This is a genomic window from Planococcus liqunii (genome assembly GCF_030413595.1).
Taxonomy (GTDB): Bacteria; Bacillota; Bacilli; order Bacillales_A; family Planococcaceae; genus Planococcus; species Planococcus liqunii.
This window is the reverse complement of sequence record NZ_CP129238.1, coordinates 1-461373: the sequence shown is the minus strand read 5'-3', so window position 1 is coordinate 461373 and position 461373 is coordinate 1. Positions and strand designations below refer to the sequence as shown.

The 461373-nt window shown below is 47.2% G+C and carries 447 protein-coding genes, 20 tRNA genes, 15 rRNA genes, 1 other RNA gene, 2 pseudogenes, 2 riboswitches and 4 other annotated features (1 of these 491 only partly in view); of the genes and pseudogenes, 97 read left to right on the top strand and 388 right to left on the bottom strand.

Annotation, left to right across the window (positions count from 1 at the left end; all coding sequences use genetic code 11):
• On the bottom strand, nt 1–190 hold the start of the coding sequence (locus tag QWY22_RS02430) for a uracil-DNA glycosylase (RefSeq protein ID WP_300982796.1). It extends 455 nt beyond the left edge of the window; the window shows 190 of its 645 coding nt (coding positions 1–190); it begins with the start codon at nt 188–190; the stop codon falls past the left edge of the window.
• 150 nt (nt 191–340) lie between these two features.
• On the opposite strand from QWY22_RS02430, the gene QWY22_RS02425 reads away from it, so the two are divergent.
• Nucleotides 341–682, top strand: coding sequence for a P-II family nitrogen regulator (locus QWY22_RS02425; RefSeq protein ID WP_300982794.1), 342 nt, complete (start codon nt 341–343; stop codon nt 680–682).
• A 12-nt stretch (nt 683–694) separates the two neighbouring features.
• On the top strand, nt 695–1975 hold the full coding sequence (locus tag QWY22_RS02420) for an ammonium transporter (protein WP_300982792.1): 1281 nt from the start codon (nt 695–697) through the stop codon (nt 1973–1975).
• Nucleotides 1976–2021: 46 nt separating this feature from the next.
• Here QWY22_RS02420 and QWY22_RS02415 read toward each other — a convergent pair whose 3' ends face one another.
• The 8 genes from QWY22_RS02415 to QWY22_RS02380 form a co-directional block, all read right to left on the bottom strand.
• Nucleotides 2022–2636 carry a phosphatase PAP2 family protein gene (locus QWY22_RS02415; protein ID WP_300982791.1) on the bottom strand — a complete coding sequence of 205 codons (615 nt, stop codon included), beginning with the start codon at nt 2634–2636 and terminating at the stop codon, nt 2022–2024.
• Nucleotides 2637–3373: 737 nt separating this feature from the next.
• Nucleotides 3374–4045, bottom strand: a complete 672-nt coding sequence (locus tag QWY22_RS02410) for an ABC transporter ATP-binding protein (protein ID WP_300982788.1) — start codon at nt 4043–4045, stop codon at nt 3374–3376.
• A gap of 3 nt (nt 4046–4048) precedes the next feature.
• The gene (locus tag QWY22_RS02405) at nt 4049–5116 is read right to left on the bottom strand and encodes an ABC transporter permease (protein WP_300982786.1); all 1068 of its coding nucleotides are present in this window, start codon (nt 5114–5116) and stop codon (nt 4049–4051) included.
• A 244-nt stretch (nt 5117–5360) separates the two neighbouring features.
• Entirely contained in the window at nt 5361–6317 is a 957-nt protein-coding gene (locus QWY22_RS02400; RefSeq protein WP_300982785.1) for a siderophore ABC transporter substrate-binding protein, read from the bottom strand.
• Between the two features lie 305 nt (nt 6318–6622).
• Entirely contained in the window at nt 6623–7384 is a 762-nt protein-coding gene (locus QWY22_RS02395) for an iron ABC transporter ATP-binding protein (RefSeq protein WP_300982783.1), read from the bottom strand.
• Entirely contained in the window at nt 7381–8331 is a 951-nt protein-coding gene (locus tag QWY22_RS02390; RefSeq protein ID WP_300982782.1) for an iron chelate uptake ABC transporter family permease subunit, read from the bottom strand. Before QWY22_RS02390 ends, QWY22_RS02395 begins: the two co-directional genes overlap by 4 nt.
• The gene (locus tag QWY22_RS02385) at nt 8324–9274 is read right to left on the bottom strand and encodes an ABC transporter permease (protein ID WP_300982781.1); all 951 of its coding nucleotides are present in this window, start codon (nt 9272–9274) and stop codon (nt 8324–8326) included. The genes QWY22_RS02390 and QWY22_RS02385 overlap by 8 nt, the downstream gene beginning before the upstream one ends.
• A gap of 231 nt (nt 9275–9505) precedes the next feature.
• Nucleotides 9506–10366, bottom strand: coding sequence for a DUF6612 family protein (locus tag QWY22_RS02380; protein WP_300982780.1), 861 nt, complete (start codon nt 10364–10366; stop codon nt 9506–9508).
• Between the two features lie 173 nt (nt 10367–10539).
• On the opposite strand from QWY22_RS02380, the gene QWY22_RS02375 reads away from it, so the two are divergent.
• Nucleotides 10540–12261: an ABC transporter ATP-binding protein gene (locus tag QWY22_RS02375; protein WP_300982778.1), complete on the top strand. Its 1722-nt coding sequence runs from the start codon at nt 10540–10542 to the stop codon at nt 12259–12261.
• 250 nt (nt 12262–12511) lie between these two features.
• Here QWY22_RS02375 and hflX read toward each other — a convergent pair whose 3' ends face one another.
• The 3 genes from hflX to putP form a co-directional block, all read right to left on the bottom strand.
• Nucleotides 12512–13783, bottom strand: a complete 1272-nt coding sequence (gene hflX / locus QWY22_RS02370; RefSeq protein ID WP_300982777.1) for a GTPase HflX — start codon at nt 13781–13783, stop codon at nt 12512–12514.
• 106 nt (nt 13784–13889) lie between these two features.
• Entirely contained in the window at nt 13890–14612 is a 723-nt protein-coding gene (locus QWY22_RS02365) for a VOC family protein (protein ID WP_300982776.1), read from the bottom strand.
• Nucleotides 14613–14737: 125 nt separating this feature from the next.
• Entirely contained in the window at nt 14738–16231 is a 1494-nt protein-coding gene (gene putP / locus QWY22_RS02360) for a sodium/proline symporter PutP (protein ID WP_300982775.1), read from the bottom strand.
• Between the two features lie 102 nt (nt 16232–16333).
• On the opposite strand from putP, the gene QWY22_RS02355 reads away from it, so the two are divergent.
• Nucleotides 16334–16702, top strand: coding sequence for a DUF2188 domain-containing protein (locus QWY22_RS02355; RefSeq protein ID WP_436836770.1), 369 nt, complete (start codon nt 16334–16336; stop codon nt 16700–16702).
• Between the two features lie 519 nt (nt 16703–17221).
• Here the strand turns inward: QWY22_RS02355 and QWY22_RS02350 are convergent.
• The 3 genes from QWY22_RS02350 to desA form a co-directional block, all read right to left on the bottom strand.
• On the bottom strand, nt 17222–17821 hold the full coding sequence (locus QWY22_RS02350) for a response regulator transcription factor (protein WP_300982771.1): 600 nt from the start codon (nt 17819–17821) through the stop codon (nt 17222–17224).
• Entirely contained in the window at nt 17818–18954 is a 1137-nt protein-coding gene (locus QWY22_RS02345; protein ID WP_300982770.1) for a sensor histidine kinase, read from the bottom strand. Before QWY22_RS02345 ends, QWY22_RS02350 begins: the two co-directional genes overlap by 4 nt.
• A 97-nt stretch (nt 18955–19051) precedes the next feature.
• On the bottom strand, nt 19052–20068 hold the full coding sequence (gene desA, locus QWY22_RS02340; protein ID WP_300982769.1) for a Delta(5) desaturase DesA: 1017 nt from the start codon (nt 20066–20068) through the stop codon (nt 19052–19054).
• 343 nt (nt 20069–20411) lie between these two features.
• Here desA and QWY22_RS02335 point away from each other — a divergent pair, with 343 nt between their 5' ends.
• Nucleotides 20412–20642 carry a hypothetical protein gene (locus QWY22_RS02335; RefSeq protein ID WP_300982768.1) on the top strand — a complete coding sequence of 77 codons (231 nt, stop codon included), beginning with the start codon at nt 20412–20414 and terminating at the stop codon, nt 20640–20642.
• A 204-nt stretch (nt 20643–20846) separates the two neighbouring features.
• Here QWY22_RS02335 and cydC read toward each other — a convergent pair whose 3' ends face one another.
• From cydC to QWY22_RS02310, 5 genes are all read right to left on the bottom strand, one after another.
• Entirely contained in the window at nt 20847–22553 is a 1707-nt protein-coding gene (cydC, locus tag QWY22_RS02330; RefSeq protein ID WP_300982767.1) for a thiol reductant ABC exporter subunit CydC, read from the bottom strand.
• Entirely contained in the window at nt 22550–24274 is a 1725-nt protein-coding gene (gene cydD / locus QWY22_RS02325; RefSeq protein WP_300982766.1) for a thiol reductant ABC exporter subunit CydD, read from the bottom strand. The genes cydC and cydD overlap by 4 nt, the downstream gene beginning before the upstream one ends.
• A 457-nt stretch (nt 24275–24731) precedes the next feature.
• Nucleotides 24732–25463, bottom strand: coding sequence for a ZIP family transporter (locus tag QWY22_RS02320; protein ID WP_300982765.1), 732 nt, complete (start codon nt 25461–25463; stop codon nt 24732–24734).
• An 81-nt stretch (nt 25464–25544) separates the two neighbouring features.
• The gene (wrbA, locus tag QWY22_RS02315; RefSeq protein WP_300982764.1) at nt 25545–26156 is read right to left on the bottom strand and encodes an NAD(P)H:quinone oxidoreductase; all 612 of its coding nucleotides are present in this window, start codon (nt 26154–26156) and stop codon (nt 25545–25547) included.
• Nucleotides 26157–26341: 185 nt separating this feature from the next.
• Complete coding sequence (locus tag QWY22_RS02310; protein WP_300982763.1) at nt 26342–27985, bottom strand: AMP-binding protein; 1644 nt, start codon at nt 27983–27985, stop codon at nt 26342–26344.
• Between the two features lie 157 nt (nt 27986–28142).
• Here QWY22_RS02310 and QWY22_RS02305 point away from each other — a divergent pair, with 157 nt between their 5' ends.
• Nucleotides 28143–29300: a class I SAM-dependent methyltransferase gene (locus tag QWY22_RS02305; RefSeq protein ID WP_300982762.1), complete on the top strand. Its 1158-nt coding sequence runs from the start codon at nt 28143–28145 to the stop codon at nt 29298–29300.
• Complete coding sequence (locus tag QWY22_RS02300) at nt 29297–29551, top strand: hypothetical protein (RefSeq protein WP_036807734.1); 255 nt, start codon at nt 29297–29299, stop codon at nt 29549–29551. The genes QWY22_RS02305 and QWY22_RS02300 overlap by 4 nt, the downstream gene beginning before the upstream one ends.
• Before the next feature lie 55 nt (nt 29552–29606).
• Here the strand turns inward: QWY22_RS02300 and QWY22_RS02295 are convergent, their stop codons facing one another.
• On the bottom strand, nt 29607–29846 hold the full coding sequence (locus QWY22_RS02295; RefSeq protein ID WP_300982761.1) for a hypothetical protein: 240 nt from the start codon (nt 29844–29846) through the stop codon (nt 29607–29609).
• A 196-nt stretch (nt 29847–30042) separates the two neighbouring features.
• A complete protein-coding gene (locus tag QWY22_RS02290; RefSeq protein WP_300982760.1) occupies nt 30043–30462 on the bottom strand; it encodes a hypothetical protein in 420 nt (139 codons plus the stop codon).
• A gap of 169 nt (nt 30463–30631) precedes the next feature.
• Here QWY22_RS02290 and QWY22_RS02285 point away from each other — a divergent pair, with 169 nt between their 5' ends.
• Together QWY22_RS02285 and QWY22_RS02280 are read left to right on the top strand one after the other, a co-directional pair.
• Nucleotides 30632–31555 (top strand): ABC transporter ATP-binding protein, encoded by a 924-nt coding sequence (locus tag QWY22_RS02285; RefSeq protein WP_300982759.1) that lies wholly within the window; start codon nt 30632–30634, stop codon nt 31553–31555.
• Nucleotides 31533–32477 carry a DUF2705 family protein gene (locus QWY22_RS02280; RefSeq protein ID WP_300982758.1) on the top strand — a complete coding sequence of 315 codons (945 nt, stop codon included), beginning with the start codon at nt 31533–31535 and terminating at the stop codon, nt 32475–32477. Before QWY22_RS02285 ends, QWY22_RS02280 begins: the two co-directional genes overlap by 23 nt.
• Before the next feature lie 242 nt (nt 32478–32719).
• On the opposite strand, the gene QWY22_RS02275 is transcribed toward QWY22_RS02280, so the two are convergent.
• The 3 genes from QWY22_RS02275 to nfsA are packed head-to-tail and all read right to left on the bottom strand — an operon-like array spanning nt 32720 to nt 34828.
• Complete coding sequence (locus QWY22_RS02275) at nt 32720–33457, bottom strand: alpha/beta hydrolase (RefSeq protein WP_300982757.1); 738 nt, start codon at nt 33455–33457, stop codon at nt 32720–32722.
• Between the two features lie 2 nt (nt 33458–33459).
• The gene (locus tag QWY22_RS02270) at nt 33460–34074 is read right to left on the bottom strand and encodes an NAD(P)-dependent oxidoreductase (RefSeq protein WP_300984310.1); all 615 of its coding nucleotides are present in this window, start codon (nt 34072–34074) and stop codon (nt 33460–33462) included.
• Between the two features lie 22 nt (nt 34075–34096).
• On the bottom strand, nt 34097–34828 hold the full coding sequence (gene nfsA, locus QWY22_RS02265; RefSeq protein WP_074509269.1) for an oxygen-insensitive NADPH nitroreductase: 732 nt from the start codon (nt 34826–34828) through the stop codon (nt 34097–34099).
• A 102-nt stretch (nt 34829–34930) separates the two neighbouring features.
• On the opposite strand from nfsA, the gene QWY22_RS02260 reads away from it, so the two are divergent.
• The gene (locus QWY22_RS02260; RefSeq protein WP_300982756.1) at nt 34931–35485 is read left to right on the top strand and encodes a M15 family metallopeptidase; all 555 of its coding nucleotides are present in this window, start codon (nt 34931–34933) and stop codon (nt 35483–35485) included.
• A 50-nt stretch (nt 35486–35535) separates the two neighbouring features.
• On the opposite strand, the gene QWY22_RS02255 is transcribed toward QWY22_RS02260, so the two are convergent.
• Nucleotides 35536–36807, bottom strand: coding sequence for an ABC transporter permease (locus tag QWY22_RS02255; RefSeq protein ID WP_300982755.1), 1272 nt, complete (start codon nt 36805–36807; stop codon nt 35536–35538).
• On the bottom strand, nt 36797–37495 hold the full coding sequence (locus QWY22_RS02250; protein WP_300982754.1) for an ABC transporter ATP-binding protein: 699 nt from the start codon (nt 37493–37495) through the stop codon (nt 36797–36799). The genes QWY22_RS02255 and QWY22_RS02250 overlap by 11 nt, the downstream gene beginning before the upstream one ends.
• Nucleotides 37496–37731: 236 nt before the next feature.
• On the opposite strand from QWY22_RS02250, the gene QWY22_RS02245 reads away from it, so the two are divergent.
• Nucleotides 37732–38778, top strand: coding sequence for a bifunctional glycosyltransferase family 2/GtrA family protein (locus tag QWY22_RS02245; RefSeq protein WP_300982753.1), 1047 nt, complete (start codon nt 37732–37734; stop codon nt 38776–38778).
• Between the two features lie 43 nt (nt 38779–38821).
• Here QWY22_RS02245 and QWY22_RS02240 read toward each other — a convergent pair whose 3' ends face one another.
• The 8 genes from QWY22_RS02240 to QWY22_RS02205 all read right to left on the bottom strand — a co-directional run bounded on the left by QWY22_RS02240 (nt 38822) and on the right by QWY22_RS02205 (nt 47549).
• Nucleotides 38822–39817 (bottom strand): GNAT family N-acetyltransferase, encoded by a 996-nt coding sequence (locus QWY22_RS02240; RefSeq protein ID WP_300982752.1) that lies wholly within the window; start codon nt 39815–39817, stop codon nt 38822–38824.
• Nucleotides 39818–39822: 5 nt separating this feature from the next.
• A complete protein-coding gene (locus QWY22_RS02235; RefSeq protein ID WP_300982751.1) occupies nt 39823–40485 on the bottom strand; it encodes a Dph6-related ATP pyrophosphatase in 663 nt (220 codons plus the stop codon).
• A 369-nt stretch (nt 40486–40854) separates the two neighbouring features.
• Nucleotides 40855–42240 carry a class II fumarate hydratase gene (gene fumC, locus QWY22_RS02230; RefSeq protein ID WP_300982750.1) on the bottom strand — a complete coding sequence of 462 codons (1386 nt, stop codon included), beginning with the start codon at nt 42238–42240 and terminating at the stop codon, nt 40855–40857.
• 94 nt (nt 42241–42334) lie between these two features.
• Complete coding sequence (locus QWY22_RS02225; RefSeq protein WP_300982749.1) at nt 42335–43822, bottom strand: UDP-N-acetylmuramoyl-L-alanyl-D-glutamate--2,6-diaminopimelate ligase; 1488 nt, start codon at nt 43820–43822, stop codon at nt 42335–42337.
• Nucleotides 43823–44030: 208 nt separating this feature from the next.
• Entirely contained in the window at nt 44031–45560 is a 1530-nt protein-coding gene (gene floT / locus QWY22_RS02220) for a flotillin lipid rafts scaffold protein FloT (protein WP_300982748.1), read from the bottom strand.
• 12 nt (nt 45561–45572) lie between these two features.
• Entirely contained in the window at nt 45573–46115 is a 543-nt protein-coding gene (locus QWY22_RS02215; protein WP_300982747.1) for an NfeD family membrane protein, read from the bottom strand.
• A 105-nt stretch (nt 46116–46220) separates the two neighbouring features.
• Complete coding sequence (locus QWY22_RS02210; RefSeq protein WP_300982746.1) at nt 46221–46934, bottom strand: hypothetical protein; 714 nt, start codon at nt 46932–46934, stop codon at nt 46221–46223.
• A gap of 72 nt (nt 46935–47006) precedes the next feature.
• Nucleotides 47007–47549, bottom strand: a complete 543-nt coding sequence (locus tag QWY22_RS02205) for a P-loop NTPase family protein (protein ID WP_300982745.1) — start codon at nt 47547–47549, stop codon at nt 47007–47009.
• A gap of 230 nt (nt 47550–47779) precedes the next feature.
• Between QWY22_RS02205 and QWY22_RS02200 the strand changes: the two genes are divergently transcribed.
• Nucleotides 47780–47980, top strand: coding sequence for a cold-shock protein (locus QWY22_RS02200; RefSeq protein WP_036807810.1), 201 nt, complete (start codon nt 47780–47782; stop codon nt 47978–47980).
• 214 nt (nt 47981–48194) lie between these two features.
• On the opposite strand, the gene QWY22_RS02195 is transcribed toward QWY22_RS02200, so the two are convergent.
• The 11 genes and pseudogenes from QWY22_RS02195 to QWY22_RS02145 form a co-directional block, all read right to left on the bottom strand.
• Nucleotides 48195–49187 carry a serine hydrolase domain-containing protein gene (locus QWY22_RS02195; protein WP_300984309.1) on the bottom strand — a complete coding sequence of 331 codons (993 nt, stop codon included), beginning with the start codon at nt 49185–49187 and terminating at the stop codon, nt 48195–48197.
• A 144-nt stretch (nt 49188–49331) separates the two neighbouring features.
• Nucleotides 49332–49511, bottom strand: a pseudogene (locus QWY22_RS02190) (serine hydrolase); the annotation flags it as partial.
• 433 nt (nt 49512–49944) lie between these two features.
• Nucleotides 49945–50973, bottom strand: a complete 1029-nt coding sequence (locus tag QWY22_RS02185) for a F0F1 ATP synthase subunit beta (RefSeq protein WP_300982744.1) — start codon at nt 50971–50973, stop codon at nt 49945–49947.
• Nucleotides 50974–51093: 120 nt separating this feature from the next.
• The gene (locus QWY22_RS02180; RefSeq protein WP_300982742.1) at nt 51094–51549 is read right to left on the bottom strand and encodes a GNAT family N-acetyltransferase; all 456 of its coding nucleotides are present in this window, start codon (nt 51547–51549) and stop codon (nt 51094–51096) included.
• Nucleotides 51549–52001 carry a hypothetical protein gene (locus tag QWY22_RS02175; RefSeq protein ID WP_300982741.1) on the bottom strand — a complete coding sequence of 151 codons (453 nt, stop codon included), beginning with the start codon at nt 51999–52001 and terminating at the stop codon, nt 51549–51551. The genes QWY22_RS02180 and QWY22_RS02175 overlap by 1 nt, the downstream gene beginning before the upstream one ends.
• A 142-nt stretch (nt 52002–52143) precedes the next feature.
• Nucleotides 52144–54768, bottom strand: coding sequence for an MMPL family transporter (locus tag QWY22_RS02170; protein WP_300982740.1), 2625 nt, complete (start codon nt 54766–54768; stop codon nt 52144–52146).
• Nucleotides 54769–55221 carry a MarR family winged helix-turn-helix transcriptional regulator gene (locus QWY22_RS02165; RefSeq protein ID WP_300982739.1) on the bottom strand — a complete coding sequence of 151 codons (453 nt, stop codon included), beginning with the start codon at nt 55219–55221 and terminating at the stop codon, nt 54769–54771. It lies immediately after the preceding gene.
• Between the two features lie 124 nt (nt 55222–55345).
• Entirely contained in the window at nt 55346–56425 is a 1080-nt protein-coding gene (locus QWY22_RS02160) for an AI-2E family transporter (protein WP_300982738.1), read from the bottom strand.
• A gap of 140 nt (nt 56426–56565) precedes the next feature.
• A complete protein-coding gene (locus QWY22_RS02155; RefSeq protein WP_300982736.1) occupies nt 56566–57699 on the bottom strand; it encodes a CAP domain-containing protein in 1134 nt (377 codons plus the stop codon).
• Between the two features lie 107 nt (nt 57700–57806).
• Nucleotides 57807–59489, bottom strand: coding sequence for a hypothetical protein (locus tag QWY22_RS02150; protein ID WP_300982734.1), 1683 nt, complete (start codon nt 59487–59489; stop codon nt 57807–57809).
• Nucleotides 59490–59658: 169 nt separating this feature from the next.
• Complete coding sequence (locus tag QWY22_RS02145) at nt 59659–60729, bottom strand: NAD(P)H-dependent flavin oxidoreductase (protein ID WP_300982732.1); 1071 nt, start codon at nt 60727–60729, stop codon at nt 59659–59661.
• A gap of 128 nt (nt 60730–60857) precedes the next feature.
• Between QWY22_RS02145 and QWY22_RS02140 the strand changes: the two genes are divergently transcribed.
• Nucleotides 60858–61142, top strand: coding sequence for a hypothetical protein (locus QWY22_RS02140; RefSeq protein WP_300982730.1), 285 nt, complete (start codon nt 60858–60860; stop codon nt 61140–61142).
• A gap of 360 nt (nt 61143–61502) precedes the next feature.
• On the opposite strand, the gene QWY22_RS02135 is transcribed toward QWY22_RS02140, so the two are convergent.
• Nucleotides 61503–62354 carry a VOC family protein gene (locus tag QWY22_RS02135; protein ID WP_300982726.1) on the bottom strand — a complete coding sequence of 284 codons (852 nt, stop codon included), beginning with the start codon at nt 62352–62354 and terminating at the stop codon, nt 61503–61505.
• 129 nt (nt 62355–62483) lie between these two features.
• Between QWY22_RS02135 and QWY22_RS02130 the strand changes: the two genes are divergently transcribed.
• On the top strand, nt 62484–62816 hold the full coding sequence (locus QWY22_RS02130) for a winged helix-turn-helix transcriptional regulator (protein WP_036809555.1): 333 nt from the start codon (nt 62484–62486) through the stop codon (nt 62814–62816).
• A 73-nt stretch (nt 62817–62889) separates the two neighbouring features.
• Here QWY22_RS02130 and abc-f read toward each other — a convergent pair whose 3' ends face one another.
• Together abc-f and QWY22_RS02120 are read right to left on the bottom strand one after the other, a co-directional pair.
• A complete protein-coding gene (abc-f, locus tag QWY22_RS02125; RefSeq protein WP_300982724.1) occupies nt 62890–64524 on the bottom strand; it encodes a ribosomal protection-like ABC-F family protein in 1635 nt (544 codons plus the stop codon).
• 96 nt (nt 64525–64620) lie between these two features.
• On the bottom strand, nt 64621–64755 hold the full coding sequence (locus QWY22_RS02120; protein ID WP_300982720.1) for a hypothetical protein: 135 nt from the start codon (nt 64753–64755) through the stop codon (nt 64621–64623).
• Nucleotides 64756–64925: 170 nt separating this feature from the next.
• Between QWY22_RS02120 and QWY22_RS02115 the strand changes: the two genes are divergently transcribed.
• Complete coding sequence (locus tag QWY22_RS02115) at nt 64926–65240, top strand: hypothetical protein (protein ID WP_036809562.1); 315 nt, start codon at nt 64926–64928, stop codon at nt 65238–65240.
• A gap of 28 nt (nt 65241–65268) precedes the next feature.
• On the opposite strand, the gene QWY22_RS02110 is transcribed toward QWY22_RS02115, so the two are convergent.
• The 9 genes from QWY22_RS02110 to QWY22_RS02070 form a co-directional block, all read right to left on the bottom strand.
• Nucleotides 65269–66225: a magnesium transporter CorA family protein gene (locus QWY22_RS02110; RefSeq protein WP_300982719.1), complete on the bottom strand. Its 957-nt coding sequence runs from the start codon at nt 66223–66225 to the stop codon at nt 65269–65271.
• A 67-nt stretch (nt 66226–66292) separates the two neighbouring features.
• Nucleotides 66293–66460 (bottom strand): hypothetical protein, encoded by a 168-nt coding sequence (locus QWY22_RS02105; RefSeq protein WP_300982718.1) that lies wholly within the window; start codon nt 66458–66460, stop codon nt 66293–66295.
• A gap of 62 nt (nt 66461–66522) precedes the next feature.
• Nucleotides 66523–66936, bottom strand: a complete 414-nt coding sequence (locus QWY22_RS02100) for an NUDIX hydrolase (RefSeq protein ID WP_300982717.1) — start codon at nt 66934–66936, stop codon at nt 66523–66525.
• The gene (locus QWY22_RS02095; RefSeq protein WP_300982716.1) at nt 66937–67443 is read right to left on the bottom strand and encodes a GrpB family protein; all 507 of its coding nucleotides are present in this window, start codon (nt 67441–67443) and stop codon (nt 66937–66939) included.
• Nucleotides 67444–67523: 80 nt separating this feature from the next.
• The gene (locus tag QWY22_RS02090; protein ID WP_300982715.1) at nt 67524–67997 is read right to left on the bottom strand and encodes a GNAT family N-acetyltransferase; all 474 of its coding nucleotides are present in this window, start codon (nt 67995–67997) and stop codon (nt 67524–67526) included.
• Nucleotides 67998–68168: 171 nt separating this feature from the next.
• Complete coding sequence (gene tatC, locus QWY22_RS02085; protein ID WP_300982714.1) at nt 68169–69020, bottom strand: twin-arginine translocase subunit TatC; 852 nt, start codon at nt 69018–69020, stop codon at nt 68169–68171.
• A 10-nt stretch (nt 69021–69030) separates the two neighbouring features.
• On the bottom strand, nt 69031–69237 hold the full coding sequence (tatA, locus tag QWY22_RS02080) for a twin-arginine translocase TatA/TatE family subunit (RefSeq protein ID WP_036809578.1): 207 nt from the start codon (nt 69235–69237) through the stop codon (nt 69031–69033).
• 18 nt (nt 69238–69255) lie between these two features.
• Nucleotides 69256–70968: a GMC family oxidoreductase gene (locus QWY22_RS02075; protein ID WP_300982713.1), complete on the bottom strand. Its 1713-nt coding sequence runs from the start codon at nt 70966–70968 to the stop codon at nt 69256–69258.
• Between the two features lie 20 nt (nt 70969–70988).
• A complete protein-coding gene (locus QWY22_RS02070; protein ID WP_300982712.1) occupies nt 70989–71741 on the bottom strand; it encodes a gluconate 2-dehydrogenase subunit 3 family protein in 753 nt (250 codons plus the stop codon).
• A 120-nt stretch (nt 71742–71861) separates the two neighbouring features.
• On the opposite strand from QWY22_RS02070, the gene QWY22_RS02065 reads away from it, so the two are divergent.
• Nucleotides 71862–72482 carry a hypothetical protein gene (locus QWY22_RS02065; protein WP_300982711.1) on the top strand — a complete coding sequence of 207 codons (621 nt, stop codon included), beginning with the start codon at nt 71862–71864 and terminating at the stop codon, nt 72480–72482.
• A gap of 94 nt (nt 72483–72576) precedes the next feature.
• On the opposite strand, the gene QWY22_RS02060 is transcribed toward QWY22_RS02065, so the two are convergent.
• The gene (locus QWY22_RS02060; protein WP_300982710.1) at nt 72577–73383 is read right to left on the bottom strand and encodes a LysM peptidoglycan-binding and 3D domain-containing protein; all 807 of its coding nucleotides are present in this window, start codon (nt 73381–73383) and stop codon (nt 72577–72579) included.
• A 220-nt stretch (nt 73384–73603) separates the two neighbouring features.
• Here QWY22_RS02060 and QWY22_RS02055 point away from each other — a divergent pair.
• A pseudogene (locus QWY22_RS02055) lies at nt 73604–75103 on the top strand (BCCT family transporter).
• A gap of 37 nt (nt 75104–75140) precedes the next feature.
• Here QWY22_RS02055 and QWY22_RS02050 read toward each other — a convergent pair.
• Nucleotides 75141–76127, bottom strand: a complete 987-nt coding sequence (locus QWY22_RS02050; protein WP_300982709.1) for an NAD(P)/FAD-dependent oxidoreductase — start codon at nt 76125–76127, stop codon at nt 75141–75143.
• A gap of 178 nt (nt 76128–76305) precedes the next feature.
• Between QWY22_RS02050 and QWY22_RS02045 the strand changes: the two genes are divergently transcribed.
• The gene (locus QWY22_RS02045; protein WP_300982708.1) at nt 76306–77097 is read left to right on the top strand and encodes an SDR family oxidoreductase; all 792 of its coding nucleotides are present in this window, start codon (nt 76306–76308) and stop codon (nt 77095–77097) included.
• 76 nt (nt 77098–77173) lie between these two features.
• Nucleotides 77174–77614 carry a peptidylprolyl isomerase gene (locus tag QWY22_RS02040; protein WP_036809604.1) on the top strand — a complete coding sequence of 147 codons (441 nt, stop codon included), beginning with the start codon at nt 77174–77176 and terminating at the stop codon, nt 77612–77614.
• Between the two features lie 126 nt (nt 77615–77740).
• Here QWY22_RS02040 and QWY22_RS02035 read toward each other — a convergent pair whose 3' ends face one another.
• The 10 genes from QWY22_RS02035 to QWY22_RS01990 all read right to left on the bottom strand — a co-directional run bounded on the left by QWY22_RS02035 (nt 77741) and on the right by QWY22_RS01990 (nt 85677).
• Complete coding sequence (locus tag QWY22_RS02035) at nt 77741–78550, bottom strand: transporter substrate-binding domain-containing protein (RefSeq protein ID WP_300982707.1); 810 nt, start codon at nt 78548–78550, stop codon at nt 77741–77743.
• A 183-nt stretch (nt 78551–78733) separates the two neighbouring features.
• On the bottom strand, nt 78734–79462 hold the full coding sequence (locus QWY22_RS02030) for an amino acid ABC transporter ATP-binding protein (protein ID WP_036809610.1): 729 nt from the start codon (nt 79460–79462) through the stop codon (nt 78734–78736).
• A complete protein-coding gene (locus tag QWY22_RS02025) occupies nt 79459–80103 on the bottom strand; it encodes an amino acid ABC transporter permease (RefSeq protein ID WP_300982706.1) in 645 nt (214 codons plus the stop codon). Before QWY22_RS02025 ends, QWY22_RS02030 begins: the two co-directional genes overlap by 4 nt.
• A 171-nt stretch (nt 80104–80274) precedes the next feature.
• On the bottom strand, nt 80275–81060 hold the full coding sequence (locus tag QWY22_RS02020; protein WP_300982705.1) for a transporter substrate-binding domain-containing protein: 786 nt from the start codon (nt 81058–81060) through the stop codon (nt 80275–80277).
• 115 nt (nt 81061–81175) lie between these two features.
• Entirely contained in the window at nt 81176–82264 is a 1089-nt protein-coding gene (locus tag QWY22_RS02015; protein WP_300982704.1) for an AI-2E family transporter, read from the bottom strand.
• A gap of 85 nt (nt 82265–82349) precedes the next feature.
• Nucleotides 82350–82631 (bottom strand): NADH-ubiquinone oxidoreductase chain 4L, encoded by a 282-nt coding sequence (locus QWY22_RS02010; RefSeq protein ID WP_036809621.1) that lies wholly within the window; start codon nt 82629–82631, stop codon nt 82350–82352.
• 100 nt (nt 82632–82731) lie between these two features.
• Nucleotides 82732–83244: an isoprenylcysteine carboxyl methyltransferase family protein gene (locus tag QWY22_RS02005; RefSeq protein ID WP_300982703.1), complete on the bottom strand. Its 513-nt coding sequence runs from the start codon at nt 83242–83244 to the stop codon at nt 82732–82734.
• Complete coding sequence (locus QWY22_RS02000) at nt 83241–84311, bottom strand: type III polyketide synthase (RefSeq protein WP_300982702.1); 1071 nt, start codon at nt 84309–84311, stop codon at nt 83241–83243. Before QWY22_RS02000 ends, QWY22_RS02005 begins: the two co-directional genes overlap by 4 nt.
• Before the next feature lie 67 nt (nt 84312–84378).
• Complete coding sequence (locus tag QWY22_RS01995; protein WP_300982701.1) at nt 84379–84861, bottom strand: general stress protein; 483 nt, start codon at nt 84859–84861, stop codon at nt 84379–84381.
• A gap of 96 nt (nt 84862–84957) precedes the next feature.
• Nucleotides 84958–85677 (bottom strand): type 1 glutamine amidotransferase domain-containing protein, encoded by a 720-nt coding sequence (locus QWY22_RS01990; RefSeq protein ID WP_300982700.1) that lies wholly within the window; start codon nt 85675–85677, stop codon nt 84958–84960.
• Between the two features lie 170 nt (nt 85678–85847).
• On the opposite strand from QWY22_RS01990, the gene QWY22_RS01985 reads away from it, so the two are divergent.
• A complete protein-coding gene (locus tag QWY22_RS01985; RefSeq protein WP_300982699.1) occupies nt 85848–86951 on the top strand; it encodes an S-layer homology domain-containing protein in 1104 nt (367 codons plus the stop codon).
• Nucleotides 86952–87006: 55 nt separating this feature from the next.
• Here QWY22_RS01985 and QWY22_RS01980 read toward each other — a convergent pair whose 3' ends face one another.
• Nucleotides 87007–87453 (bottom strand): YaiI/YqxD family protein, encoded by a 447-nt coding sequence (locus QWY22_RS01980; protein WP_300982698.1) that lies wholly within the window; start codon nt 87451–87453, stop codon nt 87007–87009.
• Nucleotides 87450–88025 carry a DUF1836 domain-containing protein gene (locus tag QWY22_RS01975; RefSeq protein WP_300982697.1) on the bottom strand — a complete coding sequence of 192 codons (576 nt, stop codon included), beginning with the start codon at nt 88023–88025 and terminating at the stop codon, nt 87450–87452. The genes QWY22_RS01980 and QWY22_RS01975 overlap by 4 nt, the downstream gene beginning before the upstream one ends.
• Nucleotides 88026–88164: 139 nt before the next feature.
• Between QWY22_RS01975 and trhA the strand changes: the two genes are divergently transcribed.
• Complete coding sequence (gene trhA / locus QWY22_RS01970) at nt 88165–88812, top strand: PAQR family membrane homeostasis protein TrhA (protein ID WP_300982696.1); 648 nt, start codon at nt 88165–88167, stop codon at nt 88810–88812.
• 119 nt (nt 88813–88931) lie between these two features.
• On the top strand, nt 88932–89711 hold the full coding sequence (locus QWY22_RS01965; RefSeq protein WP_300982695.1) for a 2-keto-4-pentenoate hydratase: 780 nt from the start codon (nt 88932–88934) through the stop codon (nt 89709–89711).
• A gap of 640 nt (nt 89712–90351) precedes the next feature.
• Here the strand turns inward: QWY22_RS01965 and QWY22_RS01960 are convergent.
• The 7 genes from QWY22_RS01960 to QWY22_RS01930 all read right to left on the bottom strand — a co-directional run bounded on the left by QWY22_RS01960 (nt 90352) and on the right by QWY22_RS01930 (nt 98708).
• Nucleotides 90352–91548, bottom strand: a complete 1197-nt coding sequence (locus QWY22_RS01960; RefSeq protein ID WP_300982694.1) for an MFS transporter — start codon at nt 91546–91548, stop codon at nt 90352–90354.
• Between the two features lie 21 nt (nt 91549–91569).
• The gene (locus tag QWY22_RS01955; protein WP_300982693.1) at nt 91570–91974 is read right to left on the bottom strand and encodes a MarR family winged helix-turn-helix transcriptional regulator; all 405 of its coding nucleotides are present in this window, start codon (nt 91972–91974) and stop codon (nt 91570–91572) included.
• Between the two features lie 131 nt (nt 91975–92105).
• On the bottom strand, nt 92106–93374 hold the full coding sequence (locus QWY22_RS01950) for an acetyl-CoA hydrolase/transferase family protein (protein ID WP_300982692.1): 1269 nt from the start codon (nt 93372–93374) through the stop codon (nt 92106–92108).
• 107 nt (nt 93375–93481) lie between these two features.
• Nucleotides 93482–93694 (bottom strand): hypothetical protein, encoded by a 213-nt coding sequence (locus tag QWY22_RS01945; protein WP_300982691.1) that lies wholly within the window; start codon nt 93692–93694, stop codon nt 93482–93484.
• Nucleotides 93695–93708: 14 nt separating this feature from the next.
• Entirely contained in the window at nt 93709–94362 is a 654-nt protein-coding gene (locus QWY22_RS01940) for a hypothetical protein (RefSeq protein WP_300982690.1), read from the bottom strand.
• 90 nt (nt 94363–94452) lie between these two features.
• Complete coding sequence (locus QWY22_RS01935; RefSeq protein ID WP_300982689.1) at nt 94453–97545, bottom strand: SbcC/MukB-like Walker B domain-containing protein; 3093 nt, start codon at nt 97543–97545, stop codon at nt 94453–94455.
• Nucleotides 97542–98708 carry an exonuclease SbcCD subunit D gene (locus QWY22_RS01930; RefSeq protein ID WP_300982688.1) on the bottom strand — a complete coding sequence of 389 codons (1167 nt, stop codon included), beginning with the start codon at nt 98706–98708 and terminating at the stop codon, nt 97542–97544. The genes QWY22_RS01935 and QWY22_RS01930 overlap by 4 nt, the downstream gene beginning before the upstream one ends.
• Before the next feature lie 128 nt (nt 98709–98836).
• Here QWY22_RS01930 and QWY22_RS01925 point away from each other — a divergent pair, with 128 nt between their 5' ends.
• Nucleotides 98837–99058, top strand: a complete 222-nt coding sequence (locus QWY22_RS01925) for a transcriptional regulator (RefSeq protein ID WP_036810609.1) — start codon at nt 98837–98839, stop codon at nt 99056–99058.
• 63 nt (nt 99059–99121) lie between these two features.
• The gene (locus tag QWY22_RS01920; RefSeq protein WP_300982687.1) at nt 99122–99562 is read left to right on the top strand and encodes a YtoQ family protein; all 441 of its coding nucleotides are present in this window, start codon (nt 99122–99124) and stop codon (nt 99560–99562) included.
• A 208-nt stretch (nt 99563–99770) separates the two neighbouring features.
• On the opposite strand, the gene QWY22_RS01915 is transcribed toward QWY22_RS01920, so the two are convergent.
• From QWY22_RS01915 to QWY22_RS01855, 13 genes are all read right to left on the bottom strand, one after another.
• Nucleotides 99771–100079 (bottom strand): DUF4870 domain-containing protein, encoded by a 309-nt coding sequence (locus QWY22_RS01915; RefSeq protein ID WP_036810617.1) that lies wholly within the window; start codon nt 100077–100079, stop codon nt 99771–99773.
• Nucleotides 100080–100256: 177 nt separating this feature from the next.
• The gene (locus tag QWY22_RS01910; RefSeq protein WP_300982686.1) at nt 100257–101237 is read right to left on the bottom strand and encodes a zinc-binding dehydrogenase; all 981 of its coding nucleotides are present in this window, start codon (nt 101235–101237) and stop codon (nt 100257–100259) included.
• 120 nt (nt 101238–101357) lie between these two features.
• The gene (locus QWY22_RS01905) at nt 101358–102299 is read right to left on the bottom strand and encodes an MBL fold metallo-hydrolase (RefSeq protein ID WP_300982685.1); all 942 of its coding nucleotides are present in this window, start codon (nt 102297–102299) and stop codon (nt 101358–101360) included.
• Between the two features lie 21 nt (nt 102300–102320).
• Nucleotides 102321–103295 carry a quinone oxidoreductase family protein gene (locus tag QWY22_RS01900; protein WP_300982684.1) on the bottom strand — a complete coding sequence of 325 codons (975 nt, stop codon included), beginning with the start codon at nt 103293–103295 and terminating at the stop codon, nt 102321–102323.
• A gap of 11 nt (nt 103296–103306) precedes the next feature.
• Nucleotides 103307–105073: an acyl-CoA dehydrogenase FadE gene (locus QWY22_RS01895; protein WP_300982683.1), complete on the bottom strand. Its 1767-nt coding sequence runs from the start codon at nt 105071–105073 to the stop codon at nt 103307–103309.
• Nucleotides 105074–105087: 14 nt separating this feature from the next.
• A complete protein-coding gene (locus tag QWY22_RS01890; RefSeq protein ID WP_300982682.1) occupies nt 105088–106155 on the bottom strand; it encodes a phosphotransferase family protein in 1068 nt (355 codons plus the stop codon).
• 3 nt (nt 106156–106158) lie between these two features.
• The gene (locus tag QWY22_RS01885; RefSeq protein WP_300982681.1) at nt 106159–106563 is read right to left on the bottom strand and encodes an acyl-CoA thioesterase; all 405 of its coding nucleotides are present in this window, start codon (nt 106561–106563) and stop codon (nt 106159–106161) included.
• A 13-nt stretch (nt 106564–106576) separates the two neighbouring features.
• The gene (locus QWY22_RS01880; protein ID WP_300982680.1) at nt 106577–107356 is read right to left on the bottom strand and encodes an enoyl-CoA hydratase; all 780 of its coding nucleotides are present in this window, start codon (nt 107354–107356) and stop codon (nt 106577–106579) included.
• A complete protein-coding gene (locus tag QWY22_RS01875) occupies nt 107353–108240 on the bottom strand; it encodes a 3-hydroxyacyl-CoA dehydrogenase family protein (RefSeq protein ID WP_300982679.1) in 888 nt (295 codons plus the stop codon). The genes QWY22_RS01880 and QWY22_RS01875 overlap by 4 nt, the downstream gene beginning before the upstream one ends.
• A 17-nt stretch (nt 108241–108257) precedes the next feature.
• Complete coding sequence (locus tag QWY22_RS01870; RefSeq protein WP_300982678.1) at nt 108258–108815, bottom strand: TetR/AcrR family transcriptional regulator; 558 nt, start codon at nt 108813–108815, stop codon at nt 108258–108260.
• A gap of 152 nt (nt 108816–108967) precedes the next feature.
• The gene (locus tag QWY22_RS01865) at nt 108968–109741 is read right to left on the bottom strand and encodes an SDR family oxidoreductase (protein WP_300982677.1); all 774 of its coding nucleotides are present in this window, start codon (nt 109739–109741) and stop codon (nt 108968–108970) included.
• 181 nt (nt 109742–109922) lie between these two features.
• A complete protein-coding gene (locus QWY22_RS01860; RefSeq protein ID WP_082304832.1) occupies nt 109923–110075 on the bottom strand; it encodes a YfhE family protein in 153 nt (50 codons plus the stop codon).
• Between the two features lie 70 nt (nt 110076–110145).
• On the bottom strand, nt 110146–111096 hold the full coding sequence (locus QWY22_RS01855) for a threonine/serine dehydratase family protein (RefSeq protein ID WP_300982676.1): 951 nt from the start codon (nt 111094–111096) through the stop codon (nt 110146–110148).
• Nucleotides 111097–111246: 150 nt separating this feature from the next.
• On the opposite strand from QWY22_RS01855, the gene QWY22_RS01850 reads away from it, so the two are divergent.
• From QWY22_RS01850 to QWY22_RS01840, 3 genes are all read left to right on the top strand, one after another.
• Complete coding sequence (locus QWY22_RS01850) at nt 111247–111807, top strand: SLOG family protein (protein WP_300982675.1); 561 nt, start codon at nt 111247–111249, stop codon at nt 111805–111807.
• A 106-nt stretch (nt 111808–111913) separates the two neighbouring features.
• Nucleotides 111914–113407, top strand: coding sequence for a glycine betaine uptake BCCT transporter (locus tag QWY22_RS01845; RefSeq protein WP_300982674.1), 1494 nt, complete (start codon nt 111914–111916; stop codon nt 113405–113407).
• Nucleotides 113408–113573: 166 nt separating this feature from the next.
• Entirely contained in the window at nt 113574–114953 is a 1380-nt protein-coding gene (locus tag QWY22_RS01840) for a Glu/Leu/Phe/Val family dehydrogenase (protein ID WP_300984308.1), read from the top strand.
• Between the two features lie 38 nt (nt 114954–114991).
• On the opposite strand, the gene QWY22_RS01835 is transcribed toward QWY22_RS01840, so the two are convergent.
• Entirely contained in the window at nt 114992–115909 is a 918-nt protein-coding gene (locus QWY22_RS01835; RefSeq protein ID WP_300982673.1) for a catalase family peroxidase, read from the bottom strand.
• A 292-nt stretch (nt 115910–116201) separates the two neighbouring features.
• Between QWY22_RS01835 and QWY22_RS01830 the strand changes: the two genes are divergently transcribed.
• From QWY22_RS01830 to QWY22_RS01815, 4 genes are all read left to right on the top strand, one after another.
• The gene (locus tag QWY22_RS01830; RefSeq protein WP_036810671.1) at nt 116202–116402 is read left to right on the top strand and encodes a cold-shock protein; all 201 of its coding nucleotides are present in this window, start codon (nt 116202–116204) and stop codon (nt 116400–116402) included.
• A 322-nt stretch (nt 116403–116724) separates the two neighbouring features.
• Nucleotides 116725–116994, top strand: a complete 270-nt coding sequence (locus tag QWY22_RS01825) for a GNAT family N-acetyltransferase (RefSeq protein ID WP_300982672.1) — start codon at nt 116725–116727, stop codon at nt 116992–116994.
• 114 nt (nt 116995–117108) lie between these two features.
• Nucleotides 117109–118374 carry an erythromycin esterase family protein gene (locus QWY22_RS01820; RefSeq protein WP_300982671.1) on the top strand — a complete coding sequence of 422 codons (1266 nt, stop codon included), beginning with the start codon at nt 117109–117111 and terminating at the stop codon, nt 118372–118374.
• A gap of 53 nt (nt 118375–118427) precedes the next feature.
• Nucleotides 118428–119132, top strand: a complete 705-nt coding sequence (locus tag QWY22_RS01815) for a hypothetical protein (protein ID WP_300982670.1) — start codon at nt 118428–118430, stop codon at nt 119130–119132.
• A gap of 477 nt (nt 119133–119609) precedes the next feature.
• Here QWY22_RS01815 and QWY22_RS01810 read toward each other — a convergent pair whose 3' ends face one another.
• Complete coding sequence (locus QWY22_RS01810) at nt 119610–120290, bottom strand: hypothetical protein (protein ID WP_300982669.1); 681 nt, start codon at nt 120288–120290, stop codon at nt 119610–119612.
• Between the two features lie 133 nt (nt 120291–120423).
• Between QWY22_RS01810 and yxiS the strand changes: the two genes are divergently transcribed.
• Nucleotides 120424–120723 carry a protein YxiS gene (gene yxiS, locus QWY22_RS01805; protein ID WP_300982668.1) on the top strand — a complete coding sequence of 100 codons (300 nt, stop codon included), beginning with the start codon at nt 120424–120426 and terminating at the stop codon, nt 120721–120723.
• 19 nt (nt 120724–120742) lie between these two features.
• Here yxiS and QWY22_RS01800 read toward each other — a convergent pair whose 3' ends face one another.
• The 4 genes from QWY22_RS01800 to QWY22_RS01785 all read right to left on the bottom strand — a co-directional run bounded on the left by QWY22_RS01800 (nt 120743) and on the right by QWY22_RS01785 (nt 123718).
• Nucleotides 120743–120931, bottom strand: coding sequence for a hypothetical protein (locus QWY22_RS01800; RefSeq protein WP_300982667.1), 189 nt, complete (start codon nt 120929–120931; stop codon nt 120743–120745).
• 104 nt (nt 120932–121035) lie between these two features.
• On the bottom strand, nt 121036–121986 hold the full coding sequence (locus QWY22_RS01795; RefSeq protein WP_300982666.1) for an ATP-grasp domain-containing protein: 951 nt from the start codon (nt 121984–121986) through the stop codon (nt 121036–121038).
• Between the two features lie 11 nt (nt 121987–121997).
• Nucleotides 121998–123056, bottom strand: a complete 1059-nt coding sequence (locus QWY22_RS01790) for an LLM class flavin-dependent oxidoreductase (protein ID WP_300982665.1) — start codon at nt 123054–123056, stop codon at nt 121998–122000.
• Between the two features lie 182 nt (nt 123057–123238).
• Nucleotides 123239–123718, bottom strand: a complete 480-nt coding sequence (locus tag QWY22_RS01785; RefSeq protein WP_300982664.1) for a PaaI family thioesterase — start codon at nt 123716–123718, stop codon at nt 123239–123241.
• Between the two features lie 713 nt (nt 123719–124431).
• Between QWY22_RS01785 and pepF the strand changes: the two genes are divergently transcribed.
• Nucleotides 124432–126249: an oligoendopeptidase F gene (gene pepF / locus QWY22_RS01780; protein WP_300982663.1), complete on the top strand. Its 1818-nt coding sequence runs from the start codon at nt 124432–124434 to the stop codon at nt 126247–126249.
• A gap of 507 nt (nt 126250–126756) precedes the next feature.
• Here pepF and QWY22_RS01775 read toward each other — a convergent pair.
• The 6 genes from QWY22_RS01775 to QWY22_RS01750 all read right to left on the bottom strand — a co-directional run bounded on the left by QWY22_RS01775 (nt 126757) and on the right by QWY22_RS01750 (nt 132154).
• Nucleotides 126757–128043, bottom strand: a complete 1287-nt coding sequence (locus QWY22_RS01775; RefSeq protein WP_300982662.1) for a purine/pyrimidine permease — start codon at nt 128041–128043, stop codon at nt 126757–126759.
• Between the two features lie 85 nt (nt 128044–128128).
• Entirely contained in the window at nt 128129–128518 is a 390-nt protein-coding gene (locus QWY22_RS01770; RefSeq protein ID WP_300982661.1) for a hypothetical protein, read from the bottom strand.
• 35 nt (nt 128519–128553) lie between these two features.
• On the bottom strand, nt 128554–129195 hold the full coding sequence (locus QWY22_RS01765) for an NAD(P)-dependent oxidoreductase (protein ID WP_300982660.1): 642 nt from the start codon (nt 129193–129195) through the stop codon (nt 128554–128556).
• 18 nt (nt 129196–129213) lie between these two features.
• Complete coding sequence (locus tag QWY22_RS01760; protein WP_300982659.1) at nt 129214–130221, bottom strand: LLM class flavin-dependent oxidoreductase; 1008 nt, start codon at nt 130219–130221, stop codon at nt 129214–129216.
• An 87-nt stretch (nt 130222–130308) separates the two neighbouring features.
• On the bottom strand, nt 130309–131286 hold the full coding sequence (locus QWY22_RS01755) for a cation diffusion facilitator family transporter (protein ID WP_300982658.1): 978 nt from the start codon (nt 131284–131286) through the stop codon (nt 130309–130311).
• A 133-nt stretch (nt 131287–131419) separates the two neighbouring features.
• A complete protein-coding gene (locus tag QWY22_RS01750; protein WP_300982657.1) occupies nt 131420–132154 on the bottom strand; it encodes an MBL fold metallo-hydrolase in 735 nt (244 codons plus the stop codon).
• 130 nt (nt 132155–132284) lie between these two features.
• Here QWY22_RS01750 and QWY22_RS01745 point away from each other — a divergent pair, with 130 nt between their 5' ends.
• The 4 genes from QWY22_RS01745 (at nt 132285) to QWY22_RS01730 (ending at nt 135478) form a co-directional block, all read left to right on the top strand.
• Nucleotides 132285–132599, top strand: coding sequence for a YflT domain-containing protein (locus QWY22_RS01745; protein ID WP_036810713.1), 315 nt, complete (start codon nt 132285–132287; stop codon nt 132597–132599).
• Nucleotides 132600–132842: 243 nt separating this feature from the next.
• Complete coding sequence (locus tag QWY22_RS01740; RefSeq protein ID WP_300982656.1) at nt 132843–133922, top strand: YkvI family membrane protein; 1080 nt, start codon at nt 132843–132845, stop codon at nt 133920–133922.
• Between the two features lie 87 nt (nt 133923–134009).
• Nucleotides 134010–135179, top strand: coding sequence for an acyl-CoA dehydrogenase family protein (locus QWY22_RS01735; protein ID WP_300982655.1), 1170 nt, complete (start codon nt 134010–134012; stop codon nt 135177–135179).
• Nucleotides 135176–135478: a DUF3219 family protein gene (locus tag QWY22_RS01730; protein WP_300982654.1), complete on the top strand. Its 303-nt coding sequence runs from the start codon at nt 135176–135178 to the stop codon at nt 135476–135478. Before QWY22_RS01735 ends, QWY22_RS01730 begins: the two co-directional genes overlap by 4 nt.
• A 129-nt stretch (nt 135479–135607) precedes the next feature.
• On the opposite strand, the gene QWY22_RS01725 is transcribed toward QWY22_RS01730, so the two are convergent.
• The 8 genes from QWY22_RS01725 to glgB all read right to left on the bottom strand — a co-directional run bounded on the left by QWY22_RS01725 (nt 135608) and on the right by glgB (nt 145849).
• Entirely contained in the window at nt 135608–135871 is a 264-nt protein-coding gene (locus QWY22_RS01725) for a DUF3006 domain-containing protein (protein WP_300982653.1), read from the bottom strand.
• 4 nt (nt 135872–135875) lie between these two features.
• Nucleotides 135876–136970 (bottom strand): MBL fold metallo-hydrolase, encoded by a 1095-nt coding sequence (locus tag QWY22_RS01720; protein WP_300982652.1) that lies wholly within the window; start codon nt 136968–136970, stop codon nt 135876–135878.
• A gap of 175 nt (nt 136971–137145) precedes the next feature.
• Nucleotides 137146–137955: an SDR family oxidoreductase gene (locus QWY22_RS01715; protein WP_300982651.1), complete on the bottom strand. Its 810-nt coding sequence runs from the start codon at nt 137953–137955 to the stop codon at nt 137146–137148.
• 22 nt (nt 137956–137977) lie between these two features.
• Nucleotides 137978–140359 carry a glycogen/starch/alpha-glucan family phosphorylase gene (gene glgP / locus QWY22_RS01710; RefSeq protein WP_300982650.1) on the bottom strand — a complete coding sequence of 794 codons (2382 nt, stop codon included), beginning with the start codon at nt 140357–140359 and terminating at the stop codon, nt 137978–137980.
• Between the two features lie 9 nt (nt 140360–140368).
• On the bottom strand, nt 140369–141805 hold the full coding sequence (gene glgA, locus QWY22_RS01705) for a glycogen synthase GlgA (protein ID WP_300982649.1): 1437 nt from the start codon (nt 141803–141805) through the stop codon (nt 140369–140371).
• Nucleotides 141802–142824 (bottom strand): GlgC family sugar phosphate nucleotidyltransferase, encoded by a 1023-nt coding sequence (locus QWY22_RS01700; protein ID WP_300982648.1) that lies wholly within the window; start codon nt 142822–142824, stop codon nt 141802–141804. The genes glgA and QWY22_RS01700 overlap by 4 nt, the downstream gene beginning before the upstream one ends.
• Entirely contained in the window at nt 142821–143969 is a 1149-nt protein-coding gene (locus QWY22_RS01695; RefSeq protein WP_300982647.1) for a glucose-1-phosphate adenylyltransferase, read from the bottom strand. Before QWY22_RS01695 ends, QWY22_RS01700 begins: the two co-directional genes overlap by 4 nt.
• Nucleotides 143966–145849, bottom strand: coding sequence for a 1,4-alpha-glucan branching protein GlgB (glgB, locus tag QWY22_RS01690; RefSeq protein WP_300982646.1), 1884 nt, complete (start codon nt 145847–145849; stop codon nt 143966–143968). The genes QWY22_RS01695 and glgB overlap by 4 nt, the downstream gene beginning before the upstream one ends.
• A 244-nt stretch (nt 145850–146093) precedes the next feature.
• On the opposite strand from glgB, the gene QWY22_RS01685 reads away from it, so the two are divergent.
• Together QWY22_RS01685 and QWY22_RS01680 are read left to right on the top strand one after the other, a co-directional pair.
• Entirely contained in the window at nt 146094–146672 is a 579-nt protein-coding gene (locus tag QWY22_RS01685; protein ID WP_300982645.1) for an SCO family protein, read from the top strand.
• A 4-nt stretch (nt 146673–146676) separates the two neighbouring features.
• Nucleotides 146677–147006 (top strand): hypothetical protein, encoded by a 330-nt coding sequence (locus QWY22_RS01680; RefSeq protein ID WP_300982644.1) that lies wholly within the window; start codon nt 146677–146679, stop codon nt 147004–147006.
• Nucleotides 147007–147044: 38 nt separating this feature from the next.
• On the opposite strand, the gene QWY22_RS01675 is transcribed toward QWY22_RS01680, so the two are convergent.
• The gene (locus tag QWY22_RS01675; RefSeq protein ID WP_300982643.1) at nt 147045–148085 is read right to left on the bottom strand and encodes a lactonase family protein; all 1041 of its coding nucleotides are present in this window, start codon (nt 148083–148085) and stop codon (nt 147045–147047) included.
• Between the two features lie 110 nt (nt 148086–148195).
• On the opposite strand from QWY22_RS01675, the gene QWY22_RS01670 reads away from it, so the two are divergent.
• Together QWY22_RS01670 and QWY22_RS01665 are read left to right on the top strand one after the other, a co-directional pair.
• Nucleotides 148196–148753, top strand: a complete 558-nt coding sequence (locus QWY22_RS01670; protein ID WP_300982642.1) for a shikimate kinase — start codon at nt 148196–148198, stop codon at nt 148751–148753.
• Between the two features lie 10 nt (nt 148754–148763).
• Nucleotides 148764–148973 (top strand): hypothetical protein, encoded by a 210-nt coding sequence (locus QWY22_RS01665; RefSeq protein WP_300982641.1) that lies wholly within the window; start codon nt 148764–148766, stop codon nt 148971–148973.
• Here QWY22_RS01665 and QWY22_RS01660 read toward each other — a convergent pair.
• Nucleotides 148970–150280, bottom strand: coding sequence for an acetamidase/formamidase family protein (locus tag QWY22_RS01660; protein ID WP_300984307.1), 1311 nt, complete (start codon nt 150278–150280; stop codon nt 148970–148972). The genes QWY22_RS01665 and QWY22_RS01660 overlap by 4 nt on opposite strands.
• Before the next feature lie 319 nt (nt 150281–150599).
• Here QWY22_RS01660 and QWY22_RS01655 point away from each other — a divergent pair, with 319 nt between their 5' ends.
• Nucleotides 150600–151508 carry a proline dehydrogenase family protein gene (locus QWY22_RS01655; protein ID WP_300982640.1) on the top strand — a complete coding sequence of 303 codons (909 nt, stop codon included), beginning with the start codon at nt 150600–150602 and terminating at the stop codon, nt 151506–151508.
• Between the two features lie 57 nt (nt 151509–151565).
• Here the strand turns inward: QWY22_RS01655 and QWY22_RS01650 are convergent, their stop codons facing one another.
• Nucleotides 151566–152504, bottom strand: a complete 939-nt coding sequence (locus tag QWY22_RS01650; protein ID WP_300982639.1) for a ring-cleaving dioxygenase — start codon at nt 152502–152504, stop codon at nt 151566–151568.
• Between the two features lie 79 nt (nt 152505–152583).
• Nucleotides 152584–153258 (bottom strand): hypothetical protein, encoded by a 675-nt coding sequence (locus QWY22_RS01645; protein WP_300982638.1) that lies wholly within the window; start codon nt 153256–153258, stop codon nt 152584–152586.
• A 191-nt stretch (nt 153259–153449) separates the two neighbouring features.
• Between QWY22_RS01645 and QWY22_RS01640 the strand changes: the two genes are divergently transcribed.
• Nucleotides 153450–154433, top strand: a complete 984-nt coding sequence (locus tag QWY22_RS01640) for an alpha/beta hydrolase (RefSeq protein ID WP_300982637.1) — start codon at nt 153450–153452, stop codon at nt 154431–154433.
• A gap of 40 nt (nt 154434–154473) precedes the next feature.
• Here the strand turns inward: QWY22_RS01640 and QWY22_RS01635 are convergent, their stop codons facing one another.
• From QWY22_RS01635 to QWY22_RS01625, 3 genes are all read right to left on the bottom strand, one after another.
• Nucleotides 154474–155790 (bottom strand): nucleobase:cation symporter-2 family protein, encoded by a 1317-nt coding sequence (locus QWY22_RS01635; protein ID WP_036810764.1) that lies wholly within the window; start codon nt 155788–155790, stop codon nt 154474–154476.
• Nucleotides 155787–156374: a xanthine phosphoribosyltransferase gene (locus tag QWY22_RS01630; protein ID WP_300982636.1), complete on the bottom strand. Its 588-nt coding sequence runs from the start codon at nt 156372–156374 to the stop codon at nt 155787–155789. Before QWY22_RS01630 ends, QWY22_RS01635 begins: the two co-directional genes overlap by 4 nt.
• A 149-nt stretch (nt 156375–156523) precedes the next feature.
• A riboswitch (purine riboswitch) is annotated at nt 156524–156625 on the bottom strand.
• Nucleotides 156626–156723: 98 nt separating this feature from the next.
• Entirely contained in the window at nt 156724–157116 is a 393-nt protein-coding gene (locus tag QWY22_RS01625; RefSeq protein WP_300982635.1) for an acyl-CoA thioesterase, read from the bottom strand.
• A 177-nt stretch (nt 157117–157293) separates the two neighbouring features.
• On the opposite strand from QWY22_RS01625, the gene QWY22_RS01620 reads away from it, so the two are divergent.
• Nucleotides 157294–158571: an MFS transporter gene (locus QWY22_RS01620; protein WP_300984306.1), complete on the top strand. Its 1278-nt coding sequence runs from the start codon at nt 157294–157296 to the stop codon at nt 158569–158571.
• Nucleotides 158572–158587: 16 nt separating this feature from the next.
• Here QWY22_RS01620 and QWY22_RS01615 read toward each other — a convergent pair whose 3' ends face one another.
• The 4 genes from QWY22_RS01615 to QWY22_RS01600 form a co-directional block, all read right to left on the bottom strand.
• Nucleotides 158588–159565, bottom strand: a complete 978-nt coding sequence (locus QWY22_RS01615; protein WP_300982634.1) for a proline dehydrogenase family protein — start codon at nt 159563–159565, stop codon at nt 158588–158590.
• A 187-nt stretch (nt 159566–159752) separates the two neighbouring features.
• A complete protein-coding gene (locus tag QWY22_RS01610; protein ID WP_300982633.1) occupies nt 159753–160301 on the bottom strand; it encodes an NADPH-dependent FMN reductase in 549 nt (182 codons plus the stop codon).
• A 167-nt stretch (nt 160302–160468) separates the two neighbouring features.
• Entirely contained in the window at nt 160469–161083 is a 615-nt protein-coding gene (locus QWY22_RS01605; protein ID WP_036810778.1) for a PH domain-containing protein, read from the bottom strand.
• Nucleotides 161084–161230: 147 nt separating this feature from the next.
• Nucleotides 161231–161728, bottom strand: a complete 498-nt coding sequence (locus QWY22_RS01600) for a TspO/MBR family protein (RefSeq protein WP_300982632.1) — start codon at nt 161726–161728, stop codon at nt 161231–161233.
• A gap of 227 nt (nt 161729–161955) precedes the next feature.
• On the opposite strand from QWY22_RS01600, the gene QWY22_RS01595 reads away from it, so the two are divergent.
• Nucleotides 161956–162417, top strand: a complete 462-nt coding sequence (locus QWY22_RS01595; RefSeq protein WP_300982631.1) for a GNAT family N-acetyltransferase — start codon at nt 161956–161958, stop codon at nt 162415–162417.
• 57 nt (nt 162418–162474) lie between these two features.
• Here QWY22_RS01595 and QWY22_RS01590 read toward each other — a convergent pair whose 3' ends face one another.
• The 3 genes from QWY22_RS01590 to QWY22_RS01580 all read right to left on the bottom strand — a co-directional run bounded on the left by QWY22_RS01590 (nt 162475) and on the right by QWY22_RS01580 (nt 167259).
• Nucleotides 162475–165312, bottom strand: coding sequence for a YhgE/Pip domain-containing protein (locus QWY22_RS01590; protein WP_300984305.1), 2838 nt, complete (start codon nt 165310–165312; stop codon nt 162475–162477).
• 2 nt (nt 165313–165314) lie between these two features.
• Nucleotides 165315–165821, bottom strand: coding sequence for an RrF2 family transcriptional regulator (locus tag QWY22_RS01585; RefSeq protein ID WP_300982630.1), 507 nt, complete (start codon nt 165819–165821; stop codon nt 165315–165317).
• A 142-nt stretch (nt 165822–165963) separates the two neighbouring features.
• Nucleotides 165964–167259 carry a DUF4139 domain-containing protein gene (locus QWY22_RS01580; protein WP_300982629.1) on the bottom strand — a complete coding sequence of 432 codons (1296 nt, stop codon included), beginning with the start codon at nt 167257–167259 and terminating at the stop codon, nt 165964–165966.
• Between the two features lie 189 nt (nt 167260–167448).
• Here QWY22_RS01580 and QWY22_RS01575 point away from each other — a divergent pair, with 189 nt between their 5' ends.
• Nucleotides 167449–168477 (top strand): threonine aldolase family protein, encoded by a 1029-nt coding sequence (locus QWY22_RS01575; protein WP_300982628.1) that lies wholly within the window; start codon nt 167449–167451, stop codon nt 168475–168477.
• Between the two features lie 14 nt (nt 168478–168491).
• Here the strand turns inward: QWY22_RS01575 and QWY22_RS01570 are convergent, their stop codons facing one another.
• The 5 genes from QWY22_RS01570 to tatA (QWY22_RS01550) form a co-directional block, all read right to left on the bottom strand.
• Nucleotides 168492–168713 (bottom strand): hypothetical protein, encoded by a 222-nt coding sequence (locus QWY22_RS01570; RefSeq protein WP_300982627.1) that lies wholly within the window; start codon nt 168711–168713, stop codon nt 168492–168494.
• A 177-nt stretch (nt 168714–168890) separates the two neighbouring features.
• A complete protein-coding gene (locus QWY22_RS01565; protein ID WP_300982626.1) occupies nt 168891–170555 on the bottom strand; it encodes a formate--tetrahydrofolate ligase in 1665 nt (554 codons plus the stop codon).
• Between the two features lie 103 nt (nt 170556–170658).
• The gene (gene tatA, locus QWY22_RS01560) at nt 170659–170877 is read right to left on the bottom strand and encodes a twin-arginine translocase TatA/TatE family subunit (RefSeq protein ID WP_300982625.1); all 219 of its coding nucleotides are present in this window, start codon (nt 170875–170877) and stop codon (nt 170659–170661) included.
• A gap of 28 nt (nt 170878–170905) precedes the next feature.
• Nucleotides 170906–171649 carry a twin-arginine translocase subunit TatC gene (gene tatC, locus QWY22_RS01555; protein WP_300982624.1) on the bottom strand — a complete coding sequence of 248 codons (744 nt, stop codon included), beginning with the start codon at nt 171647–171649 and terminating at the stop codon, nt 170906–170908.
• Nucleotides 171650–172018: 369 nt separating this feature from the next.
• Entirely contained in the window at nt 172019–172240 is a 222-nt protein-coding gene (gene tatA, locus QWY22_RS01550) for a twin-arginine translocase TatA/TatE family subunit (RefSeq protein ID WP_300982623.1), read from the bottom strand.
• Nucleotides 172241–172979: 739 nt separating this feature from the next.
• On the opposite strand from tatA (QWY22_RS01550), the gene QWY22_RS01545 reads away from it, so the two are divergent.
• The 3 genes from QWY22_RS01545 (at nt 172980) to QWY22_RS01535 (ending at nt 176510) form a co-directional block, all read left to right on the top strand.
• Nucleotides 172980–173741, top strand: a complete 762-nt coding sequence (locus QWY22_RS01545; protein ID WP_300982622.1) for a gluconate 2-dehydrogenase subunit 3 family protein — start codon at nt 172980–172982, stop codon at nt 173739–173741.
• Nucleotides 173742–173758: 17 nt separating this feature from the next.
• Nucleotides 173759–175474 (top strand): GMC family oxidoreductase, encoded by a 1716-nt coding sequence (locus QWY22_RS01540; RefSeq protein ID WP_300982621.1) that lies wholly within the window; start codon nt 173759–173761, stop codon nt 175472–175474.
• Between the two features lie 118 nt (nt 175475–175592).
• Complete coding sequence (locus tag QWY22_RS01535) at nt 175593–176510, top strand: LysR family transcriptional regulator (RefSeq protein ID WP_300982620.1); 918 nt, start codon at nt 175593–175595, stop codon at nt 176508–176510.
• Between the two features lie 106 nt (nt 176511–176616).
• On the opposite strand, the gene tatA (QWY22_RS01530) is transcribed toward QWY22_RS01535, so the two are convergent.
• The 3 genes from tatA (QWY22_RS01530) to QWY22_RS01520 form a co-directional block, all read right to left on the bottom strand.
• The gene (tatA, locus tag QWY22_RS01530; protein WP_300982619.1) at nt 176617–176799 is read right to left on the bottom strand and encodes a twin-arginine translocase TatA/TatE family subunit; all 183 of its coding nucleotides are present in this window, start codon (nt 176797–176799) and stop codon (nt 176617–176619) included.
• Nucleotides 176800–176979: 180 nt separating this feature from the next.
• On the bottom strand, nt 176980–177942 hold the full coding sequence (locus QWY22_RS01525; RefSeq protein ID WP_300982618.1) for a hypothetical protein: 963 nt from the start codon (nt 177940–177942) through the stop codon (nt 176980–176982).
• A 109-nt stretch (nt 177943–178051) separates the two neighbouring features.
• Nucleotides 178052–178204: a hypothetical protein gene (locus QWY22_RS01520; RefSeq protein ID WP_157833097.1), complete on the bottom strand. Its 153-nt coding sequence runs from the start codon at nt 178202–178204 to the stop codon at nt 178052–178054.
• Between the two features lie 153 nt (nt 178205–178357).
• On the opposite strand from QWY22_RS01520, the gene QWY22_RS01515 reads away from it, so the two are divergent.
• The gene (locus tag QWY22_RS01515; RefSeq protein ID WP_300982617.1) at nt 178358–178945 is read left to right on the top strand and encodes a bifunctional transcriptional activator/DNA repair enzyme AdaA; all 588 of its coding nucleotides are present in this window, start codon (nt 178358–178360) and stop codon (nt 178943–178945) included.
• Nucleotides 178929–179480, top strand: coding sequence for a methylated-DNA--[protein]-cysteine S-methyltransferase (locus tag QWY22_RS01510; protein WP_300982616.1), 552 nt, complete (start codon nt 178929–178931; stop codon nt 179478–179480). Before QWY22_RS01515 ends, QWY22_RS01510 begins: the two co-directional genes overlap by 17 nt.
• 82 nt (nt 179481–179562) lie before the next feature.
• On the opposite strand, the gene QWY22_RS01505 is transcribed toward QWY22_RS01510, so the two are convergent.
• The 6 genes from QWY22_RS01505 to QWY22_RS01480 all read right to left on the bottom strand — a co-directional run bounded on the left by QWY22_RS01505 (nt 179563) and on the right by QWY22_RS01480 (nt 183877).
• Nucleotides 179563–180132, bottom strand: coding sequence for a TetR/AcrR family transcriptional regulator (locus QWY22_RS01505; protein ID WP_300982615.1), 570 nt, complete (start codon nt 180130–180132; stop codon nt 179563–179565).
• Between the two features lie 192 nt (nt 180133–180324).
• Entirely contained in the window at nt 180325–180723 is a 399-nt protein-coding gene (locus QWY22_RS01500; protein WP_300982614.1) for a MaoC/PaaZ C-terminal domain-containing protein, read from the bottom strand.
• Nucleotides 180720–181169 carry a MaoC family dehydratase N-terminal domain-containing protein gene (locus QWY22_RS01495; RefSeq protein WP_300982613.1) on the bottom strand — a complete coding sequence of 150 codons (450 nt, stop codon included), beginning with the start codon at nt 181167–181169 and terminating at the stop codon, nt 180720–180722. Before QWY22_RS01495 ends, QWY22_RS01500 begins: the two co-directional genes overlap by 4 nt.
• A gap of 17 nt (nt 181170–181186) precedes the next feature.
• Nucleotides 181187–181951: an SDR family NAD(P)-dependent oxidoreductase gene (locus QWY22_RS01490; protein WP_300982612.1), complete on the bottom strand. Its 765-nt coding sequence runs from the start codon at nt 181949–181951 to the stop codon at nt 181187–181189.
• 28 nt (nt 181952–181979) lie between these two features.
• On the bottom strand, nt 181980–183155 hold the full coding sequence (locus QWY22_RS01485; protein ID WP_300982611.1) for an acyl-CoA dehydrogenase family protein: 1176 nt from the start codon (nt 183153–183155) through the stop codon (nt 181980–181982).
• Between the two features lie 326 nt (nt 183156–183481).
• The gene (locus tag QWY22_RS01480) at nt 183482–183877 is read right to left on the bottom strand and encodes a hotdog fold thioesterase (protein ID WP_300982610.1); all 396 of its coding nucleotides are present in this window, start codon (nt 183875–183877) and stop codon (nt 183482–183484) included.
• 243 nt (nt 183878–184120) lie between these two features.
• On the opposite strand from QWY22_RS01480, the gene QWY22_RS01475 reads away from it, so the two are divergent.
• Nucleotides 184121–184699, top strand: a complete 579-nt coding sequence (locus tag QWY22_RS01475) for a hypothetical protein (RefSeq protein WP_300982609.1) — start codon at nt 184121–184123, stop codon at nt 184697–184699.
• A gap of 215 nt (nt 184700–184914) precedes the next feature.
• Nucleotides 184915–185973 (top strand): C40 family peptidase, encoded by a 1059-nt coding sequence (locus tag QWY22_RS01470; protein WP_036802838.1) that lies wholly within the window; start codon nt 184915–184917, stop codon nt 185971–185973.
• A 229-nt stretch (nt 185974–186202) separates the two neighbouring features.
• On the opposite strand, the gene QWY22_RS01465 is transcribed toward QWY22_RS01470, so the two are convergent.
• Both QWY22_RS01465 and QWY22_RS01460 read right to left on the bottom strand, forming a co-directional pair.
• Complete coding sequence (locus QWY22_RS01465) at nt 186203–187096, bottom strand: NAD(P)H-dependent flavin oxidoreductase (RefSeq protein WP_300982608.1); 894 nt, start codon at nt 187094–187096, stop codon at nt 186203–186205.
• A 92-nt stretch (nt 187097–187188) separates the two neighbouring features.
• Nucleotides 187189–188691, bottom strand: a complete 1503-nt coding sequence (locus tag QWY22_RS01460; RefSeq protein WP_300982607.1) for a class I adenylate-forming enzyme family protein — start codon at nt 188689–188691, stop codon at nt 187189–187191.
• Between the two features lie 435 nt (nt 188692–189126).
• Between QWY22_RS01460 and katA the strand changes: the two genes are divergently transcribed.
• The gene (gene katA, locus QWY22_RS01455) at nt 189127–190593 is read left to right on the top strand and encodes a catalase KatA (RefSeq protein WP_300982606.1); all 1467 of its coding nucleotides are present in this window, start codon (nt 189127–189129) and stop codon (nt 190591–190593) included.
• A gap of 271 nt (nt 190594–190864) precedes the next feature.
• On the opposite strand, the gene QWY22_RS01450 is transcribed toward katA, so the two are convergent.
• Nucleotides 190865–192259: a protoporphyrinogen oxidase gene (locus QWY22_RS01450; protein ID WP_300982605.1), complete on the bottom strand. Its 1395-nt coding sequence runs from the start codon at nt 192257–192259 to the stop codon at nt 190865–190867.
• Between the two features lie 204 nt (nt 192260–192463).
• Here QWY22_RS01450 and QWY22_RS01445 point away from each other — a divergent pair, with 204 nt between their 5' ends.
• On the top strand, nt 192464–193024 hold the full coding sequence (locus QWY22_RS01445; RefSeq protein WP_300982604.1) for a nitroreductase family protein: 561 nt from the start codon (nt 192464–192466) through the stop codon (nt 193022–193024).
• A gap of 31 nt (nt 193025–193055) precedes the next feature.
• Here QWY22_RS01445 and coaW read toward each other — a convergent pair whose 3' ends face one another.
• Nucleotides 193056–193859 carry a type II pantothenate kinase gene (coaW, locus tag QWY22_RS01440; protein ID WP_300982603.1) on the bottom strand — a complete coding sequence of 268 codons (804 nt, stop codon included), beginning with the start codon at nt 193857–193859 and terminating at the stop codon, nt 193056–193058.
• 444 nt (nt 193860–194303) lie between these two features.
• Between coaW and QWY22_RS01435 the strand changes: the two genes are divergently transcribed.
• The 4 genes from QWY22_RS01435 to QWY22_RS01420 all read left to right on the top strand — a co-directional run bounded on the left by QWY22_RS01435 (nt 194304) and on the right by QWY22_RS01420 (nt 200079).
• On the top strand, nt 194304–195848 hold the full coding sequence (locus tag QWY22_RS01435) for an AbgT family transporter (protein WP_300982602.1): 1545 nt from the start codon (nt 194304–194306) through the stop codon (nt 195846–195848).
• A 12-nt stretch (nt 195849–195860) separates the two neighbouring features.
• Nucleotides 195861–197069: a metal-dependent hydrolase family protein gene (locus QWY22_RS01430; RefSeq protein ID WP_300982601.1), complete on the top strand. Its 1209-nt coding sequence runs from the start codon at nt 195861–195863 to the stop codon at nt 197067–197069.
• Nucleotides 197032–198249, top strand: coding sequence for a M20 metallopeptidase family protein (locus QWY22_RS01425; protein ID WP_300982600.1), 1218 nt, complete (start codon nt 197032–197034; stop codon nt 198247–198249). The genes QWY22_RS01430 and QWY22_RS01425 overlap by 38 nt, the downstream gene beginning before the upstream one ends.
• A 108-nt stretch (nt 198250–198357) precedes the next feature.
• Nucleotides 198358–200079 carry a helix-turn-helix domain-containing protein gene (locus QWY22_RS01420; protein WP_300982599.1) on the top strand — a complete coding sequence of 574 codons (1722 nt, stop codon included), beginning with the start codon at nt 198358–198360 and terminating at the stop codon, nt 200077–200079.
• A 65-nt stretch (nt 200080–200144) separates the two neighbouring features.
• Here the strand turns inward: QWY22_RS01420 and QWY22_RS01415 are convergent, their stop codons facing one another.
• The 4 genes from QWY22_RS01415 to QWY22_RS01400 form a co-directional block, all read right to left on the bottom strand.
• Nucleotides 200145–201680: a solute symporter family protein gene (locus tag QWY22_RS01415; RefSeq protein ID WP_300982598.1), complete on the bottom strand. Its 1536-nt coding sequence runs from the start codon at nt 201678–201680 to the stop codon at nt 200145–200147.
• Nucleotides 201677–202084 (bottom strand): DUF485 domain-containing protein, encoded by a 408-nt coding sequence (locus tag QWY22_RS01410; protein ID WP_367281290.1) that lies wholly within the window; start codon nt 202082–202084, stop codon nt 201677–201679. The genes QWY22_RS01415 and QWY22_RS01410 overlap by 4 nt, the downstream gene beginning before the upstream one ends.
• A 198-nt stretch (nt 202085–202282) precedes the next feature.
• Complete coding sequence (locus QWY22_RS01405) at nt 202283–203707, bottom strand: anion permease (protein WP_300982597.1); 1425 nt, start codon at nt 203705–203707, stop codon at nt 202283–202285.
• A 44-nt stretch (nt 203708–203751) separates the two neighbouring features.
• Nucleotides 203752–204747, bottom strand: coding sequence for a S8 family peptidase (locus tag QWY22_RS01400; RefSeq protein ID WP_300982596.1), 996 nt, complete (start codon nt 204745–204747; stop codon nt 203752–203754).
• A gap of 185 nt (nt 204748–204932) precedes the next feature.
• Here QWY22_RS01400 and QWY22_RS01395 point away from each other — a divergent pair, with 185 nt between their 5' ends.
• A complete protein-coding gene (locus QWY22_RS01395) occupies nt 204933–206000 on the top strand; it encodes a saccharopine dehydrogenase family protein (protein WP_300982595.1) in 1068 nt (355 codons plus the stop codon).
• A gap of 29 nt (nt 206001–206029) precedes the next feature.
• On the opposite strand, the gene QWY22_RS01390 is transcribed toward QWY22_RS01395, so the two are convergent.
• From QWY22_RS01390 to QWY22_RS01380, 3 genes are all read right to left on the bottom strand, one after another.
• Nucleotides 206030–206779 carry an ABC transporter permease gene (locus QWY22_RS01390; protein ID WP_300982594.1) on the bottom strand — a complete coding sequence of 250 codons (750 nt, stop codon included), beginning with the start codon at nt 206777–206779 and terminating at the stop codon, nt 206030–206032.
• On the bottom strand, nt 206776–207507 hold the full coding sequence (locus QWY22_RS01385) for an ABC transporter ATP-binding protein (RefSeq protein WP_300982593.1): 732 nt from the start codon (nt 207505–207507) through the stop codon (nt 206776–206778). The genes QWY22_RS01390 and QWY22_RS01385 overlap by 4 nt, the downstream gene beginning before the upstream one ends.
• Before the next feature lie 62 nt (nt 207508–207569).
• Nucleotides 207570–208067 (bottom strand): ferritin, encoded by a 498-nt coding sequence (locus QWY22_RS01380; protein WP_300982592.1) that lies wholly within the window; start codon nt 208065–208067, stop codon nt 207570–207572.
• A 276-nt stretch (nt 208068–208343) separates the two neighbouring features.
• Here QWY22_RS01380 and QWY22_RS01375 point away from each other — a divergent pair, with 276 nt between their 5' ends.
• Genes QWY22_RS01375 through QWY22_RS01365 form a run of 3 tightly spaced genes read left to right on the top strand, consistent with a single transcriptional unit; the run spans nt 208344 to nt 210763 of the window.
• Complete coding sequence (locus QWY22_RS01375; RefSeq protein WP_300982591.1) at nt 208344–209105, top strand: GTP cyclohydrolase II; 762 nt, start codon at nt 208344–208346, stop codon at nt 209103–209105.
• On the top strand, nt 209092–210207 hold the full coding sequence (gene ribD / locus QWY22_RS01370; RefSeq protein WP_300982590.1) for a bifunctional diaminohydroxyphosphoribosylaminopyrimidine deaminase/5-amino-6-(5-phosphoribosylamino)uracil reductase RibD: 1116 nt from the start codon (nt 209092–209094) through the stop codon (nt 210205–210207). Before QWY22_RS01375 ends, ribD begins: the two co-directional genes overlap by 14 nt.
• Nucleotides 210191–210763 carry a 5' nucleotidase, NT5C type gene (locus QWY22_RS01365; RefSeq protein ID WP_300982589.1) on the top strand — a complete coding sequence of 191 codons (573 nt, stop codon included), beginning with the start codon at nt 210191–210193 and terminating at the stop codon, nt 210761–210763. The genes ribD and QWY22_RS01365 overlap by 17 nt, the downstream gene beginning before the upstream one ends.
• A gap of 85 nt (nt 210764–210848) precedes the next feature.
• Here the strand turns inward: QWY22_RS01365 and QWY22_RS01360 are convergent, their stop codons facing one another.
• From QWY22_RS01360 to QWY22_RS01335, 6 genes are all read right to left on the bottom strand, one after another.
• The gene (locus QWY22_RS01360; RefSeq protein WP_300982588.1) at nt 210849–211214 is read right to left on the bottom strand and encodes a nuclear transport factor 2 family protein; all 366 of its coding nucleotides are present in this window, start codon (nt 211212–211214) and stop codon (nt 210849–210851) included.
• Nucleotides 211215–211216: 2 nt separating this feature from the next.
• On the bottom strand, nt 211217–211390 hold the full coding sequence (locus tag QWY22_RS01355; RefSeq protein WP_300982587.1) for a hypothetical protein: 174 nt from the start codon (nt 211388–211390) through the stop codon (nt 211217–211219).
• Between the two features lie 62 nt (nt 211391–211452).
• Complete coding sequence (locus tag QWY22_RS01350; RefSeq protein WP_300982586.1) at nt 211453–211758, bottom strand: hypothetical protein; 306 nt, start codon at nt 211756–211758, stop codon at nt 211453–211455.
• Between the two features lie 134 nt (nt 211759–211892).
• Complete coding sequence (locus tag QWY22_RS01345) at nt 211893–212804, bottom strand: NAD(P)/FAD-dependent oxidoreductase (protein ID WP_300982585.1); 912 nt, start codon at nt 212802–212804, stop codon at nt 211893–211895.
• Between the two features lie 135 nt (nt 212805–212939).
• Complete coding sequence (hisC, locus tag QWY22_RS01340) at nt 212940–214049, bottom strand: histidinol-phosphate transaminase (RefSeq protein ID WP_300982584.1); 1110 nt, start codon at nt 214047–214049, stop codon at nt 212940–212942.
• 122 nt (nt 214050–214171) lie between these two features.
• Complete coding sequence (locus tag QWY22_RS01335; RefSeq protein WP_300982583.1) at nt 214172–215077, bottom strand: DMT family transporter; 906 nt, start codon at nt 215075–215077, stop codon at nt 214172–214174.
• Between the two features lie 147 nt (nt 215078–215224).
• On the opposite strand from QWY22_RS01335, the gene QWY22_RS01330 reads away from it, so the two are divergent.
• Complete coding sequence (locus tag QWY22_RS01330) at nt 215225–215962, top strand: SurA N-terminal domain-containing protein (protein WP_300982582.1); 738 nt, start codon at nt 215225–215227, stop codon at nt 215960–215962.
• A gap of 48 nt (nt 215963–216010) precedes the next feature.
• Here QWY22_RS01330 and QWY22_RS01325 read toward each other — a convergent pair whose 3' ends face one another.
• Nucleotides 216011–216289 carry a DUF6509 family protein gene (locus tag QWY22_RS01325; protein ID WP_300982581.1) on the bottom strand — a complete coding sequence of 93 codons (279 nt, stop codon included), beginning with the start codon at nt 216287–216289 and terminating at the stop codon, nt 216011–216013.
• A gap of 135 nt (nt 216290–216424) precedes the next feature.
• Between QWY22_RS01325 and QWY22_RS01320 the strand changes: the two genes are divergently transcribed.
• On the top strand, nt 216425–217072 hold the full coding sequence (locus tag QWY22_RS01320) for an SDR family oxidoreductase (protein ID WP_300982580.1): 648 nt from the start codon (nt 216425–216427) through the stop codon (nt 217070–217072).
• A 91-nt stretch (nt 217073–217163) separates the two neighbouring features.
• A complete protein-coding gene (locus tag QWY22_RS01315) occupies nt 217164–217547 on the top strand; it encodes a nucleotide excision repair endonuclease (protein WP_436836769.1) in 384 nt (127 codons plus the stop codon).
• A 42-nt stretch (nt 217548–217589) separates the two neighbouring features.
• On the opposite strand, the gene QWY22_RS01310 is transcribed toward QWY22_RS01315, so the two are convergent.
• Entirely contained in the window at nt 217590–218006 is a 417-nt protein-coding gene (locus QWY22_RS01310; RefSeq protein ID WP_300982579.1) for a GNAT family N-acetyltransferase, read from the bottom strand.
• A 143-nt stretch (nt 218007–218149) separates the two neighbouring features.
• On the opposite strand from QWY22_RS01310, the gene QWY22_RS01305 reads away from it, so the two are divergent.
• Nucleotides 218150–219004: a dimethylarginine dimethylaminohydrolase family protein gene (locus QWY22_RS01305; protein WP_300982578.1), complete on the top strand. Its 855-nt coding sequence runs from the start codon at nt 218150–218152 to the stop codon at nt 219002–219004.
• 111 nt (nt 219005–219115) lie between these two features.
• Here the strand turns inward: QWY22_RS01305 and QWY22_RS01300 are convergent, their stop codons facing one another.
• Both QWY22_RS01300 and trpE read right to left on the bottom strand, forming a co-directional pair.
• On the bottom strand, nt 219116–219706 hold the full coding sequence (locus tag QWY22_RS01300) for an anthranilate synthase component II (RefSeq protein WP_300982577.1): 591 nt from the start codon (nt 219704–219706) through the stop codon (nt 219116–219118).
• Nucleotides 219703–221043 (bottom strand): anthranilate synthase component I, encoded by a 1341-nt coding sequence (trpE, locus tag QWY22_RS01295; protein WP_300982576.1) that lies wholly within the window; start codon nt 221041–221043, stop codon nt 219703–219705. Before trpE ends, QWY22_RS01300 begins: the two co-directional genes overlap by 4 nt.
• A gap of 476 nt (nt 221044–221519) precedes the next feature.
• Nucleotides 221520–221731: a binding site (T-box leader), on the bottom strand.
• 219 nt (nt 221732–221950) lie between these two features.
• On the opposite strand from trpE, the gene QWY22_RS01290 reads away from it, so the two are divergent.
• The 3 genes from QWY22_RS01290 to QWY22_RS01280 are packed head-to-tail and all read left to right on the top strand — an operon-like array spanning nt 221951 to nt 224925.
• Complete coding sequence (locus QWY22_RS01290; RefSeq protein WP_300982575.1) at nt 221951–223216, top strand: ABC transporter substrate-binding protein; 1266 nt, start codon at nt 221951–221953, stop codon at nt 223214–223216.
• 4 nt (nt 223217–223220) lie between these two features.
• Nucleotides 223221–224096 carry a carbohydrate ABC transporter permease gene (locus QWY22_RS01285; protein ID WP_300982574.1) on the top strand — a complete coding sequence of 292 codons (876 nt, stop codon included), beginning with the start codon at nt 223221–223223 and terminating at the stop codon, nt 224094–224096.
• A gap of 19 nt (nt 224097–224115) precedes the next feature.
• Nucleotides 224116–224925: a carbohydrate ABC transporter permease gene (locus QWY22_RS01280; protein ID WP_300982573.1), complete on the top strand. Its 810-nt coding sequence runs from the start codon at nt 224116–224118 to the stop codon at nt 224923–224925.
• 47 nt (nt 224926–224972) lie between these two features.
• On the opposite strand, the gene QWY22_RS01275 is transcribed toward QWY22_RS01280, so the two are convergent.
• From QWY22_RS01275 to QWY22_RS01265, 3 genes are all read right to left on the bottom strand, one after another.
• Complete coding sequence (locus QWY22_RS01275; protein WP_300982572.1) at nt 224973–225404, bottom strand: DUF2269 family protein; 432 nt, start codon at nt 225402–225404, stop codon at nt 224973–224975.
• 3 nt (nt 225405–225407) lie between these two features.
• The gene (locus tag QWY22_RS01270) at nt 225408–225755 is read right to left on the bottom strand and encodes an ASCH domain-containing protein (RefSeq protein WP_300982571.1); all 348 of its coding nucleotides are present in this window, start codon (nt 225753–225755) and stop codon (nt 225408–225410) included.
• 110 nt (nt 225756–225865) lie between these two features.
• Nucleotides 225866–226489 carry a cell wall hydrolase gene (locus QWY22_RS01265; protein ID WP_300982570.1) on the bottom strand — a complete coding sequence of 208 codons (624 nt, stop codon included), beginning with the start codon at nt 226487–226489 and terminating at the stop codon, nt 225866–225868.
• A gap of 269 nt (nt 226490–226758) precedes the next feature.
• Here QWY22_RS01265 and QWY22_RS01260 point away from each other — a divergent pair, with 269 nt between their 5' ends.
• Entirely contained in the window at nt 226759–227130 is a 372-nt protein-coding gene (locus tag QWY22_RS01260; protein ID WP_300982569.1) for a PaaI family thioesterase, read from the top strand.
• A gap of 147 nt (nt 227131–227277) precedes the next feature.
• Here QWY22_RS01260 and QWY22_RS01255 read toward each other — a convergent pair whose 3' ends face one another.
• Nucleotides 227278–227808 carry a dihydrofolate reductase family protein gene (locus QWY22_RS01255; RefSeq protein ID WP_300982568.1) on the bottom strand — a complete coding sequence of 177 codons (531 nt, stop codon included), beginning with the start codon at nt 227806–227808 and terminating at the stop codon, nt 227278–227280.
• 161 nt (nt 227809–227969) lie between these two features.
• Between QWY22_RS01255 and QWY22_RS01250 the strand changes: the two genes are divergently transcribed.
• The gene (locus QWY22_RS01250; RefSeq protein ID WP_300982567.1) at nt 227970–228470 is read left to right on the top strand and encodes a metallophosphoesterase family protein; all 501 of its coding nucleotides are present in this window, start codon (nt 227970–227972) and stop codon (nt 228468–228470) included.
• An 18-nt stretch (nt 228471–228488) separates the two neighbouring features.
• Here the strand turns inward: QWY22_RS01250 and QWY22_RS01245 are convergent, their stop codons facing one another.
• Nucleotides 228489–229361: an STAS domain-containing protein gene (locus QWY22_RS01245; RefSeq protein WP_300982566.1), complete on the bottom strand. Its 873-nt coding sequence runs from the start codon at nt 229359–229361 to the stop codon at nt 228489–228491.
• Nucleotides 229362–229603: 242 nt separating this feature from the next.
• Here QWY22_RS01245 and QWY22_RS01240 point away from each other — a divergent pair, with 242 nt between their 5' ends.
• On the top strand, nt 229604–230809 hold the full coding sequence (locus QWY22_RS01240) for a DUF3238 domain-containing protein (RefSeq protein WP_300982565.1): 1206 nt from the start codon (nt 229604–229606) through the stop codon (nt 230807–230809).
• A 198-nt stretch (nt 230810–231007) separates the two neighbouring features.
• Here QWY22_RS01240 and QWY22_RS01235 read toward each other — a convergent pair whose 3' ends face one another.
• The 5 genes from QWY22_RS01235 to cypC form a co-directional block, all read right to left on the bottom strand.
• The gene (locus QWY22_RS01235) at nt 231008–231409 is read right to left on the bottom strand and encodes a thiol-disulfide oxidoreductase DCC family protein (protein ID WP_036802752.1); all 402 of its coding nucleotides are present in this window, start codon (nt 231407–231409) and stop codon (nt 231008–231010) included.
• Between the two features lie 66 nt (nt 231410–231475).
• Nucleotides 231476–231823 (bottom strand): nuclear transport factor 2 family protein, encoded by a 348-nt coding sequence (locus QWY22_RS01230; protein WP_300982564.1) that lies wholly within the window; start codon nt 231821–231823, stop codon nt 231476–231478.
• A gap of 81 nt (nt 231824–231904) precedes the next feature.
• The gene (locus tag QWY22_RS01225) at nt 231905–232438 is read right to left on the bottom strand and encodes a TraR/DksA C4-type zinc finger protein (RefSeq protein ID WP_300982563.1); all 534 of its coding nucleotides are present in this window, start codon (nt 232436–232438) and stop codon (nt 231905–231907) included.
• A gap of 85 nt (nt 232439–232523) precedes the next feature.
• Nucleotides 232524–233459 (bottom strand): phosphotransferase family protein, encoded by a 936-nt coding sequence (locus tag QWY22_RS01220; RefSeq protein WP_300982562.1) that lies wholly within the window; start codon nt 233457–233459, stop codon nt 232524–232526.
• 75 nt (nt 233460–233534) lie between these two features.
• Complete coding sequence (gene cypC / locus QWY22_RS01215; protein WP_300982561.1) at nt 233535–234797, bottom strand: CYP152 family fatty-acid peroxygenase CypC; 1263 nt, start codon at nt 234795–234797, stop codon at nt 233535–233537.
• A 212-nt stretch (nt 234798–235009) separates the two neighbouring features.
• Nucleotides 235010–235057, top strand: a riboswitch (PreQ1 riboswitch).
• A gap of 97 nt (nt 235058–235154) precedes the next feature.
• On the opposite strand from cypC, the gene queF reads away from it, so the two are divergent.
• Nucleotides 235155–235649: a preQ(1) synthase gene (gene queF, locus QWY22_RS01210; RefSeq protein ID WP_036802747.1), complete on the top strand. Its 495-nt coding sequence runs from the start codon at nt 235155–235157 to the stop codon at nt 235647–235649.
• An 11-nt stretch (nt 235650–235660) separates the two neighbouring features.
• Nucleotides 235661–236290: a queuosine precursor transporter gene (locus QWY22_RS01205; protein ID WP_300982560.1), complete on the top strand. Its 630-nt coding sequence runs from the start codon at nt 235661–235663 to the stop codon at nt 236288–236290.
• 116 nt (nt 236291–236406) lie between these two features.
• Here the strand turns inward: QWY22_RS01205 and QWY22_RS01200 are convergent, their stop codons facing one another.
• From QWY22_RS01200 to QWY22_RS01165, 8 genes are all read right to left on the bottom strand, one after another.
• Entirely contained in the window at nt 236407–237246 is an 840-nt protein-coding gene (locus QWY22_RS01200; protein ID WP_300982559.1) for an endonuclease/exonuclease/phosphatase family protein, read from the bottom strand.
• 160 nt (nt 237247–237406) lie between these two features.
• Nucleotides 237407–238258 carry an endonuclease/exonuclease/phosphatase family protein gene (locus QWY22_RS01195; protein ID WP_300982558.1) on the bottom strand — a complete coding sequence of 284 codons (852 nt, stop codon included), beginning with the start codon at nt 238256–238258 and terminating at the stop codon, nt 237407–237409.
• Nucleotides 238259–238869: 611 nt separating this feature from the next.
• A complete protein-coding gene (locus tag QWY22_RS01190) occupies nt 238870–239634 on the bottom strand; it encodes a MerR family transcriptional regulator (RefSeq protein WP_300982557.1) in 765 nt (254 codons plus the stop codon).
• Between the two features lie 62 nt (nt 239635–239696).
• Nucleotides 239697–241436, bottom strand: coding sequence for an ABC transporter ATP-binding protein (locus QWY22_RS01185; RefSeq protein WP_300982556.1), 1740 nt, complete (start codon nt 241434–241436; stop codon nt 239697–239699).
• Nucleotides 241437–241483: 47 nt separating this feature from the next.
• On the bottom strand, nt 241484–242044 hold the full coding sequence (locus QWY22_RS01180) for a GNAT family N-acetyltransferase (protein ID WP_300982555.1): 561 nt from the start codon (nt 242042–242044) through the stop codon (nt 241484–241486).
• 22 nt (nt 242045–242066) lie between these two features.
• On the bottom strand, nt 242067–243278 hold the full coding sequence (locus QWY22_RS01175; protein ID WP_300982554.1) for an MFS transporter: 1212 nt from the start codon (nt 243276–243278) through the stop codon (nt 242067–242069).
• Nucleotides 243279–243432: 154 nt separating this feature from the next.
• Nucleotides 243433–244626, bottom strand: coding sequence for a class I SAM-dependent rRNA methyltransferase (locus tag QWY22_RS01170; RefSeq protein WP_300982553.1), 1194 nt, complete (start codon nt 244624–244626; stop codon nt 243433–243435).
• 142 nt (nt 244627–244768) lie between these two features.
• Complete coding sequence (locus QWY22_RS01165) at nt 244769–245125, bottom strand: SpoIIAA family protein (RefSeq protein WP_300982552.1); 357 nt, start codon at nt 245123–245125, stop codon at nt 244769–244771.
• A 171-nt stretch (nt 245126–245296) separates the two neighbouring features.
• On the opposite strand from QWY22_RS01165, the gene QWY22_RS01160 reads away from it, so the two are divergent.
• The gene (locus QWY22_RS01160) at nt 245297–245950 is read left to right on the top strand and encodes a GntR family transcriptional regulator (RefSeq protein WP_300982551.1); all 654 of its coding nucleotides are present in this window, start codon (nt 245297–245299) and stop codon (nt 245948–245950) included.
• A 108-nt stretch (nt 245951–246058) separates the two neighbouring features.
• On the opposite strand, the gene brnQ is transcribed toward QWY22_RS01160, so the two are convergent.
• The 4 genes from brnQ to QWY22_RS01140 form a co-directional block, all read right to left on the bottom strand.
• Nucleotides 246059–247429, bottom strand: coding sequence for a branched-chain amino acid transport system II carrier protein (brnQ, locus tag QWY22_RS01155; protein ID WP_300982550.1), 1371 nt, complete (start codon nt 247427–247429; stop codon nt 246059–246061).
• A 298-nt stretch (nt 247430–247727) separates the two neighbouring features.
• The gene (locus QWY22_RS01150; protein ID WP_300982549.1) at nt 247728–248504 is read right to left on the bottom strand and encodes a glucose 1-dehydrogenase; all 777 of its coding nucleotides are present in this window, start codon (nt 248502–248504) and stop codon (nt 247728–247730) included.
• Between the two features lie 25 nt (nt 248505–248529).
• The gene (locus tag QWY22_RS01145) at nt 248530–249447 is read right to left on the bottom strand and encodes a DUF2971 domain-containing protein (RefSeq protein ID WP_300982548.1); all 918 of its coding nucleotides are present in this window, start codon (nt 249445–249447) and stop codon (nt 248530–248532) included.
• Nucleotides 249448–249522: 75 nt separating this feature from the next.
• Complete coding sequence (locus QWY22_RS01140; protein WP_300982547.1) at nt 249523–250221, bottom strand: AIM24 family protein; 699 nt, start codon at nt 250219–250221, stop codon at nt 249523–249525.
• A 242-nt stretch (nt 250222–250463) separates the two neighbouring features.
• Here QWY22_RS01140 and QWY22_RS01135 point away from each other — a divergent pair, with 242 nt between their 5' ends.
• Complete coding sequence (locus QWY22_RS01135; protein ID WP_300982546.1) at nt 250464–250835, top strand: CidA/LrgA family protein; 372 nt, start codon at nt 250464–250466, stop codon at nt 250833–250835.
• Between the two features lie 2 nt (nt 250836–250837).
• Nucleotides 250838–251527, top strand: coding sequence for an LrgB family protein (locus QWY22_RS01130; RefSeq protein WP_300984302.1), 690 nt, complete (start codon nt 250838–250840; stop codon nt 251525–251527).
• 88 nt (nt 251528–251615) lie between these two features.
• Here the strand turns inward: QWY22_RS01130 and QWY22_RS01125 are convergent, their stop codons facing one another.
• The 4 genes from QWY22_RS01125 to QWY22_RS01110 are packed head-to-tail and all read right to left on the bottom strand — an operon-like array spanning nt 251616 to nt 255168.
• Nucleotides 251616–251999, bottom strand: coding sequence for a VOC family protein (locus tag QWY22_RS01125; RefSeq protein ID WP_300982545.1), 384 nt, complete (start codon nt 251997–251999; stop codon nt 251616–251618).
• A 19-nt stretch (nt 252000–252018) separates the two neighbouring features.
• Nucleotides 252019–253623 (bottom strand): ABC transporter permease, encoded by a 1605-nt coding sequence (locus QWY22_RS01120; RefSeq protein WP_300982544.1) that lies wholly within the window; start codon nt 253621–253623, stop codon nt 252019–252021.
• Nucleotides 253604–254533, bottom strand: a complete 930-nt coding sequence (locus QWY22_RS01115; RefSeq protein ID WP_300982543.1) for an ABC transporter ATP-binding protein — start codon at nt 254531–254533, stop codon at nt 253604–253606. Before QWY22_RS01115 ends, QWY22_RS01120 begins: the two co-directional genes overlap by 20 nt.
• 11 nt (nt 254534–254544) lie before the next feature.
• Nucleotides 254545–255168, bottom strand: coding sequence for a TetR/AcrR family transcriptional regulator (locus QWY22_RS01110; RefSeq protein WP_300982542.1), 624 nt, complete (start codon nt 255166–255168; stop codon nt 254545–254547).
• A 179-nt stretch (nt 255169–255347) separates the two neighbouring features.
• Here QWY22_RS01110 and QWY22_RS01105 point away from each other — a divergent pair, with 179 nt between their 5' ends.
• Nucleotides 255348–256196: a transporter substrate-binding domain-containing protein gene (locus QWY22_RS01105; protein ID WP_300982541.1), complete on the top strand. Its 849-nt coding sequence runs from the start codon at nt 255348–255350 to the stop codon at nt 256194–256196.
• A 551-nt stretch (nt 256197–256747) separates the two neighbouring features.
• Here QWY22_RS01105 and QWY22_RS01100 read toward each other — a convergent pair.
• From QWY22_RS01100 to QWY22_RS01090, 3 genes are read right to left on the bottom strand one after another with little or no spacing between them, the layout of a single operon-like run.
• A complete protein-coding gene (locus QWY22_RS01100) occupies nt 256748–257851 on the bottom strand; it encodes an ABC transporter permease (protein ID WP_300982540.1) in 1104 nt (367 codons plus the stop codon).
• A gap of 2 nt (nt 257852–257853) precedes the next feature.
• On the bottom strand, nt 257854–259119 hold the full coding sequence (locus QWY22_RS01095) for an ABC transporter permease (protein WP_300982539.1): 1266 nt from the start codon (nt 259117–259119) through the stop codon (nt 257854–257856).
• A gap of 12 nt (nt 259120–259131) precedes the next feature.
• Nucleotides 259132–260064, bottom strand: a complete 933-nt coding sequence (locus QWY22_RS01090) for an ABC transporter ATP-binding protein (RefSeq protein WP_300982538.1) — start codon at nt 260062–260064, stop codon at nt 259132–259134.
• A gap of 247 nt (nt 260065–260311) precedes the next feature.
• On the opposite strand from QWY22_RS01090, the gene pxpB reads away from it, so the two are divergent.
• Genes pxpB through QWY22_RS01070 form a run of 4 tightly spaced genes read left to right on the top strand, consistent with a single transcriptional unit; the run spans nt 260312 to nt 263953 of the window.
• Complete coding sequence (gene pxpB / locus QWY22_RS01085; protein WP_300982537.1) at nt 260312–261010, top strand: 5-oxoprolinase subunit PxpB; 699 nt, start codon at nt 260312–260314, stop codon at nt 261008–261010.
• Nucleotides 260994–261974, top strand: coding sequence for a 5-oxoprolinase subunit C family protein (locus QWY22_RS01080; RefSeq protein WP_300982536.1), 981 nt, complete (start codon nt 260994–260996; stop codon nt 261972–261974). Before pxpB ends, QWY22_RS01080 begins: the two co-directional genes overlap by 17 nt.
• Complete coding sequence (locus tag QWY22_RS01075; RefSeq protein ID WP_300982535.1) at nt 261971–262741, top strand: LamB/YcsF family protein; 771 nt, start codon at nt 261971–261973, stop codon at nt 262739–262741. The genes QWY22_RS01080 and QWY22_RS01075 overlap by 4 nt, the downstream gene beginning before the upstream one ends.
• A 24-nt stretch (nt 262742–262765) precedes the next feature.
• Entirely contained in the window at nt 262766–263953 is a 1188-nt protein-coding gene (locus tag QWY22_RS01070; RefSeq protein WP_300982534.1) for an NRAMP family divalent metal transporter, read from the top strand.
• Nucleotides 263954–263996: 43 nt separating this feature from the next.
• Here QWY22_RS01070 and QWY22_RS01065 read toward each other — a convergent pair whose 3' ends face one another.
• The 10 genes from QWY22_RS01065 to QWY22_RS01020 form a co-directional block, all read right to left on the bottom strand.
• Entirely contained in the window at nt 263997–264233 is a 237-nt protein-coding gene (locus tag QWY22_RS01065) for a hypothetical protein (protein WP_300982533.1), read from the bottom strand.
• Nucleotides 264234–264269: 36 nt separating this feature from the next.
• A complete protein-coding gene (locus tag QWY22_RS01060; protein ID WP_300982532.1) occupies nt 264270–264899 on the bottom strand; it encodes an NUDIX hydrolase in 630 nt (209 codons plus the stop codon).
• Nucleotides 264900–264993: 94 nt separating this feature from the next.
• A complete protein-coding gene (locus QWY22_RS01055; RefSeq protein WP_300984301.1) occupies nt 264994–265752 on the bottom strand; it encodes an amino acid ABC transporter ATP-binding protein in 759 nt (252 codons plus the stop codon).
• Nucleotides 265753–265775: 23 nt separating this feature from the next.
• Nucleotides 265776–266432, bottom strand: coding sequence for an amino acid ABC transporter permease (locus QWY22_RS01050; protein ID WP_300982531.1), 657 nt, complete (start codon nt 266430–266432; stop codon nt 265776–265778).
• Nucleotides 266433–266472: 40 nt separating this feature from the next.
• On the bottom strand, nt 266473–267627 hold the full coding sequence (locus QWY22_RS01045; protein WP_300982530.1) for a saccharopine dehydrogenase family protein: 1155 nt from the start codon (nt 267625–267627) through the stop codon (nt 266473–266475).
• An 86-nt stretch (nt 267628–267713) separates the two neighbouring features.
• On the bottom strand, nt 267714–268535 hold the full coding sequence (locus QWY22_RS01040) for a transporter substrate-binding domain-containing protein (protein ID WP_300982529.1): 822 nt from the start codon (nt 268533–268535) through the stop codon (nt 267714–267716).
• Nucleotides 268536–268965: 430 nt separating this feature from the next.
• A complete protein-coding gene (locus tag QWY22_RS01035) occupies nt 268966–269985 on the bottom strand; it encodes an ABC transporter ATP-binding protein (RefSeq protein ID WP_300982528.1) in 1020 nt (339 codons plus the stop codon).
• A gap of 13 nt (nt 269986–269998) precedes the next feature.
• Entirely contained in the window at nt 269999–271057 is a 1059-nt protein-coding gene (gene opp3C / locus QWY22_RS01030; protein ID WP_300982527.1) for an oligopeptide ABC transporter permease, read from the bottom strand.
• The gene (locus QWY22_RS01025) at nt 271054–271983 is read right to left on the bottom strand and encodes an ABC transporter permease (protein ID WP_300982526.1); all 930 of its coding nucleotides are present in this window, start codon (nt 271981–271983) and stop codon (nt 271054–271056) included. Before QWY22_RS01025 ends, opp3C begins: the two co-directional genes overlap by 4 nt.
• Nucleotides 271984–272087: 104 nt before the next feature.
• Nucleotides 272088–273740, bottom strand: a complete 1653-nt coding sequence (locus QWY22_RS01020) for a peptide ABC transporter substrate-binding protein (protein ID WP_300982525.1) — start codon at nt 273738–273740, stop codon at nt 272088–272090.
• Nucleotides 273741–273877: 137 nt separating this feature from the next.
• Here QWY22_RS01020 and QWY22_RS01015 point away from each other — a divergent pair, with 137 nt between their 5' ends.
• On the top strand, nt 273878–274246 hold the full coding sequence (locus QWY22_RS01015) for a DUF3899 domain-containing protein (RefSeq protein WP_300982524.1): 369 nt from the start codon (nt 273878–273880) through the stop codon (nt 274244–274246).
• Nucleotides 274247–274283: 37 nt separating this feature from the next.
• Here the strand turns inward: QWY22_RS01015 and QWY22_RS01010 are convergent, their stop codons facing one another.
• Complete coding sequence (locus tag QWY22_RS01010) at nt 274284–275378, bottom strand: GGDEF domain-containing protein (protein ID WP_300982523.1); 1095 nt, start codon at nt 275376–275378, stop codon at nt 274284–274286.
• Nucleotides 275379–275592: 214 nt separating this feature from the next.
• On the opposite strand from QWY22_RS01010, the gene QWY22_RS01005 reads away from it, so the two are divergent.
• Together QWY22_RS01005 and QWY22_RS01000 are read left to right on the top strand one after the other, a co-directional pair.
• The gene (locus QWY22_RS01005) at nt 275593–276765 is read left to right on the top strand and encodes a DUF2157 domain-containing protein (RefSeq protein ID WP_300982522.1); all 1173 of its coding nucleotides are present in this window, start codon (nt 275593–275595) and stop codon (nt 276763–276765) included.
• A complete protein-coding gene (locus tag QWY22_RS01000) occupies nt 276762–277205 on the top strand; it encodes a GDYXXLXY domain-containing protein (protein ID WP_300982521.1) in 444 nt (147 codons plus the stop codon). Before QWY22_RS01005 ends, QWY22_RS01000 begins: the two co-directional genes overlap by 4 nt.
• Before the next feature lie 17 nt (nt 277206–277222).
• Here QWY22_RS01000 and QWY22_RS19550 read toward each other — a convergent pair whose 3' ends face one another.
• The 5 genes from QWY22_RS19550 to QWY22_RS00970 all read right to left on the bottom strand — a co-directional run bounded on the left by QWY22_RS19550 (nt 277223) and on the right by QWY22_RS00970 (nt 281883).
• Complete coding sequence (locus tag QWY22_RS19550) at nt 277223–278359, bottom strand: GNAT family N-acetyltransferase (protein WP_367281288.1); 1137 nt, start codon at nt 278357–278359, stop codon at nt 277223–277225.
• A complete protein-coding gene (locus QWY22_RS00985; protein ID WP_300982520.1) occupies nt 278356–278925 on the bottom strand; it encodes a histidine phosphatase family protein in 570 nt (189 codons plus the stop codon). The genes QWY22_RS19550 and QWY22_RS00985 overlap by 4 nt, the downstream gene beginning before the upstream one ends.
• A gap of 2 nt (nt 278926–278927) precedes the next feature.
• Complete coding sequence (locus QWY22_RS00980; RefSeq protein ID WP_300982519.1) at nt 278928–279701, bottom strand: hypothetical protein; 774 nt, start codon at nt 279699–279701, stop codon at nt 278928–278930.
• Between the two features lie 124 nt (nt 279702–279825).
• On the bottom strand, nt 279826–280320 hold the full coding sequence (locus QWY22_RS00975) for an SRPBCC family protein (protein WP_300982518.1): 495 nt from the start codon (nt 280318–280320) through the stop codon (nt 279826–279828).
• Nucleotides 280321–280404: 84 nt separating this feature from the next.
• Nucleotides 280405–281883, bottom strand: coding sequence for a purine-cytosine permease family protein (locus QWY22_RS00970; protein ID WP_300982517.1), 1479 nt, complete (start codon nt 281881–281883; stop codon nt 280405–280407).
• A 507-nt stretch (nt 281884–282390) separates the two neighbouring features.
• Here QWY22_RS00970 and QWY22_RS00965 point away from each other — a divergent pair.
• Together QWY22_RS00965 and QWY22_RS00960 are read left to right on the top strand one after the other, a co-directional pair.
• Nucleotides 282391–282870, top strand: coding sequence for a DUF2975 domain-containing protein (locus QWY22_RS00965; RefSeq protein WP_300982516.1), 480 nt, complete (start codon nt 282391–282393; stop codon nt 282868–282870).
• A gap of 9 nt (nt 282871–282879) precedes the next feature.
• Nucleotides 282880–283101, top strand: coding sequence for a helix-turn-helix domain-containing protein (locus tag QWY22_RS00960; RefSeq protein ID WP_300982515.1), 222 nt, complete (start codon nt 282880–282882; stop codon nt 283099–283101).
• 130 nt (nt 283102–283231) lie between these two features.
• On the opposite strand, the gene glmS is transcribed toward QWY22_RS00960, so the two are convergent.
• The 9 genes from glmS to QWY22_RS00915 all read right to left on the bottom strand — a co-directional run bounded on the left by glmS (nt 283232) and on the right by QWY22_RS00915 (nt 292684).
• The gene (glmS, locus tag QWY22_RS00955) at nt 283232–285034 is read right to left on the bottom strand and encodes a glutamine--fructose-6-phosphate transaminase (isomerizing) (RefSeq protein WP_300982514.1); all 1803 of its coding nucleotides are present in this window, start codon (nt 285032–285034) and stop codon (nt 283232–283234) included.
• Nucleotides 285035–285438: 404 nt separating this feature from the next.
• Nucleotides 285439–286788, bottom strand: a complete 1350-nt coding sequence (gene glmM / locus QWY22_RS00950; RefSeq protein WP_300982513.1) for a phosphoglucosamine mutase — start codon at nt 286786–286788, stop codon at nt 285439–285441.
• Nucleotides 286789–286868: 80 nt separating this feature from the next.
• Nucleotides 286869–287876, bottom strand: coding sequence for a CdaR family protein (locus QWY22_RS00945; RefSeq protein WP_300982512.1), 1008 nt, complete (start codon nt 287874–287876; stop codon nt 286869–286871).
• Nucleotides 287869–288705, bottom strand: coding sequence for a diadenylate cyclase CdaA (gene cdaA / locus QWY22_RS00940; RefSeq protein ID WP_074511702.1), 837 nt, complete (start codon nt 288703–288705; stop codon nt 287869–287871). The genes QWY22_RS00945 and cdaA overlap by 8 nt, the downstream gene beginning before the upstream one ends.
• 101 nt (nt 288706–288806) lie before the next feature.
• Nucleotides 288807–289442: a zf-HC2 domain-containing protein gene (locus tag QWY22_RS00935; RefSeq protein WP_300982511.1), complete on the bottom strand. Its 636-nt coding sequence runs from the start codon at nt 289440–289442 to the stop codon at nt 288807–288809.
• Between the two features lie 12 nt (nt 289443–289454).
• On the bottom strand, nt 289455–290018 hold the full coding sequence (sigW, locus tag QWY22_RS00930; protein WP_036802658.1) for an RNA polymerase sigma factor SigW: 564 nt from the start codon (nt 290016–290018) through the stop codon (nt 289455–289457).
• A gap of 227 nt (nt 290019–290245) precedes the next feature.
• Nucleotides 290246–291154, bottom strand: a complete 909-nt coding sequence (gene rocF / locus QWY22_RS00925; RefSeq protein ID WP_036802655.1) for an arginase — start codon at nt 291152–291154, stop codon at nt 290246–290248.
• Between the two features lie 70 nt (nt 291155–291224).
• Entirely contained in the window at nt 291225–291788 is a 564-nt protein-coding gene (locus tag QWY22_RS00920; protein WP_300982510.1) for a GNAT family N-acetyltransferase, read from the bottom strand.
• A 14-nt stretch (nt 291789–291802) separates the two neighbouring features.
• The gene (locus QWY22_RS00915) at nt 291803–292684 is read right to left on the bottom strand and encodes a LysR family transcriptional regulator (protein WP_300982509.1); all 882 of its coding nucleotides are present in this window, start codon (nt 292682–292684) and stop codon (nt 291803–291805) included.
• Between the two features lie 103 nt (nt 292685–292787).
• On the opposite strand from QWY22_RS00915, the gene QWY22_RS00910 reads away from it, so the two are divergent.
• A complete protein-coding gene (locus QWY22_RS00910) occupies nt 292788–293867 on the top strand; it encodes a citrate synthase/methylcitrate synthase (RefSeq protein ID WP_300982508.1) in 1080 nt (359 codons plus the stop codon).
• A gap of 70 nt (nt 293868–293937) precedes the next feature.
• On the opposite strand, the gene QWY22_RS00905 is transcribed toward QWY22_RS00910, so the two are convergent.
• The 115 genes from QWY22_RS00905 to tilS all read right to left on the bottom strand — a co-directional run bounded on the left by QWY22_RS00905 (nt 293938) and on the right by tilS (nt 387220).
• Nucleotides 293938–294010, bottom strand: a tRNA-Ala gene (locus QWY22_RS00905).
• 28 nt (nt 294011–294038) lie between these two features.
• Nucleotides 294039–294111, bottom strand: a tRNA-Lys gene (locus QWY22_RS00900).
• Nucleotides 294112–294121: 10 nt separating this feature from the next.
• Nucleotides 294122–294196, bottom strand: a tRNA-Gln gene (locus QWY22_RS00895).
• Between the two features lie 19 nt (nt 294197–294215).
• A tRNA-Tyr gene (locus QWY22_RS00890) sits at nt 294216–294299 on the bottom strand.
• A 9-nt stretch (nt 294300–294308) separates the two neighbouring features.
• Nucleotides 294309–294384: transfer RNA gene (locus tag QWY22_RS00885), tRNA-Val, on the bottom strand.
• A 16-nt stretch (nt 294385–294400) separates the two neighbouring features.
• Nucleotides 294401–294475 (bottom strand) — tRNA-Glu (locus QWY22_RS00880).
• A 53-nt stretch (nt 294476–294528) separates the two neighbouring features.
• Nucleotides 294529–294601, bottom strand: a tRNA-Thr gene (locus QWY22_RS00875).
• A gap of 38 nt (nt 294602–294639) precedes the next feature.
• A 5S ribosomal RNA gene (gene rrf / locus QWY22_RS00870) occupies nt 294640–294755 on the bottom strand.
• A gap of 52 nt (nt 294756–294807) precedes the next feature.
• A 23S ribosomal RNA gene (locus QWY22_RS00865) occupies nt 294808–297742 on the bottom strand.
• A 288-nt stretch (nt 297743–298030) separates the two neighbouring features.
• Nucleotides 298031–299580 (bottom strand): 16S ribosomal RNA (locus tag QWY22_RS00860).
• Together the 16S, 23S and 5S rRNA genes with 7 tRNA genes alongside form the textbook arrangement of a ribosomal RNA operon.
• 570 nt (nt 299581–300150) lie before the next feature.
• Nucleotides 300151–300834, bottom strand: a complete 684-nt coding sequence (locus QWY22_RS00855) for a KinB-signaling pathway activation protein (protein WP_300982507.1) — start codon at nt 300832–300834, stop codon at nt 300151–300153.
• Nucleotides 300835–300997: 163 nt separating this feature from the next.
• Complete coding sequence (locus QWY22_RS00850) at nt 300998–302059, bottom strand: iron-sulfur carrier protein/transcriptional regulator SalA (protein WP_300982506.1); 1062 nt, start codon at nt 302057–302059, stop codon at nt 300998–301000.
• 165 nt (nt 302060–302224) lie between these two features.
• Nucleotides 302225–302617, bottom strand: coding sequence for a 30S ribosomal protein S9 (gene rpsI / locus QWY22_RS00845; protein WP_036803984.1), 393 nt, complete (start codon nt 302615–302617; stop codon nt 302225–302227).
• A 29-nt stretch (nt 302618–302646) separates the two neighbouring features.
• A complete protein-coding gene (rplM, locus tag QWY22_RS00840) occupies nt 302647–303084 on the bottom strand; it encodes a 50S ribosomal protein L13 (RefSeq protein ID WP_036803970.1) in 438 nt (145 codons plus the stop codon).
• Between the two features lie 214 nt (nt 303085–303298).
• A complete protein-coding gene (gene truA, locus QWY22_RS00835; RefSeq protein ID WP_300982505.1) occupies nt 303299–304042 on the bottom strand; it encodes a tRNA pseudouridine(38-40) synthase TruA in 744 nt (247 codons plus the stop codon).
• A 10-nt stretch (nt 304043–304052) separates the two neighbouring features.
• Entirely contained in the window at nt 304053–304850 is a 798-nt protein-coding gene (locus tag QWY22_RS00830; protein ID WP_036803963.1) for an energy-coupling factor transporter transmembrane component T family protein, read from the bottom strand.
• A complete protein-coding gene (locus QWY22_RS00825; protein WP_300982504.1) occupies nt 304847–305719 on the bottom strand; it encodes an energy-coupling factor ABC transporter ATP-binding protein in 873 nt (290 codons plus the stop codon). Before QWY22_RS00825 ends, QWY22_RS00830 begins: the two co-directional genes overlap by 4 nt.
• A complete protein-coding gene (locus tag QWY22_RS00820; protein WP_074511479.1) occupies nt 305695–306543 on the bottom strand; it encodes an energy-coupling factor ABC transporter ATP-binding protein in 849 nt (282 codons plus the stop codon). The genes QWY22_RS00825 and QWY22_RS00820 overlap by 25 nt, the downstream gene beginning before the upstream one ends.
• 332 nt (nt 306544–306875) lie before the next feature.
• Entirely contained in the window at nt 306876–307250 is a 375-nt protein-coding gene (rplQ, locus tag QWY22_RS00815) for a 50S ribosomal protein L17 (RefSeq protein ID WP_036803955.1), read from the bottom strand.
• A 47-nt stretch (nt 307251–307297) separates the two neighbouring features.
• Nucleotides 307298–308242 carry a DNA-directed RNA polymerase subunit alpha gene (locus QWY22_RS00810; RefSeq protein ID WP_036803951.1) on the bottom strand — a complete coding sequence of 315 codons (945 nt, stop codon included), beginning with the start codon at nt 308240–308242 and terminating at the stop codon, nt 307298–307300.
• A gap of 131 nt (nt 308243–308373) precedes the next feature.
• Nucleotides 308374–308763, bottom strand: a complete 390-nt coding sequence (gene rpsK, locus QWY22_RS00805; protein WP_006828953.1) for a 30S ribosomal protein S11 — start codon at nt 308761–308763, stop codon at nt 308374–308376.
• A 25-nt stretch (nt 308764–308788) separates the two neighbouring features.
• A complete protein-coding gene (gene rpsM, locus QWY22_RS00800; RefSeq protein ID WP_036803947.1) occupies nt 308789–309154 on the bottom strand; it encodes a 30S ribosomal protein S13 in 366 nt (121 codons plus the stop codon).
• A gap of 23 nt (nt 309155–309177) precedes the next feature.
• Complete coding sequence (gene rpmJ, locus QWY22_RS00795; RefSeq protein ID WP_006828951.1) at nt 309178–309291, bottom strand: 50S ribosomal protein L36; 114 nt, start codon at nt 309289–309291, stop codon at nt 309178–309180.
• A 37-nt stretch (nt 309292–309328) separates the two neighbouring features.
• A complete protein-coding gene (gene infA / locus QWY22_RS00790; protein WP_006828950.1) occupies nt 309329–309547 on the bottom strand; it encodes a translation initiation factor IF-1 in 219 nt (72 codons plus the stop codon).
• A gap of 399 nt (nt 309548–309946) precedes the next feature.
• Nucleotides 309947–310600 (bottom strand): adenylate kinase, encoded by a 654-nt coding sequence (locus tag QWY22_RS00785; protein WP_036803944.1) that lies wholly within the window; start codon nt 310598–310600, stop codon nt 309947–309949.
• 59 nt (nt 310601–310659) lie between these two features.
• Nucleotides 310660–311955: a preprotein translocase subunit SecY gene (secY, locus tag QWY22_RS00780; protein WP_036803942.1), complete on the bottom strand. Its 1296-nt coding sequence runs from the start codon at nt 311953–311955 to the stop codon at nt 310660–310662.
• Nucleotides 311955–312395 (bottom strand): 50S ribosomal protein L15, encoded by a 441-nt coding sequence (gene rplO / locus QWY22_RS00775; protein WP_036803939.1) that lies wholly within the window; start codon nt 312393–312395, stop codon nt 311955–311957. The genes secY and rplO overlap by 1 nt, the downstream gene beginning before the upstream one ends.
• A 33-nt stretch (nt 312396–312428) precedes the next feature.
• Entirely contained in the window at nt 312429–312611 is a 183-nt protein-coding gene (gene rpmD, locus QWY22_RS00770) for a 50S ribosomal protein L30 (RefSeq protein WP_036803937.1), read from the bottom strand.
• A 14-nt stretch (nt 312612–312625) separates the two neighbouring features.
• The gene (gene rpsE, locus QWY22_RS00765; protein ID WP_036803933.1) at nt 312626–313126 is read right to left on the bottom strand and encodes a 30S ribosomal protein S5; all 501 of its coding nucleotides are present in this window, start codon (nt 313124–313126) and stop codon (nt 312626–312628) included.
• A gap of 20 nt (nt 313127–313146) precedes the next feature.
• Nucleotides 313147–313506 carry a 50S ribosomal protein L18 gene (rplR, locus tag QWY22_RS00760; protein ID WP_300982503.1) on the bottom strand — a complete coding sequence of 120 codons (360 nt, stop codon included), beginning with the start codon at nt 313504–313506 and terminating at the stop codon, nt 313147–313149.
• A 33-nt stretch (nt 313507–313539) separates the two neighbouring features.
• Nucleotides 313540–314079 (bottom strand): 50S ribosomal protein L6, encoded by a 540-nt coding sequence (gene rplF / locus QWY22_RS00755; RefSeq protein ID WP_036803926.1) that lies wholly within the window; start codon nt 314077–314079, stop codon nt 313540–313542.
• Between the two features lie 30 nt (nt 314080–314109).
• On the bottom strand, nt 314110–314508 hold the full coding sequence (rpsH, locus tag QWY22_RS00750) for a 30S ribosomal protein S8 (RefSeq protein ID WP_006828942.1): 399 nt from the start codon (nt 314506–314508) through the stop codon (nt 314110–314112).
• A gap of 29 nt (nt 314509–314537) precedes the next feature.
• Entirely contained in the window at nt 314538–314723 is a 186-nt protein-coding gene (gene rpsN / locus QWY22_RS00745; RefSeq protein ID WP_006828941.1) for a 30S ribosomal protein S14, read from the bottom strand.
• Nucleotides 314724–314742: 19 nt separating this feature from the next.
• A complete protein-coding gene (rplE, locus tag QWY22_RS00740; RefSeq protein WP_036803924.1) occupies nt 314743–315282 on the bottom strand; it encodes a 50S ribosomal protein L5 in 540 nt (179 codons plus the stop codon).
• 27 nt (nt 315283–315309) lie between these two features.
• Nucleotides 315310–315621: a 50S ribosomal protein L24 gene (rplX, locus tag QWY22_RS00735; protein ID WP_036803921.1), complete on the bottom strand. Its 312-nt coding sequence runs from the start codon at nt 315619–315621 to the stop codon at nt 315310–315312.
• 35 nt (nt 315622–315656) lie between these two features.
• Nucleotides 315657–316025, bottom strand: coding sequence for a 50S ribosomal protein L14 (gene rplN, locus QWY22_RS00730; RefSeq protein WP_036803916.1), 369 nt, complete (start codon nt 316023–316025; stop codon nt 315657–315659).
• A 47-nt stretch (nt 316026–316072) separates the two neighbouring features.
• Nucleotides 316073–316336, bottom strand: coding sequence for a 30S ribosomal protein S17 (gene rpsQ / locus QWY22_RS00725; protein WP_036803914.1), 264 nt, complete (start codon nt 316334–316336; stop codon nt 316073–316075).
• A 24-nt stretch (nt 316337–316360) separates the two neighbouring features.
• Nucleotides 316361–316561 carry a 50S ribosomal protein L29 gene (rpmC, locus tag QWY22_RS00720; protein ID WP_036803912.1) on the bottom strand — a complete coding sequence of 67 codons (201 nt, stop codon included), beginning with the start codon at nt 316559–316561 and terminating at the stop codon, nt 316361–316363.
• Nucleotides 316551–316985: a 50S ribosomal protein L16 gene (gene rplP / locus QWY22_RS00715; protein WP_036803910.1), complete on the bottom strand. Its 435-nt coding sequence runs from the start codon at nt 316983–316985 to the stop codon at nt 316551–316553. Before rplP ends, rpmC begins: the two co-directional genes overlap by 11 nt.
• A gap of 1 nt (nt 316986) precedes the next feature.
• Nucleotides 316987–317643: a 30S ribosomal protein S3 gene (gene rpsC / locus QWY22_RS00710; RefSeq protein ID WP_036803908.1), complete on the bottom strand. Its 657-nt coding sequence runs from the start codon at nt 317641–317643 to the stop codon at nt 316987–316989.
• A gap of 3 nt (nt 317644–317646) precedes the next feature.
• The gene (gene rplV, locus QWY22_RS00705; RefSeq protein ID WP_036803906.1) at nt 317647–317988 is read right to left on the bottom strand and encodes a 50S ribosomal protein L22; all 342 of its coding nucleotides are present in this window, start codon (nt 317986–317988) and stop codon (nt 317647–317649) included.
• A 19-nt stretch (nt 317989–318007) separates the two neighbouring features.
• Nucleotides 318008–318286, bottom strand: coding sequence for a 30S ribosomal protein S19 (gene rpsS, locus QWY22_RS00700; RefSeq protein WP_006828932.1), 279 nt, complete (start codon nt 318284–318286; stop codon nt 318008–318010).
• Nucleotides 318287–318346: 60 nt separating this feature from the next.
• Entirely contained in the window at nt 318347–319177 is an 831-nt protein-coding gene (gene rplB, locus QWY22_RS00695) for a 50S ribosomal protein L2 (protein ID WP_036803904.1), read from the bottom strand.
• A gap of 45 nt (nt 319178–319222) precedes the next feature.
• Nucleotides 319223–319507 carry a 50S ribosomal protein L23 gene (gene rplW / locus QWY22_RS00690; RefSeq protein WP_036803901.1) on the bottom strand — a complete coding sequence of 95 codons (285 nt, stop codon included), beginning with the start codon at nt 319505–319507 and terminating at the stop codon, nt 319223–319225.
• A complete protein-coding gene (gene rplD, locus QWY22_RS00685; protein WP_036803899.1) occupies nt 319507–320130 on the bottom strand; it encodes a 50S ribosomal protein L4 in 624 nt (207 codons plus the stop codon). Before rplD ends, rplW begins: the two co-directional genes overlap by 1 nt.
• A gap of 29 nt (nt 320131–320159) precedes the next feature.
• Entirely contained in the window at nt 320160–320789 is a 630-nt protein-coding gene (gene rplC, locus QWY22_RS00680; RefSeq protein WP_300982502.1) for a 50S ribosomal protein L3, read from the bottom strand.
• Between the two features lie 49 nt (nt 320790–320838).
• A complete protein-coding gene (gene rpsJ / locus QWY22_RS00675) occupies nt 320839–321147 on the bottom strand; it encodes a 30S ribosomal protein S10 (RefSeq protein WP_036803896.1) in 309 nt (102 codons plus the stop codon).
• A 254-nt stretch (nt 321148–321401) separates the two neighbouring features.
• Nucleotides 321402–322727, bottom strand: coding sequence for a Na+/H+ antiporter family protein (locus QWY22_RS00670; RefSeq protein ID WP_300982501.1), 1326 nt, complete (start codon nt 322725–322727; stop codon nt 321402–321404).
• Between the two features lie 195 nt (nt 322728–322922).
• A complete protein-coding gene (gene leuD / locus QWY22_RS00665) occupies nt 322923–323510 on the bottom strand; it encodes a 3-isopropylmalate dehydratase small subunit (RefSeq protein ID WP_300982500.1) in 588 nt (195 codons plus the stop codon).
• 25 nt (nt 323511–323535) lie between these two features.
• Nucleotides 323536–324954 (bottom strand): 3-isopropylmalate dehydratase large subunit, encoded by a 1419-nt coding sequence (gene leuC / locus QWY22_RS00660; protein ID WP_300982499.1) that lies wholly within the window; start codon nt 324952–324954, stop codon nt 323536–323538.
• A gap of 18 nt (nt 324955–324972) precedes the next feature.
• Nucleotides 324973–326073 carry a 3-isopropylmalate dehydrogenase gene (gene leuB, locus QWY22_RS00655; RefSeq protein ID WP_300982498.1) on the bottom strand — a complete coding sequence of 367 codons (1101 nt, stop codon included), beginning with the start codon at nt 326071–326073 and terminating at the stop codon, nt 324973–324975.
• A gap of 31 nt (nt 326074–326104) precedes the next feature.
• Nucleotides 326105–327646: a 2-isopropylmalate synthase gene (locus QWY22_RS00650; RefSeq protein WP_300982497.1), complete on the bottom strand. Its 1542-nt coding sequence runs from the start codon at nt 327644–327646 to the stop codon at nt 326105–326107.
• Complete coding sequence (gene ilvC / locus QWY22_RS00645) at nt 327633–328760, bottom strand: ketol-acid reductoisomerase (RefSeq protein WP_300982496.1); 1128 nt, start codon at nt 328758–328760, stop codon at nt 327633–327635. Before ilvC ends, QWY22_RS00650 begins: the two co-directional genes overlap by 14 nt.
• Nucleotides 328699–329211: an acetolactate synthase small subunit gene (gene ilvN / locus QWY22_RS00640; RefSeq protein ID WP_036803882.1), complete on the bottom strand. Its 513-nt coding sequence runs from the start codon at nt 329209–329211 to the stop codon at nt 328699–328701. Before ilvN ends, ilvC begins: the two co-directional genes overlap by 62 nt.
• Nucleotides 329208–330938, bottom strand: a complete 1731-nt coding sequence (gene ilvB / locus QWY22_RS00635) for an acetolactate synthase large subunit (RefSeq protein ID WP_300982495.1) — start codon at nt 330936–330938, stop codon at nt 329208–329210. Before ilvB ends, ilvN begins: the two co-directional genes overlap by 4 nt.
• Before the next feature lie 352 nt (nt 330939–331290).
• The gene (ilvE, locus tag QWY22_RS00630; RefSeq protein ID WP_300982494.1) at nt 331291–332190 is read right to left on the bottom strand and encodes a branched-chain-amino-acid transaminase; all 900 of its coding nucleotides are present in this window, start codon (nt 332188–332190) and stop codon (nt 331291–331293) included.
• A 336-nt stretch (nt 332191–332526) separates the two neighbouring features.
• Nucleotides 332527–333714, bottom strand: coding sequence for an elongation factor Tu (gene tuf, locus QWY22_RS00625; protein ID WP_074511495.1), 1188 nt, complete (start codon nt 333712–333714; stop codon nt 332527–332529).
• A 115-nt stretch (nt 333715–333829) separates the two neighbouring features.
• Nucleotides 333830–335908, bottom strand: a complete 2079-nt coding sequence (fusA, locus tag QWY22_RS00620; protein WP_036803874.1) for an elongation factor G — start codon at nt 335906–335908, stop codon at nt 333830–333832.
• A gap of 51 nt (nt 335909–335959) precedes the next feature.
• On the bottom strand, nt 335960–336430 hold the full coding sequence (gene rpsG, locus QWY22_RS00615) for a 30S ribosomal protein S7 (RefSeq protein WP_036803872.1): 471 nt from the start codon (nt 336428–336430) through the stop codon (nt 335960–335962).
• A gap of 44 nt (nt 336431–336474) precedes the next feature.
• Nucleotides 336475–336894, bottom strand: a complete 420-nt coding sequence (gene rpsL, locus QWY22_RS00610) for a 30S ribosomal protein S12 (protein ID WP_036803870.1) — start codon at nt 336892–336894, stop codon at nt 336475–336477.
• A gap of 100 nt (nt 336895–336994) precedes the next feature.
• On the bottom strand, nt 336995–337243 hold the full coding sequence (locus QWY22_RS00605) for a 50S ribosomal protein L7ae-like protein (protein ID WP_036803868.1): 249 nt from the start codon (nt 337241–337243) through the stop codon (nt 336995–336997).
• A gap of 132 nt (nt 337244–337375) precedes the next feature.
• A complete protein-coding gene (rpoC, locus tag QWY22_RS00600) occupies nt 337376–340981 on the bottom strand; it encodes a DNA-directed RNA polymerase subunit beta' (RefSeq protein ID WP_300982493.1) in 3606 nt (1201 codons plus the stop codon).
• 108 nt (nt 340982–341089) lie between these two features.
• The gene (gene rpoB / locus QWY22_RS00595) at nt 341090–344644 is read right to left on the bottom strand and encodes a DNA-directed RNA polymerase subunit beta (RefSeq protein ID WP_036803863.1); all 3555 of its coding nucleotides are present in this window, start codon (nt 344642–344644) and stop codon (nt 341090–341092) included.
• A gap of 215 nt (nt 344645–344859) precedes the next feature.
• Complete coding sequence (locus tag QWY22_RS00590) at nt 344860–345462, bottom strand: class I SAM-dependent methyltransferase (RefSeq protein ID WP_300982492.1); 603 nt, start codon at nt 345460–345462, stop codon at nt 344860–344862.
• A gap of 113 nt (nt 345463–345575) precedes the next feature.
• Nucleotides 345576–345935 (bottom strand): 50S ribosomal protein L7/L12, encoded by a 360-nt coding sequence (gene rplL, locus QWY22_RS00585; protein ID WP_300982491.1) that lies wholly within the window; start codon nt 345933–345935, stop codon nt 345576–345578.
• A 56-nt stretch (nt 345936–345991) separates the two neighbouring features.
• Nucleotides 345992–346492 carry a 50S ribosomal protein L10 gene (gene rplJ / locus QWY22_RS00580; RefSeq protein ID WP_300982490.1) on the bottom strand — a complete coding sequence of 167 codons (501 nt, stop codon included), beginning with the start codon at nt 346490–346492 and terminating at the stop codon, nt 345992–345994.
• 36 nt (nt 346493–346528) lie between these two features.
• Nucleotides 346529–346679 (bottom strand) — a sequence feature (ribosomal protein L10 leader region).
• Nucleotides 346680–346721: 42 nt separating this feature from the next.
• Nucleotides 346722–347417 carry a 50S ribosomal protein L1 gene (rplA, locus tag QWY22_RS00575; protein WP_300982489.1) on the bottom strand — a complete coding sequence of 232 codons (696 nt, stop codon included), beginning with the start codon at nt 347415–347417 and terminating at the stop codon, nt 346722–346724.
• Nucleotides 347418–347523: 106 nt separating this feature from the next.
• Nucleotides 347524–347949 carry a 50S ribosomal protein L11 gene (gene rplK / locus QWY22_RS00570; RefSeq protein WP_033542812.1) on the bottom strand — a complete coding sequence of 142 codons (426 nt, stop codon included), beginning with the start codon at nt 347947–347949 and terminating at the stop codon, nt 347524–347526.
• Nucleotides 347950–348111: 162 nt separating this feature from the next.
• A complete protein-coding gene (gene nusG / locus QWY22_RS00565; RefSeq protein ID WP_300982488.1) occupies nt 348112–348645 on the bottom strand; it encodes a transcription termination/antitermination protein NusG in 534 nt (177 codons plus the stop codon).
• Between the two features lie 103 nt (nt 348646–348748).
• A complete protein-coding gene (gene secE, locus QWY22_RS00560) occupies nt 348749–348934 on the bottom strand; it encodes a preprotein translocase subunit SecE (RefSeq protein ID WP_036803851.1) in 186 nt (61 codons plus the stop codon).
• 59 nt (nt 348935–348993) lie between these two features.
• Nucleotides 348994–349140 (bottom strand): 50S ribosomal protein L33, encoded by a 147-nt coding sequence (rpmG, locus tag QWY22_RS00555; protein ID WP_300982487.1) that lies wholly within the window; start codon nt 349138–349140, stop codon nt 348994–348996.
• Nucleotides 349141–349210: 70 nt separating this feature from the next.
• Entirely contained in the window at nt 349211–349927 is a 717-nt protein-coding gene (gene sigH / locus QWY22_RS00550) for an RNA polymerase sporulation sigma factor SigH (protein ID WP_407072357.1), read from the bottom strand.
• A 4-nt stretch (nt 349928–349931) separates the two neighbouring features.
• Nucleotides 349932–350441: an NYN domain-containing protein gene (locus tag QWY22_RS00545; protein WP_224077360.1), complete on the bottom strand. Its 510-nt coding sequence runs from the start codon at nt 350439–350441 to the stop codon at nt 349932–349934.
• Nucleotides 350442–350445: 4 nt separating this feature from the next.
• Nucleotides 350446–351198, bottom strand: a complete 753-nt coding sequence (gene rlmB, locus QWY22_RS00540; protein ID WP_036803845.1) for a 23S rRNA (guanosine(2251)-2'-O)-methyltransferase RlmB — start codon at nt 351196–351198, stop codon at nt 350446–350448.
• The gene (locus QWY22_RS00535; RefSeq protein ID WP_300982485.1) at nt 351195–351614 is read right to left on the bottom strand and encodes a Mini-ribonuclease 3; all 420 of its coding nucleotides are present in this window, start codon (nt 351612–351614) and stop codon (nt 351195–351197) included. Before QWY22_RS00535 ends, rlmB begins: the two co-directional genes overlap by 4 nt.
• Before the next feature lie 4 nt (nt 351615–351618).
• Nucleotides 351619–353019 (bottom strand): cysteine--tRNA ligase, encoded by a 1401-nt coding sequence (gene cysS, locus QWY22_RS00530; RefSeq protein ID WP_300982484.1) that lies wholly within the window; start codon nt 353017–353019, stop codon nt 351619–351621.
• On the bottom strand, nt 353016–353678 hold the full coding sequence (gene cysE, locus QWY22_RS00525) for a serine O-acetyltransferase (RefSeq protein ID WP_300982483.1): 663 nt from the start codon (nt 353676–353678) through the stop codon (nt 353016–353018). The genes cysS and cysE overlap by 4 nt, the downstream gene beginning before the upstream one ends.
• Before the next feature lie 52 nt (nt 353679–353730).
• Nucleotides 353731–353949: a binding site (T-box leader), on the bottom strand.
• Between the two features lie 63 nt (nt 353950–354012).
• Nucleotides 354013–355476 carry a glutamate--tRNA ligase gene (gene gltX, locus QWY22_RS00520; RefSeq protein ID WP_053167077.1) on the bottom strand — a complete coding sequence of 488 codons (1464 nt, stop codon included), beginning with the start codon at nt 355474–355476 and terminating at the stop codon, nt 354013–354015.
• A 40-nt stretch (nt 355477–355516) separates the two neighbouring features.
• Nucleotides 355517–356017, bottom strand: coding sequence for a 2-C-methyl-D-erythritol 2,4-cyclodiphosphate synthase (gene ispF / locus QWY22_RS00515; RefSeq protein WP_053167075.1), 501 nt, complete (start codon nt 356015–356017; stop codon nt 355517–355519).
• Nucleotides 356014–356709 (bottom strand): 2-C-methyl-D-erythritol 4-phosphate cytidylyltransferase, encoded by a 696-nt coding sequence (gene ispD / locus QWY22_RS00510; RefSeq protein ID WP_053167073.1) that lies wholly within the window; start codon nt 356707–356709, stop codon nt 356014–356016. The genes ispF and ispD overlap by 4 nt, the downstream gene beginning before the upstream one ends.
• A 13-nt stretch (nt 356710–356722) precedes the next feature.
• The gene (locus QWY22_RS00505; protein ID WP_074511514.1) at nt 356723–357826 is read right to left on the bottom strand and encodes a PIN/TRAM domain-containing protein; all 1104 of its coding nucleotides are present in this window, start codon (nt 357824–357826) and stop codon (nt 356723–356725) included.
• Between the two features lie 103 nt (nt 357827–357929).
• Entirely contained in the window at nt 357930–359306 is a 1377-nt protein-coding gene (radA, locus tag QWY22_RS00500) for a DNA repair protein RadA (protein WP_036803828.1), read from the bottom strand.
• A gap of 64 nt (nt 359307–359370) precedes the next feature.
• The gene (clpC, locus tag QWY22_RS00495) at nt 359371–361818 is read right to left on the bottom strand and encodes an ATP-dependent protease ATP-binding subunit ClpC (RefSeq protein ID WP_036803827.1); all 2448 of its coding nucleotides are present in this window, start codon (nt 361816–361818) and stop codon (nt 359371–359373) included.
• A complete protein-coding gene (gene mcsB, locus QWY22_RS00490; protein WP_300982482.1) occupies nt 361815–362906 on the bottom strand; it encodes a protein-arginine kinase McsB in 1092 nt (363 codons plus the stop codon). Before mcsB ends, clpC begins: the two co-directional genes overlap by 4 nt.
• Nucleotides 362896–363429: a UvrB/UvrC motif-containing protein gene (locus QWY22_RS00485; RefSeq protein WP_300982481.1), complete on the bottom strand. Its 534-nt coding sequence runs from the start codon at nt 363427–363429 to the stop codon at nt 362896–362898. Before QWY22_RS00485 ends, mcsB begins: the two co-directional genes overlap by 11 nt.
• 11 nt (nt 363430–363440) lie before the next feature.
• Nucleotides 363441–363911, bottom strand: a complete 471-nt coding sequence (locus QWY22_RS00480; RefSeq protein WP_300982480.1) for a CtsR family transcriptional regulator — start codon at nt 363909–363911, stop codon at nt 363441–363443.
• 156 nt (nt 363912–364067) lie between these two features.
• Nucleotides 364068–364313, bottom strand: coding sequence for a hypothetical protein (locus QWY22_RS00475; RefSeq protein WP_300982479.1), 246 nt, complete (start codon nt 364311–364313; stop codon nt 364068–364070).
• Between the two features lie 162 nt (nt 364314–364475).
• Nucleotides 364476–364591: ribosomal RNA gene (rrf, locus tag QWY22_RS00470) — 5S ribosomal RNA — on the bottom strand.
• 53 nt (nt 364592–364644) lie between these two features.
• Nucleotides 364645–367579, bottom strand: a 23S ribosomal RNA gene (locus QWY22_RS00465).
• Between the two features lie 123 nt (nt 367580–367702).
• Nucleotides 367703–367778, bottom strand: a tRNA-Ala gene (locus tag QWY22_RS00460).
• 9 nt (nt 367779–367787) lie between these two features.
• Nucleotides 367788–367864: transfer RNA gene (locus tag QWY22_RS00455), tRNA-Ile, on the bottom strand.
• A 102-nt stretch (nt 367865–367966) separates the two neighbouring features.
• Nucleotides 367967–369516 (bottom strand): 16S ribosomal RNA (locus QWY22_RS00450).
• Nucleotides 369517–369688: 172 nt separating this feature from the next.
• Nucleotides 369689–369764 (bottom strand) — tRNA-Ala (locus tag QWY22_RS00445).
• Between the two features lie 6 nt (nt 369765–369770).
• Nucleotides 369771–369847 (bottom strand) — tRNA-Pro (locus QWY22_RS00440).
• A 25-nt stretch (nt 369848–369872) separates the two neighbouring features.
• A tRNA-Arg gene (locus QWY22_RS00435) sits at nt 369873–369949 on the bottom strand.
• 41 nt (nt 369950–369990) lie between these two features.
• A tRNA-Leu gene (locus QWY22_RS00430) sits at nt 369991–370079 on the bottom strand.
• Nucleotides 370080–370107: 28 nt separating this feature from the next.
• Nucleotides 370108–370182, bottom strand: a tRNA-Gly gene (locus QWY22_RS00425).
• 5 nt (nt 370183–370187) lie between these two features.
• Nucleotides 370188–370272: transfer RNA gene (locus tag QWY22_RS00420), tRNA-Leu, on the bottom strand.
• A gap of 24 nt (nt 370273–370296) precedes the next feature.
• A tRNA-Lys gene (locus QWY22_RS00415) sits at nt 370297–370372 on the bottom strand.
• Nucleotides 370373–370381: 9 nt separating this feature from the next.
• Nucleotides 370382–370457 (bottom strand) — tRNA-Thr (locus QWY22_RS00410).
• Nucleotides 370458–370470: 13 nt separating this feature from the next.
• Nucleotides 370471–370546, bottom strand: a tRNA-Val gene (locus QWY22_RS00405).
• Nucleotides 370547–370555: 9 nt separating this feature from the next.
• Nucleotides 370556–370671 (bottom strand): 5S ribosomal RNA (gene rrf / locus QWY22_RS00400).
• Between the two features lie 125 nt (nt 370672–370796).
• Nucleotides 370797–373731, bottom strand: a 23S ribosomal RNA gene (locus tag QWY22_RS00395).
• A gap of 187 nt (nt 373732–373918) precedes the next feature.
• Nucleotides 373919–375468: ribosomal RNA gene (locus QWY22_RS00390) — 16S ribosomal RNA — on the bottom strand.
• A gap of 392 nt (nt 375469–375860) precedes the next feature.
• Nucleotides 375861–377345 carry a lysine--tRNA ligase gene (gene lysS, locus QWY22_RS00385; RefSeq protein WP_300982478.1) on the bottom strand — a complete coding sequence of 495 codons (1485 nt, stop codon included), beginning with the start codon at nt 377343–377345 and terminating at the stop codon, nt 375861–375863.
• Nucleotides 377346–377503: 158 nt separating this feature from the next.
• Complete coding sequence (folK, locus tag QWY22_RS00380; RefSeq protein WP_300982477.1) at nt 377504–377983, bottom strand: 2-amino-4-hydroxy-6-hydroxymethyldihydropteridine diphosphokinase; 480 nt, start codon at nt 377981–377983, stop codon at nt 377504–377506.
• Nucleotides 377980–378345: a dihydroneopterin aldolase gene (folB, locus tag QWY22_RS00375; protein WP_300982476.1), complete on the bottom strand. Its 366-nt coding sequence runs from the start codon at nt 378343–378345 to the stop codon at nt 377980–377982. The genes folK and folB overlap by 4 nt, the downstream gene beginning before the upstream one ends.
• The gene (gene folP, locus QWY22_RS00370) at nt 378345–379124 is read right to left on the bottom strand and encodes a dihydropteroate synthase (protein ID WP_300984299.1); all 780 of its coding nucleotides are present in this window, start codon (nt 379122–379124) and stop codon (nt 378345–378347) included. Before folP ends, folB begins: the two co-directional genes overlap by 1 nt.
• A 163-nt stretch (nt 379125–379287) precedes the next feature.
• Nucleotides 379288–380229: a cysteine synthase A gene (gene cysK, locus QWY22_RS00365; protein ID WP_300982475.1), complete on the bottom strand. Its 942-nt coding sequence runs from the start codon at nt 380227–380229 to the stop codon at nt 379288–379290.
• A 131-nt stretch (nt 380230–380360) separates the two neighbouring features.
• Nucleotides 380361–381311 carry a peptidyl-prolyl cis-trans isomerase gene (locus QWY22_RS00360; protein WP_300982474.1) on the bottom strand — a complete coding sequence of 317 codons (951 nt, stop codon included), beginning with the start codon at nt 381309–381311 and terminating at the stop codon, nt 380361–380363.
• Entirely contained in the window at nt 381295–382176 is an 882-nt protein-coding gene (gene hslO / locus QWY22_RS00355) for an Hsp33 family molecular chaperone HslO (protein WP_300984298.1), read from the bottom strand. The genes QWY22_RS00360 and hslO overlap by 17 nt, the downstream gene beginning before the upstream one ends.
• A 28-nt stretch (nt 382177–382204) precedes the next feature.
• Nucleotides 382205–382966: a type III pantothenate kinase gene (locus tag QWY22_RS00350; protein ID WP_300982473.1), complete on the bottom strand. Its 762-nt coding sequence runs from the start codon at nt 382964–382966 to the stop codon at nt 382205–382207.
• A 149-nt stretch (nt 382967–383115) separates the two neighbouring features.
• Complete coding sequence (gene ftsH / locus QWY22_RS00345; RefSeq protein WP_300982472.1) at nt 383116–385125, bottom strand: ATP-dependent zinc metalloprotease FtsH; 2010 nt, start codon at nt 385123–385125, stop codon at nt 383116–383118.
• A 120-nt stretch (nt 385126–385245) separates the two neighbouring features.
• A complete protein-coding gene (gene hpt, locus QWY22_RS00340) occupies nt 385246–385797 on the bottom strand; it encodes a hypoxanthine phosphoribosyltransferase (RefSeq protein WP_036802159.1) in 552 nt (183 codons plus the stop codon).
• Nucleotides 385798–385807: 10 nt separating this feature from the next.
• On the bottom strand, nt 385808–387220 hold the full coding sequence (gene tilS / locus QWY22_RS00335) for a tRNA lysidine(34) synthetase TilS (protein ID WP_300982471.1): 1413 nt from the start codon (nt 387218–387220) through the stop codon (nt 385808–385810).
• Between the two features lie 118 nt (nt 387221–387338).
• On the opposite strand from tilS, the gene QWY22_RS00330 reads away from it, so the two are divergent.
• A tRNA-Met gene (locus QWY22_RS00330) sits at nt 387339–387412 on the top strand.
• Nucleotides 387413–387440: 28 nt separating this feature from the next.
• Here the strand turns inward: QWY22_RS00330 and QWY22_RS00325 are convergent.
• The 3 genes from QWY22_RS00325 to QWY22_RS00315 all read right to left on the bottom strand — a co-directional run bounded on the left by QWY22_RS00325 (nt 387441) and on the right by QWY22_RS00315 (nt 388996).
• On the bottom strand, nt 387441–387929 hold the full coding sequence (locus QWY22_RS00325) for a DinB family protein (RefSeq protein WP_300982470.1): 489 nt from the start codon (nt 387927–387929) through the stop codon (nt 387441–387443).
• Nucleotides 387930–388039: 110 nt separating this feature from the next.
• Entirely contained in the window at nt 388040–388471 is a 432-nt protein-coding gene (locus QWY22_RS00320) for a S1 domain-containing RNA-binding protein (protein WP_036802157.1), read from the bottom strand.
• 114 nt (nt 388472–388585) lie between these two features.
• Entirely contained in the window at nt 388586–388996 is a 411-nt protein-coding gene (locus tag QWY22_RS00315; RefSeq protein WP_300982469.1) for an FtsB family cell division protein, read from the bottom strand.
• A 299-nt stretch (nt 388997–389295) separates the two neighbouring features.
• On the opposite strand from QWY22_RS00315, the gene QWY22_RS00310 reads away from it, so the two are divergent.
• Genes QWY22_RS00310 through argF form a run of 3 tightly spaced genes read left to right on the top strand, consistent with a single transcriptional unit; the run spans nt 389296 to nt 394401 of the window.
• On the top strand, nt 389296–390366 hold the full coding sequence (locus tag QWY22_RS00310) for a carbamoyl phosphate synthase small subunit (RefSeq protein ID WP_300982468.1): 1071 nt from the start codon (nt 389296–389298) through the stop codon (nt 390364–390366).
• On the top strand, nt 390359–393454 hold the full coding sequence (carB, locus tag QWY22_RS00305; RefSeq protein WP_300982467.1) for a carbamoyl-phosphate synthase (glutamine-hydrolyzing) large subunit: 3096 nt from the start codon (nt 390359–390361) through the stop codon (nt 393452–393454). Before QWY22_RS00310 ends, carB begins: the two co-directional genes overlap by 8 nt.
• A complete protein-coding gene (gene argF / locus QWY22_RS00300; RefSeq protein ID WP_300982466.1) occupies nt 393451–394401 on the top strand; it encodes an ornithine carbamoyltransferase in 951 nt (316 codons plus the stop codon). The genes carB and argF overlap by 4 nt, the downstream gene beginning before the upstream one ends.
• Before the next feature lie 57 nt (nt 394402–394458).
• Here the strand turns inward: argF and QWY22_RS00295 are convergent, their stop codons facing one another.
• The 18 genes from QWY22_RS00295 to metG all read right to left on the bottom strand — a co-directional run bounded on the left by QWY22_RS00295 (nt 394459) and on the right by metG (nt 414477).
• A complete protein-coding gene (locus QWY22_RS00295) occupies nt 394459–394749 on the bottom strand; it encodes an RNA-binding S4 domain-containing protein (RefSeq protein WP_300982465.1) in 291 nt (96 codons plus the stop codon).
• 3 nt (nt 394750–394752) lie between these two features.
• Nucleotides 394753–396216: a bifunctional methyltransferase/pyrophosphohydrolase YabN gene (gene yabN, locus QWY22_RS00290; protein WP_300982464.1), complete on the bottom strand. Its 1464-nt coding sequence runs from the start codon at nt 396214–396216 to the stop codon at nt 394753–394755.
• The gene (locus tag QWY22_RS00285) at nt 396213–397796 is read right to left on the bottom strand and encodes a putative polysaccharide biosynthesis protein (RefSeq protein WP_300982463.1); all 1584 of its coding nucleotides are present in this window, start codon (nt 397794–397796) and stop codon (nt 396213–396215) included. Before QWY22_RS00285 ends, yabN begins: the two co-directional genes overlap by 4 nt.
• Before the next feature lie 45 nt (nt 397797–397841).
• Entirely contained in the window at nt 397842–401375 is a 3534-nt protein-coding gene (gene mfd / locus QWY22_RS00280; RefSeq protein WP_300982462.1) for a transcription-repair coupling factor, read from the bottom strand.
• Between the two features lie 90 nt (nt 401376–401465).
• Nucleotides 401466–402029: an aminoacyl-tRNA hydrolase gene (pth, locus tag QWY22_RS00275; RefSeq protein ID WP_300982461.1), complete on the bottom strand. Its 564-nt coding sequence runs from the start codon at nt 402027–402029 to the stop codon at nt 401466–401468.
• 102 nt (nt 402030–402131) lie between these two features.
• The gene (locus QWY22_RS00270) at nt 402132–402779 is read right to left on the bottom strand and encodes a 50S ribosomal protein L25/general stress protein Ctc (RefSeq protein WP_300982460.1); all 648 of its coding nucleotides are present in this window, start codon (nt 402777–402779) and stop codon (nt 402132–402134) included.
• Nucleotides 402780–402871: 92 nt separating this feature from the next.
• A complete protein-coding gene (locus tag QWY22_RS00265; RefSeq protein ID WP_300982459.1) occupies nt 402872–403840 on the bottom strand; it encodes a ribose-phosphate diphosphokinase in 969 nt (322 codons plus the stop codon).
• An 18-nt stretch (nt 403841–403858) separates the two neighbouring features.
• Nucleotides 403859–405232, bottom strand: coding sequence for a bifunctional UDP-N-acetylglucosamine diphosphorylase/glucosamine-1-phosphate N-acetyltransferase GlmU (gene glmU / locus QWY22_RS00260; RefSeq protein ID WP_300982458.1), 1374 nt, complete (start codon nt 405230–405232; stop codon nt 403859–403861).
• Nucleotides 405233–405427: 195 nt separating this feature from the next.
• Nucleotides 405428–405712, bottom strand: a complete 285-nt coding sequence (spoVG, locus tag QWY22_RS00255; RefSeq protein WP_036802131.1) for a septation regulator SpoVG — start codon at nt 405710–405712, stop codon at nt 405428–405430.
• A gap of 153 nt (nt 405713–405865) precedes the next feature.
• Nucleotides 405866–406243: a RidA family protein gene (locus QWY22_RS00250; RefSeq protein ID WP_036802129.1), complete on the bottom strand. Its 378-nt coding sequence runs from the start codon at nt 406241–406243 to the stop codon at nt 405866–405868.
• Nucleotide 406244: 1 nt separating this feature from the next.
• Nucleotides 406245–407072, bottom strand: a complete 828-nt coding sequence (purR, locus tag QWY22_RS00245) for a pur operon repressor (RefSeq protein WP_036802127.1) — start codon at nt 407070–407072, stop codon at nt 406245–406247.
• 56 nt (nt 407073–407128) lie between these two features.
• Complete coding sequence (gene ispE / locus QWY22_RS00240; protein WP_300982457.1) at nt 407129–407992, bottom strand: 4-(cytidine 5'-diphospho)-2-C-methyl-D-erythritol kinase; 864 nt, start codon at nt 407990–407992, stop codon at nt 407129–407131.
• A 142-nt stretch (nt 407993–408134) separates the two neighbouring features.
• A complete protein-coding gene (gene veg / locus QWY22_RS00235) occupies nt 408135–408398 on the bottom strand; it encodes a biofilm formation stimulator Veg (RefSeq protein ID WP_036802123.1) in 264 nt (87 codons plus the stop codon).
• Nucleotides 408399–408561: 163 nt separating this feature from the next.
• Entirely contained in the window at nt 408562–409440 is an 879-nt protein-coding gene (rsmA, locus tag QWY22_RS00230; protein ID WP_300982456.1) for a 16S rRNA (adenine(1518)-N(6)/adenine(1519)-N(6))-dimethyltransferase RsmA, read from the bottom strand.
• Nucleotides 409440–409997 (bottom strand): ribonuclease M5, encoded by a 558-nt coding sequence (gene rnmV, locus QWY22_RS00225; protein ID WP_300982455.1) that lies wholly within the window; start codon nt 409995–409997, stop codon nt 409440–409442. Before rnmV ends, rsmA begins: the two co-directional genes overlap by 1 nt.
• 109 nt (nt 409998–410106) lie before the next feature.
• Nucleotides 410107–411453, bottom strand: a complete 1347-nt coding sequence (locus QWY22_RS00220; protein WP_300982454.1) for a G5 and 3D domain-containing protein — start codon at nt 411451–411453, stop codon at nt 410107–410109.
• A gap of 85 nt (nt 411454–411538) precedes the next feature.
• Nucleotides 411539–412309, bottom strand: coding sequence for a TatD family hydrolase (locus tag QWY22_RS00215; protein WP_300982453.1), 771 nt, complete (start codon nt 412307–412309; stop codon nt 411539–411541).
• 200 nt (nt 412310–412509) lie between these two features.
• Entirely contained in the window at nt 412510–414477 is a 1968-nt protein-coding gene (gene metG / locus QWY22_RS00210) for a methionine--tRNA ligase (protein WP_300982452.1), read from the bottom strand.
• 334 nt (nt 414478–414811) lie between these two features.
• Between metG and abrB the strand changes: the two genes are divergently transcribed.
• Nucleotides 414812–415090 carry a transition state genes transcriptional regulator AbrB gene (abrB, locus tag QWY22_RS00205; RefSeq protein WP_036802110.1) on the top strand — a complete coding sequence of 93 codons (279 nt, stop codon included), beginning with the start codon at nt 414812–414814 and terminating at the stop codon, nt 415088–415090.
• 56 nt (nt 415091–415146) lie between these two features.
• On the opposite strand, the gene rsmI is transcribed toward abrB, so the two are convergent.
• The 18 genes from rsmI to ffs all read right to left on the bottom strand — a co-directional run bounded on the left by rsmI (nt 415147) and on the right by ffs (nt 434773).
• Complete coding sequence (gene rsmI / locus QWY22_RS00200; protein WP_300982451.1) at nt 415147–416016, bottom strand: 16S rRNA (cytidine(1402)-2'-O)-methyltransferase; 870 nt, start codon at nt 416014–416016, stop codon at nt 415147–415149.
• Entirely contained in the window at nt 416013–416282 is a 270-nt protein-coding gene (locus QWY22_RS00195; RefSeq protein ID WP_300982450.1) for a GIY-YIG nuclease family protein, read from the bottom strand. Before QWY22_RS00195 ends, rsmI begins: the two co-directional genes overlap by 4 nt.
• Nucleotides 416269–417006, bottom strand: coding sequence for a tRNA1(Val) (adenine(37)-N6)-methyltransferase (locus QWY22_RS00190; RefSeq protein WP_300982449.1), 738 nt, complete (start codon nt 417004–417006; stop codon nt 416269–416271). The genes QWY22_RS00195 and QWY22_RS00190 overlap by 14 nt, the downstream gene beginning before the upstream one ends.
• A 230-nt stretch (nt 417007–417236) precedes the next feature.
• Nucleotides 417237–417596 carry a DNA replication initiation control protein YabA gene (yabA, locus tag QWY22_RS00185; protein WP_036802102.1) on the bottom strand — a complete coding sequence of 120 codons (360 nt, stop codon included), beginning with the start codon at nt 417594–417596 and terminating at the stop codon, nt 417237–417239.
• Nucleotides 417597–417607: 11 nt separating this feature from the next.
• Nucleotides 417608–418420: a PSP1 domain-containing protein gene (locus tag QWY22_RS00180; protein WP_036802100.1), complete on the bottom strand. Its 813-nt coding sequence runs from the start codon at nt 418418–418420 to the stop codon at nt 417608–417610.
• Between the two features lie 4 nt (nt 418421–418424).
• Nucleotides 418425–419417, bottom strand: coding sequence for a DNA polymerase III subunit delta' (gene holB / locus QWY22_RS00175; protein ID WP_300982448.1), 993 nt, complete (start codon nt 419415–419417; stop codon nt 418425–418427).
• A 203-nt stretch (nt 419418–419620) separates the two neighbouring features.
• The gene (darA, locus tag QWY22_RS00170; RefSeq protein WP_036802096.1) at nt 419621–419950 is read right to left on the bottom strand and encodes a cyclic di-AMP receptor DarA; all 330 of its coding nucleotides are present in this window, start codon (nt 419948–419950) and stop codon (nt 419621–419623) included.
• Nucleotides 419951–420069: 119 nt separating this feature from the next.
• Complete coding sequence (gene tmk / locus QWY22_RS00165) at nt 420070–420717, bottom strand: dTMP kinase (protein WP_300982447.1); 648 nt, start codon at nt 420715–420717, stop codon at nt 420070–420072.
• Nucleotides 420718–420815: 98 nt separating this feature from the next.
• Nucleotides 420816–422927 carry an RNA degradosome polyphosphate kinase gene (locus QWY22_RS00160; protein WP_300982446.1) on the bottom strand — a complete coding sequence of 704 codons (2112 nt, stop codon included), beginning with the start codon at nt 422925–422927 and terminating at the stop codon, nt 420816–420818.
• Between the two features lie 65 nt (nt 422928–422992).
• Nucleotides 422993–424525 carry an exopolyphosphatase gene (gene ppx, locus QWY22_RS00155; RefSeq protein ID WP_300984297.1) on the bottom strand — a complete coding sequence of 511 codons (1533 nt, stop codon included), beginning with the start codon at nt 424523–424525 and terminating at the stop codon, nt 422993–422995.
• 63 nt (nt 424526–424588) lie between these two features.
• Nucleotides 424589–426019 carry an aminotransferase class I/II-fold pyridoxal phosphate-dependent enzyme gene (locus QWY22_RS00150; RefSeq protein ID WP_300982445.1) on the bottom strand — a complete coding sequence of 477 codons (1431 nt, stop codon included), beginning with the start codon at nt 426017–426019 and terminating at the stop codon, nt 424589–424591.
• A 153-nt stretch (nt 426020–426172) separates the two neighbouring features.
• Nucleotides 426173–426288: ribosomal RNA gene (gene rrf, locus QWY22_RS00145) — 5S ribosomal RNA — on the bottom strand.
• 60 nt (nt 426289–426348) lie between these two features.
• Nucleotides 426349–429282 (bottom strand): 23S ribosomal RNA (locus tag QWY22_RS00140).
• Between the two features lie 191 nt (nt 429283–429473).
• Nucleotides 429474–431023 (bottom strand): 16S ribosomal RNA (locus QWY22_RS00135).
• 600 nt (nt 431024–431623) lie between these two features.
• Nucleotides 431624–432220, bottom strand: a complete 597-nt coding sequence (gene recR, locus QWY22_RS00130) for a recombination mediator RecR (protein ID WP_036803689.1) — start codon at nt 432218–432220, stop codon at nt 431624–431626.
• A 12-nt stretch (nt 432221–432232) separates the two neighbouring features.
• Nucleotides 432233–432553: a YbaB/EbfC family nucleoid-associated protein gene (locus QWY22_RS00125; RefSeq protein WP_036803687.1), complete on the bottom strand. Its 321-nt coding sequence runs from the start codon at nt 432551–432553 to the stop codon at nt 432233–432235.
• A gap of 26 nt (nt 432554–432579) precedes the next feature.
• A complete protein-coding gene (gene dnaX / locus QWY22_RS00120; protein ID WP_300982444.1) occupies nt 432580–434316 on the bottom strand; it encodes a DNA polymerase III subunit gamma/tau in 1737 nt (578 codons plus the stop codon).
• 191 nt (nt 434317–434507) lie between these two features.
• Nucleotides 434508–434773, bottom strand: an RNA gene (gene ffs, locus QWY22_RS00115) — signal recognition particle sRNA large type.
• 181 nt (nt 434774–434954) lie between these two features.
• Between ffs and QWY22_RS00110 the strand changes: the two genes are divergently transcribed.
• A tRNA-Ser gene (locus QWY22_RS00110) sits at nt 434955–435047 on the top strand.
• A gap of 211 nt (nt 435048–435258) precedes the next feature.
• Here the strand turns inward: QWY22_RS00110 and QWY22_RS00105 are convergent.
• The 3 genes from QWY22_RS00105 to QWY22_RS00095 all read right to left on the bottom strand — a co-directional run bounded on the left by QWY22_RS00105 (nt 435259) and on the right by QWY22_RS00095 (nt 437521).
• On the bottom strand, nt 435259–435927 hold the full coding sequence (locus tag QWY22_RS00105; RefSeq protein ID WP_300982443.1) for a deoxynucleoside kinase: 669 nt from the start codon (nt 435925–435927) through the stop codon (nt 435259–435261).
• On the bottom strand, nt 435924–436562 hold the full coding sequence (locus tag QWY22_RS00100) for a deoxynucleoside kinase (RefSeq protein WP_300982442.1): 639 nt from the start codon (nt 436560–436562) through the stop codon (nt 435924–435926). Before QWY22_RS00100 ends, QWY22_RS00105 begins: the two co-directional genes overlap by 4 nt.
• Nucleotides 436563–436657: 95 nt before the next feature.
• Nucleotides 436658–437521 carry a YitT family protein gene (locus QWY22_RS00095; RefSeq protein WP_300982441.1) on the bottom strand — a complete coding sequence of 288 codons (864 nt, stop codon included), beginning with the start codon at nt 437519–437521 and terminating at the stop codon, nt 436658–436660.
• A 143-nt stretch (nt 437522–437664) separates the two neighbouring features.
• On the opposite strand from QWY22_RS00095, the gene tadA reads away from it, so the two are divergent.
• The gene (gene tadA, locus QWY22_RS00090; RefSeq protein WP_036803675.1) at nt 437665–438156 is read left to right on the top strand and encodes a tRNA adenosine(34) deaminase TadA; all 492 of its coding nucleotides are present in this window, start codon (nt 437665–437667) and stop codon (nt 438154–438156) included.
• Here tadA and QWY22_RS00085 read toward each other — a convergent pair.
• The 4 genes from QWY22_RS00085 to pdxS all read right to left on the bottom strand — a co-directional run bounded on the left by QWY22_RS00085 (nt 438151) and on the right by pdxS (nt 442188).
• The gene (locus QWY22_RS00085) at nt 438151–439029 is read right to left on the bottom strand and encodes an alpha/beta fold hydrolase (RefSeq protein WP_300982440.1); all 879 of its coding nucleotides are present in this window, start codon (nt 439027–439029) and stop codon (nt 438151–438153) included. The genes tadA and QWY22_RS00085 overlap by 6 nt on opposite strands.
• A gap of 93 nt (nt 439030–439122) precedes the next feature.
• Nucleotides 439123–440397, bottom strand: coding sequence for a serine--tRNA ligase (gene serS / locus QWY22_RS00080; protein ID WP_300982439.1), 1275 nt, complete (start codon nt 440395–440397; stop codon nt 439123–439125).
• Between the two features lie 70 nt (nt 440398–440467).
• Nucleotides 440468–440676 (bottom strand) — a binding site (T-box leader).
• 11 nt (nt 440677–440687) lie between these two features.
• The gene (gene pdxT, locus QWY22_RS00075) at nt 440688–441302 is read right to left on the bottom strand and encodes a pyridoxal 5'-phosphate synthase glutaminase subunit PdxT (protein WP_300982438.1); all 615 of its coding nucleotides are present in this window, start codon (nt 441300–441302) and stop codon (nt 440688–440690) included.
• 1 nt (nt 441303) lies between these two features.
• Complete coding sequence (gene pdxS / locus QWY22_RS00070; RefSeq protein ID WP_300982437.1) at nt 441304–442188, bottom strand: pyridoxal 5'-phosphate synthase lyase subunit PdxS; 885 nt, start codon at nt 442186–442188, stop codon at nt 441304–441306.
• A 104-nt stretch (nt 442189–442292) separates the two neighbouring features.
• On the opposite strand from pdxS, the gene pdxR reads away from it, so the two are divergent.
• Nucleotides 442293–443711: a MocR-like pyridoxine biosynthesis transcription factor PdxR gene (gene pdxR / locus QWY22_RS00065; RefSeq protein ID WP_300982436.1), complete on the top strand. Its 1419-nt coding sequence runs from the start codon at nt 442293–442295 to the stop codon at nt 443709–443711.
• Between the two features lie 15 nt (nt 443712–443726).
• Here pdxR and QWY22_RS00060 read toward each other — a convergent pair whose 3' ends face one another.
• The 12 genes from QWY22_RS00060 to dnaA form a co-directional block, all read right to left on the bottom strand.
• Nucleotides 443727–445073, bottom strand: a complete 1347-nt coding sequence (locus QWY22_RS00060; RefSeq protein ID WP_436836768.1) for a D-alanyl-D-alanine carboxypeptidase family protein — start codon at nt 445071–445073, stop codon at nt 443727–443729.
• Nucleotides 445074–445184: 111 nt separating this feature from the next.
• Nucleotides 445185–446651, bottom strand: a complete 1467-nt coding sequence (guaB, locus tag QWY22_RS00055) for an IMP dehydrogenase (RefSeq protein WP_300982435.1) — start codon at nt 446649–446651, stop codon at nt 445185–445187.
• Nucleotides 446652–446989: 338 nt separating this feature from the next.
• Nucleotides 446990–447105: ribosomal RNA gene (gene rrf / locus QWY22_RS00050) — 5S ribosomal RNA — on the bottom strand.
• 60 nt (nt 447106–447165) lie between these two features.
• A 23S ribosomal RNA gene (locus QWY22_RS00045) occupies nt 447166–450099 on the bottom strand.
• Nucleotides 450100–450292: 193 nt separating this feature from the next.
• Nucleotides 450293–451842, bottom strand: a 16S ribosomal RNA gene (locus QWY22_RS00040).
• 527 nt (nt 451843–452369) lie between these two features.
• Nucleotides 452370–454949, bottom strand: coding sequence for a DNA gyrase subunit A (gene gyrA / locus QWY22_RS00035; protein ID WP_300982434.1), 2580 nt, complete (start codon nt 454947–454949; stop codon nt 452370–452372).
• Nucleotides 454950–454979: 30 nt separating this feature from the next.
• Complete coding sequence (gyrB, locus tag QWY22_RS00030; RefSeq protein ID WP_220629643.1) at nt 454980–456902, bottom strand: DNA topoisomerase (ATP-hydrolyzing) subunit B; 1923 nt, start codon at nt 456900–456902, stop codon at nt 454980–454982.
• A gap of 54 nt (nt 456903–456956) precedes the next feature.
• Nucleotides 456957–457160 carry a hypothetical protein gene (locus tag QWY22_RS00025; RefSeq protein ID WP_300982433.1) on the bottom strand — a complete coding sequence of 68 codons (204 nt, stop codon included), beginning with the start codon at nt 457158–457160 and terminating at the stop codon, nt 456957–456959.
• A 12-nt stretch (nt 457161–457172) separates the two neighbouring features.
• Nucleotides 457173–458285 (bottom strand): DNA replication/repair protein RecF, encoded by a 1113-nt coding sequence (recF, locus tag QWY22_RS00020; RefSeq protein WP_300982432.1) that lies wholly within the window; start codon nt 458283–458285, stop codon nt 457173–457175.
• Nucleotides 458275–458514: a S4 domain-containing protein YaaA gene (gene yaaA, locus QWY22_RS00015; RefSeq protein WP_036810837.1), complete on the bottom strand. Its 240-nt coding sequence runs from the start codon at nt 458512–458514 to the stop codon at nt 458275–458277. The genes recF and yaaA overlap by 11 nt, the downstream gene beginning before the upstream one ends.
• A gap of 107 nt (nt 458515–458621) precedes the next feature.
• On the bottom strand, nt 458622–459758 hold the full coding sequence (gene dnaN, locus QWY22_RS00010; RefSeq protein ID WP_053166869.1) for a DNA polymerase III subunit beta: 1137 nt from the start codon (nt 459756–459758) through the stop codon (nt 458622–458624).
• A 168-nt stretch (nt 459759–459926) separates the two neighbouring features.
• Entirely contained in the window at nt 459927–461273 is a 1347-nt protein-coding gene (dnaA, locus tag QWY22_RS00005; protein ID WP_300982431.1) for a chromosomal replication initiator protein DnaA, read from the bottom strand.
• Between the last annotated feature and the right edge of the window lie 100 nt (nt 461274–461373).

The following is a 461373-nucleotide window of genomic DNA, read 5'->3' as shown; positions in this document are numbered from 1 at the left end:
AAGCCATCAGTTCTTTTCCAGCACGCCCCGTAAACGGAATGCCGGTTTCCACTTCATTTTCTCCCGGCGCTTCCCCTACCAGCATCAACGCCGGATGAAGCGGTCCGCTTCCTCTTACAAAGCCTTCTACCGGAAATTCTTTGATTCGTTCTATTCCTAATTGGACCAAGTCATCTGCTATTTTATACACGATATCACCTCAGATTTGCTTTATTGATTTTAAATGTAAGGTTTTCTGACATTAATTTTAAAAAACTATTGCATTGTCAGAATTTATTGTTTATTATGTTAGAAAACCTAACATTATTTTTGTTAGAACCATTTCGAAGGAGGAAAAACAATGAAAAAGATTGAGACAATCATCCGTCCCTCTGTTTTTGCCAATGTCCGCCAAGCTTTGGCGCTTGAAGGCATTGATGGGCTGAGTGTCACCGAAATCGCCGGAATCGGAAAACAGGAAGGCCGCGTCGGCTTGTTCCGAGGCAACGCCTATACGATGGAGTTTTCTCCAAAGTTGAAACTCGAAATGGTCGTAGACGACTCGAAAGTTGAATCCATTGTGGATGCCTTGCTGGAATACGCCTCCACCGGCGAAGTAGGAGACGGTAAAATATTTATCCTGCCGGTTGAGGAAGCCATTCGGATCAGAACAAAAGAACGCGGCATCATCGCCGTTGGATAGGGAGGAATTTACATGGAAGCAGTTCAAAGTTCAGTTGATATGATGTGGGTAATGCTCGGCACGATTCTTGTCTTTTTTATGCACGCCGGATTTGCGATGCTTGAAACCGGGTTCACCCGTTCTAAAAATACCCTGAATATCCTCATGAAAAACTTAATCACCGTCGCCCTCGGTTCAATCCTTTATTTCTTTGTCGGATTTGCACTTATGTTTGGCACTTCGGGTTTCGGGATGATTGGAACAGACGGATTTCTACTGGCAGGCCGGGAAGATATCGGCTTCTTCGTTTTCCAGGCAGTATTTGCGGCAACCTGTGCGACGATTATTTCCGGTGCAGTCGCTGAACGCATGAGATTAGGAGCTTATATTCTGCTCACTATCGGAATGACTGCAGTAATCTACCCAGTCGTGGGGCACTGGGTATGGGGCGGCGGCTGGCTGTCGCAGATCGGCTTTATCGACTTCGCCGGTTCGACCGTGGTCCATTTGACCGGTGCAACCGCCGCCTTTATTACCGCTTGGAAGCTGGGTCCCCGCATCGGCAAATACAGCGGGAAAATCGTCAATTCGATTCCTGGCCATAATTTGCCGCTTGGCGCATTAGGTGTTTTCATCCTTTGGGTCGGCTGGTTCGGCTTCAATGGAGGCAGCACATTGGCAGCGGATCCGGCACTTGTGCCGCCAGTCATCTTGAACACATTGCTGTCAGCTTCAGCAGCCGTTTTGTCTACCGCTTTGTATACACGCCTGCGCTATGGCCGCATTGATCCTTCGTTGACGATGAACGGCGCACTTGCCGGTCTTGTCGGGATCACAGCCGGCGCCGCCAATGTATCATTTGTCGGGGCGATCATTATTGGCCTCCTTGCCGGTGTCATCATGACAGAAGCTGTCCGTTTGCTCGATGCCAAAATCCGGGTGGATGATCCAGTCGGCGCCATCGCCGTCCACGGCGTTGCAGGCATTTGGGGAACACTGGCACTCGGTTTCTTTGACACAACAGGCGGCCTGCTATACGGGGGAGGCGCTGAAATCCTCGGCATCCAAACAGTCGGCATTTTAGCCGTCATCGCTTGGACGACCGTATCGGCGACACTTGTACTGGCAATCGTCAATACCCTCGTTCCGCTTCGTGTGGCAGCTGAGGACGAAGAAAGCGGCTTGGATTTTTCCGAACACGGTTCCCAGGCTTACGCCATGCAGGATGTGTTGAGCGGTGCGCCGCCAACAGCCAGTTCTTTTGCAGAGCGCCTGAACCAACTTGGGGAACACCCCGCTCCGCAAAAACCATGACGTGTATAAATAAAAGCAGGAACCGTTTATCCGGTTCCCGCTTTTTTTACTGTATGTGCGCTCTTTTAAAGGAGCGCTCTCTCATTTCGTACCAGAATGCAACAGCAGCAAACAGCGCAAAGCCCACACACCAGCCAGCTAAGACATCCGAAAAGTACTGCTCGCCGCCAGCCACCCGCGACAAGCCAACGATGATTGCCAGACCCACTGCCGCCAGCCAAACGAGCCCTTGTGCTGTCCGCGACTCAAGCGATCCCACAAAAAAATACGCAGCCGTCAGGAGATACAGAACTGCCCCCATGGCATGCCAGGACGGAAACCCGAAGCTGTCCAACCCATGAGGAAAATCGGGCCGCTCCCGTTGATATACTTCTTTCAATCCCTGATTCAATGCCCGTCCCGCTCCGACGGTCAAAAAGACAAACAGCATGCCCCGGTAATCCCTCCGGCGCAGCCATAAGTATACGATCATGGCGATCCCTACAATAAACACCACAGCTTCATCCGCTAGAACGGAAAGAACGTCCAGCCAACCGATTCCAGCCAGCAAATCAGCGGCTTGCCGGTCGGCTTCTCCGAATGTCCCGTCAGCGAAAGTAAGCCCAATTCCAATAAAACCGATCAACGCAAGTATCCCCAACAAATACAATAGACGCTTCATAGCCTCACCTTCTTTCCACGAGCTCTTCTGTCTATTATAGTCTAAATTTTCCATTCATTCAAAAATGCTCGGTTCGAGTAAGGAAATTCAGGTCTGGCTCTATGGCCTTTTTTGCTAAAAAAGCGTATTCAAGCTTTGCTGGTCGTATTTCTGACTCTGCTGGTCGTATTTTTTCCACTACTGGTCGCATTTTTCACTTTACCGGTCGTATTGCTTCGAATCATATAAAAAACCCGCCATTTCGGCGGGTTCAGACTGTAAACAAAGTTTAGATGAAATGTATAGAAATGCATAAACCCAACCAGACCGGCCACTTCGCTTTCCGTGGGCTCAGCTTCAGCCTCCTCGCCGCTTCGCACCTGCGGGGTCTTCAGCTTTCGCTGTCCCACAGGAGTCTACGTGGCCGAACCGGTTGGGGCGTCTCTCTTGGATTGGAAAGAGAATGCTCATCCGATTGACACTCAACCAGATGGCTCAAGAAGAAAAGTGACACCTCTAGATAGCCTTCATGTTTAGGGACCGGAGTGGAAGCCGGCGACTCCAGCGGGGCAGCGTAGCGACGAAGTGCCGAAATCCACTCGGGACGTACGTTCCGAGTTAGTTCGGCGCGAGCCCGCGGAACGTGTCCGGCTGAAACGGAGGATCCGGGATTTCCTCTCTGGTCGTAGGTTTATTCAGCTATCATGTATAAAAATTCTTTTGTCTACAAGCTCAACCCGCCATTTTGACGGGTTCACTTATTTTTGCTGTTCCAAAACACCATCGACCATTTTATAGACTTTGTCGCAGTAGTCGATGAGCCGGGTGTCGTGCGTCACCACAATGGTGGTCGTCATTTTGTTCTTCGTTTCGTCTTTCAGCAGGCCCATCACTTCATAAGCCCGGTCGGAGTCGAGCGATGCCGTCGGTTCGTCGGCCAAGACGATGGACGGATTGCTGTAAAGCGCTTTGGCAATCGCCACACGCTGCCGCTCTCCGCCCGACAGGTCCGACGGGTATTTATTGCGCAAGTCGCCGATGCCCAAATCTTTGTAGAGCTGTTCGACTTCTTCTTTGGTCATATTGTTTTTCTTCACTTTATCCAGCAGCTTCATTTGCTTATCCACCGTCAAAAACGGAACTAAGTTGGAAGCTTGCAGGATAAAACCGATTTCTTTCAAACGGATTTTGGAACGCTCTTTTTCGTTCAAGGCGGTGATGTTTTCATTGTTGATGATGACTTCACCGTTTGAAGGCGACAATAGACCGCCGGCGATTGTCAGGAATGTACTTTTCCCGGAACCGGAAGGCCCGATCACCGCAATCATTTCTCCTTGTTCAGCATGAAAGTCGGTTGATTTCAAAGCGTCCACTTTTTTATGGCCGCTGCCGAATGTTTTGTTCACTTGGTTAAATTCCAATACTGCCATCGTTTACCCTCCAATCGCTTTTAGTGGATCTATTTTTACAATCGTCAATACAGAGAATACAGCGCCGGCAATCGCTACTACTACCAGAACGGCACCATAAATCAGCATGGTCGGAATATCAAAGGCCACTGGAACAGCTGCCGGCAAGAACAGGCCGGTTATCAGCGTCAATGCCAATCCGACCGCCACCCCGATCAAAGCCAGAATAAACGTCTGGGCAATTACGGAACGCGCCAGATAGCCGCTCGGTACGCCTTGCGCTTTCATGACGCCGAACATGCTGATTTTTTGGACGGTCAATACGTACAAGAAAATCGCCACGATAACCGACGAAATGACAAACAAGAAATAAATCATGAAGTTTAATGTTAGACTTTGCGCTGTATAGCCTGGCAAGTTTTCAATGAACGTCTCCACTTCAATGGCTTCAAGTTCATCTTTATCCGTCGCTGCGGAAACATCATCTGTACGCAAAACCAATCCGTTGATTTGGTCTTCGTTCACTTCGGCCGCTTCCCCGAATTTCACCCGCTGAAAAGTCGCCAAGTCGCCGTAAAGGACCGGCGCCGCGTTAAAGCGGGCATCTTCTGTGAACCCGACAATCTTCAGCTTTTCTTCTGTCGAAGACAGTTCCACTACGTCTCCAAGAGCAAAGCCGTCTTCTTTCAATGTATCACTGGCAATGACTTCGTTTTCTCCGGCAAACGCTTCGCCTTCCGACACTTCAGGCATGATGAATTCATCTTCCCGGATGCCAAAAATGGAAACATTGGCTTTTTGGTCATCATTCCGTGCAATGGCATTGATCTGGCCAAGAACAGCCGTTTCATCAGCTTCCACAGCTTCGGCTTCGTCAATTGTCAAAGAAGACGCCACTAAGCTTTTATCCGACTCTTCGGTCAGCACCACTGCCGATGCCTCCCACTTGTCTACCGCTTCACGGTTTAAACTGGCTAAGCCATTGGCAAGTCCCGACAAGAAAAATACGAGATACGCAACCAGCATAAGGACACCGATAATCAAAACGAAGCGAAGCTTATTTTTTTGAATTTCATTCCACGCTAAAAACATTCCATCACTTCCTGTTTCTTAAGTATGTCATCAGTATAGCAGGTTCGATTATATAATACTTATACAAAGATTATATACCCTTTGTATTTTTGCGTAATCCTTTTGATTATCGCCCAAAAAAGGCAAAGCTGTGACGGCATGTCTCATTTCTCGGCTGATGGCTTCAGCTTTTTAAAAAAAGCCGAAAGAAAACCCCCGCTTTTTACTAAAGCGGGGGGCAGGAGAAATCCTATGACTGATAGGCTTATTTAAACGCAGCCTGGATGTCTTTAACCATCTGGCTTACAGATTGGAATCCGCCGCCTGATAGGTACCAGAAATCTGGATCCAAGTAGATGATGTTGTCGTTTTTATAAGCATTTGTTTTTTGTACCAATTCGTTTTCAAGAGAGTCTTTTGCCGTTGCTTCATTTCCTACTGCCGCATTGCGGTCAACTACGAACATCATGTCTGGATTTGTTTCCAGGATGTATTCGAAAGAGATGCTTTGGCCGTGAGTCGAAGCTTCAATTCCTTCATCCGCTTGTTTAACGCCGAACACGTCATGGATAAGCCCGAAACGTGATGCAGCTCCATAAGCGCTCACTTTGCCTTCATTTGCAAGAACGATCAATGCTTTTTCATCAGTAACACTTGTTTTCAAGTCCTCGATCTGCTTTTCAACTGCAGCCAATTCTTCTTTCACTTGGTCTTCTTTGCCGAAGATGTCTCCAAGTGTGTTCATGTTCGCTTCAAATGATTCCATGTATTTTGTCGTATCTACAGCCAAGTGGACTGTTGGAGCAATTTTTTCGAACTCTGGGTACATGTCTGCCTGGCGTCCAGAAATGATGATCAAGTCCGGCTCCATTGCATTGATTGCTTCAAAATCCGCTTCTTTCAACGTACCAACGTTTTCGTATTTTTCAGTGTCTGCGTATTTTTCAAGGTAAGCAGGAATGCTTGCCTGTGGAACACCCGCAACAGATTCTTCAAGGCCTAACTGATCCATTGAATCAAGAATACCGAAGTCAAAAACAACTACTTTTTTCGGATCTTTGTCAAAAGTCGTTTCGCCAAGTTCATGTTTCACCGTGATTGTTTCTGTTTCTTTTCCGTCTGCTTTTGCAGCATTTGCATCCGTTGCTTCTTCTTTAGCGCCGCAAGCTGCCAGCACTGCTACCATCATTAATGTAAATGCGATCAATAACCACTTTTTCATTTTATTTTAGCTCCTCTTTTTAAGTTTTCAAGAAAGTGTAAATCTTCAGTTCTTCATTTATTGTCCAGACTCCAGCGCCTAGCCCCTCGAGTCGCTTCGATCTTGTCCATCATGGCAAAAACCGCCATGACAGCCAAGCTCTCCAGCGCTTGTCGGGGCTGGACAGGCGCTTGCGCTTTTCTCATTGTCCAGACTCCAGCGCCTAGCCCCTCGAGTCGCTTCGACCTTGTCCATCATGGCAAAAACCGCCATGACAGCCAAGCTCTCCAGCGCTTGTCGGGGCTGAACAGGCGCTTGCGCTTTTCTTAAGAATTGAAATACACGCAAATTCGGCAATTATCCATCTGCTGAATCGGAATATCCATGTCGTAGATTTCTTTTAATGCTGCACTTTGAATGATTTCTTCCGTTGTTCCGTCTTTCACTACCCGGCCATTTTTCAATGCCACGATCCGGTCGGAATACACAGAAGCGAAGTTGATGTCGTGAAGGACGATGACGACTGTCTTGCCAAGATCATCTACCAGGCGGCGCAAAATCTTCATGATTTGAACGGAGTGTTTCATGTCCAGGTTATTCAGCGGCTCATCCAACAAGATATAGTCGGTGTCCTGAGCAATGACCATCGCGATAAACGCGCGTTGGCGCTGCCCGCCTGATAACTCATCCAAATACGAGTTCTCCATTTCCTTCAAATCCATATAGTCGATTGATTGGTCGACCATCTTTTCATCTTCGTCGTTAAGACGGCCTTTTGAATAAGGAAAGCGTCCAAAAGAGACCAGTTCGCGAATCGTCAAACGCACATTCATGTAGTTCGACTGCTTCAGGATGGAAACGCGTTTCGAGAAGTCATTCGATTTCAACTTTTTGGTATTGGTTGAATCGATGAGCACTTCCCCGGTATCCGCATCCAAAAGCCGGCTAACCATCGAAAGCAATGTGGATTTACCTGCACCGTTCGGTCCGATAAAAGAAGTAATCTGGCCGCGCTGGATATCAACCGAGACATTTTCCACCACTTGCTTTTTTCCGTACAGCTTCGTCAATTCACGAACTTGGATCATTTAGATCGACTCTCCTTTAATAGTAAATAGATGAAGTAAACTCCACCGATGAAATTGATGATGACGCTCAATGTCGTGTTGAAAGTGAAGATCCGCTCCACTACCCATTGGCCGCCGACTAAGGCAACTACACTGATGACGATGGATCCCGTCAATAACACCGAATGTTTATACGAGGTGAAAAATTGATAAGACAAGTTTGCAACAATCAGGCCGAAAAAGGTGATCGGTCCGACGAGCGCCGTGGCAATGGCAATCAAGACAGCAGACAGCACCAGCATTTGTTTGACGAGTGCGTCGTAGTTTACTCCCAGATTAATCGCTGTATCGCGGCCCAGCGTCAGAACATCCAATGATGAATTCTGCTTCCAGGCAAAGGCGATCAGCAACGTGATAAAGACGAGTGAAGTCCACACCAGATCTTCGTTGACATTATTGAAACTGGCAAACATCCGGTCCTGGATGATTGAAAATTCATTAGGGTCAATCAGCACTTGCAAAAACGTGGAAATACTTCCGAAAAACGTTCCGCAAATGATGCCGACCAGCAACAGAAAGTAAATCGGCCGCTCGTTCTTTTTGAAAAGCAATTGATAAAACAGTAAGGCGAATATGACCATGACAGCAATCGACAGCAAGAAATTCACTTGCTTGTTGACGATCGTAATGTGGTCCGAACCAAGGAAAAAGATCAGCAAAGTCTGAAGCATCATATAAAGCGAATCCAACCCCATAATGCTCGGCGTTAAAATCCGGTTATGGGAGATGGTCTGGAAGACGACCGTCGCATAGGCAATGGCCACTCCCGTCAACACCATGGCAAACACTTTTACGCCGCGTCTCGGCAATGCATAATCGAAACTCCCGTTCAAATCCTGGAACAGGTATACTCCACAAGCCGCTAAAGCCAAGCCGACCAGTATGAGCATCTTATGTAAATCACGCATATGCTTTCCCCCTAAACAATAAGAAGAGGAAAATAAAGCTTCCGATGACACCGACCATTAAGCTGATGGAAATTTCATACGGGTAAATTAATACTCTTCCTAAAATATCGCATACCAGCAAGAAGATGGCTCCAAGCATCGCCGTATGCGGCAAAGTTTTTTGAAGATGGTCTCCTTTGAAGATGGAAACGATGTTCGGGATAATCAATCCAAGAAACGGTATCATACCGACTGTCAACACTACTGTAGCAGTTATCAACGCCACCAGCACCAGTCCAATATTGACAACGCTGCGGTATTTCATCCCCAGATTTTTGGAGAAATCCTCGCCCATTCCAGCAACCGTGAACCGGTTGGCATAAAAATAAGCGATGATAAAGACCGGAACACTGATGTAAAGCAGTTCGTAACTTCCTTTCATGATCATTGAGAAATCGCCTTGCAGCCAAGCGGACATGTTCTGGATGACGTCAGCGCGGTAAGCGAAGAATGTGGTGACGGATGAAAGAATGTTGCCGAACATCAAACCGACCAGCGGAATGAATATAGCATCTTTAAATTTGATGCGGTCAAGAATTTTCATGAATAGAAACGTTCCGGCAAGTGCAAAAGCGAATGCTACCGTCATTTTCTCGAGCATCGATGCATTGGCGAACAACAGCATCGAAACGAGAATCCCAAGCCTTGTAGCATCTAATGTACCTGCCGTCGTAGGAGACACAAACTTATTGCGGCTTAACTGCTGCATGATGAGTCCTGCCATACTCATTCCCGCACCTGCCAGCAAAATCGCAACCAGCCTTGGCAGTCGGCTGATCAGGAATATTTGTGTTTCTTCCGATTGGAAGTCAAACAGATCGGTGATACTGATACTGCTTACTCCGACAAACAGCGAAATAACAGACAGTATGATTAATGCTGGTATTAAATATCTTTTTTTCATAGCTGCCCCTCATCCGCGCTCAATAAAACTTTATTGATTAATTAAATCAGTGATAATGATTATCACTTACTCACAAGTTTCAGTATAGCAGGTTGGTGAGAAGAGTCAACGGTTAAATGAGAATAATTTTCAACTGCATGTGAAGAAATGAATTTGTTTATAAGTTTGACATATTTATAAATTCTGAAGCATAGAAAAAGCGCATGCCGCAGCATGCGCTTTTCTTCCCGATTATTCCATTTCTTTTGCTTGTTCAATGACTTCGGCCGGTACGGTAATGGCGTCGATTTCATTGTATTTGCTGTAAGCCGATTCCAGGTCTGACTGGATATTGACAGAGTCGCCTTCAATGTTCATATCGATATCCATGTCGACGTTCATGTTGTTTGGCAGGAACGTTTCTTTATCAATGAAAATCTCATACGCTACGGCGTTGATTTTCATATCTTCCATTGCGGTTTGAGCTTCCAGTTCCATTTGGCCTAAAAACTGTTCCATTTGCTTATCGATCAACGCTTGGAACTCTTCGCCGGCAGCGTCCAATTTCAGGATGTATTCATCTTCCGACTGTTCAAATGTGAAATCATCCTCAAATGCTTTCAAGTCTTCGAGCTGCTGAGAAGGATCGGCTGTTTGCTGTTCCATCATTGCCTGAAGATCCTCGATGTTTTCACCCGGCATTTTAATCCAGGAACCGATTGTCGGGTCGTTCATATACATGCCTTCTTTTGTCATGTACATTTCCATTGCCATCGGTTCCGGAGAGCCCATTTCTTCTGACACCATCGTAGTTTCAGCCTTTTGGTAAAAAGCGATTGGATCTAATGTCATGTCCATGGCGATGTCCATGGCAATCTCCATTTCCATTCCCGCCGATTCGATGCTCATCACCTGGTTGTTTACCATGTCCGCATGCAGGCTCTTGATGTCTTCGGAAGCCTCCTGGGATTTTGCAAACACTTCTTCCAGCGTCAATTCGCTGTTCGCTTCTTTTTTATCCGCCGTGCCCGCTGCCGGTTCTGCTGTTTCTCCGCACGCCGCCAAGCTCATTGCCAATGCCCCTGTGCCTATTGCCATCATCCATTTTTTCAAATCTCTCATCCTTTCAAATTTCGGCTTTGTTTATAGTACGGGAATGATTGGAAAAAGTTTCAACTATTTGGCACTTATTTAATGAATATTTCGATATCAGAAACTTTTATTCGTTTATTTCTTGGCTTTCGATTATACTTTTCAGTAGATTAAAATCCTTGAGGTGACTAGCTGTGAAGTTAAAACAATTTTTCAAGTACTACAAACCGCATAAGCGGTTGTTCATTATTGATTTCTCAAGCGCCGTCATTGTCGCTATTTTGGAGCTGGCTTTCCCTGTCGCTGTCCAGTGGTTCATCGACGATTTGCTTCCGAGCGGCGAATGGAACACCATCGTGACCGTCAGCGTTCTGCTGCTTGCCGTGTTCCTGTTGAGTACTTTTTTGCAGTACATCGTCAGTTACCTTGGGCACAAGCTCGGCATCAATATCGAAACCGATATGCGCGAAGAGCTGTTCACCCATGTCCAGCGGCAATCGTTCCGCTTTTTTGACAACGTGAAAACGGGACACGTTATGAGCCGCATCACCAATGACCTTTTTGACATCGGCGAACTTGCCCACCACGGGCCGGAAGACTTTTTCATTGCCATCATGACGTTCTTTGGCGCATTCGGCATCATGTTCTGGATCAATCCGAAATTGGCGCTTGTGACCTTGATCGTCATTCCGTTCCTCGTTTGGCTCATTACGTTCTGCAACGTCAAGATGAACCAGGCTTGGGGCAGCATGTACGGCAAAATCGCCGATGTGAACGGACGCGTGGAAGACAGCGTTTCCGGCGCACGCGTTGTCCAGTCGTTTACGAACGAAGAATTTGAAATCAACCGTTTCAAAAAAGACAACGGCCGCTTCCGTTTGGCGAAGCTTGTCGCCTATAAAGTGATGGCTGCGACGCATTCCAGCATCTATATGATGACGCGTTTGCTGACATTGATTGTGCTCGTTTACGGCGCCTGGCTGAACTTCCAAGGCGAATTGTCGTACGGGGAACTCGTCAGTTTTGTGTTGTTCCTAAACGTCCTGATCAAGCCGATCGATAAGATCAGCGCGCTGCTTGAATTGTATCCAAAAGGGATGGCCGGCTTTGGCCGCTTCCGCGAACTGCTCGAGCAGGAACCGGATATTCTCGACCGGGAAGACGCCGTGGAAGTGAATGGCCTTCGCGGCGACATCACGTTCAACGATGTCCACTTCGGCTACGACGACCATAAAAAAGTATTAAACGGCATTGATTTAAAATTAAAAGCCGGAGAAACCGTCGCTTTTGTCGGACCATCCGGTGCCGGAAAAACAACGATTTGTTCATTGATTCCACGCTTCTACGACATCCAGGAAGGGTCAATTGCCATTGACGGCATTGACATCCGTGATATGACGAAGCATTCGCTGCGCTCCCATATCGGCATTGTGCAGCAGGACGTGTTCCTATTCACCGGGACCATCCGGGAAAACATTGCATACGGCAAGCGCGGCGCGAGCAATGAAGAAATCATGGCCGCTGCGAAAAAAGCCCATTTGGAAGAATTCATCCGCAAACTTCCGGATGGCTACGAAACACAAATCGGCGAGCGCGGCTTGAAATTGTCCGGCGGGCAAAAACAGCGCTTAGCGATCGCCCGTATGTTCTTGAAGAATCCGCCAATCCTGATTTTGGATGAAGCGACTTCTGCGCTTGATACGGAGACGGAACGCGTCATCCAGGAAGCGCTTGGCGAACTTGCGGAGAACCGCACGACGCTCATCATCGCTCACCGCTTAGCGACGATTCGTGATGCGGACCGCGTTATTGTGGTGACCGAAGACGGCATTGCCGAGCAAGGCGGCTATGCCGAACTGCTTGAACACGACGGCATTTTTGCGAATTTGCACCGCATCCAGTTTCAACAGTCTTAAATGAGGAAAGCCTGCCCGATGTATGGGCAGGCTTTTTATTTGGGCAATTGACCGTATTCAGGGTGGAGTCGAGCGTAAACTGATGGAAGTTGGGCGGGTTGCTCGTATATGATTTAAAGTTGCTCGTATCCGGTGCGAAGTTGCTCGTATTTCACTCGACGTCGCTCATAAACCATTGCCACTCGCCCGTAAAACCTAAAAAACATGCTCGCCCACTCCCATCAATAGGGTTGGACGAGCATGTTTTTAATTACCTGCCGATTACGTACTGCTCAAAGCGGTCGTAATCCGCCTGGCCGAGTTCCACTTTCATCAATGTACCTTCTTCTTCGTATTGCGTCTCCAAAATGGTAGCAGAATCATTTAAATACGCGACTACATCTCCGCGCTCGAAAGGAATAATCATGCGGCATGTGACGTATTCCGAGAAAATGTACTGTTTGATCATATCGAGCAATTCATCAAGGCCCATTCCTTCTTTTGCCGAAATCCATAATTCTCCCTGCTTCACTTTCGGATGAGGGATTCCCGCCAGATCCGCTTTGTTGTAGACAAAGACTGTCGGCACATCTTCCACTCCGACTTCATGCAAAGTCGAGTTTGTCACATCCATCATGTAACGGTATTCCTCATTGGAGACATCCACTACATGCAGCAAAAGGTCGGCATTGCGCGCTTCTTCCAAAGTCGAGCGGAATGCCCGCACCAAATGATGTGGCAGCTTGCTGACAAAGCCGACCGTATCCGTGAGCAAAAAGTTTTTATTGTCTTCCAGGCGAATCTGGCGCACGGATGTGTCGAGCGTGGCAAACAGCATATCTTTTTCAAATACCTGCTTTTCCTGATCCTGTCCGGATTTTGTCAATAAACCATTCATAATGGTGGATTTTCCGGCGTTGGTGTAGCCGACAAGCGATACAACCGGCATTCCGGTTTTCGTCCGCTGCTTCCGCTGAGTTGTGCGCTGCGCCCGAATCTGTTCCAATTCACGATTGAGCTTGGACAACTGCTCCTCGATTTTCCGGCGGTCGAGTTCCAGTTTTGTTTCACCGGCACCACGGTTGGCGAGTCCGCCTCCCGTACTACCCCCTTGCCGGCCAAGAGAGGCGCGCAGCCCTACAAGCCGCGGCAGCATGTATTGAAGCTGGGCTAATTCCACTTGGACTTGCGCTTCCCGTGTTTTGGCGCGCCGTGAGAAAATATCCAATATCAGCATGGTCCGGTCGATAACTTTGCATTCCAGATCCTCTTCCAGGTTGCGGATTTGGGACGGAGACAATTCATCGTTGAAAATGATTAAATTGGCATCTGCTTCTTCATAAAAAGCTTTGATTTCCTCGACTTTTCCTTTCCCCACATAATGCGAAGGATTGATGCGTTCCAAGTTTTGGTATACTTCCCCAACTACGCCCACGTTGCACGCTTCCGCTAAATTACGCAGTTCTTCTAATTCGTATTCAAAATGCAGATCTTTCTGCAGCTGAACGCCTACTAAAATTGCTTTTTCCACTAAGACATCCATTGGTTTTCCTCCTTTTACCGTAAGGGAATCCGTTAAGTTCCATGACAAAAAAGAAGAGCATTTCACTCTCCTTTTAACTATTCTCCCGGGTTATTTACCTATTATCCTATACATTCCCGAGTTCCGGCAGGTAATAAACCCCGCCTTCAAAAGATAGCCTTTTATGTCCATTTATAAAGTGCACTTCTTCTAGACGTTCTTTTGCATGATTGGTATGTTTAAACTCCAACTGGCAATTCGGCAATTTTAGAGAACCTCCTAAAATTTTGCGCCATTTGCTTGCAGCGGCTTCGGGGTCTTTGACGCCAAACACAAGCCGCTCGATTGCCAGCTCTTCATTAGCCGAAACAATCGCCCCTCTTTTCCGCAGCCCTTCATAGCGCTCTTCATCACGTTCCTGCCATTCAATAAAAAACGGCGCCGGCAATTGATCGGCCGCTTCTTCTTGTATGAACAGCATCTTCCAGCGAATCATTTCGCCCGTATCGGTTCTGCGTTCCGCATCCAGCACGCCGGAAGTTTCAAATCCTTCGCTTTTCAACCGGTTGTCGAGCTCTTCAATCGACTCTGTACGGAGGCAAATGGTGCCGAATCCGGTTTTATCATGCAGCAACAGTTTCGTAAGCGGGTGGTCCGCCGCTTCTGCAATTTCCGGCTTTTCGACAGCAAGCCATTCGATATAGCTGTCTTTTGTGTAGAAGAGCGCATTGTGGGTACCCCAGTTTAAATGCTGGCCGCCCATCGCCGCATGCATCCCTTGCCGCTCCCACTCTTCTACCGCTATCTGTGGTTTCCTATCGATAAAATGAACAATGTGATCCAAAAACATACAGCACCTCTTCCAAAATAGGTTCACCTACTACGTTCGCCATCCCTTGTCGCATCTCCTTTAACCACAGGACTTTACGTAAAAAAAGGCTTTAACCTCCTTTAAAGAAGGTTAAAGCCTTTTGCTTATTTCGCTGGTTTTTCTTTGATCAAGCGTTCTGTTTCGTTAAATTCTTTGTCGATTTGTGCATTCGGTTTGTAAGTGGATAAACTTACCACTACCGCCACAATCAAACATAAGATAAATCCTGGGATGATTTCGTAAAGGTTAACAGCAAATTCAGCATCCAAGCTATCCCAGATGATGACAGTTGCGGCACCAACGATCATACCGGCTAAAGTACCCCATGTCGTCAATTTGCGCCAGAACAAAGCTAATAGAATTAACGGTCCAAAGGCAGCTCCGAAACCGGCCCAAGCATAAGCTACCAAATCAAGAATAGTTGAATTTTGCTTCCATGCCAGGGCAGCCGCGATTAAGGAAATTACCAAAACCGCTAAACGGCCTAGAGTTACATACTGTTTGTCAGTTGATGCTTTTTTAAATGCGATTTTGTAAAGGTCTTCCACCAATGCAGATGAAGTTACAATTAACTGAGAAGAAATCGTGCTCATGATAGCTGCCAGAACTGCTGCCAGCATAAACCCTGCAATCAATGGATGGAAGAAAATTTGGCCAAGGACGATAAAGACGCCCTCAGGATCCCCTAATTCCATGCCCGGGTTTTGCTGGAAATATGCAATTCCGACCAACGCCGTCGAAGCAGCTCCTAGAAGACTCAAAATCATCCAGCTGATGCCGATTCGACGTGCTTGGCGTACTTCTTTCAAGGTGCTGATGGCCATAAAACGGACAATGATATGCGGCTGACCAAAGTAGCCAAGCCCCCACGCCACAGCCGAGATAATACCAATTAGAGAAGCACCCGTTGTAAAGTTCAACAATGCCGGATCCACTTCACGGATGCTTGCTGCTGTTTCACTAAAACCGCCAGTAGCAAATACTCCAATGATTGGTACAAGAATCAGTGCCAAGAACATCATTAGCCCTTGGACCACGTCTGTATAACTAACCGCTAGGAATCCACCGAATAAGGTATATGCGACAACGACTCCGGAAACGATTACTAATCCAAGGTGATAATCAAGTCCGAATGAGCTTTCGAAAAAGACTCCTCCAGCTACCATTCCTGAAGATACGTAAAATGTGAAAAAGATTAAAATAATTGCTCCAGAAACAATCCGCAATAAGCGGGACGAATCTTTCAAACGGTTTTCCAAGAAACTTGGAATGGTAATCGAATCGCTTGTAACAAAAGAATAAACCCGCAAACGCGGTGCTACGAAGAACCAGTTTAAGTACGCTCCGATTGTCAAACCGATTGCAATCCAAAATTCGACTAATCCGCTTACATAAATAGCCCCAGGCAATCCCATTAAGAGCCAGCCGGACATATCTGCTGCTCCAGCGCTTAGTGCCCCAACAGCTGCCCCAAGACCCCGTCCACCCAGCATATAATCCGTTAAGTTGACAGTTTTCCGGTAAGCATACCAGCCGATAAACAGCATGGCAGCCATGTAAATAACCAATGCAATAATTTGATATGTTGAATCTGACATTCTCTCCACCTCCGATTTTTAGTGTACCATCTTCTAAAATTTTTACCATAAAAATTTTGTTTTATTCCGGAAGCGAAAGGGGAAAAGAAAATCAAGGAGGCGATGGTTGTGCCATGGAGCAAAAATGATTATCCGGATTCGTTTAAAAACTTGAACCCTGCTGTCAGAAACAAAGCAATTGAAATCGCCAATGCACTGTTGCGGGATGGCTATGAGGAAGGCCGCGCCATTCCTATTGCGCTGGATCGGGCACGCAAAAGCGTAGAAGACAACGAAGAAAAAGTGATTTTTGAAATCAGGGCGCACGATGAAGGCTGGCAGCTTAAGAAGAAAGACAGCAAAAAAGCCATTTTGATTGAAGAGACAAAAGAAGATTTAATGGGCGAGGCAAAACGGTACGCCAACAAAAACAACGGTGAACTGCATATCTATACTAAAGACGGTTCGCTTGAAGAAACCTTATACGAATAATCAGCCCGCAAAAACCCTACTGTCACGTGACAGTAGGGTTTTTTGTGGTTTATCGGGCTGGACAGGCGCTTCCGCTTTTCTTATTGTCCAGCTGCAGCGGCCAGCCTCTCGAGGTCGCTTCGGCTGTGCGGCTGAAGAAACGCCGCTTCGCCAAATCGTCTAAAACCCGTATTGCTCCTGCAGCACTTCGCGCTTCGTCGCAAAGAGATGGGCCAAACTTCTTTTGACCCATCTCTTGCCTGTCGAACCTAAACGGCCATTTCCGCTTTTCTTATTGTCCAGCTGCAGCGCCTAGCCCCTCGAGGTCGCTTCAGCTTTGAATCCATGGCTGGAAAGCGCCATAGCTTTCAAAGCCTCCAGCGCTTGTCGGGGCTGGACAGGCGCTTCCGCTTTTCTTTGTCCAGCTTCGGCGGCCAGCCTCTCGAGGTCGCTTCGGTCTTGTTGTTTAAGGCAAAGAGACGCCTTAAACCTCAAGCCCTCCAGCGCTTGTCGAGGCTAGCTTGGCCGCCTCCGCTTTTCTTATTTAAACCAGCCTTTTTCTTTGAATTTGGAAATGGCTTCGATGCGGTTTCCTACTTCGAGTTTGTCCAGGATGACCGAGATGTAGTTGCGGACAGTGCCTGTTGTGATAAACAGTTCTTTCGCAATTTCCTTGGTGCTTTTGCCGTCTGCAATCAGTTCCATCACTTGGCTTTCCCGCTCTGTCAGGGGGTTTGCATCAGCGTATGCCAGGTCAACCAATTCCGGCGCGTAAATACGGCGGCCGTCCATAATGGTCCGGATTGAGGTCGCTAAATCCTCGCTCGGGCTGTCTTTTAGCAAATAGCCGCTGACACCGGCCTTTCGCGCCCGCTCAAAATAGCCGGAGCGTGCAAAAGTTGTTAAAATGATAATCTTGCACGGGTGGTCTTTCAACGTCTCTGCTGCGTCCAACCCGCTTTTTAAAGGCATTTCGATGTCCATAATGACAATATCGGGTTGAAGCTTTTCCACCAGCGCAATCGCTTCTTCCCCGTTCCCGGCTTTGCCGACCACTTCCATGTCTTCTTCTAAATCGAGCAAAGACCCCAGAGCTCCTAGCATCATGCGCTGGTCTTCGGCAAGGACAATCCGAATCATATTAGCTCCTCCTCTTTTTCCTTGTAGAGAATCACATTTGGCACCCGAATGTTCAAGGTGGTGCCGTCCATTGTCTGGATGTCAACGCTGCCGTTGACAAATTCCAGCCGCTCCCGCATACCTGCCAGGCCATTTCCCCGCTGCTGGATATTTCCCTCGACGCCGATGCCGTCATCTTGCACTTGCACCAGCACTTCTTCCGGTTTTTGTTTGATCAACACACTGCAGCGGGTCGCCTGGCTATGCTTGACGACATTTGTTACTGCCTCTTTTAAGCACATGCTGAGAACATTCTCCACAAGCAAAGGCGTGTTGACCAATTTAGCTGAACCATACAGGACAAAGTCGATTTCAGCGGCTTTCAGAATCTGCTGGATCCGCAGCAATTCGTCTTCCAGTTTCGTCCCGCGCATATCGGAAACCAGTTCACGGACTTCTTTTAAGGCTGTCCTTGCCGTTTGGCGGATGTCGTTGATTTCATTTAAAGCGGCATCAGCATCGCGGCGGATCAGCTTGCCGGCCAAATCACTTTTCAACCCGATCAGTGACAGCTTTTGCCCTAAGGTATCGTGCAAATCCCGTGCAATACGCTCCCGCTCTTCAATAACAATCAGCTGGGAAATCCGTTTATTGGCGTCTTCCAGCTGCCCTTCCAGTTTTTCGCGCTTATTGCGGTTATACGTATTAAAAGGCAGAAGGATGACGCCTATGATGCTCAGGACAATGAAAGGCAGCTGCGATACGTAAAGAGAGCTGTGTTCGATCAATCCAAGCACAACGGCTAATATTGTCGTACCGATATGGACTCCATAAACGATGAAAAAGCCGACTTTATGGCGTATATTGCCGATGAAAAAAGCCAGGAAAATCGCCAGATAAACATAGCCAAACAGGAAAGTCATTCCGACATTGATGGCGATTTCAATGCTGACCCACACGTAAATAAAGCCGGTACGGGAAATGAAAGAAAGCCGGTAGGCGATGAAGAACAGCACCAATAAAGCGATTCCCGCTGCAATTTCTACTGGCGAGGAAGATCTGAAAATGAAAAAGAACGGCAAGATACAGAAGATGATCCAGGCATATAAACTGAGCCATGGATTTTTCGGAAAAATTTGATACCAGCTTTGCATAATTTCGCTCCCCATTCACCTATTATTCTTCATCATACCAAAGAATGGCAAAAAGAAAAAACCATTCAGCAGCGAATGGTTTTTTCTCAAATCGTTGTTATGCCGGCAATTTGTTTTCATTCAACAAATGCTTGATGTCACCGAACGTGACGAAAGTTTTGTTTTTCGCATCGTACACTTTGTAGCGAAGCGATTTAAGGCTTGATTTGATGGTAATGGTTGTCGCTTGTTGAAGCGGCGGAGTAGAGTCGTGTGCTTTTTCCAAGTTGTAGTTTGGAACACGCGGGCTTAAATGATGGACGTGGTGGAAACCGATGTTTCCTGTCACCCACTGAAGCACTCGTGGAAGTTTGTAATATGAACTTCCTTCTACAGCAGCTTTCACGTAATCCCATTCGCTTTCGTCTTCAAAATACGAATCTTCGAATGTATGTTGTACATAGAACAACCAGATACCTAATGCTCCAGCGATAAACATTGTTGACCCTTGAACGATCAAGAACGCCTGCCAGCCGATTGCCCAAATAAGCAATGAATAAATAACCACTAGAGAAACGTTGATCAAATACGTGTTATTGCGCTCTTTCTTGCGTGCGTCTTTGCGGTTGAAACGGCTAGAGATCAAGACTAGGAATAATGGTCCAAAACCGAACATGACCAGCGGGTTGCGGTACATGCGGTATTTGAAACGTTCCCATTTAGAAGCCTCAACATACTCTTCAATTGTCATAACCCAGATGTCGCCGACTCCGCGCTTATCAAGATTTCCGCTTGAAGCGTGGTGGATCGAGTGCTCGCGTTTCCATTTTTCATAAGCAAACAATGTCATAATCCCCGTAATGGTTCCGACTACTGCATTTGCTTTTTTGTTCTTAAAGAACGATCCGTGTGTGCAATCGTGGAAAATGATGAACGTACGTATTACGAATCCTGCAGCTACTGCTGATAAAGCGATTGTTAACCAAATGGATACATCCAATGCCTGGTAAGCGAGGAACCAAAATAAAATGAATGGTGGAATCGTGTTCACCAATTGGCGTACACTGGCTTTTACATCTGCTTTTTCGAACGGTGCTACAAATTTACGTAATTGGGCTGTCTTTTCTCTGCTCATGTTCTTCCTCCTTATACGAGCTCTTTCCGCTCGGATAACTTATTGTCCTTATCATAAAAAAAATCGGACGCCTAAAAAAGGCATAAACGTCTGGTTTATACATGACACTTGTCATGTCTTTTCAAGAGGCATTTCAATCTTCCGCTGGACCGGACAGCTGGACATGCTGCAGCTAAAGGATTTGCGCGAGGCTTTCGCCTTTTCGAGAGTCCTTACCGCATTGGCACCACCCATCACACCATGACATGCAATTCGGATTCCCGACTAGAAGAAATTGTTTTTTATCAAACCGAAATCCTGTATACTGATGGTAATCAGAATTTTCAGGAAAGAGGTGAACGTTGTGACCGGTCTAGTAGCCGTCGTTATGGTTTTTTCGATTCCGCTCGTTGCCATCATTACCTCTCACTTCCAAACGCAGACAAAACTAAAGAACAAAATGATTGAAAGCGAAATTGAACTGGAAAAATTGAAACACGAGAACTTTGTCATCGAAACACAGAAAATGAGGCTTCAATTGGAACAGCTGAAACTCGAAGATGCTAAACACGGAAATGATCTGCTGCTCAAATAAAACCGGAAGACTTCCCCTTCGATTTTGAAGGAAGTCTTCCGGTTTTTCTTTTTCCCTGCTGGGGCTCTTGCTGAAAAGCAATAACGCCGTTGGGACAGTATTTTTCATTTGCGGACAGTATTTCATGTGCTTCGGACAGTATTGAATGTCTTCCGGACAGTATATCTAATAAACTGAAGATAAAACCGTGAAAAATATCGGAAATCACGCAAATATGCTCTTTTCAATCTGCTTAAGTTTGAAAAAGTGGCCTTGCTTTTCCATGATTTCTTCATATGGCCCGGCTTCGACGATTCTGCCCCGTTCCATGACGATAATTTGGTCCATATGTTCAAGGCCCGTCAAATCATGGCTGATGATGACGAATGTATCGTCTTTGCCTTGTTCAAACAATTGCCGGTAAATGGATTTGGCGGTAACGGAATCGACCGATGATACCGGTTCATCCAGCAGCCAAAGCGATTCGCTTCTTAATATTGCCCGGGCAATAGCGAGGCGCTGCTTTTCGCCGCCGGACAGATTTCCGCCTTTTTCATTCACCTTTGCAGACAATGAAAAGGCCTCGAGCTGAACTTTGGCCAAAGCGGCTTCCATTTCTTCGTCAGTAGCTGCTTCATTGGCAATCAACAAGTTGCTGCGGATCGTGCCGAAGAAGAAATGATTTTCCTGCAGCACCACATTCATCCGCTGCCACAGCTTTTCCGGATCGAGTGCCGGTAAAGGTTCTCCGCCAATGGAAATCGTGCCGCTGTCTGCAGGCAAGATGTTTAAAAGAAGCTGCAGCAATGTGGATTTCCCCGAACCGCTTGGCCCGACGATGGCGGTTTTCGATCCCGGTGCGAGACGAAGAGATACCCCGTCAATTGCCTGCCGCTCTTCTTCCGGATAAGTGTAGGATACGTTCTCTAATTTAATGTCCAATGCGTTTAACGGCAATTTCGCGTCACCGGCCGGTTGCACGGGTTCTGACACCACTTGGTCAAGGCGCGCTGCCGCTTTCCTGTTTTCTTCAAAATGGGCCGGGAAAACTGCCATCGGTGCGACATTCTCGAAGATTGCCAAGGAAATCATCACAAGCATTGCCAGGTACAAGCCGTCGAGCTGTCCTTCTGCAACAAAATATGCCCCAATCCCAAGTACAAAAAACGAAGCCAACAGCGCCACAAAAGCATTGACGGACTGGCCCAGGTTTTCTTCAAAGCCCTCTTTCCGCTGCTGTTCGCCGTAGCGTTCTGAAAAAGCCGTCAAATCCTGTTTTTTGCGGTCAAGCTGTTGGTAAATTTTCAAATCGCGGAAACCGTATAGAAATTCGGTAGCTTCCGTTGACAGTTCCGCCCGGCTCGCCCGGACAGCAGAATCGATTCTGCGTTGCCGCCATGCAAAAACAGCCGGCACTGCGACAATCGTCAATAGCATGCCTATAAGCATCACCATCGCGATAGCTAACGAGAAATACGAAGTGAAGAAAATCGTACTAATAAAGACGATCGCCAGTACGACCGGCGGATAAAATACCCGCAGCAAAAAGTTTTGCAAACTTTCTACATCGCCCACAATGCGCGCAAGCAAATCGCCGCTCCGGTATTTCTGAAAAATTCCCGGTGCCAGCGGAGACAACTTCTCAAAAAACGATACCCGCAAGTTGCTGAGCATGGTGAACGTCGCGCGGTGCGAAAACAGGCGCTCAGCATAACGGCTTAGAGCCGAGGCAAGGCCGAATAACTTCAAACAAGCTCCCATGACGATCAAGATGGTCATTTGAGAAGTCAGCGCTGCTTTTGAAATCAAATATCCGCTTGAAGCCATTAGCGCCGCTCCGGCAATCCCCGCCAGGAAACCGAAGAAAATGGCAAGCGCCACGTCTCTTTTTTCACGAAGCGTCAATAACAATGTCTGTTTCAATTCTGTCATTGCACAATACCTCCATGCTGTAATTCCAGCATTTCTCCATAAGGCGCGTACGTTTCCAATAATTCGTTGTGGCTGCCGGCAGCTGCCAGCCGGCCTTCAGACAAGATTAAAATCGTGTCAGATTGTTTGATGGTATGCAAACGGTGGGCAACCGTAATCACAGTGGCCCCTTTTCCAAGTTCCGCTATTGACTGCTGCAGAATCTTTTCAGTTTGAAGGTCCAAGCCGGTTGTCGGCTCATCGAATAAAACAATGGAAGGCTGCTTCAAGAAAGCACGGGCAAGCGCAATCCGCTGCTTTTCGCCGCCGGACAAGCCTCTTCCCGCTTCACCAATCCGCGTTTCCAGGCCGTATTTCAAAGAACCGACCATTTCGCCGATTCCGGCTTTTGCAGCAGCTTCCCAAATTTCATCATCTGCAGCTTCCCGGCCAGCTCCAATTGCGATATTTTCTTTTATGGTGCCGGCAAACAAATAAGGACTTTGCGAAATATAGCTCAATTGATCAAACCATGACTTCTCATCAATTTGTTCCCGAGGAATGCCATTCACTTTAACAGTGCCGCTTGAGAGCGGCAGCAGCCCTGCTATTGTATGGAGCAGGGTTGTTTTCCCGGAACCGCTTTTGCCGATAATGGCCAGCTGGCTGTAAGGAAGGATTTCCGCATTAATCGGTTCCAGCTTGAAACTCTCCCCATACTGGAACGTTAAATCTTGCAGCAACAGATGCGGAGGATCGTTCGACAATTTGCCAGCTCCCCATTCGACTGCAGGCTCTTCTTTTTCCAAATGCGCAGACAGCCGGTTGGCCGCTGCTGTACTTCCTTTCCCCGTATGGAAAGCACTGCCAAAATCTTTCAGCATATTAAAGAAATCCGGTACAAGAATCATCACGAAAAACGCCGTAAAAAATGTCAGGCTATCGAATACTACTAAGCGCAATCCGATTTCAAGTGCGATAATCCCCATGCTGAGCATGGAAATGTATTCAAGCATAAGCGAAGACAAAAAGGCCGACTTCAATACTTCCATTGTAGAATCACGGAAATCCAAGCTACTTTTTTGGATTGTCTGTTTTTGCCGGTCTGCTTGATTAAACAATTTCAAAGTAGTCAAGCCTTGCAGCACATCAAGAAAAGTACCGGAAAACTGGCCCAGCTTCTCCATCTGCTGATCCGCTTTCTCCTTTGTTTTAATGCCGACAAGCGCCATAAAAACAGGAATAAACGGTGCCGTAATCAAAATGATCACTCCGGTCACCCAATGCTGGGAAAAAATGACGACCAGCAAGAGAATCGGAATGATATAGCTTTGGACCATCTGCGGAATGTACTTGCTGAAGTAGCCATCCAGTTCATCGACCGCATCCAGCAGCAAACTGACTTTTTGCCCGGACTGCCCTTGAATCGAAGCTTGCAGCGGGTTGCTTGCAAAAGAAGCAATCAATTTTTTCCGCAAATCCATCTTCACTTCCGCTGCTAAATTTACTCCTGACCGTCCGATTGCGTAACCGGATGCCACGCGCACCAAAATTGCCGCAAACAAGCCGTATAAATAAGGCAAGACTTCTTCGAACGAAGCATTTTTCAGAAAAACGCCATCGGCGATCCATACAAAAAATAAAGCTTGCCCAATCATCGCCGCCCCTTTTAAGAAGGAGGCAATAAACAGGAAGGCCATAATATTCTTTCGTTCATAAGCCAGTTGTTTTAAATCAACCATGCTTTTCTCTCCTTTAACCGCTGTTGCCTCTATTATAAAGCAATGGGGCTTAAATTCCGTTGCAGTTGCCCGCTGTCAGCCCATTTAACACGCTGTTTGTTACAAACGTGTTCACATTCTCCGAATGCCTGTATTCCTGTTAAAACAAAAAACCTGCCGAATTTTTCCGGCAGGTTTATTGGTTGGATATATTCATTTTATCAGTTCTGTAATGCAGGAACTGGAGAACAGATTGCAGAAAAGAGATATCTTCTTTTATCTGTGATTTCAATGCGTCATTCGCACATTTTTGATACTCTATCGTTAATTTATTCAATTCGTACTCGAACACCTGCTTTTCCTCTTGTGTGATCATTTTGGACACCCCAAAGAATTAAGATTTCCAGGACTTATGATTATGATTATTTTGATATGATAGCAAAAAAATTAGCTCGTGGCTAGAAAGTTAAGCAGCAGCTTATAACAGCAGCAATAAAACCGAATAGCCGATGATCCCGATGCAGCAAGCTGAAAATCTGCTTTCCCGCTCTTCGGGCAGTTCTTCTTTTAAGACGTTGAGCACGACGCCGCCTGCAAGCAACGCTGTCAGAAAAGAAATGATAAGTTCATTGACTTCCGTCAACGCTCCAATTCCCCAGCCGACTAAAATCGAAACCGCCAACAGCCACCTGCCGTACCGGTCGTAGTCGTCTTTATGGGTTGCCCGAAGCCCTTTATCGTTCGTGATAAAATGTACGCCCATCGCAATAAAGAAAAACAGCATGCCCCAGGCACTTTCATACTCTTCGCGAATCAGCAAATAGCCGATTAAGGCATTATAAAAAGCAAAAGAGCCGATATGGACCCAAAAAACGCCGTCTCTTGAATTTTGTCCGCCTGCTTTGTCCCGTCTCCTCTTGGACGACTTGACCATTTGTTCCAAGCCATAAAAGATGACCAAGCCAAGCATGGCCACCACATAAATATGGTGTTCCAGAAAACGCCAGGCGGTCCTTTCCACTTCACCTTGCAGTTCATCTTGGAATACACCGAGCTCCGGCAGCAGGTGCAGGAAGACGTAAGCGACCGAAATGCCTCCGGCAATGGAAAGAAAGCGGGAGCGCGGCAGAGCTTTCAAAAAGAGCATGTTTTTAGAAAAAAGATGAATGGCTATAAATCCAATAACAAAAAATAAGCTGAGCCACAGCACTCGTGCATTCTCCTCCTTGCCGATTAGAAATACAAAGCAGACAAGATTTTTTACATCTCACCTGCTTTGTCCACTTGCGATTTATTGAGTTTGGCCGTTTTTGATCCATTGCGCAACTTCAATTGTGTGATTTGCCTGGTATTTAACCGCATCTTCTACATCTTCCACCATGCCGTTTTCTCCTGCGGTAACCGACGTGCCGTAAGGATTGCCGCCTGCTTTGAACAGGGCTGGATTGTTGTAGCCCGGTGCTGCCACAATCGCGCCCCAATGGAACATCGACGTATAGACGGCAAGTACGGTTGCTTCCTGGCCACCATGCGGGTTTTGCGCTGACGACATGGCACTGACCACTTTGTTCGCCAGTTTGCCTTGCGCCCAGGCGCCGCCTGTAATATCCAGGAACTGCTGGAACTGGGTCGGCACGTGGCCATAGCGGGTCGGCACACTGAAAATGATGGCATCCGCCCATTCAAGCAACGCCACTTCTGCTTCCGGCACATCTTGAGTTGCTTCATGATGAGCTTTCCATGCAGGATTCGAGTCGATGGCTGCCTGTGGTGCAGTTTCCCTCACTTTTGCTACCCGCACTTCTGCCCCTGCCTGCTGGGCTGCTTCTTCTGCCCATTTTGCCATTTGGTGGTTGGTGCCCGTTGAACTGTAATAAATGATCGCCAATTTCACATTTGCCATAGTTTGACTTCCTCTCTTTTTCGCATTGAGTCCGTGACCGCTGCTGCTAATTCGAGAAATATCCTGAATTAAAGATTTCTTCTTACTTTACCCGTTTCCCCGTTTTAACGGATTATTAAACAAAACAAGCTACCGGACACGGGGAAACTCCGCATCCGATAACTCTTCTTCCGGTTAAAAAAAGTTTAGACTTCTGTTTTTTCGGTTCTTTCTGCTGACATTTCACGCAGCTTGAATTTCTGGATCTTGCCCGATGCGGTCATCGGGTATTCCTTCGTAAATTCAATATACCGCGGAATTTTATGCCGGGAAATTTTGCCTTGGCAATATTCGCGCAGCTCTTCTGAAGACAGTTGTTGCCCTTCTTTTAAAATGACCCACGCCATCAACTCTTCTCCGTATTTTGGATCCGGCACTCCGACTACCTGAACGTCTTGAATGGAAGGATGCTGATACAGAAATTCTTCGATTTCACGCGGATAAATGTTTTCGCCGCCGCGGATGACCATGTCTTTGATGCGGCCGGTAATGGCGATATAGCCGTCTTCATCTTCAACGGCGATATCGCCCGTATGGAGCCAGCCGTCTTCATCAATCGCATTTTGGGTCGCTTCTTCATTTTTGTAATAGCCTTTCATGACATGGTAGCCGCGTGTACACAATTCACCCGGAACACCCGTCGGCACTTGTTCACTTGTTACGGGGTCCACGATTTTCACTTCGACTTCCGCATGCGGTTTTCCGACAGTGGACACCCGCTTTTCAATGTCATCGTCCGCGCGCGTCTGCGTAATGACCGGAGACGATTCGGTTTGTCCGTAGGCAATCGTAATTTCCGATGCACCCATGTCATTGATGACTTTTTTCATCACTTCAATCGGACACGGCGATCCGGCCATGATGCCCGTGCGCAAGGTGGACGTATCAAACGACGCAAAATCCGGATGGTTCAACTCTGCGATGAACATCGTCGGCACGCCGTGAAGCCCTGTACATTTCTCGTCCTGAACCATCTGCAGCACCCGCTTCGGATCGAATTGTTCGGCGATGACCATCGTCGTTGAATGCGTTACGGCAGCCATCGTGCCGAGCACACAGCCGAAGCAATGGAAAAACGGCACCGGGATGCACAGGCGATCCAGTTCGGATAAGTTCATCGTGTCGCCGATCAACTTGCCATTGTTGACGACATTCCGGTGCGTCAGCATGACCCCTTTCGGAAATCCAGTTGTTCCAGATGTGTACTGGATATTGATGACGTCATCCGACTCCATTGAAACAAAGCGCTCTTCAAGCTGATCATCGTCTACGCGATCGGCAAATGCTTCAAACTCGCTCCACGTATAAATGCCGGGAAACTGATTTTCACCCATGACGATGACCCGTTTAAAATGCGGCAATTTCCCGCTTGAAACCGCCCCTTTTTCGGCCGTTTTCAGCTCTGGGCAAACTTCATTGATAATGTCGATATAGCTTGTTCCCTTAAATTCTTCCCCTAAAATCAATGTCGTTGCATCAGACTGCTTTAAAAGATATTCCAGTTCGGCCGACTGGTAGCTGGTGTTCACGGTGACAAGCACGCCGCCCATTTTACCAGTTGCAAACTGACTCAACAGCCATTCGCGCTTGTTGTCTGACCAGATGGCAATGTGCTCCCCTTTTGCAATACCAATCCCCATAAAAGCTTTGGCCAAGCGGTCTGTTTCTTCATCGAATTCCTTATAGGTTTTGCGGATGTCCCGTTCCGGATAAACGTATGCTTCTGTTGTCGGGTGCATGGCAGCCCGTTCCCGTACAATCTGCCCCACTGTTTTTTCTACAATTGCCATATCCATCCCCCTTAGCGTGTAAACGTTTTCAATTCCCTTTCCATATTATCACAAAATTCAAAACATGTTGAGGGATGAGCAAAAGCAAACGTCCAGCCGTATTTTTTTCATGGACCATGATAAAATACAACTATTATGGAAGACGAAAGGATTTGCAATGGAACTACAAACAATGCACGAACAATTAGCTGAACGCATCAAACGCCGCTCGCTTGTTTCGGCAACCATCAGCCAGCCGCGCCTTAAATCCAATGACATCAAACGGGTGAAACTCAAGCCCGTCGAAATCAAAAACGATTATTTGATTCAATTCGAATACCAATTTGAACATGTCTTAAAGCACGAAAACCTTTCAATCGCAGATGCTCTGGAAAAGCTGGAAAGTTTATTTGAAGACTTCCGCCAGGCTTTATTCCAGTTCACTGACGAACGGATCCAGGTTCAACTGTCCAAGAAATTCAAAGTTTCCTGGAAAACCGAACAAACCGAAACGAAAGCCGCCGAACTGTCGCATAACCGCAAAAAACAATATTTGCTGGAAGACGGCGTCGCTTACCCCTTCCTTGTGCGCCTTGGTGTCCAGAGCCCGGACGGCAAAGTAAAAAAACAGAAATACGATAAATTCCGCCAAATCAACCGCTTTATCGAATTTATCGACGACGCGCTCGTCTATTTGCCAAAAGACCGCACTGTCCGGATCCTGGATTTCGGTTCCGGCAAATCGTATTTGACGTTTGCGCTGTATCATTACCTGCGGATCGAAAAAGGGCTAGACCTCCGTGTGACTGGCCTCGATTTAAAAAAAGAAGTGATTGAGGAATGCCAGCGCATCGCAGATGATCTCGGCTACGATCAATTGGAGTTTTTAGTCGGCGATATCAACGATTACAACGAAGAATCCGCAGTCGATATGGTGGTGACCCTCCATGCCTGCGACGTGGCAACCGATATGGCTTTGGCCCGGGCCGTCAAATGGAACACCAAAGTAATCTTGAGTGTCCCTTGCTGCCAGCACGAACTGAACAGCCAAATTGCAGCGCCGGAACTCGGACTCATGCTGCAAAACGGGCTCATCAAGGAACGCTTCAGCGCACTGGCTACTGATTCCATCCGGGCGGAAATTTTGTCGCTCGTCGGCTATGAAACGCAACTGATGGAATTTATCGATATGGAGCATACGCCAAAAAATATTTTGATTCGTGCTTATCAGACCGGCAAAAAGCCGGCGCCTGGGCAATATGACCGCTATAAAGCCTTCACTCAGCTCCTGTCTGCCAAACCGTTTCTTGAAAACGAACTGAAGGGACTCCTATGAAACGAAAAAACTTAGTTAACGGAATCGTTCTCGCCTTCTCGGTGATTTTCATCCGCTTTCTCGATGTCCATGTTTACGATATGAATTTGCTTTTCACTCTTTTGCTGATTGTCGTATTGATTGCCGGGTTGATGAAGCTTGTGGACCGTTTCCCTTCGCTGGATAAACCCGTCGGAAAACGAGCCGCGATGATTACGAACATCACAGTCGTGTTCGTGATCTTCCTGTCGTTTTTCGCTTTGGATTTGTAATACGCAAAAAGCCCGCTGTCCTCAAATGAGGCCAGCGGGCTTTTGCATATGTTCATCAAGAAACTTGATCGTCTTTCAATTTTGCTGCTTCTAGTTCGATTTGATAACTTTTTTTGTACTCGCGTGTTTCAGCAAACATGATTAAACTGAATACTCCTGCCAGAAGAAACGCCGGAAGCGAATCTTGTAAAAACCCCCAAACGAGTGAAACGGCAATCGCCGCGAATAAAAAACCAATGGCTTTAGCAGACTTGCTGTTTTGTTCTTTGATCTCTTCAATTGTATAACGATTCATTCTATCACTCCCCTGATACATGCATTATACGCAATCGGGACAAAATAGAAAGAAGAAATTACTCTTTTCACACATTCTTAACATCTAAAAGCGCTTCAGCGTTTCAAAATGTACACATTTCCCCAGAACCGGACCATTAGAAATAGCACCCCAACGAGAAGGCGCTATTGCCAGTTGGAATTCAATTAGTGGCGGTTTATGGCCGGTTGGAATTCGGTTCTTCTTCCGCCCGTTTGCGGATTGATTCCTCCACGTACGCTTTAACCGGTTCCAAAGTGAATTCCAGGTTGCTTGTCTTTAAATTATTTTCCAAATAATCAAGCTGGTGTTCTTCCACCGTGTACGATTGCAAGTTCAGCGTATCGTTGATGTACAGCATGCCTTCGTTTGTTGCCATCGGTACAGGTGCGCCTTCTGTCTCGCCTTGTTCCACTTGCTCCATCCCGTTAACCAGGCCTTCTTCCTGCAGGGCGGCCATGGCTTTTTCATAGCGTTCACTTCCAATTTCCTCCTTAAGGCGCTGATGCAGAGCCTTTACTTCTTCTGTAGTGGCTCCGCGGTAATATTGCACATAATAAGCCAACAGCACTTGCTCTTTATCTTCAAATTGTTTCATGGCAATTCCTCCTGATTTTTATTGTGCCTTTCATATTCCCTTATTTTCACAACAATATGCTTTTTTCTTCGTTAAATAGTATTCAGAATTTTGAAACTTCATTATAATTAAGTCATTACTACTAATAAAACAGATTTGAACGCCAATCCAGTAGAAGAAGGTGGGAACAATGAACGAGAAACCGATTGTACAAATCCGGAATTTGTCAAAGACAATTGGGAGAAAGAAAATCATCAAAGGATTGAATCTTGATTTGTACAGAGGCCAAATCACGGGGTTTCTTGGTCCAAACGGCGCCGGAAAAACGACAACCATCCGGATGATGGTCGGCTTGATGCGTCCAACCGAAGGTGATGTCCTGATTGAAGGCCAATCGGTTCTGAAAGATTTTGAAGAAAGTATCCAAAAAGTTGGCGTAATTGTAGAAAATCCGGAGATGTACAAATTTATGTCCGGTTATAAGAATTTGCTGCATTTTTCCCGTATGCACAAAGGCGTTTCGAAACAGCGCATCCACGAAGTGGTGCAGCTGGTCGGCTTGCAGAACCGGATCCACGAAAAAGTCAGTGCCTATTCACTCGGAATGCGCCAGCGCCTCGGCCTTGCCCAAGCGCTGCTGCACAAGCCGCAATTTTTGATCCTGGATGAGCCGACAAATGGCTTGGATCCGGCCGGCATCCGCGAATTCCGGATGTATCTCCAGCGGGCTGCCCAGGAAGACGGCGTGGCGGTCTTTGTCTCCAGCCATTTGCTGTCGGAAGTGGAATTGCTGTGTGACCGTTTTGCCGTTATCCAGAACGGCGAATTGGTCGATATTATCGGCGTCCACGACGAAGAGCAATCCCGCTATTACATTCAAGCCAAACCGTTGGAGACAGCTTATGAAGTGTTGTACGGAGCCGGGTTCCCCATCACCTATCAGGAAGATGGCTGCCTGATCGACACGGAAGCCGAGCATATACCTGGAGCGATAAAACTCTTGGTGGCGGCCGGCGTCAAAATTTATGCCGTCCACCCGTTCCATGCCACACTGGAAGATCAATTCCTGGAAATGACGGGAGGCGGCCAAATTGCACAAACTCCTTCAAAATGAATGGATGAAACTCTGGAGCAGAAAGCCCACTTGGATGATGGTCATTTTGCTGGCCCTTCTCATATTCGGATCGGCCGGCATCACCAAATGGAATAACTCCGTTTCCAATGCCAATATCCAGGAAACGTGGCAGGATATTGTGTCGGCAGAACGCGAATTCAATCAGTCCATGCTGGCCACTTCCGGACTCAGCCCTGCTCAAAAAGAGTTCTACGAAGGGCGGGTGGCGATTGCCGAATACCGGCTTGAAAATAACATCGCGCCTTTTGAATACACCAGCATGCAGCAGCAAGTGCTCGACTCTTATATGCTGATGCCAATTGTCACGTTGTTTACTGTCATTGTCGCGGCGGGCATTGTCGCTTCTGAATATTCCCAAGGCACCATCAAGATGCTGCTGACCCGTCCGGTGAAGCGCTGGAAAATCCTTACTTCCAAATACATCACGGTGCTGATTTTTGCTATTCTCTTTGCTGTACTGACTGTGCTGTTTTCGGCATTGGCGGGCCTGCTGTTTTTTGGCATCGGAGAAGGAAGCTTCCTGACCTGGAGTGGCAGTGAAGTAGCCGCCGGTTCCTACTGGTTGGAAGCATTCAAGCTGGCTGCTCTCAGTTTTGCAAGCGTCTGGATCATCGGCACTTTCGCGTTCATGCTTGGAACGGTGCTGCGGTCCAGTTCGTTTGCCATCGGGCTATCGATTTTCCTGATGTTTACCGGCATTCAAGGTGTATTCTTATTGAGCCGCTATGAAATCGTCAAATACTATTTATTCACCCATACCGATCTCACCCAGTACTATACCGGCTTTATGCCTGTTACCGGCATTACCATGACCTTGTCGCTGGTTGTGCTTGCCGCTTACTTTGCGGTCTTTATGGCGATTAGCTATTCGGTGTTTGTATCGCGGGATGTTATGGCGTGAAGCATAGAAAAAGACGGCACAGGCTTCGCTGCTTGTGCTGTCTTTTTGCTGATTTTTGGGGGAGTTGCTCGTAAATGGAGTCAGGTTGCTCGTAAGCGCGTTAAAGTTGCTCGTATTTAGCCCCGAGTTGCTCGTATCACCCTTCAAGCTGCTCGTAACATCAAACTTCGACATCACCCATTAAACGCAAACAGAAAAAAGAGGGCCCGGAAGCCAGTAATATGACTGCCCAATCCCCCTCCTTATTTATCCTTCATCCAATTAAGCAATGCTTCCACAATGAGATCTTGTTGTTCAAGCGGGGAAATATCCGCCGGATTGTCGCCTTTTTGCTCTCCGTACATTCCGAACTGCGCGTGGTTGCCGCCTGGAATTTCGACAAATTCGCTACTGGCTGAAAACAGCACGCGGTTATTCTCGATGTCTTCCAGCAAAGTCAGGCCATCGTTTTCTCCGTAAATCGACAGCATCGGCAGCTTACTTGCCGCAAAATCACCAGCAGGGTACGAGCCCAGGAAGAATAAGCCAGCCAGCTCATCCTGATGCTCTTCGGCATACATGGCTGCAGCGACTCCTCCAAGCGAATGCCCGCCGATGAACCAAGCCGTGATTTCAGGATAATCTTCAATCACGGCTTCCGCTTTATTAACCCCGAAGATGCCAAACTTCAATGGCAGTTTCGGGATTGAAACGGTATAGCCTTGTTCGCTTAATTTCTCGCCAAGATAGGCATAAGCTTTCGCTTCCACTTTTGCTCCTTGATAGAGAATGAGTCCTTGGCCATTCGGATTTTCCGGAAGGAAGACAAGGCCGTGGTCATCGCGTTTTACTGCATCAAGGTCGACTTGTTCCGCCAACGTTTCACTTGGTCCATAATCAAACTGCGCATAGAGAATAAAACCGATAACGGCAAAAGCAAGCAATGAAACAATTCCCAGTGCAATTCGGATGCTCCATTTTTTAGCTGTTCTTTTTTTCACACTCAATAGGAAATCCCTACACGCGATTTTAGAAATTCAGCGTTCTCCAGTTGCCCATAGGCAAATTCAGCCGTGTCGCCGACCGTGATTTCCTTACCGCCTTCCGGCAAGAAGTCTTTTTCCGCCCGGCAGCCGCCGCGCGCTTCACCGTCCGGCAAATAAGTCGGGCAGACAATGGTCCAATCCAAGTCAATTGCTTCCAGCAGGCGGAACACCGTTTCATGTTCTTCTGCAGCAAATGTCAGTTTGCGGTTAGAGTCTCCTCCTTCGTAACGGAGCGCGCCCGGCGTCAGCCGGCTGTTCAAAATGCCTGCGGTGCCAATGGCAATGATTCGCCGGATGCCTTCTTTTTTCATTGCTCCGATAATAAGCGGCATCGCTTCAGAAAGCGTCGTCGTCCGGTCCGTACCGATGGCGCTAAATACCGCATCGGCGCCTTGGAGCGTCCGCTCGACGTCTTCCGCTTTCCGGACGTTTCCTGTGATGATCTCCAGATTCGGATGTTCGTCCAGTTTCGGCGTACGCACCAAGGCTTTCACTTGATGCCCATCTGCCAGTGCCCGCTTCAGGATTTGTCCACCGACGCGTCCCGTAGCACCAAAAATCGCGATTTTCATCGTCATTCCCCTTCTCCCGTTTTTATTTAAACAAATACCCTTTTTTCGCCAGCACGCCTTTGAGATCCGGGCGGCGCGGTTTTCTGAGGAAGGTCGCCATTTGCTGCGTCCACGTCGCAACTTTCTGGTTTGTGCTGCGTTCCTGATAATAGCGCTGGATTGTTTCATCGTATTCTGGAAGCAAGGTTTTGTATTTGGCTTCATCGTAGGCATTTTCGTGCAAAATGGCTTCAACCGGCAAACGCGGTTTCACTTCGTTGGATTCGTTCGGCACACCGACCGTCAAGCCGTACACCGGGAAAACGCCTTCCGGCAAGCCGACCAAGTCACTGATCGCTTCCATATTGTTGCGCACCCCGCCAATATAGCAAATGCCGTAGCCTTTTGATTCAGCAGCAAGCGCCAAGTTTTGGGCAAGCAGGCCGACGTCCGTTACAGCGACGATCAAATTCTCCGCATGATCGAACGAAATGGCTTCGCCTTGCATGTCGCCGGCGTGCTTTAACCGGTTGTAATCAGCGCACATCAAAAATACCGCGCCTGCGCCTTCCATTTGCTGCGCATTGCGGGACAATTCGCCAAGCTGTTTGCGTTTCTCAGGATCCGTCACCCAGACAATGGAGTAGGCCTGCACAAAGTGTGACGATGCGGCATGCTGTGCTGCCGCCACCAATTCGCTGACTTCTTCCCGCGTCAGCTGCTTTTCTTTGTAATCACGCACAGATGCGTGGGACTTCATCAATTCAATAACCATTATTCAATCCCCTTTCCATTCTTTCTTCTATCCTATCAAAAACTTCTGCACGATACTCTTTCGACGATTTTTGATAAACTAAAGGCAATGAGGTGAAACAATTTGAAAAAGTTTAAAACCGCTTTTTCGATTCTTTTTTTATTGGTACTCGGCGGTTTTTTCTTCATTTGGATTCAAAACGAATTGGCATTCCGCGAAGAGCTGCAGCAGCGCGCTACCCCTTCCGGCCTGCATCCGGTCGTGGAGGAAAAAAGCGAAGAGCTGATTGCAAAAGCAGCAGCCATTGGCATACAGGTCGTTATTACAGACGGCTTCCGGTCGGCGGATGAGCAAAACGGACTGCATGCAAAAGGAAGAAGCACCGCCGGCAACGTGGTGACTTATGCACGCGGCGGAGATTCCTATCACAACTACGGATTGGCCATCGATTTTGCGTTGAAGCTCAGCAACGGCGAAGTGGTGTGGGACACGGCGCGCGATGACAACAAGAACGGCAAAGCTGACTGGTTTGAAGTGGCGGCCATCGGGAAAGAACTTGGGTTTGAATGGGGCGGCGACTGGCAGCGCTTTAAGGATTATCCGCATTTGGAAATGACGTTCGGTTTGTCGATCGACGAGTTGAAGCGGGGCTACCGGCCGGAAGATGTCATGCAATAACAGAGAAAACGGCCCGGTTCAAAGCGAACCGGGCCGTTTCTTTTAAGTTTTTACAATTCCTGCCGCAGCGCCTGAATTACGTCGATCTGCGTGGCCTTCCGCGCCGGCCGCCAGCCGGATACCATGGCTACACCGATGCTGATGATTGAAGCAATGACCACCAGCTGCCAGGGAATCAAGGAAATGAGGATATCGAAGCCTTCGCTGTCCTGTTCCCCGAGGGAGCTTTTGATAATAATCGGCACAAGCCAGTTTGCCAGCATGCTGATTGCGTAAGAAAGGACAACGGCAATTCCGGTTCCAATGATTCCGATTGCGGCACTTTCCATCAGGAACAGCTTCTGGATCAATTTCGGCTGGGCGCCAATGGCTTTCATGACGCCGATTTCCCGCGTCCGCTCCGTCACGGCCATCGTCATTGTATTAAAAATGCCGATTGAAGCAATCAATACGGCGATCGTCCCCACAAAAATCAACCCGGCTTTCAGTGCCGTGAAAAACATATTCATCGAACCAAGTTCTTCTGTTACAGAATAGATGTAATAGCCATCGTCTTTCAGCGCTTCCGAGATGCCTCCAACAGATTGAAGGCCGTCAGCATAAACCGAAATGGATTTGCTTTCCTCACCGGTTCCAAGCTTTTCATTAAATGCAGCGGCCCATGAATCGTCCAGATAAACAGAACCGTCGCTCATCCAATCTTTTGCCGGTTCTTCTAAAACGCCAGCTACTGTAAAGGTCCAGCTCGCGGATTCGGCTTCCCCTTCATAAGGCGTCAGTTCCAGCTCGAAAGTCTGCCCGATCAGGCTGTCGGCAAAACCACTCTCGCCTTGCTGCTCTTCCGAAGCTTCCCGTTCCTCATCTGTCAGCAGCGCTTTGGCAAAATGGTACCCGACAACCACTTCTCCTGCCTTTTCCGGCATGGCGCCTTCAGAAAGAGCAAGCCCTGCTTTTTGTTCTTCTTTTAAATCCGACAGAATCGGATTGACATACCCACTGCGCGCCCCGATTTTCGCCATTGCCTCCGCTGCCACTCCCGAGCGTTCTACAACTGCCTCGACATGCGGTATATTGCTCATCGCCTGAACTTCTGCCGGCGTGATTTTTTCTTCGCTCTCCACTTTCGACGGCACTTCGATTTCTGTCACTTTCCGGTTATCGAGCACATCATCCGTAATGGTTTTGTGAAGCCCGAAACCGACGGATGCCAAAACGATTAAAAATGCACAGCCCATCATGGCAGCGAGAATCGTAGTAGCCACCCGGAGTTTGTTGCGCTTCATATGTTGGCGGATAAAATCCACTTGGTCTTTAAACTGCATGGCGCTTTTCCCCTTTCACCAATTCTCCGTCATGAAGACGGTATTGCCGGTGGGCGACATTCGCCACTTCTTCGTCATGCGTGATGATGACAAAAGTCAATCCGAGTGTGCTATTCAGCGCTTGAATCAGCTGCAAAATCTCTTGTTCCGTTTCCGAATCGAGGCTGCCGGTAGGCTCGTCCGCCAATAAAACCGGCGGGTTCGTCACCAGTGCACGGGCGATGCTGACCCGCTGCTGCTGGCCGCCGGAAAGTTCGTTCGGATAGTGTTCTGCCACTTCGGTGAGGCCGACTTTTCTCATCATTTCTTCAACACGCACTGTTCTCTCGCCGGAACTGAGCCCTTTGATTTTCAGCGGCAGCTCCACATTTTCAAATGCCGTCAGTCCGGGCATCAACTGGAAGTTCTGAAAGATAAAACCAAAGTTCGCTAAACGGAAGGCCGCTGAATCGGCTTCTGTAAGTGCAGATGTTTCCTGTCCGTTCACTTTTACCGAACCGGATTCCGGCGCCATAAAACCGGCCAGAATATTTAGCAGGGTGGATTTTCCGGAACCGCTTTTGCCAAGAATCGCCACGATTTCCCCTTGTTTGACCTCAAGCGTGATTCCTTTTAAGACAGGAACCTGCCGTTCTTCCCCCTTTTTGCCAATTGCAAAAGCATGCTCTAAATTTTTAATATCAATCATCTCTTTGCCTCCTTCTTCATCTTATCTTCAGTATAAAAGGCAAATCTTAACGATTAGTAAGAGGTTTTCTGAAGAATTTCTTAAGATGGGTTCTAGAAATAGTGAAAGAGGGTAGGTTAAAAGTAAGCATTTGGACATAGAAAATTTCTTTAGTCATCCTTTTTACCATTTGCAATTTCACAACAGCAGTTTTACTTACTGTTTCTGCCATCGCAGAAATTGAAAGGAGGTCTTCTGTGAAACAGTTTGCGGTCATTATTCCGGCATATAAGCCGGACCATAAATGCGAATCTTTGATTCAGCAAATACTGGCAGCAGGGTTTCAGCAAATCATTGTGGTCGATGATGGCAGCGGTCCTCAATATGCCGATTTTTTCAAATCGCTTTACCCGGTTCCGGAAGTGGCGGTGCTTCGCCATGCCGTCAACCAAGGCAAAGGGCGCGCCTTAAAAACGGCTTTCCATTACATACTCAATCAAAAACTCCCTATCGAAGGCGTCATTACGGTCGATGCCGATGGCCAGCACTTAGTTTCGGACATGTTGAAAATCGCCCGAAAAATGGCGGAAGCTCCCGACCACGTAGTGCTGGGGGCCAGAGATTTTAAGCAAAAGGATGTCCCGTTCCGCAGCCGTTTCGGCAACCGGTTCACACGCCTGTTGTTCCGCCTCTCCACCGGTGCAGTGTTGACGGATACCCAAACAGGCCTTCGCGGCATCCCGGTCCGGCATCTTCCCCATTTATTGAGCGTTGTCGGGGAGCGCTTTGAATACGAAATGAACATGCTCGCTGCCCTGCGCAGCAAAAAAATCCCGCTCGCTGAAGTACCGATTGAAACGGTGTATCTGGAAAAAAACAAGTCTTCCCATTTCCACCCGCTCCACGACTCTTATCATGTCTATAAAATCTTTTTATTATATGGTTTGTCCGGAGGGGCTTCTTTTGCACTCGACATTGGCCTTTACTGGCTGTTTATCCAATTATGGCGCAGCGAAGAACCCCAGCTGTTCATCATTTTCGCAACAGTTGCTGCCCGGATTCTGTCTTCTTTATTCAATTATTATGTGAACCGCAACAAGGTTTTCGGCCAAGGATCGAGAAAATCCTTTATCCGCTACTATATCCTAGCCGTGTTCATCATGATGATGTCCGCCGGATCCGTCCATTTCTTATATGCGGAATGGCTGGGACGCGGTGAAGTCATCCTGAAAGTGTTTGTCGATACCGTTCTGTTTCTTTTCGGCTTTGTCGTCCAGCGCACCTGGGTTTTCCGGAAAGAGTAAAAAACCCGCTTCCTTGTTTCAGGATGCGGGTTTTTCATGTACGTTATTTCCCATGCGCCCATGCGATCCGCGGATCGATTTGGCGGGACATGCGGACCATGACCGGCTGAAAGCCCAGCTTCGGCCAGAAGTAAGAAGCCAAATGATTCGGCGAGTGCCAATCGGCGAAAACATAATCAAATCCTTCATTTTTCAGTTCCGCAAAGCAATATTGGGCCATCGCTTTCCCGATTCCCGTGCCGCGCAAATTGGGATTGGTGGAAGCGGCGGGCAGCGCCACACAATTCTCAGGCGTTACCAGGCTGAGCGGATCGGCTTTTCTAAAATAGACATGGAAACCGCCGATCTGTTCTCCTTGTTCCGCAAGCCACAAATAGGCGCCACCATCAGCCGATAATTCTTCGTAGCTGCTCTTGATGTCTTCCATTGTCTCTTTCGTGATCGGCTGCCAAGACGGGGCCGCAGCTTGATGAATGCTGTTCCAAAGCGCCATCTTCTTCAGCAGCGGACCATCTTCCCGGCTTCCTGTCCGGAAAACCAAGCCCGGTACTGGGTCGGCAGTTTCCGCTTCAAAGTCCTGGAGCGGCAAGACGGCGTATTTCTGTTCATACCGGAAAGACTGGTCAAGCCATTCCGCGACAATTTTACGATCGCCGAGCGGAACCATCATCACGTGGTGGAAATAGCCGTTTTTGACCCATTCCGCCCCGGCATCTGCATACAACAGCCGCAGGAGGCGTGGATGCTCGGTTCCTTTGATGGCCACGGCTTCATAATCCATCCAGACGTAACGGCCCCTTTCCGCGCTTTCCTTGAATTCATACAGCAGATAACCGATGACATCAATGCCCCTGACCGCTACAATTCCGCTGATGTACGGACGCTCCAGCATCTTGCGGAGAACCATTTCGGCTTCATCAAATTCTTCAAACTCCGATGGGAAAAAGGGAAAAAATTTCCGCTCCCGCTCATGCCGTTTGGCCAGTAATACTGCCATCTGCCGGATATGCTGCTCTTCCACGCCCACAAATTGAATCATCCCGATCACTCCTCTGAATGAAGTTTCACTTCAAGCATCCGGTAGTTCCCATTCGCTGCCTTTTCGCCAAAAACTACGGGAACCGGTTCAACAAAAATCGGCCCATCAACGATCACTGTATGGAACTCGCCTTCCTCACCGCACGCGTCTACTCCAAGGCTTTCCAACTCTTCAATCAGGCCATGGGTGAATTCACGGCCCAAAAATTTCTCATCGAGGCGCGCCGTATCCACTACCGTGACCACGGCCTTAAAGCCTTTGTCTATTAATTCTTTCAACAACGCTTTTCTCGGTTCCTGCCAAAGCGGATGATTTACTTCCATGCCGGCTTCCGCACTCACTTTCTGAATCCACAGCAAATGGTCTTCAAGATCGATGTCGCCGTAAACGCCCATTTGCACCCCTTGGGACTTGAAAATTTTCAGCTGCTCAATAAATTCCTTTTCGTACCCTGCCCAGCTCGCTTTCCCGATAATGAGCGGCAAGCCCATGCGCTCTGCCTGCGCTTGCATCACTTCAAGCGGCAAACCGTGGGAGCGGGATCTTGTTCCATCTTCTTCAAACATCGTAAACAGCGCGACCGGCACATGGCCGTCCATCACTGCACGGAAATATGCCAGCGCCGAATCTTTCCCACCGCTCCATGACATCACAAACGTCTTCTGCATAATGCACCTCTTCTGTCTAATTTGCTTCTTCTTTTATGTACTTCGACATGCGGGGAATAAAACCTTTTGCGAAGTGGATTTGCATATTCCTACCACCTGCGTTTGTATTATGTAGAAACTGCAGCTTATGCCCAAGTCCAGCTGCTTTATGGCCAAGTTGCATCTGTATACGCCCAACTTCGAACCGGTTATGCCCTTTTAGAGGCAGTTGATCGTATCTTATGGAAAGTTGCTCGTAACCGGCTGGAAGCCGCTCGTAAATCAAACCCGCTTGCTCGTATCACACCCAAACTTGCTCATAAACAGCTGCAACTCTCCCAAAACACAAAAAAGCAGCCGCAAATTTACGGCTGCTCTCTCAAAACCATCTTATTTTTTGCCGACCATATTTTCCGGGCGTACCCACTCGTCAAACTGTTCAGCCGTTAAATGTCCGCTCTTCACTGCAGACTCTTTCAACGTTGTGCCTTCTTTATGTGCCTGTTTCGCAATCGCTGCCGCTTTTTCGTAGCCGATATGCGGGTTCAGAGATGTAACGAGCATCAGCGAATTGCCTACGTGATTTTGGATAACCTCAAGGTTCGCTTCAATGCCTACTGCACAGTTGTCGTTAAAGCTGATCAAGCTGTCTGTCAACAAACGGACCGATTGCAGGAAGTTGTACGCAATGACCGGTTTGAAGACGTTCAATTCAAAGTTTCCTTGGCTTGCTGCAAAGCCGATTGTTGCGTCGTTGCCCATCACTTGAGCGGCAACCATCGTCAATGCTTCGCTTTGCGTCGGGTTGACTTTCCCTGGCATGATTGAGCTGCCCGGCTCGTTTTCAGGAATTGTGATTTCACCGATGCCGCTGCGCGGACCGCTTGCCAGCCAGCGAACATCATTGGCGATTTTCATTGCGTCAGCCGCAAGCGCTTTGATGGCGCCGTGCGTGTAAACCATTTCGTCATGGCTTGTCAGTGCATGGAATTTGTTTTCAGCAGAAGTGAATGCTCCGCCGACCGCTTCTGAGATGAATTCGGCAACAGATGGTCCGAATGTCGGATCTGCGTTGATGCCTGTTCCGACTGCCGTTCCACCGATTGCGAGTTCACGCATTTCTTCAACGCTCGCACGAATCATGCGCTCGCTTTTCTCGAGCATATGTCTCCAGCCGCTGATTTCCTGACCTAATGTCAATGGCGTTGCGTCTTGAAGATGCGTACGTCCGATTTTGATGATGTCATCGAATTGTTTCGATTTTTCATCAAGTGTCGCTTTTAGTTTTTGGATAGCCGGAATCAGGTTCTCCGTCACTGCCATAACGCCTGCAACGTGCATCGCTGTCGGATATGTATCGTTTGAGCTTTGCGACATATTGACGTCGTCGTTCGGGTGAAGCTTTTCTTCTGAGGATTGCTCAGCCAGGATTTCGTTTCCGCGTCGTGCCAGAACTTCGTTCATGTTCATGTTGGACTGCGTGCCGCTTCCTGTTTGCCAAACGACCAATGGGAAATGGTCGTTCCATTTGCCTTCGATCACTTCGTTCGCTGCCGATTCAATCGCTTTCATTTTCGCTTCAGAAAGCTTGCCAAGTTTGTGGTTTGCTTTCGCTGCGGCTTTTTTCAATTGGGCAAACGCCATCACCACTTCATGCGGCATGCGCTCGGTACCGATTGCAAAGTTCTGGAGGCTGCGCTGCGTTTGTGCTGCCCACATTTTGTCCGCTTCTACTTGAATTTCGCCCATCGTGTCTTTCTCTGTACGATATTGCATTCCATTCACTCCAATTCATATGTCGTTATGTAGCCTTCTCTTCTATTAAACACAAGCAGACCGAAAAAAGCGACCTTTCCAGCCGAAAAAGCCGCTAATTTTGCTGAAGGAAAAAATCCGCAATGATTTCTTCATCCGAATGCGGAATAAATTCTCCACGGATGTTTTGAGCACCGTTGATGCAGCCGCTTGATAATAAGATTATATCATTCGGACCGCTTTCCTGCAGGGCGGTTACCACGGCGGCGCGCCGGGTGGTCGCCGTTAAAACCTGCTGTTTATACGGCAAGGAAAAGCCTTTCAGCACTTCATTGACCACGTCATTCGGATCGTTAAATCCCGGATGGTCGACTGTCACTACGACAACATCCGCTTTCCCTTCAGCGGCTTTTGCCATTTTCGGCATCTTCGAGAAATCCCGGATGCCAATTCCGGCTACCAAAGCGATCAAGCGGTTATGCGGCAACTTTTTCACTTCCCGCATCACAAGGTCCAACGCAACCGGCGTATGTGCATAATCCAATATGATTCTCCGATTTTCCGGGCCTTCAATCAGCTGGAACCGGCCTTCGACTTGCGGCATATCCGGCAGCACCGAAAGAATATGTTCCATTTCAACACCGGACAATAAAGCCGCTCCAATGGCAGCCGTCAGATTGCCGGCATTGTATTCTCCAAACAACGGAACCCTCACTTCATGAACCTGCTGCTGAAAATGCAGCTCGAAGCGCATGCCGCTTTCTTCGATGAGAATATTGGTCCAGACCAAATCTGCTCCTGAATCGAGCCTTTGGCTATAGGTCAATACCGGGTAATCAACCGCTTCCAGAATTTCCTTTGCCATGCCTTGGTCGTCTATGTTGACGACCGCCGTTTTCGCCTGCCTGAACAACTGCAGTTTGCAAGCCAAATAATTTTCGAAAGTATGGTGGTACTCCAGGTGCTCCTCGGAAATATTGGTATGAATGGCCACATCAAAAAGAATGCCTTCTACCCGTTTCTGGTCAAGGGCAATCGAAGATACTTCCATTGCCGCTGCGCGGTCGCCAAATGCGGCAAGATGCGAAAAGATTTGATGGATATCTGAAGAAATGGGTGTAGTGGGCGTACTTTTTTTATAAGGCGTCTTTCCTGAAGAGTTATAAATGCCGGTGGTTCCCAAAAATCCGCACGGCATCCCTAAGAGATTGAAGAGATTGTAAACATAAGTGGCTGTTGTGGTCTTGCCATTCGTCCCCGTAACCCCAACTTTTACCAGCTGGTCCTGGGCTCTTTCAAAAAAATGAATTGAAAAAGCAGCCAGAGCCGACCGTGAATCTTTTACGGCAATGAACGTAACATGCGGGAACGCCTCTGCATACGGCTTTATTTGCTGCCAATCGGAGCCGATGATGGCAACTGCACCCTTTTCAAGTGCTTCTGAAATATAAAGGTGCCCATCCGTATTTTCCCCGACGATGCAAAAGAACGCTGAACCGCTTATTACTTCAGCGGAATTATAAGCAATTGAACTGATTTCCTGAGACACCGGCCCTAAACGATGTTCTTCCGCCAACTGCACGTGATCAAATTGAATTTCCATTGTACACCCCTTAGCATCCAGTTTCGTTTCCTTATGAACTTTTCCCCACTTTCTTGTCTCAATATTCTATCATTATAACCATTATTCGCAAACCGGTTTCAACCCATCCATTAACAATTATTTGCATTTCATACTATTAACCTATTTTCACCCTGCTCCTAAAAACATAAAAAGGCATAAAAGCCGGTTCGCTTTTATGCCTCATCTATTAAATTTCCTGCTTTTCAAGTGCCTGTTCTTTTTCTTCCAGTGCATAGCGCAATTGCTCAATCGTCTGCGGATAATCCGTTTTGCCTGTTAAATTTTCCAGCATTTCGCGGACGTCGATCCCCGACGACTCTTTCAAAGTTTCCTGAAGGGAAGCCATTAAATTCGTCGCATAAGAGGTGACTTTATTTGCCCCGCCGCCTTCTCCGCCTCCGGTATCCACAACCGTAATCTTATCGATGTTGCCAAGTGGTGCAGCGATTTGCTTCGCATATTCAGGCAGCATGTTGACAATCATATCAAGCGTCGCTGCTTGGCCGTACATTTCAAAGGCTTCCGCAATTTTGCGCTTCGCTTCCGCTTCTGCGAGACCTTTCAGGCGGATGATATCTGCTTCAGATTCACCTTGTGCACGCTGCGACTCTGCTTTTGCAAGGCCATCCAGACGGATTTTCTCGGCATCGGCTTTTGCCATCGCTTCTACGCGGTATTTCTGTGCATCCGCTTCTGCCAACTGCTTGGATTTCTCTGCCGCAGCAGCCTGCTCAACCGAGTAGCGGTCCGCATCGGCTTTTTTCTTCACTTCGGAATCGTACTGGCGCTCACGGCGCTGGATTTCTTTTTCTTCCAGCTCAATTTGCTTCTGGCGCTCGATGATCCGGATCTGCATTTCCTGCTCGACAACTTCCTGTTTCGAACGGGCTGTTTCCAGCTCATACGCCTGGTCCGCACGGGCTTTCGCGCTGTCCTGCTCCCGTTTGTATTCCGCCACTTTCAATAAATTCTCTTTTTCCGCTTCTGCAATTTCTGTGGCACGCTCGATTTCGGCGCGCTGTGCATCTTTTCCGGCTTCCGCCCGTTTGATGCGCGTCTGCATTTCCGACTCTGCCGTAGCAATATCCGCATCGCGTTTCACTTGCGCAATCCGTGCTTTACCGAGTGAATCCAAGTAGCCGTTTTTGTCGCGGACGTCTTTGATGGTGAACGATACGATGATCAATCCCATTTTCGCCAAATCATGCGAAGCGACGCGCTGGACTTCCTGCGAGAACTTATCACGGTTTTTATAAATTTCTTCTACTGTCATTGATCCGAGAATCGAACGCAGATGCCCTTCAAGCACTTCTTTTGCTTCATTTTCACGGTCTTCTTTTGATTTCCCCAGAAACTGTTCTGCCGCTGTGGCAATTTCAGAAATCGATCCGCCAATCTTGATGATGGCTGTGCCATCAGCCATCACCGGCACCCCTTGTTCTGTATAAACTTCCGGTGTCGTCACTTCCAATTTGCTCGACAGCAGGCTGAGCGGTGCTGCCTGCTGAAAAATAGGAAGCAGGAACGTCCCGCCGCCGCGGATGATTTTAATGCGGTTCCCCGAGTCATCCGTGTGGACATTTTTCGAGCCCAAATAACTGCCCGTCACAATCAAAGCCTCATCCGGCCCGACCGTCTTATACTTTGTTACGTAAACCCCTATAATCGCCAATACGACAAAAGCAGCTATCCCAATTGCAATCCATGTCATTTCCATTCTAATTCCTCCTTATATTCTTTTTTCAGTGCTGAAAATCGGTTCATAATCTCTTACATATAACGTGCCGTCGTTCACTTGGATGATCAAAACCTGCCTGTCCTGCCCGATGGCTTCGTTGTCAAATCCGGCAGCCCGTTTGGAGATCATGCCGCCGTAGGTTTCAATGACGACTTCTCCGTAGCCATCCACCGGAATGGGCACAATCACTTTAGCAACTTGGCCGAGCAAGGATTCCTCCGTATAGGCAATCGAAGATTCTGCGGAAGACAATGGCAATAAAACAAAGAAATAAAGTAAAATATCCAAAACCACTGCCGCTGCCGCTGCAATCCCTAAGATGGCCAGATCGCTCAAGTTTGTAGTCAGCTCCAATACATAACCGGCTGCTGCCAACAAAGTGACAAATGCTAAAATCACGGCGGGGTTAAAAAAGGGAAGCCCATCGCCTGCATCTGCGATATCCGCGAACAGCACATAAAGGACAGTCAAGGCACCTGCTGCAACGAGCGTATACAGATATACTTGTTCCATAGGCAAACCGAATAACTCCATTCCAATACCTCCCATCTAACCCATTCTTTTTCATCCTACTTAATATACGGAAGAACCTTCCGTAAGTTTCAGAATTCTTCAATAAAAATAAAAAACCCGTTCTAGTTAAAGAACGGGTTTTGCAAATTCAAGTTCATGAAAGCCTCTGACCAATTGGAAGCCGATTCCGACGTAGCCGTCAGCCAAAAGCTGGCGCTGCCGTTCCAGGTCATCCAATTTCACATTTGTGTGATGCTCGTAGCGAACTGTCGGCTGCTCCAAATCTTTGACGAGGATGTAGCGCTCCATGCCGGCGTACTTTTCTTTCAACGCTCCGATATGCATTTGCTGGAGAAACTTATCTTTTAAACTCGGGATGTTCATCGGAGCGACGGTACAGCAAATATAGCGGAACTTCTCTTCCAGATTCGGCAGTTCTTTCATAATCACTTCCGCTAATTTCTGCTGGAGGCGATTGCCTCGATATTCCGGAAGAACAACTGAAATTTCCTGGTAAATGACGCTCGGCAATTCTTCCTCGGGAAGATTAAGGTCCAGTCCCAGATGTTCCTCGTCAATTTCCGGTATGAGAAGCGCCCTGAATCCGATTAAGCGGTCCTCGACAAACGCACCAATCAGCAAGCCCCGTTCATTGAGGATAAAGAGAAACTCTTCCGTCGATAATGGCTGCAGAATCGCTTTTTCCGGGAGCGAATCGATGACCTCTTTTTGCACTTGTTCAATGACCGGCAAATCTTCTAAATACAGCCGTTTCATGTGCATGGCCTGCGTTTTTCGAAGCGCTTGATTTGTGATGGTTCCTTCATACAAGAACTTCATAGCGCATTCTCCTAGTCCGTAGTATTTTATATGTTTAGGATACCACTTCACCTTCCGGAGATGTTGCAGTTTTTAAATTTGTTTATCGGATTTCCGGGCGTAGCCGCCTTTTGCAAATCCATCGATCTGTTTTTGATTGCTTAGGAAGATCACTTGATTAGCCGGGTCAGCTTCCAAAAATTCCTGCATATATTTGCGCATTTTCCCTTTTCGGGCTTTATACGTTGTAATGATAAACCTTAGAAATTCCACGTCCATCTTTTCCGGACAGCCTTCCGCCATATCGGGGCGTGTTTTGCCCAGATTCGTCAACCAGCGTTTTAATACGCGGTACAGGCACACGCTTAAAGGCACTTCCAAATAAATAAAAGTATCTGCTTCTTTCATACGGATATCAAAGCTTGCGGTGTAATTCCCTTCAATGATCCAGCTATCCCGGGCTGCAATTTTTTCTTGGGCTGCCCTGAATTCTTCCGAATCCGCTTCGATCCAACCCGATTTCCAATAAATAGAATCAAGATGATACACTGGAATATCCAGTTTCTTTCCCAGTTCCGCAGCAAAAGTCGATTTTCCCGCACCAGCTGAAACCCCCGTCACCATTACCTTTTTCATCTCTTCACGCCCCTTTTCGCCACAGTTCTTTTATTATATAGACAAGTGCACACATAAAATAGAACAAGCAATTTCGGCATAGGGCTTGCATTTTTTGTAACCCCATGTTATTCTAAGGAAGAATTATTTTTGTTCGGATAACTTTGTATAAAGTGTCAGATGTTCATCTGCAAGATTTGAGCAAGGATAGTAATACAATGTATGCTTACGCATACGAGGAGGAAACACACATGGAACAAGGTAAAGTAAAATGGTTTAACTCAGAAAAAGGATTCGGCTTCATCGAGCGCGAAGGCGGAGACGACGTATTCGTACACTTCTCAGCTATTCAAAGCGAAGGATTCAAATCTTTAGAAGAAGGTCAAGAAGTTACTTTCGATATCGAGCAAGGCCAACGCGGTCTTCAAGCTACTAACGTAGTTAAAGCTTAATTTTAACTTAACTTTTATGGGCTCCCTTTATGGGGAGTCCATTTTTCATGTTTTTTTAGACAAGTAAAAGGCTGCCGAGAAAATTCGGCAGCCTTTTTTGTTTACTGGGTTGGATTCATTGTGAAATACAGCTGGAATCCAAAGTAGATTAATGCACACGCTACAAGGGTGCCGACTACTATTCCGATAGCCAGGTTTTTGCCGCTCATGCCCCTCACCCCTTCTGAAGTTTCTCTGATCTACCGTTCAACGCTGCATCTTCTATCAATTTCATGACGTCAGCAGCGCCTTCTCCTTTATTCGACAGGACCGTTAAAACAGTTTGTGCATCCGGATAATAGCCCGAATGGAAGCTGACGCCTGGATCGTATCCGGTAACATGGTATTTTACTACAGCCTCTTCACTGCGCGAAATCCAGACACCGTAGCCGTAAGCATGGGCATCGATAGCCACATGGGGCGAAAGCAAGGTCTTCGTCATTTCTTCAGAAAGCAGCGTAAAATCCATCAAGCGCTCCCAAAAAGCGGCCATGTCGCCGGCTGTTACAAATGCTCCGCCGTCCGCTCCGCCTTTAACCGGAATCGCGTATTGATTGGTCCGCCACAAATTTTCTTCTTCAATATAACCAAAAGCCGCCTCTTTCGGCAAGCGGTCCAGCCGGAAATACCCCGAATTTGCCATCTCAGTCCGCGCAAAAATGTTTTCTTCCACAAAATCGGTGAACGCTTGCCCGGTGGTTTTCTCTACAATAAGGCCCAGTACAATAAAGCCGGCATTGTTGTACTGGAACCTTTCACCAGGAGCAAACTTCATCGGTTCGTCTTTGAACAGCGGCACAAAGTCAGCAGCCGATTGCATCAAATACATCGGATGCTTGGCCCAGATCTCTTCAAAATCATCCATCGCTTCTTCATCAAAATAATCCGGAATGCCGGATGTGTGCGTCAACAACTGATGAATGGTCACATCAAAATCCGGAAAGGTTTCCGGAAAAAGCTTCGGCAAACGGTCTTCGAACGATAATTTTCCTTGTTCCACCAATTGGCAGACAGCGACTGCGGTGAAAATTTTGCATCCGGAAGCAATGCCAAAGCGGGTTCCCAGCGCGTTCGGCCGCTCATTTGAACGGTCTGCAAAACCTTTTGCCATCGACCAAACTTCCTGGTTTTTCAGCATCGCAACTCCTGAAAAGTCGATATTTTCCATACCGTCGGCAATCGGATTGCTGGGACGGACTTCTTGAAACAAACCGTCTTCCGAGATATCAATCTGCCGGCCATCCACCAATTCAATCGACAGTGGATGGACTTCACTCTTTTGTTTGGAAAAGTACCAAGTCCGTTTCGGTGCAACCAACAGGATAAAGGCATCGTCCTGGCCAAGGAAATTCAATGCATTTGGTTCAATTCCTTTATTGCCGCGGACCGGAATCTCCATCGCTTCAATTTCCCTTCCCACTTCTTCTACATGAGCCGTTGTAATGCTGACTTCACTGATATTGAGAAGGGAGTCGACAGTGAAATTCCCCATGCGGTCAATATGGCGCCTGGCAATGAACTCAACAACATTGCCAGCAGGATCTTGGAAATAAAACGCATCTGCATTGAAATTAGCGTAATAGATTTCGTCCATGCCTTCCTGGCGGTTCAAGGTGACGCGCGAACTCGCCCATCCTTTGGCCAAGGTGTACTGGTTGCCTGGAATGTTAAAAGCAAAATGGTAAATCGCCACCCGTTCGGATGCTTTAAAAACCAATACGGAATCCCCGATTGCCAACGTGAAACTGCTATCACCTTCTTCGACAATCCGGAAGCCCAACTGGTATTCGTAAAAGCCTTTCATTTCATTAAGCCGATTCGTATACAACGTCACTTTCTTGAACATGAAATCACCTCTTGCTTTTAGCATACCGAAATCCACTTCATTTTTCCTCTATTAACGAAAAAAAGGAGCACAAGGCTCCTTACAAAGTTCCGATAAATTGCAATTCCTCCAGTTCCCGTCCGTCTGCCTGGCCATTCAAAATGGCTTCCACGTCATGCAAAGTCTGCTCCAGCGCGACAGAAGCTCCGGGCTGGCCGGTTAATTCTTCTGCCACATAAAATGGCTGTGTGAAATATGCTTCGAGCCGCTCGCCTCTATGGTATGTTTCCAGCTCTCCCTGCGCTACCCTTTCCATGCCGCGGGCAACTGCAACGGAGCGAAGTTCCCGGTAGCGGCGCAAGGTTTTTTGGGCACGCTGGCGAAGCTGGAAATGGCGCTCGTCCAATTCAGCTTCTTCCAATATAGAAGAAGCTGAATGGAGCGGACTTAAAGCCGGATACTGGTGGCGGGCTGCAAGATCTGCATCGAGCTGCCAAAGCGTCTCAAGCGGGCCGAACGGAAAATCGTCATCGACCACTTCACCGGACAAATCCACCAGCAGCGTTGCAGCCGGTTGAGCGCTCAATTGTTCCTGCAGTTCGAACAACTCTCCTGAATCTACCCGTTCCTTATCTGTGAAAAACACCGCCTTATCACCGCAGCGATTTAACAGTTCCAGCGTTTTTTCTACTGAATCGGTGGTATGGTCTGCCAGTTCCACGATACCTTCTAGTTCGAAATGATCCTTTTCAGGAATCAAGTAAACCGTTTGATAACCTTGTTCCTTAAAACGGTGGAGCAGTTCTGCTGCAATCACCAATTGCCCCATTCCCGGACGGGCAACAATTCCTGTCGTACCGCCTTTTACCAATGGTGCAAAAAAATCGAATGCTTTAATTTTGGTTTCGATCATCGCCATCTTCTCCCCTCGGATAATGAGCTCATCTACTGTGCAATTGGCCAGTTTAGCCAGTCCCACTAACGTTCTGACTTCCGCTTTCCCTAAATCAATTTTGCCAGTGCATAAATTGGAAACCGTCGCTGGCCGAATTCCCGCTTCTTTGGCAGCCGTCGTTAAATTCGGCACCCGTTTTCTAAGCAACGCCACGTTCAATCGAATATCTTCCATCCAACTCCTCCTCTTGTTACTTTTAACAGTAAACTAAATTACTCTATAAAGCAATATAAATTTCTTTATAGAGTAATTTAATTTACGGCGAAAAGAAAAACCCTTCTATTTAGAAGGGTTTTATTTCAATTCATATGCGAGCCGCACCATATCCTGGCACAAGATGCCGTTTTCAAAAATCGGTTCCGGGTAATGGCGGGTGAAAAAACCGCGGTCGATCGATTTCAACCGAAAACCGCATTTTTGGTAAAGCGCCAGCTGGTCGAAACTTGAATTTCCGGTCCCGATTTCCACATGCTTAAATCCGCCGCGCTTCGCTTCTTCTAAAGCGTGGTTCACCAATTCTTTGCCATAGCCCTTACCTCTTTCCGGCTCAGCAACGGCGATATTTTTGATTTCCACGACAGTTTCCGACAATGGCAACAATGCATATACACCGACTAGGCGCCGATCAATTTCAGCTGCATACACCATGCCTTTTGCCGCATATCCACGCACCAGCTCTTCCGAGGGATCCGCTTCAAGCATCAATTCCACTGGCAGTGCTTCGCCTTGTCCAAGCCGCCGGATGTCCATTACTTCGGCTCTTTAAAGCCTTGATCGAGCAGATAGTTTTCTGCGTCATCAAACGTGCCGAAGCTTTCTTCCAGGTTTTTGCCCGTGTAGACGTTCCAGAACGGTTCTTCATAAACCAAATCCAGCTTTTCGTTGTCGCGATTTTTCCATGTCTTGTCGTATGGCGGTTCCGGCTCTAAAGACAAATAGTCCAATGCGTCTGCCACAATGCTCCGAAGTTCCTTCTCGGAACATTCACGGATGTTGACGAAGCCTTTGGCGTCCGCTTCGTACTGCGGCAAGTTGCCGACATATACAAAACCGTTGCCATTTGGATGCAAGTGGTAAACAACGATTTTTTTGTCATATAGGCTTTCTTCATAATGAAAATTCACCCGTTTCATCGATACGTCTTTACGTATCAATTCCGGAAACGATTCAATGATCGCCAATTTTTCTTCAAATGTAAGCACAATAGTTACCCCGTTTCATAATTGTTGATTCTTAGCCTAGTATAACACGGCTTCCCATAATCCTACATTAAACAGAAAAAAGCCGCCCAAGGGCGGCTTTTTTTGTAAACGGATGAATCATAGGTTTTCTAAAAATAGTTAGTTACAAACGTTTTTTATTGCCGAACGGCCACCAGACGCCGCGGTCAAATGATACAGAAATTGCCGGAATCAGAAGCGGCAGGACGATTAACCCGTACAACAGCAAGCCTGTGATCACAATCGTCGCAATTTGCACAAGACTGAGTACGCCGGACGGCATCATCGCGCCGAATGTACCGGCCAGGATAATGGCCGCTGTGATGATGACGGTGCCCATTTTAGCCATAGATGTTCTCATGGCATTGCGGACACTGACGCCGTTTGCAGATTCTTCACGGAATCGGTCAAGAAGGAAGATGGAGTAATCGACCCCAAGAGCCACCAGCATGACAAATCCGAAGAATGGCACTGCCCAGCTGATGCCGTCGTAGCCGAGTCCATTTACGAAAATCAATTCCGCGATTGATATCGATGTGTAATACGTCAATAGCAGCGACCCGATCATGTACAGCGGCATGATCAAGGAACGGAACATAATTGCCAAGATCACGAACAAACTGATCAGCATGATTGTAACGGTATTTGTAAAGTCACTTGAAGAAACATCCTGCAAATCGTTGTTGATGCTTGAGATGCCGCCATAAGCGATATCGGCTTCTTCAAGAGGTGTTGCCGTCACGGTGCGTTCGACAGCATCTTTGATTTTTGCAGTAGTATCAATGGCTGCCGGAGAATACGGATCGTCCAATAGGATGACCTCCATCTTCATGCCCGTGCCTTCTGCAAACGTATAACGGTCCAGCACTTGAGCGAATTCATCGCCTTCCAGTGTGCCTTCCGGAATAAACAATCCGGTATCACGGACCGTTTTGCTGTCGCTCATGTTCTGCATCATTTCTGCAGCTTCAGCTAAGCCGTTCTGGATTTCCACGAGGCCTGCATTCGAAGCACCGACGCCTTCTGACAGCTGCGTTAAGCCTGCCCCAAGTTCGCCGGTTTGCCCAGCTGCTCCAGCCAATCCTTGCTGAATTTCAGTCAGTCCCCCGCTAATCTGCGGCAAAGCACCGACTGTCTGCTGAACGTTCCCTGTTTGCTGCAGCCCTTGTGTAACCAGCCCCAGTTGGCTATTCAACTGCTCCAGCCCTGCAGCGGCTTCGCCAATGCCATTTGCGCCGCGGGTCTGTTCACTGATTCCCGCCAAGTTAGTTTGGATTTCAGTCAGCCCGGCCTGCACTTCTCCGAGGCCGCTGCCTGCTTCCGTCAATCCTTCTGATAACAATCCTAATTGTTTGTCTGCATAAAGGTCCTCAATCACTTCGCCTGTAGGGCGGGTTATCGACCGTACGCCTTCAACTCCGTCAATTTTTTCAATTTCACGGCTGACTTCTTCGAAATACGGAACAATGGCTTCCGTAGTCAGCGTTTCATTTGATTTCACGATGACTTCGATCGGCAAGGAATCGCCTTTGCCGAACCCGTCTTCAATTGCGCGCAGCCCTTTTACCGACTCGTAATCCGAACCGATTTCATCCACCGTGTTGAACGACAACGAATTGTTGTACGTAAACAGCAAAGGCACGGTGATGGCTGCCACCACAAGCATCGACAACAGCGGCCGGTTGATGGACAGCTTGCTCATTTGAATCCACAAATTGCTGTCTTTATGTCCGGCAGATTTTTTTGCCGGCCAGAATAATTTTTCTTTCAGCAGCGCCATGAAGAACGGCACAACTGTAAACAGCACAAGCAACAGCACGAATATCCCGACGGCTACCGCTACTGCGGATTTAAAAATCGGGAATTCCGCGAAACCAATTGCGAAGAATCCGATGAACACCGCGATGCCGCTGATCAATAATGTGCGGCCAGCTGTCTTGTACGTGTTGACAATCGCTTCTTCCACACCATGCCCCGCTGACAATTCCTCTTTATAGCGGCTCAATAGCAGAATGCAGTAATCTGTTCCGATACCAAACAAGATCGCCACCAAAAAGATTTGGGTATAGTTCGATACCGGGAAGCCGACCCAGTCGATCAAGAATGCGACAATCGATTGGCTCAGCAAATAGGAAATCCCTACAGCTACAAGCGGGATGAATGGCGTCACAATCGAACGGAATACCGCAAGCAATAAACCGAAAATCAAGACAACCGTAATGATTTCTGTCCGTTTCAGCCCTTCCTGTGCACTGATATTCACGTCGTTGTTGATGATCGCTTCACCTGTTACATAGGCGGTCATGTCTTTCGGAATGACGGTTGCACGGATTTCATCCGCTACCGCATTCACTTCTTCATCGGTGCCGTCAACTGTCACCGGCATCAAGATTGTTTTCTGGTCTTCAGAAACCAATTGTTCCTCAAGATCTGCGCTTTCCACCGGATTCAATACACTTGTCACCGGTTCGCCAAGAGCTTCTATATCTTTAGCCATGCCGGCCAAAGTTTCACGCATCGGCTCATCGAGCTCTTTTTCAAGCGGGATGACTAAGGAAATGGTCTGGTCCGCGGCATCCGCATCTGCAAGAATCGTCGCCGCCATTTGTGAAGAAGCATCTTGTGATAACTGGAAGGATCCGGCTTCTTCAGCTTGCTCTGTTAAGTTTGGCGCCAATAAGAATAAGGCAACCGTCAAAATGATCATGCCGATTGTAATCGGCCATTTCAGTTTTAAAACAGTCTTCATTTATGACACTCCATCCGTTTTAATAATATCTTTCAACTTGCGGAAAATCGTTAGAAACTGATCAATTTCTTCATCGTTCACGTGCTCCAACATTAACTTCTCGATGTAATCCGTTAGCACTTTATCTGATTGTGCCAGGACTTTTTCTCCCTGCTCGGTCAGTTCAATCAATTTTTCACGCCGGTCCTGCTGTTCGGTTTGAACAAAGCGGATCACTTCTTTTTGCAGCAGCTTTTTGATTCTGCTGGAAATCGCACTTTTATGTACCGCCTGCAAAACAGCTAACCTACTGGAAGTGATGCGTTTTTCCTTGCTGATTAACTTCAGCATTTGCATTTGTTCTGGGGAAAATTCTTTCCACAACGGATCGTCAATCGCTTTGATGACGCGCTCTGTTCCATAGAGCATTACTTCCTGAAACAAATCAACGGCTTCTTTTATTCGCCCATCCAAAATAGTATACCCCCTCAACCAATAATCACTAGTTTAGGGGGTATACTATTTGAAGTCAAGAAATACACATCGGATTTATAGACAAAAAAATAATCTCCGCAAATTGAATTTGCGGAGATTAAAATCACACTTCTTTTGTGGCTGTTTCACGAATTTCCTGCCGGCGTGCATAGATGTTTTTGGCAATCGTCTTGATTACTGCATAAACAGGGATGGCGAGAATGATTCCCCATAACCCGGCTATATTCCCAGCTGCCAAAATAAGCGTAATGACGGTCAACGGATGGACATCAAGCGCATTGCCCATTACGTTCGGCGTAATCAGATTGCTTTCAATCTGCTGGGCGATAAGCATGATAATCGCTACATAGACCGCCATGATCGGGTCTTGGACTACGGCAATAATTATTGCCGGAATGACTGCGATATAAGGTCCGAGGAACGGGATGACGTTGGTCACCATGCCGATCAACGCAAGCAGCAATGCATAATCGAGATCGATGATCAAATAGCCGATCAATAGCATCAATCCGACCAGGAAGCTGACAAACAGCTGGCCCTGAATGTAGGACTGCAGCGTATGGTCCACATCACTCAAGGTTTTGCGGATCCACGTTTTGCGTTCCCCTTTAAAGAAACCGGCCACAAACGGCGCGAATTTCTCGTGGTCCAGCAAAAGATAGATCAAGAAAAACGGCACCAGGACGAGTGAAACGACTCCTGAAATGAAACTTCCCAAGAAAGTCAGAACCCATGAGCCGATATTGCTGGCCCAGTCGCCCAGTTGCCCCGACATCTGATTGATTTGTTCTTCAAGCGAAGCGGGAAGCCGTTCACGCTGGTCAAATACGTACTGGCTGTATTGTTCAACGTCTTCAATGATAGCCGGTGCATTGTTGACCAATGAATTGACCTGTTTCGTTACAATCGGTCCGATCATTGCATAAAATAGGTAAAAGACCAAAATAATCAGTACCAAAATAATAACAATGATTGACCATTTCGGGAATTGCTTCTTCTGCAAAAAACGGAGAAGCGGCCGGCTGAGATAAAAAAGTACGCCGCCAAGCAGCAGGGGCACAAAAATAGTTTGCGCAATGATGAATAACGGGTCAAATATGGCTTGGACTTCTATGAATAGACGGATGATGACCAAAGCCAGTATAATGCCGACGCCCGTTTGGAACCAAAGTTTGTTTGTCAAATAGCCCACTTCCTTTCTTTTCTGTGTATACCCAGTTTACCACGAAAATGAGCCTTGAATTTTCAGCAGCCAGGAAGTTTTTCCCCATGGACCTGTCCATACAAAAAACACCAGCAAAAATGCTGCTGATGCCTTCATCTTTATTGGTTGAAAAAATTGGCGGTGAAATAAGGCTGATTGTCCGAATTGAAGGCTGCCCCAATTCCCAGATAGCCAAAATCCGGTTTTACAATATTTTCGCGGTGCCCCATCGAATTCATCAAACCTTCATGGGCAAAAATGCTGCTGTACTGGCCATAAGCCAGGTTTTCACCGGCTACAAAGAAAGTAATGCCATCGTCTTTCATGCGGTCAAAAGGCGATTTCCCAGCCAGATTGGTATGGCTGAAATACCGGTTTTCCGCCATGTCCTCACTGTGTTTCCGGGCTGTAGCGCGGGCTGTTTCGTCCCACTTTAACAGCGGAAGATTCCGCTGGATGCGTGCTGAGTTTGTCAATTCAAACAACAGAAATTCAAAGCCTTCTTTCAGTTCAGCATCGGGGGCGGCATAAATTTTCTTCCGTTGTTTTTCCAAGTCTTCCGTAACAACTTGAAGGGCTGTCACTGTGTCTTGTTCATGAATATCATAAAATACCGTCACATATATCGAATCAATTTTAAATACATCGTACTCTTCGCGGGTATCCAAAATGTATTGGACATTCCCTTTTTGCAGACTCTTCAGCGGAATGCCAAGCGCTTCCCGGACTTCCGCTTTAGTGGAATCCATCGATAACCCTTTCGTTGAGGAAATCAGGTCCTGATTGGTGAACATGCCATTGACCTTGCCATTCTGGTCATACGACAACAGCACATAGTTCTGGTAGTTTTGATGGTAGCTATGCCAATCGGCCCCATATTCGTTCCGCATTAACCGGAGAGGCAGGCCGACTTTCGCCTGGGCTTCTTCTTTTCCCATGCCGAGCGTGACATTATGGACAGCAAATAGGGATTCGGTTTCGGCCAAGTCCGGCTTCTCGACAGCATCCGGCATTTCCGCAGAACTTTCACTGACAAAAGACTGCAGCTGTCCGCCTATTTCGCCGGTAAACTGCTTGGCTTGATCTAAAGCTTCGGACACCGTCGGACCGTTTGCGACTTGTTCAACCGTCTCATCAAACTTGTCCAGAAAGCCCAGGTCCACGTATTCACTTGCCTTCTCTTCCCACAGTGGCCGTGCGAAATAAATCAGCACAAGCAGCAGGATGACCCAAAACACTTTTCGCACGTGCATCACCTCTTCCCTCCAGTTTAATTGGAAAACAGAATTCTATAAAGTATAAGCTTCTCTACAGGAAAGAAAAAATCCTTCTGCGCATTTGACAGAAGGATTCCTTTGGTTTATTCGATTCCTTCAATGGCCATTGTTTTTACCGGCAGGAACAAATCGCCCGTTTGCAGGTAAGTGACTTGCACCCGGTCGGTTTCTTTCAAGTAGATCGCGAGTGGAACATTCTCAGAAGAGACAATAAAGTTCGTTCCATCTTCCAGCAGGAAAGACACGACCGTAAAGTCTCCTGTTTTTTCCTTAAAGACCCGTTCTACAACGCCGGAAGCCGCAGCTTCTTCTGCGTCCGAACTGCCGTCCACTGTGCTGCCGCCGCGCTGAAGGGCCGTTTTATACAACTGAAGGGCTTCGTTCGGTGTTCCGGCGAAAACGGAAATTTCCGGATTGGCAGCCGACACGATAAAGTAATTCTGCAAAAAGCCATTCGAATCCAGCACCGGCGTCAGCCAGCTGGCTTCATCGTAGAAATTGTAAAGCACCGGCATTTCGCCCGACCATTGTTTTTCGATGAATTGCTTTTCAATGATCTGCAAATTCCCTTGTGAATCCATATAGGAGTCTTCCATATTGCCCGTAAAATATGTGGATTCGCCTGTGCGGGCATCTGTCAAAGAATAGCCGAGCATCGAATCCACGCCTTCTTTCGGACTGGTAAAGTCGGTGAAATAATACATGTCCCCTTCCGCATTGAAAACAGGGCTGACGTTCGCTTCGGTTCCTTCATCCGATGGCAGTTTCACATCTTTCTTGCCGAATTTGCTGTTCCAGAAACCGTGAATGTAATTGCCGTAGTAACTGTTTTCCAAGCTGACCGACTCCGGAGAAACCGCGCCGTCGATAAACGCCGGTACTTCCTTGAGCGAATAAGTTTCAGTTTTGCCGGTAGCCGGATCGACAGCTACGAGTCCTTGAACCGCAAACCCGTTGCGGGCAGAAATAAACTCGCCGTATGAACGGATATAAAACGGTTTTCCGTCATCGTCAATTTCCAGCTGCGAGTCGCCATAAAAAATCGCTTCCGGATTTTTAAGGCGCATATGCCGCTCAATATTCTTATTGAAATAAGAGGACGGTGTATACACCATCTCCGCTTTCACGAATTTCGGATTCGCCGAAGCGTCGGTCGCGCTCATCGTGAAGTACCCCGGCGTCGAATCGCCGTTCCACCATTTGAAAAATCCGGAAAATTCCACAGGAGCAATGTAGACATATTCCCCGCCGACTTTTTGTACCTGCAAGCTTCCGAGTTCGTAATAGCTCGTATCCGGTACTTGGCCGAACGCTTTTTTCATTTTATTGCGCGCAAATTTTGGCGGCACACTAGCCGGCGTCTGCGTTTCATCAAAAGCTTCGATTTCCTCTTGTTCTGCCATCTCTACAGCTTCGTATTTTTCCGTTGCGTTAAACAGCGGCGCCGACAAAATATAGACGGCAAGCGCCAACGCTCCGATTGCCAGCACCGACTTCACTTTCTGCTCCGCCCCTCTTGAGAACAAAGCTCCCAGCACCGCCACAATAAGCACGATCGGCCAAAGCGACATTAGGCTTCGGTCAGCATTCGTGAAATAATAATAGCCCGTGATCAATAGAAGTCCCACAATAAAAACAAAAACCAGACCGGGAACCACAACAGACCCGAACGAATTTCCGGATTTTTTTCCATCCCCAGTCAATGGCACAATGATTAAAGCAGCAACAAAAGATGCAATGGCTGCAAACAATAAAATACTTCCCACAATAAATTCTCCTTTAATTTCCGATTGGATTTCTGATAGTTAACTATACGGATGAGTCCCTTGGAAGTTTCGCGCAAGAAATTTCCAAGGCTTAAATAGCATTATAAAAACGGTTTCCCGGAAGGAAACCGCTTCAATGAAGTTCATATTGAAATAATAGCCTGTTGAATCAGTAAAGGATTTTCTGCGCCTGCTCCATAATCGATTCAATGATGTCAGCCGCTCCTTGCTCTTTTGTAAGCATGCGGGTCGATTGGCCTGCCCATAGCGACATAAACGCGGGATCATTATTTTTGGCAGCCGCGGCCCGCAAGTCTTTTGTGATTGTATTTTGTGAAGGAAAAGGAAGCGGCGCGGTATCCTGTTTCTCAAATTCTTCGATGAAACGGTTTTTGATGCCCCGTGCTGGTCTTCCGGAAAACACTTTTGTAATGACTGTGCTTTCTTCATCGCTGTCAAAGATGGCTTGCTTGTAGACAGTGTGTGTACCCGCTTCATGTGCTGTCAGGAAACGGGTTCCCAATTGTACGGCCTGCGCTCCTAATGCCAACGAAGAAACTAGTCCGCGGCCATCTGCAATGCCGCCGGCTGCAATAACCGGAATGGTCACGGCATCTGCAATTTGAGGAACCAGCGACATAGTTCCAATTAATGCGCCTTGCGGATGGCGCTCAAGAGAAAACGTGCTGCGGTGCCCGCCGGCTTCGCTTCCCTGTGCAACGACCGCATCCGCTCCTGCCTGTTCCGCCTGCTGCGCCTCTTTTACCGTGGTAACCATCACGATCGTTTTCACGCCTCGTGCTTTAGCGATGTTCATCTGCTGTTTTGACAGGCAGCCGAATGCCGTGCTGATGACGGGCACTTTTTGTTCAATACAAATTTCAAATTGCTTCGCGCTCCAATCCGGTGATGCATACGATGACTGCAGCTTCTCGATCTTTAATTCCGAATGAAAAGGAGCCAAGGCCTTTTGCACTTCTTCCAAACGGCTGAAATCGTCTTGTTCGTGAGAAGCAAAAATGTTTACTGCGAATGGCTTCTCTGTACGCGATTGAATTTCTGCAATCGTCTCCTTCATGGCCTCCGGCGTCAGATAAGCAGCGCCTAAGGTGCCAAGCCCTCCTGCTTCACTCACCGCACTCACTAATTCTGCTGTGGTCGAGCCTCCTGCCATGCCCGCTTGAATAATCGGATACGCTATGCCGAAAAGCCGGCAAACCTCCGTTTCCAATGAAATCATCTGTCTTCCTCCTCAACTTAATGTTCTTGCTTCTAGTATTGCATAACAGCCAGTTTCAGCAAGAGGGAACTTTCTGTTTCCTCATGCGTTCTAACTGTTAAGCAAAACAAAAAGGCGGGGTTAATTTTATGAAGGGATTCCTTTCGCTTTTAGGCATCACTTTAATCGTAGGAGCATTCGGTTTAATTCTTTTGTCTTATTCTGGCGATCCATTAGAAGATTTGAAAAGCCAGGAAAGACTGTATGCATATATGGAAACACGGCAAAACCACCCAGTAGAAGAAACAGCTTTGTCCAGCACATCTGTGGTTCCAGCAAGTACCGCAGCGGCCGGACAAGAAACTCAGTTTTATAATTTGGGTGCCAGTTGCGAACAGACTTCTCCATCCACAGAAAAAGCCGGCTCAAATTAGAGCCGGCTTTTCGTATTTAAAACTGCTTTAAGGATTTATGGCTGGAATACGCCATGGCTTTCAAGCCCTCCAGCGCTTGTCGGGCCTGGATAGGCGCTTCCGCTTTTCTTTATTGTCTAGCTGCAACGGACAGATTCTCGGGTCATAAGTCAACCCGGCTGTGCGGTTGAAAATACACCGCTTCGCCGGTTCGCCTTATGCCGTCGAACCTTAACGGCCATTTCCGCTTTTCTTATTGTCCAGTTGCAGCGCCTAGCCCCTCGAGGTCGCTTCGGCTTTGAATCCATGGCTAAGAAGCGCCATGGCTTTCAAATCCTCCAGCGCTTGTCGGGGCTGGACAGGCGCTTCCGCTTTTCATTGTTAAACCGTCAAGCGGATGTGGTTTCCGGATGGGTCGGTGGTTTCCAGGTAGTTTTCATGCTCTGTAATTTCTGCGCCCATGGTTTGAAGGTGTTCGGCCAAACGGCTGCGCTTTTCTTCATCTTCTAATACAAGCGTGTAGTAATTCAATCCTGCTTCTTTTTCCGGTAATGCCGGTATGCCGATTCCGTTCCAGACGTTCAAGCCGATGTGGTGATGGTATTTCTGATCGGCAAGAAACAGTGCCTGGCCGCCCATGGAAGTGACGATTTCAAATCCTAGTCCATCGACGTAAAACTTTTGTGCTTCCGGCAAGTTCGAAACATGAAGATGAATATGCCCCATAACTGTGCCTACAGGCATGCCTTGCCAAACTTCTCCGGCTTCCTGGGCAGTTTGGACAAGCCCTTCCGCATCAATCGGATCAACTGCCATATCTACTTGACCGCCGTTCCAGTTCCACTCCTCCGGCTCCCGGTCCCGGTAGATTTCAATGCCATTGCCTTCCGGGTCGCTCAAGTACAACGCTTCGCTGACCAAATGATCGGAAGAACCTAAACGGATTCCGGAATTGTGAAGATGGATAAGTATTTTCGCCAGCTCTTTTCGATCCGGCAATAGGATTGCGAAATGGTAAAGTCCTGCGTAACGGTCTTGCTTCGGCGCTAAGCCTTCAACAGCTTCCAGCTTTAGCAAAGCTTGGCTGCCTGCCCCTAAAACCGTTGTACTTTCTGTTTCTTCCAGTACTTCAAATCCAATTACTTCTTTATAGAAACGTGTCATTTCTTTTAAATCCAATACCTTTAATCCAACTTCGCCTACGTATGTGACCGGTTTTGTATGAAAATTCATTTTGATAGCCTCTTTTCTTTAGTTACTTTATGTAACCAATTATATTAAAGGAAGTTATATATGTCAAGTAACCTTATTCTTTTATTCCACACTGGTTTTGTGCTATTATATAAAAAAGGAGTGATAAGAATGGACACATCCGTCATTTGTCCCCGTTTTGAAAGTGCAATTTCGCTTCTCAGCCAGCGTTGGACCGGGTTGATCATTTATCAGCTTTTATCTGGACCTCAACGTTTTAGCCATTTAACTGAAGTCATCGGCATCAGCGGCCGTCTCTTGTCAGAACGTTTAAAAAATCTGGAAGCACAGGGTCTCGTTACGCGTACCGTCTATCCCGAAACGCCTGTCCGGATTGAATACGAGTTGACCGAAAAAGGGTTTTCGTTAAAGCCTGTCATGGATGAAATCCAAAATTGGTCCCAAGTTTGGGTGGAGCCGAGTGAAACGGTCGAAACAAAATAAAACAGCTTATCCCTTTTTCAGGATAAGCTGTTTTATTTTTGTCTTGTGATAAGTTGCCGCTTCATATTCTCAGTCAAATAGCGCCAATTGCCTGCTTTTTTTCTTTGGCGAATGAATAATTCCCTTCAAAGCGCTCAATTGTTTGATCGTGCAGCCAGTAGGTAACTGGAAACAGCTTATCGAGAAAATAGCGGTCATGCGATACCGAAATAATGGTGCCCGGAAAATTGGCGAGCGCTTCTTCCATCACTTCTTTAGCTTCTAAATCCAAATGGTTGGTCGGTTCGTCCAAAATCAATAAATTATGGTTCATGTGCATCAATTGGGCGAGCCGGAGCCGCATTCGCTCTCCTCCGCTCAGCTGGCGCACCGGCTGAAACACCATATTGCCGAAAAACAGGAATTTTGCTAGCAGCGGACGTGCGTCGTATTCCGAAACAGGCACGACATCCCGGAATTCCTCTAAAACAGTCCGTCTGTTGTCCATTTCCAAGGTGTGCTGGGATAAATAACCGATAGACAATCCATTGCCCAGTCTGATTTCTCCAGCATCCGGAACGTCCGTCTTCATGATCAAATTCAAAAGTGTGGTCTTTCCCGTACCGTTGGAACCGACAATGGCAACACGCTCCCGGAAACGGACATGCAAATCCAATTCGTGGAACAAGATCCGTTCTCCGTAGCCTTTCCAAACGCCTTCCATCCAGACAACGTCTTTTCCGCTGCGGTCCTCCATCTGGAAATCGAGCGCCATTTGTTTTTTGGAAAGGACGGGACGGTCAAGGAGCTCAATCCGCGCCAAAGCTTTCTCAATGCTTTTCGCCTGGCGGTGCATACCGGCATTCGGCGGATTTGCCCGGTTTGCCCACTCTTTCAGCCGCTTGATAGTTTCTTTCATTTTTTTGATTTTCTTTTGCTGGTCCTGGTACTGTTGGAACTCGATCAGCAGGCGGGCTTCGCGTTCTTTTACATAGGCCGAGTAATTGCCGATATACTGGATCAAATCGCCTTGGTCCAGTTCCCAAATCTGCGTGACGGTTTCATCCAGGAAATAGCGGTCATGCGAAACCAGCACAATCGTCCCTTTATAATGGCTGATAAACGAACCAAGCCATTCAATAGCTTCTAAGTCCAAGTGGTTGGTCGGCTCATCGAGCAGCAGCAAATCCGGCTCCTGCAGCAGCAGTTTCGCCAATCCAACTTTTGTGCGTTCCCCTCCGCTTAGATGTCCCCACTGCTCCTCTTTCAAAGCTTTGATTTTCAAGCCGTTCAAAATCTGATCAATCTTCACTTCAATATCGTAGCCGCCCCGTTGAATAAAATCATCCTGCAGCACGCCATAGCGCTGCAGCAGGCGTTCCATGGCTTCCGGAGCTGCTTTTCCCATTTGGTGTTCCATTTCTTCGAGCTGCCGTTGAAGAGCATACAGCTCTGAAAAAACTGTGCATAGCAATTGATGCACCGTTTGTTCACCGTTTTCGTCCGGCGATTGCTGCAACAATCCGATGGCGCAGCCTTTTTTCCATGTAACAGCGCCTTCAGTCGGCTGCAGATTGCCTGCCAGGACATTCAATAAAGTCGTTTTCCCTTCCCCATTTCTTCCGACAAGCCCAATGCGCTGGCCTTCGGCAATTTCCCCTTTAATGTGATTAAATAATTTCTGATTGGCAAAATGGCACATAATGTGCTGGAATTGGCTGATAATCATAGTTCTCTTCCTTTCGTTTGAAGAGACGCGTGCAATACAAAAAAGGCATGCGCAGACGCATGCCTTTACGTAAATCCGTTTGTAGGCAGATGTCTCTCACTGGTTTTTCACTTCATGCGATTGTCTAAAAAAGGACAGACTTGTCCCGTGCATGGATTTTGTGAAAGTAACGCCATGAAGAATGTAAAGATATTCCTGACATTCTGTCATGCGCTTACCAGTTTGATTCATTCTACCCACCTCCTTTGTCATTTCTTTTATCTTAATGGATACAACAAAAAACGTCAATTGAAATTCAGAATATTCTCATCTATAATAAAAATAATACACAAGCTTACATTTAAGAAATTTAGGGAAATGGTTAACTAACGTGAAGTATTCAGGAAAGGTGGGTGGGCATTTTGTCTATATACTCGAACATGGCTTTTGATAACGACACGAAAAAGATTGAAAAGTCCCTGAAGAAGTACGAGGAAAAGAAAAATGCGGCGCTTGTTTTGCTGGCCGAAATTGACATGCTTGAAAAAATGGAAGATGTAAAAGACGCTGAGCTGTGGAGACGCCAGTCAATGAAAGAAAAACTGGTCAGCGTCGAGCGCCAGCGGAAAGAACTAAAAGATATGATTACTTCCTATATTCAAAAACACGGAGACCAGGACCTTCAGCGCTATACTGACCTCCTGGATGAACTCGAAAAAGATAAATTCCATCATTAAAACAAAAGGAGCAGCCCTAAAACATAGGCTAGCTCCTTTGCTGTTTTTTCACTTTTGGGCCTTTATTCAAAGCCGTTTTCAATATATCCCCTGTCCAGCCTCGATGCTTCAAATAGAAGTAAAGAAACACCGTAGAAGCAATAATGAGGATTAAAGAACCCAGATATCCATAAGACCATTCCAATTCGGGCATATTTTTAAAGTTCATCCCCCATAAGGCGCCAAAAGCCATGACAGGAGTAAACAGCGTCGTCAAGACGGTCAGGGTCTTCATGATTTCGTTTCCGCGGTAATTGGCCACTACATTTTCCATGTCCACCATATTATTAATTTCATCTTTATACGACCGCACCAGCATGATGCACCGGTCGATGCGCGTTGAAGTGCGGATGTATTCTTTTCCATTTTCCGCATCTTCTCCAAAGGCTTCAAAAATCGCCATTTTAATTTCCAGAAATCCCATCACCAGGTTTTGCCACAACAAAATTTCATGGCGCACCACTTCAATTTTGTCTAAGGTGTTTTTGTCGTTTCTTTCTCTTATTTCCCATAGTAAATCGCGAAGCTGTTCTTCAAATACATCAATCTGGTGAAGAATGGAGCTGATCATATCTCCTAACAGGACCATCATCAGCTCAATGGTGGATTCTTTCTCTTTCATTTGCTTAAGGATTGAATTTTTATCCAGGTCTTCATCGACATCGTAGTTCAGTTCATTCGTCACTAAGATGTCTCTCGACAAATAAAAATGAAAAACATTCAAATCATCTTTCCTTTTAGGGTTTTGCCGGTAAATAAGCGAACCCCAAATCGCTTCGTCTCCTTGTTTGGAAGTATCCGCATGCAAAATGTTTACACTGACGTCGCGCGACTCCCTGATCCAGGAATGCATTTTTTGGTTGTCGGGCAAAAACTTGAGAAACTCCTGATCGCGAACATCTCCTTCTTCTTGCCAAATGGCATCTTTAAACGAATAGCGCGGCATTTAGATCCCCCTTTTTTCAAAATAACTTTATCTTTTCATTCAAAAAACAAGCCGCAAGCGGCTTGCCTCATTTTTCTGTAGATGGGTGGTCTCTGTATTTTTCGTTTGAATTTTCTTCGTACTCCAAATCCCGGTCCGGCATTGGATCAAATTCCTTTGTATCTGGCATATCTCGGCGCGGTTCAACTTCCGGAATCAGCTCTTCACCTTCGTGGTCTTGCTTATCCTTCTTCATAACCGTTCCTCCTTGAAAAAAAGTCTTATCAATATATACCCTTTTCCTAAAAAACTAAGCTCTTAACTTCGGATCAGCGACTCAATCAATTCGACATCATCCGGATAAGCCATGTCCAGCTCCGAGAGTTCCTCAATCGGTTTCCAAGCCACTTCCGCTATCCATTCGTCACCTTCTTGAAGCGCAATCTCGCCGCCGGTCACTTGTACTTCAAAATAATGGACGTCAAAGGACACCGCTGCATTTTCATACTCGCCGCTTCGAACTTTCAATTCATTCAGCGTTTTTATCGTGAGGCCCGTTTCTTCAAAAAATTCCCGTTCGATGCACGCCCGCAAACTTTCGCCTTGTTCGACGCCGCCTGCCGGGACAGCCCACTTTTTCTCTTCTTCCGGAGGCCCCTGCAGCACCAGCAGCACTTCGTTTTTCTCATTAACACAAACCCCGGCTGCACCTTTCCAGTCGGACATGTCCATTTATATCTCCTCCATTGCCTGCTTTTCAATATTCGCTGCCATCTGCTCTTTTCCTTCAATATACTTTTCAATGTCCCAAGGATGCGCTTCTGCCAGTTTCTTTTTTAACGTACCATATCTTTCTGCTTCTTTGGGATGTTTCTTCAAATAATCACGGAAAGCCAAATGGCGCTTGATTTCAGGATTTCCGCTTTCGTAAATATGTACGTGGTGGCTGCGCTCATCTCCGCCTTTTTGGAAGTATCGTCTTCCCGGCAAGCCGTTTTCCCCTTTCGGTTTATATCCGTGAGCCAGCATCTCACCATTAAACCGGTCCACGGCTTCAATCTTTCGCACCACCGGCAACAAATCGATAATCGGTTTGGCTGCCATTCCTTCCACCGAGGTACTGCCGAAATGGTGAATGGCTAAGCACTCTTTACCGAGCACTTTCTTCAGTTCCGCTGCCGCTTCTTCAAAAAGCCGGGGCCATTCTGGATTGTATTCAGTTACGACCACTTTCCTCATACTCAACGCCTCCTTGCTTTTTGCGTTAAAAAGCGGCTTGCAAAAGCAAGCCGCCTTCCGTTCTTCAAGATTCCTTTTAATTAGTGTGCAGTCTCTTTTACGCCGTTGTCCAGTGTTAATCCATGCGTCGCTTCCGGTAGCCCCAGATCGGCAGAGAAACCGTTCGCTCGGTAGAAAGCGTCAGCCATAGACGAATCGGTCCGGACTACAATTTCCTTGAAATGGCCGCGTCCAAAGTCAATGATTTCTTTCAAAAGCTTTGTTCCGATGCCTTGCCTTCTGGCATTCGGAGAAATGTAAAAGCGGCGAAGCCTTCCAACGCCTTCTTTGTTTGAATAAGGATCCCGGTTCAACCCGCCGATGGCGACCAGATGCCCTTGTTGGTCCCAAACGCCATATAGCACTTCTCCCGGTTGGTTGAATGTGTTCGTGCCGTCTTCGTATTGAGTCACCAGCCGTCTGAGAAAGCGGTAACCTTCCGCTTCACTTTCTTCTACTAATTTTGAAACATCTACCGTTTTTAGATCTTCAATCACTTTTAAGTTTATCACCATACCGCTCCTCCTCCTTGTGGGGTTCCTTTTCTGCTCTGCTGCTGGTTGATATGAACAATCCCTTGCCTCTTCAGTGTATCGAAGTTTTAAAAGGAATGCCAATAAATATCGGAATTTTCAAATATTTCAGTATAACAAAAACTGTACCGAAGTACAGTTCTTGTTTTCTTCCTAAACTGCAGAAGATTCGATATGGGCTTTTTTGGCTTCCATTTTTCTGACGATGTAAATGCTTGCTTCATACAAGATAGCCATCGGAATTAGAACGATTAGCTGGCTTATGAAATCCGGCGGTGTAATCAGCGCCGAAATAATCGCAATTGCCAAATAGGACCACTTCCGGACATTTTGCATGGAAGAAGAAGTCAATAAACCGATTGAAGACAAAAACATTGCCACAATCGGCAGTTCAAACAGCAAGCCGAGCGGTATCGTCGTCATGATTAGAAAATGGACATATTCACTCGCTGAAATCATGACCGCAAAGTTCGCTTCTCCCAGACCGATCAGAAATTGAAAACTCAGCGGATTGACGATAAAGTAACCAAACGAGATGCCGAGAATGAATAATAGCAGCATGGCCGGTGAATACAAGCCGATGAACTTGGCTTCTTTCTCAAGCAATCCCGGCTTTACAAATTGCCATAAAAAATAGCAAAGAAACGGCAAAGATAAACCAAGTGCCAGTGTGACTGAGATCGACGTATAGAACTTGATTACTTCCAGCGGTCCGAGTATAACCAGATCATGCCCTTTGACAACATATGGAAACCAAAAGTTCAAAGTCGAAAAAACCACCAGCAAGAAGAAAATAAAGACAAAAACGCTTTTGATTAATTGCTTTCTCAGTTCGCCTAAGTGGTCCACTAAACTTTCAGATGCTTCCGGAGGCTCTTCGATTTTAGGCGGTTCCGGCATGGCTGGCTCTGGCGGCTCCTTCGGCATGATTTCCGCAGGCTGTTCTGGCTGAACCGCTTTTTTGTGAAGCGGACTAATTAGTTTGCGTTCTCCATACGGATCCATTTAACCACCTTCATATTTTGTCGGATTTTTTCTCTTGCTTTTCAAGCTTTTCATCTTCGTCGTCATCCATTAAGCCTTTTGTTGAACGTTTGAATTCAGAAAAAGTCTTGCCGACGGCCCCGCCAATTTCCGGCAGTTTTTTCGGTCCGAATAAGATAAGGACAATGACCAGAATAATGATTAATCCCGGTACTCCGATTGATGCTAAACCTCCCATAGCTGTTCTCCTCCTTCCTTAGACAAGCGATCCGCCGTTTTTGCTGTAGTTGATGATGCCTTCTGCGCAGCGATATGCAAGTGCCCCTACCGTTCCGGTCGGGTTGTAACCGCCGTTATGCGCAAAGTTCCCAGCTCCAACAACAAACAGATTTTCAGCATCCCAATGCTGCAAGTAATTATTGACTACGCTGATAGCGGGATCTGAGCCCATGACCGTCCCGCCCGTGTTATGCGTCGTTTGGTAAGGGACAATGTCGTAGTCGGAAATCGGGCTTCCGCCAACCACCGTTTTTGCCCCCATCTCCTGCATGATTCCTGCTGCTTTTTCAGTCAAATACGCATGCAGCGCCCGATCCTGGTCGGTAAAATTATATGTCAGCTGCAGCAAAGGCACACCGTAGATATCTTTATACGTTCCGTCGAGCGCCATATAATTCTCGCGATGCGGCATTGAAGCTCCCTGCCCGCCAACATTTAACGTTCTTGGGTAGTTTTCAATGGAAGCCTTTTTAAATTCCGCTCCCCACGAAGGCGTATCCGGCGGCACCGGGTTGGTTTGGATCGGCCGGTTCCCGGTTTGTGTGATGGACAGGCTGGCTCCATGGATAAAGTCCAGGTCTGCATGATCAAAATTATCCCCGTTGAAATCGTCTACCGTCATTCCCAGTGCACCAGCGCCCATAAAGACATTCATCTTTTCATCAAAGAAACCGGATGCGCCAGGCAAAATTTGATAAGCATAATTGCGCCCCAATGTTCCTCTTCCTGTCTCAGGATCATATTGCTCGCCGATTTTTGACACCATCAGCAGTTTGGCATTATTCATCATGTAACTGGTCAGCACAACAACTTCTGCCGGCTGGATGAATTCTTCAAACGACACCGTGTCAAAGTACCGGACTCCGGTGACTTTGTCTCCTTGCTTCATGACTTCCACTACATTGGCATTAAATTTAATCTCGTAATTCCCGGTATTTTTAGCTGTCGGAACCACTGTGATTTCCGGAGAACTTTTTGCTCCGTATTCGCAGCCGAAGCGCTCACAGAAACCGCAGTATTGGCAGGCATTAATCTTGGCGCCGTCCGGGTTTTCATATGCTTCCGATAAATTGGCGGAAGGCATCATAAACGGCGAGTACCCCAGATTTTTGGAGGCTGTCTCGAATTTTTGCAGGATCGGCGTTTTTTTCATCGGCTGTGTTGCATATTCAGCCGACCGTTTTCCCCAGAACGGATTGGTGTCTTCACCCGAAATGCCAGCTGTTTTTTCAAAACGGTCAAAATAAGGTTCCAATTCATCGTAAGTGATTCCCCAATCTTGAATCGTGTACTCAGCAGGCAATTTATTGGCTCCGTATTTTTGCTCGGTCATGGTTTTTATTTCAAAATCATAAGGCAGGAATCGCCAGTTCTGGCCATTCCAGTGGGTGCCGGAACCGCCCAACCCTTCCCCCAGCAGAAATGAACCCATTTGGCGCATCGGCAAAGCCCGCTGTTTGCGGTTGTTGCGGAACGATACCGTCTCTCTCGATAAATCCTGCATCAATTCGTAGCGTATGGCATAACGGTATTCATCATGGACGATGGCGAAATCTGAAGTGCCCCGTTCACGGCCGCGTTCCAGCCCGACGACTTTCATCCCTTCTTTTGCGCATTCCGCTGCAATGATGCCGCCTGTCCAGCCAACTCCTACTGTGACTACATCCACTTTGTCCAAAGTTGTGACCATTAAGACTCCCCCTCTTTCTATTAATGACTCTGGCCAAGAGATTTCGGATCAATTTCCTGGAATTCTTCATTGTCGATTTGGCTGATATAAGCCGCTTGATGCCCTGGGAACCCTTTCATTTTCCAGCCATCCATATTCTGGTTTCCGCCGTAAATCGGGTCTGCATAAGCCCCTTCTAAAGTAGCTGATCGCAGCAGACGGAAAAAGAACAAGGAAGAAACTCCCTGCATTTGAATTTGGTCTTCCTGAAAGGCCGTCAAAATTTCGTCCATCTGTCCGCCTTCAAGATCAGCAAAGTTGGCTTTAAAGCGTTTTTGCGCTTCCTGCTGCATGATTTGCAGTCCTTGCCGGAACATTTCATTCCTTTTCAAGCGGCTTTGATACCCTTGTGTGGTTTCTCCTTCAAAAAAAGGCCCTTGCATATATTCTTTGGAATTTTCTCCGTATGCACCGGCCAGCTGCTGATCAATAAAATAAGGCACTCCTAATCCGATGGCGCCAGGACCCAAATCATCTTCTGGAAAAATTCGTTCTGTAGCCTGCGATAAAATTTGGAATTCCGCATCGTTTTTAAAAAACATGAGGCCTCTGACGCCGCCAGCTGATCCGCTTTCTCCATGGGTTGCCGGCGCCGTGCCAGGAGAAGCAGTCTCGGTGCCGGTATTAGAGGCAATTAATCCTCCGATTATCCCGCCGCCGACCAATGCGCCGGCAGCTACCCCTGAGGTCTTCAAAAAGTCTCGTCTAGAAAAATTCTTTTCTTTTTTTGACATTCCGCCTGCCTCCTTATATGATTAAAAAGAATAGTGAGAATATTTGAATATTATACCCTAGCATATCGAATTTTACACGCGATAACTAAAATAATATTATTCTATGAGAGGATGGGAGCGATGGACTTAAAAGTATCTTTAAAAGATGTACCGAAATATTTAAACTGGAAAGACTCTGCTTTGGACCTTCGCTACAACGTGGATACCGATACACGCGATGTCGCACTGACCCGCGTCTTTGACCCACAGCTTGAGGAAGATTTGGAACGCTATCAAATTTTGGACCTGCAGGGCGCCAAACAGAAGTATTCACTGGAAATCGAGAAAGCGGAACAACAGGTATATTTTTACAGAATAGCAAACCTCATGTTTTTGTTTCTGCTTATCTTGGCTCCTGCAGTCGCACTTTATTTTTTCCAAAGCGATTGGATTGCCTTGGTCTTTGCACTCCTTTTTATCTTTTTGATGATTTTTCTGGTGGAATGCTTTAATCAGGCCTACCTCAATAAATTCCAGAAAAAGCTGAAAGATGAAATCGGCTTGGAACAGGCCGTCCATAACAAAACCATTCCTTTCGAAAATGACGAAGTGAAAGTCCACGGATCTTCCGCTACGGTATTGACGAATCTGTATCCTGAAATTACGGATCCGAATTACAAAAAAGGAAAAGAAAACATTATCCGTTTCGGGCTGAAAGACAATTCCATTCATCCTTTAATTACCGTAAAAACCCTTAAATAACAAAAAAGAGGCAATCCTAAATGGATTGCCTCTTTATTTTTTCCATAAAAAAAGGCCAAGGGAATGGACACCTCGGCTTTGTAGCATGTTTTTATTAGTCTAAAATTTTGATGTTGATTGTTTTGCGTCCCCAGTCAAGAGCTGCGCCCTGTGACGGGATGAATACGTCAATTTTGTTTCCTTTGATTGCGCCGCCTGTATCGCCAGCGATTGCAGTGCCATAGCCTTCAACCCATACTTTTGAGCCTAATGGAATAACTGTCGGGTCTACTGCAATGACTTTCTGGTTCGGGTTAGAACGCAAGTCTTGTCCTGTTGCTGTTACGCCTGAACATCCTGCACAAAATGCTGTGTAAGCTGTAGCTGATACAGTCATTTCTTTGCCTGATTGAGCAGATGCTGCTGCTTTAGCTGGTGCTGCTGCTTGTGCAGGAGCTTTTGCTGAAGCTTGTGCCGGTGCTTTAGCTGGTGCTTGTGCCGGTGCTTCTTCTTTTGGTGCTTTAGGAACTGAAATTGGTGATCCGCCTTTAACGACTAATTTGTCTCCAGGGAAAATCCAGTGGCCCGTGATGCCATTCCAGCTCATCAACGTGTCTAATGATAAGTTATGTGCTTGTGCGATTTTAAATAATGTGTCTCCGCTTGCTACTGTATATGTAGCCTTGTCCTCTGAAACTGCTGCAGCTTGTTCTGAGCCGATTTCAAGTTGTTGTTGCGGGAAAATTAAGTTCGATGATAGGTCGTTCTGTCCTTTTACTTGTTCAACAGAAACGCTGTTTGCCTGCGAAATGCTCCATAGTGTATCACCTGGTTGTACTGTATATGATTCGGCGCTAGCTTGGCTTGCTACTCCTACACTAAGTGCTGCGATTGCAGTTAGTGTAACGATATGCTTTTTCATGAATGAAATTCCTCCTTTTCACTAACAATGAGCATCATACCACCTGCACATTTCAATCCGATGTCAAAACGACAGATAGAAAATAACAATTGCATTACGTAAAACCGAAACATATTACATCTTGTAATTAAACTGAATCCTTTTCGAATTGAATAGGTTTAATCAGGCAAAAAGAGGGAACAATTTTTTGTTAAGTAGATTTATAGAAAAGAGGGAAGAAATGAAAAAAGTTACCATGGTTTTTTGGATTTCGTTATTTCTTTGTATCGGTATGGTGGCCTGGGGACTATTCTCTCCTGCCGGATTCAATGAATCCACCGGAAACTTGACCGCTGCTATATCGGATACTTTCGGCTGGTACTACTTATTAACAGTTTCTATTATCTTAGCTTTCTGCCTTTATATGATTTTTTCCAAGTATGCCAACATCAAATTAGGAAAACCGGACGAAGAACCCGAATTCTCTTTGCCTTCCTGGTTTGCCATGCTGTTTAGCGCAGGCATGGGAATGGGATTGGTTTTCTGGACCACAGCAGAACCGATTTCCCACGCATTTACAAGTGCGCCTCGTTCTGAACTCGGTTCACCGGAAGCCGTTTCCTAAGCTTTGCAGTTTTCCTTTTTCCACTGGGGCCTTCACGCATGGGCCGTCTATGGCATTGTGGCACTTGTCCTGGCTTACTTCAAATTCCATAATGGCGCACCTGGCTTGATCAGCGCCACGCTCGTTCCGTTATTCGGACAAAAAGCGATGTCCGGAATTCCCGGGAGATTGATTGACATCCTCGCGGTTTTTGCCACCGTTGTCGGCGTTGCTTCCACGCTAGGGTTTGGGACAGCCCAGTTGAACGAAGGCTTATCATTTCTTTTCGGCACACCCAATACATTCACGTTCCAGCTGCTCATCCTGGCCATTTCCACTATTTTGTTTGTCGGTTCAGCTTGGTCTGGCATCGGCAGGGGGATTAAATACTTAAGCAATATCAATATGGTGCTGGCAGTGATCCTGCTTCTCATGATGCTTTTTGCCGGGCCAACGCTTTACATACTGAACTCATTTACCGACGCACTTGGAGGCTACTTCTCCAATTTCTTCAATATGAGTTTCAATCTGGCGCCTCAAAATACGGAACAAAGATCCTGGGTAAATGCCTGGACGATTTTCTACTGGGCATGGTGGATTTCATGGGCACCATTTGTCGGGATCTTCATCGCCCGGATTTCACGCGGGCGGACAGTTAAGGAATTTATGATCGGCGTCTTGTTCGCACCTTCCTTAGTTTGTTTTATCTTTTTCGCTGTATTTGGGGTTTCAGCTTTGAACCTGGAACAAAACGGCATCGCCGAAATTTCCGCATACAGCATTGAAACGGCCACATTCGGTATGCTGCAGCATTATCCAATGGGTACTTTGATGGCTTTTATCACCTTGTTCGTCATTGCCATCTTCTTTATCACTTCCGCTGACTCGGCGACATTTGTATTGGGCATGCAGACCACGGGCGGCTTATTGAATCCGCCAAACCTGGTGAAAATCACTTGGGGCTTCATCCAGGCAGCAGTCGCAGCCATTGTTCTATACACCGGCGGCACACAAGGCCTTCAAAACGCCTTGATTATCGCAGCACTGCCGTTCTCAATTGTTATTTTGCTGATGGGCGTATCGTTTTTCAAAGCTATCCAGAAAGACCCGCTTGTCAGGAACCAAAAAAGAACATAAAAAAGGACCGGCTGCTGGCCGGTCCTTTTGTTTGTCCTTATTTAAATACGCTTGTGCTGTGCAGCGGCTGGATTTTCGATTTCGGATCAAGGTACGCTTTTGCGTTGTTGATCGCTGTCGGTGCTTCGCCGAAGCCGACGGCAATCAGTTTTACTTTTCCTTCGTATGTGGCAATATCGCCCGCTGCATAAATCCCCGGAATATTTGTTTCCATTTTCGAGTTGACCACTACTGAATTTTTCTCCATCTCCAAGCCCCATTCCTTAATTGGGCCGAGGGACGTGATGTTTCCGTAGTTGACAATGACATGGTCAACTTCAAGACGCTCTTCGTTGCCTTCTTTGTCGATCAGCACCAGTTCTTGAAGCTCACCATTTTCACCAACTAATTCTTTCACGCCGTAAGGCTTTTTCACTTCTACTTTAGACTGCAGAAGCGTATCGATATTTGCTTCGTGCGCCGTCATTTTTTCACGGCGATGGCTCAAAGTCACATGGGAAGCGACATTTTCAAGCATCATTGCCCAGTCAACCGCTGAATCTCCCCCGCCTAGCACTACCACTTTCTTATCGTGGAACAAAGTTAAGTCTTTCACGCCGTAATGCAAGGTTTTGCCTTCAAAAGGTTCTGCCCCTTCCACACCGATTTTACGCGGCTGAAAAGCTCCGACTCCCGCTGTCAGCAAGACGGATTTCGTGTAATGAATCCCTTTATCCGTCCGGATTTCAAAATGGTCGCCATCGCGTTCGATGTCTTTTACAGACTCTTCCAGGCAGATAGCCGGATCGCCGTAATTGGCCTGGACTACCAGATTGTCCACTAAATCTTTGGCCAGGACTTTTTGAAAGCCGCCCACATCGTAAATAAACTTATCCGGATACAGCTCCGTCAATTGCCCGCCAAGCTGCGGCAAGCTGTCGATAATTTTCACTTTCATTTTGCGCATTCCGCCGTAAAAAGAAGCAAACAGACCAGTCGGACCGCCGCCGATAATGGTTATATCAAAAATTTCACGCTCTTCCATATATAACACTCCTAATCTAATCAATACCTATATCCTATCATATTTCCCCCTAATTCACGCAATCAGACTTATGGTTGAACTTGCATAAATTTAAAGTTAGACTTTTCTGCCTTTTCACTGCAATTTCCGAGTTCTTTCAGTACACTAGTAGTGAATGATTAAAGAGAGGATGGATAAAATGGACTTAGGCATAAAAGACAAAGTTGTGGTTGTCATGGCTTCTAGTAAAGGCTTAGGCAAAGCGACCGCAAAAGAGTTTGCAAAAGAAGGGGCAATTGTCATCATTTCAAGCCGCAGCGAAGAGGCGCTTCAAGCTGCAAAGGAAGAAATTCAGCAGTATTCCGGAAACGGCAACATCCATCATCGGGTGTGCGATATGCAAAATGAAGAGGACATTGCCTCTTTGTTCCAATTTGCGGAAGAGAAGTTTGGACGGGTGGACATCCTGATCAACAACACCGGCGGCCCGAAAGCAGGGGGATTTGACGAGGTTGGCGACAGCGACTGGTATAGCGCTTTTGAACGGAACTTGCTGAGCTACGTGCGGACCTCCCGCGCCGTTCTTCCATATATGAAGAAGCAGCAATTCGGGCGCATCATTAATATCTCTTCCTCTTCTACGAAAGAAGTGATCGATGGCTTGATCCTGTCCAATGCATTCCGTGCCGGCATGGTTGGCTTTTCAAAAACTTTGGCGCGTGAAGTGGCGAAAGACAATATTCTCGTAAATACAATCGGCCCTGGCCGCATTTCAACTGACCGCATTGAAGAGCTGGATCAAATCACCGCAGACAATCAAAACGTGTCGATTGAAGAAATTGTTGCGCGCAGGAAGGCTCAAATCCCAATTGGCCGTTACGGCAAACCTGAAGAATTTGCAAAAATTGTCGTATTTCTCGCTTCTTCCGCCAATTCCTATATGACCGGACAATCGCTTGTTATTGACGGCGGATTGTTAAAAGCGCTGTAATATGCCAAATGATTATACAGCTACATAAAAAATCGATATACTGATGAGTGTACAACTTGAAAAGGAGATGTTATTAATGGCGAAAAAAGGACACATTCACATGGAAAACGGTGAAATCATCGAATTCGAACTTTTCCCGAATGAAGCACCAAACACTGTAAAAAACTTTGAGGACCTTGCAAACTCCGGTTTCTACAACGATGTAACATTCCATCGCGTAATTCCAGGTTTCGTATCTCAAGGCGGCGACCCGACTGGCACTGGTGCTGGCGGCAGCGGCAAAACAATCAAATGCGAAACTGACGGCAACCCGCATAAACACCAAGCTGGCAGTCTTTCAATGGCACATGCCGGAAAAGACACTGGATCTAGCCAGTTCTTTATCGTTCACGCGCCACAACCGCATCTTGACGGCGTTCACACGGTTTTCGGCCAAGTAACTTCTGGCCTTGAAACAGCCAAAGCAATGAAAAACGGCGACAAAATGACAAAAGTACATGTTTTCGACGAAGAATAAGAGTTCAAAAACCGGTTCGGGCTTCTGCCTGAACCGGTTTTTTGCTGCTTTTGAAAATACGATTCTCTCCTTAACGGCTCCAACAGAAAACCGGTCTGGCTTTGACAACCAGACCGGTTTTCTATTTCAATTCTTAATGTACTTCTCGACAATTCCCTTATAGGTTCCATCATCCTTCAATTCCTGAAGCCCTTGGTTAATTTGCTCCAGCAATTCACCATGCTCGCCTTTTGGAACAGCAATGCCGTATTGTTCGCCTGATAACCGCTCTTCAACCGCTTTAAGATCAAGGTTCCGTGAAGTGATAGCATAAGCGATGACCGGATAATCCTCCACCATAGCTTGGGAGTATCCGCTTGCAACATCCAGGAACATAGAAGGGCTATCATCAAAATAAGCGACCCGATAGCCGTATTTCTCCTGATTTTCACCGATAAATTTTGAACCGGTTGTACCGCTCTTAACCGCGATGACTTTTCCGTCCAAGTCATCCAAAGAAGCAATTTCTGTATTGTCTTTTTTTGTTACCAGGGCTAATCCTGCATCAAAATACGGATCTGAGAAATCCAACACTTTTTGCCGCTCTTCCGTAATGCTCATCCCAGCAATTGCCAGGTCCAATTCTCCCTCTTCCAGTGCCGGAATGATTCCAACAAAGTCCATTGGACGAAATTGAATTTCAAACCCTTGATTTTCGGCAATTGCTTTGATCAGTTCTACGTCAATTCCCTGGTATTCCCCGCCAACCTGAAACTCAAAAGGCGGATAAGTGGTGTCAATCCCTACTGTGTAAACTCCATCATCTGCTCCATTTCCGCTATTTGTTTCTCCTTCGTTGCCACCCTCTCCTTCTCCAGATTCACTGCCTTGCTGCACGCACGCTGCTACGATAAGAACCAGTGTTAAAAGAAGCAGTAAGAAACTGTACTTTTTCACCTTTCCCACCTCTTATCGTAATTAAATATCTCCTTATTAAAATTTAACACATTTTTCTGAAAATTAATATAAATTTGACCAAGTTATTAATTTTTTATCCTCGAAATGAGGAACATCCATACAAAAAAACACGTCCAGAAGACGTGTTTTTAACGATACGTTTGCTTGTGGATTTTATCCTGTTTAAAGCACTTTGCTCAAGAAAGCTTTCGTCCGGTCATGCTGTGGATTTCCAAACAGCTCGGCCGGGATATTTTCTTCAACAATAAAGCCGCCGTCGATAAACATGACGCGGTCTCCCACTTCACGGGCAAAGCCCATTTCATGCGTCACGATGACCATTGTCATCCCTTCGATTGCCAATTGCTTCATAACGTCCAGTACGTCCCCGACCATTTCAGGGTCAAGCGCAGATGTCGGTTCGTCAAACAACATGATTTTCGGGTCCATAGCGAGAGCCCGTGCAATAGCTACGCGCTGCTTTTGCCCGCCTGACAATTCGCCGGGGTAAGCGTTGGCTTTTTCACGCAAGCCGACTTTGTCCAGCAAAGCATAGGCTTTTTCAGTGATGGCCTTTTTGTCGTTTTTCTTTAACTTCATCGGCGCCAGTGTAATATTTTCCAAAACGCTTTTATGCGGGAACAAATTAAACTGCTGGAACACCATTCCAACATCTTGGCGAACTTTGTTGATATCCACTTTTGGGTCCGTGATATCCGTTCCTTCAATGTAGACATGGCCGCCCGTGATGTCTTCCAGACGGTTCATGCAGCGAAGGAAGGTGCTTTTCCCGGAGCCTGATGGCCCAATAACACACACCACTTCTTTTTCTTCGATTACCGTGCTTATGTCCTTCAATACTTCGATCGGGCCGAATGATTTTTTTAAGTTTTCTACTCGGATCATAGTCATCGCAATACAAACTTCCTTTCTACGAAGCTCGCTAACATGGAAAGCAAGTAAATGATAATGAAGTAAATTACGCCAAGCGTCAAGTAAATCGTAAATGCTTCAAATGTTTGGCTAGCCTGAATACGTCCTTCTTGCGTCAAGTCGGCAATACCGATAACCGACAGCAAGGAGGTATCTTTCAATGAGATGATAGCTTGATTGGTGATGGTTGGCAGCATCCGGCGGAAAGCCTGCGGCAAGATGATATAACGCATGTTCTGCGTAGCATTCAAGCCAAGCGAACGCGCGGCTTCTGTCTGCCCTTTGTCAATCGACTGGATGCCTGCCCGGATAATTTCCGAGAAGTAAGCGCCTGCGTTGATTGCAACTGTGACAATCCCCGCTGTCGTGTTATCCATTGAGAAAAAGCCGAGAGAATTTAATCCAAAGTAAATAAAGAACAATTGGACGATAAAAGGCGTCCCGCGAATCGCGTCCACAAAAATTTTCGCAATCCAATTCAATATTTTGAATGGCGCCAGACGGAAGAGCGCGACAATCAATCCAATGATAAAACCAAGAATAATGGCAATGAAGAAAATATAAAGCGTTACTTTCAGTCCATCCATTAAAAAGGGCAAAGCATTAATTACTGTATCCATTTCCACATCTCCTTTGCGTACAGACAAACCACCTACCAAAAAAGCCTTTGCCTCTTCAGATAATCAGCCGATCCATCCTTTTAGAGCCACTGTATCTTTTACATTCCTCTTGCGGCCAATAAAGGAAGATAAAAAAATGCAGCGCGCTTCTGCGCGCTACATGACTTGCTGTTATTCAGAGATATATTTGTTAAGGATTTCATCGTATTCTCCGCTGTCACGCAATTCTTTCAGACCTGTATTGATTTTTTCAAGCAGATCCGCATTTTCGCCTTTCAGCACAGCAATTCCGTATTGGTCTCCCGTCAGACGGTCTCCGACTGTTTTCAAATCCAATCCACTTTGTGCAATCGCATAAGCAATGACCGGATAATCTTCCAGCAATACATCGGCATTGCCGTTTGATACTTCCTGGAACATTGATGGGCTGTCTTCAAATTGTGCTACAGTGTAGCCATATTTTGACTCGTTATCCATAGCGAATTTCGAACCGGTCGTTCCGCTCTTCACGGCAACCGTTTTGCCTTTCAAATCTTCCAATGTCGTAATATCGCTGTTGTCTTTGGCTACAACCAGTGACAAACCTGCATCAAAGTAAGGATCCGAGAAATCCACTACTTTTTTGCGCTCATCCGTAATACTCATTCCTGCAATCGCCACATCCAACTGGCCTGCCTGCAATGCCGGAATGATGCCTCCGAAGTCCATTGGATTAAATTCGATTTTAAAGCCTTGGCTTTCAGCGACGGCATTGATAATATCAATATCAATTCCCGTGTATTCTCCGCCTTCTTCAAATTCGAACGGTGGATATGTCGTATCAATTCCTACTTTATAAGTTTTGTTTTCGCTTTCTCCGCCAGAACCGCTCGTATCGTCAGCAGAATCACTCGATCCACAAGCTGCCAGAATCAGCATGAATGATAAAAGAATCAAAAACAGACTAAACTTTTTCATTTTGGTGCCCCCTTTTTCCTTTTCATAAAATACTATTAATTAATATAGCATAAACTTTCAAGATTCAGAACCTTCTTAAGAAAATAAACTCAGTGAATCTTCACTTCAGTGAGTCTTAATGCCCTTTACTTGCCACTTCTCTTTTCTTGCGCAGTCGAATAAACAGACGGAAATTATGGATAATCGTTTTTAGTACAGCATAAAGCGGAATGGCAATCAAGATGCCGACAAACCCATAAAGAGCTGCTGCAATCAACAGCAGGAAAATAATGGTCAAGGGATGAATATTCAAACGACTTCCCATAATGTTTGGAGTCACCAAATTGCCTTCAAGCTGCTGCACAATCAGCAAAACGATCAATACTTTAATGGCCATAAAGGGTTCCCCACTCATCAAAGCAACAAAAAGAGCCGGAATGACGCCGATAAGCGGCCCCAAAAACGGAACGATAATCAGGAACATGGCGAAGACAGCCAACGATAAGGCATAATCCAAGCCGATAATGACATAGCCAATGAACATGAAGAAACCGACCACAACCGCAACAATTGCCTGGCTCACGATGTAATTCGATAAAGTTTCGTCCACATCTGCCAATAGTTTTCGGCCTTCCGGCTTGTGTTCTTCGGACACGTATTTCATCAAATAAGGAATTAACTTATGATCATCTTTTAACAAAAAGAACAAGATGAATGGCACGACAATCAGAACGACAGCGACGTTCATTAAAGTCCCTAAAATTGTCATGACATTATCCATCAAGGTTTTGGATGCATTCTCCATGTATGTAAGCACCCGGTTTTTTATTTCATATCCGCTTACTCCGGCAAATTCAAAGCCATCCACTTTCTCTTCGGACTCAGCTGTGACTTGCTCGACTGTTTGAGGCGCTAGTTCCGCCAGGCTTGCCACCTGTTCTTTGATTGTGGGTCCGAAATAATATAGAACCGCAGTCAGCCCTACAAAGAAAACGAAAAAGACGACGGCGATGCCTCCGACTTTCGGCATATAGCGCAGCAAGATCTGGAGAAAAGGGCGAATCAAATAATATAGAAGCCCAGCAATCAATATCGGAGCAAAAACAGTGGCAATAATAATTTTAAAAGGCCAAAAAGCATAATCGATTTTGCCGATAAAAAAGAGAATAATAGCAATCAGGAGTACGGCAGTAGCATACTCAAAAAACGGTTTCTTAATCCACATATTTCTATTCCTCTCTTCAAAACTAAAAAACACAATAAAAAGAGCGGAAGCCATATTGTTCCAGCTTCCGCTCTTCTCAGGTGTTTTATTTGTCTTCTTCTAGTTCTTTCATTTCTCTATGAGTTTGCGGGAAGGCATTGGCCTGCCATTCGTCGCGGTATGCTGAATCCAATTGAGTCAGCCCTTTTTCCGCCGGATCTACATCCGCTTCCACGCTTTCGCGCTGATCCACTTCCAGGCTGTTCCGCATGTCTACATCTTTAGCAACTTCCACTGAACCCTTTTCCTGGTACGCGCGGTACACAAAAACTCCGGCAGCCGCCGCCAGTGCACTTCCTATAACGGTATTCATTGTCGATTTTTTCATCAAAATCCCTCCAAATAGAAACATGATAGATACGTCTATTGTTTTGTATACCCTATTAACACCTTTTTAACTACAAAGTTTAAAGATTTTTTGCCTTGCCCTATTCCTTCAATTCCCGCAACGCATTTTCTTCAGCAGGAATCCGCACCAGCAGCAGAAGCAAAGCATTCGCAACCGTAAAGATCAGGGCTGTGCGCCACGCACCAAACAAGAGCGGGAGCGCAGCAATTTCCAGCGCCACCACGATGTAATTCGGATGCGGCAGCCAGCGGTACGGCCCTTTTTTCACTTTTGTGGCGCCCGGCAGCACAATGATTTTGGTGTTCCAGTAAGGGCCGAGTGATGCCAGTGCCCACACCCGGAGAACTTGGGCGACAAAGAAGATGATTAAGAAGACCGGCCATGCCGGCCCAAGCCCTTGCTGATGGAATAACACTTCAGCTAGGAGTGAAACAAAAAACAGTATATGCAGCAGAACAATCCATTTGTAATGTTCTGCCCCGGCTTCAACCGCTCCCTGGCTTTTCATTCGCCGTTCATTGGACTTGGCATACAAGACTTCAAGCAGCCGTTGAATGATGACAATACCGACCAGCAGATAAAAGAATGTCATGCGCCGGCTTCCCCCCATTCAAGCCAAAGCATTTCGGAGCTAAAGCCCGGCCCAAGCGCCGTCAGCAGCCCTTCTTCACCGCTCTTCGGTTTATTCTCCATAAATTCTTTCAGGACGAACAGGACGGTCGGCGAAGACATATTTCCGTACTGTGCGAGGACGCCTCTTGACGTATCTGTTTTCTCCTTGGGGAGGCCGAGGGATTTCTCGTAGGCCGCCAATACTTTTTTGCCGCCAGGATGAGCCACGAAATGCTTAATATCCGCAGAAGTTTTCCCGATTTTATCCAAAAACAAATCGACGTTCGGTTTGAGCCAACTTTCAATGATTTTCGGGATATCACGGGAAAACACCACATGCAGGCCTTCATCTTTCACATCCCACCCCATGACATCTTCTGAATCCTGCATCAATGTCGACTGGGTCTCGCGGATGAAGAAGCCCGATCCTTTTGCCTGGTCATTCCGCCCAGTCACTAAAGCACACGCTGCCCCGTCGGCGAACAAGGAAGTTCCGATCAAATTGCTTTTTGACGTATCAGATCGCTGGAAAGTCAGGCTGCATAGTTCAAGGCATAAGACAATCACTTTGGCATCTGGATAAGCCAGGCAATAATCGTGTGCCCGGCTGATTCCCGCTGCCCCTCCTGCACACCCCAGCCCCCATAGCGGCAAGCGCTTAATATGTACAGGCAGACGCAATTCATTCATGATGCGGGCATCAATCGTCGGCGTGGCCATGCCCGAACTCGAGACAAAAACAAATGCATCGATTTCTTCTTTTTCTACCTCTGCTTCTTCCAGACAGCGCTTGACCGCATTGCTGCCCATGCGTACAGCTTCTTCAATATACAGCTGATTTTTCTCTTCCAGGCCGCGTTCCCGTTCAAACCACTCCAGCGGGGCTGCAAAATAACGGCCTTCAATCTGGCCATTGCCAAATACCCGGAGCAATCTTTCGATATCTTCGTAATGCCCTCCGAACAAATTCCTGACCACTCCAACTATTTCTTTTTGATCCACATGATAGGGTGCATGTTCGGTTACCACTTTCCGGATAAATGACATCCCTTTTCCCCCTTTTTAATTTTCTCTCAAAAAACCATCCTTTTCGAGGATGGTTCATGTATTGCATCTATAAAACGCTTCTGTTCGCCCGTCCCGGCGAATCTTTGTCCCGTTCATTGCCGTCTTCCAACAGCACCAGAATCTTCCCTTTGTTAAAATGGGTTTCGTATGCTTTTGCTTCTTCTTCTGGAATGCCCATCCCGATCAAAGCACCTGCAAGGCCACCAAGCCCGGCTCCTGCCGCTGCTCCTGTAAGTCCAGCAGCGATTGGTCCTGCGGCAACAATCGGTCCGATTCCCGGTATCGCCAGCGCGCCGAGCCCAACAAGCACACCGCCCAATCCGCCTAATGCGCCGCCGGTCACCAATCCGGCTGCGGCGCCTTCGCTTGCATGGGTTCCTGTTTCTTCCGTGACCGTTTCGGTTTCGCCTTTGTTTTTGCTGATAACGGAGATGTCTTCCTGCCGGTAGCCTTGCAGTTTCAGCTCTTCGATTGCTTCGATCGCTTCTTGTTCACTGTCGTAATAACCTGTTACCGATCTTTGGGCCATTGTCAAAACTCCTTTTTGAACTAACTATAAATTTAGTAGAAATTACCCTTTCGGCCTTTAATTTAAACGTAGCAGCTATCTCAAAGGAAAACCGGCTTAAGCTTCCATCTGATACTCATACTCACGGTTTTCCAGTTCCCGGCATTGCTCAATGACTTTTAAGGCGACGCCTCTCGCCGAAGCCGGATTCTGGCCCGTGATCAAACGCCCTGATAAAATCACACAAGAAGTGAAGGGCAATGCCGCCTGTTTGAATAAAGTCCCTCTTTCCCTCATACTTTCTTCCAGCGAATAAGGAATGTCTTTGAACATGCCCATCAGCTTTTCTTCCTGATTCGAAAAACCGGTGACAACATGGCCCGACAACAAGTATCGGCCATCAGACAGCCGTACGTTCAATAATCCGCACGGACCGTGGCAAACAGCTGAAACGATTCCACCTTTTTCATAAATCGTCTTGGTCAGCTCCTGCAAGTGAATGTTTCCTGGGAAATCGTACATAGTGCCGTGTCCGCCCGTAAAATAAATGGCTGCATACTCATGGCCGTCGACTTCTTCCGGAGTTAGGGGATTTTTGAGGCGGTCCATCAGTTCGTCATTCATATAATAAGCCCGTGTCTTTTTGTTGGTCAGCACCTCGAGCAAGCTTCGCGGATCCAAAGGCACCCGTTTCGGAGATGTACTAATGATGTCAACGTCAAAAAGGTCTCTGACTTCGTGATAAAAATCCGTCAGCTCCCTCAACCAAAGACCGGTTTTCTTCCCTCTTTCTCCAAGGGCTGAATAGTTGGTTACGACGATCAGAATTTTATCCATACTAGTCTCCTTTCAGCTCATTAAGTCTTTAATCTAGTATTCCCCTGCTCTCCAAAATTATTCATCTAGCAGCATAGTAAGTTTAAATTATAATTGTCAGAAAATACAGTCTTTATGTTTATTATTTCATTATTTCGTGGTAAAATCGACTTAATTAGGGAGGTGGAATCATGAGAAAAATTCTGTTTCTAGCAGCGGCGTTCTTCCTTCTATTCAGTGCGTTTTCTGCTCCTGCCAAGGCCGTTGTCACATTTGATGATTTTTTTGCCAATGACCCTTTTGCTTTTGAAGTAATCTATTTACATGAACAAGGAATTGTTTCCGGCTATTCGGACGGCACATTCCGCCCAAATGCCCCTGTTACCCGTGCGGAAGCCATAACAATGATCGGACGGGCGCTTGAGCTCGATGGAACCAAACGAGCGACTCCATTCAAAGATGTAAGCGCCAGCCACTTCGCTTCGGGTTATATTGCTTCCGGTGCGGAAGCGGGAATCGTTAATGGATTCCCCGGAAACTATTTCCGCCCGAACTGGAAAGTGACCCGTGCCCAAACAGCGGTCATGCTCGACCGCGCTTTTGATTTCCCGAATGCGCCAAACGCCAAATTTTCCGATGTAGGACCAAACCACTTTGCATATGAAGCCATCTCACGGCTGGCTTATCAAGGAGTGGCGCTAGGCTATACGGATAACACATTTCGTCCGGACAACAATGTCACCCGCGTCCATTTTGCCGTATTCTTGGCACGGGCCATCGAACCGTCTTTCATTCCTGACAAGCAAGCCTTGCTGGAAACGGCCAATGACATCCTGGCTGACTTGAAAGCGAAAGATTTTGCAGCTGTTTCTTCGTATGTAAGTGCACAGAAAGGCTTGACGTTCTGCCCATACAGCGGCGGTTGCCTGGACAACGGAGGCGTCACCTTTACAAAAGCCCAGCTGCCTGGCTTTATGCAGAACAGCAAAGTTTATCAATGGGGCTATCAGGACGGCAGCGGCTTCCCGATCAAACTGACTCCTGCCCAGTACTACAATCAGTATTTAATGAATGCCACTTACAATGAAAAAGAACGATACGGCCGCACCGAACAGCCAATGACACACGAGCAAATCAAAGAACGCTTCCCGAATGCCATGATTGTGGAGTTCTATTACCCTGGAACCGATCAATACGAAGGCATGGACTGGCAGAATCTCAATATGGTCTTTGAGAAAAACAGCAGCGGCAAATGGATTTTGGTTGCATTGGTCAACAACCGCTGGACCATTTAGCGGACAATTGAAAAAAGCGGAATCGGCAAGCTTGCCGATTCCGCTTTTTCCTGTGTTAGGCAGTAGTTATTTCCTCGAGCAGCCCAAGCAAGCTTTCTTGAAACTTTTCGTTGTCTTCGGGCTTGCGTTTTTTCGGCCCCTTCATGCGGCCGCCTCCATCGCGCACCTTTTTGGCGATATGGCGGCTGTACAGCAGCTGATCGATATTCTGCTCCGAATAAACACGGCCATTCTGGTCTATGGGATATCCCCGTTTTGCAAGCACCATCGCTGCTAACCCATAATCCTGCGTAACGACCACGTCCCCTTTCTCGACCCGGTTGACCAGTACAAAATCGACTGCGTCCGCTCCTTTTGAAACGATGATGGTTTCGGCGCCAGGCCGCTGCATATTATGGGCTGTATCGCATAGAAGCAGGACCGGAAGCTGAAATTGCTTGGCAACGGAAATCGTCAAATCGACTACGGGACAGCCGTCTGCATCAATCAGCACTTTCATCATTTCTCTCTCCCCCGCTCTTTCATGTCATCCACCAGTTTTTCCGCAGCTCTTCTATAAAGGTTGCTGGTATGCACCAGTGAAGCAATAAGCAACACCCGCTCCAGCTCTTCTGCATCTTCCATTCCAGCGGCCTGCTGCGACACTCGGCCCGCTTGTTCATTCAAACCTGCGGCAAAGCTGCCGATGTTTCCTTGCTGAAGTTCCAGATAGCTTTCATAGAAACTTTCCAAATTCAACCCTTGCTGCAAGGCTCTCTCGTTAAGGCCATCAAGCACTTGTTTGACATCATTGATGGATAAAGCACTTTTCATCTGATAAATCAGGCTGATCAGCATGATGTGGTTGCGCGTGTATTTTTTATTGTGTACCGGATAAAAGAGCTTTCCTTTGGCATAATTGTTGATCATCGTCTTTGTCAGGATTTTTTCTTCTTCATTTCTTTTGGCATCGGCAAAGCTCGTTTCGAACAATTGGATCACTTGATCGATATACAAATCGATTTTCGGAATATCTTCCAGCAAAACGCCGCTCTTTACCCCCAAATTCTCAATAAGGCCGTCCATGTTTTCCATTTCGTTCACCTTCAATACATTATTTGATGCTGTTAATTTTACCTTACTATTTTAAAACCTCCAAGCTTGACCAATAAAATTAATAAGAGTATTATTCTAAGTAGTTTCAATAACTACATGTCGAAAGGTGCGTATAAGTATGAATCAATACATAAGAGAGCCTTTTAATGCGCTCTCCCATTTAGCAGGAGCTGTTCTTTCTTTTGCTGCTCTTCTGGCTATGGTCATCAAAGCAGCTTACGCCGATGCTCCACCGCTGCACTTGGCATCGGTCATCATTTTTGGCGGCAGCTTAATTTGTTTGTATCTCGCATCTACCATTTATCATACCGCTATCGCTCATCCGCGGTTGGTCGCTTTTTTAAGAAAACTGGACCATTCGATGATTTTTGCATTGATTGCCGGTTCCTATGCCCCTTTTTGCCTGATAGCACTTGATGGTCCGCTCGGCTGGTCGTTGTTCGGTTTTGTGGCCGCCATCGGGATTGCCGGCATTCTGTTTAAAATGGTGTGGTTCCATTCGCCGCGCTGGCTATCGACCGCTCTTTACATTGCAATGGGCTGGATCATTATTTTCGCCGTAGTGCCGCTGGCGGACAGCCTGCCGTTGGGGGGCTTGCTTCTATTGATTGCAGGAGGCGTTCTTTACACAATCGGCGGCATCATTTACGGTTTGAAACCAAATGTCCTTTCTTCCAAATACCTGGGCTTCCATGAAATCTTCCACCTTTTCATTTTGGCCGGCAGTTTGTGCCATTTCCTGTCTGTTTTCAATTATGTTCTTTAAACAAATGAAAAAGCCGTTTTCCTTTAAAAGGAGAACGGCTTTTTTGCACGAAAGTCTTATTTCAAAATAACATTTAAAATGTTATGATTATTTAAAATATTTGAAAGGAGTTCATAACAATGGACCAAATTAACTTCGACAGCCAAAAAATGGCCGCTATTTTATACGAGGCATACATAGAAAATCAGCCGATTGAAAAAGATTTTATCCCTGCTTCCTTGCCCAAAAACGAAGCTTACCGCATTCAACACGCCTTAACGAATAAAAAAGCGGTCCAAGCAAATGAAGCGCTCGCCGGCTATAAAATCAGTTTAACCAGCCTCGAAACACAGGAACTTTTCCATTCTGACACGCCTTTGTACGGCGCGTTAACAACATCCGCCCTAAACAGCGGGAACATTCTTCTTGAAGCGATGTCCTCGCCTTTAATTGAAATTGAATTGGTTTTCATCGTCAAAGAAGAGCTGTCGGTAGAAGACGACAGCCAGGCAATTCTTGAAAAGACCGCAGTCGCACCGGGCATTGAAGTGCCGGACTCCCGGTTTGAAGACTGGTTTCCCAAAATCAGTTTGGGGCAAGTGGTGGCAGACAGTGCCGTCGCCGGAAAAATCGTTGCCGGAGAGCCTGTCGAAGGATTGACGTACGAACAGCTAGATGGCATAAAAGGAAGCCTGTTCTTTAATGGAGACGAAATCGCTGCAGATACTTCTTCAGCGGTTCTGGATCATCCCATCCATGCGGTGAAATGGCTGATTGACGAATTGGCAGTGCACGGACTTCAGCTTGAAAAGGGCATGGCTGTTTCATCCGGCACATTCATCCTCCCTAAAAAACTGGAAAAAGGGGCTTACACTGCCAGCTTTGAAGGAATCGGCGAAGTGTCATTGAACGTTGAATGACAAAAAACAGGCATCCCGTGTAGAAGGGATGCCTGTTTGAGCTTGCAGAAAAAAGAATTTTCACGCATGAGAAATGAATGAACATACAACAGGGAATTCCGGATCCTCCGTTTCAGCCGGACGCTTTCCGCGGGCTCGCGCCGAACTAACTCGGAACTTACGTCCCGAGTGGATTTCGGCACTTCGCTATCCCGCTGGAGTCGCCGGCTTCCACTCCGAATCCTTAACATGAAGGCTATCTAGAGGTGTCGCTTTTCCTCTTGAGCTGCCTGTTTAAGCGTCAATTGGATTATCATTCACTATCGATTCAAAGGGAGACGCCCAACCGGTCCGGCCGTGGAGACTCCTGTAGGAGCAGTGAAGGAGCAATGCGACAGAGCGAAGAAAGCTGAAGACCCCACAGGAAAGGCATTGGCCGAAGCCTGCGAGGTCAACCTTTGCGACGAAGCTAGCGCAGCGATGCAACGCTCTTCCATGTTTCGAAGCTAGCGAAGCGATGCAGAAACAGGAGCACAAGGTTCTCAGTGACGAGGAGGCTGAAGCTGAACCCACGGAAAGCGAAGTGAGCGGTCCGGTTGGTTTTTTTGCATTTCTATATATTTTCATCCAAACTTCGTCTACAGGCTAAAACAGGCACCCCTTATGCACGGGACGCCTGTTTTTCATTTATTGCTGTTTTTTGTTTTTTCATGATCCATACATAATAAAAGGCGGCGCATAAAACCAAAACAGCCAGGATCAAATACAAATTCGAGTAGCCGAAAGCGGCGGCAATGATTCCGAGCGACACAGAGCCAATCGCAATTCCTGTATCATATAAAGCGAAAAATGTGCCGGTCGCATGGCCGCTCCGGTGTTTGTCCGCTGCCTGGATTGCCAGTGTCTGAAAGCTCGGCAGCAAAGTGCCGTAGCCGATTCCGACCAACGCACCTGAAAACAGCAGCATCCAAGCCGATTCGGTTTGGCTGAGCGAAAACAGTCCGATGGCAAATATAATGATCGAGGGAATAATGACAACATTCGGCCCGATCGAATCGAAAATTCGGCCGCTGAACGGTCTAACCAGCAGCATCGCGATAGCGTAAACGATAAAGAAGAAACTCGCGGTCTTGATTAAACCCAGCGATTCGGCATACACCGAGATAAACGAAATAATGCTGGCATAAGCAAACGAAATGAAGAAAGCTACACTTCCGATAGGGACAGCTTTCTTTTCAACAAAATCATTGAAAACCAGTTTGCGTTTTTCTTCTTTTTCAACTGCTGGAATTTCATCTACCTTAACCCATAGCGCACACAGGAACCCAATAACCATGATCACCGCAAAAATGGTGAAAATGCTTTGTGCGGTTACGTAAGGCAATAAAGTCAGTGCGATAAAAGGCCCTGCCACAATCGCCAAATTCATCGCTATCCCGTAGTAGCCCAAGCCTTCACCACGGCGTTCCGGCGGGATGATATCCGCGGCAATCGCCCCACCCACTGTGGTCATCAAACTAAACCAGATGCCATGGAAAAAACGAAGAAAAAGCAGAACGGTAAAGTCTCCTACAAAAATATATAAAATGGTGCTAACAGCAAACAGCAGAACGCTTAAAATCAGCACATTTCGCTTTCCGTACTTCTCCAGAATCAGTCCCGCAAAAAAGCGCATTATAATGGCTGAAATCAGAAAAGCCGAAACGGCCAGCCCGCCTTGTGTCGCAGTTCCTCCCAAATCACTCATAACGTAAATCGGTATATACGTCAGCAAGGCATAAAAGACTACAAAAATAAAAAACGTACTTATTGAGATATTGATAAAGCTCTTGGTCCAAATGGGTCTTTTTTCAGTCATTCGTTACATCCTTTTCTTCGTTCAGTTATTGCCGATTTTTTTAAGCAGCTCAATCAGCTGCTGCTGCTCTGCTTCCGATAAAGAAGACAGAAGGCTCTCCTCCACCTCTTGAATCCGTTTTTCAATCTGCGGCACCATTTTCTTTGCGAATTCCGATAATTGGACAAGGCGTTCCCGCTTGTCTTGCCCTTCTTTTCGGACTACCCAGCCGCTGTGTTCCAAGCGCATTAACGTCCTCGTCACGGTAGGCGCTTCAACATTCAAATACTGCCAAATCTCTTTTTGCGTCATCTCACCGAATTGTTCCAGACAAAAAAGAATGGACCACTGGGAACTGTATAAATGAAATTCTTTCAGCGCATCGTTAACTTCTTTAACAGATAAACGTGATTTTTGATGGATTTCATGAAATAACAATTTCTGCATAATTATCTCCTCTAAAATTACTTACCTAAGTAAGTATATGGCTAATGAGCGAATATGTAAAGTTCGTAGACGGGTAAAAGAAAAAACCTTTCCCGAATGAACGGAGAAAGGTTTTCGTTTTAAGCTGCTTTTTAAATGACAATGCCATTTTTTTTCGCATCAAACAGCAGCTCTTCCCGGAAATTCGGGTGGGCTACTGCAATCAGGCGTTTCGCACGTTCCGAGATTGATGCCCCGTGAAGACGCGCAATGCCATACTCAGTTACAATATTGTCCACGTCATTCTTTCCTGTCGTCACAACCGATCCAGGCGTCAGGTTAATTTTGATGCGGGATAATGTTTCATTTTTTGCCGTTGACTGCATGCAGATGTAACCTTTTCCGTTTTCTGCAAAACGCACACCGCGGGCAAAATCAACTTGTCCACCGCTGGAAGAATAATACTTGCCGCCCACAGTTTCGGAAGCGCACTGCCCGAACAGATCCACTTCGGTCGTCGCATTAATGGAAACGATGTTTTTCTCTTTCGCGATTTCCCGCGGATCGTTGACTTGGCTGACCGGCAAGAATTCGACTACCGGGTTGTTATCCAGAAAATCGTATAGCTTCTTTGAACCGTACGCGAAGGTGGTAATAATTTTCCCCGGGTTCGTAAACTTACGGGTGCCGTCGACTGCACCGGCTTTCACCAGATCCACTACTCCATCCGGCAGCATTTCGGTATGGATGCCCAGATGGCGGTGATCCTTTAGCATCGAGATAACGGCATTCGGTACAGAACCTATTCCAATTTGCAGCGTGTCTCCGTCTTGGATGTCTTCGATAATCGAAGCCGCAATCAGTAAGTCCCTGTCGCTCGGTGCAGCTGCTTTTTCTTCAGCCAGCGGCGCATGGTGCTCCACAAAGCCGGCTATTTGGCTGATATGAATTTGATTGCGGCCATAGGTTCTTGGCATATGTTCATTTACTTCCAGGATAAAAGGGACTTTCCCGACAAATTCAGAAATGTAGTCCGCTTGTGTGCCGAACGTAAAATAGCCATGCTCATCCATTGGAGAAGCCACAGTCATGATCATCGACATTTTCGTCGTTTTCTTCAGCAAACGCGGCACTTCATGGAAATTGTTTGGAACCAGCTCCATTTTTGCCTGCTGGTACACTTTGCGCGTAGCACCGCTTAGAAAATAAGAAACATGCTTGAGCTGTTCAAATTCACCTTGGATATAACGGCGGCTCCGCAAAGCCAACAATTGGTGAATTTTGACACCTTCCAGCTTTTCCACATTTTCTTCCAATATGTCCAGCAGACGGATCGGTTCGCCATTGGCGATTGGAACAATGATATCTGCGCCTTTATCAATCAACTCGGTAACTTCTTGAGGACTCAACTTTTTTGTCATATGATTTTCACTCCTGATTATGAAATCTCTTTAAACTTTACCATAGCTTTCTATGCTTGCCCATGAATCCCAGGAATTTCATTTTGCGCTGTCTAAGAAAAAGACCGTCATTTAGAATGACGGTCTTTTTTTGCGATATTATAAACAATTCCGGCGATTCCAAAGACAACCATAAGACCCCATAAAATCAGCAGAACCATCGAACCGGTTCCATTCGAACTGTTTAAATAGACATACAATTGTAGAGCAAAAAACGCCAAACTGATCGCTGCGATTACTCCAAAATAAATCATGCGTGTTTTAAAACTGAGTTTTTTCATTGTTTTTGGCCCCTTTAATTTTGTTCCTTTGACTCGAGGTGAACCTTGGTCCATACCAAAGTGGTCAAGAGGAATAATTCAAACGCATTGGTGGCAGCCGAACTATCCACCGGAATCGGCACTGCACTGCCTATTGTCATAACACCGGCACCAATCAGCATCCATTTCCAGCCTACCTTTTTCCAAAGCAGAATACCAGCAGCAATCAAGACAACTGAAACGAGCAGCACCATAATCGGCGGTCCGCTCGACGGCTCAGCCGATACATACCGCAATACGCCATATTGCTGTTCGGTTGCCAATTCCAATCCCCATGTTTCCAAAGCGATTTCGATTGCGGCCAATGCCAAAGCATAAATTATCGCTGCAGCTAAAACCGCTTTTTTCTTCACCCAGCCGATTCCTGCCCGGTTCAAAGCTCCCCAAGAAAACAGCACCAGCATCGGCGTCAGGAAAACATGGCTCCAAAAACGCAGCAGGCTCAAGTTTTCAAGCACCGAGCCTTCGCCGATAAATTTGCCCATTGCGATCATGCCATTATCGTAAATAAGGCCAATCAGCACCAGGCAGATAAATGACATAAAATTCCACGATTTCTGTTTATCGATTGCCCATACCAACAGCAGGATATAAGCCGCAGTAAAAGCAAAATAAAGAATTGTGTCCATTTGCACCTTCCTTCCGAAAAACCCCTGTTATTGTTACCATTCACTATTCACGGCCGGTTTAAACAAACAGAAGGAAGATGCTTACGGCTTTTATTTGATCACGAACTTTGTCTGGCTGAAGCCTTCTTTTGATTTTTTCACTTCCAGGATAGCCGGTATCGCTGCTTTTAGTTCCTGGACATGGGAAATGACGCCAATCATGCGCCCGGATTTCTGCAAGTCAATCAGCGTATCAATTGATTTGTTCAACGATTCATCGTCCAACGATCCGAATCCTTCGTCGATGAACATCGTATCGATCGCCACATTGCCCTGGAAGCTCTGGATCACATCAGCCATTCCCAGTGCCAGGCACAGAGAGGCATTGAATTTCTCGCCGCCGGATAAAGTTTTCACATCACGCGTCTGTCCGGTATAAGCGTCGTAGACATCCAGGCCAAGACCGCTTTGCTTGCCGCGGGCTTCCTGCCGGTCGCTGCGCATCAAATAAAACTGGCCATTGGACAGGTTTTTCAGCCGTTCGTTCGCTGACTGGATGATCTGTTCCAAATACTCAATCTGCAAATAGCGCTCGAACGAAATCTTCAAGCCGTTTTGGCCCCGGATCATGTCGTGCAAGTCCGCAATTCGGTTGAGTTGCTGTTCAGCCTGCATCGCTTTTTCGGATGCGGCGATAATACGGTTCTTTATCGCTTCGCTTGAGTTCTGGAAATCTTGCGACCGGTTCCAAGTATTCAGTGCTGCTTCGTATTCCGCCTTCAATTGGCTAAGCTCTGCTTCAAGCAGTCCGATGTCGGATGGATTTCGTCCGGATAGCTCTGCTTTCAGTTCCTGGACTCTTTCCATCAAGGTATGGCGGTTTTGCCTGAATGCCTGAATCGCTTCTTTCAATGCGATGCGCTCCTGCTCCTTTAGCTTCGCCTCTTGGTACGCCTGTTCTGAAGAAAAATCGGATTTTTGCAGCGCATCGCTCCATTGCTGCTGGGCGTTCTCTTTTTTCTGCGCTATTTCCTCTGCTGTAGTCGCTGCATGCTTCGCGCTGACGGACGCTGCTGTAAATTGCTCTTTTGCCCGTTGAAGCTCTTGTTGGATGCTTTCCCAAAGACGTTCCAGTTTCCTCTTTTCAGCTTCGGCTTCACTAATTTTTTCTTCAAGAACAGACAGCACCCGTACTTCTTCCGGTATAGCCAGCAGCCCTTGTTCAAAAACTGCTTTGGCTGTGCCGTAGGCAGATGCCGCTTGCTGTACATGTTCAGCGAGCTCTGTTTTGTCTTTTTCAAGCTGGCCTGCTTTTGCCGTTTGAACGTTGAGCTGTTCTTTCAAGACACGTAAATTCTTTCTATCCGCCTGCAGCTCGGCCACTTTCTGCTCCAGTGCCGCTTTTTGTTCTTCGGTTTTCCGGTAGTCAGCGTCCGCTTCTGCCGGGTTGAGCCCTAATTTAAATGCTTCTTCTTTTTGGCGTTCCAGCTGTTCTGCCAATGCATTCAATGCAGCGGCTGCATTGCGGTACTGGCTGTCCACTCCATCAAGCCGGGCTTTTAACCGGTCGAGTTCCTCTTTGGAAACGGACGGCTGATGGGCTTCGACCGCTTTGTTCGGATGATTGCTGCTCCCGCAGACCGGGCAGGCGTCGCCGTCGTGAAGGGCCGACGCCAGTACCTGCGCCTGGTTCGCAAACCAGACAGCTTCCAGTCCACGGTATTCATCTGCCGCTTGTTGGTACACCGACTCTTTTTCTTCGCTCGTTTTCTGCTGCTGCCGCACTTTTTTCTGAAGGGCGCACAAGTCAGCCAGCACCCGGTATTGTTCGTTTAAGCCCAGTAATTTTGCCTGCTGCTCGTCAAATGCTTCAAGTTTCCGGTCCAATGCCTCAATTTTTTCAGCCACCAATTGGCAGGCATCCTTTTCCGTTTGCCACTGCTCAGCTATTTCCTCAAGTTCTTTTCCAGCTTGTGCTGCTGCAGTTTGAAGTTTGGTGAGCTGCGCTTTTTTGCCGTCCAATTCCTCTACCGCCGGCAATAATTTCCGGAGCTCGACTACTTGTTGGCTTATTTTTTCGCGTTCCGTTCCGCGCTTTTGTTCCGTCTCAAAAGCGGATTCAGCTTTTGCTAAGTTTTCTTTTGTTGCTTGTTCCGCTTTCAACGCTTTTTCTAAGAGAAGAAGCTTTTCCGCTTTTTCCTTTTCCAGCTCTTTGTAGATATTTTCAATGCCTTCGATGAACCCGGCGCGTTCAGCGTCTTTCAGCCGCTGCTCTTTTTGAGCGATTGCCGGCAGCTGCTGCTCTACTTGTTCAAGGCGCTGCACCTTATCTGCCAAGTCGCTGAAACGGTCGTTCCATTTTTTCGCCTCGTGGAAAGCGTTCATTTTCTCATCATGCTTTTTGTAGAGGCTCAGGTAGTATTGCTCGTCCTGCTGCATCTTTTCCTGATAAAAAGCAGCTTCGCTTTCAAGCCCTGCCACTATTTGATGAACATTGTAATGCTCGCGCTGCAGCAGCTCAAACAATGCGGAATCACGTTCCGGCAACGCCCCTTTGATGTTGCCGACGTGGCTGGCCAAGCCGTGCTGTTCACCTTGATACGCTTCTTTTGCCGCATCGCGTTTCTGCTTCAAACGTTCCGCTATCATTTTATACGGTTCTGTTTTAAAGATTTTGCGCAGGATTTCTTCTTTATTATCGGTTTCAGACGTTAAGAGCTTACGGAATTCGCCTTGCGGCAGCATAACAATCTGGCTGAACTGGTTTTGCGTCAGTCCGATGATCTCTTCGACCCGGCGGTTGATTTCCGAAACGATTTGCCGCTCTACACAAGGCACTTCCCCGTCTTTCGTCTTCTCGAAAAATTCATAGCGTTCGCCGGTCGCGCTCTTGTTCCCTGCTTTAACATGGCTCATCTGGCGCAGGATCCGGTAGACTTTGTTATGTATTTCAAATTCCATCTCTACGCAAGTGTGCGTTCCGTCTTCGGCAAAATCGCTTCGCAAATGGCGTGTTTCGACGCGGTCCGACCCGCTGGCAGCGCCGTAAAGGGCAAAACAGATGCCGTCAAAAATCGTCGTTTTCCCGGAACCCGTGCTGCCCGAAATGACGAATAGCTGGTTTCCTTTCAAATCGGCAAAATCAATGGTTTCCGTGTGCTTGTATGGTCCAAAAGCGGTCAGCTTCAATTTTAAAGGTCTCATTGCTTCACGCCTTCTTTCTCATCAGATTCTTCGCGCAGGAATTCCTGAAGCACTTCTTTGAAAACTGTTTCAGTCTCTTCCGTCGCTTTTTCTCCTTTGACTTCTTCGTAGAAAGCATTGAACAGCACCATTGGATCCATATTGCGGCGCGATTCCGCCGCGCTCTTGCCGCTTGCCTGCCCAAAGCTTTTGCGTTCGACATGCATGGCATTCGGGTAAACCGAACGGATTTTTTCCATCGGATACAAAATCGGCGTTTCATCGAGCAGCTTCACAAAGACATAATCTTCGTTGAGTTCATGGCGCAAAATGTCTTCCATAAAGCCTTCAACGGTACGCATGTCCCGCTTTGGCGCCAGTAATTGCTTTTCGACCGAGACGTTTCCGCTGCCATCCATTTCAACGATTAAAAATCCTTTTTGGTGGCGCTCTTCTGAAATCGAATATTTGAGCGGCGAACCTGAATAGCGGATGGTTTCATTCAGCACATGGTGGGCCTGGTGCAAATGCCCGAGTGCCGTGTAATGGAAATCGGCAAAATGGCCTGCCTCGACATGTTCGGCACCGCCAATCGACAACGGCCGTTCTGAATCGCTGGTGTTTTCCTGCTGCTCTCCGTGGGGCGTCACAAATGCATGGCCGACAGCGATATGGCGGGCTTCCGGGTTCAACTTTTGTTTTATGTTTTCAACGATGGCTTCTGCTGCATCGTTATGTGATCGGATGTCCGGATTTCCCAGTGCATAGCGGACCTGGGACGGATCGGCATACGGAATCAAATGGATATGCACTTCTCCGAATTCATCGGCCATGACAATCGGCTCGTGTTCTTTTTGGACATGGCCGGCAATGTGGATACCATTCATTTTCATGACCCGGCTCCCGAAATTCAAACGCCCCGGGCTGTCATGGTTTCCGGCTACAGCAAATACCGGCGTCTCGAGTTCCAGCACAATTTTCGCCAGTACTTCATCCAGCAAATTGACGGCTTCTGTCGGCGGCACTGCCCGGTCGTATAAATCGCCTGCGATAATGACAGCATCCGGCCGCTGTTCTTCAATAGCAGCGACGAATTGTTCTAACACATGGCGTTGTTCTTCAGTCATATAAACACCTTGGACCAGCTTGCCTAAATGCCAGTCGGCGGTATGGAAAATTTTCATCATCATGCTCCTTTCTGGGGCAAAAAGAATATATGTTCGTTCCATTATACACGAAAACAGTTTGCTTGTTTTCTGCAATTTTTAGGGTTATAATAAGAACAAACGTTCTATTAAGGGAGTGAAAATTGATGAAAGCACAGATTTTGAAAGCCTTCAAACATCAGCAATTGATTGACATGATGTACATGGCGAACGATGGAAGCATCAGCAAACGCCGCATTAAAATTTTAAAAGTGAGCGGGGAGTCGTTTCAAGCATATTGCTTTCTCCGGAACAAAAAACGCACGTTCAAAATTGAAAATGTGCTTTCATTGATTCCGGTAGAACGCAAAGAACGCCAGATCATTTAAGGCCCTCTGCCCTTTCCGGACTTGTGATACACTGAAGGAAATGGGTTCAAGGAGGATATATACATGCGATTAACTGTTTATCTAGCCGGAGAAATTCATAGTACGTGGCGCGAAGAGATCAAGAAAAAATCATTGGCACTGAACTTGCCGGTCGATTTTGTCGGACCGATGGAAGACCACGAACGCTCGGATAATATCGGCGAGGAAATTTTAGGCGAGCAGCCGAATGCGGTATTCAAAGACGCAGCAGCTTCCAGCTTCAACAACCTGCGCACCGGCGTACTGATGCAAAAAGCGGATCTGGTCATCGCTCTTTTCGGCGAACAGTACAAACAATGGAACACGGCAATGGACGCCAGCAGCGCACTTGCAGTGGGGAAACCGGTCATCCTGATCCGCCCCGAGAAACTGCATCATCCGCTGAAAGAACTGTCCCGCAAAGCAAATGCTACCGTCGAAACTGTCGACCAGGCGATTAAAGCCTTAGCGTATATTTTTGATTGATAAAACCCGGCCATCCTCATGGATGGCCGGGTTTTATGTGGGTTTTTGAAAATGCGCTCAGTTGAAGTTAAAATACGCACTACAACTCGAGAAATACGCTCCATTAATCTTGAAATACGCTCGGCAAAGGTTAAAATACGCTTCCAGCAGAAATTTTAATAAAACAGATCCTTTTTGCCAATAAAAAAACCCCTCAAGAGGAGGGGGTTCATTGATACCAGGCACCAACGATCGGATAGTCGAATTTGTCGTTGTTCAATGCGCGGATAATGCCCATGATTGGTACGATGACGGTCATCAAGCCAAACACGATCAGCATAGGAATACCGATGATGAAGATCACCAAGAAACCTGAAATCGTCAACAGCACACCCATCACAAGTTGGAACAACAACGCCTGGATGGACAGTTTTTTCACTTCCGGGTCGCTCGTAATAAGGAACACGATAAACGGCACTAAAAACGGAGCAAAGAACGCACTGGCATGGACAAGTATTTTAAAGCCTGTATTCTCCATTTATTTTCATCTCCAGTCTTTTTTCTGATACCTTATTTACGGTTGACTGGCCGGAAAGTTTCAGAAGTTCGAAATTATTTAATCCCGCTTTAACAGACAGTTAGATTCCCGCTTCTTCGAACGTAAAAGTCCGGTTTGTTCAACTAGCACTTAGTGGAACATGCCACTGGGTGAACTTCACTTTAGCCGCAAGACGACTTTGCCGAACTGTTTTCCGCTGCCCAAATGATCGAATGCTTCCTGCGCGTGTTCCAAATCGAAGACCCGGTCAACGACAGGATGCGTGCCGTGTTCTTCCATATGGGCAAGCATCGCGCGCAGCTCTTCGCGGCTGCCCATCGTCGAGCCGAACAATTGGTACTGGCCATAGAAGAAGCTGCGGAGATTGAAATCGACATTGTCGTCGGTCGTGGCACCGAAAATGACGATGCGCCCGCCTTTTTTCAGAACCTCGAGCGACCGGTTGAACGTCGCGGCACCGACGCTGTCAATGACGAGATCAACGGTTTCATCGGCCAGTTCCTGCAGCCAGTCGCTGTCTGTCACAATGGCGCGGTCCGCTCCAATTTCTAGCGCATGATTCCGCTTTTCTTCGCTTCTGGAACTGACAATCACCCGGGCGCCTGCGTTTTTCGCAAACTGAATCAAATACGTTGCCACACCGCTTCCTGCTCCTGGAATGAACAAGGTATCGCCTTCCTTTACTTCACCTTTAGTAAACAGTGCCCGGTAGCCGGTCACCCCCGCCAAAGCGAGCGACCCGGCTTCTTCCCACGATAAAAATTCCGGCTTTTTCTCGACTTGCTCTGCAGACAAAGCAATTTTCTCAGCGAATGTGCCATGGTCCGGCATACCCAAAATATCAAATTCCACCGGCGGTGCATCGCTGTTGCCGTACCAGCGGAGCGCCGGATTGATGATCACTTCATCACCAACTGAGAATCCGCTCACCACTTCGCCGACCGCTTCGATAACTCCCGCTCCATCGGAACCGATGATGAGCGCTTCCGGACGGTTGCCATAGCGATTCGGCAATCCAAGATCCCTCCGGTTGATGCCCGCAGTTTTCAGCGCGACGACCACTTCGCCCGCTTTCGCTTGCGGTTCTTCCATGTCTTTCACTTTCAATTCACCAGATTCAATGACAAATGCTTTCACTTACATCATCCTTCCTCTGTTATCACTCTTTCTATCATTAGTTTAACAGTTTACGGGATGCTTGTTTGTTTAAACGGCTTCCGCATGGGATATGCCAATTGCCCAAAGCAGAGATTTACTTCAGCGTCTCCTATACTGCCAAACACCGTTGTCCATTTCACGTTCACACTCTCCAGCATGGCGCAAATACTCCAAATGAGCCAGCGTTTCCCCGACTGCAAAACGCATTTCATGGACCGTCAATGGCCGCTTGAAAAGCAGTTCACACGCCCCGTAGACCGTAGCAGTTTCGCGGAGCACATCAGCCGTCTCCTCCAGCCGTTCGGCATGATGCGTTTTCAGTTCCGCTATCCGGCTATTGGCGTCGTAAAACGGTTTGCCATGAGACGGGATGACAAATTCAGCATCCAACATCCTAATTTTCTCCAAAGAAGTTAAATACGAAGCCAGCGGATTTTCGTCGCCATGGTACCAATAAGAAATATTCGGCGAGATGTTCGGCAGGATATGGTCGGCCGACAGCAAGACATTCTTTTCTCTGTTGTAAAAGCACACCATACCGTCCGAATGGCCGGGCGTAAAAATCACTTCATATTCATAGCGCCCGATCTGTACCGTTTCGCCTTCTACGAAATAATGATTGATTTGCGGCAGCGGATTGACCAAAGGCTGAAAGTCCGCGGTATTCCCCGCCATTTCCGACGACTTTCCATTCGGCACACCCGAAGCTTTGTAGTGAGCCGGCATCGTCTCGAGAAATTCGGACTGCCAAGAAGACAGACCCGAATTGGCATCTGTCTTCGTCATGGAAACTTTCGCTCCTGTTTTTTTCTGTAGCCCGCCGGCATAGCCGAAATGATCGGGATGGTAATGGGTGATCAGCAAGTCCGCCACATCACGCTTTCCAATTTGCCGCTCCCACAACTCTCTCGTAGAGTCATTGTTCAATCCCGCATCGATGATGGTCCAGCCCTTCTCACCTTCCGCCATAAAACAATTGACGTGGTTCAGACGGAACGGCAAATCGATACGAATCGACTCAATCCCTAATTGATCCAGCATGCAATCCCCTCTTTCTGAATCTTACGGTTTCAGCACCAGTTTCCCGATGGTTTTTCTGCCTTGCAATAAGCGATGGACTTCTGCCGCTTCAGCCAGAGGATATGCTCCGCCGATCATCAGTTTTAAGTCGCCGCTTGCCATATAGTCCAGCAATTCTTTGAAGCTGCTTTGGAACAATTCCGGCTTGCGCATGATCTGCGGCAGGAAAAAGCCGATGACGGACTGATTTTTCCGCATCAATTGGCCAGGATTGAACGTGGCCTGCTTACCGCTTGCAGCACCAAAAATGACCAAGCGTCCGAACGGAGCAAGACATTTCACTGTCTGATTGAACACATCGCCGCCGACCATTTCAAGGGCAACATCCACGCCTCTGCCTTCTGTGATCTCCTTGACTTTGTCTGCCCATCCCTCTTCGGAATAGTTCACCAGATGTGTTGCTCCCATCGATTTGGCATGCGCCAGTTTTTCGTCTGTGCTTGCCGTCGCAATAATCTTGCCGGCACCGAACAGCTTCGCCAGCTGAACCGCAATCTGCCCGACACCTCCAGCTGCCGCATGGATTAGGACACTTTCGCCCGGCTCCAGACGCCCCATCGTTTTCAGGATATGATAAGCACTCAAACCTTGCAGCGGCAGAGCAACGGCTTGCTCAAAGTCCACACCGTCCGGAACTGGCGTTAAAACCCGTTCGTCCACTGCCACGTATTCGGCATAGCCGTTCGATTCGATCAGCGCTACCACCCGGTCCCCTTTTTGGAAGCTTTTCACACCGCTTCCGGTTTCCGCAATCACACCCGCTACTTCAGCTCCCGGTACGTAAGGCAGCTTCGTCGGCACCACATACTGCCCTTCGCGTCTAGCCGTATCCGCATAATTGACGCCGCTTGCCTTGATTTCAATCAGCACTTCGTTTTCGGCGGGTTCCGGTTTCTCCGCATCCGTCCATTGCAGCACTTCCGGTCCTCCAAATTGCTCGAACTTAATGACTTTCATCCTTTTTCCCCCTATGAAATGTATTGTTCTGCTGCCAGAATCTTTTCCGCAATCGCCCGTTTTGAGGCTTTTCCGCCTGCCCGCTGCAGCCGGCTCAGTTCACCTGCCACCGCCCGGACGTTGTCGTGCAGCCCTTTTTCGGAAGCTGCACCTTGCAACAGTTTGCGCGCTGACATTTCCACTTCCAGCAGTGCATCGTCCACCAGCACTTTTGCCAGGTCGATTTTAAAAGAAGCAGCCTCTTTGCCTTGCGACTGGATCGCTTTGGCAGTGCGCAGTACCGCGGATTCCACCGCAAATAAAGCAATGCCGATATCCGCCAGCTTCATCAAGGTTTCCTGTTCTTCGCTGAGTGCTGCTCCGTAATTTTTGTAGGCAAGTCCCGCACACAACAGGAACACTCGGCGAATGGCACGAACCGCTTCTATTTCCCGGGAAATGGGGCCGATCGATTCTACTTGCGGCGACCCGATCTCCAGCATTGCCCGTTCGACAGCTTCTGTGAGCGGTGCTTGGCCTTTGGTGGCTGCTTTCAATAGATTACCCGGAACAATCAAGCGGTTGACTTCATTTGTCCCTTCAAAAATCCGGTTGATGCGCGAGTCGCGGTACATCTGCTCAATTTTGTATTCCTTGATAAATCCGTAGCCGCCGTGCAATTGCAGCGCTTCGTCCACAATGAAGTCAAGCGTTTCCGAGCCGTATACTTTGCACACCGCACATTCGGTGGCATATTCCATCATCCGCTTTGCCACAAGACCCGAATCTTCCACATCATACAACCCGCCAAGCGCTTCTTCCAAATAGCCGGCTGTCCGGTATTGCAGCGATTCCGACGCATAGATGCGGAGTGCCATATTGGCGATTTTTTCCTGGGTAGCGGTAAAGCCGGCAATCGCTTTGCCGAACTGGCGCCGTTCTTTCACATATTTCACTGCCAGTTCAAGTCCGTATTTCGCCGCGCCCATTGTTGCAGAGCCTAAGTTATAGCGGCCCAGGTTCAACACGTTTAAAGCAATAACATGCCCTTTACCGATTTCTCCGAGAAGATTTTCAACCGGCACTTCGCAGTCTTCAAAAATGACAGCCCGTGTAGAAGATCCTTTGATGCCCATTTTCTGTTCTTCTGCACCAAGCGATAATCCCGGAAAGCCTTTTCCCACGATGAACGCCGTAAATGCGGTGCCGTCCACTTTTGCATAGACGATAAACGTATCTGAAAAGGCTGCATTGGTAATGAACATTTTCGTACCGTTCAATATGTAATGCGTCCCTGCGCCGTTCAGTTTCGCTGTTGTTTCTGCTGCTAAGGCATCGGATCCGGCATTCGGTTCGGTTAAACAATAAGCGCCAATAAATTCTCCGGACGCCAGCTTCGGCAAATATTTCTCTTTTTGCTCAGACGTGCCGAAATACGTGATCGGCAAAGTCGCGATGCACGTGTGATTGGATTGTGCAACGCTATAGCTGCCAGCAGGCCCCAAAGCTTCCCCGACAATGCCTTTGCTGATTTTATCGAGGCCGAGCCCGCCGTATGCTTCCGGGATGCTGTGCGCAAGCAGCCCAAGGTCTCCTGCTTTTTCGAGCAGCTCTTTCACCAGGACAAAATCCTGGCTCTCGATCGCTTCATTATTGGGGCGCACTTCGCTTTCCATAAAGCGCTTGGCCGTTTTGCCAATCAGTTTATGCTCTTCTGTAAAATCTTCCGGTGTGAAGGCTGCTTCTGTTTCTTCATATAAAAAGCTGCCGCCCCGGTACATCAAAGTTTTAAGTTCCATATCGTTTCATCCCTTTACTGTTTCTTCGCTGTCAACAATGCATACTGGATCAGGCTTTTTGTAAACTCCCCAAAATGGGCAAAACGAGCATCCTTTGTCTGCCCCTTTTTATAGCGGTAGTAAATCTGTTGGCAAATGACCGCCAATTTGAAATAAGCGAATGTCAAGTAGAAGTCGATTGTGGAGACATCCCGCCCGCTTTTCTCTGCATAGCGCGCGATAAACTCTTCCCGTGAATAAAACCCTTTCCCTACAGTTACAGGAGCCTTGCCAAAAGCGGTTTTTAAGAGTTCCGGATCATCGGCTTGAATCCAGTAGCTCATCGCAGCCCCTAAGTCTGCCAATGGATCGCCTACAGTTGTCATTTCCCAATCAAAAAGGCCTGTTAGTTCTGAAAAATCTGTCGAAAACATGGAATTGTTGAGCTTAAAATCATAATGGATGATGGCCGGCTCCGAAGAATCCGGTATATGCGCACGCATCCATTCAGCGAGTTCATCCACTTCCGGAATGTCATCTGTTTTTGAGCGTTCATAGCGCCCGATCCAACCATGGACTTGGCGTTCCATAAACCCTTCCGGCTTTGCCATATCTGCCAGCACTGTTTGGGTATAGTCAATGGCGTGCAGGTCGACCAAGGTATCCACCATCAATTGCGATATCCGGCGGCCCAGTTCTTCGGTCGGCTCCACTCCTTGTGGAAATTCCGAATCAATGACTACGCCGCGGCGCCGTTCCATGATGAAAAACCGGCTGCCAATGACGGACTCGTCGCGGCAAAAAACAAAAGGCTTTGGTGCTGCCGGGAAAACCGGATGAAGTGTCGACAAGATATGGAATTCCCGTTCCATATCATGGGCTTTCGGTGCCACCGGCCCAAGCGGCGGACGCCTCAATACCGCTTCCCACTCTTTTATAGACAACGCATAAGTCAAATTCGAATGCCCTGCGCCAAACTGACGGATTTCAAGAGGTCCTTCAGGCAAGCCATCGATATTCTCTCTTAAGAATTGCATAAGCTTGGCTTGGTCGAGTTCCTCGCCGGAACGGACAGGGATCGTATCGCTCGTTTTCCCGACCATTGGTCACACCTCTTCCTTGTGCATCTCAAGTTTTGCCCGGATGCCGTCTGGAATCCGTTCGCTCTTCTGAGAAGAGAAATCGAAATAAACCGCTCCGGCATCGCCTTCTGCAATCAGCTCACCACTGTTTGCATCGGTAATCCGGTGCCCAATCTTGAAGCTGGAATTGCCGATTTTTGTTACAAACGAAGTGACTTTCAAGCGCTGGTCGAAATAGGCTTGTTTATAAAACATACAATTGGCGGAAATCATAATGACACTCCATTTATCAATGGTCATTTTAAGCCCCAGTTCACGGAAAAACTCGATCCGCGCATCTTCCAAATAAATGAAATAGCTGATATTGCTGACATGCCCCAATGCATCCGTTTCACTAAAACGGACTTTTACTGTAATCTCATGAGCCATCGGTTTTCACCCCTTATTTGTTTTGGAATGCCGGTTTTCGTTTTTCGATAAAGGCTCTTACGCCTTCCTGCACGTCTTCCGTTTGAAACACTTCTTCAAATAAGCCAGCTTCAAGATCTGTGCCCTGCTCAAGCGGCAACTCCAGCCCTTCATCCACCGCTTTTTTGATACGGGACAAAGCCGGCAGTGAAAAACGGGCAATCCGCTTTGCCATTTTCCGCGCCGCTTCCATTCCTTCACCGCTGGACGTTACTTTATTGACCAGACCGATGCGTTCAGCTTCTGCTGCCGTAATCGCTTCGCCTGTAAACATCAGCTCTTTCGCTTTCGCTTCTCCGACGAGGCGCGGCAAGCGTTGTGTTCCGCCGCCTCCAGGAAACAACCCCAATGTAATTTCAGGCAAGCCAATCTGGGCATGTTCTTCCGCAATCCGTATGTCGCAGCACAGTCTTACTTCACAGCCACCGCCAAACGTCAGCCCGTTCAACACGGCAATGACCGGTTTTTCAAAACGGTTAATCCGGTTCAGCATGGCATGTGTTTCCAAAAATTTCTCTTTCAAGCCGCCTTGTCCAATCAATTGCGGAAACTCTTTGATGTCGGCCCCCGCTGCAAAGACTTTGTCTCCCTGTCCAGTCACAATGACTGCATTCACTTCAGGATCTGTTCCAAGTTCGCCGAACACTTCATCCAGTTCTTTGAATACTTGGTTGCTGATGACGTTCATTGGCGGGTTGTTGATGGTCACCACCGCATAGCCGTCTGTTTTTTCCACATTCAATACCGTTGTCATGGCATTTTCACCTCTTTTTTTGGATATTCATAAAAGCCTTTTCCGGTTTTTCGCCCCAATTCCCCTGCCTTCACTTTTTCTTCGATGAATGAGGAAGGCTTGTCCTTCGGATCACCGGTTTCTGCATACTGTTGCTGCATCACATAATACGCCACGTCGATTCCGGATAAATCCATCAATTCAAATGGCCCAATCGGATGCCGGAGCGCTTTTTTGACAATCAAATCAATTTCTTTGTAGTCCGCGACACCTTCTTCGTATAGATGCATCGCTTCTTTTTGCAACGCGCCTAAAATCCGGTTGGCGACAAATCCGGAAATTTCTTTTCGCAGCAATAAGCCGGTACGATTGATCCGCTGGCATAACTCCAAGGAAATTTGTGCGGTTTCTTCCGAGGTTTGTTCGCTCATGACCACCTCGACGCAGTCCATGACAAGCGGCGGGAAAAAGAAATGCATATTGCACACTTTTTCGGGACGGCTGGTTGCTTCTGCAAGCAGCGAGTTGACGATGGTCGAGCTGTTCGTGGCAAGAATGGCATGTTGCGGTGCGATTTTGTCCAATTTCCCAAAAATCTCACGCTTTACATCCAGTTTCTCCACGACCGCTTCAATTACATAATCGGCATCACCTGCTGCCTTTTCCAAACCACTCGTAAACTGCAGCAAGTTGAAAGCCGCCGTTTTCTCCATATCGGTGATTTTCTTTTTCACTACCCACTGGTCCATCAGCATTTCCAAACTGATCTGCGCTTTAGCGAGCGCTTCTTGATCGACATCGTAAAGTGCGGTATGGATGCCGCCAAGCGCACCGAGCATCGCAATCTGATGTCCCATCTGCCCTGCTCCGATTACCGCCATTTTTTGAATGTGAAAGTTGTTCACTGCTGTTCCCCCTTAGACTAAGTGATGCCGTTTAAAATCATATCGCTGTAAATTTCCGCCAACTGGCCGGCTGTTATGCCGCCATTCGGATTAAACCATTGGTAACTCCAGTTCGTTACCCCGAGAACAGCGAAAGCTACCATGCCGGGCGGCAAATCACTGCGGAACTCTCCTGTATTCATTCCAGCTGAAATGAGCTCTTCGATATTCAAGCGGAATTGTTCCCGCTTCCGTTTGACTTCCTGAGAATTTTCTGGAGTCAGATGCCGCATTTCCCTGAAAAAAACCCGGCCGCTCGGACCGTGGTCCTGAATATCGCCAATCAGCAGTTCTACAATCGCCTGCAGTTTCTGCTGATTGCCGGTAACTGTTTCCTGAATGGCTTTTTGCCGTGATAGCAAGTCATCGATATAGTTGGAATGGATATCCATCAACAGCTGCTCTTTGCTCGGGAAATAATAATAGAAAGTACCCTTCGTCACGCCGAGCGCTTCGACAATATCCTGGATGGACGTTTCGCTGAAGCCTTTTTGTTCGAACAGGCTGATGCTTTGCTGCTTGATTTTTGCTTTCATGCCGATTCCCCGCTATTCTTTATCCCGCTTTAATGGTCAGCCGGATTTTAGCTTTAACAAGCCAAAAATCAACTGGCCACAAAATTCCGGTTGGTTCAACTAACAGCCGGCGCGAAAAAACTGCACTGGCTAAAGCTTCTCTAAATTCTGCTTTAAATGGCGTGCATCCCGCCGTCTACAATGACGACATCCCCTGTCACATAATCCGACGCTTTCGACGCCAGAAACAACGCTGCACCTTTTAAATCTTCATCCGTCCCAAAACGCTTCAATGGCGTTTGATCAAGGAACCGGTCCCGGCTTTGTTCAATCAGCGCTTTCGACATTTTCGTCGGGAAGAATCCAGGCGCCAATGCATTGACATTGATATTGAACTGGCCCCATTTGGCGGCTAAGTCTTTTGTGAATGTAATGACAGCTCCTTTGCTGGTGTTGTAGCCAATCGTATCCATCAGCTGCGGATCGATTCCGCCAAGCCCAGCGACCGAAGCGATGTTGATGATTTTCCCACTTTTTTGGCGGATCATCGTTTCCCCGACTTCCCGGCTCATCAGGAAGGTTCCAGTAACGTTGACTTCCATGACTTTGTGCCATGCTTCCAGCGGCATGTCGAGAACCGGAGCTCCCCATGTGGCGCCTGAATTGTTGACGAGAATATCAATCGTGCCGAACTCTTCCAAGGTTTTTTGGATGACGCGTTTGACGTCTTCCGGATTTGTGACGTCACAAGCCAATGCTAAGGATTTTACGCCCTTTTGCTTCAGCTGTTCGCTGAATTCTTTACATGCCTCCAGCTTCCGCGAGCATATCACTACATTGGCTCCCGCTTCTGCAAAACCTTCTGCAATCTGCGCTCCTAACCCGCGCCCGCCTCCTGTCACAATTGCTGTCTTGCCATCCAATCTGAATAAATCCATAACATCCATTTTCCATTCCTCCATCCGATTGCACTTCTACATACTAACTAGTTGGTATGTTCAGAATACTTAAACATTATGTTAACGCTTTCATTTTCAGAATGCAAGATTCGAATAAAGGAATTTTGTTTTCCCTAAAAAAAAGAGCCGGTGAATTTGATTAGTTTTCAAATCCACCGGTCATTTCAACTTATTGATCATCTGATTTTTCGTTTTCCTTATCCGTCTGCTCCCCAGCCTTGTCCGCTTTTTTAAAATCGTCTTGCAAGTGGACTTCTTGCGCCGCTTTCACATTCAATTCTTTATCCGCCAGCTTTTCATGCGGTTGTTTTTCTTCTGCCATTGTTACCGCTCCTTCCTGGTTTTAAAGTATATCTATCTTTTCCCATTCCGGTAGAGGCTAAACCTGATTTTCACTCGGGCAGAAACCGATCCAGCTGCTTTAAATCCACATTCCCTCCGGATAAAATTACCGCAATTTTGTTCTTTTCCACTTCCAACTTTTTGGACAACACAGCTGCGATTCCGGTTGCACTGGATGGTTCGATGAGCTGTTTGGTGCGTTCCAATGTAAATTGAAAAGCTTCTTTGATTTCGTCTTCTGTCACCAGTACAAGGTCATCCAAAAACTCCTGCAAAATCGGGAACGTCAGTTGGCCGGGCTGCGATGTGCGCAAGCCGTCTGCGATTGTCGTTGTTCCAGAAATGGCAGTGATTTGTTTGTTGGCAAGCGACAAATACGTATCGTTTGCCGTTTCCGGCTCCACTCCTACGACCCGGATCGCAGGGTTGGTCTCTTTCACCGCCGTCAGGATGCCGCTGATCAATCCCCCGCCGCCGACCGGAACGACGATGATATCGATATCCGGCACTTGATCGAGCAGTTCAAGGCCAATGGTTCCCTGGCCGGCGATGACAAATGGATGGTCGTATGGCGGAATGTAGATGCCTCCCTGTTCTTCCGCCAGCTGTTGGGCTTTTGGAATCCGGTCAGCTGAAGTTAACCCGCAGTAAACAATATTTCCGTTGTAGGCTTCAATCGCCGCCACTTTCGCCCGGTTTGCATCTTCTGGTACAACAATCGTTGCCGGCACGCCAAGCTGGTCCGCAATATAGGCGACTGCCTGCCCGTGGTTGCCGGAAGAAGCGGCCGTAATAAACTGGGCCCCGTCATCAATGGCCTGTTTAACTGCATTTGCCGCACCCCTTATTTTAAAAGAGCCGGTTTTCTGCAAGTGCTCCGCTTTCAAATAAATTTCATTGCCGGTCCGTTCATTTAAAAGAGCAGACGTCAAAATGGGCGTCCTATGGATAAGCCCTGAAATTTGTTGCTGTGCTGTTTTTACTTCATCCAAATTAACCATAACCTACCTCCTTTATGTGACTTAGTTTAGCATATCCAAAATGAATTATAAGATTTTTCAGTTTTAACCCACCTGGTTATCAGGGTACACCTTAATAGAAGAGTGCTGTAAAATAAGAAGCTGGATATTCTGTTGGAGAGGAGAAGTGACATGTTAAAACGATTGGTTATTACAGGATATAAACAACATGAACTGGGAATATTCGATGATAAGCATCCAGGTGTCCGATTTATCAAAAAAGCACTTGAAAACCGTCTGCGCGTTTTGCTCGACGAAGGATTGGAATGGGTCATCCTCAGCGGCCAGCTTGGTGTCGAGACCTGGGCTGCAGAAGTGGTGCTGGATTTGCAGGAGGAATTTCCGCAATTGAAATATGCTGTGCTGACCCCTTTCCTCGAACAGGAGAAGAAATGGAACGAAGCCAAGCAGGAAAAGTATCAAATGATTTTAGAACAGGCCGATTTTCACCGCAGTTTAACCAACCGGCCTTACGAAGCCCCTTGGCAGTTTATCGAGAAGAATAAATTCTTCCTGCGCAATTCCGACGGCATGCTCATCATATACGATGAAGAAACAGAAGGTTCGCCTAAATTCACGAAACGGGAAGCCGACCTTTATGCCGAAAAGAATGATTATCAAGTGTTAACCATTACAGCCGATGATTTGCGGGTCGTGGCGGAAGAAGAACAGCTGAATGATTGGGAACAGTAAATCGCATCCTTTTTTGAAATTGTTGAACTCCTCTGTTTAGTTGACTCTGTCAATTATTTTCGCTAACCTTATAAGTTATATCTGTTTAAACCTTAAAGGAGGAAGTATGAAAAAAGCTTCGAAAGTATTTTACATCACGTTTGCCCTAGTCATTTTGACCGTCGCATTTGGCGTCATTGCTCCGCAAAGCTTCGAAAAAGCAACCGGCAGCATCCGCAGCTTCATCGATACAAGCTTCGGCTGGTATTACTTGATGCTCATGGCGATCATTTTAATTTTGACCTTTGTTATCATCATCAGCCCTTACGGAAAAATCCGACTTGGAAAAGATGCGGACCGCCCGGAATTCTCGACCATTTCCTGGATTTCCATGTTATTTTCAGCCGGTATGGGAATCGGACTGGTGTTTTACGGTGCCTCTGAACCGTTGAGCCATTTCGCGGTGCAGCCCGCAACAACCGAACCGGGAACCGACGAGGCGTTTAAAGAATCTCTCCAACGGACTTATTATCACTGGGGAATCCATGTTTGGGCCATGTATGGAATCATCGCCCTATCGCTTGCCTTTTTCCAATTCCGCAAGGGAGAACCTGCGTTAATTTCATCAACATTGAAGCCGATTTTCGGAAAGAAAATGGAAGGGCCTTTAGGAACGCTTGTTGACGTGCTGGCGGTGTTCGCTACAGTCTTCGGCGTGGCAACTTCACTCGGCTTCGGCGCTGCTCAAATTAACGGCGGTCTGGCCTACCTGTTCGGCGTGCCGCAGGAATCATGGGTCCAGTTCATTATCATCGCGGCTGTGACCGTGCTGTTCATCATGTCCGCCTGGTCCGGATTGAACAAAGGCATCAAGTATTTGTCCAATACCAATATGGTGCTTGCAATTATTCTGCTGATATTGGTCATTATCCTTGGGCCGACCTTGCTGATTATGAACATGTTTACTGAAACATTCGGGATTTACATTCAAAACCTGATTTCCCTAAGTTTCCAATCGGCTCCGCTCAATGCGGAAAACCGCTCTTGGCTGAACATGTGGACCATCTTTTACTGGGCCTGGTGGATCTCTTGGGCTCCATTCGTCAGCATGTTCATCGCCCGTATTTCCAAAGGCCGCACCATCCGTGAATTCCTGATTGGCGTCGTCCTGACGCCGACGATTTTCGGCGCTTTCTGGTTCTCGGTGTTCGGCACGACGGCGATTGATATCCAAAAAAGCGGCATCGATTTGACGGCATTCCCGACTGAGCAAACTTTGTTTGCGATGTTCAGCGAAATGCCGCTCGGCTTTGTCATGTCACTCTTCGCGATTTTGTTGGTCAGTACGTTCTTTATTACATCCGCTGATTCTGCAACTTTCGTTCTTGGCATGCAATCGACAAACGGATCACTCCTGCCAAGCAATCAGATCAAGATTCTTTGGGGAATTGCACAGTCGCTGGTTGCTGCCATTCTCTTGTCTGTCGGCGGATTGACGGCTGTCCAAAATACCATCATCGTTGCCGCCTTGCCTTTTTCGTTTGTTATGATCTTAATGATCATTTCCTTATTCAAGGCGTTGGATGCAGAAGTAAAGTTAGTGAAAACCACTAAAAAATAAAAACAGACCCCTTCAGTTTTCATAGCTGAAGGGCTTTTTCATGTGCATAAATAAAAGCAGGAAGGGTATAGGGAGAATAATGAAAATACTTGGAGGTGTCTTGAACATGGATGGAGATATCAAATCACCAGGTGCCGGAACAGAAAACCCGACCGGCGTTGAAGAAATTGAAGGGCAGACGCGGGCTATCATTCAAAGTTCGCTCAATGCCTTGCTCGACAGCAAAACATTCTTGCCGGAACTGCAGGATAGAATGCGTGTACAGGCATTCACTTCAATGAGCGCCATTCTTTCTACACCGAACAATATACATAAGTCATTCCTGCGGATTCCGCTCGATGACGGCAGTGTTGTTCGGATTCCTTCTTTCCGTGTTCAACACAATGATGCACTGGGGCCTTATAAAGGCGGCATCCGCTTCCATGAAAGCGTGAACGAAGAAGAAGTCGTCAACTTGGCCTTTTTGATGACGTTGAAAAACGCGCTGCACAATGTACCGTTTGGCGGAGGCAAAGGCGGCATCATCCTTAACCCAAGACATTATTCAGAAAAGGAACTGAATCTGATTTGCCGCAAATATGTCCGCTATTTTTCGGAAGTCATCGGCCCTGACAAAGACATCCCGGCGCCAGACGTAGGTTCAGGAGAACGGGAAATGGACTGGATGATGGCAGAATACAAAAAGATCAAACACGGATCTCCGTATCTCGGCAGTTTCACCGGAAAAAGCGTCGCGAACGGCGGTTCGCTTGGACGCCGAGAAGCTACCGGCAAAGGCGTTTACTTTACGTTCCGTTATTTGTTCTCGGACTATGTAAGAGAACACGCAGATGAATTGGCCGCTTCGGACAATCCTTTTGCTGCGACCGCCCTTGCTCATGCGAACCGGCCGCTGACACTGGCTGTCCAAGGATTTGGCAATGTCGGATCGGTTGCGGCATTGGAAGCCTACAACAGCACGGAAATCGATGATATTGTAGTCGCAGTCAGCGACCGCAACGTCACGCTTTATAATGAAAATGGCCTGGACATTCCGGCATTGATCGCATTCGCCAGTACGAACCGCGGCGATTTGCCTTCTACCGTGGATCAAATCGCTCAAGCGGGCGTCGCTGCAAGCATCAAAGGCCGGGACGAGCTATTGACTTTGCCGGTCGACGTCCTGATACTCGCCGCTCTTGAAAATCAGATTCATGAAGGCAATGTGCGGGACATTCAGGCACGCGTGATCGTGGAAGGCGCAAATGCCCCAACTACTCAAGAAGCTGATGATTACTTGAGTGAACAGGGGGTCATCGTCATTCCGGATATCCTTGCCAATGCCGGCGGGGTTATTGTTTCATATTTCGAATGGCTGCAAGGCCGGGAAACTCAGTTTTATACGGAAGAAGAAGTATTCCGGCTGCTTATCGCGAAAATGAAGTCCACGATGGACATCATTTTGCCGCAATTTTTCGGAGATCCCTTCCCGCTCCGCCAAAACTGCTTTATCCACGCCGTCATGAGATTGACGACCGTCTTATACCGCCAAGGAAAGTTGTATTAACTGAAAAACGTTGAAGCCGCATATGGCTTCAACGTTTTTTACTTCTCGCTGTTTCTCCGTTCCTCGGAAATGGAATACGCCGCTTTCCGAAAATGGAGGATCTGGTCTTCCGAACATTCGATTCCTTCGGTTACAGCGGTCGGATCAAATTTTCGTTCGTCCGCTTCCAGAGCAGGCTTAGGCAAAATCGTCAGTGTCCCAACGGTAAGCTTGTGCCGTTCTTCCGACCAGGCGACAGTCGGATCGTCAGTCGGATCTTCTTCTCCTCCAATAACAATATTCAACCGGAAGCTGACCGGCTCTTTCTGCAGACGGTCTTCGATTTCCCATTCGTAATAACCGAATGGCAGCGAACCGGCGTCTTTTGGCGTTAAAGTTTCCACTCCTGCATCCGGTTCCCATTCATACTTGATCGGCAGCCGGTTCCCGTTCTTGTCGATAAAGTAAAAAGCATGGATGGAATGATAGCGCCCTGTCGCAAAACTGGCAGGGGCATGCATTTTCTGCAAGATTTTGATGGCGGCCCGGCTTTCCGGATACTGGATCAGCAGCTTGGCCAAATCACGAAGCCGCGGCTTCCCTTTTTTAAACGAAGTCACAACGCCTAGAATCTTAGTGAAGGCTTCCGGGGTTTTGGCCAGGAAAATCGGGGAATTGACTCCCACAATATTTGTAATGCCCCCGTCCGGCAAGAGAAATTGCACGGCCAGCCCTTTGACCGGCGACATGACATCCGTCCAGGTAGGATCCGGAGAGCTATGGGAAAATCGGGCAAGCGCCTTTACTTCCCCCCCTTGCAGATGCGGCGCCGTTGTATACTCCGCCCCTAAGCCGTTCGCAGAGAATACCGCTTCATAAATGACCCCTCTGGCGTGGGCACGCCGGTATTCACGATGTTCTCCAAACACTTTTTCTATCCGGTCTACTGCGGTTTCAGCTAATGGTTTCTTTTCCATGTCCTCACCTCTTACCACGTGCTATACCCTTTTTTGAGGAAAATTAAAAACCACCAGCAACTTAATATTGGGCTACCAATAGTTTAGTGTATGTCTGTATTTATAGAATAAAATCCATTTTGAGTAATTGAATCGATGCTCTTTGCTTTCCATTTTATCAACTATCTGTTAGTCTAATAAAGAATTATTTTTGTTCGTTTTCAGATTGAGAATAAATTTTGTTTTTCGTCTAAGGTATTTGAGCAAGGATAGTAACACATTGTGTGGATAGCCGCACCAGGAGGCAACAATTATGGAACAAGGTACAGTTAAGTGGTTTAATGCAGAAAAAGGTTTTGGATTTATCGAGCGTGAAGCAGGAGATGACGTATTCGTACATTTCTCAGCAATCCAAAGCGAAGGTTTCAAATCTTTAGACGAAGGTCAAAATGTAACGTTTGAAATTGAACAAGGACAACGTGGCCTACAAGCTACTAACGTTCAAAAAGCTTAATAATAGCTAAAAAAAAGACCCTACGTGTGTAGGGTCTTTTTTTATGTGCTTAAATTTGGGGTTAACTACTTCCGTGAACTGATTTTATCCTATGGAATGAGAGTTTGTAATGCTTTGACAAGTGTTCGGTGTGAATCATGCTTTCCATAAAGCTTCCCTCCTTATACTCTTGGCTTGAACTTACTCCTCACCGGCTCTATGCCCACAGTATAATTTTTCGAGACTAAAAATTCAATTCCTTCACCAAACAAACCCAAGTACTTGAATAACTTCTGCCAAACCGGGAATACAGAAAGGAAAGCAAACCAAAGGAGGCAGCTGAATGGATATCAAACAGGACAACAATCGATTCGTCGTCGTGAAAGATTCAGAGGAACTTGGATTTATTTCATATGTACCAAATGGTGATGTATTGACGGTGGACCACACCGAAGTTTCGCCCCAGCTGGAAGGGCAAGGCATGGGAAAAAAACTGGTCGAGCAAGTCGTGCAATACGCACGGGATGAAGGCAAAACCATTGATCCGCAATGCCCATTTGCCCACTCTGTTATTGAAAAAACACCGGAATTTCAAGATATCTTAGCAAAATAATTCAGCACCTGCTTTTTAGCAGGTGTTTTTATTTGTCTTTTTCCAGCTCTTGTTTTAGATGTTCAGATGCGGGAACAGTAGGAGTAACAAGCGAGCTGGAAAGGAGTTTTCCACGTGGAACAATCACTTGAAGAAGCGGTCAGAATACACGCCCAGCCATTTGATTCTCCTGCAGACTTAACGCCGATTATTGAAGCAATTGGCGATGCCAAGATTGTCATGCTCGGGGAAGCGAGCCATGGAACTTCGGAATTCTATACCATCCGCGCAGAACTTTCTAAACGGCTGATTCAGGAAAAAGGCTTTTCACTCCTTGCGGTGGAGGGCGACTGGCCATCTTCCCAGCAAGTCAATCGTTTCATTAAAGGGTACGGGCAGGACGGAAAGACGGCGCATGAAGTGCTGCAGGCTTTTACCCGTTGGCCGACCTGGATGTGGGCAAACGAAGAAATCGCCGAGTTTATCGATTGGTTGAAATCGCACAATGAACAAAGTGAAATGAAAACCGGGTTTTACGGCATTGATATTTACAGCTTGTGGGAATCCATGGACGAAGTTGTCCATTACCTGACCCATACCAATCCGGCTGGAGCCGACCTGGAACTCGCGAAAAAAGCTTTTTCCTGCTTCGAGCCATTCAACCGGGAACCGGAAGGCTACGCCATTTCCTCAGCAAACTTCTCCACCGTTTGCGTAGACGAAGTATCGAAACTGCTGGCCTCCATCCGGGCAAACGAAGGGCAATACCGGGACGAGCAAGAAAGCGCCCTAAACTTGGAAATCAATGCGCTGGTTACGAAAAACGCGGAAGATTACTACCGGGCCATGGTCAAAAGCGGCGAAATCTCCTGGAACATCCGGGATGAACATATGGTCGAAGCGATCAACGAAGTCCGAGACTATCACGGACAGGACGCCAAGATCATCATTTGGGAACACAATACCCATATCGGCGATGCAAGGGCGACCGATATGCGAAACGACGGCATGCTGAACGTCGGCCAGGTCCTCCGGGAACAAAACCGGCCGGAAGACGTTTTCGCTGTCGGATTCGGCACCTATGAAGGCACCGTTATCGCTTCACAGGCCTGGGGCGTTCCGCATGAAGTGATGGCGGTTCCTCCTGCCCGTATTAATTCGTGGGAAGAAATTATGCACCGTACCGGGGCGCATGATAAATATCTATTGTTCGATTCCGGCAACTTTTCCTCCTTCGACCGCTGGACCGGCCACCGGGCAATCGGTGTGGTCTATAACCCTGCTCATGAAGCCTATGGCAATTACGTCCCTTCCCGCATCGCAAGCCGCTACGACGCCTTTGTATTTATTGACCGGACCAAAGCACTGGTTCCGCTGGAAGTAGAAAATTCGATTTTGTGAGTGAAAACCGGGAGGTTCAGCAATGAAAGAATAAAAGGAAGGAGTTGCCAACCATGATGAAAAAAGCTCTGGTTCTTTTCTTATTTGCTGCAGCTGCCATTCTGCTCGTGCTATTCAGTGTTCAAGGTGACACGTGGAACAATCCGTTGAAAGAAAGTGTGCAATCTGAAGACGGCCTTGCAGCCGATGGCAACAAAGTCGAAGCCGGGGAAAAGGAAAAAGAGGGAAAAACATCAACTAAAGAAAAATTTGAAGAAGAAAAAGAAGTTGTTGTCCAAATTGAAGGCATGGAAGAAAAAGTGATCATGCACTTGAACAAAGGAAAAGATTGCGATTATGTCATTTATATCGATGAAGAGCGCTACAAAATGGTGAAAGGCGAAGGCGATGACCCGGATGCCATTACCACAAAAGAAGCGCTTCCCGAGAATTTTCCGGAAGTGTCTATGACCATCGAACATGTGCCGGATACAGCACCGGAAGTATTAGTGAAGGAATTTGAAGCCGAATTAAAATCGGAATTTCCGGAATTGGAGGATGTCAAGCAAGTGACAGAACCGGTAGAAGGCTACCAGCTTCACGGCATTGCAAATGGCGGCCAGCAAGGGAATGATCCAGTCGTCCATGCCTACGTTATTAGCAACAGCCAAGCCGGAAGCTTCGTCATCACCGAACGCTATTTCCTCGAAGCAGCCGAAGGACACGGTGCCCGCTTCTATGCGATGCTGACGGAATTCCATATCGTTGAACCCGAATAAAAGCAAAAAGGATGGCCCAAGGGCCATCCTTTTGAACTTGTAGACAAAAGAAATTTTACACATGATAGCTGAATAAATATCCGATTAGAGGAAAATACCGGATCCTCCGTTTCAGCCGGACGCGTTCCGCGGGCTCGCGCCGAACTAACTCGGAACTAACGTCCCGAGTGGATTTCGGCACTTCGCTATCCCGCTGGAGTCGCCGGCCTTCACTTCGGATCCTAGAAGTGAAGGCTATCCAAAGGTATCGCTTTTCCTCTTTGGAATATCTATTTAGGCTACAACCCGATTCACGTTCACAATCGAATCAAAGAGAGACGCCGCCAACCGGTCCGACCACGGAGACTCCTGTGGGACAGCGAAAGCTGAAGACCCCGCAGGCGCAAAGCGGCGAGGAGGCTGAAGCTAAGCCCACGGAAAGCGAAGTGGCCGGTCCGGTTGGTTTTATGCATCGTCATCCTTTTTAAGTCTTCTTGCTTACAGGTCGCTGTCGGTACTGTTAATGGAATACAAGTAGTTCCAGCTGTCGGATTTGTATAAGGCATGGAAAGTCAGTTTGTCGCCTGTTCCCATGGTGACAATATCCTGCTCAATGGCGACGACCATTGCGGTTGCGCCGTTATCCAAGTTTAAGTAAACATCTCCGATAGAAGGTTTGATGGCATTTTCTTCTCTCAGCTTTTCTTCGAGCAGAGCGTCTTCGTCCAATTGTTCCGGCGCCACTTTGGATTTATCGAAATAGGTGATGTCGTTGCTGCCAGGTTCTTCACCAGGTACCATCACAAAGAATTCCTTGAACTTCACCGTATTTTGGCGTGTCGTCACGACGTCTTTTCCTTCGACCGATTCGACTTTTTCAAATTCATTCAGCGAATAATGATCCATGTAATCAGGATCCGGCTTCGTGATGAAAATATAGCCGCCCGGCTCTGCCGGAATGTCGTCGCGAAGCGTATAACGCGCGCCAAGGAATAGGAATGAATCCAGATGTTTCGGTTTGTAGTACGATACCTGCTCCGCTTTGCTCGCTACCTGTTCCATGTCTTTCAACCGGAACATCAAGACGGATTTTTTTGCTAACGGCTTCACGGAGTAGACTTTATGTAACTCGTTGTTAAAATAGACGAGTTGTCCCTTTCTCACTTGAAGTAATTTCATTTTTTAGCCTCCGATGCTATCATTTCTCTCGGCTTCATTCTAGAGGAAAAAACAGTATAAGTCCATGCATCCACTCGAATTGTCTCGCCGGATATGGTATAACGGACAAAGAATTAGTGAAAGGATGTGCCTTATGGAATTTGAAAACCGCGATGAATACATCATCAAGAAATACCAGCAGGATGAAGACACGATGATTCGCCTCTTTGTGCATTGGTGCCTCAACCACGACCTTGATTCTGTTGCGCTGTATACACGTGCTTATCCGCACCAGCCAACAAATGAGGCGCTGTTGAACGTGGTGGAAGAAACAAAAACCGATCCGGCAGAAATTGAAGTCGGCACCGCAACTATGCTGGAAGTTTTACAGATTTTCGGAAACGATGACTTGGCTTTTGTAGTAGCGGAAGAAGCAGAAAAAAGTAAAGATTGAGTGCACCGGCACCCGACCTTTACTTTTTTCTTTTCCGAAGTTCTTTCGCTTTGTTTTCAATATAGCTTGTCCGCAGATTTTCATAGCGGTTCGAGGCCACCTTGCTGTAAATCTTATCAAAACGCGAATCGTCTTCCGCCGGCTCCGCTGCTTCTTCTTCCAGCTCTTCCGCTTCGACTAGCTCTTCCTCATTGCGTTCTTTCTCCATAATCACCCATTCCTTTCTAAATCGAATCCCACTACTTAATTTTCCCCTTAACCCATTCGCCTTAAACCAAAAAAAGCATCGCTGATTTCAGCGATGCCTGTGTTTTATGCAGTAACTTTTGCGCCTTTCAGCTCGTTGCCGAGGAAGGTGGCAAGTTCCAGCATGCCGTATGTGCCATGAGCAGCTTCGGCATCTGCATTGTAATTGGTATTTGTGTTGACATCGTATGTGAAAATATCGCCTTCTGCATTGCGGATAAACTCGATTCCCGCAACTGCAATCCCGTTTTGGCGAAGGAATTCTTCGTATTTGGCAAGAATCGGATCATCGAATCCTTCCACTACTTGGAATTTCGGTTTTTCTTCCACCTGTTCGCCGACCGGGCAGAACAAATCATCGATGCGGCATGCATCTGCCGGGCAAAGTTCGAAGCCTTCTGATGTATCTACTTGTACGGTATAGACAAACTGGCCGCCGACAAATTCACAGCGCGTGATAAACGGTTCCGGTGCCTGAATGTATTGCTGAACGAGGGTGATCCCATCGATTGACGGTTCAAAACCACCGCCGTTCAAGTATTCATGCAAAGCTTCCATTGAATGGAACAATTGCACACCAAGGCCTTTGCCGGCACGGTTGTGTTTAATAATGAAAGAAGACTCACCTAATTTTTCTGCAGCTTTCACAATTTGCTCTTTGCCGTTGGCTGCAATCGTTTTCGGCGTCTGGATGCCGGCAGCGTTCAATGCCATATACTGATTGACTTTGCTGACTTCCAAACGCAAGGCACGGCTGCCGTTAAACACCTTCCGGCCATGATGCTCAAGCCACGCAAGCAAGGACTCCGTCAATTCCGGCGCGTATCGGTGGCCTCTGGTATGCGAAGACGCACTCATCCGGCTGTAAAATACGCCTTCCGGCGGCGCTTCGGTCAAATCAACCAGTCCTTCATTGATAAACCAGTCTTCGTATGGCAATTCCAATTCATCCAGGCGTTTAAAAAGATGTGTTGTCCATTCTTCGTTTTCGTGAATTACATATATTTTTTCAGTCATGTGGGTTCCTCCTAGTTAGACAATGTTTCCAAAGCTCGCCGTTTCTCTTCCACTAACGGCATTACCTGTTTTGAAAAGCGCTCCATTTCTTCCAGCTGCGGCGAAAATTGCAGCAGCAATAAATCCAGCCCCGCTTCTTCGTAAGCCAGAATACGGTCGGCAATCTGTTCCGGCGTGCCGATCAAATTCGGGCGCAGGCCGCGGTTCGATACGGAATAATCCTCCAGCTTCACTTGCTGCTCCAATTGTGATTTTGAGACAAAATCGTTGTAGCCGACATAGCCGCTGGCGTCTTTCATATCGACGATGCGGGCATATTCCGCTTTCACCTCTTCTTCGGTGTCACGGCAAACCACATAAGCGGCCATGCCGAACGATTGCAGCGGCGCTTTTCCAGCTTCTTCGCGCAATCTTTTCATGTCTTCGATTTTCGCTTTGATTTCTTCTACTGTGCCGCCGTGCATTACATACGCATCGCACGATTCCACAATCGACTTTTTGCCGCGCGGGCTTTCTCCGCCAGCGTAAAGAATCGGATTGGGTGATTGAACCGGCTTCGGTTCCAAGCGTGCATTTTGGATATCGTAGTACTTTCCTTTAAATGAAAATTCTTTTTCGGACCACATGCCTTTGACGACCTGCAAAAATTCGTCTGTGCGGTCATACCGCTCATCGTGCTCGGTGAATTCCCCGCCGTACTGGCGTGCTTCTTCCGCCCACCAAGCCGATACGACATTCAGCGTAAAACGGCCATTTGAAATCCGATCAATATTGGCAGCCATTTTCGCTGTGACAGCCGGATTGTGGAAAGCCGGGCGAATCGCTGTCATAATCTCGATTTTCTCCGTAACAGCCGCCAACGCAGCCGCTGTAGACCAAGCTTCGAGTGAATCAGCTTCCATCCCTTTTATATCGTTCAAGTTCAGTTCAGCGATCAAGGTGGTATCGTAGCCCCATTTTTCAGCTGACTGTACGACTTGTTTGGCATAATCAAATGTTGCCGGCATGTTCTCATCTTCTACATTGCGTAGCCATCCGCCGAAAATCGGCAGCCAAAACCCATATTTCATCCTCATTCGCTCCCTTTACTTATGAAATCTCAATCGTGAAAACTTTCAATTACTTTCGAAGAACTTCTTGATTATACTATAAATCTATGTATTCTTACCAGTAAACTAGGTTATAAAATTTTAGCACACTACCAGGATGAAGTGTGCGTAATTACGAGGAGATTCTTCTTATGTTTTATAGCTTATTTTCCGAATGATTGCGGCATAACCACAGCCGTTACTTCTCCAGTGGCGCAGATCGAGTCATCCGCAAATACTTCCACTTTCACTTTAAATTTCTTCGGGTGGATTTCTTCCACTTGCCCAACCGCCTTTAACACAATTCCTTCAGGCGTCGGCTTTACAAAATCCACATGAAGGGACGCTGTGACGAAACGCGGCGGCTCTTCCCCGCTTCCGGGTTCAAAACCGTTTTTCCGGTGCAAAGCGAGCGATGCTGAACCGGTTCCGTGGCAGTCGATCAGCGAAGCAATCAATCCGCCGTAGACAAAACCCGGAATCGCTTTATGTGCCGGGTCCGGCTTGTATAAAGTAACCGTTTCTTCCCCGTTCCATTTTGTGCGGAAATGATGGCCTTCCTTATTTAACCGACCACATCCGTAGCACCAGGCAAATTCTTCCGGGTAATCATCCTGTATGGCATTCATAATCGTCTCGTTCATGTCAGTTCCCCTTTTCTATGTATGGTTTAGTTGGCGGAGCATCAAATCTTTTTACTAGTTTATCACATGGATTCGCAAATAAATAAATTATTCTGACTTGTAGGAGCCGGAAATATAAACAAAGGAAAAAGCATGATCCTTTTCATCAGATCATGCTTTTCCTTTTTCTGCCCTCTCAATAAACCGTAGAGAGGTTTTGCACGCGGAAAATTTTTTATTCAATTCCTTCTACAACTAACTTGTTCGTGCTCTGACGAAATTGTAACCCTCGCCAATGCAGTTTGTTGCGCTAACTGCTTTTTGCCATTAAGGCTTTTGGTTCGCATATACTTCTCAGCGAATAAAATGTTTGGCAGTTAAACGTTTAGATGCACTTCCACAAAAAACTTAACTTCTTTTACTGATTTGATGCACTTCTTTTGGAGAGAAACCACTGGTACTTTCGGTCTCTGACAAGAGTAACTATCGCCAGTAAAGCAAAATTTTCCGCCAAGGCTGTGCAAGTCATCGTCTGGATGCGTTCATAAACTTACTTCGTTTATACGCGTTTCCCTACGTTATTCCGCCTTGTACTTTATATGTACCACGTGCTTTTCTTTCTTAAACCTATTTTTTCGAATTTTTAAAATAAATTAATTATTTTTTTACTTTTTTTATTCTTCCCTATATACTAAAGCTTAGTTCGACATCCGTAATAAAAGAGGAGAGATAGTATGGTGAAAAGTTTACCGCGGCGTTCAGAGGTTCCTGCAGAAGAAACATGGGATTTGGACAGCCTGTTTGCATCCGACAAAGCGTTTGATGAAGCCTTACATACACTGGAACAGGAAGTGGCCGAATTTCAGAAGCAATTCAAAGGCAATATCCAGGATGCCGCTGCAGTGGTCGAGGTGCTGACTTCTTATCTGGCGCTATTGGAAAAATTAGTTCCCATCAGTACATATTCGAGTTTGTCATTAAGCACAGACCAGACCAACGACGAAGCCCAAATGCGTTCAAGCAAATTTGGCTCTGTTTCTGCAAAAATGAGCAGCCAATTGTCATTTGTTACAAGCGAGCTTTTGGCACTGCCGGAAGAAACTTTGAAATCTGCCATGAAGCAGTCGGCAGAATTTGAAGTTTACTTAAAAGACCTGATCCGGAGAAAGCCTCATCAGCTGCATCCGGAAGTGGAAAAAACGCTGGCCGCTTATTCTTCTACATTCAGTGCGCCTTACGGTTTGTACAATACAACCAAAATGGTCGATATGGCTTTTGACGACTTTGAAGTGAACGGCCAAAGCCATCCGCTCAGCTACGTATCGTTTGAAGGCGATTGGGAAGCCGAGCCGGATGCGGAACTTCGCCGTACAGCGTTCACCGCTTTTTCGAATAAGCTGAAAGAATACCAGCATACCACCGCGAAAACATATGACATGCAGCTGCAAACGGAAAAAACCACATCTGACTTGCGCGGCTATGACACCATCTTTGATTATTTATTGTTCAACCAGGAAGTGGACCGTTCGTTGTACAACCGCCAAATCGATTTGATTATGACAGAATTGGCTCCGCATATGCAAAAATACGCGAAGTTGCTCCAAAAAGCGCACGGCTTGGACAAAATGACGTTTGCAGATTTAAAGATCTCCCTTGATCCTTCCTACGAACCGGAAATCACAGTAGAAGAATCCAAGAAGTATATTAATGAAGCGCTTGGCATCATGGGCGACGATTACCTGGAAATGGTGGAACGGTCGTATTCGGAACGCTGGATTGATTTTGCCCAAAACACCGGCAAGTCGACCGGGGCATTTTGTTCGAGCCCTTACGGCAACCATCCCTATATCCTGATTTCGTGGACCGGCCGCATGAACGAAGTGTTCGTTTTGGCTCACGAACTTGGCCATGCCGGTCATTTCTATAATGCGAACCGCGCGCAAAATCTGTTCAACGCGCGCCCGTCGCTTTATTTTATCGAAGCACCTTCTACAATGAACGAAATGCTGGTGGCGAACCATTTGCTTCAGAATTCAGATGATCCGAAATTCAAGCGCTGGGTCATCTCTTCCATTGTGGCCAGAACGTATTACCACAACTTTGTGACGCACTTGCTTGAAGCGGCTTATCAGCGCAAAGTGTACGAACGCATCGATGCCGGACAAAGCGTCAACGCCGGTGTGTTGAATAGCCTCAAACGCGGAGTGTTGGAAGAGTTCTGGGGAGATGCCGTGGAAATCACGCCAGGCGCCGAACTGACGTGGATGCGCCAGCCTCATTACTATATGGGCTTGTATCCGTATACGTACAGTGCAGGGTTGACCATCTCCACGCAAGTGTCCAAACGCATTTTGAACGAAGGGCAGCCAGCGGTCGACGAATGGCTTGAAGTATTAAAAGCTGGCGGCACCAAAACACCTATCGAGCTTGCCCAAATGGCCGGAGTCGACATCACTACCGAAAAACCGCTGCGCGATACCATCGCTTATATCGGTGAATTGATCGATGAGCTGGTTGCGTTGACAGAAGAAATTGAAGAAGTAGCGAAATAATAGAAGGAGGAGCACTCATGTGCTCCTCCTTTTCAGGCTGTAGACAAAGTCTAGATGAAGTGTATAACGATGCATACAACCAACCGGTCCGGCCACTTCGCTTTCCGTGGGCTCAGCCTCAGTCTCCTCGTCGCTTCGCTCCTGCGGGGCCTTCAGCTTTCGCTGGTCCCACAGGAGTCTCCGTGGCCGGTCCGGTCGGGCGTCCCTCTTCTATGAAGAAAGTGATTATAGCTTAGCCAGTTAACTTAAAAAAGTGACATTTCAGATTAGCCTCCACTTTGAGGATCCAAAGTGAAAGTCGGCGACTCCTGCGGGGCAGCGTAGCGACGAAGTGCCGAAATCCACTCGGGACACAAGTTCCGAGTTAATTCGGCGCGAGCCCGCGAAACACGTCGGGCTGAAATGGAGGATCCGAGATGTCCAGTTGTATGTTCATTCATCTCTCAAGCATAAAAATTCTTTTGTCTACAAGTTCAAAAGGAGGAGCACCCATGTGCTCCTCCTTTTTTAATGGGATTTTTTTCTCCACAGCAGATACTGTTCGATGGCAATCGCGGCCAGTGTTCCGGTGATCAGCCCGTTCGAGAACGTGGCGGCGACTACTGCCGGCAGTTCCGCTACGCTTTCCGGCGGCAGGAACATGAAGCCCACGCCAATCATCAAGCCGAATGCCGAGACTTTATAGGCCATTTCACTGTCTTTTTCCTGCGCCAGCTCATTGAACGCCATTTCCACCATTTTTGTAAAGATAGCAAAGATCACAGCATAGGCGACAGGTGCCGGCATGGCTGCGAGCACAGCCATCACATTGGGAAACAAACTAATAAACGTAACAAGCAAGCCACCCATGATGAATGGTTTGATGGAAGGATTCCGCGTCGCGCTGACGAACCCGGCTGCGCCGGAAATCGGCACTGGCCCGATAGCGGAAAACAGGCCCGCCAGCACGTGGTTAATGCCTGAGGCTACAGAAGCCTGCTTGACCCGGTCTTCCCGTTCAATGGAAAACGTGTTTTTCAGCACCATTTCCATCACTCGGATCGATGCCATCATATTGGCAATGAGCAGAATGGTCAGGAACAGCGCCGTTACAAACATGCCGCTGTCCCAGACAAGCGGACCAAATACCAGCATTTCCGGCAAAGCCACAACGACGTCCGGAGTGAATGTGATGTGTTCCGTTTTATTCAACAACGCAAAAATCAGCCAGCCGGCGGCAATCGCCAGCAACACCGAATAACGGTTGACCCAAGGCGTTTGATGGCCCATCAGGAAAAAGGTGATGCTCACCACTACAATACCCCCCAGCAAAACCACCAAATCCACCGGCTGGCCCTCTTCCACAATGCCGAGCAAGCCGCCGATGATCGATTCGCTTAATTGCAGTACGAGAAGCAGCAAGTAAACAAACGTAATCGTCGGAGTGAATAAGGCTTTCATTTTACCGACTACTCCGGTATAGGCAAAAACGACGAACAGCAGCCCGCTGTAAAGAAGGCCGCTTTGCAGCGCCTGCAAGGATGCTTCCATCGTGGGATACATAACGCCGATCAGCCCGGCATAGACGATGAAGATTCCCCACCACAAGCCGGCTGGCCCTTCGTTGATCGGCATCCGGTGCCCAAGCCATGCTTGGATGAGACAGGCAAGGCCCAGCACGAAAATCGTCCGCTGGACAAATAACGCCGTGTCGCCGCTGTCCATGCCAAACACATTGGCAATGGCAATCGGGGCCGCAATGGACGACGCCAAAAGAAAGACGGCCCACTGGACTCCGCCAAATAGATTTTTCATGTTCCATTGCTCCAATTCCTGAAAGCTGTTCTATCTTTTGAGTATACCCCTTTTTCCCGACATAAAAAAAGAAGCCCTGAAGAATTCAGGACTTCTTATCGCGTTCAAAATCGTTTTTCCGGTCGGCTTCTTTGGGCTCCGCCGGAATTTTAACTTTGTCTTCTTGGCTGCTGCCAATTTCGCTATTTTTATGATAAACAACCGGATAACCTTGCTCTTCCAATTGCTTTACTTGTTTTCTGGAAGCTCTGATCAAAAGCCATACAATCAGAATCGACAAAATGAAAATGATCACTACCGAGATAATCCCTGGAATGTATTCTGATTTATCTTCAGGAAAATATAAAAATTCCATTGCTTTGTTTCCCGCCTTTATATGTTGAAGTTTCCCTTCATTATACAGGAAAGCAAATTCCACTTTAGAAAGGAACGTGAACATTTCGTGGCGAACTGTTGGCAATCCGCGTACATCCATTCCAGGTCCTCGTCCGGTTCGGTAAAGCTGAAAAGTTACCGATTTTCCGACACAACGGTAAAACGTTTATTGATATGCCGCGGATTTTCAATTTCATCCACTAAAGCGATGGCATAATCCGGATAGCTGATGTAGCTTTTACCTTTTTTGTTGACGGTGATGCTGTCTTCGCCGATTTGATACTGGCCCGTCCGTTTGCCGTCTGCGTCGAAAAATGCTGCCGGGCTCATAAACGTCCAGCTGATGCCTTCTGCTGCTTCGAGGTCGGCCAGGTTTTGCCCCTGGTTCGATGCAATGGCTTTAAACGCATCCGGAAATTCCGGTGTTTCAATCAACCGGGTGGTTCTCGCTTCGTCGACAAACAAACTGCCTGCGCCTCCCACGACAATCAACCGCGTGTCTGGAGCCCCTTTCAGCGCTTGAATCAGTATTCGTCCCGCTTCTACGTGCTGCTCCGCTTTTTCCGGAGGCACACCAAAAGCATTCACGACCACATCGAACGCTTTTAGATCTTCAGCTGTCAAACTGAAAACATCTTTTTCCAAAACCTGCACGGACGCATCTTCCATTTTCGCCGCGTCTCTGACAATGGCTGTTATGTCATGGCCTCTTGAAACTGCCTCTTTCAAAATCAAGCTTCCCGCTTTTCCCGTGGCACCGATAATCCCAATTTTCATCCTGACCGCCTCCATTTTTTATAGTTGGTCTACAGATTCCTTCAGTATCTCAAATGAACGCTTTCTCTTTTCCTGATCATAAATATAAGAAACAGCCATCAATTCATCAAACTGCACTTCTTCTGCAAACGAGCGCAGCTGGCCGCTGATGGTGTCCCGGTCTCCCATAAATGTATACTGCGACATGCTGCGTGCCACGTTTTCTTCGTACAAACTCCATTTGCCGTCCATCGTATCAACTGGCGGCTGAAGCAGATTTTTCGTACCTCTCACCACATTCAAGTAGAACATCTGGCTGGAAGTCGAGAGTCTTTCCGCTTCTTCGTTTGTTTCTGCCGCTACCACATTCACGCAAACAATGACGTACGGTTCGGCCAAGTATTCAGATGGCTGGAACTGGCTGCGGTATAGCTGAATCGCCTGCTTCAGCTGCTGCGGCGCAAAATGGGCAGCAAATGCATAAGGCAGCCCCAAACGGGCAGCAAGCTGGGCGCTGGATGTGCTCGACCCCAGAATGAAAATCGGTACTTCGGTACCAACGCCCGGATAGGCATGGACCATGCTCTGATGTTCAATCGGCTTTAAGTAGTTTTGCAGTTCCACTACATCTTGCGGAAACACATAAGCCGTTTCCTGCGTCGTTCTGCGCAAGGCATGTGCGGTTTGCATATCGGTTCCCGGTGCACGGCCAAGGCCGAGATTGACGCGTCCCGGATGCATTGTTTCCAATGTCCCGAATTGTTCCGCTACAACAAGCGGTGTGTGGTTCGGCAACATGACGCCTCCTGAACCTACTTCGATGGACTCCGTATGGTCCAGCACTTTAGAAATCAAAATGGATGTTGCAGAACTTGCAAGTGTCGGCGAATTGTGGTGCTCCGACAACCAAAAACGGCGATACCCCAGTTTCTCTACATGCTGGGCCAGGCTAACCATGTCATCAAGTGCATCTTTTGCTGTTTGCCCCTCCGAAATGGCAACCAAATCCAGAACAGATACCGGCAATGTTTTTATATGTTGGTTCATCAAATAACTTCCTTTCAATTCAAGCTGTTATTTAACCATAGAACCAAAATATCTTGAATACAAGCTATCTGCTTGGCAAGTCCAGGATTAGGCTTTGCCATTTGGCTGGATCCAGGTAGGGACCTGGTCGTCTTCATCAAATTCAATGATGACATCCGTAACGCCCCGAACCCCTTCTTTGATTCGTTTTTCAATATAGTCCCGAATGTCATCCGCTTCCGCAATCGTCATTTGAGGATCTACTTCAAGCTTTAGCTCTACATGGAAATGGTCGCCTTCTTTGATAACGTCCAGGTCCTGGATGTCATTCACTTTTGGATGCTGCAGAACTTTGGCACCAATTCTGGCCTGCATTTTTACGTCTGCTGCCCCTAATGCCCCTGCAGCATTATCGAGAAATACGCGTCCTACTACCAAAATCAGCATGATTCCGATAATGACCGAAGCGTAGCCTGTGGCACTATGGAATGGTGTATACGTGGCCAGCACAATGGCGATCAATGCAAGCAGCGCTCCTCCGACTGCTACGTTATCTTCCAAAAACACCAGTTTCGTAGCCGGTTTCGCGTCTTTCACGTTTTTATAGCTCTCTGGGATAAATTTTAATCCCTGCGTCTTTTCTTCCGGCAGGTGCTCCGTGATTTCCCGCATCGCCTTGTACAAAACAAATCCTTCCAATAAGGCCGCTGCACCAAGAACACCAACATTCAGCCAGAACCCTTCTTCAGAATGGACGGCATCCGAGATGTGGTGAAGACCTTCCACAATGGTTTCGTAAGCTAACACACCCACTATCAATACGGCCCCTAATAAAACCAGATTTACTAACCGGCCGAAACCGCCGGGAAAACGTTCAGTCGGCGCTTTCTTGCTGAATGCAGAACCGATAAAGACGAAAAACTGATTGGCCGCATCTCCAAAACTGTGCATCATTTCGGCAAACATCGCGACATTTCCGGATAGTAAGTATGCCGCCGTTTTAATCAGGCCCACCACTAAATTGACAATGGCTGCCCACAGGGCTGATTTGTTTCCCATTTTTAATAGCCTTATAAATTCTTTCATACGCCCGCATCCTTTCAGCCTGCTGTTGTTCAAATTTCTTTCTATCTTTATTTCCCTAATTCTTAAAGAAAAACACCCAATTTTTTCTGCAAAAAAATAAACAACCGGCGCAGAATTCCCCGCCGGTTGCTTATTAAATTTCAACAGTTTGGCCGATTTTTGCAAGCTGGACCTTTCCAGTGTAAGTATTTTTGGCCGCTTGCAAAATTTCTTCAATATCTCCATACTGCGGCAAATGAGTCAGCCATAACGCTTTCGCTCCAGCTTGTGCAGCGAGCTGCCCGGCTTGGCTCCCGCTCATATGCCCTTTAATGATGCCTACATATTTTTCGTATAAGTTCGCTTCCGATACCAGAAGCTCTGCATCTTTTGAAAAAAGCACCAATTCATCAGTCCATTCCGTATCCGCTGTGAACACAACCGATTTTCCGTCTGCCGTAAATTTCAGTGCTAAGCAATATACGGGATGAATGGTTTCACAGAAGGATACGTGCCAAGGTCCGATTTGCATATCACGGGAAACATCAATCGGCCGCCCTTCGGTTACGCCTTTATACGACAGGCTTTCGAACATAGCCGGATCCCGGTCGTGGCCATAAATCGGAAACGGCGTTTCCCATTCCTTCAATTGCATCCCGACCATAGCCGCATGCTGCAGCACACCAATATCCGCCACATGGTCAGGATGGTAGTGGCTGATGACTGCCGCATCCAGATGGCGCAGCTCCGTATAGTTTTGAACCGCTGCCAGCACACCGCTGCCGCAGTCAACCAAACAGCGGAACCCTTCATGTTCCAACAAAAATGAGGAAGTGGCTTCGTTTTTGTTCGGATAGCCGCCCCAAATTCCAATCGTGGTAATCCTCATTCAAATCGCTCCCTTGGTTTTTTCTTTAGTATAACGGATTGCTGCTGAGCTATCTTGTTTAATGAACGAGGCTTGGTGGTATGCATGATAGTAGGATAGTTCTTAACAAATAAATTTTGGAGGGATTACTTTGACCGTAAAAATGACCGTAGAAAACGCCTTGCAGGCAAAAGCCGAAATCGAAAAGTTAGAAACGCAAGGATACACGCATGATGAGATTTATGTATTTGCACACGACAAACGCCGCGAAGCCGACATTGCCGATGCTTTAGATACTGAACAAGTTGGTGGCTTTTTAAAATCCTTGAAGAACATGACCGTTTCGCGCGGAGACCAATTGCGTTCGGAAATGGCCGCAGCCGGCTTAACAACCGATGAAGCTGCAGAATATGAAGAAGAACTTGATAAAGGCAAACTTGTCATTATTGCCAACAAAAACGCATAAAACAGAGGCAAGCCCATCTTCCGCACAGGAAGATGGGCTTTTTATATAATATTTCTGCATGGTTTTTACAGCATTACTGGCAATACTCTTCCATACCTCTAGTCATATAGCCGTATCTCACTTCCCCCTCTTTTCCTCTATTGAAACGCTTACTTTAATTTGTTATATTTGAATAAGGTTAATTTTCTAATTATAGAGAGAATAGTTTTCTATGAAGCGAAAGTAACTTCAAGGGGGATGTTTATGAAGAAGAGTTTAAAAATGGGGAGTGCCTTTATCGGCATCATTGTCGGAGCAGGATTTGCATCCGGACAAGAAATCCTCCAGTACTTTACGAGTTTCGGAATCATGGGAATTTTGGCAGCATTTATCTCAACCGTAATGTTTGCCTATCTCGGCATGAGCTTAACCCGATTGGGAAGCCGAATGCAGAAAACATCCCATAAAGAAGTCATTTATGGAATCAGCGGGAAAATTTTGGGTACTATCGTGGATTATATCATTATCTTTACGCTATTTGGCGTCGGCGTCGTCATGGTTGCCGGAGCCGGCTCGATTTTCACTCAGCAATTCGGTCTTCCTGCAGCTTTAGGAAGCACCATTCTGATTGTGCTGGTCATTTTAACGATTATGCTCAATGTAGAAAAAGTCATTGCCATCATCGGGGGGATTACACCGTTCCTGATCTTGATGGTTGTCGTTCTTGCAATTTACAGCTTATCGACAATGGACTCATCGTTTTCATTCTTGGACCCGATTGCAAAAGAGCAGTTGTCAGCGGTGCCAAACTGGTTCTTGTCCGCTTTGAACTACGCTTCTTTCAATATTGCAGTGGGTGCTTCCATGGCCATTGTTATGGGCAGCACTGAAAAAGATGAAAAAATTGCAGCACGCGGCGGATTATACGGCGGCCTTGGATTAGGGGCTTTGATCATATTGAGCCACTTGGCAATTTTTGCGAAAGTGGATGAAGTCGGCAGCGCAGAAATGCCAATGCTTCAAATCGCCAATGATATCTCCCCGATCGTGGGTTGGTTCATGTCTATTATTCTATTCGGAATGATTTTCAATACTGCAGTCGGTATGGTCTATGCATTTTCAGCGCGCTTCATGCAATCCGGCACAGCCAAATTCAAGATTTTCGTTATCATTGTCGGAATCATTTCGTATGTATTAAGTTTTGTCGGCTTCACTAAACTGGTGAATATGTTCTACCCGGTAGTCGGCTATCTCGGATTCTTCCTGGTAGCAGCTTTGATCTGGGCAGATATCAGAAGTTCGGGTAAACCGGTTGGCATCAAAAACAGCTTGAATAATAATTGAACGAAAGCCGCCAAAGCATGCAAGTCCCGCTTTGGCGGCTTTTCATGTTATGGTTTTAGTAAACCATGTTGGAAGGAGCATTTTTTCATGGACGCTTTTATCAAAACACCCGAACAGCAAAAGCTAGCCGCGCAGATTCAGGCATTGCAGCCGGCCTTTCAACAGCGCGAGCCGGAACTCGATACCCTCGGCTCATTCCCTCACAAAAACATACAGGATTTAAAAAACATCAATTACCATACCTTAACGCTGCCGAAAGAATACGGCGGACAAGGGCTTGGCTTATACGAATACATATTGGCACAAGAAGCAATATCCAAAGCGTCAGGCCCTACCGGCTTATCGATTGGCTGGCATGTCGGAATTGTCCTTGAATTTGCCGAAAACCGGCACTGGCATCCCCGGTCAGCAGAATGGCTGATGAAAAAGATTTCCGATGGAGCCTTGATCAACACAGCAGCCACCGAAAACAATGCAGGCAGTCCGGCACGCGGTGCCTTGCCCCGGACCACTGCTGTACGCGATGGCGATGAATGGATCATTAACGGGGAAAAGACTTACACTTCCCTGGCGCCCGCTCTCGACTATATTTTTGTGACGGCTTCCTCGGAGGAAGATGAAGTAATGACAGTGATTATCCCGCGGGAAACAGAAGGCGTTTCGATTGATGAAACCTGGGATATGCTGGCGATGCGCGGAACCGCGAGCCATACACTCGTGCTCCAAAACGTCCGCATACCGGCTTCTTATGTACTGAAGCCTTCAGGCATCCAAGCTGCCGGGAAAGGCTGGCTGCTTCACATTCCCGCTTGTTACATCGGCATTGCCGCTGCAGCCCGCGATTACGCGATTGAGTTTGCCGCTTCTTACTCCCCCGCTTCACTCGGCAAACCGATTGCCGAGACACCGAATATCCGGCAGGCCATCGGAGAGATGGAGCTGGAACTCGCAACTGCCCGTCATATGCTTTACGGCACAGTCGAACGCTATGAGCAGGCAGCTGACAAGTCTGCGATGGACGAAGCGCTCGACGTGGCAAAAATAGCCGTAACCCATGCAGCTATGGGCGTTGTTGATAAAGCGATGAAAATTGTCGGCTCACGCGCGCTGTCGGAAGCCAACCCGATGCACCGCCATTATTTGAATATCCGTGCCGGCTTATACAATCCGCCGATGGAAGACATGGTAAAAGCGCAACTGGCAGGAAAAGCCATCGAGTTTTTCAAAACCAAAAATGGAGGCGAATCAATTACATGAGTATACAAATCCACATTAACGAGCGTGTAGTCGAAGCTTTTCAGTTTTCACAGGAAACGGTGAAGAAACCCGGCACCGAACGGGAACTGCACAAAATCATTTTTGATTTTAAAGTGACGAGCCAGGAGTACCACGACATTGCCGTGCTGTTGTATGAAATGGATTTCCAGATCCGCGTGCCCGAGAAAAACTTGGATTTCGCAGCGTCCATTTCCAATTATTCCACGTCTATTACGAACCTTTACCAGGAAGGCGAAGTAGCCGATTATCATCTGGAATTGGTGGAAAAAGCATCATAGCATACAAAAAAGATAAGGCCGGGAGTTCGTCTCTCAGCTTTATCTTTTTGTTTATGCTCAAGTTTTTAAGAATATGCCCGGCTTTGGTTGGTTTATGCCCAACTTTGCAGCACATACGCCAAACCGGGCTCATTCCCGCTTAAAGCGGCTGCCCCGGCGTCTGGATCTCAGCTTCTGCATTAATTCCTGCGCTTCGTTTTCTTTGGCTTCCGCCGTTACTTCGTCCAATGCAATTGAGACGATTTCTTCACCGTCCAGCTCGATTTCAAACCACGAATTCACCCGGCTGCCTTCCGGCAAGTGCCTGATAGGCAAGATGATTTCCTGCTTAGCCTCTTCCAGCAGGATCACTGCCAAATAGCCGTCTTCTATTCGGTCCAATGTGCCTCTCATTCAATCACTCCCCTATGCAAGCAAGGCCTTGTTCTTTAATGGCGCTAATTTTGCCGTTGCCGATGCCTTTTATTTTATCCAGTTCTTCAATGGTTTTAAATGGCCGCTCTTTGACGATGGCTTCGGCTAAAGAGGCTCCGATGCCCGCAATTTCCTGCAATTCGGCGGTAGACGCCTTATTGATGTCAAGGCAGCGATTTTTCCCTTCCACCACTGTTCCTGCTTTTTCCGTACTGATTTCATAGGTTTTGCCGTTTGTGTCAAGCACCACCGTCCCGTTGACATCGGTGCCGTATACTTCCGCTCCGGCATTTTCCACAGCAGCAATCACTTCCGCATGCGGATGCCCGTAGGAATTATCGATTCCGGCACTGTATACCGCCACTTCAGGCGATACCGCTTTTAGGAAGGCATTGCTTGTGGAAGTATTGGAGCCGTGGTGGCCGATGTGCAGAATTTCCGCATCCAAATCCGCTCCATTATCGATCATCGCCTGTTCTTCCTTCACGCCGGAATCCCCTGTAAAGACAAAATCGATGTCGCCGTATGTTAGCTTCAGCGAGATGGATTCCTCGTTGGCCTTGCCGGTAATTTCTTCAGGGTACAGCACTTCAATTTTTAGGCTGCCGACATCAAACACTTCTCCGGTCCGCGGTTCATAGTAATCCGTGCCGGCCTCGTCAATTGCCTTTAAGGCGTTGATGAACGTATTCGACGTGCTGGCATTTCCGGACATCCAGACCTCTCCGACTTCAAATTGTTCGACGACGCGCTCCAATTGGCCGATATGATCGGAATCAGGATGCGTGCCCACGACAATATCCAATTTTTCAATTCCATGTGTGTTCAAATAATCGACGGTTGCTGTACTGTTCCAGTCGCCGGTGTCGATCAGCAGCGTATACTCTTCAAACTCCAAAAGCGTGGCATCCCCTTGCCCGACATCGATAAAATGAACCTTTAAATTTTCTTTTGCCGGTTCTGTCGCTGCGGGTGCTTCGGATGGACTGGGCTTTTCCGGCGGTTTTGCCTGCTGCAGGCATCCTGCCATCAGCAGAACGAGAAGCAATACAGCCAACCCTAAAAGTTTATTTTTCATAATTCCTCGCCTCTTCCTATACTGAATTTTACCATATTCACAGCTGCCCTTTCTCTTTTGAAACGGTTAAAAGGGCCGGAAAACATTGGCATCATTCAAAAAGAAGCGGTACTTTCTTTGCCAAGCAACGCAAAAAAGCCGGCCCGTCAGTGCGGCCAGCTTTTCTTCTTCGGAATCAGGTAGACATAAAGTCTCCGCCATTCATATGCAAAAATTGCCCGGTCATGTACGAATTTTGGGAATCCGCCAAAAAGACATAAGCTTTCACGAGTTCATAAGGCTGGGCCGGCCTTCCGGCGGGCACGTCTTTGCCGAATCCTTCTTCCAGCTCCGGATCAAGGTGGCCGAACGTTTTCGTGATCAGCGGCGTCCAAACCGGGCCCGGAGCAATGCCGTTCACTGCAATTCCTTCCCGCACAAAGCGTCGGGCCAGCGAGCGCGTCATCGAAACCATGGCCCCGTTCGCCCCGGCATAATCGATCAAATCCGAATGTCCGCGGTATGCATTGATGGACGCCGTATTGATGATGCGGGCACCTTCCTTTAAATACGGGCGTGCTGCGCGGACCAGGTACAGCATGGCGAACGCCTTGATTTCAAACGTCTTCAATATTTGTTCGTCGGTAATGTCCACTGGATTGCTCTGGGGGTATTGATACCCGGCATTGTTGACGAGAATATCAATTTGTCCGAATGAATCGAGCGCAAATTGAACGAGCTTATCGCATTGCTCGGATTTTCCCAAGTCACCGCTCAGCGCCTTTGCCTCGCCTCCGTAATTTTCAATCGTTTCAATCGTTTTTGCGGTAGCTTCTTCATCGTCCAAGTATCCGATTACCACTTTTGCGCCTTCTTTTGCATAAGCGAAAGCGACCGCTTGTCCGATGCCGCTGTTTCCGCCAGTAATAATAGCCACTTTTCCCTGGAGGACACCGCTCGCTTTGTAGTCTTTCAAATCCGTATTATCGAAATTCCCCTCTGCCATGCTTCCACCCTTCCCGGTTCGATTATTTACTGTGTACTTTTTCCAGTCCCCATACTTCGTCTGAATATTGCCGGATGGTCCGGTCGCTTGAAAAAATTCCAGATTGGGCGATATTGACCACCGACATTTCCTGCCAAGCCAAGTTGTCTTCGTACTCTGCCAATGCACGGTTATGAGTTCTGGCATAATGCTGAATGTCTTTCAGCACAAAGAACGGATCGTTCTCGTCGATAAGCTGGCGGCGAATAAAATCAATATTTTCCGGACCTTTTGACAGGCTCCCGCTTAACAGTTCACTGACCATACGGCTAATCTCATGGTCTTTTTCAATGAATTCCCGTGCATGATAGGTTTTTTCTTTTTCAAACTGCATGACTTGCTGCGCAGACAACCCGAAAATAAAGGCGTTGTCTTCTCCGGTTTGCTCAATGATCTCTACCGTCGCTCCGTCAAAAGTGCCCAGCGTTATGGCCCCGTTCATCATAAATTTCATATTGCCCGTGCCGGAAGCTTCTTTTGAAGCGGTCGAAATCTGTTCACTGATATCAGCTGCCGGAAACATTTTTTCAGCCCGGCTGACGCTGTAATCTTCCACGAAAACGACGTGGAGATGGTGGCGTGCAACAGGATCCGTGTTGATCTGTTCCGCTATTGTATTGATCAGCTTAATCACTTGTTTGGCGAATTGGTAACTCTTTGCCGCTTTGCCCGCAAAGAAAAAAGTGCGTGGATGCGGGCGGTAAGAGGCGTCTTCTTTAATCCGGTTATAAAGCATTTGAATATGAAGGATGTTCATCAGCTGCCGCTTGTAGCCATGAAATCGCTTAATATGCATATCGTAAATCGACTCAGGATCGATAGTTACGGCTTGCTGGTCCAATAAATAATCGGCAAGCTGGTTCTTTTTCTGCTGCTTTACCGCTTTAAAATCACCGAGAAATACCGAATCCTGCGTAAATTCATTCAGCTTATGAAGTTTCATCGTGTCCTGTTTCCATTCGTCCCCGATTGCAGAAGAAATCAGATCCGAAAGTTCAGGATTCGCTTTCATCAGCCAGCGCCTATGTGTGATGCCGTTGGTTTTATTGTGGAATTTATGAGGAAAGTGCTCATTCAGCTCTTTCATCTCCCGCATTTTCAAAATGTCCGTATGCAGTTTGGCCACTCCGTTTACTTTGTAGCTGCCCACGACAGCAAGCGTCGCCATTTTGACCATTCCATCATCGATGATGGCGAGTTTCTTCAACGCTTCAGGCTCTAAATTTTCCTGATGGCATTTCTCCTTAAAGCGGCGGTCGATTTCCTGGATGATCATATAGACACGCGGAAGCAGCTGTTCAAGCATGCGACTGCTCCACTTCTCCATCGCTTCTTCCAGAATGGTGTGGTTGGTATACGAAATGGTATGCGTCGTAATCCCCCACGCTTCTTCCCATGGCAATCCTTCTTCATCGAGCAGAATCCGCATCAGTTCAGGAATAGCTAAAGCCGGATGGGTGTCATTGATTTGGATGGCTACGTGCTTTGCCAGAACCGTTATCGGAAAATCACGATTTTTAACTATGGTCTGCAGGGAAGCGCTGCATAGAAAATATTGCTGCTTTAACCGGAGAAGTTTCCCTTCATCCGTCGAATCATCGGGATACAAACGGTCCGAAATGGTTTCGACTTGCTGCTGATACGCATCGATATCGCCATCAGGCAGCAACTGCTGTTCCGGCAGTTCGGCTTGCCACAAGCGCAGTGTATTGACCGTGTTTCCATACGCGCCGACTATCGGCATATCGTACGGAACAGCTTTGACCCACTTTGCATCTTTATGCTCCGGTTTGAAGGGGCCCTCTTCTGAAACCTGCAGTTTTCCGAAGAACGGAATATATAGCGCCAAATCTTCCCGCCTTGTATCCCATCCTATGGAATCGTTTATCCAGTCGGTCGGCTGCTCCGTCTGAAACCCATCGCTTAAGCCTTGGCTGAACAATCCGCCTTTGTAGCGGATGCCGCAGCCATGCCCCGGCATTTGAAGCGAAGCAATAGAGTCCATAAAACAGGCGGCAAGACGGCCAAGGCCTCCATTGCCAAGCCCCGGTTCAGGCTCCTGTTCCTCGAGTTCCGCCAAACTATAGCCGAGTTCATCCAAGCCTTCACTTACCATCTCATAGAGCGACAAGTTCACTAAGTTCTGCCCCAGCATGCGGCCGATCAAGAATTCAATCGAAAAATAATACAGCTGTTTCCGCTGCTCTTCCTGGTATAGATAAGTTGTCTCATCCCAATCTCTTTGGACAAATTCCCGCACCATTCCAGCCAAGATGGAGTAGGCGGTTTTCGGAGATGCAGGCTGTTCTTGCTGTTCCAGCAGCTTTACAAAATTTTCTTTGAATTCTTCTTTTGAATAAAACATCTGCCACCTTCACTTTCCGGCGATTCCCTCATATAAACTGGCGTATTCTTTTGCAGAACGCAACCAAGAGTAATCGCCCTGCATGCCGTTTTGTTTGATCATGTTCCAATGTTCCGGCTGTTGATACAGGGATAATGCACGGTTCACGGCTTCTGCAAAACTTTCATGCTTTGAAAAATCACTTAAAACTCCATTGCCGCTCCGCAAGTTGGGATCGTATTCCACGACCGTGTCTTTGAGTCCGCCTGTCTTGTTGGCCACTGGCACCGTACCATAGCGCATCGAAACCAGCTGGCTTAATCCACACGGTTCAAAATGGGACGGCATCAAAAAGATATCGGCGCCTGCGTACAGTAAATGGGCAAGTGATTCGTCAAAACCGATATGGGCTACCACCTTCCCTGGAAAATCCGCTTCCAGGACTTCGAAAAACTGCTCATACTGGCTTTCACCGGAACCCAGCAAGACAAACTGAACGTCTTGTGTTTCCAGTATCCCCGGCAATGTCCGCTCCAAAACATCAATCCCTTTTTGGCCGGACAACCGGGAAACCATCGTCAACAGCGGCACGTCTCCGCGCTCGGGAAGTCCGAAACGGGATTGGACTGCCCGCTTATTGACCGCCTTATTCTCTACAGAAGTCTGGTCATAAACCATTGCGATTTCCATGTCGGCAGCCGGATTATAAGCTTCGGTATCCAGGCCGTTCAAAATGCCGATCAAATTTTCTTCTCGTGCACGCAATAACGACTCCAGTTTCTCCCCGTATTGCTCGGTCAAGATTTCGTTCCGGTAAGTGGGGCTGACAGTGGTGACCTTGTCGGCGTAAACAATGCCTGTTTTCAGGAAATTGACATTATTATGCCAAGAAACGGCTTCTTCCTGAAAATAAGCTTCGTCCATTCCCAGTTCTTCAACCAATAAGGATTTCGGAAACCACCCTTGGAATTGGAGGTTGTGAATCGTTAAAATTGTTTTCAAGTTTTGCTTTAACGAAGCGTAGCGCTCGTCTTCCTTCAGCAAAAATGGAATCATCCCCGTATGCCAGTCATGAATATGTAAAATATCCACATCCTCTTCCAGGGTTTCCACTGTTGCCAGCACCGCGCGATTGAAAAAAGCGAAACGTTCGCCATCGTCCGGCTGGCTGTATATTTGCTTACGGGCAAAATAAGAATCGTTTTCCACCATTACATAGCGGACGCCTTTGAGTACGTACTCGAAAAGCGTATGGGTGTTTTGCTCCCCTTTAAAAGGAACTTGGATTTCTCCAAACAACGAAAACTCACTTTTATATTCTTCTGGAATCAAGCTGTATTTGGGAAGAATTACGGTGACTTCATGGCCAAGCGCCACTAATTCTTTTGGCAATGCGCCCATCACGTCAGCGAGCCCTCCCGTCTTTACAAAAGGCACGCATTCCGCAGCAGCCATTACAATCTTCATCGGACTTCCTCCTTTGTTACACGCTCTCCTTTACGGAGAACCACCGGTTTTTCCCGCGTTCCTTTAAGTATGACACCTTCTTCGATATGCACGTCTTTATCAGCAATTACATAAGACAACTCGCAGTTTTTCTCAATGAACGATTTTTGCATGATGACGCAATGATCCACCCGGCTGCTTTGGTTGACGGAAACGGCCCGGCTAATGATGCTGTTGTTTACGGTTCCTTCAATCGTGCTGCCGTTGGCGATCAAACTTTGGGTCACGTGCGACCCCGGCATGTAGCGAGTAGGCGGCTCATCTTTCACTTTTGTATAAATGGGGCGGTTTGACAGGAACAATTCGTTTCTTTTGTCTTTTTCCAACAAATCCATTGATGCCTGGAAATAGCTTTCCATAGAATCGATAATGGCATAATAGCCTGTGTATTCATATTTCCCAAACGTATACGGGGCTTTCTTCAATTTCACGACGTCTTCCACACTGATAATGCGTTTTTCCCGGTGGGTTCGAATCAATTCCTTCAGCAGGCTTTTCTTCAATATATAGTTGCTCAATCCCGTCTCGCCGCTGACCGCTTCCGTGATGTCAACGCCAGACGTAATATGGGCATCGAGCATATCTTCGTAATCGATTTGGCATACTGTCGAACAAGTCGTCACGACGATATAATCCTGCCGGCTTTTATTGAAAAAGTCCATATGCTCTTCAAGCGCCGCAAACGAACCGACTGTAATTTGGCCCCCAGCCTTTTGGGAAATGGGCAAAAAATACAGCCCATCTTTCCGCCGGTCCAAATCCCAGTTTTTGCCCATGCCGATATGGTCCAGCAAGGAAACAAACGGATACGTAGCAAAGACGCCGACCGAATTGATATTAGAATTCACGATATTCGACAAAGTAAAATCGATCAATCGGTAACGCCCCGCAAAAGGCACTGAAGCCGTCGTGCGGTAAATCGTCAAGTCTTCAAGTCCAGGCTTCTTCACAGTAGCATCAATGACTGCGGCCATTCTCATTTGCCAACACTTCCTTTCCACTCCTCTATGAGATCTTGGGTCAACAAGACAATTTCATCCCCTTGTTCTTTTAGCTCAAAATTTTCAGGAATTATTAAGTCAGGTGGAATGATCACTCTCGACAACTTGGCGCCGCTGCCAATCTTCACGCAGTTCATGACAACACATTCGTAAAGAGATGCGCCTTCTTTCACTTCAACGTCTTGAAAAACAATCGACTTCTCCACTTTCCCATTGATGACACACCCTTCATTGATCAGCGCTTCCTGTAAATAGCCGTTTTCGCCGACTACTTGCGGCGGCAATTGCGGATTGGAAGAGAAAATCCGCCAATCCGGGTCATTCAGGTTCAATCCCGAATTTGAATTCAGCAAGTCCATATTGGCTTCCCACAAACTTTCTACCGTTCCAACATCTTTCCAGTAGCCTTTGTATGGATATGCCACCATTTTCTCGCCTTCTCCAAGCATCAAGGGAATAATGTCCTTTCCAAAATCATGGGAAGAGTTTTCATTGTCGTTATCGATCAGCAAATACTTTTTCAGCTTCGCCCAATCAAAGATGTATACGCCCATTGAAGCCAAATTGCTTTCTGGTTCTGCCGGTTTTTCTACAAATTCTTTGACTTGCATGTTTTCGTCGGTGTTCATAATCCCAAAGCGGCTGGCATCCTTCCATGGTACTTCAATAACCGAAATCGTCGCTCCCGCGTTTTGTTCAATATGGAAATCCAGCATCGTCTGGTAGTTCATTTTGTAGATATGGTCACCCGATAGAATGATGACATACTGCGGATCTTGTTCCGTCAGGTATTTGATGTTCTGGTAAATGGCGTTTGCAGTGCCGTCGTACCACTTGATGCCTTCCATTCCTGCGTATGGCGTCAACATCGTAACGCCTCCGGCACGCCGGTCGAGATCCCAGGGCGTCCCAAGCCCGATATAATTATGCAAAACATGTGGCTGGTACTGGGTAAGGACACCTACGGTATGAATTTCGGAATTTACACAGTTCGACAAAGGAAAATCGATGATCCGGTACTTGCCACCAAACGGAATAGCGGGCTTCGCAATATCATAGGTCAGTGACTTTAAACGGCTTCCCTGTCCTCCTGCCAAAAGCATTGCGACTATTTTTCTTTTCATGCCTCTACACTCCCATCTTGTTTTAGTTTCCAAATGCTTACGGTAAACGCCGGCAATTCCATTTCCATCGAGTACGGCTGCTTTTTCCAAGGGACAGGCTGCGCCTGCAGCTCTGCATCTTTTGCGCCTCCGAATTTTTCGGCATCTCCACTTGCGGTTGAAAAGATTTGCTGATAAAAACCATTTGCGGGGAGGCCTATTTGAAAGGCTGCATAAGGGCGTTCTGAAAAATTGCAAATTACGATGCACGTGTCTTCAGCCAAATGCCCTCTTCGGATAAACGAAAGCACCCCTTGTTCACTATTGTCGGCATCCAGCCATTCAAATCCTTTGCGGTCATAATCCAACTCAAATAACGCCCGTTCTTTTTTATAAAAACTTAAAACTTCTTTGGTGAATGAAGCCATTTCCCGGTGGGCTTTAAAATCGAATAAATGCCAGTCCAGTTCAGGCTGGAAATCCCAAGGGGCAACTTGCCCGAATTCCTGCCCCATAAACAGCAGCTTTTTTCCTGGAAAAGCCATCCAAAACCCAAGCAACAACCGCAGCTGGGCGAACTTCTCTTCGGTTGTACCCCACATCTTCCCGAGCAATGATCCTTTTTCCGGAATCACTTCATCGTGGGAAAAAGTGGAGATGAATTTTTCTTCGTAATAGTAGACCATGGCAAAATTGAGCTTTCGGTGGGCTTCCCGGCGTTCAAGGAAGGGCGTCTTCAAATACGATTGCGTATCGTTCATCCAGCCAAAATTCCATTTATAATCAAAGCCGATGCCGCCTTCTTCAATCGTGCCCGTTACTTTCGGAAAATGCCAAGCATCTTCTGCAATCAACATGGCTTCTGGATAATGGGAGCGCAAGCTTGCAGTCAATTTCCGCAAGAAATCTGCGCCTTCCTCGTTGTGCGGCCTTTCCGGACGGTTCGGAATGAACAGCAGATTCACCAGTGCGTCCATACGGCAGCCATCAAATTTATACTCCTCAAACCAATAATGCGCACTCGACAGAATGAAGCTGACAACTTCTCCTTTTTGGATATCAAAGTTTAACGTTCCCCAATCAGGATTGCTTCTGCGCTCCGGCCGCTGTTCTTCATAGAGCAGGGACCCATTGAACGATGCCAGCGCGTGCCTATCGACGCAGAAATGCCCTGGCACCCAGTCCGATATTAAGCCAATGCCGCTTTCTGCGCATTTGGAGATAAAGTATTTCAAATCATCCACTGTGCCATAGCGGCTGGTCGGCGCAAAAAATCCCGTTGTCTGATAGCCCCACGACTCATCCAGCGGATGTTCCGTAACCGGCAGCATTTCAATATGGGTAAAGCCCTGTTTCTTCACGTATGGGATCAATTCACCAGCCAGCTCGCGGTAAGTTAGGAAATTCCCTTCTTTATTCCGTTTCCAGGTTCCGATATGTACCTCGTAAATGGCCATCGGTTTTTCAAAGTGATTTTTTACGATCCTTTTTTTCTTCTGCAACACTTCCTCGGACCATACATGTTGGGAGTTGCCGGCTACGATTGAACGATGTTGCGGCCTTTTTTCATTGGCCCGTGCAAACGGATCCGTTTTGCGGATCAACTCCCCATGTGCCGTTTCAATTTCATATTCGTATACAAAACCTGTCAAATCTTCCCCTACCCGCACTTCCCAAATTGTTGGATCAAGCGGATGCGGAGCCATTCGGTACTGCCTTTCGTTCAAATCCTGCGAATCGGCAACAAGTACGGAAACGTTTTTGACATCTGGCGCCCATACCGCAAAGTAAGTCACATCTTGGTGAATATGTGAACCGAAATACAGATAAGCATCTGTCATCTTTCCGGTATGAAAATCTGATAATTTTTCTTCAGTAAAAGAAACCAAGGGATCGCCCAAAAAAACACCTCCAAAAGTACTGGCAATTTTCTCGTTCCTATTACCATTATTCTACATTCAACAACCGAATCCCTTGAAAAAAATCGGAATATTTGAAAATCAGATAGATTTGTAACAGAGGGAACAAGGAACTACTGAGGAGTTCGCAATTTTTACACATAATTGAGGTGGCTAGCCCTTGTTTGCCGGCCTTTTTTCTACTAGGCTTAGTGAAGGCAAGTCATTTCAGAAAGGAAGAGGCACCTTGCGGAGAACCTTTTGGATTTCAACATTATTGCTTTTCAGTTTATTGCTTGCCGGATGCGGCCAAGCCATTGAAGATCCCCTCAACTGGGAAATAGAAGAATTTAATTTTACAAATCAAGAAAACGAAGAATTCGGCTTATCCGATTTAAAAGGGGAAGTCTGGGTGGCAGATTTTGTTTTTACAAACTGCACAACCGTCTGTCTGCCGATGACCTCGAATATGGTGGATTTGCAAAAGCAGTTTAAAGAAGAAGGGCTGGATGTGAAAATTGTTTCATTCAGCGTAGACCCTACCATCGACACACCAGAGATTTTGAAATCCTATGCGGAAAATTACGGAGCGGATTTATCTTCCTGGAATTTGCTGACCGGCTACTCTCCTAAAGACATCGATCAATTTGCAATGGAAAATTTCCAGGTACTCGCGCGAAAACCTGAAAACACAGACCAGGTCATCCATGGTACTTCTTTCTATTTGGTAGATCAAAACGGCGTGGTCATGAAAGATTACGATGGCGTCAAACTGCCCGCCGAAGAGATTATGGCGGATGCGAAAATTCTGCTTTCGGAGGAATAAGTAGATGAAGAACAAAAAATTGTGGACAGCTGCAGCTGGACTGATCGCCGTTGCATTGATTGCCGCGATGTTCCTGCCGCGCAATAACGAACCGGCTCCAAATACGCGCGTCGTACTCGAACACACCCACCGGACCTATATTGCTCCTTCTTGTTTTGATGAAGCGGATGCGACCAATTTCTTGGAAGACGCTACCTTGGGCGATGCCGAGGAACTTGGCTACCCTCCGCATTCTCCATGCACTGAAAAAGCATTCCAAGGCAATGACGACAGCTTCTTTATTGATTTACTGAAAGAACTTGGCGTGATGGAAAAAGAATCGGAAGATTGGTAATTAAAAAAGCAGCCAGAAGCTATTCTGGCTGCTTTTTTCTATCCAATTACTTTTACACATACGGGTGAAGGCGTGTGGACCGGGTCGCTGGCCATTTCCGGAATTCCGGTTTTGCCGATCTTCATGACGCACAGCGAGTCTGACTTTTCATTTGCCACAACCAGCCATTCACCGCCGGGAACAAGCGTGAAGTGGCGAGGGCCTTTGCCGCCCGAAGGAACATGCGCTTGGAACTCCAGGCTTCCATCTTCGAGAATCTTAAAAACGGCAATGCTGTCATGCCCCCGGTTGGAAGCATATAAAAAACGGCCGTCTTCCGATACCGCCACTTCTGCACTTGTATTTTCTCCAGTGAATTCTTCAGGTGTCAAGCCGGCCACTTGCACGAACTTCAAAAAATCGTCTCCGCCTATTTCATAAACCGATATGGCTGAGCTTAACTCTTCAAGTGAATAAACAAATGGTTTCGCCGGATGGAAAGCCAAATGGCGCGGGCCAGAACCGGGAGTCGTTGGAACGATTTGCTTGGTTGCCAATTTGCCGTTTGCCCGATCCAATTCGTAGACAAAAATCAGATCCGTTCCTAAATCAGAAACCAAAAAATAATTGCTGTCCGGCAGCTGAAACACCGAATGCGGATGCGGCGCATCTTGGCGTTCTTTATTCGGCCCTTCCCCTTTGTGGCGCACAGAATCCGTCTGCCCACCAATTGAACCGTCTTCCAACAAAGGATGGACATTAACATTGCCGCCTGAATAATTGACAGAGAGCGCCCATTTTCCCGATGCATCAATGCATACATGCGCCGGATGATCCCCATCACTGGACTGGCGATTTACCTCTGCCAGCTTCTTATCCGGAAGATCCAAGCGGAAAGAGACCAGTTCTCCCTCCCCTACTTCGCTGGTCGCGACAAAATTCTTTCCGTTCGGATGTGCAGCAAGAAAAGAAGCACGGTCAATTCCGCTGATTCCACTCTTTTCGGTTAATGTTCCTTCTTTCAAGTCGAATTCCCAAAGTTTGATGCCCGGTTCCTGCGCCGAAGCGTACGATCCCGTAAGCAAATGCGTTACAGCCATGTAGCCTCCTCCATTCTTTCTAAAAGTGAGTGAATTATTATACAACTTGGTGTAAAGTAGGGTTGAGTATCTTCTATTTCAACTGACTACAATAGAAAAGAGTGGTTGCTGTGAGAAATTTTGAATTGTCCATTCGTGAAAAAAGTATCGTATGTATCGGCTTTATGGGTGTGGGGAAAACCACTGTCGGAAAATTGCTGGCCCGAAAGCTGTATCGCAATTTCATTGACATTGATGCGGAAATCGAAAAGGAATTTGCTATGCCGATTCCTTTAATATTCGAGACTTATGGCGAAAAAGCCTTCCGCAAAAAAGAAAAGGAACTGATCAGCTACTATAGCCAACAGCCCCTTTACATTATTTCTGTCGGCGGAGGCGCTTTTTTGCAAAAAGAAATACAGGCTATGTGTCTGGAGAACTGTGTCGTACTTTTCTTGGATATTTCCTGGGAATCTTGGAAAGACCGCTTTCAGATTCTTTCCGACAATCGCCCCTTGCTCCGGAACCGTTCCCTGGATGATATCAAACAGCTTTTTCACGAACGCCAAACCATTTACTCCTTAAACCATTCGACATTTCAAATAGATCATTTTGAAGCTGACGAAGCAGCCGATTACCTGGCGGACGCCCTGAAACTATCCTGGGAAATCCATGCTCCCCAAAGATAGAAAAGCGGAGGTGCCCGTTCAGCCCCGACAAGCGCTGGAAGGCTGGGCAGGGATGGCGCTCTTTGCCATCACAGAACAGTCTGAAGCGACTCGAGGGGCTGAACGGGCACCGGAGCTGGACAATAAAGAAAAGCGGAAAAAGCCGTTTAGCTTCGACAGCGGTGATCCGAAGAACAAAAGGAACGGCCCGTTGAACCGGATCGTTCCTTTTTGCGTTTAACGGTATTGAGCTTTTACCAAATCATACAGTTGTGCTTTCTTCAAGTAACTTTCAGGAGCTAAAAATGTCACGGTGACTACCCCCGGATGGCGTCCAATCTCAATGGAACCGGTAATCGTCGCCCGGTTCATAATTTCTGGAACGGTTACATCGAATAATGCGGCTGCCCGTTCTAATCCGTTGTCTGTAGCAGCGTTTAACGTAGGGCCTGTGCCAACGAACGAAACCGGCAGGGATTCTTCCAGTTGCGGCACATTCCATTTATCCGCTATTTTTTGCGCAGCCAACCGCTCTTCCGCCGTAAATGGTTTGGCTGTATAAGGCAAGTCCTCCACATTCGGCAGCAAAATCGGACCAGCGTTGTTCAAGCCTTTAACCAGCTCCACTTCCAGGTGGACGATCCCGGCTACATCCGCTGTATGGCCGGCAATTTCCCCGTCTCCCTGCATCGCATGCATATCGCCCAAGTAAACGCCGCCGCCAGGAACTTTCACCGGACAAATCAAGACTGACCCCGCCCGGACCCGGCTGATATCCATATGGCCATCGGTGCGGTGCGTATCGAGTTCTTCCTGGGTGCTGACGTATTCATGCGGCGCATCAATTAAAAACGATCCAAAATCGCCGGCATTATGGGAATCCGGAATCGGGCGCGAAGGGGTGGTTCCCAGCTGCCCTAAAAAAGGCCGCATGCGCGCAATGGTTCCAACTAAATCATGGGGTGCAAATGTGACAATCGGGTTTTGCACCGACGCATCCGGCGTCTTCATATACGCCCGCCCGTTTTGTGCAATCATTTCAGCCGCTTCCCGGTTAAGTGTAACGCCGACATCGCCTTTCTCGCCCATAAACATCGTATAGCCATTTGTGAAAACAAACGGCGTGACATCTGCGTCACAATTGGCACAGCGAATCGCTTCGCTGCCGGTTCCTTTGATCACGGTCTCCGGATACAAGGTGCCGCAGCCCGGGCATTTTACTGCGATAAAAGGATCCCCGAGAAACCGGCCTTCCACGGGACTGTCATTGCCTGATGAAGTGGCGAGGGAAGTCACCTCAATCGACTTTATCCGGATAACAATGGCATCTCCAGGTTCTGCACCTTCAACATAGACCGGCTTGGTGACTTCGTGGCCGCCTCGGATGCAGGGTGTAATCATCGGTCCCCAGCAGCCTGGCGCCGTATGCGCTACGATATGCCCTCCGCTCTTCACAGGACCCAACATTTCCAAGCCCGGATCCAGAACGCCATTTACATACTGATTGACCATTACTGTTTCGGATGCTGTCGTTTTTGTCTCCTGCATATCTTTCAATTGAAACCCTCCTGTTTTCTGATTTTTTAGTCTATTGAAAGTATACGGCAGGATTGCTACGCTTTCAAATCAGCTGTATGTTTTTCCATGAATAGTTTCAAGGGAGCGTTTTTTGGAGGGGGCCGCTTGTTATCTGACTCGCTGATTTTACTTCACGTTAGGTAGAACCCCGGTATTCGATTATAATAGAAAACGGAAGCCATTTATGCTTCCTGCTAATCCATAATAAATAGATTCGGCGGTCCATCCGCCTTTTGTTTCAGTTGTCTTGCGATCGATAGCGGTTTTTAAACGTATAGGAGGAAAAAAAGTGGGGCTTACGAGAGACTTTTTTATAGCATTATCCAAGAACCAGCTATTAAATACCGGAGCAAAAAAATGGGGTTTAAAGCTTGGCGCCAGTAAAGTGGTGGCAGGTACTGATATTGATAGCATGATGAAATCCGTCAAAGAATTAAATGCCAATGGCATCGGCGCAACCATCGATAACTTAGGAGAATTTGTCTACAGCAAGGAAGAGGCGCTCCACGCAAAAGAAAACATCCTGGCGACACTGGAAGCCATTCAACAGCGTGGCGTGACCGCCCATATGTCCGTCAAATTGACTCAAATCGGCTTGGATGTCGATGACAAGTTCTGCCTGGAGAACATGCGGGAAATTGTTGAGGCAGCTGCCCGTTATGCGATTTTCATCAATATTGATATGGAAGATTACAGCCACTTGCAGCAGACCCTGGATATCCTCCATGAGCTTTTAAAAGAATATGATAATGTTGGAACGGTGATTCAATCGTATCTCTACCGTTCTGAAAAAGATTTGGAAAACTTGAAAAATGCCCGGTTGCGCTTAGTAAAAGGAGCATACAAGGAAATTGCTGAAGTATCTTATCAAAGCAAACAGGACATCGATGCCAATTTCTTAAAGCTCATCAAAATACGGCTGCAGCAGCCTGGCTTTACTTCAATCGCTACCCATGACCATCACATTATCAATGCTGTGAAGCAATTCGTGAAAGAAAATCAGATTCCGCGTGGCCGCTTTGAATTTCAAATGCTTTACGGCTTCCGCACCGATATGCAAAAAGAACTTGCCGACGAAGGCTTTGCATTCACCACTTATGTTCCTTTCGGCCAGGACTGGTACGGCTATTATATGAGACGATTGGCTGAACGCCCTCAAAATATCAATTTAGCGTTAAAGAGCATGGTCTCCAAATAACCATTTAGAAGAGCGTCCCGAGGAGTAAATTTCTCGGGACGCTCTTCTCTTCTTTCCTTAATCCAATTCCCGGACAGCAATCGGCGTCAAATCTTGATTCAGTCTTGCCCGGTAATGCTCGTATTGCTTTGGCAGCATTAGACCTTCTCCAAGCGTTTCCAAAGTTTCGTCAATAGCAAAACCGGGAGGGTCTGTTGCAATTTCAAACAATATATCGCCGTATTCACGGAAGTAAATCGCTTTAAAGTAATTGCGGTCCTGAACCGGCGTCACTTGCAGGCCAAACTCTTCAATCTGCCGCTTCCAGTCCATTTGATCCGCATTATCGTCTGCACGCCAAGCAATGTGGTGGACTGTGCCAGCACCCATTCGCCCAGTGCCCACAGGACTCAGTTTTACGTCAATTACGTTTCCAAGCCCGGCTGATGCATGGAATCGCATCAAATCGTTTTCCTGGCCGGCTTTTTTCAAGCCAAGCCCCGACTCCAGCAGTTCGGTGGTTTTTTCTGCATTGGCAGTAAACAATGTCGCACCGGCAAATCCTTTGATTGCTGCTTCTGGCCCGATGTTTCCAAAGTGCCAGGCGTTCGGTTTTCCTGCTTGCCTTTCCACCAATTCCAAGTGCAAGCCGTGAGGATCATCAAAAGCGATATACTGCTCTTCAAAGCGCATTGTTTTTTCAAAAGGCACTCCAAACTTCGATAGCCGCTGCTCCCAAAAGCCGAATGCACCTGTTGGCACCGCATAAGTCGTCACGCCGACTTGCCCATCGCCAATTTTCCCTTTATAAGCTTGGTCCCAGGGAAAGAAAGTGATGATGGTGCCCGGTTCACCGGCCTCGTTTCCAAAATAAAGATGATACGTTCCCGGATCGTCAAAATTAATGGTTTTCTTGACTAACCGCAGCCCTAAAACGCCGGCATAGAAATCCACATTTTCCTGTGGGTTGCCAACAATTGCCGTAATATGATGAATCCCTTTTGAATTTTTTGCCATATTGCCCTTCCTCCAATTCCGCTAATCTGCCACACCATCGTACTATTTCATTGTCCCAAATGAACAACGGCTAGGTATTCTACTGTTTTCTTTCTTTCCGGTGTTCTTCCGCTTTTTCTTTCTCGTGTGCTTTTTGCTCTTTTAGTTCCTGTTTTTCCTCTTGTTTTTCATGTTCAATCTGGTCTTTTTGCTGCTCTTTTACTTCTTCGATTTTCTCCATTTCTTCCTGGTATTGCTCTTCTACTTCACTGGTCGACGGGATAAACGGCTCTTGATTGTAATCAGTGCGCCGGCCATAACGCAGCATTTCATAAATGATAAGTCCGTTGTTCGGCATGCCATTTGCCGTTTTCATTGGTACAATGTCAAATAACACATAGTAAAAAGCATAAAACACAAAGCGGCTCCAAAATGTTTCGTATTCCTGCAGCAAATCATTGGCCAACATGGCGTTGATGGTCAATGCGACAATCAGGTTCACGAGAATCGGCCCTGCATAAATGCTGACATAGACAAACTTGCTTTTCCTTTTTAATGAATCGTAGGAATACCAGCTATACAAATGATAATATTTGCGTATATCAAACATGCCAACCTTGACGATTCGCGGGCCTGAACCGATTGTCAGCCTTGGATTGTTGACGCCGAAGACGGCACTGACAATCAAATAACCGCTTTCCCTTAAAAATACAACAATCGGCAAAATAATAAATGCCGAAATGATTAATGATATTAGATCGGCTAAACCGAACATTGCATACACTTCCCTGTCTCAAACTTCATCCTTATACAATACCCTTTAAAAAAGAGATAAATCACTGAAACTGCAAATTAATATTTGTCACAAAAGTAATAATAGGAAATTAGTCGCTATCTTTTTATTTCTTTCTCACGTTACTCTTTAGCTATTGTCTGGCATTAAATTTATTGCAAAGGAAGCTTGCGATGTTTTTTAAAACAATGTTCCAGAAATCAAATAAAATATTCTTGGTTTTCTCCATGGTTATCTTCGTGATTGCAGCTGCTGCAGTATGGGCAACTGCTTCGTTTGTGGAGGACGCTTCTCCTACGAAAGCTTCCGAGGCTTTCTTATTTGATCTGGAAAAAATTCAAAAAGAAGTTAAGGTCGTCAAAAACCTTGTTTACAGTGATAAAAAAGACAGCTTATTGGATATTTATTATCCGGCTGAAGGCGGTGACAAGCTGCCGGTCATATTATGGATCCACGGTGGCGGTTTTGTCGGCGGCTCTAAAGACAGCCGGCAAGAATATGGAATGGCCTTAGCCCATGCCGGTTACGTGGTAGCAAATATCGACTACGCACTCGCCCCTGAACAGCTGTATCCCGGGCCCGTCATACAGGCAAACGAAGCCCTCGGCTATTTGCAGCTGCACGCTGAAAAATACGGCGGCGACATGTCCCGGGTGTTTATCGGCGGTGATTCGGCAGGAGCCCAGATATCCAGCCAAGTGGTCGCAGTCATGTCCAACAAGGGGTTGGCGCAAGCTATGGACATTGTGCCCGCTGTCCAGCCAGAGCAGCTGAAAGGTGCCCTGCTTTTTTGCGGATTGTTCAATATGGAAACAGTTCGGGCCACCGGCTTCCCCAATATTGACAACTTTTTAAGTGCTTATACCGGTGCCAAGCCTTTTGAGTCATTCGAAAACCTTGCCCAGTTGTCGACGGTCAATCACCTGACTCCGGCTTACCCTCCTGTTTTCATTACGGTCGGGGATGCGGATCCACTCGCTTCCCAATCCGTAGAGCTTGCAGAAGCTCTCGAAGCTTCAAGTGTTGCCGTAGACAGCATGTTTTTCATCGGTACTGAAAAGCAGTTAAAGCACGAATTCCAATACGCGCTCGACACCATTGATGGCCAGGAAACCTTGGCCCGCGCACTGGATTTTCTTTTTGCCAACAGCAATTAAAAAACGAGCCGCTGCATATAGCAGCGGCTCGTTTTCAATTTCATATGGAGCTGTGGTTTACAGCATTTTTCTGTACAGAAACGGGTGCTTTGGCTTCTGCTTTTCTCTTTGAAGGAATCATGTTGAACAGAATGTTCAGCGCAATCGCCGTCACGCTTCCCGCTACAATCCCGTTGCTTGTCAAAATCTGAAGGCCAGCCGGCAATTGGGCAAAGATTTCAGGTACGACCGTAACACCAAGCCCGATTCCTACCGAACATGCCACAATCATTGAATTTTCTTGGGATTCTGTGATGATTTTGCTCAGCATTTTAATGCCTTGTGAAATGACCATTCCGAACATGGCAATCATGGCTCCGCCAAGGACGGCAGTTGGAATAATTGTCGTAAAGGCTGCCACTTTCGGCAAGAACCCAAGGGAAATCAGCATCAAGCCGGTAATCAAGATGATTTTTCTCGATTTGACGCCGGACATTTGAATCAGCCCCACGTTTTGTGAAAATGTCGTATACGGGAACGAGTTGAAAATTCCGCCAAGAATAATCGCCAGTCCTTCTGCGCGATACCCTTTGGACAAATCCTTCTCGGACAGTTTCTTTCCGGTAATATCGCTTAAAGCGAAATACGTGCCTGTCGATTCCACTAAAGAAACCATGGCAACCAAGGTCATCGTAAGAATGGCAGACCATTCAAATGTCGGAGCGCCGAAGTAAAAAGGCTCTACCATGTGGAAATAAGAAGCTTCGCCGATTGCAGAGAAGTCGACGACGCCCATTAAAGTGGCAGCAAGGGTTCCGACTGCCAAGCCCAGCAAAATCGAAATGGCCCGTAAAAAGCCCGTGGCAAATTTATAAACCAAAACGATAAACAGCAACGTGCCGAAAGACAAGGCAATATTTGTAAGGGATCCGAAATCGCTCGCTCCTTGGCCGCCGCCCATATTGTTGATCGCTACCGGAATCAGCGTGATTCCGATGATCGTCACAACCGACCCTGTCACTACAGGAGGGAAAAAGCGGACAAGGCTTCCGAAAAAGCCGCTGATCAGAACAACAATCAAACCGGAAACCAGAATTGAACCATAGATAGCGGAAATTCCGTATTCAGCACCGATGGCAATCATCGGGCCAACTGCTGTAAAAGTACAGCCTAACACGACCGGAAGGCCGATGCCGAAAAAGCGCGTGTTTACGATTTGAAGAATAGTGGCGACACCGCAAAGCAAAATATCGATGGCTACCAAATATGTCAATTGTTCTGATGTTAAGCCGAGGGCGTCTCCAACGATTAATGGAACCAATACGGCACCTGCATACATGGCCAGCAAATGCTGAAATCCTAAAGCTGCACTTTTCATCCGGCAGGAACCTCCTCAAGAAATTCAACTTTGCCATCGGCCAAAGAAGCAATGTTCGCCAAGGATTCTACCCGGACACCGCGGTCGCGGATCATCTTTCCGCCGCTTTGGAATCCTTTTTCAATAACAATGGCAACACCGCCAAGCGCCGCATCTGCTTGTTCAATAATATCGATCAAGCCAAGAACCGCTTGCCCGTTCGCCAAGAAATCATCCAGAATCAGCACGACATCATCTTTTCCGATGAATTTCTGTGACACGGAAATTTCGTTTGTTTCGTTTTTTGTAAACGAATGGACGCTCGCCGTATATAATTCGCTGATCAACGTGAGGGATTTGCGTTTTCTGGCAAAAATCACCGGTACACCGAGTACAAGGCCCGTCATCATCGCTGGTGCGATGCCGGAAGACTCAAGCGTTAAAATTTTGGTAATGCCTTCATCCGCAAACTTAGAAGCAAATTCCTCTCCAATTGCCTGCATAAGCACCGGATCGATTTGGTGGTTCAAAAACGAATCTACTTTTAGGACTGAATCCGATAAAACCTGGCCGTCTGTTAAGATTTTTTCCTGTAATTGTTTCATGCTGTCAGCACTCCTTTCGTCACGCTGAAGGCATAAAAAATAGCCCTCAGAACGCGCATCCATTCATACCATGAGTGGAGCAATGTCCTTCGAGCTAAAAATTCGAAAGGAAATAAACAGGTTCATGCCTCCCAAAAAAGGCACTTCCCCATTACTTCGTTGCTTCTCATAGTCAGTTTGTTTAAGGCAAACCGGTAGAAACTTGCAGGCCATATCCCCGCGATTATATGAGTGAATATTATTAGAATGGTATCATTATAGCACGTCAAAAAAGCATTTCAAGAAGTTAGGAAATAAAAGAGAATTCAAAAAATTAGTTGGAAAGTTAATTCTGTTTGTCTCCTTCTCCCTATGAATGGAGGTGCTTTTTCAATTCCTCCCGGATCCCCTCTGGAATCTTTTCGGATTTTCCGGCAGCCAAATTATAATTCACATAAACCACTGCATTTTTTGCACAAAGCTCTTCGTTTTGATAAAGCTCTTCATGCAATTCCAGGCTCGAATTGCCGATTCTCTTTACCCATACGCAAATTTTCACATCCGAACCAAAATGGATTTGCTTTACAAACTCCAATGTTGTCTTTGCAATCACCATTTTCCATTTTGAAAAATCGTGGTCCGGCGTAAACAAGCTGAACAATGGATTTCTGGCCGCTTCGAACCAGACCGGCAAAGTCGTATTGTTGATATGACCGACTCCATCTGTTTCGGACACCCGCGGTTCAATAATTGTCTGATACATCTATGTATAGACCTCCTTTAGCAAACTCTTTACTTACACATTCTTTTTGTCTTCATTCTACCATTTTCCGAATCATCCGACTCGATTAACTATTCCATGGATTTAAAGTTGATTTCATTGAAACGAAGCTATATATTTAGAGAGGCGAAATAATAATGGGTAAAGCGAGTGAAGCGCATGCAAACGTGGGTTGTCGACTGGAAAAAGAAGTTTCTGTCTTTTAACCGCAATATTAAGTTGTTTATGCTGGCCAATGTCCTCATTCAAATCGGCATGGGCGTTTTTATGGTGATGTACAATCTTTACATAAAAGAACTTGGCATGCCGGAATCGATCAATGGCAAAGTGATTTCGATGACCGCCTTGGCTTCTGCCATTATGCTGATTCCTGCCGGCTTTTTAAGCGACCGGTTCGGGCGAAAATGGACCATTGTCGGCGGAGCCGTGCTCGGCGCATTGACTCTTTTTTACCGCAGCTTTGCCGTAGCGGAATTGCCACTTGTCACAGCAGCTTTTTTGACCGGCCTATTCATGGCATTTGTCCAAGTGTCCGGCATTCCTTTTCTCGCGGAGCATTCCAAAGCATCCGAACGCGTCCATCTGTTCAGCATGTATTTTGCTCTGATGACCTTGGCCAATGTCTTGGGCAGTTTGCTTGGCGGTGTGGCATCAGATGCTCTCCAGTGGCTCCTGGCAATGGACGCCGTCCACGCCATTCGCTGGTCTCTTTTGTTCGGTTCCCTGCTTTATGCTTTCGGGCTTATTCCACTGCTGCGCTTGAGCAACCAGAAGCCGCCGAGAGAAGAAAAAGTTAATACCCGGATCGACATCGACGCGGCGGATGCCAGCCTTTCAAAAAACTTGACCGCTATCTTTCATTTCTCATTTGCCAGCCTGCTCATCGGCCTGGGCTCCGGTTTGGTGGTTCCTTATTTGAACTTGTACTTCTCCAACCGCTTTGAAGCTTCCAACACCTATATCGGGCTTATTTTGGCACTGGGATCCGCCATGACAGTAGTGGCGACATTGATCGGGCCTCTGCTTGTCAATAAAGTCGGCAAAGTCAAAGCGATGCTGCTGTTTCAATTGCTGTCGATTCCCTTTTTGATCTTGACGGCTTATACGACCTCACTTCTTCTCGCTTCCCTCGGCTTTTTATTGCGGCAAGCTTTGATGAATGCCGGCAATCCGATTCAAAGTGCGATTGCGATGGAAGTGGTCCACGACAAATACAAAGGACTTGCCAATTCAGCCAACCAAATGGTCTTCAATATCGGCTGGGCAGCGATGGGGCCGATTGCCGCGGGACTGGTCATCTCGTTCGGCTCCTACTGGGGGTATGCTTATGCATTCACCATCACAGCGGCGCTCTACTGCATTTCCGCGATCTATTATTATTTCATTTTCGGCAAAAGAAAATCTACGGAAACAAAAAAAGAATGGCTCATCGATTGAGCCATTCTTTTTGGGTTTATTTACTTTTTCCTTTTGATGTTAAACGGCCAAGTACAAAAGCACCGGCAAAAATACCGATCGCTGTGTTTGTGCGCTTATTGAATACTTGTTTTGCGACAAGGTTCAAGTTTTGTGGGCGCTCTGCTAAACGGCGCATGAAATAGCCATACCAGTCATCGCCGAAAGGCACGTATGTGCAGAAGTTATAGCCTTGGCGCGCCAAGCTCAACTGCATATCTTTACGGAAACCATAAAGCATCTGGAATTCGAATTTTTCACGCGGGATGTTGTTTTCTTTTACAAATTCAATCACGTGATTGATGATATTGTGGTCGTGCGTAGCGATTGATGTAAATTTCCCATGCAGCAAGTGATACTCAATCAATTGAATGAAGTTCGCATCAATTTCTTCCCGTGTTTGGTAAGCGTATTCAGCAGGCTCTTTATAAGCGCCTTTGACAATGCGAAGGCGCAAGTCTTTGTGCTTTTTGATGTCGTCTTCTGCCCGGAAGAAATATGCCTGTATCACTGTTCCGATGTTGTCGTATTCTTTCAACAGCGTTTCAATCAAATCATAGGAAGGCTGTACGTGCCCGTAGTCTTCCATGTCAATATTAATATGCATATCGTATTTGCTTGCAGCAGCAACGATTTCTCTTAGGTTTTCATAGCAAAAATCATAATCGATATCCAAGCCGATCTGGGTAGGTTTCAAAGAGATATGCGCATCTACTCCGTTTGCATGGATGCTTTCAATTACTTCCAGAATGCTGTCTTTCGCTTTGAGCGCTTCCTCTTTTTCGAAAACGAATTCCCCAAGGTTATCTACCGTACAGCTGATACCCTGTGCATTCAGTTCTCGGATGCTGGCGATTGTTTGTTCGATATTTGTTCCAGCCACAACGGTTTGGGCTCCTAATTTCAAGCCATACTTTTTCGCTGCGCTTGTTAAAAATTGATTTTGTGACAAGCCGATAAACACATCTTTTAACATGATTTTCCCTCCTGATACAATTCCCTTAAAAGTCGCTTATACGAATAGACAACAGAATGGGACGCACTCTTTCAATACAAGCAAGTCTTATTGTAATCTTTTTTTCCGAAACCTGCACCAAGAAAATTCAACAAAAAAAGAAGTGCCTTTGAAGCGATGGTAAGCTTCAAGAGCACCAGCTCAGCGGTTAAGCCATTTTATTGTAAAATGTAACAAAATTGTCCACGACCTGATCTAAAAATCCAAGCGTTCCGGAATCGATAATTTCGTTGTTTTCATTTAGTTTCTCATGGACCGACCCAATATAAACTTCATTTCCCGGCAACAGCATCGGAGACAATGACGGATTCGACAACACTTCCCGCAAATGGATTTGGGCACGCACACTGCCCAGCACCCCCATCGAAGACCCTACGATAAACGCTGGTTTTTCACGGAGCACAAAGCCGCCGCGCGACAGCCAGTCGATTGCGTTCTTTAAGGAACCAGGAATTGAATAGTTGTATTCCGGGACAGCAAAAAGAACCGCATCCGCCCCCTTCACCTTGTGTCTGAAATTGACTACTTCCTGCGGCACATTTTCTTCAATGTCCGGATTGAACAGTGGAATGTTATTGATGGTTACCGCTTCAATGTCCAAACGGTCTGCATAGCGCTCCTTCATAAACTCCACCAGCCTTAAATTCATAGACCCTTCTCTCACACTTCCGATGATTGCCGCCACTTTAATCGCCATTTTACTCTCTCCTCCAATTCCAGTTATCAAAAAATTCCTTTTAATTAAATTATTCTCCAGATTCAGCTTAACATGGCGCGATTTCATTCCGGGTGGAAAATGCTTCGAGAAAACAAAAAAGGGTCTTTCCTCCCTAATAACTTAAAGAAGAAAGACCTTGCGGCAATTTAGTTGTTGATGTATTTTTCGAAGACATCGCCAAAATCTTTTACATGGTACTGGTTGCGTACAGAAGTCATCCACGTAAAACCGAAATCCGTCAATTTTGAGTACTGGACGTCCAAGGCCACATCATTCGGACGTGAGTTTTGCAGAACCGTTACTGCCTTATCCAAGCTTTGGTTCGCCATCGAAATGATGATTTCATTTTCATGCGTCATTTCAGCAATGCGCAATAATGATTTGTATAGGTCCTTCAAGCGTTCGATCTGGTTTTTCTGCACATCGATTTTAAATGGAATTTGGCCCAACTTAAAGCCGATTTCGATGTCCAAATCGATTTTCCCTGCTGTTTCCATCACGACATCTGAAATGGAATGCTGGGAATATGGATAGCGTTTCAATGTGCGTTTCGATGACATTGCACTGTCGCCGTCCACATGGATCAGCGCTAGGTTGGTAAAGCAATACTCATCCGCTTTCGTCTTGATCAAGAAGAAGATTTTTTCCTGGTCTTCGTGCATGACATAATCGTCTGCATCGGTCTTGTCATAATCCTGCGGATCGATAATTTTTCCGACATCCGATAATCCTAGTGCGTCTGAAGCCATTTTCTTGAACATATGTATAAGTTCCTCCTATTGGAAAATAATAGATTCTATTTCTCTACCAGTTTATCAAAAAACTTCGCAGTCGACATGAAGAATTGAAAATATTAAAAAAGACGAGAATCACAAAAACTGCTTTTGGGATTCCCGCCTATCAGCTTTTTACTTATTGAGCTTCCATACCGAATAATTGAGGCCCAGAGCAAAACCGACCCAGCCGATATACGGCACCATCAGCGATCCAGCCAGTTTATCCAGTTTAAAGAATTCATATGTCGTCCAAGTTACCGCCCCCAGCAGCAAAGCCATTTCAACGAGCGCAGTTCCTCGCAATCCCCATTTGAAAAACAGGAACGACCAAAGGAAATTCAAGCCGAGCTGAATGTCATAAGGCACGTCCACGCGGGTTTTCCGATTTTTCAATTCCGCTTTTGCGTCGGCCCGGTATTTCGCAATTCCCATTGTTGTATACAAAGTGGTCCAAACCGTTGGAAATAGCCAAGGCGGCGGCGAGAATGACGGCTTTTTCAGCTTCTTGTACTTTTCCTGGGTATTCTTATTAGCAAGAGCTCCGATAATCGATCCGCCGACAACCGGCACAAGAATGTCCACGGCCAATTTTTTGCCGTCCAGTTTTCCATTTTCCTTTGCAATCTCCATGTTTTCTCCTCCTCTTTTAGTCGTGCGTTCTTTTCTTTCCTGTTTCCTGTTTCAGCAAAAGTAAACATTTAGAGTCGCCGTCCCTTCCCTTACCGCTTAGTAGCTTTTGGCAGAAGGGTTCATTGGCACTACAAATGAGTGAATTTAGCGCATCTTCTGACGCTTCCTCTTTAGAAGGATGTTAAAATACCGATTAAGCAGGACACAGGGAAGGGGTGGAAAACAGCATGAAGATAAAATTAGCGCCAGTCACCAGAGACAATTGGGAAGACTGCCTAAACTTAAAGGTCAGCACCGAACAAAGCCGGTTTGTTCCAGCGGCTGCGGTATCTTTAGCGAAGCCATATATTAAGCCGGACGGTGACCAGGTAGAATACTTGCCATTTGCCATTTACGATGGTGAAACAATGGTCGGGTTCATCATGCACGCTTTCGAGAAACAAACGGTTGATATGTACTGGATCAACGGCTTTTTCATTGATGAACAACAGCAAGGAAAAGGTTACGGCAAGGCAGCTCTTTCAGAGATGATCCGCTGGATTGCCGCTCATTCTCCGCAGGCCCGGGAAGTGCGGCTGACGGTCTACCCGGAGAACCAGCGCGCCCGCAGGCTGTATCTCAATTGCGGTTTTAAGTTAACCGGCGATTTCCACGGCGAAGAAGAAGTGTTGGCTTTCCCCCTCAACTAAACGGCGGATTCATTTAAGCAATAAAAAAGCCTGCACAAAACTGTGCAGGCTTTCGGATTAATTGGCTTCAGCTGTTTTCAAGATCTTGCGGCTTCGGCGGCTGAGCACCAACCATAGCAAGACATTAAACAACACCATAAACCCTCCCAATACCTCCATGCTTGTCATAAAGGTTTCGGTTCCATAAGCTGACGACATGGCTTCCCGGAAACCAAGAAGCGCATAGCTCATCGGCACGAAATCATGTACTCTTTGGAAAAAGGAGTTGGTCAGTTCGACCGGGAACATGCCGCCGCTTGCGCCCAGCTGCAGCACCAGTATGATCATCGCCAAGAAACGTCCAGGGTTTCCAAGTGTCATGCTCAAGAACATAATCAGGAACATATAAGCGAGCGATGTGGCAATGGAAACGGCAATGAATTCCCCGATATGTTCAACTTGCAAGTTAAAGCCGAACAGCATGATGGCGTCAACGATCAGCGCAGAAGCTGTCGCTTGGATAAAGCCGAGCGAAAACTTGCTGAACCACCAGGCAGCGCCTGACGTCGGGCGTCCCGCTGGTTGATTGAGCGGGAATACCAGGTTAAACGACAACGCCCCGACATAAAGCCCAAGCGATAAGATGTAAGGGGCCAGTGCATGGCCATAGTTTGGCACTTTGCTGAGCTGGCTTTCTGTAGCAGAAGCCGGCGCCGCTATCATTTCATAATTGGCATCCTTCAACTGGGTACCGTTTATTTCTTCTGCGCCTTCTTGCAAACTGCCGGCCAGCTCATTAGAGCCTGCTTTCAGTTTTCCGATTCCCGCACCGAGTTCGCCGGCTCCTTCTTCAAGTGCTCCGGCTCCTTCGTTCAAGCTGCCGGCTCCACCGGAAAGGCCTTTTGCGCCTTCGGCTAACGCCGGCACGCCTTCTTTCAAAGCAACGGTGCCATTTGCCAATTCGTCTGCTCCAGATTCAAGCTGCGCAGAATTCGCCGCCAGTTCGTCCGATCCAGCTTTCAAACGGCCTGCCCCTTCTGCCAGTTCCGCTACCCCATTTGTGTAAGCCGCAGCTCCCTGCGTGAGCGAAGCAGATCCGGATTGAAGGGCATTGGCTCCGTCTACAAGCTCATTAGACCCGGAAGCAAGGGACGAAACGCCTTCATTCAAAGCAGTGCTGCCTTGTGCTAGGCTATCTACTGCTCCAGCAAGCTGCGGCAGCGTGGCAGCCATCTGGCTGGTTCCTTCAGTCAATTGGCCGCTCGCTGCAGAAGCTTCTGCAAGGCCGGCATTCAGAGAACCCGCCCCTGGAATCAGTTTTGCGCTTAACGCCTCGCGGATAGCCGCGTAGCCGCCAAGTGCCTTGCTCGCTCCAGGATTGACCTGGGCAACAGCACTGTTTAAACCGGCCGTTAACTCAGGCAAGCTGCCAAGCGATTGGTAAGCTGGTAGGATTTTCTCGTTCAAGCCAGCTGTTGCTGCTGACAACTTAGCGCTTAGTGCTTCGAGATTTGCCTGCTGGTTCGCAGCCTGTGTATCCGCGCTTTGCTGAACCGCCTCAGCCAGTTCGGCTTGGAGTTCAGGCGTCAAGCTGTTGTAAGCCTCTGTATTTTGCACCGCTTCCACTGTGCTTGCTGAAGACACATTCTTCAGTTCTTCCAGGATTTGCTGGGCTTCAGCCAGATTGCCCTGCAGTTCTGAAACGCTCCCGCCAGAATTGCCGCCAGATGCAGCCGCATTCAGCTTAGCCGCATTTTCCTGAATACTGGAAAGCCCTGCTTGCAGCGCTTCAATTTGCCCATTGTCCGGCAAACTGCCTTGCAAAGATGCAAGCCCCTGCTCCAACGAAGCACTCCCTGCTTGCAATTCCTTCAGGCCTGTCTGGAGCTCTTTCTGTCCGTCTGCCAATTGCTGAACGCTTGAATTTTCTCCGATCAGCTGGCTGGTTTTCGATTGCAGTTCGTGTAAGCCTTGATCCAGTTTTCCGCTGCCGCTTTGGGCATCGTATAAACCGGCGTTCAGTTTTGCTGCTCCCGGCACGAGTGCTCCAATGCCATTGGCAAGTTCTTCAGACCCCTGAACGAGCGCTGTCCCATTTTCCGACAATTGGACGCTGCCATCAGCGAGTCCGGCTATCCCTGACTGCAAACTGCCTACTCCGGAAGTGTAAGCAAAAACCCCTTCCCGAAGCTGTCCGGCTCCAGCGCTTAACTGGTTGACCCCTTCTGCGAATTGGCCGACGCCCACTTCGAGCTTGTCAGCACCATCACGGAACGTCAAAGTTCCGCTAGCCAGTTCACTTAGCCCGGCTGCAAGCCTATTGTTTCCTGTTTGAAGGTCACCCGCTCCGGTTTCGAGCTTGCCTGCCCCTTCTGATGCTTCGTTCATGCCCTCGCCGATGGTTTGGATTTGGCTGAACACCGCCTGTACATATTCTTTCGTGACACTTTCTGAAATCTGTTCACGGATATCTGCAGTCGCCTGTTTGCTGACCGCTTCTATAAAAAAGCCGCGGCCCGGATTTGTTTCGTATTGGAGGTTCATCGGCTTCGGTTGCATCCCCATAGCAGTGGTTGCATTAAACGAAAAATCTTTCGGAATGGTCAAAGTCATAAAGTACTTGCCTTTTTCCATTCCCCGCTCCGCTTCTTTGGCATCTGTAAAATGCCATTCCAAATCTTCATTTCCCTTTAAATTATCGACAAGCTCTTTCCCAACTGACAAAGTTTGTCCTTCAAACTCCGCCGCTTCGTCCAAATTGACAACAGCTACCGGCAGCCGGTCAGTTTTGCCATATGGATCCCATGACGATCCCAGAAAAAATCCGCCATAAATAATGGGAATAAACATCATAACAAGCATCGTTCCGATCAGCAGCGGTTTTGAAAACAGCTGCTTCCATTCCTGTTTGAACATCTTCACTTTTCATCATCCCGTTCTTTATTCAATACATCACTTAAGGTTTCCCGGTTCCAGTTGAGCGTCGGGAGGTTTTCCACGCCAAAGCCTTCTTTCAGCAAATCAGCAGCCGTCACTTTTGAAAAATACTCGACGAGCAGGTTGTCGCCCTGAGCAAAAACTTTGCGTAAAATCGTTTCGCCGCGTTCGGCATACTGGCCATCGTGAAAAGCTCGATTGATCAGGCCGCTGTCCGGATACATTTCAATCGGCCCTTCCATCGCTTCAATCACATCGAGCATCGTGATTTTTTCCACAGGTTTCGCGAGTGACACGCCGCCGTTGGTTCCCGGCACGGACATCGCTATTCCTTGCACTACTAGCTTCCTGGTAATTTTTTTCATATAAGATGGCGATACGTCCAACCGCTTGCTAATTTCGTCTGATGCGAGCGGCGCGCTGCTTTCTTGGGTCGCAAGCAAAACAATAATGCAGATTGCTTGTTCCACACCTTTAGTTAATTTCATTTCTACCACCCCAATTATATACTTTCTTTATCCATTATAGATAAAATATATCCACAAAAAATTTAACACGATTTCTTTAAGATTACAAGAAAGGTCTCGAATTTTGCCATAAAAAAAATACGGAGCTGTTTTCTCCGCATTTTTATGTGAGGTTTGCTTGTTTATCCACTTTGTACGTAAACTCCACTACAACTGATTTCCCTGCAGCTACCCGAACACTAAATTCCACTTCGCTCGTGTTTTTGACTTCGTAATCGTGGGTTGAAGATTCCATTTTCCAAAGCGGTTCATAGATGGCGTGGCTGATATCGATTCGGATATTTTCTTGTTTTCCGTTCCGCAATTCATAGCGATAGGTGACGTATTCCTGGCCGCCCCGTTTTTCGCGTGCCATTTCACGGCTCTCCGAAATGACATCAAATGCTTCGCCGATTAGCAGCGTCAGCTTTTCATCGATGGGTGTGTGGCCGATCGCATCTTCCCCTGTGAATTCCAGTTCTCCATCGCGGTCCAGCTCATAAACTTTCACCACACCCTTAGGCAAAGGGATGCCAAGGCTGTTCTCTTCGGTATTGGAAATGAGTAAGCCCAACTTTGCATGCTTACTCGCCTTTTGTACTTTGTAGACTTTTTTGAAAGCAATGTCTTGAGCTGACAAAAAGCTGAATTGTTTGGACTGCCCGTCCAATAAATCCAATTGATGACCCAAAGTATACACCTGGTTGTCGGCGAAACGGCGCTTTTCAAAAGACTCACGTACAGGCATGCTTTTCGCGAGCAGCATGTGTGCTTCTTCGTATAACTGGCTTGAGCCTTGCCGGTTTATTTGGCCGGCAACAAGCTTCAGCCGCGTATCCTGAAAGTCTACGCCTGTTTGGTTATGGATATTCATCCAGCCAGCCAAACTAAAGGTTTCGCCCCGAATTTCCAGTACATAGTGCACTTCCCAGTCCAAGCCTTGCATCAAATAGGAGACATGGACTTCTCTGTTCAGCAGTTCCGGAGCAATTTTCCAGCTAACCGATGGCTTCAGTTTAAAGCTTTCCGGCATCGGCGGCAGGATCAATTCACCAGCTGGATTCATTAGAATTTCCAGCGTCTCGATGCGTTCACCGATAATGCCAGGAGATACACTCAATAGCCGCATCTGTGTTTCTTCCCCCAACTCCAGGTTTCGGATGGTCACCATATCGCCAATATACGACTCCAGCAGCCTGCCGCTGGCCAGAAGGCCTGGATCGTAAATTTGTTCAACCATAGTTAATCCACGGACCACAATGGAAACGGGTTCAATCTGTTCGGCTATATCCAGAAAATGCACTTCTTCAATTATAGATTCCGTTACAAGCCGGCGCACTTCTTTCACAGCTGCAAAACCATCCATATAAAGCGTCAGACCGAGCGATTGCCTATCGTTTTTAGTGGATTGAAATTCCATCTCGACACATCCTTTGCCCCGCAGTTTTTCCCTACTTACCGCTAGTTTAACACCGAACACCAAGAATTAAATATTTTTTCTGATAATTAAAAAGTCACCTTGTATTTTGTTGATTCCAGTTTCGCTCTTTATCCACACTCTATCGAAATCGGCCATTCTGTTTTAAACTAAAAAAAGGAGGCGAAGTTAATGACCTTAAAAATGTTTGCAAGCGACAATAATTCAGGAATCCACCCAGCCATTCTCGAAGCCATAGCAGAAGCCAACAGCGGCCATGCCCCGGCTTATGGCGCCGACTCTTATACAGCGGACGCCATCCGCAAATTCAAGGAACATTTCGGCGAAGAGTGCGAAGTGCTGTTTGTGTTTAACGGCACCGGCGCCAATGTTACCGGCTTAAAAGCAATGGTGCGCTCTCATCAGGCCATTATCTGCACGAATGGCGCCCACATCCATGCCGATGAAGGCGGGGCTGCCGAAGGCTTTATCGGCGGAAAACTGCTGACGGTTCCGTCTGTAGACGGCAAGCTGACAGTCGACGGGATTGCCGAGCAATTGCACCATATCGGCAACCAGCAGCGAAGCCAGCCAAAAGCTGTTTCCATTTCACAATGCACCGAACTTGGAACCGTTTATACAATCGAAGAAATCAAAGCCATCACTTCTTTTGCTCATGCGAACGGCCTCTACGTGCATATGGACGGCGCTCGGCTCAGTAATGCAGCGGCCTACCTTGGCTGCACGTTCAAAGAAATGACCGTGGATGCCGGCGTCGATATGCTGGCGTTCGGCGGCACCAAAAATGGATTGATGCTTGGCGAAGCCGTGGTGTGCTTCAATAAAGCACTGGCGTCGGAATTGACCTACATCCGCAAACAAGGCATGCAATTGGGTTCGAAAATGCGCTTTATTGCAACTCAATTTGAGCGTTTACTGACGGATGATTTATGGCTTGAAAATGCCCGCCATGCCAACCGGATGGCACAGTTGCTGGCAGATGGTCTGCAGAAATTTCCGGATACCGCGCTCACCCAGCCGGTTGAATCAAACGCCGTTTTCATTTCCCTGCCAATAGAGCAGATTGGCCAGCTCCAAAAAACTTATGCCTTTGCCTTATGGAATGCGGCCATCAACGAAATCCGGCTGGTGACTTCTTTTGACACCACCGAAGAAGATATTCACGAGTTTCTTTCCCACGTCGAAAAAACCTATTCCTAAACACAAAAACCACTTCAGCGATTGAAGTGGTTTTTTAAATACGCAGTGACCGCCGTGCGGCAGCTTTCCGACAGCGGAGACTTTTCAGGGTGCACCAATTCTCCGTAAAGCAAGTCATTCAAAAACCTGACTTCTTCCCGGAACTGGCTGCCGGTTTCCGCATCCCGTACTTCCAGTTGAATGTAAAGCGAGCTTCCCTGTTCTACGTAATCAATGATGGAAATTTGGTGTTTCATTTATTCAACTCCTTTATTTATTAGCTTAGGGGCGACTCTGAGTTGGATACGAGCGACTTCAACGGTTTTATGAGCAACTTGCTTCCGAATACGAGCAACTTTCGTGATTTACGAGCAACCCAGCCCGCCCGGCCCAAAAAGAGCCCAAAAGCTCAGCAGCTTTTGGGCTCTTCTCCTTTAAAATAATCCAATCGCTTTGCCGTCTGCTCCAACGTCCATCTTCAAGGCAGCCGGCTGCTTTGGCAAGCCGGGCATTGTCATGATGTCGCCGGTCAGGCAAACTAGGAACCCTGCTCCAAGTTTCGGCATGATTTCACGGACAGTGATTGTAAAGCCTTCCGGCCGCCCAAGCAATTTCGGCTGATCCGATAAGGAATACTGGGTTTTCGCCATACAGATCGGCAACTCATCCCAGCCGAACTTCTTCAATTCTGCCAATTGCTTTTGTGCGGCATCTGTCAATTGGACATCCGCACCGCCGTAAACTTTCTGTACGATTGTCCGAAGTTTTTCTTCCACGGAATCGGTTTCATCATAGAGGCGCATAAAGTCTTTCGGCCGCTCCAGTTCCTGCAGGACCAGTTTGGCCAATTCCAAGCCGCCTTTTCCGCCTTGTTCCCATACATTCGTCAACGCGACCTGGACACCTTCGGCCTTGGCCCAGCTGAAAATTTCAGCAAGTTCAATGTCTGTATCTGTGATAAAGCGGTTCAATGCAACAACCGGTTCGATCCCGAACTGGCGAACGGTGTCTACATGCTTGGCCAAATTGACCATGCCGCGTCTTACCGCTTCATGGTTTGCTTCTGCCAATTCCGTTTTTGCAACGCCGCCGTGCATCTTCAGCGCCCGTACCGTTGCGACAATGACCACAGCATCCGGATGAAAATCGCCTTTGCGGGATTTGATGTGCATAAATTTCTCAGCGCCCAAGTCCGCCCCGAATCCGGCTTCCGTCACGACAACATCAGCCAATCTTCTGGCTGTCTGGGTGGCCACAAGCGAGTTGCAGCCGTGGGCAATATTGGCGAACGGTCCGCCGTGGATAATCGCCGGCGTCCCTTCAATGGTCTGCACCAGATTCGGTTTGAAAGCATCTTTCAATAACAGCGCAAGCGCACCTTCAACGCCCAAGTCGCGCACCATCACCGGTTCTTTCTGGTATGTGTAGCCAACGACCATCAGGGACAAACGCTCTTTTAAATCTTCTAATGAGGTCGCCAGGCACAAGACGGCCATGATTTCAGAAGCGACCGTTATATCAAACCCGTCCTGCCGGGGAACACCTTGCGTAGGCCCGCCTAGGCCGATCGTCACTTCACGGAGTGCCCGGTCGTTGATATCGAGCGCACGTTTCCAAGTGATGCGCCGGGGGTCAATGTTCAGCGCATTGCCTTGGTGCAAGTGGTTGTCAATAAACGCAGCCAGGGCATTGTTTGCCGAGGTAATGGCATGGATATCCCCTGTAAAGTGTAAGTTGATGTCTTCCATTGGCAGCACTTGCGCAAAGCCTCCGCCCGTCGCTCCACCTTTTACACCCATCACCGGCCCTAAGGACGGTTCGCGCAACGCGACAACAACGGATTCTTCCAGCTGCTTTAATGCATCAGCCAGTCCAACTGTCACGGTTGATTTCCCTTCCCCGGCCGGCGTCGGACTGATTGCGGTGACGAGCACTACTTTCCCAAGACTTTCCGCAGGCGGCAATAAATCGACATTAATTTTTGCTTTATAATTTCCGTATTGTTCAAGAGCTTCACCCGGAATTCCCGCGCGCTCAGCGATTTCTTGTATCGGCAACATTTTTGCATCCATAGCTATCGACAAATCCGTAAATGCCATCCATTCCCCAACTTTCAATTTTTTCTTTTATTATAACCTGCAAGTGCAAAAAACAAAAAAATAACCGTCCCTTGCATCAGCAAGAAACGGTTCATTGAATCTATTATTGTTTTTTAGTCAATTCTACATGTTTTTCTTTGTTAGGCTCTTCGTCCGCTTTAAACTCTTCGGTTACATCATCCATGATGCCTTTTGTTGAGTTTTTGAACTCTCTCAAGGTTTGTCCTGCTGCACGCCCCAATTGCGGCAATTTAGCTGGCCCAAAAATAACCAAAGCAATGATAAGGATTAAGATTAATCCCGGTACGCCGATGTTTGGCATAAGGTTCCCCTCCTGTCCGTAAGTAATATTATTCTTTTAACGCCATTTCTGCAACTCTTTTGTTCGTGCGTTTTACCGTCCAGCTCGAAATGACGATGCTGACTTCAAACAAGATGAGAAGCGGTACGATGATCAAAATATCCGAGATAAAGTCCGGAGGTGAGATCAGCACCCCAAGGACCACAAGCCCGAAGTATGCCACTTTCCGCATTTTCCGCAGCGATGCCGGCGTTACAATTCCCAACTTCGTCAAGAACATAATGACGATCGGCATCTCAAACACAATGCCCACCGGTATGACCAGATTAAACAAAAAGCTGAAATACTGATTCATCCCATACGTTTCGGTCGCCCCGATGGATTGGTTGATGTTCGACATGAAATTCAACATCATCGGGAACATGATGAAATAACTGAAACTTACCCCTGCCAGGAATAAAAAGAAAGAGGCCGGAATGAACCATGCGGTCCCTTTTGCTTCCGCTTGTGATAAGCCAGGTCTGACGAACAGCCAAATCTGGTGCAAGGCAATCGGCAGCGTGATTAAAATCGCCAACAGCAACGCACACTTAAAGTAAATCATGATGCCGTCCGTAAAGCCGAAAACGTTCCATTCGACATTTGCAGCGGTAGGCTGCATTTTAATAAAATTTAAAATTCTCGTTGCAATCGCAAACCCAATGCCGAGAGAAACGACAAAGGCTAATGAGATAATGACCAGGCGTTTTCTTAACTCGGTTAAATGCTCAACAACGGTATATTCCTGCTCCATATTTGTTAACCACCTATTTTTGCTAAATATAAAAATTCAGTCACTGGCCACTACATAACAGCTGCACGTTAAACAAACCATTCAATCGTCTTTTTGGCCTTGCTTTAAAGAAGGTCTTTCGCGCTTCAATTCACTAGTTATTATACGCTACACAGCTTATTTGTAAATCATATAGCCCGTATTTCAGCGAATTAACAAAGTCAGGTGTGAACAAAATGACAAAACATCCCAACGTCCTTACTTCTTAAAAAAACAGCTTGAAGATTCCCGCTTATGCTTCGCAATTAGAAGCGCTTTTCAACAGCAAGAGGCACCGTTCAACTCGTTCAAACGGCGCCTTCTTTATTGAAATACAGATTTCCTGCATCCCTACTTCAACTCTTTCTCATGAACAACCACGATTTTATTATCCACGCGCTCTTTTGTTTCGGCTTCTTCCGCTGTTTCATCCATCAACTCTCTGGTTGAGCTCTTGAACTCGCGCAGCGTCTGCCCTACGGCTCTTCCGAGTTGCGGCAACTTGGCTGGCCCAAAAATAAGCAGCGCAATAATAAGAATCAGGATCAGTCCTGGCACGCCAATATTCGGCATTCTGTTCGCCTCCTCCTTAAAAATTTTCTTGCTTTTCACCTATAATATTTTGCCGTTTTAATGGCATGGCTTTAAAATCTGCAACCGTAAAAGAAGACAATTCTAAAGTTGGATAAATGAAAACTAGCGATTGACGTTTGATTGCAAATGTTATTATACTCTTCATTGACGATTTGTAAATCATATACTTATGGTTATCCATTACTTTTTAAAAGAAAGCGGGTGAATAAAATGACAGAATATCATAACGAGGAATTGAGATTGATTAACCAAATGCTGTTGGCTATTTTTCTAATTACGGATTTTGCCTATTTTCTTTTTTTGCACAACTCTCCTTTCCCATGGTTCGCATTGGCAGGTACTGCTATTGGACTAGCCATTATCGTGTTTTGCTGGTCCGGTACCAAATACCTTCTTTTTAACATTATGCTTTTATTAAGCGCCGCTGTATTTTCTCTGGCATATAATTGGAGCTCTATTTTTTGATGCACCGAATTCCTCTCCAAGGCTTCCGCAAATGCGGAAGCCTTTTTTAAATCCTCTCTTTTTCTTATTCATATACAAATGGTTATCAAAGGATACACATATTGATATTTTATTTTACGTTGTCAGAAGTTTATAATCTAAGGTTGTGTACGAGTGTATAACTACTTTTTATCCGGAAATAGCGTTGTGGCCAACTTTGAATATAGCAGTACAGTGGTCATTCAAGATTGAAAATAGAACTGGAGGCATTTATATGGCGGAACATGAAAACGGCAAAATCAGCCAAAGAGGCTCTACGCGCCGTGTTTTTCTAAAAAATTCAGGATTAACGGTAGGCGGAGTAGTACTGGGAGGAGCTCTTGGCAGCCTGCTCGGTGGAAGTTCAGAACCCGCTTCGCATACAGCCCCAGCGGCTCCCGCTTTGACCGTTAACCCTGCTGAAGCTTTGATGTTTTTCACACCTGAACAATATCAGCTGACACAGGCAGCAGCCGAACGCATTTATCCAAAAGACGATAACGGGCCTGGCGCAATGGAATTGAATGCAGCGATTTACATTGACCATCAATTGGCAAGCCCATGGGGTATCAACTCCAAAGAATACATGGCGGGTCCGTTTTACAAAGCGGAAGAAACGCAAGGAAGCCAAATCCGCATCCTTCGCAAAGATCTTTTCCTGCTCGGCTTGAAATCGCTTGATGCTTATAGCTCAAAGAAATTTGAAAGCAACTTCATCGATTTAGCTCCTGAAGACCAGGATCTCGTCTTGACTGACTTTAGCGAAGGCAAAGCTCCGGATATTTCCGGCGTCAAATCCACTCTTTTCTTTAACCTGCTGCGTTCAATGACAATTGAAGGCGTTTATGCCGATCCGGTTTACGGCGGCAACAAAAACATGGAAGGCTGGGCCATGCGAAAATTCCCGGGATCCCGAATGACATATACGCAGGAAATCCAAAAAGAGCAATTTGTGAAATTAGATCCTCAAGGCTTGAACAGCCATATGAGTCATTAACGAAAGGATGAACAAAGATGGCTACAAAATTACCTAAAGTACCAGTTGTTGTCGTAGGCATGGGATGGGCCGGCGGTATTGTCGCTTCCGAACTGACCAAAGCAGGCATCAAAGTGGTCGGATTGGAACGCGGGAAAGACCGCAATACCAGCGATTACGCAATGGGGCATGACGAACTTCGCTATCAGCATCGGGAAGAGTTGATGCAGGATTTGTCCAAGGAAACCATTACCCACCGCAATAACGAAAAAATGCGTGCCCTTCCGATGCGCGATTATGGAACATTTATCGTCGGAGACGGCGTCGGCGGCGCAGGAAGCCACTGGAATGGCCAGACTTACCGCTTCCTTCCTTATGACTTTGAAATCAAAACACTGACAGACAAAAAATACGGAGCCAACAAACTTAACCCTGAATACACGATTCAGGATTGGGGCATGACGTATGGCGAGATTGAACCTTATTACGATACGTTCGAGAAAATGGCAGGAATCTCTGGTGAGACAGTCGAACTTTACGGCAAGCGTTCAAACCCTTATCCTACAGGGCCGATGCTAAAAACCCCCATCATGAACATGTTCGAGAAAGCGACGAAGAATCTGGGCTACACACCATACGTCATTCCTTCAGGAAACTTGTCGGAAAGCTACGAGAACCCCGATGGCATCTCGCGGGCGGCTTGCCAGTACTGCGCTTATTGCGAAAACTTTGGCTGTGAATACGGAGCCAAAGCCGATCCCGCTGTGACGGTCATTCCAGTAGCCAAGAAAACCGGCAACCTGGAACTGCGTACGCATTCGAATGTTATTGAAATCTTAAATGACGGGTCAAAAGCATCCGGCGTCATTTACGTTGACACAATTACGGGGGAAGAATTTGAACAGCCGGCTGATGTCGTGGTTGTTGCAAGCTATGTTTTCAACAATGCGCGCCTGCTGCTCAACTCCGGCCTTGGAAAACCTTATAATTCAGCTGACGGCACCGGTGTCATTGGCAAAAACTATTGCTACCAGGTCAGCTCCGCTTCTTCCATGATGTTCTTCGAAGACAAGGAATTTAACCTGTACGGCGGTGCAGGTGCATTAGGAATTGAAATCCCTGAATTTGTCGGCGATAATTTCGATCATTCCGAGGTGAACTTTATCCACGGAGCCGGAATCCGGGTGACGCAATACGGCAACCGTCCGATTGCCAATAACGTGGTTCCTAAAGGCACACCTTCTTGGGGAGCGGAATTCAAGGACCAATCGATTAAATACGCAAACAGCTTTTTCCCGGTGAAATCCCAAGGGGCGAGCATGCCTTATCGCTACAATTATTTGGACCTTGACCCTACTTACAAAGATGCATACGGCAAGCCCTTGCTTCGCATGACATTTGACTACACCGAACAAGACCGTGAACTGGTGAAGTACATGTCGAAAGTGACGCATAAAATCGCAGAAGAAATCGGCGCGGACATTATTGACACCAATGAAAAACAAGGCGATTTCAATGTCAATAAAGATACCAATACACACAATACAGGCGGCGTAATTATGGGATCAGACCCTGAAACATCCGCTCTTAACAGCTATCTTCAAATGTGGGATGCGGAAAACGTCTTTGTGGTCGGAGCGTCCGCGTTCCCCCACAATAGCTCTTTCAACCCTACCGGCACGCTCGGGGCACTTTCATACCGGGCAGCAGAAGGAATTCAGAAATACATCAAAGAAGGCGGGTCTCTCGTCTAATATCATGAAAAAGGAGCTGCCCCATGTCGGGCAGCTTCTTTTTATCCAGTTGCAGATTCCTGCTTCCGTGTATTAAACTAGGTCAGATATACAGGGCAGTGAAAAAGGAGTGTGCAGCATGGATTTGTTGCAATTAAAGTACTTTCAGGAAGTCGCCAAACATCAGCACCTGACAAAAGCAGCCCAGGAGTTGAACGTTTCCCAGCCCGCTTTAAGCAAAATGATCTCCAAACTGGAACAGCGGCTGGGTTATCAGTTGTTTGACAGGGCCGGCCGCCAAATCCGCTTGAACCATTTAGGCAAAGCTTATTTGAAAGTGGTTGAAAATGTTTTTCATGAGCTGCAAAAAGGCGAAAAAGAATTGGCTTTCTTGACCGAAAAGCAAAACGAACTGATTACTGTCGCAGTGACCATCCCTACCATTTTGCCTGAATTGCTCGGCGGTTTTTTGCAAAAACATCCAAAAGCCCGATTTCGCCAATACCAGGCTTTTGCTGAACGGATGAACAGCCAGCTAGAAAGCGGTGAAATCGATGTAGGCATTTCCACTTTTCCAATTGAAGGCGAAAACGTTGAATGGTATCCCATTATTGAAGAAGAGATTTTCCTTGCCGTTCCCAACTCCCATCCTTTAGCGGATCGGGACGAAATCCGTTTGATTGAAGTTAAAAACGACCCTTTTATCGTCATGCCTCCCGGCTACGGATTCCGGGACATGACCGAACAGTTTTGTTCACAAGCCGGCTTTTATCCGGATTTCGCTTTTGAGGGCGACGAAACAGGCGTCACTTATGAATTGGTGGAAAAAGGGCTGGGGGTAGCTTTTAGCCCTTCTTTGATCCGAAGCTCGCGGCTCTCATCCTTGAAAGTCAAAGAATTGCGGCTCACAGAACCAAGGTGCACCCGTTCAGTCGGATTGGTCTGGCACAAAGAAAGGGCACAAACAGATACCGTCAAAGAATTTATTGCCTACACCATCGGTTTTCTGGAACGAAAGAAAGAAATGGCCGAGCAAACTACAACAAAACCAAACTAATCGTTCCCATATCTTGCATTCGAAGACGACTCCACAACCTTAATCATTCTGCAAAACAACCGCCCGTTAATTTCACGGGCGGTTGTTTTGGCGCTTTCGGTTTTGCTTATTTTTCTTTTTCGGTTTTCACTTCTTCTTTTGCATCTTCCATAATGCCTTTCGTCGAGTTTTTAAACTCTCTCAGCGTTTCACCGGCAGCACGTCCCAGCTGCGGCAATTTGGCTGGCCCAAAAATGATCAAAGCAATCACAAGAATAATAATCCATTCGGTTGGTCCGATATTTGCCATAAGGGGCTCCTCCTTAAAGTGAAATAAGTTCAATTCAGTAAGGCGTCGGTGCACTATTCTGGCTGATGGAATCATCTCTGCAAATCTGTAAAATGCGTTATGGAAAAAGTACTGGCACGGAAGAACTTTTATATAATAAGTTATAACACGAATTGAAAGACTATTGAAACTATTTATGAATTAAAAGTGGAAATCCTCTTTCGCCTTTAATTCCGGAAAATCCTTTTCAATTACATGGTCAAGCTCGAATTCTTCAAGCTGCTCATATAGCTCTTCTTCGTCTGCTATGTGCAGGCTGGAATCTTCTGAATGAAATTTCCTGCGATATTTCAAAATGTATTTTTTTCGTCCATTTTTCTCTACGCTGTAAATATCAAATGGCTCATAATTTTTGACATTCCGCAGGTTTTGATTTTCAAGGACCGAAGCAATATCCATTTTTTCCAAATGAGTATACAGGAAGCCTTCCGAACGTTTTCGCTCAGCGGAAATAAAACTCATTTTGGCATGATGCCGATTGATGAAGCGCTCCGATAAATTCTGATGAAAAGAAATCGTTTCCCACTCTACGTGGCCGCGGTGCTTTTCGATAAAACGCTCTGACAGGATTTGAACTCTTGTCACTGTATGCCAATCCACTTTGTCCGCATGGCGGTCAATCAATGACATCGGCAAAACTTGGCAAAGCGACAGGCAACTCCAGGATAACTTATCTTGATGCCTTTCCATAAAGGCAGGCGACAAACCCTTTGCATTCGCCAATTCCTGCTTCATTGAAACAATGGTCCAATATTCATCTATATCAAAGTCTTTTCCTGCTCTTTGCAATGTTTTCAATTGGCGTTTGCTCAGTTTTTCATGTGCTGGCTCCCACTTTTCTTCGGCTGCGAATTCCTCGATAAACTGCTCCGATACTTTTTGCTCTGCCAGAACCGGCTCCCAAAACAGGCGGCCGCTAAATTCCCGGATAAAGGCTTCTGACAGCTGTTGGTGTTCCGACAGCAATCTCCAATTGACCTGCTCTTCGTTTTCACGGATAAACTGTTCGCTCAGTTTTTCCTCTTGGCAGATTTTATTCCACTGCACAGCCCGTTTATCTTTATATCCTTTCGCTTCCATCAGTTCTGTTAACGAATTGAACATAACCCCACTCTCTTTCCGCATGCTAGATTGTGTCCATTTTATCACGTTGCTAAACCCTTTCAACCAAAAACCCTGCAGGCCGGTTTATCGGCTTGCAGGGCAGTAATCATTATTTGTTTTCCTGATCCTCATTGTCCAAGTCGTTCTGTTCCCGCCGTTCGTTAGGAAAACGTGTCTGTTCTTTCACTTCTTGTGTTTCTTCCCTAAATTCCTGTTTTCGCACCGTGTCTTTTAGTTCTTCTAAGTTTTTATCTCTAGCCATGTAATCCCTCCTCTTACTGCTTATTATTCCCCAAAGAAATTTAATAAAACAAGCAAAATTATTTATTTTATCGTTTCGTAATCTTGCTTTTTCATTGTTAAAAGCTTAATTATTCAAGCTTAGCGTATATACTATGAATAGAGGTGAAGTGCGATGGCCAAACAAAATTTTGCTGTTCCTGCTGCCTATTGGAAGGCCATTTCGGAAAACGATGCCACATTTGACGATCAATTTTTTTACGGAGTCCGGACCACCAAAATTTTCTGCCGCCCTTCCTGCCGCTCGCGCGTCCCGAACAAAGACAATGTGCTCATCTTTAAAAACGCTTATGGTGCATTGGCTCAAGGTTTCAGGCCCTGCAAACGATGCAAGCCGGATGGGCTGAATCTTCCGGCCGACGAATGGATTGAGCAGATTTCGAACTGGATCGATGAACATTTCACCGAACCTATAAGTTTGGATCGCCTTGCCGATATTTCACACGGCAGCCCGTACCATTTACAGCGCCAGTTCAAGCGTTTGAAAGGCTGCAGCCCTTTGGAATACATTCAGCAATTGCGTCTTGAAAAAGCAGACCGGCTTTTGGCCGAAACAGATGATCCGGTTGCAATAATCGGCCGGCTCTGCGGATTTCCAAGCGCGCCGTATTTTATTACACTGTATAAAAAGAAAAACGGGCAGACGCCTGCCAATTACCGAAAATCCCTGAGAGGAGCAAATGAATATGGCAATTCAAATTGAATGGGCAGTTTTAGAACATAGTGGCTGGACCTTGTATGTCGCTAAAACTTCTAAGGGCCTTTGCTACGTCGGTTCCCCAGGCCAAAGTTTCGAAGATTTTCAAGCTTATCTCAACAAGCGGTTTCCCGGAGCTGCGCTGCAGGAAAATCCAGATTCGCTCACGCCTTATCTGCAAGAACTGCAAGATTATTTCAGCGGCACCCAGACGCTCTTTTCTTTGCCAATCGATGTGAAAGGAACTCCTTTTCAAGAAGAGATTTGGCAGGCACTGCAAGAGATCCCTTACGGCCAGACCGTCTCTTACTCGGACATCGCCGCGCGCATCCAGCGCCCCGCAGCGGTCCGGGCAGTTGGGGCTGCAATTGGCGCAAACCCCGTGATGATCACCGTGCCTTGCCACCGGGTGGTCGGCAAAAATGGCGCCATGACCGGCTACCGCGGCGGTTTGGAATTGAAAACTTTCCTATTGGAACTTGAGAAAGCGCATAAAGAACACGTGCATACTCCAGGCTCTCCTTCTATGGAGCGGAATTGATTTTAAGCTCTATCAAAAAAACCTTCAAACGGCCAGCGAAAGCCGTTTGGAGGTTTTTTCGGATAACGTATGTATCCATAATTCAGGAATCTTTTGATTGAATGCCATGCAAGATGAAGTCTGTGTACATATCAGCCAATTCTCTTACAGACAAATCGCCCTTCGGGTTAAACCATTGATAGCTCCAGTTGGTAATGCCGAGGATGCCGAATGTAATCATTTTGGCTTCCAGGTTTTTGCGGAATTCGCCATTTTCGATGCCTTCTTTAATGATGCTTTCAATGCGGTCTCTGAACTCGGCGCGCTTTTTCCGGATAGTCGCTGCATTTTCAGGAGTCAAATGGCGTATTTCCCGGTAATAAACTCGGCCAAGGGCTCCCTGCTTTTCAATATCATGGATCAGCAGTTCGACCACTTTCACTAATTTTCCGCGCGCCTCTTTTTCTGTCTCCAAAATCGTTTTTTGCCTTTTCAGCAAATCATCAATATAAGACAGATGAATATGCATAAGAAGCGCCTCTTTGCTCTTGAAATGATAATAGAAGGAACCTTTTGTCACGCCCAGCTTATCCACGATGTCCTGGATGGAAGTGGCACTGAACCCCTTCTCTACAAAGAGATTGATGCTTTCCTTGATTAATTCTGCTTTCACCGCATTCCACTGCCTTTCGCTATAACCAGATGTTTTAAAGTATTATACCATTTCTTACGGAGCCCTTACTTATCCAGAAAGTAAAAGAGAGTACAAGTTGTACTCTCTAGAGAAACCCTCGACAGCATAATTCATTCCGCTCCAGTCGGGTGTTTTCCGCTTCATTTTCTACATAGTTACCGCCAAGTATGGCTATAACGAAAAAACGATATTGCCTTTTAGCACGTCTTTTCCTTGCTGATTGACTGCCTGCACAGTGAACGTTAGACGTTCCGGCTGTTTTTCTGCGATTGACGCTTTCAGCGTAATCACATCATCGATAAATACCATGCCGCGGAAACGGATTGAATAGTCCTGGATAAATCCTTCATCCAAATAAGGCGTAAACAGCTTGGCCAGATTGCCCATTGTCCACATGCCATGGGCGATGATGCCAGGCAATCCTGCTTTTTCGGCTTCCGCATCAATCGTATGGATCGGATTAAAATCGCCGGAAGCACCTGCGTATTTGATTAAATCGAGGCGGGCAACCGGTGCCAGTGTAATTTCCGGCACCGATTCTCCCAATTGAAAAGCTTTCAGCTGTTTCATACCGGCATCCCCTTTCTCGCCGCTTCGTTGATGATGACGATGCGCTCTTCTGTAAACAGCAAAGCGCCTTCTGCATCCTCCCCGTATTTTGTGATGACCAAAAAGCCCATATCGCCGAAGTTGCCGCTTTTCTCGTAATAATCTTTGACTTCCATCCAACAATAAACCTCTTCACCTACAAACAGCGGCCGGTTGTAATGATAAATTTGCTCGCCGTGGATCAAGCCCTGCGAAGGCAGTTTTAAATCAGGAATCGAGCCGGCATCAAACGTAACAGGAAATGTTGCGGGAGCGATATTTTTCCCGTACTTCGACTCTTTCCCAGCCTTTTCGTCCAGAAACAGCGGTGACGGGTCGCTAATTGCTTCTGCAAATTTTCGGACCGCTCCCCGTTCAATCGTGTTTTTCACTTTCTCCGAACGTTTGCCAATGCTTTCTTTCAACATGGTTTCTGCTCCTTTCATCAGTTTTTTGGACCGCCTGCCACATAGAGCACTTGCCCACTGACAAACGATGAACGTTCATCAGCGAAAAAGGCCACTGCATTGGCAATGTCTGCCGGCTTTCCGCTCCGATTGACCGGAATATTTGAGACGCTTGCCTGGATCAACTCATCAAACGAGATGCCGATCCGTTCAGCTGTCGCTTTCGTCATATCCGTTTCAATAAACCCTGGCGCCACGGAGTTTGCAGTAATGCCAAACTTGCCTAGTTCAATTGCCAATGTCTTTGTAAAGCCTTGGAGGCCGGATTTGGCCGTCGCGTAGTTCGCTTGCCCCCGGTTTCCCAGGGCAGATGTGGACGAAATATTAATAATGCGGCCGTACTTGTTCTGGGTCATGTACCCCTGAGCGGCGCGCGTGGCGTAAAATGCCCCTTTTAAATGGACATCCATCACCGTCAGCCAGTCTTCATCGGTCATTTTAAACAGCATATTGTCGCGGATCACGCCGGCGTTATTGACCAGAATGTCTACCGAACCGAATTGTTCAAACACGTCTTTCATCGCTTCTTCGATTTGTTCCTTATCGGTCACACTGGCATTTTTCGTATAGACGGAATAGCCTTTTCCAGTGAATTCCGCGGCGGTTTCATTCAAAGCTTCTTCATTGACGTCAATGATGGCGACATTTGCGCCTTCGCTTGCGAAGCGCTCGGCAATCTCTTTGCCGATTCCTCGGCTGCCACCGGTTACAAATGCTGTTCTGCCTTCAAATGTGTTTTTCATCTCGATAACTTCCTTTCAGTCCGTGGATTTAAATGAATTGCCCTATTTTCACATGCCCTTTTAACAGATTGCGCGAAATGATCAAGCGCTGTATTTCATCCGTGCCGTCGTAAATTCTCCAAAGCCGCGCTTCACGGTACCAGCGTTCAATCGGCAATTCCCGTGTATAACCCATGCCGCCGTGAATCTGCAAGACACGGTCAACAACGCGGTTGCCCATATTGGCGCCGTACAATTTTGCCATCGATGCCAAATGGCGGTTGTCTTCTCCTTGGTCGAGTGTAAATGCCGCATTCAGCACCAGCCATTTTGCTGCCTCGATTTCCACTGCGGAATCGGCAATCGGCCATTGGATGGCTTGGCGCTCAGCAATTGGTTTGCCGAAAGTCTTGCGTTCTTTCGAGTAGTCAATCGCCATTTGCAGGAGCCGTTCACTCATGCCGACAGCGCGCGCTCCTACCACCCATCGGGCAAAGCCGATCCACTCAAGCCCAAGGTTATAGCCGCCGTTGACTTCGCCGAGAATGTTCTCTTCCGGCACCCGGACGTTGTCAAATACCAGTCCGGCCGGCCCCCACTCGCCCATCGTGTCGATATACTCGGATTTCCAGCCCATGTCGCGGTCAACAATAAAGCAAGTGACGCCTTCGCGGCCGGTTTTTGAATGCAATTCTTTGTCGGTAATCGCAATGACCATCACAAAATCGGCTTCGTTCCCGCCGGTAATGAAGGTTTTCTCCCCGTTCAGCACCCATTCATTGCCGTCTTTGACGGCCGTCATTTTTAAGTTCTGTGTATCCGATCCCGCATCGGGCTCAGTCATTGCAAAACATGATTTCTTTTCGCCGTTGATAGTCGGAATCAAATAGCGCTTTTTCTGTTCTTCGTTTCCGTAATACAGGATATTGTCTGCTGAACCGCCGAATGTGAACGGCACGAAGGTCTTCGAGACTTCCATGAGGACCAGCGCCATCATCATCTGGCCCATATCCGCTCCGCCGTATTCTTCCGGCGTGTTGATGCCCCAAAAGCCGAACTCTTTCGCTTTTTGCTGCAGTTCTTTCAGTTTTTCTTTTGAAATTCCGGGTTTCCCTTCCCGCTCATTTTTCAGCACATCGTTTTCCAGTGGAATCAATTCTTTCTCAACAAATCTTCGGATCGTTTTTCGGACCATTTCCTGTTCTTCCGTTAAACGTAAATGCATCGTCATCTCTCCATTCGTTTTCTATTAGGCTATTGATTGATGAATTGTTCTCGCAATGGGCGTTTCGATATTTTGTCCCCCGCTGTTTTTGGCAGGTGTTCTACAAACCAGGCAGTCCGCCCAGAATACTGAACGTTCGGTATGTATACTTTTCAAAAAAAGCGCTTACCATTTTTCCAGGAAACTGAAACCGAAAATGTAAGCGCTTTATTTTTTATTTTCCTTGATTATACATTAACTCGTTCGACAAGTTCAATATTTTTTGAATTTTTCTGATTAATTATATTTGTGAATCCATTCTTTATCAAAAACCTTCTTGCAGAACTTTACCGGCTTTTTTTAGCAATCGCAACGGTGCAGCGCGATACACAAATTAACTTTTCTTCTTCGTCCATTATTTTTATATCCCATACCATTGTGGTACGGCCTTTATGTAAAGGAGTCCCGACAGCTGTAACTGTTCCTTCTTGTTTCCCGCGGATATGGTTGGCATTGATCTCCAGCCCCACTGCAATTTCGTTTTCCTGATCGATTAAATTCCATGTCCCTATGCTGGCGACTGATTCCGCTAATACGACTGAAGCTCCTCCATGAAGAAGGCCGAATGGCTGATGCGTTGCTTCGTGCACCGGCATTGTGGCAACGACACGGTCCGCTGTCACTTCTCCCATTTCGATTCCGAGCGCTCCCATAATGGTTTTTTCATAAGATTTGATTTTCATAAACTTCCTCCTTTTCGTTAGTAGTGAAAACATATCATACCAACGGAATGATGCCCACTCTTTTTCATATCCCCTTTTTATGTTCAAAGCAAAATTCTGCGGCTTATTCTGCCCACCAATCCTGCTCACCCGCTGAAGAACAACTACCCAAAGACCAGAGCCGATTTATTCTGCTGTCGCTGTTTGCCTCTCTTCACAAAACGGTATACTGAAAGAAAACAAATTTTGAAAGGAGCAAGACAGATGAATGCAGCAGAAGCGCAATTCAATGGCGTTGTTTTATTGTACGGTTACTTGCAGCGCCTTTTTGTTTATGGAAAAATCAAAAGTTTGGTAGGCACAAAGCCAGAAGAACTGAAACTTGAGCGCCTCTCTTCTCACTTGGATGCAGCCAGCGCCGTTTTTGGAAACTTCGACCGGCAGAACGGCTTAACGAAAATCCAAAAGCAGCAAATGCTTGATGCTTTGCAGACAGCCGAGGAGCTCATGCCCCTAACGCTTAATGTGCCCAAAGAGCCTCGGCTGGAGGATCAGTTAGCCGTCGCCGGCGCTGCATTATATGCGGAAGAATACATCAATAATGGGCTGCTCCACTTTGGCAAGCTCTTTAACCCACAGGTAGAAGACCGGTTCCGCCAACACATCCCTTATTTCCAAAACCGTGTCAATAGCATCAATTACTTCGTGGAAAAAGTAGAAAACCAGAAAAGCCTGGCGTTTAGCGAAACCAAACAACTAACCAGCTGGTACAAAGATGTTTTAGGAAACGCCTCACATATTTCGGATGATTTTCAGCAAATCCACCAATACCTCCATGCATAGGAGAACAAAAAGCTTCGGAACAGCCATGTTCCGAAGCTTTTTCTATTACCCCCTATTACTTGGTTATAAACCATGACCACATGTTTTGTAACACAATTGTAATATTAAAACTTATTGCCTATTTAAAATTTTGAATATACAATTAAATACACCTTAAGTATTCAATAAAATTTACTATTTTATATACAAATTTTTCATTAAAAAGGAGAAAAAACATGAAAAAATTAGCTTACTCTGTACTTGCTGCAGGTTCTTTGGCTCTATTCGTTGGGGCTGCGAGTGCAGACGCAAGTTCGTACACGATTAAACCGGGAGATACATTATGGAAGGTTGCTTCTTCAAATAACGTCTCGATTGCAAACATCAAACAATGGAACAATTTAAAATCCGATTCTATTTACCCGAACCAAGTTTTAAAACTGACTGCCTCCCAGCCAGTTAAAACAACCGCTCCTGCCAAAACGACTGCACCCGCTTCAACTGGAGCCACGGCGCAAAACACATACATAGTAAAATCGGGAGATACGCTTTATAAAGTTGCTTCTTTACATAAGACAACCGTCAGCAACATTCAAAAGCTGAACAAGCTTTCTACAAACACGATTTCCGTCGGCCAAAAACTGAAAGTAAGCGGCACTGTTGCGGCCCCTGCTGCCCCGAAAGCGCCTGCACCGGCTAAAACTACGGCTCCAGCGGTTTCCGGCAATACTTATAAAGTCGTCAGCGGAGACACATTGACGAATATCGCCCATCGCCACGGCATTTCCGTTACACAATTAATGAACTGGAATGGCTTGACTTCAAGTTCGATCCGGGTAGGACAAGTGCTGAATGTAAAAAATACAACAGTCGCTACACAACCTAAACCCACCCCGGTTTCACAGCCCGCCGTCCCAGCAGCTGGAGTGGCGGGGAAAGTGATTTCAACGGCAACTTCCCTAACTGGCATTCCATACGTGTGGGGCGGTGCCACACCAAGCGGATTTGATTGCAGCGGATACATTTACTATGTATACAATAAAGCAGGCGTTAGCCTTCCGCGCACCAACACAACCGGCTACGATGCCCGTTCATACGATGTAAGCAATCCAAAACCGGGTGATTTGGTGTTCTTCAGCAATACGTACCGTGCAGGGATTTCTCATATGGGCATTTACCTGGGAGACAATAAATTCATCCATGCCGGCGGCGACCGTGTCCAAATTACCAGCTTGAGCGATTCCTACTGGGGCAAACATTTCGACGGGTTCAAACGTCTATACGCGATGGATTGATCGCAGCAGCTCCTGTTTTTTCTCTTTAAACCAAAAACAACACCGGAATTTTTTCCGGTGTTGTTTCTTTTTCTCTATTCTTCTATTGTATTGAAAAGCCCGGCAGCCCGAACACTTCAATCTGAGATTCAGCAGTTCTTCGTTCATTTTGTCCGTATAAGCCTTCATTCGCTCCGGCCGGTTTTACGCAAGCGTTAATTTACCGCCTTTTAAATCGGTGCTAATCGTTTCATACAAGGTTCGCCACTCCCGCCTTATATTCGGAGATCAGCGTATCCACAATTTCTTTGGTGGTTTCTCTTTTCGTGATGGTGGTTACCCCATGCCCCGCCGACCAAATATCCCGCCATGCTTTGGCATTGACCAAATGCGATAAATCGACCTCGTCTTTCGGCTTCAAGGTTTTCGGATCAATTCCCTGCTTTACGAGGCTTGGCACCAATACATTGACCGGCACTCCGCTGAATGAATCGGTGTACAGCACATCTTCAATGGTGGAATCGATGACCATTTGCTTGTAATCTTCCGGTGCGCTGCTTTCTTCCGCCGCCAAAAAGCGGGTGCCCATATAGACATAATCGGCGCCCATCAGTTTTGCCGCTGCAACATCTGCCCCTGTCGAAAGGCCGCCCGACAAAATAATGGTGCCGCTGTAGAATTTTTTCACCGCGGCAATAAACGCGAATGGATTCAAGGTGCCGCCGTGCCCGCCAGCTCCGGCACAAACCAACACCAAACCATCCACTCCGCTGGCAGCCGCTTTTTTCGCATGCCGCACATTGGCTACATCCGAGTACACAAGGCCGCCGTATGCACGGACCACTTCAATGACTTCACCAGGCGAGCCTAACGAAGTGATGACAATGGGCGGCTCGTATTGGCGAATCAATTCCAGATCCTCGGCGTAGCGGCTGTTTGACCCCGTATGGCAAATGAAGTTGACAGCCCACGGCTTTTCGCCGAGAGCACTTTTCACTTCCTGCAGCCATGCTGCACAAGTTTCAACTGGGCGGGCATTTAATAGAGGGAATGAGCCGATTACACCCGCATTTCCCGCTTCGATGACCATTTTCGGCGTTGATACCAAGAACATGGGAGAGATTATTACCGGAAGCTTAAGCATACACAATCGCCTCCCGAACGTTTGCTTTGGACCCCATGCAGCTCTTTTCTTTTTGCTGAATAGTATACATTTCTTCAGATTCCCCTTTCTATTTAAGCCCGTGAGTTTTCTGCAGCCCGCAGCGTGTGTTTTAACACTTTTCCGGATGCATTGCGCGGCAATTCATCCAGATATTCAACTGCCAGCGGCACTTTGTATTTTGCAAGCTGGGTCTCGCAATAGGCTTTGATTTCCTCTTCTGATACAGACTGCCCTTCTTTTTGGACAACGTATGCTTTTGGCACTTCGCCGTAGACTTCATGCGGCACACCGACAACCGCCGCTTCAAGCAATTGCGGAATTTGGTACAGCACTTCTTCAACTTCCACCGGATAGACGTTCTCGCCGCCGCGGATGATCATGTCTTTTTTGCGGTCAACGATATACAACAGGCCGTCTTCATCAAATTTCCCAAGGTCGCCGCTGTACATCCAGCCGTTTTTAACCGCTCGGCGCGTCGCTTCTTCGTTTCGCAAATAGCCTTTCATCACCTGCGGACCTTTGACGACGATTTCACCCACTTGCCCGGTCGGCAGCGAATCCCCAAATTCATCCACCACCTGGATTTTTGTCTGTGGGAGCACTTCTCCGACCGACCCGATTTTATCGAGGGCAAAATGGTCTTTTAAGGAAGAGGCCGCTGGCGCGTTTTCCGTCTGCCCATAGCAGTTCTGGACACCGACAGCCGGAAACGTCTCTTTCAGTTTTTTCACCAGTTCATAAGGCATCGGCGCTGCCCCGTAACAGAACAAGCGCAATGAAGGCAATTGGACTTTCTGGATATCCGGCAAATTTAAGATGATGCTGTACATCGCCGGCACTCCGAAAAACATGGTCGGCTGAGCGGACTGCAGCATATTCAATGTTTTATCCGGAGAAAACGCTTCTTCTATCACCAAAGAGCCACCTTTATGGGTGATAGGCACGACAAAAACATGAGCTGCCGCACAATGAAAAAGAGGCGTTGAGATTAGCATCCGGTCCTGACCGGTAATTGCCATGGCTTCGGACCAAGTTTCTGCGCATGCTTGTATATTGCTGTGCGTCAGCATCACGCCTTTCGGTTTTCCGGTTGTTCCCGAGGTGTACATCACCACCCCGGTATCTTCTGCGTCCAAGGATACCGGCTTAAATTCCAATGAAGCATCTTCCGTAACGTGCCCTAACGTGTCTTCTCCGCCGATGGTTAATGTATCCTGGAACTTATGCGCTGTGTTTTTAATCACTTCTTCAATACGCACATCATAGATCAGCGCTTTCGCTTCCGAGTTTGAGAAAATATACTCAACTTCAGGCGCTGCCAGTTTCGTATTGACCGGCATGGCAATAAAACCACCTAGCTGGATGCCGAAATAACAAACAAGAAACGTATCGGAATTCAGTGCATACAAGGCAACAATGTCGTCCTTTTGATACCCTTTCTGCTGAAAATAAGCCGCCACTCGTTTCGCTTTTTCGTAAAATTCGCTGTAGCTCCATTCTCTTCCTTGATAAGAGGTATATACTTTCGCGGGCTGTGTATCTGCATATTTCGCAATAGATTGTGTAACGAGCATTTTCCCATCCCCTTTTGTTTGATTAGCATAAGCAAGTCGGGCTTTCCATGAAAAGGCTTACATTTTGTTACTGGTTCAAGCTTTCGCGACGGCTCCTTCGCCTCCAATAGTTTTAGTTTTCTGAAAACTTTCGCTTGATTTTTATCTTAGCTAGTTTTATTTTGAAATGCAATCTCTTTCTATATATGCATTTAATTTTCAAACAAGAGTTTAAAGTTGAGTTTTTTTCCTTTTTCCGGCAATGTTATAGGTAGAAGAAAGAATTTTTCATCCAATTGAGAAACAGCATACTTGTTTGATACACATAATTCCTTACGCCCTCTAGCAGATTTCTCTAATTATAATCATTATCATTAAGTATTGATTTTAATTTGAAAGCTGTTATCATTAGGAGTGTAGTGTTTTAACTAATAATGAGAATGAGGTGTTCGATTCATGAGTACAGACAAAAGAACTTTAACGACTAGCTGGGGTGCACCGGTTGGCGACAACCAGAACTCACAGACAGCTGGCCAGCACGGACCAGTATTGCTTCAAGATGTTCATCTTCTTGAAAAATTAGCCCACTTTAACCGGGAACGTGTACCTGAACGTGTTGTCCATGCAAAAGGCGCTGGCGCTCACGGATACTTTGAAGTTACACAAGACCTTACAAAATACACAAAAGCTGCTTTCTTGTCAGAAGTCGGCAAAAAGACCGATATGTTTGCGCGTTTCTCCACAGTAGCCGGCGAGCTTGGTTCTGCTGACACTGTTCGCGACCCACGCGGCTTTGCTTTGAAATTCTACACAGAAGAAGGAAACTACGATCTAGTTGGAAACAACACGCCGATTTTCTTTATCCGCGATGCGATTAAATTCCCTGACTTTATCCATACACAAAAGCGTGACCCACGCACACACTTGAAAAACCCTAACGCAGTGTGGGACTTCTGGTCATTGTCACCAGAATCACTGCACCAAGTAACCTATTTGATGGGCGACCGCGGAATTCCTGCGACTCTCCGCCATATGCACGGTTTCGGAAGCCACACATTCAAATGGACAAACGCTGAAGGTGTATCCCATTGGGTGAAATACCACTTCCTGACTGAACAAGGCATCCAAAACATCACGCAGGAAGTCGCTGACAAAATCGCTGGCGAAAACCCTGACTTCCATACAGAAGATCTTTTCAATGCGATTGAAGAAGGCGACTTCCCTGCTTGGAAAATGTATGTTCAAATCATGCCGTTGGAAGATGCGAACACATACCGCTTCGACCCATTCGATGTAACAAAAACATGGTCTCACAAAGACTACCCATTGATTGAAGTTGGACGCATGGTGCTGAACCGCAACCCGCAAAACTATTTTGCTGAAGTTGAGCAAGCTACGTTCTCTCCGGGCACATTGGTTCCTGGCATCGACGTATCTCCGGACAAAATGCTTCAAGGCCGTTTGTTCGCATACCACGATGCACACCGTTACCGCGTAGGCGCTAACCACCAAATGCTGCCAATCAATGCTGCGAAAAACGAAGTAAACAACTACCAGCGCGACGGCCAAATGAACTTTGGCGCAAACGGCGGCGGTTCTGTCTACTACGAACCCAACAGCTACGGCGGTCCAGTTGAAGAAGCTGCTTCGAAACCAGCTCCGCTTGCTGTGGAAGGCTTCACGGATTCTGTGCCTTACCGCGAAGAAGACTTCTACACACAACCGGGCGACCTTTACCGCTTGCAGACTCCGGAAGAGCAAGAACGCCTTGTTGCAACTTTCGTCGGCGGCTTAAGCGCGGTTACAAAAGAAGACATCAAACTTCGCCAGATCAGCCACTTGTACAAAGCGGATCCTGAATTCGGGACTCGTGTTGCTGAAGGTCTTGGCCTTCCTGTACCAGGCCTTACTGAAATCAAATAAGAATGCTGATGACAGCTGTCCCTTTTGGGATGGCTGTTTTTTTGTTGATTTGGAAAGTTGGGCGTATCGGCAGTGAAGTGGGCATATTCGAATGGAAGTTGGGCATATTCCCCTTTGACTTGGGCATAAGTGGGCGGCTTGCTCGTATATGCTCTGAAGCCGCTCGTATTTCATCCGGTCTTGCTCGTATCCACCCTAAAGTTGCTCGTATCCACACCAAAGTTGCTCAAAAACCAAAAAAGAGAGCAGCCCCTTGGCCGCTCTCCCGTTTTCATTCACCTTTTATGCTTGCTGCAATCTCCATAGCCAAATCTTTGCCGTTTTGGATGCAGGCGCCGATGCCGACGCCGTAAAATGAAGCACCCGCCAGCTTCACATTCGGCACAAGTTCAGCCATTTTTTCTTCCAGCCCAGAAACAGCTGCCTTGTGCTGCATCGTGTAGTTCGGCATCAAGTTTTTCCAGCCGGTCACTTCAACCGATACGGGTTTGGCGTCAATTCCCAAGCTTTTTTGGATATCGGACAAAGCTGCTTCTGCCAGTTCGCTTTCCGATAAATCCTTTAATTGGCTGTACGACGGATTCGAGCTTTTATAAAACAATCGAACGAGCAAGTTTCCGTTGCGGGAAGTATGGCTCCACTTGCGGCTCGTCCACGTGCAGGCATTGCACATTAAATCCGTATCCTGGGATACGATAAAACCGGTGCCGTCTGCAGGCAGTTGCGCATCCGGCAAGTCAAACCCAAAATAGACACTGATTAACGAAGAGTTCAACAGCTGGCTGAATTCGGGTTCCAGCGCTTTTTCCTTCAGCAGATTCTCTGCTGCCTCGTGAGGCGTTGCCAAAATGACGTAATCGGCCAACACCGATGATTCATCGGCCATTTCCACTGCATAACCGCCATCTGTTTTCACCACCGCTTCGGTAGCCATTCCTTTTATGATCGTTGCTTCATCCAACTTTTCTTCCAGCCGGTCAATCAACACCGCCATGCCCCCGTCGAACGAAATGAATTTCTTATTCGCCGCTCCCTGGAAATGCTGTTTATTCGCTTCAAGCCCTTTGATGATGCTGCCGTATTTGTTTTTGTAATCGACCAAATATGGCAGCGTGGAAGCCAGCGTCAATTCATGCAGATTTCCGGAATAAACGCCTGACAGCACCGGTGCAATCTGATTGTCTACAAGTTCTTTGCCAAGAAACGCCTCAAGGAACTCTCCGATCGAACTGTCGCGCGTGAAAGTCTCATTCTTTGTTTGAAAGTCCCGCAGCGCCGCTCGTTTCCCTTCTTCCGACACTAGCGTTGAACTGAAAAGAGCTTTTTCATCCATCGGAATGCCAAATACCGTATCGGCCGGAATAGCATGCAGTTGATTATTGGCATATAGATAGGAAATGCCCGTGCCATTATAGACGACCCGCTCCTGCAGATCCAACTCTTCAATCAGCGGCATAACGCTGGCATGGCGGGCAACAATCGAATCCGCGCCGGTTTCCATGATGAATTCGGCATTCTTTACCGTTCGGATTTTCCCGCCCAGTTCTGTATCCCGCTCAATTAATACCAGTTCCAAATCAAGGTTCTGTTGTTTTTTTAGTTGCTGCAAATAATGCATCGCAGAAAGTCCTGTAATGCCTCCGCCTACCACTGCTACTGTTGCCATTCCTTATCCACTCCTTACTGTTGTCTTCATTTTACCAACAAACTAGATTGAAAGCAGGCGATATTATGTCAGTTTTGATACGCTTGCCTGGGCTCTCCTTTATTTTATTTCCCAGGCAATAAAAGAGCACTTGATTGCGTTTTCTTGTCCGTTCTGGTTTGATTGAATGAGAAGCTTTATCATTTGTATAAAGGAGAGAGACAGATGCTGACCCCAATAGATCAAAATATTTTAGAGCGCCGGACCATCAAAAAATTCAAAAAAGACCCGGTGGATATTGAAGAAATCATTGAATTGCTGAATGTGGCAAAATGGGCGCCCAACCATAAAGTAAATCAGCCTTGGCGTTTCCAATTATATACGGGCGACGGCAAAGAGAAATTTGTGCAGGCTTTTATCGATGCCATGCCAAAAGAAGACGGTGCCGTTCCGCAAAAAGTCTTGAACAAAGCACAGTACTTCCGCGACATTCCCTTGCATTTGGTGGTGATCATGCCGGAAGACCCGCGCCAAAGACGCTGGGACGAAGACTACGGTGCGATTTCGTCGCTGCTGCAGAACTTCCAGCTCGCTGCCTGGGCACGCGGCATCGGGATGATCTGGCGCTCGAATGACTGGATTTACGATCCCGTATTCCGCGAAGCCATTGGCGTTAAGCCTGGCGAAAAGATTGTAGCAACCATGATGATCGGCTACCCGATGCATGTACCGGAAAAAAGGGAACGGACAGACATCCGGGAAAAATTAATCATTATCAACGAATAAAAAAAGATGGCGCCGGAAGCGCCATCTTTTTTTATTTTAAACTGATCATAGCGCCGACTGCTCCGGAAAACTCGCCGTTCTCCAAAAATAGCGGTGTCGCTCCGCGTAAAATTGTGTAGCTTTCCACCACTTCTTTTAACAGTGGATTATGGATGAACGACGAGCCGATGTAAATAATGGTTGAACTGGAACACTGGCGAGCCGCCAAGACACTTACCGTGCTGACCGTTTCGCCGACCAGGCCGACCACTGTTGACAACAGTTCTTCTTTTGATAGTTCCCCGGCAACAGCAAATAAATCATTGCCGAAATTACTGGCAGTCAGTTCACCGGGAATCGGCGGTTTTTTGCCTTCGTAAATATGCTTTACTTTCAAATCGATGCGGTCTCTCGAACCTTTGCTTGCCAATTCGACAATTTCTTCATAATCCGTAACCCCTGTCAGCAGATGGCTTAACCCCACCAAAGTTCCACCGCCGACTCCTGTACCGCCGAGGCGTTCCTGCATATTGTTTTGGATGCAATGGATGGACGTGCCTGTTCCGACATTGGTCACGACATATACATCTTCTGCCCGCCCCATCCGGTCCAGCAGGAATTGGACGCCGCGATGCGTGGCTTCAAATTCCACCATTTCCTTTGAATTTTTATTTAATAGCGAACGGAGTACACCCGATTTACCGCCGGTTACACAAATCACGGGATTCTCCAGCTCGTTTATCCAAGTGGCAACCCGCTCTATTTCGGCAATTGGGTACTTTGTAAAATGGAGTGAACCGTTTTCGGTATATGCCACTTTGATTAAGGTCCCGCCTGCATCGATCCCGACAATCATTTCTGCACCTGCTCTTTCTGAATACCAGTAGTAATTATACACATACGAAGAAATTCTACCATAATCCTTTATAGATTGGGACAGTTTTCCATTAGATTACTAGAAGCACGTCCGGCACCTGTGAATAGAATGAGCCTTTTCATATTTTGGAAAGTAGACGGAAGAATCATTTTAAATGAATAATAAAGATGTCCATTATGTGGGCATCTTTTTTATTTCGGCCGCCATTCAATCAGTACACCGACTGCCCATTCTATTAAATTCTAATTTTCAGTTCCCTGATTGGCGGGCTAACAAGCGTTTCTTTTACCCCAGCTTTTATTAAAACAAACAGATTTCATGACAATCCACAAAGTTTTATTCTTCTTTTTGTGGACTCTCCTATATAGTTTAATTGCTTAAAGTAATAATATTTTAATAATTCAAACTAAAGGGAGTGGATGTATGAGCAAGATTGTAGAAGCTAATGCTGCGAGAGCAGAAAAACCAAGCTTGTTTCAGAAGTTATTAAACAAAGTAGAAATTTACGGAAATAAACTCCCAGATCCGGTAACGCTGTTTGCTGCCTTCACTCTCATCATTTTAGTTGCTTCTGCCATTTTTGCCTCTCTTGGCGTCAAGTCGGTTCACCCTGGAACAGGCGAAGAAATCCAAGTCGTCAATTTGCTCAACGGTGCCGGCATCCGGTCCATTGTTGAAACCTTGGTGCCGAACTTCACCGGCTTTCCTCCTCTTGGACTTGTGCTTGTCGTTATGCTTGGCGTCGGCCTTGCCGAATCGACCGGCCTTGTTACAACGTTTATGAAAACGACGATTTTAAATGCTCCGACGAAAATTATTTTGCCGACGATTTTATTGATCGCTGTTCTTGGAAATACAGCCGCTGATGCAGCGCAAGTCGTGTTGCCGCCAATCGCTGCCATGATTTTTGCAGCACTCGGACGCAATCCGATCGCTGGCCTGGTTGCAGGATACGCAACGGTTACCGGCGCCTTCAGCGCCAACTTGCTTGTCAGCATGCTGGATCCCTTATTAGCCGGATTCACGCAGGCCGGTGCCAACTTGATTGACCCTAACTACGTCGCCAATCCCGCTATCAACTGGTATTTCATGATCGCTTCCACTTTCGTGATTATTCCGGTAGCGATGTTTGTAACGACGAAAATTACCGAGCCCCGCCTAGGCACCTATACAGGAACGGTTGAAAAACTGGAAAAAGCAACACCCGAAGAAAAGCGTGGCCTCCTGTGGGCGGCGATTGCTCTGGCACTTTACACAATTGTGATCTTGCTGCTCGTTCTTCCGGAAAATGCAATTTTGCGCAACCAGGAAACTGGCGGTGTTATTGTTTCTCCGTTTATGACCGGCATCGTGCCGATTATGCTATTTGCTTTCTTGTTGCCTGCTCTTGCCTACGGTTTTGGTGCCAAGGTTTTGAAAAACGATAAAGACGTTGCCGAACATTTAACAAAAGCGATGTCGGGAATGGGTGGCTATATCGTTTTGGCGTTCGTTGCTGCTCAAATGATTGCGTTCTTTGGCATGAGCAACCTTGGTCCAATCATTGCCATTGAAGGCGCCGGCTTCTTGAAAGGAATTGGGTTTGAAGGGCTTCCGCTTATCTTGGGCTTTATCGTCATTGCCGCTTTAATCAACTTGCTGATTGCCAGCGCTTCCGCTAAATGGGCGCTCCTTGCACCGGTGTTTGTACCGATGTTTATGCTTCTTGGCTACGACCCGGCAGTTACACAAGTGGCTTACCGCATTGCAGATTCCATTACCAACCCAATCACACCGATGCTTGCGTACTTTGCCATCTTGCTGACGTTCGCCAAAAAATACGACAAGAATATCGGGATGGGGACATTGCTCGCTTCCCTGCTCCCATATTCCATCGCATTTGCGATTTTCTGGATTATCTTGTTCGTTATCTGGTTCTTGCTCGGCCTGCCGCTCGGACCTGGGGGCGGAATTCACTTACCACAATAAGGAGGAATATTTATGACTTTAAAATGGGAAAATATCACGTTATACACCGGTACTGGAGAAAAACTGACGCAATCCGCCATCGTAGTTGAAGATGGAAAAATCGTTGCAACGGGGCAAGAAGCTGTCCAAATGGCAGCTTCTGAAACCATCGATGGGCAAGGCAAAATTATTTTGCCCGGACTATTCGACATGCATATTCACCTCGGGATGGACGGCGATGCCGATCCATTTGCTGAAATGGCAAAAGAAACTCAAGCCTCTTCTGCTTTTCGCCATCAGGCAAATGCGCTGAAACAGCTGCAGTCAGGGGTCACTAGCGTGAGAAATCTCGGGTCGAAATGGCATGTCGACCTTGCTTATCGAAATGCCGTCAACGCCGGCCTTCTTACAGGGCCCACTGTTTACGGGTCTGGCCAACCGATCGTCATGACCGGCGGCCACGGCTACCCAATGGCATCAGAAGCAGACGGGGAAGATGAAGTCCGAAAAGTTGCACGCCAAACCTTAAAACAAGGGGCAGACGTTCTGAAGCTGATGGCAACAGGCGGTGTCATGACACCAGGCGTGGACCCCGGTTCTCCGCAGCTATCGGAAAAAGAAATGCGGGCAGCGGTCGAAGAAGCCTTGCATGCCGGAAAAACAACCGCTTCCCACGCACAAGGGACGCAAGGCATCCAGAATGCGGTACGTGCCGGCATCACGACAATTGAGCACGGAATTTTCCTGGATGACGAAACAATCGAGCTGATGATCGAATACGGCACTGTCCTGGTGCCGACGCTTGCCGCGCCTTATTATATTGTGCAAAATGCTGATTCCGGCGCGATTCCGCCGCATGCAGTCAAAAAAGCCATTTTCTGTCTGGATGCCCATCAGGAAAGTTTCCGCAAAGCGGTCAAAGCAGGAGTTAAAATTGCGGCTGGTACAGATGCCGGGACTCCGTTCAATCTGCACGGCGACTTTGCAAAAGAATTGGAATTGATGCATGAATGTGGCATGCCGATCCGGGACATCATCACGTCCGCGACTTATCAGGCGGCTAGCGCCTTGAACGTCCAAGACCAAACCGGTTCCTTAGAAAAAGGAAAAGTTGCTGACTTTATCGTTCTTTCAGAAGATCCTGAAGACAATATTTCAGCATTCCGCAGCGTTAATGCTGTTTATAAAGGAGGAAATCTCGTCCATGGCCATCCAAACGAAGAATCTGTCTATACAAAATAAAGGCTTGGAAGAAGTTTGTACGGAGCTGGATACATTATTCCCAGCTATGGTGGCGATACGCCGTCATTTGCACCAGCATCCTGAACTATCTCATCAGGAAGTAGCAACACCGAAATACATTGCGGATTATTACCGGGAGCTCGGCCTTGAAGTGCGCGAAGGCGTTGGCGGACGAGGTGTTGTAGCGAAGTTCGAAGCGCAAGATCCACTTAAAACCATTGCTTTCCGTGCAGATTTTGATGCGTTGCCGATTCAAGACCAAAAAGAAGTTCCGTATAAATCCACCGTGCCGAATGTGATGCACGCTTGCGGCCACGATGGCCACACTGCAGCACTGATGGTTTTTGCTAAAAGTCTGGTGAACAATGCCGAGCACATCCGCCACAACGTGGTTTTTATCCATCAGTTTGGTGAAGAAGAATATCCAGGAGGCGCTCAGGGGATGATCGCTGATGGCTGCCTTGACGGAGTGGATGCCGTTTATGGCTGCCACCTGCAAAGCACCATGCCGGCCGGTGTCATCTTTTATAAAGAAGGATTTATCCAGGCAGCGGTCGATACTTTCACGATCACCATAAACGGCAAAGGCGGCCACGGAGCGATTCCACACGAAACAGTCGATCCGATCGTGACCGCTTCCCATATCGTCACCGCTCTTCAGAGCATTGTCAGCCGCAACACAGACCCTTTAAAGCAATTGGTGATTTCAGTCGGTTCCATTAACAGCGGCAAGGCGAATAACGTCATTCCGACAGAAGCCGTGATGACCGGAACCATCCGTTCTTACGAACCGGAAGTGCGCACGCTTGCTGCAGAGCGCTTAACCGGTATTGCTACACAAGTTGCACAGGCACTGGGTGCACAAGCTGATGTGGTGATTGATAAAGGTTATGATGCCCTCTGGAACCATCCGGCAGAAACGCAGCTTGCCAAACGGGCCATCGAGCGGGTGCTGGGAACAGAAGCCGTCGCTGAAACCCCTTCCGTAATGCCAGGAGAAGATTTTTCCTACTACACACAGCATGTCCCAGGAAGCTTTATTTTTGCGGGTGCCCAGCGCGAAAACGAACTGGAAGTATATCCTCACCACCACGCCATGTTCGATTTTGATGAAAAAGCGATGCTGAGCACCGCTAAGTCTTTCGCCGCTATTTTGTTCGAATACAACGAAACCAAATAATTGGAAATAAAAGCGATTCTTTTAGGAATCGCTTTTTATTTTTTGAATTTTTTATTTTTAATTTGTTTCCATGTGTTAAAATGGTTTGAAAAAAAGGAGGATGATCCAATGCCCCGGCTCCTGCAGAAAACCTTTTCCCATTCCCAAATGGAAGCTTTGATCAAAGTAGCCGAAGCGGTTAACTCCACGCTCAATCTAAATGAGTTGTTCCAGCTCACTTTAAAAGAATCCATTCAAGCCGTACCAGATGCCGATGGCGGCGTCTTGTTTTTATATGATGATGAAATCCAAAAGCTTGTTTGCCTTTCTTATGTAAATTTCACCCATGTAGTCGAAAACATCAGCCTGGATGCAAATGAATCGTTTACCGGAAAATGTTTTTCAACACGCGAACCCGTCCTCATCAATTCTCCTCAAGGCCTTCCTGTCGAAACCGAAACGATGACGGTCCGGAACCGCCAATTGCTTGAAGAATCCATTGCCCAGCATAAAGGGCAAAATGCATTGCGCGCCATGTGTGTGCCGCTCGTGACAGAAAATGACGAGTGCATCGGCGTCATTACACTCAATGGCTTTGCCGATGGCGGAACGTTTACCGACAAGGATTTGCGGCTTCTTCAAGCCATTGCCGGACAAGCGGCCATCGCCTTATCCAAAGCCCGGCTTCATGAAGATTTAAAAAAGAAAAATGAAGAATTTGAACAAATTATCAGTTACCAGCAGCAATTGCTGTTGAAAATGAACGACGGCGTCGGGTTAAGCGATATGCTCAAGCAATTATCCGTCCAAATCCAAAAACCGCTATCGCTGTTGACCATTTACGGAGAATATTTGCAGATGGGCAATCAACCAGATGGCTTGGCTGTTCAGGAATTTCCCATCCGCAGCGGCCGCTTGCTCCTCGGCAAACTGTTTGTCTTAAAAGGGTCTGGTGAAAAAATCACGGATACCGACCTTTACTTTATTCAGCAAAGCATTTTGTATTTCACTTTGGAAATCAACCGGGAAGCCGCACTACGCGAAGCGGAACACCGCTTTAAAGCCGAATTGATGGACGACTTGCTGAACGGCATGCTGACGGAAAATTTCATCAAACGCGCCAAGAGGCTCGGCTTGGATATCGACAACCACTTTCTGCCAGTCGCGGTGGAAGCTGCCGTTTCCGCACATGACAATTCGATGGCTGATTTGCTGTACAAACGAGAACTTACGCACCTGTTCCAAGTAGAAGTGAACCAACGCTTTCCGGGCAGCCTTGTGGTCCAAAAACAGCAGCATTATATCTTTCTGCTTTCCACGCGCAAAGGCATCGCAAAAGATGTGCAGTTTGAAAAAGTAAAACGCCTGGCTGCAGAACTGCAGAAATTTATTGACCAGCAGCAACTCGAAGCCTGTTTAAAATTCGGCGTCGGCCCATGCGTGCACAACATCGAGGACCTTCCTTCTTCCATCGAAGATTCATTGAAAGTCCTTCGGTTTATGCGAACCACCCAGATGAAAGAAAATGTGGTCAATAGCCAATCTCTTGGTTTTGAGAGCCTCTTGATCGCCAATAAGGACAAAGACATCAACGGCTTTGTATCAGCGGCTCTTGGCCCTATCATGGAGCATGACCGCGGAAAAGACGCGGAATTGCTGAAGACCTTGATGGTTTACACGCAATATATCCAGCATCCCGGACAAGCCGCTAAGGAATTGCACATCCATTTAAACACCTTGCATTACCGGCTAAAAAAAATTGCCGACTTGCTTCATACCGATTTGCAAAATCCAGACGACTTATTGAATCTTCAACTGGCTTGCAAGTTGCTCAGAAATTCAGCGGAATGACACGTACCACAAAAAACCGGCTCCTGAGAATCAGGAAACCGGTTTTTTGCTTTTCATTATGAAGCTTACAATTGTCTGAATCCGCCTGTATTGGCACGAACTTTGACTTCTGCGTATTTTTTAGCGTCGCTTTCTTTAGATAAAAGCGTTCCGATGAGTCCTCCGATAAAGCCCAATGGAATGGAAACAATCGCCGGATTGGTCAACGGGAAGATTGGATTGCCGGTTATAATGGCCGCTCCCGCTTCCGGATTCATCACACTTGGGCTGATTGACACCAGAACCAAGGCAGAAATCAAACCCGTAAAGATAGCCGAAACCGCTCCAGTTGTATTGAACTTCTTCCAGAAAATCGTGTAGACGATTACCGGCAAGTTTGCACTCGCGGCAATACAGAACGCCAAGGACACGAGAAAGGCAACGTTCAAGCTTTGAGCAAAAATAGCCAATGTGATGGATAGAACTGCTACACCAACTGATGCGTAGCGGGCAGCCAGCATTTGCTGGCGCTCTGTCGCTTTTCCTTTTTTGATGATTTGGCCATAGATGTCATGGGCAAATGCAGAGGCTCCTGATAATACCAGACCGGCCACAACCGCTAAGATGGTTGCAAAGGCCACTGCGGAAATGAACGACATCAGAATGTCGCCGCCCAATGCCTGGGCAAGCAGCGGCGCCGCCATATTTCCGGCCGGGTTCGTGCTGATGATGGTTTCAGACCCAACAAATGCTGCTGCTCCAAATCCAAGGAAGATGGTCATGACGTAGAAAATCCCGACAATCCAGGTAGCCCACATAACAGAACTTCTCGCAGTTTTAGCATCTCTAACAGTGAAGAAACGCATCAAGATGTGCGGAAGGCCTGCCGTACCAAGCACTAATGCAAGCATTAAGGAAATCGTATCCAGTGGAATTTTGTATTTTACCCCTGGGTTTAAGAAAGCTTCGCCATGCGGCGTTGCTGTTTTTACTTGTGCGAACATTTCCAGGATGCTGAAGTCAAAACGCTGCAGCACAAGGAAGGACAAGATAACTGTACCGACCATCAATAGCACGGCTTTGATGATTTGAACCCAGCTGGTTGCTGTCATACCGCCGAACAGTACGTAGATGGTCATCATAATTCCGACAAGCAGGACCGCCCATAAATAATCGATTCCAAACAGCAATTGAATAAGCGCGCCTGCGCCTACAAGCTGGGCGATCATATAGAAAATAACGATTGTGATGGAACTTAACGCTGCCGCACCGCGGACTTTTTTCGCGTTAAAGCGGGCATTGATCATATCCGCCAATGTAAATTTCCCGAGGTTCCGGAGAGGTTCTGCAACTACGAACAACACTACCAAATAAGCGACTAGGTAACCGATCGAGAATAGGAAGCCGTCAAATCCGAATAGCGCTATCGAACCGGCGATTCCTAAGAACGAAGCCGCAGACAGATAATCCCCCGCAATGGCCATTCCGTTTTGCCAGCCCGTCAAACCGCCGCCCGCCGTGTAAAAATCACTCGTCGTATTCGTCCGCTTCGCCGCAAAATAAGTGATGACAAGGGTCATGGCTACGATGACTAAAAAGATAATAATTACTGTAGCATTCATCGATTTTCCTCCTTGTCGTAATTGAATTCGACTAATGTTTCCCGGGCCATTTCATCAAATTTCGCCGCCCGCTTCATGTAAACGGTTACAAGGATCCAGGTCATCGCAAAAAGTCCGAACGCAAATACCCAAACCCAGGAGATGTCCCCAATAAACGTCGCGTCCAATAAATTCGTATACGAAATAATGACATTAAACAGTAGATACAACCCTAAAAATAAGACCGTCGTCGGAACCAAAAAAGCTTTTTTCCTGCGCATTAACTCTCTAAATCCTGCTGATTCTTCAATTGCCTGAAAGTCTGGAATATGCCCTTCCGGTCTTTCTTCCCTAACAGCATGCTGCCGCTCATTCCCATTTGGATGGGCAATGGTTTTTTCACTGCCAGCTATCGTCTTCGCCAAATTCAACACCCCTTTGAATTTATATTTTTCTGAATCTAAAAATAATTAAAACACTTAAGTGGGGGTGCGTCAATAAAGGATATCCATAAAGTGGCATAAAGTCCTGTTTTTCGGACATTCTTTTTCGCAAAAAGAACCTTTATCTCTTTTCGCCAGAGATAAAGGTTCTTGATTGTTATCAATTAGAATTTTGTCCAGTTACCAGAGTCCAAGCACTTTCCACCAGAGACCACCGGCACCGAACCAGACGATAATGTGAATGATTGAAATGATAAACCCAAGCATCCACCATTTCTGCTGGCTGACATAGCCGCTTCCAAAAAAGACCGGTGCCGGACCGGCGCCGTAATGCGTCAAACAGCTGAACAAGTTTGAGAAAAATGCTAGAATCAAGGCAGACAGCAGCGGCGGCGCACCTGAAGCGACGATGACCGATAAAAACGCCGCATACATTGCACTGACATGCGCAGTATTGCTGGCAAAAAAGTAATGTGAATAAAAATAAACAATCGCAAGGATTACCAAGGTTAATGTCCAGGACAATTGGCCGACGGCATTCCCCATCAGCTCGCTGAACCACGGAATCATGCCTAGTTCATTCAAATACGTGGCCATCATGACCAGAACCGCAAACCATACGAGCGTATCCCAGGCACCTTGTTCTTTCTTAATATCGGACCACGTCAAAACTCCGCTGAGCAGCAGCACACAAAGCCCGATAAAAGCACTCGTCGTCGCATCGACGCCAAAATTCCCGCCAAAAATCCAAAGGGCCAAAAGAAGTACGAATACCCCGATCATATAGCGCTCTTCTTTTTTCAACGGACCCATTTCCTTCAATTTCTCCGTCGCAATCGAAGAGGCTTCCGGGGTTTCCTTCAATTCGGGCGGATACAGTTTATAAATCACAAAAGGTATAAGGGCCAGACTAATCAACCCGGGTACGAGTGCCGCAAGCGCCCAACCGCCCCAAGTAATGGTCTCACCGGTGATTTCCTGGGTAATCTGAACAGCCAGCGGGTTCGCTGCCATTGCCGTCACAAACATGGCAGAGGTAATCATGTCTCCTTGAAAAGAGACTTTGACCAAAAAAGCTCCGACGCGCCGCTTTGTCCCGTCTCCTACTCTCGATCCGTATGTTTCTGAAAGCGAACGGATAATCGGAAAAATGATTCCGCCAGCTCGTGCTGTATTGGAGGGCATTGCCGGGGCCAGTATCAAGTCACTCAGCAGCATCGAATAAGACAGCCCCAGCGTTTTTTTGCCGAACAACCGGACAAAAATATACGAAATCCGTGTTCCTAACCCGGTTTTGATAAATCCCCGGGAAATGAAAAAAGCAATAACAATCAGCCAGATGGTCGTATTTTGAAATCCGCTTAACGACTGTTCCAAGGTCAGGATGTTGGTTAACACGATAAGGGTCAGTGCAAGGATTGCCGTGCTTCCCATAGGCACCGGTTTAATCACCAATGCCACAATCGTCGCCACAAAAATACTGAACAAATGCCACGCGTCCGTCGCCAGTCCAGAAGGTGCAGGGATGAACCATAAAACCAAACCCAAGGCGACACAAAGCAACAGCGATTTCCAATTTACTTCTCCCTGTTTTTCAGCAGCCATTCTTCTCCTCCTTTCCGGAAGCATCCCCTGCCTTTAGCAGAGCTTCATTCGTTTTCCCATTCTCCAGAGCGGTTGAATGAATTCATCAGCTCGACCATGCGCTCAAAATTATTTAAGGCATCCAAGGCCAGAAGCCCGTTTCCTTCCGCAGATTTCGGATAGCCGATCGGTACGGTCCGACGCACCAGCTGAGCGTACAGTTCCGCTTCCGTCAGCTTTCTTGCAAACTCTTTTTCCGCTATATTTTTCACCAAAGCCAAAGCTCCCGTTACGTGAGGCGTTGCCATCGAAGTTCCTGACAATGTGGCGTATTTGCCGCCAGGATACGTCGAGTAAATGCGGACTCCCGGTGCCACCAGATCAATTTCGTCATTGGTATTGCTAAACGGTGCCAATTTTCGGTTAAAATCGACTGCCCCTACTTGAATGACTTCTGGGTAAGCTCCGGGATACGCCGTCTCATCAGTGGACGGACTGTCATCGCCTTCATTGCCTGCTGCACAAACGACAGGTATCCCGGCATCCACTGCCCGTTTCACCGCAGCCTGCAGTTCCGGCACATCCTCCGGTCCTCCAAGCGACATCGAGATTACACTTGTCTTTTCTCCATTTGGGCCTTGCCAATCAATTGCGTAATGGATGCCCTCGATGATGCCGGCGTAATCGCCGCTGCCTTCGCCGTTCAATACTTTCAGAATCAACAAATTGGCGGAAGGCGCCACTCCGGCAATGCCGCCTTCTGGACGTAATGATGCGGCAGCCGTTCCTGCTACGTGGGTGCCATGTCCATTGTTGTCGTCAAAGTTTTTTGGATCACTGCCAAAATCCGGCGTGAAATTTTTGCCATCGATAATCCGGTCTTTCAAATCCGGGTGATCCACTTGGCAGCCCGTATCCAAAATGGCCAGGACATTGCCGCTTCCGTGCTCTGCTTCTTCCCAGACAGCCGGTGCCTGAATCATTTCTACTCCCGGTGGAATTTGTACTGCTGCGGCAGTAATTTCTTCAAGCCGATAAGGAATTAAATGGACATTATTCATCATTAGTCCCCCTTTTAAAAAGTCGCTTTTGTGATTAGATTGCCCCTTTTCGATTGTTCGGAAACATTAATCGAAAAGCTCGCAATTTTGCTGGGGAAGTGGCACGATATTGTCTAATCCTATTTAGACGGCTGCGACGTTAAACATGGCTGGAAAACTAGCACTCATTATAAGGAGGAAATCAGATGGAGAAAAAGTGGATGATTTATGGCGCTAGTGGTTACACAGGTGAATTGATTGCACGTGAAGCAGTAAAGCGCGGATTGAAGCCGGTTCTTGCCGGACGGAATGCCCAGAAGCTTGAACCCTTAGCCGCTGAACTGAATCTTCAGATGCGCAGCTTTCCAATAGATGAGAAAACCGCAACGCATCTTTCAGACATGGATGCCGTGCTGCACTGCGCCGGTCCCTTCAGCAAAACGAGCGCTTTGATGATTGAAGCTTGCCTTTCTGCCAAAGCCCACTACATGGATATCACTGGAGAAATCCCTGTTTTCGTGCATACCCATTCCCAGCATGAACGGGCAAAAGAGGCGGGCGTGGTCCTTTGCTCAGGTGTCGGATTCGATGTCATTCCGACGGATTGCACGGCTCTGAAACTTAAAGAACTGATGCCGGACGCCACTCATTTGGCACTCGGGTTTGAATCGGATTCCGGCATTTCCAGAGGAACCTATAAAACCATGATCCAAGGGCTTGGCACTGGCAGCGCGGAACGGCAGGACAGTAAACTGGTGTCCGTGCCCATTGGCAGCCAGCGCCGGACCATTGATTTTGGACGCGGCAAGCGAACGGCAATGGGAATTCCTTGGGGCGATGTGGCAACTGCGTACTATACCACTGAAATTCCGAACATTACCACTTGGATTCCGTTTCCAAAACCGCTCGCTGCTGGCACCGGATTAATGAATGCTTTGCAGCCGCTGCTGGCTTCTCCCCGCGTGCAAGATACGCTGGCAAATTGGGTGGAAAAACGCGTAAGCGGACCCGACGAAACGCTCCGCTCCAACTCACCCGCTTATATTTGGGGAGAAGCCAAGAATGACGCAGGAATCGTCAAAGTTGTCCGTATTCAAACGGCCAATGTATACAATTTAACGGTTTACGGAGCTCTTGCTTCTGTCAGCGGAGTGCTAACCGGCAATTTTGCAGGAGGCAGCTACACGCCTTCCCAGTTATTCGGTTCTGAATTCCTTGAAACTCTGCCGGGGTCCGGAAAATTTGAAGCCGATACTTTCTATCCCGCTCTTTAAAACAAAAAAAGCTGTCCTCTATGGACAGCTCAGCTCTTCATCAATTGCATGCGTTTGTTGAATAAGGTCGGATACGATAAAAATCCGAGCAGAATACTGGTGACTGCAGCGGTTGTCAGTAACAGGAACATAATCAGCAACTGAAATTGCACCGCCTGGATCGGGTCTGCCCCTGCGATGATCTGTCCACTCATCATGCCGGGCAATTGGACAAGCCCCACTGTTTTCTGGCTTTCGATGGTCGGGATCATGCTGGCTTTGATCGACTGGATCAATTGCCGATGGATGGCCTGTTTCGGGGTTCCGCCCAGCGATAAGATCAATTCGGTCTGGTCCTGATGCGTTTCCACTTCCGCAGTAAACCGGTTAAGGAACAAGATGGACAATACCATTGAGTTGCCGATGACCATCCCGCTGATCGGGATAATGTACTGCGCAGTCGGCGGAGTGATATCGAAGCCAATCAAAATGCTTTGGGTCAAGACTTCTACAAACACTAAGGTTGCGGCAACTTTGGCGACAATCCCTTGAATAGCGGCTCCTTTTTTCTGTGCATTATGCGTCGCAGCGACGATCATCAGTGTGACCATCAGGAAGATGTAGATCAGGCTATCCGATTCAAAGACGAATTTCAGCACATAACCGACGGCAAGCAGTTGGATAATGGAGCGGATTGTAGCGACCAGCGTGTCTTTTTCCAGGCCCAGGTTGAAAGTTTTTGATAAAACCAGTGGAATCAATACAAAAATCAAGGTTAAGGACAAAGTAAAATAACTCATCCGGCTTTCCCCCTTACGAACCGTTTGACTTTGTCATTCGCCGGATTGACCAGCAATTCGCTTTTACCGGTTTCAATCACTTCACCGGCCATCATGACCCACGTATAGTCGCCGATCTCCATGGCTTGCTGCAGGTTGTGGGTGATCCAAATAATCGTTGTGCCATATTTCCGGTTGATTTTTATAATCAGCTCTTCTATTTCCTTTAAGGAAGTCTGGTCCAGTGAGGAGGTAATTTCATCCAGCAGCAGCACTTCGGGTTTGTTGACCAATGTACGGGCAATCGAAACTTTCTGGCGCTGCCCGCCCGACAGGTCTTTTACATTCCGGCTGATCAATTGCTCTTCCAGCCCGACGTCATGCAGCCATGCCAATGCGTCTTGTTCCGGCAGCTTTTTGCCCTGCAGCTCTAACGGCAAATTTAAATTATCATAAACTGTACCGCTGATCATCGGGGCACTTTGCAAGGCCATGCCGACAAGGCGGCGAAGCTCGACAGGTTCAATATTGTCAATCGGCTTGTCTTTTACATAAATTTCTCCTGTATCCACTGACAGTAAGCCGTTGCATAATTTCAACAGTGTAGTCTTCCCTGCTCCGGAAGGTCCCACTAATGTGGTGATTTTGCCTTCCGGAAAAGATCCAGTAATCTCTTTTAATATCTGTGTATCGCCTGCAGAATAATTCACATGATTAAAATGCACTGCAGGTTTATATTGAATGGACACTCGTTTCACTTCCTTTTAAAAAGAAAACAGCACACAGTCAGCCGTGTGCTGTCTTCAACTAATCAGTTTTCCAATCTGCGTTCTGCGAAATCGTCGTTCATTTTCAAGAAATATTCTCCGCCCTCTTCAATATGGGCCATTCGTGCAATAATGTCGCGGAACATTTTCTCTTCTTCCATTTGTTCTTCGATAAACCAATCCAGGAATGATAAAGTGGAATGTTCCTGCAGCTCATCTGCAAGTGTAACCAATGCATAGATATTGCTTGTTACATCTTTTTCCTGAGCCAGCGAACTTTGCATAACATCCATAGCATTCACATAGTCGTTTTTAGGTTCCCCGAGCGCCTGAAGCACCGGTTTTTCGTCCATCGTCACGAGGTAGTCGTAAAACTTCATCGCATGCTGATGCTCTTCACGCGATTGGATTAAATAGAAATTGGCGAAGCCATGATACCCTTTTTTCGAAAAGTACGCCGCCATTGCCGTATAGGAATGGGAAGCCTGTAACTCGTTATTGAATTGGTCATTTAATGCCATCGTCAGTTTTTGTGGTAACATGAAAAATCCCTCCACTTTCTTATTTAGAATCATTCTAATGTAGATACTATACCATACCCTAAATTCTATTGCAAAACACATGAGAAAATAATTTTTAATTGAGAATGAAAATCAAATAAATACTTAATTATAATTTTGTAATTGATAATAATTATTATCTAGAGAATAAATGACTGAAAGCCGCTTAACTTCCGAGTCAATTACTTACTATTAGTAACTAATTGTAGTATAATAACTTCATGATTTAAATAGACTTTTCAAACAGGGGGAATTACAATGACACCAATCAAACTTGAACCGAAAGTGTTCGAAGTGCTGAAAGATAAAATCGACTTGATCCAAATGGGCGATGAAGCAATATATGTAGTCGGCCCCATCCGGCTGCCAGTGAATTTATATGGAGAAACCGTTGTGTTCCAGTGGTATTGCTGGTTAAAGCAAGATGAAGTGACGAGCGATTACGAAACCATCATTGAAAAGCTGTCTTCTGCTAATTTGGCTGAATACCAGCAATCAAGCGTATTGGTTTATGGAGATTTCGAAAACAGCGAAGACGCGTTGATCCGCATGCATTCGATTTGCCATACAGGCGATATTTTCGGCAGCAAACGCTGTGACTGCGGATTCCAATTAAAGCAGTCGATGCAGCAAATCGCCGACCACGGATCAGGCGCTTTGTTCTATTTGGCGAACCATGAAGGGCGCGGCATCGGTTTGTTCAGCAAAGCCATGGCGTATGTGCTTCAGGAAAACGGCTATGATACGGTCGAAGCCAATGAAAGCCTCGGCTTTGTCGACGATTCCCGCAATTACGATGATGCAATTGCCGTATTGAAATCGCTGCGCACTAAACCAGTGACGTTAATGACAAACAATCCAAAAAAGATTTCGGCATTGGAAAATTCAGACCTTGAAATTGCCGGCCGCATTTCGTTATGGGGCGACGAGTCGGAATACAATGCCAAGTATTTGCAGACCAAAATCGATCGCTCCGGCCACTTGGAAGACGAGGGGGATGCTGTTCATGTCAAACCATGAATTTTATATGGACTTGGCATTAACTAATGCGAAGACAATGAAAGGCCAGACGGACCCCAATCCGCTTGTCGGTTCCGTCATTGTCAATGACAACCGCATTGTCGGCATCGGCGCCCACTTGAAAGCCGGCGAGCCCCATGCTGAAATCCATGCGCTCCGGATGGCCGGGGAAGCGGCACGCGGCGGAACCATTTATGTTACGCTCGAGCCATGTTCCCATCATGGCCGCACCGGTCCGTGCGCACTGGCTATTATTGAAGCAGGCCTGAAAAAAGTGGTGATTGCCACCCTTGACCCCAATCCGATTGTTGCCGGAAACGGCGTCAAGATGCTGGAAGAAGCCGGCATCGAAGTCCTTGTCGGCATTCGGGAAGAAGAATCCCGAAAGATGAATGAGGTCTTTAATAAATTTATTGTGACTCAAAAGCCATTTGTCATCTTGAAAGCCGCTTCTACTTTAGACGGTAAAATTGCTTCGCATACATTGGACAGCAAATGGATCACTTCAGAAGATGCACGCCGGGATGTCCACGTGCTGCGCAGTGAAAACCGGGCCATTTTAGTGGGGGTTGGTACAGTGATTGCGGATGATCCGGAATTGACTTCGCGGATTCCAAACGGGCGCCATCCGCTCCGCATTGTCTTGGATTCCAAGCTGCGGATTCCATTGGATGCCAAAGTCGTAACGGATAATTTGGCCGAAACCTGGATTTTCACCAGCAAACAGTACGACCCTGAAAAACGCGCCCGCCTCGAAGCATTAGGCGTTACCGTTATTGAGACCAGCGGAGAGCAGCGCACCGATATTCCGGACGTCGTCCGCATCCTAGGAGAGAAATCCATCTCTTCCCTGTTTATTGAAGGCGGCGGAACCATTAATTCCGCATTTCTGGAAAACGGTTTAATCGATAAAGTGGTGTTGTATTTTGCGCCGAAATTAATTGGGGGCAAAGACGCACCGACTTTCCTTGAAGGTTCCGGTTTTGAGCTGATGAAACAAGCGGTGGAACTGGAAGACGGAGAATTTTTGAAAATCGGGAAAGACTTCAGGTTTACTGGGTATCCCGTAAAAAAGGAGTTTAACGATGAGATTTGGATTTGATATTGACGATACTTTGATCAATTTGCGCGAATATGCTTTTGAGCTGTACCAGAGAAAACTTGGGCGTGAAGTGGCCATCGACCTGTTCCATGCCCTGGACCGTGTAGAAATCCATGAACTGTTCGGCATGAGCGACAAGGAAGGTTCTGACATGTGGAACAGTGTGTTGGAGGAACTGTACTACACTGATTGCCCTACTTATCCAGGAGCCGTCGAACTTCTCCAGCAGCTGGACCGGGAAGGCCATGAAATTTTCTACATAACAGCCCGTCCGGCGAAACACGGTGAGAATACGAAAGCCTGGCTGAAACAACAAGGATTCCCGGTGCACGACGACCGGTTTTACTGCGGCATGAAAGATGCCGAAAAGGTCCACATCATCGAAGACCTGCAGCTCGATTACTATTTTGACGACAAACCGGCAGTGGTCGATACTTTGTCTCATGGGTCGTTGAAAGTAATGGTGAAAGACCAGTCCTATAATCGCCATGTGGAATTGCCGCGCATTAAGCAATGGGCCGATTTACAGGAACTAATCCAGAAGGAACTTAAATAATTCCGTTAAACCGGCCAGCAAATGGGCCGGTTTTTTTGTGGCATATAAAAAGTGATCCCCGGCTGCAGGAATCACTTTTCTTCACTTAAACTTTGTCTTCATCATTCAAGCCACTGTCGCCAAATGCATCGTCCAGCGTATCGAATCTCGAAATCCGTACCACTTTGCCGTTCTTAATCTCCATAAACGTGAACACGGTCACTTGGCCGTTTTGGTCTTTCCATGTGCCTTCTTGTTCAAAAACCACTTTATCGCCTTTTGCATAGCGGGTGACAGTAGTTAAGCGAATGCCGGATCCCTCTGCCCACTGCTTTAATGTATCATGCCCGACGGCTGAACCTCTAGGGCCCATCAATTCGATATTGTGGTCTGAAAGTTCCAGCATGCCTTCAATATCTTTCGCATTGACTTTATCCACCCATACATCTGCAACGTTAATGGTTTCTGTCATGTTCATTCGCTCCCTTCATAAGGCAATTTTTCAAAAACGACCAATGCCAGTGTAGCAAGAGGGCCCATTAAAAGAGACAATAAAAACCAGTTGAGCCCGCTTCGATTTTTCCCCTGTGCAATGCCTGCATTAATCAATGCCAGTGTCCCCCAACCGATTGCGTAATCGTTCTCCATTAAGCAACCCCCTTTTTTCTAAATTTTAACACAAAAGAAGACAAGCGATGGGCTTGTCTTCTTCAGTAGTTGGAATTTTTTAATTTTTTAAAAGTTGTCACGAATTGGCCAGGGTCTTCATACACTTTATAAGTTATCACTCCACGGTGCGTATGCAGATACAATAAGTTTGCTTCTTCGGAAAATGATTTATAGGAAATATCCCAAACATTCGCCAAATGATACTTCGCGGTAGGCGCCACCAAAGTATCTTCATAGAGGTGCAAGTGATATTCCAAGTGCACCAGTTTCATCTCACCCGCTTCGATTGAACGCTCCGTGTCAATGTAAGTGATGGAAGATAGTGAGTTTGCATGGTCCACGGCCATTCGCCTCCTGACTTGCGATTGAGTCAAGTTTACCTTATCCGCATTCCAACAAGCAAAAGTTCCGTCCTCAATCGGCTCGGAAAGCCGGCCTGTTTTAGTGCTCTCCATCTGTACCCTTCAACTGGGCTTTCCCTTCAATCCTCCGCATCGAAGTATTCATTCGTTAAATCACCGTTTACCCCGATAGCCGCTGCGCTTCCTTCTCCTGCTGCAATGACTACTTGGGCCGGCACAATCAAAGAAGCGTCTCCAGCAGCATAGACATTCCAGACATTCGTGCGCCCGTATTCGTCGGTTTTGATGCCGCCGTATTCATTTTCTTCACAGCCCAGCTCTTTCCCGAAATGGGCATTGTGGCTCCATAGGGGCGTCACGAAGCCTCCCACCCGGTCAATGAGCGTGCCGTCTTCAAGCCTGACGCTGCGTAATTGTCCGTTATCGCCTTCCAGCCCGTCGATGACTTCTTCCCGAACTCCGATGCCTTTGGCAACCAGCCGGTCCCGGTCTTTCAGTTCCAGCCGGCCTTCGCCGTTCGTAAAAACGATCAAATCCTTGCTCCACGTATAGACTTTTTTTGCCAACTCAAAGACACTTTTATCGGCAATTACGGCCAATGGCTGATCGCGCAATTCCCAGCCATCACAATAAGGGCAACTGAACAAAGACGTTCCGTAATACTTTTCGATGTCGGGAATATTGGGCTGTTGTTCCCGCAATCCTGTTGCCAGGATAATTTTGATGCTGTGATAGGTTTTGCCTTCTTCGGTAGTGATTTCGTAATGAGTATCTGAAACGCGGTTGATTGACATGACCCGTTCTTGTTTTATTTCAACCGAATCGTATTTTGCAATATCCTTGTGTGCCAGGCGCTTAAATTCTTCCGGTTTGATCCCGTCGCGGGTAATAAATCCGTGAGATTCTCTGGTCACCAGATTGCGCCCGCTGTCATCATCAAAAAGAATCACGTTTCTTCTTGAGCGTCCAAGTACCAAAGCAGCATTTAATCCAGCAGGGCCTCCGCCGACAATCACACAGTCGTAGCGCATATGAACTCCATCCTTTGTTTAGTAGGTTTTTCCCTAAACCTTCCCCCTTGGCAGCTTTGATAAACGCTTTTCACTGCATCCCGCAAGGAATTTCCCCAAATAAAAAGCTGCTTCCCATAAGGAAGCAGCTCCATCTTATACTTGTTTTGCCAATAATCCTGTTAACACCTTAATAAAGAATTCATTTTCTTCCGGCGTTCCGACGGTAACGCGGATATAATCCGGCAGTCCCCATGTTTTTCCGTAGCGCACAATTACGCCGTTCGCCATCAATGCTTTGTAGACTTCTTCGCCTTCCGCCCCTATTTGGACAAGCACAAAATTCGCCATGCTTTCGATGTAGTTTAAACCGAGGTCCGTGAACGCGGCATAAAGCTGCTCACGCCCTGCTTTGTTGGCTTCTTGTGAAGCGCGCACATGCTCCTGATCGGAAATTGCGGCAACAGCTGCAGCTTGCGCCAAAGCATTGACGTTAAACGGTTCTTTCACTTTCAAAATCGATTGGATGATCGCTTCTGGTGCAATTCCGAAACCTACACGAATGCCGGCGATGCCATAAATTTTTGAGAAAGTTTGAAGAACAAGAACCGGATGCCCAGCGTTTACAAACTCAATGCCATTTGTGTACTCCGGTGCATCTGCAAAATGGCTGTATGCGCCGTCAATGACGACCAGCACATCGGAAACCGCATTCAACAGCTTTTCGATGTCCGTTTTGGAAATGACGGTGCCAGTCGGATTGTTCGGTGTGCAAATATAAATGATTTTTGTTTTTTCCGTAACTGCTGCAATAATGGCCTCCACATCAAACTGGAAGTTTTCGGCAAATGGCACTGGCACGACAGAAGCCCCCATGATGTGGGCACCGAAATCGTATTCGCTGAAAGAAGGAGAAGGCACGATGATTTCATCGCCTTGTTCCAAAAATGCTTCCGATACAAGCGTGATCAATTCATCTGCACCGTTTGTCGCAATCACTTGCTGCGGCGTTACTCCGTAAGCAGCAGAGATTGATTGTTTCATCGCCGTAGTATCTGCATCCGGGTAGCGGTTTAGCTCAGATAAGCTCGCCTGGATGGCTGCTACCGCTTTTGGAGAAGGGCCAAGCGGGTTTTCGTTTGAAGCCAATTTAATCACGCGCTCCAGACCCAATTCTTTTTGCACTTCCCATATCGGCTTGCCCGGAGAATAAGGCTGGATTGAATTCAAAGTTTTGCGCGGCTGAATGTTTTTATTATTTCGCATAGTAGTCCCTCCAACAGGTTTGTTTCAATTGCTCGAATTTTTATTTAAATACACTTTTAACTATACCAGTCATCCTTTAAATCGGCACCCTAAAATGCTAAAGCGACTTTTCTTTTCCCGAGTCATTCGTTTTTTTTCTCCTGAATCAGTGCTTTCGCTTGCCGCGGGCGCCGGTTTACGAGGTAAATGCTTAAAATGATCAGGACAAGTCCAATTGCCAGCGTCGCTGTGACGGGTTCATCCAAAAATACGGTCCCCGTCAATACTGCGACCAGCGGCACGAGAAAAGTAAAAGCCGCCACTTTACTCGCTTCGCCTTTATTCATCAGAAAAAAATAAATTACAAAAGCAATCGGTACGCCAAAAGTGGCGCCGAACAAGAGGCCTGCCCAGTAAGGCAAGTTCCAGGTGATATCGGACCAGCTTTCAACTACACTGCCCCCCGCCAACAGCACTGCTCCTCCAATGATGAATTGCAAAGCCACCATCCACATGGAATCCACCTGCCGGCCCACTTTCTTTACATAAATAACGCCCAGCGCCCAACTAAGCGCTGCCAGAAGCGCCATGACGATTCCTATTATGGAAATGTCGCCGGTCAAGCTATCCGCACTGATAACCAAAATTCCAAGAAACCCTGTAAGCAATCCGGCTATTTTAAAAGCAGTCATCTTTTCTCCAAGCCACATCCAGGCAAAAATCCCGATCAGCACTGGCTGAAAATAAACCACAACGGAAAACAAGCCGCCCGGCAAATATTCAAGCCCGGCCGTTTGCAAGCCGTAAAACAACACTGCATTTAACAAAGCGGAAATCATATAAGCTTTCCAATTTTCCCGCCAGCGGATTTTGCGCCACGCAGGCAGCAGCACAAGTGCCAGCAGCAGGCCGCCAAAGAAAGAGCGGGTGCCGGCAAACAAAATCGGCGGCGTGTATTCAAGTGCCAGCTTGTAAATGGACCAGCTGACTCCCCATATGATGACCAACAGGGCCAACAATCCGGTCGCCCGGGTAAAGTACTTGCTCATTTCTCTATCTCCTTCAGCAGCTCTTATTCTGAATATCGTTCCATTATACAGAATTGTGCTATTATTTAAACGAGGAACCGCAACTATTTGTATCCCATCTGCAAATATGTTTAACTGTAACGAGACTAACCAAAGAGGAGTTTACACATGATTAAAAAAATGAAATACGCTGCGGTACCGCTTTTATTGGCATTGGCACTTGGTGCTTGTTCAGATAGCGATGATGCTGCGCCAAAAGAAGAAACCACAAAAGAAGAAACAGCAGCTTCGACTGAACAACCAGCAGAGCAGGAGTCAAAACTGAAACTGCCCGCTGAAAAAGATGTAGTGGTCGTTGTTAACGATGAAAAAGTGTTGGGCAACGTCTATAACAGTGTGGCCCGCCAGCTGGAATCTTCTCTTGCGACGCAAGGAAAAGACACTGCAGAAGCTGAGAATGCCGATTTGATCAAAGAACAAGCCATCACTGTAATTGTCGGCAACAAGCTGATTTTGCAGGACGCAGAAAAAAAAGGCTATAGCGCAGAAGATGCGGCAGTTGAAGAACGCCTTGAAGAATTGAAAGGCCAGTTTGAAGACGAAAAAGCGATGAACGCAGCTTTGAAAGAAAACGGCTATACCCTGGACGATATGGAAAGCCAGCTCCGTGAACAAATTACTTATGAAAACTACGTCGCCAAGGAAGTGAAGGCTGCTGAAGTGACGGATAAAGAAGTACAAGAAGCGTATGACGGCTTTGCTGAGACCGCTGGAGAAGAAGCTCCCGCTTTTGAAGAAATGGAACCAACCATCCGCCAGTCTCTTGAACAGCAAAATACACAAAAAGCGGTTTACGACCGCATTGAGGAATTAAAAGAAACAGCAAAAATCGACGTAAAAATTTAAAAAAATCCTGGCTCAATTCAATTTGAGCCGGGATTTTTACTAGCATTCTTATAATTTGTCTTTGCAAAAAGCCAATACTTCCGCTTCTTCGTCTTCTTCCAACCCAAACTCCAAAACTTCGCGGGACATTTTGTCAGCAAAATTATAATGGGCAATCCGTGCGCCATCTTCCTCTACTGCTAAAATAACACGCAGCTCCAAACCGCCTTCTGTAAACAGCTCATCATCTTCTTCCACTTCTACATCCAGCAGAAATTCGTAGCGTTCGCCCAAGATGATGCCGGTTGGGTCTTTTAACTGATTAAAACCAAAATTTGTAATCTCCATTTATACACCTCCGTCTTTCCATTTTAGCCTGTTAACTAGGTTTTTGATAGCTTCGTCTCGAAATCCACGGACGTTTAACGTGCCAAGCAACGGGAATAATAACTAAATGGTAAACTTTAAAGGAGTGGAACTTACATGAATGTATTAGTTATTGGCGCAAACGGGCAAGTCGGACGCCGGGTTGTCCAGGAACTGGCAGCATCACAGCATGATGCGGTAGCCATGGTCCGCAAAGAAGAACAAGTCGATCATTTAAAAGAACTCGGAGCTGCAAAAGTGGTGCTGGGAGATTTGGAAAAAGACTTCAGCCAAGCGTTTGAAGATGTGGATGCGGTGATTTTCGCTGCCGGTTCCGGCGGTTCAACTGGCCCCGATAAAACCTTGACGATTGATTTGTGGGGTTCTGTAAAAGCTGCAAGATATGCCGAAGACAAAGGCGTAAAACGCTTTGTCCAACTGAGCTCTATGGGTACGCCTGACCCTGACGAAGGCGGCGAAAAAATGAAGCCTTACCTCGTTGCCAAAAGAGTAGCAGACGATATCTTGCAAACGACCAATCTCGATTACACCATTATCCGGCCAGGTGCTTTATCCAACGAAGACAAATCCGGCAAAATCGAAGTTTCTTCCGAAGGCTTCACTTCCATAGAAGGCCGTTCGATTCCAAGAGCCGATGTGGCTGCGGTGTTGGTGAAAGCCTTGGATCAGCCGAACACGCATCACAAAATTTTTGAAGTGCTCCAAGGAGACACTCCGCTCGAAGAAGAGCTGAATAATTTATAATTTCCTGGCAGCCGTTTACATGAAGAGCGAATAGATTTTCGCTCTTTTTTGTGTTACGATAGGCATTACGATAATAGAGGACGTGATAAGCATGATTAATATCCAACCACCGAAAGCTGATATCACCATTACACAGCGCAAACAGGAAATCACAGGCGACGAAGCGGTCATTAAACCATTGTACGGCTTTATCGATTTGCATGAAATCCCGCGCGACAAAGGCGGCATCATCCAATTTTTCAACCACAGCGGCGAATTGCTGTTTGTCGGCAAAGCCCGCAAATTGCGCCAGCGCGTGAAAAAACATTTCGAAGACAACATATCGCCTTTGAAAAACCATCGCGAAGAAGTTTACCGCATCACCGTTTCAATTGTAGAAGATCCAATGGAGCGTGAAATTTACGAAACCTATTTGATCAATGCCCATAAAGCGAAATACAATGTCGACAAAGTGTTTTACAAAGACCAGGAATAGTTAAAAAAGACGCCGCTTTGGCGTCTTTTTTTATTTCTTTTCTTATAAGCGTTTCTCAAAAAAGTGTTTAGTATGCCCTTTAGGATGGTCTTCCAATAAGCCAAACTCACGGAATCCTTGCTTCTTGTAAAAACCGGGCGCCTGAAAGCTGAAGGTTTCAACAACCAGCAGGCTGTAGTTTTGGTTTCTTGAGTACTCTTCCATTTGCTGCATCAATCGTTCCGCAATCCGCTGGCCCCGGGCTTTAGGATCCACCCATAAAAAATCGATGTGCATATGCCCCCAGTAAGCGGTGCCTGTAATGCCGCCAATGATTTCCCCGTTCTCATCGCGGGCAATAAAGCTGATTCCTTCTTTCGGTGATTTCTGTTCTTCCGGCAAGCTTGCCGTATTGTGTTGAATGACTTTGTTGCGGATAAACTCACGGTCTTCTTGAACTTCTTGTTTAATAATATTCATATAATTCCTCCTACCCCCGATTATCGTCTGCAGCTTTTTAGCTTTGGGCTGCCTCTTTTCGATTGTACTGCATTCTTATGTTTTAATGCGCTAGTCAAAAGGGAATAGGTAAGTAATTAACTAGGTTTTTTGGAGGAGAAAATATGACGTCTTATGCAAAAGAAGCGCCGTTTGCCTGGTGCAGAAGCGAATACGATACACTTCAGTCGGTCTTGGTATGCCCACCGCATTACATGGAAATCAAAGAAGTGATCAATGATGTACAAAAGCGCTATCAAAAAGAAAACATCGATACAGAAAAAGCAACTCAGCAACATAAACAATTTGTAAAAGCGCTTCAGGAAAATGGAGTGGCTGTAGAGCTGCTCCAACCGTCTGAGCAGTTTCCTGAACAGGTCTTTACCCGGGACATCGGTTTTACAGTAGACGATACCGTCTTTATCGGAGAAATGGCCTCGTCCATCCGGCAAGGCGAAGAAGCAGAACTGGAAAAATGGCTGAAAAGCCAGCAAATCAACTTTGAATCGCTCGGATGCAACCGCATGGAAGGCGGAGATGTCATTATTGACCATGACACCTTGTATGTCGGCATCAGCAGCCGCACATCCAAAACCGCTATTCATGAACTGCAGGATAAACTTCCGCGCTTTAACGTCGTCCCTGTTTCATTTGATGAAAAATACTTGCATCTTGATTGTGTGTTTAATATCCTATCGCCCACAGAAGCCCTCATCTTCCCGGAAGCATTGGATGCAGAAACGATAAAAATGCTGGCCAAGCGATACACGCTTCTAAAAGTGAATGCTGAGGAGCAATTTGCACTTGGCACCAACGTACTGTCTATTGGGAATCGGCGAGTCTTCAGCCAGCCTCAAAACAAGAAAGTCAATCACCTGCTGAAAAAGCATAATTTCAATGTGATTGAAGTGGACTTTTCCGAAATCATTAAATCCGGCGGCGCGTTCCGCTGCTGCACGATGCCGCTCGTCAGAAAATAGCAAAGCGATGCAGAAACAGGCGCAATAGTATTACCCCCCATTATTAAAAGCAAGGTGCTGCCCAATAAGTTCATTATTTGACTTATTGGGCAGCCCCTTTTTCTTTTGATTTTACCGAACGGCAGCCTTCCGCTTGATTTCAGCAAAGAAATTCCCCAGTAATTTAGCGCCATCAGGGGTGCCGATTGATTCGGGATGGAATTGCAAGCCATACACCGGATAATCGCGGTGTTTGATGGCCATGACGGTATCGTCATCCATTGCCGCAGCATGGACTTCAAAACACAGCGGCATAGTATCTGCCTGTACCGCCAGCGAATGGTAGCGCATGACCGGGACCGGATTCGGCAAGCCGGCAAAAATGCCTTGCTGTTCATGGGCCACCAGTGAAACTTTGCCGTGCCGGATAATTGGTGCCTGAGAAATTTCCCCGCCAAAAGCAGCGCCAATCAATTGGTGGCCCAGGCAAATCCCGAGAATGGGAATGCTTTGGTAAACTTGGCGGATCAACCGCAGCGATTCCGGCAAGGCCTCCGGATGGCCTGGGCCTGGCGATAAGATAATGGCTTGCGGTTTTTTCGCAAGTATCTCGTCAATCGTTAATGCACCGTAGCGTACGACTTCCACGTCTTCTCCCAGTTCTGCTGCAGCTTGGTAAATATTGTACGTAAAAGAATCATAATGATCGATTAAGAGAATCATCCGAACACCTCCGTCAATGAACGCGCTTTGTGCAAGGTTTCTTCAAATTCTGCCTGCGGATCGGAATCATAGACGATGCCTGCCCCCGCTTGCACATGGACCTGCTGGTCTTTGACAACAAAGGTCCGAATCGCAAGGGCCACATCCAGATTTCCATTAAAGCCGAAATAACCGACAGCTCCGCCGTAGACGCCCCGCCGCTCTTCTTCAAATTGCTGAATCAGCTGCATTGCGCGGACTTTCGGCGCCCCGGATACTGTTCCGGCCGGAAGACAAGATACCAGTGCATCCAGCGGGTGCATTCGGCGGTTCAACTCACCCGTCACTTCCGAAACCAAGTGCATCACATGCTGATATCGCTCGATGACCATGTATTTCGGAATCTTCACCGAACCAATGGCAGCTACACGGCCTACATCATTGCGGCTGAGGTCAACCAGCATTTGGTGTTCTGCCCGTTCTTTTTCATCGTTCGCTAGTTCTTCGGCAAGAAAGGCGTCTTCTTTTTCCGTATGCCCCCGCTTTCTTGTTCCTGCAATTGGGTTGGTCACCATATGGCCATTCCGAATCGTCAATAAACTTTCAGGCGATGCTCCGACAACCGCATACTTATCAAAGTCGATGAAAAATTGGTAAGGCGACGGGTTTTCCTTGCGCAGTTTGCGGTATAGCTGAAAAGCTTCTCCTTGGTAAGCAGCCGATAAGCGCTGCGATAACACCAATTGAAACACATCTCCATTCCGGATATGCGTTTTTGCCTGCTCTACCTGTGCCCGAAATTTTGCTGCGGTAGTTTTGGAAGTGAATTCAAGCGGCGGCTGTTTCTTCTGTTCAATAGTTGGTTCCGATACGCTAAGCTGTGCTTCCACTTCATCCAGTTTGTCTTCAAACGAGATAATGGTGATGTCATTTTTCACATGGTCAAAAACGACGATGGTCTCGTACAAATGCAAATGAAGGTCTGGCATCTCCAAGCTGTTCACCCGCGCTGCTTCAACCGGTTCGTAAGCGCCAATCGCATCGTAGCCAATGTAGCCGAGAGCCCCGCCGGTAAACGGCAATTCCGCTGCTTTTGCTTCAAAAACCGGCAAAAGGGATTTTAAAAGCTCTAATGGCTTTCCGCTATAAATTTCTTCAACGCCGGTTCTGAAATCTATCTCTTTCAATGAATTTCCATTTCCAATATAGGATTTCGAAGGATCCGCTCCGATAAATGAATAACGGCCAGTCACACCCGTTTTCAGCGAACTTTCCAATAAACACTTCCGTTTGCCTTGCAGCCGGTTGAATACGACAATCGGCGTCAGTGAATCTCCATCAATTTTTCTCAACTTCATCTCAGCTCATCTCCCTCGATTTTTAGAAAAGCGGAAGCGGCCATTCAGGTTCGACAGGCATAAGACGGACCAGCGAAGTGGCGCTCTTTGCCGCACAGCTGGGTTGGCTTATGACCCGAGAACCTGGCCGCTGCAGCTAGACATTTAGAAAAGCGGAAGCGGCCGTTCAGGTTCGACAGGCATAAGACGGACCAGCGAAGTGGCGCTCTTTGCCGCACAGCTGGGTTGGCTTATGACTCGAGAACCTGGCCGCTGCAGCTAGACATTTAGAAAAGCGGAAGCGCCTGTGCAGCCCCGACAGGCTTAAGGCAGAACACGCCGGAAATCCTGATTTCCAGAGTGGGCTGACTTAAGACCCCGAGGGGCTAGGCGCTGCAGCTAGACACTTAGAAAAGCGGAAGCGGCCACATTACCGCTTCAACCACACACCTGCAACCAATAAAAAAAGCCCTCTGCAAGGAACAGGAATCTCCCTTGCAGAGGACGGTTTGACCGCGGTGCCACCTCTTGTTAAAGCTGAAAAAGCTTTCACTCGATCCCCAGTAACGCGGGGAAAACGGACTCCTCTACTGTAATTCAAGGAATCTCTCATAAGCCCATTCACGCATTTTCCTCGCCGGTTTCCACCTGCCACCGGCTCTCTTTGAGAGGAATTCGATGCGCTACTCTTCTTATTCAACGATTTGCTCTGCTATTCTCAGCTCAACTGTACTTCCGGCGATGCCGCTCCCGACACCTTCTGCCTAATCCGTACAAAAAGGTTGCACCTATCTTATTGGAATTTTAATCCTTTGTCAACAAAAAACTGCTCGATATTCGATAATTCAGTATTGTTTGTACATGATGGTATTTTTGCGGTATAACTAATAATAAGCAGTTATTACTTATAAAAAGGGAGGATACAGAAATGACAAAAAAGTTTAAATTTCTATTGGCTGGATTTCTCATGCTCATTTTAATTCTTTCGGGTTGTGCCGGAGAAAGCAACAGCAGCAGTGACAGCGGCAGCGAAAGCGGCGACAAAACAAAAATCAGCTTTATGCATTGGCGCGGTGAAGACAAAGCTGTATTCGATGAAATTATTGCTGAATTCCAAAAAGAAAATCCGGATATTTCTGTTGAAATGAACATCTATCCTTCCGATCAATACCTCGGAACGGCACAGCGCATGCTGCAGGAAGGTTCCACGGGCGATGTATTCGCTTCATTCCCCGGAGCACAATTCCAGTCGCTTCAAGAAGCCGGTATTTTTGAGGATTTAAGCAGTGAAAAATTTGTTTCTAATTTTGATGAAAACCTAATCAGTGTCGGCCAAGTGGACGGCAAGCAATTCGCGCTTCCGTATCAGCTGGTGTTCAATATGCCGATATACAACAAAGGCATGTTTGAAGAGCTGGGCTTGGAAGTGCCGAAAAGCTGGTCTGAATTCCAGGCATTATGCGATACGCTTCTTGAAAACGGCATTACCCCTATCGCTTTCCCTGGCGCCGATATCGGCCCTAACCAATTCATGAACAGCATGGTCATGAACAATGCGCCGGATGAAGAAATTTTTGCCAAGCTTTTAAGCGGCGAAGAAAAACTGACAAACGAATGGTGGGTGAAAACCCTCGAAGATTTCCAATTGCTTGAGCAAAAAGGATATATCCAGAAAAATGCATTGGGCACAAACCAAGATGCTGCAATGGCTATGGTAGCCAATGAAGAAGCTGCCATGCTTGCAACAGGCTCTTACCACATGGCATCACTTCTAGGCTTGAACCCTGAGCTTCAACTGGACTTGCTTGCACCGATTACCGTCGAAGAAAGCGAAGCTGTCTATGAAGGCATCAACACAGCAACATTCATGCTTGCGGTCAATAGCAATTCCGAGAAAAAAGAACAAGCGAAGAAATTTATCGATTACTTAAGCCAGCCGGAAGTCGCTTCTAAATATGCCAATGAAACCGGGCAGCATTTGACGGTTACAGACGTGAACTATGAATCTGAAGCATTGAAAAATACAGCTTATTGGATCGATGAAAGAAAAACCAGATTCCAGCCGCGTTACTTGATTACCAACGCCCAAGTTGAAGATGCTGTACTCAGCTCAATTGAAAACGTATTAGGCGGAGAAGATCCGATGGCAGCTGCTGAAGCTGCACAGAAAATCGTAGACGAAAACAGGGAATGATGTCATGAAAACCTCAAAAACCATTTTTCTATTCTTTGTTCCGGGCTTAGTCCTGTATAGCATTTTCTTTCTATATCCAACTGTAAGTGCATTGTTCTACTCCTTCACCGATTGGGATGGGTTTAGCGATGCTTTCGCCTTTATCGGATTCGACAATTTCGAACGGGCGTTTACGGGCGATTCGATTTTCAGGAAAACGATCGGCAATAACTTGAAATTCATGCTGGTCGTCGTCGTTTTCCAAACGATTGTAGCGCTTGCCTTTGCCATGATCCTGATCAAGAATTCAAAGACCACGGTTTTCCTGCGGGCTCTGTATTTCTTCCCGACGATTCTGTCGTCCGTTTCAGTGGCCTTTATCTGGGCATTCGTCTACGATCCGTCGCTGGGCATCCTAAATCAGCTGCTTGAAGGAATTGGCCTTGGCTTTATAGCGCAGAATTGGCTGGGGAACGCCAATATCGCGATTTATTCCTTGGCCATTACCCAAGTGTGGTTCCACGCAGGCCAAATGCTGATTGTATTTGTCGCTGGCCTCCAAGCCATTCCGCAGGAAATGTATGAAGTAGCCAAAATTGAAGGGGCATCCAAGTGGCAGACGTTCCGTTCTGTAACATGGCCATTGCTTGCCCCTTCCGCTACCATTGTTGTCGCTTATACCACCATTCAATCGTTTAAAGCGTTCGATTTGGTGTTTGCGATGACAGGCGGCGGTCCGAACAATTCGACCGAAATCATCGCTACGTACATTTACGACATCGCTTTTAGAAATTATCAATTCGGTTATGCAAGTGCCATTTCCGTTATTTTCATGATCATCATAGCGATTATCACGTTCCTGCAATTCAAAGCATTGCGCTCGGATCGGATTTCCTATTAATTGAAAGGAGGAAAACAGCTTGCTTTTCCGAAGATTTTCTCTGCTCGTTTATGCGTTGCTTATCTTAATCCCGTTGTTGGTTGTTGTTTTGACCTCCATGAAAACTTTGAGAGAAACATTTTCCAATCCGCTCGGGCTTCCTGCAGACGGCATAAACATTGATAATTACGTAGCCATTTTCCAGGAGCAGACAATGGCCGGCTACTTCATGAACAGTGTCATCGTTACGCTTTTTTCTGTAACTTTTACGCTGCTGTTCGCTGCCATGATCGCTTTTGGCATCACCCGCCTCAGCAGCTGGCTTGGAAACATTATGTTTACGCTATTTATACTTGGCATGATGGTACCGGCGCAAGTTATCATGGTGCCGCTCTATTCGCTGATGCTCGACTTGAATCTTACCAATAGCTTAGTAGGCTTGATCCTGGTGAATGTTTCGACAACCTTGCCAATAGCCGTATTCATTTTGACCGGTTTTATGAAAACTTTGCCAAAAGAACTGTTTGAGGCCTCGACGATTGACGGAGCCGGAAATTGGCAGATGTTCACAAAAGTTGCGATTCCACTGTCGTTGCCTTCCCTGTCGGCAACTGCCATTTTCCTGTTTGTGATGCACTGGAACGATTTGCTTTATCCGTTGCTGTTCATCACAGACAATGCCTACAAGACCTTGCCGCTCGCTTTGCTCGAGTTTCAGGGACAATATTCTACCAACTATCCAATGCTTTTCACCGGTGTCATTATCGCCTCTGCTCCGATGGTCGTCGCGTACGTCTTCCTGCAGCGTTTCTTCGTTGCCGGCATGACCGCAGGCGCCGTCAAAGGCTGACCTATTCAAAAAGACTGTCGAGAATTTCTCGACAGTCTTTTATCTTTTCACCATAACTCCGGCTTAGCCACCATCAGCCACAGCATCGCCAATAAAATCACAATATAGATCCACAACGAACGCTGCAGTTTTTTGATAAGGGAACGCCGGTCGGCATGCGGCTCTTCAAACTTTTTCAAAACCGGTTTGAATGCGCGGGCCAAAAAGACGATGGACCCAAACATAATGACAAGCGTCATCACAATCCACGACGTCGTCCATTGCCAATAACTTTGCCAAATCAGCAGCACACCCGTTGTCACCAGTACATGGCCTGCATGTTTAACGAGGCGGACCGCTGAACGGAACGTAACGATTTGCGCGCTCAGCACATCTTTAGGCGCCCCATTCATCCGTTGAGTTAATGGCACGAGCACAAAGAATGGCCCGATTGATGAAACGGCACTGAGAACATGCAGAAACAGAACCACTGTATACATCGTTTAGTTCACAACCGGTGCAAACTCATGGACCCATACGGACATTTGTGGAAGCCAAGGCATGCCTGGATGAAATTTAAGGATGGATTGTTTGTATTCCTCCACACTGCCGTATCCTTCCTGGCGTGCATGTTCGTCCGTCAATTCACCCAGCGTTTGTGCATAGACGCGTTCTACCACAAATTCGCTTCCTTCCAGCACCATCACTTCGCCGATATCCGCATAGCGGCCATTCCGCCGAGTAGCCGTTTTGTTGCCGGCCAGCACTTTTGCCACATCTTTTTTATTCGTCACCAATTTCTCGATGCTGCATGTTTTGGGTGGCAATTCGTTGTTAAGTAATTCAGCCATTTTCATTCCGCCTTTCGTTTGCTTCCCCTTCATTATAAACGAAGGAGCGGACCTGCATATCTTTTGTTTGGAATAGTAAAAGCCCTGGAGAAAACTCCAGGGCTTTTCGTTTACTTCGCGAAATAATGCTTGCCGATTTTTGTAATGACGGTCCGTGAGAAAATCCAGTTATTCGTTACGCCTGCTGGATTGTAATAATACGTGGCGCCGGCACTTGGATCCCATCCCTGATAAGCGTCACGCACTGCCTGGTAAGCGGAAGCGTCCGGCGTTAACCAGTACTGTCCGTCATTAACTGCGGTGAATGCATTGCGCTGGAAAATGACATCGTATGTACTGTTAGGGAAGTGGCCGGAATTGATGCGATTCAGAATCACGGCTGCTACAGCCACTTTTCCTTTATGAACCTCGCCTCTTGCTTCTCCATGCACTACGTGTGCCATCATATCTACTTGCTCCAATTTATTTCGAGTCAAAGTTCCCGTGTAACCTGTTGCTGGGACGCCGAAATCACGCTGGAACTGGCTTACTGCCGTTTCTGTAATCGAACCATAATAACCTGTTGGGGCAACATGGAAGTAACCGAGTTTTTTCAGTTTTGTCTGCAGTTCAGTTACTGCCTGACCCGTAGAGCCCGAGTGAAGATCTGGAGAATGCGCTTCTGCTTCTGTCTGGGAAAAACTCAGGAACAGAACTACAAACAAACCGAATGCTAAAGTTTTAAGACTTTTCATGCTTTCTCTCCTTCCTGTATCTGGAATTGTAAAAAAACAATTCCTTTCCCCAGTATATAGGGTGAGATTAGAAAATTAAACCCTTCATACCTACTTAATTTCCAATTAATAAAAGTACTAAAGTCTTGCATAATGATTTAATGGAATAAAATTACATAATAAATGTCATTTCTTTGCGGGATTTCACCTAAAAGAAGCTGGGAAAAAGGGTTCAAGTGATGGATTGGCGAATAGAGTAAAAAATCATGTTATTTTGGGGAGGAATTGCGATGTTCATCCGACAGCCTTTTGATGAATTTTTAGATATGTCATACGAACGGATAAGTGAAAACAGTGTAAAAGTAACATTGCCTATCCAACCTCTATTCGTTAACAGTGTAGGGGTGATTCACGGCGGCGTTATTGCTACACTCGCTGATGTCGCACTCTGCAATACGGTAGCACCTGATGTAGACGGCAAGCAAAAAGTGGTGACCGTCGATTTAAATGTCACTTTCCTTAAAGGAGCAAAATCCGAGTTTTTAACTGCCCGTGCTTTTGCTGTAAAAGAGGGGCGCAACATTACGCATGCAGACTGCATCATCCACGATGACCAGGACCATGTAGTAGCCAAAGCCAGGGCCATTCTGTTTAACCAATAAGGGATAGCTGAAAAAGAAAAAGGACCATTTAGCGGCCCTTGGAGTAAATCATAGATTGACTTGGACCCCTAGCGCTTTATCGGCAATATTCATTTCTGCTTTGACGACCGGTTCACGGTTTAATATAGCCGTGTATATTTCTTCCTTTCATTTGCGGATTAAATGCAGCTGTGCAAACTGGCCGGATGGCCGGACAGTTTTTAAGGTGAATTCCAGTTCAAAGTCCAATTCCTGAAAAAGAGGAATGCCTTGTCCAATCAATGTAGGCGCAATCGAAATAATAAATTCGTCGATCAGCTTTTCCTTTAGAAAATCGTGGAGAAGTGCGCTTCCTCCGACTACCCAAATGTCTTTTCCCGGCAAGGCTCTTTCTCTTTGCACAAAAGACGCCACGTCTTCATTGGTAAAAATGACGTGACCTTCTTGGCCGCTTTTCGACTTTGAAAACACATAAGATTTTTTCTCAGGATAAGGAGCTTTCCCCTTTTCCATTTCCATGATCCAATCGTATGTGCGCCGCCCCATCACTACCGTGTCGATGGTTTCCATGTATTCGGCATAGCCGGCATCTCCTTCCATCTCTACTTTAAAAAGCCAATCGAGCGAATCGTCTTTCGTGGCGATATAGCCGTCCAGACTGGTCGCGATGTAACACGTGATTTTGCGTTCCTGGTCCATGTTCTCCCTCCTCTTTCCCGCAGATTTAAAACTTGCTTTCATTTATTATCCCCGTTTTTCGGTTGAGTAACCCTGTTGGCCAATAGGCCGTTTCATTAAAATAGGACGCCTTCAGGAAATTTTGTTACAGTGGAAGAAAGTTGATGAATGGAGGCGTACCTATGCAAAAAATCGTGATTTTGTCGGATACCCATATCCCGGTCCGGGCGAAAAAGCTCCCTCAGCGTTTGGTCGAGGAATGCCAGTCCGCGGATTTCATTATTCATGCCGGCGACTGGCAGACGCTTGATGTGTATTATGAATTGGCTGCATATACAAAAACAGATGGCGTTACCGGAAACGTCGACCCTTGGGAAGTAGCTGACCGTTTCGGAAAGAAAAAGATTTTTGCTTTCGGTGATTTGAAGGTCGGGGTCATCCATGGCGATGGAAGCCGAAAAACGACAGAACAGCGTGCTTTTGAGGCTTTTGCCGACGAAGAGGTGGAGATCATCGTTTTTGGCCATTCCCATATCCCGGTGATGCGGGAAGTGGATGGAATTACGCTTTTCAATCCCGGCTCTCCTACAGACAAGCGGAAACAGTCTCAATATTCATTTGGGCTGCTGGAAATCGGCGATACTTGGAATTTAAGGCATGTCTTTTTTGATAAGGAACATTAAAAAATCGAGCCGGATTTCTCATCGGCTCGATTTTTCCTTGCATTCTTTTATTAACACAAATCCAAGTTCTTTTAACGCCATTTCAAGATTTGCCTGGATCATGACACCTTTTAACGCTTGGGCGAAATACGGAACTTTCAGCGCCATAAAAGGCTGTATGCCCGTAACGACTGGTGTAATGCCAATTATTTTTAAGACACTGACAAGTTTCAGCAAATACTCGCCTACGGCTGAATTGATTTGGGAAACACCGGAGACATCAATGATCAAATAGTCCAATTCGGCTTCGCCGCACTTTTCCAAAACATGATTGATAATTGTTTGTGCCCGGCCCGCTGTCACTTCGCCAATCACAGGCAGAATCGAAACTCCCCGCGTCACTGGAACAAGCGGAGAAGAAAGCGATTCGATTTGCTCGTTTGCCTTGGCAAGCTCCAAAACATAAGTCAGCAACGAAGACATTGTCGCAAATGCCTCTTCGTGTTCTTCCTTAAATTCAAAAGGCACTTGGTCAATGCCACAAATCGTTCCGTACACTTCACCGCATTCATAAAGAATTGGGATGCCAATAAACGAACCGTTGCCAAAACGGGGAGCAATATCTAATTTGTTTGATAAATCGTTGCGGGAAATATCTTCAATAATCAAGGGTTCTTGGCCGTGGTTGATGCTCAAACTGCAGAAAGTCTGGCCCAAAGGAGAGGCACTGCCTGCAGTCACCAATTCCTCTTTTGTATTTAACGCTTTGACAATTTCATTCGTCTGCCCATCATTTTTGGCAATAAATAAAGTGTTGATCTTTAATTGTTTGCTTAACAGATGAAGAATATGTTCAGCAGCGTCATCAAAATTTTTAAAACTTCCTGCTTTTTTTGTTTCCTTTAAAGACATTCCCATAACCTCCCCGTCTCGTTTTCTCTTTCTGATTCGTCGCTAATCATCTTTCTTTAACATACTATTTGTTGTATGGCTTTGCAAATCTACTCTCTTGCATTCATTTCCTTAATCATACAATTATATTTGCAGATTTATCATGTTATTTATGTGACAAAATGGAGGAATAGCCACCCGGGGTTCAGGAATTTCCAGAATAGGGTATAGCTTTACTATAACCTTTGTAAGGAGATGGTGGAATGGTTGCGAAGCACCTGGAAATTGACTTACTGCAGCAGACAGATACGGTAATTTACTTTGAATGGTCGGATACGGGAGATACATGTGTCGTCAAAAGAGATGCAGATACCATCTATACCGGCAACGAAAACAGTTTAAAGGATGAAAATCTGCAAATTGGCGAATTGTATACGTATACGATTGAACGCCTTGGCAACGACGGCGAAGTGAAAGAGCGGATCAAAATGCAAACCAGCACGGAAGACCACTCAGAAGACACCGTCAATTATTTGCAGCAAATTGCCATTACAACGATCGTCTCGGAATCGAAGATCATTTTGGCATGGGGAGCCATCGACGGAATTGATGAATATGAAATTTACCGTGACGGTGAACCGATGGAAACTACCCAAAAAACCCAATTTACTGATTTTGATGTTGAAATGGACCGGGAATACTCTTATTGGATCCGTGCGGAACGTCCATTGGAACGATCCGAAACCGGCTTCAGTGAAGAAAAATCTGTTGCTGCCCGTATTTTCGGCTTGCTCAACATTAAGTCGTCTCAGCAAGAGGCTGCGATGGAAAAGTTTTGGATTGCCAAAAAAATAGCGCCATTGGAGCAGCTGCTCGCCGATGCTCCTCAAGTCAATGTATCGGAATTCAAACGTACTTGGGATTTGCGCTATACCACTTTCCTTCCCGACGAATATTTAGCCAATCCGAATCTGCTGTCGCCCAACCGCTATTTTGCCGGAGACAATCGGACATTCACTCCTGAATCTTCTCATTATCGCACGCAAGTAAACTTTTCACTGCAATTGGGAAATGAAGAGACCACTTTGGAATTCCAAAAAGACGTCGGCCCTAGCATTGCGTATGATTGGCGGAAAAAATTCCGGAAAGCGGATGTCGCTTCTTCTGAAGGCATTCAATTGGAAAAAGCAAAAGAAGACGACCGTAACGTGATGGTTAACTTGACTCATAGCGTTGGCAATCCATTAACGACTTCACCGAATATCGACTATGACGTATCTGCCACATTTTATCGGGACGGACATTATGACATCACCGGCCTTCACGATCAGGCACCCAACCATGAAGTCTACTTGAAAAATGATAAAATGGATGACTGGTTCCAAATCCATGAAGCGGAAAGCAAAGGCCTCGCCTGGATGTCACGAAGCACCGCGAGCCAATACTGGCGAATCTCAAATTTTGAGTAGGAAATTGAAAGCGCCTGTTCAGCTCCGAAAGGCATAAGACGATTTGGCGAAGCGGCGTGTTTCCAGCCGCATAGCCAAAGTGGCTTATGACCCGAGGAGTTAGGCGCTGCAGCTGGACAGTAGGAAAAACGCAGGCGCCCATGTAGCCCCGGCCAACACACAAAAAAATCCTGATGCGCTTCAGCGCGTCAGGATTTTTTATTGTTTATCTAGAAAACGTTTCCGAATATGAGGCGGCGGCAACATACAACTATTGAGTTTGCCAAATACCTTATAGCGGTTTTTTGCTACAACATCGTAGGCCCCATCGCGCAGCGGGCGCGGGAAAGATTTTAAGTAAAAAGCCAATTTCCACAAACCTGTCAGGTGGCGGGAAATCATCAATGCACCTTCTGATTTAACGTACGCTTTGCCGTCCTGTATCAAGACCAGGCTGTCCACGTCTTCCGGTACTTCATGTTTCTTTCTCAATTCACGGCCAATGTCACTTTGCAAAGAAGCAAACTGGTAATAGCCGGCGGGGTCGTGGTTTATGATGAACTGCACACTGGAATCGCAGAAATTACAATCCCCATCAAATAATACTACCGCATGATCCATCTCTATCCCTCCTTCACGTTAAAACACCTAGTTATTTAATAGCCTCTTTTCGCTTTCCTCAAACACCTATTTCGAAAGCGTCCCTTGATGAAAAAACAGTTTCCACCCGGTTTCCCTCTTTTTCCATACGGAACTTCGGATGGAAGATACCCCCGTGGTCTTGTTGAAAATCCGGTATGTAGTGAGGACGGCTGCGGGACCCAATTCGTCCAGCTTAAAGCCGGAAATCTCCATTTCATCAGGAGACAAAGAATGGCTTTCGTTGTAATCAGATCGTTTCCACACTCTTCCTGAGCTTCCGAACTCAAAAAAATCATCATCCAGCACTTCTCCCAGCTTCTCTTTTGAAACCCGGACATCGGGCCGGATATGGCTGCATTCCAGTTCGAAAATTTCTTTTTCCAGCTCGTTCATTTCTTGTTCCCTCCAGTTGCCGCTTCGTCAATTGCATTTAAACCAAAGAAAACCCCATGCTCATCAGGCACAGGGTTATGGTCATTCTTTTTCTTCGTAGAAATCTTTCATGTCTTTATCTTCTCCAGGCTGATCTTGCGGGCCATCGGACGAACCAAAGTCTTCAACATCCTGGAAAGTGTCCGTATAATCGCGAAGCCGGCTGTCTTCTTTTTCCACTGGCTGGCTGGTAGAACTTTGCAGCACATCTTCCTCTGGCGGACGCGACGTCATGTCGGTGTCCTGTTGAGCGTGGTCAATGCATGTCAAAGCTGTAGGGAGCGCTTCTAAGCGTTCGAATGGGATTTCCGTTCCGCATACTGTACATTTGCCATACGTGCCGTTTTCTATCGCTTCCAGCGCGGCATTCGTGTCCTCGAGCTCGTCTTCTTTAAAACGGTTCAACGCCATGCCGCGTTCCTGGTCAAACAAGTCAGTGGCATTATCGGCTGGATGGTTGTCATAAGTGGACAATTCCGTCGTATCAAATTCTTCGGTATGTTCCACACGGTCTTCAAGTGAATTTTTTTGTTCCGTTAATTGGTTTTTTAATTGCTTTAATTGTTCATCAGTCATTGGGCTTCCTCCTCAAAACTTGCTTGTTCTGTATATTTCCTTTTTCAGAGAAATCAAACCTGATGCCAGAGAAGCCCTCCGGTATTCAGCCAGATTCTTGCTCAAAACGAGCAAGCAAACTGAGCAAATAGGCATCCAGCCGCTGCCTGATTAAGCCATCTGTCAGTCCGGTTATCCCAAAAGTTTCCCAGCCCGGATAAACCACTGGCGGTCCGTCCAAAATATCGGTTAAAGCGAGAATATCCCAATAAGCCCGGTAAATAAAGCCATCGGCATACCGCATATACGCCTCAAGGAACCGGTCAGCTGTTTCGATGCCGCAAAGCTGGGCCAGGTTTAATCGGCAGTGGCCGACGTCTACCCCGGCAGGCCCTCTGCACGCATTCACCCAATCCACTACCCCACTCACTTCTTGCCCTTTCCACAATATGTTTGCCGGGTGAAAATCACGGTGCAGAAAACAAGATTCGACGGATGGCCGGACTTCGCGGGCAATCGAAAAGGCCCGCAACCATTCTTCCGGATAGTCTGACCAATCTGGCCTCTCCAGAGACAGTGCCTGATTGTAAGAAAAGTATTCCCACTGAAAGCTGGCAGCTTCATGCGAATGGATTTTTACGAGTACCGCAGCCAACCCCTCCAGCCATTCTTGTTCATTGTCCGGCTGCAGTACGACGCTTCCTTCAATTTTCGTCATCAAAACGGCCGGTACGCCGCACTGTTCGCCACTGGCATCAAACGCCAATAGTCCTGGTACGGCAAGACCTGTTTTGGCGGCTTCCAGTAAACTTGCCGCCTCATGGCCCGCCAAATCTGGTTCCATCGCCAGCCATTCTGCTTTTGTAAAAAGCCTGAGGACGCAGGATTCTGTACCGCCGCCATCTGAATAGTCCATTTCATACAGATGGGAAGAAGTGCCTCCCGCAAGCGGTTCGATACGGAGAAGTTCTTTTTGTTCGCCGATTTTTTTATTCACCCAATCTACGGCGTTGGACGGCCATCCCGTTTGTTTTATCGCCATCTTCCCGTCTCCTTTCATCGGACAGAAAAAAGCCCACCTTCTGGCTAAACCAGCTCGGCAGGCAAATTTAAAGCTTTAATACCTGACTGGCCGCACATTTCGAATAACAAAACGGCTTTTCGGAAGTGTAGGCATTCGGGCCATGCTGTAACTGACATCTTGATCTGGAACATCGTATTCCATTTTTCTGACCAAGAACTCCAGGCTGGTCTTCATCGCTTCAATCGTTACCCATTCTCCTGCGCATCGATGGCCCAAATCGTATTCCCCGCCACCTTGCGGAATAAAACTGAAGGGGCTTTCCTTCCAGTCACGGAACCGTTCCGGACGGAATTCTTCCGGCTGGACCCACAATTCCGGATGATGGTTCGTGCCGTAGATATCTAATAGCACAAGCGTCCCTTTTCTAAAGTGATACCCTTGCCAAACAAAGTTTTCACGGACTCTCGCCCCTGTAAATGGCCCGAATGGATAATATCGGCGCACTTCCTGGACAAACCACTGGCTATAGTCTCCCCGGTTGGCAGCCAATTTCTCACGTGTTTCGGGATGTTCATGAAGAGCGATTGCACCAAAAGTAATGTAGCGGCCAATCGCTACAATCGGCCGTAAAATATTAATCACTTCAATGGCCGCCATATGAGTCGTCATTTTCTTTTCATTCGGCTGCTTATACCAGGCCATGGCTTGAAGCGCCGTTCCATTTGGTGCTTGCAGTTTTCCTTTACGCACCGCTTTTACTATTTTCTCGACCCAATCTTCCGACTGTTTGCGTGCGGTTCTGCCTTTCCAATGCCTTGGACCAGCAGCCCCAAACGAATCAATCAGCGCCCCCATATCGCGGGAACGCATTTCTACTTCGTTTTCCCGAAGAGGAACTCCTGCCCAACGGCAGGCTACCCGCATCATTAATTCTTCTACTTCTTTAAAAAATAAAACTTCTTCCATTGTGCTCCATCGCTCGACAGCAGAACGCCATTCTTCTGTAACGTAAATGTTTAAGAGACGCAAACGTTCGGGAGTCATAAGCGACATAAAAAGCTGTTTTCGATGCTTATGAGATGCATCATCCATTGTTTGGATCGCTTTTTCGCCCATTAAGGTTTTCTGTACTCTCTTTGGCACGGCTCCTCTTCGCCGAAATTTACTTTCATCATAAAACACACGCGCCGCTTCTTCGCCCGCTATGCATACTGCCGTTTGGCCAAGCAAACGCGTTTGAAAAACATCTGTCTTCAGTTGCCTTGTACGGTTCGGTATGAATAGATACCCTTCTGTCATCAAAGCCAATGTATTGTCTACGCCCTTATCACGGGGGATTGGTCGAGTCTCTGCCATGAACTGCAATTCCTCCTTTAATGCGCTGCTTTTCCAATTCACTTACCCGCAAGGAAAATCTGCGAAACAATCAGATACATTCATTTTTGTAAGGCGCCAAAAACTTCCCGTGGCCTGTCCGGTAATTTGTATGATTTCTTTAAAAAGAGAATTGACAGCAAACCGAAAGTCTTTTACGATGAGTGAGGTAACATTAACTACATAACCCGGCAACGGGAGAGGTTCATAGCATTTCACCCTCTATAAAAAACTATGGATTGACGAAATTCAGCCAAATCCACATGCGATTTGGCTTTTTCTTTTTCCGTTTTTTTATAGGCCTCTCTCAAGTCGGACACTTGAAGGAGGCCTTTTTTTATGGCAGGAAGAAACGAAGATACACTGGACCACTTGTCGCTTCTCGGCAATCAAAACACGAAATACCAATTTGAGTACGATCCGGACATTCTGGAAGCGATCGATAATTTGCATACACGCGATTATTTCGTAAAATTCAATTGCCCGGAATTCACTTCCCTGTGCCCGCAAACCGGACAGCCGGATTTCGCCACGATTTACTTGAGCTTTATTCCGGACAAAAAATTGGTGGAAAGCAAATCGTTGAAATTGTACTTGTTCAGCTTCCGCAACCACGGCGATTTCCACGAAGACGTCGTCAATATCATCATGAACGATTTGATTAAATTGCTTGAACCCCGCTATATCGAAGTCTGGGGCAAGTTTACACCGCGCGGCGGCTTGTCGATCGATCCTTATACAAACTACGGAAAACCAGGTACAAAATACGAAGAAATGGCATCTTACCGGATGATGAACCACGATATGTATCCGGAAACGATCACCAACCGGTAAGGGAGCGCGCTATGTTACTTTACTTAAACGGGGCATTTGTCGGACTGCTTATCTTATCAAACATCCTGGCAGTTAAATTGTTTAGTATTGGTGAATGGCTGGTGCTGCCGGCAGCAGTGGTCGTTTATGTTTTCACTTTTCCCATTACGGACACGATTGCGGAAGTCTACGGAAAAGAAGCGGCCCGCCAAACCGTTTTTGCCGGATTCTTCACGCAATGCTGCGCGCTTGCGTTCATCTATTTGGCTATTCACTTGCCTTCAGCGCCATTCTTCGGAGACCAGGCATCGTTTGAAACCATTTTCTCTGCGGGGTTCCGGGTCACTTTGGCCAGCTTGATTTCGTACTTTATCAGCCAAAACTTGGACGTAACCATTTTCCATAAGCTGAAAGACCGCCACGGCGAATCCAAACTTTGGCTGCGCAATAACGCATCAACAATGGTAAGCCAATTGGTCGATACAACGATTTTTATCGCCATCGCTTTTTATGGCACCATGCCTACTGCCGCACTTGTGGCCATGATCTTTACGCAATACGCCTTTAAGTGGCTTGCAGCTGCTTGCGATACTCCGCTTGTCTACTTGCTGGTGAAGCTATGCAGACGCAGCGAGTCCAGCAGCGTACGCGTTTACGGATAATGCACAAAATAAAAAACTGTAACCAAGTTCATCTTTTCCTGAGCTTGGTTACAGTTTTTTATATAGGAGAAAATGCTTCTCCGGATAAGTTCAATTGCTGAATAAAAGGGGTTGAGTCACTTTAAGCTTCTGGCTCCATTAGCCGTTTTCATTTTACTGCCTACTCGCGACAGAACCAAATCTGCTGTAATCGGCAAATGGTCCGATATGGACGTTTCGATAACAGCGGCTTGTTCGGGCTCCAAGTGTTGATCTGTAAAAATATAGTCGATGCGTGTTACCGGTTTTAACTTCACGCCATCGCTGTCGTGTTCATAAGGAGCCGGATACGTATACATATTGTTTTTGCCAGTTTTTAAGAACACATCGTCAAAATGATTTTCCATTCTTTTGATCTGCAGATGGTCGGGATCTGCATTAAAATCACCTGTAATGATTTTAGGGAAGCGGCTTTTTTCCGTAATCTCCAGAATTTCATCAATACTGACTTTCAGCTCTTCCTCTTTTAATGACAAATGAGTGTTGAAAAAGCTCACATACGTTCCTTTTACTTCGAGTACGACTTCCAGTATTCCACGTTGTTCACTGTTTGCAATGGGAGAGATAACTTTTGTCAGCAGGTGGTTTTCAACATACTTGATCGGATGTTTGCTTAAAACCGCATTGCCGTATTGGCGCCGTGGCCTTTCGGGTTCATTCGGCTCCAGATCCAAATTGGCGCCAAACGCACCGTACATGCCCAGCCGATGGCTCAGCCAATCTACCTGATCGATAAATTCACTGCGGTCCGTAAAATGCCGGTCAAGCTCCTGCAAACCGACGATTTCTGCTCCTGACTGTTCAATGACCTTTGCTGTTCTTTCCAAGTCTACAATGTTGTCCATGCCGAGTCCGTGAGCGATATTAAACGACATCACTTTAATGGGCACCGTGGGGGGGATTTTGTCACTCTCCATAAAAAACATCTCCTTTTAATATGAACCGAGTCCATGGCAAGGGATAATAGATGCATTGATTATAGCAATTTTCTGATACAAAAGCACTTACTTATGTGCTCTATTTTCGTATAATTTTTGAACATCAAAATTATTCCTGCTAATGCCATCTTTAAGAAGTTTAAGAAACAATGACTTTCGGGAAGGCAGTCTGCGCTGGCTTCTGCAACGGTTTTTGGAGCGGCGTGACAACAAAATCTGCTGCAATCGGCAAATGGTCCGAGACATCCGTTTCCATAACCGCTACTTGCACCGGATCCAGCTCGGGATCAGCGAAAATATAATCGATGCGGGTAATCGGTTTGAAGTTTTCACCTGTTTCCGCATTTTGATAAGGTGCCGGATACGTATAAGCGTCTCCTCTTTTCAATTTCAAAAAAGCGTCGCTTAAATGGCGGTTCAATCTCTTAATTTGTCCATCCCGTGGAAGTGCATTGAAATCTCCCAGAACGATTCGTGGAAAGCTGCGCTTTTCGATGATGCCGACCAGTTCGCCAATGCTGACTTTCAACTCTTCTTCCTCTAATGCCAGGTGAGTGTTATACACCGTAATCAAGTTCCCTTTAATTTCAATCACCGCTTCCAAGATGCCGCGCTGCTCATTCTTGCCAAAGTCGGTCAGCACTTGGGTCAACAAATGATTTTCCGAATACTTGATCGGGTGTTTGCTTAAAATCGCATTGCCGTATTGGCGGCGCGGTCCGTCCGCTTCCACCGGTTCAAAATCGAGGTTCGCCCCAAATACTGCCTGCATGCCCAACCTTTCGCTTAGCCATTGCACTTGATCCGCAAAAGCGCTGCGCTCCGAAAAGCAACGGTCGACTTCCTGCAAAGCGACAATATGGGCACAGGAATCTTCAATAATGCCTGCCGTTTTTTCCAAGTCCACTATTCCGTTCATTCCTAAACCGTGAGCGATGTTAAATGACATGACTTTTACAGAAACAAGTGGTTCTTTTCCTCTTTCAAGCATGTAAACCTCTCCTTTTGAATGAAGCAATTTTACGTTCAGTACCTTAGTCACCTTGAGTATAGCAAACTAAATGATCGATTCTTATTTTAAATATGTAAATTCCTGTTAAGAGTTTGTAAAGCTATATTACATAAGAAAAAGGTTCCAGCCGTTTGGCTGGAACCTTTCAAACTGTAGACAAAGTCTAGATGAAATGTATAGCAATGCATAAAATCAACCGAACCGGCCACTTCGCTTTCCGTGGGCTCAGCTTCAGCCTCCTCGTCACTAACGTTCCTGCGGGGTCTTCAGCTTTCGTCGCTCCGTCGCGTTGCTCCTTCACTGCTCCCACAGGAGTCTCCGTGGCCGAACCGGTTGGGGCGTCTCTCTTTGATTCGCAACTGAATGATCATTCGATTGAAGCTTAAAAGACATCCCAAGGTGAAAAGTGACATCTCTAGATAGCCTTCATGTTAAGGATCCGAAGTGAAAGCCCGCGGAACGCGTCCGGCTGAAACGAAGGATCCTGGATTTTCTCTCCAAGCGGATATTTATTCAGTTATCATGCGTAAAAATTCTTTTGTCTACAAGCTCAAAGGTTCCAGCCGTTTGGCTGGAACCTTTTTCTTTCTTTATTCGCTTCTGCCGGCGTAGATCAAAATCGCATCCCGAAGGAACTTGGCTGCATTTGGATGCACTTTGTTGTAGTAAGCGGCAAAACGCTCATCGGCTACATACATCTCGGCAAGCCCCGCATGCGCTTCTTTGCTGTACATCGGCCATGTGAAGCTCAGCCATTGTCTGTGCAGGTCGGCTGTTTGTTGGGCAATGCCGCTTGCCGGATCTCCCGTTTCACAGGCTTCAGCCAATTTTTCCATGAGCGTGCTTTCGATGCTCATAAATTCTTCGTACTGCGCTTCGCTCATATTCAGCATTCTGGCATTTGAGCGATCGACCAAGTCGTCGCCGTATTTGGCACGCACTTCTTCGCCGTATTGCTGTTCGTTGTCATCCACGAGCTTTTGCTTGAACCCTTCAAACTTTTCCTTGTCAGTCATTTGGATTTCCCTTTCCGCTGCGGAAATGGTGTTTCCCACATTAGTGATCAAGAGATCGAGCTGGCGGCGTTTTTCCAGAAGCTGCTGCCGATGATTCTTTAAGGCTGCAGCCCCGTCAAAAGCTGGATCGTTGACAAGCTGCTTGATGCTGTCCAAATCGAGCCCGAGTTCCCGGTAAAAGAGGATTTGCTGCAGCTTGTCCACTTCCCGCCGGCCATAGATCCGGTATCCCGCTGAATTTTTTCGTGCCGGCTTTAAAATTCCGATTTCATCGTAATACCGCAAAGTCCTCGTGCTGACCCCTGCCAAGTTCCCCAGCTTTTGAATGGTGTATTCCATAAGCTCACCTCCTGATGCCTTCACTTTACACCTTAACGCAACGTCAAGGTCAAGCATGAAATCTAAGTTATTTGCTGTTCGGCAAACTCACTGTAAAGTTCATGGGACCCACTGAGTTCGAGATGGGTTCCGACTCCCGTAACTCGTCCTTTTTCAATAAACACAATTTTATCTGCATCGACAATCGTCGATAGGCGGTGAGCGATCACCAAGGTTGTACGCCCTTCCATCAAACGGCTTAATGCCTGTTGGACAATGCCTTCCGACTGGCTGTCGAGGCTCGCTGTCGCTTCATCCATCATGAGAATTTTTGGATCGCGGAGAAAAGCCCGTGCAATGGCTATCCGCTGGCGCTGGCCGCCGGACAATTTCACGCCGCGTTCCCCGACTTCCGTGTCCAGGCCGTCCGGAAAGCCCTGAATAAATTCTTCCGCATAAGCCATTCGTGCAACATGCCACAGCTCCTCGTCTGGAATCTGTTCGGCATCTGGTAAGCCATAGGTCAAGTTCGCACGGATTGTGCCGCCCATCATCGCGCTTTCCTGCGACACGTAGCCAATTTGGCTGCGCCAGGAAGTCATCGACAATTCGTTAATGGGGATGCCCCCAATGGTAATGATTCCGGCAGCCGGCTCATAAAAGCGCTCAATCAGACCAAAGACAGTCGTTTTCCCGCCTCCACTCGGCCCTGCAAAAGCAATCATTTCGCCGGGATTCGCTTCAAAGGAAACGTTCCGAAGAACAGGCTCCCCTTTGTCATAAGCAAAATCCACCTGCTCAATTCGCAGGGTTTTATTGGCGATGTCGATTTCACGGCCCTTTTGCCTTTCTTCAAGCGGCAAATCCAAAATGCCAATAATGCGCTCTGTGGCCCCTTTTGCTTTTTGCAGCTCCGTAAAAAACAGCGCAAAACTGGTCATCGGCATGACGATTTGGAACAGATACAAAAGAAATGCCACCAGTGACCCTGTTGACATCGTGCCTTCTGCCACACGGACGCCGCCGTAGCCAATAATCAGGACAATGACCGCCATGACCACCGTGTACATGAGCGGGGCGATCAAGGCGTATATTTTCGCTTCTTTCAAGCCGATCTTGAACAGCTTTTGAATGCCGCCCAAGCCACGGTCTTCTTCTGTTTTTTCAGCGGTTGAAGATTTCATCAAGCGAATCTCGCTCAGCGTCTGCTGCACATGACCTGTAAACACTGCGGTTTCATCCTGTAAGCTGCGGGAAATCTTGGCCATCCGGCGCCCAAGCGGAATCATGATGGCAATCGTGATTGGTACAGACAACAACATAATTAACGTCATTTTCCAATCGAGCACCAGCAAGATAATGACCGCTCCGATAATAGAGATGATGCCGGTGATGAACTGTGGAAAATGATCGGTAATCAAATTGCGGACAATTCCTGTGTCATTGACGACCCGGCTGACCGTTTCCCCGCTCGCCTGCTGATCAAAATACGGAACACGCAGCCGAATCAGATGGGTCCACATCCGGCTTCTCAAATTCGCCACGATTTTTTGGCCGACCATACTCAGTAAATAAATCGAAACTCCATTGATAACAGCCTGTAGGATAAAAGCAGCAACCAAGCCGCCGACCAGCCATGGACTGATAGCATCAATAGAAAATCCATCCACTAAATTTCTGGTCAACAGCGGAACCGCCAACCCTACTAATGTGGTGATCACGCTCGAGCCCAATCCGATAACCAGTGCCCACTTCGGAATCTTTAACGAAAGGAGAAGTGAAATAAATGTTTTGATGCTTGTCGTCGCTTGTGCTTTTTCCATCATTGAAAGCTCCATTCTAAAATTAAATTTCTGCTTTCTTTTCTTATTTACATGAATTTCGCGTAAATGCACGTATCCGTTAGATTCTTGCCGTCCACTGACAATTCATCATTATGTAAGACACCTTCGAGAACAAAGCCAAGGGTTTCAGGAATAGCGCGGCTTTTTACGTTTTCAGCATCGCACCTGATTTCCAGCCGTTTGCACCCGAATCCATCCAAAGCGAGTTCAGACAGCGCAGATACCGCTTCTGCCATATAGCCAAAGCCGCTCCAGCGCGTGTCGATCCAATAGCCAATTTCCATCTTCGGCACTTCCCATTCTATGCTATGAAAACCGCTCGAACCGATAAACTCGCCTGTCTCTTTGTTAAAAATAAGGTAACGCAGATTTTCATGCTTTAAGAAGTTGAGATGTGCTTCCACTGTATTGATTTCCGTTTCTTCAACCGAAGGCAGCTGCTGGGCAAAAGGCAGCCACGCTTTCAGTTCTTTGATGGAAGCCCGGATTGCTGCATTCACCGCTTTTCCGTCTCCCGGTTTCGGCATGCGGATCAATAAACGTTCAGTGCGGATTTCTTCGGGAATTTCAGGAACTGCTTTGTCCATGTTCATCATCCTTTTTGTCAAATTATGCTGCTGTTATTTTGCGGTCTTTCGGCAAGCCTAAACCGACAAGGCCGATAATCGGCAGAAACGAAACAACCACCATTGTTTCATAGACTCCGATGTAATCCATCAAAATGCCGATCACAACACCGCCAATTGCGCCCATGCCAAAAGCGAGTCCGACGGTCAGGCCGGACATCGTACCGATTTTGCTCGGAACCAGTTCCTGGGCATAGACGACGGTTACTGAGAAGCTCAGCATGATGAAAAAGCCGATCAACGCCAACAGAATGATCACGATAAACAGCGGCACATAAGGCAACGCAATCGCGAGTGGAATGGGAACGAGAATCGATAAGACAATCACATTTTTCCGGCCAATTTTGTCCGCCATCGGCCCACCGAAAAATGTGCCGGCTGCACCGACTGCTAAAAACAAGAAAATGTAAAGCTGTCCGGTTTGAATCGTCAGCCCATAGGTGTCCATCAAATGGAAAATGTAGAAACTGGTCATATTGGTGACGTAAAACGATCGGGCAAAAATGATGATTAACAATAGCGCCAAGGCTACGCCCACTTGCTTTTTCGTCAGGGCAGGCAGCGAAGACAGCAAGACTTTTTTGCCTTTCTGCAATTTCTCCTTGGCCAGCTGTTCCTTATACCAGAATGAGATCTTGGAAAGAATGAAGATGCCGAGAGCTGCGACAAATAAAAACAAAGCGGCACCGTGTTGCCCGAGCGGCACGAGAATGAAGGCGCTGATCAAAGGCGCCAGCGCCTGCCCCGAGTTTCCGCCCACTTGGTAAATAGACTGCGATAGGCCTCGTCTCGTGCCCGCTGCCATATATGAAACACGGGAGCCTTCCGGATGGAAAATCGCTGAACCGAATCCTAAGAACATCACCGATACAAGGATCATCCAATATTCCGGCGCAAACGCCAGGCCCGCCATGCCGATAAATGAACTGGTCATGCCAAGCGGCAAAGCGAATGGCATCGGTTTTCGGTCGCTGATAAAGCCTACTACCGGCTGCAGCAGCGAGGCCACGATATTCAACGCAAAGGCAATCATCCCAAGTTGAGTGAATGTTAAGCCGAGGTCTTTTTCCAGAATCGGAAACATTGCCGGAATGACCGCTTGCAAGGAATCATTCAGCAAATGGCAAGCGCCCATTGCAAACATGACTGGATAAACCGGATTCCCAACCAAAGGGGAACTTATTGCTTTCGTCATTAAATTTCCTCCTGTAAAAAGATATAATCAGATAATTCCATTATAGAACAGTTCACCGGCAATCGGCAGACAAAGACAAAAACACCTGCGGAAAAAATCCGTAGGTGTTTGAGGCAGTCTCCTGCAATCGCTTATTGCATTCTTTATGCGGCCCTTAAACCAATTCCACAAACAACACTTTCAAGTAATCGCCTTCTTTAAACTCTTTGCGTACACGGAAATCAGCAGGCAGCGTGTATTCCTCAACGATGCGGTATTTCTTGCCTTCTTCTTTGAACGCTTTTTCGATAAAGCCTTTAAATTTCTTCATGCCAAACGAAGCACTATTGGTGGAAGCGACAATCATGCCTTTTTGTTCCGTAATCGCAATGGCTTCTTTCATCAAGTTGGTATAGTCTTTTGCCGTACTGAATGTGTATTTCTTTGAACGCGCAAAACTCGGCGGGTCGAGAACGACCAAATCGAATTTCAATTCTTTCCGTTTTGCGTATTTGAAGTAATTGAAAACGTCCATGACAAGGATGTCTTGATGTTCGTAGTCGATGCCATTGACACTGAACTGTTCAATGGTTTTCGCAGAGCTGCGTTTCGCTAAATCGACGCTCGTCGTCTTCACCGCACCGCCGGCCGCTGCCGCCACTGAAAAAGCGCCTGTGTAAGAGAAGGTGTTCAAGACCGTTTTGCCTTTGGCGTATTTTTCCTTGATGGCATTCCGCACGTCCCGTTGGTCCAGGAAGATGCCCGTCATTGCCCCATCGTTCAAGTAAACCGCAAAATTCACACCGTTTTCTTTTACGATCAACGGGAACTCGCCGCGTTCGCCCGCTACAAAATCATCATCTTCAATGTACTGGCCTTTTGTATCAAAGCGTTTTTTCTGGTAGATGCCTTTTGCATCCACTACATTGCCAAGTGCTGCGATGATTTCATCTCTAAAGGTATATACCCCTTCGCTATACCAGTTCAGCAAATAAAATCCGGCATAATAATCAATCGTCAAACCGCCAAAGCCGTCTCCTTCTCCATTGAATACACGGAAAGCCGTCGTATCCGGATTGTTGAAAAAGCTTTTCCGCTGGTCAAGCGCCGCCGACAGCGTGCGTTCCATAAAGCCTTGGCTGATCGCTTCGTCTTTGTTGCGCGTCAATACCCAGCCATAGCCTTTGTTCTGCTTGCCGTAATACCCTTTTGCCAGAAACTTGCCCTGTTTATCCGCCAGGTTTACAATCGTCCCCTCTTGTGTCAGCTGGTCTGCATCTTCAAGGGCTTCTTTTGCGATCAATGGGAACCCCCGCTGGAATTCCGCTTTCGCTTTATCGGTCACCGTTAATGTAATTTCTTGTCTCATCATCACTCATCCTATCCGTTAAAACACATTTGTCTTCTCTCCAGTTTAATACAAACCGGACCTCATTCATACCATCGCCAAAAGGAACTTCAATGGATGCAGCTCCAACTAAAAAGCCTTGCAGGTTCGCAAGGCTTTTCAATCAGTTCTTAATCCATTCCCAAGCGGCTTCCATTTCGTCCATATCAAAATGCTTGGCTTGGACTCCCGGCAAATAACCGGCAAACTCTGCTATTGCCCCAAGTAAGCTTTTATCGCTGACCACCGCCAGTTTGTTATACTGGCTCCAGCGGTTCACATCAATTTTCACTTCTTCAAACATCGCTTTGGCGCTTGCCCCGTCAAAGTCATGAACCACCAAATATACATTGAAGCCTCCTTTTTCCCCAAACTTTTCCTGAGTGACTTTGTCGAACTTCTCCAAATCTTCTTGAGTAGCTTTTCCGTTAAACTCCATTGCAATTGTTTCGGTATCTTTGCTTGGTACAAATGCGAGCATCGTTTGGCCTCCTTTTAAAAGCTTGTTTTCTTTATTCCCTATTCCGAAAAAGCAAAACGGAGACTATTCAAGAATAACTGACGCAATATATTGCATTATGAATATTTCATTTTTCCACAAAATAGGGTATAATTATTCTATACTGCATGACATAGAAAGGATGAATCTGCAATGCCGATTCCAGTCAACCATGCTAAACCGATTCGTGTTACCGCGAAGGAAAGCGCATTCGAACAATTGCAACAATGGATTATAGATGGTACATTGCAGCCTGAAGAAAAACTAGTCGATACGGAGCTTGCTCAAGCCCTTAACCTAAGCAGAACCCCTGTCAGAGAAGCGTTGCAGCTACTGGAAGTCCAAGGATTTGTGGAAATGTTCCCAGGAAAAGCGACCCATGTGACGAAAGTGGATAAAGAAGACATCAAAATCCTCTTGCCGCCTCTTGCCGCTCTTCAATCACTTGCCGTCGAATTAGCTATTCCCAATTCAGACGAAGAGCTGATTGAACTATTGGAAGATACAAACCGCCGTTTTTCCGAAGCCATTGGAGCAGGCGATAATTTTTCAGCATTGAAAATTGATGAAGAATTCCATCAACACATTGTGACCGCTTCCCAAAATCCATATGTCGACAATATTTTAAATCGCCTGCAAGCCCATGTTAGAAGACTGTTCTTCCACCATTCTTTGATTTTGACGCAGTCTTCAGTAGATGAGCATATTGAAATCATCCAAACCTTTAAAGATAGAGATATTGAAAAAGCCACAAAGCTGATGAAGTCAAATTGGATCCGCACCATAGAGGAACTGACTGTAAATTGATTTCCGGTTTTGATTCCATTGAAAAAGCTGTCCCAAAGCAATTAGCTTTCGGGACAGCTTTTTATATGAGAAGCGGATCCGAAACCGGACCCGCCTGCCTTAACTTTATTAATATTCGTTTTGAGCGGTTTGAACACTTACGCTTTTTCTGCTGCGCGCAATTAATCCTGTAACTGCAATCACAACGACTGCCGGCAACAGCCAGCCAAGGCCGTCTGCATATAAAGGCAATACGGCTGCATAAAAATCAACAATCGCTTGCAGCCAGCCTGGATTTGCAACTCCGAGTGAACTCGTCAAAGTTTTCAAGCCATCGATAATCGCAATAAAGAATGTTACGGTGATTGCCGCAATATAAACCATCCGGTCATGTTTAAACAACGGAGAAGTGAAAGCCAGGATGATCAAGACAATCGCAAGCGGGTACAAGAACATTAATACCGGAATCGAATACGTAATGATATTCGCCAATCCTGCATTGGCCACAATGAACGAGAATACCGAAAAAATCACAACATAAGTTTTGTAGCTGATTTTTGGCGTCAGCTTATGGAAGAATTCTGCATTGGCTACGATTAAGCCAATTGCTGTTGTCAAACAAGCCAGGGTAATAATAACGGCCAATAGCAAAGTGCCGAACGTTCCAAAGTAATGGGAAGACGCTCCGCTCAATACGGGGCCGCCAGTATCCAACAGGCCAAGCGTGGCTGTGCTTGTCGCACCCAAATAAGCAATTCCTGTGTAGACAATCGCCAGTAAGGCTGCTGCGACAACTCCGCTTTTCAGCGTAGCAGCTAAAATGCCTTTGGACGAAGTAACGCCCAGTTTACGTACGGTCGCAATGACAATAATTCCGAACACTAAAGACGCCAAAGCATCCATTGTGTTATAGCCTTCAGTGAAGCCTTTCAAGAAAGCTCCGCTCGCATAAGCTTCCTGCGGCGCTTCCGTTGAACCCATCGGATTGAAAATGGCCGCTATCAATAGCACGCCTAACGTCACTAAAATTGCTGGAGACAAAAACTTCCCGATGCTGTCCACCATTTTTGAGGGGTTTAAGGAAAGCCAAAGTGAAATTCCAAAGAAAATAGCTGAGAAGACAATCAGGCCGATTGACATGTATTCCTGTCCGATAAACGGTGCAATCCCGACTTCATAAGAAACCGCACCGGTTCTTGGCAAGGCGAAGAACGGCCCAATGGTCAAATACAGCAAGGCTGTAAAGACTAACCCGAAAATCGGATGAACCCGGCTTGACAAGTCTTGCAGGTCATTGCTTTTCGAGTAGCCGATTGCTAAAATACCAAGCAATGGCAAGCCGACGCCTGTAATCAAAAATCCGGCAATCGCAATCCATACTTCTGAACCGGCATATTGGCCGAGCTGTGCTGGAAAGATTAAGTTCCCTGCTCCAAAAAATAATGCGAATAACATCATGCCGACGACCGCATAAGCTTTAAAAGATAATTTTGTATCCATTCTGTTTCCTCCTGGGTGCATATCACCGTGTATTTTCCTGTGGTACCATTAGACAATAATTTCAGTATAACGCTTAAAAAAGGTATGCAATATATCGCATAAAGTAATAATACAACATTTTTAAGAAATTGCAACGATTAATGTCTAATAATTTTAAAAAAGTCTGTCTATTTTGTTAATTCAATGGATGTCTTATGTTTTATCACCATAATTTAAACGCTTCAAACCTTACGGCACATAGGCTGAGGTAACATCTAGCAAATAAAAAAGCTTTGCCACATCGGCAAAGCTTTTTGGATTATTTTAATTGGGAAGGGTACAAAGTCATCCCGCCATCTACGAATAATGTGGTGCCGGTCACATAATCTGCTTCAGAAGATACAAGCCAGGCAGCCGCTGCTGCAATTTGCTCCGGATGGCCAATCTTTTTCATCGGTATTTTTTCAAGCGTTTTTTTCTTTTCTTCCGGGTCGGCTTCTTCTGCGGGATTAGCCGATGTGTTGATGGTGCCGGGTGCAATGGCATTAATCCGGATGCCTCGTTCTGCGTATTCAAGAGCCATCGTTTCCGTCAGCATCTTTAGCCCCGATTTCGTCACCGCGTAATGGGCGTTGTTCACTTTTGGAATTGTTTGATGGACACTCGTAATGTTGAGAATGCAGCCCGTTCCGCTATTTTCGAGCATGTGCCTGATTGCTTCACGGCTGGCGATGAAAGCGCCCGTCAAGTTGACGTCCAATACGCGCTGCCAGTTTTCCAAACTCAGTTCTTCCGATGGCTCACTTTTGCTGAAGCCGGCGTTGTTCACCAGCACATCGAGTTTTCCATACTGATCGATTGCTGCAGCCATGAGCTTTTGGATGCCTTCTTCTGTTGCCACATCCGCCTCGACTGCCACTGCATTGCCGCCGCTTGCTACAATACTTGCGACAGTATCTTCAGCACCTTCTTGATCTGTGTGGTAATCCACTACAACGTTCATCTGCTCTTTTCCGAAACGTTCGGCGATTCCTTTGCCAATTCCTTTTGAAGCACCGGTGACTATTGCCGTTTTTCCCGCTAAATCTTGATACATCCAACCACTCCTTGGCGATTTAAAGTCAATACCTTAGGGCCGCGACAGATTTGTTGATGGATAGGCTTTTCATATTGTAACCTTTGCTTTTCAAATAATGCTCTATGCCTCTTTTGGCAATATCAATGTTGTTCTTCGGACCGATGGTAATATGGCTGATGGGCAAGCGTTCTTCAAAGTCGACGGTGATGAATGGGATAATTACGCCGTTTTGTGCCCGAAAGCGTACCGCGGAATGCATAGCTCCGCTTGTATTCATATAAGCAATGCGGTATTCCTCTTCGCTTTTAAAAGCCGGGTCTTTAAAAAAGATGGCACATGTCGCAATGACGGATAAAAAATGGTTCGGCAATGCTTTTTTGATGTCGCCAGGTTCGTATTGAACCACCCGTTTGAATGTTTCAATCAAAAAATTCATCAAAATCAATTCCTGTTCTTGCCGATCGTACACGACCAAGCCATGCAGGACATCTGATTCGTCCGGGAAAGCGGATGCTTTTTGAAGCAGCTCTTCCGCATCAAAACCAAGGTTATACCCTTCACCTTTTGCGTAGTTGTACCAAAGAGCCAAAGAATCCGGCGAATAGGACAGCGAAAAAATATAAACTTCAAAACCGCTTTCTTCAATTCCTTCCAGGAAACGATTCATAGAGTCTTCCAATTCCGTTATAAACACTTGCCAAAGTTCCGTTTCCCTTTGGATTTCCATCTTTCCCATGACACTCCTCAGCACATTGGAAAAATAAATCAATTCACTCGAATCATTGAGAAAATTGCCTTTGCTCATCCACAAGTTGTTGGTTTCAATCATCCCCATTAAGCTTTGAAGGCTTGTGTAGTGATAAAGTGTTTGGCCGGATTCATGGGTTTTCCGGATTTGTTTGTCGACTTCATTCCGAAACTGCCATTCCAGTGTTTCCGCCAACCCGCCGCTCTTTGCCATAACAGCAGCTCCTTCCGTCTAAAATGAAACAGCTGATTGACTTTTTTATTCCCGATTGCCCATGATTCAAACAGCTTAAACCGATACGTTTGGCGTTGCATACTTTTCTTCGAACGGCTGCACAATGACAAAGCCTTCACCGGAAAATTCCATTTGAATCGATTCGCCGCTGCCTCTGCCAAGGAAGGTCCGGATACTGATGTCTGTCCGGAACTCCGGCGTTAAATTGCCGGACCAGGCGACTGTTGCTCCGGGATCAGTAATGACCGGTTCTCCCGGCTTAACAAGCAGCGTCAACGGTTCGTAATGGGAAGTGATGGCGACTTTTCCTTTCCCTTTTAATGTTACGTTGAACAAGCCGCCTGCCATCATGCCGGCCACTTTCCGCATCATTTTGATTTCCCACTCGATGCCCGGTTCGAAAGCGAGAAGGTCATTGCCGTTAACCGTAATCGATTCGCCATTCAACTCGAAAATATTGATTTTTTTGCCTTGGTCCGCCAAATACAGGCGCCCCTGTCCGGTAGCTTTCATCAGAGAAGCACCTTCCCCGGTCATCGCTTTTTTGAACATGACCCCCACGCCGTGTTCAAGCAGCCGTTCCCGCTCAAACTTAATCTGGCCGGTATAGGAAATCATGGAACCTGCCTTTGCCCATACCATCTCCAATAAGTTCACTTCCAAAATGCGCGGCGTTTCCAGCTCAAAATAATCGTTCTCCTGTTCATCTTGCTTTGTCTGTTGAATAAATTCATCAATTGTATAATTGCCCATTGTCCATTCTCCTTTCTTTATGCTATTCAATACGTTGTTCAAATAATGAAGTTTCACTCCAGACACCGTTACTCACGGGTCATCCGCACCGAATAAACATACAACATTTCTATTTTTAATCAGTTCCTTCTATATATATGCACAGCTCTCGCTTTTCATAAAATTTGCGGTAAAATAAATGACAGTGGAATAAATCTTGACCACATTCCACTCGTCCATTTTACAGGAAGGCGCGATGGCTGATGAAATTCCTTCTTACTTTTATTCAACTTGCCGTTTTGTTCGGCTTTTATTTGCTTGGTGAATGGCTGCGTACACTTTTCAACTTGCCGCTCCCCGGCAGCATTATCGGGTTTTTGCTCTTATTTTCCGCGCTTCTCCTAAAAATCTATCCGCTGAAATGGATCGATTCCGGCGCTCATTTCCTGTTGGCATTTTTATCGCTGTATTTTATTCCGGCGACAGTCGGCGTCATCGATTATGCCGATGTTTTTACCGGCAAAGGCGTTTGGCTTCTGGTCATTGCCATCTTTAGTACGCTTTTGACCATGTCGGTTTCTGCAGGGATCAGCCAGTGGACGGCTCGTACAGCACAGCAGAAGGAGGGCAAATGAACATGCACATTTTTCTGCTATCCCTTCTTTTTGCAGGACTGACCACCGTTCTCTATTTGTTTTTGAACAGCCAATACATAAAATACCGCTGGACCATCCTGAATCCTGTATTGACCACCACTGTGGCATTGGTAATGATTTTGCTCGTATTTGATGTTACGTATGAAACGTATATGCTCGGGGGCCAGTGGATCGGGGAATTGCTTGGGCCAGCGGTTGTGGCTTTGGCGGTGCCGCTCTACAAGCAGTGGGCACTGCTCAGAAAGAACTTGCTGCCTATTGCCATTGGTGTAACGGCAGGTTCGATTGCCGGCCTCCTCAGCGGCTCTTTGTTGACGAAGCTGTTCGGCTTTTCCACCGAAATGGTTTTGACGATGCTGCCGAAATCCATTACCACGCCAGTCGCCATGCAAATGGCGGAAGCTTTTGGCGGCATTCCTTCACTGGCGGCAGTCTATGTGATGGTTGCCGGCTTTACCGGAATCCTTGTCGGGCCATGGCTCTTGAAAACTCTGCGCATCGACTCTTCAATCGGCCGCGGCATCGGCCTTGGTTCTTCTGCCCACGGCCTTGGCACCGCAAAAGCTTTTGAATACGGCCCTGAAGAAGCGTCAATGAGTTCTGTGGCCATGACGTTAAGCGCGGTTGTTGGGTCTTTTTTAGGTCCTGTGATTGTATGGCTGTTCTTTTAATAGAGAACAGCTTTTTTCTACGGCCGCATCACACAGAAATCCTGCAGGGAGACTTCACATGGCTGCTTCCCTGCAGGATTTCTCATTTTTAATAATTCAATTGCCAGGATACGCCGAACCGATCCACCAGCCAGCCAAACTTTTTGCTGTGCGGGTATTCACCGAGCGGCATGAGAACACCGCCGCCTTCAGAAAGCTGGCCAAACAAACGGTCAATCTCTTCTTCGCTATCGCATGTAACAAAAAGAGAAATTGCCGGTGTAAACGTAAATTCATGATTGGCCACACTGTCAATGCACATCAAAGTTTGCCCCTTTAATGTAAATGTGGCCTGCATGACTGTCCCATCTTCGCTATGGACAATCGCCTCAATACGGGAATCTTCAAACAGACCCATATAGAAATTCATCGCTTCCTCTGCTTGCCCGGAAAACATTAAAAACGTGGTGATTTTGGGAAATGCTTTTTCCAATGTCTATACACTCCTTCTTTCAATTGCTGATATCCCTTCGGTTGAAGCCGGCAAAACCGGCGATCAGCAAAACGCCGGCAATAGCCGTCAAAATGGCCAATACCATCCAATTTTGTTCTTCAACCGGAAGCTGCGGGATATGGCCAAACGGCGTTGCTTTTTCTGTCCATTCAGGAAACTGAAACAGCGCTCCCAAATAAACAACTGTGAAAGAAAACACCAAATACAGCCAAACCACTCCAGTTGCTTTTGGCAGCCAGCCAATCAAAGCAACTGCCAAACCGGTTATCACCCAAGCTGCCGGCAGATAAACAATCGCCGCTTTATAAAACATCCCCACCGGCAGCCCTTCTTGCATCATTGCATTGCCTACGAGCCCAATTCCAAGACCTGCAAGCGACAGCATGATGAAACTGGTGAAAAGGGAAATTACTACATAACTACCCAATAACCGGTTTCTGGAAACGGCTCGGCTGAGGAAATGTTCCAGCCGGTTGTTCTTTTCCTCACCTTTCAGCCTTAAAACAGCCAATAAGACCGGAATGGTGCCAATGATCGCCATGACCGACATCAGCATCGGAATAAACTGTTCCGTCAAGGAACTTCCCGGCGCTGCGGCTAAGAACTCCTGCATGATTTCCACGTCTGCAAAAAAAGATTCCAAATCCCCCAGTACGGAACCGTACGAAGCGCCGATCAAAAAAAGGCCAAGTGCCCAGGCGATCAACCCGGTGCGCTGCAGGCGAACCGCCAGGCCAAGAGAACTTTGCAGGGCTGGTGAGGCATGCGCCTTACCGGTTCTGGCAGGCAAAAAGCCGGAACCCAAATCCCGGATGGAATTCAAATACAAAGCCAGAACCGCCAGCAAACATGCTGTTCCTATAGTGAACCACACCGGCCACCAAAAATTTTGGACGTATACTTCAGAACGCAGAACCCAGCCAAGCGGAGTCGTCCAAGACAAGGCTTCCATCCCGATATCCCCGATTGCCCGCAGCGCATAGCCAAGAAGCAGCACGATCACTGAAAGCCCGACGGTATTTCGCGAATTCTGCGAAAGCTGTGCAAATACGGCGGTAAGCGCTGCAAAAAACAAGCCGACCGCCCCTAATGCCGCTCCGTAAAGCAGCGAGCCTTCCAAATCCATGCTGCTGATTCCTAATGCATAAAGCCCAATGCCCGTCGTAACCGCTAAAAGAATATTGACAATGAACATGACCAGCAGCACCGATTGGAGAGTCGATAAACGCCCTACCGGCAGGGATCGGATCAATTCAATCCGGCCCTCTTCTTCGTCGCTCCGCGTATGGCGGGCAACGAGCAAGATGCTCATCAATCCCACAACGACAGCGGTCATTAACAGCATTTGATGGGCCATCATGGCTCCTTCCGTATAATTATCGAGCCCATAGCCAGGGCCGACCATCGCTGTCATCGCTGGATTTCTCATCGTTTCCGCTATTGCCTGCCGTTCGGCTGCATTTTGATACAAATCCGTAAACGCCACGGCCGTCACCATGGAAACAACTGCGAATGACAGCAGCCAAATCGGGATGCGCAAACGGTCGCGCCGCCATATAAAGCGCATCAATATGCCCGTTCCATTAAACAAGTTTTTGTTCATGGGAAGCCGCCTCCTGTATCTGCGTTGTGCCCCTTTCTTCATAATGGCGCATGAACAATTCCTCTAAAGTCGGCGGTGAACTTTCCAGCCGGACCACACCAAAGCCGCTGACATAGCGCATCACTTCGTCCATCTTTTCTGTGTCCACCTGGAATGAAACAGTCCCCTGATGTTCCCGAATTCCATGCACCCCTTTTACCTCGTGCAGCAAAGGCATCGGGCGCTTCGTTTCCACCGTTAAAATGCTTCCCGTCAAATGCCGCAATTCACGCAGCGTTCCCGTTTCAATAATCTTTCCCTGCCGGATAATCGCCACTTTGTCGCAAAGCTTTTCAACTTCCGAGAGAATATGGCTAGAAAGCAGAATGCTCTTGCCTTGCTGCTTGGCTTCCGCTACCCATTCCTGGAAGACACGTTCCATTAAAGGATCCAGCCCCGATGTCGGCTCATCAAGAATGTAAAGATCGGCTTCCATCGACAATGCCGCCACCAAAGCCACTTTTTGCCGGTTCCCTTTTGAATACGTCCGGCATTTTTTGGTCGGATCCAAGCCGAATCTCCGGACCAACTCTTCCCGCCGCGTTCGGCCATTTCCTCCGCGCAACTTCACAAACAGGTCAATGACTTCCCCGCCCGTCAAATTCGGCCATAAATTTACATCGCCAGGCACGTAAGCCACACGTTTGTGAATCTCTACAGCTTCTTCCCAGGCATCGAGCCCAAAAATTTCCGCTTTTCCGGAAGTGGCTTTTAAGATTCCAAGAAGAACGCGGATCGTCGTAGATTTCCCTGCACCGTTCGGCCCGATAAAGCCGTACACTTCTCCTTTTCCAACTTCAATATCCACTCCGTCCAATGCCGTAAAATTTCCGAAATCCTTCGTCAACGCGCTGGTTTTCAAAATGCTCATGCCCAATCCTCCTATTCCCTGTAAAAACTTTTCTTAAGAATATTCAGGTAGCCATAGAACTCTTCCCAATAAGGACCAAAATCAATGGATGACATCTTGCTTCCTTCAAGACGCTGCAGCAACTCATTCTGGTAGCCTTCGATTGACCAGCGAATCAATTGAAACGCTTTGTCTGCATCCAATTCTTTCCGGATCAGCGATTTATCTATGCCTTCATACATCAATGCCGCTGCCAAAGTATTCATTTCGGCATATTTTTTCTGTAAATGCGGTGGCATTTCTGCTTCTTTCGCCAATACAAAACTCCCCAAAAAATTAAAAACCTGCTCGTTTTCCAGCTGTGCCTTCATTTTTACTTGTGCAGCTTGCTTTAAGCGTTCGATAAAATCGGTTTCTGCTGAATTCACTTGTTTGAAGTACGCATGTACGACAATGTCCAAACTGTATTCAAACAAGTATTCATAAAGCTCTTTTTTGCTTTTAAAATAATAAAACAGCATCCCTTTGCCGATTCCCGCTTTTTTTACAATACGGTTTGTCGAAGCCTGCTGATATCCGTGTTCTGCAAATTCTTGAAGGGCCGCATCCAAGATTGTTTGTTTTTTCCTATCGTCGAGATTTATGAACTTTTCCATCTGCACCAACCTCTCCGTTCATTTAGACCCCTCTGGTCGACTACAGAATACACCCGCAGACCGCCTTGGTCAATCAGTTTTCAGATTTTTCTATTTTTAATTTTTCAGAATTAAACCTTTGCTCAGTTTGCCACTTAATGCTATGTTCAAATTGAAATAAATTATAGGAGGAATAATAATTGAAAAAGTTGTGGAGTAAAAAAAGCGGCTCGTTGTTCGCTGGAATATTGGCGTTAACTTTGTTGGCTGGCTGTGGAAACGGCAGTGACAATACGGCGGAAGAAAAACCGTCAGAATGGGATCGAATTCAGGAAGAAGGCTCCCTGACAGTCGCCACTTCCGGCACGTTGTTTCCTACTTCCTACCGTGAGGAAGGGTCGGACAAGCTGACAGGATTTGAAGTGGAAGTCGTGCGTGAGCTGGCTAAACGTTTGGAGCTGGAAGTTGAATTTACGGAACTGGGCTTTGACGAAATGTTGACGTCTGTGCAAACCGGCCAAGTTGATTTGGCCGCCAATGACATTGAAGTGACCGAAGATCGGAAAGAAAACTTCGCGTTTTCAACGCCGTTCAAGTACTCCTACGGCACCGCTATTGTGCGGAAAGACGATTTGTCCGGAATCAAGACGATGGAAGACTTAAAAGGCAAAAAAGCGGCAGGCGCATCCACTTCCGTTTATATGGAAACTGCACGTGAATACGGCGCAGAAGAAGTGGTTTATGACAACGCCACAAACGAAGTGTACCTGCGCGACGTGTCCATTGGACGCACTGATGTCATTTTGAACGACTATTATTTGCAGACGCTGGCACTGGCCGCTTTCCCTGAACTGAACATCACCATTCACCCGGACTTGAAATACAGCCCTTCTGAAGTGGGCGTAGTGATGAACAAAGACAATGGTGAACTGGTTGAGAACGTGAACCGTGTCATTGAAGAAATGATTGAAGACGGCACCATCGCCAAAATCTCCGGCGACTTCTTTAACGGTGCGGACGTGACACAAAAAGTGGATATTGAGGAATGAGAAAAAGCTGCCCATATACAGGGCAGCCTTGAGTTTGTAGACAAAAGAATTTTTACGCATGATAACTGAATAAATATCCGCTTAGAGAGAAAATCCCGGATCCTTCGTTTCAGCCGGACGCGTTCCGCGGGCTCGCGCCGAACTAACTCGGAACTAACGTCCCGAGTGGATTTCGGCACTTCACTATCCCGCTGGAGTCGCCGGCTTTCACTTCGGATCCTAAACGTGAAGCTATCGAAAGGTGTCGCTTTTCTTTTTTAACTAGATAGTTTGGCTTCAATCGGATCATCGTTCACTTTCGAATCAAAGAGAGCCACCTCAACCGGTCCGGCCACGGAGACTCCTGTGGGAGCAGTGAAGGAGCAACGCGACTGAGCGACGAAAGCTGAAGACCCCGCAGGAACGTTAGTGACGAGGAGGCTGAAGCTGAGCCCACGGAAAGCGAAGTGGCTGGTCCGGTTGATTTGATGCATCGCTATTCATTTAATCTAAACTTTGTCTACAGTCTGAAAGCTGCCCAAATACAGGGCAGCTTTTTCAATGATTTCTGTTTAATAAGTACGGCGTTCCATCAAACTGATGCCAATTCCTATGCACACCACGCCAAACAGCAGCAGAAATGAAATCGGTTCACTGAGTTCTGGCCAGCTGCGGTTGTATATCGCGACGCCTTTTAACGCATCAAGGCCATAAGTGATGGGCAAGACCTTAGAAATGGCCAGCAGCATCCCGTTGTTGACCAGTTCAATCGGCCAAAAAGCGCCGCCGATCATCGCCATGCCGGTTGCCATAACCGGGATAACCGCTTTCAACTGGGATGGACGGCTGAGCAAGCTGATAACGAGCAGCCCCAGTGCTACAATTGCAAAAGTGTAGCATGCAGCAATCAATAAAACCGCCCCGAACCGGTCGCCGATATCAAAACGAAAGATGTATTTGAATAATACAAAAATCAAGACGATCTGGAAATAGCCGATGGCAAAGCTATATGCGAGATGGCCCAAGTAAATCGCCCATTTCCCGACCGGCGACAAAACCAATCGGTTCCAGGTGCCTTGCTTTTTTTCTTCAACGATTTTCACTAAGCTGAACATGATGGTGTATACCGAGAAGAAAAGCGTCATCCCAAAAAGCATCTGCAATCGATTATCGTATTGAAATTTTTCTTTGCCACCCAAAGTGGACGTGACTACTTGGAGTGCCGGCTCTTTCATTACGTCCGCTGCTTGGGTCCGGATATCGCTGCCAGGAACTTGCTGTTCCACTTGCCCGAGCCGCATCTCCTCTTGGTACTTCCGGTCCAAAAATGCCTCTAGAGCAAAGCGGCTCACATCATCTGCTGCCAGCAAAATCCGGTAATCCCCGTCCATGAGGCAAAGCCCTAGCGGCGCATCACCGGCTGAAACCGCTTCGCGCACTTGTTTTTCCCCCATTAACCGGAACTCAAATTCTTCTGTTTCATTCAGCGAAGCCAGCCATTCTTCCGCTGCTGCTTCCCCAAGCGAATCATCTGCGTAAGTGAGGATCGGCGGGCGCTCCGCCGGGTTGTTGCCGGAGAGTAAAGCCACAAAGACAACAGTCATGACAAGAAACGATAAAATCATTGCGGGGGCCCGGCGAAATCTTTGCCATTGCAGTAAAAACACAGAGATCATCGTTAAGCCTCCCCCTTTTCAGGAAAAATCAGCAGGCTTAAAATGAGCAGCGCAATGGCCACCAGCAAAACATGGCTAAGCGGTTCCCACAGCAGGCCGATTTCCTGGGTCTGTGCCCAGATGAGAAACGCTTGTAAGGAAGCGCCATTCGGCGTCCAGCTCCCAAGCTGCTGAATAAAAACAGGCAAGTTGTCTGTTGGGGTAAAGCTTCCGCCAAGAAAAGCAAACATCGTGACCACGATGCCGGAAAAGACTGTTGTTATGGTGTCGTTATTAAAACGCATCATTAACGAAGTTAAGAAAGCCGCCAATGCCCCGACGCAACCGGCCAAACTGACAGCAATCAACAGCATGCCCGGCCAGAATGACAAATCCGTCAAATCGAATGCCTGGAAAATCAGTGAAGAAAAGAAAAATAAAATCAAAAACTGACATAATGCGATAACCGCGGCAGAAATCGCCTTTCCAGTTAAATAAACGAACGGATGATGGTTCGACAGCAAAATCCGTTGGAAGACAAATTGCTTTTTCTCCATATAGGCCATGGATGAGATGATGCCGCTAACAAATAAGGCAAACATCACCGCCATGCCAATCGTATAATATTGAAAGGAAGAAATTGGTTCTGCTGCTGAAATGCTTTCGACGCCACCGAATTGCGGCTGTGTTTCTTCCGCTCCCGCTTCTACACCTGTTCGGAAAATGGCGCTTTCAAAATTCAGTGACCGGACTACTTCATCCAAAACACCTTGGAAAACTTCCGCCTGAGTCGCTGCCTGATCCGAAATCACCAATTGAAGCTCGCTTCCGCTGCCCGCATCCAACAACATTTTTTGCAGCGCATGGAAAGTGAAATCCTCCGGTATGGTGAGGGTTGCCGCTATCTCTTCCTTTCCAAGCGCACGTTTCGCTGCTGCAGCATCCATTTCATGAACCTTCACCAAACTGCTGAGGCTTTCGCCTTTTAAAATCTCCTGCAGCAAAGCGGAAGGGCTCGTTTCTTCAGCCGCTTCCATCAACCGGCTCTTTTCGGCTGCAGGCATTCCCGACTTTTCAAGCTCTTCGGAAAATCGGATGAGCCCCTGCTGTTCATCATCTTCTTGGACAATCGCGACTTCCATCGATAATGCTTCTGAATTTCCGCTAAGCAATCCGCTCAAGGCAAACCCTAAAATCGCAATCAAAAGAAAAGGCATTGCCAGAAGTACAGCCAGTTCAGTCCGGTTGCGCACTAAAACCAGAATGTCTTTCTTCAAAAACGCATACATGGGCTCACCTCCTCAATCTCTCAGTTTCCGGCCGGTCAGATGGAGGAACACATCTTCCAAACTAGGCGTCTGGACGTTGATGTTTATGATTTGAACCCGGTGGCGTTCCGAAGCTTGAAAAATCCCACCCAGCACACGGCTTCCTTTTGGAAGAATCAATTTGATGCCTTGCTCTGTTTCAAATGCCTTCCTGACCCCTTCAAAAGATTGCAGTTCTTGAAAGAAGGCTTCATTCGGACGGTTCAATTCAATCCAAATCGTTTCTTCATTGGAAAGAATATTTTTCAATTCCTCTTTTGTGCCGCTGGCGATGATTTTCCCATGGTCCATGATGTAAACTCGGTCACAGAGGCGTTCTACTTCTTCCATGTAGTGGCTGGTGTACAATACCGTCAGCCCTTTTTCCCGATTGAGGCGGTGCACCATCTCCAGAATGTGGCTGCGCGACTGCGGATCGATTCCGACCGTCGGCTCATCCATGATAATGATTTCAGGTTCGTGCATCATAGCAGCAGCAATATTGATGCGCCGCTTCATGCCGCCGGAATAGGTTTTGACAACCTCTTTCTGGCGCTCCGCCAGTCCAACCAAGTCCAGGGATCGCTGAATGGCGGCTTCTAACGCTTTTCCGGAAAGGCCGTAAATTCTGCCAAAGAACTTCAAGTTTTCGTAAGCTGTCAATTCCGGATATAAAGCGATTTCCTGCGGCACTACGCCCAGAACCCGCCTCATCTCACTCGGATTTTGAATAACACTTTTTCCATTTAACCGCACATCTCCGGATGTTGGTTTCAATAAGGTTGAAATCATGGATATCGTTGTGGATTTCCCAGCTCCATTCGGGCCAAGCAATCCGACCGCCTCGCCCTTATCCAGGTACAGGTCAGCCCCTTCCACAGCGACTTTTCCTTTGAATACTTTTTTCAACTCTTCCGTTTCAAGCATGGCCTTCCACCTTCCGCTTTTCAGACCTTTCTCGCATCTCCGCTTTAGCTTCTTTGATGGTTTCTATACTACGGGATTGAAAACCGAATAGCATCTCTTTCGTTGTGCAAAATAATCGCTTCCGCTCCAATATTTTTGGTTTATTTTCAAAAAATTTCTTCCACCTTCTCTGTAAACCTTTCACCTCTTCCTATAAAACCTTATACTAAACGGAGTAGTTAGAATAATCTGATGATGAGGTGATCACATGCCCTATACATTTTCTCCTCTTGGCGAAGGGGCAATCGTCATTGAAGCCGGAACAGAAATCAATGAAGACACACAAAAAAGGGTCCAGGCCATTGCGGCTTTGCTCGAAGCGCAACCTCCGGCCTGGATGGTCGAATTCATCCCGGCGTTCACAACAGTAGCGGTTTTTTACAATCCGCTGGCTGCTTTGTATGAGTCCGTCAAATCCGATCTTGAAACATTGCTGCCGCATGCCGAAGAAACCGCATCTTCCCTTTCGCGTACAGTGGAAATCCCTGTCTGCTACGGCGGCGAGTTTGGTCCGGACCTCGACTTTGTGGCCGAACACAATGGATTGACACCGGAACAAGTAATCGATATCCACACTTCCGGCATTTATTCCGTTTCCATGATCGGTTTTGCTCCCGGTTTTCCGTTCATCAGCGGCATGTCTGAGAAAATCGCAGCGCCGCGGCGTGAGTCTCCGAGGCTGCGTATTCCCGAACGAACCGTTGGCATTGCCGGCAAACAGACAGGCGTCTATCCCATTGAAACACCTGGCGGCTGGCAGTTGATTGGCCGCACACCGATCCGGCTATTTCGCCCCGAACAAGAAATTCCAAGCTTGCTGCGGGCTGGCGACAAAATTGTCTTTCGGCGAATATCGGAAAAAGAGTACGACGCATGGAAGGAGGAAGAGCATGCTGAAAATTATTAAAAGCGGCCTCCAGACCACCGTGCAGGACCTGGGCCGCTTTGGTTTTCAAAAATATGGCGTCATTGCAAGCGGCGCCATGGACCCTTTTGCGCACCGAATAGCAAATTTGCTGGTCGGCAACGGAGAAAATGCTGCCACACTTGAAATGACGATGACGGGACCTACCATCCAGTTTCAGCAAGATGCGTTCATTTCGCTTTGTGGTGGAGACTTGTCTCCCCAAATCGATGGAACCGATCTAAAAATGTGGCGGCCAGCCTTTGTCAAAGAAGGAAGTGTCCTGAAATTCGGCGCCCCCCGTTCAGGATGCCGAGCCTATTTAGCAGTTGCAGGAGGAATAGACGTTCCAGACCTGATGAACAGCAAATCCACTTACTTGCGCGCTGGAATCGGTGGTTTCCACGGACGGGCACTGCAAGCGGGCGACATCGTCCCGGTCAACCTTATTTCGCCTCAGCTTGCCGCTTCTTTGCTTCACGCCACGGGCAATGGAGTGGAATGGAAAACTGCTGCTCCCCGTTATTCCAGTGAACCGGTTGTCCGGATGATGAAAGGCCGCCAGTTTGAATTGTTTAGCCGTGACAGCCAGAGCCATATTTTCAGTGAGGCTTTTGCGGTTTCTTCTCATTCCGACCGCATGGGCTACCGGTTAGAAGGAACAAGGCTCTCACTCGAAGAACCAAAAGAACTGATTTCAGAAGCGGTGTCCTTCGGATCGATTCAAGTGCCTTCTGACGGAAATCCCATTATCCTTTTGGCAGACCGCCAGACTACCGGCGGCTACCCGAAGATTGGCCAAGTGGCGGCTGTCGATTTGCCGCTTGTCAGCCAGTTAAAGCCCGGTGAAAGGATCCGCTTCAAAGAAATTTCTGTAGCAGAAGCACAACAGCTTTATCTGGATCAAGAAACGCAAATCCGCCAATTAAAAGTTGGCATCAATTTAAAAAGGGAGGCAGGAAAATGACGTTTAAAGTGGATTTGAATTGTGATATGGGGGAAAGTTTCGGAGCTTATCAATTAGGAAACGACGCAGAAATTCTTGATTTTGTAACTTCCGCTAACATTGCCTGCGGCTTTCACGCCGGAGACCCGGCAACGATGCGGAAAACGGTGGCCTTGGCGCTTGAGAAAAATGTAGGGATCGGCGCCCACCCAGGCCTTCAGGATTTGGTCGGTTTCGGCCGCCGCAATATGGCGATTTCACCTCAGGAAGCCTATGACCTGACAGTCTATCAGATCGGGGCTTTGTCCGGCTTTGTACAGGCCGAAGGCGGCCGCTTGCAGCATGTCAAAGCACATGGCGCCCTCTATAACATGGCTGCAAAAGATGCCGCTTTGTCTGAAGCAATTGCCGAAGCGGTGTATAAAGTTAATCCTGAACTGATCCTATTCGGCTTGTCCGGCAGCGAATTGATGAAAGCCGGAGAGAAAATCGGGCTGCGCACAGCCAATGAAGTTTTTTCGGACCGAACCTACCAGCAAGACGGCACATTGACGCCGCGCACGCAGTCCAATGCCCTTATTACCGACCCAGATACAGCAATCAGCCAAGTCATCCGCATGGTGCAGGAAAACAAAGTGCACACCGTACAAAACGAGGACATTGCGATTAAAGCCGAAACCATCTGCATACACGGCGACGGCGTAACAGCATTGGAATTTGCAGCAGCCATTTCCAAATCACTAAAAGAAGCGAAAATTGAGATCGCAAAAGTGGAGGAATTTATGTAAAACAATGAAAGGGAGGGAAAACACATGAAGAATACGAACCGCAGCATTTTGCTTGGCGCTGCCTTCTTGATGGCAACTTCCGCCATCGGACCGGGCTTTCTGACGCAAACCACTGTTTTCACCGAACAATTGCTGGCATCATTCGGTTTTGTTATCCTCATTTCCATCATTATTGACATTGGCGCCCAGACAAATATTTGGCGCATTATTGCCGTATCGGGAAAACGGGCTCAGGACATTGCCAATGACGTCCTTCCTGGTCTTGGGTACTTGCTGGCCATTCTGGTGGTTATGGGTGGCCTTGCTTTCAATATCGGCAATATTGCCGGAGCAGGACTCGGAGTCAATGTCTTGTTCGGGATTGACCCTAAAGTCGGGGCATTGGTAAGCGGCTTAATAGCGGTCGGCATCTTCGTGATTAAAGAAGCCGGCAAAGCGATGGACCGCTTTGCTCAGGTTCTTGGTTTTGTCATGATCGGTTTAACCCTTTACGTCATGTTCACTGCACAGCCTCCTGTAGGCGAAGCCGTCGTTAAAACATTTGCTCCGGATACAATCGATATCTTTGCCATCGTCACACTGGTCGGCGGCACTGTCGGCGGATACATCACGTTTGCCGGCGGGCACCGGCTCATCGATGCCGGGCTGACCGGCAAAGCCGCGGTGCCGCAAGTCACCCGCAGTTCCATCTATGCCATCGGGATTGCCTCCCTCATGCGCATCATTCTCTTCCTGGCCGTATTAGGGGTTGTATCGCAAGGGCTTTCTTTGGATCCAGCCAACCCGCCGGCATCCGTTTTCCAGTTGGCTGCCGGAAATATCGGCTATAAGATTTTCGGTGTTGTCATGTGGGCGGCTGCCATCACTTCGGTAGTCGGAGCAGCTTATACTTCGGTTTCTTTTATCCGGACCTTCAGTGCGTTTCTCGACAGAAACAACCGCTGGCTGGTCATTACCTTTATCGTTATTTCCACAACCGTCTTTGTCATAGTCGGCCAGCCCGTGCTGATTCTTGTCCTGGTCGGTTCCTTGAACGGCTTGATCCTGCCGATTGCACTCGGCGTTATGCTCGTTGCTGCACATAAAGCAAAAATTGTCGGCGACTACAAACACCCGCTCTGGATGACCATTTTCGGTATTGTCATCGTCATCGCAATGGCTTGGATGGGCATTTATACTTTGTCGAACGGCATTCCTCAATTGTTCAAATAACAGCAAAAGACGCTGAGAGCATTGTGCTCCAGCGTCTTTTCGTTTACTTTCCTGTTTTTTCATTGCCGTGCTTGAAATGGCCGGTCGCTTTCGCCAACACCAACTGGAGGTCTATGGGCGTTTCAGCTTGCTGCAGGCGGCTAATCAGTTTTTCCGCTTCTTTCCCTTTAACGCTTTTGATTTCTTTGCCTCTGTACGAGATAAATACCGTAAGATTCTTGCTGATTCTGTAGGTGAAGGGTTCTTCTTCCAACCGGTTGCGTTTATCAATAGTGCTCATGTTCAGCCTCCTTGATTTCGGCCTTTTCCGGACAATTCACGCTTCCTCAAGCACTTGTTGTATGCGTACTGCTACTTGTTCCAAGTAATCTTGACTATGCGGCACCAAGTCGGTTTTACTGATCGTCTTAGCAAATGGTTCTGCAGTTCCGTCATCTGCCATTTTAAACCCTTCTACAGCCGCCTGCGCCCTATTCCCCGTACATAACTCTGAAAAATCCTGAAAATCAGCCGACACTACCCCCGCCACTTCTTCTTTTTGCAACTCAAACCTTAGGTCAGGGTTGTTGATTCGATATAAAAAAACATGGCACAGTTCATTGTCGATAAAGTTCTCCTGGCGGATTTGATCTTTGATAATGCCAAGCGGTACAAGGTCTTCAAAGGCTACTGCAAGCCCTAGCTCTTCTTGTACTTCCCGCACCCCGTCGCGCACTGTCTCTGTCGACAAGAGATGCCCCGCAGCTGTAATGTCCAAAAGCCCCGGGAAGTCTTTTTTGCCGCTGCTGCGGAGTTGCAGATGGATCCGGTCAGCCCCTTCTTCCCGGCTGACAATCCAGCAATGGAACGTTTTGTGCCAGTGCCCTTGTTTATGTATGTCTTCGCGCGCCGCTATTCCAAGGTACCGGTTATCTTCAGTATAAATTTTAATTTTTTCCGATTCCATCCAATCCCTCCTTTTTCCGTCCTTGTTTTTATCGTACACAAAAAGAAACCGGTTAATGATTATTCAACCGGTTTCTTAAAACTGTGATTTATTTTTATTCCGTGACAACTGCCTCGACTTTATAAAGAAACTGCTTTGTTCTTTCTTCTTTTGGATTCAGGAAGATTTCTTTTGACGTCCCTTGCTCTACAATCACCCCTTCATCCATAAAAACCACACGGTCAGCCACTTCTTTTGCAAAATTCATTTCGTGTGTAACGATGACCATTGTCATGCCTTCTTCTGCCAGGCTTTTGATGACGAGCAGCACTTCGCGTACAAGTTCCGGATCAAGTGCTGAAGTCGGCTCATCAAAAAGCATGACGAGCGGATTCAAGGCAAGCGACCTGGCAATCGCGACGCGCTGCTGTTGCCCGCCTGACAGTTGTGCCGGAAAATGATCGCAGCGGTCGCCTAACCCTACTTTGGCCAGCAAAGCTTCAGCGATCGTTCTCGCTTCTTCCGGTTTTGCCCCGTGAATGGCAATAGGGCCTTCCATAACATTTTCAATAGCGGTTTTATGGGGAAATAAATTGAACGACTGAAAAACAAAGCCGGTTTTTTTCCTTAACTCCCGTATCACTTTTTTACGCTGGCGGTCAATTTTACCGCCAGCATGCACTTGGTATTCCCCAATTTGAATGATGCCATCGGTCGGCTCTTCCAAGAAATTCAAGCAACGCAGCAAGGTGGATTTTCCGGAACCGCTGGGGCCCATGATGACCACAACTTCGCTTTTATCGATTGTCAAATCGATGCCTTTTAATACTTCGTTGTCGCCAAAGGCCTTTTTTAGATGTTCGATTTGAATCATTGTCATAGTATTCTCCTAACTTGTCAGCGGACTAAGTATTTGGAACTCTGCACTTCCAGCTTATCCAGCAGCTTGGTGAAGAATGATATCAAAATCCAATAAATCGCAGCGGCCACCAAATAAATGGTCAGCGGTTCAAACGTTTTCGCGATGATCAAACTCGACATTTGCAGCAATTCGGTAACGGTGATGACCGAAACGAGTGAGGTGTCTTTGATCAGTACAATAAAAGAATTGGATAAAGTCGGAATGGCGATCCGCAAGCTTTGCGGCAAGATGATTCGCTTCAGCGCCTGGGGGTAGGTCATCCCCATTGACATCGAGGCTTCCATTTGACCGTTATCAACTGCCAGGATGGAAGCACGGAACGACTCTGAAAGATATGCACCGGCATTTAAGCTCAATGCCACCACCCCCGAAGAAATCGGGTCCAAAGAAATTCCAATTTGCGGCAAGCCGTAATAAATGACAAAAATCTGAACCAAAAGCGGCGTTCCCCGCATGAGAGAAACATACGTATTGGCTACTTCATTCAATACTTTTACTTTCAGAATGCGGATAATAGCTGTGAAAAATCCGATCACCAATGCAATCAGGATGGATATTGCTGCTAAGAAAATCGTCATCAATGTCGCTTTCAGCAAGGACGGCAATGAGTCAATTATAATGGTAACGTCCATATATCCTCCATTCAGACAAGTGCTATGCTTGTTCTTCCGTTTATACGAAAGTTTCTTCCTTGTATTCAATATCGATGCCTAAACGTTTCAACTCTGCCAGAAACGGCTGGAACCGATCCCGAATAATCAAACTTTCGATTGGAACAACGCCTGTCTCGGTTATTTGTTTTGTTGCAATCAGTTTCGCCATAAGCAGCGACGGAAGAGCCGTTGTTTTAGCCATTGATGTGATATTTCGTTCATCATCGTACAAATCAACCATTTCCCATTGATGCTTTATGCGGTTGCCGTCTTTCACTCCCGTTACTTCAACTCTCATTACTGTAACGTCTTGATGTGATTCTCCTTTCATTTTCGTTGCCAGCACCTTTTCAGCAAAGGCGCGCGGAGTAACCGAAATCCCTTCGACTGCGACCGGTGTGTCGTCCAGAAAGCCGAGTTCACCGATCACTTTCATTTTTTCCCAATGGCCAGGATAGCGCACTGTTTTTTCATATAAATTTTTTACTTTTCCTTTTAGTATGAATGCTGTGCTATGAGCATCGGTTATGACCGTTTCGCAAAGCCCGACAGGCTCAGGAAAAGTTATTTCCTGCAAATTCGACAGCGAAGCCAATTCAACAATTTCTCCGTCTTGAATGGCAATAGCCGGCTTTGTATACAGCCGCAACATGCTTTCAAGGCGGTACACCACTTGATACCAAAGAGGCGGAATCGGATGCCTCGGGATTCCGCCGCACGTCATTACTGCTTCGTCCGCTTCATCAAGGAGATCGATGCCTTGCGCCGCCAAAAAATTGGTTATTCCTGGAGCTACGCCGCACCCCGGTACAATGATGACACCTGCGCTTTTTGCTTGCTCATCCAGCTCCATCTTTTCCATGAACTGTGAACCGACTAAATCCACCAGATGGCACTGAGAGGAAATAGCCGCCTTAACGGCCGACAGACTAAGAGAATGAGGAAGACAAGCAACAGCCACGTCAGCGCTGCTCAATACGCGCGCGATGTCTTCTTCTGTTTGGAGAGCAGCTACTTTGCCGGTCACTTTCGGATTATCGGCAATGGCCAAGCATTTATCAATGCTCGCTTGGTTTACATCCACAGCGGTAATCCGGTCGATTTCCGGGAATTTCACCATCTCTGTCACGACCGTCGTGCCAATCATTCCTGTACCTAATACGAAGATGTGCAAGCTTCTCTTCTCCCTTCTCCATGAACCTATAAAAAAGTTGCAAACAAAGTGATCAAAGACGTTCCTTTGACCACTTTATCCGACTATTAATTTGCTAATGGCTCTGTTCCAAACCATTTTTTGTAGATTTCATTATAAGTTCCATCTTCTTTCATTTCGGCTAACGCCACGTTCACTTTTTCGATGAAATCTTCATTGCCTTTATTGACCGCCATGCCGATTTCATCCTTATTCAAAATATCGCTGGCTATTTTAATCGGAAGGTTTTGTTCCTTGATGTTGTAGCTGATGAGCAATTGGTCGTTAATAATCACGTCCAAGCGTTTGTTTGTCAGGTCCTGGATGTAATCGCCGACAGCTTTGTATAACTTCACTTCAGCTCCATCGACACTGTTTGCCACTTCTTCAAAAGTCGTTCCACCACCGACGCCGACTTTTTTGCCTTTGATGTCTTCAAGTTTTGTAATATTATCTGTATCTTCGCGTGTCACGAGCACTGACCCGGTGATGACGTATGGATCCGTGAAATCGACGCTTTTCTTCCGTTCTTCTGTCACTGTCATCTGGCCGATGATGATATCAAATTTATCGGCCTTCAACCCACCGATCAGCCCATCCCATTTAGTTGCAATAAAATTCACTTTCACGCCAAGGCGCTCCGCAATTTCATTTGAAATATCAACATCAAACCCCTGGTATTCATCATTGTCATCAATGAAATTAAAAGGCGGGTAAGTTCCCTCAAAAGCCACATTCAATTCCTTCGATTCTTCAATCCGGTTAAGTACGCCGTCTTTATTGCTTTCTTTTTCTCCCTGCACCGTTTCTTTGGCATCTCCTGAACCACAAGCTGCCAGCATACCGAGAAGCAGTAAAAGGACGATTGACCATAAAGCATTTCTCTTCATTCTATTTTCCCCCTTCTTTTGTAGAACTGCTTTTTCTTTTGACATGGAAAAATAACGTTCAGCCGATTTGCATGCAAAACAAAATCTGTCAACGATTTATCGGAGAACATGGGTAAATGGACTTTTTTGTACGGGGAATAGGAGCGAGTAAATTGCTGCAGATGAAGTTTTGAATTCCCTTTTTCTAGCAGGTATTCCCTTCATTATTCCTTACCAGCGAGAGAAAGTCAATTTGTTTTCAGACTTTTCTGAAATTTAAGAAACAGGTTCTATATGAGTAATTTGACTGAAAGAAATTTTATTTAGAGACTTTTTTCTGCTTTTCAACTTTGAAGATTTGCTTCTGCCAAAAGATTTAGAGCCATAAAAAAACTGCAGACAAACTCGGCTTTTCGAGTTTGTCTGCAGCCTTTATTCACTAATTGTTACGTCAATTAATAACTAGCACTTCTTCGGTTTCTGTTTTTGACACCCGCGGATCCTGCAGCCAGCATGCAGCGGTATGATGATCATTTCCTACCACTGTGTCGCGCGGTGTAAAGGTATGGCATACCTTCATCGTATGCGGGCAACGGGCAGCAAATGCACAGCCTTCTCCGAGCGTCGCGAGATTCGGCGGCGAACCGGCAATCGGCAGCAGCGGTTGGGAACGGTCTTCGTTCATCTTTGGCATTGACTGCAGCAAGCCTAAAGTATACGGATGCTGCGGATTATAGAAAATTTCATCCAAAGTGCCCTGTTCCACAATTTTCCCGCCGTACATGACAGCTACCCGGTCCGCCATATTGGCGACGACTCCAAGATCATGGGTAATGAGGATGATTGCGGTATCGGTCTTTTTCTGCAAGTCTTTCATCAGATCGAGAATTTGCGCTTGGATGGTGACATCCAGTGCCGTGGTCGGCTCGTCTGCAATCAACACTTTCGGATTGCAGGCAAGTGCCAAGGCGATGACAACCCGCTGGCGCATCCCGCCTGAAAATTGATGCGGGTAATTATCGAGCCGCATTTCCGCCTTTGGAATGCCGACAAGTTTCAGCATTTCAAGCGCCCGTTCCCGCGCCTGCGCTTTCGACATACTTTGATGGCGCTGCAAGCCTTCCATGATCTGTTTGCCGACTTTCATCGTCGGATTCAGTGAAGTCATCGGATCCTGGAACACCATTGAGATCTCCGAACCCCTGATATCCGTTATTTGTTTATTTGATAGTTTCAACAAGCTTTTATCGTCATAAAGAATGTCGCCTTTTGTGATTTCCGTCGTGCTTTTTGGCAGCAGGCGCATAATCGACTTCGCCGTCACGGATTTTCCGGAACCGGATTCCCCAACAATCGCCAACGTCTCGCCTTTCTTCAATTCAAAATTCACGCCCCGTACCGCAGTGATTTTGCCGGTTTGGGTCTTAAATGAAACATGCAAGTCTTCAACTTTTAAAACGGTGTTTTTCATGGTGGACCCTCCCCTATTTTTTCATCTTCGGATCTAGTGCATCGCGCAAACCATCAGCGAGCAAGTTAAAGCAAATCATGATGACACTGATGACCAGCGCCGGATAAATCAGTTTGTACGGGAAATACCGCATCGATTTATAGCCGTCTTCAATCAACACTCCAAGAGACGCAAGCGGCGCCTGCAGCCCGAGTCCGATAAAGCTCAAGAACGCTTCAAAGAAAATCGCCGTTGGAATCGTGAACATGACGGTGACGATGACTGGTCCCATGACGTTTGGCATCAAATGCTTCCAGATCAAACGGCCGTTTGAAGCGCCGAGCGTCCGGGAAGCGAGGACAAATTCCTGCCCTTTAAGCTGCAGGATTTGCCCGCGTACGACCCGGGCCATCCCGACCCAGCCGGTAATGATCATCGCCAGGATGATGGACCGGATGCCCGGTTCGAGCACCAGAATAAAGAGGATGATAACAATCAAGTTCGGAATCCCCATCAGAACTTCAATGATCCTCTGCATGACATTATCCACCCGTCCTCCGTAAAACGAAGAAATGCCACCGTAGATAACCCCAATCACCAGATCGAGCGCAGCTGCCACTAGTGCAATGAATAGAGAAATCTGTGTTCCTTTCCAAACCCGTGTCCAAAGATCGCGGCCAAATTCATCGGTACCGAACCAATAATTCGTCGCCACATCGCGTTCGGCGTATTGGTTCACGCCATTCGCATCTACGCCGTCAAAGCCCATCCATTCCAGGCCGGCTACTTTTGGCGGCATATTGGAATGAGCTAAATTCTGTTCGCGGTACGTAAATTCGTTCATGCTTGGCCCGATCAATGCCATGACAATCAGGAGCAGCAACAGCACCAATGAAATCATGGCCCCTTTGTTTTTGGTTAAACGCTGGAAAGCCTCTTGCCAGAAGGACACAGAAGGTGTCGAAATTTCTTCGCTTTTCTTTTGGTCGAGCGGCGCTTTTACAAACAAGTCAGATGGAATGTCATCCGGGATGTAATCGTTCTGGGTTTGAATATCCCGGTGCAATGGAAGTTTTGCATCAAATTCCTTCATGCGGATTCCCCCTTATAGTTAATGCGGGGATCCAGGAAGCCGTAGATAATATCGACTACAAAGACCACAAAAATGAACAATGCGCTGTAGAAAATGGTAATCCCCATGATGACGCTATAATCCAGCACAAGAATGGACAAAGTAAACTGCTCGCCAAGCCCTGGAACTGAGAAGATTTTTTCAATAACCAATGTTCCGGTCATAATTGAAACCGCAAGCGGCCCAAGCATCGTCACTACCGGAATCAATGCGTTCCGGACAACGTGTTTAACAATGACCTGGTTTTCTTTCATGCCTTTTGCACGCGCCGTTATGACGTAGTCTTGCCCCAGCACTTCAAGCATTTCGCTTCGGATAAACCGTGCCACCGTCGCGGTGACGGTTACCGACAAAGCAATGGAAGGAAGCAAGGTGCTCGAGTAGCCTTCCCAAAGCGCAACCGGAAGCCATTCCAATTTAACACCGACGTAATATTGCAGCAAAGCAGCAAAAACGAAAGATGGAATCGACATGCCAATAACTGCTAATGCGACCGACCCGTAATCAAAAATCGAATTATGCTTCAAAGCTGAAATAATGCCAAGCACAAGGCCCAGAATGGCACCGATGACCAAAGCCTGCAAGCCGATAAAAGCGGATGGCCCAATGCGGGTGCTGATCATGCTGGAAACCGTTCGTCCTTCATGTTGGAAAGAGTAGCCCAAATCCCCTTGTACCAAATTTCCTAAATAACGGATGTACTGAATAGCCACCGGCTGGTCCAGTCCATACTTTGCATTTAAGACTGTCAATTGCTGGGCCGTCAATTTTTCCGGATTGGTAAACGGCGTTCCGGGCAACAGCTGCATTAAAAAGAACGTAGCAGTAACAATGATAAAAAGAGTAAGTAACATATATCCTATTCGCTGCACGAAATAACGCTTCATGGTAACACCTCAATTCTGTAAGTTGAGTAGCCTTCTGGATGAAAAATACGAGGGCGCCGGTTTCCCGGCTACACCCTCGTATCTATAGCTGTATCAGCTGCAAATTACTCCTCGATCGATGCCCATTTGTAAGAATGGGATGCACCAGTCGGGTGTACGATTAAATCTTTAATTTTGTCTCTCATCAAGATAGAAGTTCCGTCCTGGTAAAGAGGCACGATTGCTGCGTCTTCTTCCAATAGGATTTTCTCAATGTTCAATAGCATCTCGTAGCGTTTTGAAAGATCTGTTTCTGTACGTGCCTGTGTTACCAATTCATCCAGTTTTGGATTGTGGTAATCCATACGGTTAGCAGAACCGCCTTTTACCCACATATCCAAGTACGTCATTGGATCGCTGTAGTCAGGTCCCCACGAAGATAAAGACAAATCGTAGTCAATGGCTTTTTCGATTTCCAAACGCTGAGCGAACGGAACTGCTTTGATTTCCAATTTAAAGCCTGGCAGGTTGTCTTCCAATTGAGCTTGAAGGTATTCCGCCACTTTTTTATGGTCTTCGGAGTCAGAGATGTTGATGGAAACTGCAACGTCAGATGCGCCCGTTTCCTTCAAGCCGGCTTCCCAAAGTTTTTGTGCTTCTTCCACTGTTCCTGTATTGAAGTCGCCATTCAGCTCACGGTAGTCTTTTCCTTCAGGAGATTGGAAGAATCCTTTCGGCACTACACCGTTCAACGCCGTAGAACCGTCTTTCAAGATAACATCTGTCAAACTTTTTTTATCGATTGCCATATTGATCGCCTGGCGGATGTTTTTGTTTCCAAGCACCGGATGCGTATGATTGAAGCGCAAGAAAATCATGCTTGGCTCCAAAATGGTGTCAAAGTTTGGATCGCTCTTGAATTGATCAACTGATTCTGAGCTCAAGTCGATGCGGTCCACTTTATTTGTTTCATACAAGTTAACGCCAGTTGCTGGATCTTTTACGACATACGCATTGATCGTATCCAGCTTAACTGCTTCTGCATCCCAGTAGTCTGCGTTCTTTTCATATTTCCACCCCTGGTCATGTGTCCATTCAATTAATTTGAATGGTCCGTTGAAAAGAATGTTTTCTGCTTCAAGTGCATATTGGTCGCCTTGCTCTTCAACAAATTTCTGGTTTTGCGGCAAGAATGTCGGGAAAGTCAAAAGAGACTGCAGCAATGGGTTGGCACTTTCCAATGTCACTTCCAAAGTTTGCTCATCTACAGCTTTTACCCCTAGCTCAGCTGCATCTTTTTCGCCGTTCATAATCGCTTCCGCATTTTTGATGCTTGCTGTAACAAACATGAAGTTGTACGGGCTTGCATCTTTCATCACGCGTTTCCACGCATATTCGAAATCCTGTGCCGTGACCAGATCTCCATTGCTCCATTTCGATTCGCGCAATTTGAATGTATGGACGGTCTGGTCTTCGTTCTCTGTATGTTCTGTTACCAACGCTTCGATTGGCTGGTGGTTCTCATCCTGGCGGTAAAGCCCTTCGTTTACGTTGTTCAATACGGTAAACGCTACGCCGTCATGCGCTTTTGTAGAGTCCAAAGTAGGAATGTCCGCTGTTGCCGAAATGTTCAATACTTGGCCTGCTGCTTTCGTATCCCCTTCTTTGTCCCCGCTTCCTTCACTAGAACTTTCAGAAGAATTAAAGTTACATCCGGATAATATTAAGACGAATGCCATAAGAATCATTAAAGCTTGAATTCTGATCTTTCTCCCCATTTTCCCCTACCCCCTATTTTCTAATAATTCTTTTTAATCATAATAGTTATTTTACAATTAGGCAATAAGATATTTTAATTTTCAAAAACTACAAAGGGGTGGTAATCTTTAGATAAGAAAAGAAAGGACTACTATTTATGACATTTAAATCTATTTTGTTTGCGTTGTCGCTGTTTGCTTCTTTCATATTGTCTTTCCTGCTGGAAAGCGCTTGGAGCTTCACTCAATGGCTCGATGCCATTTTCCTGGTCGGCCTGTCTTTGCTGGTCATCGCTTCCATCCTCCTGCTGATTGAAGGCAGATTTTTTGCTGCGTTCATTCAAAGCACTAAAAACTTTTTTGCAAAAATAAATAAACGCGAGCAGATGATCCGGGAAAGTGAAAAAAGGACTGGAGAGCCGGTTGCTTATGCTAAACATTTCCCTTCCCGAAAAGCCTTTTTCCACGTCGGCCTGCTGTTTTTTCTGACGGGCCTGCTGCTGTCCTCAGCGATTTACTTTTTGTAATGCAAAAAGCCTTCCGCTTTGTTTAAGCGGAAGGCTTTTAAGATGCTTCGTATATCGTGACCCGGTTTTTCCCGCGTCTTTTCGATTCGTAGAGTGCCTGGTCGGCTTGTTCAATGATTTGTTCCATTGTTTTATGTTCAGAGGAAAAACTTAAGCCCATCGAAACGGTCAGTTTGCCTCCCGGCTGCCGCTCTTCTCCCTCAAACTTGTAATCCTCCACTTTTTTGCGGAACCGCTCAGCCAAAAAAATCACTTCTTCCGGTTTGGAAACGTTTGTATAGCAAATCACAAATTCCTCTCCGCCGTAGCGGGCGACTACGTCTTCTTCTCTTGCACTTTCCAGCAGCAATTGGCCAAGCGTCCGAAGAACCGAATCCCCTTTCTGGTGGCCGTGTGTATCGTTATAAACTTTAAAATAATCGACGTCGATCATCGAAACCAGCATCGGCGTATTTTCGCTTAGAAGGCCTTCCACTTTGTTTTTGAAAAAGCGGATATTCGGCAAGCGGGTCAGCGCGTCTTGATTCGAATACATTTCAAGTTCCTTCCGCAAAAGAAAGCTGCGGTTTTCTTCATTCAAAATCAATGTCATTGCCAGTACCGCAATCACCGCAAAAAAGAACATCGCAATAGTGATTGATACGGAAACCGGTGTGTTGAGCAGCATCCATACCGATTTGAGAAGCTCAAATACGAGGAATCCCAGAACCATTCTTTTGAAGTCAACGAGCGGAAAAAAGATATCGGTCTTTGGGTGTTTGCGGTGAAAAAAAGCACCTATAATCACCGGCAGCAAAATGGCTTGGAATATGCCGATGACCGCCGTAGGTCCGCCTATAAAAGCACGATAAATTACTGGAATAATAGCAGACAGCAGCCCATATTGCCAACCCCCTACATAACTGACAAAAAACAAAGGCACTTCTCTTAAATCCAGCCGCATGCCTTCATAATTGAACGGATTGTACATAACAGAAAACGTGAGAAAACTGATAAAAAGAGCAGACAACCCAAGCAGGTAAGAAGGCTTTTTCAGTTCCAATTTTAAAAACTCTTTGGCTTTTAAAGCGAGATACATCAAGGCAATGATTAATGCCATATTTTCCATGAAGAAAAAAAGAAGCGAATTCATTTTCTGTTTACCAACTCCTAGTGGCTGTGTTAATCCATATTCTATCAATCAAAGTAAAATAATTACAGATTTATTTTACTTGTTTCTTTTGCGCTTAGCGAGCGGGGTAGCTTTGCCTTACTTTTAGCAGATAGACGAAAGCAGAAAGAGCTGCAAATTACCTATTCTTTTAATTGCTAAAGGCTTATAATGACGCTAAACAGGAGGTGGGGAAATGGCTTTGAAAGAAAAGTTATCGCTTTGGCAGCAGGAAGGATTCATTGACCAAAGTACGGCTGATAAAATCTTGGCATTCGAGCAAAAGCAGGAAAAACCCAACCGCCTTCCGCTTTTGCTTATTATTGGCCTTGTTTTTTTCTCGCTCGCCGTCTTTAGTTTTATTGCAGCTAACTGGCAAGTCATGCCGGCTGCTATAAAGATTGGTTTGGTTTTGTTGTTGATGTGGCTGTTTTACGGCTTTGGGCACTTGTCCGACCGCAAAAATTTCGGCTGGCCGCATATCTTTCGGCTGATTGGGCTCGCCATGTTCGGGGCCGCGATGATTGTAGCCGTTCAAGCATTCCACTTGTCTTTATCCAGCTCGCTGATCGGCTGGGCACTTTATCTGGCAGCGATTGCCCATTATTTTTATTGGCGCCATCTTGCCTATGCCGTTGTGGCGTTTATTTTTGGGGTGCAGGTCTTGCTGTCTTCCGTTCTTACGATGGGGTGGATTGAATGGTTTGTTTACGTCGCTGTTTCACTTGGCTGGCTTTACTTCAGCAAAGACAAACTGCCAATCGCATTTAGTTGGCTGCTGCTATTCGGAAGCGGATTGATGCTCTTTGCGGTAGCGGATTATGAAAGCCGGTTATGGCCCATCTGGACCTTATTCGTTTTGGTCGGTCTTCTGGCTCTTGTTTTCCCCGAAAAGCGAAAAACGCTGCAGCCGCTTTACTTGCTGGCAGGCGGCGCCATTTCACTGGGCTACCTGGCCATTCGGGGCTCTTCTCTATCCATCTTCAAAGATTTGAACCCGTGGGAGTCCGTGCTGCTATTGTTTGCGGGCATTGCAATATTGGCCTTGTGCTATTTCCGCATCCAGCCTCTTGTCTGGCTAGCAGCGCTTGGTGCAATTGGATTATCGCTATACGACAGTTCTGCAATTAGTCTGGCTGTTTTAGCGGAAGCGGTGGCGCTCGGTTATCTGGTTGTCAACCATCACCAGAATCAACCGCTTAGCCTTGGATTTGTGTATTTTATTTTAGTGCAAGTTGTGCTTTACTTTATCTTTGCTTGGCAACGGCTCGATATGTCGCTGTTCTTCCTGCTCGGTGCGCTTCTTTTGTTTGCTTTGTCAGGTATTGCCTGGTGGTTTAACCGCAAGAAAGCGAGGGCTGCTTCATGAAGAATTATTTGTTTCCTTTAATTCAAACCCTTATTGTGTTAGCAATCGCTTTAAGCTTTTACGCAGCGTCATGGTTTGGCGATCAATTCATGCTGCGGGCAGAGCCGTACGATCCATTTGATCCATTTTTCGGCGAGTACGTGCTCCTCCAATACCCGGATTTGCGGCCGGAAGGCTTGAACAACGGCGAAGTTTACTTCACTTTGAAAGAAGGTCCGGATGGCTACGCCGTCCTCGACCGGGTTTCGAACGAACCCTTTTTTGGAGCCATTCACGGTACGTATTACAGCGATACCTTAACCGCTCCCCAACTGGAGCAATATTATGTGGAACAAGGAACCGGGCCGGGGCTGGAACAAGCCGAAGAGCTGGCGATAACCATAGATGTCGCTCCGTGGGGCACCATTCGGCCGGTCTTTTTGGAAGCACGGCCACATTAAAAAAAGCTTTCTTCCGCTTAGCCGGAAGAAAGCTTTTTTTGCATATGGCAATTTGGTAGGACAACCCCTCGCCGCTCAACGGTCTGCTCCCGGACCAGCCGGTATCCTCTTCCTTCAAAAAACGGCTTTGCTGTTAGGCTGGCATCCGTAAAGATGCTGGTCAGCTGCAGCCTCTTTGCTTCCTGTTCGAGTTGTCCGACCAAGTGAGTCGCAATGCCTTGCCGCTGATAATTTTTGTGGACGTACAGCCGGTTCAAGTAACCGTCCTCCGTCATATCGCAAAAACCGGCAATTTTACCCTCCATTTCTGCCACATAGCTTATGTTTTGCTGCAGTGATTTTCGCCATGCCGCTGCCTTTTGCGCTTGTTCTTCTTTCGGTGCCCACGCCGCCAATTGCTCGCCGGAATAATCTGCCGCATTGACGGTATGGACGGTGCCGTAAAATAAAGCGACGACTTCTGCCAAATCCGCTTCTTGAAATCTTCGGATCCGCAGGTTTTCTTGTCCTGCGATAGCGGCAATTTCCGCTAAATCTTCGATGATGTAATCCGCTTCGGCGCTGCTCCAATGGAAATCCCTTTTCCAAATTGTTTTGATGCCGGCAGCTCGCGCCCCTTTTATATCGTTATCCAGATGGTCACCGACGTACATGGCTTCTTCGGATGCAACGCCGAGCCGTGCCAACGCCTTTTTGAACAAATTCGGATCCGGCTTTTTCATGCCTTCCCATTCGGAAATCAAAATCACGTCCATGTACGTCTCGATTCCCAATGCCTGTATCGCATCCAGTTGGAATTGCCCTTTGCCGTTTGAAATGATGCCTAATCGCAGCGATCTCCCTTTTAATTGTTCCAGCAGAAATTTCAAATTCGGAAACGGAATGCAATGCTGCTTGAAGCCTGTCATGTAATCTTCCAGCAGCACTTCCCAGGCAACCGGCAATGCGAATTCTTCGGCCATCTGCTGGTAAACGCGGTCTTTCCAAACCATTCCCCGGGCATCCAATTCGATGAACCGCTCGACGTAGCGGGATTTTGGCACCTTCTCCAAACGGCTTTTGAAACGCTCGTACTGCGCATCAACAAATGACTTTAACGAAGCATCCCGATCCAATAACGTGCCGTCCAAATCAAAAATCACCGCTTTGATCATATTGCTTTTGCGCCCAGCGGGATCCGCCGCACGTTCTTTAATTCCAGTCCATCAAAACTCAGGCAATAAATATCCGGCATCTCGAGCTGCCGCCAGAATTCTATCCCGTAACAGGAGTCAAAGTGGCTGAGGATCAAGGCCAGAATATTGCCATGGGTGCCAATGGCAATGCGTTCGCCTGCATATTGCTGAAGCACTTTCTTTATTTCCTTAACGCCGCGCGCCCTTGCTTGCTGATTGGATTCGCCCCCTTCAAAGGCAAAGTGCTCTTCTTCCCAAACTTTTGCAACAGCTGCCTGGAAATCCGCAACCGGTCCTGTGCTCAGCAAACGTTCACGAAACCCTTCCCATTGGTTGATCTCCGGATTTATTTCCCGGGAAATGCCTTCTACTGTTTGAATGGCCCGTTTGTACGGGCTCGAGATGACCCGGTCAACCCCTTCCTTGCTCAGAACTACAGCCACTTTCCGAGCATCTTTTGCGCCTTTTGGCGATAACGGGCGCGACTTTTCATCCGGCGTGTAATCTGAATGTGCGTGCCTGACCAAATACAAATGAGTCTGCAACTTTATCTCCTGCTTTCTTTCTTCATCTGTTTGTAAAAGCTTAACGAATCGAACAAGAACTCGCGGTCAAAACCGGTTTTCTGTCCGATTCTGTCCACCCATTCTTCCAAAGTGGCCACCGGATGATCGGGATACAATCCCTCAGTCGTGCTTAAAAAACTTTTCCAGTTGTCGAATTCCCAATGCGCCGTTTCTTCTTTATATGGAAGCCGCACTTCCACAAGCGGCTTCGGATACACATGGTTTTGGGAAAACTCGCCGGCTTGCCAAAAAGCCGCCTCGGCTACCGGAGTGGTGTCGTAAGTCTGCCGCGACTGTTTCCCGCCCGGCCGGTGATAAAAAATCTCCACTTCTCCTTGCCGAGCCATGACCTGGATATCCGCTGCTGGAAAAAAGCCGCTTTGCCTTTCAGTTAAAAATGCTTCGTGCTGGCCTTCGATCAGCACCGGCTGCAGCCATTGGTCGCCAAGGTCGCACAAATAGCGGTTTCCATGCGCATCCAGTGCAATCAGCGCCGCATGCGCTTCTTTCGTCCCCAGTTCATTTCCGATCGGGTATGCCTCGATCCCATCTCTTTTGAACTCATCCAACAGCCAAATGGCCAGATCAAAACAATTGCCGGTTATGCCATATTGCGCTTTGTGTTCTTTCATCAATGCCACCGTCCGCTGCTTTTCAGCTCCTGAACGCGAATAAAACCAGGCTTTCGTCAATGTCTCCATCGGAAAATCATTGAACTTGTTCCATACAGCCAAAATTTCTGGAGGTGCCTTCATAAGACATTCCCCCTCCTTTGTCGGATTGCTACCTTATTTCGATTTTCAAGCCGCCGATTCCTGCTCTTCAGAGTCCAAAAAAACCCCAGAAAGCGTTGAGGCCTTCCAGAGTTTCTATCTTTTCTTATTCAATTTCCATATTGCCAGCTTCAACCAGCTGTTTCAGGTTTTCAAACATCCTGCCCCAACCTTCTTCAGATTGGGCACTGTACTCAGCTTTTGCCCGTTCCACGTCTTCTTCTGTCCAGATTTCTTCATGCGGGACAATAATTTCCTGTGAAAACGTCATTTCGCACATGTCCCGGACTGGAGAGATAAACACCCGGACAATGTCCTCTGTATTACTGAATTGCGGCATCTTGAACGTGAACACCAGTTTGTTCGGTTGGCTGATTTCGACGTATTGACCGAGCGCGCGGTAATCGGTGCCTTCCCGATGATCAACGATTTCCCACGTTCCGCCAATGCGAAGGTCGCTTTTGGCCGCTTTGTTGGTCGATTCTCTTGTAAACAACCATTTTTTCATGATTTCCGGATTTGTCCAAGCTTCAAACACCGCTTCTGATTTCGCATAGAAGCGCCGAGCCAAATTCAAGGTGACGGTTGAAGTGATCGCCATTTTGCTCATCCTCTCCAAATCGAGTCAGGTGCTATTCTTTGAAGCTGGTTGCTCTTTATTGACACTTTACCCGAAATTTTTTTATCAAGCAATATAATCTTCTTTAGGTATATCCGTAACTTCTTTTTTCACATAGTAGCGCCCTTTTGTAAAAACGGCCAGTCCCGTAGTCAATACCGCCGCCAAGATGGCAGCGAAAAATGCCGCTGTGCTTTGCAGGAAGGTCCCCATATAGCCAAGTGCGGCAATCGTGCCTAAAACGCTTGGCACAATCAGCGAGACCACGCCGACCGGATTCCATTTGTACAGATTTTCTTGCCGTGACTCATAATAGCCAGGACCGATTTTCAACATTTTTTTCACGACCAAGGCATCCGTCACTAGAATGGAAGCCCATGTCATAAGTGCAACGCCTTGGAACGTCATGGCTGTGCCCAAATGGTCCACAATGCCTCCCAGCATCAACGCCATGGCAATGACGCCTGCAGCGACCACCCAGAAGCGGCGTCCTGGAGTAAACTTGAACATGTTTTCAAAGAAACTGGACAGCGACAGGGAACTGCTGTAGATATTCGTGATGTTGATGCGGATTTGCGTCAGCATGGTAAAAATTACGCCGCCAAGCCCGAGCAGCACCACGATGTAAATGCCGGGGTTGGATTCGCCCAGCGTAACACCGAACCAGATGCCAAGGCCTCCCATGACACCAAAACAGAAAATCTGCGGAATAAAACCGATAGCGACCGAACCAATCTTCAAGTCTTTCGGTTTTAAGAACCGCGCGTAGTCGGAAGCGATCAATGCCGTCAGCCCCATGATGCCGTGCTGCATGCCAATGCACAACAGCAGGGCTGTGCCGCCTATTTGGACGCCTTCAGGCATATATGTCCAGAAGCTGCTGTTATAAAGGGAAGGCTGTTTAAATGCCATCACGATAGCAGCGATTAAAAAGATGCCGAAAAGCGGCAACGACCATTTTTGCAGCTTGTCCAATTGCTTGATGCCAAACCAGTTTAACGGAATGACGATTGAACCGAAGAGGATGATGAGAATCCACATGGGGATTGCGGGGAAGTATGCATGGACAGCTGCGACGAGTATCATGCCTTCAAAAGCACAATACATAATAAAGTTGGATGCGTAGATTAGTGAGGTTAATGAGGCTCCGATATAGCCGAATCCTCCGCGGGATAGTAAGTTAACGTTCATGCCCGATTTAGCGGACAGATACACAATGATAGTTCCGAGGATGCCTGCTACGATAATGGCGTAGACGGCTGAGATGATGGCATTGGCCGCTCCGAACTGCAAAGCCATGACACTGCCCATCTGAAAATAAAAAATCGCGGTTGCGATGCCGAAGGTGATATTGGTGATGCTTAGCCATCCCATTTTACGTTCATCCCTTGGGACTCGGTCAAACGTATAATCACCGCTGGTTTCGGGTTCTTGCCTTATTTCTTTTTGCTTTAGTTCTTTTGGTTTCGCCACTTTTTCATTCAGTTTTTTCTCTCTCGGCTCTTTTTCTCTCAATCGGTGATCTGCGGTAATATCAGATCTCATGCAATCATCTTCCTTTCAGTAATGAGTTTGGGTTTTTGCTTTCAGCGCAATGCCGGGAAGGCGTGGAGCCTTGCGAAAAAGCCAAAAAAAAAAAACAGGTGCATTTTATCCGACACTTCTATGACAGAAGACGGATAAACCACTCGCTTTTTTATTTTAGCATAATTCCGTCAACTTTATTGACTTTCCGCTCAAACTCATTCTTTCGCACTAAATCTCAGTTTAAGAATAAATACTTATTTTCAAATGTTTTAAAAGGCTCCAAAAACATTCTTTCGCTATACTGATCATTTAATTTCGAGCTGCTTACATTTATGAAAAGCCAAGAAGAAACCAGCTTCTTTTAAAAGCAAGCTGGAATTTTGTTCTCCATACTCAGGGTTTGGCTGACTTAGGAAACGGAATAGCAAAGGAGCTCAATATTATTGCTTATAGATAATATTTTATCGCAAAACGATAAAATATATGTTAAACTATACCTATCAATAGTTAAGTGAGGTGCTTTAGATGAAACGGGAAACACTTTTTTTGAAGGCCGTAATTATCCTGATGGCTATTCCGGTCTTGGCAGTCTGTATCTTTGTGGTGCCGCCGCTCTCTTCATTTGTAGCGGAAATCATTCCACAATGGGCTTTTTTGCAATATGTCTTTTTGGTTGCCATGTATTTGACAGCGGTCGCTTACTTCACCGCTTTGTACCAAACCTTAAAACTGCTGGGCTACATTGACAAGAACATCGCGTTCTCTGAGCGGTCGGTCAAGGCGTTGAAGAATATTAAGTACTGCGCCATTGCCATTACCATGCTGTACATTCTATGCCTGCCCATCATCCTGTACATGGCACAGGTGGATGACGCTCCGGGACTCGGCGGCATTGGCATGATCATCACGTTTGGCGCCATTGTAATCGCCGTTTTTGCGGCGGTTCTTCAAAAGCTGCTGCAAAATGCCATCGATATAAAATCTGAAAACGATTTAACAGTCTGAGGTGAGAATATGGCAATTATAATTAATATTGACGTTATGCTGGCGAAACGGAAAATGAGCGTCACGGAACTTTCGGAACGGGTCGGCATCACAATGGCCAACTTGTCCATCCTAAAAAACGGCAAAGCGAAAGCAGTCCGCTTGTCTACACTGGAAGCCATCTGCAAAGCGCTGGACTGCCAGCCGGGGGACATATTGGAGTACAGAGCTGAGAATGCGCAAGAGAAGTGAAAATGAACAAATTAAAACCAAAAGGAGCAGGTTTCCCCTGCTCCTTTTTCATTGTCTTAAAACGTGCCGAAACATTAAAAAGCCCGCTAATTCCATAAAGAATTAGCGGGCTCAAATTTTTTAATTGTACTTATTCAACTGTAACCGATTTAGCCAAGTTACGCGGCTTGTCCACGTCACAGTCGCGGTGAAGCGCTGCATAGTAAGAGATCAACTGCATCGGAATAACCGATACCAGTGGAGACAGCAATTCGTGTACTTTTGGAAGCACGAGGCTGTCGCCTTCTTCTTGCAGGCCTTCCATCGAAATGATGCATGGGTGAGCACCGCGTGCCGCTACTTCTTTTACGTTTCCGCGGATGCTCAAGTTAACCGCTTCTTGTGTTGCAAGCGCAATTACTGGCGTGCCTTCTTCGATCAATGCGATTGTACCGTGCTTCAATTCGCCGCCGGCGAAGCCTTCCGCTTGGATATACGAAATCTCTTTCAATTTCAATGCGCCTTCAAGGCCAACGAAGTAGTCCATTACGCGGCCGATAAAGAAGCAGTTGCGTGTCGTGGAAAGGAAGTCACGGGCAATTTGCTCCATTTCTTCTTTCATGTCCACTTGCGCTTGGATGCCGTTCGCGACAATTCCAAGTTCCTGCACCAGGTCAAAGCCGATGTCGATGCCTTTAGACTGGGCTGTAACTGCTGCAAGAATCGAAAGGACCGCAATTTGTGCTGTATAGGCTTTTGTAGACGCTACAGCGATTTCCGGGCCTGCGTACAGCAATAGTGTGTAATCCGCTTCACGCGATAGCGTAGAGCCTGCTACGTTCGTGATTGTCAACGATGGATGTCCCAGTTCTTTGATCTTCACCAATACTTGGCGGCTGTCAGCCGTTTCGCCTGATTGTGAAATGAAGATGAACAACGGTTTTTGGGACAGAAGCGGCATATTGTAGCCGAATTCGCTGGCTACGTGCACTTCTACCGGAATCTGAGCCATTTTTTCCAAGTATTCTTTGCCGATCAATCCTGCATGATAGCTTGTCCCAGCAGCGATGATGTGGATGCGGTCTGCATCTTTCAACGCCTCAATGATTTCAGGCTGGATCGTCAATTTTTCATCAGCGCCTTGGTAAGCTTGGATGATTTTGCGCATCACTGCCGGCTGCTCATCAATTTCTTTCAGCATATAGTGAGGGTATGTGCCTTTTTCAATGTCGCTCATGTCAATTTCAGCTTTAAATGGCTGGCGGCTTACTTTCTCGCCTTCCAGTGTCAAAATGTCCACGCTGTCTTTGCGCACGATCACGATTTCCTTGTCCATCAATTCCACAAATTGGTCTGTGATTTGAAGCATAGCCATTGCGTCACTTGCAACTACGTTAAAGCCATCTCCAAGTCCGACAAGCAATGGGCTTTTGTTTTTCGCTACGAAAATGGTTTGCTCTTCCTCTGCATCCAATAATGCGATCGCATAAGATCCTTTAAGCAACGTCAACGTTTTACTGAAAGCTTCTTGCGTTGTCATGCCTTCAGCTACAAATTTACCGATCAATTGCACAATGATCTCCGTATCCGTATCCGACTCCATCTGTACATCAGCCAAATAGTCGCGCTGAATGTGGTGGTAGTTTTCGATAACGCCGTTATGCACCAACGTAAAACGGTCGTTGTCGTTTTGGTGAGGGTGAGCGTTTACCCGGTTCGGTTTTCCGTGAGTTGCCCAGCGCGTATGGCCAATCCCGCTTGTTCCCATTACTTCGTCTTCCACAACTGCGCGCAAATCCGCAATGCGCCCTTTTTCTTTAAAGACGGTGATGCCTTTGCCGTTGCGTACAGCAATCCCTGCTGAATCATAGCCACGGTACTCCAGTCTTTCCAATCCTTTTAACAAAATTTCTTTTGAATCATTTTCTCCAATATACCCGACGATTCCACACATAATGTAATTCCTCCGCTTTCCTAATAAAATCAAAATGAGCGTTTGCACATGTCCGCAAACACTTGTCGTGAGCCCATCCGCATCGTTGTACAGCCGATCGCTCAACTGCTTTAAATGCTGGATATTACGACCGGGCTTCGCGGCCGGGAGGTATCCGCCGAAATCTCGATACTCCTCCTCCTCGTCTACTGGGAAGTGATTTGTCCATCCGATTTTCCCAGTACTGGCGCTTTAACTATTTTCCTCGTACGCCTTACTATCCCCCTTTTTTGGCGGCCTAAACCTAGGCAAGTTTATCATACCTTGCCGGCGGACGTCCGTCAACAAAACCTTAATAAAATAAATCCTGATAATACCAAAAAACCAGTCTAAAAGGCTTCCGCCTTTCAAACCGGTTTCTTCTATTAATTTAAGCCCATTTCAGCCCGGACAACTTTCGCGATTTGCTCGACATATTGCTCGCAGTCTTCTGCCGAAGCCGCTTCCACCATTACCCGCACAAGCGGTTCTGTACCGGAAGGGCGTACCAGCACACGGCCGTTTCCAGCCATGTCTTTTTCTACTTCAGCGATGGCTGCTGCCACTTTTCCGTTATCTGTTACCGCATGCTTATCCGTCACGCGGATATTGACAAGTTTTTGAGGGAAGATGGTCATTTCCCCTGCTAATTCAGAAAGTTTTTTGCCTGTAACTTTCATGATGTTGACCAGCTGCATACCGGTCAGTAAACCATCGCCTGTTGTGTTGTAGTCCAGGAAGATGATGTGGCCGGACTGTTCGCCGCCAAGATTGTAGCCGTTTTTCTTCATTTCTTCCACCACATAGCGGTCGCCGACAGCTGTCTGCTTGCTCTCCATGCCATGTCCTTCAAGTGCTTTGTAAAAGCCCATATTGCTCATCACAGTAGAAACGACGGTGTTTTTCTTTAATCGGCCTTCTGAATGCAGGTACTTTCCGATTATGTACATAATCTGATCGCCATCAACGATTTGCCCTTTTTCATCCACAGCAATCAACCGGTCGCCATCGCCGTCAAACGCCAGGCCTACATCCGCTTTTTTGGCAACTACCATTTCAGCCAATTTTTCAGGATGCGTAGAGCCCACTTTATCATTAATATTCAAGCCATTCGGTGACGCGCCCATTGACGAAATGTCTGCATCTAAATCAGCGAACACATGCGTAGCAAGTGAAGAAGTGGCACCGTGTGCACAATCGAGTGCCACGTGGAGTCCGGTAAATTCTTCGTCGACTGCCTGTTTCAAATACTGGATGTATTTTTGGCCGCCTTCGAAATAATCCGTAATGCTGCCAAGGTCGCCGCCGGTCGGGCGCGGCAATGTATCATCTTCTGCATCAAGCAAAGCTTCAATTTCCAGCTCCTGCTCATCCGACAATTTAAACCCATCAGAACCAAAGAATTTGATGCCGTTGTCTTCCACAGGATTGTGGGAAGCTGAAATCATGACGCCTGCTTCTGCACTCATGACACGTGTTAAATAAGCAACCCCTGGTGTACTGATGACCCCAAGGCGCATAACTTCCGCGCCGACAGACAATAAGCCTGCTGCAAGCGCACCTTCCAGCATTTCGCCTGAAATCCGTGTATCACGGCCAATCAATACTTTCGGTTTGTCTTTCGAGCTTTTTGTTAAGATATAGCCGCCGAAGCGCCCTAATTTAAATGCCAATTCAGGTGTCAACTCGCTGTTCGCAACACCCCGCACCCCGTCAGTTCCAAAATATTTTCCCATTCTTTTCTCTCCTTCAATCTATAGCTTTATCTCGCTTCATTATACATGTTTTATTCAAATATCAAATTCAGACCTGCCAGTTAAGAAGGCGGATTTTCTGACACCTCTGGAATTTCCACGCCTTCTGGTGCTTCAACCGTTTCGTCGACCCTGATTTCCGCTTCCACTTTCAATGTGTTGGGCGAAACAGAAGTCGTGCCTGGCGGAGCTTTCAGTTCGGCTTCCACTGTCGTATCCGTCGGCGTAACGATTCCCGCATTCACTTCCACGACATATTCCTTCAGGGCATCCACCGCACTTTTCGGGCCATAAATCCGGACCGTCTCGCTCGATGGGACCAAAGACTCGATCGTTACGCCCGTAGGCGCTTCTCCGTTTTGCTTAATGGTCACCGGCACTTCTTTGCTGTATTCTTCTATCTTGGCTGAGACCTCTGCCACTTCGGGTTCAATCACGACATTCTCCAATTTCGTCAAATCATTTGCCAACACCCGGATTCGGGCCTCGGTTGTAAAAGATTCATTGACGCCCGGCTCACCGGTAACGGTCGCTTTCACAAAACTGATGGCATCAATGACACTTTTCGGGCCTGTCACCGAAGCGGTTTTCGGCTCCGCTGAAATTTCCTCTAAAACAAATCCTTCTTTTAACAAGCGTTCATTCATTTCCGGGTCAATCCGGAACTCCTGGGTTACCCGTTCTTCGATGGTGATGTCTACAAAAGCCGGATCTATTTGGACCCTCAGCTGTTCTGACAAGTTCTCAGTCTGTATGGGCACCCGGTGTTCGCCAATCGGCAAATTGCGCAGGTCCACAAACAAAGTGAAATCTTTCAGTTGGCGCGTCGTCTGCACGGCACTAGTCGGACCGGAAATCGTCAAGTCCGCCATCTCTGGCAAGCCGCTCACCATCAGGTTGGTGTCCCCATAAAAAACTTCCAGCTCGACGCCTTCGATTTCTTCCGTAATCGTGCCATTGTTCGCGGAGTTTGCAGCGTCTTCGTCGGCTTTAACCGAAAAGAATAAAAGAAATGCTAACAGAAGGGCCATAATTCGCAAAAACCAAGGGCTATCCATTAATTTATCCATTCTTTTTCATCCTCCAGTTCCACCGGGCAGAATCAGCTGGCTGTTGTTCGGCACCAAACCAAATTCGGCGCAGCTTCACTTCAAAATCTTCCAGCGACAAGTTGCGGTGCAAATCTCCGTTCGCTGTCAGGCTGATGGCGCCCGTTTCTTCCGACACAATGATGGTGATGGCATCGGTCACTTCACTGATTCCAAGCGCAGCCCGGTGCCGGGTGCCAAGTTCTTTGGAGATAAACGGGCTTTCAGACAACGGCAAATAACAGGCGGCTGCGGCAATGCGGTTTTTCTGTACAATTACCGCTCCGTCATGCAGCGGTGTATTCGGGATAAATAGATTGATCAGCAACTCTGACGTAATGTCCGAGTTCATGGGAATGCCCGTCTCAATATACTCGCTCAATCCGGTTTCCCGCTCAATTGAAATTAAAGCGCCAATCCGGCGTTTTGCCATATAGCTGACCGATTTCGACATCGCTTCAATCAACCGGCTGCGTTCGGATTCCTCATTCAGCTGGCTGCTGGAGAACAGTTTTCCGCGCCCCAGCTGTTCCAGTGCTCGCCGCATCTCCGGCTGGAAAATGATGATGATGGCCAGGAATCCCCAATTCAGCACTTGCTGCATGATCCAACCCAAAGTCTCCAAATTGAGAGCGCGGGTTATCAGATACGCAATAACGATAAAAAAGATCCCTTTTAATAATTGGACCGCTTTCGTCCCTTTAATGATTGTGATCAACTTATATATAACGAACCATACTAATAAAATATCAATGACATTTACTAAAAGTTCGAGTGGTGTTTGGTTTGTTAAATTCTCCAAAAACGGCATCTGCAACCCTCGCTTTTCAACATCTGCATATAAATCAGTATAACATAAGTGAATTTGCCTTGCCTTCATTGAAAAAACCTATCCTTCAAGCAGGATAGGCATTACTCTTCATTCTTTTCTCCATTGCCGCTGAAAATGGCGGCGGCATCTTTCACGCCGTCTTTAATGGTGTACCACATCCACTCGAACGCTTTATCAATCTCTTCGATTTCCCCGGTAATGACTCCGCTCGAAGCCATATACTGGCCATTGACAAGAGTGACATCTCCGTGCAATTCACCTTCCACACGCAGATCGCCGTTGCGGATCGTCAAATCGCCTGTTACCACTTCGCCTGCAGGCACCACAACGGTCTCCCCTTCTACAACAAGGTTCGGTTGTTTCGTAAAGGCAAATTGCTGGTCATTGTTGAAATTGGAAAACAGCATTCCGCTCATCAGCAAAAGAAACAATGCGGCAGCCGTCAACAGCGGATGATGCCGGAACCAGCGCTGCACGCCGATGCGCTGTCTTTCTTTAGGCAGCCGCTGCATGGTCTTTGCCACAAAATCGGACGGTGCCTGTATATGTGATGCACTTTGGACAAGTGCGATCGTTTTGGTTTGTTCGTGATACAATCTCCGACATTCGATGCAGCTTTCCAAATGTGCTTTTAGCACTGCTTCATCGGACGGGTTCAAATCCCCATCTAAATAATCATCCATAACATGAATGATGTTTTCCGGACACGTTTTCATCGTGCTCGCCTCCTACAAATTGCTCAATTGCTTCCGAAGAGCTTCTCTTCCCCGGTGTATCCGCGTTTTCACGGTACCTAGCGGCAAATCCAAAATTTCACTAATTTCCGATAGGGGCAATTCTTCAATATACTTTAATACAATAGCGGCACGGTACTTATCTGGCAAGCGACTTATCTCATATTGCACGCGTTCCTGTACTTCCATCCGCATCAGCTCTTCTTCCGGCAGCTGATCATCGTTGGCAATGGAAGAGTACATATTTAATCCTTCAGTCCCGCGCACTTCTGCGTCCAGATAATAATCCGGCTTTTTCTTGCGGATCCGGTCAATGCACAGATTCGTCGCGATGCGGTAAAGCCACGTCGAAAACTTGCGCTTTTGATCGAACGTATGGAGATTGACATATGCACGTGTAAACGCTTCTTGCGCTATATCTTCTGCTTCATGTTTGTTCCCTAACATCCGGTAACAGATTTGATAAAGCTGGTGCTGATATAGCTCAACGAGTTCGGCGAATGCGTTCTGATCGCCTTTTAACACTTTTTTTATTCGTTTATTGACTAACGCATCCATGTTCTCATTTCCCTCCGCCTATGCGGCTGTCTTTTATATACGGATTGCTTTTCAAAAAGTTTCATTTTTATTTTTTCTCTTTCTATCGTACCAAACTTAAACCATTAAAATCCATCTTATTCCCAGATTGTTTTGGTTCTTTTCAATAAAAAAAGCGCTCGAAAGTCGCTTTGGGCTAGTGAAGAAGAAATGTTTACATAAAATAAAAAAACAGGCTTTCGCCTGTTTTAAAGTAATTTTTCTCCGAGCAATGAACCGATCAGCGCCACTGCAACATCCGCCGTGCGGTTTTTTTCATCCAGAATCGGATTGACTTCCACAAATTCGGCAGAAGTGATGATTCCTGCATCGTGCAGCAGCTCCATCGCCAAATGGCTTTCCCGGTACGTAATGCCGCCTGGAACCGGTGTGCCGACACCTGGCGTATACATTGGGTCAATGCCGTCCAAATCCAACGACAGATGGACCGCATCCGTTCGGCGTTCTTCTTTCAAGTAATGAATCGCATCATCAATTACTGCATCCATTCCCATTTTATCAAGTTCATGCATGCTGTAGACGCGGATGCCGCGTTCTTTGATCAACTCACGCTCGCCTGGGTCTACAGAACGGGCACCGATGATTACAATATTTTCAGGCTTCACTTTTGGTGAATAGCCGCGGATATTCGTCAGCTGTTCATGCCCAAGTCCGAAACTTGCTGCCAAAGGCATCCCGTGGATATTTCCGGACGGTGACGTATCACTTGTATTCATGTCCGCGTGCGCATCATACCAGATAACCCCCAGGTTCTCATGGCGCTCAGAGATTCCAGCGAGTGTCCCGATGGCGATGCTATGATCTCCGCCAAGAACCAGCGGGAAATTCCCCGCTTCTGCTACTTCAAACACTTTCGCGCCGAGTGCTTCCGTCGCGTCGGTCACAACTTTTAAATTGCGCAGGTTGGTTTCTGTATCAATGGAGCCGTCTGCATGGCCGATCTGGATGTCCCCTTCATCCGTCACGGTATGCCCTAAAGCTTCAATGCGCTCTACAACGCCTGCATAGCGGATGGCGCTCGGCCCCATGTCCACCCCGCGGCGATTCTGGCCATGATCCATCGGTACTCCGATAATAGATACATTTAATTTATTCATGATTTTATACCCCCTTATTAAGATGAATTCATTGTACCTGTTAAGGAAGCTTTGGCTCAACCGAACAAAATCAAGTATATTTATTCAATTTTTCTTCTAGTCCGCCTTTTACTGCCGGCCATTCCGAATCAATGATGGAATACACGATGGCATCTCTTGGCTTGCCGGTTGAGCGGATTCGTTCGTTGCGGAGCAGCCCTTCTTTTTTGGCGCCGATTCGTTCCAGGGCCTTTTGGGAAGCGCTGTTTTCTGCATCTGTTTTGAATTGTACCCGAATCATGCCCCGCTCTTCAAAGCAATATTGGAGCAATGCAGCTTTTACTGCAGTATTTACATGAGTACGCTGTGCAGTTTCTGCATAAAAGGTTGAACCGATTTCACAGCTTTTATTTGCTTCATCGATTGCATAAATGCGGGTGGTGCCGATGATTTCTGCGCTTTTTGGATCTTCTACAGCAAAAATAAGTACATCGTCCCCCTTCAGCCCTGTTTCCAGCCAAGCACACAACTGTTCAAAGCTTTCCACTTTCGTCAGCATGTGTTCGAAGATTGCAGGGGTATAAAGCGCCCACAATGCTTCAAAATCATCTCGCGTCAGTAAACGCAACCGGATGTTTGAGTGTTCAATTTTCATGCCATTCTCTCCCCTTAACTAAAATGCACAGACTGGACTCGCTGCAAAAATTCTTTTTCAAGTTTGCCCATCTGCTTCGTTAAAAAATACGTGGACACTTCCGGCAGCGGAAACAAATCAAAATGGGCGTCCATTAAACGTCCTTCAATCAGCTCCCGCCTCACCATGGATTTAGGCAAAAATGACACGCCAAGGCCTTCTTGGATAAATCGTTTAGCAATATGGGCCTGTGTCACTTTCATTGTCCGGATTCCTGTAACATGAAGACGCAGCTTTAGGAGCAGCTCATTCCAAAAAGCCGGATGATGGTGTGTAAACAGAAAGGCCGACTGGAGCATCGCTTCTCCTGAAACCGCTGGGCCAGACTCATCATCGTACGCATCTCTTGGCAAAATAAAAAGAAGCGGATCGTTGTAAACCGTTTCACATTGGATATCTTGCCGCTTAGGGCGCAATGCGGAAATGCCTGCCGACACCTGCTCTGTTTCCACAAGTTCTTCTATGTGCTCCGACTCTTCCACTTGAATCACTAGTTCAAGGTCCGGGTGGTCCCGTGTAAACGATTTTAAAATATACGGCAACATCGTCTCGGCCATTAAGGGTGAAATTGCAAGCGTCCATTTCTTTCGGTAGCCTTGGGCAAAAGCTTGAAGGTCCCCGATGCTTTGATCCATCTGGGCCAGTATACCTTTAGCCTTCGGGCAGAAATGACGCCCTTCTTCTGTCAGCGAAACGCGGTTCTTTTCGCGCTTGAATAATAAAACCCCAAGGCTTTCTTCCAATAGCCGGATGTGGACCGTGACACTTGGCTGTGACATTAACAACCGTTCGGAAGTTTTCCGGAAATTTAACGTTTCAGCGGCATCCACAAACGTCCGCAGCCAATTGAGCTCCATATTTTTGCCTCCTTCAATTAACAATTTGAATTATTTCAATTATATATCTTTAATTTTTGTTATCAATCAACAGGAGTAAAATAAAAGCAAAGGAGGAGTTACGATGTTCCAGAAAGGATTAAAAGGAATTACAGCGGTCCAAACAAAAATAGCTTCGGTAGATGGAGACAAAGGAGAATTGCGCTACCGCGGGATACAAGTGAAAGAGGCAATCAGCGGAAAGTCATTTGAAGAAGCAGCATACTTTTTGTGGCATGGCCGGAATCCATCACCAGAAGAACTCGCTGGCTTGCGAAGTGGATTAATTGAATACCGCAAACTTCCGGTTCACGTGATTGAAACAGCCAAACTGCTGCCCCTTGAAGCGCCCTTGATGGATAATCTGCGGACCTTGATTTCCGCTTACAGCCATAAGGAATTTACCAAGCTGCCAATCAGTGAACAAACTACAGCCTTAACGGCTGCTTTCCCTGTACTGATTGCTCTTTTGTTCCGCTTGCAGGAAGAAAAAGACATGATTCAACCGCGCGAAGATCTCGGGCATACCGCCAATTATTTGTGGATGTTGAATGGACGCGAACCTTCACAAGCGCAGATTGAAGCATTGGAAACGTATTTAAAGCTGACGATGGAGCACGGCATGAACGCTTCGACATTTGCTGCCCGCGTCACCATCTCTACAGAATCGGACCTTGTCTCTGCTGTTACTTCCGCCATCGGCACTATGAAAGGCCCCCTTCACGGAGGAGCGCCTTCAGGAGTCATCGACTTGCTCGATGAAATTCAAACGCCAGAGCGCATTGAACCGGTCATTCTCGAGAAATTGGCCAATGGCGAAAAAATTATGGGCTTTGGGCATCGCATTTACCGGACTGAAGATCCACGATCGATTGTATTAAGAGAGAAATGCCTCGCCCTGCAAGGAGCAGATCCATGGCTCGATTTGGCCGTGGCGGCTGAAAAAGAGATTGTCCGCCTCCTAGAGCAACACAAACCAGGACGTGCGCTGCACACGAACGTGGAATTCTATGCGGCTGCCATTATGCGGTCCATCGCAATGCCTTCAGCGCTCTTTACCTCTACGTTTAGCGCAGCCCGTATCGTCGGCTGGACTGCCCATGCGATGGAACAGCAAGAAGACAATGTCATTTTCCGTCCGCAGTCTGAATACATCGGAACCTAAAAAAAGCCCGCATCCAATAAATTGGATACGGGCTTTTTACACATGGATAGTACAAATACACATGGAACAATGGAGCCTAGGGGGCTCGAACCCCTGACCTCGACGCTGCCAGCGTCGCGCTCTCCCAGCTGAGCTAAGGCCCCGCGCTGAACAGGCGCAAGGAATAAAGAATGAGCCATGAAGGATTCGAACCTTCGACCCTCTGATTAAAAGTCAGATGCTCTACCAACTGAGCTAATGGCTCAAAATAAAAATGGCTGGGGTACCTGGATTCGAACCAGGGCATGACGGGATCAAAACCCGTTGCCTTACCGCTTGGCTATACCCCAATGCCAATATAAATAAAACTGGTGGTGGGGGGCAGATTCGAACTGCCGAACCCGAAGGAGCGGATTTACAGTCCGCCGCGTTTAGCCACTTCGCTACCCCACCGAGAAATAATGGTGGAGGATGACGGGATCGAACCGCCGACCCTCTGCTTGTAAGGCAGATGCTCTCCCAGCTGAGCTAATCCTCCACATAACTATAAAAATTGGTGACCCCTACGGGATTCGAACCCGTGTTACCGCCGTGAAAGGGCGGTGTCTTAACCGCTTGACCAAGGGGCCATAAAAAGATGAATAAGTGCTTTTCCCGTTTACAGAAACCTTATAAAAACAAAAGCTTCCAACCGGGTTCGAACCGGTGACCTCTTCCTTACCATGGAAGCACTCTACCTGCTGAGCTATGGAAGCAAGGTAAAAGATTCGTTACGGCATAAAAAAACAAAATGGCCCAGCAATGTCCTACTCTCACAGGGGGAAACCCCCAACTACCATCGGCGCAAAAGAGCTTAACTTCCGTGTTCGGGATGGGAACGGGTGTGGCCTCTTTGCCATCATCACTGGACATGAGTGCTTGCGCCCTCAAAACTGGATATGCGACATTGAAAACAACTATGTTGGTTAAGTCCTCGATCGATTAGTATTCGTCAGCTGCACGCGTCGCCGCGCTTCCACCCCGAACCTATCTACCTCATCGTCTTTGAGGGATCTTACTTGCTTGCGCAATGGGAAATCTCATCTTGAGGGGGGCTTCGTGCTTAGATGCTTTCAGCACTTATCCCGGCCACACATAGCTACCCAGCGATGCCCCTGGCGGAACAACTGGTACACCAGCGGTGTGTCCATCCCGGTCCTCTCGTACTAAGGACAGCTCCTCTCAAATTTCCTGCGCCCGCGACGGATAGGGACCGAACTGTCTCACGACGTTCTGAACCCAGCTCGCGTACCGCTTTAATGGGCGAACAGCCCAACCCTTGGGACCGACTACAGCCCCAGGATGCGATGAGCCGACATCGAGGTGCCAAACCTCCCCGTCGATGTGGACTCTTGGGGGAGATAAGCCTGTTATCCCCGGGGTAGCTTTTATCCGTTGAGCGATGGCCCTTCCATGCGGAACCACCGGATCACTAAGCCCGTCTTTCGACCCTGCTCGACCTGTACGTCTCGCAGTCAAGCTCCCTTGTGCCTTTACACTCTGCGAATGATTTCCAACCATTCTGAGGGAACCTTTGGGCGCCTCCGTTACTCTTTAGGAGGCGACCGCCCCAGTCAAACTGCCCGCCTGACACTGTCTCCCGCCCCGATCAGGGGCGTGGGTTAGAATTTCAATACAACCAGGGTAGTATCCCACCGACGCCTCCCCCGAAGCTGGCGCTCCGGGTTCTCTGGCTCCTACCTATCCTGTACAAGTTGCACCAAAATTCAATATCAGGCTGCAGTAAAGCTCCACGGGGTCTTTCCGTCCTGTCGCGGGTAACCTGCATCTTCACAGGTACTATAATTTCACCGAGTCTCTCGTTGAGACAGTGCCCAGATCGTTACGCCTTTCGTGCGGGTCGGAACTTACCCGACAAGGAATTTCGCTACCTTAGGACCGTTATAGTTACGGCCGCCGTTTACTGGGGCTTCAGTTCGCACCTTCGCTTGCGCTAAGCACTCCCCTTAACCTTCCAGCACCGGGCAGGCGTCAGCCCCTATACGTCACCTTACGGTTTTGCAGAGACCTGTGTTTTTGCTAAACAGTCGCCTGGGCCTATTCACTGCGGCTCTCTCGGGCTATACACCCTACCAGAGCACCCCTTCTCCCGAAGTTACGGGGTCATTTTGCCGAGTTCCTTAACGAGAGTTCACTCGCTCACCTTAGAATTCTCTTCTCGCCTACCTGTGTCGGTTTGCGGTACGGGCACCTCCCGCCTCGCTAGAGGCTTTTCTTGGCAGTGTGAAATCAGGGACTCCAGGGCGCAATGCCCCTTGCCGTCACAGTTCAATGTTGATGGAAACGGGATTTGCCTCGTTTCCCACCTTGCTGCTTGGACGCGCTCAACCAACGGCGCGCTCGCCTTATCCTTCTGCGTCCCCCCATTGCTCAAACGGCGGGGAGGTGGTACAGGAATATCAACCTGTTGTCCATCGTCTACGCCTATCGGCCTCGACTTAGGTCCCGACTGACCCTGAGCGGACGAGCCTTCCTCAGGAAACCTTAGGCATTCGGTGGACGGGATTCTCACCCGTCTTTCGTTACTCATACCGGCATTCTCACTTCTAAGCGCTCCACGGATCCTTCCGGTCCCGCTTCGACGCCCTTAGAACGCTCTCCTACCACGGACATCTACGATGTCCATCCACAGCTTCGGTAATCCGTTTAGCCCCGGTACATTTTCGGCGCAGTGTCACTCGACCAGTGAGCTATTACGCACTCTTTAAATGATGGCTGCTTCTAAGCCAACATCCTGGTTGTCTAAGCAACGCCACATCCTTTTCCACTTAACGGATATTTGGGGACCTTAGCTGGTGGTCTGGGCTGTTTCCCTCTTGACTACGGATCTTATCACTCGCAGTCTGACTCCCAAGCATAAATCACTGGCATTCGGAGTTTGTCTGAATTCGGTAACCCGGGATGGGCCCCTAGTCCAAACAGTGCTCTACCTCCAGGATTCTCAATCTTGAGGCTAGCCCTAAAGCTATTTCGGAGAGAACCAGCTATCTCCAGGTTCGATTGGAATTTCTCCGCTACCCACACCTCATCCCCGCACTTTTCAACGTGCGTGGGTTCGGGCCTCCAGTAAGTGTTACCTTACCTTCACCCTGGACATGGGTAGATCACCTGGTTTCGGGTCTACAACTGCATACTCATTCGCCCTATTCAGACTCGCTTTCGCTGCGGCTCCGGCTTCTCACCTTAACCTTGCATGCAATCGTAACTCGCCGGTTCATTCTACAAAAGGCACGCCATCACCCATAAACGGGCTTTGACTAGTTGTAGGCACACGGTTTCAGGATCTGTTTCACTCCCCTTCCGGGGTGCTTTTCACCTTTCCCTCACGGTACTGGTTCACTATCGGTCACTAGGTAGTATTTAGCCTTGGGAGATGGTCCTCCCGGATTCCGACGGAATTTCACGTGTTCCGCCGTACTCAGGATCCACTCAGGAGGGAAGCGATTTTCGGCTACGGGGCTGTTACCCACTGTGGCGGACCGTTCCAGGTCGCTTCGCCTAACCGCTTCTTTTGTAACTCCGTATTGAGTGTCCTACAACCCCAAGAGGCAAGCCTCTTGGTTTGGGCTGATCCCGTTTCGCTCGCCGCTACTCAGGGAATCGCATTTGCTTTCTGTTCCTCCAGGTACTTAGATGTTTCAGTTCCCTGGGTCTGCCTTCTCATGTGCTATGAATTCACACATGGATACCGCCCCATTAAAGGCGGTGGGTTCCCCCATTCGGAAATCTCCGGATCAAAGCTCACTTACAGCTCCCCGGAGCATATCGGTGTTAGTGCCGTCCTTCTTCGGCTCCTAGTGCCAAGGCATCCACCGTGCGCCCTTTCTAACTTAACCATTAGAAAGTCGACCGAAAAAATCGGTCTCATCACTCGTGTTGCTTGTTTTCGTTGTTTCAATGTCGTCATATCCAGTTTTCAAAGAACAAGGGTTGAAGTGTCATGTCCAGCTCCAAACGCCAGCTCCCGCGTCTGCTTCACGCTTTCCTTCGACATGCAAGCATGTCAAGTCAAGCCTTCCAGCAGCCGGTTGAGCTGAACGGCGTTTTTCGCCTTTCAGTGAACCTTCAAAACTGAACGCAAAACGTCAACCGGAGCGTAAGCTCCGTTCCGATATTATCCTTAGAAAGGAGGTGATCCAGCCGCACCTTCCGATACGGCTACCTTGTTACGACTTCACCCCAATCATCTGTCCCACCTTCGGCGGCTGGCTCCACAAGGGTTACCTCACCGACTTCGGGTGTTACAAACTCTCGTGGTGTGACGGGCGGTGTGTACAAGGCCCGGGAACGTATTCACCGTGGCATGCTGATCCACGATTACTAGCGATTCCGGCTTCATGCAGGCGAGTTGCAGCCTGCAATCCGAACTGAGAACGGTTTTCTGGGATTGGCTCCCCCTCGCGGGTTGGCAGCCCTTTGTACCGTCCATTGTAGCACGTGTGTAGCCCAGGTCATAAGGGGCATGATGATTTGACGTCATCCCCACCTTCCTCCGGTTTGTCACCGGCAGTCACCTTAGAGTGCCCAACTGAATGCTGGCAACTAAGATCAAGGGTTGCGCTCGTTGCGGGACTTAACCCAACATCTCACGACACGAGCTGACGACAACCATGCACCACCTGTCACCGCTGTCCCCGAAGGGAAAGCCCTGTCTCCAGGGCGGTCAGCGGGATGTCAAGACCTGGTAAGGTTCTTCGCGTTGCTTCGAATTAAACCACATGCTCCACCGCTTGTGCGGGCCCCCGTCAATTCCTTTGAGTTTCAGCCTTGCGGCCGTACTCCCCAGGCGGAGTGCTTAATGCGTTAGCTGCAGCACTAAGGGGCGGAAACCCCCTAACACTTAGCACTCATCGTTTACGGCGTGGACTACCAGGGTATCTAATCCTGTTTGCTCCCCACGCTTTCGCGCCTCAGCGTCAGTTACAGACCAGAAAGTCGCCTTCGCCACTGGTGTTCCTCCACATCTCTACGCATTTCACCGCTACACATGGAATTCCACTTTCCTCTTCTGCACTCAAGTCCCCCAGTTTCCAATGACCCTCCACGGTTGAGCCGTGGGCTTTCACATCAGACTTAAAGGACCGCCTGCGCGCGCTTTACGCCCAATAATTCCGGACAACGCTTGCCACCTACGTATTACCGCGGCTGCTGGCACGTAGTTAGCCGTGGCTTTCTGGCGAGGTACCGTCAAGGTGCCAGTAGTTAGCTGGCACGGTTTCTTCCCTCGCAACAGAGTTTTACGATCCGAAAACCTTCATCACTCACGCGGCGTTGCTCCGTCAGACTTGCGTCCATTGCGGAAGATTCCCTACTGCTGCCTCCCGTAGGAGTCTGGGCCGTGTCTCAGTCCCAGTGTGGCCGATCACCCTCTCAGGTCGGCTACGCATCGTCGCCTTGGTGGGCCGTTACCCCACCAACTAGCTAATGCGCCGCGGGCCCATCCTGCAGTGACAGCCGAAACCGTCTTTCCGTAACCTCCCAGGAGGGAGGTCAAACTATTCGGTATTAGCACCGGTTTCCCGGAGTTATCCCGATCTGCAGGGCAGGTTGCCCACGTGTTACTCACCCGTCCGCCGCTAAACGCTTGGAGCAAGCTCCAAGTGTTCCGCTCGACTTGCATGTATTAGGCACGCCGCCAGCGTTCGTCCTGAGCCAGGATCAAACTCTCCATTATAGAGAACTGACTTGCTCAAATTCTGCTGGCGTCTCGCCGTTCCGAAGAACGCACGAGTCGCTTGATCTGGCAATGCCTGATCAGTAGTTAAGCCACGAACACCGGTTTGCTCACGTACCCTTGCTCCGATTGCCTGCGGCAACCTTCGCAAAAGCCGTTCTCGCGCCAAGGCGCTCGTGACGTCTTTCGTTGACGTTTTGCTGTTCAGTTTTCAAGGTTCATGTTTTGTCGCCGTTATCGTTTATGTTGTTCGTTGTTGCTTGGCGACTTTTATTATATTAAAGCATGTTTATATTCCTGTCAACACATTTGGGAAAGTTTTTTCTAAAGTTCTTTTTTCTTTTTTGCTTTCTTTATCGTAACGCTTCTAAAAGCTTGCTGTTATGCGTTTTCGCCAGCAGTTCAACCTTCGTATTTTTTCATTTCATTCTCCTATTTTAACTCCAAATTGTTTTTCTGAAATTTTAATCATTGGTATATTTATTCAAAGTTCTTTCATTCCCTATCCACTAAAAAATCACCTTAGCTTCCTTCTATTAAGAAAGAACCCAAGGTGATTTTAGGTGAATATTATTTTTTGGGGCTTGCTTGTGCTGCAGCTCTCCGTGCCGCCCGCCGCTCTTCCAGCTTCTGGCGGTCAATATCAGACTGCTCATTGTATTTTGGCAGCACCAATAGTTGATAGGCATTTACCGCCAGGAATGGAAACAACAATAAGGTCACCCAACTGTCGATGTTTCCTGCGTCTACCATCAATGCCGGCAGCCATTCAACCGTTGTAATGACAATCATAAAGAACAAAGCAGAAATGAAAGCTTCTTTGTTTGTCCATTTTGCTTTAAAGTACGCTGTTGTAAATGCTGTTACCAGCAGAATCGCCAACAGGATGCCGTACAGCCAAACCTGTCCGGATGTTTCTGCGTTCGGACCGAATCGAAACACGATTAAATCCAAAATTACTACTACAATAATCAGCACCTGGATCCAATTCCACAGGCGCAAGGTCCGGAAAATATTCATGCCGATCTGATGCACCGTCAAATAAGCGAAAAAGCACAGCTGGCTGATAATGCTCATCGTTAATCCGATAATGACCAGCCAAACAAATGCTGCAAGGACTTCTCCCCACTCACCGTTTGCTACAGGCTTTGAAAATATATCATTCCAGCGGATGAAGATGCCGAGAATACCGGTTACTGCTCCACCGATTAAAAGCGCTTTAAAGAAAAATTTAACCCAATTTCGTATAGTCACGTAAATGCCTCCATTGTTTGAAATCCTCTTAAGATTGTATCAACCCCCAACCAAAAAATCCATTGGCCGCACGCTTTTGATGTGAACAATGCTTGACAGTCGTGACAATTTGTCAAATATGAAAAAATCCCGAAAGCCAAAATCGGCTTTCGGGATCGCTTTTTTATTTTTTGGCAAACTGAACCAAAATCTGTTCAGCAATTTCGCCGTAAATTTTACCGGTCGGATGGTCTTCAAGATATACCGACGGCGCAAAGTCTGCTTCGTTCCAATCCGGCTGGCCTAAAGGAATCTGACCAAGCAATGGCACTTGCAGTTCTTCCGCAAGCTTAGGACCTCCGCCTTGGCCGAATAAATATTCTTTCTTGCCTGTTTCCTTGCTTTCAAACCAAGACATGTTTTCAATAACCCCTAGAACTTCATGGTCCGTTTGAATAGCCATCGCACCAGCACGAGCTGCTACGAATGCAGCAGTCGGATGTGGAGTCGTCACGACGATTTCTTTTGAAGCTGGCAGCATCTGGTGGATGTCCAACGCAACGTCGCCTGTTCCTGGCGGCAAATCGAGAAGAAGATAGTCCAGGTCTCCCCACTCAACATCGCGGAAGAATTGATCCAACACTTTTCCAAGCATTGGGCCGCGCCATACTACTGGCATATTGTCTTCTACAAAGAAGCCCATCGAAATTACTTTCACGCCAAAGCGCTCCACCGGAATAATGGTATCTCCGCGAACCACAGGCACTTTATCGATTCCCATCATATCCGGAACACTAAAGCCGTAAATGTCAGCGTCAATCAAACCGACTTTTTTGCCAAGGCGTGCAAGGGCAACCGCCAAGTTGACAGAAACCGTTGATTTACCGACGCCGCCTTTTCCGCTCGCAATCGAAATAAATTCGACTTTATTCAGTGGAGACAGCAAATCCTGTGCTTCCGACTCATTTGCCGTTCCACGGAACTGCGCCAAAGTTTCGGGTGCCAATTCTTCAAAGCGGATACCGACAGATCCGGCTCCCGCTCCTTTTAAAATTTCTACCACTTTCATTTGCATTTGCATCTGTTCAGGCGTATTCGTTTTGGCAATCGCCAGCTTAACGCTTACGTGGTTTTTTTCTTCTTTTATTTTCACAGACGTGATGCCGTTTGTTTCCGTCAGCGATCTATGTAAAAACGGATCTTGTAACTCTCCGAGTAACTCGCGAACTTGTACTTCAGTCAACATATCCTACACTCCCTATCACTTTTGCTCACCGTAAATTATATCATAGACCCCTTCATTTTAAATGTATTCTGTCTTCTAGAAGAAAAACGGAAGCGTCGCTTCTATAAGATTTGCCAGAAAGAACAAAACCCCTTTTCTCCGGAGAGAAAAGGGGTTTCTGTAATATTAACGTTTTGAGAACTGTGGTGCACGACGAGCTGAACGCAAACCTGGTTTCTTACGCTCTTTCATACGTGGGTCACGAGTTAGCAATCCAGCAGATTTCAAAGCTGGACGGAAAGCAGGGTCTACAGTAAGTAGAGCGCGTGCAATTCCGTGGCGTACTGCTCCAGCTTGACCTGTGAAGCCTCCGCCTCTTACGTTTACAAGCACATCATAGCTTCCTAGAGTTTCAGTAGCTACTAGTGGTTGTTTGATGATTTGTTCAAGTGTTTCGTATGGAACGTAATCCGATACGTCACGGTTGTTGATTGTAATTGTGCCGTCTCCTGGTACTAAACGTACGCGAGCTGTAGAGTTTTTACGGCGACCTGTACCAATATATTGAACTTGTGCCAAGGGTGTATCCTCCTCTTATTTACTAATGATTAACCGCGAAGCGTGTAAGCTTCTGGCTGTTGTGCTTGATGGTTATGATCTGGTCCAGCGTATACGTGCAATTTTTTGAACTGCTGACGGCCTAAAGTGTTTTTAGGAAGCATCCCTTTGATAGCCAATTCAAGCATTTTTGTTGGGTAGTTTGTGCGCATTTCAAGAGCTGTACGCTGTTTCAAACCACCTGTGTATTGCGTGTGGCGGTAGTAGATTTTGTCAGTAAGTTTTTTGCCTGTAAGGTGAATCTTTTCAGCGTTGATGATGATTACGTGATCACCTGTGTCAACGTTTGGTGTGAATGTTGGTTTGTATTTACCGCGTAAGATTGAAGCGACTTCAGAAGCTAAACGTCCAAGAGTTTGCCCTTCTGCATCGACAACTAACCATTTACGCTCGACTTCGTGACCTTTAGCCATGAATGTTGTACGCATGTATATTGTCCTCCTAAAATATCATCTCTTTTTATAATCATGTTCCAATGTTCCGTTGTTACATGTTCGTTCCGTTGTTCCGTTTTTTCGTTATCCCATAACACAAATAACCTTCCGGGGCATATCGTGGGGGTAATGAAAATACCATACATCATCATATAACGGATGAACTCGAAAGTCAAGGGTTTTTCCAAAAACACCTGGAAAAGTTGTTTCAGCTTTCGTAAGCCACATTTTCCAGGTATAAGCCGTGGGCTGCCGCGGTTTTCCCCGCCTTGCTCCGGTCCGCTGCTGCGACAATTCCCGCAAGGTCGGAAGCAGCTCGTCGGCCGGTTCCCACTTCCATCAAAGTGCCTGCAATGATGCGCACCATATTGTACAGAAAGCCGGATCCTTCAATCACCATATGCAATTCTTCCCCGTGCTCTTCCAGCTCCAGGCGCCGGACAGTCCGGACTTTGTCCACGACACCGGTATTCGCTGCACAGAAACTTGAAAAATCATGGGTGCCGAGAATCGCTTCTGCCGCTTGCTTCATTTGCTCCACGTCCGGGCGCTGTTTGACATGTACCATGTAATTGCGCGTAAACGGGCTGATGATTGGGGCGCGGTCCCATTTATAGCGGTAAGTCTTGCCGCTTGTATGGTAACGCGCATGGAAAGAAGGATCCGCTTCCTCAATCGCATGCACCCGGATATCTTCAGGGAGCAGCACATTCAGCGCTTTTAGCCAGCCGCCCAAAGGAATATTGAGCGGGCTGTCAAAATGGATCACCTGGCCTGTGGCATGCACTTTGGCATCCGTGCGCCCGCTCGCCACGACCTGGACCGTTTCCCCTTTATGGATCGTTTTTAAAACCTTCATCAATTCTTGCTGGACGGTACGCGAATCCGGCTGGATCTGATAGCCTGCAAACCCGGAACCGTCATAAGAAATGGTTGCTTTGTATCGTTTCATAGTTCTCTCCTTACGTCCGGAAATACCAGAGCACTGCCGTTAATCCAACCAGCATCAATAAGCTCAGCGTATCTCTCATCCGCCAATCCAGCTGGCGGTAGCGTGTTCTGCCTTCCCCTCCCCGGTAGCCCCGCACTTCCATGGCGGTTGCCAAGTCTTCAGCGCGTTTAAAGGCACTGACAAACAAAGGAATCAGGAGCGGTACGACCGCTTTGATGCGCTTCTTCAACGGACCTGAGCCAATATCTGAACCTCTTGCCATTTGCGCTTTTAAAATCTTTCCTGTCTCATCCATCAAAGTCGGAATAAAACGCAGCGAGATCGACATCATCAGCGCCAATTCATGGACCGGCAGTTTGATGCGTTTAAATGGCCCCAAGAGCACTTCGATGCCGTCCGTAATCGAAATTGGTGAAGTGGTCAGCGTTAAGATGCTCGTGATGAACACCAGCACCAGGAAGCGGATCGAGATGAAAATCCCTTGCCGAAGGCCCTCTTCATAAACTTCAACAAAACCGAAGCTAAAAAGAAGGTCGCCTCCCTTCGTAAAGAAGATATGCAGCATAAAGGTAAAAATCAACAAAATAAAGACCGGCTTTAAGCCATTCACTAAGAAATAAAGGCGAATTTTTGATAAAAACACCACAAAAAAGGTAAAAGCCAGCAAGAGCAAATACGTCAGCGTATTATTGGCCACAAAAACAATGGCAATAAACAAAAAGACAAACAGAATTTTCGCCCGTGGATCCATTCGATGGACGAAAGAATCTCCTGGAATAAAACGGCCAAATATCATTTTCTCCATCATTCGGCTGCACGTCCTTCCAAAAAAGCAAGGGCCAGGTTTTTAGCCAGGGCTTCTTCAGTCAGCGAGATGCTATCCAGTTTTATCCCCAACTTTTCCTCGAATTTCCGCTGGAGCCGAATCGTCCGAGGCGGCTCCAGGCGGTAATCGAGCAATTGCTCTTCATTTGAAAAAATGTCTTTCGGCTCCCCTGTCGCTACGCATTTGCCTTGGTGCATGATGGCGACTTGATCGGCATAGCGGGCGGCGTCTTCCATGCTATGCGTCACAAGCACGGTAGTTAATCCCTTCGAAATATGAAGCTGATGAAACAGATCCATGATTTCACGCCGGCCTTTCGGATCCAGTCCGGCTGTCGGTTCATCCAATACCAATACGTCCGGCTCCATCGCCAGAACACCGGCAATGGCCACACGGCGCATTTGCCCACCGGATAAATCAAACGGCGATTTTTCTAACACGTCAGCAGGCAATCCCAATTGTTCCACCAGTTCATGGGCACGCCGGCTTGCTTCTTCTTCAGAAACGCCATAATTCAATGGCCCGAACATGATGTCTTTCAGCACCGTTTCATCGAACAGCTGCTGTTCTGGAAATTGAAAAACAATGCCGACTTGGCGGCGGATGTCGCGCAAATGCTTGCCTTTTGTCTTGGCATCCACTTGCTGCTCACCAATCACCACGGACCCTTCGGTTGGCTTCAGCAAAGCGTTTAGATGCTGCAAAACGGTCGATTTCCCTGATCCCGTATGGCCAATGATTGCTGTATACGAACCGGACGGAATATGGATATTGACATTGTGCAGCGCTCTTTTTTCAAACGGCGTATTCATGGCGTAACTGTATCCTACTTCTTGGAGTAAAATGTCCATAATTCCTCCACCAGCTCGTCTTCTGTCATATGTTCTCCTAAAACCTGAACACCCGCTTCTCTCAGCAAATGCGTCATGCGCATCGCAAAAGGCAGATCCAGGCCGAGCGTTGTCAGTTCATTGCCGGTCAGAAATACTTCTTCCGGCGTTCCTTCTTTGTGCTTGCGGCCCGCATTCATCACAATGATGCGGTCTGCAAGCGCCGCCTCTTCCAAGTCATGGGTAATGGAAATAACCGTCAGGCCGGTTTCTTCCCGCAGTTCGCGGATGGTCTCAATGACTTCCATGCGCCCTTGTGGATCGAGCATGGAAGTGGCTTCGTCCAAAATCAATAGCCGCGGCCGTAGAGCCAGGGCACCCGCTATGGCTACCCGCTGCTTTTGTCCCCCTGAAAGGTGATGCGGTTCATGGTCCAGGAATTCTTCCATTTTTACTTGGCGGAGAGATTCTTTCACGCGAACCACCATCTCTTCATGAGGCACTCCGTTATTCTCTAAGGCAAAAGCAACATCATCCTGCACGGTAGCTCCCACAAACTGGTTGTCCGGGTTTTGGAAGACCATCCCCATCTGGGAACGGATATCCCATAAACTCTCTTCGGACATCGTCAGGTTCATTGCTGCCACTTCTCCCGCTTGCGGAAACAGCAATCCATTCATCAATTTGGCAATGGTCGATTTGCCTGAGCCGTTATGGCCGACTAAAGCGATCCATTCCCCTTCTTCTATTGAAAAGGACAGGTCCGCTACTGCGGGCCTTACCGACTGATCGTCCGGCGTATATGTAAATGTCACATCTTTGAATGACATAATAATCGAATTCATCTCAGCTAACCTCCTCTGTACTGCCTATCTCTACTCTACTCGGTCTAGTAAGCATATGTAAAATGGTAAATAAATAAAAAAAGCGCGCACCTCATTCAGAGAAATGCGCTTATCTGTCTATGGCTCTCCGGGTGCTTAAGCCGGAGCTGAATGAGGTGCGTAGAGCTAGACAAGTCGCCGCCTTTCGGCTCGCTCATCGTAACGCTCAGCTTTTCATATTTGTCGTATAAATCATGATGCTAAAAGAAGAGGGCGCGAACCCTCTTCAACTAATTTAATGGTGCTTCGGCATATTTCGTCCGAAGGCTTTAATCCGAATCGGATGATTCAGATTAAACTAATTCGATAATAACGATTGGTGCACCGTCTCCGCGACGAGGACCCATTTTCATGATACGCGTGTAGCCGCCTTGGCGTTCTGCGTAGCGTGGAGCAACGTCATCAAACAATTTTTGCAAAGCAAAGATTGTGTTTTCGTTACCTTCTGCGTCAGTAGATGTTACTAGCTCACGGCGGATATATGCTGCAGCTTTACGGCGTGCGTGAAGATCTCCACGTTTACCAAGCGTAATCATTTTTTCTACAGTCGAACGCACTTCTTTCGCACGAGCTTCAGTCGTTTGAATGCGCTCATGTACGATTAAGTCTGTTGTAAGGTCACGTAATAGTGCTTTACGTTGAGAACTTGTACGTTGAAGCTTTCTCATTGAAGTTTCCCTCCTTTGTTAAATAGTTCGGATCAGATTCCTGGTATTCAGTCTTCTTTGCGAAGGCCTAGACCCAAATCTTCCAACTTCACTTTAACTTCTTCTAGTGATTTGCGTCCAAGGTTGCGGACTTTCATCATGTCGTCTTCCGACTTGCTTGCCAGTTCGTGTACCGTGTTGATACCCGCACGTTTTAAGCAGTTGTAAGAGCGAACCGAAAGATCAAGTTCTTCGATAGTCATCTCAAGCACTTTTTCTTTTTGGTCTTCTTCTTTTTCAACCATGATTTCAGCCGTTTGTGCCTCGTCAGTCAATCCCACGAAGATATTTAAATGCTCAGTAAAGATTTTAGCCCCAAGTGCGATTGCCTCTTTTGGACCAATGCTGCCATCTGTCCAAACATCAAGAGATAATTTGTCGAAATTAGCGAGTTGACCCACTCGTGTATTTTCTACTTGGAAGTTAACACGTGAAACAGGCGTATAGATTGAATCAACCGGGATAACGCCAATCGGCAAATCGTCACGTTTGTTCTGATCTGCACGTGCATATCCACGGCCTCGGTTCGCATACATGCGCATACGTAGGTGGCCGCCTTTAGCGATCGTTGCAATATATAAATCCGGATTCAAAATTTCCACGTCACTGTCGTGCGTGATATCTGCAGCCGTAACCGTTCCATCACCTTTGACGTCAATTTCAATGACTTTTTCTTCGTCAGAGTAAATTTTCAAAGCCAGCTTCTTAATGTTCAAAATGATAGAGGCTACATCTTCTTCTACACCTTCAACAGTGGAGAATTCGTGTAATACACCGTCAATTTGAATCGAAGTAACAGCAGCGCCTGGTAAAGATGAAAGTAAGATTCGACGTAAGGAGTTACCTAAAGTGGTTCCATATCCACGCTCAAGCGGTTCAACAACAAATTTTCCATATTTGGAACTGCTGTCGATCTCGACCGTTTCAATTTTTGGTTTTTCTATTTCGAGCATTCATTTTACCCTCCTTCAAAACGTCGGTGTTTTTTTCGTTAAATCAAGAATTCGATAGTCACAGACTTTCGCTACAAGTTGGTACACATTCAGTAAGTCGTGATGTTCAAAAATCTTATTCAGATTAACGATTACACGCGGCGGCGTTTCGGTGGACGGCAACCGTTATGAGGTACTGGAGTTACATCTTTGATAGCTGTAACTTCTAGTCCGGCAGCTTGAAGCGCACGGATTGCAGCCTCACGACCTGAACCAGGACCTTTAACTGTAACTTCTAGAGTTTTAAGACCGTGTTCAATTGAAGTTTTAGCAGCGGTTTCAGCAGCCATTTGAGCAGCGAAAGGTGTAGATTTACGAGAACCTCTAAATCCTAGAGCACCAGCGCTTGACCATGATACTGCGTTCCCTTGCATATCTGTAATTGTAACAATTGTGTTGTTAAATGTTGAGCGGATGTGAGCAATACCTGATTCGATATTCTTTTTCACACGACGCTTACGAGTTTGTTGTTTACGTGCCATGTTAAGAAGAAACCTCCTTTACTGATTATTTTTTCTTGTTCGCTACAGTTTTACGAGGACCTTTACGCGTACGCGCATTGTTCTTCGTATTTTGACCGCGTACAGGTAGTCCACGGCGGTGGCGGATGCCACGGAAGCTTGCAATTTCCATCAAGCGTTTGATGTTCATTGATACTTCACGGCGAAGGTCACCTTCAATTTTGTATTGATCCAATTGTTCACGGATATTGTTCAACTCGTCTTCAGTAAGATCACGAACGCGTGTATCTTCAGAGATACCAGCAGAAGCAAGTACTTTCTGAGCCGTAGTTTTACCAATACCGAAAATGTATGTTAATGAAATAACAACGCGTTTGTCGCGCGGAATGTCAACACCAGCAATACGTGCCATGTGTATGATGCACCTCCTTCATATTAGCCTTGTCTTTGTTTGTGTTTCGGATTTTCACAGATTACCATTACTTTACCGTTTCTGCGAATAACTTTACATTTTTCACAGATCGGTTTTACAGATGGTCTCACTTTCATCTAACCCAACCTCCTTAGTAGTCCGGAGTGCAAAAGATTATTTAAAACGGTATGTGATACGACCGCGTGTTAAATCGTAAGGAGATAATTCTACTGTAACTTTATCCCCTGGCAGAATGCGGATGAAGTGCATGCGGATCTTGCCGGATACATGCGCAAGAATCGTATGGCCGTTCTCCAGTTCCACTTTAAACATCGCGTTAGGCAAAGTCTCAACGACTGTTCCTTCAATTTCGATTACATCGTCTTTCGCCATCGACCCAGTCTCCCTTCTGTATACAAATCAGGTTCTCATCTTCAAACAGTATTTGCTGATTGAATTGTTCTATTCATTCACCAGGAATGCATGAGTGACATTCGAAAGACAGTCTCCGAGTTCCACTGCCCGCAGATGCGGAGAGGGGGTAATCCGGTTTAGCCAGTCTGACTCATGTTTCCTCGACCGTCCGGACTGCCTTGGATGAGTTCCAAACCCGTTACACAGATGCTTCCACGAAACCCATTATACTATTTCCAGTGCACAATTGCACATCGTGCACCCTGCACCGGATTTCATATAATTAGGCATTGTTTGCTTTTGCAGCTCTCGAAAATTCATATCTCCGGTGCTCCTTAAAGCCACATGGAGGCAACTAACTGCGCCCGGCGCCGGGACTTAACCTCGGTCGCCCTTTAGAAGAGCATCAATGTCAGCAAATACTTTTTGAATGTCCTGCTGTCCATCTATATTTTTCAGCACGCCTTTGTCTCCATAGAAATCAAGAAGCGGCTGTGTTTGGTTAATGTTGACTTCTAAACGTTTCGTGACGGTTTCAGGCTTATCATCTTCACGCTGGTAGAGTTCTCCGCCATCTTTGTCGCAAACTCCCTCAACTTGAGGAGGATTGAACGCAGTATGGTAAGCAGTTCCACAAACTTTACAGATCCATCGGCCTGTTAAACGTGCAATTAGTTCATCTTGTTCAACTTGGATGTTTACGACATGCTCGATTCTTTTGCCGAGGTCGGCAAGAAGAGATTCCAGCGCTTCAGCTTGTGGGACTGTACGCGGAAAGCCATCTAATAGAAAGCCTTCTGCACAATCCACTGCACTAAGACGCTCACGGACGATACCGATAGTCACTTCATCAGGCACTAATGCCCCTTGATCCATGAACGATTTTGCTTCCAAGCCTAGTTTCGTTCCGCCTTTGATGGCGGCACGGAACATATCACCTGTAGAAATATGAGGGATGTCGTACTTCTCAACAATTTTGTCTGCTTGTGTACCTTTGCCGGCACCCGGCAGACCCATTAATACGATATTCATACGGTTTTGCCCCCTCAGACAAGTAGCAAGGAACGCGTTACCGTTCCCAAGACCCTTGATTATTTCATAAAGCCTTTATAATGACGTTTAACAAGTTGCGATTCCAGTTGTTTCATCGTCTCCAGTGCTACCCCTACGATAATCAGAAGGCTAGTACCGCCGATTTGAGCCGATTGGGGCAAGCCCGCAAGGTTGATGAAAAGGATCGGCATAACCGCAATGACTGCTAGGAAAATAGCTCCGACAAATGTTAAACGGTACAACACACTTGTTAAATAATCTTGCGTATTTTTACCCGGGCGGATTCCTGGAATATAAGCACCTTGCTTTTTCAGGTTATCCGACATGTTTTCAGGGTTCACCTGAATGAATGCGTAGAAGTACGTGAATGCAATAATCAAAGCGACATAAATAATCATGCCGACTGGACGCGTGTAGTCAAACGTATTCTGGACCGCATCCGTAAACGCGTTGGCACCAAAGAATGAAGCAATGGTTTGCGGCGTGATGATAAACGCCACTGCGAAGATTACTGGAATAACCCCAGCCGAGTTTACTTTCAAAGGTAAATGCGTTTGTTGTGCATTCGTTGTCTGGCCGCGGCCAGCAACGCGTTTTGCATACTGGATTGGAATTTTGCGCAGCGCTTGCTGAACATAAATGACCAATACAGTAACAGCAACAACTGCTAATGCCAGCAATGCCATGATAGCAAGATTGATTGGGAGTTGATCTCCAGCTCCTTCGATCTGCTGAGCATATAATTGGTTGATAGCTCCAGGTATTGCAGCGACAATCCCAGCGAAGATGATAATCGAAATACCGTTCCCCACACCTTTTGCCGTAATCTGCTCACCAAGCCACAGTAGAAAAGCTGTACCGCCAGTCAAAACAATCGCGATGACTGCATAAGTTGCAATCGTATCGTTCTGAATTAAAGATCCACCATAAATCTGGTTGAATCCGTAAGACATGCCGATCGCTTGAATAAAGGCTAGTACAATTGTGAAGTAGCGAGTGAATTGAGCAAGTTTCCGTCTTCCGACTTCTCCTTGTTTCGCCCACTCAGCAAATTTCGGTACAACGTCCATCTGCAATAATTGCACGATGATTGACGCTGTAATGTATGGCATGATCCCCATCGCTAAAATCGAAAAGTTAGCAAGGGCGCCTCCACCGAAAGTATTTAAGAATCCAATCAAGCCAGCTTGATCGGTAGCTTGCAGAACTGCTGCATCGACATTAGGCACCGGAATGAAAGTTCCGAGCCGGAAAATGACGAGCATCAGTAATGTAAAGAAAATTTTATTTCGAATATCAGTCACGCGCATAAAATTAGAGATTGTCTGAAACATTAAAGCACCTCGGTTTGTCCACCGGCAGCTTCAATCGCTTCTTTAGCTGATCCAGAGAATTTGTGAGCTTTAACAGTCAGTTTCTTCTCCAAGCTACCGTTGCCCAGAATCTTGATTCCAGAACGTTCGTTGCTCACAACACCTGATTCGATAAGCAATGCAGGTGTAATTTCTGTGCCTTCGTCGAAACGGTTCAATACGTCAAGGTTTACGACAGCATAGTCTTTGCGGTTGATGTTTGTAAATCCGCGTTTAGGCAAACGACGGAACAATGGGTTTTGTCCACCCTCGAATCCAGGACGAACTCCTCCGCCTGAACGTGCGTTTTGACCTTTATGACCTTTACCTGCTGTTTTACCAGTACCTGAACCGATACCGCGTCCGATACGCTTTCTAGAACTGCGTGAACCTTCTGCTGGTTTTAATTCATGAAGTTTCATTTGGTTGGCACCTCCTTCTATAGAAATCAGGGATTAAACTTCTTTGATAGTTACTAAGTGAGCGACTTTATCAAGCATTCCGCGAACGGCTGCATTGTCTTGCTGCTCAACTGTTTGATGCATTTTGCGAAGTCCAAGTGATTGAACGACTTTGCGTTGGTTCGGTTTAGCCCCGATTACGCTTTTTGTGAGGGTAATTTCTAGTTTAGTAGCCATGTAATTTTCCCTCCTTATCCTAATAGCTCTTCTGTAGTTTTGCCGCGAAGTTTTGCAACTTCATCAGCACTTTTCAGTTGAGTTAAACCGTTGATAGTTGCACGTACCATGTTGATTGGTGTGTTTGAACCAAGAGATTTAGACAAGATGTCTTGTACTCCAGCAAGTTCAAGTACCGCACGGACAGGTCCGCCTGCAATTACTCCAGTACCCGGTGAAGCAGGTTTGATAAGAATTTGGCCTGCACCAAAGCGGCCGATTACTAGATGTGGAGTTGTACCTTTAACCATAGGTACTTCGATTAGGTTTTTCTTCGCATCTTCAATAGCTTTACGGATCGCATCTGGAACTTCTTGTGCTTTACCAGTACCGAAACCGACATTACCATTCTTGTCGCCTACAACAACTAATGCGGAGAAACGGAAACGACGTCCACCTTTTACAACTTTCGCTACGCGGTTAATCGTAACTACGCGTTCTTCAAGTTCAAGTTTGTTTGGATCAATACGACGCATGAAATGTGTCCCTCCTTCTTTTAAAATTGTAAACCATTTTCACGTGCAGCTTCTGCAAGTGCTTTAATACGCCCGTGATACAAATAACCACCGCGGTCGAAAACAATCGATGACAATTCTTGTTCTACAGCACGTTTAGCGATAGTTTCGCCAACTTTAGCTGCAGCTTCGATATTGCCTTTTGAACCTTCGAAGTCTTTTTCCATTGATGATGCGCTAACTAGTGTTACACCGTTTACGTCATCGATCAATTGAGCGTAGATATATTTATTTGAACGGAATACGTTTAAACGCGGGCGTGATGCTGTACCCGTAATTTTTGAACGTACGCGAGCATGACGCTTTTTACGAGATGCGTTTTTATCGAGTTTCGTAATCACTGAGGTCACTCCTTTCAGCCTGCCTAAGCAGCATTATTTACCTGTTTTACCTTCTTTGCGGCGAACTTTTTCCCCTTCGTAACGAATCCCTTTGCCTTTATATGGCTCTGGAGGACGTACTTGGCGAATGTTAGAAGCTAGAGCTCCAACGCGTTCTTTGTCGATCCCTTTAACGATTACTCGTGTGTTCGATGGAACTTCAACAGAGATTCCTTCTTCCGGAGTGAATTCTACCGGGTGAGAGTAACCTACGTTAAGAACCAATTTCTGGCCTTGCAGCTGAGCACGGTATCCAACCCCAACCAATTCAAGCACACGCTCGAATCCTTGTGAAGTTCCTAGAATCATGTTAGCAAGCAAAGCACGAGTAGTTCCGTGAATTGTGCGGTGTTGTTTCGAGTCAGAAGGACGTGTTAGTGTTAGCACGTTTTCTTCTTGAGAAATTGTAATATCTTGGTTAAATGCGCGAGTCATCTCGCCTTTAGGACCTTTAACAGTTACTACGTTGCCGTCAGCGACAGTTACAGTAACGTCAGCAGGTACCTCGATTGGTTTTTTACCTACACGTGACATTCTATTGCACCTCCATTCGTTTGTTTCTGATTACCAAACGTATGCTATAATTTCTCCGCCGATTTGTTTCGCGCGGGCTTCTTTATCAGTTACTAAACCTTGTGATGTCGATACTAAAGCGATTCCTAGACCGTTTAGTACACGTGGCACCTCGTTAGTTTTTGCGTAAACACGTAGTCCTGGTTTTGAAATGCGTTTCAATCCAGTAATAACGCGTTCGTTGTTAGCTCCGTATTTCAAGAAGATACGGATCATACCTTGTTTGTCATCTTCAACGTATTCAACGTCACGGACGAAACCTTCACGCTTCAAAATTTCAGCGATGTCTTTTTTCACATTAGAAGCCGGAAGCTCTAATTTCTCGTGACGAACCATGTTCGCATTACGAATGCGTGTCAGCATATCTGCAATCGGATCTGTCATTGTCATTACTTTTACCTCCTTCCCAAATTAGGGGATTACCAGCTGGCTTTTTTGACGCCAGGAATTTGTCCCACATATGCAAGTTCACGGAAACAAATACGGCAAAGTTTAAATTTGCGTAATACTGAATGCGGACGTCCGCATCGTTCACAGCGTGTGTACTCTTGTACTTTAAACTTTGGCGTGCGTTTTTGTTTTGCGATCATAGATTTTTTAGCCACGTTTACGCCTCCCTCACGTTTACTTTTGGAACGGCATTCCGAATTGTGTTAATAACTCACGAGCTTCTTCATCAGAGTTCGCAGTTGTTACAATTACGATGTCCATACCGCGTACTTTAGAAACTTTATCATAATCGATTTCAGGGAAGATCAATTGTTCTTTCACGCCAAGTGTGTAGTTACCGCGTCCGTCGAAAGATTTTTTCGAAACGCCACGGAAGTCACGTACACGTGGAAGTGAGATAGCAATCAATTTATCCAGGAAGTCATACATACGCTCTCCGCGTAGTGTAACTTTACATCCGATAGGCATACCTTCACGAAGACGGAAGCCAGCGATAGATTTCTTAGCTTTAGTAATAACTGGTTTTTGACCAGTGATCGTTTGTAATTCTTCAACAGCCGAGTCTAGAGACTTAGTGTTTTGAACAGCTTCACCCACACCCATGTTGATAACGATTTTATCAACTTTAGGTGTTTGCATTACGGATTTATATTCAAACTTGCTCACTAGAGCAGGAGTGATTTCATTCACATATTTTTCTTTTAGGCGGTTCATGTGTGTACCTCCCTTCATTCAGGAATTTTATTTATCTAATTTTTCACCGGATTTTTTTGCAACACGAACTTTTTTACCATCTTCAACCTTGTATCCTACACGAGTCGGCTCGCCGGATTTAGGGTCAAGTAACATAACGTTAGAAACGTGAATTGCTGCTTCTTGGCTGACAATTCCACCTTGTGGGTTTGCCTGGTTCGGTTTTGTATGCTTTTTGATGATGTTGATACCTTCAACAAGCACACGGTCTTTCTTAGGTAGAGCAGCCAAAACAACACCTGTTTTGCCTTTATCTTTACCGGAGATTACCTTAACTGTATCGCCTTTTTTAACATGCATTCTGTCGCACCTCCTTGGTATGGCACATTGATTTATTAAAGAACTTCAGGAGCAAGTGAAACGATTTTCATGAAGTTGTTGTCGCGAAGTTCGCGGGCAACAGGTCCGAAAATACGTGTTCCACGTGGACCTTTATCGTCACGGATAATAACACATGCATTTTCATCAAATTTAATGTAAGTACCGTCTTTACGGCGAGCTCCGCTTTTCGTGCGAACGATGACAGCCTTAACGACTTCACCTTTCTTAACAACGCCACCTGGTGTTGCTTTTTTCACGGTACAAACGATTACGTCACCGATGTTTGCAGTCTTACGACCAGAACCACCAAGCACTTTAATCGCTAGTACTTCACGAGCACCCGAGTTGTCTGCAACTTTTAAACGACTTTCCTGTTGGATCACTTAGGTTACCTCCCTTCGGAATTTCTTAGGTTCCGAAATTATTTAAATTAGATAATAACCGCTTTTTCTACAATTTCCAATACGCGGAAACGTTTAGTAGCTGATAGCGGACGAGTTTCCATGATGCGAACGATGTCGCCCATTTTAGCTTCGTTTAGCTCATCATGAGCCTTAAATTTCTTAGAGTATTTTACACGTTTGCCATAAAGTGCGTGCTTCTTTTGAGTTTCAACCATTACTGTAACGGTTTTGTCCATTTTGTCAGACACAACACGGCCTGTGTATACTTTGCGTTGGTTACGCTCAGTCATACTTGCAAACCTCCTCTCGAATTATCAGTTATTGCCACTGATTTCTCTTTCATGAATCACAGTTTTCATACGCGCGATCGCTTTACGTACTTCGCGGATGCGAGCAGTATTTTCTAATTGACCAGTAGCCAATTGGAAGCGAAGGTTGAAAAGCTCTTCTTTCAGTGATTTCACTTTTTGTTCGATTTCAGCAGTGGTTAAGTCACGGATTTCATTAGCTTTCATTCGATTCACCACCAATTTCTTCACGTTTTACGAACTTTGTTTTGATCGGAAGTTTGTGAGATGCAAGGCGCAATGCTTCGCGTGCCACTTCTTCAGATACTCCAGCTAGTTCGAACATTACTTTACCTGTTTTAACAACCGCTACCCAGCCTTCAGGCGAACCTTTACCGGATCCCATACGTACCTCAAGAGGCTTTTTCGTATAAGGTTTATGCGGGAAAATTTTAATCCAGACTTTACCGCCACGTTTCATGTAACGAGTCATGGAGATACGAGCTGCTTCGATTTGGCGGTTAGTGATCCAAGATGATTCCAAAGCCTGGAGACCAAATTCACCGAATGCGATTTCTTTGCCGCCTTTAGCTTCTCCGCGCATTTTTCCGCGGTGCTCACGACGATATTTAACGCGTTTAGGCATTAACATATTATTTGCCTCCTTCCTCAGATTTCTTCTTAGTTGGAAGGACTTCACCGCGGTAGATCCATACTTTTACGCCAAGTTTGCCGTAAGTAGTGTCTGCTTCAGCGTGTGCATAGTCGATATCAGCACGAAGCGTATGGAGCGGAACAGTACCTTCACTGTAGTGTTCAGCACGCGCAATGTCAGCGCCGCCTAGACGTCCAGATACTTGAGTTTTGATCCCTTTAGCGCCAGAACGCATAGTGCGCTGGATTGCTTGTTTTTGTGCACGGCGGAAAGACACGCGGTTTTCCAATTGACGTGCAACACTTTCAGCAACTAGTCTCGCATCAAGGTCAGCTCTTTTGATTTCAATAATGTTGATGTGTACACGCTTGCCAGTCATAGAGTTAAGCTGTTTGCGAAGTACTTCTACTTCAGAACCACCTTTACCAATTACCATACCTGGTTTCGCAGTGTGAATTGTTACGTTAACACGGTTTGCAGCGCGCTCAATTTCGATTTTAGAAACTGAAGCTTCTTTCAAACGTGCTTCGATGTATTCACGGATTTTAATATCTTCGTGAAGAAGTGTCGCATAGTCTTTTTCAGCGTACCATTTTGACTCCCAGTCACGAATGATTCCGATACGCATCCCGATTGGATGTATTTTTTGTCCCACGAATTATCCCTCCTTCTTCTCAGATACCACTAGTGTGATGTGGCTTGTACGTTTGTTGATTGCGCTCGCGCGTCCCATTGCACGTGGACGGAAACGTTTCAATGTTGGGCCTTCGTCAACGAATACTTCGCTAACAATCAGGTTGTCCAAGTTCATTTCGTAGTTGTGTTCAGCGTTAGCAGCTGCAGATTTCAATAACTTCTCAATTACAATCGATGACGATTTTGGAGTATGTTTTAAAATTGCAACGGCTTCGCCGATTTGCTTGCCTCGGATTAAATCTACTACTAAACGGACTTTACGAGGAGCAATACGTACTGTTCTAGCAACAGCTTTTGCTTGCATGGGGAAATCCTCCTCTCAATTAACGTCTTGTTTTCTTATCGTCTGCACCATGACTAGCGTATTTGCGTGTTGGCGCGAATTCGCCTAGTTTATGGCCTACCATATCTTCAGTTACGTATACAGGGATGTGCTTACGGCCATCGTATACTGCAATTGTTTGTCCGATGAATGTCGGGAAAATTGTAGAACGGCGAGACCAAGTTTTAATCACTTGTTTTTTCTCAGAGTCCTTTTGCGCTTCAACTTTTTTCATAAGATGATCGTCAACAAAAGGTCCTTTTTTCAAGCTGCGGCCCATTTGGGATCCTCCCTTCGTGATTGCACCACGGTTCTTAAGCTGAACCGCAGCGGAATCAAATTATTTTTTACGACGACGCACGATGAACTTGTCTGACTTGTTCGTTTTCTTGCGTGTTTTGTATCCAAGAGTCGGTTTGCCCCATGGAGACATTGGTGATTTACGTCCGATTGGCGAACGTCCTTCACCACCACCGTGTGGGTGATCGTTCGGGTTCATTACAGATCCACGGACTGTTGGGCGTTTGCCTAACCAGCGGCTGCGGCCTGCTTTACCAATGTTAATCAATTCGTGTTGTTCGTTGCCTACAGCACCGATTGTAGCGCGGCAAGTAGCAAGGATCATGCGAACTTCGCCTGATTGCAAACGAACAGTTACGTATTTGCCTTCTTTACCAAGAACCTGAGCTGAAGTTCCTGCAGAACGAACTAGCTGTCCGCCGCCGCCTGGCTTCAATTCAATGTTATGGATTGTAGAACCCATTGGGATGTTAGACAACGGAAGTGCGTTACCTGGTTTGATATCAGCTTCAACGCCTGACATGATTTGCGTTCCAACTTCGATTCCTTTAGGAGCCAAGATGTAACGTTTTTCTCCGTCAGCGTAGTGAATTAATGCGATGTTAGCAGAACGGTTTGGATCGTACTCGATTGTAGCAACGCGTCCTGGAATGCCATCTTTGTTACGTTTGAAATCGATGACACGGTATTGGCGTTTATGTCCACCACCGTGATGGCGTACAGTTATTTTACCTTGGTTATTACGGCCGCCTTTGCGTCTAGTTGGTTGCAGAAGCGACTTTTCCGGCTTGTTCGTTGTGATTTCAGCGAAATCCGAAGTAGTCATGTTACGACGACCGTTAGTGGTAGGTTTGTATTTTCTAATCCCCACGTTGTTTCCCTCCTTCGTTAGTAGTTCTTTAAGAACTTATAGAAATTAAATTTCGAACAATTCGATGTCTTTAGAGTCAGCAGTCAATTTAACAATCGCTTTGCGGCGTTTGTTCGTATAGCCTGCGTGTTTGCCCATGCGTTTGAATTTGCCTTTGTAGTTCATGATGTTGACTTTCTCAACTTTCACGCCAAAGATTTCTTGAACAGCATGTTTAACTTGTGTTTTGTTAGCGCGAGTGTCCACTTCAAAAGTGTACTTCTTATCTGCCATTACTTCAGAAGAACGCTCAGTAATGACCGGACGCTTTAGAATATCACGTGCTTCCATTAACTAAGCACCTCCTCAATTTTCTCAATCGCTGCTTTAGTCATAACAACTTTGTCATGTCCAAGCAAGTCTAAAACGTTGATGCCAGTTGCTGCTACCACTGTCATACCTTGGATGTTGCGAGCAGATAATGCTACGTTTTCATCCGGGTCAGCAGTTACGAACAAAGCTTTTTTACCAATTGAAAGATCTTGCATCAATTTAGTAAATGCTTTTGTTTTTGGTGCATCAAAAGTCAATCCTTCAAGTACCATCAATTTTTCTCCAACTACTGCAGATGAAAGCGCAGAGCGTAGAGCCAAGCGACGGACTTTCTTAGGCAATTTATAGCTATAGCTACGTGGTGTCGGACCGAATACGATACCGCCTCCACGCCATTGTGGTGAACGGATCGAACCTTGACGGGCACGTCCAGTTCCTTTTTGGCGCCATGGCTTTTTACCACCACCAGCTACTTCAGAACGGTTTTTTACTTTATGGTTACCTTGGCGAAGTGAAGCGCGTTGCATCACTACTGCGTCGAATAACACGGCTTCATTTGGCTCGATACCGAATACATAGTCGTTCAATTCGATGTCGCCCACTTGAGAACCAGTTTGATTTAATAAAGCTACTTTAGGCATTCGTGTTTCCTCCTTCCTCTAAAAAAATATTATTTCGATTTAATAGCTGATTTAACGCGTAGCAATGCTTTGCGTGAACCAGGAACATTACCTTTGATTAGAAGCAAGTTACGTTCAGTATCAACCTTAACGATTTGAAGGTTTTGAATCGTAATTGTTGTTCCACCCATTTGACCAGGCAATTTCTTCTGTTTGAATACGCGGTTAGGAGCAACTGCACCCATTGAACCGGGACGACGGTGGTAACGTGAACCGTGAGCCATTGGCCCGCGTGATTGTCCGTGGCGTTTAATAACACCTTGGAAACCTTTACCTTTTGTTGTTCCTGTAACATCTACTACATCGCCTTCTGCGAATACATCTACTTTGACTTCCTGACCAATCTCGTAATCAGCTAAGTTTACATTGCGAAGTTCGCGAATGAAGCGCTTAGGAGCAGTGTTCGCTTTTGCTACGTGTCCTTTAGCAGGTTTGTTAGAAAGCTTTTCGCGCTTGTCTTCAAAACCTAACTGGATTGCTTCGTAGCCGTCAACCTCAACTGTTTTCTTTTGAAGCACTACGTTTGGAGCAGCTTCAACTACAGTTACAGGGATTAAATCACCGTTCTCAGCAAAAACTTGCGTCATACCGATTTTTCTACCTAAGATTCCTTTGGTCATGTTGTCACACCTCCTGTGATTATTTGTGTTTTTCTATTTCGTTTGCCGATTAAAGTTTGATTTCAATGTCGACGCCTGATGGTAAATCTAATTTCATTAACGCGTCCACTGTTTGTGGAGTAGGGTTAACGATATCGATTAAGCGTTTGTGTGTGCGCATTTCAAATTGCTCGCGTGAGTCTTTGTAAATGTGCACTGAACGCAAGATTGTGTAGACCGACTTTTCAGTTGGCAACGGGATTGGACCCGATACACTTGCACCTGAACGTTTTGCAGTTTCTACAATTTTCTCAGCAGACTGATCAAGTACTCTGTGATCATATGCTTTCAAACGGATACGAATTTTCTGTTTTGCCATTACTTTCCCTCCTTTTCGCCTATTTTGGATAGACATTCTCCACGAAAATTTTCCAATCACTCGCCATGGCAAAGCGGCCGGGTGTATCGGTAACCTCTCGCTTCATCGCAGTCAAAGACCAACATTCACCATTATACATAAGAAAAAAGAATTCCGCAAGGCTTTCCACGAAATTCTTTCTGATTCGCTTTTATTAGTATAACAGGATATTTTAGATATTCAACTCTCAAGCAAATAGTCCGAACATTTTTTTCTTAAGCCAATAACATGACGGCAATCCAGCCGAAAACAATCAACGGAATATTGTAATGCAGGAAGGTCGGCACGCATGTATCCCAGATGTGATTGTGCTGGCCGTCGACATTCAGCCCGGCTGTCGGCCCGAGTGTCGAGTCGGAAGCAGGCGATCCGGCGTCCCCAAGTGCACCCGCAGTTCCAATCAGCGAAATAATGGCAATCGTTGAGAATCCGAACTCCATGCTCAGTGGCACAAAGATCGCAGCGATGATCGGAATGGTTGCAAACGACGACCCGATTCCCATCGTCACGAGCAAGCCGACCACCAGCATGAAGAATGCAGCGACTCCTTTATTGCCATCAAACACATCCGCCACACTGGACACAAGCGGCTCGACCGCTCCTGTTGCAGTGATAACCGCAGCAAATCCGTTCGCCGAGATCATAACAAATCCGATGAAGGCCATCATGCGCATGCCGGCAGTCAGCACATCGTCGGCCTCACGCCATTTCATTGCCCCAAAGACATACAACACCAGAATGCCCGAAAGCGCCCCGATAATCATCGAATCCGTCTGGATCTGACCATACAATGCCGCTGCCAATGCAACGAGCGTAACGATGACGTCTTTCGTCGAAGCCGTCTTTGTTTGAGTTTCTTCTATAGTATTAGTTGCTCTCGCATGATAGTCGCGAGGTTTTCGGTAAGAGATGAACACCGCGACTGCCAATCCCACCGCCATGCCTGCAACCGGAATCGCCATCGCTTTTGGAATGTCCGCCATGTCGATCGGCAATCCTGCCAGCTCCATCTGTGTAGCGACGATTTCGTGAAAGATCAACCCGAAGCCATACGGCAATAAAATATACGGTGCAGTCAGCCCGAACGTCAGCACCGACGCAATCAAGCGGCGGTCGATCCGCAGCTCATTCATAATGTGCAAAATTGGCGGCACCAACAATGGGATAAAGGCAATGTGAATCGGAATGGCATTCTGCGATAAAATCGCCATGGCAAGCAAAGCAAAAATCACCAAAGCTTTCGCCAGATTCTCTCTTGTCCCTTCCCCTTCTTTGTTTACGAGCTTCAAAACTTTTGAGACCAGCAGCTCAGGTATGCCCGTCCGTGAAATGGCCACGGCAAATCCGCCGAGCATTGCATAGCTGAGTGCAATCGTCGCCCCTGCTCCTAAACCTCCTGTATAAGCTGTTACGGTATCCATAAGCGATAAGCCGCCGCTCAGTCCTCCGGCAAGCGCTCCAATCAACAAGGCAAACACTACATTGACGCGGAACAAACTTAAAACCAGCATGACCAGGACAGCAAGTATTACTGCATTCATATTTATTATCTCCTTTAGTATGCTAAAGCGTTAAAGTACACTGTTAAAATTAACAAAAGGCCAAAAGGATGTCAACACTAAAACCCGTAATCGCTGAAAGTAGAAAAAGTCAGAAAATAAGAAAAGGTTGTTTATGTTTTAACACAAAAAATCCCTCGCGGTGAGCGAAGGATTTTCACTTTCTACTATATATAATTACTGTTGCTGCTGCTGTTCGTATGCCGTGATGTAGTCCTCGTATTGGAACGTCAAAGCAATCTCATCCCAGCCTTTCAGCAGCATTTCTTTCCAGTACGGATCGATTGTAAACTCATAGCGGCTGCCGTCTTCCGCAGTCACCGTTTGCTCTTCCAGATTGACTTGCAGACCAAAGGGGGCTTTTTGCCCTTTTTGAATCAGCTCATCTACTTGATCCTCTGTTAAGCGAATTGGCAAAATGCCATTTTTGACGCAGTTATTATAGAAGATATCCGCATAGCTCGGTGCAATAACTACATTAAAACCATAATCTTGGATGGCCCACGGGGCATGTTCACGTGAAGAGCCGCAGCCGAAGTTCTCCTGTGCAACTAAAATTTCGGAGCCGCTGAAGCGGGGATCATTCAGCACAAAGTCTTCTCTTGGTGAACCGCCCGGATTGAAACGCCAATGATAAAACAAATACTGGCCGAATCCCGTGCGTTCAATCCGCTTCAAGAACTCTTTGGAAATGATTTGATCGGTATCTACATTTTTTCGGTCAAGCGGCGTTAAGACGCTGTTGATTTTATTAATGGGCTTCATTGCATTGCCTCCTTGTCCATTTCACTCATGCTGTTGGCACCGGTTCTTTCATGTAATTGCGGACATCCGTCAAGCGCCCTTCGATTGCTGCTGCGGCTGCCATAACCGGACTGACCAAATGCGTCATCGATCCCGCTCCTTGCCGCCCTTCGAAGTTCCGGTTCGAAGTGGAGGCACAGCGCTCTCCTGCTGGTACAGAGTCTTCATTCATCGCCAAGCACATGCTGCATCCGGTTTCGCGCCATTCAAATCCAGCTGCAAGGAAGATTTTATCCAGCCCTTCCGCTTCTGCTGCACGTTTCACTGTTTCCGATCCCGGCACTACAATCGCCGTTACCGATGGATGCACTTTTTTCCCTTCCACAATGGCACTCGCTGCACGCAAGTCGCCGATGCGGGCGTTGGTGCAAGATCCGATAAAGACATGCTGGATTTCAATCGAAGACAACGGCGCCCCTTCTTCTAATTGCATATAGCTCAATGCCTGTTTTAACGCTTCCCGGTCAGCCGGATCTTCATAGTCCGCTGCAAAAGGCACGTGTTCTGCAATGCCGGAGCCCATCGACGGATTGGTTCCCCATGTTACAAAAGGCGAAATCTCATCTGCATGGATGGTATGCGTGACATCGTACGCGGCGCCTTCATCGGTTGCGAGTGCCAGCCAACCAGCTGCCGCTTCCTCAAACGCTTCTCCTTGAGCTACATACCGGCGCCCTCTCATATATTCAATTGTCGTGTCGTCCGGGCTGATCAAGCCTGCGCGTGCGCCGGCTTCAATCGACATATTGCAGATAGTCATGCGTTCTTCCATTGAAAGTGAACGAATGGCATCTCCCGTATATTCGACGATATGGCCGGTTCCCATATCAACGCCAAATTTCGCGATGATTGCCAAAATAACATCTTTCGCAGCAACGCCAAAGCCCAATTCTCCGTCAATCCGGATTTGCATCGTTTTCGGTTTCGATTGCCAGAGCGTCTGTGTCGATAACACATGCTCCACTTCACTCGTTCCGATTCCGAACGCTAAGGACCCGAATGCGCCGTGTGTGGAAGTGTGGCTGTCTCCACAGACAATTGTTTTTCCCGGTTGCGTCAGCCCAAGTTCTGGTCCAATGACGTGGACGATGCCCTGATCCGGATGGTTGATGCCCGCAAGCGGGACACCGAACTCTTCGCAATTTTCCTGGAGGGTTTTAATTTGCTTGCGGGAAATCGGATCCGTAATTTTGTCCCGGTTGCGCGTCGGCACGTTGTGGTCCATTGTCGCAAAGCACAAATCCGGCCGCCGTACCTTCCGGCCATTCAATCTAAGGCCTTCGAATGCTTGTGGAGACGTCACTTCATGCAATAAATGAAGATCGATGTAAAGCAGGTCCGGCTTCCCCTGCTCTTCGTATACAATATGCTGTTCCCAAATCTTTTCAATAATCGTTTTTGCCATCCGAACCGCTCCTCCCGATCACACGTAAGAATACATGATGTGCTCTGACACCAATTCTCTTTCCAATTCTTCAACCACTTTTGTCACAAAACGCTCAGTCGATACCACTTGTTTGCCTGCGTCGGACAAATCGCCTGTGCAATAACCGTCTTCCAATACGCTCATCACCGCTTCTTCGATTGCTGCCGCTTCGGTATGCATACCGAACGAATAGCGCAGCATCATCGCCGCCGAAAGAATAGCCGCTGAAGGATTGGCTTTGTTCTGGCCTGCGATATCCGGCGCCGAACCATGTACCGGCTCGTATAGGCCGAAACCGTCTGACCGGACGCTGGCTGATGGCAGCATGCCAAGCGATCCCGTGATAACGGACGCTTCATCGCTCAAGATATCGCCGAACATGTTCTCCGTCACCATGACATCGAATGCCCGCGGATCGGTGATCAGTTTCATTGCAGCGGAATCAACCAGCATGTGTTCCACTTCGACATCCGGATAAAACGCTTTACGCTCTTCAACCACTTCACGCCATAGCTTGCTTGTTTCCAATACATTCGCTTTATCAACCGACGTCACTTTGCCTCTGCGCCCACGCGCAATTTCAAATGCCTGATCGACAATCCGCTCGATTTCATCCCTTGTATAGACGAGTGTATCAACGCCCGCTTTTTCGGTCCGGCGCTTCGGCTCTCCGAAATACAAACCGCTTGTCAACTCGCGTACAATGACCATGTCCACTTCTTTCGCCACTTCTTCTTTTAATGGCGATGAACCAAGCAAAGCAGGAATTGCTTTGACCGGCCGGATATTCGCAAACAAATCGAAATGCTTACGGATGTTCAACAAACCTTTCTCCGGGCGAAGATGCCCTGGATTCTGGTCCCATTTCGAACCTCCGACTGCACCGAGGAGAATTGCGTCGCTTGCCTCGCATGCGGCAATGGTTTCGTCAGGCAGCGGGTTGTTATGTGCATCGACTGCACTGCCTCCGATCAACGCGTGTTTCAAATGAAAAGTATGTCCATAACGCATTGCGATGGATTGCAGCACTTGTACCGCCGCATCTGTTACTTCTGGTCCGATTCCGTCTCCTGGCAATACCGCTATTGTTTTTTTCATTTTATATTCCTCCTCTTTCGATTCATCCGTTTTATACCACTGCTACTTTTACTTTTTGTCCCGCTTTCACCAATTGGCGATTGACTGTATTTAAGTAAGCTTTTGCTGTCGCTTCCAAAACATCCTGTGCGACGTCTCGTCCAGTGACAGTCTCGCCGTCATACGTCATATTGATCACCGCTTCGCCCAGTGCGTCGCGCCCTTTGCCGATCGACGTGACCCGGTAATCAAGAATGTGGACTTCACCGGCAACGATGCGCTCTAAGGTGTTGAATATCGCTTCAACCGATCCGGCGCCCGTTGCGGCTTCTGTCACCAACTCTCCGTTTGGCTGATAAGCCGAAACCGTTGCCGTCGGGATATTCGCTGTACCGTAATGCACTTGGACATTTTCCAATTTGTAGACTGGAATTTCGCTGTCATTGATTTGCTGGTCAGTCAGCAAGACTAGCAAATCATCTTCCACGATGACTTTTTTGCGGTCCGCCAGTTTCTTGAATTCCACAAAGGCTTTTTTCAACTTTTCTTCACTCAATTCAAAGCCCATTTTAAGTGCACGGTCTTTGAATGCGTGTCTGCCGGAATGTTTGCCGAGCACCAATTCGGTTTTCGCATCGCCAATCAATTCCGGCGTAATAATTTCATAAGTCAACGGGTTTTTCAGCATGCCGTCCTGGTGGATGCCCGATTCGTGGGCAAAGGCATTTTTGCCGACTACCGCTTTGTTCGGCTGAATAATGCTGCCGGTCAATTGGCTGACCAATTGGCTGGTGCGCTTGATTTCTTTTAAATGAATATCGGTTTCAACACTATAAACTTGTTTGCGGATATGAAGAGCAACGGCAATTTCTTCAAGTGCCACGTTTCCTGCCCGTTCACCAATGCCGTTGATTGTGCCTTCAATTTGCGTAGCGCCGTTTTCAATGGCAGCCAAAGTATTTGCTGTTGCCATGCCAAGATCATTATGGCAGTGTGCCGACAGCTTGACGTTTTCAATGCCAACTACGTTTTCCGTAATGTAGCGGAACAATGCACCGTATTCTTGCGGCGTCGCATAACCGACTGTATCTGGAAGGTTGATGGTTGTGGCGCCTGCTTTAATGACTTCCCGGATAATGCGGGCCAAAAATTCAGGTTCGGAACGGGACGCGTCTTCTGCCGACCATTGCACTAGCGGAAAGAACTGCTTGGCGTACTTAACAGAAGCTACGGCCGTCTCAACGACCTGTTCCGGCGTTTTCATCAATTTATGTTCCATATGAATCGGTGAGGTTGCCAGGAAGATATGGACATGCGGCTGTTCGCTGCCTTTCAACGCTTCCCATGCAGTGGCAATATCACTTTCAACCGAACGGGCCAAGCCCGTCACGATTGAATTTTTTACTGTTCCTGCGATGCGCTGGACTGCATCGAAATCTCCTGGTGAAGCTGCCGGAAATCCTGACTCAATGATCGTCGCGCCAAAACGTTCGAGTTGGCGAGCGATTTCGATTTTCTCAGCAGTGTTCAAGTTGATCCCGGCCGACTGTTCTCCGTCCCGTAGCGTTGTATCAAAGATGTCAATTTTTCGCACTGGCGACCACCTCTTTTGTTTTTGTCTTTTTGCCTTCGTTGACGAATGGCATCATTTCGCGAAGCACTCTGCCCACCTGTTCGATTTGATGATTTTCTTCCGCTTTTTCGATGGCTGTGAATTCCGGACGGTTCAATTGATTTTCAAGCAACCAACCTTTTGCAAACTTCCCAGTTTGGATATCGGTCAAGATATCTTTCATGCGGCCTTTTGTCGCTGCATCCACAACTCGCGGTCCTGATACAAAATCTCCCCATTGCGCAGTGTCTGAAATCGAGTAGCGCATTCCGGATAAGCCGCCTTCGTACATCAAATCGACGATCAATTTCAATTCGTGCATACACTCGAAGTACGCGACTTCCGGCTGATAGCCCGCTTCTACTAAAGTTTCAAATCCAGCTTTCACTAAGGAAGTGACTCCGCCGCAAAGTACAGCTTGCTCACCGAATAGATCCGTTTCTGTTTCTTCTTTGAACGTCGTTTCCAGAACTCCCGCACGTGCAGCACCAATGCCTTTTGCATAAGCGAGCGCCACTTCCTGCGCTTGACCCGAAACGTCTTGATGGATGGCGATTAACGCCGGTACACCTGCCCCCGCTTCGTATGTACGGCGAACCAAATGCCCTGGACCTTTTGGAGCTACCAAGAAGACATCCACATCTTCCGGTGCGACGATTTGGTTGAAATGAACATTAAAGCCGTGTGCGAAAACGAGTGATTTGCCAGCCGTCAATGCCGGTTTGATTTCTTCGTTGTAGATTTTCGTCTGTTTCTCGTCCGGCACTAAGATCATGATCACGTCAGCTGCCTGTGCCGCTTCTTTTACCGTTGTTACGTTCATGCCGTCTTCTTGCGCCTGCTTGAATGATTTTCCGGGCCTTACACCGACCACGACATCAAATCCGGATTCCTTTAAGTTCTGAGCATGTGCGTGTCCCTGCGAACCATAGCCGATGATTGCGATTGTCTTTCCTTCTAATACCTGTTCGTTTACGTCTTGGTTATAATACATTTTTGCCATTTTTAATTTCCTCCTCGAGTGTTTGGGTTTTTTAAAGAATGGATACTTGTTCGGTTTGCGCTTTTTGCGTTTCCCGCACAAACGCCGATACACCTGTCCGGGTAATTTCTTTAATGCCGTAAGGCCTCATTAAATCAATGAATGCCTCGATTTTCTCCGGATCGCCTGCAACTTGATAAGTAGTGACATTCTTGCTCATATCGACGACCGTCGCCCGGAACGGTTCGACAATCGCGTAAATCTCATTTCGTACCGAAGGCGGCGACACCACTTTCACCATCGCCAGTTCTCTCATGACCATCGCCTTGTCTGTAATATCATGAACTTTGATTACGTCAATTTGTTTTTGAAGCTGCTTCAGCAGCTGTTCCAGCTTCCCTTTATCCTCTACATTGACGACAAAGGTCATTTTCGACATTCCCGGCTGTTCTGTGTGCCCGACCGATATGCTTTCAATGTTGAATTGCCGTTTCATCAACAAGCCGGTTACCCGGTTCAATACGCCACTTTGATTGATTACCGTTGTTGTTATTACTCGCTTCATTCGCCTTTCACTCCGATCATTTCATTCAGCCCCTTGCCTGGCGCAACCATCGGATAAACGTTTTCCATTTGCACCACCCGGCAATCGATCAACACCGGTCCGGTTGAAGCAAACGCTTCTGCAAATACTTTCTCCGCTTGTTCCATCGTTTCCACTTTGTATCCTTCGATATCGTAGGCGTGAGCCAATTTCACAAAATCCGGTTGTACATGAATCAACGATTGAGAGTAGCGCTCTTCATAAAACGTTTCCTGCCATTGCCTTACCATGCCAAGGCTTTGGTTGTTTAAGATCACTACTTTTACCGGAAGGCGCAGTTCCTGCAGCAGCGACAGTTCCTGCAGCGTCATCTGGAACCCGGCGTCTCCAACCACCGCAACGACCGTTTCGTCCGGCCTTGCCAACTGGGCTCCAATTGCAGCCGGGAAGCCGAAGCCCATTGTCCCTAAGCCGCCTGACGTTACCCAGTTATGGGGATGATTGAATCTGTAATACTGCGCTGTCCACATTTGATGCTGTCCGACGTCAGTTGTAACGACCGCATCTCCGCCGGTTAAGCGGTGAATCAATTCGACCGCTTGTTGAGGTAGAATTCCGCGTTCTTTATCGGCTTTATAGTGAAGCGGGTATTCTTCCCGGTTTGCTGTTAAATGCTGCAGCCAGACCTCCGTATCCGGCGATTCGAAACTTTGATTGGATAATGCCTGCAGCGCTTCTTTCGCATCGGCCACAATAGGGATGTCAGTAGGAACATTTTTTCCGATTTCAGCTGGATCGATGTCAATGTGTATCACTTTCGCATTCGGTGCAAAATGTGCCAAGTTTCCGGTCAGCCTGTCATCGAAACGGGCACCAATATTGATGAGTAGATCGCATTCGCAAATGGCTGTGTTGGCTGTATAGGTTCCGTGCATTCCGGCCATTCCCAGAAACAGTGGATGATCTCCTCCGATAGAGCCGAGTCCCAATAAGGTATTCGTGACAGGAACCTTGTGCTGTTCTACAAACATCTGAAGCTCTTCAGATGCTTGAGCAGCTAAAACCCCTGCACCTGCAAGAATTAATGGTTTTTTCGCTTCCGACAATGCTTGGCCGGCTTTTTGGATCTGCAGGTAATTCGGTTTCGTCGTCGGCTGGTAGCCTGGCAGATTCACTTGCTCATTCTGCGGATAGTCCGTTAAAAACATTTCCGTTGAGATGTTTTTGGGAATGTCTACAACGACCGGTCCCGGGCGCCCCGTTGAAGCAATGTAAAATGCTTCTTTGATGATTCTCGGGAAATCCGCTACGCTCTTCACTTGGTAATTGTGTTTGGTGATCGGCTGTGTGATCCCGATGATGTCCGCTTCCTGGAAAGCATCCGTTCCAATGACCGTACTGGCAACTTGCCCGGTGAAAACGACCAGTGGCAGCGAGTCGAGCATCGCATCTGCAATTCCTGTTACGAGGTTGGTGGCTCCAGGGCCCGAAGTGGCAATAACCACACCCGTTTTCCCTGATACCCGGGCATACCCTTCTGCCGCATGGATCGCGCCTTGTTCGTGTCTTGCAAGTACGTGCCGGATGGGGTTTCTGTGCAAGGCATCGTAAATGGGAAGTACCGCCCCTCCCGGGTAACCGAAAATTACTTCAACACCTTGTTCTTTCAACGATTGAATCAGGACATCTGCCCCGCTGCCTTTCAGCTTCTGTTTTGTTTCTTCTCTTACTTTAAGGTTTACACCCATTCTGTCCGCCTCCTTTTGGATGATGTCTTCAGTAGAATAAAAAAAGCTTTTTCATCCTACACAAAGAAACTTGTTCTTTGTATAGGGATGAAAAAGCTTCATGGTACCACCCTATTTCGCCGCGCAACCGCAGCCTCACAGATAAGCTATGCTTATCTATTGTTAACGATAGCCTTATGGAGCCGGCTACCGAGAATGCCTAATCAGTCTGAACCTTTAAGCACTCCACTCAGAGGGGATGTCGCGAATGGGAGTATTGCCGGCTTCCACCAGTACCGGCTCTCTGTGAATACAATTTCCATTAACTTTAACCTCGTCATTGAGTTGGCGTTATGAAATTTTATTTATTTGCTTAAACTGCATTTAAATGTTCGTCGTATACTTTTACTCCATCTTGCTGAACGAGTTCCCGGAAAGAAGCAAGCAAATCATTTGTAACAGGACCCGGTTTGCCGTCCCCAATTACTCGTCCATCCACTTTAATAACTGCAATCACTTCTGCAGCCGTTCCTGTTAAGAACACTTCATCAGCGACATACACATCATGTCTTGTAAAGACCCCTTCTTGAACTTCGTAGCCTTTTTGAGCAGCAACTTCCATAATGGCGTTTCGCGTAATTCCTTCAAGTGCTCCGACATAACCAGGAGGCGTTAGTATTTTGTTCTTTCGGACAATGAATATATTATCAGCCGAGCCTTCAGCTACATAGCCTTGATCATTCAGCATAAGCGCTTCCGATACACCGGCCAGATTGGCTTCAATTTTTACTAGGATATTGTTCATGTAATTCAGCGATTTCACTTTCGGGCTTAACACATCCGAACGGTTTCTCCGGGTTGCCACTGAAACAATTTCAATGCCATTGTCGTAAAGCGACTTTGGAAATAAGGATAAAGCTTCAGCAATGACAATGACGCTTGGCCTTGAACACGTTAATGGGTCAATCCCAAGGTTGCCGACCCCTCTTGAAACAATCAATCGAATGTAAGCATCTTTTAACTCATTGCGCCGAAGTGTTTCGACTACTAACTTCGTCATTTCTTCGAAAGTATGTGGAATTTCTAGCATGACTGACTTTGCCGAATCATAAAGACGTTCTAAATGTTCTTCTAATCGAAAGACGTTCCCGTTATAAGAACGAATTCCTTCGAACACTCCGTCTCCGTACAAGAAGCCGTGATCATAGACTGAAACTTTAGCATCTTCTTTTCTAACAAATTCACCATTCAAGTAGATTAGTTGTTCTCCCATGCTTTCCACTTCTTTCTCCAAAAGATTTATTGATCTCGAGTTATCAGATTCTTATGTGCTCTTGTAAATTGTTGCTATCATATCGCCTATTTTAAGGCGTGTCAATCGACTTTATCTAATTTTTTAGTCTATTTTGAATATTGTTTCTCTATGTATGCGTTTCCATTGCTTTAACATCAAGCTTTCGAAGAAATGAAAAATTTTATGAAAAATTTGTGAATGCAATATATTATATACCTCATATACTAAAAAAGAGCAGACAATTGTCTGCTGGTAAACGCAAAAAAACTCCCGGCTTATCAAAAGATAAACCGGGAGTTTCGATACTTAATAAAATTATTTAGTGATTTTAGCTACGACGCCAGCGCCTACAGTACGTCCACCCTCACGGATAGAGAACTTAGTGCCTTCTTCGATAGCGATTGGAGAGATCAAAGCAACAGTCATTTCAATGTTGTCTCCAGGCATAACCATTTCTACGCCTTCAGGAAGGTTACAAACACCAGTTACATCAGTTGTACGGAAGTAGAACTGTGGACGGTAGTTTGAGAAGAATGGAGTGTGACGTCCACCCTCTTCTTTTGAAAGAACGTAAACTTCAGCAGTGAACTCAGTGTGTGGAGTGATTGTGCCTGGTTTAGCCAATACTTGTCCACGTTGTACGTCATCACGAGAAACCCCGCGAAGAAGTGCACCGATGTTGTCGCCAGCTTCAGCATAGTCTAACAATTTACGGAACATTTCTACACCTGTTACAGTTGTAGCTTTTGGTTCTTCAGTAAGACCAATGATGTCAACAGTGTCACCGATTTTAACTTGTCCGCGTTCAACGCGTCCAGTAGCAACCGTACCACGGCCAGTGATTGAGAATACATCCTCAACAGGCATCATGAATGGTTTGTCAGTGTCACGTGTTGGAGTTGGAATGTACTCATCAACAGCGTTCATCAATTCCATGATTTTTTCTTCCCATTCTGCTTCTCCTTCAAGAGCTTTAAGAGCAGAACCTTTGATGACAGGAATGTCATCGCCAGGGAAGTCATATTCAGAAAGAAGATCGCGAACTTCCATTTCAACAAGTTCAAGAAGTTCTTCGTCGTCTACCATGTCACATTTGTTCATGAATACAACTAGGTAAGGAACACCTACTTGTTTAGACAATAGGATGTGCTCACGAGTTTGTGGCATTGGGCCGTCAGCAGCAGATACTACTAGGATCCCGCCGTCCATTTGTGCAGCACCAGTGATCATGTTTTTAACATAGTCAGCGTGTCCTGGGCAGTCAACGTGTGCGTAGTGACGAGAAGCAGTTTCATACTCAACGTGTGAAGTATTGATAGTGATACCGCGTTCTTTTTCTTCAGGTGCGTTATCGATTTGGTCGTAAGAACGAGCTTCCCCGCCTGATGCTTTAGCAAGAACTGTAGCGATTGCAGCAGTTAAAGTTGTTTTACCATGGTCAACGTGACCGATTGTACCAATATTCGCATGTGTTTTAGAGCGATCAAATTTAGCTTTTCCCATTAGAAAAATCCTCCTCGAAATGTAAGTTAATTAGTTGTTTGAAGTGCCGGAATAACAGGGCCCTATTATTCCAGGCATACAAACTATTTATACTTTATTAAAGGTCAAAATTCAATTATTGACCTTTATTTTTTTTGATAATTTCTTCAGAAATTGATTTTGGTACTTCTTCATAGTGATCGAAGTGCATTGAGAACACACCACGGCCTTGCGTATTAGAACGCAATGAAGTCGCATAACCAAACATTTCTGCAAGTGGAACCATCGCACGGACAACTTGCGCGTTTCCGCGAGCATCCATACCTTCTACACGGCCGCGGCGTGACGTAATGTCACCCATGATATCTCCAAGGTACTCCTCAGGGATAACAACCTCAACACGCATAATCGGTTCAAGAATAACCGGGTTAACTTTAGAAATCGCATTTTTAAGAGCCATTGAAGCAGCTACTTTAAATGCCATTTCGTTGGAGTCAACATCATGGTAAGAACCATCGAACAAACGAGCTTTAATATCGATCAATGGATAGCCGGCAATAACACCGTTGTCTAGAGAATCGCGAAGACCCGCTTCAACAGCTGGGATATATTCACGAGGAACAACACCACCAACGATACCATTTTCAAATTCAAAGCCTGCTCCTTCTTCGTTTGGAGAGAATTCAATCCATACGTGTCCGAATTGTCCGCGTCCACCAGATTGGCGTACGAATTTACCTTCAACTTGTGCAGAGCTGCGGAATGTCTCACGGTAAGATACCTGAGGTGCACCCACGTTAGCTTCTACGTTAAACTCACGGCGCATACGGTCAACGAGGATATCAAGGTGAAGCTCACCCATACCTGCGATGATTGTTTGACCAGTTTCCTGATCTGTATGTGCACGGAAAGTTGGATCTTCTTCTTGCAATTTAGCAAGGGCTTGACCCATTTTGTCTTGGTCCGCTTTTGATTTCGGCTCTACCGACAATGAAATAACCGGTTCCGGGAACACCATGCGCTCTAAGATTACTTGGTGTTTCTCGTCACTTAAAGTATCTCCAGTAGAAGTATCTTTCAAGCCGATTGCAGCAGCGATATCTCCGCAATATACTTCAGAGATCTCTTCGCGGGAGTTTGCGTGCATTTGCAGGATACGACCTACGCGCTCACGCTTGCCTTTTGACGAGTTCTGAACGTATGAACCAGATTTAAGAGTACCAGAATATACGCGGAAGAACGTTAGTTTCCCTACATAAGGATCTGTCATTACTTTAAATGCTAGTGCAGAGAATGGCTCATCTTCATCAGGACGACGCAATACTTCTTCGTCTGAATCTGGAAGAACACCAGTCATCGGTGGTACATCAAGTGGTGATGGCAGGTAATCAATTACTGCATCAAGCATTAATTGAACACCTTTGTTTTTGAATGCAGTTCCGCATACCACTGGGTAGAACTCAACATCCAACGTTCCTTTACGGATTGCTGCTTTAAGTTCTTCTTTCGTGATCTCTTCGCCGCCCAGGTATTTTTCCATCAAATCTTCATCAAGCTCAGCAACAGCTTCCACTAGTTTAGTGCGCCATTCTTCAGCCAGCTCTTTGTATTCTTCCGGAATATCACCTTCAGTAATATCAGTTCCCAAATCATTCGCATAGAAGCGTGCGTTCATTTCAACAAGGTCAATAATCCCTGAGAACTCATCTTCTGCGCCGATTGGCAATTGAATCGGGTGGGCATTTGCTTGTAGACGATCGTGCAAAGTCTTTACAGAGTAAAGGAAATCTGCTCCGATTTTATCCATTTTGTTGACGAATACAATACGTGGAACTCCGTAAGTAGTAGCTTGACGCCAAACCGTTTCAGTCTGAGGCTCAACACCTGATTGAGCATCAAGAACTGTAACAGCACCATCAAGAACGCGCAATGAACGTTCAACTTCTACTGTAAAATCTACGTGTCCTGGAGTATCGATGATATTAACACGGTGGTTTTTCCATGAAGCTGTTGTCGCAGCAGAAGTGATCGTGATTCCACGCTCCTGCTCTTGCTCCATCCAGTCCATTTGAGAAGCACCTTCATGCGTTTCGCCGATTTTGTGGATACGGCCTGTGTAATATAAAATACGCTCCGTAGTAGTCGTTTTACCGGCATCAATGTGTGCCATGATTCCGATATTACGTGTTTTGTCTAAGGAGAACTCTCTAGCCATGTTGTTTTTCTCCTTCCATCTCGGATTAAGATTTTTACATCTTGAAAGAAATTACCAGCGGTAGTGAGCAAACGCTTTGTTCGCTTCTGCCATTTTGTGAATATCTTCACGTTTTTTAACTGAAGCTCCAGTGTTGTTTGCAGCATCCAGAATTTCGTTAGCCAAACGTTCTTCCATTGTTTTCTCTCCACGCAGGCGTGAGTAGTTTACAAGGTAGCGAAGGCCTAAAGTTGTACGGCGTTCAGGGCGAACTTCAACCGGTACTTGGTAGTTAGCTCCACCAACACGGCGAGCACGTACTTCAAGAACTGGCATTACGTTTGTCAACGCTTGTTCGTATACTTCGATTGGATCTTTTCCGCTGCGTTCTTTAACTAGTTCGAACGCTCCGTATAGGATCTTTTGTGAAGTACCTCTTTTTCCGTCAACCATCATTTTATTAATTAAGCGTGTCACCAATTTGGAGTTATAAATTGGATCTGGCAACACGTCACGTTTCGATACAGGACCTTTACGAGGCATGTGTGTTCCTCCTTTCAACGAAATCACTTCGTTATTTTAACTTATTATTTTTTGACTTTAGGACGTTTTGTTCCGTATAGGGAACGGCTTTGCATACGGCCGTTTACTCCAGCTGTATCAAGTGCTCCACGTACGATATGGTAACGCACACCCGGTAAATCTTTTACGCGTCCGCCGCGAAGAAGAACTACACTGTGCTCTTGAAGGTTGTGGCCTTCTCCAGGGATGTAAGCATTAACCTCAATTTGGTTTGTTAACCGTACACGTGCGTATTTACGCAATGCAGAGTTAGGTTTCTTCGGTGTCATTGTACCAACACGTGTGCAAACTCCGCGTTTCTGAGGAGAGCTTACGTTAGTCTGTGACTTTGTAAAGCTGTTATATCCTTTGTTTAACGCTGGTGAGTCTGATTTAGTGCTTTTTGGTTTACGAGGCTTGTTAACTAATTGGTTAATTGTAGGCATCGATTTTTTCCTCCTCTCAAAAGGTGTTCTAATTCCACATATCCAGGTGGATCATTTTTTGGGTAAAAACAAAGTTTTTGTGTTTTGCACACAAAAACTGTTATCCAGTAATCGCTACAGCAGCTGCTCCGACATGAATGCCATATGCTTTGCCAAGCTTTAAGCGTGATTCTGCAAATTCGATCGGAATACCTTTTTCTCTAGCTAGCTGAATAATCTGTTCAGTCATTCGATCGTCCGCGTCCTTTGCCACTATTACTTCTTGGACAATGCCGCTTTTTAAGGCTTTTACTGTTTGCTTTGTACCTATGATTGTTTTGTTTGCCTGGTTTACTTTTTCATAAGACATTTGCATATCCTCCAAAGTGTCAGACGGTTAAACCATCAACCCTCAACATATTATCACTGTATGAATTTGATGTCAACAGTATTCTTAAAAAATCCCGGGGAGTTTGGAAAAAACTCCCCGGAACAGATTAACTTATGATTCTGTGCCGACGATTTCCTGCTGCGCTTCTTTTTCGCTGCGCGCAATTTTAATCTGGCGGTAACGCTGCATTCCTGTTCCAGCTGGAACAAGTTTGCCGATGATAACATTCTCTTTCAAGCCTAACAGCTCATCGCGTTTTCCTTTGATCGCTGCATCCGTAAGGACACGAGTCGTTTCCTGGAACGATGCGGCTGATAGGAATGATTCTGTTTCAAGAGAAGCTTTGGTAATACCAAGAATGACTGGGCGGCTTGTCGCTGGCAAGTTGCCTTCTAGAACAGCCTTTTCATTCGCTTCTGTAAACTGGTGAATATCCAATAGTGAACCTGGCAGCAAGTCAGTATCTCCAGCTTCAATGACGCGGACTTTACGGAACATTTGTCGAACCATAACTTCAACGTGCTTATCGCCGATTTCTACCCCTTGCATACGGTATACTTTTTGAACTTCTTTCAGCAAGTACACTTGAACAGATTGAACATCTTTTACTTGCAGCAATTGTTTCGGATCAATCGAACCGTCCGTCAATACTTCGCCGCGGCGGATAACATCATCCACTTGGACTTTTAGACGCGCATTATATGGCGCCAAGTATTTGCGTGTTTCGACGTCCCCTTGAATCGTGATTTCTTTTTGGCCTTCACGGATTTCATCCACTTCGGTAATCGTACCGTTGATTTCTGAAATAACCGCTTGGCCTTTCGGATTTCTTGACTCAAAAATTTCCTGGATACGTGGAAGACCTTGTGTAATATCGTCTCCCGCAACCCCGCCTGTATGGAATGTACGCATTGTAAGCTGAGTTCCCGGCTCACCGATTGATTGAGCTGCAATAATACCTACTGCTTCGCCCACTTCAACTTCGTCGCCAGTTGCCAAGTTCGTGCCGTAACATTTCTTACAAACGCCGTGTTTCGTATTACATGTAAACGCAGAACGGATTGTCACTTCTTTAATGCCTGCTTCCATAATCAAGCGAGTCAGGTCTTGCGTGATCAATTCGTCTTTCGCTACAATCACTTCTTTTGTTTCAGGGTGGCGGATTGTTTTCTTCGCATGGCGGCCTAAAATACGCTCATCCAGCTCTTCAATCACTTCAGTGCCTTCCATCAATGCTCCTACCAGCAATCCGCGGTCTGTGCCACAGTCGTTTTCGCGGACAATAGCGTCTTGTGCTACGTCTACCAAACGGCGAGTCAAGTAACCGGAATCGGCTGTTTTCAGTGCTGTATCGGCAAGACCTTTACGCGCACCGTGAGTAGAGATGAAGTATTCAAGTACCGTTAAACCTTCACGGAAAGAAGATTTGATTGGAAGTTCGATAATGCGTCCAGCCGGGTTGGCCATAAGTCCGCGCATACCAGCAAGCTGAGTAAAGTTGGATGCGTTACCTCGGGCTCCGGAGTCACTCATCATATAAATCGGGTTTAATTTATCAAGAGATGCCATCAGTTTTTCCTGAATGATATCTTTTGCATTGCTCCAATAAGAGATGACGCGTGCATAACGTTCTTCTTCAGTAATCAATCCGCGGCGGAATTGTTTCATCACTTTATCAACATTCGCTTGGGCATCAACCAGGATTTCACCTTTATCAGGAAGTACGACGATATCGGCAACCCCAACGGTAATACCCGCTTGTGTTGAATATTTGAATCCAAGGCTCTTCATGCGGTCAAGCATTCTTGAAGTTTCCGTGATGTGGAAACGTTTGAACACTTCGGCAATGATTTCACCAAGAATTTTCTTCTTGAATGGCGTTACCAATTCAGCTTCCGCGATATATGTGCGGATATCTGTGGTAGTTGGCACAAAATATTTCGCTGGCGTTTCCACCTGCAAATTATAATCAGTCGGTTCGTTAATGTACGGGAACGACTCCGGCAGAATTTCATTGAAGATAATTTTGCCGACAGATGTCAATAGGAGCATTTTGTTCTGCTCTTCTGTAAACGTCGGATTCTTCAAAGAACCAGCAAGAATTGCAATTCTTGTATGAAGGTGAACATGCCCTGTCTGATAAGCAACAAATACTTCTTCAGGTCCAGAGAATGTGGCACCTTCCCCTGTAGCCCCTTTGCGCTCAAGTGTTAAGTAATAGTTTCCTAAAACCATATCCTGAGATGGAGTTACAACCGGTTTTCCGTCTTTCGGGTTCAAAATGTTCTGGGCAGCAAGCATAAGAAGGCGAGCTTCCGCTTGTGCTTCAGAAGAAAGCGGTACGTGGACGGCCATTTGGTCACCATCAAAATCGGCGTTGTATGCAGTACATACAAGCGGATGAAGACGGATTGCTTTGCCTTCCACAAGCGTTGGTTCAAACGCCTGGATACCGAGTCTGTGAAGCGTTGGTGCACGGTTCAATAGAACCGGATGCTCCTTGATCACGTCTTCGAGTACATCCCAAACTTCTGAATGCAAACGCTCGATTTTGCGTTTTGCGCTCTTGATGTTATGGGCTAAGCCACGTTCAACAAGTTCTTTCATGACAAAAGGCTTGAAAAGCTCAATCGCCATTCCTTTCGGCAATCCGCACTGGTACATTTTCAAGTTCGGTCCTACAACAATAACGGAACGGCCTGAATAGTCAACACGTTTACCAAGAAGGTTTTGACGGAAACGCCCTTGTTTCCCTTTCAGCATGTGAGAAAGAGATTTTAATGGACGGTTACCCGGTCCAGTAACAGGACGGCCGCGGCGGCCGTTATCGATCAACGCATCAACAGCTTCCTGCAGCATACGTTTTTCGTTTTGAACGATGATGCTAGGTGCACCAAGGTCTAACAAGCGTTTTAAGCGGTTGTTCCGGTTAATTACGCGACGATACAAATCGTTCAAGTCAGAAGTCGCAAAACGTCCGCCGTCCAATTGAACCATCGGGCGCAATTCCGGTGGAATAACCGGAAGAACATCAAGAATCATCCAGTCCGGATTGTTTCCGGAATTACGGAAAGATTCCACTACTTCAAGGCGTTTGATTGCACGTGTGCGGCGTTGTCCTTGAGCAGTTTTCAATTCTTCTTTCAATGAATCTGTTTCGCGTTCAAGATCGATTTCCTGCAGAAGTCGTTTGATTGCTTCAGCACCCATTGCAGCTTGGAATTTTTTGCCGAACTTATCGCGATAAGCGCGGTATTCTTTTTCCGAAAGAAGCTGTTTCTTTTCAAGCGGTGTATCCGCAGGATCGATCACTACATAAGAAGCGAAATAAATAACTTCTTCAAGTGAACGCGGAGACATGTCCAAGATAAGGCCCATGCGGCTCGGAATTCCTTTGAAATACCAAATATGTGATACAGGAGCTGCAAGTTCAATGTGGCCCATGCGCTCACGGCGTACTTTTGAACGTGTGACTTCAACGCCACAGCGATCGCAGACTACACCTTTATAACGGACGCGTTTGTATTTTCCGCAATGGCATTCCCAGTCTTTTGTAGGACCGAAAATACGTTCACAGAACAAACCGTCTTTTTCTGGCTTTAGTGTACGGTAGTTAATTGTTTCTGGCTTTTTGACTTCTCCATAAGACCATGAGCGGATTTTATCGGGTGACGCCAATCCGATTTTCATATACTCAAAATTGTTAACATCTATCAAGGAGCCTACCTCCCTTTTGTCTCGAGTTTCTGTACGGCTTGTCCTCGTTTAAGACCAAGTGATTAGAAGCCGGACGGCAGGCTTGGACCGTCCGCTTCCAAAATTTTATCAATCAACTGTTCCAACAGGTGCTTCGGTATCTGCAATTGGCAGGATATTCAATGAATCCGCAGGCTGAAGGTCTTCTTCTTCATCCAAATCGCGCAATTCAATTTCTTCGTCGTCAATCGTCAACATTTTAACATCCATACCTAAACTTTGAAGTTCCTTGATCAAAACTTTGAATGATTCCGGAACGCTTGGCTCTGGAACACTCTCACCTTTAACAATTGCTTCATAAGTTTTCACACGTCCTACAACATCATCCGACTTCACCGTTAAGATTTCTTGGAGGGTATGGGCAGCTCCATATGCTTCAAGAGCCCAAACTTCCATCTCACCAAAACGCTGTCCACCGAATTGCGCTTTACCGCCAAGAGGCTGTTGCGTAACTAATGAATAAGGACCAGTAGAACGGGCGTGCAATTTGTCATCGACCATGTGTGCAAGTTTGATCATGTACATGATTCCTACAGATACACGGTTATCAAATGCTTCCCCTGAACGGCCATCATAAAGAACGGTTTTTCCGTCGCGCGGCATGCCTGCTTCTTCCATTGTTTCCCACACGTCTTCTTCATTGGCTCCATCAAATACTGAAGATGCCATATGAATTCCAAGTGAACGGGATGCCATACCTAAGTGAAGCTCAAGTACTTGTCCGATGTTCATCCGTGATGGTACGCCAAGCGGGTTAAGCATGATGTCAACAGGAGTTCCGTCCGGCATAAACGGCATATCTTCTTCTGGAAGGATGCGTGAGATTACACCTTTGTTCCCGTGACGTCCGGCCATTTTATCCCCGACTTGGATTTTACGTTTTTGAACGATGTATGCGCGCACCAATTGGTTTACACCCGGTGGCAATTCATCGCCGTCTTCGCGGTTGAAAATTTTCACATCAAGGACGATTCCGCCGGCGCCGTGTGGCACTCGTAGAGACGTATCGCGCACTTCACGTGCTTTTTCACCGAAAATCGCATGCAAGAGACGTTCTTCCGCTGTAAGTTCGGTAACCCCTTTTGGAGTGACCTTCCCAACAAGGATGTCGCCATCTTTCACTTCTGCGCCGACACGGATGATTCCGCGGTCGTCAAGGTTGCGAAGCGCATCTTCACCGACATTCGGGATGTCGCGTGTGATTTCTTCCGGCCCAAGTTTCGTATCGCGCGAATCTGATTCATATTCTTCAATATGGACAGATGTATACACATCGTCTTTCACCAAACGCTCACTCATGATGATCGCATCTTCATAGTTGAAGCCGTCCCAAGTCATGAATGCTACTAATACGTTGCGGCCAAGTGCCATTTCTCCGCGTTCCATCGAAGGTCCATCTGCTAAAATATCACGTGGTGATACCCGGTCGCCGACTTTTACAATCGGACGCTGGTTATAGCTCGTTCCTTGGTTGGAGCGGACAAACTTCTGTAATTTATAAGATGTAAGATCGCCTTTTACTTCCCGGCCATCCACTTCTTCAATACGGCGTACTTTGATTTCTCTCGCTTCAACCGATTCAACAATGCCGTCATATTTTGCAATGACTGCTGCTCCTGAATCACGTGCGGCCAAATGCTCCATCCCAGTCCCCACAAAAGGCGCTTCCGGATTTAACAATGGAACCGCCTGGCGCTGCATGTTCGCTCCCATCAATGCCCGGTTGGAGTCATCGTTTTCAAGGAACGGGATACACGCTGTCGCCACTGAAACGACTTGCTTCGGAGAAACGTCCATATAATCAATGCGGTCGCGTTTGATCAATGTGTTTTCCCCACGGAAACGTGCCACTACTTCTTCTTCTACGAACGACCCATCATCCGATAAGCGCGAGTTGGCCTGAGCTACTACGTAATTATCTTCTTCGTCAGCTGTCAAGTAGTCGATTTGCGGTGTTACGATTCCCGTTTCCGGGTCAACCCGGCGATAAGGGGTTTCAATGAAACCGAATTTGTTCACTTTCGCGAAAGTGGAAAGCGTGTTGATCAACCCGATGTTCGGACCCTCAGGTGTTTCAATCGGACACATACGGCCATAATGCGAGTAATGAACGTCGCGCACTTCAAAGCCGGCACGTTCACGCGTTAAACCACCAGGTCCAAGCGCTGATAGACGGCGTTTGTGTGTTAATTCGCCCAACGGGTTTGTTTGGTCCATAAACTGGGAAAGCTGAGAACTACCGAAGAATTCTTTAATAGATGCAATAACCGGACGGATATTGATCAATTGCTGCGGCACGATTGCCTGTGTGTCATTAATTGACATCCGCTCACGCACAACACGTTCCATACGGGACAAACCGATGCGGAATTGGTTTTGCAGCAATTCCCCAACTGAACGAAGACGACGGTTACCCAGGTGATCGATGTCATCTGTGTTTCCAACTCCGTAAAGAAGGTTAAAGAAGTAACTGATAGATGAAATGATATCAGCCTGCGTTACATGTTTGATCTTGTCTTCGATGTAAGCATTGCTGATGACATTGATTTCTTTTTGGTTTTCATCATTCGGCGCGTAGATCTTCACTGACTGCAATGTAACATCGCCTTCAAGAACGCCGCCTGTTTGAGAAACGGTATGGAAGTTAACGCCGCTTTCCAGGTAAGGAATCAAACGGTCCAAGACACGTCGGTCAATAACTGTGCCTGCTTCAACCAAAATTTCACCCGTTTCCGGATCCACCAATGTTTCCGCAATCGTCTGATTGAAAAGGCGGTTTTTGATGTGCAGCTTTTTGTTCATTTTGTAGCGGCCCACATTTGCTAAATCATAGCGTTTTGGGTCGAAAAAGCGTGAGTAAAGCAAGCTTTTCGCGCTTTCCACTGTTGGCGGTTCGCCCGGACGCAAGCGCTCATAAATTTCAAGCAACGCTTTTTCCGTGCTTTCCGTATTATCTTTTTCAAGCGTATTTTGCAGGTATTCGTTGTCGCCAAGCAAATCGATGATTTCCTGGTCGGAGCCGAAACCAAGCGCTCTCAAAAGAACAGTTACCGGCAATTTACGTGTGCGGTCGATTCGGACATACACGACATCTTTTGCATCGGTTTCATATTCAAGCCAAGCACCACGGTTTGGAATAACCGTCGCTCCAAAGCCTTTTTTACCATTCTTGTCGGTTTTGTCGTGGAAGTAAACACTTGGTGAACGCACTAATTGAGAAACGATAACGCGTTCAGCGCCATTGATCACGAAAGTTCCGGTTTCAGTCATTAATGGGAAATCACCCATAAAGACGTCCTGTTCCTTCACTTCGTCTGTTTCTTTGTTGTGTAGACGCACTTTCACGCGAAGTGGCGCTGCGTAAGTAACGTCCCGTTCTTTCGATTCAGAGACTGGATACTTTGGTTCTGCGAGACTGTAATCAACGAACTCAAGCGATAGATTTCCAGTGAAATCTTCAATCGGTGAGATGTCTCGGAACATTTCGCGCAATCCTTCTTCGAGGAACCACTCATAAGACGCTGATTGGATCTCAATCAGGTTAGGAAGTTCGAGCACTTCTTTAATTCTCGAAAAACTTCTACGTTGACGATGTTGCCCGTACTGAACTAGTTGACCTACCAACTTATTCACCCCTCAATAAAACGATTATAGGTCTTTGCGATTCCTACAAAATAGTGTATGATATCGAAAAGACAAAAAGAAAACGAGACTAAATTCATCCCATTTCCGGTTTACCCGTGATTAATACTGTCGCTATGCCATGCCCGAAAAAGGGCAAACGACCTCAAAATAATAAATTTTGCATTTCATTATAATAACATAGCCGTTTTGTCAAGTCAAACTTTTCTTGCCTCAAAAATAAAGTAACCTTTCTTTTTGTCAACCGTGCGACAATTCCCGAAAAGCCCCTCTAATTTCTCCTGAGTTGATGGAGCTCCCTGCTTTTTCTGTATAACTACCCACAGCGAACCACCACTCTGCAATTTTTCATGTGCTTCTTCATAAAAACGAAAAATCGTTTCTTTCCCCGCCCGAATCGGGGGGTTGGTCAAAATGGCAGAAAACCCTTCCGATTCGACCGAAGCCAAGCCGTCACTTTCATAAATCCGGACGTTTTGAATGCCGTTTTTTTCGGCATTTTTTTTCGCCAATTCGACCGCCCGTGCGTTCACATCTACCATATGCACTTCTTTTTGAGGAAATGATTTTGCGATGGCCATTCCGATCGGTCCATACCCACAGCCGACATCCAGAATCGGGCCGTCTTGCTCCGCATCTTCAAAAGTCTCAATCAATAAACGCGATCCGAAATCGACATCGCTTTTGCTGAATACACCCGTGTCTGTCTGGAAGTGGAATTTCTCGCCCCGCAACGTATATGCCCATTCTTGAGGTTTGCTTTTTGTTTGAGGATTTTTGGAATAATAATGCTGTGACATTGGAGCCCTCCTTACCTTTATCAGCTCATCCCGGATTGTTTGATCCAGAAAGAAGAAAAAAGCCCGCCGGAAAATACGGACGAGCTTTCTTTCTTATTCACAAATTGATGAAATTACTTAACTTCTACTGAAGCGCCAACTTCTTCAAGTTTGCCTTTGATTTCTTCGGCTTCTTCTTTAGTAGCGCCTTCTTTGATTGCTTTAGGAGCTTCGTCAACTAGTGCTTTAGCTTCTTTCAAGCCTAGGCCAGTAACTTCGCGAACTGCTTTGATAACTTTGATTTTTTGATCGCCAGCAGAAGCTAGGATTACGTCAAATTCAGTTTGCTCTTCTTCAGCAGCACCGCCAGCAGCAGCTGCAGCAACTGGAGCAGCAGCAGTTACGCCGAACTCGTCTTCGATTGCTTTTACTAGGTCGTTAAGTTGAAGAACTGTCATTTCTTTGATTGCGTCTAAGATTTGTTCTTGTGTCATTATAGTTTCCTCCTATGGAAAGGTAATTTTTTTGTCTTGCTTATCCGGCTAACTTATTAAGCGCCTTGTTCTTCTTTGCTGTCTGCAACTGCTTTTGTAATCGCAGCGAAGTTGCGGACTGGTGCTTGTAGTACGCTGAGTAGCATAGAAAGTAGGCCTTCGCGTGATGGAAGTTCTGCCAATGCTTTCACATCTTCAGCAGATGATACATTACCTTCGATGATACCCGCTTTAATTTCAAGCGCTTCGTTCTTTTTAGCGAAATCGTTGATGATTCTCGCTGGTGCTACTACATCTTCATTTGAAAATGCAATCGCGTTTGGTCCTGTCAAGTGTTCGTTGATTGCTTCTAGTCCGTGCATTTCTGTAGCACGGCGAGTCATTGAGTTTTTGTAAACTTTAAACTCAATTCCTGCTTCACGAAGCTGTTTACGAAGTTCTGTTAATTGAGCAACGTTCAAACCACGGTAATCGACAACTACAACAGAAGCTGCAGCACCGAATTTGTCAGCGATTGTTTGCACAACTACTTTTTTCGTTTCAACTGCTTTGGTCATTTGGGCACCTCCTATAGATTTTTCATTCATACCGGTACGTCCATAAGAAAAGCCTCTGGTCTTTTTACAGACACAGAGGCATAAGATCAGCATCAATAAAGATGTCATCTGAATTCATCATGTCCTCGGCAGGGATAAATTAAGCGGCTGGCGCCCCTGCTGTCTGCGGTACGAATATACATTTCACAACTTCGCTATTGTAGCAAAGGCGAAACGGTTTGTCAAACTCTTATTTTCCTACAGTGCCAGAATCCACTTTAACAGCAGGTCCCATAGTAGTAGTTACGTTAAGAGATTTGATGTAAGTTCCTTTAGCAGAAGATGGCTTCGCTTTAAGGACTACATCGTAGATCGCTTCTAAGTTTTCAGCAAGTTTGCTGTCATCGAAAGAAACTTTTCCGATTGGTGCATGGATGATACCTGTTTTGTCTGCACGGTATTCCACTTTACCAGCTTTGATTTCCTGAACAGCTTTCGTTACATCAAATGTAACTGTGCCTGTTTTAGGGTTTGGCATTAAGCCTTTTGGCCCTAAAACGCGTCCAAGTTTACCAACTTCACCCATCATGTCAGGAGTTGCTACGATCACGTCGAAGTCAAACCATCCTTGTTGGATTTTTTGGATATATTCAGCATCGCCAACAAAGTCAGCGCCTGCAGCTTCAGCTTCTTTAAGTTTGTCGCCTTTTGCGAAAACCAATACGCTTTGAGTTTTACCAGTACCGTTTGGAAGCACTACTGCTCCACGGATCTGCTGGTCGTTCTTGCGCGTATCGATTCCAAGACGGAAAGCTACCTCTACTGTTGCATCAAAGTTCACTGTGCTTGCTTTTTTAGCAAGTTCGATCGCTTCTTTAGCTTCGTATAATTTTGAACGGTCGATCAATTTTGCTGCTTCTTGCAGCTTTTTGCCTGTTTTAGCCATTTTAAACGTCCTCCTTGTTGTGGTCTAACGGTTTTAAACCTCCCACGATTAAAGGCTGCGTGGTTCACTTTGAACTCACGCAACCCATCCAAAAACAACTACTGTATTAGTCTTCGATTGTAATGCCCATGCTGCGAGCAGTACCTTCAACCATCAACATTGCAGCTTCAACTGAAGCAGCATTTAGATCTGGCATTTTAGTTTCTGCGATTTCGCGAACTTTGTCGCGTTTCACAGTCGCTACTTTATTGCGGTTCGGTTCGCCTGAACCTGATTCAATACCGGCTGCTACTTTAAGTAGTACAGCTGCGGGTGGAGTTTTCGTAATGAAAGTAAATGAACGGTCTTCAAATACCGAAATCTCAACTGGAATGATCAGTCCTGCTTGATCTGCCGTACGCGCGTTGAACTCTTTACAGAAGCCCATGATGTTAACACCTGCTTGACCCAATGCTGGACCAACTGGTGGCGCTGGATTAGCTTTTGCTGCAGGGATCTGCAATTTTACAACTTTAATCACTTTTTTAGCCACGAAACACACCTCCTTAAGTCCGTGATGTGGTAATAGGGTTTCCCCTCCCACTCAATATCTCTGTCAACTATGTTGATAGAATTAGTTATCTTGTACAAATTGTCTGATGACAGTCTGACCTATGAAATAATACCACTTCCGCAATAGAATAGCAAGTGGCTTTTATACTTTTTGTACTTGATCGAAATCAAGCTCCATTTTCGTCTCGCGTCCGAAAATATCAATCGAGACTTTGACTTTGCCTTTGGTGTCGTCGATTTCTTCGACTTTCCCTTGGAAGTTCGCAAATGGCCCTTCCATTACTTCTACGGTATCGCTGATAGCAAAGTTGATTTCCACTTTGCGTGAAGTCATGCCCATCTGTTTCAAGATGAACTCCACTTCTTCATCCAATAGAGGCGTCGGTTTTGCTCCACCGCCTGATGAACCGATAAAGCCGGTTACCCCTGGAGTGTTTCTGACCACATACCAAGACTCATCTGTCATGATTAACTCCACCAAAACGTATCCTGGGAAGGTCTTGCGCATGACTGTGCGTTTTTTGCCATCTTTAAAATCTGTTTCCTGTTCTTCCGGAATGATAACGCGGAAGATCAGGTCTTCCATGCCCATTGTCTCTACACGTTTTTCCAAGTTCGCTTTTACTTTGTTCTCGTAACCGGAATACGTATGGACTACATACCAATTTTTCTCCATATTCGAGCGGACTGTGCGTCCATCCCTCCTTTTTTTCCAAATGAAAAAACCCGTTCTCAAAAACTGACGGGCTATTTTTTATCTGTTATTCTTGATGATCGCATTAAAGTGCTAAGAACCATCGGAACAATTCTGAAATCACTGTATCAACCAATGCAAAGAAAAGAGCCATAAAGATTACAGTTGAAAGAACGACGATTGTATAACGGGTCAATTCTTTCCGTTTAGGCCAGCTTACTTTTCTCATTTCCGAAACGACATTCTTGAAGAAACTGCCAATGTTGCCCATTGTTTAAAAAACCTCCGAAATTCAAAATTACTCTATATCGTTCGGCCTTCACTTAAAATTCATAACGTTTGTTTATGCACGGTATGCCCATTGCAATGAGCACAGAATTTTTTAAGTTCCAAACGTGTGCCTGGTTCCGGTTTTGCTGGAACCGTATAATTGCGGGATGCACATTTCGAGCAGCTTAAGACGATTTTTTTAGCCATTTTTCTCACCCTATTCGAGTTTCCAGCTTTTTCAAGGGTATCACCTTAAAAGTCAACTGTCAACTGCACTTTACGACATGCGCGTCTCATCGAATTGAAGGTGCCGCTCCAGCTTTCGCTTGACCCGCTGAAGGGCGTTGTCGATTGATTTCACATGGCGTTCGAGCTTCTCGGAGATTTCCTGATACGATTGGCCATCCAAATAAAGGGCCAGGACTTCGCGTTCCAAATCGCTCAGCACTTCTCCCATCTTCGCTTCCATATAAAGAAATTCCTCATTGTTGATCATCATCTCTTCTGGATCATCAGCACCGTTTCCGGTCAATACGTCCATGAGCGTCCGGTCCGATTCCTCGTCATAAATCGGCTTGTCGAGAGAAACATAGGAATTTAGCGGAATATGCTTTTGGCGGGTAGCGGTTTTAATCGCGGTGATGATTTGGCGGATAATGCACAATTCAGCAAATGCCCGGAACGAAGACAATTTGTCGCTTTTAAAATCCCGGATCGCTTTGTATAAACCGATCATGCCTTCTTGGATAATGTCTTCTTTGTCAGCACCGATCAGAAAATAGGAGCGGGCCTTCATGCGGACGAAATGCCGAAACTTCGTGATTAAAAAATCCAGGGCTTCAGTGTTTCCGCTGTGGACTAAACTAACAAGTTCTTCATCTGTCATTTCTGTGAATCGCTGGGCTTGAACTTGCTCATGATTTACCACGGCTATCCCTCCGGTTGCGCGAGCCTCGATATCAACAGTATACAGGAAGCAAAAATTGAGCGTCAACCTATCATTTCTGTCCACGTCTCCATTTTTCAAAAACTTCTGTCACTTCATCCGAAAGTGAAATCTTGGAAAATGCCCGCTGCTCCTGGATTTCTTTCACTTTTTTTGAAATATTCTGTTGTATTTCATCCATCTCAATTTTTAATTCCCTGGCAGAAATCCGCAAGGCCCCTTTGCCGAATATCACACGCTGTTCCGTCATATCGGACGTCGCCACATGAATCTGGTCTCGGCGGTTGCTCAAGCTTGTAGCCAGCTTTTCAATCCGCTCATCTGCCGTTTCGCTTTCTTTCGTGTAAATCACTTCGATATCGTGCCGCTTGTTTTTCGCTTCTATACCAGGAACCAGATGGGCGTCAAACACAATGATGACGCGCCACCCTTTATAGCTCTGGTACTCGGCCATTTGCTCAACGAGCCGGTCTCGGGCATCGGCGAGCTTTTCTTTTTTCAATTCCTTCAGTTCTGACCAGTCTCCAATGATGTTATATCCATCAACCAGTAGAATGTCCATGGCTTCAACCCAGCGGATTGCGCTTCCTATAGACTTCGTACATCAAAAGACTGGCGGCAACAGAAGCATTCAACGATGTCACGTGGCCAACCATCGGCAATTGATACAAAAAATCGCATTTATCACGGAGAATCCGGCTCATGCCTTTTCCTTCGCTGCCAATGATGACCGCCAGCGGCAATCCGGCGTCCATATTGCGATAATCCGTGGATTCTTTGGCATCCGTCCCGGCAATCCAAACGCCGCGTTTTTTCAATTCATCCACCACTTGCGACAGATTATTGACCCGGACGACCGGCACATGTTCAATAGCGCCTGTTGAAGACTTCGCTACAACTGCAGTCAGGCCGACTGCACGCCGTTTCGGAATGATGATGCCATGAACTCCGATGGCATCGGCCGTTCTCATGATCGACCCCAAGTTATGCGGATCTTCCAGTTCATCCAATATCAAAAAGAAAGGATCTTCCGAACGCGCTTCAGCTGCTTTGAACAAATCTTCTAGTTCCGCATAATTGTAAGCCGCCACCGCTGCTGCAATGCCCTGGTGATTGGAGTCTGTCAGCCCGTCTATTTTTTTCTTCGGAACAAACTGGACCAACACGCCTTTCTCTTTTGCCAGCTGCAGCAATTCTGTGATTCCTTTTTTCTGGACGCCTTCTGCCACCCAGATTTTATTGACATCCCGGTCAGCGCGCAAAGCTTCCAGTACAGGGTTTTTGCCGCCGATGATTTCCGGTGTTAGTTCCTCGCTCATTTGACCACTCCTCTCAGCTCTTCTACGATATCGATCGCATACGCAATAATTTCATCGACCCGCTCCTGCTGCTCTTTTAAATACAGCCAGCCGAGCACCGCTTCAAATGCGGTACTGAAATTATAGGTCTGGACATCGGTGTTTTTCGGCACCGAGCCCGATTTCGCGTTGCGGCCTCTTCTCATGACAGCCAGTTCCGCTTCGGTCAAAAATTCTTCTTCCGTCAAGCGCTTCAACACCAGCGCTTGTGCTTTAGCCGAAACGAATGTTGTCGACTGGCGGTGAAGGATATTCGGTTTCGCACGGCCTGAACGCAGGAGATGCTCGCGCACCGCCTGTTCATAAACCGCATCGCCCATATAGGCAAGCGCCAGCGCATTCAATTGGTCAACGTCGCTGTTTCGTAATACGTTCACGCCGTTACCCCCTTTTCCAACGCGTGCCTTGCGCTGTATCTTCTAAGATGATGTTTTTTTCCTTAAACAAATCACGGATTTCATCCGCTCTTGCAAAATCACGGTTTTTGCGGGCTTCAATCCGCTCCGCCAAAAGTGCTTCCACTTCCGCATCCAATAGTTCCTCTTCTTGTTTAAACGGCAATCCAAGAACATTCATGAGTTCATCGAACATAGCAACGAACGCTTCGAGCACTTCGGCTGCTGTCTGTTTTTCCAGTAAGTACGTATTGGACAAGCGGGATAAATCAAAGATTTTCGAAATGCCGGCCGCTGTATTGAAATCATCGTCCATCGTTTCAATAAAAGCTTCTCGGATGCCATTGATTTTTGCCAACCAAATATCGGAATGATCCCCTAGACCAGCAGACGTTTCCAATCGATGCTTCAAATTGGCATAGGCGGTGCGCAAACGTTCAAGGCCAGCAATCGCATCCTCTACTAAGCTTTGGGAATAGTTGATGGGATGGCGGTAGTGCACCGACAGCATAAACATGCGAAGCACTTGCGGGTCCAGCTCTTTTAATATGTCATTGACCAGCACAAAGTTGTTCAGCGACTTGGACATTTTTTCGTTGTCGATATTGATGTAGCCGTTGTGCATCCAGTAGCGGGCAAATGTTTTGCCGGTCAATGCTTCCGACTGGGCAATTTCATTTTCATGATGCGGGAACGTTAAATCCTGTCCGCCTGCATGGATGTCAATCGTATCCCCTAAATGCTCACGCGCCATGACGGAACATTCGATATGCCAGCCAGGGCGTCCTGCTCCCCATGGGCTTTCCCATGAGATCTCGCCGGGTTTTGCCGATTTCCATAAAGCGAAATCCAAGGCGTCTTCTTTTTTATCACCGGTTTCAATACGGGCGCCGATTTTCAGTTCATCAACCGATTGATGCGACAATTTGCCGTAGCCTTCGAATTTGCGGGTCCGGTAATAGATGTCTCCCTGTGATTCATACGCATAGCCTTTTTCAACCAGCACTTCAATAAAATCAATAATTTGCGGGATATGGTCCATTACGCGCGGGTGGACATCCGCTTCTGCACAGCCAAGCGCTTTTGTGTCTTCAAAATAGGCATTGATAAATCGTTCGGCAATCTGCGGGACTTCCTCGCCCAGCTCGTTGGCTGCACGGATCAATTTATCATCGACATCTGTGAAATTGGAAACGTACGTCACATCAAATCCACGGTAAGCAAGGTAGCGGCGAACTGTGTCATATACAATCACCGGCCGTGCATTGCCGATATGGATGTAGTTGTAAACCGTCGGGCCACATACATACATTTTTACTTTTCCCTCTTCCAACGGGATAAACTCTTCTTTTTGGCGTGTTAACGAATTAAAAATTTGAATCGTCATTTGGAGCTACCTTCTTTCTTCAATGCATTTTTCAACTGGTTAATTTCCTGTTCCATAGCGGCGATTTTCAGTTCCATCGACTCGCATTTGTCCATCACCGGATCCGGCATATTTTGATGATTCAAATCCGGCTTTACTTTCACGCCGTCCTGAATGACGACTTTTCCCGGTATGCCGACAACCGTTGCGTTTGCCGGTACATTTTTCAATACGACAGAACCTGCTCCAACTTTGGAATTGGCCCCGATGACAATCGATCCGAGAACTTTCGCACCCGTTGCCACCAGTACATTGTCTTCCAATGTCGGATGGCGCTTGCCGCGTTCTTTGCCGGTTCCGCCGAGAGTTACTCCCTGGTACAGCGTCACGTTGTCGCCGATGATGCAGGTCTCTCCAATAACGACACCCATGCCATGGTCAATAAAAAAGCGGCGGCCGATCACAGCGCCCGGATGGATTTCAATGCCGGTAAAAAAGCGGCTGATTTGCGAAATGACACGAGCGATAAAAAACAACTTCTTCTTGAAAAAGAAATGTGCCAGCCGGTGCGCCCAAATGGCGTGCAAACCGGAATAGGTCAAGATGACTTCCAAATAACTCCGGGCCGCTGGGTCTTGTTCGAAGATGACATCGACATCATCTTTTAATAGTTTCCACACAATTCCCGTCTCCTTTCTTGAGCAAAATAAAAAGCGCCCCTGTCAATTGAATGACAGAGACGCATCGTTGCGCGGTTCCACTCTGATTAGAAAGGCAAAAGCACCTTTCTCTCTTGAACACCTTTAACGCAGGCGGTACGTCTGGTCTACTTGATTCGACTCAGCACTCGGAGAGGCATTTCGATGCAGCAGCGGCCCGGATCACTTTCAGCCGGTGATGATCCTCTCTTTGGAGCTTGCTGCATGTACTTCTTCTCGTCAACGATTTCCTAATAGTAAGTCCATTTTACACGTTTGGACCGATAAGTCAATTTTATCCGCTTTTGCTCCAAGCTTATGCTTTAACAAATTGGGAAACGCGGGCAATTGATTTTTCCTTGCCCAATAAAGCGATCGAATCCGGCAATTCCGGACCGTGCGATTGGCCGGTTGTGACGACACGGATTGGCATGAACAAGTTTTTGCCTTTATGGCCGGTCGCTTTTTGCACCGCTTTGATGGCTGCTTTGATTTCTGCCGGCTCGAAGGTTTCCAGTGATTCCAGCTGCTCTTTGAAAGCCGCCATCACCTCCGGAACTTGTTCCCCTGCCAACACTTCTTGTTCAGCTTCGCCGTAAGACAGCTCATCTGAGAAGAACAGATCGGACAGTTCCACAATCTCCGCCCCGAAACTCATTTGGTCGTGGTACAAAGCAATCAGTTTTTCAGCCCAGGCTGCTTGTTCTTCGGTTAATGCTTCAGGCAATTTTCCGGCTTTTTGCAAATGAGGAAGCGACAGCTTCACCACTTCTTCCAGCGGCAATTGCTTGATGTATTGGTTGTTCATCCACATCAATTTTTGCTTATCAAACATAGATGGCGATTTCGACAAACGCTTCACATCGAAAATGCGGATCAATTCTTCTTTCGAGAAGATTTCCTCTTCGCCTTCCGGAGACCAGCCGAGCAGCGCAAAGAAATTGAATAGCGCTTCCGGGATATAGCCCAGTTCTTTGTACTGAGAAATAAACTGCAAAATCGACTCATCGCGTTTTGACAGTTTTTTGCGGTCTTCGTTGATGATCAATGTCATATGGCCAAATGATGGGTATTCCCATCCAAAGGCATCAAAAACCATCAATTGTTTCGGTGTGTTCGACAAATGCTCTTCCCCGCGGAAAATATGCGTCATTTTCATCAAATGATCGTCTATAACAACGGCAAAGTTGTATGTCGGGATGCCGTTTGTTTTAACCAGCACCCAGTCACCCACATCTTTCGATTCGAAAGAAACCGTACCGCGAACCAAGTCTTCAAACTCATACGTTACGTCGGCCGGCACTTTCATGCGGAGCGTATACGGCAAACCAGCTGCTTCTTTTTCTGCCACTTCTTCAGCTGTCAAATTGCGGCAAGTGCCTGCGTATTGCGGTGCAGCAATGCCTGACGCTTTTTGCGCTTCACGTTCTGCTTCCAGTTTTTCCGGTGTACAGAAACATTTATAAGCCGTGCCGTTTTCAAGCATTTCGGCAGCATAGCCTTTATAAATATCCAAACGTTCCATTTGGCGATACGGACCATACTCTCCGCCAATATCCACGGACTCATCGTAATCAATGCCAAGCCATTTCAAATTGTCCAGTTGGGACAACTCGCCTGCTTCGATATTGCGGGCAATATCGGTATCTTCAATACGGACGATAAATTTGCCATTGTGGTGGCGTGCATATAAATAATTGAAAAGCGCTGTGCGGGCACCGCCGATATGTAAATGGCCAGTCGGGCTTGGCGCATAGCGTACGCGTACTTCTTGTGTCATCTTTTTTCCTCCTAAATGAATAACAGTATCTCCTATTCTATCACTCTGGCGCGTCCAGTGAAAGCGGGCGTTCCACCAGCAAGATCACAGCAAGAGCCGCAATGCCTTCTTCGCGTCCGGTAAATCCAAGGTGTTCAGAAGTTGTCGCTTTTACATTTACCTGGGAAATATCTGCTTCCAGCAAAGTCGCAATCGATTCGCGCATCTGTTCAATAAATGGTGCCAGTTTCGGTTTTTGGGCGATAACCGTGCAATCCACATTGCCAAGTTCATAGCCCTGTTCTTTCACGTATTGCCAAATATGCGTCAATAATTTTCTGGAGTCGGCGTCTTTAAATTCCGGATCCGTATCCGGGAAATGCTTGCCAATGTCTCCTCCGCCAATTGCACCGAGTGCTGCATCTGTAATCGTGTGAAGCAAAACATCTGCATCCGAATGTCCGAGCAAGCCCCGGTCATGAGGGATTTCAATGCCCCCTAAAATGAAAGGTCGCCCTTCCGCTAACTGATGTACATCATAACCTTGTCCAATCCGCATCATCTTTGCCCCTCCTGTATCTGGCTTTCCAAAATGGCTTTGCCATAAATCAAATCTTCCGGTGTCGTCATTTTCACATTCTCATACGTGCTTTCCACTATTTGCACGGGATGGTTCAAGCGCTCTACGAGCATCGCTTCGTCCGTTCCCAAAAACCCGTCTTCCACAGCTGCCTTGGCTGCTTTTAAAATTAGTTCATACGTAAACGCCTGAGGGGTTTGCACCATCCACAACGCATTGCGGTCGACGGTCTCCGTGATAATCCCATTGTCCGCTTTTTTGATGGTGTCTTTTACCGGCACCGCTGCAATGGCCGCGCCGCACGCCTTGGCCGTCTCAACCAGGCGCGTAATGACATCTTGCGAGATGAACGGCCGGGCTGCATCATGCACCAGCACAACGCCACAAGGCGGAATCGCTTCAAGACAAGCCCGCACACTGTCCTGCCGCTCCATTCCGCCGTCTGCATAGCCGTGAACTTTTGTGATCTTGTATTTCGTCACATACTGATCGATGATTTGCCGTTCTTCTTCTTTCACCGCAAGCCAAATAGCTTCACACGCTGGATCTTGCTGGAACACTTCCAGCGTGTAAAGAAAAATCGGCTTGTCAAAAAGCTCGAGCAATAATTTGTTTTTATTTGCTTTCATTCGTTTCCCGCTGCCTGCAGCAGGCAAGACGACTGTATAGTTCATATTGTTACATCCTTTATCCATTCATTGAGGCTTGGCGGCCTTCACGAGGTTTCGCAAAAATCATGCGCCCTGCAGAAGTCTGCAATACACTCGTCACGGTCACATCAATAGCCTGCCCAATATACCCTTTTCCATCTTCAATAACAATCATTGTACCATCATCCAAATACGCTACGCCTTGATTTTGCTCTTTGCCGTCTTTAATGACCACTACATGCATGTCTTCACCCGGGATAACCACAGGTTTTACCGCATTGGCCAAATCATTGATATTTAAAACAGGGACATTGTGCAATTCGCAGACTTTATTCAAATTAAAATCATTGGTTACCACTTGGCCGCCCATTTTCTTCGCCGCGCGCATCAGTTTCAAGTCCACTTCACTGACTTCATCAAAATTTTCTTCCGTAATCATAATAGCACCTTCGCGCTCACTTTGGAGGCGTTTTAAAATATCCAAGCCGCGCCGGCCGCGCGTCCGCTTCAACGTATCGGAAGAATCGGCAATGTGCTGCAGTTCCGACAGTACGAATTGGGGTACGACAAACGTGCCTTCCATGAACCCGGTAGCGGAGATGTCGGCAATCCGGCCATCAATGATCACGCTGGTATCGAGCAGTTTATACGAAACTTTTTCAACAGGCGGTGCTTCAATTTCCGTTTTCTTATTTGCCGAAACCAGTCTTTGGGGAGTTAGCATCGAAATGATCTCTTCCCGCTTTTGGAATCCTACGGCAAAACCCAAATATCCGAGTACAACGGATAAAATAATTGGTGCCGCTGTAGCAACGATTGGAATATCAATGGTATTCAAAGCAAATCCGATCAGAAACGCAACGACCAACCCAATGATGAGTCCGATTGTCCCGAACAATAAATCCGGTGTCGGGGCATGAAGCAGCTTTTCTTCCATCCACTTCATAAACTTCACAATTAAATCCGCAAATAATAAAGACAATACAAAGAAAATAAGCGCGCCGATCAAGGCTGAAACGATTGCATTATTGATCCAGGGGCTGTCGGGAATAGGGATAAGTTCAAATACGTAAGGAAAAAATATGATTCCAACTGCAGCGCCAATCAGCAAAAACAAAATCTGGATAATTTTTTTTAACATAGACTCCACCTCCTTTTTTATAATTATACACATTTTGCATGAGAAAGGCTTTCAGGACCCTTGTTAGAATAAGGAAAAGAAAAAGGAGGCACCAAGTGCCCCCTCATTGTGGAAAAATTTCTTTTAATGCATCATTTACACTTTCAACGCCAATGACCCGAATGCCTTCCGGATAATCCCAGCCGCCTAAGTTGGAAGCAGGAACAATCGCGCGTTTAAACCCAAGTTTTGCTGCTTCCTGGACCCGCTGTTCAATCCGCGAGACCCGGCGCACTTCACCTGTTAGCCCGACTTCGCCGATGATGCAGTCATACACATTCGGCGCTTTGTCGCGGTAGCTTGAAACAATGCTTGCAAGCACCGCCAAATCGATTGCCGGTTCGTCAAGCTTCACGCCGCCGGCCACTTTGATATAAGCATCCTGTGCCTGCAAAAGCATACCTGCGCGTTTTTCCAGCACCGCCATGATCAGCGAAACACGGTTTTGATCAATTCCTGTTGCCATCCGTTTCGGATAGTTGAAGCTTGAAGGCGTGACCAATGCCTGAATCTCCACGAGAATCGGACGGGTCCCTTCCATCGAAGCGACAACCGTCGACCCTGCTGCACCGCTCGACCGCTCCTGCAAAAACAGCTCCGACGGATTCAAGACTTCTTTCAAGCCGCTTTGCAGCATCTCAAAAATCGCAATTTCATTCGTTGAACCAAAGCGGTTTTTCACGCTGCGCAAAATGCGGTACGTATGATGGCGCTCGCCTTCAAAATAAAGCACAGTATCCACCATATGCTCAAGAATCCGCGGCCCGGCAATCTGCCCTTCTTTTGTAACGTGGCCAACCAGGAAAATCGCGATATTTTTTGTTTTCGCAATTCGCATCAATTCTGCTGTACTTTCCCGGACTTGCGTCACGCTTCCCGGTGCTGAAGTCACTTCCGGATGATGGACCGTTTGGATAGAGTCAACCACCACAAAATCAGGCGCTACTTCTTCTATGGTATGGTGAATCAATTCCAGATTGGTTTCTGCATAGATATACAATTCCGAAGAAGACGCATCCAATCGTTCTGCACGCAACTTGGTTTGGCGGATGGATTCTTCTCCTGAAATATACAAGACGCGGCTGCCGCTATTAGCGAGCATCGCTGAAACTTGAAGCAGCAAGGTGGATTTCCCGATTCCCGGGTCTCCACCGATCAGTACCAGTGAACCCGGCACAATGCCGCCGCCAAGCACACGGTTCAACTCGCCCATCTTCGTCTCTACACGCGGTTCTTCCTGTGTTTTAATCGAGTTGATCGGCGTCGCTTTTTGAGAAACAGTAGCCGAATGCTGAAAGGCACCGCGCGTTCCTTTAGGAGCTGCCACTTCCACTTCCTCAACCATCTGGTTCCACTCACCGCACCCAGGGCATTTGCCCATCCATTTCACTGACTCATAACCGCACGATTGGCAAATAAACTTCGTTTTTTTCTTAGCCATGTGGGGCCTCCTTTTCCAAATAAAAACGCCCGCCGAAGTCCGGCGAGCGGATTGTTTAACTTATTTATTTTGTTTCAGTTGCAATCGGTTCTTTCGTACGGACCACAAAATCATCATCTTCGACATCAAACACAATTCGTTGACCCGCAATGGCTGTTCCTTTTAACAATTCTTCAGACAAACGGTCTTCGACATGTTTTTGAAGTGCACGGCGAAGTGGTCGTGCCCCGTATTCAGGATCATACCCTTCTTGCGCCACTTTTTCAAGCGCTGCTTCTGTCAATTCCAAATCGATGTTTTGCTCTTTTAAACGATCCGTCAATTGTTTCGACATCAAGTTCACAATCTCTCTCAAGTTCTCTCTTTCAAGTGAGTGGAACACGATCATGTCATCGATACGGTTCAAGAACTCAGGGCGGAAGGCTTTTTTCAACTCAGCCAACATTTTGCCTTTCATGTCTTTGTAATCCGTTTTCGCATCTTCCAAGTTGAAACCAACGTATTTGTTGTATTTCAGCTCTTCAGCACCAACGTTTGAAGTCATGATAATCACGGTATTGCGGAAATCGACTCTGCGTCCTTTGGAGTCTGTCAAACGGCCATCTTCAAGCACTTGTAAAAGAATGTTGAAGACATCCGGATGCGCTTTTTCAATTTCATCCAGCAAGACGACGGAATAAGGTTTTCTGCGGACTTTTTCAGTCAGCTGGCCGCCTTCTTCATAACCGACATAACCTGGAGGCGATCCGACAAGGCGTGACGTCGAATGTCTTTCCATGTACTCGGACATATCAATACGGATCATTGCGTCTTCATCGCCGAACATCGATTCAGCAAGCGCACGGGCAAGTTCTGTTTTACCAACACCAGTAGGCCCGAGGAAGATGAATGAACCAATTGGACGTTTCGGATCTTTCAATCCGGCACGCGCGCGGCGAATCGCTTTGGAAATCGATGTTACCGCTTCTTCCTGACCAATTACGCGGTTATGAAGAATTTCTTCCAAGTTCAATAGTTTCTCAGACTCGGTTTGCGCTAGTTTGGAAACCGGAATGCCAGTCCACATAGAGACCACTTTTGCAATGTCTTCGACTGTTACTTCAGATTCTTCTTTGCCTTGCTTTTCTTTCCATTCTTTTTTCGTTTTATCTAATTGATCTTTTAATTTTTGTTCAGCATCGCGCAAAGAAGCTGCCTTTTCAAACTCTTGGCTTTGCACCGCTTCATTTTTCTCAGAACGGGCTGCATCCAGTTTTGCTTCAAGCTCTTTCAAATCTGGTGGAGTGGTATATGAACGAAGTCTTACTTTAGAACCTGCTTCATCGATCAAGTCAATCGCTTTATCCGGCAAGAAACGGTCTGAAATGTAACGGTCCGACATTTTTGCTGCCGCTTCAATCGCTTCATCCGTAATTTTCACCCGGTGATGCGCTTCGTAACGGTCGCGTAGCCCTCTGATGATCAAGATTGTTTCGTCTACTGATGGCTCGTCTACTTGAATCGGCTGGAAGCGTCGTTCAAGAGCTGCGTCTTTTTCAATGTATTTACGGTATTCATCTAATGTTGTAGCGCCGATACATTGCAATTCACCGCGTGAAAGAGAAGGTTTCAAGATGTTTGATGCGTCAATCGCACCTTCTGCTCCACCTGCACCGATCAATGTATGCAACTCATCGATAAAGAGAATGACATTGCCGGCTTGGCGAATTTCGTCCATCACTTTTTTCAGGCGATCTTCAAATTCCCCGCGGTATTTGGTGCCTGCAACCACAGTTCCCATATCCAATACCATCACACGTTTGTCGCGTAAAGTTTCCGGCACTTCATTGTTGACGATTTGCTGGGCCAACCCTTCAGCAATCGCTGTCTTACCAACCCCTGGCTCACCGATCAAGACCGGGTTGTTTTTCGTACGGCGGCTTAATACTTCAATAACACGGGTGATTTCCTGGCTTCTTCCGATAACCGGATCCAAGCTTCCTTCACGTGCCACTTGTGTCAAATCGCGAGCTAAACCATCTAAAGTCGGCGTGTTGGCAGAAGCATTTGGGCTGCTACCAGTAGACGCCTGCTCATTGCTGCCTAACAATTGCAAGACTTGCTGACGCGCTTTATTCAAGCTGACGCCTGCATTGCCTAATACACGTGCCGCTACGCCTTCACCTTCACGGATCAACGCAAGCAGTAAATGCTCAGTGCCGATATAAGAATGGCCCAATTTGCGGGACTCATCTACAGACAGTTCAATAACTTTTTTAGCACGAGGTGTATAGTGAACGATCGGGCCGACATCTTTTTCGCCGACTCCCACCAGTTCTTTAACGCCTTCTTCGATCAATTGCGTATTAACTTCGATAGCCTCTAGAGCTTTAGCAGCAATACCGCCGCCTTCACGAATTAAACCAAGCAAAATATGCTCTGTTCCAATTGATTCATGTTTCATGCGAATAGCTTCTTCTTGAGCTAATTGAAGCACTTTTTGTGCGCGTTGTGTAAATCGATTAAACATCATGCGAATTCCTCTCCTTCATGGGTTGCTTTTTCTTTATTCAAACGCTCGCGGAATAATTTCGCGCGGGCAACATCACGTTCTTTGGGCTGCAGCGGTTTCCCGGCATATTGCTGAAGAAAAGCCGGCTGCATAAAAATCATCAATTCATTCAAAATGGACATGTCCATATCTTCGATCATTTTTAAATCAATGCCTAAGCGAACATCCGATAAACAAGTTGCTGCTTCTTCCGTAGACAATAAACGGGAATAGGTCAGCGTTCCAAGAGACCGGTAAATCCGGTCCTCCAAAGCAAGTGGTGAGTTGTTTAAAATAGCCTCTCTAGCCAATCGTTCTTGGTGAATAATCTGTTCGGTCATATTCTGCAAATCCTGCAAAATATCGTATTCCGACTTCCCAAGAGTCATTTGGTTGGAAATCTGATAGACATTGCCTAAAGCTTCGCTGCCTTCTCCGTAAATACCTCTTACGACCATTCCTAAACGTGAAATCGCTGGAATTATACGTGTAATCTGATGGGACATCGTCAACGCCGGCAAATGCAGCATGACAGAAGCTCTCATTCCTGTTCCGGTATTCGTAGGACAGCTGGTTAAATAACCAAACTTTTCATGGAAGGCATAGGAGAGATTTTTTTCCAGCAAGGAATCCAATTGGTTGGCTGCCTGATAGGCTTCTTGCAAATGAAACCCCGACTGCAGACTTTGTATCCGCAAATGGTCTTCTTCATTGACCATGACACTAAGCTCTTCATTCTCTGACAGCAGGACTGATCCTGAATGTGTCCCATTTGCCAAGTAAGGGCTGATCAAGTGTTTCTCAACCAATACTTCCCTTTGCAGCTTAGGGGTTTCCTGTATATTAATATGTGTAAACGAATGATTCAACTCATGTGCTTTATCAAGGAGAACAGAAGACACTTCTTTATCCACTTTTAGTGCTTCATCCTCCGAATATGAATAGGGAAATTGGAAGTCACTTAAATTGCGTGCCAGCCGAATGCGTGTACTCATGGCAATATCGACATTATCACCATCATTCGCCATCCAGCTGCTGGCTCTTGGTTGCAAAAAACGTTCAATTGCCATCCGGGACACCTCCTTCAAGCTGAAGATTTAATTCTTTAATTTCATCCCGGAATTTTGCTGCTTCTTCAAAATTCTCATTTTGAATTGAAACTTGCATAAGCTTTCTTAGTTCTTCTATTTCTTTTCGTATCTTTAATGTGCTTCCATAAGAAGCAGGAATTTTTCCAGCATGTTCAAAATTGCCGTTGTGAAGCCGTTTAAAAATGTTTTCTAATTGTGGTTCAAAGGCTTCATAACAAGTTGCACAACCGAATTTTCCCAGCTCCAAAAACTTTGTAAAAGTAAATCCGCAAGAAGGGCAGACCGCCACTTCTTTTTTCACTGGACTTACTGAAGTTTGCTGTTTAGGAAACCAATTAGACAACAATTGATGAATAGCCATAGGATCTTGTTCAAAAACAAAATTTAAGTTGTGGTTTTCAGCAGCACAGACGTGACATAAATGACGCTCCGTCATCTGTCCCTGCATCTTTTGTTTAACAATTACGGAAGCAGGACGTTCTCCGCATTGATCGCAAATCATTTTATCACCCCTTATGTGTTTGACTGATACTTTAAAGTAAAGAGCATCGCAATAAGTATCCTTGCCCTTACTTCATCTCGAACCGGCAAAGGCAAAAGCAAAGTGGAGCGGTCGATGGCACTTAAGATTAATTTCGCTTCTCGTTTGGATACGACATCTTCATCCAAGAGCCGAAAAACAATGTCTTCTGCCATGCTCTGAGTAGCTCCATTTTCCAGGCGGCCGATAATATCAGAAATCACATCAGATTTCTGATGCATCCTAATCCGCTTGATGCGGATATAGCCGCCCCCGCCTCTTTTGCTTTCAACCAGATAGCCCCTATCGACAGTAAACCTAGTGTTAATCACATAATTTATTTGAGAAGGCACACATTGAAATTTTTCTGCTACTTCATTTCTTTTTATTTCAATATGGTCTCTCTCGCTTAATTCGATAACTTCTTTCAAATAACCTTCAATCACGTCTGAAATATTCCGCATCGCCTTCACCTCTTCGATACATAATACGTCAAAAGCTGACTTTGACTATATTTGACTTTATTATACACCATGCATTTTAAGGAATTCAAATAGAATGATTTGCAGAAGGCGTACGTCAAAAAAGCCTCGAGAAAAATCCCAAGGCTTTTGCACATACTATTCTTTATCTAATATTCGTTTCATAAAATCTTTTGCATGACTCGAAATCGACGTAGTTTCTTCTTCTCGGTATTTAGTCAACCATTTTGTTCCTTCACGCCAAACTTCTACTACGTCGCCTTCAGTAACGTCATGTGTAAAATCTGTTACTGGAAAAGTGTACTGATCAGTGTCGCCATTAATAGGGGTTAACAAAGCCGTTCTTTTATCAATTGTCTCTACTTTATATAATCCCGGTTTCATCACCATCACCTCTCTTAAGCTTTTCCCGTAAAACAGAAAGTTCAATCCTTAGAAAGAAATTAATCAAAAATGATCACTTATGCTTATTTCAATTTTGAATAAGCGATAAAGAAAACACAAAAAAGCCGCCGCCGGAAATACCGGCAACGGCTTTTTTTCTTGGCCCAGCAATGTCCTACTCTCACAGGGGGAAACCCCCAACTACCATCGGCGCAAAAGAGCTTAACTTCCGTGTTCGGGATGGGAACGGGTGTGGCCTCTTTGCCATCATCACTGGACATGAGTGCTTGCGCCCTCAAAACTGGATATGCGACATTGAAAACAACGGTGTTTGGTTAAGTCCTCGATCGATTAGTATTCGTCAGCTGCACGCATCGCTGCGCTTCCACCCCGAACCTATCTACCTCATCGTCTTTGAGGGATCTTACTTGCTTGCGCAATGGGAAATCTCATCTTGAGGGGGGCTTCGTGCTTAGATGCTTTCAGCACTTATCCCGGCCACACATAGCTACCCAGCGATGCCCCTGGCGGAACAACTGGTACACCAGCGGTGTGTCCATCCCGGTCCTCTCGTACTAAGGACAGCTCCTCTCAAATTTCCTGCGCCCGCGACGGATAGGGACCGAACTGTCTCACGACGTTCTGAACCCAGCTCGCGTACCGCTTTAATGGGCGAACAGCCCAACCCTTGGGACCGACTACAGCCCCAGGATGCGATGAGCCGACATCGAGGTGCCAAACCTCCCCGTCGATGTGGACTCTTGGGGGAGATAAGCCTGTTATCCCCGGGGTAGCTTTTATCCGTTGAGCGATGGCCCTTCCATGCGGAACCACCGGATCACTAAGCCCGTCTTTCGACCCTGCTCGACCTGTACGTCTCGCAGTCAAGCTCCCTTGTGCCTTTACACTCTGCGAATGATTTCCAACCATTCTGAGGGAACCTTTGGGCGCCTCCGTTACTCTTTAGGAGGCGACCGCCCCAGTCAAACTGCCCGCCTGACACTGTCTCCCGCCCCGATCAGGGGCGTGGGTTAGAATTTCAATACAACCAGGGTAGTATCCCACCGACGCCTCCCCCGAAGCTGGCGCTCCGGGTTCTCTGGCTCCTACCTATCCTGTACAAGTTGCACCAAAATTCAATATCAGGCTGCAGTAAAGCTCCACGGGGTCTTTCCGTCCTGTCGCGGGTAACCTGCATCTTCACAGGTACTATAATTTCACCGAGTCTCTCGTTGAGACAGTGCCCAGATCGTTACGCCTTTCGTGCGGGTCGGAACTTACCCGACAAGGAATTTCGCTACCTTAGGACCGTTATAGTTACGGCCGCCGTTTACTGGGGCTTCAGTTCGCACCTTCGCTTGCGCTAAGCACTCCCCTTAACCTTCCAGCACCGGGCAGGCGTCAGCCCCTATACGTCACCTTACGGTTTTGCAGAGACCTGTGTTTTTGCTAAACAGTCGCCTGGGCCTATTCACTGCGGCTCTCTCGGGCTATACACCCTACCAGAGCACCCCTTCTCCCGAAGTTACGGGGTCATTTTGCCGAGTTCCTTAACGAGAGTTCACTCGCTCACCTTAGAATTCTCTTCTCGCCTACCTGTGTCGGTTTGCGGTACGGGCACCTCCCGCCTCGCTAGAGGCTTTTCTTGGCAGTGTGAAATCAGGGACTCCAGGGCGCAATGCCCCTTGCCGTCACAGTTCAATGTTTGCGGAAACGGGATTTGCCTCGTTTCCCACCTTGCTGCTTGGACGCGCTCAACCAACGGCGCGCTCGCCTTATCCTTCTGCGTCCCCCCATTGCTCAAACGGCGGGGAGGTGGTACAGGAATATCAACCTGTTGTCCATCGTCTACGCCTATCGGCCTCGACTTAGGTCCCGACTGACCCTGAGCGGACGAGCCTTCCTCAGGAAACCTTAGGCATTCGGTGGACGGGATTCTCACCCGTCTTTCGTTACTCATACCGGCATTCTCACTTCTAAGCGCTCCACGGATCCTTCCGGTCCCGCTTCGACGCCCTTAGAACGCTCTCCTACCACGGACATCTGAGATGTCCATCCACAGCTTCGGTAATCCGTTTAGCCCCGGTACATTTTCGGCGCAGTGTCACTCGACCAGTGAGCTATTACGCACTCTTTAAATGATGGCTGCTTCTAAGCCAACATCCTGGTTGTCTAAGCAACGCCACATCCTTTTCCACTTAACGGATATTTGGGGACCTTAGCTGGTGGTCTGGGCTGTTTCCCTCTTGACTACGGATCTTATCACTCGCAGTCTGACTCCCAAGCATAAATCACTGGCATTCGGAGTTTGTCTGAATTCGGTAACCCGGGATGGGCCCCTAGTCCAAACAGTGCTCTACCTCCAGGATTCTCAATCTTGAGGCTAGCCCTAAAGCTATTTCGGAGAGAACCAGCTATCTCCAGGTTCGATTGGAATTTCTCCGCTACCCACACCTCATCCCCGCACTTTTCAACGTGCGTGGGTTCGGGCCTCCAGTAAGTGTTACCTTACCTTCACCCTGGACATGGGTAGATCACCTGGTTTCGGGTCTACAACTGCATACTCATTCGCCCTATTCAGACTCGCTTTCGCTGCGGCTCCGGCTTCTCACCTTAACCTTGCATGCAATCGTAACTCGCCGGTTCATTCTACAAAAGGCACGCCATCACCCATAAACGGGCTTTGACTAGTTGTAGGCACACGGTTTCAGGATCTGTTTCACTCCCCTTCCGGGGTGCTTTTCACCTTTCCCTCACGGTACTGGTTCACTATCGGTCACTAGGTAGTATTTAGCCTTGGGAGATGGTCCTCCCGGATTCCGACGGAATTTCACGTGTTCCGCCGTACTCAGGATCCACTCAGGAGGGAAGCGATTTTCGGCTACGGGGCTGTTACCCACTGTGGCGGACCGTTCCAGGTCGCTTCGCCTAACCGCTTCTTTTGTAACTCCGTATTGAGTGTCCTACAACCCCAAGAGGCAAGCCTCTTGGTTTGGGCTGATCCCGTTTCGCTCGCCGCTACTCAGGGAATCGCATTTGCTTTCTGTTCCTCCAGGTACTTAGATGTTTCAGTTCCCTGGGTCTGCCTTCTCATGTGCTATGAATTCACACATGGATACCGCCCCATTAAAGGCGGTGGGTTCCCCCATTCGGAAATCTCCGGATCAAAGCTCACTTACAGCTCCCCGGAGCATATCGGTGTTAGTGCCGTCCTTCTTCGGCTCCTAGTGCCAAGGCATCCACCGTGCGCCCTTTCTAACTTAACCATTAGAAAGTCGACCGAAAAAACCGGTCTCATCACTCGTGTTGCTTGTTTTCGTTGTTTCAATGTCGTCATATCCAGTTTTCAAAGAACAAGCTCGTTTTCGCGCAAAAAAAAAGAAAACGATTGGTGGAGCCTAGCGGGATCGAACCGCTGACCTCCTGCGTGCAAGGCAGGCGCTCTCCCAGCTGAGCTAAGGCCCCAAGAAGTTATGGTGGGCCTAAATGGACTCGAACCATCGACCTCACGCTTATCAGGCGTGCGCTCTAACCAGCTGAGCTATAGGCCCTCTTGGGTATTCAAAATGATCAGGAAAGTTCTACTGAACCTTCAAAACTGAACGCAAAACGTCAACCGAAACCCGCAGGTTTCGTTCCGAATATATCCTTAGAAAGGAGGTGATCCAGCCGCACCTTCCGATACGGCTACCTTGTTACGACTTCACCCCAATCATCTGTCCCACCTTCGGCGGCTGGCTCCACAAGGGTTACCTCACCGACTTCGGGTGTTACAAACTCTCGTGGTGTGACGGGCGGTGTGTACAAGGCCCGGGAACGTATTCACCGTGGCATGCTGATCCACGATTACTAGCGATTCCGGCTTCATGCAGGCGAGTTGCAGCCTGCAATCCGAACTGAGAACGGTTTTCTGGGATTGGCTCCCCCTCGCGGGTTGGCAGCCCTTTGTACCGTCCATTGTAGCACGTGTGTAGCCCAGGTCATAAGGGGCATGATGATTTGACGTCATCCCCACCTTCCTCCGGTTTGTCACCGGCAGTCACCTTAGAGTGCCCAACTGAATGCTGGCAACTAAGATCAAGGGTTGCGCTCGTTGCGGGACTTAACCCAACATCTCACGACACGAGCTGACGACAACCATGCACCACCTGTCACCGCTGTCCCCGAAGGGAAAGCCCTGTCTCCAGGGCGGTCAGCGGGATGTCAAGACCTGGTAAGGTTCTTCGCGTTGCTTCGAATTAAACCACATGCTCCACCGCTTGTGCGGGCCCCCGTCAATTCCTTTGAGTTTCAGCCTTGCGGCCGTACTCCCCAGGCGGAGTGCTTAATGCGTTAGCTGCAGCACTAAGGGGCGGAAACCCCCTAACACTTAGCACTCATCGTTTACGGCGTGGACTACCAGGGTATCTAATCCTGTTTGCTCCCCACGCTTTCGCGCCTCAGCGTCAGTTACAGACCAGAAAGTCGCCTTCGCCACTGGTGTTCCTCCACATCTCTACGCATTTCACCGCTACACATGGAATTCCACTTTCCTCTTCTGCACTCAAGTCCCCCAGTTTCCAATGACCCTCCACGGTTGAGCCGTGGGCTTTCACATCAGACTTAAAGGACCGCCTGCGCGCGCTTTACGCCCAATAATTCCGGACAACGCTTGCCACCTACGTATTACCGCGGCTGCTGGCACGTAGTTAGCCGTGGCTTTCTGGCGAGGTACCGTCAAGGTGCCAGTAGTTAATTGGCACGGTTTCTTCCCTCGCAACAGAGTTTTACGATCCGAAAACCTTCATCACTCACGCGGCGTTGCTCCGTCAGACTTGCGTCCATTGCGGAAGATTCCCTACTGCTGCCTCCCGTAGGAGTCTGGGCCGTGTCTCAGTCCCAGTGTGGCCGATCACCCTCTCAGGTCGGCTACGCATCGTCGCCTTGGTGGGCCGTTACCCCACCAACTAGCTAATGCGCCGCGGGCCCATCCTGCAGTGACAGCCGAAACCGTCTTTCCGTAACCTCCCAGGAGGGAGGTCAAACTATTCGGTATTAGCACCGGTTTCCCGGAGTTATCCCGATCTGCAGGGCAGGTTGCCCACGTGTTACTCACCCGTCCGCCGCTAAACGCTTGGAGCAAGCTCCAAGTGTTCCGCTCGACTTGCATGTATTAGGCACGCCGCCAGCGTTCGTCCTGAGCCAGGATCAAACTCTCCATTATAGAGAACTGACTTGCTCAAATTCTGCTGGCGTCTCGCCGTTCCGAAGAACGCACGAGTCGCTTGATCTGGCAATGCCTGATCAGTAGTTGTTTGCGCGGGCCGTTTTGCGCGGCCGTTGCTATTGTTGACGTTTTGCTGTTCAGTTTTCAAGGTTCATTTGAATAAAAATAATGGTGGAGCCTAGCGGGATCGAACCGCTGACCTCCTGCGTGCAAGGCAGGCGCTCTCCCAGCTGAGCTAAGGCCCCATTGAATGGTCGGGAAGACAGGATTCGAACCTGCGACCCCTTGGTCCCAAACCAAGTGCTCTACCAAGCTGAGCTACTTCCCGAACTGAAACTGCTGAGTTGAAAATATGGCGCGCCCGAGAGGACTCGAACCTCTAACCGCTTGATTCGTAGTCAAGTACTCTATCCAATTGAGCTACGGGCGCTTCTTATGATATAGGAGAAAACCTACGGTTTTTTTGCTTAATGGTGCCGAGGACCGGAATCGAACCGGTACGGTAGTCACCTACCGCAGGATTTTAAGTCCTGTGCGTCTGCCAGTTCCGCCACCCCGGCTTAGGGTCAGCAAGATTGTGCAAAAAAATGGAGCGGAAGACGAGGTTCGAACTCGCGACCTCCACCTTGGCAAGGTGGCGTTCTACCACTGAACTACTTCCGCAAAAATGGTGCGGGTGAAGGGAGTCGAACCCCCACGCCCGAAGGCGCTAGATCCTAAGTCTAGTGCGTCTGCCAGTTCCGCCACACCCGCGTGGCAATAATGAAGTTGTAAAAATGGTGAGCCATGAAGGATTCGAACCTTCGACCCTCTGATTAAAAGTCAGATGCTCTACCAACTGAGCTAATGGCTCAAACATGAGTGGTGCCGGAGAAAGGACTTGAACCCTCAACCTACTGATTACAAGTCAGTTGCTCTACCAGTTGAGCTACTCCGGCGAAAGAGAAAAAATGGTGGAGGATGACGGGATCGAACCGCCGACCCTCTGCTTGTAAGGCAGATGCTCTCCCAGCTGAGCTAATCCTCCATTATGTATGCCCAGCAATGTCCTACTCTCACAGGGGGAAACCCCCAACTACCATCGGCGCAAAAGAGCTTAACTTCCGTGTTCGGGATGGGAACGGGTGTGGCCTCTTTGCCATCATCACTGGACTGGATTGTTTTTGAAAGACAAGTTTTATTATACCAAGTCTACAAGGTATTGCAAGCTTTTTTTTCAAAAAACCTGCGGCTTGTGCCTTCAAAACTGGATATGCGACATATGAAAACAACGGTGTTTGGTTAAGTCCTCGATCGATTAGTATTCGTCAGCTGCACGCATCGCTGCGCTTCCACCCCGAACCTATCTACCTCATCGTCTTTGAGGGATCTTACTTGCTTGCGCAATGGGAAATCTCATCTTGAGGGGGGCTTCGTGCTTAGATGCTTTCAGCACTTATCCCGGCCACACATAGCTACCCAGCGATGCCCCTGGCGGAACAACTGGTACACCAGCGGTGTGTCCATCCCGGTCCTCTCGTACTAAGGACAGCTCCTCTCAAATTTCCTGCGCCCGCGACGGATAGGGACCGAACTGTCTCACGACGTTCTGAACCCAGCTCGCGTACCGCTTTAATGGGCGAACAGCCCAACCCTTGGGACCGACTACAGCCCCAGGATGCGATGAGCCGACATCGAGGTGCCAAACCTCCCCGTCGATGTGGACTCTTGGGGGAGATAAGCCTGTTATCCCCGGGGTAGCTTTTATCCGTTGAGCGATGGCCCTTCCATGCGGAACCACCGGATCACTAAGCCCGTCTTTCGACCCTGCTCGACCTGTACGTCTCGCAGTCAAGCTCCCTTGTGCCTTTACACTCTGCGAATGATTTCCAACCATTCTGAGGGAACCTTTGGGCGCCTCCGTTACTCTTTAGGAGGCGACCGCCCCAGTCAAACTGCCCGCCTGACACTGTCTCCCGCCCCGATCAGGGGCGTGGGTTAGAATTTCAATACAACCAGGGTAGTATCCCACCGACGCCTCCCCCGAAGCTGGCGCTCCGGGTTCTCTGGCTCCTACCTATCCTGTACAAGTTGCACCAAAATTCAATATCAGGCTGCAGTAAAGCTCCACGGGGTCTTTCCGTCCTGTCGCGGGTAACCTGCATCTTCACAGGTACTATAATTTCACCGAGTCTCTCGTTGAGACAGTGCCCAGATCGTTACGCCTTTCGTGCGGGTCGGAACTTACCCGACAAGGAATTTCGCTACCTTAGGACCGTTATAGTTACGGCCGCCGTTTACTGGGGCTTCAGTTCGCACCTTCGCTTGCGCTAAGCACTCCCCTTAACCTTCCAGCACCGGGCAGGCGTCAGCCCCTATACGTCACCTTACGGTTTTGCAGAGACCTGTGTTTTTGCTAAACAGTCGCCTGGGCCTATTCACTGCGGCTCTCTCGGGCTATACACCCTACCAGAGCACCCCTTCTCCCGAAGTTACGGGGTCATTTTGCCGAGTTCCTTAACGAGAGTTCACTCGCTCACCTTAGAATTCTCTTCTCGCCTACCTGTGTCGGTTTGCGGTACGGGCACCTCCCGCCTCGCTAGAGGCTTTTCTTGGCAGTGTGAAATCAGGGACTCCAGGGCGCAATGCCCCTTGCCGTCACAGTTCAATGTTTGCGGAAACGGGATTTGCCTCGTTTCCCACCTTGCTGCTTGGACGCGCTCAACCAACGGCGCGCTCGCCTTATCCTTCTGCGTCCCCCCATTGCTCAAACGGCGGGGAGGTGGTACAGGAATATCAACCTGTTGTCCATCGTCTACGCCTATCGGCCTCGACTTAGGTCCCGACTGACCCTGAGCGGACGAGCCTTCCTCAGGAAACCTTAGGCATTCGGTGGACGGGATTCTCACCCGTCTTTCGTTACTCATACCGGCATTCTCACTTCTAAGCGCTCCACGGATCCTTCCGGTCCCGCTTCGACGCCCTTAGAACGCTCTCCTACCACGGACATCTGAGATGTCCATCCACAGCTTCGGTAATCCGTTTAGCCCCGGTACATTTTCGGCGCAGTGTCACTCGACCAGTGAGCTATTACGCACTCTTTAAATGATGGCTGCTTCTAAGCCAACATCCTGGTTGTCTAAGCAACGCCACATCCTTTTCCACTTAACGGATATTTGGGGACCTTAGCTGGTGGTCTGGGCTGTTTCCCTCTTGACTACGGATCTTATCACTCGCAGTCTGACTCCCAAGCATAAATCACTGGCATTCGGAGTTTGTCTGAATTCGGTAACCCGGGATGGGCCCCTAGTCCAAACAGTGCTCTACCTCCAGGATTCTCAATCTTGAGGCTAGCCCTAAAGCTATTTCGGAGAGAACCAGCTATCTCCAGGTTCGATTGGAATTTCTCCGCTACCCACACCTCATCCCCGCACTTTTCAACGTGCGTGGGTTCGGGCCTCCAGTAAGTGTTACCTTACCTTCACCCTGGACATGGGTAGATCACCTGGTTTCGGGTCTACAACTGCATACTCATTCGCCCTATTCAGACTCGCTTTCGCTGCGGCTCCGGCTTCTCACCTTAACCTTGCATGCAATCGTAACTCGCCGGTTCATTCTACAAAAGGCACGCCATCACCCATAAACGGGCTTTGACTAGTTGTAGGCACACGGTTTCAGGATCTGTTTCACTCCCCTTCCGGGGTGCTTTTCACCTTTCCCTCACGGTACTGGTTCACTATCGGTCACTAGGTAGTATTTAGCCTTGGGAGATGGTCCTCCCGGATTCCGACGGAATTTCACGTGTTCCGCCGTACTCAGGATCCACTCAGGAGGGAAGCGATTTTCGGCTACGGGGCTGTTACCCACTGTGGCGGACCGTTCCAGGTCGCTTCGCCTAACCGCTTCTTTTGTAACTCCGTATTGAGTGTCCTACAACCCCAAGAGGCAAGCCTCTTGGTTTGGGCTGATCCCGTTTCGCTCGCCGCTACTCAGGGAATCGCATTTGCTTTCTGTTCCTCCAGGTACTTAGATGTTTCAGTTCCCTGGGTCTGCCTTCTCATGTGCTATGAATTCACACATGGATACCGCCCCATTAAAGGCGGTGGGTTCCCCCATTCGGAAATCTCCGGATCAAAGCTCACTTACAGCTCCCCGGAGCATATCGGTGTTAGTGCCGTCCTTCTTCGGCTCCTAGTGCCAAGGCATCCACCGTGCGCCCTTTCTAACTTAACCATTAGAAAGTCGACCGATAAATCGGTCTCATCACTCGTGTTGCTTGTTTTCGTTGTTTCAATGTCGTCATATCCAGTTTTCAAAGAACAAGTTTGAAGTTCCAACTCGGCATCGCCGAAGGTGAACCTTCAAAACTGAACGCAAAACGTCAACCGGAGCGTAAGCTCCGTTCCGAGATTATCCTTAGAAAGGAGGTGATCCAGCCGCACCTTCCGATACGGCTACCTTGTTACGACTTCACCCCAATCATCTGTCCCACCTTCGGCGGCTGGCTCCACAAGGGTTACCTCACCGACTTCGGGTGTTACAAACTCTCGTGGTGTGACGGGCGGTGTGTACAAGGCCCGGGAACGTATTCACCGTGGCATGCTGATCCACGATTACTAGCGATTCCGGCTTCATGCAGGCGAGTTGCAGCCTGCAATCCGAACTGAGAACGGTTTTCTGGGATTGGCTCCCCCTCGCGGGTTGGCAGCCCTTTGTACCGTCCATTGTAGCACGTGTGTAGCCCAGGTCATAAGGGGCATGATGATTTGACGTCATCCCCACCTTCCTCCGGTTTGTCACCGGCAGTCACCTTAGAGTGCCCAACTGAATGCTGGCAACTAAGATCAAGGGTTGCGCTCGTTGCGGGACTTAACCCAACATCTCACGACACGAGCTGACGACAACCATGCACCACCTGTCACCGCTGTCCCCGAAGGGAAAGCCCTGTCTCCAGGGCGGTCAGCGGGATGTCAAGACCTGGTAAGGTTCTTCGCGTTGCTTCGAATTAAACCACATGCTCCACCGCTTGTGCGGGCCCCCGTCAATTCCTTTGAGTTTCAGCCTTGCGGCCGTACTCCCCAGGCGGAGTGCTTAATGCGTTAGCTGCAGCACTAAGGGGCGGAAACCCCCTAACACTTAGCACTCATCGTTTACGGCGTGGACTACCAGGGTATCTAATCCTGTTTGCTCCCCACGCTTTCGCGCCTCAGCGTCAGTTACAGACCAGAAAGTCGCCTTCGCCACTGGTGTTCCTCCACATCTCTACGCATTTCACCGCTACACATGGAATTCCACTTTCCTCTTCTGCACTCAAGTCCCCCAGTTTCCAATGACCCTCCACGGTTGAGCCGTGGGCTTTCACATCAGACTTAAAGGACCGCCTGCGCGCGCTTTACGCCCAATAATTCCGGACAACGCTTGCCACCTACGTATTACCGCGGCTGCTGGCACGTAGTTAGCCGTGGCTTTCTGGCGAGGTACCGTCAAGGTGCCAGTAGTTAATTGGCACGGTTTCTTCCCTCGCAACAGAGTTTTACGATCCGAAAACCTTCATCACTCACGCGGCGTTGCTCCGTCAGACTTGCGTCCATTGCGGAAGATTCCCTACTGCTGCCTCCCGTAGGAGTCTGGGCCGTGTCTCAGTCCCAGTGTGGCCGATCACCCTCTCAGGTCGGCTACGCATCGTCGCCTTGGTGGGCCGTTACCCCACCAACTAGCTAATGCGCCGCGGGCCCATCCTGCAGTGACAGCCGAAACCGTCTTTCCGTAACCTCCCAGGAGGGAGGTCAAACTATTCGGTATTAGCACCGGTTTCCCGGAGTTATCCCGATCTGCAGGGCAGGTTGCCCACGTGTTACTCACCCGTCCGCCGCTAAACGCTTGGAGCAAGCTCCAAGTGTTCCGCTCGACTTGCATGTATTAGGCACGCCGCCAGCGTTCGTCCTGAGCCAGGATCAAACTCTCCATTATAGAGAACCGATTGCTCAAATTCTGCTGGCGTCTCGCCGTTCCGAAGAACGCACGAGTCGCTTGATCTGGCCGAAGCCTGATCAGTACATTTGCGCGGGCCGTTTTGCGCGGCCGTTGCTATCTGTTGACGTTTTGCTGTTCAGTTTTCAAGGTTCATGTTTTGTGTGCCGCTCATTGGCGACTTTTCAATATTACCAGCTTCTTTTTGAGAAGTCAATAATAAATTTCAAATATTTTTTCGTGTGTTTTAAATCTGAAAAACACGACATCAACTAATATATCATTACTCCCCGATTCATGCAACACTTTTTTAAAAATAAATCGACTCAAAACCAATATTGATTTTGAGTCGACCTGTTCATCTCTTATTACGACGTCCTCGATCATACAAATCAGTCGCGCGGACGCATTTGAGGGAACAATAAAACGTCTCTAATAGAAGCCGAATTCGTTAACAACATAATCAAGCGGTCAATTCCAATTCCGAGACCACCTGTAGGCGGCATACCAAATTCCAATGCTTCAATAAAGTCTTCATCCATTTCATGCGCTTCGTCATTGCCTTCTGCTTTTTCAACCAATTGAGCTTCAAAGCGCTGGCGCTGATCGATCGGATCATTTAACTCGGTAAAAGCATTCGCATGCTCACGACGGACAATAAACAATTCAAAACGGTCCGTAAAGCGCTCGTCTTCCGGATTCTTCTTAGCTAACGGAGAAATCTCCACTGGGTGTCCGTATACAAAAGTAGGCTGAACCAATTCTTCTTCTACTTTCTGTTCAAAGAATTCGTTTAAGATATGGCCTACTTCCATAGTAGGTTTAATTTCAATGCCGTGCTCTTTGGCAAGTTCTTGAGCTTCTTCTTTCGACATTTGCTTCCAGAAGTCGACTCCGGTATATTCTTTGACGGCATCGGCCATGTGCAGACGTTTCCAGCCTGGTGCCAAGTTGATCTCATCTTCACCGTATTGAACAGTAGTTGTTCCAAAGACTTCTTGTGCAACATGTGCAATCAAGTTTTCAGTTAGAGCCATGATGTCGTTATAGTCTGCATACGCTTCATATAATTCAAGCATTGTAAATTCCGGGTTATGGCGGGTAGAGATTCCTTCATTACGGAAGACACGGCCGATTTCATATACTTTCTCCAATCCCCCGACAATCAAACGCTTCAAGTGCAGCTCGATAGCGATACGGATATATAGTTCCATATCCAGAGCATTGTGATGTGTAATGAACGGACGGGCTGCCGCTCCCCCTGCGATGGAATGCAGCATCGGCGTTTCCACTTCTAGGAACCCTTGGTTATCCAGGTAGCGGCGCATCGATTGGATGATGCGGCTGCGCAAAATAAACGTTTCTTTGCTAGATTCACTTGTGATCAAGTCTAAATAGCGCTGGCGGTAGCGTTGCTCTACGTCTTTTAAACCGTGGAATTTTTCCGGAAGCGGACGAAGCGCTTTTGTTAAAAACGTCACTTCTTTCGCTTTAATGGATAATTCCCCAACGTTTGTTTTGAAGACTGTTCCTTTCACGCCCAGGATGTCGCCTAAATCTACTGTGTTGTATAAGTCATAGGCTTCGTCACCGATTGCATCTTTACGGACATAAATTTGGATTTGGCCTTTTAAATCTTGAACATGGGCAAAGCCTGCTTTCCCTTTTCCACGCTTCGTCATAATGCGGCCTGCTATTACTACTTCATGCGGATTTTCTTCAAGTTCCTCTTTAGACAGCTCGCCGTATTGACTGATGATATCCTCTGAAGAATGGGTGCGTTCAAAACGCGCGCCGAATGGATCGATTCCCTGATCTTGAAAAGCTTGCATTTTTTGGCGTCTCACCAATATTTGATCATTTAACTCTTCTGACATGTCCTACACTCCTTTGTATTTAAAAACCACGCTCGTTCGTGTATTTATCTATTGTACACAATTTCTATTCGTTAGACATAAAAAAGCTGCCACAAAATCATGGCAGCTTGTCTTTCAAAATTAAACCCTACTGCTCAAAGCTTAACGTTCTGCCAGTTCTACCGCAGAAATGCATCGACACCTTCGTAAGTTTTCCATAGCTGGACACCTTCCGGATTCGGAGGATTGGTCGCTAATGACGGATTCACTTCTAATAAAGGAATCAGAACAAAAGCCCGTTCGTGCATCCGAGGGTGCGGAACGATGAGCCGCTCTGATTCCATATTGTCTTGATTATACAATAAAATGTCAAGGTCAATTGTCCGCGGCCCCCACCGCACGATCCGCTTGCGCTGAAGTTTTTGTTCCACTTCCTGGCAGACTTCCAATAATTCCAGTGCCGGAAGTTTTGTCCGGACATGGACTACCATATTTAGAAAGGGTTCCTGCTCGGTAAAGCCTACCGGTTCTGTTTCGTAGAGGGAAGAAATCGCTGCTACGTCAATCGATGGATGTTCCGCCAGCATCCGGACTGCTTGCTTGAGCATGTCCAGCCGGTCCCCCATGTTCGAGCCGAGCGATAAATAACTTTCATTCATGCAAATTCTCCTCGCGTCAGTTCAATGGCAACCGACTTGTAATGGCCTGGAATCGGCGGATCCGGTTTAATCATTTGCACACGAATCCCTTTCACGAGCGGAAATTGAGAAAGGATGCCTGCAGCCACGTCTTCCGCCACCGCTTCCACCAGCTTTTTCGGCTCACCTTCCACAATACGGCGGCACACTTCGTAAACTTCCCCATAATGGACAGTATGCACGAGGTCGTCTGTTTCTCCAGCCTTTTTCAAATCAACCGCAAGCGAAACCGTCAAACGAAATCGCTGGCCCAATTTTGTTTCTTCAGGAAACACTCCGTGGTACCCGTAAAATTCCATATCGTTCACATGAATATAATCCATTACTCCACTCCTTTGTATGTTTGCTTGCCGGTTAATACATCGAGCATACGGACAGCGCGGCTTGTTTCTTTCACATCGTGGACGCGCACAATCTGACAGCCTTTTTCTACTCCGTAGCAAACAGTGGCAAGCGATCCTTCCAGTCTTTCACTTACCGGGACATCGAGCACTTTTCCAATGAACGATTTGCGGGAAGTTCCAAGCAAGACCGGATAGCCAAGGGCAACAAACTGATCCAGGTGCCGCATCATTTCAATGTTATGGTATGTTGTCTTGCCGAAACCAATGCCCGGATCGAGCCAAATCTGCTCTTTTGAAACTCCAGCCTCCAGTGCAATTTGAATGCTTTCGTCTATATCCTGCTTAACGTCTGTCCAGAAATCCATGTATAACGCTTCGTTACGGTTGTGCATCAAAATAATTGGCACATTTCGCTTCGCCGCTACTTTGGCGATTCCCGGCTCGTATTTTGCGCCCCAGATGTCGTTGATGATATGGGCTCCGGCTTCAACGGCCGCGTCGGCCACCGCTGCTTTGTATGTATCGATTGAAATATAAGCGTCCACTTCCTTCGCCAAAGCCCGAATGACCGGAACTACACGTCCGATTTCTTCTTCATCAGAAATCAGCGTATAGCCTGGACGGGTAGATTCGCCGCCCACGTCAATAATATCTGCTCCGTCTGCCACCATTTGTTTGGCTCGGTCTACCGCCTGCTCCACAGTCGAATAGCTGCCGCCATCTGAAAAGGAGTCTGGAGTGATGTTTAAAATACCCATCACCCAAGTTTTTTCATTGAAGTTGATTGTCAATTTTTCCACCTTCCAGTTCTGTAATTTCTATTTCCCGGGAAATAGCTCCGTCGCTGCCCTTATCTTAACGCGTATTGAAAATCGCCACAATAAAAGAGCATGCACAAGGCATGCTCTTTTAGATTCAAATTTAATTGTTTTCTTCGAATTGATAAAGCGGTGTGCTCAAGTAACGTTCGCCGTTTGACGGAATGATCGCCAATACTTTTTTGTCTTTTCCAAGGCGCTTCGCCACTTGAAGCGCTGCGTAAATCGCTGCCCCTGAAGAAATTCCTCCAAGGATGCCTTCTTCACGTGCTGCCTTGCGGGCCGCTTCAAACGATTGGTCGTTTGTCACTTGGATGATTTCGCTGTAGATTTCTGTATCCAAAATATCCGGTACAAAACCTGCCCCGATCCCTTGGATTTTATGCGGTCCCGGTTTGCCGCCAGAAAGCACCGGCGAGTCTGTCGGTTCCACAGCTACAATGTGGATATCCGGATACTTTTCTTTTAATACTTCACCGGCTCCTGTAATGGTTCCACCTGTTCCGATTCCTGAAATAAATGCATCCAGCTGATCGCCCATCGCTTCGACGATTTCAGGTCCCGTCGTTAAACGGTGCACTTCCGGATTCGCTTCGTTTTTAAATTGCTGCGGCATAAACCAGCCGTTTTCATTAGCTAGTTTTTCAGCCGTCTTGATAGCCCCATTCGGTCCGTTCATGCCGTCCGGCCCTGGAGTCAATACAAGTTCCGCTCCGTAAGCGCGCAGAAGATTGCGGCGCTCCATGCTCATCGTTTCCGGCATTACCAGAACTGATTTGTAGCCTTTTGCTGCTGCGATCATGGCTAAGCCGATGCCGGTGTTGCCGCTTGTCGGTTCGATAATGGTGTCGCCTTCTTTTAGCTTTCCTTCTTTTTCAGCCGCCTCAATCATAGCCAATGCAATACGGTCTTTTACGCTGCTGCCAGGGTTAAAATATTCTAATTTCAAATATACGTCTGCATCTTCAGCACCCGTCATACGGTTTAATTTTACGATAGGGGTTTGCCCGATCAATTCAGTTATAGAATTTCCAATACGCGCCATTTTTCAACACTCCTAATTCCTAGTAGTTTTATCTGCATTATACTCCCTTTATCGTATCAATATTAATTGTTTAATGTCAAACTGTACGAATTATGAGAAAAAAGGCACTTCCCGGAGGAAATGCCTTTTCGTTATTCCCCGTAAAACCATTCAGCGTCAAACTCTTTCCAAAACGCTTCCGGTGTTACAGACTGGGGCAGCTGCTCAAGTGCCAGTTCGCGGCTGATGTGATCTTTAACTTCTTTGAATGAAAATGTTTGCCCTTTTGCTTTTTCCGTCACCGAGATAATAGCGGTGCGGCCGTCTTTCAGCTTGAGCGGATCTGAGTAGCCATCCACTTTTACCGAAGTGACCGTTTCGGCAATAGCCGGGTCTACCGAGTTTTGATCGGCGGAAATGTAGCCGATGTCGCCGCCCAAGCTTCCGGTTGCTGTATCAAGGGAACGTTCACGTGCTAGCGCTTCAAATGAAGAACCGTTCTCCAGTTCAGAAAGAGCTTCTTCCGCATCTTTTTCGGAATCTACCACAATCATGCGCGTGCGGTATGCATCTTCCACATCATAAAGCGACTGGTTTTCTTTATAGAACTTTTCGATTTTGTCTTCTTTTATCACAATATCTTTGGTCAGGACTTTTTCAAGGATTAATCGGGCTTTCACTTTGTCCTTCAACAATTCTGGATCATCTCCGGCCAAAGTGGATTCGGTACGGTCCTGTCCGGAGCGAAGCATCGCCAATTCCAATTCAATTTCTTTCTCGCTGACCTTAATGTCGTATTCTTTTGCTGCCGTTTCCATCACTTTTTGGTTAACCATTTCCAGCAATACATCGCGGCCGTATTGTTCTTCCATCGCTGCCATCCACTCTCCCTGGGTAATAGCTTCACCACTGACCGAAGCGACTTCTTCGGTGTTTTCAGGGGCATTGGGAATCAGCCAGGCAATAAACCATAAAAGATTGGCGATAAACAGCACAAGGATCATGAACAAAAGCGGTCCGGATTTCAGTCTTTTTTTAGGGCGCCCTGCAGATGTGGTTGCCGGAGGTGCAGTAGGGCGTCTCCGATTATAATTTGAGCTCATCGATGAAAGATTCCAACTCCTCTTTAGAATAACGATAGGTTTCCAGGCAGAAATGGCATTGTGCTTCCGCCATGCCGTCTTCTTTGATCATGTTCTGAATTTCATGCTGTCCAAGCCCGAGGATGCCCGCAGCAAACCGTTCTTTCGAGCAATTGCATTCGAATTTCACCGGCATTTTTTCCAGTATTTGAATATTTCCCTTTCCAAGCACTTCTTCCAAAATTTCTTCAGGGGACAAGCCGCGCTGAATCATTTTTGAAACCGGTTCGATGCTGGAGAGGCGTGCTTCAATTTTGGATATCGTTTCGTCATCTGTATCTGGCATTAATTGAACAATAAAGCCGCCTGCTGCTAGAATCGAGTTATCCGTATCCACCAGCACACCAAGCCCTACCGAAGAAGGCACTTGTTCTGAAATGGCCATGTAGTACGTAAAGTCTTCAGCGATTTCGCCGGAAACAATCGGCGTTTGGCCCGTGAAATTGTCCCGGAGCCCCAAGTCTTTCACAACTGCGAACATGCCTTCCGTCCCTACAGCACGGCGCACGTCCAATTTGCCTTTTTCGTTCAACTCAAAATGCGTTTGCGGGTTGGTGACATAGCCCCGCACTCCGCCTCTGGCATTGCTGTCCACCAGGATTGCACCGAGAGGGCCATTGCCGTCCACTTTGATGGTGACTTTGTTGTCCCCTTTAAGCATGGCGCCCATCATTACGCCGCCCGTCATTGTTCTGCCGAGGGCTGCCGAAGCAGTCGGCCAGGTCATATGGCGCTTTTGCGCCTCTGCCACTGTTTGAGTTGTATCGACTGCAAAAGCGCGGACACTGCCATTAAAGCCCAGTCCTCGCACTAAATAATCTCCCATATCCATCATCGTTCCTTTCTCATTGCGCTTAGTTACGCTTGTAAATTAAATAAAGTCCTTTCAGTGTTAAAAAAGGATCCACTTTATCAATAACTGCGGATTCATCGGCAATCAGCGGAGCCATGCCTCCGGTTGCAATCACTTTCGGCTGCTGTTTGCTCTCCGCTTTCATGCGTGCCACAATGCCTTCTGCCTGTCCCACATAGCCATAGACAATTCCGGACTGCATAGCAGACACCGTATTTTTTCCTATAACACTGGCTGGCCGGGCAATTTCGATGCGCGGCAATTTCGATGCCCGGCTATACAAAGCCTCGGTTGAAATGTTGATGCCCGGGGCAATGGCACCTCCCATATACTGCCGGTGCTCATTGATATAGCAGTAGGTAGTTGCTGTCCCAAAATCCACAATAATTAACGGAGCCCCGTATTCTTCAATGGCAGCGACCGCATTGACTATCCGGTCCGCACCTACTTCCCGCGGATTGTCGTATTTTATATTCAAGCCGGTTTTCACACCCGGGCCCACAATCAATGGTTTGATGTGGAAATATTTTTGGCACATCCGTTCCAAAGCCGCCATGATCGGCGGAACAACTGAAGACATGATGATGCCATTGATCGAAGCAAACGCTAATCCAGCATCAGTTAACAGCGCTTTCAACTGCATGCCGAATTCATCTTCTGTTTTGTGGCGGTCTGTTTCCAAGCGCCAATGGTGCAAAAGTCGATCTTGGCCGTAAACCCCCAATACAATATTGGTGTTTCCGACATCCATTACTAAAATCATAATTGCGCCCTCGCTTATTCAGGATTTTCCAAAACATCATACCATATTTTCAGAGAAATAAGAAAAGCGTTAGGACCTATATAAAGAGAGCGGGATAATAAAAAAGCTGCCCGTCCCTTTGAGGGAACAGACAGCTTTAGTTGTTTTGCTTATTTGCGTTCTTCTTGAATCGGGCCTGAAGCGCTTCCGGAAGTACTTCCTTCTTTCGGCAAATCTCCTGATGATGGATCATTAGGAGCGCCTGTTACGTCAGGAGTTTCATCCTTCGTCAAATCCACGCCTTCTTTTTCAAAATCGCCATTCAATGCTTCGTATGAACGTTCAGGAAGCGTGCCGTGTTCTTTCAAGTGAAGAATTTGGGCAGCATCCAATGTTTCAACGTCAAGCAATGTTGTAGCAATCAAATCAAGAAGATGTTTGTTTTCAGTCAAAATTTCTTTTGTACGGATATACTGCTCTTTGATAATGCGTTGGATTTCTTGGTCGATTTCAAACGCAATCGCATCCGAGTAGTTTTGTTCTGAGTTAAAGTCGCGGCCCAGGAAGACGTTCCCGCCTTGTGCCTGACCGAATTGGATCGGTCCGATCTTATCGCTCATCCCGTATTCTGTAACCATGCTGCGCGCAATCGCTGTTGCACGCTGGAAGTCATTATGGGCGCCGGTTGACACTTCACCGAAGATAATATCTTCAGCTACACGGCCGCCGAGCAATCCAGCAATTTTGTCCAGCAATTCCGGTTTCGTCATAAAGTAACGATCTTCTCTTGGAAGCATGACGGCGTATCCGCCGGCTTGTCCGCGAGGAACGATGGTCACTTTATGGACAATGTCCGCGTCATCCAAAATTAGACCTACGACTGTATGTCCAGATTCATGGAAAGCCACGATATTGCGTTCTTTTTTCGAAATGACCCGATTCTTTTTAGCAGGACCTGCAATTACACGGTCTGTTGCTTCATCAATATCGGACATATCAATTTTGAGTTTACTGCGGCGAGCTGCAACAAGTGCCGCTTCGTTCAATAAGTTCTCTAGATCCGCACCTGAGAATCCAGGTGTACGCTGCGCAATTGCTTTCATATCCACTGTCGGATCAAGCGGCTTATTGCGTGCATGGACTTTCAATACTTCTTCGCGTCCTTTAACGTCTGGGCGGCCAACTGTGATCTGGCGGTCAAAACGGCCAGGACGCAGAAGAGCAGGATCCAGAATATCCGGACGGTTTGTTGCTGCAATGATGATGACGCCTTCGTTTGCGCCGAAGCCATCCATTTCAACAAGCAATTGGTTCAATGTTTGTTCACGCTCATCGTGTCCGCCGCCAAGACCAGCTCCACGCTGGCGTCCAACTGCATCAATTTCATCGATGAAAATGATACACGGAGAATTTTTCTTCGCGTTTTCGAAAAGGTCACGAACCCGGGAAGCCCCGACTCCGACAAACATCTCTACGAAATCCGAACCACTGATGGAGAAGAACGGCACGCCTGCTTCACCGGCAACTGCACGAGCCAATAAGGTTTTACCGGTACCCGGAGGCCCTACAAGCAAAATCCCTTTTGGAATGCGTGCGCCGATATCGGCGAATCTGCGTGGATCTTTCAAGAAATCAACAACTTCGACAAGTTCCTGTTTCTCTTCGTCTGCTCCAGCAACATCGTTGAAGCGGACTTTGTGTTTCTGGTCGTCATACAGCTTCGCTTTACTTTTCCCGAAGTTCATCACTCGGCCGCCACCGCCGCCTTGTGATTGGTTCAGCAAGAAGAAGAAAAGAATGAAGATAATAATGAATGGAATGATCCCTGTGAAGAAAGAAACCCAGCCGCTTGTCTGCGGAGCTTTCAAGTAGTCAACGTCGACTCCCTGATCTGTGGCAATTTCATCAATTTTTGTTATCACTGCTTCATTTTCCATTGGAATATTCGTAACAAATGACTGGTTTTCGTCATAGCCTTGAAGTTTCCCTGTTACTTCGTAAACATTGGCATCCGGCTGGATGGTCACTTCAGTGACGGTTCCATCTTGCAATGCCTCCAAAAAGTCGTTGTATCCTATATTTTCAGTCGGTTGGGCGCTGTTGTTGAACGTTCCCAAAATCCCGATAATCACTAGGAAAATCAGTAAATAAAATATGGTGTATCGAAATATTCGATTCATTCCAAGCCTCCTCACAAAGTTTCCCAAAACTATACTAAATACTAACATAGGAACATTTCAGCATACAACGAAAAGCTCTTGGCTTCCCTACTGAATTAACGGTTTGTGAACTTCTGTTGACTATTCTTGGTCTTCGCTATACACCGACGGTTTTAAAATCCCGATATAAGGCAGGTTGCGGTACTTTTCTGCATAATCCAGGCCGTATCCGACAACAAATGCATCCGGCACTTCAAATCCGATATAATCCGCTTTCAAGTCTACTTTCCGGCCTGACGGCTTATCAAGAAGCGTAACAATTTTAATCGAATTTGCTTTCCGGTATTTAAATAGATCCACCAAATAACTGAGTGTCAATCCACTGTCAATAATATCTTCAATGATAAGAAGATCGCGGCCTTCCACGCTGGTATTCAAATCTTTTACGATTTTCACTTCTCCTGAAGAAACCGTCGCATTGCCGTAGCTCGAAACATCCATAAAGTCCATTTCTACGTAGCAGTCAATACGTTTCATCAAATCTCCCATAAATGGCATGGCGCCTTTTAATACCCCAATTGCCAACGGGTATTTGTCCTGATAATCACGGGTCAATGTTTCCCCTAATTCCCGCGCTTTTTCCTGCAGGCGTTCTTCTGAGATTAATATTTCTTCAATGTCTTTCTCTAGCATGGTGGACCTCCTATAATCCGCTTTTTGCGATCTTAACTTTTTGTTCTATCAATACCCAGTTATCTTCATCGCGCTTTACCCGGCTGAAGAAATTTGACGGGCGCAAACCTGGCACAAACAATACTTCGTCATTTTCAGTCGCAATGACCGGCCAGTCACCTCTCAAAGCGAGAGGTACTTTTTCATCAATCATCAAGCGCGCCACTTTTTTCGAATGTTCCATTCCGGGAAGCTGAATGCGGTCGCCAGGCTTGCGGCTTCTTGCAAGCAACCGGATTCCGCCGTTTGAAGAAAAATACCAGAACACGCAGCCTTTTGCGGGTTCCGCAAGAGGTAGTGGAACTGCCTTGTAGCGATACCCCTTTAATTCCCTCGACCATTCAGCTGAAATGGAAGAAACTTCTTGATCCGCGGCTTCTCCAATCGGATGGCGGCTGAAAAAAACCGAGTCGTATTGGCGAACCATCATACAATTTTGCGGCAAATGTAAAAAAACAGTACCGGCTGAACCTTGCATCACTTCCTGCACTTGTTCGACCAACTGCCTTGTGATTACGACTTGCTGTTCATTATATAGATAGTTTAATAGTAGTAGAACCATTCTTTTTTGTAAAGCAAGTGCTTCTTTGCTAAAACTTTCAGCCGAAAGCCCAAGGCCATTGTCCTCATAGCGGATCATCCGGTGCAGCTTTTCTTCAGCCAGCTCCATTAAAAACTGCTGATCTTGCTGCATCATGCCCGCCAATTCGGCAAATTGTTCCGAAACCATCCGGTTTTCTTTTTTCAGCAGCGGCACCACGGTATGGCGCAGCCGGTTTCTTGTATAGAGTTCTTCTGCATTGCTGGGGTCTTCCCGGTGCACAAGGGCATGTTCTTTTGCGTATTGCTCAATTTCTTCCCGGTTAACCGCAAGCATCGGCCGGATCAGCTCCCCCCCTCCAAAAGGGCGGCGCTGCGGAATGCCAAAACTTCCATATTGCAGCGTGCCTCTTAACCCCGACATTAAAATGGTTTCAAGCTGATCATCTGCATGATGCGCTGTCGCGAGTTTCGCTGCACTCATTTCTTCCATGACTTCCTTGAAATAGGCATATCGCTGTTGCCGGCAAACCTGCTGCTTATTGCCGCCGTCCCTTTCCAGAATGCCCGGAATCGGAATATCCCGGCTAAAGCAAGGAATTTGCATGGCCTGGCAAAACGCTTCGGTAAACAAGCGGTCTTGCAGCGATTCTTCTCCCCGGAGCATGTGGTTGACATGGACCGCACAGACAGAAATGCCAAGAAGGCGTTCATTCGATTTCAAAAAATGCAGCATCACCAGCGAATCGATGCCGCCGGAACAGCCGATAAGCACCTTATCCCCCGGCACAAGCAAACGATGCTTTTTTATATAATCCATCATTTTCTTGTGGAATTTCTTCATGCGGACACCTCGTTTGCTGTTCTTCCTTATAATTATAAGCTTTCCCGAAAAAACTTTTCAAATTGCAATTGACACTTTAAATGTTCGATAGTATGATATTAAATGTTCGTTTAAACAAGGCGGCGTAGCTCAGCTGGCTAGAGCGTACGGTTCATACCCGTAAGGTCGGGGGTTCGATCCCCTCTGCCGCCATTATAGATTGATGAAAAGCAGCATCCTTTCAAAGGATGCTGCTTTTTTTATGCAAAAATTCATCAATTTGGCCGCGGTGATGGGCATCATGCTGCAGGAATCCCGCTACATAAGAAGACACCGTCGTTTCACGGCTGGCAACTTTAAAAGCCGCATTCCACTGGATTTCATCCAATTCTTCGATGTCCTTCGCCAGGAGCGCCCGTTCCTTTTGGGCATGAGCCAACACTTCCGAAAACGCCAGTTGCTTGGCAGGCGCTGCCGCAGCTGCGTTAAAAGCGTCGACATCCGGAAAAGGCGCGACTTCCGCTCCGGCTTTCAGCAGCGGCAGGCGCTCTTCCCGGATAAACCGGTCCCATTCCGCCAAGTGCAGGATCATCTCAGCAAGTGACCATTTGCCTTGGGCGATCGGCGTGTGCGCATCCGCTTCGGTTTTTAAGGCCGTATTCAAGGAAGCCAGGTAGATTTCATATTCTTGATACGCTTCTAGAACTTGTTCTTTCCTGATGGCTCTCACACTCCTGACTTTGTTGATAAAAAAAACGCTCCCCGGATTGAGAAGCGTTCTACTTTAAATTGTTGAGCTGCGTTGAAGCATTTCCTTATGCTATTAAAACAGCTAGCAAGTTATCCTCTTCTTGCGCCGCGGCCACCACGTTTGGATTCTGTTGCGCGTTTCAATGAAGTCATGTTCTCTTCACTTTCCTTCAGGAATTTCGCCATTTTTGTTTCAAAATTCTCTTTAGGCGCGCGCTCAAATGAACGGTTGTTGCTTGGGCGAGGACGCTGCGGGCGTTCTGGACGCTGTGGAGCGCCTTCTGGCTGAGGTTTAGCTTTGCGGATAGAGAGGCCAATTTTGCCGTCTGCTTCCACATTCATCACTTTGACTTCGACCATTTCGCCTACTTTTAGATGATCGTTGATATCTTTGACATAATTGTCGGCGACTTCACTAATATGCACGAGGCCTGTTGCACCAGTCGGAAGCTGAACGAATGCTCCAAAATTTGTAATACCTGTTACTTTACCTTCTAACTTGCTGCCTACTTCAATCGACATAAAAAAAATGCTCCTCCTTAAAAATTAAGATGACACCGATTTGGGCCATATGCTTATTATAACGGGACTCTTCCCACTTTTTATTATAACCATCAAAAAAAGAGTGTCAACTGACTACTCTTTTTCATCCTCTTTTTCTTTGCTTTTTGATTTATCTTCAGGAACGGTGAAAATGATCTCCCCATCTTCTGATAAGAAGTATTCTTTCCGCGCCATTTTTCCGATATATTCATCGTCATTCAACAACAGAATCTGCTCGTTCAGCTGGGCTTGTTCTTGCTCCACCGCTTCCAGTTCTGCTAAAGCCTGCTCACGCGCTTGCTCTTTTTCTGAAATGGTCTGGGATTGGGCATAAATGGTGGTGCCAATCCAAATGCTCGCCATGACCACGATGACTGCAAAAACCGACAGCCTTCTCATCAAGCGGACTTTATGAGCTTCCCGCCGTTCAACCGAGCGGACATAGTCATTGCGAATTGAAGTGACTTCACCGGTTTCCACTTTTTTCTCTTTCTTCAAATTCACGACTTGTTCCCCCCCTTCGGTTACTTTGTAGCCATTATACACGATAACACCAAGGCTCGAAAACCCTAAAGTACAGAAGATTTTCCGAATTTTCCCTGCCTTTCGCAAAAACCCTTCACATTCCTTAGAATTACACTTTATTATTATTAATAAAAATTCTATTGACTTAATTTTTATGCAGTTTATAATATGAGTTACTATCTTAATATTCAATGAAATAAAGATTTATTATGATATTCCTGTATAACTCAATTAATAAATATACATTATTATTGAATAAATGAATGGAGTGTGAACGTATGGCAGGGTTGCTCTCGCTTTCAAACGGCGAATCATTTAAAGGGAAGTGGCATGGCAAAACAAGCGGCATTCAAGGGGAAATCGTCTTCTACACCGGCATGACCGGCTATGAAGAAGTATTAACCGACCCTTCTTATCAAGGACAAATCATCGTTTTTTCATATCCATTGATCGGCCAATACGGCATTCAAGCCGCTCATGTCCAATCGGGGAAAATCCAGGCTGCCGGCATTGTGGTCGCGGAATTATACGAAGGACCGGTTGAAAAAGGCGCCATGACTTTAAGTGAGTTTGCGGAAAATGCACAGGTACCGATTATTAGCGGTGTAGATACACGGTCTGTCATCCAAACCGTCCGCGAATTCGGCACGATGCCCGCCTATATGGGTCCTGGCTTTTCCGTTCCGGATTTCTGGAAACCACTGAAAACCAATTTCTTTTCAAACAGCATGCCGGAAGAAGACATCCAAGTGATCGGCAATGGAAACGTTCATATCGGCCTGGTCGATTTTCAGTACAAATCCTCAATTTTGGATGAACTGCTGAAGCGGGACTGCAAAGTAAGCATCATCCCCCACACCTTGCCGACAACAAAACTGGACGAGCTTCAACTGGACGGCCTGCTGTTTTCAAACGGACCGGGCGACCCGGCAGCCCTCACACCTCTGTTTCCTACATACCGTGACTGGGCAGAACGCTATCCGACATTCGGCATTTGCCTGGGGCACCAAGTGTTGGCGTCCTCTTTTGGCGCCAAGACGACTAAGCTGGCTTACGGCCACCGGGGAGCCAATCACCCCGTCATCAATATAGAAACACAAAAAGTCTCGATGAGTTCCCAAAACCACAGCTACGTTGTAGAAGATGCCAGCATCGGAGAAACGCCGCTGTCGGTTCTCTATCAAAACGTCAATGACGGCAGCGTCGAAGGGCTTCAGCATCCGGAACTTCCAGTATTGACAGTGCAGTTTCATCCGGAAGCTGCTCCCGGACCGGCTGAGCACCTTCAATTATTCGACCAATTCCTTTCCACGATACAACAGAAAAAGAAGGTGAAAATCCATGCCTAAAAAACAGGACGTAAAAAAAGTGCTGGTGATCGGCTCGGGCGCCATTGTTATTGGCCAGGCAGCTGAATTCGATTATTCCGGCACGCAAGCTTGCCTCGCTTTAAAAGAAGAAGGCATCGAAGTCATTCTTGTCAACAACAACCCCGCGACCATCATGACCGACAAGACGGTTTCGGACAAAGTTTATTTCGAACCGCTCACGGTGAACAGCGTGGCTGCCATCATTGAAAAAGAACGCCCAGATGGTTTGCTCGCGACAGTTGGCGGCCAGACCGGCTTAAATTTAGCGATGGCTCTCTCCGATTCAGGCGTTTTATCCAAATATGGTGTCTCGCTTCTTGGCACCAATATCAAATCGATCAAGCAAGCCGAAGACCGGGAGCAATTCCGCTCGCTGATGAACGTACTAGATGAACCTGTGCCCGACAGCGACATCGTTTATTCAACGGACAGCGCTTTGGCTTTTGCCGCACAGGCCGGCTATCCGCTGATCGTCCGCCCCGCTTATACCCTTGGCGGCTTTGGCGGCGGCATCGCTCAGGACGAGACTGCCTACTTAACACTTGTGACCCAAGGGCTCAGTGCCAGCCCCATCCATCAATGCCTGGTCGAGAAAAGCATTGCCGGCTACAAGGAAATTGAATACGAAGTGATGCGCGACGCGAATGGCACTTGCATCACCGTCTGCAACATGGAAAACATGGACCCTGTCGGCGTCCACACCGGCGACTCAATCGTAGTCGCACCGAGCCAAACGATGACTGACCGGGAATACCATATGCTGCGTACTGCTTCCATCAACATTATCGAAGCGTTAGGAATTATCGGCGCCTGCAACGTGCAGTTTGCGCTTCACCCGGAAACTTCCGCTTATTATTTAATCGAAGTGAATCCGCGTGTCAGCCGTTCGTCCGCACTGGCATCGAAAGCGACCGGCTATCCGATTGCCAAAATTGCAGCCAAGCTGGCGATCGGCTATACGCTCGACGAATTGAAAAACCCGGTGACTGGCACCACATTCGCAAGTTTCGAACCGGCGCTTGACTATGTCGTGGTGAAAATTCCGCGCTGGCCATTTGACCAGTTCCAGACGGCCAACCGCAAACTCGGCACGCAAATGAAAGCGACAGGCGAAGTGATGGCGATTGAACGCAGCATGGAAGCCGCTTTCCAAAAAGCCATCCGTTCTTTGGATATTCCGCTGGACGGCTTCCGATTGCCGGCTCTTTCCGATATGGCGGATGCCGAATTGGAGAAATTGGCCATCGAAGCTGATGACCGCAGGCTTTTTGTGTTATTCGAATTAATGATTCGGGGCAAAAGCACGGGACAGCTGCACGAAATGACGGCCATCTCCCCTTACTTCTTATTTGTTTTGAACCGCATTGTGGAGGAATGGCGCAAGCTGCAGACAGAAACCTGGAACACCATGACGCATGCCCGTCTCCTTCAGGCAAAAACTTTGGGCTTCAGCGATCAGCAGCTTGCCAAGCTTTGGTCCATTCCTGTTTCGGAAGTCTGGGGGCAACGCAAAAGCTGGAATTTGCTTCCCGCTTACCGCGTGATCGACACATGCGCGGCGGAGTTCCGTTCACAGACAAATTATTTGTATTCCACTTGGAAAGGTTCTTCTGATGCACGTGCACTGAACGCTAAAAAAGTGGCGGTCATCGGCTCCGGCCCCATTCGAATCGGCCAAGGAATTGAATTTGATTATTGCTGTGTCCACAGCGTGCTGGCATTGCAAAAGCTGGGCTATGAAGCTGTAATGATCAACAACAATCCGGAAACGGTCAGCACCGATTATGAGATTGCCGACGCCTTGTATTTTGAACCGTTGACGGCGGAAGATATTTTAAACGTGCTGGATTTTGAAGGCATCACGCAAGTCATTGTCCAATTCGGCGGCCAGACTTCGCTGAATGTGGCGGCTCAATTGGAAGATGCCGGCATTACCGTGCTTGGATCGAGCGCCGATTTGCTCGATCAGATGGAAGACCGCGACCGCTTTTATTCGTTCTTGGAGTCGGCCGGACTTCCGGTCATTCCAAGCTTTACGGCAAACAAGGCAGCAGAAGTTCCAGGTTATGCCGCAAAGCTAGGCTATCCGGTGCTCCTTCGTCCTTCCTACGTTATCGGCGGCAAAGGCATGATCGTGCTGCACAATGAAGCGGAGCTTACACAATGGCTCACGCATACCGCGATGGAATTCCCGGTTCTCGTGGACCATTTCATCACCGGCAAAGAAGTGGAAGCGGATATTCTAACGGACGGTGAACACGTCTGGGTGTCTGCTGTGTTTGAACATACCGAAGGCACAGGCGTCCATTCAGGCGACAGCATTTCCATCACGCCTCCTATTTCACTGACTGCACAAGCGCTGGAGAAGCTTACGGCCACTGCCGAGCACATTGCCCGCAGCATGAAGTACACCGGCTTGTTCAACATCCAGTTTGTCTATGAAGGCGACCAGCTGTACGTCATGGAAATCAATCCGCGGGCTTCCCGCACCGTACCGATCAGCTCAAAAGCAACAGACGTTCCGCTTGTCCAGCTGGCAACCGCGTTGATGCTTGGTACCCCGTTTAACGAACTCGGCATTGAAGAACAATACAATGGGCAGCCGCAATATACCGTGAAAGCACCCGTGTTTTCCCATATTAAGCTCCCTGGATTGTCGCCGGTGCTGTCTCCTGAAATGATGTCGACCGGCGAAGTCATCGGCCAAAGCACGGATTCGGCCGTTGCCATGCAAAAAGCGCTTGACGGTGCTTCCCAGCAATTGGCCGCCCTTCAAGGCGGCGGCACGGTCTTCATCACCGAAGCTTCCTTGGCGCAAATCGACCCACAGTTCTGGGAGCAGCATGGTTTCAGTTTCTGCACCGAAGCGAGCCTGCCTTTTGAGCAATGGCTGAAAACTGCCGATAAAAAAGCTTATATCGATCTGACGCCGGACCCGGACGCCAGCCAAGCTGCACAAGCCGCTATCCACCGACTGCATGTGTGGACGCGCAAAGAAACGGTTATTGCTTTTCAAGAACACGTCAAGGCCATTTACGGATCAACGAAAGGAGTGCTTGTTAAATGACCATTGCATTGCCGCTCGCACCGCAACTCGTTCAAAACCATCTGTTATCGTTAAAAGATTACAGTTCCGCTGAAATTTTGGATTTGCTGTCGCTGGCAGCCGACTTAAAAAAACCGGAAAACAAATACTTGCCTTTATTGGAAGGCAAAGTGCTCGGCATGATTTTCGAAAAATCATCGACCCGCACACGCGTTTCATTTGAAGCAGGCATGCTTCAGCTTGGCGGGCATGCCATGCACCTCAGCACCCGCGATATCCAGATGGGACGCGGTGAAACCATTGCCGACACGGCAAAAGTGCTATCCGGCTATTTGGACGGCATCATGATTCGCACGTATCATCAGGACACCGTCATGGAATTGGCCGAGCATAGTTCTGTGCCCGTTATCAACGGCCTGACGGATGACTTTCACCCTTGCCAGGTACTTGCTGACCTGCTGACTATCCAGGAACATTTCGGTACAGCTGCCGGCAAAAAAATGGCCTATATCGGAGACGGCAACAATATGGCGAACTCGTTGATGATCGGCGCTGCTAAAGTGGGGATGGACATCTCCATCGCGGCTCCTGCGAAATATGCACCCAAACCCGAAATGGTGGCACTGGCCCAGGAAATCGCCCAAGGAACAGGCGCCAACGTTCACGTAACGACAGATCCGGTAGAAGCCGTAAAAGACTGTGACGTCATCTACACCGACGTCTGGGCCAGCATGGGGCAGGAACAAGAGGCACTTGAACGCATGGAGCATTTCAAAGGATTCCAAGTCAACGAAGCGCTTGCCGCACATGCCCACGAAGATTACATCTTCATGCACTGCTTGCCGGCACACCGGGAAGAAGAAGTGACTACCGGCATTTTGGAAGGATCGCATTCCGTTGTCTTCCAGGAAGCTGAAAACCGCTTACACGCACAAAAAGCGCTGCTTGTTGCACTCATGGCAAACTAATCCATACAAAAAAGCGGTTCCGGAAGCATTGGCTTCCGGAACCGCTTTTTTCAACTCTCACGCTTCGTCATCGATGAATTCAGGTTCCACTTTTTCAAGCTTTTCTTCTTTCAAGATGGTGTACATATTGGCAGTCTCTTCTTTTCTTGCGTTTTCTTTTAATTGTTCTACCCTTACTGTTACTACTTTTTGGCCAAAACGGATTTGCAGTTCATCGTTTTCTTTTAACACGGAACTGGCTTTTCCTTTTGTGCCATTGATGGTGATGCGGCCTTGGTCGGCCACTTGTTTAGCGAGCGTCCGGCGTTTGATCAAACGGGACACTTTCAAAAATTTATCGAGTCGCATAGCTCAGTCTTCCTTTCTTGCCATAGCTTTGGCTTCGTTCCAGAATTGGTCAAGCTGGTCGAGCGAATAATCGCTGAAATCGCCGGTGCCTTCCTGTACGCGTTTTTCCACGTGGCGGAAGCGCTGCTGGAATTTGCGGTTGGCATGCACCATTGCTTCTTCCGGCGACAATTCATAGAACCGGGCAATATTCACCAGGGTGAACAGCAAATCGCCGAGTTCATCCAACTGGCGGTCTTTAGAACCTTTCGCCAGTTCCGCTTGAAATTCCTGCAGCTCTTCTTCGAATTTCTCCCAGGCCCCTTCTGCATCCGACCAGCTGAAGCCGACTTTCGCAGCTTTTTTCTGGTAGTTGTAAGACGTAATGAGTGACGAACTAAAGCGCTCCTGGCCGTCTAAAATCGACTCGACTGCCGGTTTTTCCTGCGCTTTGATGGCTTGCCAGTTGGCTACCACTTCATCGGCATCTTTCACTTTGACATCTCCGAAAACATGCGGATGGCGGCGGATCATTTTCGAACTGACGGCCGACAAAACATCTTCAAGCTGGAAGTAGCCATTGTCCTGACCGATTTGGGCATGCAGGAATACTTGCAGCAGCACATCGCCCAGTTCTTCGGCAATGGCTTCGTCATCCTGTTCTTCAATCGCCTGGATCAGCTCATGGGCTTCTTCCAGCAAATAAGGGCGCAGCGACTCATGCGTCTGTTCACGGTCCCATGGACAGCCTTCAGGGCTTCTCAGCTGCGCCACGATGCTGCGGAACGTCTGCCATTCCTTCAAGCGGGTGAGCTGATCTTTCGCCGGCGGCACGTAAACCGTCGTCAAATTGTTCACTTCCGCGGCACGGTCGAGTTCATACAGCGGCACCGTGCGCAGGATTTCGTCCGCTGAACCGGCTGCGGTGACAATGGTCACCGGATAATCTTCCGGATATTTTTCCATCAGTGTCAGTTTAACTTCCGAAGCGCTGAACGAATCATACACTTGGGCAATCAAAATATGCTGGGTCATGTTGACGTCGTCGCTTTTCATCTCGGTGCCGTCGAGAAGCTGAAAGCCTTCAATCGGATCGATGCGCAGCGCACCGAACAAAGCATCCAGAAAACTATGTCCTCCTTCAATCGACAAGTGGCAAGCTCCCGCTTTCTCAGCTTCGATTAAATTTTGGACGGTCTGTTCGGCGACAAGCGGATGCCCCGGCACTGCATAAATGACGGATTGGTCTTTTGAATACGCCACCAGTGTATCGGCAATTTCTGCGTATACCGGCGCAAACGTATCGTGTTTTTCGTAAACGGCATCGAACGACGTGAATTCCACACCTTCTGCTGCCAATTCTATCAGCACCGGGTGGTCCTGGGTGCGGACATATAAGTTAGTAGCTTTTTTTAATTTCTTGTAAACGCCAAGCGGCAGTTGATCTAAATCTCCTGCGCCCAGCCCAATTACTTGTATCGTGTTCATCTTTGCCCTCTTTTCTGTTGTCGGATTTTCAACTGGAGACCGGCCAGCTTCCGGCCGAACGGGATAATGTACCATTCTTTCTCGGTAATGATCCGGCTCTTGGCAATCAGCAGCAGGAAGACGGCTGCACCAAGCGGCACCGCCGTCAACGAAGTCAACAAAGCGGACAGCCGGCTGGCGGCACCGTCAAATAACACCATATCCGATAAAAGAGCCCAGCCGACAACGGCAATGCCCATGGCTGCCGCGGACAAGCCAAGCCAGCCGTAGTAACGGGCCGGTGCAAAACGGATCGGCCACACCCGTTTAAAGTACTGAAGCAGGCCGATGACAATAAATGCTAGACCTAAATTCCCGGCAACTGCTGCGCCTGTTACTTCCCATAGCGGCACCAGCAGCCAGTTGCCGGCGATTTTAATGATCAAGCCGCCGGTCAACAGCAGCGCCGGTACTTTGACTTTGCCTAAGCCATGAAGCATGGCGGTCATAATCAACAGCAGCGACATCCAGACGATCTGCCAGCTGAACACGATCAACGTCAGCGATTCATCCCGCGTCTGGAACAGCATTTCATTGACATAGGGCATGACGAAAGTCAGTCCGGCAGCTGCCGCAAACGCAAACAGAAATGAAATCCGGAACGCGAGCCCTGCGTACATCTGCGCTGAACGGCCACTTTCTTTTCTCGACATATGAGCCACAAGCGGCACAATGGTCAAAGCAAGCGACGTTGCAATCAGGATGCCGAATTGGACAAGCGGCTGGCCCCGGTCGTAAACGCCTTTTTGCTCCATGGCACGCGTCCGGTCCAGGCCGCTTTCGGTCAACAGCCGAAACACGGTGAACGAATCGGCCAATTGGAAAAACAGCAGAATCAGCGAACTCATGCTGATGCTGAGCGAAATGGCCGTCATGTTTTTAATGACCGGCCAAACGCGTAGCTTTGTGCTTGCCTGCACTTGAAACAACCGCTTGCGGAAATAGGCGACCAGTAGAACAACACCGGCGATTTCTCCGGCAACAGCACCAAACATTGCCATCTGCCCTGCAGCGTAAAGGGAAAATCCGCTTGAGATGACAATCCAGGTGCCCAGCAAAATGACCGTCACGCGAATCCCCTGTTCGGTAACTTGCGAATAGGCGACCGGCGCCATATCGTTGTTTGACTGGAAATACCCTTTTAACACAGCCAGCGGCGGCATTAACAGCACCGCAAAAGCTCCCACCTGCAGCAAGCCGCTTAAGTTCGCATCTCCCATCCACCCCGCCAAAAGATCCGAGCCAAAATACAGGCTCAAGAAAAACAGCGTCGAAATGACGGCAATAAACCCAAAAGCGATTTTCAGGATCGAACCGTGCTCTCGTTCATGGGAATCAGCCATCATTTTCGACACGGCAACAGCAAAACCGTAGGAGGTCCACGTGCTGAAAATGCCGATGAACGGATACACTTGCTGGTAAATATAAAAGCCCTGGTCCCCCACTAGATTTTGATAAGGAACCCGGTAAACGGCGCTGAGCAGCTTAACGATTAGGCCCGCCATCGTCAAAAGAACAGCGCCTTTCATAAATGTCTTCATGGTTCCTTCATTGGCCAACAGGCTTCACTCATTCCCTGTTCAAAATTAACTCACCGTTTTTTCTTCGCGGAGCGATTCCGGAATCAATTTCATCATGCCTTCCAGCACATCAAATGGATGGTGCTTGCCGGATTTGTTTTCATCAATGGTCATGACCAATTGCTGGCCCGACATGCTGAATCCGACTGCACGTCCGTAAGCTGCTGATTCTTCCACCAGCTTGCCGCCATTAACGGCAGCGGTGCCGTCTTCAGACAAGCGGATCGAAATGAGCTTGCCGTTTTGTTTGATCGTTTCGACGCCGGTCTGGCGCGCCCAGATTTTCATGCGGGCAATGCGCAGCAGGCGGTCTGTTTCAATTGGCATATCGCCGAAGCGGTCGATCAGTTCGTCTTGCAGTTCGGCCACTTCCTCCACCTCTTCAATGCCTTTGACGCGTTTGTACATCTGAATTTTCTGGTAGCCGTCGCCAATATAGCTGTCCGGAATATAAGCATCAATATCAAGCGAAATCTCCACTTCCGGAATTTTTTCCTTTTTCATGCCCGTCCGGCGTTCTTCAATTGCCTGCTCAAGCATTTGCGAATACAAATCAAAACCGACTGAATCGATAAAGCCGTGCTGTTGTGAGCCGAGCAGGTTCCCGGCACCCCGGATCGACAAATCGCGCATGGCAATTTTGAAGCCGGAACCGAGTTCGGTAAATTCCTTGATGGCCATCAAGCGCTTTTCAGCGACATCGGTCAGCACTTTGTCGCGCTGGTACATGAAATAAGCGTAAGCGACACGGCTTGAACGGCCGACGCGCCCGCGCAATTGATACAGCTGCGACAAGCCCATGCGGTCTGCATTATGGATGATAAGCGTATTGACGTTCGGGATATCGATGCCCGTTTCAATGATGGTCGTGGTTACCAGGACGTCGTAATCGCCGTCGAGGAAACCGAGAATGACCGATTCAAGTTCCGTTTCGGACATTTGGCCGTGGGCATAGCCGACCCGTGCTTCCGGCACCAAGGATTGGATTTCTTCCACTTTGCGAGTCATATCGTCCACCCGGTTGTACAAGAAAAATACTTGGCCGCCGCGCGCCATTTCCCGTTCAATTGCCTCGCGGACAAGTGCGCCGTTGTATTCCATGACATAGCTTTGTACCGGGAAGCGGTTTGCCGGCGGTGTTTCGATGACAGATAAATCACGCACACCGATCATCGACATGTGGAGTGTCCGCGGAATCGGCGTTGCCGTCAAGGTCAAGACGTCGACATTCGTTTTCATTTGCTTGATCTTTTCTTTATGGGTGACCCCAAAGCGCTGTTCTTCATCAATGATCAACAAGCCCAAATCTTTGTAGGCCATGTCTTTTGACAGGATCCGGTGTGTGCCGATAACGACATCAACCGAGCCATTCTTCAAACCTTTCACCGTTTCGGTCTGCTGCTTCTTGGAACGGAAGCGGCTCATCAGCCCGACCGTAATCGGGTAGTCTTTGAAGCGTTCGCTCATCGTCTCAAAATGCTGCTGGGCGAGAATGGTCGTCGGCACCAAAAAGGCCACTTGTTTGCCATCAAGCACCGCTTTAAACGCCGCCCGTATCGCCACTTCGGTTTTGCCATATCCAACGTCGCCGCAGATCAAGCGGTCCATGGGCCGCTCTTTTTCCATATCGCGTTTCACTTCGTTGATGGAGCGCAGCTGGTCAACCGTTTCTTCGTACGGGAATTCAGCTTCGAACTGACGCTGCATGTCCTGCTCTTCCGTAAATGCATAGCCTTTTAGCGCTTCGCGTTCGGCATACAGTTTGATCAAGTCGTCGGCAATGTCCTGGACAGCGGCCGACACTTTGCGGTGTGTCTTTTTCCATTCCGCGCCGCCCATTTTATGGAGCTTCGGTTCTTTTTCTTCTGACGCAATGTATTTCTGGATCAAATCGATCTGGTCGACCGGCACGAACAATTTGTCATCCGCTTTATAGATGATATGCAGGTAATCCTTATGGACGCCGCCGATTTCCAGCGTTTCAATGCCAACATAGCGGCCGATGCCGTGATGGATGTGCACGACATAATCGCCCGGTTTAATTTCCGAATAGCTCTTGATGCGCTCAGCGTTGCTCAATTTCTGCGGGCGTGTTTTTTTCTTCGCCTGTTTTTTAAACAATTCCCCGTCCGTCAAAATGGCCAAGCGCTGCAAAGGCATCTCAAACCCGCCGGACAGATCGCCGTCCACCAAATACATCTTGCCGCCTTGGATTTTCGTAGACGCGGTCACAATTTCCGCTTCCATATCATAGTCTTCCAGCACGGAGCGGACTTTCTGTAAGCGCTCCTGGCCTTCGGCAATGATAAACACTTGGAATTTCGCCTGTTCCCAGCGTTCCGCTTCTGTTTTCAATAAATTCATCTGGCCATGGAACGATTGCATCGGACGGCAGGAAAACGTAATGGAATTTTTCACTTGTATGGAAGGGAAGGTCCGGACAAACAAGGACAGAAACGCCATTTTTTGTTTGATTTTATTTAAAACCTCCCGGAAGGAATAAGACAGGCGCAAATTGTGCAGGAATTTCCCTTCTTCCAAAAGCGAGACGATCCAGTCGCCTTCTTCACGTTCCAAGGTATCGGTCATTTCCTGGATTCGCCCAAGTTCATCAAATAAAATGACGCCATTTCCCGGGAAATAATCGCTTAAACAAGCCGACTGCGATTCAACGAGTGCCGCATATTTGGCAACCTGATCCGGTACATTGCCTTCACGCAGCAGCGTAATATCGTGTTGGATATGTTGAAGCAGCGCTTCTTTTGTATCTTCTGCTTTTAGTTTCTTTAAGGAAGCCGCCAATTGGGCTTCCAGCTTTTCTGCCAACGCCAGCTGCTGGGCTTTGGACAGCACCAGTTCATTGGCCGGCAAAATGCACAGCGATTTCATTTTTTCAAGAGAGCGCTGGTCTTCAGCGGAAAACAGCCGAATGGAATCCACTTCCGTATCAAACAGTTCGATGCGGGCCGGATGTTCAAAGTTCAACGGATAGATGTCGAGAATTCCTCCGCGCAAGGCAAATTCCCCCGGCGTCGTTACCATCGGGGTACGGGAATAGCCCATTGCGACCAGCTTTAACAGCCATTGATCGGTATCTAACTCTTCCCCTTCTGCTGTGCGCAGCGTGGAATTTTCCCATTGCTCGTGCGACGGCATCAACTTGCGCATTCCGGCAACTGGCGTAATATAGACCCCTTTCCCGACACTGTACATATGGTCAAGCGTATCCATTCGGTGTGCTCGCAGTTCAGGCCCGGAAAATGACACATCTGCCGCAATGAGTTCATCTGCCGGATAAAGATGGACCAGTTCTTCTCCCATTAATTTAACCAAATCATCGTAGGTGCGCTGCGCATTCAATAAATTCGGCGTCACAATCAATAAAGGCGCCTGCATGTCCGACCAGACCGTCTGGTAGAAGACAGGACGGGCACTGCCGGACAAGCCCGAAATCAAATGGTGGTCGCTGCCTTTTTTCAAATCAGCTATGAATTTCTGTATATGGGAATCCTCTGAAAACACCTGCAAAATTTGTTCCATTTAGATTCCTCCTTTCAAGGTAAGTGAGTAAATCAACCAGTATGGCGGAAACAGAAAAAAGCCCTGAACGCCAACAGCGCCAAAGCGAATTTATGATCCATTAAAGTTATTCATGACCTCCGGATAAGCTTTCGACAGCCACAGCTCACACGCTTCTGCGCTTTGCTTGACCGCTTCAGCCACTTCCGGGATTTCGTTGTCCGAAAAACGAGACAAGACGTAATCCGGAACTTTCATCCCTGCCGGTGGACGGCTAATGCCGATGCGGATACGGTTAAACTGCTGCGTCCCTAAGTGCTGAATCAGCGACTTGATGCCGTTATGCCCTCCCGCGCTGCCTTTTTGGCGCAAACGGAGCTGGCCGGTCGGCAAATCCAAATCGTCGTAGATGACAACAATATCTTCAATGTCGATATCGTAATAATCCATCAACGCTCCGACACTTTCTCCGGACAAGTTCATGTAAGTGAGCGGCTTTAACAGCATGACTTTGCCTTCAGGCCGGTGAATGATCGAGTACATCCCTTTAAACTTTGTCTGCGTCAAAGGTGCATTCCATTTGGAAGCCAGGTAATCAATCACTTTAAACCCGATATTGTGCCGCGTCTGTTCGTATGTTTTGCCGGGGTTCCCCAAGCCAATAATCAGTTTCATAAGAATCTTCCTTTTCTTTTTCACTGCTAATTATTTTATCATATTACGCTGCAAAACAGAAAAATAGGGACTGTCGGTAGACAGCCCCTTTATTTTCTTTATTTATTCTTCTTTTTGATCGTTCGCTGGTTCGCCGCCGATTACTTCCGGTTGAGCTTCGTCACCTGTAGGCGTTTCAAGCTCATCCAGCTCATCCTGCGAACGTGGAGCCGTTACAGAAACAAGGATAAAGTCGTCTTCATCCAGGATTTCATAAGAAACCGTTCCGCGGATATCGCCGACTGTTGCTGTGTCGCCGATTGCAAGATTGGCTACGTCGACTTCAAGTGCATCCGGAATATCAGCTGGCTTCACTTTAATCGTTACTTCGCGGTTAGGCTGGTTGACTACGCCGCCTTCTTTTTCCCCAGGGGATTCGCCGATCAAATGTACAGCTACAGCTACTTCAAGCTCATCTGACATATTGACTGCTAAAAAGTCCACATGTTCAAAGCTGCCTTTTAAAGCGTCACGCTGGAAATCGCTCAGTACCACGTTTAAGGTTTTGCCATCCAGTTCCAGGTTAATAACCCCGTTGCGTCCAGATTCGCGCAATGTTTTAATCAAGTCAATTTCAGAAACTGCTACAGGCGTAGTTTCTGTCTGGTAGCCGTAAACGACGCCAGGCACAATTCCCTGTCCGCGCAGTTCCGTTAGTTTAGAGTGGGGTGTACCGGTTTCTCTTTTTTGTACCGAAATTTTTGATGTCATATATACTCATCCTCCAGTTTAGTTGTCCATAACAGCTATTTACCCTACTGCAGGAAAACCAAACCTAAAGAACCAATAAGCATGTATTCAGATCAATCAAACAATGTGCTGACAGATTTTTGTTCATGAACGCGAACGATGGTTTCAGCCATTAACTTAGCTACAGAAAGCTGTTTGATTTTCGGAGATTTCTTTTCTTCCGGCAAGGCAATGGAGTTGGTGACAATCAGTTCTTTAATAACCGAGTCGTTGATCCGTCCTACTGCTGGGCCAGACAGTACCGGGTGCGTACAGCAAGCGTATACTTCTTTTGCTCCGCTCTTAACTAATGCACTTGCCGCAATGGAGATGGTGCCGGCTGTGTCGATGATATCATCGATGATGATAGCCGTTTTGCCGTCTACATTCCCGACGATGTTCATGACTTCCGCTACGTTCGGACGCGGGCGGCGCTTGTCAATGATGGCAATCGGCGCTTTCAGGCGATCCGCCATCTTGCGGGCACGTGTCACTCCGCCATGGTCCGGAGAAACGATAATGACGTTGTCCAAATCGATGCCGCTGTCGTTCAAGAAATAATCTGAAAGAAGAGGTACAGCCACTAAGTGGTCAATCAGGATATCAAAGAATCCTTGGATTTGAGGCGCATGCAAGTCCAGTGCAATCACACGGGTTGCTCCTGCTGTTTCCAGAAGGTTGGCCACCAATTTCGCCGTGATCGGTTCGCGTGAACGCGCTTTACGGTCTTGGCGGGCATAGCCGTAATAAGGCATTACAACGTTTACAGTACGGGCAGAGGCACGTTTTACTGCATCAATCATGATCAGCAGTTCCATTAAATTTTCATTGACCGGCTCAGAAGTCGATTGCACGATGAAAACATCACAGCCACGGATACTTTCTTCAATATTAATCTGGATTTCCCCATCACTGAAGTGGGTAACTGAACTTTTTCCAAGCGGCAGACCGACGTGTTCGGCAATTTCCTCCGCTAACTTCTGGTTCGAATTCAATGCGAAAATTTTCATCTTAGTGGTTGCTGCATCAATTTGATAACTCATTTCGTGTGTAGCCTCCTATTATTTTCTTGAGTTTAATTTGGTAACATAGCCTTCTTTGTTTTCTTGCCGTGCACGGGCGATCGCTAATGCATCGCTTGGCACGTTTTTAGAGATGGTGGATCCTGCGGCTACATACGAGCCTTTGCCGATGGTGACTGGAGCAATCAAGTTTGAATTGCAGCCGATAAACGAGTCATCTTCAATTGTTGTAAGGAATTTGTTCTTGCCGTCGTAATTGACGGTAATTGTTCCACAGCCAATGTTGACGTTGCTTCCGACGCTGGCATCTCCGATATAGCTTAAGTGCGAAACTTTGCTGCCATTTCCAAGCTCTGATTTTTTCACTTCGACAAAATTGCCGATTTTCACTTCATCCCCCAATTGGGTCTGCGGACGAAGATGTGCATAAGGGCCGACTGCCGTGTCGTTTCCAACCGTGCTGTCGTATACATGCGATGAACGGATAACCGTACGGTCTCCGATGACGCTGTTTTCAATGTGGCTGTTTGACGAAATCAAGCAGTCTTCACCGATTTGAGTATTGCCTTCAATGATGACATTCGGCTGAATAACGGTATCTGCCCCGATTACTGCCTCAGCACTGATGTAAGCTGTTGCCGGATCGATGATCGTGACGCCTGCACGCATGTGCTTTTCGGCAATGCGGACGCGCATAAAGCTTTCAGCTTGGCTTAATGCTACCCGGTCGTTGACGCCAAGTGTTTCATCAAAGCTATCTGTTGCATATGCAGCCACGACTTCGCCTTGTTTTTGAAGGATTTCAATTACATCCGGCAAGTAATATTCGCCTTGCGCGTTGTTGTTGGATACCAATTTCAGCGCTTCAAACAACGCTTCATTATCAAAGCAATATGTGCCTGTGTTGATTTCTTTTACTTTTTGCTCTTCGCTAGATGCATCTTTCTGCTCCACAATCTTGGAGACGCTTTCGGATTCATCGCGCAAAATCCGGCCATAACCAGCCGGATTGTCTGCAATTGCGGTCAAAATTGTCGCTTTTGCACCTGTTTCCGCATGATGGTCAAGCAAAGATTGCATTGTTTCTGTACGGATCAAAGGTGTATCTCCGCATACCACCAAAGTCGTGCCGGGAAGCCCTTCGATTAAAGAAGCAGCTTGCTGTACGGCATGAGCTGTTCCCAGCTGTTCTTCCTGCAAAGCATACTCGCTTTTCGAACCCAGTTGTTCTTTTACTTTTTCAGCGCCATGGCCGACAATCGTGACAATTTTTTCGACGCCGAGCTGTGCCACGTTATTGGTGACGTGCTCTACCATTGGCATGCCGCAAACCGGGTGAAGCACTTTGTAAAGTTTCGACTTCATCCGCGTGCCTTGGCCAGCGGCTAATACTACTGCATATGTATTCGTCATGTAGTCAGGTCCTCCAATCAAGTGATTTGTTATCTATTTTATTCATATAGTGGATATTTTAGCTTTTCCTTATTGACTATATCGGAATAACCTTGATTTTTCAAGGTTTCAGAGCATGACAATACCATGACATTATCAGAAAGAAGCCAAAAAAAAGAGCCCTATCTGCAATAGAAGGCTCCTGAGATGGCGCATTTAAACACCGGCTTCTTCAAAGACCGGGTCATTTTCGCTCTGGTGGTATGCGGCTAAAATCGCTTCTTGAAGCTTGTTGCGCGTCCCGGAATTGATCGGATGGGCAATATCTCTGAATTCCCCGTCCGGTGTCCGCTTGCTTGGCATCGCGACAAACAATCCTTCGTTGCCGTCAATCACCCGAATATCATGCACAACAAACTCGTTGTCTAGTGTGATGGAAGCGATTGCCCGCATCCGGCCGTCTGTTTGAACACGCCGAAGCCTTACGTCGGTTACTTCCATTGTGTCACCACCTTTCCTCTTGGATGCATTTTGTGTTGCTAATATATGTAATTCGATACAAGGGACTAATCTCCTTCAAAAATTACAGTATTTATTAGAAAATTTCATTAATAATTTCAGACAAATAAAAACCACCCCGGAGGATGGTTTGGTTTACTCAGTAATTTTTGCAATAACTTCAATTTCCACTTTTGCGTCTTTCGGCAAGCGCGCCACTTCAACTGTCGAGCGAGCCGGCTTATGGTCACCGAAATAAGAAGCGTACACTTCGTTAAGCGCCGCAAAATCATTCATGTCTTTGATAAAGACCGTGGTTTTGATGACGTTTTCCAAAGAAGAACCGGCTTCTGCCAGGATGGCTTTCAAGTTGGCAAACACCTGGTGCGCCTGCTCAACGATTGAGCCTTCGACCATTTCTCCTGAAGGCGTTAACGGAATCTGGCCTGAACTGTAAAACATTTCCCCGGCAATAACTCCTTGTGAATAAGGCCCAATGGCCGCAGCTGCTTTGTCTGTCGCTACAAATTTCATCTTAAATTCCTCCATTCGTAAAATAGTTTCCTTCTTCCAATGCAATGGTCCGCTCTTTTTCGCTGACTTCGTGCAGTTTGACAAGCGACAAGTATTTTTCAACGAGGCGCTCATCGGAATGCTCAGCTTCAACCAGTACGGCTACTCCCGCAAGCGTACAGTCGAATTCTTCCAACAAGTTTTTCATGCCGTTCATCGTTCCGCCGACTTTCATGAAGTCGTCGGTAATGAGTACCCGCTGGCCGCTCTTCATGCTGCGTTTTGACAATACCATCGTCTGGATGCGCCGGGAAGAACCCGACACATAATTGATGCTGACAGTGGAGCCTTCTGTTACTTTGCTGTCTCTTCGAACAATAACGACCGGCACGTTCAAATGGCGGGCTATGGCATGGGCAATCGGAATCCCTTTTGTCGCCACCGTCATGATGACATCGATTTTTTCATCCGCAAAAGCGGAAGCAAAAACTTTGCCTACCCGGTTCATCATATTGGGGTTGCCAAGGACATCGGTCATATACAAATAGCCTCCTGGCAAAAGCCGATCGGAATGGCTAAGCTCCTCCATCAGTTCCGCCATAATGGCTTTGATTTCCTCTTTATGGAGCTTTGGCACATATTTCACACCGCCGGCCGCTCCAGGCACTGTCATCAACAGTCCAATCCCTTTTTCTTCAAACGTCTCTTTTACAATTCCTAAATCTTCACTAATTGATGATTTGGCGGATTCATAGAGATCTGAGAAATATGTAAGAGGAATTAACTTATGTGGATGGTCCAAAAGATAATGCGTCATATCAACTAACCGTTCACTGCGCTTCCACTTCATAATACACGCTCCTAAATACGAATGATTTATAGAAAATTTACCATAAATGTACGTATTTAAGCAAGTGGCTCCCGTTCACCAATCAAGCGGACAGCGTAAACTTCGGCACAAAAACCTCTAAGGCCGTTGTAGATGCGCGGGATTCGGGCTTCCTGTTGTACAAGCCCAAATACGGTCGGGCCGCTTCCGCTCATCAATACGGCATCTGCCCCGAATTTCTTCATCTGTTCTTTAATCTGGGCAACTTCCGGATACAAATTCAACGTAACGCTTTCCAAGGCATTGCCTAAGTTGGCGCACATCGCATTGTAATCGCCGGCGGAAAGCGCTTGGATCATTTCCTGGGTATTCGGGTGCTCGGCTTTTTTGGCGTCGAATGCCCCGTATACTTCCGCAGTAGAAACCCCAATGGTCGGTTTTGCTAAAATCACCCAGCAGTTGGGCGGTGCAGGAAGCTCTTGAATAATTTCTCCTCGCCCTTTAGCCAAAGCCGTTCCGCCGTAGACACAAAAAGATACGTCCGAACCGATCTTCGCTCCGAGCTCCGCAAGTTCATCAAGCGACAAATTTAATTGCCATAATTGGTTCAGGCCTTTTAAAGTCGCAGCTGCATCGCTGCTTCCTCCTGCCAGTCCAGCAGCAACTGGAATTTGTTTGTCCAGCGAAATGATGACCCCGGATTTGATATTAAACGTATCTTTCAACAACTGGGCGGCCTGGTAAGCCAAGTTGCGGGAATCATTTGGAACAAAGCGGTCTGCGGATTCGATATAGATTCCGCTTTCCGTTGCTTTTAACCCGATCCGATCAGCCAAATCGACTGTCGTCATGATCATTTCGATCTCATGATAGTTATCGGGGCGCTTATGTAAAACATCTAACGTTAAATTGATCTTGGCAGGCGCCTTCACGTAGAGCATCCCACTGCCTCCTTTATATTCTGATGAAGATTATTTTAACACATGAAGTGCGCTTGGGGAAAAATGGAGAAAATAAACAAAAAAACTCACAGCCGTTGAAGCAACGGGCTGTGAGTTTCAAAAACAATATGAATACCGTTCATTATTTAACAACAAGTTCTTCTTCTGTTCCTTCATAGACAACAATTTCCACTGCTTCTGTCAGGATGTCTGCGTAGCTGTAAGACACGCGTTCAAATGAATGCTCATCTTGATCAAGTTCAATTACGAACACCGAGTGATACGTTTCTCGCAAGATTCCGGCGCGTTCGACCGTTTTCTTACGTCCTCCATTTGCCTTTAAAATCAACCGTTTACCAATATGTAGGTCCAACGATTTTTTAATATCCGCCAAAGTTTTGGGCATCTTGTCTACACCTCACTATAGACAAAGTCTACCAGAAACTGACCGTCCAGTCAAGTAAATTTCTAATTTTATCAGCGTAGTGCATAAGATGTCAATATTTTTTTATCCGAAATACCTGGCGGATTCAAAAAGATGTGCCATAACTGTAACAAAATGAAAGGTTTTAGGAGAAATATGGATATAACTTATCCGCCAACAAGCCAAATTCCTTAATGGACAAGGTTTCTCCACGGCGCGATGGGTCAATTTCCGCTTCTTCCAACGCCTTTAAAATCAATTCCTTTTTCTCTTTGCCGTTCGGCATAGCCGTTTGCAAATTATTCAAGATCGTTTTCCGGCGCTGAACAAATGATCCCCGGGTTACTTGGAAAAAGAAATCTTCATTGATGACTTTTACCTGGGGTTCCGGGCGCTTGATCATGCGGATAACTGCAGAATCGACATTGGGCTGCGGCATAAAGACTGTCTTCGGCACCGTCAACGCCATTTCCGCTTCTGTGTAGTACTGGATTGCGATAGACAACGAACCATAAGCCTTGGTGCCTGGCTGTGCCGTGATGCGCTCTGCTACCTCTTTTTGAAGCATGACCACGAGCCCGCGGATCGGCAGCTTTTCAAGAAGCAGCTTCATAATGATTGGCGTGGTCACGTAATACGGCAAGTTTGCCACGACCACAATATCTTCGTAGCCAGCCAGTTCTTGTTTGATGGCTTTCTCAACATCAGCTTTTAAAATATCCGAATGGATAATGGAAATATTGTCGTATGGCGACAAGGTATCTGCGAGCACCGGCAGAAGGCGCTGGTCGATTTCAAAGGCCAGCACTTTGCCCGCTTCTCTTGCTAAATGCTCGGTTAAAGCACCGATTCCTGGTCCGATTTCGATGGCTGCAGACTGTTTGGTCAAGTTCGCTTTGCCGACAATTTTCCGCAAAATATTCGGGTCGATCAGGAAATTCTGGCCAAGGCTTTTCTTGACGGTCAAGCCGTGTTTTGCCATAATTTCCTGCGTGCGTATAGGTGTTGCAATATCTTTCATCATTAAAGTTCCTCCTGGTTTAGCGCTTGCACAGCTTCAATAAATTGTTTTTTCGTAATGCCGAACATGTGAAGCCTTTTCTGAAGCTGTTTGCCGTTTGTGTAGCCGATTTGAAGCATAGCCCCTAAACGGGTTCTGCGCATTTTCGCTTGAGGATGGGCGACGAGTGCTGCGTCAATCAAATCCTCCATCGTAATTTCAACGGCTTGCTCTGCCTGTCTGGGCGTATATACAGCAGCTAAAGCTGCTCGAATGTCTTCATCTTTCGCATGTTCAATGCCGAGGCCTTTGCCATTTTTGGCAAGCGTTTTTTCTTTCGCTAAAAAGGCGTGTTTCACCCCTGGCACATGTTCTTCAATAATAGCACGGATTCGCCGTCCAGGATAATCCGGATCGGTAAAAACAATGACGCCGCGCTTCTCCTGTGCATGGGCAATCCGCTCTAGCGTTTCTTTTGAGATGGCAGAACCGTTTGTCTCCAGTGTATCTGCTCCTACTGCCCGTTTGACTGCCACAGTATCATCTTTTCCTTCTACTATAATAATCTCTTTGATATTCATTGTTGTTCCTCTTTTCCCGCGATTCTTGTTTTATTTTATACACAGCCGGGTAAAATAGTAAAAGGCTTTCCCGGGAATTCCCAAGAAAGCCTTGACCATCTGCCATGTATTAATTTAAGACGGTTACTTTCACTTGCTTGCGCCCAAATGCGATCGCATCTGAGTGGTTGGCAACGAACAAATCAATTTTGTTTCCTTTGATTGCACCGCCTGTATCTCCCGCCACTGCATAGCCATATCCTTCCACATACACTTTCGAACCAAGGGGAATGACATTCGGGTCAACCGCAATGACTTTAAGGCCAGGGTTGGCTTTCAAGTTGATGCCTGTTGCTGTAATGCCTGAGCATCCTGCACAGCTAGCTGTATAAGCCGTTGCTGATACATAGAACTCTTTGCCGCCTGATGGTGCTGCAGCTGTTGTAGATGCTGCAGAAGCTTTTCTTGAAGGCTCTGCTTTTTTCGCAGGTTCTGCTGCTTTAGCAGGTGCTTCTTTTTTGGCAGCTGCTACCTGGACTGGAGCTGCTGTTTCTTTTTTCGCTGTTGCTTTGGCAGTTGTGCCGCGTGATGCGCTGGCAACCATTACTTTAGTGCCTACCGCTTTTACTTGCTTCGTCGGGGCTTTCACCGTTTTTTCGCTCTTAAGAGCGCGTTTTACTTCTTTGCCGTTTTCTTTTACTACTTCGTAGGTTTTAGCTACAACGCCATTTTGGCCTTTTTGGACAAGTTTTTCCTGTCCTTTCAATAAACCGGAATCTTTCTTCGTTTCTACTGCAAATTTCACAGAATCCTCCACTACATCGGTGACCTTTTCTACACGAACCACTTGGACTTTGGAATTCGGAACCACTTTTTCATCCATTCCGTTTTCAACCCGATCAAGTTCGCCTAGCGTAATTTTGTTCTGCTTTAAAAAGTCAGCGACCGTAGTCGAAGTGGACCATACCTTTTTCTCTTTCAAGCCGTCGACAAGTGTTACCTCATAGGCTTTTTCAACAGAAATCGCTGTATCCTCATCTACTTCTTCTTCTAATGCAGGCGTAATTTTATCATGTTCTGTCACTTCAACATTCGCTTTTGCTAAAATTTCCTTCACGGTATTCTCCGTTGTCCAAGCCGCCGTTTCTTTGCCGTCAACTGATACCGTGTATTGTTCTGCCTCATCCCATTCAAGTGCTACGTCTTCTTTAATGGCCGCATCTGCAGAATGGCTCAAGTAATCGTCTTTCCCTACTTGAATCTCCTGTTCTTCTAAAAATGCTCCAATTGTGTCGGCATGGGTTTTGACTTCCGTTGTTTCGCCGTTTGCTGTCATTTTTACCGTGTTTTTTGTGCCTTCATAAATGGCAAACGTCAAAACAGCCGCAAACATTAAAACAGTGGCAATCGCCACCACTAAAGATTTCCCACTATATAAACTTGATTTCTTGTTATTATTTTCTAGATTCTTCGTCAAAAATAACTCCTCCTCATTCACCTGAGTGATTATATAGACTCGATTTTACTGTGTCAAACAAAATGAGCTTGTTTTCTTTTAATGATTATTGGCTGAGCTTGAAAAACTGCTCTGCGTTCCGTGTCGTGATGCGGCCGACTTCTTCTACCGAAATGCCTTTTAAACGGGCAATTTCTTCCGCGACAAGTGGGACATAAGATGGTTCATTGCGTTTTCCCCGGTAAGGATGCGGTGCAAGATACGGTGCATCCGTTTCTATCATCAAGTGATCCAAGGAAATTTCTGTTGCTACCTCTTTTGGCTTTTTGGCATTTTTAAACGTAACCGGTCCGCCAAGTGAAATCATAAAGTTCATGGCGATGCTTTCGCGCGCTGTTTCAACGCTGCCGCCAAAGCAGTGCATGACGCCTCCTACTTCATGGGCATTTTCTTCTTTCAAAATACGCAGCACGTCTTCCGTGGCTTCGCGGTTGTGGATGATGATCGGCAACTGGACTTTTTTCGCGAGCCGGATTTGCTTGCGGAACACTTCCTGCTGGATTTCTTTCGGTGATTTATCCCAGTAGTAATCCAATCCGGTTTCGCCGATGCCGACTACTTTGTCGTGGGCAGCCAATTCTTCGATCCATTTTAAATCTTCTTCTGTGCAATCATTGGCATCAACCGGATGCCATCCGACTACGGCATATATAAACTCATGTTTCTCGGCAAGCTCCATTGCACGTTCAATCGTTTTGCGATCAAACCCAATGACAATCATTTTTGTAACATTGTTTTCTAAAGCTCTGTCGATTACTTCATTTAAATCTTCGTCGTACTGGTCTGCATTTAAATGGACATGGGTATCAATGAACATAACGCTCTCTCCTCACATTAAACCTTATTTTAATCGTTTCCTTCGTTTCTTTCTTCACACCAATATTACATTTAGATAACAAAACATGTTATTTAGATAACAAATTAATTGATAATGGCCTATTTCCCCTAATAAAATCCAAAATAAAAAGGACTGTCGAGTAGACAGCCCCTTCCAAATTGCTTTAAACAACTTATATTTTATTTAATCTGTGCTCCGTTCGGCAATTTTTCATCCACTGCAGCGAGTGTCAAATACCCGTTTTTCTCACCGGCTAAAATCATCCCTTGAGACAATTCTCCACGTAATTTCACAGGTTTCAAATTGGCTACAACGACGACTTTTTTGCCGACCAGTTCTTGCGGGTTGTAATGTTCCGCAATGCCGGAGACCACTTGGCGCTGTTCATAGCCGAGGTCGAGCTGCAATTTCAGCAGTTTTGACGTTTTCGGCACCGGTTCGCTGGCCGTTACAGTCGCTACCCGCAAATCCACTTTCATGAATTCATCAATACTGATTTCCGGTACGTCCGGCACTTCTTCAATAATCTCTTCCATCACTTCTTCCGCTTCTACCGGCGCACCTCCGCGCATCTGATCACGAATATAAGCCACTTCCGGCTCTACTTCAAGGCGCGGGAAGATTGGAGTGCCTTTTGAAACAACTTTCGTGCCTTCTGGAATGTGACCAAAGCTTTGAAGCGTCTCCCAAGCTAACGCCTCTTCATCCAGGCCAAGCTGTTCGATGATTTGTTTCGGTGCATTCGGCAAGAACGGCTGCAGCATAACCGCTGTCATGCGCAAGGATTCTGCCAAATGAGCCATCGCAGTAGCCAATTGGCCTTTCAGCGTTTCGTCTTTTGCCAATACCCACGGCTTTGTTTCGTCGATGTATTTATTCGTGCGGGAAATAAGCGCCCACACCTCACTCAATACGATGCTGAACTGCATTTTTTCCATGTGCTGTTCATATACTTCGACCGTCTGCTTCGCCACTTCTTGCAGAGCTGCATCGAATTCTGTAGCTTCTCCGTGAAGCTGCGGGATTTCGCCGCCGAAATACTTGTTGATCATCGAAACGGTCCGGTTCAACAAGTTCCCTAAGTCATTCGCAAGGTCAAAGTTTGTACGCTCCACGAATGACTCCGGTGAAAAGACCCCGTCTGAGCCGAACGGCAGTTCACGCAGTAAGAAATAACGCGTTGCATCCAGGCCATAGCGTTCCACAAGCATTTCCGGGTACACCACATTGCCTTTCGATTTCGACATTTTGCCGTCTTTCATCATGATGAAACCGTGGGCAAAGATTTTCTTCGGCAACGGCAAATCAAGCGCCATCAGGAAAATCGGCCAATAAATCGTATGGAAACGGACGATGTCCTTGCCGACTACATGGACATCTGCCGGCCAGTATTTGTTGAAGAGCGAGTCATCATCGGAACCGTAGCCAAGCGACGTAATGTAGTTGGACAAAGCATCCACCCATACGTAAATCACATGCTTCGGATCTCCAGGAACCGGAATTCCCCAGTCAAATGACGTCCGGGATACCGACAGGTCTTCCAGGCCCGGTTTGATGAAGTTGTTGATCATTTCGTTTTTGCGGGATTCCGGTTCAATGAATTCGACATTGTTTTCGTAATAATCCAGCAAGCGGTCCGCGTATTTTTTCATGTTGAAGAAATACGATTCCTCTTTTACTTTATGGACCGGGCGGCCACAGTCCGGACAATTGCCGTCCACCAGCTGCGCTTCTGTATAAAATGATTCGCATGGCGTACAGTACCAGCCTTCGTATTCGCCTTTGTAAATATCACCGTTGTCCAAAAATGTTTGGAAAATCTTTTCAACGCCTTTTTTGTGACGCTCTTCTGTTGTGCGGATAAAGTCATCATACGTGATGTCCATGACCGACCAAACTTGTTTAGCGGAGGCTGCCATGTCGTCGACATATGCCTGTGGCGCAAGGCCAGCTTCCTGAGCTTTTTCTTCAATTTTTTGGCCGTGTTCGTCCATTCCTGTCAGGAACCGGACATCAAAACCGCGCAAGCGCTTGTAACGGGCCATGGCATCCGAAGCGACCGTCGTGTAAGCAGTCCCAATATGGAATTTTCCGCTTGGATAATAAATCGGGGTTGTCAGATAAAAAGTGTTGTTGTTAGCAGTCACGAAAAATTCCTCCAGTTTGTTTGTATAGTTCTTATTTTAACGAAGTCCTCAATATTGTACAATCTTTCGATTCTGAGGCTTTTTTCGACAATGGCGAAGAAGTTTGAACATTATGAAATATTACCGTTTCATTTCATAATGCATTAGAAGGACAAAATTGTGACAAAACCTCTCCAATTGGTCATTTTATTATTAATTAATAAGAAATTTTATTATAAAGCCGATAGTTTTTTATTGACCAAATTGCCAGTACTTGGTATGATTTATGACAGGAAGTGGTAAATGTCGAATTTTGACGAAAAACATCCGACAAATTTGAAGGGAGATTAATATTATGAAATCGACAGGAATTGTACGTAAAGTTGACGAATTAGGCCGTGTGGTGATTCCAATTGAATTGCGCCGTACTTTAGGAATTGCAGAGAAAGATGCATTGGAAATTTACGTTGATGACGATAAAATTATCTTGAAAAAGTATTTGCCAAATATGACTTGTGCCGTAACAGGTGAAGTATCGGACGACAACATGCAGCTGGTTGGCGGCAAGTTGATCCTAAGCCCTGAAGGCGCAGAAATGCTGGTAAAAGAAATTCAAAATAACTTGAAAAAGTAAGTCAAGCCAATAAAAACCGGAGCGCTATTGCGTTCCGGTTTTTTGCATTGTACTTTTTAAACATGATAGGCTTGATAAACTTCACGCTTTGGCAAATTCCGCTCATGCGACACTTGTTTAATGGCCTCTTTGGACGTCAACTGCTTTTTCTCCATTAGCTCTGTGACATGGTCGGCAATAGACAAATGCTCCCACCATTGCTCGATTTCTGCGACATCCGGCGAAGCATTCCCTTCCAGGACAAGGCAAAATTCTCCTCGTATAGTATTGGCTTCTGCCCATTCGACGGCTTCTTCCACAGTTCCCCGCAAAAATTCTTCAAATTTCTTTGTAACTTCCCGCGCCAAGGTGATTTTCCGGTCATCGCCAAAGGCTTTTTGGATGCTTTTTAAACTGTCTTTTAACCGGTGAGGCGCTTCGTAGAAAATCAGCGTCTCTTCTTTTTGGCTCAAGGTTTCCAATTCTGCTTGGCGGTCTTTCTTGTGGCGCGACAAAAATCCATAAAACAGAAACGGCTGCGGTGCGATGCCGGAGGCGATCAAGGCACTGAGTGCGGCATTTGCTCCCGGAACCGGGACGACCGGATAATCTTCCTCCACCACCCGCCGCACGATATCCTCGCCGGGATCGGAAATGCAGGGCATGCCGGCGTCGCTTACTAACGCTACGGACTTGCCTTCGTTCAAGTAAGAAAGAATTTTAAAACCTCCGCTGTCCTGGTTATGCTCATGGTAGCTGACCAGTTTGGTTTGGATATCAAAATAATTGCACAGGTTTTTTGTGTTGCGGGTGTCTTCTGCGGCTATGACATCCACTTCTTTTAAGACGCGGATTGCCCGTACGGTCATGTCTTCCAAGTTGCCGATCGGCGTCGCTACTAAGTACAGAGTTGCTTTGTTTTCCATGAAGCTTTTTTGGGATTTCATTTGCCATCTTCCTTTCCTTCAGCAATGTAGTGCATTTTTTGTGGTTTTGATAATTGCTTGAAGGCATATTCCGCTTTCATCGCAGCGGATTTCGTCTCGAAACTTTCGTGGTGAATCATTTCGACCGGACCTTTGGCTCGTGTGTATTTCGCCCCTTTTCCTGCGTTATGGGCTTCCAGCCGTTTTTGCAGATCGTTGGTGTATCCTGCATAGTAGGACCCATCGGCACATTCAAGGACATAAAAATAATGGTTATTCGTTTCCATAAAGCAGTTCTCTCACTTCTTCTGTATATTCCCCGTTTTCTCCGTATACAATCAGCGGCGGCAGAATTTTCAAGTCCGGCTTGCCATCTTTGATTCCTTCGATCAATAACGTATTCGCTTCTTTTCCCGCTTTCGGATACACCAAGCGGACCCGTTTCGGCTCCAGCCGGTTGGCACGCATGGCGGTGATGATGTCAATCAGGCGTCCGGAACGGTGCACAAAAGCGGCTTTGCCTCCCTGTTTCAACAATTTGCTGGCTGCCTGGACCGATTCGTCCAATGTTAAATGGAGTTCATGGCGGGCAATGGCCATATGTTCACTGAGGTTTTTGTCGCTCAATTCATGCGCAGGGAAATAAGGGGGATTGCATGTCACCACATCATATTTTTCAATTCCAAGGCGTGCAGGAATTTCCTTCACGTCCCCTTCAATAATCTGAATTTGTTCTTCAAGCCCATTGTATTCGACGCTTCTTTGGGCCATGTGAACAAGCCGTTCCTGAAGTTCCACTCCGATGATGGCAGCTTCTGTCCGTGCGCTTAAAAACAACGGGATAGCTCCGTTGCCTGTGCACAAATCGACAATTTTTCCCCGCTTTAACGGCATGTAAGCAAAACGCGCCAACAAGACGGCATCGAGGGAAAAGGAAAATACCGATGGGCTTTGTATGATGCGCAAGTCTTCCGCCAGCAAATAATCGAGTCTTTCGTCGTCCAACAACATTTTTTCACCTCCGATACACAGGAAAAGGCTGCCGCCACACGGAGTGTCGGAAGCCTTTTCTGTTTGTTTTTGCTCTAGCACCCAGGTCTCAGGCGCTTCCGCTTTTCTTTATGTCCAGCTGCAGCGCCTAGCTCCTCGGGTCTTAAAGCAGCCCGCCTGTGCGGCAAAGAGCGCCGCTTCGGCAGTCTGCCTTAAGCTGTTCGGAGCTGCCCAGGCGCTTCCGCTTTTCTTTAGTTTTGTTTGTTTAAGAAGGATAAACAAAACAGGCAGTCGTCGCCTTTTCTTGAGCTGCCGAAATGTACATGGCACACATGATAGCCTTCGTGGTACAAACGCGCCAAGTTATCGTAGCCTTCTCCGATATCCATAGCTGCTTTTTTCAATTTTATCGGATCCACCGCAGCTGTTTCCGGAACCGCTTGATGGAGTTCATCCAAACGCGCACGCAAATGATGGTTCTCCAATTGCAGCGCATGATGTTCTTCCATCGTATGGGCAACTACGGCTTTCAATTCCCGAAACTGTTCTTGGATGGATTCGAGCTGCTGCTCAAAATCCATAACCGTGTCCAAAAAGTTTTTCTCTTTCACTTAAAACCACCTCACGCTCTCGTTCCTTGGCCCATTATCTCACTTAATGAGTATTCTAATGTCTGTTCCTGCTCAGTTAAGCGAATTTTTAACACACGTTCCAATATATTCATGCCTACGACACGGCCATCGCCATCAGGCGTAGAAACCCGGGTGCCAACGTCCGGCATTTCTTTTTTCGCCGTTTCGTATTCATCGTTCTCGTATTTCAGGCAGCACATCAAGCGTCCACATAACCCGGAGATTTTCGAAGGATTTAGCGATAAATTCTGGTCTTTCGCCATTTTGATCGACACCGGCTCAAAATCACCTAAAAACGTCGAACAGCACAACATCCGTCCGCAAGGGCCGATGCCTCCCAGCATTTTTGCTTCATCCCGTACGCCGATTTGGCGCAATTCGATGCGCGTCCGGAAAATAGAAGCTAAATCTTTCACCAGGTTGCGGAAGTCGACACGCCCTTCTGCGGTGAAATAAAAGATGACTTTATTGCGGTCAAATGTGTATTCCACGTCCACCAGCTTCATTTCCAGCCGGTGCTCTTCAATTTTTTGCGTTCCCATCTCAAAAGCACGTCCGGCTTCCAAGCGGTTTTCCTCTACTTGCTGGCGGTCCCGTTCACTTGCAACACGGACCACTTGTTTTAAGGGAAGCACAACATCGTGCTCCTCCACTGTTTTAACCGGCACGACAACTTTGCCGTATTCAATCCCTCTTGCCGTTTCTACGATGACGTAATCGTCTTTTTGGATCGCAAACTCGCCAGGGTCGAAATAATATATTTTACCCGCTTTCTTAAAGCGGACACCAATTACATTGTACACTTGCTTATCCCTCCTGCAGGTTCAGCATTAACTGCTCCATCAGCAGCGTTCGGTTCATATTGCGCGGCAATTGCTGTTTGGCCTGCAAAACAGCCTGCAATTGCTTGGAAAGCACGGGATATGAACGCTGAAGCGCCATCTGTTTCCATAGTTCATCCATATCTGGATAAGTTCGAGCAGTTTCAAGACCCGCTTTTACCGAAGCGATGTCCCGATATGCAAATAATAACATGTCGAGCCCTCTTTCGGTATCTTCTTTTTCTTTAAATACCGGAAGCCAGTCCGATTGCAGCAACAAAAGAGCTTCATGGACATTGCTGTTTACAGCTTCCACTAATTTTAACACAACTTTGCGCTGTTGAATGAAAGCTTCATCCGCAGCCAGCTCTTTTGCCTCGTCCAAGTTTTGCGTCAGCATGCTGACCGTCGCGGCGAGTGATGCCGTCATGCCGCCGCCGATTAGCCGTTCCATCATTTTCGGCCGTGACAGCGGCTGAAATGACACCAGCTGGCAGCGCGAACGAATCGTTGTCATGATGGCATTCAAGCGCTCCGTCAGCAAAATCGCCGTGACGTTCATTTCCGGTTCTTCTAAAAACTTCAGCAATGCATTGGCAGAGGCGTTGTTCATACGGTCTGCATCTTGAATCACATATATTTTACGGCCTGTACTAAAACCCGTTTTATTCATATTGAAAATCAATTCACGTATTTGATCGATTTTGATGTTTTGGCCATCCGGCTCAATGAATACGATGCTCGGATGGTTTCCTGAATTGTAAAGCTGGCAGCTTCGGCATGTTTCACATGGAACATTTTCTGCCGGATTTTCACAAAGCAGCAATTTTACAAAAAAGTGCGTCACTTCCGTTACGCCTGACCCTGCCGGCCCTTCAAACAAATAAGCGTGGGCCAATCGATCTTTTGCATATGCGCCTTGGAGCCTTTTCATGACGACCGGCTGCATTTCCTGGAATTCTTCGATGGTCTTTTGCACACTTTCACCTTCATTCAGCCTTTGTAAAAAATCCCGTGTTCCAGACGGAGCACGGGATTCCTCTATTATTTATCCCTATATAACGGAGACGAACTGTCCATAAACGTTCATTTGGATCAACTGCCAACCGGCGAGGAATGAAAAATCCCCACCGGTTGAAGTTTCTCTTTATTGCTTCACGCATCAAGCGTTTTTAGGAACACTTAAAAATGATGGAATTGCTCAATTGGCAAGACAAAGATTGTCGCGCCGCCTACTTCCACTTCAACTGGATATGGAATATATGAATCTGCATTTCCGCCCATCGGCGAAACAGGTGCAACCATTTGTTCACGCGAACGGCAGTTGTCCCGGATTAAATCCATTAGATTCGGCACAAGGCCATCTTCAACCCCAATCAAAAAAGTGGTATTCCCTGAGCGCAAGAACCCTCCAGTACTGGCAAGTTTAGTAGCCCGGAAATCATTTTTGGTTAACGCATTGGACAAACGATTACTGTCTTGATCTTGCACGACTGCAACAACGAGTTTCATCAGCACTCACTCCTTTTTCGTATTCCTTCTATATAAGTATACCATGAAGAAAGGTGGGCGCCGCATATCTTTCCTGGGGCCGTCCCTTCCAATGCCCAATCGAATCCGGTCCGCCGCTGTCAGCGATTCCCCGATTTTTCGTCTGTTCCGACAAATTCCATGACACGATAGAGGGCATCCGCCAATACCTGATCCAAGCTGTTTCCAGCGTCTATGACCTTGATCCGCTCCGGATCCTGCTGAACAAGCAGCTGATAGCCTTCGCGCACCGCTTCATGGAATTTCAACGATTCCACATCCAGCCGGTTCACTTCACGGCCGGTGTCTTTTTCGATGCGGGCAAGCCCGACGGCCGGCTCTACATCAAAATAAAGCGTTAAATCCGGCATATATTCATCGATGGCAAATTTATTGATAGCGTAAATCTCTTCTATGCCAAGGCCTCTTGCGTGACCCTGATATGCCAAACTGCTGTCTATGTACCGATCGCATAGTACGACTTTTCCCGCTTCCATAGCCGGAATGATGCGTTCCACTAAATGCTGCCTTCTGGCGGCTGCATACAATAAAGCTTCTGTCCGTGGATCCATTTGGACATTCTCCCGGTCGAGAATCACTTTCCGGATTTGTTCCGCGATTTCGATGCCGCCCGGTTCCCTTGTGCAAACCACTGTATGTCCCTGTTGTTCCAGCGCAGAAGCCAAACGTGTTAAAATGCTCGATTTCCCTGCACCTTCTCCGCCTTCCAGCGTAATTAAATAACCCATTCGTTTCACCCGTTTTCTTGATGTTGTTATTCTTCCACTATACAGGAAGCTGAGCATTTACAGGCAAATAAAGCCTGATCAAAAAGCTTCAATCAGGCTCATTCCTCGTCTTCTGCCACTTGATACGCTTCATTGTATAATTGCAGCTGGCTGTTGATTTCCTTGTCGCCGTCTTTTCTTTTCACGTAATGGTAGTGTCCGGATGCATCTTGTTCACGCGCTTTGACATTGTCCTTTAAAGCCATTTCCAGCACATGCTTCACTTGTTTTTTAATCCGGCGGCTGTGAACCGGAAAGAGAATTTCAATCCGATTTTCCATATTCCGCGTCATCATATCGGCTGAAGACAAAAACGTCTTTTCTTCCCCGTTATGGTAGAAATAATAGACCCGGCTGTGTTCGAGCAACCTCCCGACAATGCTCCGGACCCGTATGTGTTCGCTGATTCCTTTGATGCCGGGACGCAAGCAGCAAATGCCTCTTACAATCAAATCTACGCGCACCCCTTCGATCGAAGCTTCGTACAACTTCTTAATGATCGCTTTGTCCGTAAGCGAGTTCATCTTTGCAATGATGCGGCCATTATTGGATTTTTGGTGGTGCTTGATTTCCGCTTCAATCATCTCCAAAAAATCTTTGCGGATACTGAAAGGCGCCACGGACAAATGATGGAATGCCGGTTTTTCCGTATAGCCGCTCAAATAATTGAAGAAGTTCGTCGCATCCACACCGAATTCCCGGTCGGAAGTGAAAAGGCTCATATCGGTGTAGATTTTTGCAGTTTGATCATTGTAGTTGCCGGTCCCCAAATGTACGAAACGGGCAATATGTCCGTTTTTCTTGCGTACAACGAGCGTAATTTTGCTGTGGGTTTTCAAATGCGTAATGCCATAAATGACGTGGCACCCAGCCTGCTCCAATTCTTTTGCCCACTGCACATTATTTTCTTCGTCAAATCGGGCTTTCAATTCCACCAGCACAGTGACTTGTTTCCCGTTTTCAGCTGCTCTTTTCAAAGCTTTGATAATGGGCGAATCACCGCTCACCCGGTACAGCGTCTGTTTGATTGCCAGAACATCCGGGTCGTCAGCAGCTTTTGACATAAACTCCACGACAGGTCCGAACGATTCATAAGGATGGTGCAAAAAGATATCCTGTTCAGCCACTTGGTCAAAAATATCTTCACCGGAAGCCAAGTCGCGGGGCGGCTGGGAAATTCTTTTTTCATAGACGAGCTTTTTATGGGTTTTCTCCATTTTTTTATAGAAGTTGAAAAACAAGGTCAAATCGATTGGACCTTCCACTTCATAAACGTCTTTTTTATTGATTTCAAGCGCTTCGGTTAAATACGTAAGCATATTAGGGTCAATACCTTCTTTTTGCACTTCCAGGCGCACTGCGGCCCCCCATTTGCGCTTCCTCAGCTCTTCTTCAATTTCTTTCAGCAAGTCGCGGGCGCCTTCTTCATGAATGGTCATATCGGCATTGCGCGTAATTCGGAAAATAGATGCCGACACCACTTTAAACCCTTGGAACAATTTGCCGATAAAGCGCCGGATAACGTCTTCCAGCAAAACAAAACGTTCTTTGCCCGCCTTATCATCCAAGTAAACAAAGCGGTCCAGTACGGCCGGCATTTGGACAATCGCTGTTTTGAACGGAGAAGCCGCTTCTTTATCCCGGTCCTCCAGCAAAACGGCCAAGTTAATGCTGCGGTTCAGCAGCATCGGAAATGGCCTATAGGCATCAATCGCCAGTGGCGTCAGCACCGGGAAAATCAGTTCATCGAAATACGCTTCAATTTCCTTGAGCTCCCGTTCGGTCAACTCATCCATTTTATGGATCCGGACGCCGTGCTGCTTCATTTGCGGAAGCAGCACATCGCGCAAAGTTTTGTACTGCAAATCCACCAACTCATGCGTTTTATTGCCGATTTCCTTCAACTGCTGCCGCGGTGTCATTCCCGCCTTGTTCTCTGGCCGGGCAAACCCCACTTTGACTTGGTCCTGGAGGCCTGCCACCCGCACCATAAAAAATTCATCCAAGTTCGAACTGAAAATCGACAAAAACTTAAAGCGCTCCAGCAAAGGATTGCGCTCATCCAAAGATTCCCTTAATACTCTTTCGTTAAATGCCAGCCAGCTGAGTTCTCTATTGTTGTAATAAGAAGGGTTATCCAGGTTAACGGCGGTTTTCTTTACGTTCGGCACATGTTCCACCACCTTTTCATGTCAGATTCTTGCCTTCTCATTCTTTTAGGAAAAATGAAAGACAATTAATTCTTCATAAATTGAAATTGAATGGACTTCTTCAGCTGTTTTTCCAGATGCTTCTTTTGTTTTTCCGCTTGGTATTGCTCCGGTTTCCAATCACTGTCGCACAAAATTTTAAACACCAGTTCCTGATTGGCCAATGCTTCGATTTGAATATCCTTGATAATGTCCCGCTTGGTTGCATTCAAACTGTAGGCCAGTTTTACAATAGCGCCAAACAAACTGTATTTGGCCAGTTCGTCTTTTGTAAACCAATCCTCATACATCGCTGCATTGCGTTTAAACACTTCCCGGTTTTTAAAGGAGGCAATCAGCGCCACCGTCATCCGGTCTTTATGGAGCAAGCCGTCAATGGTGCGGTTTGCCAATAAATAAAACGTATGCTGATGGCTCGCTTCTGCATCGATGTAAGAGCCCAGGTTGTATAAGGCGCTCCCCAGGCGGATATATTTCGCATCATTCGGCTCTAAAGAAAAGACCCCGCATTTCTCCAGTTCCCTGAAAATCATCGTAGCATTCGCAGTGACATGGGTGGCATGGGTCAGATTGATGTCAAAATCGCTGGCCAGCTCATAGAAACTTTCTTCCAGCACATTCGGAAAAATGGAAAGCTCGAAATCTTTGATCATCTCTTCATAAAATACGCCGTCACGCAAGCCTTTTCTGCTTAAGGCAAATGTATCCGTATCGATATAATCCATCAAGTGGACAAACACCTCGATGGCTGGAATGATAATATCCGCCCGGTCCTTGGTCAGTCCTTCCACTCGCTGAATTTCTGAGAAGTCCATGTCTAACAGCAGGCTATGGACGCTTTTCACATTGCTTTCGGACATCATGTACTGATGGATGCCGGCTACCGGATAGCCGATGTGTTCCTGATGGATTTGAGCCAGGTTCCGCGCACTTCCCCCAATGCCGATCAAAGGCAGTTTCTTGTTCTTCAGCCAAGGCAAAATGCTGAACTGCTCTTTCAGAAACTTCCGAAGGGCCTTTAGCTCCTGTGCAGTCGGCACATCATTTTTGACGAATTGCTGTTTTAACGACAAGGCCCCGAACGGAAAACTATAGAAATAAATCAACTTTCGGTTCTGGAAATACGTGATTTCCGTACTGCCTCCCCCAATATCCACTGTGATCCCGCTTTCAAATGGCGTGGAGTTGACGACCGCCAAAAAACCATAGTTCGCTTCTTCGAATTCGGATAAAATCCGCATCGAAAAGTCGGTTTCCTTTTCCACCCGCTCCAAAATCTCTTCCTGGTTATTGGCTTGCCGGATAGCAGCTGTCGCCACACATCTGACTTCATTGAGGTTATGGTGCCTCGTCACTTCCTGAAAGCCTTGAAGAGTATGTATTAAAACATCCATTCCTTCCGGCTCCAGCTTTCCACTTTCCGATAAATAATTGCGCAAGCGCGCGACCGCTTTGACGTTTTCGCTTTCTGTCAGCCTGCCGCTTTTATCACGCGAGTAAATCACGAGCCTCATTGTATTCGATCCAATATCCACAATGGCGTACTTTTCCTGGTCCATCATATTCTCCACATCCCGCCCTGTAAAATTTCGTATACTTTTACCATACCCAATTCTCAGCATTTATTGCCTTTTTATCTCAGGCAGTACACAGATTAATTTTTCTTCCAGTCGGTGTTCTCCTTGAATCTGCGCTCCGGTTGCCAAATAATCGGCGAGTCCTTCAAGCTTTTCAAGGGTCCATTTTTCCCCTGGAACAATCAACGGAATGCCTGGCGGGTAAGGGACGACCATGCCGGCAGAAATTCGCCCAACCGCCGCTGTATAAGAAATCCATTCACGGGTCTCCGTGTCCATTTGCGCGAAGGAAATGTCAGGGACACTGATGGTCTGCTGAATCGGCATCTTTACCGCAAGCGCATCTCCCGGATACTGATCCAGTGCCCTTACCGCTTCCTTCACGCGTTTTCGCACTTCCGCAAAAGGATAGGCATGAATTTGTTTTAGCAAAGGCAAAATCAGCAGCACCTGATAAGGATCAGCCAATTCCGCATGGATTCCGGCTTTCTCCAGTTGCTCCTTCAGTTGGAAGCCATTATAGCCTTCCACCCGGAGCATCAGCTTCAGGGGGTCGTCCGATTCAAAGACTTCCAGTCTCGGAATGCTTTTCAGCCCTCTGATAAATTGTTTCCGCTTGTCTTTAAAATACCGAGTATCCGGCTGTGAATAGGTTTCGACAAAGGCGCGTGCATCATCAAGCGAAGCCATAATAAGGTAAGACGGGCTGCTCGACTGCAGCATCCGCAAATATTTCTTGATTTTTTCTCTGTTTACCAAATCGCCTTGGATATGTAAAAAAGACCCCATCGTCATGGCCGGCAAAGTCTTATGGGCGGACTGGACGACAACATCTGCGCCGTATGCCAGTGCTGAAGCAGGGTACGGATCGCCGATTTGAAAATGGGCGCCGTGTGCTTCATCGACCAATACAGCCATCCCCTGCGACTGGCAAAACGTTATGATTTCCTTTAATCCGGCCGTCGCCATGCCGTAGTAATTCGGGTAGGTCAAAATAACGGCAGCCGCTTCCGGATGAGCTGTGACTGCTGCTGTGATATCGGCAAATGCCACTCCGGCGGCTGTCATTGATTCCTCATCCCACTCCGGCGCCACATACACGGGGCGTGCTTTTGCCAGCTCCAACGCATGGAAAATAGACTTATGCGCATTGCGCTGGACAATGACCGTATCCCCTTCTTGGCAAGCCGCATAGACCATCGCCAAATTGCCGACTGTCGAACCGTTTACCAAAAAGAAACTTTGGTCCGCGCCGTAAGCTTCCGCCAGCAACTGCTGTGCCTCCTGAATAGCCTCTTCCGGATAATGAAGATCGTCAAGGCCTGTCACTTCAGTCAAATCATATGGCAGCGCTGAACGCACCTCAGGCGGCAACGCCGATAGCTCGCCGTTTTTATGTCCCGGTACATGAAATGAAATCGGCTGCTGTTGTTGAAATGCAGTTAATGCGTCAATTAAAGGTCTGCGGTGCGTCATAAATCTCCATCCTTACCTAATTTGAATTACGTTCATTATAACGGAATGTCCCGCCTTTAGCAGTTTGGCAGGCGCAGAGCACTCAGTAGAAATTAAAAAAAGAAAACACAAAAAAGCCGCCGCCGGGAATACCGGCAACGGCTTTTTTTCTTGGCCCAGCAATGTCCTACTCTCACAGGGGGAAACCCCCAACTACCATCGGCGCAAAAGAGCTTAACTTCCGTGTTCGGGATGGGAACGGGTGTGGCCTCTTTGCCATCATCACTGGACTCGTTTTATTGAGTGCTTGCGCCCTCAAAACTGGATATGCGACATTGAAAACAACTATGTTGGTTAAGTCCTCGATCGATTAGTATTCGTCAGCTGCACGCATCGCTGCGCTTCCACCCCGAACCTATCTACCTCATCGTCTTTGAGGGATCTTACTTGCTTGCGCAATGGGAAATCTCATCTTGAGGGGGGCTTCGTGCTTAGATGCTTTCAGCACTTATCCCGGCCACACATAGCTACCCAGCGATGCCCCTGGCGGAACAACTGGTACACCAGCGGTGTGTCCATCCCGGTCCTCTCGTACTAAGGACAGCTCCTCTCAAATTTCCTGCGCCCGCGACGGATAGGGACCGAACTGTCTCACGACGTTCTGAACCCAGCTCGCGTACCGCTTTAATGGGCGAACAGCCCAACCCTTGGGACCGACTACAGCCCCAGGATGCGATGAGCCGACATCGAGGTGCCAAACCTCCCCGTCGATGTGGACTCTTGGGGGAGATAAGCCTGTTATCCCCGGGGTAGCTTTTATCCGTTGAGCGATGGCCCTTCCATGCGGAACCACCGGATCACTAAGCCCGTCTTTCGACCCTGCTCGACCTGTACGTCTCGCAGTCAAGCTCCCTTGTGCCTTTACACTCTGCGAATGATTTCCAACCATTCTGAGGGAACCTTTGGGCGCCTCCGTTACTCTTTAGGAGGCGACCGCCCCAGTCAAACTGCCCGCCTGACACTGTCTCCCGCCCCGATCAGGGGCGTGGGTTAGAATTTCAATACAACCAGGGTAGTATCCCACCGACGCCTCCCCCGAAGCTGGCGCTCCGGGTTCTCTGGCTCCTACCTATCCTGTACAAGTTGCACCAAAATTCAATATCAGGCTGCAGTAAAGCTCCACGGGGTCTTTCCGTCCTGTCGCGGGTAACCTGCATCTTCACAGGTACTATAATTTCACCGAGTCTCTCGTTGAGACAGTGCCCAGATCGTTACGCCTTTCGTGCGGGTCGGAACTTACCCGACAAGGAATTTCGCTACCTTAGGACCGTTATAGTTACGGCCGCCGTTTACTGGGGCTTCAGTTCGCACCTTCGCTTGCGCTAAGCACTCCCCTTAACCTTCCAGCACCGGGCAGGCGTCAGCCCCTATACGTCACCTTACGGTTTTGCAGAGACCTGTGTTTTTGCTAAACAGTCGCCTGGGCCTATTCACTGCGGCTCTCTCGGGCTATACACCCTACCAGAGCACCCCTTCTCCCGAAGTTACGGGGTCATTTTGCCGAGTTCCTTAACGAGAGTTCACTCGCTCACCTTAGAATTCTCTTCTCGCCTACCTGTGTCGGTTTGCGGTACGGGCACCTCCCGCCTCGCTAGAGGCTTTTCTTGGCAGTGTGAAATCAGGGACTCCAGGGCATACGCCCCTTGCCGTCACAGTTCAATGTTTGCGGAAACGGGATTTGCCTCGTTTCCCACCTTGCTGCTTGGACGCGCTCAACCAACGGCGCGCTCGCCTTATCCTTCTGCGTCCCCCCATTGCTCAAACGGCGGGGAGGTGGTACAGGAATATCAACCTGTTGTCCATCGTCTACGCCTATCGGCCTCGACTTAGGTCCCGACTGACCCTGAGCGGACGAGCCTTCCTCAGGAAACCTTAGGCATTCGGTGGACGGGATTCTCACCCGTCTTTCGTTACTCATACCGGCATTCTCACTTCTAAGCGCTCCACGGATCCTTCCGGTCCCGCTTCGACGCCCTTAGAACGCTCTCCTACCACGGACATCTGAGATGTCCATCCACAGCTTCGGTAATCCGTTTAGCCCCGGTACATTTTCGGCGCAGTGTCACTCGACCAGTGAGCTATTACGCACTCTTTAAATGATGGCTGCTTCTAAGCCAACATCCTGGTTGTCTAAGCAACGCCACATCCTTTTCCACTTAACGGATATTTGGGGACCTTAGCTGGTGGTCTGGGCTGTTTCCCTCTTGACTACGGATCTTATCACTCGCAGTCTGACTCCCAAGCATAAATCACTGGCATTCGGAGTTTGTCTGAATTCGGTAACCCGGGATGGGCCCCTAGTCCAAACAGTGCTCTACCTCCAGGATTCTCAATCTTGAGGCTAGCCCTAAAGCTATTTCGGAGAGAACCAGCTATCTCCAGGTTCGATTGGAATTTCTCCGCTACCCACACCTCATCCCCGCACTTTTCAACGTGCGTGGGTTCGGGCCTCCAGTAAGTGTTACCTTACCTTCACCCTGGACATGGGTAGATCACCTGGTTTCGGGTCTACAACTGCATACTCATTCGCCCTATTCAGACTCGCTTTCGCTGCGGCTCCGGCTTCTCACCTTAACCTTGCATGCAATCGTAACTCGCCGGTTCATTCTACAAAAGGCACGCCATCACCCATAAACGGGCTTTGACTAGTTGTAGGCACACGGTTTCAGGATCTGTTTCACTCCCCTTCCGGGGTGCTTTTCACCTTTCCCTCACGGTACTGGTTCACTATCGGTCACTAGGTAGTATTTAGCCTTGGGAGATGGTCCTCCCGGATTCCGACGGAATTTCACGTGTTCCGCCGTACTCAGGATCCACTCAGGAGGGAAGCGATTTTCGGCTACGGGGCTGTTACCCACTGTGGCGGACCGTTCCAGGTCGCTTCGCCTAACCGCTTCTTTTGTAACTCCGTATTGAGTGTCCTACAACCCCAAGAGGCAAGCCTCTTGGTTTGGGCTGATCCCGTTTCGCTCGCCGCTACTCAGGGAATCGCATTTGCTTTCTGTTCCTCCAGGTACTTAGATGTTTCAGTTCCCTGGGTCTGCCTTCTCATGTGCTATGAATTCACACATGGATACCGCCCCATTAAAGGCGGTGGGTTCCCCCATTCGGAAATCTCCGGATCAATGCTCACTTACAGCTCCCCGGAGCATATCGGTGTTAGTGCCGTCCTTCTTCGGCTCCTAGTGCCAAGGCATCCACCGTGCGCCCTTTCTAACTTAACCATTAGAAAGTCGACCGAACCAAATCGGTCTCATCACTCGTGTTGCTTGTTTTCGTTGTTTCAATGTCGTCATATCCAGTTTTCAAAGAACAAGTTGTTGAAGTTCCAACTCGGCATCGCCGAAGGTGAACCTTCAAAACTGAACGCAAAACGTCAACCGGAGCGTAAGCTCCGTTCCGAGATTATCCTTAGAAAGGAGGTGATCCAGCCGCACCTTCCGATACGGCTACCTTGTTACGACTTCACCCCAATCATCTGTCCCACCTTCGGCGGCTGGCTCCACAAGGGTTACCTCACCGACTTCGGGTGTTACAAACTCTCGTGGTGTGACGGGCGGTGTGTACAAGGCCCGGGAACGTATTCACCGTGGCATGCTGATCCACGATTACTAGCGATTCCGGCTTCATGCAGGCGAGTTGCAGCCTGCAATCCGAACTGAGAACGGTTTTCTGGGATTGGCTCCCCCTCGCGGGTTGGCAGCCCTTTGTACCGTCCATTGTAGCACGTGTGTAGCCCAGGTCATAAGGGGCATGATGATTTGACGTCATCCCCACCTTCCTCCGGTTTGTCACCGGCAGTCACCTTAGAGTGCCCAACTGAATGCTGGCAACTAAGATCAAGGGTTGCGCTCGTTGCGGGACTTAACCCAACATCTCACGACACGAGCTGACGACAACCATGCACCACCTGTCACCGCTGTCCCCGAAGGGAAAGCCCTGTCTCCAAGGCGGTCAGCGGGATGTCAAGACCTGGTAAGGTTCTTCGCGTTGCTTCGAATTAAACCACATGCTCCACCGCTTGTGCGGGCCCCCGTCAATTCCTTTGAGTTTCAGCCTTGCGGCCGTACTCCCCAGGCGGAGTGCTTAATGCGTTAGCTGCAGCACTAAGGGGCGGAAACCCCCTAACACTTAGCACTCATCGTTTACGGCGTGGACTACCAGGGTATCTAATCCTGTTTGCTCCCCACGCTTTCGCGCCTCAGCGTCAGTTACAGACCAGAAAGTCGCCTTCGCCACTGGTGTTCCTCCACATCTCTACGCATTTCACCGCTACACATGGAATTCCACTTTCCTCTTCTGCACTCAAGTCCCCCAGTTTCCAATGACCCTCCACGGTTGAGCCGTGGGCTTTCACATCAGACTTAAAGGACCGCCTGCGCGCGCTTTACGCCCAATAATTCCGGACAACGCTTGCCACCTACGTATTACCGCGGCTGCTGGCACGTAGTTAGCCGTGGCTTTCTGGCGAGGTACCGTCAAGGTGCCAGTAGTTAATTGGCACGGTTTCTTCCCTCGCAACAGAGTTTTACGATCCGAAAACCTTCATCACTCACGCGGCGTTGCTCCGTCAGACTTGCGTCCATTGCGGAAGATTCCCTACTGCTGCCTCCCGTAGGAGTCTGGGCCGTGTCTCAGTCCCAGTGTGGCCGATCACCCTCTCAGGTCGGCTACGCATCGTCGCCTTGGTGGGCCGTTACCCCACCAACTAGCTAATGCGCCGCGGGCCCATCCTGCAGTGACAGCCGAAACCGTCTTTCCGTAACCTCCCAGGAGGGAGGTCAAACTATTCGGTATTAGCACCGGTTTCCCGGAGTTATCCCGATCTGCAGGGCAGGTTGCCCACGTGTTACTCACCCGTCCGCCGCTAAACGCTTGGAGCAAGCTCCAAGTGTTCCGCTCGACTTGCATGTATTAGGCACGCCGCCAGCGTTCGTCCTGAGCCAGGATCAAACTCTCCATTATAGAGAACCGATTGCTCAAATTCTGCTGGCGTCTCGCCGTTCCGAAGAACGCACGAGTCGCTTGATCTGGCCGAAGCCTGATCAGTACATTTGCGCGGGCCGTTTTGCGCGGCCGTTGCTATCTGTTGACGTTTTGCTGTTCAGTTTTCAAGGTTCATGTTGTGTCGTTTTCTTAATGACAACTTTATTAGTATAACTTATTTCAGAATCGATGTCAACAACTAATTTCAACTTTCTTTTGTTGAAGCTAATCGATCGATTCAGTTGTTATATCGTTTCTCAACTACAACTATATTAGTATAACTTAATAACCGCCAAACGTCAACTAAAACTTTAAAGGTTTTAATTGCCTTGTTTTTTGGGACGCTTATTAATATAACAGCTGTCGCTATCGCCGTCAACGATTAAGCACCAATTCCCGCGTCTTTCTCCGAGCTCGTTTCTGTTTCTTCTATAAGAAGGCGCCCGTTCGAGCCCATAAGAAAAAGCAATGCTATGTAAGCCACTGCTTTTAAAACCTTGCATCTTCTGAACCGTTCTTTCTTCTTTATAGAAGGAACAGCATATACTACTGTATTAAATGAGGCCACAGTTGCTTCGGCTACAACTCACGGCGCCCTTCCAATGCTTTGGACAGCGTGACTTCATCCGCATATTCCAGATCTCCGCCCACTGGCAGTCCGTGTGCAATGCGCGTTGTTTTAATACCGGAAGGTTTTACCAGGCGCGAAATGTACATGGCCGTCGCTTCCCCTTCAATTGTCGGGTTTGTCGCTAATATCAATTCGCTGACCGTTTCATCCTGCAGCCGCTTCAATAAAGAAGGAACATTGATATCTTCCGGTCCAATGCCATCCATTGGAGAAATGGCTCCTTGAAGGACATGATACAGCCCCGTATAGTCGCGCATTTTTTCCATGGCGATAACGTCTTTTGGATCCTGTACCACGCAAATCGTTGTCCGGTCGCGTGATTGGTCCTGGCAAATCATGCACGGATCGACATCGGTGATATGCCCGCAGTTTGAGCAGAAACTCAAATTCCGTTTGGCATCCACCAGTGCTTTTGCAAAATCAAGGACCGTGTCCTCTTTCATTCCAAGCACAAAAAATGCCAGCCGGGCCGCTGTTTTCGGCCCGATTCCTGGCAATTTCATAAAGCTTTCCATCAATTTCGATATCGGTTCTGGATAATGCATCCTGTTTACCTCCTAGAACATGCCTGGAAGATTTAACCCCTTAGTGAATTTCCCCATTGTGGAATTCGCATGCTCATCCGCTTTTTTAAACGCTTCGTTTGTTGCCACGATCAATAGGTCCTGAAGCATTTCAACATCTTCCGGATCGACAACTGATGGATCCAACACTACATCCAATACTTCTTTGTGTCCGGATACAGTAACTTTCACCATTCCGCCGCCAGCTGATCCTTCGAATTTCAATGTCCCTAGTTCTTCTTGAGCCTCAGCCATTTGTTTTTGCATTTTCTGCATTTGTTTCATCATGCCTTGCATATTTCCGCCACCGCGCATAATTGTTTCCTCCTCAAGGTTTTTTATTAATCTTCATGGATTTCGACAAAATCTTTGCCGAATAGCCGCTCGGCTTCCGCAATGAACGGATCTTCTTCCGCTGCTGAGCCTTCCGCAGAAAACGGATGTGGTTCTTCAGACTCCGTCTGCTTCTCATCTGCCCCTGCTTTCAACCCGTTGCTTCTAATAAACTCTTCACGTATTTTCAGCCAGCTTTCATCCGGCACAAAAATCGGCGTGTAGGCTTTCCCTGTGTACTGCTGCAGAAGTTGGCTGAAAGCGACCGCAAAGGTCTGGTTGTCGGAAGCCATCTGGCAATGAATATCATACTTGAATTTTAACACAAAAGCATCCGCTGACGCCGCTACCGGCTCCGCTTCGTTCAATAAAGCCGCATGCGATCTTTGCAATTGGCCCATTACTGTTGCCCAATTGGTTTTAATCGCCTGGATATCCGGTTTGGTCGCATTCTTTAAGACGTCCTGAATACGGCCAACGGGAATCTTAAAGGCACTTTGAGACCGTTGGCGGCGCTTCGGTTCCGCATTAGCGGCTGCCGGAGCTGCAGCTATTGCTCCGTTTTTCAGTTGCTGCTGGAGCTGGATCACCAATTGCTCCAATTGATTGACCTTGGCTTCCAGCTCCGGAGAAGCCGAATCTGAAGAGATCATGGCTGGAGCGTCTGCCTGCACCATTTTCAGGAGAGCAGTCTCCAAATAAATTTTGGTGTGGTTGGAAAACCGCATTTCCTGTTGGGTTTTCGTCAACACATCAATCCACGCATAAAGCGTTGCCGGCTCGAATTGCTTGGCGAGCGCTTCGAAGCGTTCTTCGTGAGCTGCGAGTTCCAGCATATCGTGAAGATCCGGCGCCGTCTGAATCAACAGCAAGTCCCGGAAAAAGGTAATAAAGTCTTCCACAAGCCGTACCGGATCCTTGCCATCTCGCACCAATTGCTCCAGAAGCGTCAGCGCCTGGCCAATGTCTCTTTCGACGAGTGCTTCTGCAATGTCGTAAAACATGTCCTGGCTGATAGATCCTGTCACAAGCAGTGCGTCTTCAAGCGTCATTTCATCACCGCTGAACGACACGACCTGGTCAAGCAGGCTGAGTGCATCCCGCATGCCGCCCGCTGCTGCCTGTGCAATCACTTTCAATACTTGCTCATTATAAGGAATGCCTGCATCTGTCAGAACTTCAATCATCCGTTCCACAATATCCGTCTGCGTCAAGCGCTTAAAATCAAAGCGTTGGCAGCGGGAAATAATGGTAAGCGGCAATTTATGCGGCTCCGTTGTCGCCAAAATAAAGACGACGTGCTCTGGCGGTTCTTCCAGTGTTTTCAGCAAGGCATTGAAGGCACTGTTGGAAAGCATGTGCACTTCATCGATGATGTAGATCTTAAAACGGGAATTGGCCGGAGAGAACCGGACCTTTTCAATGATCTCCCGCATTTCTTCTACCCGGGAATTGGAAGCCGCATCAAATTCGATGACGTCTGTATTGGATCCTTCAGTTATGCTCTTACAAGAACTGCATTCGTTGCAGGGTTCTGCTACAGGAGCCTGTTCGCAATTGAGCGCTTTTGCAAAGATTTTCGCTGCACTGGTCTTCCCTGTGCCCCGTGGCCCTGAAAACAAATAAGCATGCGTGGTCTTATTGTAAAGGAGAGCATTTTGAAGGGTTTGTTTGATGTGCGACTGACCTGACATTTCGGAAAAGGACTGCGGCCGGTACACACGGTAAAAAGCTTGATACGCCAACGTTTTTCTCTCCTTTTGTGAAATATGTTTTTCGTCCCTTAATTATATCATAAAAAGAGGAGGCTCCTGAATGATTACCCTCTGAATTGCCGGCTGTTATTCGTCGTCATTATAGGATTCCCAGCCGGAATTTTTTCATACAAAAAACCTGTCCGCGAAGTTGCGGACAGGCTTGAGTTTTAAAATTATTGCCGTGCACCTTTCTTTGACTGCTGCACACAAGCGTTACCCTTGTCGTTGGCTCGATCTAGGCGACCCCACGGCACATGAAAAGATCCACTTAATGCTGCTTCCTTCCGGACCTGACATGGTTCATGGGTTTCCATTGCGCAGGACCCAAATGTCAACACTACGTGCAAGAGTCAGACCCTGCACACAAACAGCCTAGGAAAGGAATTCAGTCCTGCTAAAGCGGATTGCAGGTTACAGGACACCGCTATCTTCCCACCTAGCACGGCATTAACTAGTATACGAATATTCCCCGGAAAAATCAATCCGTAACTCTTATTTAATCTCAAATAGCTGAAAAACCCGTATTAGTAAGGAAAAAATAAGGCTTCTAAAAAAATCTCAAAAAAAATTCCTGAAACTGTTGACACATTGTTTCGTTTTATGATAAATTAATTCTTGTCTGATACGGAGGAATACCCAAGTTTGGCTGAAGGGATCGGTCTTGAAAACCGACAGGGGAGTCAAATCCCGCGGGGGTTCGAATCCCTCTTCCTCCTCCATTTTTTGAATTTACACGCGCATATAAATTCGAGATTGGATTCGTTACGAAAGTAGCGAATTTTTCTTAACACATATATGTCTGAAGATTTCGATACATAAAACACGACGTTAAAGCAGGTGGCCCAAAGCCATCTGCTTTTTTTATTGGTTCGTAAACTATTTCCCGGGAAATAAAAAATCCCTGAGCCATTACGGACTCAGGGGAAAAGCTTATTTTTTCAATAAGGAAGTTTGCTGCATGAAATTGCCGATGCGTTCTACGATGCGTTCAGCGCAGTCCGGGTCATTCATCAGATCATAATCGTTGATGTTCAGGCGCAGCACCGGGCAGCCGTTGAACGAATTGATCCATTTTTCGTAGCGTTCATGCATTTCAAGCCAGTACTCGACCGGCGTCTGCTGTTCCATTGCGCGGCCGCGTTCCTGGATGCGCCCCAGAATGTCTTCAATCGACCCTTCCAGGTAAATCAATAAATCCGGATGCGGGAAGTATGGCGTCATTACCATAGCTTCAAACAGATTCGTGTATGTTTCGTAGTCCACGTTATTCATCGTGCCTTTTTCCCAATGCATTTTCGCGAAAATGCCGGTATCTTCATAAATGGAACGGTCCTGGATAAAACCGCCGCCGTATTCAAACATGCGCTTTTGTTCTTTGAAGCGCTCTGCCAGGAAGTAAATTTGTAGATGGAAGCTCCATTTCTCGAAGTCATCGTAAAACAAATCCAGGTAAGGGTTGGCATCCACTTTTTCAAACGATGTGCGGAAATGAAGCGTATCCGCCAATGCCTTGGTCATCGTTGATTTGCCGACACCTACTGTACCGGCAATGGTAATCACAGCATTTTCCGGAATGCCGTATTTTTCACGTAAATTCATATCGTTAAACTCCTTTGTTGTAAGGTTTCATCCACTTTCGTCAGGATCTGCTGCAAATCCACTTCATTCTGGACAAAATCCATTTCATCTCCATTAAAACGCAGCACCGGAATTTCCGGATGCTCCCGCTCAAAACGTTCTATAAACTCATGGTAATCAGCAACAAGCTGTTCCATATAAGCCGGGGTAATCATTTGCTCGAATTCACGTCCGCGCATTTTGATGCGCTTCATCAACGTATCCAAACTGGCATGCAAGTAAATCACCATATTCGGCGCCGGCATATCCGCTGTCAGGATTTTGTAGATTGCTTCGTATTTGGCATACTCAGCATCGGGCAGCGTCCGCTTGGCAAAAATCAAGTTCTTGAAAATATGGTAATCCGCTGCTACAGGCTCACGGTTGGAAATGAATTTTTTCTGTATATCGGTCAATTGCTTATAGCGATTGCATAAAAAGAACATTTCGGTCTGGAAGCTCCATTCCTCAATGTCTTCATAAAACTTTGTCAGAAACGGATTTTCATCGACGATTTCTTTCAGCATTTGAAAACGATGGTGGTCAGCAATTGCTTTTGCCAGTGACGTTTTGCCAACGCCAATCGGGCCTTCTACCGTTATAAATGGCACCGGCATGGGAAGTTCCCCTCTTTCTGTTCAAGTGTGTTGCAGTGCCATTTATTTTACCACAGACCGTACGGTAAAAGTAGGAAAAAAAGCAGCTCTCCAACTTAATGGATGGCTGCTTTAAAAGTTCCTCCGTGCACTTCCTGGGTATCCATAATAGTGACAAACGCTTTCGGATCAATGTCGGCTACAATGTGTTTCAGTTTGGAAATTTCTAATCTCGTCACCACTACATAAATGACATCTTTGGCAGATTCTTCGTAGCCGCCTTTGCCGTGCAGCTTGGTGACGCTTCGGCCAAGCCGGGAATTGATGGCAGCACCCAATTCGATGAATTCATCGGACACAATAATGACCGCTTTCGTATCATCCAGTCCTTGGATAACGATATCAATCGTTTTGGAAGCAATATAATAAGTTAAAATGGAATACATCGCATGTTCCCAACCGAGAACAAATCCGGCCCATAAAAAGATAAAGATATTGACGAACATTACAAATTCACCAACTGAAAAAGGCAATTTGCGCGTTAGTAAAATGCCCAGGATTTCCGTGCCGTCCAGCGCTCCGCCGTTTCGAATCACGAGGCCCACTCCGGCACCAAGAATCAGGCCGCCGAATACCGTGGCAAGCAACGGATCATCGACCACACCTGGAATCGGATGCAATGGAAATTCAATGATGGCCAGTGCTACAATAGCGAAAATGGACGAGATAAAAAAGTTCTTCCCGATATGCTTGTACCCGAAGAAAAGAAAAGGCAAGTTGACCACGACCATCAAAATACCAAATGGAATCGGAGTCAGATAATCTAAAATCAGCGAAATGCCGATAATGCCGCCGTCAATAATCGAATTGGGCACTAAAAAAAGTTCAATGGAAACGGCAGCCATCGTGGCGCCCAGTAAAATCAGCAAAAAACGCATAACTAAATGCTTAAATGTCTCTTTTTTATGTTCTTTGACCATCAAATCTCTCCCAAAAATCAAACACTGGATTTTTTTCTCCTTTTTATTTTACGCTTTTCTCCTCCATTTGTCTTGATAGACTCCTAATTCCTTTAGCATACTTATAAAAAAATGATAAACTGGGGTGTAGGGAGCGATGAACAATGAACGGAATTGAATTAGACCATTATTATATGGGCCTCGCAATCGAAGAAGCCGAAAAAGCCGCCGCCAAGGGAGAAGTGCCGATTGGCGCCGTCATCGTGCAGGACGGGCACGTGATTGCACGGGCCCACAACCTGCGGGAAACCACCCAAAATGCGGTGACCCATGCGGAACTGCTGGCCATCCAGGAAGCCTGCCAGACCATCAGCAATTGGCGGCTGGAAAACACAAGCCTTTACGTTACGTTAGAGCCTTGTCCAATGTGCGCCGGCGCAATTCTGCAATCGCGCATTCCACGTGTCGTTTACGGGGCACGTGATATCAAGGCCGGCAGTGTGGATTCCTTATACCGGCTGCTGAACGATGAACGCTTTAACCATCAATGCGAAGTCACCGAAAATGTCATGGCCGAAGAATGCGGCGGTTTGCTGACCCAGTTTTTCCGGACGCTACGGGAAAACAAAAAAAAGAAAAAGCGGGAGCTCCTATAGGGCTGCCGCTTTTTCTTCGTTTAAAAACTGCTTGATGAGCATATTGAGAATATGCACCTGCTCGTGATGGACCCAGTGTGTCGCTTCCCCGACAAACACCAATTCCCCGTCCTCGCAAAAGTCCAGGCTTTCCTTCGCCAGTTCCGTTGACAGGAACTGATCACCCACGCCCCAAATAATCCGCACCGGCAATCCGATTTTCTGTGCCGGCACTTGCAGGACATTGCCGCGGCGGATCGCCCGGTACCAGTTCAGCATCGCCGTCAGTGCACCGGGCTGGTCCCATGCTTCCCGGTAAGCGGCGAGTTCCTCGTCAGAAAATGTATCCGGATTGCTTGTCGATACCAAACTCCCGACCATCGTCTTGAAATAATCCGCCGCCAGCATTTTTTCCGGCAGATCCGGCAATTGGAAAAAGGCGATATACGAACTCCTCGCCCATTGTAGCGGATTGCGCTTCATGACCCTTGGCATCGCTTTTGGATGCGGGATATTGACCGCAATCAGTTTTTCCACGTATTCAGGCTTTGTCGCTGCCAAATGCCAAGCCACCGCTCCTCCCCAGTCGTGTCCAATAATGGTGGCGTTCGTTTTGCCGAAATGGCCGATCAACCCGACAATATCATCCCGCAGCAAATCCAAGGTATAACTGCTGATGTCCTGCGGCTTATCGCTCAGATTGTAACCCCGCTGGTCCGGCACGGCAACGCGGTAGCCGAGTTCAGTGAGCGGTGCAATCTGTTTTTTCCAGCCGAACCAGAATTCCGGGAAGCCGTGCAGCAAAACAACCAGCGGCCCGTCTTCCGGTCCCGCAACTGCCGTATGCAACGTGATGCCGTTCGTTTGAATGTACTGAAACGATAGATTTTCCATTCCACCAACACCTCTCCTTGCTATTTACCTGTCTTTACCCGTTTCCATGGAAAAATAAAAACCCAAGAGCCATAAGCTCTTGGGTCTATCCGTTTATTTAATCAAGTCTTTGCCGCCCATATACGGACGCAATACTTCAGGGATGACGATGGTGCCGTCTTCCTGCTGGCAGTTTTCCAGTAAAGCGGCCACTGTCCGGCCGATCGCCAGTCCGCTGCCGTTTAAGGTATGGACAAATTCCGGTTTGCCGTTCGCTTCGCGGCGGAATTTGATGTTGGCGCGACGTGCCTGGAAATCTTCAAAATTACTGCAAGAAGAAATTTCACGGTACATGTCCTGGCTCGGAATCCACACTTCGATATCGTATTTCTTCGCAGCGGTAAAGCCAAGGTCTGCTGTGCACATTTTCAGGACGCGGTAAGGAAGCCCCAGTAGCTGCAGCACTTTCTCGGCATGGCCGGTCAATTTCTCCAGTTCATCATATGAATCTTCCGGCTTTACAAAGCGCACCAGCTCGACTTTATTGAATTGGTGCTGTCGGATTAGCCCGCGTGTGTCCCGGCCCGCAGAACCCGCTTCAGAGCGGAAATTCGCGCTGTAAGAAGCGAATGCCTGCGGAAGCATATCCGCTGACAGGATTTCATCCCGGTAGAAATTTGTCACCGGCACTTCAGAAGTCGGGATCAGGAAATAATCTTCTTTCTCGATCAGGAATGCATCTTCTTCAAATTTCGGCAATTGGCCTGTGCCCGTCAAGCTTTCGCGGTTGACCATGTAAGGCGGCAGGATTTCCTGGTAGCCATGCTCTTCCTGGTGCAAGTCCATCATGAAGTTGATAAGCGCCCGTTCCAGACGAGCTCCAAGGCCACGGTAGAAAACGAAACGGCTGCCCGTTACTTTTGCTGCCCGTTCAAAATCGATGATGTTTAAGTCTGTGCCAAGATCCCAATGCGGTTTGGCTTCAAACGTGAATTCCGGCTTTTCTCCCCATGTCCGGATTTCAACGTTGTCGTCTTCAGACTCGCCGACCGGCACGCTGTCATGCGGAATGTTCGGTACACGCATCATGATGTAATTCAAGCGCTCTTCCACTTCGCGCAATTCATCGTCAATCGCTTTGATCTGTTCGCCGACTTCGCGCATTTTGGCAATGGCTTCATCTGCATTTTCTTTATTGCGCTTCATCATCGCGATATTTTGAGACGCTTCGTTGCGTTCAGCCTTCAATTTCTCGGTTTGTGCAATCAATTCACGGCGTTTGGCATCCACCGCTTCAAAATCGTCCAGCACGGAAATATCTTCGCCGCGTTTCGCAAGCTTCGTTTTTACTTCTTCAAAATTGGCACGTACGTGTTTAATGTCTAACATACCGGTTCCTCCTCAAAATAAAATAGTGATCAATAGAAAAAAGGCAACAAAAATAGCCCTCATCCCCTGGTAAAGGGACGAGAGCTACCCGCGTTGCCACCCTGATTGATCGGCTAAAAAGCCCGATCCTCTTCATTACATAACGGCCTTTAAACCGGCAATGGCTTATGTCGCCATGCAACTCAGGAGTGGATTCACACGTGCTTTTCACCGGTTCGCACCAACCACCGGCTCTCTTTGGAAAAACAACGCATTACTATTCCCCATCAATGTTTCTACTTTTAAATTAATCATACTTTACTATAAACGGAGCCTTTTGGCAAGGAAATGCCAGTTTCAGAGGGAATCATGCTCAAAAAATAAGCCGTAATGCGGTGGTCATCGGTCAATTCGGGATGAAACGAACAGCCGAGAAACTGGCTGCTTCTTGCCATGACGATTTTTCCGCCGTGCTCGCCCAATACCTCAACCCCCGGACCAACACTGACAATATGCGGCGCTCGGATAAAGACCGCTTCAAACGGCTCTTCCATCCCTTTAACGGATAGCGGAATTTCAAAGCTGTCGGCTTGGCGGCCGAATGAATTGCGTTCCACTGCAATGTCCATTACGCCAAGATGCGGTTCGGGATAACCGGCGATTTCCTTTGCCAAAAGAATTAGCCCCGCACAGGTGCCAAACATCGGCTTGCCGCTCTCTGCAAAGGCGCGTAACGGCCCAAGCAGGCCATAGCGGTCAATCAATCGGCGCATCGTGGTGCTTTCCCCGCCCGGCAAAATTATGGCATCCAAATCTTCCAAGTCGCTTGACCATTTGACCAGCACTGCTTTTGCGCCGCACGCTTCAATCGACTGCACATGTTCTCTTACCGCTCCCTGCAACGCCAGAACACCGACTCGTTTCATCTTACCAGCCCCGTTCCTGCATGCGTTCACCCGCCGCAATTGTGGAAATTTCAATGCCTTTCATGGCGATGCCGAGGTCTTTTGACAGTTCAGCAATCAATTTATAATCCTGGTAATGCGTCGTCGCTTCCACAATGGCACGCGCGAACCGTTCCGGATGTTCCGATTTGAAGATGCCGGACCCGACGAATACGCCATCTGCTCCCAGTTCCATCATCAAGGCCGCATCTGCAGGCGTTGCCACACCGCCCGCTGCAAAGTTGACGACCGGCAAGCGGCCAAGGCGCTTCACTTCTTTCAGGAATTCATACGAAGCGCCTAAGTTGCGTGCTTCGGTCATCAATTCATCATCGCTGAGCGTAACGACTTTTCGCACTTCCGCATTCACTTGGCGCAAGTGCCGGACCGCTTCGACGATATTGCCGGTGCCCGGTTCCCCTTTTGTCCGGAGCATCGAAGCCCCTTCACCGATACGGCGCGCCGCTTCGCCTAAATTGCGGCAGCCGCAGACAAATGGCACCGTATAGGCATCTTTTAATAAGTGGAATTCCTCGTCCGCCGGTGTCAGCACTTCACTTTCATCTATGTAATCCACACCCATCGCTTCCAACACACGCGCTTCCACAATATGGCCAATCCGCGCTTTGGCCATTACCGGAATGGATACAGCTTTCATCACTTCTTCTGTAATGCGCGGGTCTGCCATACGCGCTACGTCGCCGTCTCTTCGAATATCCGAAGGCACGCGTTCAAGCGCCATAACCGCTGTTGCGCCCGCCGCTTCTGCAATGCGCGCCTGTTCTGCATTCACCACATCCATGATGACTCCGCCTTTTTGCATTTCCGCCATTCCGCGTTTGACTCGATCCGTTCCGTGTTTACTCATTAAAATTCCCCCTTTTCTTAATATTGTCAGTATAATAGAGATTGACCATATAGAAATACTCAGATTCCCATTAATTCATAAGGTCAGTTGGGGGGGGAGACATCATGGATATGCTAATGTTCCAGCTGCAGCGAAGCATTTCAACGCCTTTATACAAACAGCTTTACCGGGAAATTAAACAAGCCATTATTGACGGCAAAATCTCCGTCGATACCAAACTGCCCAGTAAACGAAAATTGGCGGAGTTTCTGGATATCAGCCAGACCACGGTTGAATTGGCTTATGGCCAGCTGGTTGCAGAAGGGTTTATTGAATCGAGGGCCCGCAAAGGGTTTTACGCGCAGCCGGTGGAAGAAGTGGCTTATTTGGATGTGCCGCAAGAGAAACCCTTGGCGCCGGAACGTCTAGAATACCGCTATGATTTTAATCCGGCAGCCATCGATTCCCGTTCTTTTCCTTTTTCAACGTGGCGCAAGCTGTCCAAAGACCTTCTCGATGAATCCAACCACGGGTTGCTGTTGAGTGGGCATCCGCAAGGCGATGAAACCCTGCGCCAGGAAATTTCCCGCTACTTGTTCCAGTCACGGGGCGTGGTATGCGAAGCTGATCAAATCATTATCGGCTCCGGAACGGAACAGTTGATGCCTTTGTTGATTCGCTTGCTTGATAAAACCATTGTCTTCGGCTTTGAAAATCCGGGATATGCACTGACGCACACTATTTTTGCCCACCATGACCGAAAGGCTGTGCCCATCAGCATCGAAACGGATGGCATCAATGTCGGGGAACTTGAAGCGTCGGAAGTGGATATTGCTTATGTCACACCTTCCCATCAATTTCCGACAGGTGCTGTGCTCAGTGCCACCAAACGGGCTCAACTCCTAAACTGGGCAGCAGCCAAGCCGGAACGCTACATCATTGAAGACGATTACGACAGCGAATTCCGCTACACAAGCCGGCCAATCCCGGCACTCCAGAGCATGGATGTCAGCGGACGGGTTATTTACATCAGTACGTTCTCCAAGTCGCTTATGCCTTCTTTGCGAATTGCCTATATGGTTTTGCCGAAAAGGCTGATGCGTGCTTACCGCCAGACTTTCCTTCATTATTCATCATCTGTGCCAAGAATTGACCAGCAGCTTGTCAGCGCGTTTATGAAAGAAGGGCATTTTTCACGCCATTTAAACCGGATGCGCAAACTGTACAAGAAAAAACTTGAACACTTAACAGCCGTTCTACATGTATTTGCACCTCAGGTCTCGGTTTCCGGCCAGCAAGCCGGCATGCACATTGTGCTGACCATCCAGACTGCTTTAACGGAAAATGAGCTTATTGAACGCGCTAAAGGCGCCGGAATCCGGGTATTTGGCCTGGGATCTTACGACGTCGAAGGAAAAACGGTCTCGCCTCCGAAAATCGTTTTGGGGTTTGGCGGGTTAACCGAACAAGAAATTGAATCAGGAATTGTGCATTTAATGGCGTGCTGGGAAATTGCCGCACAAAAAAGCAGCTCATCTGAATAGATGAACTGCTTTTCTTTAAAATAATCCTTTTACAAAATCAAGGGCGCCTGACCACATATTGGAGACGAAATTGCCTACAGCTTGGATAGACAGCGAGAACCAATTGGCCCGTGCCACTTTTTCTGTTGTCACAACTTCAGCATCGCTTTTCGTGCCATCTAAATAGCCGTAGTCTTCTCCTTCTATTTTAACAACGTTAACGGTACCGACTACTTCTCCTTTGCCGATTCCTGCTTCAATCTTGCCTTCGTCCACGACAGACTCATCCAGGACCAATTCCGGTTGATACTTTTCTTTGTCGCTTGTCTGAATCATCATCGTAATCGGTTCTTTCACGGCGATCGATACAGCTTTTTCTTCCCCTTTAGTTACCGGCAAAGTTTCTTGCCCTTTGATCTGATAACCCCCGGGAATGATTTCTTCTTTCGTGAACTGGCCAAAGCCGAAGTCGAATAGAACCCGTGTCTGGTCAAAGCGGGCTTTGTAAGAACCTACACCCTTTTCATCAACCGCTTTCATGACCACGGCAATCAACCGAGTGCCATCACGCTTGGCCGTACCGGCAAAGCTGTGTCCGGCAAAATCCGTGCTGCCGGTTTTCAAGCCGTCCACGCCTTCGTATTCAAAAGCCAGTCCTGGAAGCATTGAATTCCAGTTCAACATATTAATCGCATCTGCTGTACCCGGACGGAACATTTTATTCGGAATTTTTGTGGTTTCCAACACTTCCGGATATTTGTCCAGCAGCGCCTTTGTCAATTTGGCAACGGCTTTTGCGGACATGACGTTTTCATCATTTGCACCTGTGCTTTTCGGATGCATCCCCATCAATAAGGAGTTGCTCAATCCCGTTGAATTGACCAATTTTGCCCCGGCCAATCCCAGCTCTTCTGCTTTTTCATTCATCAGGCGGACGAATTCCTCTTCCGTCCCAGCGATTGTCTCAGCAATGCCGATTGTCGCTGCATTCGCGGAATAAATCGCCATCGCTTCATACAACTCCTGAATCGTATAAGCTTCTCCTTTTCTCAAAGGCACATTGCTCAAGCGCATATCCTGTGAAATCTCATAAGCATAATCCGTAACCGTGTATTCTTGGTCCCACGATACACGGCCGTCTTCAATCGCTTCAAACAATAAATACTCGGTCATCATTTTTGTCATACTTGCAATGCCTAACGTAGCGTCTGCGTTTTGTGCATATAATATTTTTCCAGAATCAGCATCTACCAAAATGGCAGCATCCGCCAGTATATTTAAAGAATCCGCCGCTTTTGCCTGCTGAGGCATACCAACAGTCAGCAGCACAGCCAAAATAATCGTTAATTTCAACACAATTCTCACGTATTTCAATACCTCCATCTGTAAGTTTCCCCATATAATTCTATCATATTCTGTACCTCCCTAAACCAAAACATGAAAAAAGCACTCTTTGCATCTACGGATAGAGGCAAAGAGTGCTTTAGGCAAATCTTATGAAATAGAATAGTTAGGAGACTCTTTTGTAATTTGGACATCGTGTGGATGGCTTTCGCGAAGGCCAGCACCAGTCATGCGGATAAATTGCGCTTCATCACGCAAAGTCTGCAAATCCGGAGTGCCACAATAACCCATTCCTGCACGAATGCCGCCAAGCAATTGGTGAATCGTATCAGCAAGCGGCCCTTTGTATGGCAAGCGCCCTTCAATGCCTTCCGGTACCAGTTTTTTCGCATCGTCCTGGAAATAACGGTCTTTTGATCCTTTTTCCATGGCTGCGATTGAACCCATACCGCGGTAATTTTTAAATTGGCGCCCCTGGAAGATTTCGGTTTCTCCTGGGCTTTCCGTCGTACCAGCAAGAAGGCTTCCGAGCATGACCACATGCCCGCCGGCTGCCAATGCTTTAATGATATCGCCGGAATACTTGATGCCGCCGTCTGCAATAATTGTTTTGCCGTGTTTGCGTGCTTCTGTGGCACAATCGTAAACAGCCGTGATTTGTGGAACCCCAACACCGGCAACAACTCGAGTCGTACAAATCGAACCAGGTCCGATTCCTACTTTGACAACGTCTGCTCCAGCATCGATCAATGCTTTTGTACCTTCTGCAGTGGCTACATTTCCTGCAATGATCGCCAATTCAGGGTATGTCGCACGAATTTGGTTAACGGAATCCAAAACTCCTTTAGAATGGCCATGTGCCGTATCAAGAACGATTACATCCACACCCGCTTTAACCAATTGCTCCACTCGCTTCATTGTATCTGAAGTCACCCCGACTGCCGCGCCTGCAAGCAATCGTCCGTGGCTGTCTTTTGCAGCATTCGGGAATTCGATGACTTTTTCGATGTCTTTAATGGTAATTAACCCTTTTAATATCCCTTGATCATCAACAATTGGGAGTTTCTCAATTTTATATTGCTGAAGAATTTTTTCGGCCTCTTCCAGTGTAGTTCCTACTGAAGCTGTAACCAATTCTTCTTTCGTCATGACTTCATCGATTTTCAATGAATAGTCCTGGATAAAGCGCAAATCGCGGTTCGTAATGATGCCGACCAATTTTTGCTCTTCTTCATTGTTGACGATTGGAACACCTGAGATGCGGTATTTCCCCATAAGATGTTCAGCATCGAATACTTGATGCGTAGGTGTTAAGAAAAAAGGATCCGTTATAACGCCATTTTCTGAACGTTTTACAGTCGTTACTTGCTCTGCCTGTTCTTCAATGCTCATGTTTTTATGGATGATTCCCAATCCGCCTTGGCGAGCCATTGAAATTGCCATTTTCGCTTCGGTAACAGTATCCATACCGGCACTAATAATAGGAATGTTCAATTTGATAGCCGGAGTTAACTCCACTGACAAATTGATATCCTTTGGCAGCACTTCCGACCGTGCTGGTACAAGCAATACATCATCAAACGTCAAACCTTCTTTAACAAATTTCGACTCCCACATTATGGATACGCCTCCTGCTTCCTTTTGAATATTATTGTAAGGTTATCAGCGCCGCTAAACAGTGTCAAGAAAACCGGAATAAGAAAAAGTATTCAGAATTATCGTTCAGGTGATTTTTGATGAAGAGTCCCGTAGAATTCCATATAGCGCTGCCGTTTGATCGTCTTAACGGTTCTACTGCCCGTTCTTTTCATTTCTTTTAGCATATCTTCAAGAAATATACAATTGGTCCAACTGTGCAGTAAACGGTACCACTGTTTTCTTTTTGCTGCGAATATATTCGGAAAAAAACACAAAAAAGCCGCCGCCGGAAATACCGGCAACGGCTTTTTTTCTTGGCCCAGCAATGTCCTACTCTCACAGGGGGAAACCCCCAACTACCATCGGCGCAAAAGAGCTTAACTTCCGTGTTCGGGATGGGAACGGGTGTGGCCTCTTTGCCATCATCACTGGACTCTTTTTGTTGAGTGCTTGCGCCCTCAAAACTGGATATGCGACATTGAAAACAACTATGTTGGTTAAGTCCTCGATCGATTAGTATTCGTCAGCTGCACGCGTCGCCGCGCTTCCACCCCGAACCTATCTACCTCATCGTCTTTGAGGGATCTTACTTGCTTGCGCAATGGGAAATCTCATCTTGAGGGGGGCTTCGTGCTTAGATGCTTTCAGCACTTATCCCGGCCACACATAGCTACCCAGCGATGCCCCTGGCGGAACAACTGGTACACCAGCGGTGTGTCCATCCCGGTCCTCTCGTACTAAGGACAGCTCCTCTCAAATTTCCTGCGCCCGCGACGGATAGGGACCGAACTGTCTCACGACGTTCTGAACCCAGCTCGCGTACCGCTTTAATGGGCGAACAGCCCAACCCTTGGGACCGACTACAGCCCCAGGATGCGATGAGCCGACATCGAGGTGCCAAACCTCCCCGTCGATGTGGACTCTTGGGGGAGATAAGCCTGTTATCCCCGGGGTAGCTTTTATCCGTTGAGCGATGGCCCTTCCATGCGGAACCACCGGATCACTAAGCCCGTCTTTCGACCCTGCTCGACCTGTACGTCTCGCAGTCAAGCTCCCTTGTGCCTTTACACTCTGCGAATGATTTCCAACCATTCTGAGGGAACCTTTGGGCGCCTCCGTTACTCTTTAGGAGGCGACCGCCCCAGTCAAACTGCCCGCCTGACACTGTCTCCCGCCCCGATCAGGGGCGTGGGTTAGAATTTCAATACAACCAGGGTAGTATCCCACCGACGCCTCCCCCGAAGCTGGCGCTCCGGGTTCTCTGGCTCCTACCTATCCTGTACAAGTTGCACCAAAATTCAATATCAGGCTGCAGTAAAGCTCCACGGGGTCTTTCCGTCCTGTCGCGGGTAACCTGCATCTTCACAGGTACTATAATTTCACCGAGTCTCTCGTTGAGACAGTGCCCAGATCGTTACGCCTTTCGTGCGGGTCGGAACTTACCCGACAAGGAATTTCGCTACCTTAGGACCGTTATAGTTACGGCCGCCGTTTACTGGGGCTTCAGTTCGCACCTTCGCTTGCGCTAAGCACTCCCCTTAACCTTCCAGCACCGGGCAGGCGTCAGCCCCTATACGTCACCTTACGGTTTTGCAGAGACCTGTGTTTTTGCTAAACAGTCGCCTGGGCCTATTCACTGCGGCTCTCTCGGGCTATACACCCTACCAGAGCACCCCTTCTCCCGAAGTTACGGGGTCATTTTGCCGAGTTCCTTAACGAGAGTTCACTCGCTCACCTTAGAATTCTCTTCTCGCCTACCTGTGTCGGTTTGCGGTACGGGCACCTCCCGCCTCGCTAGAGGCTTTTCTTGGCAGTGTGAAATCAGGGACTCCAGGGCATACGCCCCTTGCCGTCACAGTTCAATGTTTGCGGAAACGGGATTTGCCTCGTTTCCCACCTTGCTGCTTGGACGCGCTCAACCAACGGCGCGCTCGCCTTATCCTTCTGCGTCCCCCCATTGCTCAAACGGCGGGGAGGTGGTACAGGAATATCAACCTGTTGTCCATCGTCTACGCCTATCGGCCTCGACTTAGGTCCCGACTGACCCTGAGCGGACGAGCCTTCCTCAGGAAACCTTAGGCATTCGGTGGACGGGATTCTCACCCGTCTTTCGTTACTCATACCGGCATTCTCACTTCTAAGCGCTCCACGGATCCTTCCGGTCCCGCTTCGACGCCCTTAGAACGCTCTCCTACCACGGACATCTGAGATGTCCATCCACAGCTTCGGTAATCCGTTTAGCCCCGGTACATTTTCGGCGCAGTGTCACTCGACCAGTGAGCTATTACGCACTCTTTAAATGATGGCTGCTTCTAAGCCAACATCCTGGTTGTCTAAGCAACGCCACATCCTTTTCCACTTAACGGATATTTGGGGACCTTAGCTGGTGGTCTGGGCTGTTTCCCTCTTGACTACGGATCTTATCACTCGCAGTCTGACTCCCAAGCATAAATCACTGGCATTCGGAGTTTGTCTGAATTCGGTAACCCGGGATGGGCCCCTAGTCCAAACAGTGCTCTACCTCCAGGATTCTCAATCTTGAGGCTAGCCCTAAAGCTATTTCGGAGAGAACCAGCTATCTCCAGGTTCGATTGGAATTTCTCCGCTACCCACACCTCATCCCCGCACTTTTCAACGTGCGTGGGTTCGGGCCTCCAGTAAGTGTTACCTTACCTTCACCCTGGACATGGGTAGATCACCTGGTTTCGGGTCTACAACTGCATACTCATTCGCCCTATTCAGACTCGCTTTCGCTGCGGCTCCGGCTTCTCACCTTAACCTTGCATGCAATCGTAACTCGCCGGTTCATTCTACAAAAGGCACGCCATCACCCATAAACGGGCTTTGACTAGTTGTAGGCACACGGTTTCAGGATCTGTTTCACTCCCCTTCCGGGGTGCTTTTCACCTTTCCCTCACGGTACTGGTTCACTATCGGTCACTAGGTAGTATTTAGCCTTGGGAGATGGTCCTCCCGGATTCCGACGGAATTTCACGTGTTCCGCCGTACTCAGGATCCACTCAGGAGGGAAGCGATTTTCGGCTACGGGGCTGTTACCCACTGTGGCGGACCGTTCCAGGTCGCTTCGCCTAACCGCTTCTTTTGTAACTCCGTATTGAGTGTCCTACAACCCCAAGAGGCAAGCCTCTTGGTTTGGGCTGATCCCGTTTCGCTCGCCGCTACTCAGGGAATCGCATTTGCTTTCTGTTCCTCCAGGTACTTAGATGTTTCAGTTCCCTGGGTCTGCCTTCTCATGTGCTATGAATTCACACATGGATACCGCCCCATTAAAGGCGGTGGGTTCCCCCATTCGGAAATCTCCGGATCAATGCTCACTTACAGCTCCCCGGAGCATATCGGTGTTAGTGCCGTCCTTCTTCGGCTCCTAGTGCCAAGGCATCCACCGTGCGCCCTTTCTAACTTAACCATTAGAAAGTCGACCGAACCAAATCGGTCTCATCACTCGTGTTGCTTGTTTTCGTTGTTTCAATGTCGTCATATCCAGTTTTCAAAGAACAAGTTGTTGAAGTTCCAACTCGGCATCGCCGAAGGTGAACCTTCAAAACTGAACGCAAAACGTCAACCGAAACCCGCAGGTTTCGTTCCGAATATATCCTTAGAAAGGAGGTGATCCAGCCGCACCTTCCGATACGGCTACCTTGTTACGACTTCACCCCAATCATCTGTCCCACCTTCGGCGGCTGGCTCCACAAGGGTTACCTCACCGACTTCGGGTGTTACAAACTCTCGTGGTGTGACGGGCGGTGTGTACAAGGCCCGGGAACGTATTCACCGTGGCATGCTGATCCACGATTACTAGCGATTCCGGCTTCATGCAGGCGAGTTGCAGCCTGCAATCCGAACTGAGAACGGTTTTCTGGGATTGGCTCCCCCTCGCGGGTTGGCAGCCCTTTGTACCGTCCATTGTAGCACGTGTGTAGCCCAGGTCATAAGGGGCATGATGATTTGACGTCATCCCCACCTTCCTCCGGTTTGTCACCGGCAGTCACCTTAGAGTGCCCAACTGAATGCTGGCAACTAAGATCAAGGGTTGCGCTCGTTGCGGGACTTAACCCAACATCTCACGACACGAGCTGACGACAACCATGCACCACCTGTCACCGCTGTCCCCGAAGGGAAAGCCTTGTCTCCAAGGCGGTCAGCGGGATGTCAAGACCTGGTAAGGTTCTTCGCGTTGCTTCGAATTAAACCACATGCTCCACCGCTTGTGCGGGCCCCCGTCAATTCCTTTGAGTTTCAGCCTTGCGGCCGTACTCCCCAGGCGGAGTGCTTAATGCGTTAGCTGCAGCACTAAGGGGCGGAAACCCCCTAACACTTAGCACTCATCGTTTACGGCGTGGACTACCAGGGTATCTAATCCTGTTTGCTCCCCACGCTTTCGCGCCTCAGCGTCAGTTACAGACCAGAAAGTCGCCTTCGCCACTGGTGTTCCTCCACATCTCTACGCATTTCACCGCTACACATGGAATTCCACTTTCCTCTTCTGCACTCAAGTCCCCCAGTTTCCAATGACCCTCCACGGTTGAGCCGTGGGCTTTCACATCAGACTTAAAGGACCGCCTGCGCGCGCTTTACGCCCAATAATTCCGGACAACGCTTGCCACCTACGTATTACCGCGGCTGCTGGCACGTAGTTAGCCGTGGCTTTCTGGCGAGGTACCGTCAAGGTGCCAGTAGTTAGCTGGCACGGTTTCTTCCCTCGCAACAGAGTTTTACGATCCGAAAACCTTCATCACTCACGCGGCGTTGCTCCGTCAGACTTGCGTCCATTGCGGAAGATTCCCTACTGCTGCCTCCCGTAGGAGTCTGGGCCGTGTCTCAGTCCCAGTGTGGCCGATCACCCTCTCAGGTCGGCTACGCATCGTCGCCTTGGTGGGCCGTTACCCCACCAACTAGCTAATGCGCCGCGGGCCCATCCTGCAGTGACAGCCGAAACCGTCTTTCCGTAACCTCCCAGGAGGGAGGTCAAACTATTCGGTATTAGCACCGGTTTCCCGGAGTTATCCCGATCTGCAGGGCAGGTTGCCCACGTGTTACTCACCCGTCCGCCGCTAAACGCTTGGAGCAAGCTCCAAGTGTTCCGCTCGACTTGCATGTATTAGGCACGCCGCCAGCGTTCGTCCTGAGCCAGGATCAAACTCTCCATTATAGAGAACCGATTGCTCAAATTCTGCTGGCGTCTCGCCGTTCCGAAGAACGCACGAGTCGCTTGATCTGGCCGAAGCCTGATCAGTACATTTGCGCGGGCCGTTTTGCGCGGCCGTTGCTATTGTTGACGTTTTGCTGTTCAGTTTTCAAGGTTCATGTTTTGTGCGTCACTCATTGGCGACTTGATTAATATACCATGCCACAATATTCGCGTCAACAGTTTTGCGAAAAAAACTTCTGCTTTCGATAAATTCTTTTTCTTTCAGGAAACTTTTGAATTCTTGCAGTCTGTTTAGATCTCCGATTTCCAACTTTGCACGCCGCTATAGACCAAGTTGATCCGCCAGCTCAGAAAAGATTTCTGCTATCCGATTCTTTTTCCTCTATATAGAAAGAACTGCATTCCGCTTCGTTCTCTTCGTCCTCTTTTGGCAGGCCAACGCTTGATCGATTCGCTTTCAATCCACGGAACGTTCGTTTAGCTCCAAATAAAAAAACCCGCTGAATAAATCAGCGGGTTCAAAAATATTACTCTTCGTCTTCTATTTCTTCTTCTACATTATCTAACTCTTCGTCAGCGACAACTTCGTCCTCCGTATAGACATCGGCTTCCGCACTTTCTTCGATCAATGTGGAATCAACATCTTCTTCGGCTTCTTCTGCGCCTTCTGGAATTTCAATATCTTTTTTCACTCGAGCAACTGTGGCTACGGTTTCTTCTTCAGAGAGCTTGATCAAACGGACGCCTTGTGTGCTTCGGCCAGTCTGTGAAATATCGTTGACGTCCATGCGGATTAAAATGCCATTGATGGTGATCAGCATGATGTCTTCTGTTCCGTTGACTGTCCGGACAGCCACAAGCGGTCCGTTCTTGTCGGTGATTTGGCAAGTTTTGATTCCCATACCGCCTCTGGATTGAACGCGGTATTCGGATTCTTTTGTTTGTTTGCCGTATCCTTTTTCTGTGATGACGAGAATATTATCGTCTTTCTCCAGAATTTCCATGCCGACAACCTGGTCGCCTTCACGCAAACGGATACCACGTACACCGCTTGCTGTCCGGCCCATGCTGCGGATATCGGTTTCAGGGAAACGGATCAATGCGCCGTCGCGTGTTCCGATGACGATTTCCTGGTTGCCGTCGGTCAGCTTAACGGAAATCAATTCATCTTCTTCGCGCAAACTGATGGCAATCAGCCCGTTTTGGCGGATGTTGGCGTAATTGGACACCGGTGTCCGCTTGCTGATTCCTTCTCGTGTCGTAAAGAAGAAGAATGCGTCTTCTTTAAACTCTTTCACACGGATGACAGCCGTTACTTTTTCGTCTTTGCTGATTTCCAGCAAGTTGACCAGTGGAAGGCCTTTTGCAGTTCTTCCGTATTCCGGCACTTGATACCCTTTTTTGCGATACACTTTCCCTTTGCTCGTGAAGAACAGGATTGTATCGTGGGTAGAGGTATAAAGCATATGTTCAACAAAATCATCTTCGTTGGTGCCCATTCCCTGGACGCCACGGCCGCCGCGGTTTTGGCTGCGGAATGTGTTTGCCGGCATCCGTTTGATATAACCGTTATGGGTCAATGTCAAAACAGACGCTTCTCTTGGGATTAAATCTTCATCTTCGAACATTTCCGTGCCGCCTGAAGTGATTTCCGTTCTGCGATCGTCGCTGAAACGTTCTTTCACTTCTGTTAATTCTTCACGGATAATTTCGAGAATCCGGTATTCATTCGCCAAAATTTCGCGAAGTTCATCGATCAACTTAACCAAGCCTTGGTATTCTTCTTCAATTTTATCGCGTTCCAGTCCTGTTAAACGCTGAAGACGCATATCCAAAATCGCTTGTGATTGGCGCTCAGACAAGTTGAAATTGCTCATCAAGCCATTGCGGGCTTCTTCAGTTGTCTGTGAACCACGGATCAACGCGATAATGGCATCAATATGGTCCAATGCAATGCGCAAACCTTCGAGGATATGTGCGCGGTCTTCCGCTTTCGTCAAATCAAATTGCGTACGGCGGCGAATGACCACTTTTTGGTGCTCTAAGTAGTGGAAAAGCACTTCTTTTATGCCCAAAACTTTCGGATGGCCATCTACAAGTGCCAGCATATTGATCCCGAAACTTGTTTGCATCGCTGTCTGTTTGTATAGATTGTTCAGTAGGACGCTGGCACTTGCATCTCTGCGCACTTCAATGACAATGCGCATGCCGTTGCGGTCAGATTCGTCCCGTAAATCCGTGATGCCGTCAATTCGCTTATCGCGCACAAGCTCCGCAATTTTTTCAATCAAGCGGGCTTTGTTTACTTGATAAGGAAGTTCGTTGACGATGATCACTTCTTTGCCGTTCGGTTTGGTTTCAATATCCACCACTGAACGGATCATGATAGAACCTCTGCCGGTTTCATAAGCGCGTCGAATACCGCTGCGTCCTAAAATAATGCCGCCAGTCGGGAAATCAGGCCCTGGAATAAATTCCATCAATTCTTCTGTCGTAATCGCCGGGTTTTCAGCTAATGCCAATACCCCGTCAATCGTTTCACCCAAATGATGCGGCGGAATATTGGTAGCCATACCAACTGCAATCCCAGATGTTCCGTTTACCAGTAAGTTCGGGAATCGGCTCGGCAGAACAATTGGCTCTTTTTCCTGGCCATCGTAGTTATCCCGGTAATCGATCGTGTTTTTATTTAAATCACGCAATAGTTCCATGGAAATTTTTGACATTCTTGATTCTGTATAACGCATCGCAGCTGCGGCATCGCCGTCGACAGAACCGAAGTTCCCGTGTCCATCAACGAGCATATAACGGTAACTGAAATCCTGCGCCATCCGGACCATCGTTTCATAAACAGCGCTATCGCCGTGTGGATGGTATTTACCAATAACATCCCCAACGATACGTGCTGATTTTTTGTAGGCTTTATCAGATGTAATTCCTAAATCATGCATTGCATATAGGATGCGGCGATGGACAGGTTTCAGCCCGTCACGCACATCCGGCAGCGCACGGGAAACGATAACGCTCATCGCATAATCCAAAAACGATGTGCGCATTTCCGTGCTTATATTTATTTCTTCAACACCACTGCTAGGCCGTTCAGCCATATCCGCAGCCTCCTCTCAACTCTACATCACTTAAACGTCCAGGTTTTTAACGTATTTCGCATTTTCTTCGATAAAGTTACGGCGTGGTTCAACGTCGTCTCCCATTAAAATGTGGAAAGTCTCGTCTGCCACCATCGCATCAGTCAGCGTCACTTGCAGCAAGGTACGAACATCCGGATCCATTGTTGTATCCCATAACTGCTCCGCGTTCATTTCTCCTAACCCTTTATAGCGCTGAATATTCGGTTTTGGTGTTGGAGACAAGTTTTCGAGTGCTTCTTTCAATTGCGCATCGGTATAAACATAATCAACGTGCTTGCCTTGTTTGATTTGGAACAATGGCGGCTGGGCAATGTAAATATAGCCCGCTTCAAGCAATGGCCGCATGTAGCGGAAGAAGAACGTCAATAGCAAAGTCCGGATGTGGGCGCCGTCGACGTCCGCATCTGTCATGATGACAACTTTATGATAACGCGCTTTCGCCAAATTAAATTCTTCGCCGATGCCTGTGCCTAAGGCTGTAATAATGTTGCGGATTTCGGCGTTTGTCAGAATTTTATCAAGACGGGCTTTTTCAACATTCAAGATTTTCCCGCGCAGCGGCAAAATGGCTTGGAAATGGCGGTCACGGCCTGATTTTGCCGAGCCTCCGGCTGAGTCACCCTCAACAATGTAAATTTCACTGATTTTCGGATCACGCGAAGAGCAGTCCGCCAGTTTACCAGGCAAGCTTGATACTTCAAGCACTGATTTGCGGCGTGTGAATTCACGTGCTTTTTTAGCTGCCATACGTGCATGCGAAGCCATGATGCCTTTTTCCACAATTTTGCGAGAAACCGATGGATTTTCCAAAAGGAATCGATCGAAACCTGCGGAGAACAAGTTGTTGACGATTGTGCTGACTTCCGTATTGCCCAGTTTCGTTTTGGTTTGGCCCTCAAACTGGGGATCCGGGTGTTTAACTGAAATTATGGCAGTTAACCCTTCACGGACGTCATCGCCTGTCAAATTGGCATCTTGTTCTTTCAGCATGCCATTTTTGCGGCCGTAGTCATTCACAACGCGCGTCAAAGCTGTCTTAAAACCGGATTCGTGCGTTCCGCCTTCATGCGTATTGATATTATTGGCAAATGAAAAAATATTGGCTGCATAGCCGGCATTGTATTGCATCGCGACTTCTACGGAAATGCCGTCTCGTTCAGCTTCTACAAAAATCGCCTCTTCGTGAAGAGGATCTTTGGATTTATTCATATGTTCAACGTACGATTTGATCCCGCCTTCGAAATGGTAGACCTTTTCTTTTTGTTCGCCTTCGCGTTCATCCCGCGCAACGATTCTTAATCCGCGGTTCAAATAAGCAAGTTCCCGCAGACGGTGGTCTAAAATATCAAATTCATAGACAGTCGTTTCTTTAAAGATTTCAGGGTCCGCTTTGAAACGGATCGTGGTGCCTGTATTTTCAGCGTCGCCGATCACATGCAGTTCTTCTGTAACCGCTCCGCGTTCAAATTTAATGTAATGGCGTTTGCCATCGCGGTTAACGTATACTTCCGTCACTTCGGACAAAGCGTTAACAACCGATGCCCCAACACCGTGCAAACCGCCGGATACTTTATATCCGCCGCCGCCGAATTTACCGCCTGCGTGCAAGACAGTCATGATGACTTCTACAGCCGGACGGCCCATTTTTTCCTGCATGCCAACCGGAATGCCTCGACCGTTGTCTTCTACGCGAATCCAGTCACCGGGTTCAATTGTCACTTGAATTTCGTCGCAATAGCCTGCTAATGCTTCATCAATACTATTATCCACGATTTCCCAGACTAAATGGTGAAGTCCTCTTGAACCAGTTGAACCGATATACATTCCGGGTCTTTTGCGGACCGCTTCCAGTCCTTCCAAAACTTGAATCTGATTCGCATCATATGAGGGTTGAAGATCTTTTTCTTCCATTGCCACTGCGTTCACCTGCTCTTTCTTACAACATTCTGTTTTCCATTGGCTTGTTTACAACCGGTTTTGCCGGATCTTTTTCAAGATGGCCTGCGCCCGCAAAGGCGAACCATAGACAAGATCGTCGGTCACAATAAATGATTTAACTTTCTCTAAAGGGACGAGAAGCCGCACAAAAGCAGCCGGAACGTGATGCTCATGCGCGGTGACGGCAATAATTTCGGCTATTCGGATTGTCTGCTCTTTTCCAATGTGCACGTAAATAACGCGTCACCCCTTAACCATCCCTTGGGATACTTCGAAAAGACGGGCATTTTGAATGGTTTCGTGCTGAATTCCGTCTACGTTAGTCGTCGTAACAAAGGTCTGGACAGACCCGTGGATGGTGTTCAGCAAATGGGACTGCCGGTAATCGTCCAGCTCTGACAGCACATCATCCAGCAGCAGGACGGGCGCTTCCCCGACTTCCTGCTTGATCAATTCAATTTCCGCCAGCTTCAAAGAAAGCGCTGTGGTCCGCTGCTGGCCTTGAGAGCCGTAAGTCTGGACATCATAGCCGTTCACCAGAAACTGCAATTCATCACGGTGAGGGCCGACAAGCGTCAAACCGCGCTCGATTTCCCGTTTACGAACTTCAGCAAGTTTCTGCTCTAAAAAAGACGCCATCTCGGTCGGCGTCCATTCGGGCTTTAAACCGCTGATCGGTTGATAGCAGATTTGCAGTTGTTCCAGCCCCCGGGAAATGCCGTGATGGATAGGTTCAGCCCATTTTTGCAATAATTCCATGAACTGATAGCGTTTTTGGATAATTTTTACTGCAGCTTCGATAAATTGTTCTGTATAAACATCGAACATGACATCGTTGATGGCCTGCTTGCCGTAATTTTGCTTAAGTATATGATTCCGCTGCTTCAACAATTTCTGGTATGTCAACAGATCATGCAAATAGACAGGGGATATTTGACCGATTTCCATATCGATAAAACGCCGGCGAATTTGCGGACTCCCTTTGACTAAATTTAAATCCTCAGGAGCAAACATTACGACATTCAATTGGCCAATGTAGTCACTGAGCCGCCGCTGTTCCAAATGATTGACCTTCGCTTTTTTGCCTTTTTTGGACAAAGTGATTTCCAAAGGCAGCTTCCCGTATTTACGGAAGACATCACCTTTAATTTTACCATAATCGGCATTCCAGCGTATCAATTCTTTGTCATTGGTGGTTCGATGTGATTTTGCCATCGATAAAACGTACAAGGATTCCATGATATTGGTTTTGCCCTGCGCATTTTCACCGATAAAGACGTTTATTTCAGGAGAAAAAGACAAGTCAAGCGTCTCGTAATTCCGGTAGTCGCGGAGCTCGAGGCGGTCAATCCACATCGAAGCTCATGCCTTCAGCTACTGCAATACGAAACTCCCCTACTTCTGGAATCGTTACCGTATCGTTGGGGCGCAGCTTGCGGCCTCTCCGGTCTTCAGCTTCTCCGTTTACAAACACTTCATGCTCACTTAAAAACCACTTTGCCATGCCTCCTGAACTAATCGTATCTGTCATTTTCAGCAATTGCCCAAGTGTAATATATTCTGTCTCAATCCCGATTTCTTTCAAAATGCACTCATCCTTCAATTCGTAGTCTATCCCTCTACTTTACCCTATTTAGGGTGAAAAGTAAAAAGGATAGCCTTTACGGCTATCCTAGAGGGTGTTTTCTGTTTTTAATAGGTCCGGACAGGAAGAATCAATTGCAAAATTGAATCGTCAAGCGCAGATTTCAAAATGAACGGGCGCATCGCTCCCGTAAATTGAATCAGCACGTCCTGGCCATCAATCGCCTTCAAGGCATCCATCATAAATTTAGCGCTGAATGAAATTTTCAATTCTTCGCCTTCAATGCTTTGAGCTTGTAGCTGCTCTTCCACTTTTCCGACTTCCGGTGAATTAGAAGAAACTTCTACTTCATTGCCGGAGTTTGTAGAAAAACGCACAACGTTGTTGCGTTCTTCGCGGGCCAGCAAAGAAGCGCGGTCGATTGCCTGAAGAAGCGAACGTCCGTTGACCGTTACTTCTGTTTTGTATTCAGAAGGAATCAAACGGGATGTATCCGGGTAGTTTCCTTCAAGCAGGCGTGAAAAGAACAAAATATGCTTGGATTTAAATAAAACTTGCTGGTTTGTCATCACAATTTCAACAGGATCTGAAGTATCATCCAGAATTTTGTTGAGTTCGGTCAAACTTTTCCCAGGAATAACGACACTGTATTCCCCTTCCGGCAAAGTCTCCAATTTTGTTTTGCGGCGTGCCAAACGGTGGCTGTCTGTCGCAACACACACCAATTCCCCATCTTTTACTTCCCAATGTACGCCAGTCAATACCGGACGTGTTTCAGAACTTGAAACTGCAAATACGGTTTCGCGGTTGATCGTTTTTAACAGATCTGCCGGAATGGTGAACAAGCGGTCATCCTGGATGTCTGGAAGCTGTGGATAATCCAATGCGTCCAAGCCGATCAAGTGGAATTCAGATTTTCCAGAACGAATATGCGTTTGGAAGTTTCCAGTAATTTCGATTTCCACTTCATTGGTCGGCAACTTACGGATAATTTCTCCGAATACTTTTGCTTGAAGAACAATGCTTCCGCCTTGAGATACGCCGATGATTTCTTCTCCATCTTCTTCTGCCGGGATGAACGTCTGGATTGTGATATCTGAATCGCTTCCTGTTAATCTCATTCCTTCTGAAGAAACGTCCATTTTAATTCCTGTCAAAATCGGAATCGTTGTTTTTGAACTTACTGCTTTCATTACATCATTTAAACCTTCGACTAATCGTTCACGTTTTATCTCGAATTTCATTCTCGAACCTCGCTTATATATATATTTTATTTAAAGAATTTAAAACAGTAATAGTAGTAGGGGCTGTGAATATGTGGATAACCCTGTTTTTCTGAACAAAAGCAGCTTATCCACATGTAGATAAGCTGTGCACAAACTGCTTCGTAAATTATGCGGTTATCCACAAGGTCATTGTTTGCCGAGTGCGCTTCGAATGTCTTTGACATCTTGCTGAAGCTGCTGATTGTCTTTCAGCATTTTTGAAATTTTTTCATGCGCATGGATGACCGTTGTATGGTCACGCCCACCGAATTCTTCACCGATTTTCGGCAAAGAAAAATCCGTCATTTCTCTGGACAGATACATGGCCACCTGGCGCGGATATGCAATGTCTTTTGTACGGCGTTTTGTTTTGAAATCTTCTAATTTCACGTTGAATTGGTCTCCAACAGCATGCTGGATATCCAAAATCGTAATCACTTTCGGTTTTGAATTCGGCATGATGTCTTTTAGCGCTTCTGCTGCAAGTTCGGCGCTCATATCGCGGTTGATCAAAGAGGAATAAGCAACTACGCGGATCAAAGCCCCTTCAAGTTCACGGATATTCGAATCAATGGAGTTGGCGATATACGTCATCACATCATTCGGGATATCAAGGCCGTCCGCTTTCGCTTTTTTGCGCAAAATGGCAATCCGGGTTTCCAGATCCGGCGGTGTGATATCAGTGATCAATCCCCATTCAAAGCGGGATCGCAAGCGGTCTTCCAGTGTTGGAATTTCTTTTGGCGGCCGGTCACTTGAGATGATAATTTGCTTCGACTCTTCGTGGAGCGTATTAAACGTATGGAAAAATTCTTCCTGCGTCTGCTCTTTCCCAGCCAAAAATTGAATATCATCAATCAAAAGAATGTCGACACTGCGGTATTTGTTGCGGAAATCCACGGTTTGGTTGTCACGGATGGAGTTGATGAATTCGTTCGTAAATTTTTCCGAAGACAAATAAACCACTTTGGCATTCGGGTTGTGTTCAAGGACATAATGTCCGATTGCATGCATTAAATGTGTCTTGCCAAGTCCTACTCCCCCGTAAATAAACAACGGATTGTATGCTTTTGCAGGCGCTTCCGCTACGGCCAGTGATGCAGCATGGGCAAAGCGGTTGCCGGATCCAATTACAAACGTATCGAATGTATACTTGGGATTCAGCATGCCAGGCAAAAATTCCTGATGCTCATTTTGCCCCGGCTTTACGCGAGGGGCTGGGAGTTGAAAATCGTCCATATCCTGATCTTTGGGCACAACAAATTTTATCAGCAGATCATCACCTGTTGAATCCGAAAGAATCCCAGTAATTAAATGCACGTAATGGTTTTCCAACCAGTCACGTGCAAATGAATTAGGCGCTGAAATTGTCACTGTATCATTCTGATAAGATAAAAGTTTTGTTGATTTTAACCACGTTTCAAAACTTGGTTTGGAGATTTTAGTTTCAACTTGGGCTAAGACACTCGACCAAAGTTCGTCTAAGTGTTCCAATAGCTCGTCTCCTTTATATGTAAATATTTTTTAAGTATACCATACACAAAACCACAGGCTGTGGATAACCTTTATAAACAAGCCCGTGAATAACTGTCCA

Excerpts from the sequence above, each read along its gene's own strand:
- QWY22_RS02425 (WP_300982794.1), top strand. The coding sequence starts at position 341 with ATGAAAAAGATTGAGACAATCATCCGTCCCTCTGTTTTTGCCAATGTC.
- QWY22_RS02420 (WP_300982792.1), top strand. The coding sequence starts at position 695 with ATGGAAGCAGTTCAAAGTTCAGTTGATATGATGTGGGTAATGCTCGGC.
- QWY22_RS02415 (WP_300982791.1), bottom strand. The coding sequence starts at position 2,636 with ATGAAGCGTCTATTGTATTTGTTGGGGATACTTGCGTTGATCGGTTTT.
- QWY22_RS02410 (WP_300982788.1), bottom strand. The coding sequence starts at position 4,045 with ATGGCAGTATTGGAATTTAACCAAGTGAACAAAACATTCGGCAGCGGC.
- QWY22_RS02405 (WP_300982786.1), bottom strand. The coding sequence starts at position 5,116 with ATGTTTTTAGCGTGGAATGAAATTCAAAAAAATAAGCTTCGCTTCGTT.
- QWY22_RS02400 (WP_300982785.1), bottom strand. The coding sequence starts at position 6,317 with ATGAAAAAGTGGTTATTGATCGCATTTACATTAATGATGGTAGCAGTG.
- QWY22_RS02395 (WP_300982783.1), bottom strand. The coding sequence starts at position 7,384 with ATGATCCAAGTTCGTGAATTGACGAAGCTGTACGGAAAAAAGCAAGTG.
- QWY22_RS02390 (WP_300982782.1), bottom strand. The coding sequence starts at position 8,331 with ATGCGTGATTTACATAAGATGCTCATACTGGTCGGCTTGGCTTTAGCG.
- QWY22_RS02385 (WP_300982781.1), bottom strand. The coding sequence starts at position 9,274 with ATGAAAAAAAGATATTTAATACCAGCATTAATCATACTGTCTGTTATT.
- hflX (WP_300982777.1), bottom strand. The coding sequence starts at position 13,783 with ATGGATGTCTTAGTGGAAAAAGCAATTTTAGTAGGCGTTCAGCTGCAG.
- QWY22_RS02365 (WP_300982776.1), bottom strand. The coding sequence starts at position 14,612 with ATGTTTTTGGATCACATTGTTCATTTTATCGATAGGAAACCACAGATA.
- putP (WP_300982775.1), bottom strand. The coding sequence starts at position 16,231 with ATGTCAGATTCAACATATCAAATTATTGCATTGGTTATTTACATGGCT.
- QWY22_RS02355 (WP_436836770.1), top strand. The coding sequence starts at position 16,334 with ATGGTTGTGCCATGGAGCAAAAATGATTATCCGGATTCGTTTAAAAAC.
- QWY22_RS02350 (WP_300982771.1), bottom strand. The coding sequence starts at position 17,821 with ATGATTCGGATTGTCCTTGCCGAAGACCAGCGCATGATGCTAGGAGCT.
- QWY22_RS02345 (WP_300982770.1), bottom strand. The coding sequence starts at position 18,954 with ATGCAAAGCTGGTATCAAATTTTTCCGAAAAATCCATGGCTCAGTTTA.
- desA (WP_300982769.1), bottom strand. The coding sequence starts at position 20,068 with ATGAGCAGAGAAAAGACAGCCCAATTACGTAAATTTGTAGCACCGTTC.
- cydC (WP_300982767.1), bottom strand. The coding sequence starts at position 22,553 with ATGACAGAATTGAAACAGACATTGTTATTGACGCTTCGTGAAAAAAGA.
- cydD (WP_300982766.1), bottom strand. The coding sequence starts at position 24,274 with ATGGTTGATTTAAAACAACTGGCTTATGAACGAAAGAATATTATGGCC.
- wrbA (WP_300982764.1), bottom strand. The coding sequence starts at position 26,156 with ATGGCAAATGTGAAATTGGCGATCATTTATTACAGTTCAACGGGCACC.
- QWY22_RS02310 (WP_300982763.1), bottom strand. The coding sequence starts at position 27,985 with ATGGCAATTGTAGAAAAAACAGTGGGGCAGATTGTACGGGAACGGGCT.
- QWY22_RS02305 (WP_300982762.1), top strand. The coding sequence starts at position 28,143 with ATGGAACTACAAACAATGCACGAACAATTAGCTGAACGCATCAAACGC.
- QWY22_RS02300 (WP_036807734.1), top strand. The coding sequence starts at position 29,297 with ATGAAACGAAAAAACTTAGTTAACGGAATCGTTCTCGCCTTCTCGGTG.
- QWY22_RS02295 (WP_300982761.1), bottom strand. The coding sequence starts at position 29,846 with ATGAATCGTTATACAATTGAAGAGATCAAAGAACAAAACAGCAAGTCT.
- QWY22_RS02290 (WP_300982760.1), bottom strand. The coding sequence starts at position 30,462 with ATGAAACAATTTGAAGATAAAGAGCAAGTGCTGTTGGCTTATTATGTG.
- QWY22_RS02285 (WP_300982759.1), top strand. The coding sequence starts at position 30,632 with ATGAACGAGAAACCGATTGTACAAATCCGGAATTTGTCAAAGACAATT.
- QWY22_RS02270 (WP_300984310.1), bottom strand. The coding sequence starts at position 34,074 with ATGAAAATCGCGATTTTTGGTGCTACGGGACGCGTCGGTGGACAAATC.
- nfsA (WP_074509269.1), bottom strand. The coding sequence starts at position 34,828 with ATGGTTATTGAATTGATGAAGTCCCACGCATCTGTGCGTGATTACAAA.
- QWY22_RS02255 (WP_300982755.1), bottom strand. The coding sequence starts at position 36,807 with ATGCAGTTTAAAGACCAAGTGGATTTTATCCGCCAACATATGAAGCGC.
- QWY22_RS02250 (WP_300982754.1), bottom strand. The coding sequence starts at position 37,495 with ATGATTGATATTAAAAATTTAGAGCATGCTTTTGCAATTGGCAAAAAG.
- QWY22_RS02240 (WP_300982752.1), bottom strand. The coding sequence starts at position 39,817 with ATGATTCAATTTGTGGGCGTGGAAGAGCAGCATATCCGGCAGATGGCA.
- QWY22_RS02235 (WP_300982751.1), bottom strand. The coding sequence starts at position 40,485 with ATGCAGAAGACGTTTGTGATGTCATGGAGCGGTGGGAAAGATTCGGCG.
- fumC (WP_300982750.1), bottom strand. The coding sequence starts at position 42,240 with ATGCAATATCGTACAGAGAAAGACACGATGGGCGAAATTCAAGTAGAA.
- QWY22_RS02225 (WP_300982749.1), bottom strand. The coding sequence starts at position 43,822 with ATGGAAATTCAATTTGATCACGTGCAGTTGGCGGAAGAACATCGTTTA.
- floT (WP_300982748.1), bottom strand. The coding sequence starts at position 45,560 with ATGGAAATGACATGGATTGCAATTGGGATAGCTGCTTTTGTCGTATTG.
- QWY22_RS02215 (WP_300982747.1), bottom strand. The coding sequence starts at position 46,115 with ATGGAGTTATTCGGTTTGCCTATGGAACAAGTATATCTGTATACGCTC.
- QWY22_RS02210 (WP_300982746.1), bottom strand. The coding sequence starts at position 46,934 with ATGAAGTTCTTGTATGAAGGAACCATCACAAATCAAGCGCTTCGAAAA.
- QWY22_RS02205 (WP_300982745.1), bottom strand. The coding sequence starts at position 47,549 with ATGAAAAAGGTAATGGTGACGGGGGTTTCAGCTGGTGCGGGAAAATCG.
- QWY22_RS02200 (WP_036807810.1), top strand. The coding sequence starts at position 47,780 with ATGGAACAAGGTAAAGTAAAATGGTTTAACTCAGAAAAAGGATTCGGC.
- QWY22_RS02195 (WP_300984309.1), bottom strand. The coding sequence starts at position 49,187 with ATGGAAAATATCGACTTTTCAGGAGTTGCGATGCTGAAAAACCAGGAA.
- QWY22_RS02185 (WP_300982744.1), bottom strand. The coding sequence starts at position 50,973 with ATGGAAGATATTCGATTGAACGTGGCGTTGCTTAGAAAACGGGTGCCG.
- QWY22_RS02180 (WP_300982742.1), bottom strand. The coding sequence starts at position 51,549 with ATGGACATCCGGCGGCTTGGACAAGGCGAAGCACTGCCAGTGGAATTG.
- QWY22_RS02170 (WP_300982740.1), bottom strand. The coding sequence starts at position 54,768 with ATGAAGACTGTTTTAAAACTGAAATGGCCGATTACAATCGGCATGATC.
- QWY22_RS02155 (WP_300982736.1), bottom strand. The coding sequence starts at position 57,699 with ATGCACGTGCGAAAAGTGTTTTGGGTCATCCTGCTGCTTGTGCTGATT.
- QWY22_RS02145 (WP_300982732.1), bottom strand. The coding sequence starts at position 60,729 with ATGATTTCATTGGAAACGGAGGTTTGCCGGCTTTTCGGCATAGCGTAT.
- QWY22_RS02140 (WP_300982730.1), top strand. The coding sequence starts at position 60,858 with ATGAAGGGATTCCTTTCGCTTTTAGGCATCACTTTAATCGTAGGAGCA.
- QWY22_RS02135 (WP_300982726.1), bottom strand. The coding sequence starts at position 62,354 with ATGAATTTTCATACAAAACCGGTCACATACGTAGGCGAAGTTGGATTA.
- QWY22_RS02130 (WP_036809555.1), top strand. The coding sequence starts at position 62,484 with ATGGACACATCCGTCATTTGTCCCCGTTTTGAAAGTGCAATTTCGCTT.
- abc-f (WP_300982724.1), bottom strand. The coding sequence starts at position 64,524 with ATGATTATCAGCCAATTCCAGCACATTATGTGCCATTTTGCCAATCAG.
- QWY22_RS02120 (WP_300982720.1), bottom strand. The coding sequence starts at position 64,755 with ATGAATCAAACTGGTAAGCGCATGACAGAATGTCAGGAATATCTTTAC.
- QWY22_RS02110 (WP_300982719.1), bottom strand. The coding sequence starts at position 66,225 with ATGCCGCGCTATTCGTTTAAAGATGCCATTTGGCAAGAAGAAGGAGAT.
- QWY22_RS02105 (WP_300982718.1), bottom strand. The coding sequence starts at position 66,460 with ATGAAGAAGGATAAGCAAGACCACGAAGGTGAAGAGCTGATTCCGGAA.
- QWY22_RS02100 (WP_300982717.1), bottom strand. The coding sequence starts at position 66,936 with ATGGACATGTCCGACTGGAAAGGTGCAGCCGGGGTTTGTGTTAATGAG.
- QWY22_RS02095 (WP_300982716.1), bottom strand. The coding sequence starts at position 67,443 with ATGAGGAAAGTGGTCGTAACTGAATACAATCCAGAATGGCCCCGGCTT.
- QWY22_RS02090 (WP_300982715.1), bottom strand. The coding sequence starts at position 67,997 with ATGGTGATAAACTTAAAAGTGATTGAAGATCTAAAAACGGTAGATGTT.
- tatC (WP_300982714.1), bottom strand. The coding sequence starts at position 69,020 with ATGGATCCGTATGGAGAACGCAAACTAATTAGTCCGCTTCACAAAAAA.
- tatA (WP_036809578.1), bottom strand. The coding sequence starts at position 69,237 with ATGGGAGGTTTAGCATCAATCGGAGTACCGGGATTAATCATTATTCTG.
- QWY22_RS02075 (WP_300982713.1), bottom strand. The coding sequence starts at position 70,968 with ATGGTCACAACTTTGGACAAAGTGGATGTAGTCACAGTAGGAGTTGGC.
- QWY22_RS02070 (WP_300982712.1), bottom strand. The coding sequence starts at position 71,741 with ATGTCAAAAAAAGAAAAGAATTTTTCTAGACGAGACTTTTTGAAGACC.
- QWY22_RS02065 (WP_300982711.1), top strand. The coding sequence starts at position 71,862 with ATGGACTTAAAAGTATCTTTAAAAGATGTACCGAAATATTTAAACTGG.
- QWY22_RS02060 (WP_300982710.1), bottom strand. The coding sequence starts at position 73,383 with ATGAAAAAGCATATCGTTACACTAACTGCAATCGCAGCACTTAGTGTA.
- QWY22_RS02050 (WP_300982709.1), bottom strand. The coding sequence starts at position 76,127 with ATGGAAGAGCGTGAAATTTTTGATATAACCATTATCGGCGGCGGTCCG.
- QWY22_RS02045 (WP_300982708.1), top strand. The coding sequence starts at position 76,306 with ATGGACTTAGGCATAAAAGACAAAGTTGTGGTTGTCATGGCTTCTAGT.
- QWY22_RS02040 (WP_036809604.1), top strand. The coding sequence starts at position 77,174 with ATGGCGAAAAAAGGACACATTCACATGGAAAACGGTGAAATCATCGAA.
- QWY22_RS02030 (WP_036809610.1), bottom strand. The coding sequence starts at position 79,462 with ATGACTATGATCCGAGTAGAAAACTTAAAAAAATCATTCGGCCCGATC.
- QWY22_RS02025 (WP_300982706.1), bottom strand. The coding sequence starts at position 80,103 with ATGGATACAGTAATTAATGCTTTGCCCTTTTTAATGGATGGACTGAAA.
- QWY22_RS02020 (WP_300982705.1), bottom strand. The coding sequence starts at position 81,060 with ATGAAAAAGTTTAGTCTGTTTTTGATTCTTTTATCATTCATGCTGATT.
- QWY22_RS02015 (WP_300982704.1), bottom strand. The coding sequence starts at position 82,264 with ATGTGGATTAAGAAACCGTTTTTTGAGTATGCTACTGCCGTACTCCTG.
- QWY22_RS02010 (WP_036809621.1), bottom strand. The coding sequence starts at position 82,631 with ATGAAAAAATCGACAATGAATACCGTTATAGGAAGTGCACTGGCGGCG.
- QWY22_RS02005 (WP_300982703.1), bottom strand. The coding sequence starts at position 83,244 with ATGACATTCTTTTATCTGCTGGTCGGTATTGTCATCATTCAACGGCTG.
- QWY22_RS02000 (WP_300982702.1), bottom strand. The coding sequence starts at position 84,311 with ATGTCATTTATCCGGAAAGTGGTAACCGAACATGCACCCTATCATGTG.
- QWY22_RS01995 (WP_300982701.1), bottom strand. The coding sequence starts at position 84,861 with ATGGCCCAAAGATCGGTAACAGGTTATTACGACAGTGAACAAGAAGCG.
- QWY22_RS01990 (WP_300982700.1), bottom strand. The coding sequence starts at position 85,677 with ATGGATAAAATTCTGATCGTCGTAACCAACTATTCAGCCCTTGGAGAA.
- QWY22_RS01985 (WP_300982699.1), top strand. The coding sequence starts at position 85,848 with ATGAGAAAAATTCTGTTTCTAGCAGCGGCGTTCTTCCTTCTATTCAGT.
- QWY22_RS01980 (WP_300982698.1), bottom strand. The coding sequence starts at position 87,453 with ATGATGAAAGTGCTGATTGATGCAGACGGCTGTCCCGTAGTCGATTTG.
- QWY22_RS01975 (WP_300982697.1), bottom strand. The coding sequence starts at position 88,025 with ATGGAAAACATGGACGGCCTTATTGAGAATTTGGGGGTAAAGAGCGGC.
- trhA (WP_300982696.1), top strand. The coding sequence starts at position 88,165 with ATGAATCAATACATAAGAGAGCCTTTTAATGCGCTCTCCCATTTAGCA.
- QWY22_RS01965 (WP_300982695.1), top strand. The coding sequence starts at position 88,932 with ATGGACCAAATTAACTTCGACAGCCAAAAAATGGCCGCTATTTTATAC.
- QWY22_RS01960 (WP_300982694.1), bottom strand. The coding sequence starts at position 91,548 with ATGACTGAAAAAAGACCCATTTGGACCAAGAGCTTTATCAATATCTCA.
- QWY22_RS01955 (WP_300982693.1), bottom strand. The coding sequence starts at position 91,974 with ATGCAGAAATTGTTATTTCATGAAATCCATCAAAAATCACGTTTATCT.
- QWY22_RS01950 (WP_300982692.1), bottom strand. The coding sequence starts at position 93,374 with ATGACAAAAAAGTTGAGTCCTCAAGAAGTTACCGAGTTGATTGATAAA.
- QWY22_RS01945 (WP_300982691.1), bottom strand. The coding sequence starts at position 93,694 with ATGAAAAAACTCAGTTTTAAAACACGCATGATTTATTTTGGAGTAATC.
- QWY22_RS01940 (WP_300982690.1), bottom strand. The coding sequence starts at position 94,362 with ATGGACACAATTCTTTATTTTGCTTTTACTGCGGCTTATATCCTGCTG.
- QWY22_RS01935 (WP_300982689.1), bottom strand. The coding sequence starts at position 97,545 with ATGAGACCTTTAAAATTGAAGCTGACCGCTTTTGGACCATACAAGCAC.
- QWY22_RS01930 (WP_300982688.1), bottom strand. The coding sequence starts at position 98,708 with ATGAAAATTTTCCATACCGCCGACTGGCATTTAGGCAAGCTGGTCCAA.
- QWY22_RS01925 (WP_036810609.1), top strand. The coding sequence starts at position 98,837 with ATGAAAGCACAGATTTTGAAAGCCTTCAAACATCAGCAATTGATTGAC.
- QWY22_RS01920 (WP_300982687.1), top strand. The coding sequence starts at position 99,122 with ATGCGATTAACTGTTTATCTAGCCGGAGAAATTCATAGTACGTGGCGC.
- QWY22_RS01915 (WP_036810617.1), bottom strand. The coding sequence starts at position 100,079 with ATGGAGAATACAGGCTTTAAAATACTTGTCCATGCCAGTGCGTTCTTT.
- QWY22_RS01905 (WP_300982685.1), bottom strand. The coding sequence starts at position 102,299 with ATGCTGGATCAATTAGGGATTGAGTCGATTCGTATCGATTTGCCGTTC.
- QWY22_RS01900 (WP_300982684.1), bottom strand. The coding sequence starts at position 103,295 with ATGAAAGTCATTAAGTTCGAGCAATTTGGAGGACCGGAAGTGCTGCAA.
- QWY22_RS01895 (WP_300982683.1), bottom strand. The coding sequence starts at position 105,073 with ATGGAACTTAAAACTTTGATGTACCGGGGCGGCAGCTTTTTATATGAA.
- QWY22_RS01890 (WP_300982682.1), bottom strand. The coding sequence starts at position 106,155 with ATGGTCGGGAAAACGAGCGATACGATCCCTGTCCGTTCCGGCGAGGAA.
- QWY22_RS01885 (WP_300982681.1), bottom strand. The coding sequence starts at position 106,563 with ATGGCTCATGAGATTACAGTAAAAGTCCGTTTTAGTGAAACGGATGCA.
- QWY22_RS01880 (WP_300982680.1), bottom strand. The coding sequence starts at position 107,356 with ATGACAACGGTATTGAATGTGGAAAAAACAGACGGCTATGCGGTGGTG.
- QWY22_RS01870 (WP_300982678.1), bottom strand. The coding sequence starts at position 108,815 with ATGAAAGCAAAAATCAAGCAGCAAAGCATCAGCCTGTTCGAACAAAAA.
- QWY22_RS01865 (WP_300982677.1), bottom strand. The coding sequence starts at position 109,741 with ATGGATGTTATGGATTTATTCAGATTGGATGGCAAGACAGCAATTGTG.
- QWY22_RS01860 (WP_082304832.1), bottom strand. The coding sequence starts at position 110,075 with ATGGCAGAAGAAAAACAACCGCATGAAAAGCTGGCGGATAAAGAATTG.
- QWY22_RS01855 (WP_300982676.1), bottom strand. The coding sequence starts at position 111,096 with ATGGTTAATTTGGATGAAGTAAAAACAGCACAGCAACAAATTTCAGGG.
- QWY22_RS01850 (WP_300982675.1), top strand. The coding sequence starts at position 111,247 with ATGTTAAAACGATTGGTTATTACAGGATATAAACAACATGAACTGGGA.
- QWY22_RS01845 (WP_300982674.1), top strand. The coding sequence starts at position 111,914 with ATGAAAAAAGCTTCGAAAGTATTTTACATCACGTTTGCCCTAGTCATT.
- QWY22_RS01835 (WP_300982673.1), bottom strand. The coding sequence starts at position 115,909 with ATGGAAAAGAAACCATTAGCTGAAACCGCAGTAGACCGGATAGAAAAA.
- QWY22_RS01830 (WP_036810671.1), top strand. The coding sequence starts at position 116,202 with ATGGAACAAGGTACAGTTAAGTGGTTTAATGCAGAAAAAGGTTTTGGA.
- QWY22_RS01825 (WP_300982672.1), top strand. The coding sequence starts at position 116,725 with ATGGATATCAAACAGGACAACAATCGATTCGTCGTCGTGAAAGATTCA.
- QWY22_RS01815 (WP_300982670.1), top strand. The coding sequence starts at position 118,428 with ATGATGAAAAAAGCTCTGGTTCTTTTCTTATTTGCTGCAGCTGCCATT.
- QWY22_RS01810 (WP_300982669.1), bottom strand. The coding sequence starts at position 120,290 with ATGAAATTACTTCAAGTGAGAAAGGGACAACTCGTCTATTTTAACAAC.
- yxiS (WP_300982668.1), top strand. The coding sequence starts at position 120,424 with ATGGAATTTGAAAACCGCGATGAATACATCATCAAGAAATACCAGCAG.
- QWY22_RS01800 (WP_300982667.1), bottom strand. The coding sequence starts at position 120,931 with ATGGAGAAAGAACGCAATGAGGAAGAGCTAGTCGAAGCGGAAGAGCTG.
- QWY22_RS01795 (WP_300982666.1), bottom strand. The coding sequence starts at position 121,986 with ATGACTGAAAAAATATATGTAATTCACGAAAACGAAGAATGGACAACA.
- QWY22_RS01790 (WP_300982665.1), bottom strand. The coding sequence starts at position 123,056 with ATGAAATATGGGTTTTGGCTGCCGATTTTCGGCGGATGGCTACGCAAT.
- QWY22_RS01785 (WP_300982664.1), bottom strand. The coding sequence starts at position 123,718 with ATGAACGAGACGATTATGAATGCCATACAGGATGATTACCCGGAAGAA.
- pepF (WP_300982663.1), top strand. The coding sequence starts at position 124,432 with ATGGTGAAAAGTTTACCGCGGCGTTCAGAGGTTCCTGCAGAAGAAACA.
- QWY22_RS01775 (WP_300982662.1), bottom strand. The coding sequence starts at position 128,043 with ATGAAAAATCTATTTGGCGGAGTCCAGTGGGCCGTCTTTCTTTTGGCG.
- QWY22_RS01770 (WP_300982661.1), bottom strand. The coding sequence starts at position 128,518 with ATGGATGTACGCGGATTGCCAACAGTTCGCCACGAAATGTTCACGTTC.
- QWY22_RS01765 (WP_300982660.1), bottom strand. The coding sequence starts at position 129,195 with ATGAAAATTGGGATTATCGGTGCCACGGGAAAAGCGGGAAGCTTGATT.
- QWY22_RS01760 (WP_300982659.1), bottom strand. The coding sequence starts at position 130,221 with ATGAACCAACATATAAAAACATTGCCGGTATCTGTTCTGGATTTGGTT.
- QWY22_RS01755 (WP_300982658.1), bottom strand. The coding sequence starts at position 131,286 with ATGAAAGAATTTATAAGGCTATTAAAAATGGGAAACAAATCAGCCCTG.
- QWY22_RS01750 (WP_300982657.1), bottom strand. The coding sequence starts at position 132,154 with ATGAGGATTACCACGATTGGAATTTGGGGCGGCTATCCGAACAAAAAC.
- QWY22_RS01740 (WP_300982656.1), top strand. The coding sequence starts at position 132,843 with ATGAAGAAGAGTTTAAAAATGGGGAGTGCCTTTATCGGCATCATTGTC.
- QWY22_RS01735 (WP_300982655.1), top strand. The coding sequence starts at position 134,010 with ATGGACGCTTTTATCAAAACACCCGAACAGCAAAAGCTAGCCGCGCAG.
- QWY22_RS01730 (WP_300982654.1), top strand. The coding sequence starts at position 135,176 with ATGAGTATACAAATCCACATTAACGAGCGTGTAGTCGAAGCTTTTCAG.
- QWY22_RS01725 (WP_300982653.1), bottom strand. The coding sequence starts at position 135,871 with ATGAGAGGCACATTGGACCGAATAGAAGACGGCTATTTGGCAGTGATC.
- QWY22_RS01720 (WP_300982652.1), bottom strand. The coding sequence starts at position 136,970 with ATGAAAAATAAACTTTTAGGGTTGGCTGTATTGCTTCTCGTTCTGCTG.
- QWY22_RS01715 (WP_300982651.1), bottom strand. The coding sequence starts at position 137,955 with ATGGCAGAGGGGAATTTCGATAATACGGATTTGAAAGACTACAAAGCG.
- glgP (WP_300982650.1), bottom strand. The coding sequence starts at position 140,359 with ATGTTTTATTCAAAAGAAGAATTCAAAGAAAATTTTGTAAAGCTGCTG.
- glgA (WP_300982649.1), bottom strand. The coding sequence starts at position 141,805 with ATGAAGATTGTAATGGCTGCTGCGGAATGCGTGCCTTTTGTAAAGACG.
- QWY22_RS01700 (WP_300982648.1), bottom strand. The coding sequence starts at position 142,824 with ATGAGAATGGCCGCAGTCATTGATGCTACTGTGAAGAAGCCTGGACTT.
- QWY22_RS01695 (WP_300982647.1), bottom strand. The coding sequence starts at position 143,969 with ATGAAAAGAAAAATAGTCGCAATGCTTTTGGCAGGAGGACAGGGAAGC.
- QWY22_RS01680 (WP_300982644.1), top strand. The coding sequence starts at position 146,677 with ATGAAGAACAAAAAATTGTGGACAGCTGCAGCTGGACTGATCGCCGTT.
- QWY22_RS01675 (WP_300982643.1), bottom strand. The coding sequence starts at position 148,085 with ATGGCTGTAACGCATTTGCTTACGGGATCGTACGCTTCGGCGCAGGAA.
- QWY22_RS01660 (WP_300984307.1), bottom strand. The coding sequence starts at position 150,280 with ATGCAGGAGACAAAAACGACAGCATCCGAAACAGTAATGGTCAATCAG.
- QWY22_RS01650 (WP_300982639.1), bottom strand. The coding sequence starts at position 152,504 with ATGGCAAAAAATTCAAAAGGGATTCATCATATTACGGCAATTGTTGGC.
- QWY22_RS01645 (WP_300982638.1), bottom strand. The coding sequence starts at position 153,258 with ATGTTCGGTTTAGCCGATCTAATATCATTAATCATTTCGGCATTTATT.
- QWY22_RS01640 (WP_300982637.1), top strand. The coding sequence starts at position 153,450 with ATGTTTTTTAAAACAATGTTCCAGAAATCAAATAAAATATTCTTGGTT.
- QWY22_RS01635 (WP_036810764.1), bottom strand. The coding sequence starts at position 155,790 with ATGAAAAGTGCAGCTTTAGGATTTCAGCATTTGCTGGCCATGTATGCA.
- QWY22_RS01630 (WP_300982636.1), bottom strand. The coding sequence starts at position 156,374 with ATGAAACAATTACAGGAAAAAATCTTAACAGACGGCCAGGTTTTATCG.
- QWY22_RS01625 (WP_300982635.1), bottom strand. The coding sequence starts at position 157,116 with ATGTATCAGACAATTATTGAACCGCGGGTGTCCGAAACAGATGGAGTC.
- QWY22_RS01620 (WP_300984306.1), top strand. The coding sequence starts at position 157,294 with ATGCAAACGTGGGTTGTCGACTGGAAAAAGAAGTTTCTGTCTTTTAAC.
- QWY22_RS01615 (WP_300982634.1), bottom strand. The coding sequence starts at position 159,565 with ATGTTAAAAGATGTGTTTATCGGCTTGTCACAAAATCAATTTTTAACA.
- QWY22_RS01610 (WP_300982633.1), bottom strand. The coding sequence starts at position 160,301 with ATGGCGATTAAAGTGGCGGCAATCATCGGAAGTGTGAGAGAAGGGTCT.
- QWY22_RS01605 (WP_036810778.1), bottom strand. The coding sequence starts at position 161,083 with ATGTTCAAGAAAATGGCTTCAGACGCACTAGGATTATCGGATGTCGGA.
- QWY22_RS01600 (WP_300982632.1), bottom strand. The coding sequence starts at position 161,728 with ATGGAGATTGCAAAGGAAAATGGAAAACTGGACGGCAAAAAATTGGCC.
- QWY22_RS01595 (WP_300982631.1), top strand. The coding sequence starts at position 161,956 with ATGAAGATAAAATTAGCGCCAGTCACCAGAGACAATTGGGAAGACTGC.
- QWY22_RS01590 (WP_300984305.1), bottom strand. The coding sequence starts at position 165,312 with ATGTTCAAACAGGAATGGAAGCAGCTGTTTTCAAAACCGCTGCTGATC.
- QWY22_RS01585 (WP_300982630.1), bottom strand. The coding sequence starts at position 165,821 with ATGAAATTAACTAAAGGTGTGGAACAAGCAATCTGCATTATTGTTTTG.
- QWY22_RS01580 (WP_300982629.1), bottom strand. The coding sequence starts at position 167,259 with ATGGAATTTCAATCCACTAAAAACGATAGGCAATCGCTCGGTCTGACG.
- QWY22_RS01575 (WP_300982628.1), top strand. The coding sequence starts at position 167,449 with ATGACCTTAAAAATGTTTGCAAGCGACAATAATTCAGGAATCCACCCA.
- QWY22_RS01570 (WP_300982627.1), bottom strand. The coding sequence starts at position 168,713 with ATGAAACACCAAATTTCCATCATTGATTACGTAGAACAGGGAAGCTCG.
- QWY22_RS01565 (WP_300982626.1), bottom strand. The coding sequence starts at position 170,555 with ATGGCATTTACGGATTTGTCGATAGCTATGGATGCAAAAATGTTGCCG.
- tatA (WP_300982625.1), bottom strand. The coding sequence starts at position 170,877 with ATGCCAAACATCGGCGTACCGGGATTAATCTTAATCCTTATCATTGCT.
- tatC (WP_300982624.1), bottom strand. The coding sequence starts at position 171,649 with ATGGAGCAGGAATATACCGTTGTTGAGCATTTAACCGAGTTAAGAAAA.
- tatA (WP_300982623.1), bottom strand. The coding sequence starts at position 172,240 with ATGCCGAATATTGGCGTGCCAGGACTGATCCTGATTCTTATTATTGCG.
- QWY22_RS01545 (WP_300982622.1), top strand. The coding sequence starts at position 172,980 with ATGGCGGAACATGAAAACGGCAAAATCAGCCAAAGAGGCTCTACGCGC.
- QWY22_RS01540 (WP_300982621.1), top strand. The coding sequence starts at position 173,759 with ATGGCTACAAAATTACCTAAAGTACCAGTTGTTGTCGTAGGCATGGGA.
- QWY22_RS01535 (WP_300982620.1), top strand. The coding sequence starts at position 175,593 with ATGGATTTGTTGCAATTAAAGTACTTTCAGGAAGTCGCCAAACATCAG.
- tatA (WP_300982619.1), bottom strand. The coding sequence starts at position 176,799 with ATGGCAAATATCGGACCAACCGAATGGATTATTATTCTTGTGATTGCT.
- QWY22_RS01525 (WP_300982618.1), bottom strand. The coding sequence starts at position 177,942 with ATGTTCAATTCGTTAACAGAACTGATGGAAGCGAAAGGATATAAAGAT.
- QWY22_RS01520 (WP_157833097.1), bottom strand. The coding sequence starts at position 178,204 with ATGGCTAGAGATAAAAACTTAGAAGAACTAAAAGACACGGTGCGAAAA.
- QWY22_RS01515 (WP_300982617.1), top strand. The coding sequence starts at position 178,358 with ATGGCCAAACAAAATTTTGCTGTTCCTGCTGCCTATTGGAAGGCCATT.
- QWY22_RS01510 (WP_300982616.1), top strand. The coding sequence starts at position 178,929 with ATGGCAATTCAAATTGAATGGGCAGTTTTAGAACATAGTGGCTGGACC.
- QWY22_RS01500 (WP_300982614.1), bottom strand. The coding sequence starts at position 180,723 with ATGAAACAGCTGAAAGCTTTTCAATTGGGAGAATCGGTGCCGGAAATT.
- QWY22_RS01495 (WP_300982613.1), bottom strand. The coding sequence starts at position 181,169 with ATGTTGAAAGAAAGCATTGGCAAACGTTCGGAGAAAGTGAAAAACACG.
- QWY22_RS01490 (WP_300982612.1), bottom strand. The coding sequence starts at position 181,951 with ATGAAAAACACATTTGAAGGCAGAACAGCATTTGTAACCGGTGGCAGC.
- QWY22_RS01485 (WP_300982611.1), bottom strand. The coding sequence starts at position 183,155 with ATGCATTTACGTTTAACGGAAGAACAGGAAATGGTCCGAAAAACGATC.
- QWY22_RS01480 (WP_300982610.1), bottom strand. The coding sequence starts at position 183,877 with ATGAAAATCAAATCTTATGAAAAAACCATTATGGGAGCGCTCGGAATC.
- QWY22_RS01475 (WP_300982609.1), top strand. The coding sequence starts at position 184,121 with ATGAATGCAGCAGAAGCGCAATTCAATGGCGTTGTTTTATTGTACGGT.
- QWY22_RS01470 (WP_036802838.1), top strand. The coding sequence starts at position 184,915 with ATGAAAAAATTAGCTTACTCTGTACTTGCTGCAGGTTCTTTGGCTCTA.
- QWY22_RS01465 (WP_300982608.1), bottom strand. The coding sequence starts at position 187,096 with ATGCTTAAGCTTCCGGTAATAATCTCTCCCATGTTCTTGGTATCAACG.
- QWY22_RS01460 (WP_300982607.1), bottom strand. The coding sequence starts at position 188,691 with ATGCTCGTTACACAATCTATTGCGAAATATGCAGATACACAGCCCGCG.
- katA (WP_300982606.1), top strand. The coding sequence starts at position 189,127 with ATGAGTACAGACAAAAGAACTTTAACGACTAGCTGGGGTGCACCGGTT.
- QWY22_RS01450 (WP_300982605.1), bottom strand. The coding sequence starts at position 192,259 with ATGGCAACAGTAGCAGTGGTAGGCGGAGGCATTACAGGACTTTCTGCG.
- QWY22_RS01445 (WP_300982604.1), top strand. The coding sequence starts at position 192,464 with ATGCTGACCCCAATAGATCAAAATATTTTAGAGCGCCGGACCATCAAA.
- coaW (WP_300982603.1), bottom strand. The coding sequence starts at position 193,859 with ATGATTGTCGGGATCGATGCAGGCGGGACCTTAATCAAAGTGGCATAT.
- QWY22_RS01435 (WP_300982602.1), top strand. The coding sequence starts at position 194,304 with ATGAGCAAGATTGTAGAAGCTAATGCTGCGAGAGCAGAAAAACCAAGC.
- QWY22_RS01430 (WP_300982601.1), top strand. The coding sequence starts at position 195,861 with ATGACTTTAAAATGGGAAAATATCACGTTATACACCGGTACTGGAGAA.
- QWY22_RS01425 (WP_300982600.1), top strand. The coding sequence starts at position 197,032 with ATGGCCATCCAAACGAAGAATCTGTCTATACAAAATAAAGGCTTGGAA.
- QWY22_RS01420 (WP_300982599.1), top strand. The coding sequence starts at position 198,358 with ATGCCCCGGCTCCTGCAGAAAACCTTTTCCCATTCCCAAATGGAAGCT.
- QWY22_RS01415 (WP_300982598.1), bottom strand. The coding sequence starts at position 201,680 with ATGAATGCTACAGTAATTATTATCTTTTTAGTCATCGTAGCCATGACC.
- QWY22_RS01405 (WP_300982597.1), bottom strand. The coding sequence starts at position 203,707 with ATGGCTGCTGAAAAACAGGGAGAAGTAAATTGGAAATCGCTGTTGCTT.
- QWY22_RS01400 (WP_300982596.1), bottom strand. The coding sequence starts at position 204,747 with ATGAATAATGTCCATTTAATTCCTTATCGGCTTGAAGAAATTACTGCC.
- QWY22_RS01395 (WP_300982595.1), top strand. The coding sequence starts at position 204,933 with ATGGAGAAAAAGTGGATGATTTATGGCGCTAGTGGTTACACAGGTGAA.
- QWY22_RS01390 (WP_300982594.1), bottom strand. The coding sequence starts at position 206,779 with ATGAGTTATTTTACTTTGTCCTTAACCTTGATTTTTGTATTGATTCCA.
- QWY22_RS01380 (WP_300982592.1), bottom strand. The coding sequence starts at position 208,067 with ATGTTACCACAAAAACTGACGATGGCATTAAATGACCAATTCAATAAC.
- QWY22_RS01375 (WP_300982591.1), top strand. The coding sequence starts at position 208,344 with ATGACACCAATCAAACTTGAACCGAAAGTGTTCGAAGTGCTGAAAGAT.
- ribD (WP_300982590.1), top strand. The coding sequence starts at position 209,092 with ATGTCAAACCATGAATTTTATATGGACTTGGCATTAACTAATGCGAAG.
- QWY22_RS01365 (WP_300982589.1), top strand. The coding sequence starts at position 210,191 with ATGAGATTTGGATTTGATATTGACGATACTTTGATCAATTTGCGCGAA.
- QWY22_RS01360 (WP_300982588.1), bottom strand. The coding sequence starts at position 211,214 with ATGACAGAAACCATTAACGTTGCAGATGTATGGGTGGATAAAGTCAAT.
- QWY22_RS01355 (WP_300982587.1), bottom strand. The coding sequence starts at position 211,390 with ATGGAGAACGATTACGCAATCGGTTGGGGGACACTGGCATTGATTAAT.
- QWY22_RS01350 (WP_300982586.1), bottom strand. The coding sequence starts at position 211,758 with ATGGCCGTGGACCATGCAAACTCACTATCTTCCATCACTTACATTGAC.
- QWY22_RS01345 (WP_300982585.1), bottom strand. The coding sequence starts at position 212,804 with ATGCGCTACGACTGTGTGATTGTCGGCGGAGGCCCTGCTGGATTAAAT.
- hisC (WP_300982584.1), bottom strand. The coding sequence starts at position 214,049 with ATGCGAAATAATAAAAACATTCAGCCGCGCAAAACTTTGAATTCAATC.
- QWY22_RS01335 (WP_300982583.1), bottom strand. The coding sequence starts at position 215,077 with ATGAGCAAGTACTTTACCCGGGCGACCGGATTGTTGGCCCTGTTGGTC.
- QWY22_RS01330 (WP_300982582.1), top strand. The coding sequence starts at position 215,225 with ATGATTAAAAAAATGAAATACGCTGCGGTACCGCTTTTATTGGCATTG.
- QWY22_RS01325 (WP_300982581.1), bottom strand. The coding sequence starts at position 216,289 with ATGGAGATTACAAATTTTGGTTTTAATCAGTTAAAAGACCCAACCGGC.
- QWY22_RS01320 (WP_300982580.1), top strand. The coding sequence starts at position 216,425 with ATGAATGTATTAGTTATTGGCGCAAACGGGCAAGTCGGACGCCGGGTT.
- QWY22_RS01315 (WP_436836769.1), top strand. The coding sequence starts at position 217,164 with ATGATTAATATCCAACCACCGAAAGCTGATATCACCATTACACAGCGC.
- QWY22_RS01310 (WP_300982579.1), bottom strand. The coding sequence starts at position 218,006 with ATGAATATTATTAAACAAGAAGTTCAAGAAGACCGTGAGTTTATCCGC.
- QWY22_RS01305 (WP_300982578.1), top strand. The coding sequence starts at position 218,150 with ATGACGTCTTATGCAAAAGAAGCGCCGTTTGCCTGGTGCAGAAGCGAA.
- QWY22_RS01300 (WP_300982577.1), bottom strand. The coding sequence starts at position 219,706 with ATGATTCTCTTAATCGATCATTATGATTCTTTTACGTACAATATTTAC.
- trpE (WP_300982576.1), bottom strand. The coding sequence starts at position 221,043 with ATGAAGTTGAGAAAAATTGATGGAGATTCACTGACGCCGATTGTCGTA.
- QWY22_RS01290 (WP_300982575.1), top strand. The coding sequence starts at position 221,951 with ATGACAAAAAAGTTTAAATTTCTATTGGCTGGATTTCTCATGCTCATT.
- QWY22_RS01285 (WP_300982574.1), top strand. The coding sequence starts at position 223,221 with ATGAAAACCTCAAAAACCATTTTTCTATTCTTTGTTCCGGGCTTAGTC.
- QWY22_RS01275 (WP_300982572.1), bottom strand. The coding sequence starts at position 225,404 with ATGTATACAGTGGTTCTGTTTCTGCATGTTCTCAGTGCCGTTTCATCA.
- QWY22_RS01270 (WP_300982571.1), bottom strand. The coding sequence starts at position 225,755 with ATGGCTGAATTACTTAACAACGAATTGCCACCCAAAACATGCAGCATC.
- QWY22_RS01265 (WP_300982570.1), bottom strand. The coding sequence starts at position 226,489 with ATGAAAAGTCTTAAAACTTTAGCATTCGGTTTGTTTGTAGTTCTGTTC.
- QWY22_RS01260 (WP_300982569.1), top strand. The coding sequence starts at position 226,759 with ATGTTCATCCGACAGCCTTTTGATGAATTTTTAGATATGTCATACGAA.
- QWY22_RS01255 (WP_300982568.1), bottom strand. The coding sequence starts at position 227,808 with ATGGACCAGGAACGCAAAATCACGTGTTACATCGCGACCAGTCTGGAC.
- QWY22_RS01250 (WP_300982567.1), top strand. The coding sequence starts at position 227,970 with ATGCAAAAAATCGTGATTTTGTCGGATACCCATATCCCGGTCCGGGCG.
- QWY22_RS01245 (WP_300982566.1), bottom strand. The coding sequence starts at position 229,361 with ATGTCTTTAAAGGAAACAAAAAAAGCAGGAAGTTTTAAAAATTTTGAT.
- QWY22_RS01240 (WP_300982565.1), top strand. The coding sequence starts at position 229,604 with ATGGTTGCGAAGCACCTGGAAATTGACTTACTGCAGCAGACAGATACG.
- QWY22_RS01235 (WP_036802752.1), bottom strand. The coding sequence starts at position 231,409 with ATGGATCATGCGGTAGTATTATTTGATGGGGATTGTAATTTCTGCGAT.
- QWY22_RS01230 (WP_300982564.1), bottom strand. The coding sequence starts at position 231,823 with ATGAACGAGCTGGAAAAAGAAATTTTCGAACTGGAATGCAGCCATATC.
- QWY22_RS01225 (WP_300982563.1), bottom strand. The coding sequence starts at position 232,438 with ATGACTGATGAACAATTAAAGCAATTAAAAAACCAATTAACGGAACAA.
- QWY22_RS01220 (WP_300982562.1), bottom strand. The coding sequence starts at position 233,459 with ATGGCGATAAAACAAACGGGATGGCCGTCCAACGCCGTAGATTGGGTG.
- cypC (WP_300982561.1), bottom strand. The coding sequence starts at position 234,797 with ATGGCAGAGACTCGACCAATCCCCCGTGATAAGGGCGTAGACAATACA.
- queF (WP_036802747.1), top strand. The coding sequence starts at position 235,155 with ATGGCAGGAAGAAACGAAGATACACTGGACCACTTGTCGCTTCTCGGC.
- QWY22_RS01205 (WP_300982560.1), top strand. The coding sequence starts at position 235,661 with ATGTTACTTTACTTAAACGGGGCATTTGTCGGACTGCTTATCTTATCA.
- QWY22_RS01200 (WP_300982559.1), bottom strand. The coding sequence starts at position 237,246 with ATGGAGAGTGACAAAATCCCCCCCACGGTGCCCATTAAAGTGATGTCG.
- QWY22_RS01195 (WP_300982558.1), bottom strand. The coding sequence starts at position 238,258 with ATGCTTGAAAGAGGAAAAGAACCACTTGTTTCTGTAAAAGTCATGTCA.
- QWY22_RS01190 (WP_300982557.1), bottom strand. The coding sequence starts at position 239,634 with ATGGAATACACCATTCAAAAGCTGGGGAACTTGGCAGGGGTCAGCACG.
- QWY22_RS01185 (WP_300982556.1), bottom strand. The coding sequence starts at position 241,436 with ATGGAAAAAGCACAAGCGACGACAAGCATCAAAACATTTATTTCACTT.
- QWY22_RS01180 (WP_300982555.1), bottom strand. The coding sequence starts at position 242,044 with ATGGACAAAGCAGTTCCTGAAATTCCCGAAGAAATCCGCACTGAACGT.
- QWY22_RS01175 (WP_300982554.1), bottom strand. The coding sequence starts at position 243,278 with ATGACGAAAGCAATAAGTTCCCCTTTGGTTGGGAATCCGGTTTATCCA.
- QWY22_RS01170 (WP_300982553.1), bottom strand. The coding sequence starts at position 244,626 with ATGAGACAAGAAATTACATTAACGGTGACCGATAAAGCGAAAGCGGAA.
- QWY22_RS01165 (WP_300982552.1), bottom strand. The coding sequence starts at position 245,125 with ATGCTCGCATTTGTACCAAGCAAAGATACCGAAACAATTGCAATGGAG.
- QWY22_RS01160 (WP_300982551.1), top strand. The coding sequence starts at position 245,297 with ATGCCGATTCCAGTCAACCATGCTAAACCGATTCGTGTTACCGCGAAG.
- brnQ (WP_300982550.1), bottom strand. The coding sequence starts at position 247,429 with ATGGATACAAAATTATCTTTTAAAGCTTATGCGGTCGTCGGCATGATG.
- QWY22_RS01150 (WP_300982549.1), bottom strand. The coding sequence starts at position 248,504 with ATGTATCAAGATTTAGCGGGAAAAACGGCAATAGTCACCGGTGCTTCA.
- QWY22_RS01145 (WP_300982548.1), bottom strand. The coding sequence starts at position 249,447 with ATGGCAAAGAGCGGCGGGTTGGCGGAAACACTGGAATGGCAGTTTCGG.
- QWY22_RS01140 (WP_300982547.1), bottom strand. The coding sequence starts at position 250,221 with ATGGGCAATTATACAATTGATGAATTTATTCAACAGACAAAGCAAGAT.
- QWY22_RS01135 (WP_300982546.1), top strand. The coding sequence starts at position 250,464 with ATGAAATTCCTTCTTACTTTTATTCAACTTGCCGTTTTGTTCGGCTTT.
- QWY22_RS01130 (WP_300984302.1), top strand. The coding sequence starts at position 250,838 with ATGCACATTTTTCTGCTATCCCTTCTTTTTGCAGGACTGACCACCGTT.
- QWY22_RS01120 (WP_300982544.1), bottom strand. The coding sequence starts at position 253,623 with ATGAACAAAAACTTGTTTAATGGAACGGGCATATTGATGCGCTTTATA.
- QWY22_RS01115 (WP_300982543.1), bottom strand. The coding sequence starts at position 254,533 with ATGAGCATTTTGAAAACCAGCGCGTTGACGAAGGATTTCGGAAATTTT.
- QWY22_RS01110 (WP_300982542.1), bottom strand. The coding sequence starts at position 255,168 with ATGGAAAAGTTCATAAATCTCGACGATAGGAAAAAACAAACAATCTTG.
- QWY22_RS01100 (WP_300982540.1), bottom strand. The coding sequence starts at position 257,851 with ATGATCTCTGTGTTTTTACTGCAATGGCAAAGATTTCGCCGGGCCCCC.
- QWY22_RS01095 (WP_300982539.1), bottom strand. The coding sequence starts at position 259,119 with ATGTATGCGTTTTTGAAGAAAGACATTCTGGTTTTAGTGCGCAACCGG.
- QWY22_RS01090 (WP_300982538.1), bottom strand. The coding sequence starts at position 260,064 with ATGCTTGAAACGGAAGAGTTGAAAAAAGTATTCAAAGGAAAAGTCGCT.
- pxpB (WP_300982537.1), top strand. The coding sequence starts at position 260,312 with ATGCCCTATACATTTTCTCCTCTTGGCGAAGGGGCAATCGTCATTGAA.
- QWY22_RS01080 (WP_300982536.1), top strand. The coding sequence starts at position 260,994 with ATGCTGAAAATTATTAAAAGCGGCCTCCAGACCACCGTGCAGGACCTG.
- QWY22_RS01075 (WP_300982535.1), top strand. The coding sequence starts at position 261,971 with ATGACGTTTAAAGTGGATTTGAATTGTGATATGGGGGAAAGTTTCGGA.
- QWY22_RS01070 (WP_300982534.1), top strand. The coding sequence starts at position 262,766 with ATGAAGAATACGAACCGCAGCATTTTGCTTGGCGCTGCCTTCTTGATG.
- QWY22_RS01065 (WP_300982533.1), bottom strand. The coding sequence starts at position 264,233 with ATGAGCACTATTGATAAACGCAACCGGTTGGAAGAAGAACCCTTCACC.
- QWY22_RS01060 (WP_300982532.1), bottom strand. The coding sequence starts at position 264,899 with ATGGAATCGGAAAAAATTAAAATTTATACTGAAGATAACCGGTACCTT.
- QWY22_RS01055 (WP_300984301.1), bottom strand. The coding sequence starts at position 265,752 with ATGATTCAAATCGAACATCTAAAAAAGGCCTTTGGCGACAACGAAGTA.
- QWY22_RS01050 (WP_300982531.1), bottom strand. The coding sequence starts at position 266,432 with ATGGACGTTACCATTATAATTGACTCATTGCCGTCCTTGCTGAAAGCG.
- QWY22_RS01040 (WP_300982529.1), bottom strand. The coding sequence starts at position 268,535 with ATGAAGAGAAATGCTTTATGGTCAATCGTCCTTTTACTGCTTCTCGGT.
- QWY22_RS01035 (WP_300982528.1), bottom strand. The coding sequence starts at position 269,985 with ATGAAAAACACCGTTTTAAAAGTTGAAGACTTGCATGTTTCATTTAAG.
- opp3C (WP_300982527.1), bottom strand. The coding sequence starts at position 271,057 with ATGAAGGAATTTGATGCAAAACTTCCATTGCACCGGGATATTCAAACC.
- QWY22_RS01025 (WP_300982526.1), bottom strand. The coding sequence starts at position 271,983 with ATGAAGCGTTATTTCGTGCAGCGAATAGGATATATGTTACTTACTCTT.
- QWY22_RS01020 (WP_300982525.1), bottom strand. The coding sequence starts at position 273,740 with ATGGGGAGAAAGATCAGAATTCAAGCTTTAATGATTCTTATGGCATTC.
- QWY22_RS01015 (WP_300982524.1), top strand. The coding sequence starts at position 273,878 with ATGACATTTAAATCTATTTTGTTTGCGTTGTCGCTGTTTGCTTCTTTC.
- QWY22_RS01010 (WP_300982523.1), bottom strand. The coding sequence starts at position 275,378 with ATGAATTCGCTTCTTTTTTTCTTCATGGAAAATATGGCATTAATCATT.
- QWY22_RS01005 (WP_300982522.1), top strand. The coding sequence starts at position 275,593 with ATGGCTTTGAAAGAAAAGTTATCGCTTTGGCAGCAGGAAGGATTCATT.
- QWY22_RS01000 (WP_300982521.1), top strand. The coding sequence starts at position 276,762 with ATGAAGAATTATTTGTTTCCTTTAATTCAAACCCTTATTGTGTTAGCA.
- QWY22_RS19550 (WP_367281288.1), bottom strand. The coding sequence starts at position 278,359 with ATGATCAAAGCGGTGATTTTTGATTTGGACGGCACGTTATTGGATCGG.
- QWY22_RS00980 (WP_300982519.1), bottom strand. The coding sequence starts at position 279,701 with ATGAAGGCACCTCCAGAAATTTTGGCTGTATGGAACAAGTTCAATGAT.
- QWY22_RS00975 (WP_300982518.1), bottom strand. The coding sequence starts at position 280,320 with ATGGCGATCACTTCAACCGTCACCTTGAATTTGGCTCGGCGCTTCTAT.
- QWY22_RS00970 (WP_300982517.1), bottom strand. The coding sequence starts at position 281,883 with ATGAGATCTGATATTACCGCAGATCACCGATTGAGAGAAAAAGAGCCG.
- QWY22_RS00965 (WP_300982516.1), top strand. The coding sequence starts at position 282,391 with ATGAAACGGGAAACACTTTTTTTGAAGGCCGTAATTATCCTGATGGCT.
- QWY22_RS00960 (WP_300982515.1), top strand. The coding sequence starts at position 282,880 with ATGGCAATTATAATTAATATTGACGTTATGCTGGCGAAACGGAAAATG.
- glmS (WP_300982514.1), bottom strand. The coding sequence starts at position 285,034 with ATGTGTGGAATCGTCGGGTATATTGGAGAAAATGATTCAAAAGAAATT.
- glmM (WP_300982513.1), bottom strand. The coding sequence starts at position 286,788 with ATGGGAAAATATTTTGGAACTGACGGGGTGCGGGGTGTTGCGAACAGC.
- QWY22_RS00945 (WP_300982512.1), bottom strand. The coding sequence starts at position 287,876 with ATGGATAAATTAATGGATAGCCCTTGGTTTTTGCGAATTATGGCCCTT.
- cdaA (WP_074511702.1), bottom strand. The coding sequence starts at position 288,705 with ATGCCGTTTTTGGAGAATTTAACAAACCAAACACCACTCGAACTTTTA.
- QWY22_RS00935 (WP_300982511.1), bottom strand. The coding sequence starts at position 289,442 with ATGAAAACGTGTCCGGAAAACATCATTCATGTTATGGATGATTATTTA.
- sigW (WP_036802658.1), bottom strand. The coding sequence starts at position 290,018 with ATGGATGCGTTAGTCAATAAACGAATAAAAAAAGTGTTAAAAGGCGAT.
- rocF (WP_036802655.1), bottom strand. The coding sequence starts at position 291,154 with ATGAATAAATTAAATGTATCTATTATCGGAGTACCGATGGATCATGGC.
- QWY22_RS00920 (WP_300982510.1), bottom strand. The coding sequence starts at position 291,788 with ATGAAAATTGAACACTCAAACATCCGGTTGCGTTTACTGACGCGAGAT.
- QWY22_RS00915 (WP_300982509.1), bottom strand. The coding sequence starts at position 292,684 with ATGGAGCTCAATTGGCTGCGGACGTTTGTGGATGCCGCTGAAACGTTA.
- QWY22_RS00910 (WP_300982508.1), top strand. The coding sequence starts at position 292,788 with ATGTTCCAGAAAGGATTAAAAGGAATTACAGCGGTCCAAACAAAAATA.
- QWY22_RS00850 (WP_300982506.1), bottom strand. The coding sequence starts at position 302,059 with ATGTTGACTGAAGTACAAGTTCGCGAGTTACTCGGAGAGTTACAAGAT.
- rplM (WP_036803970.1), bottom strand. The coding sequence starts at position 303,084 with ATGCGTACAACATTCATGGCTAAAGGTCACGAAGTCGAGCGTAAATGG.
- truA (WP_300982505.1), bottom strand. The coding sequence starts at position 304,042 with ATGAAACGATACAAAGCAACCATTTCTTATGACGGTTCCGGGTTTGCA.
- QWY22_RS00830 (WP_036803963.1), bottom strand. The coding sequence starts at position 304,850 with ATGATGGAGAAAATGATATTTGGCCGTTTTATTCCAGGAGATTCTTTC.
- QWY22_RS00825 (WP_300982504.1), bottom strand. The coding sequence starts at position 305,719 with ATGGACATTTTACTCCAAGAAGTAGGATACAGTTACGCCATGAATACG.
- QWY22_RS00820 (WP_074511479.1), bottom strand. The coding sequence starts at position 306,543 with ATGAATTCGATTATTATGTCATTCAAAGATGTGACATTTACATATACG.
- rplQ (WP_036803955.1), bottom strand. The coding sequence starts at position 307,250 with ATGAGAAAGCTTCAACGTACAAGTTCTCAACGTAAAGCACTATTACGT.
- QWY22_RS00810 (WP_036803951.1), bottom strand. The coding sequence starts at position 308,242 with ATGCTCGAAATAGAAAAACCAAAAATTGAAACGGTCGAGATCGACAGC.
- rpsK (WP_006828953.1), bottom strand. The coding sequence starts at position 308,763 with ATGGCACGTAAACAACAAACTCGTAAGCGTCGTGTGAAAAAGAATATC.
- rpsM (WP_036803947.1), bottom strand. The coding sequence starts at position 309,154 with ATGGCACGTATTGCTGGTGTTGACATTCCGCGCGACAAACGCGTTGTT.
- rpmJ (WP_006828951.1), bottom strand. The coding sequence starts at position 309,291 with ATGAAAGTGAGACCATCTGTAAAACCGATCTGTGAAAAATGTAAAGTT.
- infA (WP_006828950.1), bottom strand. The coding sequence starts at position 309,547 with ATGGCGAAAGACGATGTAATCGAAATTGAAGGAACAGTCGTTGAGACT.
- QWY22_RS00785 (WP_036803944.1), bottom strand. The coding sequence starts at position 310,600 with ATGAATATCGTATTAATGGGTCTGCCGGGTGCCGGCAAAGGTACACAA.
- secY (WP_036803942.1), bottom strand. The coding sequence starts at position 311,955 with ATGTTTCAGACAATCTCTAATTTTATGCGCGTGACTGATATTCGAAAT.
- rplO (WP_036803939.1), bottom strand. The coding sequence starts at position 312,395 with ATGAAACTTCATGAATTAAAACCAGCAGAAGGTTCACGCAGTTCTAGA.
- rpmD (WP_036803937.1), bottom strand. The coding sequence starts at position 312,611 with ATGGCTACTAAACTAGAAATTACCCTCACAAAAAGCGTAATCGGGGCT.
- rpsE (WP_036803933.1), bottom strand. The coding sequence starts at position 313,126 with ATGCGTCGTATTGATCCAAACAAACTTGAACTTGAAGAACGCGTAGTT.
- rplF (WP_036803926.1), bottom strand. The coding sequence starts at position 314,079 with ATGTCACGTGTAGGTAAAAAACCAATCGAGGTACCTGCTGACGTTACT.
- rpsH (WP_006828942.1), bottom strand. The coding sequence starts at position 314,508 with ATGACAATGACAGATCCGATTGCAGATATGCTGACACGCATTCGTAAT.
- rplE (WP_036803924.1), bottom strand. The coding sequence starts at position 315,282 with ATGAACCGCCTAAAAGAAAAATATGTGAATGAAATCACTCCTGCTCTA.
- rplX (WP_036803921.1), bottom strand. The coding sequence starts at position 315,621 with ATGCATGTTAAAAAAGGCGATACAGTTAAGGTAATCTCCGGTAAAGAT.
- rpsQ (WP_036803914.1), bottom strand. The coding sequence starts at position 316,336 with ATGACTGAGCGTAACCAACGCAAAGTATACACAGGCCGTGTTGTGTCT.
- rpmC (WP_036803912.1), bottom strand. The coding sequence starts at position 316,561 with ATGAAAGCTAATGAAATCCGTGACTTAACCACTGCTGAAATCGAACAA.
- rplP (WP_036803910.1), bottom strand. The coding sequence starts at position 316,985 with ATGTTAATGCCTAAACGCGTTAAATATCGTCGTGAGCACCGCGGAAAA.
- rplV (WP_036803906.1), bottom strand. The coding sequence starts at position 317,988 with ATGCAAGCAAAAGCTGTTGCTAGAACAGTACGTATTGCTCCTCGTAAA.
- rpsS (WP_006828932.1), bottom strand. The coding sequence starts at position 318,286 with ATGGGCCGCAGCTTGAAAAAAGGACCTTTTGTTGACGATCATCTTATG.
- rplW (WP_036803901.1), bottom strand. The coding sequence starts at position 319,507 with ATGGAAGCACGTGATATTCTAAAGCGTCCGGTCATTACTGAGCGTTCT.
- rplD (WP_036803899.1), bottom strand. The coding sequence starts at position 320,130 with ATGCCTAAAGTAGCTTTATTAAATCAAACTGGTTCTCAAGTGGGCGAC.
- rplC (WP_300982502.1), bottom strand. The coding sequence starts at position 320,789 with ATGACCAAAGGAATCTTAGGTAGAAAAATCGGTATGACGCAAGTTTTT.
- rpsJ (WP_036803896.1), bottom strand. The coding sequence starts at position 321,147 with ATGGCAAAACAGAAAATTCGTATCCGTTTGAAAGCATATGATCACAGA.
- QWY22_RS00670 (WP_300982501.1), bottom strand. The coding sequence starts at position 322,727 with ATGAATGCAGTAATACTTGCTGTCCTGGTCATGCTGGTTTTAAGTTTG.
- leuD (WP_300982500.1), bottom strand. The coding sequence starts at position 323,510 with ATGAAGCCCATTAATAAAATCAACAGCGTCTTAACGCCGCTTGACCGA.
- leuC (WP_300982499.1), bottom strand. The coding sequence starts at position 324,954 with ATGGCAAAAACGATTATTGAAAAGATTTGGGAACAGCATATTGTATAC.
- leuB (WP_300982498.1), bottom strand. The coding sequence starts at position 326,073 with ATGAAAAAAACAATAGCGGTATTGCCAGGAGACGGAATCGGACCAGAA.
- ilvN (WP_036803882.1), bottom strand. The coding sequence starts at position 329,211 with ATGAAGCGAGTAATAACAACAACGGTAATCAATCAAAGTGGCGTATTG.
- ilvB (WP_300982495.1), bottom strand. The coding sequence starts at position 330,938 with ATGGGTGTAAACCTTAAAGTAAGAGAAGAAACAAAACAGAAGCTGAAA.
- ilvE (WP_300982494.1), bottom strand. The coding sequence starts at position 332,190 with ATGGGAGAACAACTAATCTACTTGAATGGTGAATTTGTTAGAAAAGAA.
- tuf (WP_074511495.1), bottom strand. The coding sequence starts at position 333,714 with ATGGGAAAAGCTAAATTTGATCGCTCTAAAACACATGCGAATATTGGT.
- fusA (WP_036803874.1), bottom strand. The coding sequence starts at position 335,908 with ATGGCTAGAGAGTTCTCCTTAGACAAAACACGTAATATCGGAATCATG.
- rpsG (WP_036803872.1), bottom strand. The coding sequence starts at position 336,430 with ATGCCTCGTAAAGGTCCTGTATCGAAACGTGACGTGTTGCCAGATCCA.
- rpsL (WP_036803870.1), bottom strand. The coding sequence starts at position 336,894 with ATGCCTACAATTAACCAATTAGTTAACAAGCCTCGTAAACCAAAAAGC.
- QWY22_RS00605 (WP_036803868.1), bottom strand. The coding sequence starts at position 337,243 with ATGTCTTATGAAAAAGTAAACCAGGCAAACAAAACAATCATAGGTACA.
- QWY22_RS00590 (WP_300982492.1), bottom strand. The coding sequence starts at position 345,462 with ATGTCACAGCATTATTATTCCAAAAATCCTCAAACAAAAAGCAAACCT.
- rplL (WP_300982491.1), bottom strand. The coding sequence starts at position 345,935 with ATGACACAAGAACAAATCTTAGACGCAATCAAAGAAATGACAGTTCTT.
- rplJ (WP_300982490.1), bottom strand. The coding sequence starts at position 346,492 with ATGACCAAAGCAGTTGAAACGAAAAAAGTAGTTGTGCAAACAATCGCT.
- rplA (WP_300982489.1), bottom strand. The coding sequence starts at position 347,417 with ATGGCTAAAACAGGCAAAAAGCTGCAAGAAGCAGCAAAATTGATCGAC.
- nusG (WP_300982488.1), bottom strand. The coding sequence starts at position 348,645 with ATGGAGAAAAATTGGTATGTAGTCCATACGTATTCCGGTTACGAGAAC.
- secE (WP_036803851.1), bottom strand. The coding sequence starts at position 348,934 with ATGGGCAACATTGGCAGTTTCTTCAAGAATGTCGTTTCGGAAATGAGA.
- rpmG (WP_300982487.1), bottom strand. The coding sequence starts at position 349,140 with ATGGCTAAAAAAATCGTCTTAAGCTGCTCGAAATGTGCATCCCGCAAT.
- QWY22_RS00545 (WP_224077360.1), bottom strand. The coding sequence starts at position 350,441 with ATGGACATTCTACTGGTTGATGGATATAACATCATTGGAGACTGGTCA.
- rlmB (WP_036803845.1), bottom strand. The coding sequence starts at position 351,198 with ATGAGCGAGGAACTAACACCGGAAATCATCGGCGGCAAAAACCCTGTA.
- cysS (WP_300982484.1), bottom strand. The coding sequence starts at position 353,019 with ATGACGATTCAAATTTTTAATTCGTTAACACGCCAAAAAGAAGAGTTT.
- gltX (WP_053167077.1), bottom strand. The coding sequence starts at position 355,476 with ATGACACAAGAAGTACGCGTACGCTATGCGCCAAGCCCGACTGGCCAT.
- ispF (WP_053167075.1), bottom strand. The coding sequence starts at position 356,017 with ATGATGCGGATTGGACAAGGTTATGATGTACATCAGTTAGCGGAAGGG.
- ispD (WP_053167073.1), bottom strand. The coding sequence starts at position 356,709 with ATGAACTATACAGTCGTCTTGCCTGCTGCAGGCAGCGGGAAACGAATG.
- QWY22_RS00505 (WP_074511514.1), bottom strand. The coding sequence starts at position 357,826 with ATGTTAAAAAAAATTATCCAGATTTTGTTTTTGCTGATTGGCGCTGCA.
- radA (WP_036803828.1), bottom strand. The coding sequence starts at position 359,306 with ATGGCTAAGAAAAAAACGAAGTTTATTTGCCAATCGTGCGGTTATGAG.
- clpC (WP_036803827.1), bottom strand. The coding sequence starts at position 361,818 with ATGATGTTTAATCGATTTACACAACGCGCACAAAAAGTGCTTCAATTA.
- mcsB (WP_300982482.1), bottom strand. The coding sequence starts at position 362,906 with ATGGCAATTGAACGTTTTTTGCAACCAAGAGCCAGCAGCTGGATGGCG.
- QWY22_RS00485 (WP_300982481.1), bottom strand. The coding sequence starts at position 363,429 with ATGATTTGCGATCAATGCGGAGAACGTCCTGCTTCCGTAATTGTTAAA.
- QWY22_RS00480 (WP_300982480.1), bottom strand. The coding sequence starts at position 363,911 with ATGCGGAATATTTCAGACGTGATTGAAGGTTATTTGAAAGAAGTTATC.
- QWY22_RS00475 (WP_300982479.1), bottom strand. The coding sequence starts at position 364,313 with ATGAAACCGGGATTATATAAAGTAGAGACAATTGATAAAAGAACGGCT.
- lysS (WP_300982478.1), bottom strand. The coding sequence starts at position 377,345 with ATGTCAGAAGAGTTAAATGATCAAATATTGGTGAGACGCCAAAAAATG.
- folK (WP_300982477.1), bottom strand. The coding sequence starts at position 377,983 with ATGAATGAAAGTTATTTATCGCTCGGCTCGAACATGGGGGACCGGCTG.
- folB (WP_300982476.1), bottom strand. The coding sequence starts at position 378,345 with ATGGATTATATTCATGTGAACGATATGGAATTTTACGGGTACCACGGA.
- folP (WP_300984299.1), bottom strand. The coding sequence starts at position 379,124 with ATGGGTATTTTAAACATCACTCCAGACTCCTTTTCAGATGGCGGCAGC.
- cysK (WP_300982475.1), bottom strand. The coding sequence starts at position 380,229 with ATGGCGCGTATTGGAAATTCTATAACTGAATTGATCGGGCAAACCCCT.
- QWY22_RS00360 (WP_300982474.1), bottom strand. The coding sequence starts at position 381,311 with ATGAGCTCAAATTATAATCGGAGACGCCCTACTGCACCTCCGGCAACC.
- hslO (WP_300984298.1), bottom strand. The coding sequence starts at position 382,176 with ATGGGAGATTATTTAGTGCGAGGACTGGGCTTTAATGGCAGTGTCCGC.
- QWY22_RS00350 (WP_300982473.1), bottom strand. The coding sequence starts at position 382,966 with ATGATTTTAGTAATGGATGTCGGAAACACCAATATTGTATTGGGGGTT.
- ftsH (WP_300982472.1), bottom strand. The coding sequence starts at position 385,125 with ATGAATCGAATATTTCGATACACCATATTTTATTTACTGATTTTCCTA.
- hpt (WP_036802159.1), bottom strand. The coding sequence starts at position 385,797 with ATGCTAGAGAAAGACATTGAAGAAATATTAATCTCAGAAGAACGCCTG.
- tilS (WP_300982471.1), bottom strand. The coding sequence starts at position 387,220 with ATGAAGAAATTCCACAAGAAAATGATGGATTATATAAAAAAGCATCGT.
- QWY22_RS00320 (WP_036802157.1), bottom strand. The coding sequence starts at position 388,471 with ATGTCGATTGAAGTAGGCAGCAAGTTAGAAGGTAAAGTAACAGGTATT.
- QWY22_RS00310 (WP_300982468.1), top strand. The coding sequence starts at position 389,296 with ATGGCAGGGTTGCTCTCGCTTTCAAACGGCGAATCATTTAAAGGGAAG.
- carB (WP_300982467.1), top strand. The coding sequence starts at position 390,359 with ATGCCTAAAAAACAGGACGTAAAAAAAGTGCTGGTGATCGGCTCGGGC.
- argF (WP_300982466.1), top strand. The coding sequence starts at position 393,451 with ATGACCATTGCATTGCCGCTCGCACCGCAACTCGTTCAAAACCATCTG.
- QWY22_RS00295 (WP_300982465.1), bottom strand. The coding sequence starts at position 394,749 with ATGCGACTCGATAAATTTTTGAAAGTGTCCCGTTTGATCAAACGCCGG.
- yabN (WP_300982464.1), bottom strand. The coding sequence starts at position 396,216 with ATGAACACGATACAAGTAATTGGGCTGGGCGCAGGAGATTTAGATCAA.
- QWY22_RS00285 (WP_300982463.1), bottom strand. The coding sequence starts at position 397,796 with ATGAAGACATTTATGAAAGGCGCTGTTCTTTTGACGATGGCGGGCCTA.
- mfd (WP_300982462.1), bottom strand. The coding sequence starts at position 401,375 with ATGGAACAAATTTTGCAGGTGTTTTCAGAGGATTCCCATATACAGAAA.
- pth (WP_300982461.1), bottom strand. The coding sequence starts at position 402,029 with ATGAAACTGATTATTGGCTTGGGGAACCCCGGCAAAACATACGAACAG.
- QWY22_RS00270 (WP_300982460.1), bottom strand. The coding sequence starts at position 402,779 with ATGACATCAAAAATTTCGGTACAAAAAAGAGAAACCGGTACACCCCAC.
- QWY22_RS00265 (WP_300982459.1), bottom strand. The coding sequence starts at position 403,840 with ATGAGTTATCAAATTGATGCAGCAACCACTAAGATGAAAATTTTCGCA.
- glmU (WP_300982458.1), bottom strand. The coding sequence starts at position 405,232 with ATGACGAATACATATGCAGTAGTATTAGCCGCTGGCCAAGGCACGCGG.
- spoVG (WP_036802131.1), bottom strand. The coding sequence starts at position 405,712 with ATGGAAGTAACCGACGTAAGGCTTCGGCGTGTTCAAACAGACGGCCGG.
- QWY22_RS00250 (WP_036802129.1), bottom strand. The coding sequence starts at position 406,243 with ATGAAATTTGTAGCGACAGACAAAGCAGCTGCGGCCATTGGGCCTTAT.
- purR (WP_036802127.1), bottom strand. The coding sequence starts at position 407,072 with ATGAAGTGGAAGCGCAGTGAACGGTTAGTTGATATGACGCATTATCTT.
- ispE (WP_300982457.1), bottom strand. The coding sequence starts at position 407,992 with ATGCTCTACGTGAAGGCGCCTGCCAAGATCAATTTAACGTTAGATGTT.
- veg (WP_036802123.1), bottom strand. The coding sequence starts at position 408,398 with ATGCCCAAAACTTTGGCGGATATTAAAAAATCGTTGGACCTACATATT.
- rsmA (WP_300982456.1), bottom strand. The coding sequence starts at position 409,440 with ATGATGAAAGATATTGCAACACCTATACGCACGCAGGAAATTATGGCA.
- rnmV (WP_300982455.1), bottom strand. The coding sequence starts at position 409,997 with ATGAATATCAAAGAGATTATTATAGTAGAAGGAAAAGATGATACTGTG.
- QWY22_RS00215 (WP_300982453.1), bottom strand. The coding sequence starts at position 412,309 with ATGTTCATTGATACCCATGTCCATTTAAATGCAGACCAGTACGACGAA.
- abrB (WP_036802110.1), top strand. The coding sequence starts at position 414,812 with ATGAAATCGACAGGAATTGTACGTAAAGTTGACGAATTAGGCCGTGTG.
- rsmI (WP_300982451.1), bottom strand. The coding sequence starts at position 416,016 with ATGAAATCCCAAAAAAGCTTCATGGAAAACAAAGCAACTCTGTACTTA.
- QWY22_RS00195 (WP_300982450.1), bottom strand. The coding sequence starts at position 416,282 with ATGGAAACGAATAACCATTATTTTTATGTCCTTGAATGTGCCGATGGG.
- QWY22_RS00190 (WP_300982449.1), bottom strand. The coding sequence starts at position 417,006 with ATGTTGTTGGACGACGAAAGACTCGATTATTTGCTGGCGGAAGACTTG.
- darA (WP_036802096.1), bottom strand. The coding sequence starts at position 419,950 with ATGAAACTCGTTGTTGCAGTCGTGCAAGATCAAGACAGTAATCGTTTG.
- tmk (WP_300982447.1), bottom strand. The coding sequence starts at position 420,717 with ATGGGTTATTTAATTACGCTGGAAGGCGGAGAAGGTGCAGGGAAATCG.
- ppx (WP_300984297.1), bottom strand. The coding sequence starts at position 424,525 with ATGGACCAGGAAAAGTACGCCATTGTGGATATTGGATCGAATACAATG.
- QWY22_RS00150 (WP_300982445.1), bottom strand. The coding sequence starts at position 426,019 with ATGACGCACCGCAGACCTTTAATTGACGCATTAACTGCATTTCAACAA.
- recR (WP_036803689.1), bottom strand. The coding sequence starts at position 432,220 with ATGCATTATCCAGAACCGATATCGAAATTGATGGAAAGCTTTATGAAA.
- QWY22_RS00125 (WP_036803687.1), bottom strand. The coding sequence starts at position 432,553 with ATGCGCGGTGGCGGAAATATGCAAGGCATGATGAAACAAATGCAGAAA.
- QWY22_RS00105 (WP_300982443.1), bottom strand. The coding sequence starts at position 435,927 with ATGAATTTACGTGAAAAATACGGCATTCCGGAAAATGCTGTGATTACC.
- QWY22_RS00100 (WP_300982442.1), bottom strand. The coding sequence starts at position 436,562 with ATGCCGGTGCCATTTATAACGGTAGAAGGCCCGATTGGCGTTGGCAAA.
- QWY22_RS00095 (WP_300982441.1), bottom strand. The coding sequence starts at position 437,521 with ATGGTCAAAGAACATAAAAAAGAGACATTTAAGCATTTAGTTATGCGT.
- tadA (WP_036803675.1), top strand. The coding sequence starts at position 437,665 with ATGAACGGAATTGAATTAGACCATTATTATATGGGCCTCGCAATCGAA.
- QWY22_RS00085 (WP_300982440.1), bottom strand. The coding sequence starts at position 439,029 with ATGGAAAATCTATCGTTTCAGTACATTCAAACGAACGGCATCACGTTG.
- serS (WP_300982439.1), bottom strand. The coding sequence starts at position 440,397 with ATGTTAGACATTAAACACGTACGTGCCAATTTTGAAGAAGTAAAAACG.
- pdxT (WP_300982438.1), bottom strand. The coding sequence starts at position 441,302 with ATGAAACGAGTCGGTGTTCTGGCGTTGCAGGGAGCGGTAAGAGAACAT.
- pdxS (WP_300982437.1), bottom strand. The coding sequence starts at position 442,188 with ATGAGTAAACACGGAACGGATCGAGTCAAACGCGGAATGGCGGAAATG.
- pdxR (WP_300982436.1), top strand. The coding sequence starts at position 442,293 with ATGGATATGCTAATGTTCCAGCTGCAGCGAAGCATTTCAACGCCTTTA.
- QWY22_RS00060 (WP_436836768.1), bottom strand. The coding sequence starts at position 445,073 with ATGGAGGTATTGAAATACGTGAGAATTGTGTTGAAATTAACGATTATT.
- guaB (WP_300982435.1), bottom strand. The coding sequence starts at position 446,651 with ATGTGGGAGTCGAAATTTGTTAAAGAAGGTTTGACGTTTGATGATGTA.
- gyrA (WP_300982434.1), bottom strand. The coding sequence starts at position 454,949 with ATGGCTGAACGGCCTAGCAGTGGTGTTGAAGAAATAAATATAAGCACG.
- gyrB (WP_220629643.1), bottom strand. The coding sequence starts at position 456,902 with ATGGAAGAAAAAGATCTTCAACCCTCATATGATGCGAATCAGATTCAA.
- recF (WP_300982432.1), bottom strand. The coding sequence starts at position 458,285 with ATGTGGATTGACCGCCTCGAGCTCCGCGACTACCGGAATTACGAGACG.
- dnaN (WP_053166869.1), bottom strand. The coding sequence starts at position 459,758 with ATGAAATTCGAGATAAAACGTGAACGATTAGTCGAAGGTTTAAATGAT.